Raw genomic sequence first — 330,625 nt, forward strand, 5'->3', positions numbered from 1 at the left:
GGTGGCGGCAAAGGCGGCGGCAAGGGCGGTGACGGCAAAGGCGGCGGCAAGGGCGGTGATGGTAAAGGTGGCGGCAAGGGCGGCGACGGTAAAGGTGGCGGCAAAGGCGGCGACGGTAAAGGCGGCGGTAAGGGCGGCGACGGTAAAGCCGGCGCCAAGGGCGGCAGTAAAGGGAACAACGGTGGAGGCAACGGGCCGGAAGGCAATAGCCCAGGCCAGGGTAACAATGCCCACGATGACGAAAGGTGACGCAGTTCTCGCAAGGGCGAGTCTAAGCTTAGCCGATACCTAAAACAAAAAACGGCCACCGCAAAGGGTGGCCGTTTCGTTTACTTCTTGGTGACTGGCCCGCTACCCCAGCTGAACCAACGCGTGGCGCTTCTTACCTGCGCTCAGCTTGATTGGCGACGACAGAGCACCCGCGTCGATCATCAACCCGGCATCCGTCAACGGAGCGTCATCCAGCTTGGCACCGTTTTCCGCGATCAGCCGTTTGGCCTCTTTGCCGGACTTTGCCAGACCCGATTTTACGATGACCTGCACGATGGACATGCCGTCACCCAATTCATCCGCGCTGAGGGTCAGTGTCGGAAGATCATCCCCAATACCGCCCTTTTCGAACACTTCCCGCGCCGTGGCTTCGGCATTGGCCGCAGCCTCAATTCCGTGCAGCAGGGTGGTTACCTCGTTGGCAAGGCGGATTTTGGCTTCGTTGATTTCGGACCCCTGCAGCGCGCCAAGGCGCTCACACTCATCTACGGGCAATTCGGTGTAAAGCTTCAGGAAACGGCCAACATCCGCGTCGGTCGTATTTCGCCAGAACTGCCAGAATTCATAAGGCGAGCGCATCTCGGCGTTCAGCCAGACCGCACCGTCCTGCGACTTGCCCATCTTCTTGCCGTCGCTGGTGGTCAGAAGCGGCGAAGTCAGGCCGTAGATCTCGTGATCCAGCACGCGACGCGTCAGGTCGATACCGTTGACGATGTTGCCCCACTGGTCCGAGCCGCCCATCTGCAGGACGCAGCCGTAACGGCGGTTCAGCTCAAGGAAGTCATAGGCCTGCAGGATCATGTAGTTGAACTCAAGGAAGCTCAACGATTGCTCGCGATCCAACCGTGATTTCACCGATTCAAACGCCAGCATCCGGTTGACCGAGAAATGGCGCCCGATATCGCGCAGGAAATCAAGGTAGTTCAGGCCATCCAGCCATTCGGCATTGTTCAGCATCAAAGCCTTGTTTTCGGCATCGCTGTCATAGTCGATATAGGCCGAGAACACCTTTTTGATGCCCGCAATGTTTTCGTCGATCTGTTCGGGACCCAGCAGTGGGCGTTCATCCGCGCGGAACGACGGGTCGCCCACTTTGGTGGTGCCGCCGCCCATAAGGGTGATTGGCTGGTGGCCAGTTTTCTGGAACCAGCGCAGCATCATGATCTGGATCAGGCTGCCCACATGCAACGACTTGGCCGTCGCATCAAAGCCGATATAGGCCGGTTTGCACCCACTGATCAGCGCCTCGTCAAGGCCCTGATAATCGGTGCAGTCGGCGAGAAAGCCGCGCTCGATCATCGTGGCGATGAAATCCGATTTGGGGTGGTAGGTCATATCGTGCCCTTTGGGTTTATGTTGCGGGGCACTGTATAGGCGGCGCATTGGGTAAGGAAAAGGCTCCATTTCCAAGAAAACGCGGGCTGTGTCAGCTTTTGACCGGGGGCAGGCGGAAGGCATAGAACATTGCGATGGTGTTCAACACCACAAGGACAACAATCGGCGTGATCGGATCATGCAGATGTGCGACTGCGCCAAGGATCGCAGCAAAAACAATTCCAACGAGGCCAGCGCTGACATCCCCTAGTGCAACCAGGTAGGGGCGCTCTTTTTCGACGCTCATCTGAATGAGATACAGGTAGCGCCCATAGATCACCCCATTCCCACCCAGCGATAGCAGCAGGATCACCAGCGCGTAAACCCAGACGTTCTGAGCGTAGCCGAGGAACGTAAAGCCAAGCGCCAACAGGGCCGAGATTGCGGCGATCAGGCATCCCAGCCACATCACAGGTTTGACCGAGACACGATCGCTGAGCCATCCCCACAAAAGCGAACCGATCACCATTCCAAGGCTGGCCCCTATGACAAAATAGCTGAGCGAATGCTTGGTCCCCATATGCAGCGTCGCAACATGGATTGTGTAGAAGGGCATCGCCAGCTCGACCGATACAAAGATCAGTCGGGCCGAAAGAAACTTGCGGTACCAGGGATAGGCCATGCCGGTTTTGAATCCGGTCGCCAACTCGGCCAAGGGCTTGGGTTTTTTCTTTGGCTCCGGCAATGGGGCGCGCTGTTCATCCTCAAGCAGTCGCACCCCTGCAAAGGCAACACCTGCGGCAAACATGGCAATCACGCCGCACCACAGAACGACGATGTGGCGCTGCATCGGTTGGTCCCCGGACAGCAGGTCGCGCGTGATCAGAACGACGATGATGGCCAAAATGCCCGAGATGGTGGCCTGCGCAAACACCATCCGGTTCCGTTTCGCTTCGGGGACAGAGATGCCGTAAATCTGGCTGGTTCCAAGGCTGGTGATCCCCTGGCACAAACCCAGGACCATCGCAGTGGTCAGGAACAACAGCACGATCATCACGCTGGGCAGTTTTGTTGAAAACAGGGCCACCGCCGCCAAAACTGCGGCTGTCAACAGGTTCGGTGCGTAAACGGCCAGCTTGGCGCGGGTTGCCCGGTTAATGAAAGGTGCGACAAAGATCTCGGCAACCAGGCGCGATCCGGTGACAAAGGGCAGAAGCATTCCTGCAAAAAACGTTGGCGCGCCCAGAGCCATATACAGGAACGGCAGCACCAGATTTGGGTTGATCAACTGCCCTCCAATCGTGGCCAGAGCGCCGGACCAGAAGATCAGAAAATAGTTCCGGCCTTCGGATGGTTGTTTCTGCGAGTATGTGTCTGCCATATGTACCTAAAACTGATTTGTGTTCCTTATACCAAATTGTCGGGAAAAAGCGCGACCCTCGCGGGAACCGTCTTGCCTTGGCTTCGGCGGAAGGGGCAGGTTAAACAGGCTGTGCCGATCAACCATGACGGTACACACATAATTCGGCAGGAGAGATACGCGTGGGGCGGGCCATCAAACGAACAGGTGCGATCAGGGTTTTGGGCGCGATGTCCGGCACTTCGATGGATGGGGTCGATGCCGCGGTCGTCGAAACGGACGGGCACCGTATTTTGGGATTTGGTCCAAGTGGGTATCGTGCCTACTCCGATGAGGAGCGAGCGGTTCTGCGCGCCGCTTTAGGGCAGTGGCACGGGCCTGACGTGGATGCTGCGGCAGAGCTTGTTACCCTGGCCCATGCTGAGGCGCTGTCTGAATTCGATGAGGTCGACTTGATCGGTGTCCACGGCCAAACTCTTGCGCATGAACCGAGCGGGCGCGGGACGTTGCAGGTGGGCGACGGGAAAGGGCTGGCTCAGGCGTTGGGCGTGCCGGTCGTCTGGGATTTCCGCAGCGATGATGTGGCGATGGGCGGCGAAGGCGCCCCGTTGGCGCCTTTCTTTCATTTTGCCTGCGCCAAATGGATCGAAGCAACCCAACCGCTGTGCTTTCTGAACCTTGGCGGTGTCGGGAACCTGACGTATGTGGACCCAAGTTACGATGGTCCCGAAGCCCCGGGCGCGTTGCTGGCGTTTGACACTGGTCCCGCGAATGCACCGGTTGATGATCTGATGCAGGCGCGTCTGGGCCTGCCGATGGATCGCGACGGAGCCGTCGCACGCGGCGGAACCGTCGAGATGGGCGCACTCGAGCTGTTTTTGTCTGAGCCTTATTTCACACGCATGCCGCCAAAATCACTGGACCGAAACGACTTTTCCGAGATGATCAAGCTGGTGCAAGAGCTCAGCGATGCGGACGCCGTGGCCACGCTGACGGGCATGTGTGCCGCGGGCGTGGTGCAGGGGATGGAACATTGCCCCAAACCGCCAACACGCTTGCTGGTCACCGGGGGCGGGCGGCACAATCCGGTATTGATGGAAATGCTGCGCGTTGCGCTGGATTGTCCGGTCGAACCGGTTGAGGCCGTGGGTCTGGACGGCGACATGCTCGAGGCGCAGGCCTTCGCCTATCTGGCAGCACGCGTCGCCCGCAGGCTGCCGACGTCGTGTCCGGGGACGACAGGTGTGAAAGCGCTGGTCGGTGGTGGGGTTGTGAGTTCGGTTGCGTAATGCGGCGGTGGGTCAAAAGTTGATTGCCCGGATTCCGCTGTGCGGACGAAGTTGCCATTGTCCTTCTTAGTGCTCGCTGACGCAGCATTCGCTCGCGGGTGCAGCGTGGTTTTCGCTGTGAAACAGCATTTGTCACCATACTCGACGTTGAAAGTCAGTCCGAGGGGGCAAATTCAATCCACACTTTCGCCGCAACGTGGATCGACAAACGAGGGGCGGACGGAGCGGCCATTGGGTGAAAGTCCACTTTGTAAAGATGGTCACACTTCATCCGAGCGTCTATACTTACATCGGAACTAGATTTCGGAGCACTCCGGATGCAGAGTCGAACAACGGGAGGCGAAAACGTCAGCCTGCGCGCCGAAGTCGAAAGGTTGCGAGAACGCGAGGCCGCCAGCCGGGAAATTCTCGGGGTTATTAACCAGAACCGGAGCGACGAACGACCAGTATTGGATGCGATCACGCAAAGTGCTGTCAAGCTGTGCAATGCGGCTGGTGCCGGATTGTGGCTGTCGAGCGCCGCAGGTGACGTCATCCGGCTGGTAAGCGTCGCCCCGGTGAACAAAGCTGAGTTCCCGGTCGGCATGGAAGCGCCACAGGAGGCCATTTCACCAATGGGGCGGTGCATGCGTGACGCGCGCGCAATAAGCGTGGCTGATATCCGAGATGACCCATACTACCTGGATGGCGATCCGACCCACTTAAAGATGATTGACGAGGTTGGGATCCGTAGCCGGTTGATTGTACCGCTTGTCGAAAACGGGATTGCGTTTGGGTGTATCAGTCTGATCCGGAAAGAAGTGCGCTCGTTTTCCGACGAAGAAATCGGCTTGATCGAATCCTTCGCCGAGCAGGCTGTAATCGCCATTGAGAACGTGAGGCAGTTCCGCGAAGTGCGGGCGCGATTAGCCAGAGAGAGTGCAACAGTTCAGGTGTTGCAAGTCATCAGTCGAAGCCGCGAAGATGAAACACCGGTATTCAATGTCATTCTTGAAAACGCGGCGCATTTATGTGGAGCAATACGAGCTCGGCTGATGCTGGTGAACGAGAAAAATACCCAATTGAGCGTTGTCGCAACATGGGGTGAACCCAATCCAACCATGCCGAAAGGCATGCTCATCAACATGGACCAGGACCTGATCCCGGTCCGTGCAGTGCGTGAAAAAAAAGCGCTGAATGTTCCAGACGCGCGCGAAAGCTCCGGATATAAAGCAGGCAATCCGTTGTCGGTAGAAACTACTGTTGGTTCCAATACCCGATCTGTTTTGGCTGTACCGCTGGTCAAAGGCGACGACGTTATTGGGTGCATCGCAATATCTGATCCGAAAGTAGGCGCGTTTAACGACAGCGATGTATTGTTGGTTCAGACGTTTGCTGCCCAAGCCGTGATCGCAATTGAAAATGTCCGCCAATTCCGAGCCTTGCAGGTTAAGACGGAAGAGGTGCAAGTCCTCAACGCCTCGTTAAAGGAAAAGGTTGAGGATCAAGTGGGTGAGATCGAGAGGATGGGGCGGCTCAAAAGGTTTTTGCCGACAGCCGTGGCAGATACAGTGATCAGTCAGGGTGCGGACAAGGTGTTGTCGAGCCATCGTGCGTTACTGGGTGTACTGTTTTGCGACATTCGAGGGTTCACGGCGTTTTGCGAAACGGCGGAGCCGGAGGAAACCATTGAAGTCTTGAAGACCTATCATGAAGAGATGGGCAAGCTGATCGCAAGGCACGGGGCGGGTGTGGATCACAGAATGGGCGACGGGATTATGGTATTGTTTAATGACCCGCTTCCTTGCGATGATCCCGCCGGAAATGCTGTCCAGCTTGCCGTAGCGATGCGGGCACGGATGTCTGAGCTGTGCAGGAATTGGAAACGTATGGGCTACCGGCTCGGTTTTGGGGTGGGCGTATCGCTTGGTTATGCAACAGTTGGAATGGTTGGTTACGAAGACCGGTTTGACTACACGGCCTCCGGCACTGCAATTAACCTTGCATCCCGCCTATGCGATGAAGCTGAAGATGGCGAGATACTGCTCAGTCCTAGGGTCGGCATTGCAGTGGAAGACGAATTTCAAATTGAATCGCGTGGAGAATTGAGCCTGAAAGGGCTCCGCGAACCAATTGAAGTTGTCAGACTTTCCGCTGACACTGCTCCCTGAGAAACCGGACATTGGCGACAGATGAATTGACGACCGATAGGGCTCAGAGCCCGGTTTCGATGCAGGTGACACGAACTACGGCTGCTGAACTGCGAATGACTGCGTATCGAACCAAACGGCGTAGAATCAAGAGTATGGCCCTGGTGGCGAACGCCCGCTCTAGTGAGGTCTGAAGGCCGACGCATTCTGCACTGGCATTCGACGGCTCCGAGCCCATGGCGGACTTTTTTTCCCTTACGACCACCGACAATAGATATGGTCGGAAGCGCTCGTTCATTGCACCAATCATTCCAGCGTGCCATCTGTTGGTGCCGCGACGATTTCGGATGGTCTCTACCTACGGACTGTCGCTTCATAGTTTTGCAAGTGCAGGAGTGATCATGACGTTTTATGACCGCAAAGATGCCGCCGCCGTCTTTATCCTGCGCCTAGGGCTCGTGTGGTTCATGTTTCTCTGGGCCGTCCACAAGATCATTACGCCCCAGCAATATCAAAACTTGGCCAAGAATATCGACGGGATCGAGATGTCCTTTGCCCAGATATACGCCGTGGGAGGCGTTCAAATTGCACTTTGTGTGCTGGCAGCTCTGGGCGTTTTTCGCGTTTTCAGCTATGGCGGTCTTGCGGCGATGCATTTCTTTACCATCACCCGACAATGGGAGCGTTACCTAGATCCCTTTGCTCTGAACGACCGCGGCTTTCCAATCAACCGAAACCCAGTGATCGCTCTTGCGGCGATGGCCGCATTCGTCGCGCTTCTGCTCCTGATTCACCGCGATCACTTCAGCATCGGAGGCTGGCTGCGGCGCTACGCAGGCGCCCGTTGGTGGTATTAGGATCTGACTTCTTGAAAAGGTAGCCGCCCCATAGAACCATCCATTTGGCGAGATTGATGGCGTGCCGAGATCGGCATTGTCCGCCACCTGTGAGTTCGAGTGCGAATACTTGCTGCGGCCAGCACGAACCATCGGTCTGGCCGCCACTTGGCGGCGCTGAAATTTTTGCATCTGCGACGAATCTCCTGCCGCGAGTGCACGCAGCGAGAATTCAACACTTCTGCTATGGGCTCTCAACTAGGTTTCGCCGCTCGCGGTGCGAAGGGTGGCTGCTCAAGCGCAAACGGCAGCGCACTGGTGGAAGTGGTGACAAGCCAAGAGTTTGGCCGTCTTGACGAACGGCAACTCCCGCCATGCCCTGATTGAACCGCGTGCTGCATTAGCATTGGGCGGCAGTGAGCCCAAATCACCCACTTTCTGAACAGTGGTGAATGGCAGATTTCACGCCCGTCTACCCCATAGGTTGTAGCAGGTTTCAAGAATGACTAGGATCGCCGAACCTGAACCGCAATGATTTGAGCGCCAAATTCATGAAATACCGTATTTGTCTACCAGTCGTTTTAGTCGCGACATTTTTGGGGGCAGATTTCGCATATTCAGAAAGCAATGAAATGGATTACTTGCCACGCTGTGGTGGTGAGTTCGATTTGTGTGGGTATGTGGATCGAAAAACAGAAAATGAACTGATACCTGCCAAGTTCGAACGAGCGCTCAAATTCAGCCAGGGGTTGGCGGCAGTTCGGATTGAAGGGTCCTTTGGCTACATAGACCTTTCTGGAAACGTGATTATCGAGCCAAAATTCGATTTGGCTGGGGAGTTTTACGAAGGCCTTGCGGAAGTCCTTATCGGGGATGTCGTGGGTGTCATCGATACATCTGGAGAATTCGTTGTTAAACCTCAGTTCGCCAGAGCAATTCCATTTACAAATGACGCGTTGGTTGTCGCAGAGGGAGATTGGCGCAACGGGTATTTTCCTGGCAGGGAAATACTGGACGGCTTGAATGGTTTCCCCGCTGGCCTAGGAAACAGAGGAGTGGGACTGTATCACTTGTCTAAGGGATGGGTTACCGATCCAATTTATAAAGTCCAAAAATTCGATGAACCAAGTCGGGGGCTTATCTGGGCAACAACCGAAGACCGGTATCATGGACCATTCGGGTTGTTGCGGTCAGATGGTACGTGGCAAGTCGAGCCGACATACACTCATGTTCAGAGCCTTAACGACGGCTTAGCCGTCGTCCGCGGAAAATCCAAAACCCGAGAATTTGAACATAATGGTCGGTCAATCGACCCTTCTGGTGCAGTTGATAAGGATGGAAAGTTAGTTATCCCGCTAAATTTCGAATTCTTGAGCTATTGGAGTGCTGGATACGGACTTGCTCGCAAGGGGGAGCTTCACGGATTGGTAGCACGTGATGGCTCACTACTTGGGGGAAAGTACTTTGATGAAATTGGGCGGTCGGAGGACGGTCAGCTTCCGCGCGTTCGCGACGGCAAAGTTTGGTATAGCGTCGATAGCGATGGCACCTTGCTTCCAGATCAGAACGAGGGAAAAACTATTGCACATTGCCCGGGTGGCTTAACTATTCGCGAAAAATCTGGGCTAGCCGAGTTTTCGCATCCGGAACTTGAGGCCCCAGTTGGGCTGCTCTTTGAACGGAAGCACCGATACAGTCGAGTAGATTGCAGCAAACCGATCTCAGTAAGTTTGAACGAAAAGTGGGGATTTGTTACGCAAGCGGGTTTGTTGATCACAGACCCACCTTCCTTTGACGACGTATACGGGTTTAAGGATGGTTTTGCTGCGGTGTCAGTAGGCGGATTGTGGGGTATTATTGACGAAAGTGGTGTATTTGTAGTTGAGCCAACATTTGAACGCCTTCGTCCGACCCAGGGGCCATACATGGCTGGAAAAAATGGTCGTGAATTCTGGATCGATGCTCAAGGAAATGAAGTTTCCGAACCCTTACCCAAAAAAGAAGACCTTGCTCGCCATTTGGAGTGCCGGGGTGGATCGCGCCTATTCGCTGAAAAGGACATGTGGGGAATGCTTGGCGCAGATGGCGAGGTGTTGATCGCCCCGAGTTACCGCGCACTTTCCTGTTTCTCACAGGGGGTGGCGTGGGGAGCCACAAGTGACGGCACTGAATGGTGCCCAATTGGGCCCGACGGTCAAATTCGTCAAAAGCCGGAGTGCAGGCGGTCATATTACCCCTACATTCAGACGCACCATTTTCCAGAAAAATTCTCTGAAGATCCTTATGAAAACAGTGTTCTTTGGGTGCGTGCTTATCTCGACTACGGACGTGGCCACCGAGAGAACGCTCCCGTTTGGATTTCTGACGGAGTGCAGGGCAATGCCAGTTCGTCGATTATCCGTTAATAGCTGGGTATCAATTTTGCCGGGGAGCGGACATTCGGGCAATCACTGCCAATGCGCGCTTTGTCCCGCGTCTTGCTCATTCCCTGACAAATCTCGCTGCACCCGGCCCGAATGGCCGCTCTTTGCGCCGCGTTGCCGCGCTCGAGATGATGCTTACGCGGCAAAATCCGCGCTGCAAACGCACGCAGCGAAATTTTGGCACTTCCGCTCAGGGCTCAAAGCAGCCTTTCCGTAAACAACTAGCTGAATGATTGGTGCTTTACGCTTCGTACATAATCACTTGTAAACTGGGAGTATCCGTCCGAGGTCGACTTCAAATGTTCCCGCGTCCAGCCGTGCAATGCAGGCAGCTGGTGGAAGGGCACATTCGGTAATGCGTGGTGCTCTGCGTGGAAGGGCATGTTCCAGGCCACAAAACGCACGATCCGGTTGGTGAACGTGGTGCGCGAGTTCTCGAGCATGTTGGCGACTGGCGGACACAGGCCGTGTTCCGCCAGTAGATAGAGGCGCAGGAATGGTTGCCCAAGTAAAACGGGTAAAATCCAAAGCCAGAAGAGCAGAGGTGACAGGAACAGGCTGAGGGCTGCGACCGCGTAGAGTATCAGCAGCAGACGTGCCTCAGCCCGCATGGCGGTGTGTTGGCGCGCAGGTAGGTACGGGGCGTCGATGCGACCAAAGGCGTTTTGGAACAGGACAAGTGCCATGCCTTTCCAATAGGGCCAGCCGGACAGGTAGATCAGCAGGCTCAACCGGTCCTGCGGTCGTGGCTTGCCGCCAAGCTCGGGGTCTTTCTCCGGGTGGTTCGTCCATTTGTGGTGCGCAAGGTGAAAATACCGAAACCACGTAAAGGGCAGGGCGATTGGAACTGAAGCAAGATGTCCGACAGCGTAGTTCAGCCAGCCGGTCTTGAACGGGGTCTTATGGGTGCATTCATGGCTAAGCGTGAACAGAAACACCAACAAGACACCCTGTGGCAGGATCAGGACCGGCCAGAGAGGGACCCGCCACGCGATACCCACGCTGGTGGCGGACAGTAACACCAGGTAGCCCAGAAGATGACGCAGACCTGCTGTGTCCGAGCGCCGTTGTAGCTGATCTTTGGTCTCGGGTGGCAGCGACGCAATGAGGGCGCGGTGATCCATGCATCATCCGCGCGCTATGTCGAACCCTGGCTCGGCCAGTTCGAACCCGTCAAACTGGAACCCGGGCGAAACAGTGCAACTGACCAACGTATAGTCTCCGGTGGTGCGCGCCGCCTGCCAGTGGTTTTCGGGCACGATCAATTGCGGTGCGCCCTTTGAAAGGTCGGGGCCCAGGATGTGATCGGTGGCTGGACCGTCATCCGTAGCGCTCAGCGACAGGATCAGCGGAGCACCAGAGTGGTAGAGCCAGATTTCGGTGGCGTCCACGCGGTGCCAGTGGCTGCTTTCACCAGCGGCCAATAGGAAATAGATGCAGGTCCCGGTGGCGCGGCCTGCGTTATCCGCGCGCCAGGTTTCGCGAAACCAGCCACCCTCGGGGTGTTGTTCCAGTTTCAGGTGGTCGATGATCTCTTGTGCGGTCATGGGGCCTCTTGTCTTTTGCGATGATTATGCACGGGAAGGTGCGATCCGCTATGGTATTCGTGTACGCAAGGAATATGTTTGCCGCATGACCCTGACCATCCCGTTTGATAACAGCTACGCCCGCCTTCCCAACAGCTTTTATGCGCGGCAGGCACCTATACCTGTGCGTGCCCCACGCCTGATCGCATTCAACTCGGAATTGGCGAAGGTATTGAAGGTCACACCGGGGGAGGTAGAGGAGATGGCCGAAGCCTTCGCCGGCAACACGCTGCCCGAAGGCGCAGAGCCGATTGCGCAGCTTTATTCGGGACATCAGTTCGGCAACTATAATCCGCAGCTTGGGGACGGCCGCGCTGTACTGCTGGGCGAAACGATCGGGACAGATGGCCTCCGCCGGGATATCCAGCTCAAAGGATCCGGACCTACCCCGTTCAGCCGTCAAGGGGATGGCCGCGCATGGCTGGGACCGGTGTTGCGGGAATACGTGGTGTCCGAGGCAATGCATGCGCTGGGCATCCCGACGACCCGCGCGCTGGCGGCGGTTGAGACCGGCGAGATCGTTCTGCGCGAGGGGCCGATGCCCGGTGCGGTTCTGACCCGTGTGGCTAAAAGTCATTTGCGGGTCGGGACATTTCAGGTTTTTGCAGCGCGCGGACAGCTGGACAGCCTGCGCCGCCTGACGGAATACGCAATAGACCGCCACTATCCTGACGCGAATGGTCCGATGGGCCTGCTGCGCGCGGTGGTCGAGGCGCAATCGCAATTGATCGCAGCATGGATGAGTGTGGGGTTCATCCACGGTGTGATGAACACCGACAATTGCTCAATCGCGGGTGAGACCATCGATTATGGGCCCTGCGCTTTCATGGACAGCTATCATCCGAACACGGTCTACAGTTCGATCGACCGGATGGGGCGCTATGCCTATTCCAACCAGCCCGACATCGCCGTTTGGAACGTAGCGCAACTGGCGACGGCACTGATCCAGCAGATGGAAGACAAGGGCGCCGCCGTCGAGGAGGCGACCGGGATAGTACACGCCATGCCGGATTTGCTGCAGCAGAACTGGCTGAAAAGGTTCCGCGCCAAGATCGGGTTGATGACAGAGGAAGAGGGCGACCTGGAGCTGATCTCGGACCTGCTGACACGCATGGCGCAGAACCAGGCGGATTTCACCAATACCTTCCGGGCGCTGGGCGGTGATGCTGTACGTGATCAGTTCACCGATCCTGCGGCGTACAACGAATGGTCCGAAGGGTGGACCGCGCGTCTAGGGCGTGAGCAGGACCCATCCACAGTAATGGCTGCCGCAAACCCGGCTTTCATTCCGCGCAATCACCGGGTTGAACAAATGATACAGTCGGCCGTTCAGGGCGATTACGAGCCGTTCCAAAGGCTGAACACTGTTCTGGCGCGACCTTATGAGGATCAGTCCGATGCGGATGATCTGAAACGCCCGCCATCAGAGACCGAAGTTGTCCATGCGACGTTCTGTGGAACCTGAAGTTCTTGCGCTCAGACCTCGTCACTATAGGGATTGACCTCATCCGGCCAACGGCGGGCGTATTGCGAGATCATCAGGTAGACATCCGCCCCGTCGATTGCCCTGCGCGCATCGCGGACCATGCGCAGGTTCAGGGTGTCGACCTCTTCGGCGGTGATCGCGCGCAGGGGGTTGTAGTAGACGGTGATCAAAATGGTCCGACCTTGCTTGGTTACTGACATGTCCCGCAATGCGCCACCGTCCTCTGCGATTGCCGGGCGCAAAGCCCGACGTGCAGCAGCAAGCAGGTCGGGGCTTGCGGTGGCGTTTGCCAGCTCACCCAACCCACCACGGAAGTCGCGTAGGTATGATCCGATGGCCAGAACGCACAGGAACAGTACGATGATCGAGTCGCCGACGGGTGCGATCGCCGATAGGGCCCCATCCCGGAACAGGTAGATTGCCCCAAGGCCAATTGCTGCGGCAGCCGTGAATAGACCATCGAACATTGCTGCTTTGGATTCCAACCGCAGGATTGCACTGGCCTTCCCGGTCTTCCGCCAAGTGAAATAGTGAAACGCCCACAGCAAAACGCAGGTCAGGCCGATGGCAGCGAAGTAGATGAACATCGGCCCAAATATCAGCGGTTCAGGCATCATGCCGTTGTAGTAGCTGTAGATGTTTTTAGTCGCGTTCGAGATGGCGAACAGCACCAATCCTAACAGAGACAAAGAGCGGAAGGTGGAAAAGATCGCCTCATCCGCTGCATAGCCAAACGGGCGTCGCTTGTCGGGGCCTGCATCAATCTTCAAACTGATACGGCGGCCAAGGAATGCCGATCCAAAGCCGACCAGCGAATACAGCCCGTCCATCATGATCGCATTGGAGTTCGACAAAATCCCGGCCAGTATACCAGCCGCGCCCATGAACAGGTTGCCGCCCATGGCAATGATGAGAGCGCGCCCCTCAAGCTGCTTTCTGCGTTCTGCATTTGGCATCGACATCTGGTAACGTCCTGATAGGGCATCAAACTCCGCAACAGATACCCGTTCGAAGGGGGTAGGCCAACACCTGCCATGGCGGGTTGTCCTAGTCCCGCACGATTTCAAGCACCGCAGCGCTGACGATCAGGATGGCGCCTAAAAGCTCGCGCAACCCGAACGGCTCGCCCGAGAACGCGGCGGCCGAGGCCAGGCCGACGACAACCTCGCTCATAAGGAGGATGCCGACGCGGGCAGGGGACAGTTTGGTTGCGGGCCAGATTGTCATGAACACCATGGGTAAGGTGTAGAAGGCCGACAGCAGAACAAACTGAAGGGTCCAAAGAAGATCCGCCTGCACAATTGTCGGCAACACAGGTTCGGGCAGGACCGTGAGGCTGACCAGGGAAAGGATCAGCGCGCCTGCGACAAAGGCAAAGACCTGACCCGAGGCTGAGATCGTACTGGTTCGGTACAGCCCCAACGTACCCAGGGCCCAGCACATGCCCGAGGCCAACGCCATCCAGTCGCCGCTGTTTTGGGGCAGCGGGATACCACCCGAGTCGCCCAGCACGACGAATAGACCACCGACACCGCAGGTAAGGCCCGCAAGCCGCCCCAGAGTCAGGCGTTCACCCAGAAACACCCGGCCCAGAATCGTGCCCCAGATCGGGGTGAGGTAGAATAACAGGATCGACCGCACCACATCCGTATAGACAAGGCTGATGGAATAAAGACTGAAGGCCGCGCCGGTGAACATACCGCTGAACACCAGATCGCGCCATTGCAGGGCCAGCGTCCCTCTCTCTTTCCAGATGAAGGGAACCAGCCCCAGCAGCGCAACGCTATACATCGCGATCCCCGGCCATGGTCCGGTCAGACCCAGATCATAGAAGAACCGAACGGGGATCCAGTAGAGACCCCACATCATGCCACCGATCACCAGAACGATGCTTGCCCAGGTGCGGTTGTTCGAGAGTGTGTTGCTGGAAACCACTTCAGGCCTCAATTGGACGCGTTCCACGGGGATAGAGTATCGGCACCCCGTTGATCAAGCGCGGCATTCTGGATCGCGCCGCTTGCCAGAATATGGCAGCGCGAAAAGCTCTTATTTGCCACTCCTGCAGAAGACTGGGGTTGCGCCCGGCCACCAGCGTGGCACTTTGGGGTTCGTCCATTTGATCGGAACCTTATGTCGCCTCAATCAACCCTGCGGATTGCAAGCTATAACATCCAGAAATGCGTGGGCTTGGATTTTCGCCGCCAGCCTCAGCGCATAATGCAGGTCATTGAAGGCATGCAGGCTGATATTGTGGTGTTGCAAGAGGCCGACAAAAGACTACCGCCGCGACCCGCCGCCTTGCCACATTTCATGTTGGATGAAGCCGGTTGGCAGATTGTTGATCTGGGGGGCGCTGGCAGCCTTGGCTGGCACGGCAACGCGGTCATCTGGCGCGGGGACAAAATTGACGTACGCAAGACCGGTCACCATGAATTGCCGGGGCTGGAGCCCCGCGGTGCAGTTCGGGTCGAGTTCGACACCCAGATCGGGCCGCTTAGGGTGATGGGGATGCATCTGGGTCTTTTGCCCGCATCTCGGCGGCAGCAGATTCATCAACTCCGGCGCTGCGATGAGGATCTGGATCAAATGCCTACCGTATGGGCTGGAGATTTCAACGAGTGGTCGCGCCAGCCAGTGCTCGATCATCTTGCACCCGACATGCGATTTTTGCCCCCGGTTCCCAGTTTCCCGGCTGCACAGCCTCTGGGCGCACTGGATCGGATCGCTCTGGGCGCTGGGCTTGAGGCCGTTGTGCATGGCGTCCACAAAGCGCGGCCTGCGCATATCGCATCAGATCACCTGCCGATCTGGGCTGATCTTCGCAAGGTTGCTTAGGCGCAAATCCCCTGTGGCGCCAGCGGCGCAGACGTATTAAGACAGAAACCCGAACTACTCTGAGGGTCACTATGTCCGACACGATCATCGCCCGTTGCGAAGCCAAAGGTCTCCGCATGACGGGTCAGCGCCGCACAATTGCTCAGGTGTTGCAGCAAAGTGATGACCATCCGGATGTAGAAGAGCTGTACGCCCGCGCCTCTAAGGTGGATTCGGGTATCTCGATTGCCACGGTCTATCGCACCGTGAAGCTGTTCGAAGAGGCAGGGATTCTGGAGCGGTTGGAATTCGGCGACGGGCGTGCGCGCTATGAAGATGCCGAGAGGGACCACCACGACCATCTGATCGACATGCAGTCGGGGGAAGTTATCGAATTTGTCGATCCCGAGATCGAGGCCCTGCAGGAAAAGATCGCAGCCAAGCTTGGGTACAAGCTGAAAGGGCATAGGTTGGAACTGTACGGCGTGCCGCTGAAACAGGACTGATCCATCACGAAACGCGATTGGTTGCCGCACGGCAATTCATGAAACATGTCGCAATATCGCTTGCGGCGTCGCGGATGATACGGTTTTGCTGACTTAAGGTCGCGGAATTTCCCGCGCCATCTCAACGGACACGCGTATGAACAACGTACACGGCATCTTGCTGATCATCGGATCGATGGCGGCCTTCGCGCTTGAGGACATGTTCATTAAGCATCTGTCGATCACTGTACCTACGGGTCAGATCATGATCGCCTTGGGTCTGGTCTGCGGGCTGGTGTTCGTACTGATGTCATTGGCCACGCGTAAACGCATCTTTGATCCGGAGGCGTGGAAAGGTCTGCCGCTGGCGCGGGCAGGGACCGAGGCGGTAGGAGCCCTGACCTTTGTTACCGCGCTGTCGCTAGTTGAGCTATCCACCGTTGCTGCCGTCTTTCAGGCGATGCCGCTGGCCGTGACTATGGGGGCGGCACTGTTTTTGGGCGAGCAGGTCGGTTGGCGACGTTGGAGCGCCATCGGAATAGGCTTTATTGGTGTCTTGATGATTATTCGCCCGGGTTTGGAAGGGTTTCAGCCCGAGTCGCTGTTCGTTGTCGCGACCGTAATTGCGATCGCCGCGCGTGATCTGATTACACGCAAACTGGACGTCCGTGTGGCCTCGTCCGTTGTTGCCATGCAGGCCTACATGGCCGTTGCCCTTGCCGGGGTGGTTCTGATGGTGTTTCTGGCTCAGCCAGTTGTTCCACTGCAATCCACGCAAGTAGGTCCGTATCTGGGGGCAATCGGCTTTGGCGTCCTGGGATATTACGGCATCGTGACGGCCATGCGGATCGGTGAGGCCTCGGCCCTGACACCTTTCCGGTACAGCCGGCTCGTGTTTTCCATCGCGGCAGGGATGCTGATGTTTGGCGAACGGCCCGATCTGATGACGGTGGCTGGTGCCGCGTTGATCCTCGGATCGGGCATGTACACCTTTATCCGCGAACGCCGGCTGGCGCGTGCAATGGCGGTTGCGGCCTGACGGATCGTCGCACGTTGGCGCAAACACGTGGCTGTTAGCCCTAAACCCCCATGAATATAACCGTTAGCGGTAACATCGCTGGTTTACTTTTGGCCCGGTGATGTTATGAGGCATGCAACCAAATGCAGCCACAGGGACGGGCCTCATGAGCACCATCATCGACATCCACGCACGCGAAATCCTGGACAGCCGGGGCAATCCAACCGTCGAAGTGGACGTGATTCTGGAAGACGGCACCATGGGCCGCGCTGCTGTGCCTTCGGGTGCGTCAACCGGTGCGTATGAGGCGGTGGAAAAGCGTGACGGTGACAAGTCGCGCTATATGGGTAAAGGCGTGCTTGAAGCTGTCGCCGCTGTGAACGGTGAGATCGCCGAAGAACTGGTCGGCTATGACGCGACCGAACAGGTGGCCATCGACGGCGCGATGATCGAACTGGACGGGACCGAGAATAAGAGCCGTCTGGGCGCCAACGCCATTTTGGGTGTCTCACTGGCCACGGCAAAGGCCGCAGCAGATTTCACCACGCAGCCTCTGTATCGCTACGTTGGCGGCACCTCAGCCCGCGTCTTGCCGGTACCGATGATGAACATCATCAACGGCGGCGAACATGCCGACAACCCGATCGACATTCAGGAATTCATGATCATGCCGACCTCGGCCGCGAATATCCGCGAAGCCGTGCGCATGGGCTCGGAAGTGTTCCACACGCTGAAGAAAGAACTGTCCGCCGCCGGTCTAAACACTGGTATCGGTGATGAGGGTGGATTTGCCCCCAATATCGCCAGTTCGCGCGAGGCGCTGGATTTCATCCTGAAGTCCATCGAAAAAGCGGGCTACAAACCGGGCGAGGAAATCCACCTTGCGCTGGATTGTGCCGCAACCGAATACTTCAAAGACGGCAAATACGTGCTGGCGGGCGAGGGAATCTCTCTGAGCTCGGACGAGAACGCGGCTTACCTGGCGGCGTTGGTCAATGACTACCCGATCATTTCCATCGAAGATGGTATGTCTGAGGATGACTGGGATGGCTGGAAAGCTCTGACCGACATGATCGGCGACAAGGTGCAGCTGGTGGGCGATGACCTGTTCGTGACCAACCCCGTGCGCCTGGCCGAAGGGATCGAGCGCGGCTGCGCGAACTCGATGCTGGTCAAGGTGAACCAGATCGGATCGCTGACTGAAACACTGCGCGCCGTCGATATGGCGCACCGTGCACGGTATACCAACGTCATGTCGCACCGCTCGGGCGAAACCGAGGATGCGACCATTGCCGATCTGGCAGTCGCGACCAATTGCGGTCAGATCAAAACCGGCTCGCTGGCGCGGTCGGACCGGTTGGCCAAGTACAACCAGCTGATCCGTATCGAGGAATCGCTGGGTGAAGTTGCTGAATACGCGGGCGCGTCGATCCTTCGCAACTGACGCCATTAATGCTAAGCTGATCCTCTGGTTTTTTGTTCGAGGATCGTGTTTTGCTTAAAGTTATCGAAGCTGAAACGCCGGACCACTTTGATGAGGTTCGGCGTTTGTGTTGGGAATATCGCGATTTCCTGCTGACGCTGGACGCCAAGTCCGTGCGCGTTGTAAAAACCTTTTATCCCCGCGACATTTATGCCCGGCTGATGGACGAGATCGAAGTCGAACACGCCCCACCGGGCGGTGGTGTGCGGCTGGTACTAAAGGATGGACATGCCGTTGGGTGCGGAATGTTCCGGACAATCGGGCCGGGCATTGCCGAAATTAAACGGGTGTTTGTAAATGACGCCGCACGAGGGACGGGGGCAGGATATGCGGTTATGATGTCCTTGATTGAACAGTGCCGTGAACAGGGGTTTGACTGCATTCGCATGGACACGGGCAAACCATTGGTATCGGCAACGCGTCTGTACCTGTCGATGGGATTCCAACTGCGCGACGCATATTCCGAGATTCCGGAGATCGCGAAAGACACGTTATTGTTTTTTGAGATGCCTTTGTCCGGTGCTCAGGCGGAAAACTCGCAAATCGAGTGATTTTTTTTCAAAGTCTTACGTGTTGTTATCACTTGTAAAAATCAAACTTGTTAGAAAAACACCTACATAAATTCAATTTTGTGTGAACTTTTACCTATTTGTCTGATCCCGGTGTCTCGTAATGTGCCTGCATTACAGAAAGGGAAACGACATGACTGGTTCGAAAATCCTTCTCGTAGCTTCAGTGATCAGCACTGTATTTTTGGCGGCCTGTGCGGGGCCGGGCACTTATCCGATCACCGGGGATGCGGTGTCCGCAAGTGACCCGGTTTTGGCAATGGAATCGCCGTCGTACATGTATCGCGGTGAAGCCCGCTAGGGCCTTCTCGGGGGGACGGGCGGCGACGCCCGTAAGTATCTGACCGTTTTAGAGCTTTCGGCTCATCAAGAAATAGCGATCGCGCGGTTGGAAGCCAGTGCGCAAGTACAGCTTATGCGCGGCCTCGTTTGTGCGATCGACTTCCAGGTGAAGGGCGGTCAGACCGGCCTCGGCCAGAGCCTTGGGCAGGTCCAGCAGCACTTCGGTGGCGATGCCACGGCCGCGCACGGCCGGGCGGATGTAGATTTCGTCTATGAAACCGTCCATGCCGCCGAACTCGACCGACCAGCCGAACGTCAGGATGGCATAGCCCAGCGGCGCACGTCCTGGACCGATCAGATAGACGCAACCGTGGGGAATACCCTCTAGCAAGGGGGTCAGAGCATTGCGGGTCTGGTCCATGTCCTGCGCGATCCCGGCTTCGGTGTGGAACGCAGTTACGAGGCTCATCAGGCGGTCCAGATCTTCGGGGCGCGCAAGGCGAAGTGCGGCGCTCATAGCCGGGCCAGCCGTTCGGTCAGCAGGGCAAAGAAGCCGTCAGCGTCGATTTCCCCAATGAACATCGCGTTGGGCGGATGGTCTGTCACGCGCCACCAATCAGCGACGGTCATACCCATCGTCAGTTCGGACTTCGTTTCGATCTGAACATTGATGTGTCGGCCAGAAAACAGTTCGGGCCGGATCAGATAGGCGGTCACGCACGGGTCGTGCAGCGGCGCGCCTTCCGAGCCGTATTTCTCTATATCGAAACGTTCGAAGAAATCCGTCATCTCGGCCACGGCGTGCCCGACCTTACTGTCGAGGGCGCGGAAGGCGTCATTGCGATGTTTCGTGACCAGCGCATCGTGGGTCACGTCTAGCGGCATAACGACGACATGAACGCCGGATTTGAACACGATATCAGCGGCTTCCGGGTCAACATAGATGTTGAATTCCGCCGCCGGAGTGATGTTGCCGACCTCAAAATAGGCCCCGCCCATCAGAACGATTTCCTGGACCCGGTCGACAATATCTGGCGCCTTTTGAAAGGCGGATGCGATATTCGTCAGCGGGCCGAGCGGGCAAAGTGTGACGGTTCCCGGCTCATGTGCGAGCAGGGTGTCGATGATGAAGTCGACCGCGTGCCCGTCGGCCAGTGGCATTTCCGGATCAGGCAGGACGGGACCGTCTAGGCCGGTCTTGCCGTGCACATGTTCCGCAGTGACCAGAGGGCGGTTTAGCGGGCGGTCACACCCGGCATAAACAGGGATATGCGTTTGGCCGGCCAGTTCACAGACGATCCGCGCATTCTTGGCCGTCAGTTCCAGCGGCACGTTCCCGGCAACGGCGGTAATGCCCAGAACATCAATCTCTTCCGGGCTTGCCAATGCCAGCAAGATGGCGACTGCGTCGTCCTGCCCGGGATCGGTGTCGATGATGATCTTGCGCGGTGCCATGCTTTGCCTCCCGGGTATTGAAGCGCGGACACTCGCAAGTGTCACCACGCTTGTCCAGCGGTTTCAGACCTCGGTCGTCGCACTTACCGGCGGGAGTTTGCCATTGGCGCGGTGCTCTTCAATTTTGACCTCGTCCCATAGCGCATCCATTTCTTCGAGATCGCTTTGAGATGGTGTTTTCCCGCGCGCAGCCAGCCGCGCCTCGACCTGCTCAAACCGGCGTGTGAACTTGGCGTTGGTGCGGCGCAGGGCGGCCTCAGGCTCGATGCCCAGATGACGGCCCAGATTGACCATCACGAACAGCAGATCGCCGAATTCATCCTCCAGCGCGTCGGCGTCCTTGGCATTGCGCGCCTCCTCCAGCTCTGCAGCCTCTTCCGTGATTTTGGCCAACACATGGCTGGCATCGGGCCAGTCGAATCCCACGCGGGCCGCGCGTTTCTGCAGCTTGTGCGCGCGCAACAGGGCAGGCAGGTTGGCCGCGACACCATCCAGCGCGCCTTTCTGTTCCTTGCCCGCGCGCTCTGCCGCCTTGATGGTTTCCCAATCCACAGTCTGCTGGTCCGCTGATTTATCGCGGGATTCATCGCCAAATACATGCGGGTGACGGTCGACCATCTTGTCCGACATGGTCCGCACCACGTCCTGAAAGGTGAAATGCCCGGCTTCTTCGGCCATTTGTGCGTGAAAAACCGACTGGAACAGCAGGTCGCCCAGCTCACCTTTCAGCTCATCATAGGCTTCGCGCTCGATGGCATCGGCGACCTCATAGGCCTCTTCGATCGTGTAGGGGGCGATGGTGGCAAAATCCTGTTCGATATCCCACGGGCAGCCCGTTTGCGGGTCACGCAGGCGGCGCATGATTTCCAGCAGGCGCTCGATACCCGCTTCGCTGTCGTGGATCAGAGGATTTTCGGCCATTGCGAACCCTTTCGTTCCGGTGTCAGATGCATCCATTCCGCAGTCCCGATCAGGAGTCCACCCCAGATGCCCGTCGTCAACCGAATTGCCGATTACTCAGCCGATATGGCCGCATGGCGCAAACACTTGCATTCGATCCCCGAGCTTGAGTTCGAATGCTATGAAACGGCGGCATTTGTTGCGGACCGTCTGCGCGAATTCGGAGTGGACGAGCTGCACGAAGGTATTGCCAAGACCGGGATCGTCGCGATCATCAGTGGGCGGGGTGAGGGGCCTACGATTGGTCTGCGGGCCGATATGGACGCGCTGCCGATCCCCGAGGAAACGGGTGTCGAATACGCCTCGACCAATCCGGGCAAGATGCACGCCTGCGGTCATGACGGGCACACCACGATGCTGCTTGGCGCGGCGCGCTATCTGGCCGAGACACGGAATTTTCGCGGCCGTGTCGCGCTGATCTTTCAGCCAGCCGAAGAAGAGGGCGGTGGTGCCGGTGTCATGGTCGAAGAGGGCATCATGGATCGGTTCGACATCTCTCAGGTCTACGCGCTGCATAATGCGCCGAACCTGCCCATAGGCGCATTTCACACCACTCCGGGGCCGATCATGGCGGCGGTGGATACGTTCGAGATTCATATTCAGGGCGTTGGTGGTCACGGGGCCATGCCGCATGAAGCCCGCGACCCGGTGATGGCGGCTTGTGGTATCGCGCAGGCGATCCAGACGATTGTCAGCCGCAACAACTATGCGCTGGACGACCTGGTCGTCTCGGTCACGCAAATCCACACCGGGACGGTGAACAACGTGATCCCCGATACGGCCTTCATCAACGGTACAGTCCGGACATTCGACCCAAACGTTCAGCAGATGGTGATCGAGAGGATGGAGCAAATCGTACAGGGGCAGGCGACCTCATACGGAGTCGAGGCGCGGCTGGATTACGAGAAGAACTACCCAGCCACGATCAACGATGGCGAAAAGGCCGGATTTGCCGCCGAGGTGGCCCGCGACGTGTCCGGGGCCGAGCGTGTGGTCGGCAACATGGGGCGCGAAATGGGGGCCGAGGATTTCTCGTACATGCTGCAATCGCGCCCCGGCGCTTATCTGTTTCTGGGGCAGGGCGAGAGCGCCGGACTGCACCATCCGAAATACAATTTCAACGACGAGATCGCGCCGGTCGGCGCATCGTTCTTTGCACGGATCGTCGAAAAGGCGCAGCCGCTGGGCTGACGGGGGGAAGACATGGCACTGGAAGACGCAAAGAACCAGGTGGACGAGGCATTCACCAATCCTGATCTTAAGGGGTTGTCCAACGAGAACACCTTTGGCGGTGCGACATCGTTCCTGCGCCGTCTGTATACCAAAGATCTGAAAGGAGTGGATATCGCTGTCACAGGCGTACCCTTTGATCAGGCGGTGACGAACCGTCCCGGTACCCGTCTGGGGCCGCGAGCAATCCGAGAGGCCAGTGCGCTTCAATCTCCGGATGCCCCATACGGGTGGCCGTTCGATGCGCTCAGCGAGTTGGCGATCGTGGATTATGGCGACATGGCCTATGATTACGCCAATATCCCGGCCTTTCCCGACACACTGACCGACCACATCCGCACTATTTTGGCCGCTGATGTGTCTTCGGTCACGTTAGGCGGGGACCACTATATCAGCTTCCCGATCCTCAAGGCATATGCCGAGAAATACGGGCCGGTGTCTCTGCTGCAATTCGATGCGCATACCGATACCTGGGCCGATGACGACATGTCCCGCGTGGATCACGGGACGATGTTCTACAAGGCGGTGAAATCCGGCATCGTGGACCCGAAACGCTCGGTTCAGGTTGGTATCCGCACGACCAACGAGGATACTCTGGGCGTCAACATCATCGACGCGCGCGAAGTCTACGAATCCGGCCCCGCCGCCGTGGCGAAAAAGATCAAAGGTATTTTGGGCGACAGCCCGGTCTATCTGAGCTTTGACATCGACGGCCTGGACCCGGCCTTTGCCCCCGGCACCGGCACGCCCGTTTGGGGCGGACTGAGTTCCATTCAGGCGCAGATCATCCTGCGCGACATTGCCGGGATTAACATCAAAGGCGGGGACGTGGTCGAAGTGTCGCCGCCCTACGACACGTCAGGTGCCACGGCCATTGCAGGTGCTCATGTGGCGACTCAGATCATTTGCCTGCTGGGGTGGAACAAGCTGGTGCAGGATTAACCTTTGGTTAGCCATCTTTCCGGTATTTGATTAACCAAAAGCCGGACGGGAGAAATACGGGCATGACAGACTTTAACCAACCGATCAGTGGCAATGATCTGGCGCGGTTTTCGGGGCCGAACACATTCATGCGGTTGCCGCAGGTAGACTCGCTGGCGGGTCTGGATGTGGCCGTGCTGGGTATCCCGATGGACATCGGCGCTTCTTGGCGGTCCGGTACGCGGTTTGGACCGAAACAGATCCGCAGCGAAAGTGCGATGATCCGGCCCTATAACATGGCCAATTCGGCCGCTCCGTTCGACAGCCTGCAGATCGCGGATATCGGGGATCTGGCGATCAATACGTTCTCGCTGGCCGACAGCCTGAAGATCATCAAGGAAAGCTACGATTCAATTCTCGATCAGGCGGTGATCCCCGTTGCGATGGGCGGCGACCATTCGATCACGCTGCCGATTTTGCGCGCCATTGCGGCCAAGCACGGGCCGGTCGCCCTGGTGCATGTGGATGCTCATGCCGACGTGAATGAAGAGATGTTTGGCGAGCGTGAAACCCACGGCACCGTCTTCCGCCGCGCCTATGAGGAAAAGCTGATCGTCCCGGACAAGACCTTTCAGATCGGTATCCGGGGTTCGGGTTACGCGGCCAGCGACTTTACTGAGGCGCGGGACTGGGGCTTTCGCCAATTCCCGGCGTGGGAGCTGTGGCAGCAGAACCTGACCGAGATCGGCTCGCAAATCCGGAAAACGATCGGCGACCACCCGGTTTATATCACCTATGACATCGACAGCCTGGACCCAGCTTACGCCCCCGGCACCGGCACGCCCGAGATCGGAGGGCTGACCACGCCGCAAGCGCTGCAACTGATCCATGCGCTGGCGGGCGTGAACGTGGTCGGGTGCGATCTGGTCGAAGTGTCCCCGCCTTATGATCCCAGCGGCAACACGGCGTTGACGGCGGCAAACCTGCTGTTCGAGCTGCTGTGCATCCTACCCGGAGTGACGTCACGATAGTTCGCCTTGCGCCTTGCCTGCCCAGGCGATGCAAGTAGTGTCCCGGAAAAAATGGGTTTGGGACAATGAAAACGATGTTGTGGCTGATTTGTGGTTTGATTGTAGCTTCGGTGGCTGTGTTGGCGGCCTATATCCGACTGGCGCCTTCTGACCCCGGAGAGTGGCACGTGGCCCCCGAAGCCGAAGTGGATCGCGACCTTGAAGGGGGCGTGCTCCGAGTTGTTGAAACCGGCCCCGAAGGTCTGGCTCGCTTTGACGCCATCGCGCGCGTGGCACCCCGCACCAGTGTGTTGGCCGGTTCGGTTGACGAAGGGATGATTACCTATATCACCCGCACCAAAACCGTCGGCTTTCCGGACTATACGACCGTGCAGCAGGACGGAGATGTCTTGCGCATCTACGCGCGCCTCAGATTTGGAGAATCAGATCTTGGGGTGAACAAGGCCCGGGTTGATGAGTGGTTGGCTGTACTGCAATAGGTTGAAAATGGGCGCTAAAATGCCCAGATAAGTAGTATGAATGACTACGAGAGAAGGTTCCAACTTTCGATCGCGGAATTGGAAGTTGCTGGCTGGCAAAAACCTGGAAAATTACCTCCAGACATTCGCGTTTTAAGGCGTGTTGGCTTTGAGCCGAGGCCGTTCGTTTATAGAAGCAGAGCCTCGCGCGTGATTTATGCCTTGCTCTTCTTTGGCGCTGGTTGGGGGCTGGGCATGTACATTGTAAGCACTGCGGCACAATGTAGAATTTCTGGGCTGCTTTTTGCGTCAATATTGTTTGGCGTAGGTATGGCTCTATTTTGCGAATTCGGAATTTGGCGGAGCCGCAAAAAGCACAAGTTAAGCCGTTGGGAAGACTTGTAAGCGACTAACCTGAAATGTGGCTTGCTTTTGGATCAGAAGGGTCAGGCCAAATGCTTAACCTCGACGACAAGCACCCCTCCTGCACCTCGCGCCACATCGGTACGTTCAGAGACATCTGGCATTGCGCCATGAACATGCGGCCGTCGACCTGCAGGCAGATCATCTCGCCCAGTTCGACGCGGGTTCCCGATTTGTCGGTGCAATAGCAGTCCTGAACCTTGCCGCCGGGGCCGACCACATCGGCCAGGGCGGGTGTTACGAACAACATTAAAACCAGTATCAACCGTTTCATGGGCAATAACCTAGCACACGGACGGGCCTTGACCAAAGCCCCGGATTGATAGACACCGCCGGGATGATCCCCGAAGAACGACTTGAACAGATAACCCAGCGATTCCAGTACCTCGAAGCGGCCATGGCAGATGGTGCCTCGGGTGGGGATATTGCGGCCTTGGCCAAAGAGTATTCCGACCTCAAACCGGTTGTAGATCAGATCATGGCGTGGCGTCAGCTGGTCGCCGATCTGGCCGAGGCCGAGGCGATGCTGGCCGACCCAGACATGAAAGAACTGGCGGAAGAAGAAATTCCGGCGTTGAAGACCCGCATCCCCGAATCCGAACACGCCTTGCAGCTTGCGTTGTTGCCCCGTGATGCGGCGGATGCGCGTCCGGCGATGCTGGAAATCCGCCCCGGAACTGGCGGCGATGAGGCCGCGCTGTTCGCCGGGGACCTTCTGCGCATGTACCAGCGCTATTCCGAAGCGCGGGGATGGAAGTTTGAGATCATCGAAGAACAGGCCTCGGACCTGGGTGGGATCAAAGAGGTCGTGGCCCACATCAAGGGTGAGAACGTGTTTGCCCGGATGAAATACGAATCCGGCGTGCACCGGGTGCAACGCGTGCCGGAAACGGAAAGCGGCGGGCGCATTCATACTTCCGCTGCGACGGTCGCGGTTTTGCCCGAGGCCGAGGATGTGGATATCCAGATCGACGCCAATGATATTCGCATCGACACCATGCGCAGTTCAGGCGCGGGGGGGCAGCACGTGAACACAACCGACTCGGCGGTTCGGATTACCCACCTGCCGACGGGGATCGTTGTAACAAGCTCGGAGAAATCGCAACACCGCAACCGCGAGATTGCGATGCAGGTGCTCAAAACCCGGCTGTATGATCAGGAACGCCAGCGGATCGACAGTGAACGTTCGGCGGACCGGGCTAGCCAGGTGGGGTCGGGGGATCGATCCGAACGGATCAGAACCTACAATTTCCCGCAGGGGCGCATGACCGATCACCGCATCAATCTGACGCTTTATAAGCTGGATCAGGTGATGCAGGGCGATCTGGACGAAGTGATCGACGCGTTGACAGCTGACGATCAGGCGCGGCTGCTGGCCGATATGGCGCAATGATCGCCGCGTTGACAGCAGCACAGGCGATGGTCGCAGCCACGGCGCGATTGCGGGCAGCTGGCGTGGCAGACCCGGCGCGGGATGCGCGGGTTCTGCTTGCCCATGCGGCGCGGATCGAAGCCAGCCGGGTCACTCTGATTGCGCCCGAAGAGCTGTCTCCTGAGGTTGCAGAGCGCTATGATCAGTTGATCTCGCTGCGTGCGGTGCGTGTTCCGGTGTCACACCTGTTGGGCGAGCGCGAGTTTTATGGCAGACGGTTCCGCGTCAGTCGCGATGTGCTGGACCCACGGCCGGAAACCGAAGCGCTGATCGAAGCCGCGCTCAGTGAACCGTTCGATCATGTTTTGGATCTCGGTGTAGGCTCAGGTTGTATTCTGATCACGTTGCTGGCTGAACGGGCCAGCGCCTCAGGCGTGGGTTCGGACCTGAGCGAGGCCGCCTGCCTGCAGGCCAGTGCAAATGCAGTGCAACATCAGGTACAGAGCCGGGTGGAAATCCTGCAATCGGACTGGTTTCAGAATATTGACGGCCAGTTTGATCTGATCGTTTCGAACCCGCCCTACATTTCACTACAAGAAATGGCCGACCTTTCACCAGAAGTACGCGTGCATGAACCGCGCATGGCGTTGACGGACGAAGGGGACGGGCTGGGCGCTTATCGCCGTATCGCGGCGGGTGCGCCGGACTATCTGCTACCGGGCGGTCGTCTGCTGGTGGAAATCGGGCCAACACAGGGGCAAAACGTCGCGGCTTTGTTCGAGTCGGCGGGTTTGACAGCCACACGGATCGTTCCCGATCTGGACGGCCGCGATCGCGTCGTTTTTGCCAAAATGCCGCATTAATGCGGCGACCTGAGGCCGAAATACGCCGATTAATGTAAAAAAGCTGCGAATTTTTGGACAACCCCCTTGTCTGTACGCACAGGACGTGTTTACTCATCACCAGTCGGAGGGCTGACGCTGGTTCAGCGGGCCCCGGACGCCAAGCCCAAAATAGTCGACATCGCGTCACAGCTAAGCTTTTGAGCAGTGCAGGATGCGAGATGATCGACAGCGAATGACAAGGCTGACGTAAAGTAAATGAGATCTTCCAAATCCCGCTCTCGGGTCAAGAATAACCGCAACCGTCCTTCTGGGGGCAATGTCGTAAACCGGGTTTTTGACAGCTCGGGTCCCGAAGGCAAGGTGCGCGGTACGCCCCAGCAGATTATCGACAAATATAATCAGTTGGCGCGCGACGCCCAACTGTCCAATGACCGTGTGGCCGCTGAGAACTTTCAGCAGCACGCAGAACACTATCTGCGTCTGCTGAGCGAGGCACAGCGCGAAATGGAAGCGCGACGCGAAGAGCAAGACCGCCAGAACCGCGAGCGTCAAGCAGAGCGGGATCGTGAACGCGCCGAGCGCCAGGAGCGCGAAGCTGCCGCCCGTCAGTCGGACCCGGCCGAAGCGCCGCAACCGGACGTGATGGATTTCACACCCGAGGCAGCCACCCCGGAATCCGGTTTGGTTGAGACCCCGGAGAGCAAGGATGCTGCTGCTGCGGCGGCTGCCGAAGCACCGGCGAAAAAAGAAAAAGCACCGCGTCGCCCGCGTACGCGTAAGCCAAAGCCCGCGCCAGAGGGGGCAGAGGACGCGCCGACAAGCAACGGTGATGCACCGGAAGCGGCTGAGTAATTTCCGCCTTATCGTTCAAAAAAAGCCCCGGAGTTTGCTCCGGGGCTTTTTCTTTGGGTATTAGCTTTTCTGAACTTCTCGGGCCAGCGCGCAGAACGCTTCGAGCGGGACTTGTTCGGCGCGCTCTGTTGGTTGAATCCCAGCCGCGAGCAGGCGGTCCTCGATATCCGGCGTCACGCCTTTTAGCGATGCGCGCAGCATCTTGCGACGCTGGTTGAAGGCTGCGGCCACGACGCGCGACAAAACCCGGGCATCCGCCGGATAGCGCGGTTCGGGCAGGGCCGTCAGGTGCACAACAGCGCTTGAGACCTTTGGTGGCGGCGTGAAAGCCCCGGGCGGCAGGGACATCGCAATGCGCGCCTCGGCCCGCCATTGGGCAAGGATCGCAAGGCGGCCATAGGCTTTGCCTCCGGGTTGGGCAACGATGCGTTCAGCGACTTCGCGTTGGAACATCAGCGTCAGGCTTTGCCAGAACGGCGGCCATTCGGGCGGGGTCAGCCAGCGCACCAGTAATTCGGTGCCAACGTTATACGGCAGGTTCGCCGTGATGCGGATCGGCGGGGTCAGATGCGCCAGCGGATCGATTTCCAAGGCGTCGCCGTTGATGACCTCAAGACGACCCGGATAAGCAGCAGCGATGTCGTTCAGGGCAGCGATGCAGCGAGTGTCTTTTTCGACCGCAACGACCTTGCGCGCACCTTCGGATAACAGGCCACGGGTCAGACCACCGGGGCCGGGTCCGATTTCCAGCACGTCGCATTCCGTCAGATCGCCCGCCTGCCGTGCGATCTTGGCCGTTAGGTTGAGGTCCAGCAGAAAGTTCTGCCCCAGCGATTTACGCGCCGAGAGTTGATGTGTCGCGATAACCTCGCGCAGAGGGGGAAGCGTGTCGATTGAACTCATGATCCGATTACCGTGGCGCGTGTCCGGGGGGGAACGCCAGTGATTTTTTGCCTCCGGCGGGGATATTTTCAGCCAAGTGAAGGATCAAGCGCTTTGTGCCATCCGTTGGGCTAGTTTCAGCGCCTCGATCAGGCTGGTGGGGTTTGCTATGCCCTGTCCGGCGATATCCAGTGCCGTGCCGTGATCGGGTGAGGTGCGAATGAAAGGCAGGCCAAGGGTCACGTTGACGCCACGGTCGAAGTCGAGCGTCTTGATCGGGATCAGTGCCTGATCGTGATACATGGCAATTGCGGCGTCATATCGGGCGCGGGCGGCAGCGTGGAACATCGTGTCCGCCGGGTGTGGGCCGGTAACCGTACAGGTATCGCCCGGCAAATCAGATATCAGAGGGGCGATCCAGTCCAGTTCTTCATGCCCCATTTTACCGCCTTCGCCCGCATGCGGGTTGAGGCCTGCAATGGCGATGCGGGGATGGGGGATACCAAACTGTCTGCGCAGGCCTTCAGCGGTAATGGCGATGGTTTCGCGCAGCAGATCGGGGGTAAGCTCGGATGGGACGCGCGACAGCGGGATGTGGATCGTTGCGGGCACCACGCGAAACTGATCGCTGGCCAACATCATCACGACGCGTTTGCGCCCGGCTAGAGCGGCTAGAAATTCGGTATGACCGGGATAGGCGAACCCGGCCCCGTCGATCAGGGCCTTTTTGTGGATCGGTGCAGTGCACAGCGCCGATGCGGCACCGGATTGAACCAGGGAAACACAGGTTTCGATTGCGTCGATCACACTGGGCGCATTGGACGGGTCCGGTTGGCCTGCTGCGTTTGACGCGGGAAAATTCAGTTGCAGAACAGGTAGGGCAGTCGCGCAGATATCATTGGCCTGCGCCGGATCGCTGATCCGCTGCGTGGGCGTGCCTGCGGGCAGATGTGCCGCATCCCCGATATAGAAAAACGGGCAGTTCGCGCGCAGTTCAGACCATGCCTTGGCGGCGATTTCAGGGCCAATGCCAGCAGGATCGCCACAGCTTAGCGCGATAGGCGCGGTCATTGCTCGATAATCGTCGCGTCGGCGCGGAGCTGTTCAACCAGACTTTCGGCAAAGGCCTGCAGACGCTGTTGCGTCAGGGCGTTGGCCACATCCACACGCGTGGTGTCTTCGCCCCGGTCCAATGTGCGTGTACATAGCATCAGGAACTTCAGAGTCTGGCCGTTGTTTCCCGTCAGCGTCGTGGAAACTTCGTTCAGGTCCAGCTTGGACAGCTCAAGCGCCACGTCGCGGGGGATCTCGGACGGGCTGGCTTCGACACGTTGCAGTACCCCGGCAGGTTGATCCTTGGCGATGCCATAGAGGTCGTCGCAGTTATCAATCTGTTCGCGCAGTTTGGCCGCCTTGGCCAGAGTTTCGGCGCTGCGACCGCCGGCCATGTTGTAAATCGCGTAGTCGATCTTGGAGTAACGCGGCGTGCTGGAGCTTACTTCGCGCAATCCGCGCAACTGGAACAGCGCGATGGCATTGGGCAACGACAAAGGCTGCGTGATGTCGCCTGATTTGAGACCCAGAATCACAGGTTGCAGGGCAGGGGGCAAGTCTGTCAGGTTCAGCCATTCCAGACGCCCGCCGTCATCGCGTGTGCCAGCAGCTGAATACTGCGTGGCGGCAGAAGAAAACGCATCGAAACCTTCAACCTGAGCAATCTCTTCGGCCAGCAATTCGGCCTGGGCTAAGGTCTGCGGCGTGACCGGAATGATTATTTCCGACAACAGAACCTGAAGCCCGCCGCTCCCGGCCTGTCCTAAAGCCCGGTTGATCTCGTCGTCGCTCGGCCTGGCTTGCGACAGAAAACGCGAACTGACGTAATCGCGCCACGACAGCTGATCAGCGACGAAATCCCGTACGGTTTCGGGGGAAACGCCGGATTCGCCCAGCAATTGCAGGAAATCATCGGTCGAAAGGCGGCCACGGGCTGCGAATTCATCAATGCCCACCTGAATATCTTCTGGTGCAACTTCGATTCCTGCGTCGCGCATGGCCTGTTTGCGAAGTCGTTCGTCGATCAGCGCGTCGCGGACTTCGTCCTCGGTGGCGCCAGGAGCACCCAGAACGGTCAGGAATTGCTGGCGTTGCTGAAGTTCGTACCAGGTGACAATGTCCTGGTTAACCTTGATCGCAGGTGAAAACAGGCTCTGGGCCTGGCTGTGACCAGTGGACAGGGCCAGCAAAGCGGCAGCCAGTGCCGGTGCAACCGGTTTTAACCAACCGGAACGGACTAATCGCGAGAAACGTGAAATCAACTGCATCTTCTCTTGTACTGTTGGCCGCCACCCTCGACGGAGTAACCTGTCAGGGCAACGGTAAACCCGAATTCTGTCGAAGGCTCAATACTTGATGATGAGGTAAATCGCCTGCTGACGGTCATGTTAACTTTTACACACTCATTCTGGTAGGTAACGCCCAACCCATATCGGATCGGTTCGGATTCGCTGAGGTCATAGCGCGCATAGGCCTGTGTCAGCCAATTCTGGTCAACAAGGTAACGCCCATTCATCCAGATTTCGGATATCTCGTCATTCGCATTTTCTGCCGGATCCTTTTCCTGCCACACATAACTGCCGGTTAGGCCGACATTTGGCTTGTTCCAGCCTGCGCGCACCTCGGCCTTGGCAAAGCTGAAATCACCATTTAACAGGCCGCGACCCGCCAAAGACCAGCCATTGGCGGTTTGCAACTGACCGGCCAACAACACGTCGGAGGCGGTGCCCTGTAGGCCCGACGTTAGGTTGAAGTTGGGGTCAGCGGTCGAGCGGAAGACCTGTCCGACAGTGGCAAGCGCGCGCCAGCCATTTGCGGCATAGCGTGCCCAATTGACCCCAAACACCGCCGTCGCGCCGTCTTCGCGACGATCCGGGGCCGGAAAGCGTGACAGGGACAACAGGTTCCCCTGGTCGAATTCCTGAAAGGTGCTTTCGTCATTGGGAACGTCCTGATCTGTCACGTTCGTCCAACCGACTTGCGCGATGGGTTCAAGCACCTGCGTGGCGCCTGACTTTTCCCGACGAGTCATCGGATAACGCAGCGTGAGTGCGGCGCGGGGGGCCGCGCGGGTCACCTGGTCAGGAAACTGGCTGTCATCTCGGATGTCAAAGATATCCACCGATGTCCCGAACCGGGCATCAGCCCTGAGGCCCGATGCGAAAATCCAGCTGCGCATCCAGTCCGCATCGAACGTGGCACGCGCGACATCGCGGCCAACGATATCCTGATCGCTGGTACGTGTGTGATTGTGGGCCACAAAGCCCAAGCGAACTTCACCGCCGACAGAGGTTGGGAAGTAGCGTTTCTGAAAATACAGGTCGAAGATCCGCGATGGGATCACTTCCTCATTTTCGCTGTCTCGCAGGGATTTGTAGTGGATAAAACTGGTGCGGAAGGCGGTATCGCGTTTGATCCGCTCAAGCGCGATTTCGCTGCGCAACCGGTCAAAATCAGGCAGGCCATAGTCCGCGAGATAAGCGTTATCCGAGGTCGTCTTCACATCAAACAAAAGGCGGAAGTCGTTGTTCAGGAAGAAATAACCGTTGGCAAAGAGATAGCCCCGATCCTCGTTTTCCTGCAGGTCGTCGCGGGTGAAAGCGCCGTTCAGCTCAATCCGGCCGCGTTTGAATGCCTGGCGATAGCGATAGCCCAGTGTTCTTGTTTTCCCCGAGATATAAGGGGTTAGCGTCAGGTCCTTGTGGTCGCCAAGCTTAAAGAAATACGGCACCTGCACGCCGGTTCCCAGCTGCGACGTAGTGCGAATCGACGGAACAAGGAAGCCTGTCGCGCGGTCCAGTGTCGGGTCGGGCAGGCGCAGATAGGGGAAGTAGAAAACCGGGAAATCCAGTATCCGGAACTGCGCCCCTTCGAAATACAATTGGCGTTCCAACTGGTCATGCGTGACTTTGCGGGCGCGGATTTGCCACAGCGGCGGTTTGCCATTGGCGCAGACATGGCAGGACGTGGCCGAAACCTTGCTGAACTGTGTATAACGCCCCCCAGCGCGCGCAGCCTGAACCGAGGCGATCTGAACCTGCTGATCGAATACCATGCGGGCACCGATCAGCAGACCGTTCATGATCCCGTCATCCAGTTCGGCGGAATCAGCCAGCAACGTGGTTGCCCCGCCCTGATCAATGCGCACTGGGCCTTCCAGCGACAGATTGCCGGTTTCGCGGTCATAGGTGATGCGCGTGGCCGTGACCTTGACGTCGCCCTGAAAGGCTTCGACATTCCCCTCGGCCACCAGATTACGCTCGGGTGTGATAAAGATCCGGTCGGCCACCAGGAGGGCAGGCTGATCCTCTTGCGTGGCACCCTGTGCAGCACCGGCAGCGGGTTGAGATTGCGCGAATGCGCCCACGGGCAGGGTCAGTGCGACTGCACCGGACAGAAACAAACTGGCAATAAGCCGCATCAGCCGTCCTCCGCATGAAGCAAAAGGCCGAGGGACAGTAGAATGGCTGCGAAAGGCGGGGCCCAGGCCGCGACTAAGATAGGCAATTGACCGTTTTCCCCCAGAATTTGGGCAAAGTTGCGAATGAAGTAGATACCAAAGCCCAGCAGGACGGCGGTCAGAACCGCGATCCCGGTGCCGCCAAATCGCACGTGGCGCATAGTGAAGGCCGCGCCGATCAGGACCATCGACATCAGAAACAGAGGGCGAGCCAGTTGGACCTGCAACCAGACCTCATATTGCTTGGTCGAAAACCCGGCTTCGCGCAGGTCGCGGATTAGTTCCGGCAGGTCATAGACCGATACGGAATCCTGATCGCCAAGCGTGTCCAGAATTCGCTGGCGTGTCAGCGATGTGGGAACCTCAAGTCGGACATGTTCAACGGCGTGGGTTTCCGGATTCACACCGCCTTCAAGCGCCCAGATTTTGGCATTGGTCAGGACCCACGTACCGTTCTCCAGATCGGCCTGGTCGGCCACGATCTGCTGGGTCGGTGTGCCGTCCGGGGCGAAGGTAATGATCGTCACCTGATTAAGGGTGAACCTGTCGCCGTTAGATGTGTCTTGGGCGTGGATCACGGATTGGCCATCGGCCGATCCCTGCCGCAACCAAAGACCATCTGCGCTGATCGACAGCGTGGATCCGCCGTTGTTTTTGTAGGATTCGGCAAGCTGTTTGTATTCTTCCGACGTGGCGGCTGCGATGGGGTTCAGCATGCCAACCGCCAGTGCGCCGATGATCAGGGCGATCACCACAGGGGCCAACAGGGCGCGGATGCCTGAACGACCAGTGGCGCGGGTCACAACCAGTTCCGAACTGCGGGCCAGACCGATAAACAATGCGATCGTGGAGAGGATGACCAGCAGCGGCAGCATTTCGCTGATCGCGGCAGGCGTATTCAGCAACGTCAACTGCAACAGCTGACCGAAGGACAGGTTTGCATCGTCAAAGCGGCGCACCTGTTCGATCAAGTCGATCAGAATCATCAGCGTCAGGAAAATGCTGCCTATGACCAGGAAACTTTGAATGAATCGGCGGGCGAAGTAGCGGTCGAGGATCACGAAGGAACTCCTGCCGAAAAGACGCGCAAACAGCCTTTGGTCGGGTGCAGACCAGAATCACCGCTGCACGCAATTGTGCGCGACGGCCTATGCCTGCTCTGTCTTGCCAAAACCTTCTCCCCCGAGCCTGTCGGATTTTTTCCGGGACTGTAATCCAAATGCGGGCCGGGGAAAACTGCTATCTGGTCAAGCCGCGCGGCGCGGGCTAGGTCTTGGGGAACTGATTTTGAGGAGTTCGCAATGAGCAGTCTTGTACCGATCCGTTTCCAGGACCCCGACATGGATGCGATGGCGCAGGCCGAAGGGCGCGTGGCCATTATCATCCCGTCCGACGGCAAAATGAACCCTGCCGCCCGTCGCGCCAACCGCCTGACCCGCGGGGCTGTGACACGGCTGGTCGAAAGCGAGCGGTTTGAAAAGGTGAAAACCGGTGACGTGATCTCGATGGCGTGGCCATCCGGAATGGCAGCCGAGGCGCTGGACGTTCTGGTTTTGCCGCGCCGTCCCGAACCGGCCGAGGCCCGCAAGGCCGGTGCCGCTTTGGCCAAGCTGGCGGGCAGCAAGGACTTGCTGGTGATGTCAGGCAATCAGGTCAAGGCCGAGGATCTGGCCATGGGCATCGCGCTGCGCAGCTATGATTTTGATGCGCACAAGACCAAGGATTCGGATGAATCCGGTTCGGTCATCATAACCCACCAGAAGGCAGATGAGATCGAGGCTGCGTTTGCACCGCTCTACGCGGTTGCCGACGGTGTTCTTATGACCCGCGATTTGACCAACGAGCCTGCGAATATCCTGACCACCACCGAATTCGCCGACCGGCTGGACGAGATGAAGGCGCTAGGGCTTGAGGTCGAAGTGCTGGAAGAAGACAAACTGGCCAAGCTGGGAATGCGTACGCTGCTGAGCGTGGGGCAGGGGTCGGTCAGCCCCTCGAAGGTTGTGGTGATGCAATGGAATGGCGGCGACAAAGATGACGCGCCGCTGGCTTTGGTCGGTAAGGGTGTGGTGTTCGACACCGGTGGTATCTCGCTGAAACCTGCGGGTGGCATGGAAGACATGACTATGGATATGGGCGGCGCGGGCGTCGTTGCAGGCACCATGCGCGCGCTGGCCAAACGCAAGGCCAAGGCCAACGTTGTCGGTCTGGTCGGATTGGTTGAGAACATGCCTTCAGGCAACGCCACCCGTCCGGGCGATGTGGTCAAATCCATGAAGGGCGACACGGTCGAAATCATCAACACCGACGCCGAAGGCCGTTTGGTTTTGTGCGACGTGATGTGGTACGCGCAAGAGCGGTTCAAGCCCGTGGGCATGGTCGATCTGGCCACCCTGACCGGAGCGATCATCATCGGCCTTGGGCATGAGAACGCGGGCGTATTTTCGAACAACGACACGTTCTGCAATGCCTTCCTGAAAGCGGCGGGGGCCGAGGACGAAGGCGCATGGCGCATGCCATTGGGCGAAGCCTATGACAAACAGCTGAAGTCGCGGATCGCCGATATGAAGAACGTGGGCGGGCGCCCGGCGGGTTCGATCACGGCGGCGCAGTTCCTGCAGCGGTTCGTAAAAGAAGATATGCCGTGGATTCACCTGGATATTGCCGGTGTGGCTTCGGTCTCTTCCGAGACATCCTACGCCCCGAAGGGCGCAACCGGCTGGGGCGTACGCGCGCTGAGCCGTTTCGTTCAGGACAACTTCGAGTAAGCCGATGGGAGCCGTCTATTTCTATCACCTGACCCGCCAGCCGCTGGAGCATACCTTGCCGGTGCTGCTGGACAAGGCACGGCAGGCCGGGTGGAAGATTGCCGTGCGGGGCAGCGATCCCGCGCGGATGGACTGGCTGGATGAAAAGCTGTGGCAGGGGCCCGAAGAAGGGTTCCTGCCACATGGCCGCGCAGGCGGTCCGTACGATGCCGCGCAGCCGATCCTGCTGACAACCGAGGCGCAGGCCGCCAATGACGCGTCTTGTGTCATGGCGGTAGATGGCGCGGCGGTCGACCCCGATGAGATCAAGAAATTGGACCGCGTGTGTATCCTTTTCGATGGCAATGACGCAGAGGCTGTTCAACACGCGCGCGGGCAGTGGAAGGCTTTGACCGGTGCGGGATGTTCCGCCCAATACTGGTCCGAAGAATCCGGGCGCTGGGAAAAGAAAGCTGAGGCTTAGGGCCCGAGCCGCTTTCCGGAAGGCGTAGTGGTCATTGCGCAAGAATGTGGGATCAGAAACGCCTCAATGACCGAACTGAAGCCCAAATTGACGGATGCGGTGCAAGGCAAAAATGACTGCTTTCAATTGTTAAGGCCTAAGTTTGAGGAGCCAAATGTTCAATAAACCCCAGTCTCTCTTGCGCCAGCCGCTAATTTTGCCCTGCGGTGTAACTCTTAAAAACCGAATTGCTAAATCGGCGATGTCTGACTCGCTTGGAGACGGCAAAGGCAACCCAAGTGATGATCAAATCAAGCTCTATGAGCGTTGGGCAACCGGCGGCCTCGCCCTGTCGATCATCGGCGAAGTGCAAGGCACACCTCATTTTGCAGAGAAGCCCGGCAATTTGGTTTTGAACGATCAATCCGATTTCGCATTTCTAAGAAAACTTGCACAGGCAGGTGCAACCAACGACGCTCATTTGTGGCCGCAACTTGGACATGCGGGGGCGATGGCAGATGCTCCGATCAGCTCGCCGAAAGGTCCAAGTCGCCTTGATTTACCCGGTCTGAAATGCGGCGCGCTGTCCTTGGATGAAATTCACGCGCTGCCGGCCGAATTTGCACGCACGGCAAACCTTGCCAAGCAGCTTGGCTTCGGTGGCGTTGAGTTGCATGCGGCCCATGGATTCTTACTCAACCAGTTTCTGTCTCCGCTATTCAACAAACGCGAAGATGCCTATGGCGGTTCTTTGCAAAACCGGGTGAGATTGCTGCTGGAAGTGATCAGCGCCGTGCGCGAAGCCGTTGGCCCGGATTTCCCTGTGGGCATCAAGTTGAACGCGACAGATCAACTTGAAGGCGGCTTCGCTGAAGATGAATCCCTTGAGGTCGTTGCGGCATTAGACAAAACAACAATTGATCTGATTGATGTCAGCGGTGGCACATATTTTCCGGGTGCTGCGTCATCATCAGATCGTGCGGGTTCCGGCGCCTATTTTCTAGATTTTGCTGCGCGTGCGCGTGCGAAAACGAACATTCCCCTTATGGTGACGGGCGGTTTCAAGACGCTTGCACAGGCCAAAAGCGCCATTGCAGAGGGCAAAGCCGATCTCGTTGGATTGGCCCGCGCATTGGTCGTTGATCCAGAATTGCCATCATTTTGGCTTTCCGATCAACGCGACGAGCCGCAATTCCCACGTTTCAGAAACCCTCCGGAAGGCGGTGTGACTGCATGGTACACGATGCAAGTCACGCGGATCGCCAGAGGTGAGGACGCGCTTGAACCAGATGATCTAGACGAAGCAATAGCGGCATACGAGGCCAGAGATGAGGTTCGACGAGAGGTTTGGAACTCTCATTTCAGCGGAATCTCACGAGCAACCTAAAGCCGGCATTGGCGCAGCTGAAGTGACCGGAAGCATTGGTCCGCATGGCGGACCAAAACTTTGAAAGGAAAGCGCATTCGCTGGAATCGGCATGGATACCCGTATCACACGGGGCAGAAACGCCGTGTGCTGCGTTTGGCTTTATTCCGCTTTCTGCAGAGAGGTTTGAATAAGCCCAACCCCTTGTTGCACCGGAATTGATCGCCTGCACCCTTGCTCTGACGGTTCTCTGCTTTAGGGTGCGCGGCGTTGCGAGCAGAAGGATTTTGAGATGAAAAAGAACCCATTGGGGCGCACTGGTATTGAAGTGACGGATCTGTGTCTTGGCACCATGACGTTTGGGACGCAGACCTCTGAAGCGGATGCACATACCCAGATCGACATGGCGCTGGAGGCTGGGATCAATTTCGTTGACGCGGCTGAGATGTACCCGGTGAACCCGGTCTTGAAAGAGACTGTGGGGCGGACCGAAGAAATCCTGGGCAACTGGAACACGGCGAACCCCGCGCGGCGGGCGGAGTATATTCTGGCGACCAAACACTCCGGTGCAGGTTTCGCGCATGCACGCGACGGGGCACCAATTTCTGCGCAAACGATTCCCGAAGCGATCGAGGGGTCTCTGCGTCGTTTGCAGACGGATTGCATCGATCTGTATCAGTTTCATTGGCCCAATCGCGGCAGTTACATGTTTCGGCAGAACTGGACCTATGCGCCGTCTGGTCACAACACCAATGACGTACTGGAGAATATGGAGGAGTGCCTTGTCGCTTTGCAACAGCAAGTCGATAAAGGCAATATCCGCGCGTTCGGCCTGTCGAACGAGAGCGCATGGGGCACCGCGCAATGGCTGCGGCTGGCCGAACAGATGGGCACGCCACGGGTCGCTTCGGTCCAGAATGAATATTCTCTGCTGTGCCGCCACTTCGACACCGATATGGCCGAGCTAAGCGTGCACGAGGATGTCGGCCTGATGGCGTTTTCTCCGTTGGCGGCAGGGTTTCTGACGGGCAAATATCAGGGCGGAGCGGTGCCTAAGGGCTCGCGCATGGATCTTGTTCCGACCATGGGTGGGCGTAAGTACGAGCGTGTGTTTGGGGCCGTAGATGCCTATCTGGAGATCGCGCAGCGGCACGGACTGGACCCGGTGCATATGGCGCTCGCGTGGTGCCGGACGCGCCCGTTCATGATGTCTGCCATTTTCGGAGCGACCAAGGTTGCGCAGTTGGCCCATATTCTGGCGGGCACGGAGGTGGTGTTGGCGGATGATGTCCTAGCGGATATCAGCGTCGCACATCGCGCGCATCCGATGCCGTTCTAGGGGGGCTCTGCCCCCGCCGCGCTTTGCGCGCCTCCCCCGGGATATTTTTAGCCAGATGAAGCGGATCCGGTCAGTGATGTGTAGGCTGAATTCGATCCTGACGGAGGTCTCTGGCCGACAGACCGTGGGCGGTGCGGAAGGCACGGGCAAAGCTGGATTGTGAGGCAAAGCCTGTGGCGAGTGCCACGTCCATCAGTGGCATGTCAGTGTCGGCAACAAGGCGCCGGGCTTCGGCCAGGCGCAGTTGCAGGTAGTGATCCTGTGGCGTCGTGTTCAGGCGCAGGCGGAACTGCTGCTGCAGGGTACGCGGGCTGGTGCCCAGAGAGTCGGCAATGACGGCCAGCGGTAGCGGGTCCTCAAGCGATGTTTCCATCAACGAGTTCGCCTTTGCGGTCAGAGCGGTATGGCGATGCGGTGCACCTGTGCGGCTTTGTGGTTTTGTCGGGCTTGGCGCGCCCTCGTAGAGGAACAGGCCGGACACTCGGGCGGCAAAACCCGCGCCGTGGCGCGCGGCGATAATGTGCAGCATCATCTCGACCGCCGGGATTGCGCCACCAGAGGTCAGCCGGTTGCCTGAGACGGTGAACCGGTCGGGGCGCACATCAACGTCGGGAAAGCGGGTTGCGAAATTGTCCAGGTCTTCCCAGTGCGTTGTGGCGGAGTGGCCGTTGAGCAGGCCTGCTTCGGCCAATAGCCAGGGGCCGCCATCAATGCCGGCCATGGTGGCCCCGGTGCCTGCAATGCGGCGCAGACCTGCGAGCAGGCTGGGTGTGGCGTGGCGGACCAGCTGGAAACCCGCGATGACGATCATCAGGTCGCAGCCCTGCAGCCGCGCCAGCGGTGTGCCCGGAACATTTAGGGCGCTGGTCAGCATCGCTGGTTCCGCCGTAGCGGTCACATAGTCCCAGTCAAAGGCCGGGCGGTCCGCCAGACGATTGGCGGCGCGCATCGGATCGACGGCCGAGGCAAAGCTGAGCGTGTTGCATTCATCCAGAACCAGCACGGCCGTTTTCAGGGCGCGATGTTCGGGCTGCAATATGTTTTTTGCGGATTTCATCAAGTTCGATTCGCATTCTGGCAAGTTGTTTCCATAAAGCTGCGCCAGAGTCGGGGATGAACGCAAATCGGAATCCGGGGAGAAGCCTGAGGATAACTTAGGTCAAAACCGGGTATAAGTTGGGGAAAACACCATGCCACTGGAAATGAACCGCGAAGTCTTCATCACCTGCGCTGTCACCGGCTCGGGCGGAACACAGGATCGCAGCCCGCATGTGCCGCGTTCGCCAAAGCAAATCGCCGAAAGTGCGATCGCCGCGGCCAAGGCAGGCGCGGCCATCGTGCACTGCCACGTGCGTGATCCGGAAACCGGTGCACCCAGCCGTCGTTTGGACCTGTACCGCGAGGTGACTGATCGCATTCGTGAAGCCGAGGTCGACGTTGTGCTGAACCTCACCGCCGGGATGGGCGGTGACATGATCTTTGGCCCGACGGAATCTCCGCTGCCGTTGAACGAGGACGGCACCGATATGATCGGCGCGGCCGCTCGGGTGGAGCATGTGGCCGAGTGTCTTCCCGAAATCTGTACGCTGGATTGCGGCACCATGAATTTTGCCGAAGCTGACTATGTCATGACCAACACGCCAGGCATGCTGCAGGCGATGGGCCGGATGATGACGCATCTGGGCGTGAAGCCTGAGATCGAAGCATTCGACACTGGTCATCTGTGGTACGCCAAGCAGCTGGTGAAGGACGGCGTTCTGGACAGCCCTGCACTGGTTCAGCTGTGCATGGGCGTGCCGTGGGGTGCGCCGGATGATCTGAATACCTTCATGGCCATGGTGAATAACGTGCCTGATGACTGGACATTCAGCGCATTTGCGCTGGGACGGAACCAGATGGCATATGCGTCGGCTTCGGTTCTGGCGGGCGGCAATGTGCGCGTTGGGCTTGAGGACAACCTGTTCCTCGACAAAGGCGTTCTTGCGGAAAACTGGCAGCTGGTTGAGCGGGCGAACACCATCGTTTCGAACATGGGCGCGCGGGTGATCGGCGCGCAGGAAGTGCGTGAGAAGCTGGGGCTGGTGAAACGAGCACCTAAGGGCTGAATTTTCTCCTTGTAGGAAGTTCGCCTTGCCATGACACCGGGGCATCAACTGAGGGAATGAGACTCATGAAAGTGATGTTGCTGTGTCTGGCTGTCGTTGGAGCGGGGCTTATGGCGGCTTGCCTTCCGGCGGATGAAAAGGCGGAGGCGGCTACTGTGAACAATGGGAGGCAGGCTTGCGAAGCCAAAGGTGGTGTGTACGAGGTTGCAGGCAAAGCCCAGCAATATGTGTGCGTTCTGCCGCTGGCAGATGCGGGCAAGACCTGTGAAAAAGGTTCGGACTGTCAAGGCTTTTGCCTGTCCGAGACCAAACAATGCAGCGCGGTCACGCCGCAGTTCGGGTGCATTCCTCATCTGGATGAGACGGGACGCGAGCTGGTGATCTGTATCGACTAGGAAAAGATATGACAAAAACAGCAGCTATCATCGGTGGTGGTGTCATCGGCGGCGGGTGGGCCGCGCGGTTCTTGCTTAACGGCTGGAACGTCCGTGTGTTTGATCCGGACCCGGAGGCCGAGCGCAAGATTGGTGAGGTCCTGGACAACGCGCGCCGATCTCTGCCGGGGTTGAGTGATGTGCTTTTGCCGTCTGAGGGCGCGCTTACCTTTCACGATGATCTGACTGACGCCGTGCAAGGCGTCACCTGGATTCAGGAAAGCGTGCCCGAACGGCTGGAACTGAAGCTGAAGGTATACAAAAGCTTGCAGGATGCCTGCGATCCGGAGGCGATCATCGGGTCGTCAACCAGCGGGTTCAAACCGTCCGAGCTGCAGGAAGGCGCGTTGCGTCCTGAACAAATCGTGGTGACACACCCGTTTAATCCGGTTTACCTGCTGCCGCTGATCGAATTGGTACCGACCGACAAGAACCGGCCTGAAATGGTCGACCGCGCGAAGGATCTGTTGAAATCGGTGGGTTTCTTCCCTCTGCATGTCAAAAAAGAGATCGACGCGCATATTGCTGACCGGTTCCTTGAAGCCGTCTGGCGCGAGGCGCTGTGGTTGGTCAAGGACGGTATCGCCACGACTGAAGAGATCGACGAAGCAATTCGCATGGGTTTTGGCATTCGCTGGGCACAGATGGGTCTGTTCGAGACCTACCGTGTGGCGGGCGGTGAGGCGGGGATGCGGCACTTCATGGCGCAGTTCGGCCCGGCGTTGCAATGGCCCTGGACCAAGTTGATGGATGTGCCCGAGTTCACTGATGAGCTGGTCGACATGATCGCGGATCAGTCTGACGCACAATCGGGCATGCACTCGATCCGCGAATTGGAGCGTATTCGCGACAACAACCTTGTTGGCATGATGCGGGCGCTCAAGGCGCAGAATTATGGGGCCGGTGCTGTTCTGAACCAGCATGACGTGGCGCTGAAACCGGGCGCACTTCCGACGATGGATCAGGCCGATCTGAGCCAGCCAATTCTGACCTTGTCGCGCGCGGTGCCGTTGGACTGGACCGACTATAACGGTCACATGAACGAGGCGCGTTACCTTGAGGCCTTCGCCGCGGCGACCGACCGGTTTATGGAGATCATTGGGTGTGATGCGGATTACATCTCCTCGGGCGGCAGTTACTTTACGGCCGAAAACCACATCCGCTATATCGACGAAGTCCACGCGGGTGCAAAGATCGAAGTGCGCACGCAGATGCTGTTGGGGCAGGGCAAGAAACTGCACGTGTTCCATTCAATGTTCGAAGGCGACAAGCTGTTGGCCACGGGCGAAAGCTTCCTGCTGCATGTCAGTCTGGAAACCCGTCGCCCGAGCGCACCTTCGGCAGAGATCGAAGACGCTATGGCCCGGATCGCCGAAGCTCAGGCTGGATTGCCTTATCCTGAAGGTGCGGGTGCTGCGATCCGCAAACCGGCATGAGTGGGCGCGTTCTGATCACGGCTGGCGCGTCGGGCGTTGGCCGCGCTATGGCCGAAGCCTTTGACGCAGCTGGTGCGCAGGTCTGGGTGGCTGACGTCAACCCGAAGGCGCTGTCAGATTGTCCGGCCCATTGGCAGCGGTCCGAGGCGAACGTCGCGGATGAGGATACCGTAGCCACCTTGTTCCAAGACATCGAGGCGGAATGGGGTGGTTTGGACACCCTGTGCGCAAACGCAGGAATCGCGGGACCAACCGCTTCGGTTGAAGACGTTGCATTGGACGATTGGCGCATGTGCCTTGCAGTAAATCTGGAGGGTGCCTTTCTGTGCGCCAAACACGCCGCTCCAATTCTGAAACGTCAGGGCAGTGGCGCGGTGGTCATTACGTCTTCGACGGCTGGCCAATACGGATACCCAAATCGCGCGCCTTATGCTGCTGCGAAGTGGGGGATGATCGGTCTGGCCAAGACTCTGGCGATGGAGCTTGGCGCGCATGGCGTGCGATGCAATGTCATCTGCCCTGGCTCAGTAGAAGGCCCACGGATGGAAGGCGTGCTGCAGCGAGAAGCCGACGCCAAGGGCATGACGCGGGACCAGGTCTATGAGGGTTACGCCTCGGGCACTTCAATGGGTCGCTTTGTCGAAGGTCACGACATCGCCAATATGGCCGTGTTCCTTGCATCGGATGCGGCGCGGCTGGTGTCGGGGCAGGTGATTGCCGTCGATGGGCACACCGTCAACCCCGACCCGAAAATTTAACCCTGATTGGGTCCGCGAATCTGGCGGATGCTCTGGCGAACCGCCTGCCAGTCGCGGGCTTGCTGCATGTTTCCGGCGTCTTTGCATTCGCGCATCTTCTGCGCGGCTTCCGCCTCGGCCTGATCTCCGTGGGCGGAATAAAGCGCCCGTGCGTATTGAGCAGTTTTTAATGCGTCCATTCTTATTGTCCTCCGTAGTGATCGGATCGCTCGAAAGTTCGCGCCAAGTGACGATATCACACCTTGGTCGCTTACGCATCTATGGGACCGCAATCAGGCGGAAATCGTTGATCGCAGCTGCCTGAGGTGTTCGGGGAAATCCCGCGCCGTCACATCCGCTTCGCGCACCAACGTATCGAAATGACGGGAGAAAACTTCGATCCTGTCGCGGTCCCGAAAGGCCATATAGTGGCTGCCCGCGTAGAACACACACAGCAGCGGGCCAAAAATCGTGACGGGCGCAGAGTAGAGGCGTTTGGCGTCAAACAGATAGATGCGCATGCGGGGATAAAGCTGGTCGCTCAGCTCTAACAGATGGTCGATCTGTTCCAGACGGATTTTCGGGCACAGGCCTTCGTAATAGCCGGTCGCGCGGGCAAAGCTGTCGATCTCATACAGTGGCATGGCGATTTCATAGTCTGATTGCGCGCTGCGCATCCATGTCAGGCGGTCTTCTGATGCGCCGATGGCCTGATCCGCTGTTCGCCCCAGATGCGGGGCGTATTCCCACTCTAGCACGGCGCGGGTTTTCAGCATGTCGGGCAGGGTGGCAGGTACATAGCGAACCTTGTAGCCAGCCGCCTCTTTGTGCCATTCAAAAATGCGCTCATCGACCAGCGCGCGTGGCGCCTTGGTCATACTCAGAGAAAGCGCCAGAAGCTCTGCAGCGCTTTCGGGCCGATCCGATAAGCTCAGCAGCCAGTCAGCCGAAACACCAAGCGCTGTGGCGCAGCTGCCAACGACATGCGCGTTCGGCAGGCGCGCACCTTCGCCAGTCAAAAGTTGGGATACGGTTGATCGGTCCACACCGATATCCCGGGCCAGCGCGCTTTGGCTGATGTCACGTTCTTCCATCGCGCGGGCAAGGCGTTGGCGAAACTGCGCAGCGCGATCTCGTTTGTCTAATTTATCCGTCATATGATGATTTATATCATGAGTGATGAGTTTTGTTAATCATATTCAGAATTTTCAACTCGGCCACGATCCGTAATTCTTAAAACATAACAATAATATGGGTGACGGAATGGAAACGCGACGAAGATCGGTCGTGAAGGCTGTGGTGTGGAATGCGATGGGCCTGGTCATGATGACGCTGGTGGGTCTGATCGCGACAGGCTCGGCTGCAGTTGGCGGGACGTTGGCGATTGTGAACACGGGCATCGGCCTGACGATGTACGTGATCTACGAGCGCGTCTGGGCAGGCATCACATGGGGCCGAAATGTCTGAGCGGCCAGGTCCCGAGTGGGGCACCTTTGCCCTGATCATTGCGTGCTATGCGGCGTGGCTGGCGGTGATATTCACACTTCCCGCCTGGCTGGCCATCCCCGCCATGGGCTTGGTCGCAGCGTTGCATTCATCACTGACCCATGAGGCGCTGCACGGGCACCCGTTCCGTACGCGCTGGGTGAACGAGGCGCTGATGGCGCTGCCGCTAACCTTGTTCATTCCGTACAACCGGTTCCGCGACCTACATCTGGCGCACCACAGGGATTCGACCCTGACCGACCCCTATGACGACCCCGAGTCGAACTATCTGGACCCGAAGGTTTGGAATACGCTCAAAAGCTGGCAAAAGCGACTGTTGAGAGCGAACAACACGCTGCTCGGGCGTATGGTGGTAGGCCCGGCGATTGGTCAGTATATCTTCTTCCGGGATGAGTTGCGTGGCGCCAAACGCGGAGACAGAGCCGTACTGTTGGCATGGGGGCTGCACCTGATTGGGGTGGCCGCGGTTTTGTGGGTGGTTAATGGGTCTCCAATGCCTGTATGGGCCTTTGTTCTGTCTGCTTACATTGGTTTGGGCCTGGTCAAGATCCGGACGTTTCTTGAACACCGAGCGCACGAAAACTCCAGTGCCCGAACGGTCATCGTCGAAGATCGCGGGTTGTTGGCTTTTTTGTTTCTGAACAACAATCTGCACGTCGTTCATCACATGAATCCCGGCGCTCCGTGGTACCGGTTGCCTGCGCTTTATCGTGCAGGGAAAGACCGCTATCTGGCCAGCAACGAGGCTTATGTCTATCGGTCTTACGGGCAGATTTTCCGGTCCTATTTCTGGCGTACCAAGGACCCGGTCGAGCATCCGCTCTGGCCAAAGGGTTGATTTGACGACACAAGGGAATCCATGAGTTTGTGGATTCCCATCACCATCGCCGCCGCGGCATTTCAGACCGTGCGGTTCATGCTGCAAAAGTCGCTGAGCACCGTGAAACTTTCGGCAGCCGGCGCGACTTTTGCGCGGTTTGCCTATTCCATGCCGTTGGCAGTCCTTGCGCTGATCGTGGCAATGCAATTGACCGGATTCAGCCTACCGGCCCTGACTGGGCGTTTCTGGTTGTTTGCAGTGATCGGCGGGACAACGCAGATTTTGGCGACCATCTGCGTGGTGGCCCTGTTCAAACAACGCAATTTTGCCGTCGGTATTACATTCAAGAAGACCGAAGTTATCCAAACCGCCATCGTCGGATTTCTGGTCCTGGGCGATCAGGTGTCCTCGGGTGCGTTGTTTGCGATTGTTCTGGGACTGGTGGCTGTCTTGCTGTTATCGAAAAGCCCTGGTGGGGAAGGGGCTTGGTGGGCACACCTCACCAACCGTGCATCGCGCCTTGGGCTGGGTTCGGGCGTGCTGTTTGCTTTCTCATCCGTCAGCTATCGCGGTGCCTCGTTGGAGCTGGGGGATTTAGACGCCTGGTTCCGGGCGCTGGTCACTTTGGCAGTGGTGGTTTCGTTCCAATTCCTCAGCATGGGGCTGTGGTTGCTGTGGCGCGACCGGGCTGAGCTGCACGCAGTTTGGGACACACGCCGAACGGGCGTTTTTGTCGGGCTAACCAGTCTATGCGGTTCGTTCTGCTGGTTTTTTGCCTTCACGCTGCAAAACGCGGCCTATGTCAAAGCTCTGGGGCAGGTCGAGCTGATCTTCAGCCTGTTCGCCTCGATCTTGTTTTTCCGCGAAATAATCACCCGGCGCGAGATCGCCGGGATGACGTTGCTTGGTGCCTCGATACTGGCACTGGTGCTTACGATTTAGCCTGCGCGGCGCTCGTCAAAGCTGAGGGCGATGAAGCTGGGCAGGTGATCGCCCATGCCGACAACTGCAGGGCCCCTGTCGTCTCTGCGGCCGCGACCTTTGGACTCTTTGTCCTTACGGGGCTCTCTATCCTTGCGCGGTTCTCTATCCTTACGAGGCTCTCTTTCCGTGCGTGGCTCGCTTTTGCGCCGATCGGACTTTTTGGTGTCCGCCGCTTTGGGCTGATTCTCGGTTTTTGGGGTATCGGCTTTGGAATCATCCGCCTCAATCGGGTTGTTCAGGCGGGGAATTTCCTTCTGAATCAACTTCTCCACCGCCGCCAGCGCCTTTTCATCGCGGGAAGAGCAGATCGTGATCGCCTTGCCCTCACGCCCGGCGCGACCGGTGCGGCCAATGCGGTGGACGTAATCCTCGGGGTGGCCGGGGACGTCGAAATTGATCACATGGCTGACGGATGGCACATCCAATCCGCGCGCGGCCACGTCCGAGGCCACGAGTAGGCGCAAAGACCCGTCCCGGAAGCCGTCGAGTGTTTTCGTGCGCTGGGATTGATCCAGATCGCCGTGGATAGCGGCGGCGTCATAGCCGTATTTCTTGAGAGACTTGGCGCAGATATCCACATCGGTCTTGCGGTTGCAGAAGATGATGGCGTTGGTGCACTTCTCGCCTTCAGCGTCGATCAGCGCCCGCAGGACATTGCGTTTCTGGCTGGCCTCACGATCCCGACGACCGCCTTTGAACATGACAACGCCCTGTTCAATAGTTTCCGAAGCGGTGGCTTGACGCGCAACCTCGACCCGCGTGGGTGCAGACAGGAAGGTGTCGGTGATCCGCTCAATCTCGGGGGCCATAGTGGCCGAGAAGAACAAGGTCTGGCGCGTGAACGGCGTCAGCGAGAAGATGCGTTCGATATCGGGGATGAACCCCATGTCCAGCATCCGGTCAGCTTCGTCGACAACCATGATCTGAACACCGGTCAAAAGAAGCTTGCCGCGTTCGAAATGGTCCAGCAGGCGACCCGGCGTGGCGATCAGGACGTCAACGCCCCGGTCGATCAACGCGTCCTGTTCTTTGAAGCTGACGCCGCCGATCAGCAGCGCTTTGGTCAGTTTCAGGTGCTTGGCGTAGGTGTCGAAATTCTCGGCCACCTGCGCGGCCAGTTCCCGGGTCGGGCACAGCACCAGCGAGCGCGGCATACGTGCACGGGCGCGCCCACGGGCCAGCAAGGTGATCATCGGCAGTGTGAAACTTGCAGTCTTGCCGGTCCCTGTCTGAGCAATGCCCAGAACATCGCGCCCTTCCAGGGCCGCGGGTATCGCGCCTTCCTGAATTGGCGTGGGCGTTTCGTATCCGGCTTCCTCAATGGCTTTGAGGACCTTCGGGTTCAGGTTCAGTTCGTTGAATTTTGTCATGTATGTCCGGTTCATGCGGACACTAGACCTAGCCCGCGCGTCAAAGGAATGCCGGGCCCGGATGGCCATACGCTGTCAGGCGCATTTCGGCTTTGCGCGGACATAACAAAATCATGGGGCAGGGTCAAATGAAGAGCCCTTAACCTGACGTCGCCAGCGCCCACTGCTGGTTTTCTGCAACAATTCAGCAACTTCCAGGAAAGTGTTTCGCAACCTTCGCGTCCAGATCCAGCGGTCTGTGCCGGATCAACCCATATTCTTCGAGACGTGCGCGTACGCCAAGATCGGCACCGCTAATTTCGTCATAGAACGCGCGCAAGCCGTCCTGGCCCTGTTCTGTCTCGATCCAGTTGAACAGCTCATTCTTGTTCAGACCGCCCAGTTCGCGCGGAACATTAGGGGACATGCCGGGTTGATAGGACCCACGCGCCATCCGGAACTGATAATGCGCCGCCCAGTGGTTCCAATCCGGGGCGTGGCGATGACATAGCTCTAACCCCGGAAGTTCAAATTTGCATGGCAGAAGCTTTTTGTTTTGAAACAAGTTGTGGATGCGAAAGTTCAGCTTTTCCAAACCTGTACGGACAAATAATTTGCCCTGAACGTGGCTAAGAAACCCGCCAAGAACAAAGCCACCATAGTTGGGATAGATCGACTGCACCATGGCCGAGCGGTCCGGGCCGCTGGGGATATGCGCCTTAAACAGATCTTCGCCGCCTGCCATTTCTTCCATCGGCCGGACGCGGACGGCCGGGATGTCGGCGGGGACGGATTGCAACTGATCTGGGATCGGTTTTGAGGACCACAGAAACTCATCCACATCGATATGGGCCAGCCAGTCCAAATCGGTGTTGCGATAGGCGAATGTGGCATGAAGCGTCTGGCGAACCTGATGGCGGTCCGGGCGGTCACGTTTGCGTTTTTCCCAAAAGGCATCGTCGCAGATTCGCGCACTTATCTTCGGGTGTTTCCTCAGAGCCCGGTGGGCCTCACGATTGGGTTCGTCCAGATAGATATACAGATAGTCCGCACCCAGATCGAGGTGATGAGCGGCGAACCTCAAAATGTTCTCCGTCGGCCCGCGGACCATGGAAACGATACCCCAGGTCGTCATTCGCGCGCTTTCCTACGCGCTGCACGAGTCCTGCGCATCTTGGCCAGGCGCCGGAACACTGTGCCGGGATCGCGATTCAAAGCCGTGAAGAGATGATCCGAATGCTCAGCCCACAACCGACAAAACAGAGTGGGGGCGTGGTTCGGCCAGGATCTCTTCCGCGGATTCGAGATGAGCTGCGCGTTCAGAAAGGCCAGTTCAGATTTTCCGACGAATTCCTGCGCGATTTGTCGGCGTTTGCGCGCCCAGGATGTGTCGGCTTCACCGGGTTGCGACTGCGTTGCGCTTTGAGGAACAATCTGACGCGTCAAATGGGTCAGATCGACATCTTCTGCCGGCAGTACCTCGTCCGAGAAGTCGAAAGGCGCTCGCCGCCTTTCGAACCTGTCTTGCAGGGCGGGCAGGCCACCCGAATACGTCAGATTATCATTCATTCGTACTTTCGGCCCGTGCCATCACGCCATCATCTCCTTCGTGGCCGTCAGGCTCAGCTCGGGATAGTCGCGGACGACCCGGTCGATGTCCCACTGCAGGCGGGTCAGATAAACGATATCGCCGTCATGATCATGGGCGATGTGCTGCTTGTTGGCTTCGACGAATTTTTCGACTTCGACCTTGTCGCCGCTGACCCAGCGGGCCGAGGTGAATTGCGACGCCTCAAACCGTACGGGCAGGCCGTATTCCATCTCAATCCGGCTGGCGAGCACTTCGAATTGCAACGCGCCGACGACGCCCACGATAAAGCCCGATCCGATCGAAGGTTTGAACACCTTGGCCGCGCCTTCTTCGGCGAATTGCATCAGGGCTTTTTCCAGATGCTTGGCCTTCATCGGATCGCCGGGGCGCACGGTTTGCAGCAGTTCCGGCGCGAAAGAGGGGATGCCGGTCACTCGGATCGCTTCGCCTTCGGTCAGCGTGTCACCGATGCGCAATTGGCCGTGGTTAGGGATGCCGATGATATCACCGGCCCAGGCCTCTTCGGCCAATTCACGGTCGGACGCCAGAAACAGCACAGGGTTCGAAATCGCCATCGGTTTTTTCGACCGCACATGGGTCAGTTTCATACCGCGCTTGAAATGGCCCGACGCCATACGAACAAAAGCCACGCGGTCGCGGTGCTTGGGGTCCATATTTGCCTGCACTTTGAAGACAAAACCGGCGACCTTCTTTTCGTCGGGTGCGATCTGACGCGGTTCGGCAGACTGGATTTGCGGCTGCGGGCCATAGGCACCAATGCCTTCCATCAGTTCCTTCACGCCGAACGAGTTGATGGCTGAGCCGAACCAGATCGGGGTCATATGCCCCTCAAGCACCGCCTGCGGGTCCATGGCGGGCAGCAGCTCGCGCGCCATCTCAACCTCTTCCAGGAACTTTTCCAACAGGTGCTCGGGCACGTGTTCGGCCAGTTTCGGGTCGTCCAGCCCATTAATTTCGATGCTTTCCGCTACCTTGTTACGGTCGGCGCGGTCCATCAATTCCAACCGATCGCGCAGCATGTCATAGCAGCCGATGAAATCGCGGCCCACACCAATTGGCCACGCAGCAGGAGTGACGTCGATGGCCAGCATTTCCTGAATTTCGTCGATGATCTCGAACGTATCGCGACTTTCGCGGTCCATCTTGTTACAGAAGGTCAGGATCGGCAGATCACGCAGGCGACAAACCTCGAACAGTTTCTGCGTCTGGCTTTCCACGCCTTTCGCGCCGTCGATCACCATCACAGCGGCGTCCACGGCTGTCAGCGTGCGATAGGTATCCTCGGAAAAGTCTGAGTGACCGGGCGTATCCACCAGATTGAACCTGAAGGTGTCATAGTCAAATGACATTGCCGATGCGGAAACCGAGATACCGCGATCCTTCTCCATCTGCATAAAGTCCGAACGGGTGCGCCGCGCTTCGCCCTTGGCGCGCACCTGACCGGCCATCTGAATAGCGCCCCCGTACAACAGGAACTTTTCAGTCAGCGTCGTTTTGCCCGCATCCGGGTGCGAGATGATGGCGAATGTCCGGCGCCGGGCGATCTCGGGCGGCAAAACGGGTTGGTTCGAGGCGATATCAAGCATGAACGCGCGTATATGCGGGGAATTCTGCCGAGGCAAGACAAAGGGGGTGTTCAGAATCGCCTAGTGATGGCAAAAAGAACATATAGTGAACAAATAATGGAGAGGTGTGATGAATTTAAAAGAAATCGCAAACGAACTGGTCGCTGGTTGCCGCGAGGGCCGGGCCAAAGCGAATTTGGATAAGCTCTATGCAGACAATGCTGTTTCTGTCGAAGCTGTGGATTACTCGGGTATGGGGCGCGAAGTCGCCGGGCGCGACGCAATCCGCGGCAAACACGAATGGTGGGAAGGCGCACATGATGTAACCGAAGCTTCGGTAAGTGACCCATTTGTGCATGGTGAGGACCGCTTTTCCGTAATTTTCGAAGTGAAGGGTACTGTTGAGGAAAGCGGTGACAGCTTTGATATGCGCGAAGTCGCCATTTACCACGTCGCGGATGGCAAGATCGTGCGCGAAGAGTTCTTTTACTAACGTGTTTTGGTTTCTGGTCTTCCCTGAAAGGCTGGTGCTAGATGTGCGGCAAAGACAGGGAGGATCAGATGGATCTGGGAATTAGAGGAAAGCGCGCGCTGGTTTGTGCCAGCAGCAAAGGTCTGGGTCTGGGCTGTGCCGAGGCGCTTGCAGCGGCCGGCGTTGATCTGGTGATGAACGCGCGCGGGTCTGAGGCTTTGGAAGCCGAGGCCACGCGCCTGCGATCTGAACATGGGGTGGACGTGCAAACCGTCGCCTGCGATGTGACCTCGGTTGACGGGCAAGAGCAGGTAATCGAAGCCGCGCAGAATGTTGATATCCTTGTGACAAATGCTGGAGGCCCGCCCCCGGGTTTGTGGTCGGACTGGGATCGCAATGATTTCATCAAAGCGCTGGACTCCAACATGCTGACGCCAATTGCGTTCATGAAGGCTTTGTTGCCTGGGATGATGGACAAAGGCTGGGGCCGGGTGGTGAATATCACCTCGCAATCTGTGCGCGCACCGATCCCCGCACTGGGTCTGTCGAACGCGGCCCGCACCGGATTGACAGGCTATGTTGCCGGAACTGCGCGTCAGGTCGCACCAAAAGGTGTGACGATCAACAACTTGCTGCCGGGCATTCATGCCACTGACCGGGCGGATTCGTTGGATGGTGGTGTCGCCGCGCAAAAAGGAATTTCGATGGACGAGGCGCGCGCTGAACGCGCGGCAACCATCCCGGCGCGCCGGTATGGAACGCGTGAAGAATTTGGTGCAGCCTGTGCGTTCCTGTGTTCGCAGAACGCTGGTTTCATAGTCGGGCAAAACATACTGCTGGACGGTGGCGCCACCAATCTGACGATGTGATCATGGCACAAAACTTCTCGCTTAAAGATCAACTGTTTAATGTCGAAAAGATCCGCTATTTGGCGGGATTTTTCGCGGGCGCGGACCCGACCTTTGATGCCGAGTCGTTTGAGGCGCAGGTCATGTCACGTCTGCTGGATCTGGAGCTGAAAGAGAGGATGGCCTGGATCGCCGAATGTCTGCAACAGGCGGTGCCGGGCGACTTGCCTCAGATCGCACCTACGCTGCTGCGCGCCTTGCCGCCGCCTTTGGATCCCGGCAAAACGGATGATGATTTTGGTGATTTCATCTTTGCACCGCTGGGTGACTGGGTTGTTGCCGTGGGGATGGATCATCCGGAGCAGTCATTGGATGTGCTTGAGGAATTGACTCAGAGGTTTTCAATGGAATGGGCCATACGTCCGTTCCTCAACACCCATCAGGAACAGGTGCTGGCGCGGATGCAGGAGTGGTGCGTGCATGACAGCTATCACGTGCGCCGACTTGTAAGCGAAGGCACAAGGCCGCGTCTGCCTTGGGGGCAGGCGGTGGGGCTGGACCTGACCGATCCGCTGCCTCTATTGGATCGGCTGCATGCCGATGGGACGCGATATGTCACCCGTTCAGTGGCCAACCACCTGAATGACATCACCAAGAAAGACCCGGATCTGGTTTTGGACCGGTTGCAGGATTGGGGCAGGAACGGGCGGCAGGATCAGGCCGAGATGGGCTGGATGACCTCGCACACTTTGCGCGGGCTTGTGAAAGCAGGCCATCCGCGCGCCATGAAGGCTCTGGGTTTTGACCCGGACGCGAAGGTTTCGGCCGATGTCACCATCAAGGGTGATGCCCAGATCGGCGGTGCGCTGGAATTCGATGTAATGCTGAGTGGTAACGGCGACCAACCAGTTTTGGTTGATTACATTGTTCATTTTCAAAGACCTGGGGGCAAAACCTCAACCAAGGTACACAAGCTGAAACAGTCCGCTTTGGCAGATGGTGCTCTTACCCTGACCAAAAAGCACAAGCTTAAAGGTGACGCGACCACGTTCAAACTTATCCCCGGTGCGCATCGGCTTGAGATACAGGTTAACGGCAAACTGCGCGCGGGTGTTGATTTCGAACTGTTGGCATAACCCCTACAACCCCTCACGCTTTCGTCAGATTCTAAAGGCTCGGATTGCGCCAAGCCCCGCGCTGCATTAGCTGCTATGCAGCCATCAGACAGAAGGATAACCGCGATGAAGCATGAGGCAGTGCAGAATTACTATGGCGAAGTCTTGCAGGGCAGCTCGGACTTGCAGACAAACGCGTGTTGTACGCCTGATGACATGCCGGATCATGTCAAAAAGATCCTGTCAAAAATTCATGACGAAGTTCTGACGCGCTACTATGGCTGCGGTCTGATCGCTCCGCACGACCTTGAGGGGATGAGCATTCTGGATCTCGGCTGCGGTGCGGGACGTGATGTTTATGCCTTGTCCGCAATGGTAGGTGAAAAGGGGCGCGTTGTGGGTGTGGATATGACACCGGAACAGCTGGACGTCGCGCGGGCGCATCAGGACTATCACGCGCAAGCCTTTGGGCATTCTGACAGCAATGTGGAATTCCACCATGGCTATATCGAAAAGCTGGACGAGCTTGACCTGGAACCCGGTTCTTTTGACATTATCGTCTCGAACTGCGTGATCAATCTGGCCACCGATAAAGAGGCTGTTTTGCGTGGTGCGCATCGGTTGCTGAAAGACGGGGGCGAGATGTATTTCTCGGACGTCTACGCCGACCGCCGAGTGCCTAAAGAGATGGCCGAGGATGAGGTTTTGTACGGTGAATGCCTGTCCGGCGCGTTGTATTGGAACGATTTTCTGTCGATGTCGCGCAAAGCGGGCTTTGGCGATCCGCGCCGTGTCACGCATCGTCCGCTGACTATTGAAAACGCGGTGCTCGAAGAGCGTGTTGCGCCTCTTAAATTCCTGTCCGCCACCTACCGTCTGTTCAAGCTGCCCGAGTTGGAACCTGCGTGTGAGGATTATGGCCAGGCCGTGATCTACAAGGGCACCATCCCGAACGCCCCGCATCTGTTCGAACTGGATGATCACCACGCGATCGAGGCAGGCAAGGTCTTTCCTGTCTGCGGCAACACTTGGATGATGTTGAAAGACACCCGTTTTGCCCGGCATTTCGACTTCATTGGCGATTTCTCGACCCATTACGGGATATTCGAAGGCTGCGGTGGTGAAAGCCCGTTTGAAGCCACGGGCGAGGCCCCATCAGGCGGCTGTTGCTGATCTCTTGCACCTGAGGGGCGGGGTTGTTATCCCCGCCTAAGCCCGATGGAATTGATCGGGAAAGGCAACGGGGCCCATCGGTGACAGAAAACGCTACTCCTCCTCGGTTGGAAATCCGAAATCTGATCGCCCGGTATGAGGGGCGGGTCGTTGTGGATGACGTCTCGCTGACGGTGCGGGCGGGGCAGGTGACCTGTCTGCTTGGCCCGTCAGGCTGCGGCAAGTCGACAACCCTGCGCATGATCGCCGGGGTCGAGATGCAGGAATCCGGTGAAATCTATGTCGATGGCAAGTTGATCTGTGACACGGTGTTTCGTGTGCCGCCCGAACGGCGTGAAATAGGGCTGATGTTTCAGGACTTTGCCCTGTTTCCGCATCTCAGCGTTGCCGACAATGTGGCCTTTGGCCTGAAGGGGCATAGGGACGAAAAACGCGCCCGCGTCGAAGCACTGCTGCGCAAGGTCGACCTGATGCGTTTCGTCGACGACTACCCGCATCATTTGTCAGGTGGCGAGCAGCAACGTGTGGCACTGGCCCGCGCATTGGCCCCGCGTCCGCGGATCATGTTGATGGATGAGCCTTTCTCGGGCCTCGACAACCGGTTGCGGGACGGCATTCGGGATGAAACGCTTGCGATCCTCAAGGAAGAGGACGCCGCAGTTGTTCTAGTCACGCATGAGCCGGAAGAAGCGATGCGCATGGCGGATGAAATCGCCCTGATGCGGCGCGGTAAAGTCGTGCAACAAGGCGCGCCCTACAACGTCTTTACCCGCCCGGCGGACAAGGCGGCGGTGGCGTTTTTTAGTGATATCAATGTTTTACCATCCAAAGTGAATGGAGCCTTGGCCGAAACGCCATTCGGGCAATTTCTGGCACCCGGCGTTCCGGACAATACAGATGTCGAGATCGTATTCCGCCCACAGCACGTGCGGCTGGACTTTGACCGTAACGGCAAGGGCCCGCTGCCGACACCGACCGACGGCGTTGCGGCGCGGGGCGTGGTCGAGCGGGCACGGTTTTTGGGCAACGAAAGCCTTGTTGAATTTCGGATGGACCATGACGGCTCGATCCTGAGGGCGACGGTGCCCAATGTCTTTGTTCCCAGTCCGGGACGGGTCATGTGGCTGACCATTCGTCGCGACAGGTGTTTCGTTTTCCCGGTTTAGGCTGGAAAGCCACAGTTTAGCGCCAAGTGGTGCGCGAAAGCATCAGATTGGACGCGCGCTTTGCTTGCCGCGACGCGGGGGCGGGTCTATCAAGGGCAAAACGCCGGGTGGATGGGGCTTATGCGTATACTTCTGACCAATGATGACGGGATCAATGCCCCGGGGCTGATCGCACTTGAGGCGATTGCCGCCGATCTGGCAGGCCCGGATGGCGAGGTTTGGGTCGTAGCACCTGCGTTCGAACAATCGGGTGTCGGCCACTGCATCAGCTATACCCACCCAATGATGGTCGCCAAGCTGGGCGAACGCCGCTATGCCGCCGAAGGCTCGCCCGCTGACTGTGTGTTGGCCGGACTGCACGACGTCATGAAAGACACGCCGCCCGATCTGGTGTTGTCCGGTGTGAACCGGGGCAACAATTCGGCCGAGAACACGCTGTATTCCGGCACGGTGGGTGGGGCGATGGAAGCTGCCCTGCAGGGTATTCCTGCGATTGCCTTGTCGCAGTATTTCGGACCGCGCAACCTGGGTCTGGATGATCCTTTTGAGGCTGCAACGCGTTACGGGGCCGACCTCGTGCGGCGAATTCTGAAAGCAACGCCTGAAGAGCAGGGCGATTACCGCCTGTTTTACAACGTGAATTTCCCACCTGTGCCGGCGGATGAGGTTCTGGGGACGCGCATCGCGCCGCAGGGTTTTCGCCGGGATACCAATTTCTCGGTTGAACCGCACAGCTCGCCCTCGGGTCGGCGGTTCCTGTGGATCAAGGGCGGTTATCAGCACAATCCGACAGCACCCGGAACCGATGCGGCAGTTAACCTTGGGGGCTACATTTCGGTCACACCGATGCGTGCGGACCTGACGGCCCATGACGTTCTGGAACAACTGAAGTCGGTCGAATGAGCGGGCTTGATCCAGAAACAACCATGCAGTTCCTCTTTGCTCTGCGGTCGCGCGGGGTAACGGATGCGCGCGTTCTGGCCGCGATGGAACAGGTCGATCGGGGACGTTTCGTCAAAGGTCTGTTCGCCGAGCGTGCCTATGAGGATACACCGCTGCCGATTGCCTGTGGCCAGACGATCAGCCAGCCTTCAGTGGTGGGGCTGATGACACAGGCTTTGGATGTGCGCCCCCGTGATACTGTGCTGGAGGTTGGTACAGGCTCGGGCTATCAGGCGGCGGTTCTGTCCAAGCTGGCGCGCCGGGTCTATACGGTCGAACGTCATAAACGTCTGGTGCGCGAAACTGGCGAGCTATTTCGAGAATTGGGGATGACCAATGTGACGGCGATGCTGTCGGATGGGTCGTTCGGTTTGTCGGAACAAGCCCCGTTTGATCGTATCATTGTGACAGCCGCCGCCGAGGACCCGCCCGGGCCGCTCTTGGCGCAGCTCAAAATCGGCGGTATCATGGTCTTGCCGGTGGGACAGTCGGATGCGGTTCAGACCCTGATCCGGGTCAGACGCACCGAAACCGGCCTGGACTATGATGAATTGTTGCCCGTTCGGTTCGTGCCCCTGCTAGAAGGGCTTGGCAAAGACGGAGCGTAAAGAAATATTTCGCGATAAGCGCTGGAACCCCGGACAACAGGGGCAGGCGGTGAGGACAGTAAAATGAGAGCAGTTTCCAAATCAGCAGTCGCAGCAGGTGTTGCGTCTTTGGCGTTCCTCGCGGGATGCGAGGGCCCCATAGATTATGATCTGCGCGGCAATGTCGGTGGTTTTTCCACGGCCGATGCGGCGCAGGCGGCCACCGCGAACCGGCCTGCTCCGGATGCGCGTGGCGTGATCACCTATCCCAATTATCAAGTGGCCGTTGCGCGCCGGGGCGACACGGTTGGCGATATCGCTGCCCGGGTCGGATTACCGGCAGCGGAAGTCGCGCGTTTTAACGGATTGCAAGCTGCGGACCAGCTGCGTGATGGCGAGGTGGTCGCCTTGCCCCGTACCGTCAGCGCGGCCAGCTCTGTTGATATCGCGACAATCGCAGGCACCGCGATTGACGCAGCTCCGGCGGATGGGTCGGTGCGCACATCGACGCTGGAACCGGCACAACCAGCCGCCGCGCCTGCACCAGCCCCTGCGCCGGTGGGACCCGAGCCCATTCGCCACAAGGTCAAGCGCGGCGAAACCGCGTATACGATCGCCCGCTTGTATAACGTGCCGGTAGATGCCTTGGCCGAGTGGAACGGGCTGGGGTCTGACTTTACCGTCCGCGAAGGACAGTTTCTACTGATTCCCATCAAGAACCAGGCAGCACCCCGTCAGGAAGCTGCCGTTGCAACCGTTCCTGCGACCACGATCACCCAACCCGGGCAGGGCTCGCCCACGCCGACCCCGCCCAGTGCGACGCAACCGCTGCCCGATGAAGATATCAAGCCGGCAGAGCCCGCGCCAGACGTGACCGCCGAAGCACCCACAACGCAAAGCAATTCTGCGCTTGGCCTGCCGGTCACAGGAACGATCATCCGCACCTATAAAAAGGGCTCGAACGAAGGCATCGACATTGCGGCCTCGCCGGGTAGCCCGGTTAACGCTGCCGCTGCGGGCACCGTCGCCGCAATCACGGCCGACGCAGATCAGGTGCCGATCATTGTGGTAAAGCACAACAGCGATCTGTTGACCGTCTACGCGAATGTCGAGAACATCACTGTGAAAAAGGGTGCTCGCGTCAAGCGCGGCCAAAAGATCGCCTCCTTGCGCGGCGGCGACAATGCCTACGTCCATTTCGAGGTGCGTAAAGGGTTCGAATCTGTCGATCCGGAACCCTATCTGCGGTGAGGGTTATGGCCCTGAGCGGGCCGTACCTTCTGCCAGAGTATTTGAGAAAAGATGAAGCCCGTCACGCGTGCGGATCATAATCGCTTAGGCTCTTGCCGGGCTCGTCTGCGAAGACCTCGGGCAGGGGCAAGATTGCTTCGATCAGGTCTATGCGAAAAACACGGAACCCCTGACGTAACTCGCACCACGCCGTCAGCGTCCAGACGCGCCCCCAGTATTCCATGTGCAGCGGGCGTATGACCCGGTCAGTCAGAACGCCGTCGATCCGACGGTAAGACAGACGGAGTTTCTGGCGGGATTTGATGGCAGCGCGGATCGGGGCCATATGCGCCAGCCCACGCGCTGCATCGGCAAAGGGATAGACCGCAAATTTCCAACTATCAGCCTCGGCCACTACTTGCGTGGGCAACACGGCATCGATCTTGTCGGCCAGCGACGTGGCTGCGGCCTTGAGGTCGGGGTCTGCGGCTTCGGCTACGATGGCCATACCGAGGTTCAACGCCTCAAGTTCGGCAGGGGTCAGGTTCAGAGGGGGTAGGGTGATCTGCTCACGCACCATGTAGCCCACGCCGCGTTCGCCCTCGACGGGGACGCCCGAGGCAACCAGCGTATCCATGTCGCGATAGATGGTGCGAACCGACACCTCAAGTCGGTCCGCGATGTCCTGCGCACGGTGCAGTTTACCGTCGCGCAGGATCTGGATGATATCGAACAGCCGGTCAGAGCGGCGCATGGGATGTCCTGTGTGTCATGACGCTCCGATGGTCCAATAGATTGCATCATGGCGCATAGTCACCGTGTCCGGCGCGATTGCAGCCATCACCGCGGGGGCAAAATCCTGCTTGGGGAAGGCAACGGCGGCGGATTGAGCGCAATCCATGTCGGCCCAGATGACGGTGTCGGTCCAAAGCCCGTCATCACCTGCGCTGAGGCGCCGAAAGACAAAGCCATCTGCGTTGCGAACAAAGGATTCGGTGCCTTTCATGATGTTCACGAAATCCTCCTTTGTTACATCGGCTGCGAGTTTGAAGGTTACGGTTTCTGCGATTTGTGTCACGTCATGCTCCTGTTTTGATGAGACAGGGCCTTTCTACGTGCTCTCAACTGACATAAACCTGTCAGTTGAGAATTGCGAGTCCTCAAAAATCGCGTGATCCGTTCATTTTTGGGCACAGAACCGGGCCGACACGCTTTTGCGCTGGACCGCCCGCGCGTAAACACGGTGCCAGATCACATTCCCGGCGCGCGTGCGCCGACTTCAAAGGAGAAGAGACATGCTTAACAATATCGGACTTCCCGGTCTTCTGCTGATTGCCGTTGTGGTGCTGGTGCTGTTTGGCCGCGGCAAAATCAGCTCACTCATGGGCGAAGTGGGCAAAGGCATCACCTCGTTCAAGAAGGGCGTCAAAGAAGGTGCGGACGAGCTGGAGCAGGACGCGTCCGAAGTGGCCAAAGACGTCACGCCCGAGACAGACAAAGACAAGGTCTAAGCGCAGATGTTTGATCTGGGCTGGACCGAGCTTCTGGTCATCGGCGTTGTTGCCCTGATCGTTGTGGGGCCAAAGGATCTGCCGGTATTGTTCCGCAATGTCGGCCGCTGGGTTGGCAAGGCCCGTGGCATGGCGCGCGAGTTCAGCAGCGCCATGAACGAGGCAGCGGATCAGGCGGGAGTGAACGAGATCAAGAAGGGTCTGAATGCGGCTACCAATCCTGTGAACACTGCCATGGACGGCGTCAAAGAAGCTGCACAGGAAATGGCCAAGAGCATGGACCCGACCAAGTTCGACCCCGACAGCGAAACCGGCAAGCTGGCTGCTGAACGTGCCGAGCAGGCCAAGAAGATCCAGGCCTCGACCGCGCGTGCCGCTGCCGAGCGTAAGGCCAAAGAAGCTGCGGATGCGCTAGCCAAGGCTGAAGAGGCCGAAGCCGCGCTGAATACTGAAAGCAAGACATGAGCAATACCGACGAGATCGAAGACAGCTCGGCCCCATTGATCGAGCATCTGGCAGAACTGCGCACGCGGTTGATTCACTGCGTCGTGGCGTTCCTGATCGGGATGATAATCTGTTTCACGGTCGCTACGCCGCTGTTTAACTTCCTGACGAATCCCTTGTGTCAGGTTCTAGCTGATCGCGGACAGGATTGTGGGCTGATCTTCATCTCACCGCAGGAAGGTTTCTTCGTCGCTATCAAGGTTTCGTTGCTGGGCGGCTTCATACTGGCATTCCCCTATATCGGGATGCAGATGTGGCGGTTCGTGGCACCAGGCCTGTACCGGACAGAAAAGAATGCGTTCCTGCCGTTCATGCTGGCGTCGCCGTTCATGTTCCTGCTGGGGGCAAGCTTTGCATTTTACGTAGTCACGCCACTAGCTTACGACTTTTTCCTGGGCTTCCAGCAGTTCGGAGCGGAAGGCGAGGCAGTGGTTGACGGCACCGCCACAGCGCCGCTGAGCGTGGTCTTCCAGGGCTCGGCACAGGAATACCTGAACCTGACGATCAAGTTCATCGTGGCCTTTGGGCTGTGTTTCCAGCTGCCGGTTCTATTGACCCTGATGGGCAAAGCCGGGTTGGTAACTGCCGAAGGTCTGGGGGGCGTGCGTAAATACGCTGTGGTTGCCATTCTGGTTCTGGCCGCGCTGGTGACACCGCCTGACGTGATCACGCAGGTCATCCTGTTCGTGGTCGTCTATGGGCTGTACGAGGTTTCGATCTTCCTGGTCGCACGTGTTGAGAAGAAGCGCGAGGAACAACTGCGCGCCGATGGATACTATGACGACGAAGAAGAAGCGGATGAAGAGATCATTCAGGAAGAAGAAGGCAAGTAATCTTGATGATCGGTAACAATCAGGCGCGTCCGTCAGGGCGCGCCTTTTTTGTACGCGGCTCTTGTTGCGCCCGGCGGAACATGGTTTGAAACCAGCAAAACTGACCGGAGGCGCCCATGAACGACCAAGCCCTGAACCGTATCGCTGACGCCTTGGAACGCATGGCACCGGCCCCATTGGCCGCGCCCGACTTCGAAGCTGCCCCAGCTTTTGTCTGGCAAGTTGAGCCGGACCGGCTGGAGCCGGTCAAACAGGTCAACCGTGTCGATCTGGACCTGTTAGTGGGCATTAATCGTTCACGTGATACGCTGCTGGACAACACGCGCCGCTTTGCGGCCGGATACAAGGCCAACAACGCGCTGTTGTGGGGTGCACGGGGCATGGGTAAATCCAGCCTCGTCAAAGCCGTCCACGGTACGTTGCAGGAGGATTTTCCGGACCTCAAACTGGTCGAACTTCAGCGTGAAGACATGGGCTCGGTCGCGCGTCTTCTCAACCATCTGCGCGCAGCCCCACACCGGTTCATCCTATTCTGTGATGATCTGTCGTTCAGCCACGATGACCAGCACTACAAATCACTCAAGGCGGTGCTGGACGGAGGCATCGAGGGCCGTCCTGAAAACGTTGTTTTCTACGCGACGTCGAACCGCCGTCACCTGATGCCGCGGGACATGATTGAAAACGAACGCTCCAGCGCAATCAACCCGTCAGAGGCGGTCGAGGAAAAAGTCTCGCTCTCCGATCGGTTCGGCCTGTGGCTGGGTTTTCATCCCTGCGATCAAGATGAATATCTTGCGATGATCGACCGCTATTGCGCGGCTCATGGTGTATCCGTAGACGCCGAGATCCTGCGCGCCGAGGCCATAGAATGGCAAGCCACCCGGGGCGGACGCTCGGGTCGCGTGGCATGGCAGTTCTTTGTCGATCTGGCTGGGCGCAAGGGCGTACATATCGCGTAGACCACCCGCTACATCTGGCCAAAATATCCCCACCGGAGGCATGGCTAAAAGGGCTATACCTACAATAGCGTCAGAATTCGGGCCGCCTCATCCGCAGGGCTGGTCAACACATCGCGGTCTTCGCCGGGGTGGAACCGAGCGCGCACAGCCGTGGGCATCGGCGCGGGCTCCACGATCGACACGCGCGGACCCGTGCGTTCTGTCTCCACCGCCCAGCTGCGGGCAAGCGCCAATTGCGCGGCTTTGGTTGCTCCATAGATGCCATAGAACTTCTCACCCGCTTTGGGATCGTCAAAAAACACCGCATGGCCGCTGTCGCCCAACAGGGGCGCGATATACGGGATCAGAACCGACGTGGCTGTGGCGTTGATGTTGACCGCCTTCGCCCATTCCTTGGGGTCCACGAAATGCGCAGGCGTCAGGGCCGAGGTGTGGACTGCAGTGTGCATCCACAGATCAACTTTGCCCCATCGGTCATGAATCCCCCGGCACAGGGTCGCCATGGCGTTCGGATCCGCGATATCCATCGGTGCAAGCGTGGCCGCACCACCTTTGGCTTTGATACGGTCATCCAGCTCTTCCAACCCACCAGTGGTGCGGGCGACGGCGACGATGTGATACTCGGGTGCCAAAGCTTCGGCCAGGGCAGCACCCAAACCGCGCGAAGCCCCGGTGATGAGGGCAATTTTTGTCTGATCGGTCATAAAGGCGGTTTGAACCCATGCGCGCAGGGCGTCAAGACAGATTAACTTCCGGGGATTACGATCCGCTTGGTCTGGCCGCTTTGTCGCAGCATGACGCCTTCGTCATCAATGGCAATCACAGTACCCGACGACACCCGGCTACCGGGCTTGACCTCTTTGACCCGGCCTGACGACAGGCGCACCAACGCACGCATGTCAGCTTTCGGACCAAAGACGCCCAGCACAGAGACTGAGTTCTTCTTTAGCGCGCCCGTCTGTGTGGCCGCGTTTTTGACGTTGGCGTTTGACATGATTTCCGGTCTGGCCACGTCGGCCTGACCCCTTGTTTTATGAGTGGTTCGGCAAATGCGCTATCAAACGAAGGACAGGAACTAAAGAGGCAGGGATTGCGCGATAGCGCGGCTGAATAACTGCGCCGCTGAAGTTCCTGCAATTGCGGTTTCTTCATCGAAAAGTTGTGCGCGAAAACCAACCGATCAGGCGTGGCCCATACGTGAAAAAGCCCGCATCGCAATTGCGAAACGGGCCATCACTGCAATCTGATTCGCGGGCGTATTCTTAGCCGGACGCCAGTTTGGCCGCATTCCAGGACCCGCCGGGCACCTGCATGTCCTGTTTTTTCTTGCTGACCCGGCTGCTGTTTTCGAGGTTGTCCAGATAGTCTTCGCTGACGCTTCCGGTAATGTAATTTCCGTCAAAGCACGAGCAATCGAAGGATTCGATATCCGGGTTACCTTCCTTGGCGGACCAAATCAGGTCATCGAGATCCTGATAAAACAGGGCGTCTGCGCCCAGCTCCTGCCGAATATCCTCAATGTTCTTACCGTTTGCGATCAACTCATGCTTGGTGGGCATGTCGATGCCATAAACGTTGGGGAATTTCACCGGTGGCGAGGCGCTGGCGATGAACACCTTCTTGGCCCCGGCTTCGCGGCACATCTGAACGATTTTTTTGATCGTGTTGCCGCGCACGATGGAATCGTCGATCAGCAATACATTGTGGCCTTTGAACTCCAACGGAACGGCGTTCAGCTTGCGGCGTACGGATTTCTGACGCTCTTCCTGACCGGGCATGATGAATGTGCGGCCTACATAGCGGTTCTTGACCAGACCCTCACGGTAAGGAATGCCCGTGGCTTTCGCGACCTCAAGCGCCACAGGGCGCGCGCTGTCCGGCACAGGAATGATGCGGTCGATCTCAAGGCCTGCAGCCTCAATCTGGCGCGCCAGCGTCTGGCCCATACGCATCTGGGTTTTGTAGACCGAAACACCATCCAACAGCGAATCCGGACGGGCCAGGTAGACGTATTCAAAGATACAGGGGGTAAGCTGACCTTCAACCGCCTGGAACGTGTGCATGTTACCGTCGAGGTCAATCAGGATGGCCTCACCCGGTTTCACATCGCGCAGCTTTTCAAATCCGTTGATACCGAAGGCGACATCCTCGGACGCAAAGGCATAGTCGTCGCCGTCCCCATCCACATCGCGCTTGGCAACCGACAGAGGGCGAATGCCGTAGGGATCGCGGAACGCCAGCATACCAACGCCGGCCACCAGACAGATCACTGAATAGGCACCCTGAACGCGTTCCATCGTCATCTTCACACCGGCAAAGATGTTGCGGATGGGTTCGGCGTTGCCGTTGACCTTAATCGCGTCGGCCACTTTGTCCGCCAGAACATTCAGCATAATCTCGGAATCCGACGTGGTGCGCAGGTGGCGGCTGTACTTGGCGGTGACTTTCTCGCGCTGCTCTGCGGTGTTGGTGATGTTGCCGTTATGGACCAGATAGATGCCATAGGGCGCGTTGACGAAGAACGGCTGTGCCTCAGCCGCGCTAAGCGATCCGGCTGTAGGATAGCGCACATGCCCCATACCGACCTGTCCCAGCAGGGTCTCGGCGTCACTGGCGTTAAAGACGTCTTTGACCAACCCGTTGGCTTTCTTCTCACGGAAGAATTCGCCGGTATAGGTCACAATCCCCGAGGCATCCTGACCCCGGTGCTGCAACATCAGCAGCCCGTCATAGATTTCCGCAAAGACATCATGTGTCCTGCTTGCGATCCCTAAAATGCCACACATATACGGGCTCCAATTTCCATGACGTGTTTATGTTGATTAGGTGTGCGGGTCGGGCCGTCTGGACAGCGGTATCTGTACGCATTGTCGCCCGGCCGATTGGCGGCGCAAACACGCCAGCGTCGCAAGGGCAAGCGCGTAAGAAAACAGATACAGCAAGATCGGCAGCTCCGATTCCATGTCAGTTCGCCACTCACATAATGCCTAAGCGCGCCTGTGTCATCAAAGGATCACATTCGCGATTTGACGCATGCGGATTTTGCCAAAAACAACATGAAAAGGTGGCAGGGGCCGCAGGCTTGTGCTGTCATGGTCGACATAGTGAGTTTTCGACAATGATAAAGGTTCGATCGGATACCCGCCATGTGGCAGCACAAACAAGGAAACAAGAAAGAAGAACCGGTAAAGCGCCGGTGTCACCGATGCAGGGGCATGGGGCGGGCACCCTGTCAGATCTGCAATGGGTCGGGTGAAGTCATCAAAAGCCGCGACATTCATGGGAAACCGATTTTCAATCGCTGCAACGGCTGTTTCGGTTTGAAGACGATCAGATGCACGGTTTGTGCAGGCGAAGGGTTTGTGTGACCGTAGGTGAAACGACTGAAATTCCTGATTCAAGGACCGTTATGCGGACGAAGTTGCCGTCCGCTTAAAACACCTCAAGGTCTGGTAATGACATCGAGCCTCAGATACAGGGTATTGGCGGTAGCCATGTTTCCCTTAGCAGAGACTGGTCCGGTTTTACAAAAGTCACGCGGAAGCTCGTTACATTCTGCTGGTACGCCACTAGAGCCGCGCCATGTTCCGAATTACACAATGGTTTACGAAGCCAGCTTGCTGCTTTGCGAGCCGCCATGTTGCCTGTCCAAGTCCGAAACTCGTTTGGTCTTCGAACTTCAATCGTCAGTGTGATCATCTGATCTGAGATGGTGCCTTCGACAAAGCTAAAATCTTGCGACGGTCGCGTTTCTGAGACCGCAGTCAAGATGCTTGGACCAGATTCCTTTAATGCATGTTCTCGGCCACTATCATTTTTGATCCAATCCTGAATCTGAAGATACGTTTGCAGGGTGGCCGAAGCTCGCCGCTTGGTCGGATTGCGCCGCCACCGCGATGTCATCTCGGACCCATTTTGTGGCAAGGCAAAAACGTAATCGGATGACAGTTCGTAGGCATAACTCTCAACGACACCTTCAACGGCATCCACAACCATGACACATAAAATGAACCTGTCATCGGGTTGCGCAATCGTGGTTGCCCAAACGCGTGCTTCAGCAGTACAGCGTTCTCGCGACAACGAAACTGGTTGATGATTAGGTGTACCCCAGAGGAACCCAATAACTGCTTTTGGAGACGCATCTTGGTCATAGACGCCATCAAACCCATCAGGTTTCTCGGCGACAACACGGCAGACCACATAATTTGAATAAGCGAGCGCGAGGTCTTTATCGTTGGTCAGTGCTTCGCCACGGTGCGGTTCTAAACACGAATTTCCTATGATGGGCGAAACATCGGGGTGTTGGGGTAAGTCAGGGCGCATTGTTTCGAGCCAGAGGCTCTGGGGATTTTCACCCACAAGTTTGAAGTCTTCAAGCATCCGTAACTGGTATGAAAACTCCTGAGTTCCTTTGCCACTCGTCCGATAACGTACATATGCGATTAGATGCGGGTCAACTTTTCCGGCAACTGGCTGGGCTCCGACCTCGATAACTGTATTTGCGGTAGTTGTAGTGCTGGAGTTTTCAGCGCCCATCCAATTCGCACGAATGGGATCGAAGAACAAAACCAACGTGAGAATGAGTCCAACGACACAAATTAAGACTGAGATCGAAGCCGAATATTTTACGAACATAAAAAACCACCAAAATGTACTTGTTTTCATGCCTAAGTAATATTGCCTTGCAAGACAATCACCCTTTGGGTGTGCTGCTAAATCCACTCAGATTGAAGCGGACATTGGTGCTGCATGCAGCATCGGTTAGTTTGGGCTCGAACCAGACGTTCTTCGCGGAGCGTCTTCATCCTGCACCATCGAAAAAAGCCCGGCATTAGCCGGGCTTTGGTTTTATTCCGAGTCTATTTATTCCGTAGTCGTGGGGGCCGTCAGATCTTCGGCCGGTGCGGAACCTTCTGCGCAGCTGGCGACCAGTTCTTCATATTGGCGGGTGACCCAGCCAAGAGCCGCTTCGGGGTTCTGTTCTTCGATCTTGTCGCTGAACTGCTCGAAAACCTTGGCCGAGCGGCTTTCGTCCACGATCGTATAGGACTGACCCGTCATCACCGTGTCATAGACAAAGAACGCGATGGCAACCAACAGGATGCCGCGGGCGATGCCGAAGAAAAAGCCAAGTGCCTGATCCAGACCACCCAAGGCAGATCGCTGGACGATCGACGAAAACAAGGGCGTAAAGATGCTGACAATAATAAGTGCAACTGCGAACACCGCAGCAAAGCCCGTGATGACGGACAATTCGCAGCTGTCGCGCAGGAAATCACCGACAACCGGGATCTCTTTGACCAGTGGCACCGCTTGGGGCGCAAAGATAAAGGCCAGCACTGCGGCTGCGACCCAGCCTGCGATGGCCAGAACCTCACGTAAGAAGCCGCGCGAATAGGCAAGAATGCCTGAAACGACGACGATCAGGGCAACGACCCCGTCAATTATTGTAAAACCTTCCATGGCCCTCGCCTGTTTTTTTCTGCCCCTCAGGGGGCGACTTTAACCTGCTCCGAAGGTTTCGCCAACAAACCCAACCAAATCAGAGGGTCGGGTGAGTGTCAGACCTGCCACAGTACCGGTTTTGCCGCCCGCCGGAGCGATTGCCGATGTGAAACCAAGTTTTTGGGCTTCTTTCAACCTGTTTTCGGTCTGTGGGGCCGGTCTAAGTGCCCCAGATAACGAGATTTCTCCGAAAACAACGGTATCTGCGGGCAGGGCTGTGTCTTCTCGGGCACTCAGCAGGGCTGCGGCAACGGCCAGATCTGCGGCGGGTTCACCGATTTTCAATCCGCCGGCGACGTTGAGGTACACATCGAGACCTGCAAAAGGGATGCCACAGCGTGCTTCGAGCACGGCGAGGATCATCGCCAACCTGCCACTGTCCCAACCGACAACGGTCCGGCGCGGTTGTGAATGCGGGGACGGAGCTACAAGCGCTTGTAATTCAACCAAAACGGGGCGTGTGCCTTCGATCCCGGCAAATACGGCTGACCCAGGGCTGGGTGTTCCGCGCTCGGACAGAAACAAGGCCGATGGGTTGGTTACCTGTGCCAGGCCTTTGCCTGTCATTTCGAACACGCCAATCTCATCCGCAGGGCCAAAGCGGTTCTTGACCGCACGTAGGATGCGGAACTGATGGCCGCGCTCGCCTTCGAAGTAAAGAACGGTGTCGACCATATGTTCGACGACGCGAGGACCTGCAATTTGGCCTTCCTTGGTGACGTGGCCGACCATGATGATTGAAACACCGTGTCGTTTCGCAAACGTGGTCAATTCATGTGCTGCGGCCCGGACTTGTGACACCGAGCCCGGTGCGCTGTCCACATTGTCGGCCCACATGGTCTGAATCGAGTCGATGATGGCCAGACCGGGTTTCTCAGCCTCAAGCGTCGTCAGAATGTTCCGCAGGTTGGTTTCGGCGGCTAGTTGAACCGGTGCGTCTTCTAGACCCAGACGGCGCGCGCGCATGCGCACCTGAGCACTGGCTTCTTCGCCAGACACGTAAATCGTCTTGACGCCAGCACGTGCAAACCGCGCTGCGGCCTGTAACAGCAACGTCGACTTGCCGATACCTGGATCGCCCCCAACCAGCAGGGCCGAGGCCGGGACCAGACCGCCACCCAAAACGCGGTCCAGTTCTTCTACGCCGCACAAGGTGCGCGGCGGCGGTGTTTCCTCGGTCGACAGGTCCGTGAGTGTAATGGACTGGCCACGTTTGCCGCCGAGGGATTTCTTTGCAGGGCCAGCCGAAAGAGGCACGTCTTGCGTGATTGTGTTCCATTCACCGCAGCCGTCGCACCGCCCGGACCACCGGGAATGCGTTGCGCCACAGGCCGAGCAGGAGAAAGTTGTCTTTGCCATTCGGCCTTGGTGCCCGAGCGCAGGCAGTTCTTCAAGCCCTTGCAGGACTTTCATCTCTGCCGGTGGCGCGCCGCGTCCTCAGGCCCGATGGGCCATCGTCCCCGGCGGGCGCTGTCGCGCCTATTCCGCGGCGCGGGGCGGCGACATTGCTATGACGCTCGATTTCTTCGGGTCGCGGTCGTCGGCGGGCGATTGCAGCTGTGCCGACAATTCGGGCAGCAGTTCAAACAGTTCGTCCCGCAAACGTGCCAGCTGCGATTTGGCAATGGATTCTTCCATCTCGATATCGTGGGTCCATTGGCGCAGCTCATGCTGGATGACCTGCGCTTCTTCGATCCGTTTCTGGAACGTTTCGATCTCTTCCTGACGTTGCTGCAGGAACGTGCGGGCACGGCTCACTCGGGCATCGCCATAGGTTTCTGCCAGCTCTTGGCTGATATGGCTCATTTGTGCGGCCAGCTCCAGGATTTCGGGTTCGAGTGATTGCAGGTCGGGGTGGTGGCGCAGGAAGGCCATCCTTTCCTTAACTGCGTCGAATTCCGAGGACAGCAGAAACGTTTCACCGCGATCCGCTGAATGAGCCAAGTGGTAGGCCTGAGCCACGTCATACATGTTCAATGAGAACTTACGATGTGACGTTTCAAGCGCCATCATCCGGGCATTAGCGGGCAGATAGAACGCCAGCATGAGAATCAGCACGGTCAGGCCGATCTGGATATACATGCCCGCGTCCATAGCCGGATCGTTGCCGAAACCGGCCTGCATGGACAGCCAGGGCAGAACCCCCAAGGCGGATAAAAGACAGGCACCGACCAGGAACAATGCCGCGGTGCAAATGAGGAAAAAAGTCAGTCTTAAAAAGGCATTCTGAAATTGCAATGTGATGTTATGGAGGGCGGTCATCTTAGACGAACTCCTTTTGAAACCGGAACACACCGGCCCAAAGCGGGGAACATCTAACACACACAGAATGATCCGCTCAGGACCGAAACTACAAAAATTTTCTGCTCGAAATATAAAGATGATACTCAGATAAGCGTTTTCAATCAATTACGTCTGAGGACTTCGTGAACCACGTGTCATTTCGGTAATGTGGCCCAATGCGAGCGAGGCCAGAATGCAGGCCGTGAAAAGATAAAGACCCCACGCGGTTTCAACGGTCGCGTAGGAGATTCCCTTGGCCAGCGTGATGTAAAGCGCGATGAGGAAAATGTCGGCCATGGCCAGTTTCCCGAGGATGTTGAGCGCGGGTTGGACGCGCGGGTCCAGCATGTCCCATTGGATCAGGGCGGTGCCGATTGTTTTGATATAGGGCGCAAACAGGGCGAAGATGGTGACGATCAGCGCCAGAAAGACGTCTGATTTCCACAGCGACTGCAGGCCGGTGATGACGCTGATCTCGCTGAGGCCGAAGATCGGCAGGAACCCTGCGCGCATCAGCGGGGCGAACCACGCGATGGGGTAGAGGATCAGGAGGGAAAGGGTGGCGAGGCGGAGAGGCATATCTACTGTATTGGTTCAGTTTGTAGGATTGCCCATAGCACCAATGCTGCCATGGCAAGAAAAACAACGACGATCGCAATGCTACCTGTTTTCTTGTTGTGAACGTTTCCAAGTACTTCTTTGTTTAATAGCCATGCAGAAATGGCCACACCTACCATGCTCGGGATGCTCGTTAGCAAGATGGAGTTTGTGCCAAAAAAAGCAATGATGTTTGAAACGATCACTCCCGGGACTATGCCGTACAGCATGCATCTCAAAAGCGGTTTTAAAACCGAAAAAGACCGAGCAATTGAGAATATCAGGCCGTGTTTAGAGAATTGTACAAAAAACCAAACCAACAGCACAGAATTGAAATACACGCCGGGTAGCGACAATAAAAACAACTGTAAGGGAGGCATCACCGCACCGCCTCAATCGGCCCTTCCGCACTCCCGCTGATAAACTGCTCGACATAAGGATCGCCCGAGGCATCCATCTGGCTGACCGGGCCGGTCCATTGGATGACCCCTCCGTGCAGCATGGCCACGTTGTCGGCAATCGCGCGGACCGAGCTCATGTCGTGAGTGATGGTCATCGCGGTGGCGCCCATCTCGGTCACGATTTCGCGGATCAGATCGTTGATGACGCCGGACATGATCGGATCCAGGCCGGTGGTGGGCTCGTCAAAGAAAATGATCTCGGGCTCGGCCGCGATGGCGCGGGCAAGGCCTACGCGTTTCTGCATGCCACCCGACAGTTCGGACGGAAAGCGGTCGGCCACGTCGGATTTCAGGCCCACGCGGCGCAGTTTCTCGATGGCGATCTCACGCGCGTATTCGGCGGGGCGCTTCAGCGGACCGCGCAGCAGGCGGAAGGAAACGTTCTGCCAGACGGGCAGGGAATCGAACAGCGCCGCGCCCTGAAACAGCATTCCGAAGCGGGCCAGAAACTTATCACGATCGCCCTTGGCCGCGTCTTTGCCGTTCACGTAGATCATGCCGCTGTCGGGCTTGATCAGGCCCAGAATGCACTTCAGCGCCACGGACTTGCCGGTGCCCGAACCACCGATGATGACCATCGAGGTGCCTTTGGGGATCTCAAGGCTCATGCTCTGCAGAACCTGATTGTCGCCAAAGGCTTTTGCTACGTTCTCCATCCTGATCATACCGAGAAGAACACCCCTGTGAGAATGAAGTTGGCAGCGAGGATCATGATCGCGGCGGATTCGACCGAGGACTTGGTTGCTCGGCCAACGCCTTGCGCACCGCGGCCTGAGTTCATGCCGTAGTAACAGCCCATGATGGCTGCGATCAGGCCGAAGGCTGCGCCTTTGACCAGCGATGACACGATGTCTTTGGTTTCAAGGAAATTGACCGTGTTTTGCAGGTACGTTGCCGCGTTGAAGCCCAGATTCTGGGTCGCGACCACATAACCGCCTGCAATGCCGATGATATCTCCGATACCGACCAGCAGGGGCACCGTAATCAAGGCGGCCAGAACACGCGGCGCCGTCAGGTATTTCATCGGGTGGGTCGACAGGGTGACCAGCGCGTCGATCTGCTCGGTCACTTTCATGGTCGCGATTTCTGCTGCAATGGATGAGGTTACGCGCGCGGCGATCATCAGGCCAACCAGAACAGGGCCGAGTTCACGCACCATGCCGATGGCGACGATCTGGGGTACCACGGCCTCGGCGTTGAAACGCGCGCCGCCCGCATAGATTTGCAAGGCCAGCGCACCACCAGTGAAGATTGCGGTCAGGCCAACAACCGGCAGCGACAGCCAGCCGACATTCATCAGGGCAACGGCAAACTCGCGCGGGTAATAGGGTGGCCGAAAGATGTGTGAGATCGCGTCCAGCGCGAAAATTCCCACCTTGCCAAAGTTGGCAAGCATGGACAGGACAGCACGGCCCAACCCACCCAGCGCGGCCAAAGGGTTCATTCGACGTATCCCCGGGAAAAACGCGCGCCCAGCGACGTCAGGATTTCATATCCGATGGTGCCGGCGGCTTCGGCCAGATCGTCGACTGTTTGATGTCCGTTCAGGATGCGCAGGCGTTCGGGATCTTCGGGCAGATCGGTGACGTCAACCGTGATCAGGTCCATCGAGATGCGTCCGACAACCGGGCAGGGCTGGTTGCCAAAAAACACGTCGATCCCACCACCGATGGCGCGGTGCAAACCATCAGCGTAACCGGCGGCAACGGTTGCAATGCGAGAGGGACGACGCGCGATCCAGCTGTTGCCGTATCCGACCGTTTCACCGACGTCGACAGGGCGGACTTGGATAACAGGCAGGTCGATCGCGACAACGGGTTTCGCGTCGGCAAAGGGCATCCCGCCGTACAGGCCGATGCCGGGGCGGCAGAAGTCAAAGTGGAACTCGGACCCCAACATCGTACCACCCGTAGCAGCCAGAGAACGGGGGGCAGTCACGCCATCTGTCATCTCGCGGAAGGATTTCAACTGCTGTTGGTTCATCGGGTTATCAGGCTCATCCGCGCAGGCCAGATGTGACATAACTACCACCGGGTTATTGGCCTCCATCTCGGGCCGCAGTTCAGCCCAGTCAGCGGGCTCAAGCCCAAGGCGGTTCATGCCACTGTCCAATTGGACTCCGAAGGGGCGATCCGGCATTGCCTGCCGGAGCCTCTTATACTGTTCCGGCGAATTGATCAAAGGGATCAGATTATCTGCATAATGTAGACCATTGTCCCCTTCCATGAAACCAGAGAACACAAAAATCTGCGGCTTGGGGCCTACCGCCTCGCGCACAGCGGAGCCTTCTTCGGCGGCAGCGACAAAAAATTTGCGAACCCCTTCTTCAGCCAGGGTCGCAGACACCGGCCCAGCTCCAAGCCCATAAGCGTCAGCTTTTACAACTGCTCCGGTTTCGACTCTTGTTTTGGCATCCAGTGCCCGCCAATTGCTGGCAAGCGCATGAAGATTGATCGTTAAGTGTGCGGTACCCATGGAGTGTTCATGACATTGGATTGCGGCAGGTCAAGGGGGTAAACAGCAATTTTTAAGGAGATTTTGCGAGTGCTGGGCGGCTTCTAGCCGCTACGGCAGGGACAATGGCGGTTTTCCTGACTTTTAGGAGTATTACAGCTGCCTCGACATTGTATCCGCCACGTATTCAACGAACGTTGTATAAGTAAATCGTTTACTCAGAGCCGGACGATGAAGTGAGAGGAATTCCATGCTGAAAATGACCTGGGACTACAATGCGTATGCGACCGAACTGCCTGAACTGTTTCGCGACGTATTCACGGCATCTGAGGGTAAAGAAGAGGGAGCAGTGATCAGTGCGCTGGTCAGCGATCTATTGGAGACGACGGACAGAGATGACCTGCACGCTGCCATTGCCGATGATGGTCGCCAAGTGCAAGGTTGCATCCTGTTTTCGCGGCTGCGCTTTGACCAAGACCCGCGACAGGTGTTCCTGATGTCGCCGGTTGCCGTGCGTACGGATCGCCAGAAAGCGGGGATAGGGCAGCGACTGATCGCGTTTGGGTTGGACGAGCTGCGCCGTGACAAAGTGGATTTTGTGGTGACTTACGGCGATCCGAACTACTACGGCAAAACCGGGTTTTTTCCGATTTCAGAAAAAGTCGCCGAAGCTCCTCTGCCGTTAAGCCATCCGCATGGGTGGTTGGGGCAATCGTTGACAGGGGCTGAGATGGCTCCGTTCAAGGGGCCATCCCGCTGTGTCAGTGCATTCAACAAACCCGAGCTGTGGTGAGGGTTAATAGCCATCAATCTGCCCGTCCTGTTGCCAGGGTTTGACCAGATTTCCAAAACGGGTGAACTGCGCCTCGAACGAAAGGTCAACCGTTCCGATGGGACCGTGGCGCTGCTTACCGACAATGACCTCGGCCTTGCCGTGCAGACGTTCCATTGCCTGCTTCCACTCTTCCATCTTTTCAAGTTCGTGATCGCCGGGCTTTTCGCGTTCTTTGTAATATTCCTCGCGGAACACGAACATCACCACGTCGGCGTCCTGTTCGATCGAGCCTGATTCCCGCAGGTCGGACAATTGCGGGCGCTTGTCGTCGCGGTTTTCTACCTGACGCGAAAGCTGGGACAGGGCGATCACCGGAATTTGCAATTCCTTGGCGATGGCCTTCATGCCCATTGAAATCTCGGCAATTTCGTTGACGCGGTTTTCGGCCATTCCCCGGCACAGTTGAAGGTAGTCGATGACCAGAAGGTCCAGACCATGTGTCCGCTTCAAACGGCGCGCCCGAGCCGCCAACTGCGAAATCGGCAGCGCAGGCGTGTCATCGATGAAAAGTGGGCAGGCTTCCAGTTCCTTGGCCGCGTCGACAAAGCGACGGAACTCGGACTCGGTCATGTCACCCTGGCGGATCTTGTGCGAGGAAATCTCGGAGGCTTCAGCCAGAACACGACCGGCCAACTGTTCAGCACTCATTTCCAATGAGAAAAAGCCAACGACACCGCCGTCAATCGCGCCCTCTGAGCCGTCTGGTTTCAGCCCACGTTTGTACGCCTTGGCGACATTGAATGCCACGTTGGTCGCCAGAGAGGTTTTTCCCATCGACGGACGACCGGCAAGAATGATCAGGTCAGACGGGTGCAAGCCACCCAGTTGTTTGTCCAAGTCGGCCAGACCGGTGGAAATCCCCGCCATGCCACCACCGCGCTGGTACGCTTCGTTAGTGACGTTGACGGCTTCTGTGACCGCCTTGAGGAAGGATTGGAATCCCTGTTCGGTCTGGCCCTGCTCGGATAACTGATAAAGCTGTTGCTCGGCTTCGACGATTTGTTCTTTTGGTTCGCTGCTGATGTCGACCCGCGCCGCCTTGTCCGAGATATCGCGGCCCAGGCGGATCAGCTCGCGCCGGATTGCCAGATCATAAATCATCTGGGCATAGTCGTGCACCGCAAAGGCACTGATCGATGCACCCGCCAGTTTGACCAGATAGGCCGGGCCACCCAGTTCCTGCAGGCCCTCATCCTCGGCCATGAAGGATTTCAACGTCACGGGCGAGGCCAGCGCATTCTTGGCGATCCGGGTCGAGGCGACCTCATAAATCCGAGAGTGAACCGGGTCATAGAAATGCTCGGCCCCGATGATCGAGGCGACCCGATCGTAAAGATCGTTATTGGTCAGGATCGCACCCAGAAGCTGCTGTTCGGCCTCAATGGAATGCGGCATGGTTTCGGCGTTCTGAATCCGAGCTGCTGCCTGCTCGATGCTGCTTATTTCGTTCATTTTGTCCCCGCTGCCCTGCGGCGCTTTCTACACGCTATTTTGGCGTGTCGGCTATCTGGAAATACCTGTGGCTAACTATGGATAAAGCCTTGGGATAACTTTCCAGACAGTTTGGATGCCTGTGTATGCGTAGCTTATTATGTAGGAATTGGGGAAAAAGTCACCAGATATCGTGGCCGGTCGACCGATTCTTCCGGGCTTATCCCCAATCTGTCCACAAGAGGTTTACGTGGATTTATTTGCTTCCTGCCAGCCACGCGGGTCTTTCAGGAAGGCTTCGACACCCTCAAGTGTTTCCTGATCAAAAGCTTTCTGCGCTTTTGCCTCGGCGAGAACATCCCACCATGTGCACAGGTGATGCAGTTGGATGCCATGGTCGCCCAACGTTTTTTCGGTCTCGGGGAAGATGCCATAGTAGAAGATGACCGCCGTGTGCCCGCAAGTGGCACCTGTTTCGCGGATCGCATCCACGAAGGACAGCTTGGAGCCGCCATCGGTGGTCAGATCCTCGACCAGCAGAACGCGCTCTCCCTCGCTCATCGCGCCTTCGATACGGGCGTTGCGGCCATAACCCTTGGGCTTTTTGCGCACATAGGTCATCGGCAGCGCCATACGTTCGGCGACCATAGCGGCGAATGGGATGCCCGCGGTCTCACCGCCAGCGATATTGTCGAACGCCTCAAACCCGGCATCCCGCATCACGGTGACGGTCAGGAAATCCATCAGGGTCGACCGGATGCGCGGATACGAGATCAGTTTGCGGCAGTCGATATAGGTCGGGCTGGGCAAGCCGCTGGCCAGCGTGAACGGTTCGCGCGAATTGAAATGGACGGCTTTGATCTCCAGCAGCATCCGCGCGGTCAGGCGGGCGATTTCAGTGCTATCGGGGAAGGAACTGGGGATCATAACGGTACCTCTGGACTGAATGGCATTGCGGGCTGATAGCCTGTCCCCTGTCCCAGAGTCGAGAGGGGTGTGCGCAAAAGAAAAGCGGACCTCACGAAGAGGCCCGCTTTGGCCCTTGCGGGCAAGAGGCAGCCAAGGTGGGCTTAGCTGCTCATGTCATAGGCACGCTCGCCGTGTACCGAAAGATCGAGCCCGTTTGTCTCAGTTTCTGCATCTACGCGAAGCGGGGTGATCAGCGCAACCACCTTGATCAACACAAATGTGACAACTGCCGTAAAGACACCCACGATGACCAGCCCGCCCAACTGCGCGGTCCAGGCACCCAGGCCGAGCACTGCGATCATGATAGTGCCAAAGATGCCGCCTACGCCGTGTACCGCGAACACGTCCAGAGTGTCGTCGATGTTCAGCTTGTTACGGATGATGTTCACGGCCTCCTGACACAACACGCCTGCAACGGCACCGATGATCAGCGCCTGAACCGGATCGACATATCCCGAGGCTGGGGTGATCGAGGCCAAACCCGCAATGGTACCTGTAACCAGGCCCACCATCGAGGCTTTGCCATATTTGATGCGTTCATACAGCGCCCATGTCAGCGATGCGGTTGCAGCCGAGATATGCGTGACTGTTATCGCCATGGCGGCACCGCCATCCGCCGCCAATTGCGAACCGCCGTTAAAGCCAAACCAGCCGACCCACAGCATCGCGGCACCGATCATGACGTAGCCGGGGTTGTGCGGCGGGGTTGTGCGGTTGCGGCGCGGGCCAAGGACCACGGCGATGATCAGCGCGGCCAGACCTGCGGTTTCGTGCACCACGATGCCACCAGCGAAATCACGCACGCCGATCTCGCCCAGAATGCCGCCATCGGTCAGAATGCCGCCGCCCCAGATCCAGTAGACGACGGGTGCGTAACACAACAGCATCCACAGGCCCGAGAAGATCATGACAAACCCGTAACCCACACGTTCGACATATGCGCCGATGATGAGGGCGGGGGTGATGATTGCAAAGGTCATCTGGAAGGCAAAGAACAGAACCTCGGGTAGGGTGCCCGACAGGCTGTCGACGTCAACTCCGTTCAGGAAGGCTTTGCCAAGACCGCCCCACAGACCTGACCCGCCGTCGCCAAATGCGATCGAATATCCGGCGACCAGCCACAGGATGCTCATCAAACAGGCAATGCTGAAGCAGTGCATGAAAACGCTCAGCACGTTGCGGGCGCGCACGAGGCCACCATAGAACAGGGCGAGGCCCGGCAATGTCATGAATAGGACCAGTGCAGTTGCAACTATGATCCAGGCGGTATCGGCTCCGTTCATCAGCCGGTCTCCTCTGTGGCGTCTTCAGCTTGCGTGGCTGGCGTTGAAGCGGAGAGAGGGCGGGGAAAAAAGAGGCGGAGGCCGTTTTTGACGCCTGTTTTAAGGGCCTTTTGTGAACCGGTGATTAAATGAGCGCCAAAATGAGTGGGGTGCTAGATTATTAAGCAATTGACGAAAGGCCGCGTGACAGCAGGTCCAAGGCATGATCACGGGCGGCCAGCCGGACCTTGTCACGCCCCAACGCGCCAAATTCCACGGTTTCGGTTGTCGTCTTCTGCCCGTTCGCAGCCAGCGCAAAGCACACGCGGCCTTCGGGTTTGAATTCGGATCCGCCAGGGCCTGCGATGCCGGTGATGGACACTGCAAGTTGCGCTTTTGAATTTCTCAACGCGCCATCGGCCATCTGCAGTGCCACTTCTTCGGACACCGCACCATGGGCGTCTAGCGTTTCGGCCTGTACACCCAGCATCTGCTGCTTGGCGTCATTGGTGTAGGTGACAAACCCGCGATCCACCACGGCCGAGCTGCCTGGGATATCCGTCAGCGCAGCAGCGACCATGCCGCCGGTGCAGCTTTCGGCTGTCGCGATCATCACGCCTTGCGACTTGGCGCGGTCAAGCAAGGCGGCGACACTCATAGGCCCAGAACACCGTGTGAGATGCCGGCGAGAACCAGAACGCCGATCCCGGCAAAGACGCCGGCGATCACATCATCCAGCATCACACCCATCGCATCACCTTTGCGATCAGCCCAACCGACAGGGCCGGGTTTGGTGATGTCGAACAGACGAAACAGAAGGAAACCTGCGATCCAGCCGGGCCAAAGGGCTGTGATATCCATTCCATGTGCCCAAGATGGGTAGGAAATGGCCCAAAGCGCGATGAACTGCCCGGCAACCTCGTCGATGACGATTTCAGACGGGTCGTGATCTTCCTGCCCAGCAGTCATTACTTTAGTGGCCCACAGGCCGCCGACAAAAACGGCAACAGTGGCGATGACCAGTAAGGGAAAACCGCCCAGCGTATGCAGAACCCAGGCCAGGGGCAAGGCGGCCAAAGATCCCCATGTTCCGGGTGCAGGGCGCAGATATCCGACGCCGCAAACGGTCCCGATCAGGCGCGCGGCGTTCATGGCTTCACCAGGCAAGCTGTCGCCAATGAGGCGATGCCTTCGCTTCGCCCGGTAAAACCAAGGCGTTCGGACGTTGTCGCCTTGACCGAGATCTGATCGACGCGCAGCCCCATAATGCGCGCCATTTCTTCACGCATCGCGGGTGCGTGCGGACCGATCTTTGGGTATTCGCAGACCAGCGTGCAATCGACATTGGAGATGCTGTAACCCATCTGGACCGACAACTCGACCGCGTGCCGCAGGAAGATCTCGCTCGCCGCGCCTTTCCATTGCGGATCCGAGGGTGGAAAGTGCTGGCCGATATCGCCCTGGGTCAGCGCACCATAGATTGCATCAGTAACCGCATGCATGCCGACATCCGCATCCGAGTGGCCCTGTAGCCCCCGGTCATGCGGAATTTTGACGCCGCACAGGATCACGTGATCCCCGTCGCCAAAGCGATGCACGTCATAGCCGTTGCCCAGTCTTACATCCATGTCCGTTCCCAATATGCGTTCCGCCCGGGCAAAATCCTCGGGCCTGGTGATTTTGATGTTATCGGCATCGCCTGGCACGATCACCACGTTTATGCCAGCGGCGCGGGCGACCTCGACATCGTCCGCCGCGCCGCCAGAATGGGTCGCGTGCGCCGCGACAATCGCGTCATAGCGAAAACCCTGTGGGGTCTGCGCCGCAAAAAGACCCGTCCGGTCCTGCGTTCCGGTCACAGCGGCTTCGTCACCGGTCCAGAGCGCATCTGTAACGGCCAGACCGGGTGCTGCAGCCTCATGCTTGGTCAGGGCGGTCAGGACGTCCGCAATAGTCTGGCTGCTCACGCAGGGGCGGGCGACGTCGTGAATCAGGACATGTTCGATCCCCAGCCCATCTAATGCATCCAGCCCGTTCCGTACCGACCCGGCACGATCGCTGCCACCTTTTGCCAGCAGCAGATCAGAGCCTAAAAACTCGTCCCAAGCGGTCTGATCATCCTCGGACAGCACCAGAACAATATGATCGACCTGATGGCGAAACCGGTCGATGGTCCAATCCGCAACTCTGCGTCCAGCCAATGGTCGCCATTGCTTGGGAATGCCGCCTCCGGCGCGCAACCCGCGTCCTGCGGCGACTATGATGGCGGCGGTGGTCATTGGGCGAATTCTCCGATGATTTGAGCGCAGTGTTTAAGCTGCGGTGAATGTAGAGGCAATCACCCGCGTCAAGTTGCTTAAAAAATAGGCAAGTGGTGATTTTGCAAGCTTGTTTCCTGCCGTTTTGTTGTTCATATGCGCGGAATTCGATATCTAAGTCACAACTGCCCAAGGATTAAGCACGTTGACCCTGCACCTCGCCGACAAAACCTTAAATCCGCCGGTCATGCTGGCTCCGATGGCCGGGATCACCGATCGACCGTTCCGCGATCTGGTGATGCGCTTTGGCGCGGGCATGGTCGTCAGCGAAATGGTCGCCAGTCAGGAAATGGTGCAGGCCAAACCGGGCGTGCGGGAACGGGCCGAGCTGTCTGCTGACGTTGAAAACACCGCTGTTCAACTGGCCGGGCGCGAGGCGCATTGGATGGCCGAGGCTGCGCGTCAGGTGGCCGATCGTGGCGCGCGGGTGATCGACATCAATATGGGCTGCCCGGCAAAGAAAGTGACGAACGGCTATTCCGGTTCGGCGCTGCTTAAGACGCCGGATCACGCGCTGATGCTGATTGAGGCCGTGGTCGAAGCTGTCGACATTCCGGTTACTCTGAAAACCCGTCTGGGTTGGGATGACAACCTGCTGAACGCGCCGGACGTGGCGCGCCGGGCGCAAGGTGCGGGCATCCAACTGGTCACAATCCACGGGCGCACGCGGTGCCAATTCTACAAGGGACGCGCGGACTGGCAAGCGATCCGGGCGGTGAAAGAGTCGGTGTCGATCCCCGTCATCGCGAACGGGGATATCGTGAATTCTGACACGGCGCGCACGGCTTTGGATCAATCAGGCGCCGACGGTGTGATGGTCGGGCGCGGGGCGCAGGGTAAGCCATGGCTGCTGGCCCAGATGTGCCACGATTTGTATGGCGCACAAGCGCCTGTCATCCCCGTCAATGACGACCTGATCGACATGGTGCGCGGTCATTATGAGGCGATGCTGGACTTTTACGGCAGCGATCTGGGTCTGCGCGTGGCGCGCAAACATCTGGGCTGGTACATGGATGAGGCCGCGACCCCGGCCACCATGCGCCGTGCGGTTCTGACCTCGCGGGATACCACCGAGGTGCTGCGCCTGTTGGGCGATGCCCTGCACGGCGACGCAGAGGCAGCAGCATGACCTCGGACCAAAACATCTGGGCTTCACTGCCGGTTCCGGCTTTCATTATTGATGCCGATGACCGGATCACCGATGTGAATTCCGCCGGAGAGGGGTTCCTGAACGCCTCCCGTAATGCAGTTATCGGTCACCCGGTCTGGGACCAGATCGCCGTAGATGCCCCACTGGAAGAAGCGTTTTTGCGTGCGCGCCAACAGGGCACACCGCTTTTCGTGAATGATGTCGATGTGGGGTCAGGTAATCGGGCGCCGCTGCAATGCGCTTTGCAGATTGCGCCGCTGCTTGGGCATCCGGGGTCGATGATCATGACCATGTCCCCACGCGAACTGGCGGGGCGGATGACGCGGGGCAACACAGTAAAGTCTGCGGCGCAATCGGCGATTGGCATGGCCGAAATGCTGGCGCATGAAATCAAGAACCCGTTGGCGGGGATCACCGGGGCCGCGCAGCTTCTGAGTATGAATATCAGCCAGCAAAACCTGGAACTTACGGATCTTATCGTTGCTGAAAGCCGTCGGATCGTGAAGCTTTTAGAGCAGGTCGAGCAATTTGGGAACCTGACCCAGCCAGTTTTCAAACCGGTCAATATCCATGACGTTCTGGACCGTGCGCGGCGCTCGGCGCTGTTGGGCTTTGGCGCGCATATGACGATCATCGAAGACTACGACCCCTCGTTGCCGCTGGCCTATGGTGACCCGGATCAACTTCTACAGGTGGTGCTGAACCTGCTCAAAAATGCATCCGAGGCGTCTCCCAAGGGCGGTACAATCCGCCTGCGGACGTATTTCGAACATTCCTTCCGCCTGCGCCGCAGCGACGGTTCGGGGCATTCTTTGCCCCTGCAGATCGAAATCATCGACGACGGCCCAGGGCTGCCGGACAAGATCCGCAGCGACATTTTCGATCCGTTTGTGTCGGGCAGGGAAAACGGCACCGGTCTTGGGCTGGCGCTGGTCAGTAAAATCATCTCGGACCACAACGGCTGGATTTTGGCCGAGTCTGTTCCGGGACACACCGTATTCCGCCTGTCCATCAGGCGCGCGCCGCGCGACGCGACCTGAGATGGACAACCGGGCAGAGATAGTAAGGAGAGCACCTGATGGATGGCACAGTACTGGTCGCAGATGACGATCGCACAATCCGAACCGTACTGACTCAGGCCCTGACGCGGGCCGGGTGCAAGGTGCATGCGACATCCTCGCTGACCACTCTGATGCGCTGGGTCGGCGAGGGCAAAGGAGACGTTGTAATCTCGGACGTGGTTATGCCGGATGGCAACGGGCTCGAGATGTTGCCAAAAATCGCGCAGGACCGTCCGGGTTTGCCAGTTATCGTGATCTCGGCGCAGAACACGATCATGACCGCCATTCAAGCGGCCGAGGCGGACGCATATGACTATCTTCCCAAGCCTTTTGACTTGCCGGACCTGATGAAGCGGACCGCACGGGCCTTGGAGCAAAAGCAGCGTGTGCAGGCGGATGCGGTCGTACCTGCCGAAGACCGTCCTGAGGAGCTGCCTCTGGTTGGGCGCACTCCGGGGATGCAGGCGCTGTATCGCCTTGTGGCACGTGTGATGAATACTGATCTTTCGGTTATGGTTTCCGGTGAAAGTGGCACCGGCAAGTCATTGATCGCACGCGCTATTCATGATTTTTCAGACCGGCGCACGTTGCCCTTTGTCACTGCGACCGCCGGTGATTTGCGTGACCTCGAAGGACCTGCGCGCATTATGGCCAGGGTGCGTGGCGGCACCCTGTTGATCGACGAGATCGCTGATATCGAAGATGAGGTTCAAGCACGTATTGTCCGGATGATGGACACGCCCGGCGATCATCTTCCGCGTTTCATGGCGACCAGCCAATCGGATCTGACCGAAGCCATGGAAAGCGGGCGGGTGCGTCAGGATCTGTATTATCGACTGTGCGGCGCGACGATCCACGTTCCTGCGCTGCGCGAGCGGGTGGATGATATCACCCTGCTGGTTGATCACTTCCTTGCCCGCGAGGAACGGGAACATGGCACAAAGCGCTGGCTCAGCCCCGAGGCGGTAGAGCTGGTTCGGCGGTATTCCTGGCCCGGTAATGTGCGACAGCTGGAAAACGCGATCCGACGTCTGAGTCTGACCAGCCGGGCCGAAGAAATATCGAAAGCCGAAGTTGAGATGGTTTTGGGCAGTCAGCCCGAAGCGGAACCGATTCTTGGTGACGGCGAAAGGGAGAAACTCTCGGCCTCTGTGGCTCGTCATTTGCGTCGCTATTTCGATCTGCACGGCAATTTGTTGCCACCTCCGGGCCTGTATCAGCGCATCCTGCGCGAGGTTGAGGGCCCCTTGATCGAGCAGGCACTGGACGCAACCGGCGGAAATCAGGCGAAATGTGCGGATTTGCTGGGGATCAACAGGAATACGCTGCGCAAAAAAATCACGGATCTCGATATTCAGGTGACACGCCGACGCAAACTGATGTAATATCGCCACACAAAGCGTGGCATCCGGGTACAAGCCCGGCAACGACCACGAGATATGGCGGTACGCCGCGTAAGCGGCACATCAGGATGAGGGCAGACGGTGGCAACCCGAGCACAGAGCGGGCTGATCCTATCGATTGATCGGTGGCGGAAATCCCGAAAACTGCGCAATTTTAGCACCTTGGGGCTGGTCCTTTTGGGGCCGCTTCTGGCGTTGGCCACATATCTGGTCATCGGTCCGTTTGATTTGGGTTCGGCAGCGCCAACGCTGCGGCTGATTCTGCTGGCCGATCTGGTCTATGTGCTGGTCGTCGCGGCGTTGGTGTTGGGACAGGTGTTCAGTCTGATCGCGGCGCGCCGGGCAAAATCTGCCGGGTCTCGTCTGCACCTGCGGCTGATCGGTGCGTTCACCTTGCTGGCCCTGGTGCCGACAGTGACCGTCGCGATCTTTGCCGGCCTGACGGTAAATATCGGGCTTGAGGGATGGTTTTCGGATCGGGTCCGTCAGGTTGTCGGATCATCCCTGTCGGCGGCCGAGGCCTATGAGCTTGAACACCGCAGCGGCCTGACACAGGACGCCATCGTTCTTTCCCGATTCCTCGACAATGCGCGAACGCTGGACTTCTACATCTCGGACGCAGAACTGCGCGAGGTTCTGGCACAGGGACAATCGCAGATTCAGCGGGGCTTGCGCGAGGCCTATGTCATTGATGGCAGTGGAGAAATCAAATCCCGTGGCGACCGGTCCTACTTGTTCAACTATGAACCACCGACACCGGAGCAGATGGTTGAAGCGACCGACAGCGGCCTTCTGATCATTGCCGATTGGCAAAACAACGAGTTCCGCGCGCTGGCGCCGTTGCAGGCCTATCTGGACCGGTATCTGTATGTTAGCCGCGAGGTGGATGGCGAACTGCTGAAATTGCTGGATGACACCAAGGAAACGGTTCAGTTCTACCAACAGCTTGAAAGTGAAAGGGGCCGGGTTCTTTTCGAGTTCGGGCTCCTGTACCTGGGCTTTGCGGTCATCTTGATCCTTGCCGCGATGTCGTTGGGGATGTGGTTCGCTGAACGCCTGTCGCGCCCGGTTGGCCGTCTGACAACAGCCGCACAAAGGGTCGGCGCTGGGGATCTGAGCGTTCAGGTCATCGAAGAGGCCAGCGATGACGAAATCGCCATGTTAGGTCGTTATTTCAATCAGATGACGCGGCAACTTAAAGGGCAGCGCGAAACGTTGTTGGAAAACACGCGTCAAATTGAACGCCGCCGCCGCCTGTTCGATTCTGTACTGAGCTCGGTGACGTCTGGTGTGGTCGGCGTCGATTCGGATGGATGTGTCACATTCGTGAACCGTTCAGCCGAGCGTCTTCTGGATTGGTCGCGGGGTGAAGAACAATTGGCCATCGGCATCGCGGTCCCCGAATTCCTTCCCTTATTCGAAAATCTGAAAGGCAGCGGTCAAGAGGCCGTGCAGGGTGAGGTTAAGGTCACGCGCAAGGGGCGGTTGGAAAACTTGCTGGTGCGAATGGCGATCCGGCGCGGCGAAGATGGCGGTTTGGAAGGCTACGTGGTGGCCTTTGATGACGTGACCGATCTGGTCAGTGCACAGCGCATGGCGGCCTGGGGCGATGTGGCCCGCCGTATTGCCCATGAGATCAAGAACCCGCTGACGCCCATCCAGCTCAGCGCGGAACGGATCAAGCGCAAATTCTCGCGCAAACTGAATGAAGAGGATTGTGACAGCCTTGAATCCATGACCGATGTGATTGTGCGACAGACCAACGATCTGCGACGGATTGTGGACGAGTTTTCGAAATTCGCGCGGATGCCTGAACCGGTTCGGCGCGAGGAAGACGTCGTCGGCTTGGTACGCGAAGCCGTGTTGTTGCAGCAAGCCGGGCAGCCGGATGTGCAGATTGACGCGACCCTGCCGGACAACCCCATCCTTGCGGATGTCGACGCGACGATGTTGAACCAAGCGTTGACAAACTTGATAAAGAACGCGGGTGAGGCCATTGAAACACTTAAGAAAAAAGGTCCGCCAGAAAATTTGAAGCCACAGATCAAAGTGGACATTTCCAACGTTGATGCGGGGACGGTCATTACAATAGCGGACAATGGCATAGGGCTGCCCGAAGATCGGGCGCGGTTGTTTGAACCTTATGTCACTACACGCGACGAGGGCACGGGCCTGGGCCTGCCCATCGTCAAGAAAATCATAGAAGAACATGGCGGAGCGCTGACCTTGGAAGACGCGCCCGTTTTCGACGGGCAGGACCATTTCGGTGCGATGGCCATGATCCGTTTGCCGGGGGGCAAAATTTCCCAGACTGCAGCGCCACAAAAGCAGGCAATTCATACTAACAAACTGAAAGCAGGCCAAAGATGAGCGACATTCTGATCGTAGATGACGAACGCGATATTCGCGAACTGGTGTCCGACATTCTGGAGGACGAAGGCTATTCCACCCGGCTGGCGGCAAACTCGGATGAGTGTATGTCGTCGATCAATTCCGAGCCACCGGGACTGTTGATCCTTGATATCTGGCTGAAAGACAGCCGCATGGACGGGATCGATATCCTGAAGTCGGTTAAACGCGACAACCCTGATGTGCCGGTGGTGATCATTTCCGGTCACGGCAACATCGAGATTGCTGTGGCAGCCATCAAGCAGGGCGCTTACGATTTTATCGAAAAGCCCTTTAACATTGATCAGTTGATGGTCGTGATCCGCCGCGCCATGGAGACCTCGCGCTTGCGCCGCGAGAATGCCTCGCTCAAGCGGCGTGAGGTCACCAACTCGGACATGATCGGCAAATCGGCCTCGTTCCGGGCGATGCAGAGCCAGTTGGACAAGGTCACCAAGTCGAACGGCCGTGTGATGTTGAGCGGGCCAGCCGGGTCGGGCAAAGAGATTGCCGCGCGTTACATCCACGCCCATTCCAACCGCGCAAACGCGCCATTCGTCACCGTTAACTGCGCAGGGATTGAGCCTGAACGCGTCGAAGAGGTGCTATTCGGGCGCGAGTCAACGGAACGCGGGATCGAATCCGGCTTGCTGGAAGAGGCCCACGGAGGCGTGATCTACTTTGACGAAGTGGCCGACATGCCCTTAGGGACGCAATCCAAGATTCTGCGGGTTCTGGTCGACCAGCAATTCCAGCGGGTAGGCGGGTCTGACAAGGTGCGAGTGGATCTGAGGGTCATCTCGTCGACAAATCGCGATCTTGATGCCGAAATCGAAGCCGACCGGTTCCGTGAAGAGCTGTATCACCGCCTGAACGTCGTGCCGATCGCCGTGCCTTCGATGGAGGACCGGCGCGAGGATATTCCGGTTCTGGCACAGCATTTCATTGAAATGTGCAACGAATCCCAAGGCTTGCCAATTCGCGAGATCTCGGAAGAGGCGGTGGCATTGTTGCAGACCATGACCTGGCCCGGCAATGTGCGTCAGCTGAAGAACCTGATCGAGCGTGTCCTGATCCTGGGCGATGGAACGGGCCCGATTGAAGCCCGCGAACTGCCAACCGAAGAAGAGAAAACCGATGACTCGGGCCGCGTGGTTTTGTCTGGTGCACTGGCAACCCTGCCGCTGCGCGAAGCGCGCGAGGCGTTCGAACGCGAATATCTGCTGACCCAGATCAACCGTTTCGGTGGCAATATCAGCCGAACCGCCAGCTTTGTTGGCATGGAGCGCAGCGCGCTGCACCGTAAGCTCAAATCGCTTGGTGTTGTGACTTCGAACAAATCCGGGGCGCGGGTGGCGCAAATCGACGAACCGGAGCCGGCGGAGTAATCCGCCGGGATATTACCCTGCCTGACCCGGGGTGATGATCTGAAATGAACCGTCGTCGAACTTCACATAGCAGGATTGGGTTCCCAGCGGCGGCAGTTTCGTTGTGCGCGCAGGTGGAACCTGAGACTTTACGCTCTGTTTGCAGGGTGGCAGGCTGATCGGACGAAAGCCTTTTTTGGCCATGCATTGGGCCTCGACCTGATTGCGTAGACCGGCATTCACGTCGACAGTATAAACGCGCCCGGGTTCCCACCAACCAGGCGAGCGATAGCAGTGCCCCCGGTTGTCGCAATAAGTACGTCCCGGCCAGTATGTGGGCGGGCTTTGCCGCACCTGATTGGCTACAGGAACGTCATTCACTGCCTTGACCTGACATTGCGTGGTCTCGGACTGCGCGCGCGACACGCTTTCACCTTCGCGGTAATACAGTGAAAGTGGGCCGCTGCAAGCGGACAGGACAGTCAGCGGAATTAGTAAGTGAAGCACTGATTTCATAGGGTTATCTTGCCCCAGCTTTGTCTGAATGACAATTCAATTGACCGCTATAGGGGCATCTGTCATTCAAGGATTTCAGGCAGAAGGGCCAGAAACATGAAGGTCATCATATGCGGTGCCGGCCAGGTCGGCTGGCAGATCGCACGTCACTTGTCGGGCGAACTGAATGACGTAACGGTGGTGGACAACAATCCCGATCTGGTGCGCCGGGCGACGGAAACGCTGGATGTTCAGGGGATTGCCGGATTTGCCAGCTATCCTGACGTGCTGGAACGGGCAGGCGCGCGTGATGCCGATATGATCATCGCAGCGACCCATTCGGACGAGGTGAATATGGTCACCTGTCAGATGGCGCATTCGATCTTTTCCATCCAGCGCAAGATCGCGCGGTTGCGGGCGAAATCGTATTTGCAGGCGATCCATTCAGATTTGTTCCGTCGTGACCACTTGCCCATCGATGTCGTGATCAGCCCCGAACGCGAAGTGGCGGCAGCCGCCATGCGCCGCCTTTCGGCCCCGTCCGCCTTTGATACTGAGATGTTCATGGATGGGCAGGCGCAACTTCTGGGCATCCGTATCGACGAAGATTGCCCCGTCGTGAACACACCTCTGCGGCAGCTCACGGACCTGTTTTCGACGCTCAGCTCAATCGTTGTCGGTGTTCGGCGCGATGGCACGCTGTTTGCGCCTGAATCCGAAGATCAGCTGTTTGTCGGCGACGAATGCTATGTCTTTACCAATGTCAAAGACGTGGACCGCACGATGGAGGTTTTCGGCAAGACCCACAAAAAGCAGGATCGCGTGGTAATTGTGGGCGGCGGAAATGTCGGTCTGGAAGTTGCCCGAACGCTGGAAGAACGTGAAAGCCGTGTGCGTGCCAAGGTGATCGAGCGTGATCGCCAAAGCGCTGAAATAGCCGCCGAAACATTGGAACGGACGATTGTCCTGAATGGCGACGGGCTGGATGCCGCCTTGTTGCGCGAGGCCGGGATCGAACGCGCCGACGCAATGCTGGCGGTCACCGATGACGACCGCGCCAACATGCTGGCTGCGGTACGGGCCAAGGCCGAAGGTTGTGCCTTGGCGATTGCCTTGATCAATGATCCAAGCATGGTGGCCCTGATGGGGCCACTGGGAATCGACGCCTACATAAACCCGCGTGCAACCACTGTCAGCTCGATCCTGCGCCATATTCGCCACGGGCGGGTGCGGCAGGTCTATTCTATCGGGGATGCCGAGGCAGAAGTGATCGAGGCCGAGGTGCTGTCGACCTCACCCATGGCCGGGCAGAAGCTGCGGGATATCGATTTTCCCGAAGGTGTTCTGGTAGGTGCCGTACGAAAAGGCGATGAGCTTTTGCGCCCGACAGGCAGCCTGCGGATCGATGAAAAGGACGTGGTGGCGATCTTTGCGATGGCCAAGGACGTGCCCGAGGTCGAGCGCCTTATGCAGGTTTCAATCGATTTCTTCTGATGGTGCGCGCTCTGAGACAACAGATCACTTTGATACAGCGGTTGCCGCTGTTTCTGTTGATCTGGGGAATCGCCGCGCTGTCGATGTGGGTTCCGGCGATTTACGCGCTGGCCTTGGATGATCACGACACGTCGCGATCGTTTTTCTATTCCGGTCTTCTGGGAATGTTCGTGGTGTCCACGATTGCTGTGGCAGCATCAAACCGCGTGCCGCGACGTGGGACGCTGGGGCAACTGGCCGTGTTGCTGGGCTGTTTTACCGTTTTGCCGCTGTTTCTGGCAATTCCGCTGCATGATGCCTTGGGCACCACCACCTTTTTGAATGCGTATTTTGATATGGTCAGTGCTGTGACCACCACCGGTGCAGATCTGTTTCCGGACCCGGATCGCCTGACCGCACCGCTGCACCTGTGGCGTGCTTTGGTCGGCTGGATGGGTGGCTTGCTAATGTGGATTGCTGCGGCGGCAATTCTGGCGCCCTTGTCGCTGGGTGGGTTCGAGATTACGGCGCGCGGCCAGCCCGGTCGCCCGGTGTCGGGCGTCGCACAAAGCGAAGAGGTCGACCCCCGCGGCCGTCTGATCCGTGTGACCCGGACCTTGACACCAGTCTATACCGGTCTGACCGCAACCATATGGATCCTGCTGCTGATCGCCGGAGAAAACGGTTTGACTGCCGTGTGTCACGCCATGTCAACCATGGCCACGTCGGGGATATCTCCGGTTGGCGGGCTGGAGGGGGCGCAGGCTGGAATAACGGGCGAGGCGATCCTGTTTCTGTTCCTGTTCTTCGCCTTGTCGCGGCTGACGTTTTCGACCGATACGGCAACAACAGGCTATTCCCGGCTGGACCAAGACCCCGAATTCCGGATTGGCCTGATGATTGTGGGTGTCGTCGCGGCATTGTTGTTTGCGCGCGTTTGGGCCGGTGTTCTGGAAATCGGCAATCAATTGGAACCGCTTCAAGCACTCAGCGTGATCTGGGGTATGATCTTTACGGCGTTGTCTTTCCTGACCACAGCCGGATTCGAAAGCGCCAACTGGAACGATGCGCAGCAATTGTCCGGCCTTGGCACCCCCGGGCTGATCCTGATGGGTCTTGCCCTGATCGGAGGAGGGGTGGCCACAACGGCGGGCGGGGTCAAACTGTTGCGGGTCTTTGCCCTGTACCTCAATGGCGCGCGCGAGATTGATCGGTTGATCTATCCCTCATCCGTTAGTGGCATTGGCGGCGGAAACCGACGCATTCAAAGCGACGGGGCCTTTATCGCCTGGATCTTCCTGATGATGTTCGCCTTGACCGCAGCACTGTTCAATCTGTTGCTGGCCGCGATGGGCTCGGGGTTTGAACAGGCGATGGTCCTCAGCGTTGCCGCGCTCAGCACCACCGGGCCGCTGATCGAACTGGCCACTGATGTTCCCATCCGTCTGGTCGATTTGCCCTGGGGCGCAAAGCTGACCATGTGTGCGGCGATGGTGATCGGGCGACTGGAAACATTGGCGATCATTGCGCTGATTACGCCAACCCTCTGGCGAGACTAAGAATCCTCACCTTTGCCGACACCTTATTTTTCATCTGGAATATCGGTTAACGACACTCCATACTCTGCCAGAGGGAGCGCGTTGGTCCGCAGCGCGTAGCAAGAACAATGGCGAGATTATAATAATATGGCTTCGGACAGACAGAATCTGCAGGACGCGTTCCTGAATAATGTACGGAAAGCAAAGGTCCCGGTCACAATTTTCCTGATCAACGGTGTGAAATTGCAGGGTGTCATCACCTGGTTCGACAATTTCTGCGTATTGTTGCGCCGCGACGGACAGTCGCAGCTGGTCTACAAACACGCAATTTCAACGATCATGCCGTCGCAGCCGATCAACCTGTATGAGGGCGAAGACGCCTCTTGATGGAACATGACAGGACGCGCACCCGGGCTTGGGTGCTGCATCCGGAAATCAAATCAGATGAACAGCGCCGTGTCCCTGGACCGGCGCTGGAAGAGGCGGTGGCGCTGGCTGCCGCTTTGCCCGATCTGGATGTGATCGGGTCCGATATTGTGCGTCTGCCACGTGCCCAACCGGGGCTGTTGTTCGGGACCGGCAAGATCGAGGAGCTGGGCGAACGGTTTCATGACGCCGAGGTCGAGCTGGTTCTGATCGATGGTCCCGTGACTCCAGTTCAGCAGCGCAATCTGGAAAAAGCGTGGAAGGTCAAGATCCTCGACCGAACCGGGTTGATTTTGGAGATTTTCAGCGACCGCGCTCGTACCCGTGAAGGTGTGCTGCAGGTCGAGATGGCCGCGCTCAGCTATCAGCGAACGCGTCTGGTTCGCGCCTGGACCCACCTTGAACGTCAGCGGGGCGGATTGGGGTTTGTCGGTGGTCCCGGTGAAACCCAGATCGAGGCTGACCGAAGGGCGATCGACGATCAGCTTGTGCGCCTGCGCCGTCAATTGCAGAAGGTAATCAAGACCCGAACTTTGCACCGCGCGGCACGGGCCAAGGTGCCGTATCCGATTGTTGCGTTGGTGGGCTATACGAACGCCGGTAAATCAACTTTGTTCAATCGCCTGACCGGGGCCGAAGTAATGGCAAAGGACATGCTGTTTGCCACGCTGGATCCGACCATGCGGCGGGTTGAACTGCCCGATGGTCCCGAGGTGATTCTGTCGGACACGGTGGGGTTCATTTCGAACTTGCCAACCGAACTGGTCGCGGCCTTCCGCGCCACACTCGAAGAGGTTCTGGGCGCAGATATCGTCGTGCATGTGCGCGACATCAGCCATGAAGACACCGAGGCACAAGCCCGGGATGTCGAAACCATTTTGACCTCGTTGGGTGTTGATGACGAACGCCCCCGGCTTGAGGTCTGGAACAAGATCGACCTGTTGAACGAAGATGAGCGCGAGGCCACGTTTGCCCGGGCCGACCGCGACCCGTCGATTTTTGCCATTTCCGCCGTTACGGGCGAAGGCATCGAACCTTTGTTGGCCGAGATCGCGGTTAATTTGCAGGGGGTTCGGCACGAAACGGTACTGACGCTGGCATTTGCCGAAGGCAACAAGCGTGCGTGGCTGTTCCGTCAGGATGTCGTTCAATCCGAAGAGCAGACGGATGACGGATTTCAGATCACCGTATTGTGGACCGACAAGCAGGCGGCGCAGTTCGCCGCGCTTTGATCGATAAGCGAGGTCACGATGGGAGAATCTAAGGTGGTTCTGCGTGGTCATATTTCCGTGCCTGCTGATCGGATCACGCAGGTGCGGGAGGCTTTGCCGGACCACATCGCCCTGACGCGGGCCGAGCCGGGGTGCATCTCATTCGACCTTACAGAAGACGCAGATTTTCCGGGTCGGTTCAACGTGCGCGAAATCTTTGAGAACCAAGCGGCCTTTGACGCCCATCAGACGCGAACGAAAGCCTCAAGTTGGTTCAAGGTGACCGAAGGCATTTCGCGCGACTACCGGATCACGCGGGTTTAGGCGGGGGGTCCGCTACTGCCCGTCAATCTGGCGCTGATAGTCGTCAGCATCGAACCAGAAAAGCGAAGATTGGACTTTGTTGTCATCGGTCAGCTCCCATTCTTCCCAACCACGCGTGACGATGTGGTGGCCGGATTCTGAGTGATGGCCTTCCAGCGTCCAGACAAAAATGGCGTGTGACCCGGCCCAACGCAGCATGTCGCAGCGCACTTCCAGATCCGGGAAGTCGGTGTGGAATCCGCGCGCCATGTCTGCAACGGCGGCACGGCCGACAGTTGGTTCACCCCGGTTGACCGTGATTTGCCCGTCGGGTGCAAAAAAGCTGGCAACCGCATCTGGGTCGCCCGAGCTCCATGCGATTGCGTAATCGCGTGCGAGATTGTTCATCATATCCCGAAAACTGGCCATCTGTACCCCCAAGGTCCCGAATTGTCGGCTTGCAGATCGTAGGCGAAAACACCTGCGCGCGTCCACGGCAGCTTGCAAAAGGGGCAAGGTCCTGCCGAAGCAGTGAAATCAGCGCGGGGTCAGGTTGGTTACGCCGACTGCTGCCGCGCGGGCCAGATCCATGTCCAGTGACATCGGGATGTACTCACCCCGCCGCCAAAGCTGGGCCTGATCGTCGTAGTAGCGCGACAGAAAGTGCCCCGACTGACCCGTTGCCGTGATAAAGACCGAACTGTTGGGATCGGCAAAATCATAGACACCGCGATATCCCGCACCGTGGACGTTTTGGAAAGGGTTGGGCCCTTCGCCCGATGTCCGCCCGCGCAGCAGGGTGTTGTCGCCGCCGCTGGTGGATTGGCGGATGTTGACGAAGAACCGCAGAACGGGAACCGTGCCCAGAACCGGGTGGTCATGCGTGGCCTGATGGGCATCTCCCCAGCGCAGCGATTCCAGCGAACCACCGTATTTCTCGCTGATCCAGATCAGCGCATCATCCAGCGCCAACCGCGCCATGTCAGTGCATGTTTCTACCGGCGCGCTCTGGCGCACGTCGCACCAGACCGAGGCGCCGTCGATATCGCGGTACACCCGTTCGATAAACAGCGGTTCAACATGTTTGTATTCGGCCGCCAGCGGCCCCAGCTCGTCCGAGATCAGCCGGATCTGCAGTGCACGCAACCATGCAGCATAGATCAGCGGTTCAGGCAGGTGCTCGTTCATCTCACCGTTCCACTCGGCCAGCAGGGCCAGCGCGACCTGACGACGGCGTTCCGGTGTGCCCTCGGGCGCAGAGGCTCCGGTAAACCAAAGATCGGCGCCGATCAGCGGCAGAAGCGAGCGGGCGGTAAAGCTGACGGTATCAAGCTGCGCCTCGATAAAGCTGTCGCGGGTGTGAACCTCGCGCGATTGCATCAGGCGTTCCCAACGGTGCACGCGCTGCGTATCGCCCCATTCATACGAGACATGATTGGGGAAAGGGCGGTCGATGATCTTGTTGTTTGTATTGCCCAGAATCCCGCCTGCTGGTGTCACGAACTCGGGGTTGTTTGCATAAGGCAAGCGGCCTTGCCACAGGTTCTCGGCCAACCAACCGGGCGTTGGGATACGGCCGCGGCTTTGGTTGCGAATGTCTCGGCCAGGCATTGCGCCGATCAGCTTCATGCCGATCGTGTCCTTGTCGACCAGCGACAGGTTTTGCGACGGCGCAATGAACAGTTCGGCCACGTCGATGGCTTCGCGCACACTGTCCGAATTCATTAATGCCATCGAAGCCGTCATCGACGTGTCGCGCGGGCTAAGTGCGGTCCAGGCCAATGAGGCAACGTGCCCGGGCGGGGTGATCGTTTCCAGATCGTAATGGCTACCGGGCAAGACGGGTCCGTTCTCGGTCCAGCGCAGAGTCAGGGTGATGGGGGCTTCGTCTTTGATCTCGATGATCGAGGGGCGCGAGCGAAACCGTTTGAAACCATCAGGCGACAGGTATTCTTCTGGGTTTTCCGGGTTCAGCTGTTCGATGTGAACATCCTGATCGTCCAGGTAAGACGACGTCAGACCCCAGCCCAACCTATCACTGCGGCCCGTCATGATCGCCGGAACGCCCGGAATGGTCGCGCCGATAACACCGCCTTTGGCAAGCTCAAGCCGCGCCAGGTACCAAATGCCGGGTGCGGTCAGGCCCAGATGGGGGTCATTGGCCAGCAGGGTGCCTCCGATCGCGGAACGCGAGGGCGCGGCCGACCACGCGTTAGACGCCCCGGCCAAGCCGCGTTTAGGGAATGGTGACAGCGGCGTGTCTGGCATTGGCGTGCCTTCGGCATATCGCGGCAGTTCTGGGAACAAAGACGCATATTCTGGCAGCGCCGCGATGCCCGCGCCTGGTACGTCTGGCAGGATATCGGCCAGCCGCTGCGGATCGTTCAGCATCAGGGATGTGCGAGCGCGCAGGACCTCATCTTTCAAATGGCCAGACAGTTGCAGGCTCATCAGTTTGATGATCGCAATGCTGTCGCCGGGCTGCCACGGCGAAACAGATGCGTTGAACAGAAACATCTCGGGCGCGCCGCGTCCCAATGCGTTCTCATTGATCTCATCCAGCCGGGCATTGACGCCTGCAGAATAAGCGCGCAGCGCAGCTTTGGTGTAATCGTCCTGCACCTCGACCGAGCGGTGGGCAAGACTGTACAGGTCAAACCGGCGCAAGAGCTTGTCGATGGTGACTGTGCGCTTGCCAAACACTTCGGATAAACGGCCCTGTGCAGTGCGTCGCATCACGGTCATCTGCCACAGGCGATCCTGCGCATGGGCATAGCCCAGGCCAAAGAACACGTCCGGGTCGCTTTCGGCCAGAATATGCGGAACATTGGCGGTGTCACGCACGATCTCGACCGGCGCACGCAGCCCGCTGACTTCGACGGTCTGGTCATAATCCGGCAGGGACTGGCTGGCCAGGAAGTAGACAAGACCCACAGCCGCAACGGCCAACAGGATCAGGCCCGTAGCAATCCGAACCAGCCAGCGAAAGACAAGACCCATGAACGCCCCATATCCCCATAAGAAATTATTGGCTGAACCCTACTGGAAGGACCGGGCAACCGAAAGAGGAACGCCGCGCGAACGTTGAGTTAACATGTTGAGATGAAAAACCCCGCCACATGGTTTTGAACATGTGGCGGGGTCCGTGGCAAAGGGGGGGTGGTATTCGGTATCAGGGGATAATGCGCGTGTACTTGGTGCCTTCGACGGTCGCGCCGAATTTCAGACCGGCCTGTCCGAAAACGGCGGCCAATACGGGCCTACGCAATTGGGTCGTGTCGGTTGAGAGCGAGTCGCCGGTGGCGTCGACGACATAGCCGATATCCGCACCCGCGGTCCAACCGCTGGAACGGCGGAAGTCATCTAGGGCGTCCTGCGTCATGAAGAACAGGACATGCGCATATTGTTGCGCGCCGATCTGCAGACCAGCACTGCCGGATAGGGCCGAGTAATAGTCGACCGTTGCGCCGTTGATGCGCAGCGCGCCCTGGCCATAGGCACCACCAAAGATGAACCCGGCCTCGGTGATCAGTGGCATCACCAGCATGCCGTCGGCTTTTTCGGCGATCTCGACGGTATTGGGGTACTTGCTGAACATTTCGTTCAGCGTCACGTTCACACGGGCGTCGATCTGGGCCGCATTGGAATTGCCTACACCGTTTCCGCATGCAGCGGTCAGTGTGAGCCCGGCCATGCCAAGCGCAAAGCCACGACGGTTTAGTCGGGGAGAGTTGGAACTGCTCATGTTTTTTTCTCTGTATAAACTGCCTGAAGTGTCGGGTGTTCCCGATCTTGTGTGCGAGAATACGCCGATTGCGTCCGTGTGTCACGGGAAAGCTGGTCCAACAGCGTTCACAATCGGCGAAAAGTCGCGACCGCCCGGGGTTTTAGCCCTGAAGGATGCGCGCGACCTGCGGTGCAAAGTAGGTCAGGATTCCGTCGCAGCCTGCGCGTTTGAAGGCCAGCAGGCTTTCCAGCATGACCATCTCACCATCAATCCAGCCGTTCTGCGCAGCTGCCTGTATCATCGCGTATTCACCGGACACCTGGTAGGCATAGGTTGGCGCGCCAAACGTGTCTTTCACGCGGCGGCAGATATCCAGATAGGGCATGCCCGGCTTGATCATCACCATGTCTGCGCCTTCGGTCAGGTCACGCTCGATCAGGCGCAGGGCCTCGTTCGAATTGGCGGGGTCCATCTGGTAGGTCTTCTTGTCTCCGGTCAGCGCACCTGACGCGCCCACCGCATCGCGGAAGGGGCCGTAGAATGCACTCGCATATTTAGCGGCATAGCTGAGGATCATCACGTTGTGGTGTCCCGCAGCCTCAAGCGCGCGGCGCATCGCGCCGATGCGGCCATCCATCATGTCCGAAGGGCCAATGATGTCGGCCCCGGCCTCGGCCTGCGCCAATGTCATCTTGACCAGCGCCTCGACGGTCTGATCGTTCACAATCTCGCCGTCGACAACATAGCCGTCATGGCCATTGATGTTATAGGGGTCCAGCGCCACATCGGTCATCACGGCGATATTGGGGGCAGCAGATTTGATCGCCCGAATGGCCCGGTTCGACAAGTTGTCGGGGTTCCACGCCTCAGCGCAATCTTCGGTTTTCAGGCTGGGATCAGTATAAGGAAAGATGCAGATCGCCGGGATGCCCATAGCCTGTGCCTCGACTGCGGCATTGGCGATCAGATCGACCGAGCGCCGCACAACGCCGGGCATCGAAGGTACGGGTTCTTCAATGCCTTCGCCATCGCGCACAAAAACCGGCCAGATCAGATCGTCTGTCGTCAGCGCGTTTTCCCGCACCAACCCACGAATGGCATCGGATTGGCGCGCCCGGCGAAATCGCGTAAGGGGGTAGGGGGCGATGGTCGGTTTCATGTCGCGCTCTCCTTGAATATTCGTGCATTGGGTGGCATGAATTCCCGATGGTCTCAAGGGTAACATTGGACGCGCCTGCGCGAAGAACGCCCCAAGGACAATGAACAAAGGGCTGTCGCGTGGATTTGCACTCTTCGATTTTCGAACTCATCGACATGCGCAGCTTTTCGAATCTGTGGTACTGGATTGTGCTGGCAGTGCTCTGGTCGTCGGCCAGTCACTGGGCGATGGGGGTTCCCTACGATCTGCTTGTGCGTGCCCGCCGTGTTGGCGGACAGTCCGAGCAGGACCTGCTGGATATCGTTCGGATCAACGGCAACAGGCTGCTTTACATTGTTGATATGTCTGGCCTTGTTATTCTTGCCTTATGCTGTTTCTTTTTTACCGGGCTAGCGATGCTGGGTTTCTACTATGGCATTGAATTTGCGCAGGCCGTGTTTTTGTTACTGTTCCCCGTGAGTTTGGTGATGCTGATCAACATTCGCGCCGCACGCAAGTTGCAGGGCATCGAGCCGATAGTCGAAAGCGTGGCGAAGATCCTTGTACGCTGCAGGATTTACACCCAGATCATTGGCATGATCTCAATTGTCATCACGTCACTTTGGGGTATGTACCAGAACGTCTCGATCGGCGTTCTCGGGGGATGAAAATCAGAAAGGCAAGGCGATGACAGCTCCGAACCATGTGACGGTTGGCGGCGCTCCCGAAGGGTTTGACGCACAGCTTGTTCTGAATGAGATCACGCGCGTTGGCGGGCCGGTCTGTCACGTCGCGCGTGATGACAAACGGATGGAGGCGATGCGGGCCGCACTGGCTTTCTTCGCCCCCGACATGCCGGTCTTTGTGTTTCCGGGGTGGGATTGTCTGCCATATGACCGGGTGTCGCCCAACGCCGACATAGCAGCGGCGCGTGTAGCGACTTTGGCGGCACTGGTGCATCAGATGCCGGATCGGTTTGTCCTGCTGACCACGCTGAACGCCGCGACCCAGCGTGTGCCTGCGCGGGATGTGCTGCGCGAAGCTGCCTTTACCGCCCGCGTGAACCATCGCGTCGACGAAACGGCGCTGCGGAACTTCCTTGTGCGCATGGGGTTCACGCAAAGTCCGACGGTGATGGAGCCGGGTGATTATGCGGTTCGCGGCGGAATCATCGACATTTTCCCACCGGGCGAATCCGGCCCCGTGCGTTTGGATCTGTTCGGAGACGTGCTGGACGGCGCGCGCCGGTTTGACCCGGTTTCGCAACGCACAACCGAAAAGCTGGACGTGGTGGAACTGGCCCCGGTTTCCGAGGTCATTCTGGATGACGCCGCCATAACTAGATTCCGCCAAAACTATCGTATCGAATTTGGCGCCGCGGGCACCGATGATCCGCTGTATGAGGCGATCAGTGCAGGGCGCAAACACCAAGGCATCGAACACTGGCTGCCATTCTTCCACGAAAAGCTGGAAACCCTGTTTGATTATCTGCCGGATGCGACGATCACAGTGGATGATCAGGTGACACCCACGCGGCTTGCCCGCTGGGATACAATTGCCGATCAGTATGAAACGCGGCGTCTGGCGCTGGAAAACCGCTCGCGCATGGACACGGTGTATAAGCCTACACCTCCCGGATTGCTCTATCTGGACGACGCCGCATGGGAGCAGGCGGTCGGGGACCGGCGGGTGATGCAGTTCAGCCCGCTGCCTCAGGCCAGCGGTCCCGGTGTGATCGATGCAGGCGGGCGGATTGGTCGCAATTTCGCACCAGAGCGGCAGCAGGAAAACATCAGCCTTTTTGGTGCTTTGGCAAGCCATATCACCGACAAGATGGCCAAGGGGCCCGTCTTGATTGCGTCGTACTCCGAAGGGGCACGAGAGCGCCTGACGGGGTTGATCGAGGATGAAGGCCTGGCCGAAGCCGTCCCTGTCACCGATGGCACCCGGATTGGCAAACGCGGATTGCATCTGGCTGTCTGGGCGCTTGAGCACGGGTTTGAAACGCCCGGTCTGACCGTGATCGCCGAGCAGGACGTGCTGGGTGACCGCCTCATCCGCCAGCCCAAGAAGCGCCGCAAGGCCGAGAATTTCCTGACCGAAACCCAATCGCTCAGCCCCGGTGATCTGGTGGTGCATGTCGACCACGGAATCGGGCGGTACATAGGGATGGAAGTGGTCACGGCGGCCGGTGCTGCGCATGAATGCCTGCTGCTGGAATATGCTGAACAGTCCAAGCTGTATCTGCCGGTCGAGAACATCGAGCTGCTGTCAAAGTACGGCCATGACGAAGGTCTGCTGGACCGCTTGGGTGGAGGTGCGTGGCAGGCAAAGAAAGCCAAGCTGAAAGAGCGCATTCGCGAGATGGCGGACAAGCTGATCCGTATCGCAGCCGAACGCGCTTTGCGCAAAGCTCCGGTCATGGATCCGCCGCCCCACGCGTGGGAGGAGTTCAGCGCGCGCTTTCCATATCAGGAAACCGATGATCAGTTGCGCGCGATTTCCGAGGTGATGGAGGACATGCATTCCGGCGCGCCGATGGATCGGTTGATTTGTGGTGACGTGGGCTTTGGCAAAACCGAGGTTGCCATGCGCGCGGCCTTTGTCGCCGCGATGTCCGGTGTTCAGGTGGCCGTGATCGCACCGACCACCTTGCTGGCCCGTCAGCATGCAGCCAGCTTCAAGGAACGGTTCCGTGGCTTTCCGTTGGAGGTGCGGCAGCTATCACGCTTTGTGTCCGCGAAAGATGCACAGCAGACCCGTGACGGTATGGCGCGCGGGACTGTCGACATCGTGATCGGCACCCATGCTTTACTGGCCAAGGGTATCCGGTTCAACAATCTGGGCCTGTTGATCATCGACGAAGAACAGCATTTTGGCGTCGGGCACAAGGAACGCCTTAAGCAGCTGCGCAGCGACATTCACGTTCTGACCCTGACCGCCACACCGATCCCGCGAACACTGCAACTGTCACTGACCGGGGTGCGCGATCTGTCGATCATCGGCACACCGCCGATCGACCGTCTGGCCATTCGTACCTATGTCAGCGAATTCGACGCGGTCACTGTCCGCGAGGCGCTGCTGCGCGAACACTATCGTGGCGGGCAGAGCTTCTATGTTGTTCCCCGTATCTCCGACCTGCCAGAGATCGAGGAGTTCCTGAAAGAACAGCTGCCCGAGCTGACTTATATGGTGGCGCATGGGCAGATGGCGGCGGGTGAACTCGACGACCGCATGAACGCCTTTTATGACGGTAAATACGACGTGCTGTTGGCGACGACGATTGTCGAAAGCGGGCTTGATATTCCCACCGCGAACACGATGGTCGTGCACCGGGCGGATATGTTCGGGCTGGCGCAGCTCTATCAGATTCGTGGTCGGGTAGGGCGGTCCAAAACCCGCGCCTATGCGTACCTGACCACCAAGCCGCGTCAGAAATTGACGACGACAGCCGAAAAACGCCTGCGGGTTCTGGGCTCACTGGATACACTCGGTGCCGGGTTCACGCTGGCGTCGCAGGATCTGGACATTCGTGGTGCGGGCAACTTGTTGGGTGAGGAACAATCTGGCCAGATGCGGGATGTCGGCTATGAGCTGTATCAATCGATGCTGGAAGAGGCGATTGCCAAGATCAAAGCCGGTGAGATGGAAGGGCTGTCGGAAGCCGACGACCAATGGGCGCCACAGATCAATCTGGGCGTGCCGGTTCTGATCCCCGACGATTACGTGCCCGATCTGGATGTGCGCCTTGGGCTTTATCGTCGCCTGTCATCGCTTTCGACCAAAGTCGAGCTGGAAGGTTTTGCCGCAGAACTGATTGACCGGTTCGGAACGCTACCGAAAGAGGTGAACACCCTGATGTTGGTCGTGCGCATCAAGGCGATGTGCAAGCGGGCAGGGATCGCCAAGCTGGATGGCGGGCCGAAAGGCGCGACAATCCAGTTCCACAACGACAAGTTCGCCTCGCCGGAGGGTTTGGTAGAGTTCATTCAGAACCAGCGCGGTTTGGCCAAGGTTAAGGACAACAAGATCGTCGTCAGACGCGATTGGAAGAAGGACAGCGACAAGATTAAAGGCGCATTCGCCATCGCCCGCGACCTGGCGGAAAAGGTCATGGCAGCGAAGAAGAAAAAGGCGAAAGCCTAGTCTCCGCTGACAAAGGTGCACAGCTGCCATTCGTCCGCATCCGATTTTACGAACGCGGCACGGTGGCCTGTCATGGGCCAGAGAAAGTCGCCGTGCATGAATCCCCGCGTGCCGTCGGTCAGCATCACCGGTTGATAGTCGGCACCGTCGCGATAGTTCGGGACGATGACGATCTCGTAGCTGATGAGGCTCAGCGCTGGGGAGCCCGGCTCGGCAGCTTGCCGAAGGGTCACGTCCTCTCCGGTCACAAAGTAGGCCACGTAAGGGTCCAATGAGGCAGGCAAAGTGATCTGCCATTGATGCGGCATCCAAAACTCACCCTCGTCGTCGAAATAGCCCGGTTGGGACAGGGTGGTTTCCAGATCGCTCCAATAGGCTTGGCGGATCTGATCTTCTTGAGTTTCGCTGGTTTCCGGGGCGAGGTATTCAAGGAATTCCCCGGGCCCGCCATTTCCGCCATGGCTGAGGTAGATGTCCGAGCAAGCGGCTGCGATCACGGCCTCGGTATCCCTTGCGGCCACGCTCGCCAACAAACTATCCCGAAAGGCCACGAGGGTAGGATCGCGGTCTGCTTCATCGACCGGCGTAAAAGACTGGCGGTCAGCCAGTGCCGGGCCGCAAATCACCAGCGACAGCAGTAGTGCGCGGATCATTCTGCGGCCTTCATCGCTGCCTGCGCGCAAAAACACGAGGCCCCGACGGCCCGGTCAGCGCGGGCAAGCGCCAGATCAAGACGTTGTTTGATCAGATTGATCTCGACTGTCTCACCGCGTGTTTTCAGACAATCATGCAAGCCCTTCAAACTCCAGACATTGTCGGGGTGGATTGAGGCGCGGCTCAGAGTGCCGCCAAGCCCTAGATCTTCGCGATACACTGCTTCGGCCTCGGGCACGTGGCCCTGTTCGTACAACAATGCACCAAGCGCGTGGCGCGCGGGTTGCATCCACCCCCATGGCTCGTCGTAGGGCAGCGTGTCGTCCAATTCGACCGAGCGCCTCAGATGGGCGAAAGCAGCGTCATAGTTGCCTTTGCGATACTCAATCTCTCCGCGCAGCATTTCGCGGGCGATGTCCAGCAAGTCGATCACGCGGTTGTTGTGCAGCAGCCGGGTTTCCGGAACCCGATCCTTGGCGGCAAGGAACAGTCGCTCTTCGGCCTCTGCTTCGGGCACCTCACCTGTGGCCGCATAGGCGATTGCACGTGCGTAATGGGTGGTTGCGGTGACAGTGCGGTAGAGATCCTGGTCGTCGGGCAGCGGTAGGGCTTTTGCCTCTTCCCACCGACCAAACCGGATCAGGATATGAGGCTCCATCGACATGTAGCTTTCGAAGAAATCCGCCATGGGCGGGCTTTCCGTTCGGAGCATCTCTTCGGGGGTGGTGTCCCAGATTCCTTGATTGGCACGCAGCGCGGGTTCCATTTGACCAAGGAACAGCGCGCCGTAGATGGCAAAGTGATAGTTGTGCTGGCGATAGCCTGTGTAGATGTTGAACGCGCCTTCGCGCTCATAATACTTCAAGTCAGCCTCGGTCGCCTTTTCATTCCAGTGGACGACGTTCTGATAGTGCCCGCACAGTACGTCGATATGGGTTGGCATATGTACCAAATGCCCCGCATCCGGGACCAATGTGCGCAACACGTCGCCAGCCTTCAGCGCCTTTTCCGGTGTTGGCGACATCTCCATCAGGTGGACATAGAGGTGCAACAGACCCGGATGCGACATCGCCGCCGGATCGTCTGCCATCGCGTCCTCCAGGGCTTTTTGCGCTTCCAGAGTCGCGGCGCCCTCAGCGGGTTTACCGGTTTTCAGGTCCCACATCTGCCAGGGGGTCAAGTTGAGCAGCGCCTCGACGTAGATGGTTCGCAGATCAAGGTGATCAGGCAATTCACCAAAGGCCGCCCGCATCGCGCCGGCGAAATCGTGGTCCCAGCAATGCATGTCGTCGACGGGATCGCGCTGTGGATACCGCGCGGGCAGGGCGCGGATCAGCGCCTGTTCCGTCGGGCTGCACCCTTCGGCCAAAGCCACGGCTTTCTGCGTGGCATCATAGGCCAGCGCCAGCGCCTTTCGCCGTCCACGGTCATCCAGCAGGTTCCAAGGCAGGTTGTAGTTTGGCCCTGCAGCATAAGCCACGCCCCAGTGGGCCATCGCGCAGCCAGGGTCAAATTCAAGCGCGCGCTGAAAGCACACAACCGCTTCGTCGTGGTTATAGCCGTAGGTCCAATTCAGCCCTCGGTCGAACCAGAGCTGTGCGTCTGTTGAAGCCGTCGTTATCGGACAGGAATATGCGCCAAGATCGTAATAGTCGCTCACTGAAAAACTCCACTCATATTGAGCAGAGGTTAGCCTGATTCATCGTTCCTGCACAGATCAGGCTGGCAGCCTGTTTTCGATCCGCCCCATATGCAGCATCAGGCCGAAGCCCGCGGCGCTCATGGCCAGGATGCCGACAGCCAGCGGGGTGATGGACCCGTTGAACATCTGCCCGATGGGGGCTGCAATCGCGGCAGCAAACACGGTCGAGATTGCCCCGATCACTGAGGCCGCCATACCCGCGATATGGCCCATAGGCTCCATCGCGATGGCGTTCAGATTGCCCATGGTCATGCCTGCCATAAAGAAGACCGCCGTTTGCCAGCTTACGAAAACTGCGAAGGACAGTGTGGGCGATAGGTCTGCCGCGTTCAGCGCGATGACAGCTGTGGTAAAGAGGACTTGCGCGCCCAACGCCCATGTCACGATCCGGCGCATGCCCAATTTGATAACAAGGGCCGCGTTTAACAGGCTGGCTGAGCCCGCCATCAACGCCACGAACCCGAACCAGAACGGAAAGCTGTCGGCACTGTCGTGGATGACATCGTAGACCGGTTGAACCATCGTCAGCATGGTGAACAACATGCCCAGACACAGTGTCTGAACCAAGATCGACAGTCGGACAGTTGGGTGAGTGAACATCTGGCGCGCGGCATCCAGTATAAGGGGCAGGCGAAGCGGGCGACGGTTCTCGACCGACAGGGGTTCCGGAAGGCGCAGGCCCATCCAGACGATGGTGATCAGTGAGAACAGGATGAATGAGGCAAAGATACCCCGCCATCCGGTCAGTGCGATCACGCCGGCCCCCAGCATTGGCGCAATTGCTGGGACCAGGGTGAAGATCATCATTGCAATCGACACAATGCGGGCCATCTCGCGACCCGAGTACAGGTCGCGAATAATCGCCATGGCCACCACGCGCGGGGCCGCACATCCGATTCCCTGGAAGATACGGGCGACCAATAGCATTTCGAGTGATGAACTGGCCCAGGCAGCCGCCGCTGCGATGATATACAGTGCCGATCCGACGTAGATCACTGGTTTGCGGCCAAAGGCGTCCGACAGCGGACCGGTGAAAAACGTGCCAATCCCCATGCCCAACACAAACGAGGTCAGGATCAGCTGGGCTTTGTTGATGTCGTCGGGACTAAGTTGCGCTCCGATATTTGGCAGCGCAGGCAACATGGAATCGATCGAAAACGCGATCGTCGCAAACATCATTGCGACCAGTGCTACGAACTCACCCCGTGACATGCGATTGGCCATAACGCCCTCCTGATCTGTTCGCGCTATCACGGCAAATCAGTTGGCGCTAGGTGTCAAATTGCACAGAGGTCTGTGCTAATTTGCAGGGGAAGCCTCAAGTTGAGACATGATTTCAGCAATTACTTTTTCCCACATTTCAGGGGGTTGCGCCCCAGGGACGGCATGTTGATTGGCGACGATGAATGTTGGGACAGAGCTGACGCCCATCTGCCTGGAATGGCTGTCACGGTTGCTGATATCCTCGCGGTCCGCGTCGGATTTCAGCAGTTTTAGAACGACTGCTGCGTCCATTCCCGCATTGTCAGCAATATCCGCCAGAACCTCATGATCGCCGATGTCGCGGGCCTGCACGAAATAGGCATCGAACAAGGCATCGACCACGGCATTCTGTTTGCCTTCAATCCCGGCCCAATGGATCAGGCGGTGGGCATCCAGTGTGTTGGGCGTGCGCTCCATACCTTCGAAGTCGATCTTAAGGCCTGCGTTCTCGGCATGATCAACAACCGGAGCATAGGCCCGCACCGCACCGTCCTTGCCCCCGAACTTGCGTTCGAGATATTCGCGGCGATCCATCCCGGCATTCGGCATGTCGGGGTTCAACTGGAACGGATGCCATTCGATCACAAACGGATGGTCCGGGATCGCCGCTAGCGCCTTGTCCAGATGGGTTTTGCCGATATAGCACCACGGGCAGATCGGGTCGGACATGATATCAAGCTTGACGGTCTCGGTCATGGGTTGGTCGCCTTGAAATAGGCCGGCAGCGCCCGGCGCAGAAGTTTCCCGTTCCCGCCGGTGGGCAGTTCAGGCAGATGGATAAAGGCGCGCGGTTGCTTATAGCGCGCCAGATTTGCCTCGACATAAGTACGCAGGGCGTCGTCGTCCAGCTTTTCCGGTCCTGTATAGAAGGCTGCTATCACAAATGTGTCTTGTTTGACCTCGACTGCCGCAGCCCCGACCTGTGCGATGCCGGGGTATCGGGACAGCGCCGCCTCGACCTCAACCGGTGACACCCTATAGCCGCCCGCATTCATCATATCATCATCGCGACCCAGATAGGTGATCTGGCCATCCACGGCCATGGCCCCTTGATCGCCGGTCAGGAACCAGTCGTCCTGCATCCGGGCTTCGGCCTCGTCGGGGGCATTGAGATAGGTCAGCATCAGGCCGGGGTCAGACCTGTGTACGGCAATGGTGCCTTCCTGACCCTGAGGTACGGGACCATCAGGTCCCAGAATGGCCACACGGCGGCCAGGCTGCGGCTGGCCCAATGCATCGGACCGCGCTGGATGCGCCGGGCTGGACGAAATGAAAGTCGAGCACTCGGACATGCCATAAGCTTCGTAGAGTTCAGTGCCGGTCGCTTGCGCCCACTGTTCGTGCAGATGCCGCGACAGTTTTTCTCCGGCGCATAACCCATGCCGCAATTCCGGCAGGTCGAGGTCGTCTGTTGAGCTCACCACCTTACGGAATACGCCAGGTGCTGCAGCAAAGATGGTGGCCTGATGATGGCGCAGCAGGGCAGGTAGAGCGTCCAGATCGGTGCCCGGCGCGGGGATAAGAGCCGTTGCGCCAATGGTCCAGGGATCCATCAGACCGGTGCCCAAGGTATAGGTCCAGTTGAACGCGCCCGCGTGACACAGGCGATCGGTTTCACGCAGCCCGTACCAGCCATCCACCATCATCTGACGCGCCCAGATGGCACGATGGGCATGGGCCACAGCCCTCGGTTTTCCCGACGTGCCCGAAGTATAGACGACATAGGCCATCCGTTCCGGGTCACCCATTTGATACTCAGCAGCAGGCAGATCACGCATTCCGGCCAAATCGAATAGGTCAATCTGAACCGGGTGCGCGGCGCACGCAACCTGTGGATCACGCAGAATGGCGGCAGGCTTGAGGTCCTTGATCATGCGCTCTGTTTCCGGCTCGGTCAGCTGCGATGATGTTGGGACCGGGATGATGCCGACAGCAATCGCTCCGAGATAGGCAATCGGGAAATCGACCGTGTTCCCAAGCCGCATCAACGCGATATCGCCGGGCTTCAAACCGGCATTCAACAGCCCTGTGCCAGTGCCCAGAATGGCCTGCTGCAACTCGCGATACGTCCAATTCCTGGCATCCGTGGAGCCCACCACAGACAGGGCGGTCTTGTCCGAAAGCCTGTCTGCACAGCGCAGTACATGCGCTGCCAGATTGAACGGAGACGGGCAGGCCGGCGGCGGCCCCTGATCAAAAATAGAAAGCATGGCAACTGGCTAGCGCGACCACTGCTGCGTTGCAAGCGCGACAGGCTGCGCCTATAGAATGACGCATGAGCACCCAAGACCAGACATCTTTGATCCGCATTGCCCGGGACTCGGGCGAACATACGGAAGTTGAACCATTGGACCTCGGAGCGCGTGTGCGCGAGCTGCGGAAAGCGCGGAAATGGACGCTTGAACAGGCGGCCACGCAGGCCGGTCTGGCGCGTTCAACGCTCAGCAAGATCGAAAACGGTCAGATGTCGCCCACCTATGACGCGCTGAAAAAGCTCGCGACCGGTCTTGAGATTTCGGTGCCGCAGCTGTTTACGGCGCCACAGCGGGACCAGGTGATCGGTCGGATGGCCGTGACGCGCATGGGCGAAGGGTCTGCCCATCCCACAACCACCTATGAACATGAACTGCTGGCCGAAACGCTGACAAAAAAGCAGATGTTGCCCTATCGGGCCCGTGTCCGCGCGCGGTCAATGGATGAGTTCGACGGCTGGGTCCGCCACGACGGAGAAGAGTTCTTGTATGTCCTGACGGGTGTTGTGCGCCTTTATACCGAGTTTTATGAACCAGTCGAAATGCGCCGCGGCGACAGCGCCTATTACGACGGGAGCATGGGTCACAATGTAATCTCGGTCAGCGACGAAGATGCAATGATCCTGTGGGTGACATCACTTACTTAACGACCGGCTGAATTCCCGGTTCAAACCTTCCGTGAACAAAAAGTCCTCAAGCTCTTCGTGGGCTTCGTTCATGGTCAGTTGATGGCGTTCAGCCAGATACGCTTCGAAACATTTGCGGTCTTGGCTTAACCGCACCATGTCCTGATCCCGCAGGTTTGGAAAGCGCCGTTTGGCGCGGGTATACATTGCACTCCAGTCTTGCGTCAGATCGGTCCATTTCAACATTAGACAGCTTTCCGTATTCATGGTTTCAAACCGCTCGTCCCAAGAACCAGCGTACGTATGTGATGGGGGCGTTCGGGCATGACAAAATGTCGCACCCGGGGTCGGGTGGCGGATTGATTTTTGGCGGGGTCGAAAGTGCCCGTTGCAGCCTATCCGCAACGGGCAGACGGACCTGATTTTTGAGTGAGTGGAGGCCGGTCCGTAGATTCGATGTGCTGCGCACCGGACGAAGAGTTACGTTTTGAATTTCAAAGCAATAATCAATTCGTGCAGCGCACTGCAGTATATGTACAAGCTATATCGCCAAAGCCCGTTCAGTAAAGCTTTTTGTGTGAGTTTTTTAAGGGTACACTTGACGTTGGGGCAATTTCAACATGTTGGCGTGGCAAAAATTCGGCACGCAATATGCGGTGCCCATAGGCTGTGCGCCGATTTCCGCCCACGTCCTTTAGGTGCCGCGCGTGACCCGTTACTGTTCGTACCACCAAACCTGCGGCATGTACTCCGGCCCATCGCCATAGATCGGCAAGCTTTCAGGCTGCTTGAGTTCCTTGGCGTGGGCGATCCGGCCCACATCAAAGTTCCAGATCGGAATGACATAGCGCCCGGCGGTCAACACACGATCAAGCGCGCGCGTTGCAGCGACGAAATCCTCATGACTTTCCGAGGCCAGCATGGCGTCAATCATTCCGTCCACAGCGGGTGAAGCCACCCCCATCAAATTGCGCGTGCCCGGAGTATTCGCGTTTTCGCTGCCCCAGTACAGGCGCTGCTCGTTGCCGGGTGACAGGGACAATGCACGACGGAAATAGGTCATGTCGAAATCCAGAGCCGACGTTCGGCTTGTAAACTGGGCGCTGTCGACCTGTTCGGTGTTCACAGCGATGCCAAGGCGCTCGAGCGCGCGCGTGTAGATCTCGATTGCCGTTTCGCTTTCGGTGTCGCCCTGTTGCAGCAACACGGTCAGGGTAAAGGCATCGCCGTTTTCGTTACGCAGCACGCCGTCCTGGATGGTCCAGCCCGCCTCAGCCAACAGTTTGGTTGCAGCGCGGATGTTTGAGCGGTTGCGGGCCGATCCGTCACTTTCCGGCAAGGTGTAGCCTTCAAGCGTTCCGGGGGGCAGGTCGTCCTTGAATTCCAATAGCAGCTCTTCGACGCGACCACTTGCCGGGCCGGGCTGCATCGCCAGGTCCGAGCCCGAGAAATAGGATGAGATACGCGGCTGCGCGTTGCCGGTAATCGTGTCGTTGATGAATTCGAAATTGAACGCCAGCATCAGCGCCTCGCGGACACGCCAGTCGGCAAACGGCGCTTTGCGGGTGTTCATGACAAACCCGGTCATGCCCGAAGGCTTGCCGTGCGGGATCTCGGTCTTGACCACATCGCCGCGTTGGACGGCCGGGAAATTGTATTGATTGGCCCATTTGTCGGCATTGAATTCACGTACCGCAGTCAGTTCACCGGCTTTGAAAGCCTCGAACAGAACAGTGCCGTCGCCGTAGAACTCGATCCGCATTTCGTCCAAATTCATGGTGCCTTTACGGAAGGGGATATCAGTGCCCCAATAGTCCGGGTTCCGCTTGAGGTTCACGTATCTACCGGCCTCATAGCTGTCGACGATGTAGGGCCCGGTTCCGACCGGAATGTCATGCAACCCGGCATTGGCAAAATCTTTCCCTTCCCACTGGGCTTTCTGCAGGATCGGGCGCAGGCCTGCGATCAGGGCAAGCTCGCGGTCGGGTTCGTTGAAGGTGATGCGCACCGTGCGGGGACCGGTCTGTTCGATACTGTCGATCTTGCCCCACAACCCGCGATATCGCAGGTGGCCTTCGGTGCCCAAAGTCTCATACGACCAGATGACATCATCCACTGTGACTGGTGTACCATCCGAGAATTCGGCGTTCTCACGCAGGGTGAATTCGACCCAGGACCGGTCCGGCGCGGTCTCAACTGATTCGGCTAACAGCCCGTAAAGAGTGAAAGGTTCGTCCCAGGATCGACCCATCAGGCCCTCATGGGTCCAAAATCGCAATTGCCAGGGCGAGCTGCCTTTTTGCACGAACGGGTTCAAACTGTTATAGCCGCCCGTATTTCCGAACACGACTTTCCCGCCTTTTGGCGCGTCCGGATTTGCGTAGGGCAGGGACACAAAATCCGGTGGTAGGGCCGGGTCACCATACATAGCTATGCCATGGGTCGATTCTGCATAAGCAATTGACGTGCTCAAAAGTGCAGTGATTCCCGCGATCAATGGACGAACGGGGCGTAGAAAATCGGGGCTCATTTTGGAAACAATCCTGCTCTGGCCTTATTTTGTTGGGATTCATCGTAGCTATGATTTTTCTTGTTTTCAAACTTTTAGCTTGGACGAACACAAGAAATTGCTTATAAAGGACGCACTGCTCGATAGGTTTCTTGCCTGTATGAAACCTGCCTCAATAACTTAACGCCCGCTTCGTGCGGGCGTTTTTTTTGTTCGGATCTGACGTAGGTTGCGCCGCCCGAATGTTTCCCCGTTTTCTTTGCAGTTGCAGCATGGCACTGTGTCGCCAAAGTTGACTTTGTGGGAGTTCGGCCATGAGCCTTTCGGGAAAAACAGCCATCATCACCGGATCCAATTCAGGGATCGGATTGGGCGTCGCGCGCGAGCTGGCGAAGGCCGGGGCCAACGTTGTGCTGAATTCCTTTACTGACCGCGATGAAGATCATGCGCTGGCCGCCGAGATTTCGAAAGAGACTGGTACCAGCGCACGCTATATCAAGGCAGACATGTCTAAAGGTGAAGAATGCCGCGCGCTGATCGAAAAGGCGGGGGCATGTGATATTCTGGTGAACAACGCGGGCATTCAGCATGTCGCGCCGGTTGATCAGTTTCCGGTCGAAAAGTGGGATGCGATCATCGCGATCAACATGAACTCGACTTTTCATACGATGGCCGCCGCGCTGCCAATGATGCGCAAGGCCGGGTGGGGACGTATTGTGAATATCGCCTCGGCACACGGGTTGACGGCATCCCCGTTCAAGGCGGCCTATGTCGCGGCAAAACACGGCGTGGTTGGTATGACCAAAACCGTGGCGCTGGAGACTGCGCAGGAGCCGATCACATGCAACGCGATCTGCCCGGGATACGTCCTGACACCATTGGTCGAAGCACAGATCCCGGGCACCATGAAGGAATACAACATGAGCCGTGAAGACGTGATCAAGAACGTGATGCTTGAACGGCAACCTTCGAAAGAATTCGCCACGGTCGAGCAATTGGGTGGCACCGCGATCTTCCTGTGCTCGGATGCGGCAGCACAGATCACCGGGACCACGATCTCGGTCGATGGCGGTTGGACAGCGTTGTGAGGTTTCACGGGGGCGCTGCCCCCATACCCCCGGAGTATTTTGGAAAAGATGAAGGGGCGGGATGGTGAAACGGATCAATCTGGCATTGCAGGGTGGCGGCGCGCACGGTGCCTTTACCTGGGGCGTTCTGGACAGGTTGCTGGACGAAGAGGATATCGAGGTCGCAGCCATCACTGGGACCTCGGCCGGGGCGCTGAATGGCGCCGCGTTCAAATCCGGGATGGTGCACAACGGACGCGACGGCGCGCGGGCCTGTCTGGACGGGCTATGGGCACGGATGGGTGCGGTGGGGGATATGCGCCTTGCTAACTGGATGCAGGCGCTAGAGCCTGCGCAGATTGCCCAGTCGATGGAGTATTCACTGCCATTCTCGATTGGTGATGCCTGGTCGCGGATGGTGTCGCCTTATGCCTATGGTCCTTTCTACCGAAATCCCCTGGAACCGGTTGTGGATCGGTTCAACTTTGATGAGATTTGCACTGATCAGGGACCCCAATTGTTTGTTTGCGCGACCTGTGTGCGCAGCGGCAAGATCCGGGTGTTCACTGGGGATGAGATTTCCACGGATGCCATCCTGGCCTCGGCCTGTCTGCCGAGCCTTTTTCAGGCCGTCGAGATATTTGACCCCAGCTCGGGCCGGACCGAGGCGTATTGGGATGGTGGTTACACTGGAAACCCGGCGCTTTATCCTTTGTTTAACAGTGATTTGCCTGAAGACGTCGTGGTCGTGAACATCAACCCGCTTGAGCGTGATGAGGTGCCGAAAACTCCGCAGCAGATCCAGAATCGGATCAACGAGATCAGCTTTAACTCATCCCTGTTTCGCGAGCTGCGGGCGATCAATTTTGTTCAGCGTCTGTTGGCGGACGGCAAGCTGACGGCCGGAGAGATGAGCCGCGTATTTGTCCACATGATCGCGGATGACGAATTGATGAACGATTTGTCCGTGGCAACCAAGACGGTTCCCAACCCTGTGATACTGCATAAACTGAAGGACGCCGGGCGCGCCGCGGCACATCGGTTCATTGGCGATCACAAAGCTGATCTTGGCACACGCAGTACCGTCGACCTGCCCGAGATGTTTGGTTGATCACTCCGGCGGCTGCGTCGGGTCTTTTTCGTTGGGGTAAACAAGGCCTGCGGAAATCACCAGTTTCGCAGCGTCCTCGATTGTCATATCCAGCAGGATCACGTCCTCGGCCGGGAAGAACAAAAGGAAGCCCGAGGTGGGGTTGGGCGTGGTCGGAACAAAAACGCCCAGAAGTTCACCCCCGGTTTCCGCCCGCTCGCTGACCTCGCCTTTTGCTGCGGTGGACACGAAACCGATCGCCCAGATGCCGCGGCGTGGGTATTGGATCAAGCAGGCTTTTTCGAACGACCGTTCAGTTTGGGCAAACACCGTTTCCGAGATCTGCTTGATCCCGGAATAGACAGACCGGACAACGGGCATCCGGCTGACAAGGCTTTCGGCAATTTGTATCAGGGACCGGCCCAGAATACCTTTGGCGATCCATCCGACCAGAACAGTGAAGATCAGGAAGATGACAACGCCGACGCCGCGCAGGTTGATGCCAACGTATTCCTGCGGCTGGAACCGTTGTGGAATTATGGGCAGTACCGCACTGTCGATCCAGCCGACCACGGACCAGATCAGCCAGATGGTCAGCCAAACCGGCGCAATCACGACGATGCCCGTCAGGAAAGACGCGCGCAGTCGCGAAAACAGGCCCGGGCGGCGTTGTGGTTCTTCGTCAAATGGCGTGTTCATTGCGGTCCTGAGCGGGTTTCTGCCAAATTAGTTAAGCAGTTGGGTGCCTTGGTACAATAGGCTTATGTCAATCGGCCCGGTCGGACAGCGCCCGAGCAATTCCGGCCGCCAGTCGCGCGTTATTACGAACCAGGGCAATATTGGCCGTCAGCGAACGCCCTTCGGTCTGCTCGTAAATCCGTTGCAGCAGGTAAGGAGTGACGCCCTTGCCGCTGATCCGGTGTGTATCTGCGTCGGCCTGTGCCGATGCAATGATGGGAGCCAGTTCTTCGGCCGGGATCTGATCGGCGGTCGGGATTGGGTTGGCAACCAGCTGGCCACCAGGCAAGCCAAGCGCGCGGCGTGTGGCGTGGGCTGTGGCGATGTCCTCGGCGCTGTCCATGCGCAGGGGCGCGACGTAAGGGGATTTGGCCGACCAGAAGGCCGGGAATTCGTCCTGCCCGTAAGCGATGACAGGAACGCCCAGTGTTTCCAGAACCTCGAGCGTTTTTGCCAGATCGAGGATGGCCTTTGCGCCTGCAGCGACAACCGTAACCGGGGATTGCGCCAGCTCATGCAGATCGGCTGAGATATCAAAGGTCGTCTCGGCACCCTGATGCACGCCGCCGATGCCACCGGTAGCAAACACCTCGATCCCAGCATAGTGGGCGGCAATCATCGTCGCAGCGACTGTGGTTGCGCCAGTGCCGCCGGTTGCCATGCAGGCTGCCATATCAGCGCGCGACAGCTTGGCGACGCCCTGCGCCTGACCCAGAGCTTTCAGCTCATCAGCCTCAAGGCCCACATGCAGTTTGCCTTTGATCACGGCCATGGTTGCCGGAATTGCGCCCGCGTCGCGGATATCCTGTTCGACCTGTGCCGCGACCTCGATGTTCTGAGGGTAAGGCATCCCGTGGGTGATGATGGTGCTTTCCAGCGCCACGATAGGCTGGCTTGCGTCCTTGGCGGCGCGGACCTCGGCGGAATATTGAATGTCGATCACAGTGGGGTTTCTCCGGATACGTAAGTTGCGGCGGCGTTCAGGGCGCGGGTCAGAGCCTCGGCGCTGGATGCTCCGTCGGATTCTGAGGCGATGTGGGCCGCCATGAATGTGTCGCCTGCGCCGGTTACGCGGGTAACCAGAACGGACGGGGGTGTTTGGGTCAGGATTTCATCCGCATTACCAACCGTGGCCGAGCTTCCGCCGTCGGTGACCAACACCCGTAGCGCGCCGCGATCCAGCAGGCCTTTGGCGGCGCTTTCGGAATCCTTGAATTCGCGCTGGCACAGGATGCCGGCTTCTTCGAGATTCACATACAGCGTGGCACGCGCATGTTTCAGGAACGGCAGCAAGCGTTCGGCTTTACCGGGCGAGGCCGGTGCCACACGCAGATCGGCGCGGGCAAAGGCGGGGCTTTGGGCGATTTCCTCAAGCAAGTTCAGTGTCAGATTGCCGTCCAGCGCGATTGGGCCTTCGAACGGCTCGTTTTCGTACCCTAAAGGCCCGTGCATCAATGGACGCAGGATTTTGGCACCCGCGGCCTCAAGCGAATGCGCATCAGCGATGGCTGCTATCAAGCCGTTGGCCCCTTCGACCGCCATGTAACGGTCGGTCGGCAAATCCTGAGAACGGTAAATGTGGTCCGTCACCATGCCCAGTCGGGAACACGCGTTTGCCAACTCATCACCCTCAGGATCGCGCCCGATGGCGGTCAGCAGGGTGGGGGTCATGCCAAAACGCACCAGAGTCATGGCAATGTTCATGGCCACGCCACCCGGTAGGCGGGTGATCCGCCCCGGCACGTCCGAGCCTTGCCGCATGGCGCTGGCGGACCGGCCAATCACGTCCCAAAGAACCGATCCGATACAAAGGATGTCGCTGTTTTGTGTCATGTCGTCGTCATGCCGCAGCCCCGGCGTAGGTGCAAGCGTTAACGCTCGCACCGATCAGCGCATCGCGTCGGTCAGACCCTTCAGCGCGGCCAGAGGGTCATCCTGTGACCAGATCTCGTCCCCGATTCCGAAAAAATCGGTGCAGGGGGTCAGATCGCGGATCAGGTCGGGGTTCAGGCCACCCTCGGCAACAACTGGGACTTCGATCGTCTCAGACCACCACTGGAACAGATCCATTTCGGCCATTGTGCCATCACCCAGCGTTGACGCGCCCACCGGTCCAAAGGCGACATAGTCCGCACCGGCCTCGCCAGCCGACATGCCGTCATGGCTGGACGCACCGCAAAAGCTGCCAACGATGGCTTCCGCGCCCAATTCCTTTCGTGCAAACCGGACCGAGCGCGCGGCGTCATCCAGATGCACCCCGTCCAGCCCCAACCGCTGCGCCAGCAGAACATGGTTCGAGATCACCAGCGCCACATCGCGCGCATGGGCAACCTCACGGCAGGCGTCAGCCGCGCGGGCGATCGTGTCTTCATCGCCACCAGCCAGCGCCAATCGGATACAGGCGATCTCTGCCCCGTCCAACACGCTGGCCAAACGGTTCGTAAAGGTGCTCAGTTCGATGGTCGGTGGCGTAATCAGGTAAATCTGCGGCTGCTCGGGGGTGTCCATTGGCGCGTCCTTCGCTTTCAGTCTTTTGCGCGGTTTAGCGGATTGCGGCTGGGAAGCAAACTTTTATGCTGGTTTCCGGCCCAAATGAAGGCGCGGATGGCTTGCCCTGCCTGTGTGTGCAGATTAGAGCAGGCGGAACCTTCGGAGACAGCCATGCCCAGCGATAAATCTCAGCCCTCATTCGTGCTTGTGCGCCCGCAGATGGGTGAAAACATCGGTGCCGCCGCGCGGGCGATGTGGAATTTCGGGCTGGATCGGATGCGGATCGTGGCGCCTCGGGATGGGTGGCCGAACCCCAAGGCTGTGGCGATGTCCAGCGGCGCCGGGCGTCTGTTGGATGAGGCGCAGTTATATGATGATCTGGCCGGTGCGCTATCCGACAGCACTTTTGTTTTTGCGACCACGGCGCGACAGCGTGGATTGACAAAGCCGGTCTACAGCCCGGAACGCGCAATGCAACTGGCTGCCGAAAAGGTTGCTGCTGGTGAAAAGGTCTGTGTTCTGTTTGGACCGGAACGCGCAGGGCTCGAAAACGAAGACATCGCCAAGGCAAACGCGATCATCTCGGTTCCGGTGAACCCGGAATACGCCTCGCTGAATCTTGGCCAATGCGTGCTTCTGACCGCCTATGAATGGATGCGCCAGACCGGCGATGTCGTTCATGAGGCCACCGATCTGGGCAAGGGCGACTGGGCCACGGGCATCGAGGTCGAGAAACTGGTCGAACACTATGAAGACCGGCTGGAAGAGGCGGGGTTCTTTTATCCGCCCGAAAAGGCCGAAGGCATGAAGACCAACCTGCGCAACCTGTGGTCGCGGATGCGCATGACGCGGGCGGATGTGCAGATGCTGCATGGGGTCATGCGGCAGATGGTCCGCTGGAAAGACAAGGGCTGAGGCTGGACCTATGTTCCGCTTCACCCTAGCTTGCGACAAAATCCAAGGCACAAGAGGACAGCATGAGCGGTAAGCGCAGCATCTTCGAAGACGTCTCAGACACTGAAAAACAACAAGCCGTTCAACCGGGTATGATCGATCGTGGCCGCGGGGGTGCGCGTAAGGCCATTCGCGCCTGGCTGATGATCCTGTTTGTGCTGGTGGTCGTCATGATTGTTGTGGGCGGGCTGACCCGCCTGACCGACAGCGGGTTGTCGATCACCGAGTGGCGGCCGATTACCGGGGCCATCCCGCCGATGAATGAGGCGGACTGGCAAGCCGAGTTCGACAAATACAAGCAGATCGACCAGTGGCGCATTCAGAACCAATGGATGGAGCTGGGAGACTTCAAATCCATCTACTGGTGGGAATGGGGCCATCGTCAGCTGGGGCGCGTGATTGGGCTGGTCTGGGCTCTTGGCTTCTTTGGCTTCCTTGTAGCGCGGAAAATACCAACCGGCTGGACCGGTAAGTTGTTGATTCCGGGCCTTTTGGGCGGTGTTCAGGGTGCAGTCGGCTGGTGGATGGTCGCCTCGGGCGTGACACAGGGCGAGGGGATGATCGCCGTGGCCAGTTATCGCCTGGCGATTCATCTGGGGCTGGCATTTGTGATTCTCGGATTCCTTGCATGGTACATCTTTGAGCTGGGCCGCGAGGAGCGCGACCTGATGCAGGCCCGCCGCGCGAAAGAGGCGAAATTGTTCTCGCTATCCACCGGGCTGATGCATTTCGCCTTTTTGCAAACACTCATTGGTGCGCTTGTCGCCGGGATCGACGCCGGGCGATCTTATACCGATTGGCCGCTGATCGGTGGTCAGCTTCTGCCGCCTGACATGGCGATGCTGGAACCGATGTGGCGCAACTTTTTCGAAAGCCCGGGTCTGGTTCAGTTCATCCACCGTTGCGCGGGCTATCTGCTGTTCATCTTCGGCATCGTCGTCTGGCGGCGCGGCAGCACCAGTGCACATCCGCAAACTCGCTTTGCCTTCAACGCGGCCTTCGCAGCGCTTTCGCTGCAGGTGGTGATTGGGATCGCGACCGTGATCTACGCAGCCCCGTGGCAGATCGCCATCTTCCACCAGTTCATGGCCGTCGTCGTCTGGACCCTTATCCTGCGGGCGCGGTTCCTGACCGCTTACCCAATAGCAACCTCTTTGCGCGGAGCCTGATACCGATGAGTGCTTATGACGATCTGATGGCTTTTCAGCGCGAAACCTCGGCTCTCGGCGAAATTGCCGGGCGTTTGGGCTGGGATCAGGAAACGGTGATGCCCCGGGGGGCCGCGTCGCAGAGGGCCGAGGAAATGGCCGCGATTGAAGCTGTTTTGCACGCGCGCCGATCCGATCCCCGTGTGACTGAATGGCTGGAGCAAGCCGAGCCTCAGGATCAGGTGGGGCAGGCGCAGTTGCGAGAAATCCGCAGATCCTATGAACGGACCGTCAAGGTTCCTGCCGATCTGGCAACGGCCATTGCGCGCGTGACGTCAGCAGCACAGGGAACCTGGGCGCAGGCCCGCGCAGACGAAGATGTCGCCGCCTTCCTGCCCATGCTGGATGAGGTCGTGGCGCTAAAGCGTGAAGAGGGTGCCGCGCTGGCACAGGGTGGCGATATTTATGACGCGATGGTCGAGGATTATGAGCCTTACACGACCGGGTCGCAGATTGCCGAAATCTTTGACCAGATGCGCCCGCGTCTGGTGGCGCTGCGCGCCGCCGTTCTGGAAAAATCTGCGCCTCAAGCTTTGACGGGGAGGTTCGATGAGCTGAAACAGATGCAATTGTCGGAAAAACTGGCAACCACTTTCGGGTATGACCTGAATACAGGCCGCATCGACAAGGCTGTTCACCCGTTCAGCTCGGGCAGTGGATCGGATGTTCGGATCACCACCAGGACCAGTGAAACCGATCCGTTCAACTGTTTCTATTCGACGATTCACGAGGTCGGCCATGCCGCCTATGAACAAGGGATTGATCCGGCCTACGCCCTGACGCCTTTGGGGCGGGGTGTGTCGATGGGTGTGCATGAAAGCCAAAGCCGGATTTACGAGAACCAACTGGGCCGATCCCATGCCTTTACCGGTTGGTTGTTTGGCCAAATGAAAGACGCGTTTGGCGATTTTGGCATCACCGACGCGGATACGTTCTATGCAACGGTCAACGGTGTTCACAACGGTTATATCCGCACCGAGGCGGATGAGGTGCAATACAACCTCCACATCATGCTGCGCTTTGATCTGGAACGCGCGCTGATGGTCGGTGACCTCCAAGTGGATGATCTTGAGGCCGCGTGGAACGACCGTTTCAAGGCGGATTTCGGATATGCGGTCGACAAACCTTCGAACGGATGTCTGCAGGATGTGCACTGGTCAGTGGGTCTGTTTGGTTATTTCCCAACCTATTCGCTGGGCAATGTCTATGCAGGATGCCTTTACCAAGCGTTGCGGAACGCTGTGCCGGAACTGGATGCGCAACTGGCAGCAGGTGACACGTCAGGCGCAACCGATTGGCTGCACGAGAATGTGCAGCAACATGGCGGGCTTTACGCTCCACGCGAGACCATTCAGCGTGCAAGCGGTATGGAACCCGGACCTGACCCGTTACTCGGGTATCTGGAACAGAAATTTGGCGGGTTATACGGGCTCTGAGGTCAGAAAACGTTTCGTCAAGTTGCCGTGTAGGTGCATTGGTTTTGACCTGAATGAGGGTAGGGTGGTTCGAACGGTTTTACCAAAGGAACTACCTTGTTCTTTGCAACACATGTCAAACCACACCTAGCGTCAATTCTGACCAGCAACACGCGCCTGGTGGCGCGTAGGCGCGTGCTGGAGGCAAAGCATCACGTGTTGAACCGCCCGCGCGTTGTCCATTATTTCCATGATGTTTCCGACCCATACTGTCACCTCACCGCACAGGTCTTGCAGCAGTTTCGAGACACCTATGATGTCGAGCTGCGCCCACATCTGATTTCGGGCCCTCCGGCCGAGGCTTTACCGGACCCGGCAGCACATCGGCAAAATGCCATCAAAGATGCGGCAAGACTGGCCCGTAAGCTTGGTCTCAGCCCCCCTGAAGGCTCAGTTCCTGACGAGGCTTTCATTGCAGTTGCGAAAAAACAGATGGCAGCCGAACTGACGAATGAGAGCTTTGTTAACAGTGTCCGAGATATCAGCGAAGATCTTTGGTCGGGAAAGGGTTTTTCGTCTTCAGATCACCCCTTACCGGCTGCGCTGATCGAGGATGGTGACCAACAACTTTCCGATTTGGGTCACTATCTCGGCGGAACGTTTCACTACGATGGTGAATGGTATTGGGGCGTTGATCGTCTTCATTATCTCGAAGACCGGTTGCTGCACGCGGGTCTGGGAAGCGGGTCGTCACCGATAGTGTCTTTGCCTTCAGTGCAATTGGAACTAGAGAAGTCTAAAGATCAGGAGATTGAGTTCTTCTTTTCTTTCCGCAGCCCTTATTCGTATCTGGCATTTGACCGGGCCGTCGACTTGGCACGCCACTACAACGCACGGCTGGTTCTGAGGCCGGTTCTGCCAATGTTGATGCGAGGCTTACCCGTCCCTGCACCCAAGTCCTCCTACATCCTTTATGATTGCGTGCGCGAAGCGCGGCGGTTGGGGATCCCGTTTGGGCGCATCTGTGATCCTTTGGGCAAAGGGGTCGAGCGTGGCTATGCCTTACTGGATTATGCCGAAGCGCAGGAAAAATTGCCTGAGTTCTGTTCCGCCTTCCTGCGCGGCGTTTGGTCCGAGGGTCTGAATGCAGCAACCGATCGGGGGCTTCGGACTATCATCGAAAACACGGGGTTGGATTGGCAGAGTGCGAAACCGCACGCTAGCTCAGATCGTTGGAGAGATCGCGTAGCGGTCAATCAGGACCGTCTGCAAGAGATCGGGCTATGGGGTGTCCCAAGTTTCCGCGTCGCCGGGGAAAGTGTCTGGGGACAGGATCGCCTTTGGGCAGTCGAAGACCGTTTGATTTAAAAAAGGCGCCACACCCGAAAGTGTAGCGCCTGAATAATTTTATGGATCAGTCGGTTACTCTTCCGCTTCGTCCTCGTCGCCCTGATCGGCGATCCAAGCAACACTGACGACCACTTCGCCTTTGCCGGTGTTGAAGACCTTCACGCCACCGGCCGAGCGGGAGCGGAACGAAATTCCATCAACCGGCACCCGGATCGATTGGCCTTTGGACGTCGCCAGCATGATCTGATCTTCCATATCGACCGGGAACGAGGCGACGAGTTCGCCACCACGCATCGCCTTGTCCATGGCGGCCACACCCATCCCGCCGCGTCCGCGTACAGGATAGTCGTGGCTGGAGCTCAGCTTGCCTGCGCCGCCCGCCGTGATCGTCAGGATCAGGTTTTCGGCGGCCGACATCTCGGCATACTTCTCCTGGTTGAAATCGCTGCTTGCTGCGGCTTCCTCGTCGTCACCAGCGTCATCTTCGGTAAGCCCTGCAACCGCACGGCGCATTTTGAGGTAAGCCACACGATCTTCGGGGGTCGCCTCGAAATGGCGGATCACCGACATCGAAACCACGCGGTCGCCATTGGACAGCCTGATACCGCGTACACCAGTGGATTCGCGCGAATTGAATACCCGCACATCGGTGGTGCGGAAGCGGATCGCACGGCCCGAATTGGTAACCAGCATCACATCTTCATCTTCCGAGCAGATGCGGGCATTCACCAGCTCAACATCTTCGGGCAGTTTCATTGCGATCTTGCCGTTGCGCCGGACATTGGTGAAATCCGACAAACGGTTACGACGCACGTCGCCCGCGCTGGTGGCGAAGATGATTTGCAGGTTTTCCCATTCTTCATCGGGTACATCCACGGGCATGATCGCGGCGATGGAAACACCGGTCGGGATCGGCAGAATGTTGACGATTGCCTTGCCCTTACCAGTGCGCCCCGACTGCGGCAGACGCCAAGTCTTGAGCTTGTAGACCATGCCATCCGTCGTGAAGAACAGCAGCTGCGTGTGCGTGTTGGCCACGAAGAGGTTGGTGACAACATCCTCTTCCTTGGTCTGCATCCCCGACAGGCCCTTGCCGCCGCGCTTTTGCGCGCGGAAATCGGCCAGCGGAGTACGCTTGATGTAGCCGCCCGACGTGACGGTCACGACCATATCCTCACGCTCGATCAGGTCTTCGTCTTCCATGTCACCGGACCAGTCGACGATTTCAGTACGACGCGGCACGGCAAACTGTTCACGAACGCTGCGCAGCTCATCTCCGATGATCGACATGATGCGCTCGCGCGAGGACAGAATATCGAGGTATTCCTGGATCTTACCTGCCAGTTCTTCCAGTTCGTCCGTGACCTCTTTGACACCGATCTGAGTCAGTCGCTGCAGACGCAGGTCAAGGATGGCGCGGGCCTGAACTTCGGTCAGGTTATAGGTGCCGTCGTCATTCATCTTGGAAAGAGGATCGTCGATCAGGCGCAGATAACTTTCGAGCTCGGCCGCGGGCCAGCGGCGGGTCATCAGCTTTTCACGCGCTTGCGCCGCGTCAGCGGATGACCGGATTGTGGCGACCACCTCATCTACGTTCGACACAGCCACGGCCAGACCACACAGGATGTGGCTGCGTTCGCGGGCCTTGCGCAGGTCGTAGGCGGTGCGACGGGCGACGACATCTTCACGGAAGTCAATGAAGGAGGTCAGGAACCGGCGCAGGGTCAACTGCTCGGGCCGGCCACCGTTTAGCGCCAGCATGTTGCAACCAAATGAGGTCTGCATCGGCGAGAAACGGAAAAGCTGGTTCAAAACAACTTCGGGCGTCGCGTCGCGTTTGAGTTCGACCACGACACGCACCCCATTGCGGTCGGATTCGTCCTGAACGTGGCTGACGCCTTCGATGCGTTTTTCGCGAACGGCTTCGGCGATCTTTTCGATCATCGAGGCCTTGTTCACCTGATAGGGGATCTCGTCCACTACGATGGCGTAGCGGTCCTTGCGGATTTCCTCGACGCGGGTCTTAGAGCGGATAATGACGCTGCCGCGCCCTTCCAGATAGGCTTTGCGCGCGCCGGAACGACCCAACATCACACCACCGGTTGGGAAGTCAGGGCCGGGGATATATTCGATCAGTTGTTCGGATGTCAGATCCGGTTCATCGATCAACGCCAGCGTTGCGTCGATGACTTCGCCAAGGTTATGCGGCGGGATGTTGGTCGCCATGCCGACGGCGATACCACCGGCACCGTTGACCAGCATGTTCGGGAAACGGGCGGGGAGAACCGTCGGTTCGCGGTCCTTGCCGTCATAGTTGTCCTGAAAATCAACCGTCTCTTTTTCGATATCGGCCAGCAGAGATGCGGCGGGCTTGTCCATCCGCACTTCGGTATAGCGCATGGCCGCCGGGTTATCGCCGTCCATCGAGCCAAAGTTGCCCTGACCATCCAGCAGCGGCAGCGACATCGAGAAATCCTGCGCCATCCGCACCAGCGCGTCGTAGATCGCGCTGTCACCATGCGGGTGATATTTACCCATGACATCGCCAACCGGACGGGCCGATTTGCGGTATGACTTGTCGTGCGTATTGCCCGTCTCGTGCATGGCATAGAGGATGCGCCGGTGCACCGGTTTCAGGCCATCGCGCAGATCGGGGATCGCGCGGGACACGATGACCGACATGGCATAGTCCAGATAGGACGTGCGCATCTCGGATTCGATGGATACCGTCGGGCCGTCATATACGGGACGCTGGGGCGGTGTTTCATCCATGTTTTCTGGGGTTTCTGGCGTATCGCTCACGTAACCTGCCCGTTTATTGTGCTGGGTCTATATCTTGTGGATGTACCTTATCAGACCCGGCACATAAGGTGCAAGCAAGCAGCGCATTCTGTGCAAAAAACACCCGTAACACTGGGGTAACATATTGTTAACCAAGGGTTAGGTGGTTTCTGTGTTATGCTGAAGAGACCTTGCAACAATTTTGGAGGTCTGCATGGAGCAAAGCGAAACAGAACTGATGCTCAAGGGGTATGGGCTGACAACGGCCGAATTTTATTATCACATGCCCGACTATATTCACGTGCTCAACACATTTATCTGGCAGGAATACGACCTTGCGCCGGATCATCCCAAACTATTCGATTTTATTGAATTCTGGCAGCGAGAGATTGAAGGACCGTTGCATTCGGTGCGGTTTACTCATCGCAAAATGATCGCGCCCGGGGAATGGCGCAACGTGGTAGGCGAATTCCGAGTGAATTGACGCCCGGGCGCATCAGGCCCAAACCCATATACATTTCCGGTGCATCCGGTATCGTGGCGGCGAAGTCATTGGCCACAAGCGGAAACACGGAATGCCCAGAGTTTTATTGATTGCAGTTGCCATCTGCCTAGCCGGGCCGGTGTCGGCCGAAGGTGTCCTAGATAAAATCAAGAAGGGCGTTGAAAACACGACAGACGCCGTTGGACGCGGGGCAGAAACCGTCGGGCAGACACTCGAAAAAGGGGCGAGCGCGGTTGATGAAACCATCACGTCCACCTCTGATTTGCTGTCCAACGAGGCGACGCCGGAAGAGACTCGCGCCAAGCTGGATGTCATGGCCGTCGATGTGTTGGCGCAATTACTAACCGAAAATCCCGAAGCGCAGGCGCTTTATGATGTCAGCGCAGGGTATGCCGTTTTCGATTCCCGCAAGGTTACAGTTTTCCCGGTGTCCGCAGGGTACGGGCGCGGTGTTGCCGTGAACAAAGACACTGGTCAGCACACCTATATGAATATGGGAACCGGCGGCGTGGGCGCGGCGATCGGCATCGGCGGGTTCGAGACCAAATTCGTGATCCTGTTTGAAACGGAGACGGATTTGGACAGTTTTATCACGCACGGTTACGACGCGACTGCGGAATCCGGCGCGATGTATGGCGAAGAGCGCACCGATGAGACGCTCAGGTTCACAGACGGGCGGTCGTTTTTCGTGCTCAGCAAAAAGGGCTGGCGCGTCTCGGCTGGGGCGTCCGGCACAAAATACTGGAAATCGCCCGAGCTGAACTGATCAGCCCGAGCAGCTGGCTCCACCCAGAACGCAAAATTTTGCGCAATGTGGGTGGTTGAGGTGCACGTCGGCCTCCGCCTCGGCCAGTGTGGTGCCCATTTCAAACTCAGGCTCGTACGGCAGTAGGGTACAGGCCAGAACGGCAGGCCGTTCTGCGCCTTTGCGTTTGACCACCATGCGGGCATTCGAACACATAACAGCCTCGGGTGCTTTATCCAGAATGCCCCAGCAAGCGGTTGTGATTTCAGGAACTTCGACGGTTTCGTCCATCTCGGGGAACAAAACGGTCTGGCTAGGATTCTGTGCGTTGATGTCAAAGCTGTGCTGCTTGAAAAACGCCTCATACCCGGCGCGGCTGTCGGCGTCGCTGTCACCCCAGACCGTGCGCCCTGCGATAGCGATATTGAACCCGTTGTCGCGCAACCACTCCATGCCAGTTATCGTCTTGTCAAAGCTGCCTTTGCCGCGTTCCTCGTCATGCAGTTCGGGGCGATAGTGGTCCACGGAAACGCGAAGTGTCAGCTTGTTTCCATAGTTGCGCTTCAGATCCAGCAACCCCTCGCGCATCTTGCGGCGCATCATCGGCAGCATCGCATTAGTAAGGATCAAAACCTCATAGCCGCGTTCCAACGCGACACGAGTCATGTCGATCATTTCGGGGTTCATAAAAGGCTCGCCCCCGGTGAACCCAATCTCACGCACCGGCCAGTCGCGTTCTTCGATCTGGTCCAAGTAGTCGCGCACCTCTTCGGTGGTGATATAGATCAGCGCGTCGTTGGTTGGACTGCTGGCGATGTAGCAGTTGACGCATTCGATGTTGCAAAGAGTGCCGGTATTGAACCACAACGTCTCGGGGTTTTTCAACGCTACGGAAGCGCGGGTCTGCCCATCTGCTGTCACCAATTTGTTCTGAAATTTGCCGATATTGGCGGTCTGAGGCGCGTTGTCTTTCATTCCGGTATCCGGTTCTTTGAAGTTACTTCTGATGTAGCTGCTCGACTCGGATTAGTTAAGTCAGGCAAGTGCGACCTGACAGAGTTTTGATAATGGGGGATTTACGCTGACCGATTGCGCTAACATTGGACATGCCCGGCGGGGCAAGATAAGGAAAAACCATGGTTTCTCGCGTCATACCTGTTGATCCGTTCGATCTCGTCATTTTTGGCGGGACCGGTGATTTGGCGCAACGTAAGATTCTACCGGCCCTGTTTCGGCGCTTTTGCTCAGGGCAGTGGGCCGAAGGTGTGCAAATCATAGGCGCGGCGCGCACGGTCCACGACCGCGCGGGGTTTCAGGCAATGGTCGCCGAATCGCTGCGAACCCATGCGACTGCGCAATGCCGGGACGAGGGCGCATTGCGCGCGTTTCTGGACCGCGTCGATTATGTGACCCTCGACGGATATTCGAATGAGGGCTGGGATCAGCTTTCTGACAAGCTGAACCAAGATCGGGTGCGCGCGTTCTATTTCTCGGTCGGTCCGCGCCTGTTCGGGCCTTTGGCCGAAAGGATCAAAGCGCATGATCTTGCAACGCCAAGCACGCGGATCGTCGTTGAAAAACCCTTTGGCCACGATCTGGAGAGTGCGCGGGCGTTAAACGCGACCTTGGCTGAGCATTTTCGGGAGAGCCAGATCTACCGGATCGACCACTATCTGGGTAAGGAAACCGTCCAGAACCTGATGGCCGTCCGCTTTGGCAATATGCTGTTCGAACCGCTGTGGAACAGCCAGTATGTCGATCACATCCAGATCACAGTGGCCGAATCCGTAGGTATCGACGGGCGGGAAGAGTATTATGAGCGCGCCGGTGCCATGCGCGACATGATGCAAAATCACCTGATGCAGTTGCTGTGCCTGATTGCGATGGAGCCGCCGGCAAAGTTTGATCCGGACGCAGTGCGGGATGAAAAGCTAAAGGTCATTCGTGCCCTCGATCAGGTCGAACCACATCATATCGTGCGCGGGCAGTTCGATGGAGGCGGCAGCGGGAACGGATACCGCGAAACCGTAGGCAACCCACGTTCGACCACCGAAAGCTATGTGGCGCTGCGGGCGCATATCAGCAATTGGCGTTGGGCGGGCACGCCGTTCTACCTGCGCACGGGCAAACGTCTGGTTGCACGGTCTTCAGTGATCAATGTGATGTTCAAAGACGCGCCGCATTCGATCTTCGGCGAAGAGGCCGGACGCCACGCGAATGTCCTGTCGATCCGGCTGCAGCCGAACGAAGGCATAACGCTGAAGGTGACGATCAAGGAGCCGGGGCCGGGCGGTATGCGTCTGATCGATGTGCCCTTGGACATGAGTTTTGCCGAGGCGCTGGGGTCAGGAAATCAAGATCCCCCGGATGCATATGAACGGCTGGTCATGGACGTGATCCGGGGCAACCAGACCCTGTTCATGCGTGGGGATGAGGTTGAGGCTGCATGGGCCTGGACCGACCCGATCATTGCCGGTTGGCACGCGCGCGGTGACGTTCCAAAACCGTATGAAAGCAGCAGCACTGGCCCGGGCGACGCCGAGCTGCTGATGAAACGAGATGGTCGCCGCTGGCAAGGAATAAACCCATGAAGATTCAGGAATATGCGGATCGCGACATGTTGGCCATTGATGTCGCAAACGCCTTGGCCGGAGAGTTGGAGGCCGCCTTGCTGCATCACGACACGGTCTCATTGGCCGTGCCGGGTGGTACGACGCCGGGGCCGGTCTTCGACGGTCTTTGTGCGGCCGATTTGGAATGGGACCGGGTGCGGGTACTGCCCACCGACGAACGTTGCGTTCCGGGTGACAGTGATCGATCGAACGAACGGCTGATCCGGCAGCGCCTGCTGACGAACCGGGCTTCGGTTGCCCAGTATGTGCCGCTGTATCTTGAGGGTAAGGAACCCGACGATGTCCTGCCGGAAATCGAAAACCTGATCGCGCCGGTTCTGCCCTTGTCGGTTCTGGTGCTGGGAATGGGTGAGGATATGCACACCGCGTCACTGTTTCCGGGGATGCAGGGGCTTGAAGCTGCGCTGGACAGCCATGCGCCCATCCTTGCGATTGCGCGCACCGAAACCCAGCCCGAGGCGCGGATCACGCTGACCGGCCCGGTGCTGGACGGCGCGCTGTCCAAACACCTGATCATCTATGGCGCCGCCAAACGTGACGCGTTGGAAAAGGCCATGTCGCTGCCTCCGGAAGAGGCCCCGATCGCCGCCACGCTGACCGGCATGACGGTTCATTGGGCGGAGTAACGCAGATGCAATTGGATTCACTCAAAACCCTTGCATCCGACGCTCAGGACGAAGCCATCCTGAGCCTGTTTGAAACCGATCCGAACCGCGCGCAGAGTTTTTCTGCATCGACCGGCGATCTGCTGTTTGATTACTCCAAAACTCAGATCACAGATGAGGTCCGAAATGCTCTGATCGCGTTGTGTGATGAGGCGGGTCTGGCCTCGCGCCGCGCCGCGATGTTTGACGGGGAAAAGATCAACGAAACCGAAGGTCGCGCGGTTTTGCACACTGCGCTGCGCAATCTGGACGGTGGTCCTGTCGAAGTTGATGGGTTGGACGTCATGCCCGACGTTCTGGACACGTTGCAACGGATGCGCGTCTTTGCTGAAGAGGTGCGTGGCGGCGCGGTCACCGGGGCAGGGGGCGCCTTTACCGATGTGGTCAATATCGGGATCGGTGGTTCGGATTTGGGCCCAGTGATGGCGACGCATGCGCTGTCCCCGTATCATGATGGACCAAGACTGCACTATGTCTCGAATGTGGACGGCGCACATATCGCCGATACGCTGCGCCAGCTTGATCCAACGCGGACACTGGTGATTGTTGCCTCCAAGACCTTCACGACGATCGAGACGATGACCAACGCCCGAACGGCACGAGCGTGGATGGAAGATGGCGGCGGCGATCCGGGCAAGCAGTTTGCCGCCGTGTCCAGTGCGTTGGACAAAACCCAAGCCTTTGGCATCCCTGAAGAGCGTGTGTTCGGTTTTGCCGATTGGGTCGGCGGGCGCTATTCGGTCTGGGGCCCGGTGGGCCTGCCGGTAATGATCGCCGTCGGATCGAACGCCTTCGACGCGTTCCTGCGTGGTGGAGAGGCGATGGACGTCCACTTCCGCGCCGCCGACTGGGTCGAAAATATGCCCGTTATGCTGGCTTTGGTCGGCGTTTGGCATCGTCAAGTTCTGGGCCATGCCAGCCGGGCCGTGCTGCCTTATGATCAGCGCTTGCTGCGATTGCCAGCGTATTTTCAACAGCTCGAGATGGAATCGAACGGCAAATCTGTTGCCATGGACGGCAACACTCTGACCATTCCCTCGGGCCCCGTCGTCTGGGGTGAGCCGGGCACCAATGGGCAGCATGCATTTTATCAGTTGATCCACCAAGGCACCGACGTGATCCCCTGTGAGTTTATGGTCGCGGCCGAGGGGCACGAACCGGAATTGACCCACCATCACCGACTGTTGCTGGCCAATTGCCTGGCGCAGTCCGAAGCGCTGATGCGCGGACGGTCGCTGGGCGAAGCACAGCAACGGATGGCGGAGAAGGGGCTGGAAGGGGACGAGCTGGAACGGCAAGCCCGTCACCGCGTTTTTCCGGGCAACCGTCCTTCGACAACGTTGATGTATCCAATGCTCACGCCGTTTGTTCTGGGCCAGATCATCGCGCTTTACGAACATCGCGTGTTTGTCGAAGGCGTTCTGCTGGGCATCAACTCGTTCGACCAGTGGGGCGTTGAGTTGGGCAAGGAACTTGCCACATCTCTCGGCCCGATCGTCGACGGAGAAGAAAGCGCATCCGGCAAAGACGGCTCGACCGCTGCCTTGGTTGCCTATGCAATGCGCCACCGCGACTAGTAACGCGGTTTTTTGCAGTCTGCCGTGAAGGCAGGCTGCATTCTTTTATTGTCAGACAATTAAATGATTGGCAGGGTCTGTTCTTAGGGAACGCCCTGAACACTTTGCTTTGCGCGCGCTGGCGAGTGGCATCAGGCAAGCAGACAGCACTGCCCAATAGAGGCGACGCTGATAATGGGAGGATGTCCATGCTGGGACAGATGATGACGCAGCCTTTGCTGATTTCGTCGCTGATTGATCACGCCGAACGCTATCATGGCCAGACCGAGATCTACTCGGTCGAAACCGATGGATCGGTCACCGAAACCACATGGGAGCAGGTGGCGCAAAACGCACGAAAACTGGGATCAGCGCTGACCAAGCTGGGGTTGGAGCCGCAGGATCGAATTGGCACGTTGGCCTGGAACAACCGGCGACATCTGGAGATCTACTATGCCACCTCCGGCGCGGGTTTTGTGTGCCACACGGTGAACCCCCGGCTTTTCCCGGAACAGCTGACTTACATTATCAACCACGCCAAAGACCGGGTTCTGTTCTTTGATGCGACATTCATCCCTCTGGTCGCCGCGCTGCACGAACACCTGTCCGAAGTGCGCCACTTCGTTTTGATGGGGCCACGAAATGAGGACGCCATTGCTCAAATCCCTGGCGTCGCGTTCTATGATGACCTGCTCGAAACTGGCGACGGTGATTTTCAGTGGCCCAGTTTCGATGAAAACACAGCGTCCAGCCTGTGTTACACCTCGGGCACGACGGGCAATCCCAAAGGCGTTCTGTATTCCCATCGTTCCACAGTTCTGCACAGTTTCGGATCGAACACGCGAGATGTCATAGGCTTTTCTGCTATGGATGTCGTGATGCCGGTGGTTCCAATGTTCCATGTCAACGCCTGGGGGTCGCCCTATGCCTGCGCCATGTCGGGTTCACGCATGGTGCTGCCCGGGCCGGGTCTACATGGCGAAGCACTGGTGAATCTGGTCGATACATATGGCGTGACGCTGGCAATGGGGGTTCCGACGATCTGGCAAGGCTTGCTGGCACATGCCGAGAAGTCAGGTAGCAAACTGGCCAGCTTGAAACGCACTGTGATTGGCGGTGCTGCGTGCCCGCCCTCGATGATCGAAACTTTCCGCGAGACCTATGGCGTCGATACGGTTCACGCCTGGGGCATGAGCGAGATGAGTCCCCTGGGAAGCACGAACAACCCACTGGCCAAACATCTGGACCTTCCGCCTGAGGAACAACACAAGCTGCGCGAAAGCCAGGGTCGTCCACCCTATGGGGTCGAGTTGAAAATCGTCGATGATGACGGCAATGATCTGCCCCATGACGGCGTCACGCAGGGCGATCTGCTGGTGCGCGGGCATTGGGTGTTGGACAGCTATTTTCAGATGCAGGATGAAGACCTGCTGCAGGACGGCTGGTTCGCGACTGGAGATGTCGCAACGTTGGACCCGGACGGATACATGACAATCCGCGACCGGTCCAAGGACATCATCAAATCCGGGGGCGAGTGGATCAGCTCGGTCGAGCTTGAAAACATCGCCGTCGCGCACCCGCAGCTTGCCAGTGCAGCCGTTGTTGGTGTGCCGCATCCCAAATGGGACGAACGCCCCTTGTTGGTGGCCGTCAAAGCCGAAGGCGCGGACCCAACCGAAGAGGAGTTGCTAGCTTTCTTCGAAGGTAAAATCGCCAAATGGCAGGTGCCCGATAAGGTAGTCTTTGTGGATGCATTGCCACTGAACGCGACCGGCAAGGTCCTAAAGCGCAACCTGCGGGCAGACTTCGAGAGTGCCTTGATGGGCTAAGCGCCTGATATTGTTGGAAATGGCTCCGGCGGTAGGGATCGAACCTACGACCAATTGATTAACAGTCAACTGCTCTACCGCTGAGCTACGCCGGAACGGTTCGCGCCGTATAGCAACCTGTTTCTACGGCGTCCAGTGGGGGGCAGAATTTTTTTCGTTAAAATGACATCAATCCGAATAGTACCAAATTTGGCGCCGTATGAGGGTCTTGATATCAGGGGATTTTGGCTCCGGCGGTAGGGATCGAACCTACGACCAATTGATTAACAGTCAACTGCTCTACCGCTGAGCTACGCCGGAACTGAGGGGCGTATAACAACCCGTTTTTTGCCCGTCCAGAGGGGAACTGCATCAAACGGAAAAAAAGTTCTGCGTGTTCATGCTGACCTTGAAAACATGGCATCGACTGAAAGTGCGTCGGAAGTGTAAACTTGAGATTTACCATAAAGATCAACTAGATGTGCGAACACATTGCGTTCAGCCGCGGGCAAAAGCGTGGCTGGCGTGTCGGTATAGACGCGCTCGGCAAGTTGGCGGGCGTTTCCGGGCTGCTCCTCCAGCGCCGCCAGTATCTGCGCCTCGCGGGACAGCCGGTGAGTGATCAGCCAATCCAACCTTTCAGAAGGGTTGGTGATCTCCGCACCGTGACCCGCGTGAAACACGGCCCAATCCCGCGCACGCAACCTGTGGCACGCTCGCATAAAGTCTGTCAGGTCCCCATCCGGTGGAGAAACCAGCGAGCTGGCCCATCCCATGACATGATCGGCAGTAAAGCAAACATCACCCCAGCCCAAAGCGATATGATTGCCCAAGTGACCAGGCGTATGGATGACCTCAAGCTGCCAGTCATCGCCTTCGATCATCTCTCCATCTGCCACCTCGAAATCCGGGCGGAATGCGGTGTCGATTCCTTCGCCACCTCCGGCCAGACCCTGCCGCGCCAGTTGTGTCATCACTGCGCTGCGTCCGGCCTGCGGTCCGCCAAAGGCCAGAATTGGCGCGCCGGTGCGTGCTGCCAATGGTGCCGCAAGCGGCGAGTGGTCCAGATGGCTGTGCGTGACGATAATATGGCTGATCCGTTGCTCCGGCTGCACCGCATCCAGAATCGCTTCAAGATGAGCATCGCTCAAAGGACCGGGATCAATGACCGCCAAATCACGTTCTCCCAAAAGGTACGTGTTCGTACCGCGATAAGTCATCGGGGACGGATTCGGGGCCAGTATCCGCCGCAGCCCGGGTTGTAAGTCCACCGCCTGACCGGGGGGCGGGTTGAAATCGTCGGGCGCCTGCATTCTGAGCTCTTTCTCTCGGCGGATCAGCCCGTTAGGTTTAGCGCATGTTCAGTCGATGGCTCAAACAATATATGCCGCGCAGCCTGTATGCCCGGGCCGCACTAATTCTGGTTCTTCCAGTTGTCGTGCTGCTGTTGGTGGTGGGGATTGCCTTTTTGCAAAAGCATCTCGAGGACGTCACCGCGCAGATGACCAAGACCGCCACGCGCGAAGTGACGTTGGTGCTGGAAACCATGAAAAAGGCCGAGACCCAACAGCAGGCGCTGGCAGCGATACGCCTGGATTTGTCGGTGCTTGATATGAAAGCCCGTTTTGTTGACGGCGACGAAGACCCGATGACGGACAGGCGTCGGTGGTACGATTTTATCGCACCACAGGTCGAATCCCATTTGCGTGCGGGGCTGCCCGATCTGGCCGCCGTCGCTTTGCCTTCGGGTGATGAAGCTCGGTTGTATCTTGAAACCGATCTGGGGCTGCTTCAGCTGACGATAGATCGCCGCCGCCTGTCGCCCACGGCGCCGCATCAGTTGATTGTGACCATGATGTTCTTTGCCGTTGTGATGACGACGATCTCATTCCTCTATATGCGCAATCAGCTGCGACCTATTACCCGCCTTTCTGACGCTGCGCAGGCCTTTGGTCGGGGCAGGGTAGTGCCATATACGCCGGGGGGCGCAATAGAAGTGCGCGCTGCTGGCAGTGCATTTCTGGAAATGAGGGCTAGAATCGAGCGACAGATGGAACAGCGTACTATGATGCTGTCGGGTGTAAGCCACGACCTGAGAACGCCGCTGACGCGCCTGAAACTGGGGCTTTCCATGTTGCCCGAGGATGAGGCGGCACCGCTGAAACAGGACGTGGACGAAATGCAATTGCTGCTGGATGCGTTCCTTGATTTTTCACGTGGTGTCGCCGAGGGGCCAGCCGAGGCGATCGAACCCGCAGCGTTGTTGCGTCAGATCGTCGAAGACGCGCGCCGGGCTGGTCATCAGGCCGAATTGATCTCGGTCGAAGGCGACGGCACTGCGATGCTGCGCCCCATGGCCATTCGCCGCGCGGTCGAAAATTTGATTGGCAATGCGGTGCGATACGGCAACCGGGCCGAGGTCAGCTTGTCCCAGACGCCCAAAACCACGCGCATCCGGGTCGAAGATGACGGACCAGGCATTCCGGTAGAGCAGCGCACTGAGGCTGTAAAACCGTTCTCGCGTCTTGATCCCGCACGCAACCAGAATCAGGGCAGTGGCGTTGGTCTTGGGTTGGCGATTGTCGCGGATATTGCACGCGCACATGGCGGTGTTCTGCGGCTTGGTAAAAGTGAAAGGCTGGGTGGCCTTTGCGCAGATATCATTGTTGGGCGATGATTTTGGTGAGGTTGGAATTTACGTTTTGTGTCGCTGCCATAAGCGGCGCGCATATTATTTCTTTGGTCCAAAGCACCGATCACCCCGTATAACCTTTAGAATGGGAGGAAGTCATGACCAATAGTTTCGACGTGAAATCATCGTGGGTATCGGTAATGGATGAAACGAAAAACCCACTAAGAAAATACTCTCTATCCACAGCACACATGCTGATGCAGATGTTGGCATGGATGTGGAGCGCAATCTTCTCGCTGATGATTGGTAGCTATTTTGTTTTCGGTGTAACCGCATTGGGCCATTTGCTGCTGATCGGCGGGTTGTTTGTCACCTTGGCAGTTTTCCAAAAGGCTGAAGCGACAGATCCTGAAGCGTAAAGTTACCTCCTCCTATTAGACCGAACGGCTTTACCCGGGGTTTTTTGGTCCAATTCTTGACCCGCTCCGTATCGCCATCACTACCCCAACTGCCTCCCGCGTTGTTTGTAACTGTTTCCCTCCGAACAACGCGGGTTTTTTGGAGCGGGAACGAGTGGCTACCCTGGTGCCGAATGCTGTGTAACTCCCCCATTAGACTTGAGGCGCATTTCTATCGTAACGTTACAGAACGTCTTTTGCGGCATAGGTTTAGGTATGGACAACACTGTATTGTATTTCTTGGTTGGTATATTTGTCGTTGGGCTCCTGACGCTTGGATATTACTCAAAAAGCAGTGGTGCATTAATCTCGATTGTCATCATAGTCGGCGTTTTGGGTGCGATGGTTGGATACTTTGGTGGATACTTCGGAGAACCTCCAAAGTAGGTAGGGACTTCAATTGGAGGTTTGCCGGTGCGCTTTGTCTTTGAAAGCTCTTTACAATCAAAAAACGGCACAAAAAAAACCAGCTTCGCGGTCCGAGTGAGCGGAGGGGTCGCGAAGCCGGTTAATTTCCTCCTACTGGGTGCTGGTCGGAGGCTGGGATGCACATGTATGGGACGTGCAAGATCATAAAAACATGAATTTACAAGTTTCACTGAATGGAAATGGGATAGCCAAAAATCCATTCGAATAGGTGATGTATCCAAAAGTATAGTATGCGGATGTGTCATTTCTCTTGAATGTACCAAATGGCACTTCCGCTTGAGCGGGGACTCCGAACTCTAGGGGTTTGAATAAGGTTCAGAGGTACTGGGCAATCCTGCAGATTTAGAAGAATGCATCTTATGTTTGAGCAGGACAGTAGAAACACCATGCATTGCTGGTCTGGCAAGCATCTGTAACTGATAACAATGAACAAGTAGACGGTGGTAGGCCCGGCAGGACTTGAACCCGCAACCAAAGCGTTATGAGCGCTCTGCTCTAACCAATTGAGCTACAGGCCCGCCTGAGCGCTTTGAGTACCATGGTGAACAGCCGCGTCAAGCCTGACCGTTGCAACAAGTCGCACAATCGAATAACCCGCGCGGGAACCATTCATAAGGGGCTGGCCATGACCACGGGCAAGAACGGAATCACCTATGCCGATGCAGGCGTTGATATTGATGCGGGGAATGCCCTAGTCGACCGGATCAAGCCGGCCGCAAAACGCACCAACCGCTCGGGTGTGATGAGCGGGCTGGGCGGATTTGGCGCTCTGTTCGATCTAAAGGATGCCGGATATCAGGACCCGATTCTGGTTGGGGCCACCGATGGGGTGGGCACCAAGCTGCGCATTGCCATTGATACCGGTGTTGTCGACGGTGTGGGCATCGACCTAGTCGCCATGTGCGTCAACGACCTGATCTGTCAGGGTGCTGAGCCGCTGTTTTTCCTGGATTACTTTGCGACCGGCAAACTGGATACCGACACAGCCGCACGGATTATCGAAGGCATTGCTGAAGGCTGTGTCCAGTCCGGATGCGCTTTGATCGGCGGTGAAACCGCGGAAATGCCCGGCATGTACCCTGATGGGGATTTTGATCTGGCCGGGTTCTCGGTCGGTGCGATGGAGCGTGGTGCGCATCTGCCGGCCGGCGTTCAGGAAGGCGACGTGCTTTTGGGGCTGGCGTCGAACGGTGTCCATTCAAACGGCTACTCGCTGGTGCGCAAACTGGTCGAAATTTCGGGCCTGGACTGGGATGCCACGTCACCGTTCAGCGACGGCTCTCTGGGCGAGGCGCTGCTGACCCCAACGCGTCTGTACGTGAAACCTGCACTGCGGGCGATCCGGGCAGGGGGCATTCATGCACTGGCCCATATCACTGGCGGTGGCCTGACCGAAAACCTGCCGCGCGTGTTGCCCGAGGGGCTGGGTGCCGAGATTGACCTGAATGCATGGGACTTGCCGCCTGTATTCCGCTGGATGGCGGAAACCGGTGGAATCGTTGAGGCCGAGATGTTGAAGACCTTCAATTGCGGCATTGGCATGATCGTCGCGTGTCACGCGGATCGCGCAGATGATCTGGCGGTGTTGCTGGCCGACGCGGGCGAAACGGTTGCGCGGATCGGCACTGTGACCGGGACAGCGGGCATGGCCTATTCGGGCACCCTGTTGTGAACCACAAGCGCGTCGCTATTCTGATCTCGGGTGGGGGCTCGAACATGGTGTCGCTGGTCGACAGCATGACCGGCGATCACGCTGCACGGCCTTGTCTTGTTCTGTCCAATGATGCGAATGCGGGTGGCCTGACAAAGGCGGCAGAGCGCGGCATTCCAACCGCGTCGGTGGATCACCGCCCGTTCAAGGGCGACCGCGCCGCGTTTGAGGCCGAGTTGCTGACACCGCTGGAAGAGGCGCAACCCGATATCGTTTGCCTTGCAGGGTTCATGCGTGTTCTGACCGGTGATTTCGTTTCGCGTTTTCAGGGGCGGATGCTGAATATCCACCCTTCGCTTCTGCCGAAATACAAGGGTCTCAATACCCACGCGCGCGCTATTGAAGCCGGAGACGCTGAACATGGATGTTCGGTCCACGAAGTCACCGCAGCTTTGGATGACGGTCCGATCCTTGGGCAAGCGCGAGTGGATATTGAACCGGGTGACACGCCCGAGGGATTGGCCGCCCGGGTGCTGGTATGGGAACACAAACTCTACCCTACAGTGTTGCGCCGTTACGCCAGTGGGGATCGGACTCCGGTGTTGCTGCCCTGAACGTCTCAGGGTGATTTACACGCGCGTCAAATTCATCCTATGGTCCGCAATACGGCTGGGTACGGAATGAAACAGACAATCAGCCGCACAGAACAAGAGCAAGAACAGTACCGCGCATGAAAACCCTGACGACGACGCAAGAGCTGGCCGATTTCTGCAAGGCCGCGGCGGAATACGACTATGTCACCGTAGATACCGAGTTTCTGCGCGAACGGACTTACTATTCAAAACTCTGTTTGGTGCAACTTGCGGTGCCATCTGACGGTGAAGACAGCGCCGTTCTGGTGGACCCATTGGCCGACGGCCTGTCTCTGGACCCGCTTTATGACCTGTTTCGCGATGAAAGCGTGGTCAAAGTGTTTCACGCCGCGCGGCAGGATCTTGAGATTTTCTGGGTCGAGGCGTCCGTGTTCCCGCAACCTCTGTTCGACACCCAGGTCGCCGCGATGGTCTGCGGCTTTGGTGAGCAGGTGGGATACGAGACTTTGGTGCGCAAAATCTGCAAGGAAGGCGTCGACAAAACCTCGCGTTTTACCGATTGGTCACGTCGGCCACTGACAGATGCGCAAAAGACCTATGCCTTGGCGGATGTCACGCATTTGCGGCAGATCTACGAATATCTGGCGGCCCAGTTGAACAAGTCGCAGCGCAGCCATTGGGTATCCGAAGAGTTGCGCACCCTGACCCAGCCCGGAACCTACGATATCCGTCCCGAAGATGCATGGAAGCGGGTAAAAACCCGCACAAATTCGGCCAAGTTCCTGGCCGTCGTGCGCGAGCTAGCGCAGTTTCGCGAAGCTTATGCGCAGGAAAACAATGTTCCACGCAGCCGTGTGTTCAAAGATGACGCGCTTATCGAGCTTGCCTCGACCAAGCCGAAAACGCCATCGGATCTTGGCGGTTCGCGCTTGCTGCTGCGTGAGGCGCGCAAAGGCGCGATTGCCGATGGTATTCTGGCGTCGGTGAAACGGGGGGTAAACTGCCCTGCCGATCAATTGCCGCAGGTCGATAACAGCCGTGACAAGCTAAAGATCAACCCGGCGCTTGCCGATCTGCTGCGCGTGTTGCTCAAGTCCAAAACCGAAAGCTCGGGCGTGGCGGCCAAGCTGATCGCAACCAGTTCCGAACTGGACCAGTTGGCTGCGGGCGAGCGCAAGCTGCCTTCGATGTCAGGCTGGCGTTTTGAGGTGTTTGGCGAAGATGCCCTGAAACTGTGTGACGGCAAGATCGCTCTGGCCGCCAAGGGGCAATCCGTACAAGTTGTGTCGCTTTAGCGGCGATTAGCGCCGCCGGGACTCTAGTGCATTCTGTTCGCCGCGAACGCGAACCAAACGGATGTTTCGCAGCTCGGCCCGGCCAACCGTTGTGGCATCATTGACCTCACGCGATCTTTCAGAGCCTTGATTGGTCGCGTAGCTTGGGTAGCTGACTTCGAACGTGTATTCCAGAATGCCGTTCTTTTCGTTCTCTTCGCTTTCCACGCGGACAAGGCGCGCATTATAGGCGCCCTGTCTTGAGGCCGTACCTTTGACATAGATGATTGCCCCGGTAGACGTGGGGTCGATGCGTAGCTCATCTACCTTGGTTATGGCAAAGCCGATCACTTCCTTTTCAGGTCGCGAAAACAGGCCCGGGCCGTCACGCCCTTTGGGCACCAGAGCATCAGCTTCGTTTACGGATACTTCAGTAGGGGCGGGCGTACTGGACCCGAACCAATTGGTCGGGTTCACGCGCGACTCGCTCCAGCCGCTGCAGGCGGCCAGTGCCAGAGTGCTGACCAATAGAAGAGGTGTTGATTTTTTCATGGTCCCAAAGCCCAGAGAAGTATTTTCAGCAATGGGTTATCGTAAATTCCAAAGATTGAAAACCCACACCGGGGCTGGACAGGTGCCCAACAGAGGCATAGGTCACAAATGTGATCGCAACAAAAAGGACCGCTGCGAAATGGCAACGCCCGCCTTTGAGGAAATCGTCGAGGATTTTGAGTTTCTGGATGACTGGGAAGACCGGTATCGCCACGTCATCGATCAGGGCAAGGCGATGCAGCCGCTGGATGACGCGCTCAAAGTGCCGGCCACCAAGGTGCACGGCTGCGCCAGTCAGGTGTGGCTGCATCCCGTGATCGACGGCGGTGTTTTCCGGTTCGACGGTGACAGCGACGCGTTGATCGTGCGTGGGCTGATTGCGGTGTTGCGGTCTTTGTATAACGGCCTGCCTGTTGGCGAAGTCCCCAAGGTCGACGCGGGCGGTGAGTTGGCGCGCCTTGGGCTGAACGATCACCTGTCCGCACAGCGATCAAATGGTTTGCGATCGATGATCGAGCGTATCCGCGAGGTCGCGCAAGAGAACGCCTGACGATCAGGCCGTCGGCTTGCGGGTGGCCCACTCGGTCAGCGTGGTTTCCAGATCGCCATAGCCGGTGAAGCGGCGTTCGAACGTCAAACCCATCCGTTCGGCGCATTCCTGCGCGCGTGCCGTCAGGTCCGGGTCGTCTGTCTGGGCTTGATAGACAAGTTTTGTATAGTTCCCGAAATACATGTCCCGCAGTTGGGGGTGACGGTCCAGGCCCAGCGGTTTCCACACAAAGGCGTCAAACTGACGGGCCAGAAAATCTGTCAAGTAGAAGGCCGTCGTTTCATCATCGCCATGGTCTTCAAAGGCTTGATTTCCTTCGAAAAAAGAATAGCAGTGCGGGCCTTTGATCATCTCGATGCCCATCTCTTTGCAGGCCTTCTGCAACAAGCCGCCGGTGCCACAATCGGCATAGACGACGAAGATCTGGTCAAAGTTACCGCGGTGCTTGGCAACAGCTTCTTCCACAGCCTGCGTAATCCGTTCGGGGTGGACGTGCAGGATGGCGGGCAAGCAAGTCAGGGTCATATGATCCCAGCCGTTGCGCTTTTTCAGATGCAGGATTTCGCGCGCCAGTGCACCGCATGCCAACAGCAGTATGCCGCCTTGCCGAGTGTCTTCGGTATAGCCTTTTGTCGTCAGGCTTGCGTCATCCGGTGTGTTGTTCTGCTGCATCGTCAATTCCCTGAAGGATTGCAGCATCAAAGAATGAATGCCGGATCAAGGCAAGCCCGCTTCCGACATCTCGTGTCAGGCCACCGACGCACGCGTTTCAAAAGATTGAAGCGACGGGCGGGCAGGGGGACCATAAGCGGTGATCCCGTGGCTGCCTAGGTTGGGAAACAGCGACAGAATCTCTTGCCGTGTTTCATCCTCAAAACTGTTCCACGCCTGGATTCCAGGGTGAAAGCTTTCGCTCAGGCAACCTTCGCCCCAGATCAGTTCATGCTGATCGAACATCAGGTGATAATAGGTCACAAGACCGCCGGGCTTCATCACGATATCGCGGCCATTCACCAAATGCTTGGCAGGCGCAAGCGCCTCGGCGTGGCCCGTATGCAGCTCGACCCGCCAGTCGCTGATCAGCATCCTGTGCTGTTGCGAGACTAATAGGTCGCGATCATTGCCAAGCGCACCCGCCTTGATCAACACAGGCGTAAACACCCCCGAGGCGCGCGCGGTTTGCGACCCGACCCAGCGCAGCGTTTGCAACCCATGATCCAGCGTTGGAATCCTGTCGCCCACGCGCAGGTTCTCGACCTTGACCAGACCGCGATCTGTCTTGATCAAAGTGCCGGTCGTGAAACATCTGGCGATGTCCCATTCTTGTCGATTCGAATTTAGTCCCGACGCATCATCGGTTCTGACACTGTTCAAAGTAAGAGATCTAATGCCTTGGTCTTCCAACGCGGCCTGATCCGAATTGTTTGAAAATTCAGGTACCAGAAAGGTGTTGCCGAATGCATCTTGGGCAATGACAGCGGTTATGTTGACTGTTGTTCCGTCGACATATGTGATCGTGGCATTATATTCGACGGCAGCGTCAAATTCAGTTTGTTGACCGTCGATTGTGAAATCATCGAGGTCGACAGTCCCATCATTTTGGTAGGTTTGGCCCGGATTTCCGACAGGACTCCATACAACCGCGTTGTTTAGAAGGGGATCGCCGAGCCCGCCAAAAGTTTGTCCGACAAGGGCGTCTGCGTTTTCTGCCGTATTGTTGCCCTCAGTGGGGTCAATAATACTAAGTTGGCCAAGAAAAATAGCATTAAACGTCGTAGGCATAACACACCCTATATGTACTCGTTAACAACTCGTGCGTTACAACAGATTCGCACAATCACAATTGACAGGTAATTAAACCTGTACTGCTTATCAAGCAGTTGAAGACAAAAAAGCCGCCCCGGAAAGGGCGGCCTTGATCATTTCCGTGTTACCTGGATTAGCTGGCCAGTTGGTTGTGCTTGCGGGAAACAAACTCTTTGGCAGTTTCCACTGCTACCGCTGCGTCACGGCAATAGGCATCTGCGCCGATGGCCTTGCCGAATTCCTCGTTCAGAGGGGCGCCGCCAACCAGTACGATGTAATCTTCACGCCGTCCCTGTTCGATCAGCGTGTCGATGACCACTTTCATGTATGGCATCGTAGTGGTCAACAGGGCTGACATACCCAGAATGTCTGGCTGTTCGGAATCCAGTGCTTCCAGATAGTTTTCGACCGGGTTGTTGATGCCGATATCCACGACCTCAAAACCGGCCCCTTCCATCATCATCGACACCAGGTTTTTGCCGATATCGTGAATGTCGCCCTTAACGGTGCCGATCACCATCTTGCCAACACGCGGCGCGCCGGTTTCGGCCAGCAGCGGCTTGAGGATCGTCATCCCACCCTTCATCGCGTTGGCGGCCAGCAGAACCTCGGGCACGAACAGAATGCCGTCGCGGAAATCGTGGCCCACGATGGTCATGCCACCGACCAATGCTTTGGTCAGGATGTCATATGGCGTCCATCCGCGTTCAAGCAGGATGTTCACAGCTTCCTCGATCTCTTCTTTCAGGCCGTCATAAAGATCGTCGAACATCTGCTCGACAAGTTCGTCGTCGTTGAGTTCGGACAGGACGATGTCTTCTTCATCGGACATGGGGCATTTCCCTGTGCTGGGCGGGCCATCGGCCCGTGGTGGCATTTTTTCCGTTTTGGCCATTTCGTCGCAGTTAGACTGTTACGATTGCGACCTTGGCGGTTCCGGGACCGACCTATACGTCAAATTGTTTGCGATCACGATGGAATTATCTGCAACAACATCCTGCAATCTGTTCACAACCGGGGAAAAACCGGGCGTCCAGGATCGGAGGCGAATAGGGCGGTTCGCGTAGTTTTCCTTGTCGCATGGCGATTCAGGGTTTATTGATTCTTAGGTGAGAACGTAACGGGAACAAATATGCCTGCACTCAACATAAAGGCCCGCGGCGTGGCCAGTAATGACTCAGGCAGATTCGAACGCTTTGCGACCGAGGCCTGTGACGATGGCTGGGAGATGGAAGAAGAACTTCCCCAGCTCAGAACCGAGGTCCGGGAAGAAGTAGCGCGCGGTGTGGTCACCTACAACCGATCGCCCGATCTGCCGTTCGACCGCTCGATTAACCCGTATCGCGGGTGCGAGCATGGGTGCGTGTACTGTTTTGCCCGCCCGACACATGCCTATCTGGGATTGTCGCCGGGATTGGATTTTGAAACCCGGCTGATTGCACGGCCAAACGCGGCAGAGGTTCTGAGGAAAGAACTGTCCTCAACCCGGTACAAAGTGGCGACCATTGCGATGGGAACAAACACCGACCCGTATCAGCCGATCGAAAAATACCACCAAATCACACGGGCTTGCCTGCAGGTCTTGCAAGAGTTCCAGCACCCGGTCGCAATCGTGACCAAAGGTGCGATGATCGAGCGGGACTTGGATATCCTTACCCCTATGGCGCAACTTGGGTTGGTTCGGGTCGGCATTTCGTTGACAACTTTGGACCCAGGCTTGTCTCGACGGATGGAACCACGCGCGCCATCCCCTGTAAGACGGCAGGCGACGATCCGACGGTTGACCGATGCAGGTGTGCCGGTACGCGTCATGACATCGCCTTTGATACCGGGTCTGACGGATCACGAATTGGAATCCATGCTGGAAGCCGGGCGAGACGCGGGCGCTGATTCCGCAACCTGGATCATGCTGCGCCTTCCGCGCGAAGTCTCTGAGCTGTGGCAATCCTGGCTGCATCAGCATGAGCCGGCGCGAGCTGAAAAGGTCATGTCCAAACTGCGCGAAATGCACGGCGGTCGTGACTACGATCCGCGTTGGGGGCACCGCATGCGGGGGGAGGGTGAGTATGCCGGGCTGGTGGCCAAGCGCTTCAAGCTCGCGGTCAAACGTTTGGGGTTGGCCACAAAAACACCGCCGCTACGATGTGATCTGTTTTCCAGGCCCGCGCAGGCCGGGGATCAACTGACACTATTCTAAAACAAAAAAAACGCCCCGGACACGGATCCGAGGCGTTTCGAAATTGTAACCGGCAATCAGCGGTTTTCGATGTCCACATAATCGCGGGTCGTTTCGCCCAGATACAGCTGACGCGGACGACCGATTTTGTTCTGTGGATCTGCGATCATCTCTTTCCATTGGCTGACCCAGCCAACGGTGCGCGACAGCGCGAAGATCGGCGTGAACATTGAGGTGGGGAAACCCATCGCCTCGAGGATGATGCCTGAGTAGAAGTCCACGTTCGGGAACAGTTTTTTCTCGGCGAAATACGGATCTTCCAGCGCCTGCTTTTCCAATGCTTTGGCAACCTGCAGCTTCGGATTGTTCTCGACGCCAAGTAGTTCCAGCACTTCGTCGGCTGATTGCTTCATCACAGTCGCGCGCGGGTCGAAGTTCTTGTAGACGCGGTGGCCAAAGCCCATCAGGCGGAACGGGTCGTTCTTGTCCTTGGCGCGGTCGATGTATTCCGGAATACGATCGACGGAACCGATCTCTTCCAACATCTCCAAACAGGCCTGGTTTGCGCCACCATGGGCAGGGCCCCAAAGGCAAGCCACACCCGCCGCGATACACGCAAACGGGTTTGCGCCCGAGGATGACGCCAGACGCACGGTCGAGGTCGACGCATTCTGCTCGTGATCTGCGTGCAGCGTCAGAATCCGGTCCATCGCACGGCTGAGGATCGGGTTTACCTCATATTCTTCGGCGGGAACCGCAAAGCACATGCGCAGGAAGTTGGACGCATAGTCCAGATCGTTGCGCGGATAAACGAAGGGCTGGCCGATGTGATACTTATAGGCCCATGCGGCGATCGTCGGCATCTTGGCGATCAGACGGTGCGAGGCGACCTCGCGCTGATGCGGGTCAGATACGTCGGTCGAGTCGTGATAGAACGCCGACATTGCGCCAACGACACCCACCATGATCGCCATCGGGTGCGCATCCCGACGGAAGCCGCGATAGAAATACTGCATCTGTTCGTGCAGCATGGTGTGGCGCGTGATGGTGGTTTCGAACTGCTCAAGATCCTTGGCTTGCGGCAGCTCTCCGTACAGCAGCAGGTAGCATACTTCTAGGAAATGCGATTTTCCGGCCAGCTGGTCGATCGGATAGCCTCGGTGCAGCAGCTCGCCTTTTTCGCCGTCAATATAGGTGATCGTGCTGTCACAGCTTGCAGTCGACGTAAAACCGGGGTCGTAGGTGAACACTCCAGCATCGCTGTACAGCTTGCGGATGTCGATGACGTCAGGTCCAGCGGTCGGAGAATGAACCGGCAACTCGTACGTTTCACCATGGACTGTCAGAGTGGCTGTTTTATTGCTGTCGGTCATAGTGTCCCTTCCTCATTCTTACGCATGTCGAATCGCTGTCCGACCTTGCGGGCAACGGCTGCGCGCGGGCGCGCAGTCCGGGTGTTAGCGGAGCAGCGTTACCCAAATATGAAGATTGGGTTTACGTCGCTGCGTCAGAAAGCCGGGCCAGGGTTTCTTCCTTCCCCAGCACAAGCATCATGTCAAAAACTGAAGGCGTCACTGCCCGACCTGCCAACACGGCCCGCAACGGGCCCGCCAGTTTGCCGAACTTAACCTCTTTCGCTTCTGCAAACGAATTTAGGGTTTGCTCCAGTTCGTTTCGCGTCCAGCTAGCATTTTGCACGTGCGGCGTCAATTCACTCAGTATACCATCGGATACTGAGGCCAGCGCTTTCGCAGCCTTTTCATCGGGGTCAATTGGCCGAGATGTCAACACAAAGTGAGCTTTTTCAAGAAGTTCCGGGAACATCCGCGCGCGATCCTTGAGGCAATACATCGCACGTTCCAGATCACCGGATTGTGTTTCCGTGAGGTTAGGTAAATTTGCCGCTGTCAGATAGGCTTCGATCTCTTGCCGCAATGCAGCATCATCCGCGATGGCGATGTGCTGTCCACACAGATTTTCCAGCTTTTTCAGGTCGAAACGGGCAGGGCTTTTGCCGATTCCGTCAAGATCGAACCACTCTTTGGCCTGCGCGTCCGTAAAGAACTCATCATCACCGTGGCTCCAACCCAGACGCGCCAAATAGTTGCGCATGCCAGCCGCTGGGTAACCCATGGCCTGATATTCCTGCGCGCCCAAAGCACCGTGGCGTTTGGACAGCTTTTTGCCATCCGGCCCGTGGATCAGGGGGATGTGCGCCCATACTGGAACGTCCCAGCCCATCGCCTCATAGATCATCATCTGCCGCGCGGCGTTGTTCAGGTGGTCGTCGCCACGGATTACATGGGTCACGCCCATGTCGTGATCGTCGACCACAACTGCAAGCATGTAGACCGGAGTGCCGTCCGAACGCAGCAGGATCATGTCGTCCAACTGATCGTTGCGAATGGTCACGTCACCCTGAACCTGATCGCGGATTACCGTCGTGCCGTCCTGAGGCGCCTTGATGCGGATCGCAAACGGAGCGTCCGGATGAGAGGACGTGTCCACATCGCGCCAAGGGCTGCGGAACAGGGTCGATTTCCCCTCGGCCCGCGCTTGTTCGCGGAAGGCCGAGATCTCTTCCTGCGTTGAAAAGCACTTGTACGCCTTGCCCTCGGTCAGCAAATGATGCGCCACCTCGGCGTGACGTGCGGCACCCTCGAACTGGCTGATCACATCGCCGTCGTGATCCAGGCCCAGCCACCCCATGCCTTGCAGGATCGCAGCCGTTGCTTCCGGCGTCGAACGCTCGCGGTCGGTGTCTTCGATCCGCAACAGGAACTTGCCGCCACGGCCACGGGCATAAAGCCAGTTGAACAACGCGGTGCGGGCGCCGCCGATATGCAGGAAACCGGTTGGGGACGGAGCGAAACGAGTGACGACCTGATCGGACATTGTGTGGATTAACCTTTTGGTAACCGTGTCGGGCATAGATTGGCGCCTGTCTAACGAGCCGGAAGGACGGGGGCAACCATGCGTGTTCTGGCACGGGTCGAGGCCGCATTGCTGAACCAGACAGGGTATTTGTTTCAGTGGTCTCCGGTGTGTCTGGCAGTCGGTATTGGTCTGTATTTCAGCTTGCGGTTTGAACCGGGGTGGATGGTTTACGCAATCGTGGCCGCGATTGCCATTTGCCTGGGCTTGGCGCGCAGGCTGCCGTCTGGCTGGGCTGCGTTGACAACAGGGGGGGTGCTGATCTCTGCCGGGTTCATCCTGGCAGGTGTGCGCGCCCATACCGTAGCAGAGCCGGTCCTGTTATGGCGTTACTACGGCCCGGTCGAGGGGCGGGTCGTAGCCATGAATCGCTCTGCGTCGGATGCGCTGCGGATTACGCTGGATCGGGTGCGCATAGGGGATGTACCCGGTGACCAGCGCCCGCAGCGCGTCCGGCTTTCCTTGCACGGAGGCGCACGGTCGCTTGTGCCCGGCCAAAGGATCATGACCACCGCCCATTTGTCGCCCCCGCAAGGCCCGGTGGAACCGGGAGGGTTCGATTTTCGACGACACGCGTGGTTTCAACGGCTGGGGGCCGTGGGATACACCCGTGTCCCGGTGCTGATCGCTGCGTCCCCGCAGCCCGAAGGCATCCGCATTACAGCATGGCGAATGGCGATTTCCCACCATGTCCGCACGATCCTGCCGGGTGAGATTGGCGGGTTTGCGGCCGCCGTCACAACGGGTGATCGCAGCGGTATGGGGCAAGAAACGCTAAAGTCACTGCGCGCATCCAACCTGGCGCATCTGTTGGCGATTTCGGGCCTGCACATGGGTTTGCTGACCGGGTTCGTCTACCTGATGTGCAGGCTTTTGTTCTCAACCATTCCTGCGCTGGCCCTCAGATTGCCTGTGCGCAAACTGGCGGCTGTCTGCGCGATGTTCGCGGCCACGATCTACTTGTTACTGTCTGGGGGAAATGTCGCCACGGAACGCGCCTTTGTCATGGCGAGTGTCATGCTGATGGCCATTCTGATTGACAGACGCGCGATTTCCCTACGGGCCGTTGCAGTCGCTGCACTTATTGTGCTCATTCTGCGCCCCGAATCCTTGCTTAGCCCGGGGTTTCAAATGTCTTTTGCCGCAACGACAGCGCTTGTGGCGGTGTTCGGAGCGTTGCGTGACATTGGACCGATGCCGGGGCCAAAGTGGCTGAAACCAATTGCGGGCCTGCTGATGTCCTCGGCTATCGCGGGATTTGCAACCGCGCCAATTGGTGCGGCGCATTTCAACACATTGTCTCACTATGGTCTTCTGGCCAACATACTTTCGGTGCCGGTTATGGGCATGGTTGTCGTCCCCTCGGCCGTGGTGGCAGCACTGCTGTCGCCATTTGGCCTTGAGATGGTGCCGCTGGCAGTGATGGGGCTGGGTTTAGAGTGGATTCTTTCGGTTTCTCAATGGGTATCGGGATTTGACGGCGCGCAAGGATATGTTGTCAGCCCGCCGCACCCTGTCCTGCCGCTGATTGCGCTTGGCAGCCTGTGGCTTGCGCTGTGGCAAGGACGGGCCCGATGGGTTGGAATGGCACCAATGGCCGTGGCGTTGATGCTTTGGGGGCAGGGGAATCGCCCTGAAATTCTGGTTGCGGATAGCGGCGGTCTTGTGGGCGTAATGACCGAACAAGGACGCGCCTTGAGTAAGGAAAAAGGAAGCGGGTTTGTCGCAACCATTTGGCTGGAAAATGATGGGGACGGGGCAGATCAGCTGCAGGCGGCCAGTCGATGGCCGCATGATTCCGGCACCATTCAACGGTATGATTGGCAGGGCAAAGAGGTGTTGCACATAACAGGCAAACGCGCGGCGCGCGGGTTCAGTGCCTGCAATGCCGATCAGATCGTGATTTCTGCCGTGGCGCTGCAACTGTCCGGCGGCTGTGAAGTCTTCGATCCGAAACGGTTAATGGCCACGGGAAGCCTGTCCCTGTCGGGTGGTAAGATCACAACGTCTAAAGAGGCGATGGGCGACAGGCTCTGGTCCCCGAACACATCCGGGAACCGGGATACCAAGCAGTTTTAGTAGCTGCGGATCAGTCCAACCAAACGACCCTGCACCTTGACCTTATCTTCCGGCAGAACGCGGGTTTCATAGGCGGGGTTCGCGGCCTCAAGCGCAATCGCCTGCCCCCGGCGGAAGAACCGCTTCAATGTGGCTTCCTGATCTTCGACAAGGGCAACAACGATATCGCCGTTATCAGCAACTGAGGTTTCCCGGATAACCACCACGTCGCCATCGTTGATCCCGGCGTCGATCATCGAGTCGCCACGCACTTCCAGCGCGTAGTGCTCTCCTTTTCCAGACACCATTGTTCCGGGTACCGCGACGCGGTGCGACACATGGCTGATCGCTTCGATGGGAACGCCGGCGGCGATGCGGCCCATTACGGGCAATTCCATCGCATCCACGGTCACCGGCTCAAAATTCGCGGGGCGGGGGCCGGACGGTTTGTCGCCCTCGATCACACGCGGCTTGAAGGCCACTGTGGGTTCTCCACCCAGGCTTTCCGGCAGTTTGACGATTTCGATGGCCCGCGCACGGTGCGCCAGACGTCGAATGAACCCGCGTTCCTCTAATGCCGTAATCAACCTGTGGATGCCGGATTTGGACCTGAGGTCCAGCGCGGCCTTCATTTCATCGAAACTGGGCGGAACACCGTCCGCTTGAACGCGTTTGTGAATGAATTCCAACAAATCCAACTGCTTCTTGGTCAACATTGCTCACACCTCATCGGTCATGCGTTTTCTTTTGTTCTACGCATGTTCACGTTTTGTGTCAACGGATTTGAGCGACGCTTAGATCGGCAGGTACTGAACCTCATCCCCAGCAGGTCGGGCGGGGTCATGCGGGGGGCGCACCAACAGAGCGTTTGCCTGCGCCAAAACGCTGAGCAGCGAACTGTCCTGATCAGCACACGCGCGGATGCCGGTTTCGTCCAGCATAGCCCGCATGTAGTGCTCACGCGGGCCGTTTTCGCTTATTGGTTCAGCAAGATGAGCGGTTCGCAATGGGGGTAGAACCTGTTCCGCCCCCAACATCCGACGCACCATTGGCAACAGGAAGAGATAGCCACAAACCATTGCACTGACAGGATTTCCGGGCAAGCCGACCATTGCCGTTTGTCCCAATCGACCCGCCATCAGGGGTTTGCCGGGACGCATTCGGATCTTGTAGAAAGATTGCTCCAATCCCAGCCCGGTTGAGACATCTGACACCAGATCGTAGTCTCCAACCGATGCGCCGCCGATGGTCACAACCAGATCCGCTCCTTCGGCCAGTCCGAAGGCAGTTTCAAGCGATGAGACCGTATCGCGAGCGACCGGAAGGACGCGGACATGCGCACCAGCTTCCTCCAGCAGTGCGTTCAAGCCAAACGTATTGGATGCGATGATCTGATCGGGGCCGGGGGTTTCGCCCGGCATCACCAGCTCATCACCGGTGGAGATCAGAGCGACAACAGGCTTTCGAGTCACTGATACGGTCGCAACATTCATCGCCGCCATGAGCGCGATGTCCTCTGCGCGTAAGCGACGCGGGGCCGAGATCTTTGTGCCTGCTTTGAAATCGACGCCCGCAGGTCTGATATTCGTTTTTGGGCCGGGTAGGTCCGAGATTGTGATCAGGTCGCCGCGACGTTCGGTATCTTCTTGTATGACAACGAAATCAGCACCTTCGGGGACCGGGGCGCCGGTGAAGATACGCACTGCCTGTCCGGGCCCGACGCGACCGGTGTAGCGGTTGCCAGCGGCCGACTCGCCTATGACCTTGAACATTGCGTGCAGCTCGACCTCAGTCGCTTTCAGCGCGTAACCATCCATCGAGGACGCCTCAAAAGGCGGCTGGTCGCGAGTGGCCTCGATATCCTGAGCCAGAACACGACCTGCGGCGTCGGACAAAGCAACGGTCTCGGCTGGCAGGGGCGAAACCAGTTCAAACAACAGCGCGCGGGCCTCTTCGACGGTGATCATTTTGCTTCGTAACGCCCTGATTTACCGCCATCTTTCAGTAATACACGGATGCCGCCGATTTCCATGGCCTTATCCACGGCCTTGGTCATGTCATAGACCGTCAAGGCAGCCGTAGAAACGGCGGTCAGCGCCTCCATCTCGACACCGGTCTGGCCCGAAGTTTTGACTGTGGCTTCGACCAGCACACCGGGTAAGTCGGGATCCAGCGTCAGTTCGACAGCTACCTTGGTGACCGGGAGCGGGTGACACAAAGGGATCAGATCAGGCGTTTTCTTTGCGCCCATGATGCCCGCAAGACGCGCCACGCCCAGAACATCACCTTTCTTGGCGCGGCCTTCGGAAATCAGATCAAAGGTGTCTTGCCCCATTTTGATGTGGCCAGCCGCCACGGCGACGCGGTCAGTGACTTCCTTGTCCGAGACATCGACCATATGGGCCTGTCCCTGAGCATCAAAATGGGTCAAGGGCATCACATGACTCCGGGGATCAGAGGGCTTGCCAGAAGGTGGCGGGTGGCTGCTGCCACGTCGTCCTGACGCATCAGGCTTTCACCGATCAGGAAGCTGCGCGCGCCGTAACGTGCGATGTCTGCCAGATCTTCCGGTGTGCTCAAACCACTTTCGCAAACGATCGTCCGGCCCGCTGGTACAAGCTTGGACAGATGCCGTGTGGTATCAAGAGATGTCTCGAAGGTCTTGAGATTGCGATTGTTTATTCCAATCAGCGAGCTTTTCAAAAGGGCGGCACGTTCCAGTTCTTCCTGGTCGTGAACTTCGATCAGGACATCCATACCCCAGTCTAATGCCGTCTGCTCCAGTTCGGCGGCTTGCGCGTCGTCGACCGATGCCATGATGATCAGAATGCAATCTGCGCCCAAAGCACGCGCTTCGACCACTTGATAGGGGTCGTACATAAAATCCTTGCGCAGCGCCGGAAGCTCGGTGGCAGCCCGGGCTTCGGTCAGGTACTCTTTTGCACCCTGAAAACTCGGCGTGTCGGTCAGCACCGATAAACACGCAGCGCCGCCTTCCTCATAGGCTTTGGCCAGAGCGGGTGGATCGAAATCCGGGCGGATCAGACCCTTGGACGGGCTGGCTTTCTTGATCTCGGCAATCAGGCCGTACCCCCGACGCGCCGCTGTTCGAAGCGCATCGGCAAAACCGCGAACCTCGGGCGCGTTGCAGGCCTCGTTTTCCAGTGTTTCCAGCGACTTCTGCGCTTTGTCTGCCGCAACTTCTTCAAGTTTGTAGGCTTTGATCTTGTCCAGAACCGTCTCGGTCATGCGGCCTCCTGCGTAATTCGGGCCAGGGCCGCAATTTTGTCTTTAGCTTTTCCGCTGTCGATGCTTTCCCGCGCCATGGCAGCGCCATCTTTCAAGTCATCAACAGAGCCAGCAACCACAAGGGCCGCGGCGGAATTCAACAACACCGCGTCGCGGTAGGCAGAGGGCGCGCCGTCCAACAAGGCGCGGAATGCGACGGCGTTTTCCTCGGGCGTTCCGCCTATGATATTCTCGAACGGGTGGACCGGCAGCCCTGCGTCTTCAGGATGCAACTCGACCTCTTTCACAACGCCATCTTCCAGCGCGGCGACCCAGCTTACGCCGGTGATCGTCAACTCATCTGTGCCATCTGATCCGTGCACTAACCAGGCGTGTTCAGCGCCCAGCAGTCCCAACGTTTCCGCCATTGGGCGGATCAGGTCGCGACTGAACGCACCGGTCAGTTGACGCCGAACACCAGCGGGGTTGGTCAACGGGCCAAGAATGTTGAAAATCGTACGCGTTCCAAGCTCCTGCCGGCTGGGCATGACATGCGCAATCGCAGGATGGTGCATAGGTGCCATCATAAAGCCGATGCCGACTTCTTGCAGAGCCTTTTCAACGGTTTGCGGGCCAACCATAACGTTGATGCCCAGCTGTCCCAAGGCGTCCGCGGCACCTGACTTGGAACTGAGGTTTCGATTGCCGTGTTTGGCGACGGTGACACCAGCCCCAGCCACAACAAACGCTGTGGCGGTGGAAATGTTCAGGGTGCCTTTACCGTCGCCGCCCGTCCCAACGATATCCATCGCACCCGCCGGTGCTTTCACCGCATTGCACTTTGCGCGCATCACGGCGGCAGCGGCTGCATATTCGTCCACCGTTTCACCACGAGTGCGCATCGCCATCAGCAGGCCGCCAATCTGGCTGGGCGTGGCTTCGCCATCAAACAGGATGCTAAACGCTTGTTCAGCCTCGGCACGCGTTAAGGGTCGATCGGCAGCGGCTCCGATCAGTGGCTTCAGAGCGTCGCTCATGCAGGAACTTTCATCTCGGACAGGAAATTCTTGAGCAGAGCGTGGCCATGCTCAGAGGCGATTGATTCCGGGTGGAACTGTACGCCGTGAATGGGCAATTCTTTGTGTTGCAGGCCCATGATGGTGCTGTCTTCCAGTTCTGCTGTGATCTCAAGGCTATCTGGCAACGTGTCCCGATCCACGATAAGCGAATGATAGCGGGTCGCCTCAAACGGGGTGGGCAGGCCAGCGAACACGCCTTTACCGGTGTGGTGCATCATACCCATCTTGCCGTGGACAATCTCGTGGCAGCGGACAACATTGCCGCCAAACACCTGCCCAATCGTCTGATGACCAAGACAGACCCCCAGAAGCGGTGTCTTTGTTTCGGCTGCTGCTTCTGTCAGCGCAAGGCAAATACCGGCCTGATCAGGATCGCACGGGCCAGGGCTGAGGAGAATTCCTGCAGGGTTCATCGCCATGGCTTCTTGTACATCCAGGGCGTCATTCCGCCGAATGACCATTTCGGCGCCAAGTTCGCCTAAATAGTGTACCAGATTGTAGGTAAACGAGTCGTAGTTGTCGATCAGCAGCAGCATTTGGGCACTTGTCTCGGCTTGGGCATTTCGGACTGGCGATACAGCCCCTGGCCACGGTATAATGTCGGGACATACATGCTCAGGCTTGCGGGGCAGCGTCAAGAGGACATCCTGTTCAGGGCGCAATCGCAGGCCAAAGGCGCGGTAAACGGCGTTGAGGCGATCGAAGCAGGATGAAGGCGAGAGGCAGTTAAGATGGGCGGATTTTTAGGCGGGATGATCGCAGGGGCGGTCGTTGTTGGTCTGCTTGGTGTGGTACTATCCCTGAATACCCCTTTGACCCGGAAACCGGTTGTAAACGCCGAGGCCCCCGAGCCTGCACCGACTGCGGCCCCCGAGGTCAGCACCGAAGCAGCTGAGACGGTGGCAGATGCCGATCTGGTGACCGCGCCGCCGGTGACATCCGATGCGTCCGGGGATCAAACGGACAATCTGGCTGGGTTGGCAGACGTGGAGACTGTGCCAGACTCTGAGCCGACGATCAGTGAGGCCGTCACGCAGGTCGAAGGGGTCGAAATACCTGACACGGCTGAGGTAACCATTTCAAACGAGGCTCCGGTTGTGCCGCAGCCACCTGCGCAATTGCAGCCGTTGCCCAGCACCGAAGGTGAGCCGATCGTCTCGGAAACCGCGCCCGAGCCACCGGTTGCACCCAAGGGAGAAGAAACCATCGTCGAGGTGGAGCCGCAGCCTGCGCCGGAGGTTCTGGAAATACTGCCCGAGCCGGAAGTAGAACAGGCGCAGCCCGAGGTAGCAGAGGCTCAGCCTGAAGTCGCAGAGCCATTGCCGGCAATCATCGAAACAGAAAATGAACCCGAGCCGCACCCTGAACCCACGGCAATCGAACCGCAGTTGCCAGAAGTCGATCCGCTTGAGAACAACCCGATCGCGGTAGAAGGGGAAGAAGACCCACAGCTTAAAAAGCTGCCCCGGATCGCAGCGGTCCCGCAGATCGGCGGTGAAGAAACGGATACTGACGGTCTGACCATTGGTAAACGAGTCGTCCCGTTGACTGAACGCGATGACGCGCCGGTTTCAGCGGACGAGCAACCCGCGGTACTTCTGCCCGGTAAGCCAATTGATGCCTATGCCGCCAAGTTCGAAAACCCCGAGGCCAAACCGCTTATGTCGATCATTTTGATTGATGATGAAGGGGCCTTTGGAGCCGAGGCGTTGAAGGATTTCCCATACCCACTGAGCTTTGCCGTCAGCCCGTCTGATCCCGATGCGGCCGAAAAAATGGCCCGCCATCGCGCAGCGGGTTTCGAGGTTCTGGCCCTTGCCGACTTGCCCAAGGCGGCCAGCGCACAAGATGCTGAGGTTTCGATGGCTGTCTGGCTGGACACTCTGCCGGAAACCGTTGGTATTCTGGAAGGCGTGGGAACCGGCATTCAGGGCAATCGCAAATTGGCCGATCAGGTGGCCGCAATTGCCGGTGATACCGGGCGCGGGCTAATCACCCAGGATAATGGCCTGAACACTGTCCAGAAACTGGCCGCTCGCAATGGCATCCCTTCCGGGGTCATCTTTCGCGACATCGACGGTGCCCGTCAGGACCCCACGATCATGCGACGTTTCTTGGATCAAGCGGCGTTCCGGGCTGGCCAGCAGGGAACTGTCGTCATGTTGGGACGGCTGCGCCCGGACACTATCTCGGCCCTGTTGCTATGGGGGCTGGAAGATCGCGGTGGCCGCGTGGCCATGGCCCCGATTTCAGCGGTCATGACGCAAGAAGCTCAGTAAGGCTGAAGAGGAAAAACGGCTGACCATGAGGTCAGCCGCTATTCTTTAAGAGTTGCCAGAGCCGGTAAACCGGGCTGCGTCCGCAGCTGCGCGCCGTATGGCATTCGATTTGTGGACGGTTTCCATGAATTCGGCCTCGGGGTCGCTGTCATAGACCACGCCTCCGCCTGCCTGAATATAAAGCTTCTGGTCTTTCACGATGGCCGTGCGCAGGGCAATACACATATCCATGTCGCCGCCCGCGCTGAAATACCCCACACCACCGCCGTAAACGCCACGCTTTTCGGGCTCTAGCTCGTCGATGATCTCCATTGCGCGGACCTTGGGCGCGCCTGAAACGGTGCCTGCAGGCATTCCGGCAAAGAAGGCATCCAGCGCGTCTTTGTCTTCGGCCAACTCACCAACAACATTGGAGACGATGTGCATCACGTGGCTGTAGCGTTCGATGATGAACTCTTCGGTTGGGCGCACAGTACCGATCTTTGCCACGCGCCCGGTGTCGTTTCGGCCCAGATCCAGCAGCATCAGATGCTCGGCCAGCTCTTTCTTGTCGGCCAGAAGATCAATTTCGTTGGCTTTATCCTCTTCGGGGGTCGCGCCGCGCGGGCGCGTGCCGGCGATGGGGCGGATCGTGACCTCATCGCCAAAGACGCGGACCAGAATCTCGGGGCTGGCACCCACGACCTGAAAGCCGCCGAAGTTGAAATAGAACATGAAGGGCGATGGGTTCGTGCGCCGAAGCGAACGATAGAGCGCGAAGGGAGGTTGCGGAAAGTCCTGAGTCCAGCGCTGTGCCGGAACAACCTGAAAGATGTCGCCCGCGCGGATGTATTCCTTGGCCTTTTCGACCGCTTCCAAATAGCCGGATTTAGTGAAATTCGACACCGGTGCGGCCACCTCGGAGGCATCCCCAAGATCGCGCGTCTCGGCGGGCATGGCGCGTTCCAGATCGCGCACCGCGTCCATGACACGTTCTGCGGCCTGTGCATAAGCAGCCTTGGCCGATTGCCCCTCGCTAACCCATGCAGGCGACACAACCGTGACCTCGCCCTTGACGCCGTCCAGTACCGCGATGACCGAGGGTCTGAGCATGATGGCATCAGGCAGGCCAAGCGGATCGGGGTTCACATCGGGCAGGTATTCCACCAGCCGCACCATGTCATAGCCGAGATAGCCAAACAGCCCGGCTGCGGCTTGGGGTAGGTCGTCCGGCAGGTCGATCTTACTTTCCGCCAGCAGCGCCCGCAGGTTATCCATCGGGTTGCCCGTTTCGGGCGAGAACGCGTCAGGGTCGAACCGGGCCGAACGGTTCAGCGCAGACGTCTCGCCTTGGCACCGCCAGATCAGGTCCGGCTTCATCCCGATGATCGAATAGCGGCCACGAACCTCACCACCGGTAACCGATTCCAACATGAACGCGTCTTTCTGCGCGCCTGTCAGCTTGAGCATCAAGGAAACCGGCGTGTCCAGATCAGCGGCTAAGCGGGTGTAGACAACCTGATTCTCGCCTGCCTCATAGGCGCGGGCGAAGCTGTCGAAGTCGGGGGTCAGCGCCATATTCAGCCTCTTTTAATAGCTCGCCTGAACAGCATTCAGGGCCTGCTGATCTACGACGGGACGGGCACGGACCTGTGCATCGCGGACAAAGGCATCAAAGATGTTCTGGGCCAAAGCCTGATCCAGCTGCGCGGTAAGGGCCGCTTGGACCTGACGCAGCTCATCTGTTTCGGCAGGCGGCAGCAGCTCGTCCAGACGCACGATAAACGCGGTTCCGGCACCGGGAATGACGCGCAGATCTCCTTGTTCCATTTCGAAGACCTGAGGCATGAAATCTGCGGGCACATCTTCCAAAAAGGCCGTGCGTGTCAGGGCGTTTTCTACCCTGAACGGCAATTCGGTGGCGGCAAAGTCACCGTCGGTCTGCACCTGCTCCAGAACAGCATTTGCCTGTTCTTCCAACGCCTTGTTGGTTTCGGCCTGGGTCCAGGCAGCAACAACGCGGTCACGTGCGGTATCAATCGGTTCCGGTCGGGGTTCAAGAACCTCATTTAGACGCAGGGCAAAGATCGAGCCATCTTCAAGAAACGCGACCTCGGGAAAGTCGCCATCCTGTACTGCTTCGGCTGCGCTGCGGAACCCGTCATAGGCGGCGACGCCTTCACCGGTTTGCGCGGTCCAGTCGATCTGGCCCAGCTCCATTTCTGTCTCGGACGTCAGTTCTTCCAAAGTCGCGCCACCGGCCAGCAGGTCATTGATATCTTCGGCCTGCGCCTCAATCTGACGACGGGCGCGATCGGCTGCCAATTCCTCGCGCAGGGCAGGGGCTGCATCTTCAAACGACGTTTTATTTTCGGCAAGCGAGCCATTGATGCGGAACAGTGCCGGTCCGAAGGTAGAAGGCAGCGGGCCGACAACAGCGTCCAGATCGGCAGCAAAGACTCCATCGGCGGCTTCGCCCAGATCCTCGCGGGTGACGTCGCCAAGATCGATATCGCTGAGCTCAAGCTGGCGATCCCGAACCAGTTGTTCGAAGGTTGCACCGCCGACCTCTAGCTGAGCCATGGCAGTTTGTGCTGCTTCCTTATCCGGAAAGGTCAGGCGTTCGACCAGGCGACGCTCGGGCTGTTGGAATTCAGCTGCTCGCTGTTCGTACAGACGCTTAACCGAATCCTCGTCGACTTCCACGTCGTCGAGCAGCATTTCGGGCGACAGGATCGCATAAGTCAGCTTTTTGGTGCGAGGCAGGGTGAACAGCTCGGTGTTCTCGTCATAAAACGTTTGGACCTGCTCGTCGGTCGGGGCGGCAACAGGTGCGGGCAGGGCGTCAGGAGCCAAAGTTGCGACGGTAAAGCTGCGGCGGGCACCAACGTAGTCGGTCAACACCTGCGTGAGGGCTTCGGGCATCTTCACACCGCTAACCACGGCACTCTGCACGATTGTGCGGGATGTTTCCTTGCGCAGGTCCGATTCGAACTCGGTATCGGACATGCCGACCTGTTCCAGTTGGAACTGATACGCGTCGCGGTCAAATGTGCCGTTGACGCCCTGAAAAGCCGGGATCGCAACAATTTCCTCTTGCAAGTTCTCATCGCCGATCGAGATGCCCAGCATACCGACCTCATTGTCCAGCGCTGCTAAAGCCGTCAGGCGCGACAAGGCAAGGCGATCCAGACCAAACTCAATGGCCTGCGACATTTGCAAAGGCTGGCCTGTCTGTTGTTCAACCGCGCGAATTTCGCGCTGCAGCTCGCGGACATAGTCATCAACCGAGATATCCTCATTCCCTACCTGGGCCACCGACCGCACGGTGCCAGAGAGGCTGGTTGCGCCAAACCCTGCAAGTCCGAGCATCAAAAGGCCCATGAGAATCCAGACAAAGGTCTTTGATAACTTTTTTACGCCTGCGGCCATTGTGCCCTCTTCGTGCTTTTGTCGGCAAGTAACTGCCCCGTCGGTTGCGGCCCTGAATACGACGCGCACCGTCGGGGAGCAAGCTCAGAAGGACAGAGCAGCCAGCCGTTCGAACAATTGCCCCAGTCCGGCGCGGTCCAGATTGGCAAATGCGATACGAACCTGACGTTTTCCGGCCGGATCATTTTCGGGCATGAACATTGTGCCGGGCAGCAGCAGGATGCCGGCCTCGGGGACCAGTCGTTGGGCTAGCTCGTCCGATGGGATATCGAACGGGTGTTCGAAATAGGCGAAATAAGCGCCCAGACCCAATAGCCGCCAACCCTTGTCCGTCAGGCTTGGCAACAGCTCGGCAATTGCGGCGCGGCGGTCGAGGATCTCATCGCGTTCACCTGCCAGCCATTGCGACAGGTTCTGCATTCCCCAAAGGGCTGCGTGCTGGCCGATCTGGCTTGGGCAGATGGCGACTGTGTCCAAAAACTTTTCAATCTCGGATAGCAGGTCAGTGCCGGTCGCAATCGCGCCGACACGGTGGCCGGTCAGCCTGTATGCTTTGGAAAAGGAATAGAGGTGGATCAGGGTTGCGTCCCAGTCAGGCTGGGCGAACAGGTCATGCGGTGGGCCGCTGCGGCTGTCGAAGTCCCGATATGTTTCGTCCACGATCAGCCGGATGCCAACCTCCTGCGCAAGATCAAAGAAAGCGCGCACCAGAGGGGCAGGGTATTCCACTCCGCCGGGATTGTTCGGGGTCACTAGAACAATGGCGCGGGTTTTGTCGGTGATCAGAGCGCGGGCTGCGTCCGGATCGGGCAGCAGAGCGTCATCGGTTGGCAGGTCCACGGTTCGGACGCCCGCCATGTCCAGCCACATCTTGTGATTAAAGTACCAGGGCGTCGGAACGATGACCTCGTCACCCTGATCGGTGATCGCTGTGATCGCAGCCGCAAATGCCTGATTGCAGCCCGAGGTTATTGCCACCTGATCGCTGGACACCTGCGCGTCATAGTGCGACCCGATCTGAAGGGCGAGTTCAGCTCGCAGGGCTGGATTGCCCAGAACCGGCCCGTAAAGATGGGCGCTGTCTTCGGTCACGGCAAAGCTGGCAATCGCTTCGCGCAACGCTAGGGGCGGTGGATCGACCGGGGCCGCCTGGCTGACGTTGATCAGGGGACGGTCATCAGGAAACTCCACCCCCTCCAACCAGCGCCGCGCCTCCATGACCGGAGGGGCAAATGTCGCGGTGGTGCGGGACTGGGTCATGAAGGGCCTGTCCTTGGTAAGGCTTTGCCTCACTCTTTGTGGGTTGAGAGGGTTCTTTTAGTCGGTCCCGCGGTAGGGCTCGACATATTGCAGGGCCATATCCCAAGGGAAAAAGATCCAGGTGTCCTGGCTGACCTCGGTGATGAACGTGTCGACCATCGGACGACCCTTGGGCTTGGCGTAAACTGTCGCGAAATGCGCCTTGGGGTACATTGCGCGCACCAGCTCGAGCGTTTTGCCGCTGTCGACCAGATCGTCGATGATCAGAATACCTTCGCCGTCGCCCATCAGCTGGGCATCGGGGGCTTTCAGAACCTCGGCTTCGCCTTGGTCCTGATGGTGGTACGAGCGCACGCTGACCGTGTCGACGGTCCGGATGTCAAGCTCGCGGCTGACGATCATCGCAGGTGCCATACCGCCACGGGTGATGGCCACAACTGCGCGCCATGCGCCGTCGTCCGGACCTTGCCCGTCCAGACGCCAGGCCAAGGCGCGGGAATCACGGTGAATCTGATCCCAGCTGATGTGAAACCCTTTTTCGTGGGGCAGGCGATCCTTGGCGCTCATGTCATTAACCCTTTTCGACGTCTGGTGCGTCGACGGCTTTCATGCCGACAATGTGATAACCCGAATCCACGTGCAGGTTTTCACCGGTCACGCCGCTGCTGAGGTCAGACAGCAGATACAGAGCTGATTTGCCAACATCATCGATGGTCACGTTGCGGCGCAGGGGCGAGTTATACTCGTTCCATTTCATAATATAGCGGAAGTCGCCGATACCGCTGGCGGCCAGCGTCTTGATAGGACCTGCCGAGATCGAGTTCACGCGGATACCGTCCTTGCCCAGATCCTCGGCCAGATATTTGACTGATGCCTCAAGTGCGGCTTTGGCGACACCCATCACGTTATAGTGCGGCATCACCTGCTCAGCACCATAATAGGTCAGGGTGACTGCGCTGCCGCCTTCGGACATCATCTTCTCGGCCCGTTGCATCACAGCGGTGAAGGAATAGACCGACACGTCCATGGTCAGTTTGAAGTTCGCACGCGACGTGTCGACGTAGCGGCCCCGAAGTTCGTTCTTGTCCGAAAAACCGATGGCGTGAACAACAAAGTCCAGCTTGCCCCATTTCTCTTCCAGAGATGTGAACAGAGCATCAATCGATTCTTCGTCACTGACGTCGCAGGGCAGAACAATTTCGCTGCCAAGCTGTGCCGCCAGTGGATCAACGCGTTTCTTAAGTGCGTCGCCTTGATAAGAAAAAGCCAGCTCTGCTCCGGATTCGGACAAGGCACGGGCTATTCCCCATGCGATTGATTTATCATTGGCCAGTCCCATGATGAGGCCGCGTTTGCCGGCCATCAACTGATTTGACATGTTTGGTTCTCCGCCTGTCTTCGCGTTATGTTGGGATGGTTTATGCCATTGGGTGCGCTGCATCAAGGCCGCGCGCTCTTGCCCGTGGCGGGTTCTCGCCCTAGGGTGGGCTTTATTAGTTTCCAGGGGATGGGAATGAGCGAACGTAGCGGCATATTTGCCGGCACCGATCCGTTTGAAATAGCGGGGCGGTGGCTGGCTGAGGCCAAAGAGAATGAACCGAACGATCCGGACGCGATTGCTTTGGCGACCGTCGATTCGGACGGCATGCCAAATGTGCGCATGGTTCTGCTGAAAGAGATCGAACCGGCAGCTTTTGTGTTCTACACCAACTACGAAAGTGCCAAGGCGGCCGAGTTGGACAGCGCCGGAAAAGCTGCTTTTGTGATGCATTGGAAATCTCTGCGGCGGCAAATCCGAGTTCGTGGTACAATAACCAGAGAAAGCGGGCCGCAGGCGGATGAGTATTATGCGTCCCGCTCGCTAAAAAGTCGATTGGGGGCCTGGGCGTCCAAGCAGTCTCAGCCTCTCAGCAGTCGCTCGGTTCTGATGGCCGAGGTGGCCAAGGTGACGGCCAAGTTGGGCCCGAACCCGCCACGCCCGCCGTTCTGGGGCGGCTATCGGCTGGTGCCAACCGAAATCGAATTCTGGGCCGATGGGGCCTTTCGGTTGCACGACAGGTTCCGATGGCAGCGGGATCAAGTGGGTTCCGACTGGCAGATACAGAGGTTAAATCCATGACGTTCGCGTATCGTGAAATGCAAGAGGCCGAAAACAAAAGGTTTTTTCAGCTTGAATTTGCGCGCCATTCCCATACACATCGGACCCTTAACGAAATGACAATTTTCGCGATGGGAACGCCGTGCCAGAAGATCTGAACAACATGTACCGCGTCCGTGGACACGTGAAATGGTTCGACCCTGCAAAGGGTTTCGGATTTGTTGTGTCTGATGATGGCGGTCCGGATATTTTGTTGCACGTCAATGTGTTGCGCAACTTCGGCCAAAGCTCGGTCGCGGATGGTGCAGGCATAGAAATCATGACCCATCGCACGGACCGTGGCGTTCAGGCGGTTGAGGTCATCAGTGTCGATCCGCCCGCGCGGACGGACACGATGATGCTGGCCGATTTTGCTGAGCTTGATCCGGTTGAGATCGCCGCTGCCCCTCTAGAGGCCGCGCGAGTCAAATGGTTCGACAAAGGCAAAGGCTTTGGGTTTGCCAATGTTTTTGGCCGTGGTGAAGATGTGTTCCTGCATATCGAAGTACTGCGCCGCTCTGGCCTGTCAGATCTGCAGCCGGGCGAGGCCCTCGCGATGCGTGTCATCAGTGGCAAGCGTGGACGTATGGCGGCTCAGGTGCTGGCCTGGGAAGCTGCTCTGGACGACTGAGTGATTCATGCCTAAGTTTTTTCCGGGTCTTTTAGCGGTTTTGTTGCTTTGGTCCGGGATGACTTGGGCTGCGTGCAAGCCTGATCAGATCGACATCAAAAACGACTCGGCGCAGATCCGTTTCAATATCGAATTGGCGATTAGCCCGCAGGATCGGTCGCGTGGATTGATGTTCCGCGAGTCGCTGCCAAACCGTTCGGGCATGCTGTTCGTTTTTGACCCGCCGCAGCCCGTGGTGTTCTGGATGAAGAACACGCTGATTCCCCTGGACATCATTTTCCTCGATCGTGCCGGAACCGTGACGCATGTCCACCAAGGTGCGATTCCCGGTGATCTGACGCCAATCGAAGGTGGCGATTCCGTCTTTGCGGTTCTCGAAATCAACGCGGGACTGGCCGCGCGCTACTCGATTAAGCCCGGAACCGTCATGCGGCACGAAATTTTTTCGCAAGGTCCTGCAATTTGGTCCTGTTAGGGCTTTTCAAATCAGATTGGCATGGTTAGGAAGGCGCACGGTTCGGGGCGTGGCGCAGTCTGGTAGCGCACCTGTTTTGGGTACAGGGGGTCGTAGGTTCGAATCCTGCCGCCCCGACCACTTCTTTCACTTATGTTGGCGATCCACCCAACGCTTGGTAAAGCGCGCCAAGCGCCTTATCCAGCGTTTCGCTTTCCACTGGTACTTTTACCGACGGGCCGCTTTTGCGTGGGACGTTGAAATACAGCTCAGCATCGACACGGTAGCCCGAGTTGTTCTTGGTCGTTGTCAGCCGCATCACGCTTTTGGGCAGATCCTGAGGGTAACCGTCATAGTTTAGAATCAGAAAAGCGGTCATGTCCGGAGGTAGAAGCTCGGTGCATTCGAAAACCCGATTCCCGGTATTTTCAAAGCGTTCACCCGGGCCGTCGCAGCTTATCTCGAACGTGTCGAACAGCCTTTTGGGAAAATCTTCGAACTGGGCGCTGCGTGCCGGAGGGCGCACATCTTGTGGTGTGCAGGCCACGATCAGGGCCAGAATCGGAAGTAAACGTAACAACGACATCTGTCCGCTCCCCTTTGAGTGATCGCGCCCGGCGGGTTACCTGACGCCGCGGTTCAAAATGACCGCTTCGTGATTCTTATTCAACGTGGACACCTTAGCGTTAGATTATCAAATTCCGATAACTATGCCGGGAAACACAGTTAATTTACCTGCGGGTTTTTGGAAACGCTAGGTGTACTTGGTGGATGAACCTGTGGAGGAATCAGAACAGGGTGCCTGGAAGCAAGTTGTCAGAAATGGGTCAACACAAAAGATATCAAAAATGACCTAAAAATGGCGTTGACGATCTATGGGTCGATACGTCAAGTTGTATGGGCCGGAAGGGTTGCCACAAAATCTGGTATCAAAACCAGAATAGGGCACAGGGCGAGGGTCGGAAAGCACATCATAGTAACGTGCAACCGTTTGATCGGTTTTGCGCTGCGGAATGCAGCGGCTGGTCTATTGCGCCCAATTTTATACGGCATGGCGATCGGTCCGCGTCTGAGGACCTGACGCTGAAAGACAAGTTGATTGAATCTAGGGCGTGCGGACATGAAGATTGACAGGAAATTTACGAAACCGGGGCAGGACGCGTATGCGGAACTGGACTTTGTCTCAGCGACGTCTGAGATCCGAAACCCCGATGGCACCATCGTTTTTCGCCTGGACAATATCGAAGTGCCCACGCGTTGGAGCCAGGTTGCCAGCGACGTCATCGCGCAGAAGTATTTCCGTAAGGCGGGCGTGCCGACTAAGCTAAAGAAAGTAAAAGAGAAAGACGTCCCCGAATTCCTGTGGCGCTCGGTCCCGGCCGATGGCGCGGAGTTCGATGGTGAGACGTCTTCAAAGCAGGTTTTTGACCGTCTGGCAGGTGCCTGGGCCTATTGGGGCTGGAAAGGTGGCTACTTCTCGACCGAAGAGGATGCGCGCGCCTACTTTGATGAGATGCGCTATATGCTGGCGACCCAGCGCGCCGCGCCGAACAGCCCGCAGTGGTTCAATACCGGTCTGCATTGGGCTTATGGAATCGACGGTCCCGCGCAGGGTCACCACTATGTCGACTACAAGACCGGCAAGCTGACCAAATCGAAATCCGCGTATGAACATCCGCAGCCGCACGCGTGCTTCATCCAGTCAGTCGATGATGATCTGGTGAACGAAGGCGGCATCATGGATCTGTGGGTGCGCGAGGCGCGCCTGTTCAAATACGGCTCGGGTACCGGGACCAACTTCAGCCACTTGCGCGCAGAAGGCGAGGCGCTGTCGGGTGGCGGCAAGTCCTCGGGCCTTATGGGCTTTCTCAAGATCGGCGACCGCGCCGCTGGCGCGATCAAATCAGGCGGAACAACCCGTCGAGCAGCAAAGATGGTAATCGTCGATGCTGATCACCCTGACATCGAAAAATTCATCGAGTGGAAGGTGATCGAAGAGCAGAAGGTGGCCTCGATCGTAGCCGGATCGAAGATGCACGAGAAGATGCTGAACGGCATTTTCGAGGCCATCCGCACATGGGACGGCGCGCAAGACGACGCGTATGATCCCAAGAAGAATGACGCCCTGAAGGACGCGGTTCGCGAAGCCAAAAAGGTCGCGATCCCAGAAACTTACATCAAGCGCGTTCTGGACTATGCCAAGCAGGGTCACGACAGCATTGAATTCCCGACTTACGATACGGACTGGGATTCGGAAGCCTATAGCTCGGTCTCGGGTCAGAACTCGAACAATTCGATCCGCGTGACCAATGCATTTCTGACCGCAGTTGAGAAAGATGCCGATTGGGAACTGATCAACCGCACCGATGGCAAAGTCGCCAAGACAATCAAGGCACGCGACCTTTGGGAAAAAGTCGGCCACGCCGCATGGGCCTGTGCCGATCCCGGCATTCAGTTCCACGACACCGTCAATGAATGGCACACATGCCCCAAAGATGGTGAGATTCGCGGTTCGAACCCGTGCTCGGAATACATGTTCCTTGATGACACAGCTTGTAACCTGGCGTCGATGAACCTGCTGACCTTCCTCAAGGATGGTGAGTTCCAGGCGGAAGACTACATGCACGCCTCGCGCCTGTGGACCCTGACGCTGGAAATCTCGGTGACAATGGCGCAGTTCCCATCCAAGGAAATCGCGCAACTGTCCTATGATTTCCGCACCTTGGGTCTGGGCTATGCCAACATCGGCGGTCTGCTGATGAACATGGGCTACAGCTACGACTCGGATGAGGGTCGGGCGATCTGTGGCGCACTGACCGCGATCATGACCGGCGTGGCCTATGCCACCTCGGCCGAGATTGCCGGAGAGCTTGGCCCGTTCAAGGGCTACGAGCGCAACGCAGACAATATGCTGCGCGTCATCCGCAACCACCGCCGTGCCTCGCAGGGTGTGACTGATGGGTATGAGAAACTAGCCGTGAAGCCGGTGCCTCTGGACCATGGCAACTGCCCGGACAAGCGTCTGGTCGATCTGGCGATGTCGGCTTGGGACGAGGCGCTGAGCCTTGGCGAAAAGAACGGATACCGCAACGCGCAAGCCACGGTGATCGCGCCCACCGGCACCATTGGTCTGGTGATGGATTGTGACACGACCGGGATCGAGCCGGACTTTGCTCTGGTGAAGTTCAAAAAGCTCGCGGGTGGCGGTTACTTCAAGATTATCAACCGCTCGGTGCCGTCGGCGCTGGAAAAGCAGGGCTATTCTTCGTCTCAGATTGAAGAGATCGTGGGTTACGCGGTTGGCCACGGCACCATCGGCAACGCGCCGGGGATCAACCACACCTCGCTGACCGGTCACGGGTTTGGCCCAAATGAGCTGGCCAAGGTGGATGCTGCACTGGAAAGCGCCTTTGATATCCGGTTCGTCTTCAACCAGTGGACACTGGGCGAGGATTTCTGCACCGGCGTTCTGGGCATCCCGGCGACCAAGCTAAATGATCCGACCTTCGACCTGCTGCGCCATCTGGGCTTTACCAAGGCGGATATCGACGCGGCCAACGACCACGTTTGCGGAACCATGACGCTGGAAGGCGCGCCGCACCTGAAGGAAGAGCACTATTCGATCTTCGACTGCGCCAACCCGTGCGGCAAGAAAGGTAAGCGTTTCCTTGGGGTTGATAGCCACATCACCATGATGGCCGCGGCGCAAAGCTTCATCTCGGGTGCGATCAGTAAAACGATCAACATGCCGAATGACGCGACCATCGAGGATTGCCAGAAAGCCTATGAACTCAGCTGGTCGCTGGGTGTGAAGGCCAACGCGCTGTATCGTGATGGCTCAAAACTGTCGCAGCCGCTGGCGGCCGCACTGGTCGAGGACGATGACGAGGCAGCAGATGTGCTGGAAAGCGGCACGGCCCATGAAAAAGCCGTCGTTCTCGCCGAGAAAGTCATCGAGAAGGTCGTCGTCAAGGAAATCATCCGCAGCCATCGTGAGAAACTGCCGCATCGCCGCAAGGGGTATACCCAAAAAGCGATCGTCGGTGGCCACAAGGTCTATCTGCGGACGGGTGAGTTCGAAGACGGCAAGCTGGGCGAGATCTTCATCGACATGCATAAGGAAGGCGCTGGCTTCCGGGCGATGATGAACAACTTTGCCATCGCCGTGTCGGTTGGCCTGCAATACGGCGTGCCGCTGGAAGAGTTCGTCGACGCCTTTACCTTCACCAAGTTTGAACCGGCGGGAATGGTGCAGGGCAACGACTCGATCAAGAACGCGACGTCGATCCTGGATTATATCTTCCGCGAATTGGCCGTGTCCTATCTGGACCGCACCGATCTGGCCCATGTGAAACCCGAAGGTGCCACATTTGATGATCTGGGCCGGGGCGAGGAAGATGGTCTGTCCAACGTATCAGAGATCAGCGACAGCGCCGCGTCCAAGTCCTTGGAAGTGTTAAAACAAATCAGCTCGACCGGTTATCTGCGCAAACGTCTGCCGCAGGATCTGGTGGTGTTCAACGGCGGCCAACCTGAAGTGAACGGCATGGCAGAACCGGCCGCGCAATTTGAAGCTCCGGTTGCGGAAACTGCCGTTGCCACGGGCATGGACGCACGGACCAAGGCCAAGATGCAGGGGTACGAGGGCGATCCTTGCGGCGAATGTGGAAACTACACGCTGGTGCGCAATGGCACCTGCATGAAGTGCAACACCTGCGGCGCAACCAGCGGGTGTAGCTAAGGAAAACGCCCCGTCAGGCGGGGTGTAGGGATCAGGGTTTCCCCTCGGATGTCCGATCCCGACGAACACGGAGCAAGGCGTTGAGACTTACCAAATACGCCTTGGTCCACTCGGTCGACATGCCCGTGTCGACCGGGAACAGGGTGGGGCGGAATATTTGCTCTTTCCCACTCTCTCACGGGACGGGTGCGCTCGTCCCATGCGACGTCCAGGCCGCAGGCAAACAAAACACCGGGCGGTCAACGAATGGAGCCTGGATGGCGAAACTGACAGGGGGCTTCGGCCCCCTTTCTTTTTGCCCCCCGAGTCGGTGATTTAGGCAGGGCCTTGCCGGAACGGCACAGGTGCGTCGGGCAAGAACCGCCGAAACGTAGATTGTACGTTTCGCCCAGCGGTTGATTGCAGACGCGACTCGTACAAACACGCGGAGAATGGCGCGAAACAGGACGTGTTGCCGGGTTGGGGTGACGACGTTCATCGATTTGGTGTCTGTGGTGCCTGTCCGGACGAAAACACACACAAATACCACTTAGGAGGCATCACAATGAAACCGCAAAACCTGGCAATCATTTCCGCATTCGTATTGGGCCTGCCGGCGATGGCTGCTGCGCAGTCCTCGGCGGACACCAACGGCGACGGAGTTCTGACCATAGAAGAAGTTCAGGCCGTTCTGCCCGAGGTTGACGCCGATGGTTTCTCGGCGATGGACGCCAACGGCGACGGGTCGCTGGACGCAGATGAAATTGCCATCGCGCAGGAAGCAGGGTTGCTACCGCCCAGCAACGGCTAATCCCGCGAAGGTATTGGCGGCCCGTACCCCCACGGGCCGCCATATTTCAATGGGTTACGCGGGTAAGTAAATGTTGAATCTGCCGCGTAGTTCGGCATCTAAAAGCGGATCGAATCTGGCCGGAGACGGCGTCGAGAGAATCTCTTCCTTCCGCTTCACCGCCTTTTCGATCAAATCGGGTTTGCCAATTTCAACCCATTCCTTCGGAGACGACCGGTCGCCAAAAGTTGGGTAGACATAGTCCGCCTGCATGCGGCTCAGCGTTGCATCGGTTCCCAGATAGTGACCGGGTCCGCCGATACAAACTTCGGCCATCTGATCCAGTGCCAGCGTTTCGTCCGTCACTTCGATGCCGCGTACACAGCGTTGCGCTTGCCCGATAAGGTCATCGCTGAGGATCAGACTTTCATGGCAGAATCCCAGCAGCGAGGCATGCATGCCTGCGGACTCATACACCATGTTCAAACCCGAAAGCCCGGCCATGACGTTCGAGCACATCTGCTCCCACCCGGCTTGCATGTCGGGCAGTTTCGCATCCGATGCACCGGCGGCTGCGCCGCCCGGCAGGTCGTAGAAGTGGTGCATTTGGGCGCAGCCCGCGGTCAGCAGTGCCTGTTCACCGGAACCGATGGACATCGCGCCTGTGCGCAGATCAAGGCCAAAGGGCCAGGTGCCAAAAATCGCGGGTGCACCGGGGCTTACGGCGTTTACGTAAACCAATCCGGCCAGGCATTCTGCGGTGGCTTGCGCGATTGCACCGGCGATTGTCGAGGGCGCGGTAGCGCCGGCCATTCCTGCTGACAGCAGCAAAACGGGCATGCCCGCTTTGATGCATTCCTCCATGACTTCGCAGCTTTCGGTTGCGAATTTCATCGGCGGAACAACAAAGCAGTTCGAGTTCGACATAAAGGGCCGTTCTCGCCACTTATCCTCGCCACCAGCGATCATGTGCAGCATCTCAATCGCAGGGGCCACGTGGCTAGGTTCGGTGAACGACGTGCCGATATGTTTGAACGTTCCGGACGTGGTGGCGTAGACCGTGTTCAAATCCATCTCGAGGTTGTCGGCGATGTCGCGGCACACCATTGGGCGCTGAACAAAGTGAATGTTTTCAAGTTGTTCACAGATTCGGGACGCGTCGTGCAGGTCTTGAAGGGTCGAATCCCGGTATTCCTGACCGTGCACATCAACCATGCTGACGGCCGCCCCGGCGGTGCCAAAGTGGACGCGGTTGCCCGACAGTTCCAGATCGGAATTGCCGTCCCGGGAATGCAAAGTGACCGAGCGATTGGCCTTGGCTATCGTGTCTTCCACCAAAGCGCGCGGGAAGCGGATACGCCCGTCGTCACCCAAGATACAGCCAGCGCCGACAAGATAGTCGATCCCGCTTTGCGGGGCGTCCGCCAGACCAATGGTTTCCAGCGCGGTCAGCGCGGCTTGGTGAATACGCTGGATCTGCGCCGGGGTCAGTACCTTTAGCGTGCCGCCATTCATGCCGGGGCGGATCGGGCGCAGATGCTCAGGCAGTGCTGTGGCACGGGCTGCACGGCGCGCGGCACGCCCGCCGCTGCGCGATGTATTTCGGGATTGTTCGTTCATAATTTTAAGTCCGGTCGAGAAAGTACGTTCAGGGTGAGTGTACTTAGACCACAACCGGCCGCCCACGCGCTGCACGCCCGCGATCCGCACCAATGGTACGGCTGATCAGGCGAATCTTCCAAACGTCACTTTGCATGCGGGTCCTCAATTAGTGATGTAAACTCTCTCAATACGAGGGCGCACAATCTGTCCTGTTTGCGACCTGAGGGGCCAAAAACGAAGTGTTGTGCCTTGTCCGCATCACGTTCTTGCCGTGGCGTAAAGTTTTTTCCCGAATGTGGGAAATTCTGTTAAGCTTCTATCACTTATTTAAGAGTGGTCCGTGATCTCAATGGATTTTTAACGATTGCAGACCAAGTTTTATGTGATGAAGCCCGTTATCTGTCGGGCGCGCTGCAAGGAATTTTGGAGAGGTTGATGAAAGCCCTGATGGCCCTCATGACCACCTGCCTGACAATCGGCATTGCACCGGTATATGCAGAGGATTGGACGGGGGCGTATGCGGGCTTTAGCTTTGGCTATGCGGATGTAGATGGCCCAAACAGTTCTGGCGGAAACGATACGACTTTTGGCCCGCATGTCGGCTATGATCATGACTTCGGTAATTTCGTTCTTGGCGGTGAACTGGAATACAATCGACTTTCTCTGGATCTGGGGCAGGGTGAAGGTAGCGTGGACAGTCTGACCCGCCTTAAGTTGCGCGGTGGTTATGATTTTGGACCGGCCCTGGGCTATGTTGTTGTGGGCGCGGCCCGATTGGATGCGTCGCCCGAAAATGACACCGCCGCAGTGTACGGGATCGGAATTGCCTATCCTATCGGCGACAGTTTCGTCATCAGCGGTGAGGCCTTGCGTCAGAATTTTAACGACGTCACCCGAAGCCAGGGCGATGTTGACGCCAACGTGTTCAACCTGCGTACAACCTTCCGGTTTTAAGGCCGTCTATTCTGCCGCGTGACTTTCCGCCAGGACGGCGGAGAATTCGCAAATCGTTCTGAGTGCTGCAGCAAAGCGGTAGTCGTCAATTGTCATCGCAACGCGCACGTGTCCTGCCGCCGCTGTGCCAAAACTCTCACCGGGCATGACGGCAATTGCGTGTGTATCCAGCAATGCGTTGGCGAATGCCTCACCGCTTAGCCCCGCTGCGCGGATGTCCAGCATCAGGTACATCGCACCCTGTGCCGGCACGAGGCCGATGGTGTTCTGGTTGGCAAGAATCTCGACCGCCAACGCGCGACGACGCCGGAACGGGGCGGCGATTTCCTCTTCAAGATCATGGCCCGCGCTCAAAGCAAAACTGGCGGCGTCCTGAATGAACCCGGGCACGCCGTATGTTGTATGCGTTGCCAGATTGATGAGATGGGCGATCACCTCCTCCGGGCCGACCACCCAACCGCATCGGGACCCGGTCATCGCGTGTGACTTGGACATCGAACCGACAACCAGCGTACGTTCGGCCATTCCGGGCAGGGTACGTGGCGAGATATGCTCACCTTCCCAGACCTGCGTGTCATAAACCTCATCCGAGATCAGCCACAGGTCGCGGGCACGGCAAACATCTGCGATACCGTTCAGCGTCTCGCGGGAATATACGACACCAGTGGGGTTGTTCGGGCTGTTGATCAACAGCGAAACCGCACCATCTGCCGCCGCATCGATCTGCTGCGCGCGCGGCTGGAATGCATCCTCGGCGGTGGTCTGGATGGCGCGGGCTGTCGCACCGGCGCCCCGGATCGTGCCGGGGTAAGTCGCGTAATAGGGATCGAGATACAGACCGACATCACCGGGATCGCACACCGCCACGTGGGCAGCGAACAGGGCAGATTGGCCGCCCGGGGTGATCAACACGTTGTTGCGTGAGGTCTTCTGACCAGTGCGGGCCTGAATGCGCGCCGCAACGGTATCGCGCAGCAAATCCGACCCGGGCACCACAGCGTAGCCGGTGTTTCCCTGACGTGCCGATAGATCCATGGCATCCAGAATGGTCGGGTGCGTGCGAATGTCATGCTCACCAATGGTGAGTTCAGTAATGACGTGCCCTTCGCTGATCATCCGGCGCGCGCGGTAAAATACATCCCACCCATCACTGCCACCTCCGGTCAGATGAGTGATACGCTGCGACAGTTTCATGGCACGCTCCGATCTTGTCTTCAGCGCAGAATGGGCCAGAGGCATTGGAAAATGTCAATCAGCTTCGTGGGGGCAAAGTGGACTGAACTTTTTTCGTCAGGGAAGACCGCACCAGATCGTAGGATGTGGCCAGCCGATGACGCAGTTCATCCTCGTCACAGTCAAACGGCAGGCGGATCCAGCTGCGATGAAAATAGGGGGCTTTGGTACCGACGCCTGCTTCGATCAGCATCTGAGCCGTCTCGATATCAGGCGTTTTGACGGACACGCCATCGTTGGCAGTGCCGATGCAGGCAAACATCTTGCCGCCAACCTTCCAGGCATCATGGCCTCCGCCCCAGGGATCGGAAAGATCAGCGCCTGGAAACGTGCGGCAGATGGAATTGACAAATTCTCGGCTCATGGTCGAAAGGGTGCGTCACCTTGAGATTGAACTCAAGTCTTGGCTGAACGCGTTGTCCATGCTAGGGGAAGGACATGAACCGTATGACCTGCATCATTATCTGCTGCATTACCTGCTGATTTATCAAGCGGGCCGGTTTCTTTCGTTTTCATCCCTGAGACAAGTTGCTAAGCCCGCGCCAAGCGCAAGCATCTGCTGTCTTTAGGAGCCGACCGATGACGACGATCAAACTGCACAACACACGGACACGGACGAAAGAGGATTTCGTTCCGATCAGTGCCGATAACGTGCGGATGTATGTCTGTGGCCCCACGGTCTATGATCGCGCCCATCTGGGCAATGCGCGACCCGTGGTGGTGTTTGACGTGCTCTATCGGTTGCTACGCCATGTCTACGGCGCGGATCACGTGACCTATGTACGCAATTTCACCGACGTGGATGACAAGATCAACGCGACCGCGCTGGCGCGTCAGAAAGCGGGTGCCGCTGGAACGCTGGAGCAGTTGGTGCAGGAACGGTCGGATGAGACCATCGGCTGGTATCTGCACGACATGGGCGCGTTGGGGGCGCTGAAACCCTCAATTCGGGATGAGCGCCATGAAGAAGCTATGCCGCGCGCGACGCAATACGTTGCGCAGATGATCGCGATGATTGAGGACCTGATCGAAAAGGGCCACGCCTACGCAGCCGAGGGGCATGTTCTGTTCGCCGTGGACAGCTGGAAAGAGAAATACGGCGCTTTGTCCGGGCGGTCTGTCGATGACATGATCGCCGGTGCCCGGGTTGAGGTTGCGCCATACAAGCGGAACCCGATGGATTTCGTGCTGTGGAAGCCTTCGACCGATGAGTTGCCGGGGTGGGACAGCCCTTGGGGCCGTGGTCGTCCGGGGTGGCACATCGAATGCTCGGCAATGAGCTATGAGCTTTTGGGCGAGAGCTTTGATATTCACGGTGGCGGAAACGACCTGATGTTCCCGCACCATGAAAACGAGATCGCGCAGAGCAAATGCGCCCATCCGCATGGTGAGTTCGCGCGGTACTGGCTGCACAATGAGATGTTGCAGGTTGAAGGCAAGAAGATGTCCAAATCGCTGGGCAATTTCTTCACCGTGCATGACTTGTTGGGACAGGGTGTGCCGGGCGAGGTGATCCGGTTTGTCTTCCTGCAGACCCATTATCGCAAGCCGATGGACTGGACCGAGAAAAAGGCGCGTGAGGCTGAGGCGACGCTGCGCAAGTGGCGGGCGCTGACAGCGGGCATCGAGCCCGCCGCCAGCGCTGCACCCGCAGTCGTTGCTGCGCTAGGGGACGACCTGAACACGGCGGGTGCTTTGGCGGAGTTGCACCGTTTGGCGGCGGATGGTGATGCGGCCTCGTTGCTGGCGGGTGCTCAGTTACTTGGTCTGTTGTCGCAAGAAATGGGTGCGTGGGCTGATACGGCTTCGGTGGATCTTTCATCTCATGCAGACAGATTGTCTGATGCGCGGGCGAGTGCAATGCAGAGCAAAGACTTCTCGGAGGTCGATCGCCTAAAGGCAGCTTACCTGGCCGCTGGTCTGGAAGTACGAATGAGCAAGGACGGTGTCGAACTGGTTCCGGGCACAGGGTTCGATGCGGCCAAGCTGGAGGGCGTATGATGACCAAAGAACGCCTCTACCTCTACGACACCACCCTGCGCGACGGGCAGCAGACACAGGGTGTGCAGTTCTCGACCGCTGAGAAGGTGCAGATCGCGCAGGCTCTGGACGAGTTGGGCGTAGACTATATCGAGGGCGGCTGGCCGGGGGCGAACCCGACGGATAGTGCGTTTTTCGATGCGGCTCCCAAGACGTCAGCTTGCTTGACGGCCTTTGGGATGACCAAGCGATCTGGCCGGTCGGCAGAGAATGACGATGTTCTGGCGGCGGTGATGAACGCGGGTACGCGGGCTGTCTGTCTGGTGGGTAAGTCGCACGATTACCACGTGACCCATGCGCTTGGCATCTCATTGGATGAGAATGTCGAGAACGTACGCGCCTCGATTGCACATATCGTAGCGCAGGGGCGCGAGGCGCTGTTTGATGCCGAGCATTTCTTTGACGGCTACAAGGACAATCCAACCTATGCGCTTGAGGTTTGCCGGGCCGCGATGGATGCCGGTGCGCGCTGGGTCGTTTTGTGTGACACCAATGGGGGCGCTTTGCCCGCGGAAGTGTCGCAGATCGTGTCCGAGATGGTCGCGGCGGGCCTGCCGGGGGACCGGCTGGGTATCCATACCCACAACGATACGGAAAACGCGGTGGCCTGTTCTTTGGCGGCTGTCAATGCGGGCGCGCGGCAGGTTCAGGGAACCTTGAACGGATTGGGAGAGCGTTGCGGAAATGCGAACCTGACCTCATTGATCCCGACGCTGCTGCTGAAAGAACCTTATGCATCGAACTTTGACATCGGCGTCAGTGTAGAGGCCCTGGCGGGTCTGACCCGCGTCAGCCGCATGCTGGACGAGATCCTGAACCGGGTGCCCAGCAAACAATCCGCCTATGTCGGGGCGTCGGCTTTTGCGCACAAGGCTGGGCTGCATGCCAGCGCGATCCTTAAGGACCCGACGACCTATGAACATGTGGATCCGGCGTCGGTTGGGAACACACGGATCATTCCGATGTCGAACCAGGCGGGGCAGTCGAACCTGCGCCAGCGCTTGATCGAGGCCGGTTTGTCGGTCGAATCCGGTGACCCGGCCTTGGGCCGCATCCTCGAACGGATCAAGCTGCGCGAGGCAGAAGGTTATTCCTACGACACCGCGCAGGCCAGCTTTGAGTTGCTGGCGCGGGACGAACTGGGTCAACTGCCCGAGTTCTTCGAGGTAAAGCGGTACAAGGTCACCGTTGAACGGCGCAAGAACAAGTACAACAAAATGGTCAGCTTGTCCGAGGCCGTTGTTGTGGTGAAGGTCGACGGCGAAAAGAAACTGTCGGTCAGCGAGTCTCTGGATGGGTCCGGCGGCGACCGGGGTCCGGTGAACGCGCTGGCCAAGGCGCTGGCCAAGGATCTTGGTCAATACTCGCGGATATTGGACGACATGCATCTTGTCGACTTCAAGGTGCGTATCACGCAGGGCGGCACCGAGGCTGTAACCCGCGTTATCATCGACAGTGAAGATGGGCAGGGTCGCCGGTGGTCCACCGTTGGCGTCAGCGCGAACATAGTCGATGCCTCGTTCGAGGCGTTGCTGGACGCGATCCAATGGAAACTGGTGCGTGATTGCGGCCCACAGTCGGCAGTCGCCGAGTGAGTGCTCCATTTGACGATGACGTCAAGGCCTGTGCAGCGCTGTTACACAAGGCCGATCCCGACCGGTTCATGGCTGCCATGGCGGCCCCGGTTTCCGCACGGGCGGTGTTGTTTCCGATTTATGCGCTGAACATCGAAGTCGCCCGGGCACCCTGGGTGACGCAAGAGCCGATGATTGCCGAGATGCGCCTGCAATGGTGGCGCGATGCCTTGCAGGAGATTGCCGAGGGTCCGACTGTTCGCCGGCACGAGGTCGTCACACCGCTGTCGCGTGTCTTGTCCCCTCATCTTGCGTCGATGATGGATGAATATGTGGCTGTAAGGCGTTGGGATATTTATCGCGACCCGTTCGAGGACGAAGATCATTTCGACGCGTACATAAACCACAGCGCAGGCACGCTCACGGTAGTAGCGGCACAGGCGCTGGGGTCGGCGGATGAGGATGTCGTGCGGGACTTTGGCTATGCCGTTGGGGTAGCCAACTGGTTGCGCGCCATCCCAGACCTCGAAGCACGCGGGCGAATTCCGCTGCTGGATGGAACGCCTGCGGGTGTTCAGCGTCTGGCTGAAAAAGCGCACGGGCGGTTGAAACGGGCACGTACTCAGCGAAACTTGGTTTCGGCAAAAGCTGCTGCCGCTCTGCATGCCGGTTGGCAAACCGAATTGGTTCTAAAGCAGGTCATTGCGCGCCCGGATAAGGTCGCCTCAGGAACCCTTGGGCCGGGTGAAATCCGCCGCCGCCTGTCATTGATGGTGCAGGCGGCAACGGGGCGCTGGTAGTTACTCCCAGCCGCCGGCGCGCATTTCGGCCGAGATTTTCAGTTGCACCAAGTCCGACGTTCCCGGGGCAAACATCCCGACGCCATACTCGCTGCGCAAAAGTTGGCCATCGGCTTCGACGGCAACCCAGTCACCTTTGTAGTAATCGAAGAATCCAGCCAGGGGATGTTCACCCATGAAGGTCAGGTCGATCTCAAGCGTTGCGGGCTTGGTCTGATCCTTGATTGTCAAATCTCCGATCATTTGCAGGGTGCTTGCACCGGTTTGCACCGCCGAGGTCGAGACGAATTTGATGTTTGGGTAAGCCTCGACGTCGAAGAAATCACCGCTTTTGAGGTGATCGTTGAGCGGCCCCCAACCGGTTTCGACACTTGAGGCGTCGATTGTGATATCCGCGCTGGTTGCGGTGACATTTTCGGGATCAAACTCGACGGTGCCGGATACGGCGGTCCATTCGCCGGATTGTTCGGTCAGTCCCGCGTGGTTGTAGTAGAACCGGATTTCCGTGTGACTTTGATCAAAGTGATAGGTTTCGGCAAAGGCTGGCGTGGCCAGTGCCAAAACGAGGGCAGATGCGGTAAACAGCTTCATGACATTTCTCTGATTTGCAGGGTTGATGATTAACATGTAAATGCATCTAAAATGATGAGCAAAGAAAAACCACAATCCTCGCGGAGGCGTGATGAGCGGATTTGAAGAACGAGAGGCGGCTTGGATCGCACTGAACCAGACACGCACCCGGATCTTTTCCCGGGCTGAGCGCGCGCTGGTGGCAGCCGGATATCCACGACTGCACTGGTATGATGTTCTGTGGGAGTTAGAGAGATCGCCGGACGGTCTGCGCCCCAAGCAACTAGAGCAGCAACTTCTGTTTGATCAGTCCAGCTTTTCTCGTCAGGTCGCACGGATGGCGGAAGACGGGTTGCTGACACGCCATGCTGCAGCTGGGGATGGGCGGGGGAAGGTTCTTCGCATTACAGACGAAGGTCGCACCCTGAGGCGGCAGATGTGGGATATCTACCGCATGCACATTGATGAGGGGATCGCCGAGGCACAGAAATTAGGTGCCTTTGCACCGATACTGAACCTTAACGATTAGGCTGTTCGGGGCCGCATCGTCAGCCACAAAAGCGCGCCGCCCGCCATAGTCAGAAGGGGGACCATCGCGACGTTCACCGCGGTCCAACCTTCGATTGGAGAGCCGCCGGAACAGTTCATCAGCCCGCCCGAAGCCAGCGAGGCAAACGTGACGCCACCAAACACCAGCAAGTCGTTCAGCCCCTGCATGCGTCCGCGCTCGCTGACGTCATGCGATTCAGCCAACATGGTGGTTGCGCCGATAAAGCCAAAGTTCCAGCCGATACCCAGCAGGATCAGCGCGACAAAGAAATTACCCAGTTCAACGCCCTGCAAAGCCACCACTCCGGCCGCAGCTAGTATGAGAAGGCCCAGTGCCACGATCCGTTCGACCCCAAAACGGGCAATCAATTGTCCGGTGAAAAAGCTGGGAATGTACATCGCCAACACGTGGCTGGTGACGACATCCGCCGCGTCATTGGCGCTGAACCCGCAGCCCACGACGGCCAGCGGTGTCGATGTCATCACAAGGTTCATCAGCGCGTAGGACACCATGGCGCAGATAATCGCAACCGCGATGCGCGGCGTCTTCAGCAGCTCGATCCGGGACCGGCCTTTGGGGGCATCGGCCGCAGGTTTGGGCGGGGTCGGAATGTCGAGGAAAAAGAACAGGGCCGAGCCAATGACGTTCACTGCGATGACAGCGATGTATGTGCCGAGGAATGGAATGACATACGCGGTCGAGGTCAATTTGACGATCTGAGGTCCGATGATTGCCGCTGCCAGACCGCCCGCCATGACGTAGGAAATCGCTTTGGGACGGAACGCGTCTGATGCGGTGTCAGCGGCGGCAAAGCGGTAGAAACCGTGCGCGCTCATGTAAATGCCAGTCAGCAGGCTGCCAGCAAGGAACACTGGGAATGATCCCAGAAACAAGCCATACGCGCCGACAAGCCCGCCGCAAGCGCCCGCCGTTGCCCCGACCAGAAATCCAGCACGGCGACCCCAGCGTTGCATAATGGCCGAGATCGGCGTCGCCGCCAGCATTGAGCCAAGGACGATCAATGATATGGGCAGAGTCGCCAGACAAGGATTGGTTGCCAATGATTGGCCGGCCAGCCCACCGACGATAAAGATCATCGGCATCTGTGCGCCAAGCAAGGCCTGCGCGGCCACCAGAACGGCGACATTCCGTTTGGCCTGACTGTTGTCGGAGGGGGTGGCGGTCATCGTCATGAGCACATGCGTAATGGCGAAAACGATTGTGCACAAGCGGGTTGCATCTGCGGCAAAGCGGCCTAACGTGCAGTCGATCATCGAGGCCGGAGAGCACATGTCCGTTGGACGGATCATAGAAACACCCGACTGTGTGGAAGAAGGCGCGACGTGGCTGGCCGAAAGCTGCCCGCGCATGGCCTATGCGATGGAACAGACCGGTCCGTTGCCCTTGCGCCGTCGCCCGGATGGGTTTGCACAACTGCTTAGCGCCATAGTCAGCCAGCAGGTGAGTGTGGCCTCGGCCAATGCGATCTGGAACCGGTTGAAGGATGCGAAACTGACCGGCCCGCGTAAAATCATGTGGGCCACTGACGATGATCTGCGTGCAGTTGGGTTGAGCCGGCAAAAAATCCGCTACGCCCGCGCTTTGGCTGAAGCCCGCATTGACTACAAAGCCTTGCGGGACGTTTCAAACGATGACGTGGTGGCGATCCTGACCGAGGTGTCGGGTATTGGCGTCTGGACCGCCGAGATCTACGCCATGTTTTCGCTCGGCCGCGCTGACGTGATCGCGCCGGGCGATTTGGCGCTGCAAGAGGCTGCGCGCATCCTCTATGATTTGCCCGATCGGCCGACCGACAAACAGCTGCGCCAGATGGCCGAGGCCTGGTCGCCCTGGCGGTCGGTTGCGGCGCGGGTTTTGTGGGCCTATTACCGGGTGGCAAAAGAACGAGAAGGGATCAGATGACACGGGTTTTGAATGCGCTCCGAAAAGAGCCGGTTTCGGGCGATACACGCTCGGTCGTGGTGTTCGTGCACGGCTATGGCGCCAACGGGGCCGATTTGCTGGGGTTGGCCGATCCGCTGGGGGAACATCTGCCCGACACGTTGTTTGTGTCACCCGATGCGCCGGAACAGATCCCCGGAATGCCCAACGGATTTCAGTGGTTTCCGATCCCGTGGATTGACGGATCGTCCGAAGAAGAAGCACGCCGTGGCATGGAAATGGCCGCCGACGATTTCAACGCCTTCCTCGATGCGCTTATGGTGGATGAGGATGTGCTGCCAGAGCAGGTGGTTCTGTTCGGCTTTAGCCAAGGTACGATGATGAGCCTGCACGTCGCCCCGCGCCGCGAAGACCCGGTGGCTGGGATTGTTGCGTTCTCTGGCCGCCTGTTGGAACCGGACCTGTTGCCCGACGAAACCGTCAGCCGAATGCCGATCCTTTTGGTGCATGGTGATGCCGACGATGTGGTTCCACCGCAATCTCTGCCCGAAGCCGCCGAAGCACTGCAGGCCGCAGATTTCAAAGAAGTTTATGCGCATGTCATGAAAGGCACTGGCCACGGGATTGCCCCGGACGGTCTTAGTGTCGCGCTGGCCTTCATGCGCGACAAGCTGAGCCTGTAGCGATGATCGCGGTCCGTCCCATGATGCCTGAGGATGCGGCAATTGCCTGTCGTATTCTCAACGAAATCATTGCTATCGGCGGGACGACCGCGTTTGAAACACCGTTTTCTGAGGCGCTGTTTACCCAAGTCTACCTGAATGGTGCAGACAAAATCTGTTGCCACGTTGCCCTTGATGAACAGGGCGAGGTGGCCGGGTTTCAATGGTTAGGCACCAATGAGGACCTACCGGAAGATTGCGCGGATATCGCGACTTTCACCCGGCGAGAGCCGGTGTTGAAAGGGGCAGGGCGGGCATTGTTCTCTGAAACCTCGACCTATGCCGCGGCCCTTGGGTTCAGAGTGCTCAACGCGACGATCCGGGCCGACAACCGGCAGGGGCTTAGCTATTACGACAAGATGGGTTTCCGCGACTACTCGGTCGCATATGCTGTTTCTCTGCAAGACGGAACGCCAGTCGATAGGATTTCGAAACGGTTTGAATTGAAGAAGGAAACGACATGCTGATTGTCACCGGAACGGTTGAAGTGTCGCTAGATAGTGTCGACAAAGCACTTGAGGCCGCACAGAAAATGGTCGCCGAGACCGTAAAAGAGTCCGGCTGCCTGATCTATGAATTCAGCCAGACACTCGGGCAATCCAACAAGTTCCGCGTGTATGAAGAATGGCAGGATCAGGCCGCGCTCGAGGCGCATTTCGTTGCCCCGCATATGGCCGAGTTTCAGGCTGTTCTGGGCGAAGTGGGCGTTGTTTCGAGCGACATCTACAGGATTGTCGGGGGAGAAAAGCAACCGCTGCGCTAGGGTCTCAATCCCACAGGTGACCTTCAGCGAATTCTACCGAGTTCCCGGCGGGGTCCCGAACATACAGCGATCGTGCCCCGCTTGGCCAATCGAACTCGGCGTCTATGGGAATGTTCCACTCCAGCAGATGCTTGCGCATTTCGTCTATCTCTGTCCGCGATAGAGTCATGCAGACGTGACCGGGCCCGCGTGCGCCATGCGGTGGGACCGGCAGGTTCGGATTTTCCGACGGTTTTGCCGTCTCATCAGCGTTGAACAGCAACAACACCGATCCGCCGACACGGAAAAATGCATGCCGGTTCGCGACGCGTTGAATACACTCTAATGCCAGTATTTCACCATAGAATCGTTCAGCCGCGTCCAGATCGCCAACATAAAGCGCGGCCTCAAGGATCCCCTCTGGGGATGGTGTGCTTCGGGTGACCTTCATGCCTTAACCCTATCACAAAAGGACGTTTTTGTCACCTGCGCGGTCGGCGGTCCCGTTTGCGCTTCGGAGCGGAATCCAATACAGCAGCTGTCAGGCTGTCCCATTGACCGGGCGCCAACCCCTCTAGCGTATAGTCCCCGATCCGGGCGCGGATCAGGCGCAGGGTGGGATGACCGACCGCTGCCGTCATGCGTCGAACTTGCCGGTTGCGGCCTTCGCGCAAGGTCAGCTCGATCCAGCTATCCGGTATAGTTTGGCGTACGCGGATAGGTGGGTTTCGTGGCCATAGATCTTCGGGCTCATCCATCAACCGGGCCTTGGCCGGGCGCGTTTTTCCATCCTTCAGATCGACCCCGTCGCGTAGGGCTTTCAGGGCGGCAGCATCGGGCAAACCTTCGACCTGAACCCAATAGGTCTTGGGCATCTTGTGCTTGGGGTCTGATATTTGCGCCTGCAGCCGGCCGTTGTCCGTCAACAGCATCAGGCCCTCGCTGTCGCGATCCAGTCGCCCAGCCGGATACACGCCGGGCAGGTCGATGAAATCCGACAAAGTACTGCGTGGCGTCTCTGCATTTGCGCGGTCGGTAAACTGCGGCAACACATCGAAGGGTTTGTTGAATCGTATGAACCAGCTCATGATCCCGCCATAGCCTGCCAGAGGCAGAGAACGCAACCTGTGGATAACTGTCACGCCTCTGTTACGGATTCGGCATACTCCATACCCGAGATGTTGTGGAAACTCAGGGCTTGTCAGAGTTTTAACACGATATATAGTTAAGTTAAGGCCGGGGCGGGTGTTCCCCGCTCTGGTGTCAATAACGGGCAGAGCAGAGCGAGGAGCGATTCCGATATGGACGGAGAATTCAGGACCGAATTTGTCAGGGAACCGGGTGCCCTAAAGCACCATCCGGCATTGGTTTTGAACGCCGATTATCGCCCCTTGTCCTATTACCCCTTATCCCTGTGGCCCTGGCAAGAAGCGATCAAGGCGGCCTGGCTAGACAGGGTGGACATCGTGGCCGAATACGACGAGGTGGTCCGAAGCCCAAGTACCGAGATCCGAATACCGTCGGTCGTTGTCCTGAAAGACTATGTAAAACCCAGAAAGCGCGTGGCCTTCACGCGCTTTAATTTATTTTTAAGGGACGAATTCCGCTGCCAGTATTGTGGAAGCCGTGACAACCTGACCTTTGACCATGTTGTTCCGCGGGCTGCCGGGGGTGTGACCAGTTGGCAGAACGTTGTGGCGGCCTGTAGCCCTTGCAACCTAAGGAAGGGGTCGAAGTCGCTGCGGCAGGCGGGCATGTCGCTGCGCAAACCACCGCGTCAGCCAGATGCCGAGGCGCTGCGAAACATCGGGCGCAAGTTCCCCCCGAACCACCTGCATGACAGCTGGATCGATTTTCTGTATTGGGATGCCGAACTGGACGCGTAGTAACGTTTATTTTGCGCGGAACGCGGCCAGCCAGACCAAAACCAGACCAGCAGATAGCAAAGCGTTCCAGCCAGCCATCGACATGCCGAACATCTCCCACGGGATATCATCACAGCGCACAAGTGGCGCGGACATGATCTGATCCATCAGTTCCTCAGCGGACAACCCGCCAATATCACCCGATGTGCAGCTGGTTGGACCTTCCCACCATTTCTGCTCGACACCTGCGTGGTAAATGCCAATCCCGGCAGTCACCATCGCGGCCACTGCACCCAAAAGCGGCAGGGGGCGGATGCCCGGAAAGGCAAAGGCCAACACGCCAATCAGAACGGCCGCGCCGTGGGGATAGCGTTGCCAGATGCACATTTTGCACGGGGCCATACCGCCCAGATACTGAAACGCCCATGCGCCTAACAACAGTGCGGCGGAACCGCCCGCCGCAATCAGGATCAACAGTTTTTTGCGTTTCATAAGAACTTCACCGCTAAGAATCCACCAAACAGCAGGATGACAAACAGAGTGAACATAAGCCCCAGACGCTTTTCGATGAAGTTGCGAATGGGTTCACCAAAACCCCAAAGCAGCCCGGCAACAATAAAGAACCTGAGCGCGCGGGCCAGAATCGACGTGGCGATGAATGTGCCCAGCGGCATGCCCGTCCAGCCGGACATGATGGTGATGACCTTGTACGGGAAAGGGGTAACCCCTGCGCCCAGCACGGCCCAGAATCCGAAATCGTTGAACTTGGTGTTGAACTCTTCCATGGCATGCGCCTTACCCATGGATTCGAGGATGGGTTGGCCGATGCTTTCATAGAAGAACGCGCCGATCGCATATCCCAGCATGCCTCCCAGCACCGACGCCACCAGGGCAACTGTCGCGATCAGCCAGGCGCGTGACGGGCGCGCAAGAATCATGGGAATCATCAGAACGTCCGGGGGAATCGGAAAGAACGAGCTTTCGACAAATGCCACAACGGCCAGAGCCCAAAGCGCGTGCGGGTGTTCGGCCAGACGAATGGTCCAGTCATAGAGCGATCGCAACATCAGATGCTAAAATCCCGTTCTCTTGTTGCGTCAGCCAAACCATGCGCCTGATGGGGCGTCAACCGGCCTGAAGAAAACAAACTGAATATCGGTTGTTTTTTGCCTCTGGACCTTCCCGATTATGAGCGCTAATCCAGTGTTCGTGGCCCAAGTGGCGGAATGGTAGACGCAGGGGATTCAAAATCCCCCGTCCTAACGGACGTGCCGGTTCGAGTCCGGCCTTGGGTACCAAGGTAAAAACAGAGAGTTAGGGGAACCTGCTCTCTGTTTTTTCTTTCCGGGTTTTCCTATTGCTCACATTGCTTACTCACAGTTTCACGCTCTGCTCTCAGATCAGACTCGACGGGTCCGCGCGGCTTTTGATAGCCTGCGACCATTTCCACGCTTTGGTTCGTCACGGCCTGTATTTCCACCTCAGAGCACCGAGCCTCGGCCAATCGGATGATTGGCAGCTTGCGCAACCCGTGTGGGACGAAGGGCTTTGCATTGGGCCCCAGATACTTTTGCCAGGCACGGAACGCCTTTTCGGCCAAACCATAGCCCAGCGGCTCGCTTAGGTTCAGCAGCGCCCCATGGCAGCCCCTTCGATCCTCCAAATCTTTTCCCACCACCGCCCAATAGAAAAATTGGAACGGGTTCGTTCGAATGCTCCATGTTGCAGGTGACCGCCACCGCGTCACCGCTGATGACAGATACGGAAGCATGACACATCTATGGGGGGGACAATTGATATACAGATCCCAAAATGGTGCCTCTAACATCCGTTTCTGCCCTTTATTTCGTTGAGTATTCGCCATGTCACTTTGAATCCCGGAAACTCTGCTTGGGAACCACCCATTTTGTTTAGGTTTTAAGTACCGTTGGTTGAATTAGTTGGGCGAGTGTTGTTCCCACTATTCGGGGCGAGAGTATTCGGTTTGCGCATATGAACGCTGTATTGAAGATGTCCAAATTGCGCCCTAACTTTGCCACAACACAAAATTAAGCACTCCTCGTGCTATGGGCGAGTAATAGTCGCGGCTACCAATTGCGATTTGCTAATGTGCCGCTGTTCCGGAAGTGCTAATGCCAACCACAATCCGGAAGTTCATAATTGACAGAAGTGAAGGGAGTGACATCAATTTAGCAGGTAATTCTTCGCCGCACTCTGAGGGTTTTGCAAAATTCAAATAAAAGATCGACGGCGGTTCGAAGCGGGGAGCCTTTCCCTTTTTCATATTCAAAACATGGGATTTGCCTTTGATTTCTGAAAAATCGAACGTCTGTGATACTTTTAGTGAAAGATCCTTTACCTGACGTCATCGACCCCAATGGAAGTAAATGACGGAAATGCTTATCTTTTAGCTTGCGATGCCGAATTCTCCAAGAATACAATCAAAAGAAACAGTAAACGAACTTACAACCTAGTGGCGAAAATCGCACTGTGCCACGTTCAACTATTTTAGGCCGAGCATGATCAGCTATATTCCTGGACCTTCCAGTTCTTCGCCTCTGAGTTCCATTCAGGGAACCAGAGCGTATGGAGATGCCAACCCCAACACTGTCACCACGATCACTTACAATTTCAATCAACGTGCAGGTACTCAGTACTGGACGGCTGATTATAAAGACGATTTTCGAAAAGCCCTGGCTGCGATCGAAGCGGTGGCCAACATAAGGTTCGTAGAGACCGGCAATGCGGCAACGGCCGATCTGGTCGAGGTCATCTCGCCTGGAATTATTTTTTCGTCGCCCAATGCACTCGGGTATCACTATACGCCGTCAAACCGTCCGTCCGAAGGTGCCTTCAATACAACCTTTTGGAAAACTGGGGCAGGCGGCAATGGTGATCCGGGTGGCTATTTCTTTACCACTCTGGTCCATGAGATTGGCCACGCATTGGGACTTGGGCACCCTCATGAAGCGCACCTTGGCACTGGCGTAATGTCAGGTGTTACAGGGGCGTTTGACTCGTTCGGCACCGCTAATCTGAACCAGGGCGTGTTTACGGTGATGTCGTATAACGACGGATGGACGTCCCGGGACGGTATATTGTCCGACACAGCCACTTACGGCGGCTCCAGAAGCCTTGGCGCGCTGGATATTGCTGCGTTGCAGGCCATGTATGGCGCGAATAATTCGACCAACTCCGGTAATAACACCTATACGCTTTTTACGTCGAATACGCGTGGCACCGGATACGAAACCATCTGGGATACGGGCGGAATCGACACGATTCGGCATACTGGTGGTGCGGGATCTCGGATTGATCTGCGCTCAGCGTCTTTGGACTATTCTACCCTTGGTGGCGGAAGCGTGTCTCATGTCTCCGGCATCAAGGGCGGGTTTACAATCGCCGCCGGTGCGGTGATTGAAAACGCTTCGGGTGGAAACGGTCGGGATACCATTTATGGAAACACCGCCAGAAATGACATCAAGGGTAACGGCGGCGACGATACGATCACTTCGTATTCGAACGGAAGCAACGACAATACGATCGACGGCGGATCAGGCAACGACCTGATACGTGTCGCAAACGGTACCGGTTCCGACACGGTACGCGGCGGTCTGGGGAATGATACGGCTATTGTCATAAACAACGCGGGCAGCTTCTCGGGCGGGTCCGGAACTGACACCGTCCGTTTCACCAGCGCGATCAGCAAATACTTGTTTCTGGCCAACGGTTCTAATTATGAATTTTTGGACGTTGTCACGCGGGTCACGTTCACTGTCTCGATTGATGTAGAACGTTTCGAGTTTCTGAATGGCGGACTTCGATACGATATCGCGGGTCTGAGGAACGCGACACAGATCACTGACATTGAGACGAATGGGACTGCGTTGCAGTATGCCGCGCAAGGTTTCTATTTGTTGGATGGCGGCTCTTCGAATTTGGCGCTCACTCTTCGGGGTGGAGTTGTCGGGCGAGATACGCTGTCTGGCTGGCAGGCGATCCATGCCGAGGCGTCTGGCGGTGGTTACCGGGTTTTGCTCAGGAGTGTTGACGGTTCTTACGCCGATTGGACCGTAAACAACAAAGGTCAACACGTAAGTGGCGTTATTCTCGAAAACTTCGTTGATGTCGAAACCGTCTATAATATTGACCTCAACAATGATGGAACCATCGGCCATTTAACAAGGACAGTCGAGACGGATGGGTCAGTCTCGCTGGTGAGTTCCACGCAGAACGGTTACCTGATCAACGGGACGCTGCCTCTGATGCTGCGGGGGAAAATAGTTGGCCCCGATTCTTTGCCTGGGTGGAGAGCCATTCAAGTTGAAGCAGTGGAGCCTGTGGCTGGTAGTGATTACAAGGTCCTGTTTAAACACTCGGACGGAACTTACGCGGTTTGGACAGTCAATAACGCTGGCCACTACCAGAGCGGAGAGATCATCAATAACATTGTTGATGTCGAAGAGGCCTTTAACCTGGACTTAAATTCAGACGGCGAGATTGGCCACGTTACGACAACTATCGAAACCGCAGGATCGACCACGCTGCAGTCTTCGACTGAATCTGGCTACCGGATCGACGGAACCGTCGATTTGACATTGCGCGGCGACTACGTCGGCCCGAACAGTTTGCCGGGTTGGCAGGCCATTCAAGCCGAAGAAATGGTGAGCGGTGGGTACAAAGTACTGTTCAAGAATGCTGACGGCACCTACGCGGAATGGACGGTCGGCGCTGAAGGTGAGCATCTCAGCGGCCGGATCCTCGATAACATTGTCGACGTCGAAGAGACCTATAACGTCGACTTAAATTCAGACGGCGAGATTGGCCACGTTACGACAACAGTCGAGACCGCGGGATCGACCACACTGCAATCTTCGACCGAAGGCTTTTACCTGATTGACGGAACCATCCATCTGACTTTGCGCGGCGAGGATGTCGGCCCGAACAGCTTGCCCGGCTGGCAGGCCATTCAGGCCGAGGCATTTGGCGAGGGTTACAAGGTGTTGTTCAAGAACGACAATGGCACCTACGCGGAATGGATCGTCGACGGTGAAGGTGGGCATGAAAGCGGCCGGATCCTCGACAACGTGATTGACGTCGAAGAGGCGTATGGCGTTGACATAAACTTGGACGGTGAGACTGGACATTTTACGACAACTGTCGAAACTTCTGGATCGACCTCACTTCTGTCTTCGACCGAAGGCGTCTACCTGATCAACGGAACCATCCGATTGACCTTGCGCGGCGAAGATGTCGGTCCTGACAGCTTACCAGGCTGGGAGGCAATTCAGGCCGAGGCATCGGGCGAGGAGTACAAGGTGCTGCTCAAGAACGCCAACGACAGCTATGCGGAATGGACCGTCAGCGCTGAAGGTGAGTATCTCAGTGGGATCTTCGTTGAAGATGTCGTCAGCCTCGAAAACTTCTATTCCGCTGATATTGACGGCAGCGGATATGTAGGACCCATCCCTATGAAAATGGCCAATCTCGCGACGGCTGACGCTTCTGCGATCGAAGATGGCGGCTCTGTTTCGTACAGTTTGGTGGAAGACCTACAATTTGATTTCTCCTCGGATGCACTTGCCGCAGCATCGAATGACGCAGGTTCTGGAAACGACGTGTTCTCGGCAGCCGTTTCCGGTGTCGAAGGTTCCGCTTTTGATGGGAACGAACAGCCTGCCATCCAAAATAATGAGGTTGAAGTGACGTCCCTTGAGGCCGCGCAGGAGGATGTGTTCGTCTTCCACCCCGACCTGTTCTGGGCGTAGGGGGCAGTCACCAGGGCAGAGCGTTGGGGACAAGCGGCGCTTTGCCTGTTTTCGAGCGACAGAGACTTTACGCCTTTCGCGAGTCGAAACTGACTTGGAACCGAGACTCGCCCATTGGCAATTAACTGGGATATTGTCGTCCGAGGTGGGCTGGCGTACCTCGGATTGTCAGGTATCGGTTCCTCGTTCGTTTCATTATCCGTCAACCCGGCCCTGGATGGCACATTGGTTTCCGGGGCGGGCCTTCGGGTGAAACGCTGCAACAATCCACAGTTCCGATCTTCAACGGGGAAACTTTCGGAAATCTCCTCACATCTGCGGATCGGGGCCTTCATGCCCCGCGCAGGGGTTGACAAGCGTAGTGTCTGAATGAAACGTCAAAGGTGTTGGGAGACTTTTAAATTTCAGATGCTTGACCCGTTGCAAGACGGGTTCGCTTGCCGTACCGGCAAGGTCCCTGGATGGGGGCCGCTGAACTGTCTCTCATCCACAATAAGAGTTGGGAGTTCTCAAAAATGAAAAATAGCAGCAAGCTTAGCCTGGGCGCGGTCGTTACCGCTGCTCTTATGGCTCCGGCCGCTTATGCAGAAGAGTTTATCACCATTGGTACCGGCGGTGTGACCGGCGTGTACTATCCGACTGGTGGCGCGATCTGCCGTCTGGTGAACAAAGGCCGTAAAGAGCACGGCGTGCGTTGCTCGGTCGAGTCGACTGGTGGTTCCGTCTACAACATCAACACCATTCGCGAAGGCGAGTTGGAGTTTGGTGTCGCCCAGTCCGACTGGCAGTACCACGCCTATAACGGCAGCTCGAAATTCGAAGAGGCTGGCCCCTTCGAAAACCTGCGCGCCGTCTTCTCGGTACACCCCGAACCGTTCACCGTTGTTGCACGTGCCGATTCCGGCATCACCAACTTCGAAGACCTGAAGGGCAAGCGCGTCAACATCGGCAACCCCGGTTCCGGTCAGCGCGGCACGATGGAAGTCCTGCTGGGCGAAATGGGTTGGACCACCGACGATTTCGAACTGGCGACCGAGCTGAAAGCGGCTGAACAGTCGGCGGCTCTGTGTGACAACCAGATCGACGCGATGGTTTACACTGTTGGTCACCCGTCGGGTTCGATCCAGGAAGCGACTACAGCCTGTGACTCGGTTCTGGTGAACGTAAGCGGCGACGCCGTCAGCAAGCTGGTTGACGACAACTCGTTCTACCGTACTGCGACAATCCCTGGTGGCATGTACCGTGGTTCGGATGGCGACACCTCGACCTTTGGCGTTGGCGCGACCTTCGTGACCTCGGCAGACGTGTCGGATGACGCGGTTTATGCGGTTGTCAGCTCGGTCTTCGAAAACTTCGACGATTTCAAAAAGCTGCACCCTGCATTTGCCAACCTCAAGCCCGAAGAAATGATTGCAGATGGCCTGTCGGCTCCGCTGCATCCGGGCGCCGAGAAGTACTACAAAGAAAAAGGCTGGGTTCAGTAAGCCAGACCTAAAGCAGGGTGCCCAACGGGCGCCCTGCGACCCAAACCCGAAAAAATCGGGTGGATCAGAAGGCCAAAAATGGCCGCGACGGGGAGACATTTCATGAGTTCCGACACACAATCCAATCGTCCACTATCCGAAGAAGAGCTACAGGATCTTGTGGCCTCATCCGATGCGGGCGGACGTAATCCGGTCGGTAATGTCGGAGTTTTTCTGGCCGTTGTGGCCGCGATCTGGTCGATCTTTCAGGTCGTCCTGGCCTCGCCGCTGGCGAACTATGTTCTGCCCGGCAGCGTTGTGAACAACGCGCGGCAGTTTCACCTGGCCTTTGCGTTGTTTCTGGCCTTTGCAGCCTATCCGGCGCTGAAATCAAGCCCGCGCAACTATATCCCGGTTCAGGATTGGATTATGGGTCTGCTGGGCGCGTTTGTCGCGCTGTATGGTTATTTCTTTTACAACAAGATCGTCGATGCAGGCGGTCTTGCGGATGACACCGACAAATGGGTCGCCCTGGTTGGTCTGCTGTTGTTGTTCGAGGCCGCGCGTCGTGCGCTTGGCCCCGCAATGGCGATCATTGCGACGATCTTTCTGGTATATGTGTTTTTCGGATCCTCTGATTGGGTACCCGAGGTTATTCGCTGGAAAGGCGCAAGCCTGAAAAAGGCCATGAGCCATATGTGGATCACGTCCGAGGGCGTGTTTGGTATCGCGCTTGGGGTTTCGACCAAATTTGTCTTCCTGTTCGTTCTGTTCGGGGCCTTGCTGGATAAGGCCGGGGCAGGGAACTACTTTATCAAGATGGCTTTCGGTGCCTTGGGGCACCTGCGCGGTGGCCCTGCCAAGGCGGCCGTCGTGGGTTCGGCCGCGACCGGCCTGATCTCTGGTTCGTCCATCGCCAACGTTGTGACAACCGGTACATTCACCATACCGCTGATGAAACGCGTTGGGTTTAGCAGCGAACAGGCCGGATCGGTCGAGGTTGCCTCATCCGTGAACGGGCAAATCATGCCCCCGGTGATGGGGGCCGCGGCCTTCCTGATGGTCGAATATGTGGGCATCTCGTATGTCGAGGTGATCACCCACGCCTTCCTGCCTGCCGCGATTTCATACATCGCGCTTGTTTATATCGTGCACCTTGAGGCCGTGAAGCGGAACATGCCCACGCTGGGCGACCGCGACGTAAAGCTGGCGCGCACAGTTGTCGGTATGTTGTCCTTCTTCCTGGTCTTTGCCGGGCTGTGCTACGGTTCTCAATTCCCGGTCGAAGCGGTGACAAACTGGGTGCCGTCATCGGCTGGGCTGGTCCTTAGCCTGATCATCTGTGCCATCTATGTGGCACTGCTGTATCTGGCCGCTCAGGTGCCGGATCTTGAGCCGGACGATCCAAACGCCAAAGAAGTGACCTTGCCGGTCATTGCCGACATCTACAAAGCTGGGCTGCACTACCTGTTGCCGATTATCGTGCTGGTCTACTTCTTGATGATCGAGCAGAAGTCACCGGGTCTGTCAGCTTTCTGGGCCACGACGCTTCTCTTCGTGATCCTACTGACGCAGAAGCCGCTCAAGGCGATATTCCGCGGGCAAAGCAACGTCTACAACACGTTCATTGATGGTGTCGCTGACCTTTGGCAGGGCATGATCGATGGCGCGCGGAACATGATTGGTATCGCGCTGGCAACGGCAACTGCAGGCGTCATCGTGGGCACCGTGACCTTGACTGGTGTGGGGCAAGTGATGGCTGACCTGGTTGAGTTCCTGTCTGGCGGCAACCTGATCCTGATGCTAATTATGGTCGGACTGCTGAGCCTGATCCTGGGCATGGGCCTGCCGACAACTGCGAACTATATTGTGGTCAGTTCGCTGATGGCTGGTGTGGTTGTTGAGCTGGGTGCGCAAAGCGGACTTATCGTGCCGCTTATCGCGGTGCACCTGTTCGTCTTTTACTTTGGGATCATGGCGGACGTAACCCCGCCGGTTGGATTGGCGAGCTTTGCGGCCGCCGCAGTATCAGGTGGTGACGCAATCAAAACCGGGTTCATTGCGTTCTTTTACAGCCTGCGCACCGTGGCCTTGCCGTTCGTGTTCATCTTCAACACGGACCTGCTGCTGATCGATGTGACGTGGGTCGAGGGGATAACGGTGGCAATATTTGCGACAATCGCCATCCTCGTCTTCACGGCCGGGACAATGGGGTACTTCCTGACCCGCAGCCGGTTCTATGAAAGCATCGCACTGATCCTTGTGGCGTTCGCGCTGTTCAGGCCCGACTTCTTCATGAACCGAATCGCGCCACCGTTTACCTCGGTCGAGCCTGCTGCGTTTGTGGAAACCATCGGCGAAACCCCTCCGGGTACCGAGGTGCGTATGGTCATCAGCGGGCCGGACTTTGACACGCTTGAGATGACGGACACGACCGTGGTTGTTCCCGTTGGCAGCGAAGAGGGCGGGCAAGCGCGCGTAGACGCGATGGGTCTGCTGCTGCTTGAAGAAGACGGACTGGTCAAATTGGAAGAGCCGCTGTTCGGGACACCTGTCGCGGATGACCTGGATATCTTCGATTACTACGGAGATGAGGCCGTCCGCCTGACCTCGGTCAGCTTGCCAGCCAGCCAGCCACCGAAACAGTTGATCTACATTCCGGCAATGCTCTTGCTGGGACTGATCGCTTTCCTTCAGCGCGGCCGCGCCGCCAGACAAAAGGTGACCGCATGACAAACGCTGTTCTCTGTGCCGTCGATATCAGCAACGGCGATCTTGATACGCATGTCCTAAAGAAAGCTGCGAAGCTGGCTGATCAGGAAGGTGCTCAACTGGATGTGGTGACGGTCCTGCCGGATTTCGGAGAAAGCTGGGTGTCTGGCTTTTTCGAAAGTGATTTTCACGACAAGGCGCTGGAAGAGGCACATACCAAACTGGCCGAGATGTGTGTGTCCACACTGGGTGCGGATCGGAATGAAAAGATCCGCCATGTGGTCGCGACGGGTACTGCCTATCAGGAAATCCTGAAAACTGCAGAAAGCGCCGGCAGCGATCTGATCGTAATCGGTGCGCACAAACCCGACTTGAAAGACTATCTGCTGGGCCCGAATGCTGCACGGGTCGTGCGGCATTCAGACGTCTCTGTCTACGTGGTGCGCTAAGAAAATTGGGCGGATCAGTACCCTGTCATCTCAAGATATCCCCGTCCGGAATGGCTGCCGCTGATCTGGACGGGACCTTCCCAGTATTCAAACCGTGTGGCCATCCACGCGCCGGGTGTCAGCGCTGATACCTCGACGTCCAGATCCCGGTCAGGCAATGTGACGCGCCATCGTACAGGTACGTCGCGGCCAGCAACGGGCGCAGTCGTCAGCGGCTCGAACGCGACCGAACCATCGGGGATCGCAGTCGTCGTACCATCGGCGGCGATCCACGTGGCCGCGGTGAAATCACCTCGGTCGCCGCGTAACCGAAAAGCCATCATCTTGTCGCCATCGTCAAAGCTGAGCGAGAACCAATCCCAGCCGCTTTGATCTGCGGCCAAAGGTTGTGATGACCATTCGCGGTCCAGCCACCCTTGTCCGGTGACGGCGACATCTCCACCCGGCAGGCGCAAGACGCCTTCGACTTCGTAAAACGGCTGGGAATAGTAATAGCTGGCTTGCCCGTCGCCGGATTTCACCGAAAACCCATTCAGGCCGTGAAAAACGAACGGCCCGTTGGCTTCGAGTTTTAGGTCATAGCCGAAATCCGCACCGTTCGCAGAAAGGCTGACCGCGTTTGGGCCTGACCCGCGCATGTGCCATTCGTCGATCCACGCCTGGAATGGCGCTGCCGTAACCCCTGCCTGACCGATGCCGCCGCGCGACAGACGCTCCGCGAAATAGTGTTTGTCGGGCGTGGTCACCGCAGCATGGCCCATCCATATCTGCGGGCTTTGCCACCCCTCGACCTCATGCGGTTTCAGTGCCGACCGAAACAGGGTCCACTGGATACCATAATCACGCCCATCCTCTCCTTTGAGGTTTGCCGTCAGATACCACCACTCGATCCTGTAGTCCGGGTGGGGGCCATGATCCTGCGGGAATTGAAACGCATACCCCGGCTGGGGCACAGTGAACCCTTCGGCAGAACCACCCAGGCCTGCGTATCCCTGCGCGCGGGCAATGCACGGCGCGGCCAACAGCAAGACGAACAGCCAAATTCTAACGTTCATTGGCAAACACCTTCAGTAGATCCGCAGGCGGCAGGCGCAGCAAACGGGCGGCGGGCAGGGCCGCGGCAACGGTTGCCGCAAGCAGGGTCAGACCCAACAGATAGACCCAGTCGACAGGGAACAGGTACATCGGCAACCTCCAGCCAAACGCTTCGACGTTGATGACGGTCAGCAATGCCCAGGCCAAGGCCAACCCCAGTGGCAGCGCCAGCAGAGCCGTCAAAGCGGCCAGCAAGACGCTGCGCAAAAGCTCAAGCCGGGCCAGTTCCGCACGCGTCAGCCCAAGCGCCCATATGGGCGCAATCTGAGGCAGACGCTGGGTCCACAGCGTCAGCAGGCTGGTCAGAATGGCGAACCCTGCAACCCCCAGCGTCAGGATGTTCAAGGCCGAGGTCACAACGAATGTCTTTTCGAACACCTGCATGGATTGCGCCTTCATTGCGGCTTGCTGGACAACTGCTCGGCGGGGCAGGTCGAACTGATTGCGTAACGCTTGGGCCAAAACTGTGGCCCGATCAGGCGCGACACGAATACCAAACCGGCGCGCCTCAGCGCCGGGGGCGATCTGATCCAGTTGGGCCATGGAAACGATGGCCTGACCGGTTGGGTTGCCATAGTCCGAATAGACACCTGCGATGGTCAACGAGTCAGCGGATGTGATCGCCAGAGTATCTCCGGGCCACAGGTTTTCCCGGCGGGCCAGCTGTTCGTTGATCAGAACGGCGGTTCCGTCGTGGACCCGGTCCCAAACACGTTCCGAAGAACTGATCAGCGGCCATTTCTCACGATAGGTCTGATCGTCAATGATGCCATAGAGAAACAGAGACCCCGACGAATGCGCCAGTTCAACGCTTCGGATCGGCAGGATGGCATCTACCTGCGGGTTCAGCCATTCTGCGATGTCCTGACCCTGCTGATCGGTGGCAGCGGTGATGTAGAGCTCGGATGTCAGACGCTGATCCAGCCAACCGGTAAAGGTCAACCGAAAGCTGGAAACCATCGTGCCCACGCCGATATTCGCGGCAAGCGCCAGCAACAGGGCCATCAGCGCCAGGGACAGGCCGGGCAGTTGGGCGCGCATGTCCGACCAGACCCATTGGGCTATTGGCCCTTTCGCTGAACGCTGAAACAGAATCAGGACGCGCGACAAGGCATAGGGCAATACCAACGCGGACCCGACCAGCAACCCGGCGACCATGACGAATCCTGCAACCAACCCCCCGAACAACAACAGGGCTAGAATGCCCCCGACAATAGCGGCGACACCAGCAAGGGCGACGACCCAGCTACCCGAGGCCGCGCTGCGCCAGGCCTGCAAGCCTGCGCCGCTTAGGATTGGCATTCGCGACAGGCGATACAAGGCGTGTCCGCTGGCCAGAAAAGTGCCGCCCAAGGCCATCGCCAACCCGGACAGTGCCCATTGAGGTTGCAATGAGATCTGGCCGCTGACAGGTGCACCGTAAAGTCCGCGCAAACTTGCAGCCACATCCGGCAACAGCGCGCCTGCGAGAAAAAAGCCCAACACCAAACCGAGTATTCCGCCGACAATCGCCAGCACGGAAAGCTCAGCCATGATCAGCCAAACCAGCCGTCGCATCGAAACACCCAAAGCGCGCAAGGTTCGGATCATGCCGCGCCGTTGGGCAAAGGCCAGGCCCACGGTTCCGTGCACGATGAACAGACCCACCGCAAAGGACAGCAGGCCAAAGGCGGACAGGTTCAGGTGAAAACTGTCGGTCAGTTGTGCGGTATCCAGTTGTTCCTGTGCCGGGACCCGCTCCAGTTCGGGGGCAATAGTCGACAGCGGTGGAATTGAACCGGGTTGATCCGGTAAAATTATCAGGTGCGAAATCTCTCCCGGCTTCTTCAGTAACGTCTCGGCCACACCGATGTCGGTCAGGATCAGATCAGGCGGCAAGGCGTCGCTAATCAGGATCGGAGGCAAACCGGTCTGGCCGGCCAATAGCGGCTCCAAAACCGGGGTCGTCAGCAATCGCCCCGGCGCGGTCAACATATCGGCAGGGTCGGGTGGCGTGCCGCTTTGTTCCATCTGCGTGACGGCGGGCAGGGCGGGATAGGCCATCATATCAACGCCAAGGACCCGTAATGTCTGACCCTGAACCCGCAATGGGCCTTCCAGCACCGCAGCAACCTGCCAGCCCGCGCGCCTCAGTTCGACGTAGCGCGACAGGGGGATCGGGCCGGCGGGGTTGTGCAATTCGTCAAACCGACCCAGTGCCAGTTGATCGGCGGCACGATCATAACTGGCACGAGCCTCGGCATTGATGGCCTGCACCGCGGACCAAAGACCGGTTGCAAGGGCCAGACCGATCAGCAGGGTCGCCAGTTGCAGCCGGTGCGCCCGCCAATGAGAGGCCAGCGCCTGAATGACGGTCAGCGTCATGCGATTTGCCCGCCAGCCAGATGCACACGTCGATCCAGCCGGGCCGCGATCTCGTGCGAGTGGGTGACCAAAAGCAGCGCGGCCCCGGTATCCGCAACAAGAGCCAACATGAGGTCAAGAACGGTGGCGCTGGCTGTTTCGTCCAGGTTTCCCGTAGGTTCATCCGCCAGTAGCAATTTGGGCCGGGCGGCCATGGCACGACCGATGGCAACGCGCTGTTGTTGCCCGCCCGACAGGTTCTCGGGATATCGATCAAGCAGATCGGAAAGGCCCAGCCGCTGGGCCAGATGGGCGCACCAATCGGGGTCGTGGCATTCGGCCAACCGGGCATGAAACGACAGGTTTTGACCTGCTGTCAAAGATGGGATCAAGTTAAATTGCTGAAACACCAGCGATAAGGACGTGCGGCGCAGGGCGGCCCGGCCTGGATCATCCAGTTTCGACAGGGCTACGCCGTCCAGTGTGATTTCCCCGCTGTCCACAGTGTCCAATGCAGCAGCAAGGTTCAGCAGGGTGCTTTTACCGCTGCCGCTTTCGCCGGTCAGGGCTAGCGTTTGGCCGCGATCCAGCGACAATGACACGTCGCGCAGGACCGGCCGACCACCGGAATAGGATTTCTGAACCTTGTCAAATTTCACAAGCATGTTCGCCCTCATTTTTACAAGGATTTGCAACAGTTTCGCCAACTGTCCAGCGTTGACGCGCCATAGGTTCCTTTCGCCGCACTATGAACATGGGTGATCGGCTTGTCTCAGCCGGAAGTGCAGGTCATTGTTAGGCCATCCGTCGTCGGTACAATTCAGGATGCGAAAACATGACCTTGTCACAGCAGATCCTTTGGGGCAGCACGTTTCTCGGGCTTTGCTTTCTGGTCGAAATCTTTCTTCTGACTCTGTGCACGCTGGCCATCAACAGGCTGATCGAGCGTTGGGAAGCCAGAGGCGCCATTTTGGCAACGGCCGGTCCAATTGCAACCGCGCTGGCCTTTATCGTCGCGACCCACACCATTCAGGTCTGGATTTGGGCCATCGTCTGGGTTTTCGGCGATGTATTGCCCGACTGGAATACGGCGCTGTATTTCTCGCTGGTCTCATTCACAACGCTTGGCTACGGCGACATCGTCTTGGGCGAAGACCTGCGGATTTTCGGTACTTTTGCTGCAGTTACAGGCCTGTTGGCCTTTGGGTTGTCCACAGCCTATATGGTCGCCCTTATGACCCGGGTGTTTCAGGAAAGGTTCATGGCCTAAAGGATGGGTGAGAATAATCGCGCCAGCGGAGCGCCGAGGCGTATGTGCACTGGTTGCTGTTCCAGATAGCGCGTCAGCTCATAGCTTTTGGCAAAGTCTTTTTGCAGCATCGCATCGACTGCGGCTGTGGTCTGGGGATCAAAGAACAGGGCCATTGCCTCGAAATTTAACCGAAATGATCGATTGTCCAGATTGGTCGTGCCTACTGCGGCCAGTGAGTCATCCACAACGAAGACCTTTTGATGCATGAAGCCGTCTGTGTAGCGCAGGACTTGTGCACCACAGGCGCGAACTTCATCAAAATAGGCAAAAGCCGCCAGCCACGGCAGGCGGTGATCAATGACATCAGGAACAAGAATGCGCACATCGACACCGCGCAAAGCCGCGTGTTTCAGGGCGGTCATGATATCTATGTCGGGTACGAAATAGGGTGACGCGATCCAGATCCGGTTCCGCGCCTCTGTGATGGCGGCGAAGAACATCATCGACCCGGTTTCGGTTTCATCGCCGGGGCCTGTCGCGACTAGCAGCGCATTGATGTTCTGGTCCGCCTCGGACCCAGCCCAATCCAACTGGTCGATCAGATCTTCTTCATGCGCCCAATGCCAGTCTTCGATAAAGATCAACTGCAATTGCCGGACAATGTGACCGGTCAACCTGACATGGGTATCGCGCCAATGTCCGAAATGCGGGTCCTGGCCCAGATACTCGACCCCGATGTTGTGACCGCCGATGAATCCCGTTTCGCCATCGATAACAACGGTTTTGCGGTGGTTGCGGTAGTTCAACTGGAAACGGAATTTTGGTCCGCGTTGTTCATTTGGATCCGAAACCGCGATTCCGGCCTCGCGCATCTCTTCTATGTAGTCATTGGACAGGGCGTAGCTGCCTACGGCATCCATCATGAACCGGACGCTGACACCGCGTTTGGCTGCTTCGATCAACTTGTCTTTCAGCTTCTGACCCAGCGCATCGGCCCGAACGATATAGAACTGGATCAGGACGTAAGTCTTGGCAGCATCAATCGCCTCAAAAATCGCATCAAAGGTGGCCTGCCCATCGATCAACAGCTCTGCCCCGTTGCCGCGCGACACGGGCATATGCGCCAGCGCCTCGAACGGTTTGGGGTTGATAAGCAATTTGTCGGCATCGGGCGTTGAGTAGTCGGCGAAGGTCTTGATCCCCTGAACCACGCGCTGGCTTTCCTTGCGCGCGATACGGTAGCCCCGAAATCTATGGTGTCCCAAAAACAGGTAAAGCGGCACGCCAAACATCGGTGCCGAGATCAGAAAGACCACCCATCCGACCGCGCCCTGAGGTGTCCGCGCGGTTTGGGCCGCGCGGACAGAAAAGAATACTGCTGTTGTGTAAAGCGCAAAGACGAAGGCGGAAACAAGCAGTGTCCACATAGGGTTATCGGGCTCCGTGGTGGTTCAGTTCGCGCCAGTGTAGATGCGTGACCAGTCTTGCGCCATATCTACAATCACCCAACCCATGTCTGGCCCTTTGTCCAATCCATCGACCAGTTTGCCAATTGGGCTTTCCCGGTCATAGGCCCATTCACGTTCTGCATCGGTATGGTGAATCAAAACACCCAACCGTGGCCCATCGCCTGCTGTGGTCCATTCCAACATGGCAAAATCGCCATCCGAATTTCCCCCGGCCAGAATCGGGCGCCTGCCGATCGTCCGCTCGATGTTGATCGGCTTGCCTTCCTTGTCGTCCACAAAAGCGATGCCATCGGCTTTGGTAATGACCGGTCCATCGTCCGCGCTGTCATAAGTGGTGTCCATGTATGTACCCAGAATCTGTTCGGGTGGGATGCCATAGGCTTCCTCGGCGAAGACGCGCATAAAGTGCACTCCACCGCCGGAGACGATGTAGGTCTTGAACTCTTCGTCTCGCAGATACCGCAGCAACTCGACCATCGGCTGATAGGTCATCTGGTCATAAGGCAGGTTGGTCTCCGGGTGCCGGGCGGTTTCCAGCCACTCGGCGACGGCGCGTTGGAACTCGTCGACCGTGACGCCGGAATGAGAGGCATTCAACACCTCGATCAAGGCATCATGACCACCTTCCGCGACCGTCTTCAGATCGCCTGTCGCAGCGGCCTGCAAAACGGGCGTAGTCAGGATCGAAGGGTCATTCCCGGCCATCTGAGCCAGCCGGTCCATAGCAAAGATCAGTTGAAAATACACAGGTTGTTCGGCCCAAAGCGTGCCGTCATTGTCGAAAACGGCGATCCTTTCTGCTGGTGTCACGTATTCAGGGCGCTGTGGGTCGGTCACGGCGGCGACAAACTCGATGATCCTGTCTTTGCTTTCGGTCTCGGTCCAACTGGGCAGAGGGTCCGCAAGCAGAGACAGAGGGACACAGGACAGCAGGGCGCTTAGAACAAAATGTCGCATGAATTTCTCGTTCAATTTCAAGATGAAAAGGGCCGCCTTTTAAGGGGCGGCCCGATTGGATTTTAGATACGACTTAGTTGTTTGTCGGTGTCGTCAACTTGTCCATGACCTGATCCAGGTTGAAGCTTGCCGCTTTCTGGCGCGGCGGGAACTCCTGGAAGGTTGCCAGGAAGTTGCCCACGTATTCCTGAGCAGGAACCAGGAAATACGCCCGATCCAACAACCAGTCATAATATGTGTTGGAGGTGCGATAGGCGCGCTCATACGGGTCACGACGCAGGTTCACGATCAGAGGGATACGCAGCTCGGTCCAGGGCTCGATCCAGGCGCGCAGGGTTGCCCATGCTTTCTGCTCAAGGAAGATCAGCTTCCAGTCGTCATAGCGCAGCGCCGTCAGGTCACCATCATCCGAGAAATAGAAAATCTCGGCCCGTGGGCTTTCGGTCGTTTCGCCGGTCAACATGGGCAGGATGTTGTATCCATCCAGATGCACCTTGTAGTCACGGCCCATACCAGACGAGCTATAGCCAGTTTTCAGCTTTTCCTTGATGTCCGGGTCGCCAGCAACCGCCAGGTATGTCGGCAGCCAGTCCATGTGGTGCACGATCTCATTAGTGATCGAGCCCGCTTCGATCTGACCAGGCCAGCGAACCATCGATGGAACGCGCCAGCCGCCTTCCCAGTTGGTGTTCTTTTCACCCCAGAACGGCGTCGCAGCAGCATCCGGCCATGTATTCATGTGCGGACCATTGTCGGTTGAATAGTGCACGATGGTGTTGTCCGCGATGCCAAGTTCGTCCAGCAGGTCCAGCAATTGCCCAACATGCATGTCGTGTTCGATCATGCCGGCGGTATATTCGTCAGCAACGCCGCCAACGATTTCGTTGGCCTGTTGACGCATTTCATCTTTGACGTGGGTACGGAAGTGCATGCGCGTGCCGTTCCACCAGACATAGAAGGGCTGGCCTTGTTCATTGGCCCGCTTGATGAAGTCAATCGCGGCTGCGACGGTTTCATCGTCAACGGTTTCCATGCGCTTCTTGGTCAACGGGCCGGTGTCTTCGATGGTTCCGTCGGCTTTGGATTTGATCACGCCCCGCGGGCCATAGGCTTCACGGAAGGTGCGACCATCGGCCAAAACCGCATCGCCCGGATAGTCTTCATTCTCCGGTTCTTCTTCGGCGTTCAGGTGGTAGAGATTTCCGAAAAACTCATCAAAACCGTGGTTTGTCGGTAAATGCTCATCTTTGTCGCCAAGGTGGTTCTTACCAAACTGACCGGTCACATAGCCGTGGTCCTTCAGCAATCCCGGAATGGTCGGGTCTTCGACCTGCATACCCAGATCAGCGCCCGGCAGGCCAACTTTCGACAGGCCCGTACGGAACACCGATTGGCCCATAATGTAAGATGATCGACCGGCGGTGCAGGATTGTTCACCATAATAGTCGGTGAATATCATGCCCTCATTCGCGACGCGGTCGATGTTCGGCGTTTGGTATCCCATCAGACCCATCGTATAGGCCGAGATATTAGATTGTCCGATGTCGTCGCCCCAGATCACAAGAATATTGGGCTTTTGATCCTGGGCCCAGGCGGGCAGGGCCAGCGCAACTGCGACGGAAGCTACGGCGAATTTGCGCAATGTACCGCGCCAACTATCTGCAATCGAAAGGGGTGGTGACATGGTTTACTCCTGAATTGGCCGGATCTTAAAGACCCGTTGAATTAACAGCATTTGACAGCGGAGGCTTTTTATTCCGCCAACAAGGTATTGATTCTCGGTAGGAAAATTTCACATTACGTCGAGAATCGAATAGCCGTACCTTAGGCTATGACAATGTCTGGAAACCTATCATATGATTAGATTGAAGAATACTAATGTTTGATAATCCGCATGATCGAAAACGGCTGCTTGCCTCGGGGTGGTTCGGCGCGCGCGGCGCAGGGTTTCAATCGGATTTACTTGATTGCGGGATCGCGAAATCATTCGAAGAGGGCGAGGCCCTGTATCATTACGGAGATCTGGCCAACGGGGTTTACGCGATTCTGGCTGGTGCCGTTCAAATCACGGCACCAGCCGATGACGGGCAGGACTTCGTTGTTCACAGACAGGGTGGCGGGTTCTGGATCGGTGACCTTGCGTTGTTCGCCGAGTCCAGCAGGCTGGTCAGCGTTGTCGCGACACAGCGCACTCGAACATTGTTTTTTCCGTCCCTGCGGCTGGACCGACTTGTACGCGACAAGCCTGAATATGTTCGTGATTTTTACGCTTTGTCGCACGAAAACATGCAAACCGCATTGCGCATCATGGCCAATCTGGCGGTGACAGGCACGGAAAAACGACTGGTTCTGCGCCTTTTGCACCTCGATGAAGGGGCCTCAAAATCCGATGGGTGGATCGTAGTGTCACAGGATGAACTGGCCGAAATGGTGGCAGTGTCGTTGCCTACGCTACACCGTAAACTGCACAACTTGGTAGAGCTGGGATTGATCGAGCTTGGTTATGGCCGCGTACGGCTTAAGGATAGGCGCAAGTTGATCGCCGCCTGCCAGTGCTGACCTTACGGGTTAAGCGGCGGTAATGGGTTCCGAGCGCGGTGTTCCGGCTGTTTCATAACCTTGAGTTCGGACAATGCCGCTGCCCAAGCCTCGGGTTTTGAGCCGGTGCGGGATGAGTATCTTGCGGCCCCGATCCTTGCCAGTTGTTCTTCCAGGCCAATTGCCTTGTCGGGGGAGTCGCTTCGCAGCTTCCACATCTCCAAGGCGGAATAAGACATTGAAATATCATTGGCTTGCAAGGCTTCCCTCAATGCATCCAACGCAAAGTCCGGAGATATTCGATATCTGTCGCGCCGCGCCTGTTTCCAACTTGTGACACGTGGACCAAGGAACCGTACAAATACCCAAAGAACCAGTGTCAAACCGGCCGCCAAGGCAAGCAACCTGAAAATCGTATCCGCATCCGGCGGCCGCCACTTCGGTGGAGCAAGCGTTAGATCAACCGCGTCGATATCAATTTTCTCAACCTGATTGGTGTTCAGATTGTACCACCGGATCGTGACAGGCTGCAGTTGGGTCTGGCCACCTTGTTGCGCAAGGTAGACGATCTCATCAACGCGCTGACCAGACAGAACACCCCTGTCCTCGCTTTCTGTAAAACGCGGCTCTTTCGGATAGGCGCTCAGAAGCGGGTCTTGTATATCGGGGATCAATTCAGGCACCAAAAGGGGCGTCGTGCCGGCAATTTCGGCAGTCAGGCGTCGAGTGATGGCACCCCCGTTTTCCATTTCTGTTGATCCGTCGATCTGCTGGTCGACCGTGAAGCCCGTGGCCAGGATCAGCGGGTCCAGATCGCGAGCGCCCTCTGGTACAACGGCGTTCAAGGCCATTTCGGGCAAGGGAACACTGACCGTCGTTGGAGCATTCGTTTCGGGATCGGCAAAGGTCACCACAACCTCTTGCTTGCCGAATTCAATCGGCCCAGCCTGAAGCGGATACAGACGGTAGTTGCGTTGAACACCGGACCAAGTCTCGCCATCCACAGTTTCGCTGATTGGGCCGGAAGCACGCTCAGGCAGGCGAACAAGCATGTTTTCTTGTTCGAGCGACGGAAAAACCGGCGGGGACGGCATGAAAGTGGGGACAAGTACTTTAATCCGTACGATGGCCGGTTGCCCGACAGTAACCGGATCGGTAGGTGCCTCGGCTGTGACCTGCGGTTGAACACGTGTCTGCGCGCCCAGTTGTAGCGGGAAAAACAGCATGAGGAATATGAGGTATCTCATTGCTGCTGCTCCTGATTTTCCAACAGGAAGCGATTTCGCAGAAAGTCCTGCATATCTGTGTCGATCGTGCTGATCCACTGATCGGCAGACATAGCCTGCGCACCTTCGGTCGGGGCCTGAATGGTCGTGTCCTCGCCGCGCCCGGCTTCATTGTCAAAGACTGTGTCATCGGCCCCGATGCCCGCTTCTTCGCCTGTGTCCGACTGCTCCCGGGTTGTTTCAACGAAGTCGAGGATGGCTTTGGAAACTTCCAGGTTGTGCTGCGCTTCGGACCAGTCTGGTCGACGCTCCAAAGCTGTTTCAAACGCTGCTATGGCCGGCCTGTACTCGCGGTTTCGAATGCGCGCCATTCCCTCGGAAAAGGCAGCCTCGGGCGTGTCCAGTTCGGCAAAGACTGCCGCGGCTTCGGGGTACTGACCTGCTCTCAGCTGTGCATACCCCTTGTGATATGGGTCTCCAAACAGCTCTGCCGCCTGAGCGTAGCGTTTCTGGTTCATCGCAATCTGCCCCTGTTGATCCGGGCTCAGGAACCAATCTCGCCAACCATCGGCTTTTGCGGGTCCTGATGGAGCCGCAAAAATCACAGCCAGCAACAACAAACGGATCACCCAACCGCGCCGGAACCAAAGCAACGACAAAAACGCGGCGGGCCAGGCCAACATCCACCCTCTGTCCTGCCAGTCCAATCGATCATCGTCGTCCAGCGCCGCAGTGTAAGCGGATTGAATTTGACGCTCTAAGCGATTGATATCACGTTCATCGTTAGAGAACGGCACGACCGTCGCGGTCCTCAGGTCGTTTAACTGAGCGATGTTTTGACCGTTCGGCAGCATTGTCAGAAAAAACACGGGCACGGTCGAGTTTTCAAAAGCAGCGAGTTGAGACGGATCCAGATCGTCCAGAACAAACAAAACTGCGCCGGGTGTATCACTGTCGTTCAGGATCGTTTCGGCAAGGGTCAGTGCGTCTGCGGCTGCATCCCCTTGTTTGGGCATGACTGCTGGCGCGAGGCCATCCAAAAGCGGGCGCAGGATGTTGGCGTCTTCAGTCAGGGGCGCAACGCTGTGTGGGGTTCCGGCGTAGGCAATCAACGCCGTCTGTGCTCCGACGCGCGCATTGATAAGATCAGTCACTTTGAACTTGGCCCGATCCAGCCGGGATGGTGGCAGGTCCGGGTCCTCCATACTGTCCGTGACCTTCAGTGCTATTACCAGCGGTGCCGTGTCCGCAACCAAAGGGTTCGGGGCCCGTGACCATGTGGGTCCGGCCGCGGCTAAGGTGACCAGGGTTGCTGCGATCATCGCGACGTCTATCAGGTACACACGCTTCTTGTTTTCTGCCCCCAAGGTCAGGGCGGCGGCAAGGTGCGGCGCGATGCCGGTTATGGATTGGGAGTGCGAATTGGGTTTGGGCCGCATCACCCACCAGAGTATCGCAATAGGGATGAGGAACAGCAGCCAAGAGGCTCGCAAAAAATGGAAATCTGCCAACGCGCCGCTCATGCTGCACCTCGGCGCCGCTGGATGACAAGTTGGCCGGTCATGGAGATGAGCATGGTCAGCAATGCCAACGCAAGCGGGTAATGAGCAAGGCTTTCACGTGGTCTATAGCTTTGTGTTTCCACGACACGGGGATTGAGTTCGTCAATGCGTGCGTATGTGTCAGCCAATGCCTCTTCGTCATCTGCAAAGAAGTACTCGCCGCCCGTCCGTTCCGCGATGTCTTTTAACGCGTCCAGATCAACCCGGTCCTCGCCCGATGCGTCTGGGTCGCCAACGCCGATCGTATAGATGACGACGCCTTTCTCGGCCGCGATTGCTGCGGCGTTTACCGGCGTCATGCGGCTGGACGTATCCGCTCCGTCGCTTAGAACGATCATCAGGCGTTGGTCGACCTCGCTGGAGTCAAAGGTGCGTATGCCCAGACCAATTGCATCCCCCAACGCGGTATTTGGACCGGCCATGCCAACTTGAGTTTGATCCAGGAACCCATTCAAACTTTTCAGGTCTTCCGTGAAGGGGGCTTGGACAAAGGCTCGAGTACCAAAGATGATTAAAGCCATCCGGTCGCCTTGGCGTTCGGCAATAAATTGACGCAGCACATCCTTAACCGCGGCCAGCCGTTGTTTTGGAGCGCCATCCGTTGTTGTGAAGTCCCGCTGGTCCATTGATCCTGAAATGTCCAAGGCAAGCACCACGTCGCGCGCCGACTTTTCGATAACCAATGGTTCACCAAGTTTTTCGGGGCGGGCCATGGCAGCCATCAGAAAAAGCCAGATCAATGCGATTGCGGCGGCCTGAAACCGTGCTCGGTGGGGAATGACGGATCCTGACTTGGGTTCAACCCCAGCGGCCAGTGCGACATGGCGAAAGAATGGGATGCGGATCGAGCTGCTTTTTTCGCGATACGGTGGGGCAAGCCGATACACTAAAAATGGCAACGGGAGCAGGAGGAAAACCCAAGGCGCGGCAAAAGAGAACATCACGCTGTCCTTTCCCGCTTATGGGACTTGATCCAATTTCGCGCGAGGATTTCCAGATCTGGATTGGCTTTTACATCTCTGTATGGTGCTTCCACAAGTTGGCGGCTAGCGCCATCAGTAAAGGTAACATTATCAGAGGTTTGGTTTAGGAAGTTGGTCCATTCTTCTCCATGCAATGCAGCGACTGTCCGACGTGGATACGCGATCAGAGCCGTGCGGCGGAGTATCTCGGCTATCTTTGCGGCGTCGTTGTCTGACGCGGCCAATTCGGCCAACGCTTCACGCCGGTATGCATTCAACTGTCGGTGGCGAAGAAAGGCGTAAACGCCAAGGATGATAAGGCCAGCAAGGATTAAGGCCAAAACGCCCCATCCCCAGGTCTGCGGCATCATGGAAATAGGCTCGGGCACCGGGGCAGGTTCCAGCATGTCCAGCAGGTCAACCAGTGATTTGCCTTCGACATCGAAGCTCATCTTCGGCCTCCGGGATGACCAAATAGCTTGAGCAACTGGTCGAGCGTCGGCTCCGCCGTGGTCAGCGGTACTACGGGAAATCCATAGCGGCGCGACAACGTCTGTAGCTGGGCAAGTCGATCTTCCAGCGCTGTTCTTATTCGGTGCGACAAATCGGGGTCCGAGCTGTCGAGTTCAATCTGGCGGTCGCCATCGGACACCGTAAGCCGAAGGTTCGGGGCAAGTTCACGCGAACTGGGATCATAAATATTGAACAATATCAAATCATTCGAGGCAGAAAGTCTGCTAAGTAGTTTCTCTGACACCTCATTCAGCCCATCGAAATCGGAAAAGACGCACACCAAAGTATTGGTATGCGCGATCCGCGCGGCCTGCTTCAGCACATCATTCAACGCCACGGTTGGCTCATCCCGCAACGTTGCGCGCAGTTTTGAATTCAGCGCGCCCACGGATGACAGGAACCGCGTCAGGGCAGCGGGTCGGCGTTGGGGTCGGTGCTCGGCCACATCAGTATCGCCAAAGACGATCCCGCCGACGCGGTCGCCTTGCCCCAGCACGCGGTGCGCCGCGATCGCCGCAGCTTCGGCCGCGATGACCGATTTCATGTAGACTTGTGTGCCGAAAAACATCGAAACGCGCTGATCCACCAGCAAAAGGGCGGGGCGGTCGCGTTCCTCGGTATAGACCCTAACATGGGGTTCTCCGGTGCGCGCGGTCACTTTCCAGTCGATGGTACGGATGTCGTCCCCGGGCAGATAATTCCGCAGTTCTTCAAAGTTCAGACCGCGCCCGCGCAAGCGTGAGGCATGCCGGCCGTTTAGGATCGAACCGGCAGGTTGGCTGGGCAGCAGGCTGATCGCGCGGGACTTTGGACCCAGCTTTAAAAGGTGGTCCGCATCAACGTGTATGCGCGGGTCGTCGGGATATGCGGCGGTCTGGGACACGCGGCGTTCCTTTGGTTTCAGGGCAGCGCAACAAGCTGCAGGATTTCCGAAATCACATCATCCGCCGATTTGGCGCTGCCTTGTGCCTCGAAGCTCAGGGTGATGCGGTGGCGGAATACATCATGTGCGATGGCGCGAATATCGGTCGGGTCGACATAGTCGCGCTGGTTCATCCAGGCATGCGCGCGACCGCATTTGTCCAGCGCAAGCGAGGCGCGTGGACTGGCACCGATGTCGATCCAGCTGGCCAGCTCATCGCTCAACGTGCCGGGCGTTCGCGTGGCCTGCACCAGATCGGCCATGTAGCGGTCCATTGCGTCGGATACGTGGATCTGGCCGATTTCGGCCCGTGCCGCAAATACAGCGTCCTGAGGGATTGCCGGCGGTGTTTCCTTGGATGCGCCTTTGCCCGCAGCGATTTCTTCGCCTCGGACCAAACGGATCACCTCAACCTCATCCTCGACCGGCGGGTAGGTGATCTGAACATGCATCAGGAACCGGTCCATTTGCGCTTCGGGCAAGGGATAGGTGCCTTCCTGTTCAATCGGGTTCTGGGTTGCCATCACAATAAACAGCGGTTCCATTTTATGCGTGGTTCCCGAGACGGTTACTTGCCGTTCTTCCATCGCTTCAAGCAACGCAGCCTGAACTTTGGCGGGGGCGCGGTTGATCTCGTCCGCGAGAACGATATTGGCGAAGATAGGGCCTGGTTCGAACCGGAATGTGCCACCGTCATCGGTCTGCTGAAACACCTCGGTCCCCGTGACGTCCGATGGCAGCAGATCCGGAGTGAACTGAATCCGGCTGAAACGTGCGTCCAGGTTACGTGCCATTGCCTTGACCGCGCGGGTCTTGGCCAAACCGGGAAGCCCTTCGATCAGCAAGTTTCCGTTGGCCAACATCCCGATCAGCAGGCGGTCGATCACGTCAGTCTGTCCGATAATGGATTGTCCCATTCGGGCTTTGAGATCATCTATCTGATTAAGTGCATTCATTTGGTGGGTCCAATCGGCGTCAATTTTCCAAACTGACTTTGTGATTTTGTGCGGTAATTAGAAAATGTGTCGTAACAGCGGTATGTTAGCAGCCTTTATTTCGCCGATCTACTGTGAAATCCGCCCAGTCAGACGGCGCAAATCTTCCTTCAGTTCTGGTCGGATAGGTCCGTGATTTGGCGCGTCGCGCAGCGTTCGAAGCCAGTGAATCGGAGGATTTCGGCCAGCTGCCCGGTTCCAGGTCAATGCGTCGAGGATGGCCTGCGCGTCCGCCTCTAGCACTTCGGGGATGTCGAAGTCGTTCAAGGTGGCCCAAACACCAGTCCACAAGCGGCCAACTGACCACGGGTTATAACCGCCTCCGCCCAGGACCAGAACGCGGGGCGCGAGACCTTTCAGTGCGGTGACGGCCTTCCAGTGAGAATTGTTGGACAGCGCCAGGCGCGACAGCGGGTCCTCGGCAACCGCATCGGCGCCGCATTGCAGGACAAGGGCTTGCGGTTTGAAGGCCTCAGCCGCGGGCAGGATCAGCTGGTCGAGAATGGCGCCAAATTCATCATCGTTGAGGTTTCTGGACACCGGAAGGTTAAACGCCGCGCCGCCTGCATCATCATCAAGCTTGCCGGTGAACGGCCACCGTCGGGCTTCATGAATGGAAATCATCCGAACCGTTTCCAAACCCTGAAAGGCGGCCTCGACCCCGTCGCAGTGATGGGCGTCGATATCGACGTAGACAATCCGGTCCAGGCCCATTCGCAACAGTGTCAGGATCGCTAAAACCGGGTCGTTCAGATAACAAAACCCATTGGCACGGTCGGGTAGGCCGTGATGTGTTCCGCCCGCAGGGTTGTAAACGATGCCGCCATCGCGGATCAGTTCAGCGCCCAACATTGATCCTCCGGCCGCAGTGGCGGGGCGTCTGTACATCTCTGGGAATACCGGGTTGGACAGCGTGCCCAGCGCATAGGTCGAGCGTACATCATCCGAGACGCTTTGAGCTCTTTCCGCGGCCTGCAGCGCATCTATGTAGTCCGGCGTGTGAAAGCGGTGCAGCGCGCCGGGTTTTGCGCGGGGGCTGACCCTGTAATTTTCCGAATTGATCCAGCCCAGCGCGCGGCACAGGTCCATGACGGTGGAGACGCGCGGGATAGCCAGCGGGTGTTTTGAACCATAGGTCGAATGGCGATAGATCTCGGACCCTATGAAGATCGGTTTTTGCACAGATTATTGGGTCCGTGCGGGTGCGTTGTCATCACCAAGGCGGCCATCAAGAGACATCAGAATAGCCACTGGCCTAAGGGCAGGAATGTGGCTGAAGATGATCAGAATGCAGACAGTCAAAGGAACACTCAGGAATGCACCGATCAGCCCCCAAACGGTTGTCCAGAACGTTAGCGCGAGGATCACCAGAAACGTAGACATGTTCAGCGACCGGCCCAGCAAGGCAGGGTCAACAAAATTGCCGATCAGAAACTGGATGGTGCCGCAACCGAACACGATGATCAGGAAAGGCCCGATCGTTTCATATTGAACGAGGGCAATCATGGCCGGAAAGATTACGGCGATGATCGAACCGATAGACGGGATGAAGTTCAGCGCAAAGGTCAGCACGGCCCATGTTTCGGCATATTCAAGCCCAAGCGCCTTGAAAACCGAATAACTGATGCCCGCCGTGACCAGGCTGATAAAGGTTTTTACCCCGACATAGCGCTGCAAGCTGTCGGTGATCGCATCCAGAATTGTGGTGAATTCCGCCCCGGTTTCAGGATTGCCCGCCGCCAGTTGTATCTTTTTGCGAAACGCCAGACGCTCGGCCATCAGGAAGGCCACGTACAGGCTGATCAGGAAAAACTGGTTCAGCAACGATGTTGCACTGCTGAGCAACACACGCGCGACATAGGACATGTCGATACTGACCAGATTGTCACGGATAAACGTGGTGACGTCATTGCCAACCAGCCCTGTGACCCGGTTCACGGCGCCGTCGAACTGGGTTTCATACGTGCTGATGGATCGGGCGAACTGCGTCGCCTGACTGCCGAGGATGTACATGATCACGAACAAGCCAGCCAAAACAACTGTGACAGCGGCGATGTTGGCCAACCACACGGGCACCCGCGCCATTGAGATTACCCGGTCGCTCAGCGCGATAATCAAAACATTGATTAACAAAGCCATGGTCAACGGGATCAAAAATGCTGAGCCCGCGTAAAGTCCTAGCACAATCAGTGTGGCAACAATTGTCGTGTCCCGGACAACCGACAGCCTTAGCCGCGGGCCGCCCGTGTTCTGATCAGGTTCCAAAGTCATCGCTTAGCCCGCCTGTGATGCCGCGTGGCACGTTACAACGATTGGTGGTCGCTCTGGAAGATGATCCTGCACCGCTGGGCGAGATTCTGCAATGTGCCCAAACATTTGGGCGAGATAATTTACGTTCTGAAGGGATTTGCCATTTCAGAGCAAAGCAGAGGCGGGTTAGGCTGTGCGCATGAGCGCACGTGTGATTCCTTTCGTTGGTAGACCGGTTCAAGCCCTGTGGCTGGCCGTAGTGCGGTTCAACAACAAAAACGGGTTCGTGATGAGCAGCCACGTCGCCATGTCTCTGATGATGGCCTTGTTTCCATTTGTGTTGTTCACAGTGGCTTTGGCGGGGTCGTTGTCCCAGGGCTATGTCACAGATGAACTGATCGAGCTTGTGTTCGGGGCGTGGCCCAAAGACGTCGCGGGGCCAATCGTGGCTGAATTGCGGGCCGTCCTGCAGGAATCCGGCTCGGGCGTCATAACGCTGGGTGGTCTATTGGCGATCTTCTTCGCGTCGAACGGTGTGATGGCGGTGCGGGCGGCCATGAACCAAGCTTATCACGACAGCGACGTTTGGCCGTTCTGGAAAACCCGGTTGCTGTGCCTGGGGCTGGTGATCGTTGGTGGTGTTGCCATTCTTGGCATTGCTGCGGTGGAAGTTGTTTTGCCTGCCTACACCCAATTGGTAAGCGAGAAGACTGATGTGAACGTGTCAGACTGGTTGTCGGTGGACAGGTTGCGCTGGACCTTCACGGTTGCAGTTCCGGCTGGCACTGTCCTGTTGGCGCATCTGATCCTGCCGACGCGGCGGCACAAGCTGATGCAAATTCTGCCTGGCGTTGTTCTGACGTTGGCCTTGTGGGCGGCCGGCGGGTGGGGGTTCTCGATCTACATCGCGCAATTCGCCAGCTACAGCGCCACGTATGCAGGATTGGCTGGCGTCATGGCGGCGCTGATCTTTTTGTACCTGTGCGCGGCCATTCTGATCCTTGGCGCCGAATACAACGGCGCTTTGATGGATCTGGAAGACAATCTGGATCGGGGTTCTCAGTGAAATTTCTGGCGTTGTGTGTCGGGCTGTTTGTGCCTGTGGCCGCCTTTGGCCAGTCTCCGGCCTATGTCGGGTCGGATCAATGTGCCGAATGCCACAAGGACGAGGCGGCGGCGTGGTCCAAATCCCACCACGCGCTGGCCTGGACTGAGGTTAAAGACGGTGCGGTCGTCGCCGATTTTGACGGAACGCGGTTCGACCATGACGGAATGTCAGTGGAATTCACTGACACCGAAGGCGCGCTGAGCGCAAAAGTCACGGAAAAAGACGGGGTGAGCACCGAATACGGCGTACATTCCGTCGTCGGCATTGAGCCGTTGCAGCAATACTTGTTCGAAACAGAACCCGGCCGGTTACAGAGCTTTGATGTTGTTTGGGATACCGAAAACAAGCAGTGGTTTCACCTCTATCCAGATCAGGAGTTACCCCCTGATGACGGGCTGCACTGGACCGGACCCTACAAGAACTGGAACGCGCGGTGTGCGGAATGTCACGCGACCGGTTTTGAGAAGCAGTACAACGCTGAAACCAGAACATACGACTCGGTACAGGCCGAGATCGGGGTAGGGTGCGAAAGCTGCCATGGCCCGGGTTCTGCGCATATCGATTGGGTCGGGGGGCAAAGCCTGCCGCAGGGTCTGGGCGAAACCGGGTTTCTGATGGGTTGGGGTAAAGGCCAGACCGAGGCCGAGATTCAGCAATGCGCCGGGTGTCATTCCCGTCGTGAGGCGCATGGAGATGGCAACCCGCTGCCCGGAACGCCCTATCATGACGCCTACAATCTGGCGGTCCTGCGTCCGGGGTTGTACCACCCGGACGGTCAGATTTTGGATGAAGTCTATGTGTACGGCTCGTTCCTGCAATCCAAGATGTATGACCGCGGCGTGGGTTGCATGGATTGTCACGAGCCGCATAGCGCGAGTCTGAGGGCAGATGGAAACGGGGTGTGTACGCAGTGTCACTCGCCTGCCGCGAATCCCAAGTTTCCAACTCTGGCTGCGAAAGAGTACGACGCACCGGAACATCACAATCACCCAGAGAATAGCGAGGGTGCGCAGTGCAAGTCCTGCCATATGATCGAGCGTGTCTATATGGGTGTCGACGGCAGGCGCGATCACAGCTTTCGGGTGCCGCGTCCCGATTTGGGGCTGGGACAGGATGCCTGTACGGATTGCCATTCCGATCAGGACCAGACATGGGCCGCCCAGCAGATCGAAGGCTGGTTCCCTGACAGCGCGCATCGAGAGCCGCATTTTGGATCGGCCTTTCAGGCAGCAACGCTTGGTCGTGCGGATGGGCCAGACGAGCTACTGGACATCGCAACCGACCCTAATCAACCCGGCATCGTGCGGGCCACGGCCGCCTATCTGCTGCAACCTTATGGATCTGCCGACGTGGCGGCCAGAACGGCAGAGTTATTGGTGGACGAAGACGCTTTGGTTCGTGCAAATGCAGCACCGCTGCAGCGTCAGGCCAGCTTGCCCGATCAAATCCAACGGCTTGAGCCGCTGCTGTCCGACCCGTTGCGAAACGTCCGCATTTCGGCGGCAAAAGAGTTTCTGAACATTCCGCCGCAGGCTCTGACTGCGGAACAACAGCAATTGTCGGGGCAGGGCATGTCCGAGTGGCAGTCGGCGATTTCCAACCGACTGGATTTTCCTGAAACGCATCTCGTGCTTGGCGGTATGGCCCTGACGTTCCGCAATGCTCCAGCTGCCGAGCGGGCGTTTCAAGAGGTCGTTGCGCTGGACCCGCAACGCGCCGAAGCCTGGCCAATGCTGGTGCAACTGGCGCAGATCAATCGTGGACCTCAGGCCGCACGTGATGTTCTGGAGCAGGGGTTAGAGATCCTCCCCGAGGACCCGAACCTTTTGCAGTTGAAACAACAACTGGGCCGCTGAAACGGCACGGCTTGGCCCGGTTTCCGTCATTTTCCCGGCAAATTTCATAGTTACCGATCAAGCTGAGGCAAGAATTGCCCCAGCTTAAAGGTGACACATGTTTCTAAAACCGATCTACACGTCCAAGCTGAAAAAGCCACTGGCTTTGTCGCAACGGATCGAGGAATTGCGGGCCCGACCACCGGAATACATCAATCACGGCGAAGCGTTGTTGCTACAAGGCATTGCCGCCGCTTCACTGCGCGAACAGGTGCTGACCGAGGATCGGATTTCTCTGGACGATTGAGTCAGCCGCGGAACCCGGTTGCGACCACGAACTTCTCGGAACTGTCCGAACGCGACGCGGGTGGTTTTACATTCGCAACCTTGTCGAATTTCTGCTTCAGCAGCTTCTGCAGATCGCCCTCGGCGCCACCGGCCAGAACCTTGGCAACGAACGTGCCGCCCTCTTCCAGAACGTCAAAGGCGAAATAGGCCGCCGTTTCGCACAGAGCCATGATGCGCATGTGGTCGGTTTGCTTGTGCCCAGATGCCGACGCGGCCATGTCGGACATTACCACGTCAGCCTTGCCGCCCAGCCACTCTTTGACCTTGTCGTCGGCATCGTCTTCCATGAAGTCCAGCACATGTGCCTCGGCACCTGCGACCGGTTCGACCTCTTGCAGGTCGACACCCAGAACTGTGCCGATCCGTTTGCCGGAACGTTCGCCCAGCGCGTTCACTCGTTTGACCGCGACTTGCAACCATCCACCCGGCGCACAGCCCAAGTCGACGACACGTGCACCCGGCACGAGGAACCGGTACTTTTCGTCCAGCTCCAATATCTTAAACGCTGCGCGCCCACGGTACCCTTCGACCTGCGCACGTTTCACATAGGGGTCGTTCAGCTGCCGCTCGAGCCAACGGGTCGAGCTGAGCTTACGCCCGCGTGCAGTCTTTACCTTGACTTTCAGGTCACGCTGCCCGCGCCCCGAGTTGTTTTTGCCACTTGGTGTCTTCGCCATCAGAACGGTCCGTCTTCCAGTACGCCGTCCGCGCTCATCTGCGCATAGAGCAAGCCTTCGCGCAGCCCCCGGTCCGCCACGGAAAGGCGGTCGGTAGGCCAGCATCTTAACAGCGCCTGCAAAATGGCCGAGCCGGACATGATCAGCGCCTGCCGGTCATCCCCAATCCGGGGATCACGTCGGCGACCCTGAGGGCCGAGTTCTAGATACCCTCGTATGACTTTGTCAATCTGATCGCTGGTCATGCGCAAACCATCGACCTTGGTCCGGTCGTAGCGCTTGAGCCCAAGGTGCGAGGCCGCAACGGTTGTAACCGTGCCACTGGTGCCGACGATCTGGAACCCAAGGCGGGCTTGCTCGTCCTTGTAAGGCGCGAAATCGGCGAGGTTTTCTTCGAAAAACCAACTCATCAGAGCAAAGCGAGCGGAGTCATCTTCGACGTCGTTAAACTGGTCGCGCAGGGTTGCAACACCCAGGGGTACGCTGATCCAGTCGACGACTTTTGCCGCAGGGAAGGGGCTGTCAGTCGTGTGAAACCCATGGTGCAGCCGCATGATCGCGGCCGGACGGTCCCGGCGCGGTACGGATGAGATGTCGATCCACACCAGTTCGGTCGACCCACCGCCGATATCCACGACCAGCAACTGCTCGGTCTTGGTGGATACCAGCGGTGCACAGGAGATCACGGCCAGGCGTGCCTCTTCCTCGGGCTGGATGATCTCAAGCGTCAGTCCGGTTTCGCGTTTTACCTGCCGGATAAATTCGCGTGAGTTTTTGGCACGCCTGCATGCCTCAGTCGCGACCAGACGCATGCGCCTGACCTTGTTGCGTTTCAGCTTTTGCTGACAGATGCGCAGTGCCTGAATGGTGCGAGCCATCGAAGACCGAGACAAACGTCCGGTCCGTTCCAAACCTGCGCCCAATTGCACGGATTTGGAGAAGCTGTCGACCACATGGAAGCCGCTGCCCTTGGGCTGGGCTATCAACATGCGGCAACTATTTGTCCCCAAATCCAGCGCCGCATACAACGCATCTGGATCGGGTCTTGCCGGCGCGGGGCTTTCGACCGCCTTCGGGAACGCGCCCGCACCTTTGGGACGCTTGGGCGCCATCTTGAACGCCCTCCGATTTTCGAGTTACCCCGACCATAGGTCGCGGGCCTGCGTCGTGCAAGACGCTCATTAAAGTGATGAGAATTTTGATATGCGCGTTTGGTTCAGTCTTCGTTACAACCCCGGTATCCCATCGTGGGCAAAAACGTCGCTGGAAATGCGCCGTGTGTCGAAAATCGACCGACTTGCCCCCACATAGACGTTTAGAACCGGTCCATCTGGTTAGGAGGAATCAAACGCAATGCCTGACGTCACCATTGTTTACTGGCGCGACATTCCCGCCCAAGTCATCGTCGGCAAAGGCCGTCGTGGCGCAAAGCGGCAATTAGAGGAACGGTTCGAACAAGCCATCGACCGCGCGGCCATGAAGGTGAACGCCAAGGATAGCGATGCCTATCTGGCCGAATGGCGCAAGGCGGCCCCCTTTGCAGTCGACGGCGACCCGTCCGAGATTGCCGAGGCCGAAGCCACGCGTTTGGAAACGGAATACGATCAGGACCGCATCAAAGCCCTGATCGCCAATGACGGTTGGGCATGAGCCCGAGACATCTATGGGAGGCCGCAATGGCTTTGCTGAACTTCAAGAAACGTGATGCGGTCGAAAACGGCCCTGTAAACCCGACCGTCGAAGCCTTTTTGCAAGGCTATTCGATCGAGGTGATGCCGCGCACCGCCGAAAAGGTCGAAGATTTCCGCGCGTTGCTGCCCGAAGGCACGCGCGTTTACATCGCCCATATCGAAGGCACTCCGATCGAGGATATGGTCAAGACCGCCAAGCGGATCGCTGACGAAGGTTATCCGGTGATGCCGCACTTCCCTGCGCGGATCATCAAGGATGCCGCCACGCTGGAAAACTGGATTTCTATGTATCAGGGCGAAGCGGGCGTTGATCAGGCATTGCTGCTGGCCGGTGGTGTTACCAACCCGCACGGCGATTTCGACAGCTCGATGCAGTTGCTGGAAAGTGGTTTGTTCGACAAGGCGGGCTTCAAGCGTCTGCACGTCGCGGGTCACCCTGAAGGCAACAAGGATATCGACCCCGACGGCTCGACCAAGAATGTCGACGACGCGCTGCGCTGGAAGCAGAAATTCAGCGAGACCACGGATGCCGAAATGGCGCTGGCAACACAGTTTGCGTTTGAAGCCAAACCGATCATCGAATGGGCCGACAGTCTGAAACAAGCTGGTATCGATATTCCAGTCCATATCGGTATCGCCGGTCCGGCCAAGCTGCAGACGCTGATCAAGTTCGCCATCGCCTGCGGCGTTGGCCCGTCGCTGAAGGTCCTGCAAAAGCGTGCGATGGATGTGTCCAAGCTGCTGCTGCCTTATGAGCCGACCGATGTGATTACCGAATTGGCCAACCACAAAGCGGCCAACCCGGATTTCAACATCACCAACGTACATTTCTTCCCGCTTGGCGGAATCAAGACCAACGCCAACTGGGCCATCAATAACGGCGGCGCTTCGGCAAAGCCTGTAAACTCCTAAGGAACGGACATGACGCGTACAGTCGTAGAATCAAAAACAAAAACTGCCGTTCTGGGCTTTGACGAACCGTTCTGCGTGATCGGTGAGCGGATCAATCCGACGGGCCGTAAGAAACTGGCGGCCGAGTTGGAAGCCGGCGATTTCTCGACCGTCGAGAAAGACGCGTTGGCGCAGGTTGCCGCTGGCGCAACCGTTCTGGATATCAACGCAGGCGTTGTCTACAATTCGAACCCCAACCCGAACGAGACCGAACCGCCACTGATGCGCAAGATCGTCGAGCTGGTGCAGGGTCTGGTTGACGTACCGCTATGTGTCGACTCGTCCGTTCCCGGCGCTTTGGAAGCTGGTCTTGAAGCTGCCGAGGGCCGCCCGTTGCTGAACTCGGTCACCGGTGAAGAAGATCGTCTGGAACTGGTTCTGCCGCTGGTCAAAAAATACAACGTGCCGGTTGTTGCGATCTCGAACGATGACACCGGTATTTCCGAAGATCCCGATGTGCGCTTCGAAGTGGCCAAGAAGATTGTTGAGCGGGCCGCCGATTTCGGTATCCCTGCGCATGACATCGTTGTTGACCCGCTGGTGATGCCCATCGGCGCGATGGCAACCGCGGGTCAGCAGGTTTTTGCGCTGGTCCGTCGCCTGCGCGAAGAACTGGGCGTAAACACGACTTGTGGTGCGTCGAACGTGTCCTTTGGTCTGCCAAACCGCCACGGGATCAACAATGCGTTCCTCCCGATGGCAATGGGCGCAGGCATGACGTCGGCAATCATGAACCCGGTGGCGCTGCCTGTGGGTCCCAAAAAGCTGGCCGAGAAGAAAGCTGAGGTCGAAGCCAAAGGGATCATTCTGCCTGCGGACATGGATGACGAAACTTTCTGTCAGCTGTTCGGTCTGGGTTCGACCAAACCGCGCGCCGGTAAGGAAATGGAAGCCATCCGCGCCGCCAACCTGCTGACCAATAATGACCCGCACGGTGGTGAGTGGATCCGGTTCAACAAATCCCCGGAAGAGGCCGGCGCAGCGGGCGCTGTTGGAGGCCGTCGCGGTGGCGGGCGTCGTCGTCGCGCCTGACCCAATCGCTGTTCCAGTGAACAAAGGCCGGACCAAGTGTCCGGCCTTTTTTCGTATTGATGCTGATCGCCGCCGGAACCTGACAAGATCGCTGTGTTAGTGGCGATATCGCGATAGCCGTCACGTACGAAGATGAGCCAACATCGTCGCCCAACACAGGCAGACGCTGACTTAAGCAAGCGTTCGGGAAAAAAGAATATTTCGAGGAGTTGGTCGATCTGCAAGCGCAACTGGCGTTGAGGCAGAAGATATTTCTATTTCACGGAACCAGGTGCGTTGTCCTGTTCGAAGGTTGGGGTGTGTCAGGACGGAACAAGGCGGTGCCGCTTTTCCGATGATGGGTTCTTGAAGTCGATAAGCCTCTGGTGATATCGGTGAAAAACGCGGCGGGTATGATGTAATGGTAGCCTGTCAGCTTCCCAAGCTGAACGCGCGGGTTCGATTCCCGCTACCCGCTCCAGAACTCAGTTTGTCATCGGAAAAGCTTAGAAATCAGCGCTTTGGGCATGGGTGCGTCTGTGGTCAGTTACTCCGGGCGACGCGCCTGAAATAGGTTGATTTCAGCCGGGATGTGCACCGCACCATTTTTGGCAAAGGGGTGAAGCGCTTCGGCGACGGCGTGTTGGATCGCAGTCACGTCTTCGGGTTTACCGTCGAAATGGGTAATAACACGGGCGGCGGGGCCAACGCGGGTGCACAGGGCAGCGCAATCCAGCAATGAGCCTTGAAAGTGCAACATCAGGTTAACAGAATCCGCGCGAACATTGCTTAGACCTGCCTTTTCCAGCAACCCGGTAACACGCTCACGATCATGAAACGACAAGGGGCCCGGTGCATTCCGGTCGACCTTGGGCGGCGTGCCCAGCCGTTCCGTGGCCGCGATATGGGGCATTCTGAACCATGGGTTTCCGGGCAATGGCCCCCAGGCGGCAAAGGTCATCGTGCCGCCGGGCTTTAGCGCGCGGGTCATGTTGGTAAAGGCGGCAACCGTATCCTCAAAAAACATGACCCCAAATCGCGAGATCATGGTGTCTCGGTCCGCTGCTTCAAAGGCGTAGGTCTGGGCGTCGGCGAACTGGAAGGTGATGTTTTGCGATCCGGCATCGGATGCCCGTGCCGATGCGCGGTCCAGAAATGGCTGCGAGACATCTGCAGCCAGAACGTGGCCTTCTGGCCCCACGGCATTTGCGGCGGCGATCGCGCTTGCACCCGTACCACAGCCGATATCCAGAACACGCATGCCGGGTTTTAACCCGGCACGTTCCAGCACCAGATCAAGGACCGGGGCCATCAGCTGATCCAACTGGTCCTCATAGGTCAGCCATTTGGCTCCAGACGGGGATTTCCCCCAATATTCCGCCTGTTCCTCGTTTGCGATCTGCATGTCGCCTCCCTTATGTCAGGGGTGACTATGACCGCCTGCGCCGTCTGCGACCAGAGCCTTCTTCTCCACCACCGGCATTGAAAGAAGGCGAGGGCAGAGTGACCACCTGCGCCAATTCCGGGAACGGGTCCGTCTTGTGCGGGATGGCATTTGCGGCGACGAAATGGTCCTGAAATTTCGGCTCGATGGCCGTTTCGACCTTGGTGATCTCACGCACGACACGCTCAATCTCGGACCGGGCACCAATGTTGCACAAGGCAATCCGCGCGCCGGTGCCAGCCGCGTTGCCTGCACTTGAGACTTTGTTCAAGGGCGCATCGGGGATCATACCCAGAACCATCGCGTGCTTGGTCGAGATATGCGCGCCGAACGCCCCGGCCAGCACAACGCGATCCACAGTGTCGACGTTCATTTCATCCATCAACAGGCGCGCACCGGCATAGAGCGCGGATTTGGCCAGCTGGATGGCGCGGATATCGCCCTGCGTAACCGTGATGCGCGGACCGCCCTCGGCGCTGCCGTCGTGGATCAGATAGGCGTGGGTGCGACCTTCGGGTACACAACGAGGCGTGCCGGTCTGGTCTGCAGACCCGATCAAGCCGCTTTCGTCCAGCAATCCGGCGACGCGCATTTCGGCGACCGCTTCGATAATGCCCGAGCCACAGATGCCGGTAATGCCGCTTGTGGCAATCTCTTGATCAAAGCCTTCCTCGTCGGACCATTTTTCGGACCCGATCACGCGAAAGCGCGGTTCCTTGGTGACAGGGTCGATTTCGATGCGCTCAATCGCCCCGGGCGCGGCACGCTGGCCGGAACTGATCTGCGCGCCTTCGAATGCCGGGCCGGTAGGTGAGGAACACGCCAAGACTCGGCTGGTATTGCCCAGTAGGATTTCAGCATTGGTGCCCACGTCGACGATCAGCACAAGGTCTTCGGATTTTCCCGGTTCCTCTGACAGTGCCACCGCGGCGCAGTCGGCACCAACGTGGCCCGCAATACAGGGCAGGATATAGACCTGTGCGCGCGGGTTCATATTTGTCAGGTCCATTTTTCGCGCGGGCAGGGACATGCTTTCCGAGGTTGCCAAAGCAAAGGGAGCCTGACCCAACTCAACCGGGTCCAGACCCAGCAGCAGGTGGTGCATCACTGGGTTACAGACGAACACCGTTTCCACGATCAGCTCGGAACTAATCCCGGCTTCCTCAGAAATTGAGGTGGTCAAATCGTTTATTGCCTCTCGTACGGCCCTGGTCATCTCCTGATCACCGCCGGGGTTCATCATCGAGTATGAAACGCGGCTCATAAGGTCTTCGCCAAAGCGGATCTGCGGGTTCATCAGGCCCGAGGACGCTTTGACCTCGCCGGTCTCCAGATCGGTCAGGTGCGCCGCGATTGTGGTCGAGCCGAGGTCGATGGCCAGACCATAAAGCCCATGTTCATGCAAACCGGGCCAGATTTCGACCACGCGCGCCATTTCATCCTTGTGGCCCTTGTGGAGGGCGACAGTGACTTCCCATTTGCCCTTGCGCAGGACGGGCTGCAGCTTGGACATCAGCGAAAGATCGGCGGTGATGGCGTCAATGTTCCACTGCTCGCGCAGCGCGCGCTCCAGCCGTTCCAAATCGCCTGTTGGCGAGTGCATGTCGGGCTCTTCCACCACTACGAAATACAGCCGGGTTGCCGGGTCCATCGTAATAGCCCGCGCGGTGGCGGCCTTGCGAACAACCTGACGGTGGACCTGGCTTTCGGGTGGGACATCGATCACGATGTCGCCCTGAACTGTCGCCTGACAGCCCAGACGACGGCCCGATTTCAAGCCGCGTTTGTCATCGTAACGCTGTTCGACCGCGTTCCATTCACTTAGCGCGTCCTCGGATACGGTTACGCCGTGTTTAGGAAACTCGCCATAGCTGGGCGTGATCTGACATTTCGAACAAATCCCACGGCCGCCACAGACCGAATCCAGATCCACACCCAACTGCCGTGCAGCGGTCAGAACCGGAGTGCCCACGGGGAAATGCCCGCGTTTGCCCGAGGGCGTAAAGACGACAAGGGGGTCGGTGGTCATTTTTTGGCCTGCCTTTTGTATTCGCGCGTATGCCCGGCAAGATATGGGTTTGTGCGCAAAGGGAAAGGCCATTCAGCGGCACGTTTTGCACGTGTTGCGTCGTTTTTTGTCGCGGTATCGGCCAGCGAAGGGAAACTAGTTTAGGTCAGGGGCTTTTCCTTAGGTTAAATCCATGTAATAGGGTCACCGCCAAACGGGCTTTTGCATGGGGTTAACAGATGCAGATTCGTGAGGCACTTACCTTTGACGATGTTTTATTGGTTCCGGCGTCCTCGTCGGTGCTGCCGGCGACGGCGGATACAGCCACGCGTGTGACGCGTGAAATTACGATGAACATCCCGCTGCTCAGCTCGGCCATGGACACGGTGACCGAGGCGCGCATGGCCATCGCAATGGCGCAGGCAGGCGGTATCGGCGTTGTTCACAAGAACCTGACGGTCGAAGAGCAAGCCCGAGAGATTCGTCGCGTGAAGCGATTTGAGTCGGGTATCGTATACAACCCGGTCACGCTGAGCGTGAACCAAACGCTGGCGGACGCAAAGGCGCTGGTGCAGCGCTATAACTTTACCGGCTTTCCGGTCGTCGATGAAAGCGGTCGCGTCGTGGGTATCCTGACCAATCGCGACATGCGCTTTGCGACCTCGGACGAGACGCCGGTTCACGTGATGATGACATCAGGCAATCTGGCTATGCTGCAAGAGCCCGCAGATCTGGAAGAGGCAAAAAGCCTCATGAAAGCGCGCCGGATCGAAAAACTGCTGGTGGTCGATGGCGAAGGCAAGCTGACAGGCCTGCTGACCCTGAAAGATACCGAGCAAGCCGTGCTGAACCCGACCGCCTGTAAGGACCGGCTGGGACGCCTGCGGGTCGCTGCGGCGACTTCTGTTGGTGATTCTGGTTTCGAACGGTCCGAGCAGTTGGTGGATTCGGGCGTTGATATCATCGTGGTCGACACCGCTCATGGGCATTCGCAAGGCGTTCTGGACGCGGTGCGGCGGGTCAAGACGCTTTCGAACGAGGTCCAGATCATTGCGGGCAATGTAGCGACGAGCGAGGCCACCAAGGCGCTGATCGATGCCGGGGCGGATGCAATCAAAGTTGGCATCGGGCCGGGCTCCATCTGCACAACCCGGATGGTTGCAGGCGTCGGCGTACCCCAACTGACAGCGATCATGGACTGCGCGACGGCGGCCGGAGATGTTCCGGTCATCGCTGATGGTGGCATCAAATTCTCAGGCGATTTCGCCAAGGCCATTGCCGCAGGCGCGTCCTGTGCAATGGTTGGCTCGATGATCGCGGGAACGGATGAAAGCCCGGGTGAGGTGATCCTGTACCAGGGCCGTTCTTTCAAATCCTATCGTGGTATGGGCAGCCTTGGCGCCATGGCACGCGGGTCGGCGGATCGCTATTTCCAGAAAGACGCGGCCAGCGACAAGCTGGTTCCCGAAGGGATCGAAGGGCAGGTGCCCTACAAGGGATCGGCCAGTGCAGTAGTTCACCAGCTGGTCGGCGGCCTGCGCGCGGCGATGGGTTATACCGGCTGTGCAACGGTCGAAGAAATGCGCAAGAACTGTAACTTCGTCAAAATCACCGGCGCTGGCCTGAAAGAAAGCCATGTGCATGACGTCCAGATCACGCGTGAAAGCCCGAACTATCGGGTAATGTGACGCAACAGAGTTTGCAGCACGGCGCCCCGACGCGGGCGCCGTTTTGCGTTTTTTGGGCTTAGCAGAGAAATCGGAAATATCTTATGACCCCAGCAGCGCGCGTTCAGGCTTCGATTGAAATCCTTGATGATATCCTCGCAGGGGCACCGGTTGAAAAGGCTTTGACAGGATGGGCGCGCCGCAGCCGGTTTGCGGGCTCGAAAGACCGTGCCGCCGTGCGCGATCACGTGTTTGAAGCGCTGCGTTGCAAACGGTCCTTCTCGGCCTTGGGCGGGGCAGAAACCGGGCGCGGTTTGATGATTGGTTCGATCCGGTCAAACGGCGGTGATCCAGAGACGCTGTTTACAGGCGAACGATATACGCCAGAGCCGTTAACCGCCGCCGATGCGCCGCGCGCTTTCGGCTCGGACGCCGAGCGGTGCGACATCCCCGAATGGCTCTGGCCGCGTTTTCAGACCTCGCTTGGTGATCAAGCAGAGGCGGCGGCACAGGTATTGCAAACCCGTGCACCTGTTCATTTGCGGGCTAACCTTGCCAAAACCGATCGTGCTGGTGCGGCTGCTGCTTTGAGTGCTGACGGAATTTGCGCGAAAGACCATTCGGCGTGTGAAACCGCCCTAGAGGTCACTGAAGGGGCCCGAAAAGTTGCCCAAAGCCGCGCCTATTCCGAAGGTCTGGTCGAATTGCAGGACGCAGCCAGCCAAGCCGTCGTTGCAGCGCTCGATCTCCAGCCAGGTCTGCGTGTTCTGGATTACTGCGCAGGCGGTGGCGGCAAGTCGCTGGCTCTGGCGGCCCATTCGGGTGTCGAGGTCTTTGCGCATGATGTGAACGCAGGGCGCATGCGTGATCTGCCGATGCGGGCCAAACGGGCCGGTGTGCGTGTTACCTGCCTGCAGCCAGAAGATGTAGCCCGTCAGGCTCCGTTCGATATTGTCCTGACGGACGCGCCATGCTCGGGCAGCGGCTCGTGGCGGCGTGCCCCGGCAGGTAAATGGGCACTGACCGAAGAGGGGTTGCACGCGCTGAATGCACTACAGTCCGACATCTTGAATTCCGCCGCTCAACTGGTTGGACCCGGTGGAATTCTGGCCTATGCGACCTGTTCCATGTTGGATGATGAAAACGGCGATATTGTCGACGGATTTCTGAAACTGAATCCTGATTGGACCGAAACGCTGCGAAAGTCGTGGCTTGTGACACACGGAGCAGACGGGTTCTTTACGTTGCACTTGACGCGATAGTGCGTCATTGAATAACAACCTTAGGTAGAAGTTTCCGCTATCCTTAAGGGGGCGTTAACCAAATTCGGGCTGAGTGTGACAAAGCCTTTTGACCTGAGTTGTTAATGTCCGACACTGCTGAGATCTTTTCTGAGCCGACCTCAAGAAAAACACCGGCCTTCACGCGCCTTGTGCCACTCGTTGTTTTGGGCGCATTGCTGAGTTTAACACCGTTGACAGAAGTTTTGCCGACCGCCTGGAATACGGGTCTTGTTGTTGCTGGTGTGTCGTTGTTGTCCGCCGGTCTTCTGGTTGTTTTTCGGGGGTTCACGGCCGAACGGACGGCACGCAAATCGGCAGAAGTGATGGCCGTCTTCACCGAACAGGACTTGTGTCCGACAGTGATCGCCAACGCAAATGGCGATATTCTGAGCGCGAACACACGGGCAAGGGCGCAGATAATTGCTTTTCCGGGTGTTCGATTGCAGCATTGCCTGAAATCCAGGTTCGCTAATCCCGCAGCGATCCTGCTGCGCTTGCAATCCATCGCGGAAATCCACGAACGCGCCCGCGAAGATATCGTGACCGTTGGCTCGACAATCCCGATCTCGGTGTTCAGCGTCGGTCAGGATGTGTTCTGCTGGCGGTTTCATCTGGATGAAGGCGGGCAATGGGATGTCGCCCCTGTTCCGGTGCTGACAGAGGGTCGCAACGGGGCAATTCTGCGTGTGAACGGAATGGCAGAGGCCTTGCTGGGTCATAGGCCCGACGTTATGGGCAAGATATTTCCCAATGATATCCCGCAACCGGGTGAAATCTCGCTTGCTGAAACCTTGGACGGGCAGGTGCCTGTGACTATGTCCGAGCTGTCCCGCTCGGGCACGGTGCGTGATCTGCTTTTGTTGCCGATGAAATCTGCGGGCCCATCCGGTGGCGATGCCCCATTCGCTGAACTGCCCGTGCCGGTGATGTGTTTGTCCCCCGAAGGGGAAATTCTGGATGCGAACCGGATGGCGATCAAGCTGATCGGAGAGATCCAGCCGGGCAAGTCAAACGTGGCTGAAATCATGCACGGGCTTGGCTATCCCATCCTGGATTGGTTGACCCGTACTGCAACCGAAGAGAATGCCGCTCCCCGATCGGAATTTCTGCGCCTGTCACGCGAGGATAAAGAGGTTTTTGTGCAGGTCACGCTGAACCGAGTGACGTGCAAGGGACAGATTTGTCTGATCGCTGTCCTGAATGATGCGACCGAGCTGAAAACGCTGGAAGCTCAGTTCGTGCAGGGGCAGAAGATGCAGGCTGTCGGGCAATTGGCGGGCGGCGTGGCGCATGATTTTAACAACCTTCTGACTGCGATTTCAGGGCATTGCGATCTATTGCTGCTGCGGCACGATCAGAATGATCCAAACTACGGTGATTTGGTTCAGATCAACCAGAACGCCAACCGGGCCGCAGCGTTGGTCAGTCAACTTCTGGCCTTCTCGCGCAAGCAGACCCTGCAGCCCGAGGTTCTGGACCTGCGCGACACAATTTCCGACCTGATCCATCTTTTGAACCGCTTGGTGGGCGAAAAGGTACGCCTGACGTTAAGCCATGATCCCGTGCTGAAGCCTGTGCGCGCAGACAAAAGACAGCTCGAGCAGGTGTTTATGAATCTGGTCGTGAACGCACGGGACGCGATGCCCGAAGGTGGCGAGGTGCGTATCGAGACCGAGGTTATGTCTCTGACCGAACCGTTCCGGCGGGATCGTGCAACGGTTCAACCCGGGGAATACGTCACTGTAAAAGTGGTCGATAGTGGCACCGGTATCCCAGCGGACAAGCTGCAAAAAGTGTTCGAGCCGTTCTATACGACCAAGCGTACCGGTGAGGGGACCGGTCTTGGATTGTCGACGGTCTACGGCATCGTCAAACAGACCGGAGGGTTCATCTTTGTCGATAGCATTCAGGGCAAGGGAACCGAATTTACCGTGTATCTGCCGGTTTCAACCGCACCGCAGAAAATCGACCAGGATATCGCCATCCTTCCGGAAAACCCAACGTCCCGACAGGGTGAAGGCGTAGTTCTGCTGGTCGAGGATGAGGCCCCGGTTCGGGCCTTTGCCACACGTGCATTGCGATTGAAGGGATACACCGTGCTCGAAGCCGGATCCGCCGAAGAGGCGCTGCACCTGCTGAAGGACGGGTCGGTGCATGTGGATGCCTTCGTGACAGACGTGGTCATGCCCGGCATGGACGGGCCAACATGGGTGCGCAAAGCGATGGAGACCCGACCGAATGTGCGGGTGATCTTTATGTCTGGCTATACCGAAGGCGCCTTTGGTGATTCAGGCCCCGAGATTGCGAATTCCACCTTTTTGCCCAAGCCGTTCTCTTTGACGCAGTTGACCGAAGCTGTGTTTAATCAACTGAACTGACTAAAGCGCCGCGTCGTGGCAGGAAAACTCGTCTGCGTGGCGTTTGCGGAACTTCTTTTCCGTTTCCGGCGACAAGAATAGGTCGCGCTTTGGTGAGACATTCTCGCGCTGCAGGGTGATTTTCATGTTCAACCGGTCCTGCAGAAAGTTCATAATCTTGTCCTGATTTTCGTACTTAAAAACATGCGTGGCACCGAAACCGTTGTTTCGGGTGCGGAAAAACTGGCTCTGGCTGCCGATATCTGCGAATTCCGGGCGGGGGTTTTTCATGTAACCTTGCACAAAATCATCAAAGCTCAGATCGCGGGTTGAATGCGGATGCCCGATGCGGTCGTCCCGGCTGCGGTATTTGTACCAACTGCCGAGCCAGTCGATAGGTTCGCGCACGACGGCCATGATTTCCATTTCGGTGTCATACATTTTGCGAAAAATGTTTTGAAAAAACCTGTCATAACGGCGAACAGGCGCATGTTTCAATTCGGGCGGGCCCGTGACGACAAAGTCGGCCCGCGCGCTCAGAGCAGTGTGATAGGCTGTGCTGCCTGTTTTTGGGACTGCCAGAAACGCAAGGCGTTCCTTATAGAAAACAAGCATTTATTCGCCCTTCGCCGCTAAATTTGGTGGTCGCAGATTGGCGTAAACGACTCTTTAACACAATTGCCGAACAGTAAGTATTGTAAGTTTTAGTTGAAATGTTCTCTTTTTGGTCCCATAAGGAACAAGAGGCGAACAAAGCAGCGATTGCCGCCCGATCATGGGTGTGACAAAAGAGAAGGCGACAGGACAATGGCGGATCTTCTGACAATGAGCGACAAGAAAAACGCAGACAAGCAAAAGGCGCTTGATAGCGCGCTGGCACAAATTGAACGGCAGTTCGGCAAAGGCTCGATCATGAAGCTGGGCGAGGATGCCAAGCAGGACATCGATGCAAGCTCGACCGGGTCTTTGGGTCTGGATATCGCGCTGGGTATTGGTGGTCTGCCGATGGGCCGGATTGTTGAGATTTATGGCCCGGAAAGCTCGGGTAAGACCACGCTGACGCTGCATTGCATTGCAGAACAGCAAAAACGTGGTGGTGTGTGCGCATTCGTGGATGCCGAACACGCGTTGGACCCGCAATATGCCCGCAAGCTTGGCGTCGATCTTGATGAATTGCTGATCTCGCAGCCCGACACCGGTGAACAAGCGCTTGAGATCACCGATACGCTGGTGCGTTCGGGCGCTGTGAATATGGTTGTCGTCGACTCAGTTGCGGCTTTGACGCCGAAATCGGAGCTCGAAGGCGACATGGGCGACAGCAGTGTTGGCGTGCAGGCCCGATTGATGAGCCAGGCAATGCGTAAACTGACAGGCTCGATCAGCCGCTCGAATTGCATGGTGATCTTTATCAACCAGATTCGGATGAAAATCGGCGTTATGTTCGGCAGCCCCGAAACCACGACCGGTGGTAACGCGCTGAAATTCTACAGCTCGGTTCGTTTGGATATTCGCCGGATTGGCGCGATCAAGGACCGGGATGAGGTTGTTGGCAACCAGACGCGCGTCAAGGTCGTCAAGAACAAGGTGGCGCCGCCCTTCAAGCAGGTGGAATTCGACATCATGTATGGCGAAGGCATCAGCAAGATGGGTGAGCTGCTGGATCTGGGTGTCAAGGCTGGCGTGGTTGAAAAATCGGGCTCGTGGTTCAGCTATGGCGACGAACGGATCGGGCAGGGGCGTGAGAATGCCAAACAATACCTGCGCGACAACAGCCGCATTGCGCTGGATATCGAAGACAAGATTCGCGCCGCGCATGGTCTTGAGTTCGACATGCCACCCGGTTCTGCCGAGGAAGACGACATCCTCGAGGCATAACAACCCAATTGGGAGCCGCAAAAGCCCCCCGGTTTTGCATGAATTGAGAATACTCGAAATAAGGCGGTCCGCGTGGCCGCCTTAACTCGTTCTATATATGGTGATCCCGTTCAATTGGTGTGTGCTGCACTTGGTTAGGGGTTTTCTAGCCCTTAAAAAACAAGGCCGATTTATCTTTGTGGACTATCCTTGGGGACGGGGATAAACCATTTCAGAACACTGAGATTGCGCGCCGAGAGAGCCATATGCCCACGCTGAACGAAATCCGCTCAACCTTTCTGAATTATTTTGCCAAACAGGGGCATGAAATTGTCGCGTCCAGCCCGCTGGTTCCGCGCAATGACCCGACATTGATGTTCGTGAACTCTGGCATGGTGCAGTTCAAGAACCTGTTCACCGGCGTTGAAACCCGTGATTATCAGCGCGCCACGACGGCGCAGAAATGCGTGCGCGCAGGCGGTAAGCATAATGACCTCGATAACGTTGGCTATACCGCGCGTCACCACACATTCTTTGAAATGCTGGGCAATTTTTCGTTCGGCAATTACTTCAAACACGAGGCGATTCCGTTTGCGTGGGAGTTGATCACCAAGGAATTCGGCATCAACAAGAACCGTCTGTTGGCAACGGTGTATCATACAGATGACGAGGCGTTCGAGATCTGGAAAAAGGTCGGCGTGCCCGAGGACCGGATTATCCGCATCGCCACCAGCGATAACTTCTGGCAGATGGGCCCGACTGGTCCGTGTGGACCGTGTACCGAGATTTTCTACGACCATGGCGATCACATCTGGGGTGGCCCTCCGGGATCGCCTGACGAAGACGGCGACCGGTTCATCGAAATCTGGAACATCGTTTTCATGCAGAACGAGCAGTTCGAAGATGGCTCAATGGTCGAATTGGATATGCAGTCGATCGATACTGGCATGGGGCTGGAACGGATTGGCGCGCTGCTGCAGGGCAGCCATGACAACTATGACACCGACCTGTTCAAGACATTGATCGAAGCGTCTGCTCATGCCACCGGGGTTGACCCCTATGGCGACCAGAATGTGCACCACCGGGTAATTGCGGACCACCTGCGCGCGACTTCCTTCCTGATCGCTGATGGCGTGATGCCGTCCAATGACGGGCGTGGCTATGTGCTGCGCCGGATCATGCGTCGTGCTATGCGTCATGCGCATCTTCTGGGGGCGAAAGATCCGGTTATGTATCAGCTGGTGCCTGGTCTGGTGCAGCTGATGGGCGCGCAATACACTGAGTTGGGACAGGCGCAGCCATTGATCGAAGAGACGCTCCTGTTGGAAGAAACGCGGTTCAAGCAAACCCTTGATCGTGGTCTGAAACTCCTGGATGATGAAGTGTCGGGCCTGCCCGAGGGCGCGGCACTTCCGGGTGATGCGGCATTCAAATTGTACGACACGTATGGGTTTCCGCTGGACCTGACGCAGGATGCCCTGCGCGAAAAGGGTCGTTCTGTGGACACGGACGGGTTCGACGCGGCCATGGCCGAACAAAAAGCCAAGGCCCGAGCGGCATGGGCCGGTTCGGGTGAGGCTGCGGATCAGGCAGTGTGGTTTGATGTGCTGGATACTGCCGGGGCTACGGATTTTCTGGGCTATGACACGGAAAAGGCCGAAGGGCAGATTGCCGCTTTGGTGGTCGATGGTGCATTGGTTGACACAATTGAAAAGGGCGGATCCGGTTGGGTGATTGTCAACCAGACGCCGTTTTATGGCGAAGCTGGCGGTCAGATCGGTGATACTGGCGAAATCCGTCGTCTTGAAGAACGCGATGACTTGGCGCGGGTCGAAGACACCAGAAAATTCGCTGATGGCAAAATCTATGCCCACAAAGTGACCGTTGATCAGGGCGCTTTGTCCAAAGGTGACGCGGTCGAGCTTGAGGTCGACCATGCGCGGCGCACGGCAATTCGCGCAAACCACTCGGCCACGCACCTGCTGCACGAGGCGCTGCGTGAAACGCTGGGCGATCATGTTGCACAGCGCGGCTCGCTAAACGCGGCTGACCGGTTGCGGTTTGACTTCAGCCATTCCAAGGCGCTGAGCGCGGATGAGATTAAAAAGGTCGAACGCGATGTGAATGATTTCATCCGTCAGAACTCCACTGTCGAAACGCGGATCATGACCCCCGATGATGCCCGCGAACTGGGCGCACAGGCGCTGTTTGGCGAGAAATACGGCGACGAGGTCCGTGTTGTGTCCATGGGCAAAGCTCCGACCGGCAAGGGTCAGGATGGCGGGACCTGGTCGATTGAGCTGTGTGGCGGTACGCATGTTCGCCAGACTGGTGACATCGGTACTTTTGTGGTTCTGGGCGATAGCGCCAGTAGTGCGGGAGTGCGCCGGATCGAGGCGCTGACCGGTGACGAGGCGCTGCGGCATCTGTCTCAGCAGGATCAGCGTCTGGGTCAGATCGCATCGGAACTCAAGGCGCAGCCGGATGACGTTGTCGGCCGCGTCAAAGCACTGTTGGATGAACGCAAATCGCTGCAAAACGAAGTGGCGCAGCTGCGCCGCGATCTGGCCATGGCCGGCGGAGCCGGGCAGGGTGGCGGCGAAGCGCGTGATGTGAACGGCGTTGCCTTCCTTGCGCAGGCGCTGAACGGCGTATCGGGCAAGGACTTGCCGGCGTTGATTGATGAACACAAAAGCCGTTTGGGGTCCGGTGCCGTTTTGCTGATCGCGGATGCGGGCGGTAAGGCTGCTGTGGCCGCCGGTGTGACGGCCGATCTGACCGACAAAGTCTCGGCCGTTGATCTAGTTCGTGCAGCTGTCGCAGAACTGGGCGGTAAAGGCGGCGGTGGACGCCCTGACATGGCGCAGGGCGGTGGCAAGGACGCGTCGAACGCAGATGCGGCGATCAAAGCCGCAGAACAGGTTTTGGGAGGATAAGATAAGATGGCTGCACTCTGGATTGCCCACGTCACCGTGACGGATGCGGACGCATATGCGAAATACGCGGAGCTCGCTGGGCCTGCGATTGCCAAGCACGGCGGGGCGTTTATTGCCCGCGCTGCACGTTACGTCCAACTGGAAGGGAAAGAGCGTCCGCGCAATGTGGTCGCCAAGTTTCCGTCCGTCGAGGCCGCGGTCGAGTGCTATAATTCACCGGAATACCAGCAGGCCCTGGACCACGCGCGCGGCGCAAGTGAGCGTGAACTGGTGGTCGTAGAAATCACCGAATAAGAATAAGCCAAGTCTGATCGGCAGGTTTCCTGCCAATCAGATCCATTGATGGGCGAAATTCAGCCGAACTGTTCACAAGTGAAGTGAACCGTATTGTGGCAAATTTCCACCCGTCCGGAATCTTCGTGATTCCAGTATCTTATTTTATTGGAACGAGAGCTATTGGGTATTTTCCCGCCTGGATTGTGGCGCTTTTTTCTCATTTCCTGCGCGAAATGGTCATATTGAGTGACGAATTTCCGCCTTTTTTCCCCTTCACGTTCGCCTCAGATTGTACAAGCGCTACCGTTTCCCATTAGGTGTTTCTAATCGAATACGGTCCTGTTTGTCGTCAATCGTTGCGTGGACAGGGATCGAGGTACAGGCATGAAATCGGAAGATATCGGACTCAAGGCTGCTCTCGGGCGGTTGAAGACATATTCAGGTCGGGCAGTGGGGATTGCTGCTTTGGTTTACGGGGCTGCGGTTTTCGCGTCACAGGCGGATGCGAGCGAAGGCAGCTTCATCCGAACTCTTGCGGCGTCCCCTCCGCCTTCCGGTGCGCATCAGTTGTGCCGTCAGTACGCGTGGGCGTGTTCAAGCAAGACGTCGGTACGCATGTCGTCCCAGCAGGAAATGCAGATCATTGAGCGGATCAACCGTCAGGTCAACGCAACGACGCGCGCGGTTACGGATCAGACGCAATACCGCACCACCGAGCGGTGGGCTTTGCCGACAACGCGCGGCGGGGATTGCGAGGATTTTGCTCTTTTGAAGAAAAGAGATCTGATCAGGGCGGGCGTTGATCCTAACAAATTGCTGATCGCGACAGTGTTGGATACGCGCCGAAATGCACATGCAGTTCTTGTCTATCGCTCCGCCCAGGGGGATTTGGTGCTGGACAATTTGACCAACCGGATCAAACCCTGGTCGGCCACGCGGTACTTGTTCCTTCGGATGCAGGATCCGGCGAAACCCAGCCATTGGGTTGGTGTGTACGGAAGAAGTTAAAAATATCGGCTGATCTATCAGGTTATGCATGGCAAAAGGGGCGACACGATAGTCGCCCCTTTGTTTGTCAGACCGAACGTCGAGACGTTTTCGGCGTTTTTCAAGGCATAGCCCAAATTTTCAGGCTGCTTTGCGGTTGATCACGTCAGAGAGTGCCGCCGCTTCCATCGGCGCCGCCGCCACCGGCACCACCGCCGCTGCCGTCGCTGCCACCGCCGCCTGCACCGCCGCCGCTGCCATCGCTGCCACCGCCGTCGCCGCCACCGCTGCCGTCGGCGCCGCCACCACCGGCACCGCCGCCGCTGCCATCGCTGCCGCCGCCATCGTTGCCGTTGCCATTGCCGCCGCCATTGCCGTCGCCGCTATTGGAGTTTCCACCGTCATTGCTGCCGCCATTACCGCTGCCGCTGTCGGAGTTACCACCACCATTGCTGCCGCCGTTACCATCACCGCTGCTGGAGTTTCCGCCGCCATTACTGCCGCCGTTGCCGTCGCCGCTGCCGGAGTTACCGCCGCCGTTGCTACCGCCATTGCCATCACCGCTGCCGGAGTTTTCGCCGCCATTGCTGTCGCCGTTGCCGTCACCGCTGTCGGAATTACCGCCACCGTTGCCACCGTCGTTGCTACCACCGTTGCCGCCGCCATTGCCTCCGCCGCCGTTTCCGCCGCCATTGCCGCTGCCGCCATCACCACCATTGCCGGATTCACCACTTGTTCCGGATACTCCGGCACCGCCGTTGCTTTCGGACGAACCGTTGTTACCACTTGAAGAGCTTCTGTCATCGCCGTCGCTGGTGCGGTTTCTTGCAACGGTTGCCGTCGGGATATCAGTCAAAATCGCTGCGAACAGAGGACAGGCTTGCGATGTGCGGGCCAAGATATCCTCAAAGTCGGCGCGGCGCTGAATGTAGCGCAGCATCCGCTTGTCGACGACTTTGCAACTACAAAGCGTTTCGGTGGATACAGATTGCCGGGCTGTTTTGACTTTGCAAACTTCAGCCGCATGAGCCGCGCTTGTTGCCATCAGTGGAAATGTCGCGGATAAAAATACAAACGAATATAAACGGGATCTTACGCGCATAGCGCTACTCCTTTAAACTCATTACCAACACCTATTAACAAAGTAATTGTGCCACAGTTTGGACAAAAATACATCCGTATATTGCCTCATTTGATGGTCGAGTAACAGCGATAAACCACAGTAGATTTGCAACCTATTGGTGAAACAGTATGAAAAACAAAAGAAAAAGCCCGTCAGCAAGACGGGCTTTCCTTTGATTTAGATGGTAATTCTAGAAGTAATTTTACCACGAACGTCACATTGTTTAGATTATGTAAACAATATCACAGACCGGATCAGGCCGATCTTGCCATCCGTTTCCGTTCGTGCGGGTCAAGGTAACGCTTGCGCAACCGAATGGCGTTTGGAGTGACCTCAACCAGTTCGTCATCATCGATATAGGCAATCGCCTCTTCCAGAGAATACTGGATATGGGGTGTCAGGCGAACGGCGTCATCGGAACCGCTGGCGCGCACGTTGGTCAGTTTCTTGCCTTTGAGCGGGTTCACCTCAAGGTCGTTATCGCGTGAGTGTTCGCCGATGACCATGCCCTGATACACGTCGGTTTGCGGGGCAACGAACATCCGGCCGCGCTCTTCCAGGTTCCACAGCGCATAAGCCACGGCCTGTCCGTTTTCCATTGAGATCAGCACCCCCGCGCGACGACCCGGGATCGGGCCTTTGTGGGCCGCCCAGCCGTGGAACACACGGTTCAGAACACCGGTGCCGCGTGTGTCGGTCAGGAATTCACCATGGTATCCGATCAACCCGCGCGACGGTACATGTGCAATAATACGGGTCTTGCCCGCGCCGGCCGGGCGCATTTCGGCCAGTTCGCCTTTACGCGCGCCGGTGATCTTTTCGATCACCGAGCCTGAATATTCGTCGTCGACGTCAATGGTGACTTCTTCGATGGGCTCCATGCGCTGACCGTCTTCTTCGCGGAACAGAACCTGCGGACGCGAGATGCTGAGTTCGAACCCTTCACGGCGCATATTCTCGATCAGAACGCCCATTTGCAGCTCGCCACGGCCAGCAACCTCAAAGGCATCGCCGCCAGGTGTGTCGCTGATGCGGATGGCAACGTTCGACTCGGCCTCTTTCATCAGGCGGTCGCGGATAACACGCGACTGAACTTTCTTGCCGTCCCGACCGGCCAGGGGTGAGTCGTTGATGCCGAAGGTCACGGTGATGGTTGGCGGATCGATGGGTTGCGCGGGCAGGGCTTCGTCAACCTGCGGCGAAACCAGCGAGTCGGCCACGGTTGCCTTGCTCATGCCTGCGATGGTGACGATGTCACCGGCTTCGGCCACGTCGATGGGCTGTTGGGCCAGCCCGCGGAACGCCAGGATTTTCGACGCGCGGAAGTTTTCGATCAGCGTGCCATCACGGCTCAGCGCCTTGAGGTTGTCGCCGGCTTTCAAAGTGCCGCTTTCCACACGACCGGTCAGAATGCGACCGATGAACGGATCGCTGCCCAGTGTCGTGGCGAGCATGCGGAAGGGCTCATCTTTGTTTTCGACCTGCTTTGGGGCAGGGACGTGATCGACGATCAGATCGAACAGGGCGGTCAGGTCCTTGCGTGGCCCGTCCAGCTCCATATCCGCCCAGCCAGAACGGCCCGAGGCATACATGGACGGAAAGTCCAGCTGGTCATCGTCAGCGCCGAGGTTGGCGAACAGGTCAAAGCATTCATCAAGTGCGCGGTCTGGTTCAGCGTCGGGTTTGTCGACCTTGTTCAGCACCACGATGGGACGCAAGCCTAGCGCCAACGCCTTGGATGTCACGAATTTGGTCTGCGGCATCGGGCCTTCGGCGGCGTCTACCAGCAGGACAACACCGTCAACCATGCTGAGGATCCGCTCAACCTCGCCACCGAAATCGGCGTGGCCGGGGGTGTCAACGATGTTGACCCGCGTGCCCTTCCATTCGACCGAGGTCGCTTTGGCAAGGATGGTGATGCCGCGTTCGCGCTCCAGATCGTTGCTGTCCATGGCGCGTTCGGCCACCGCCTGGTTTTCCCGGAACGCACCGGATTGTTTGAGCAGCTCATCCACCAGGGTCGTTTTACCGTGGTCCACGTGAGCGATGATTGCGATATTGCGCAGGTCCATGAGAGGTCAGCCTTTGAACGGGAAGTTGCCGCGCGCATAACGCGGATTGACTGAATAGGCCAGCCCTAACCGGTCGTCAGTGGCCCGCTGTGCTGGAAAACAGGTGAATGATCAGGATTCCGGCCAATATCATCGCCAAACCGACCACCGCAGCCCAGTCCAGGCGCTGACCAAAAACAATGAAGCCAATGATGGCGATCAGCACGATCCCCAAGCCGGACCAAATAGCATAGACGATGCCGACCGGCATATATTTTAGGGTGAGGCCCAGCAGGTAAAAGGCAACCCCGTAACCCACGATAACCAAAACTGAGGGCCAAAACCGGCTGAACTGCTGGCTGGCCTGCAGCGCCGTTGTGCCAATTGTTTCGGCGAAAACCGCCAGCAAAAGGATGAGATAGGCTTTGGGCACGGCAGGTCTCGGTTCAGTTGCAGTTGGGGAGGTTGACCACAAAATCCCAATTCACAACAAGGGGAATTTGAATGGATATCGGGAAAAGTTCGGTGCCGGAAGCACCGGGACTGCCCACCGAAGAGGTCAGGATAACCATACTATTTCAAAGAGAAAAATTCTGATACGAAATGGGTGGTTTTTAGTTTTCTTTTATGAGTTTTCAATGACGAAATTTGCGATATCCGTGATCGTTGCTTCGGCATTCATAGTGGCGCTTGGGTGGCTTGCGGGCGGGGGGTCCGTCGACATAAACGCAGCCAGTGGTGTTGAGCGGTTTGAAAGTTTTCAGGTTTAAGTGCCTGCCGGAACGATTGGAAAAGGGGCCTTTGCGCCCCTTTTTCTATTGGCTCAACCGACAGTTTTTTCTGAAAAATACGTGCTCAGCTGCGGTTGTAACCATGACCACAACTTAGGTGCGCCGCGATTGATCGGCGTTCCCACACGGCGTTCGATCTGGGCAAACGTCACGTTGTAATCGACCCAGGATCCGCCACCTGTTTCAAGGTTTCCGACCGGGGTTTGAAACCTATCGATCGCCTTGGCAAATCGCGCGTCTGGCGACTCGGCGGCCTCGAACTCCTCCCATAGTGTCCGGAAGGCGTGCTGCGGTGCCTCGGGCAACAACCCGAACAACCTGTCGGCGGCGGCCTTTTCTTCGGCTTCTTGTGCGGCGTGGTCGACTTGACCGTGGATGGGGTGATCTCCGGCATCAATTTCGACGATATCATGCAGCAGAAGCATTTTTAGGACGCGGTCCAGCGATAACCCGGGCTGGGCGTATTCCGCCAAAACCCAAGCGAACAGCATGATGTGCCAGGAATGCTCGGCCGAGTTTTCAAACCGATCATCAGACAACAGGCGTGAGGCGCGGTATACGGATTTCAGGCGGTCTGCCTCAGTCAGAAAAGCCAGCCGTTCGGAAAACGCCGTTTCGGGCGTTGACTGCGCGTGCAGCAGGGCGCTGGCTAGAGCGTGTGCTTGGGGGAATTCCCGTGCCAAATACGCGGCGCGACCACTGCTGAGGTTTTCCCGCGCTACTTCAACATGATCCGGGTTGGGGGCTGGCGCACACAAGACTTGAAACAGTGGTTGGCATCGGTCCAGATACTTGGCGAATTTCGCGTCCGGCGTCGTGTCGGCCTCGAACTCTTCCCACAGGGCTTGAAACGCAGACGTCTGATCGTCCGGCAAAAGGCCAAACAACTCGTCCGCCGCCGCGCGCTCGGCGCGTTCCACGGCGTTCCAATCGGTTTCCAGGTGAATGGGGTGATCGCCGACGATGATCTCGACCAGATCTTGCAACAGCAGCATGCGTATGACGCGGTTGATGTTCACGTCGTCACCCGCCAACGGCTCCATCGTCAGTGCCCATAAGGCCAGGTGCCAGCTGTGTTCTGCAGAGTTTTCGGGGCGGGACTGATCCAGCAGCGCATTGTCGCGATCGACCGACTTCAGCCTGTCCGCGCGTTTCAGGAATTCAAGTTGCGCGGACAGTCTTTCAGTCATTTCTTTTCAATCGCTTTCACTAGGGATCGATGTTTGGTTAACGCGTCGATGACAAACTTGCGCGCCTTGCGCTCAGCAATGCGCACACGCATTTCGGTCAAAAAGGCCTCTTCCAAGGTCTGTGAGGACGCGCCCAAAAGCTCTCCCACCTCGACAAAGAAACGATCATTTCCGATTTCGTCCATCACCTTAATCGTGTCCTCGGCCAGTTTGGCCGCAAGGGTTGTGATGGTATCCGACATTAGCGCGTGTTCTCGGTCAGGCGACGCTTCACATAATCGCTGACATCGGTGATCAGCGTATCCATGTGACGGTCCTGGAAGAAGTGATCAGCACCCTCGACTTCATTATGAGTGATGGTGATGCCCTTTTGTTCGTGCAGCTTGTTGACCAGCGACGTGGTGTCGGCAGGCGGGGCCACACGGTCGGACGAGCCGTTGATGATCAGGCCGGACGAAGGGCAGGGGGCCAGGAACGAGAAGTCATACATGTTGGCTGGCGGCGACACGCTGATAAAGCCCGTAATTTCGGGGCGACGCATCAGCAGCTGCATTCCGATCCAGGCACCAAACGAGAAACCGGCAACCCAGCAGTGCTTGGAGTTGTTGTTCATCGACTGCAGATAGTCCAGCGCTGACGCGGCATCGCTCAGCTCACCGATGCCCTGATCGTATTCGCCTTGGCTGCGGCCCACGCCGCGGAAGTTAAATCGCAACACGGTGAAGCCCATGTTGTAAAACGCATAGTGCAGATTGTAGACCACCTTGTTGTTCATGGTCCCGCCGAATTGTGGATGCGGGTGCAGCACGATGGCAATCGGTGCGTCTTTTTCCTTTTGCGGGTGGTAGCGGCCTTCCAGGCGGCCTTCGGGTCCGGGAAAAATCACCTCGGGCATGTGTGCTTTGGTCCTGTCTTTTTCTTCCTGATGCCACGATATACTTGACGGTAATCGTAAGGCACTTTAGAACGGTTCTAATTATGATGCTTTGCGCAAGGCGCTGCCTGTCGGAGATACGCACTGGCGGCGGCGGCGTCAATGTTTTCGCTTATAACCTGCCATGAGGGAAAGACAATGAAGCTTTCGACAAAGGGTCGTTACGCGATGGTTGCACTGGCTGATATTGCTCTACAGCCCTCGGATCGCCTGGTGACGCTTAGCGAAATTTCCGAACGTCAGGATATCTCGCTTCCTTATCTCGAGCAGCTATTTGTCAAATTGCGCCGGGCCGAACTGGTTTCGTCCGTACGTGGACCGGGCGGCGGGTATCGTCTGGCGCGGCCTGCTTCCGAGATTCGGGTGGTCGAAGTTCTGGCGGCGGTGGATGAAACCGTGGACGCGCTGCAAAAAGGTGCCGGGGCATCCGGGGCATCCTCGGGCAGCCGGGCGCAGTCTTTGACCAACCGTCTTTGGGAAGGTCTCAGTGCGCATGTCTACGTTTTTTTGCACCAGACGCGCCTGTCTGACGTGATCAAGAACGACCTGGCCCCGTGCCCGGCAGTTCCCAGTCTGTTTTCCATCGTTGATGAGTGACCCGATGCCGATTGCCTTTGGGGTTTCATTTCTGCTTTGCATCCAAGAAAAGATGTATCCATGAATCGTGTTTATCTGGATCATAACGCAACAACACCGCTGCGCCCCGAGGCGCGCGGCGCCATGGCGGCAGCGATGGATTTTTGCGGGAACCCGTCATCCGTTCACGCCGAAGGCCGTGCGGCCAAGGCTTTGATCGAACGGGCAAGGGCGCAGGTTGCAGCCGCATTTGGTGCGGATGGGGCAGACGTTGTGTTTACCTCAGGTTCGACCGAAGGGGCTGCGCTGACTTTAGCTAATCGTGATTTGCATGGATCCGCGATTGAACATGACGCGATCAGATCATGGATCACCGAAGACTTGTCCACGTCGCAATCCGGTCAAGTGGACGTGTCAAACCCCGAGCAGTCGACCCTGCAATTGGCGAATTCCGAGACGGGGATTGTCCAATCTTTGCCAAACGGATTGGCTGTGACCGACGCGACACAGGCCTTTGGCAAATTGCCGGTGGCTTTTAACTGGCTGGGCGTCCAGATGGCGTTGATTTCGGCCCACAAGCTGGGCGGCCCGAAAGGGATTGGCGCGGTGGTGATGAAACGTGGCACCGAACTGCCTGCAATGATCAAAGGCGGTGGGCAAGAGATGGGCCGACGGTCAGGTACCGAAAATGTCATTGGAATCGCGGGGTTCGGGGCGGCAGCTGAAGCCGCGGCGCGGGATCTTTCAAACGGTATCTGGGAACAGGTTCGTGAATTTAGAAATATTCTAGAAAATGCCCTTGAGGCTGGTTCTAAATCTACTATTTTTGTCGGGAAAGGTCAGGACCGCCTTCCGAATACCTCGTGTTTCGCAACCCCCGGCTGGAAGGGTGAAACGCAGGTCATGCAGATGGATCTGGGAGGTTTCGCTATCAGTGCAGGTTCTGCCTGTTCCAGCGGCAAGGTCCGGGCAAGCGCGGTGCTGACCGCGATGGGTTTTGATGAGGTCACAGCAGCAAGCGCGATCCGCGTGTCTCTGGGACCTTTGACCACTGAAGAAGATGTGCTGCGTTTCGCTGAAACGTGGCTTGAAAAAGAAAAGAAGCATCGCGCGCGCGCCGCGTGATCTGACGGAGGTGTCATATGGCCGCTTTGGACCAGACCCAGGTAAAAGAAGGTGTCGATCAGGAAACCGTGGACGCGGTACGCGAGGTCAGTACCTATAAATACGGTTGGGATACCGATATTGAGATGGAATACGCGCCCAAGGGCGTGAACCCGGATATCGTCCGGCTGATCTCGGATAAGAACGAAGAGCCCGAATGGATGACCGAATGGCGTCTGGCGGCCTTCGAACGCTGGACCAAGATGGATGAGCCGAACTGGGCTATGGTCCACTATCCTAAGATCGACTTTCAGGACCAGTATTACTATGCCCGTCCCAAGTCGATGGAGGAGAAGCCGAAGTCGCTGGACGAGGTCGATCCAAAGCTGCTGGCTACTTACGAAAAGCTGGGTATCCCGCTGAAAGAACAGATGATTCTCGCCGGTGTCGAGGGTGCCGAGGATATGCCTGCCGAAGGTCGCAAGGTGGCCGTGGATGCGGTGTTCGACTCGGTTTCGGTTGGCACGACCTTTCAGGACGAACTGGCCAAACACGGCGTGATCTTCTGTTCGATCTCAGAGGCGATCAGGGAACACCCTGAACTGGTCAAGAAGTACCTTGGCACAGTGGTCCCCGTCTCAGACAACTTCTACGCCACGCTGAACTCGGCCGTGTTCTCGGATGGCTCGTTTGTCTACATCCCGCCAGGCGTGCGCTGCCCGATGGAACTGAGCACCTACTTCCGCATCAACGCGGAAAACACGGGTCAGTTCGAACGCACACTGATTATCGCGGACAAAGGTTCTTACGTTTCGTATTTGGAAGGCTGCACCGCGCCGCAGCGCGATACAGCTCAGCTGCACGCCGCTGTCGTTGAAATCATCATCGAAGAAGATGCCGAGGTGAAATACTCGACCGTTCAAAACTGGTTCCCCGGGGATGAAAACGGCAAGGGCGGTATCTACAACTTCGTGACCAAGCGCGCCGATTGCCGGGGTGATCGGTCCAAGGTGATGTGGACCCAAGTGGAAACCGGATCTGCCGTGACCTGGAAGTACCCTTCCTGCATCCTGCGCGGTGACGAAAGCCAGGGTGAGTTCTACTCGATCGCCATTACCAACAACATGCAGCAAGCCGATACCGGCACCAAAATGGTGCATCTGGGCAAGAACACCAAGTCGCGCATCGTGTCCAAAGGGATCAGCGCGGGTAAAGCGCAGAACACCTATCGCGGGTTGGTTTCGATGCACCCGAAGGCGAAGGACAGCCGCAACTATACCCAGTGCGACAGCTTGCTGATCGGCGATAAATGCGGCGCTCACACGGTGCCGTATATCGAGGTTCGCAACAATTCCTCGCGCGTGGAACATGAAGCGACGACATCCAAGGTGGATGACGATCAGCTGTTCTACTGCCGTCAGCGCGGCATGGACGAGGAAGAGGCCGTGGCCCTGGTCGTCAACGGGTTCTGCAAAGACGTCCTGCAGGCGTTGCCGATGGAATTTGCCATGGAAGCGCAGCAGCTGGTGGCCATCAGCCTTGAAGGATCAGTGGGTTAACCCCGCATTTCTCTGAATTCAGAACATATCGGGGCCAGATGGCCCCTTGCGGTACGCAAAAGGACAAAAAATGCTGGAAATCAAAAACCTGCACGTGAAACTTGAGGAAGAAGAAAAGCAAATCCTCAAAGGCGTCGACCTGACCGTCGAGGCTGGCAAGGTGCATGCGATCATGGGGCCGAACGGCTCGGGCAAGTCGACGCTCAGCTATGTGCTGTCGGGCCGCGATGGGTACGAAGTGACCGAAGGCTCTGCCACGCTGGAAGGTGAGGACCTGTTGGAGATGGAGCCCGAAGAGCGCGCTGCAGCGGGTATCTTTTTGGCATTCCAGTACCCCGTGGAAATCCCGGGCGTTGGTAACATGACCTTCCTGCGCACAGCCGTGAACGCACAGCGCAAGGCGCGGGGCGAAGATGAACTGTCGGCTGCTGATTTCCTGAAGGAAGTGCGGGCCAAGGCAAAATCGCTGAAAATCGACGCAGACATGCTCAAGCGTCCGGTAAACGTCGGCTTCTCGGGCGGTGAGAAGAAGCGGAATGAAATCCTGCAGATGGCGATGCTGGAACCCAAGATGTGCATCCTGGACGAAACGGATTCGGGTCTGGACGTTGATGCGATGAAACTGGTGGCCGAAGGCGTGAACGCGCTGCGTGATGAAGGCCGTGGTTTCCTGGTCATCACCCACTATCAGCGCCTGCTGGACCACATCAAACCCGATGTCGTGCACATCATGGCGGACGGCCGCATCGTTAAAACCGGTGGTCCCGAACTGGCGTTGGAAGTTGAAAACAACGGCTATGCCGACATCCTGGCCGAGGTGAACTGATGGCTTTGCCCGAATTAAAACAAACTGCGACCGAGGCGCGGCTGGCCACGCTGACCATGCCCGATGCCGGGTGCACCCGTGCCGCGCGCGAAGACGCGCTGGCCCGTGTGCTGGAAATGGGTCTGCCAGGGCGGCGCGACGAGTATTGGAAGTACACGCGCCCCGACACGCTGATCTCGGCCGAACAGCCGCATGCCGCTTTGTTCCACTCAGACGAACCGCTGCTGTTTGGCAACCTCGACCGATTGAAGATCGTTTTCATCGATGGTGTGTTCAGCGCCGAAGAGTCGGATGATCTGGAATTGGAAGGTGTCAACATCGACCGGATCGAGGATATCTGCTGCAAGGATATTCACTGGGCCAAAGAGTTGTACGGCGTTCTGGAATCGCGCGGACAATCCCCGGTTCAGCGGCCGTTGGCTGCTTTGAATACGGCCTTTGCCGCAGATGGCGTTGCGATTCATGTCACCGGCAAACCGTCCAAGCCGATCAGCCTGATCTATCGCCATGCATCCGAGACCTCGGACGCTATGCTGCATCACGTCATCCGTGTCGAAAGTGGCGCTGAAGTGACAGTTCTGGAAAACGGTCCTGCGGCATCGCGGTTCAACAAATGCATCGAGATCGACATCGCCGATGGCGGTACGTTGCATCACGTGCGCGCACAGGGCAGGGACCATGAACGTCGTGCTGCGACACACATGTTCACGCGGCTGGGACGGGAATCTGTCTTTAAGTCCTTCACGCTGACGGTGAATGGAGTTTTGACACGCAACGAACAGGTGATCGAACTGACCGGCGACGACGCTGTTGCTCATGTGGCAGGCGCCTGCGTAGGTGATGGTGATTTCCACCATGACGACACGGTTTTCGTTACGCATGACGCGGTGAACTGTGAGAGCCGTCAGGTCTTTAAGAAAGTTCTGCGCAACGGCGCGACCGGCGTGTTCCAGGGGAAGATCCTGGTCAAGGAAGGCGCACAGAAGACAGATGGCTATCAGATCAGCCAGTCCTTGCTGCTGGATGATGACAGCCAGTTCCTCGCCAAGCCCGAGCTTGAGATCTATGCCGACGATGTTGCGTGTTCGCACGGCTCGACCTCGGGTGCGATTGATGAGACGGCGCTGTTTTACCTGCGTTCGCGCGGGGTTTCGGTTAAGGACGCCACCAATATGCTGACGCTGGCATTTTTGGCCGAAGCCGTCGATGAGATCGAGGATGAGGTATTGTCAGAGGCTATTGTGAACCGCCTTGAAGGCTGGCTGTCGCGACACATCTGATGCCTTTGACCTCGGATATCGTGGCCACCTATCGGGGGCCGGGTCGTGTCGTGCGGCGGCTTCTGGATCTTGGCCCGCGCGAGGACAGGGCGCTGATGTTTGTCATGGCGTTTTGCATCGTTGCATTCATCGCGCAATTGCCCAGCCTTGCGCGACGCGCGCATGTCGAAGGGCTTGAGCTGGATATGCTGATGGGCGGTGCCTTGATGGGCACTGTCATTATTCTGCCTCTGTTTTTCTACCTGCTGGCCTTTGTTTCATACGGTGCGGCCCGGTTGGTTGGCGGTCAGGGGACGTCCTATGGCGCTAGATTGGCTCTGTTCTGGGCGCTATTATCCTCAACACCTCTGGTTTTGTTGAATGGTTTGGTCGGCGGTTTCATAGGATCTGGACCGGCCCTGACACTCGTCGGGATCGTCTGGTTCGCAGTGTTCCTGTGGTTCTGGCTGGCAGGTCTCAGTCAAGCGCAAAGGCGGCAAGAATGAATCCCACTGGCTTTGTTGATCTTGCGATTTTGACCCTGACACACCCCGCCCAAGCGGCACGGCGCCTTTTGGACATGCGCCCGGGGCGAGAAATCTTATGGCTTTCTTTCTTTCTGGCCGTGGTGCTCAACGGCCTTGTGCAACTGGGTATTGATCATTTGCTTCCAGTCCCCGGCGATGAATCCGTACCCCCACCTACGCCTGTATTCCTGGGTCTGGTCCGATCTGCCGGCGCCATGCTGCTAAGCGTCGGGGCATTTCTGTTCGTAGGGAGGTTTCTGGGTGGCCGTGCAACATTCGATGACATCCTGACGCTGACCATCTGGCTGCAATACCTTCAGATCGCTGCGATGGTGATCACGCTGGTCATTACGATCGTGCTGCCGTTTTTGATGCTGATGTTTTTGCTGGCCACGGCGATTATCAGCCTTTACGTCACGCTCCATTTTCTGAATGAAGCGCACCAGTTCGGTTCGCTTGCTAAATCCTTCGGGGTCATCGTGTTATCTGCTTTGATTGCAGTGCCCTTTGTCCTCGCATTAACGCCCGGCGGCCCCGTATAGGGAATAAAAGACCATGTATGACGTGCAGAAAATCCGCTCAGACTTTCCAATCCTGTCTCGGGTAGTGAACGGCAAGCCGTTGACCTATCTGGACAATGGCGCATCGGCGCAGAAACCGCAGGTCGTGATTGATGCGGTGACACGGGCATATTCCGAAGAATACGCGAATGTTCATCGCGGCCTGCACTACCTGTCCAATCTTGCGACCGAGAAATACGAATCCGTTCGCGGAACCATCGCCCGTTTTCTGGGCGCGGCGGACGAGGATGAGATTGTCTTGAACTCGGGCACGACCGAAGGGATCAACCTAGTCGCCTATGGCTGGGCCATGCCGCGTATGCAGGCCGGGGATGAAATCGTGCTGAGCGTGATGGAACACCACGCCAACATCGTTCCATGGCATTTCCTGCGCGAGCGTCAGGGCGTCATCCTGAAATGGGTTGATGTGGACGCTGACGGCGGGCTGGACCCGCAGGCCGTGATCGACGCAATTGGTCCCAAGACCAAGCTGGTTGCGGTGACGCAGTGTTCGAACGTGTTGGGAACGGTGGTCGACGTCAAAGCGATCACGGAAGGCGCGCACGCGAAAGGCGTACCGGTGTTGGTCGATGGCAGTCAGGGCGCCGTGCACATGCCCGTCAATGTCGCCGATATCGGCTGCGATTTCTATGCAATCACCGGCCACAAGCTTTATGGCCCTTCGGGGTCGGGCGCGATTTACATCAAATCCGAACGCATGGCCGAGATGCGCCCCTTTATCGGTGGCGGGGACATGATCAAAGAGGTCAGCAAGGATCAGGTGATCTACAACGACCCGCCAATGAAGTTCGAGGCCGGAACACCCGGTATTGTCCAAACCATCGGTCTGGGTGTTGCGCTGGATTACATGATGGATCTGGGGATGGAAAATATCGCCGCTCATGAGGCTGGGTTGCGCGACTATGCCATGCAGAGGCTGACTGGTCTGAACTGGTTGCAGGTTCAGGGCACACGACCGGACAAGGCCGCGATCTTCAGCTTTACGATGGACGGGGCAGGGCACGCGCATGATGTCTCGACCATTCTGGACAAGAAAGGCGTCGCTGTTCGTGCCGGGCACCACTGCGCCGGTCCGCTTATGGATTTTTACGGTGTCACCGCGACTTGCCGCGCAAGCTTTGGCCTGTACAACACCACGGAAGAGGTCGACATACTGATCGACGCGTTGGAATTGGCACACGATTTGTTTGCGTGAAACCTGGCCGATCCGGAAAGATTTGCAGTTGCACCCGGATCGGAACAAGGTTAGCTAACGGCCAAGGCACCTGTAGCTCAGCTGGATAGAGCGCTGCCCTCCGAAGGCAGAGGCCAGAGGTTCGAATCCTCTCAGGTGCGCCATTTCAAATCTTATATTGAGCCGCTAAAATTACCTCGAACTCTTCGCGGCTGGACTGTTCGACAAAAGTTCCTCTCTGCAGATTGAAGCAATCAAACAAGCATCAACTACAGATAGGCGGCAGTGGTACTTCGATGGAAAACAGAACCAAGTGCGGTGGTTGTCTAGTTTCCTTGAGATCTCGCTTCCCGCGAAATGAAATGCGCTGGAAGTCCTAAAAAAACAAAGAGCGCCCAAGGGCGCTCGTCGTTTAGAAACAGTTTGGCTGTCTTTTAGCCGCCCCAGCTTCGAACCTCGCCACAATCCATATGGACGAAGTTCGAGCGGTGGTACTTGCCAACACCACCAGCGCGGCAGGACATGGCTGCTTTGGCCATCTGGGACACGGAACGGGACGACAGGCGCAAGTCAGCAGCCTGACCTTTCATGTGCAGCGAGTTCTTGGCCACACGGCGCGAACGAGACCGCAGCATTGCGTTGGTTTGGGGGGAGCGGTAGCCGGACAAAAGAGTGTAGGGCTCATTCACGTCCAGAAGATTATGAGAGGCTGCCATGATGTCGATGGTGCGCAGATCCATGGATTTGGCCTGATCAGTACGCCAGTCGCGCATGAAGTGGTTCACTTCTTTGACGGCGTCCTTGATGTATTTTCCGTCAACCCAATATATCATATCAAGCCGTTCGCCAGTGCGGCCCGAATACATTCGGATACGGCGAATATCGCCGCCACCGCGCAAAAAACCTGCTGCATTGGAATAAGTCGGTGCTGCTACAACTGCAGTTGCAGCGAATGCGCCCAATAGGGCACGCCGGGTCAAGCCCGATGTACTGCTCGTGGTCATTTCGTTTCGTCCCGTACTGTTCCTGCCTGCACACGATGTTACGCGCGCGATCTTAATTTTTTCCCATCCCAGATGCGGGATTTATGACACAGTACGAAATGCCAGCCAAGAAATCTTTCACATTCATCTTTTCAAGGGGGAATTTTCGGCGATTTTTTGCGCAGGTGATGCAAATCGGTATAGTATTGAGGCAATTAGGCGTTGGCGCAACGCAGCCGATGCAAACGCGCATCAGGCTCGGATGGATGCTTTGGATTGATGTATTTGTGAATGGACAAAACGTCCAGCTGAAAACCATATTCGTTCGGAACGCGCCTCAGAACGCGCAAAGTATTGAATAATCAAGGTCATCCCATGCGAGCACTTTATCGGTTGCCTAAAAGTCTTATCTTCGCCGCTTGCATTACGGCGTCTGCCTCTGTGGCAAGTGCCCAGTCTGCACGCGGAACGGCATTTCAAATGGCTGTGGCTGAGTTTGCGCCTGCAGGTTCAGGTCTGGCAGAGTTCTATCGTACCAACGCCTTTGCTCCAATATGGGTGGGCGACACGCCTGAGCATGAAGCGCGCAGAGCGCGGTTGATAAAGGCGTTATCTTCCACAAACCTGCATGGCTTGCCCGAAGGGGGCTTTGACGTTCAGTCGATCGTATCAAAAATGCAGGACGCCAGATCGCTGCGGGATTTGGGTGCGGTTGAAATCGAATTAAGCAAGGCGTTTGTCAGCTATGCGAGTGATCTGTATTCAGGCGCATTGCGTCCTGCGCAGATTGACGATGGGCTGGTCCGCACAGTGTCGCGTCGGTCGGCCAATGACCATTTGCAGGGCCTGCTTACTGCGGAGGGTGACGCGTATTTCGATCTGCTTGCACCGCAATCCACCCAGTACCGCGCGTTGATGAAACAGAAGATCGCGCTTGAGGCATTGGTCAACCAAGGCGGTTGGGGTGCTGGTGTGCCTGTGGGTAAGTTGGAATATGGCGATACCGGGTCTAATGTAATTAAGCTTCGTAATCGTCTGATTACAATGGGGTATCTAAGATCGACCGCAAGTCCCGAATTCGATGAGGCAATGCTGGCTGCTGTCAAAGACTTCCAGCAGGCGCACGGTCTGGCCACCGATGGTGTCGCCGGTGAGGGCACGATCACCGAGCTTAACCGCACGGCGTCCGAGCGTTTGAAGGCCGTCTATGTTGCACTGGAGCGCGAACGCTGGTTGCCGCGTGAACGGGGTGAGCGGCACATTCTGGTCAACCAGGCCGACTTTTCGGCCAAGATCGTGGACGATGGCCGGGTTACCTTTGAAACCCGCGCCGTGATTGGCAAGAACGTGCATGACCGTCGCAGCCCAGAATTTTCGGACGAGATGGAGCATATGGTCATCAACCCCAGTTGGTATGTGCCGCGCTCGATCATCACCAAGGAATATCTGCCAAAACTGCAGTCAAATCCAAACGCCGTTGGCCACATCCAGATCACGGATCGCAGCGGTCGTCTGGTTAATCGGGGCGCGGTTGATTTCACCCAGTTCAACACTAGAAACTTCCCGTTTGCCATGCGTCAACCTCCCAGCAAAAGCAACGCGCTGGGGTTGGTAAAGTTCATGTTCCCCAATAAGTACAACATCTATCTACATGATACGCCACAAAAATCTCTGTTTGCACGTGAGACGCGGGCGTTCTCGCACGGATGTATCCGTTTGGCGCAACCTTTTGAGTTTGCCTATGCGCTTTTGGCCAAGCAGGAAGAGGACCCAAAGGCGTTTTTCCACCGGATATTGGCGTCTGGAAAGGAAACGACCGTCCCGCTGGAACAGCATGTTCCGGTTCATCTGATCTATCGCACCGCCTATGTCGGTCCGAAAGGTGAGGTTCAGTACCGCCGCGATGTCTATGACCGGGACCGGAAAATCTGGGACGCTCTGCAGAAAGCAGGGGTAGCCCTGCCGGACGTTCAGGGGTAATCACCGGGGGCAGGTCCTTAATTCGGGAAGCCCGTCATGCAGTACACTATTCAGCAAATCGCCGAAGCCTTGGGCGCGGACTGTCAGGGTGATCTTGGCCTTGTCATAGAGCGCGCCGCAGAACCGGTCGATGCCGGGCCGTCTGATCTGGCAATGGCGATGTCGCCGAAATACGCGGACGCGCTTAGCACGGGTGCCGCCCGCGCCGCCGTCTTGTGGGAAGGCGCGGATTGGCAGGCTTTGGGGCTGGAGGCCGCGATTTTTGTACGACGTCCACGGATGGCGATGGCAGGTATCACGGCAATGCTGGATCGCGGGCAGGGAGTTCAGCCGGGCATTCACCCGTCGGCCGTAATCGACCCAACGGCGGAGATAGGCGAGGGTGCCTCGATCGGTCCATTGGCAGTTGTTGGTGCCGGTGCGCGTATCGGTAGAAATGCGGTCATCGGTCCACATTGCGTGATCGGTTTGGATGCCGTTCTGGGCGACGACACTTTTCTGCGCGAGATGGTGAGCATCGGTGCCCGCGCTCAGATCGGTAACCGTTTCATTGCCCAACCCGGCGCTAGGATCGGCAGTGACGGTTTCAGCTTTGTGACGCCCGAGGTATCAGGCGTGGAAAACGCCCGCAAATCCATGGGCGATCAGGGTGAAGCCCGGGCGCAAAGCTGGCTCCGCATTCATTCTTTGGGTGCCGTTGAGATTGGCGATGATGTCGAAGTCGGTGCGAATTGCACCGTGGACAATGGGACCATCAGGAACACATGCATTGGCGATGGTTCAAAGCTCGATAACCAGGTTCATATCGGGCACAACACCCGTGTCGGGCAGGATTGCCTGTTATGCGGGCAATCCGGTGTGTCCGGATCAGTTGAAATTGGAAACAACGTTGTTTTGGGCGGACAGACCGGAGTGTCGGACAATATCTTTATCGGCGATGGTGTGATTGCGGGCGGGGGCACAAAAATCCTATCCAACGTTCCCAAAGGGCGCGTGGTTATGGGCTATCCCGCCATCAAAATGGAAACGCATACAGACATTTACAAAGCGCAGCGCCGGCTGCCGAGATTGGCACGTGACGTTGAGGCGCTGAAAAAGGCTGTTTCCAAACAGCCTCCGAGCGATTAAATCAACCTCAACATGATAATTAGAGGATCGACATGAGCATCAGCGACCGCGTCATCGCAATCATTGCAGAGCAGGCCGTGCTGGAGCCGTCGGATGTGACACCCGAAAGCACGCTCGAAGATCTGGGTATCGACAGCCTTGGACTGGTCGAGAGCATTTTTGCCATCGAGGAAGAGTTCGATATCTCGATTCCGTTCAACGCAAACGAGCCGAGCGCCAGCGACTTCGACATCTCGAATGTCGCGGCCATCATCACCGGTATCCAAAAGCTGGTGTCGGAAAAGGTCTGACATAATCCTATGAAACGCGTCGTTATCACCGGGGCCGGTACAATCAATTCACTGGGCCATTCGGTGCCTGATACGTTAGAGGCTATGCGCGAAGGGCGCTGCGGTATCTCTGCGCTTGAATTTCGCGATGTTGAAAGACTGGCCATTCAGATTGGTGGTCAGGTCCGCGGGTTCGAGGCCGAGGGGCGGTTTAACCGCCAGCAAATGACCCTGTATGACCGGTTCACACAATTCACTCTGACAGCGGCCAAAGAAGCAATTGATCAATCCGGGATCGAATTCCACGGTGACCTCGCGGCCCGCTCGGGCGTTGTGTTGGGAACCGCTGGTGGAGGCGTTTCGACCTGGGATGACAACTACCGTTCCGTTTACGAGGATGGCAAAAACCGGGTGCACCCGTTTGTCGTTCCCAAGCTGATGAACAATGCGGCGGCCAGTCACGTCTCGATGGAGCATAACCTTAAGGGCCCCAGCTTTACGGTGTCGACGGCCTGTGCCTCGTCCAACCACGCAATGGCGCTGGCGTTCCAGATGGTACGCAGCGGTGCTGCTCCGGCGATGCTGACCGGTGGGTCAGAGTCGATGTTGTGTTTTGGTGGTGTCAAAGCCTGGGAAGGGCTGCGTGTCATGTCCAAGGACGCCTGCCGCCCGTTCAGCGCGAATCGCAATGGCATGGTGCAAGGCGAAGGCGCAGGTGTCTTCGTGTTCGAAGAATTCGAGCACGCCCGCGCCCGTGGGGCTGATATCCTGTGTGAGGTCGTGGGTTTTGCGATGTCGTCAGATGCGTCGGACATTGTCATGCCCAGCAAACAGGGCGCTGCGCGTGCCATGTCGGGCGCGCTTGCAGATGCAGGGTTAAGCGCGGACAGTGTTGGATATATCAACGCGCATGGAACCGGCACCGCGGCCAATGATAAGACGGAATGCGCTGCCGTGGCCGGTGTCTTTGGTCCTCATGCGGACGAACTGATGATATCTTCGACCAAGTCGATGCACGGCCACCTTATCGGTGGCACCGGCGCGGTCGAACTGCTGGCCTGTATCATGGCACTGCGGGATGGCGTGATCGCTCCGACCATCGGCTATGAAGAGCCGGACCCCGAATGCGCGCTGGATGTTGTGCCAAACGAAGCCCGCGAAGCGAAAGTGGACGTAGCACTTAGCAACGCCTTTGCTTTTGGCGGGCTGAATGCGGTAATAGCCCTAAAACGCATATAAATGCTGATTTCAAACAAAGACGCCGCCGGTAAATCCGGGCGGCGTTTTTAGCTTAGCGAAACCTCAGTTCTGCAGAACTTTCAAGCCTTCAAAACCTGCTGTAAAGCCTGACAGCGATACTTCAAGTTGCAGCAGTTGGTTTGGTGCGAGAACCGACACAAGCGACAAGGTCGCTTTGGTTCCGACCTTCATTGCCTCCACGTCGCCCTCGGTAAAGCCCATCTGCGCGACACAGCCAACGGGGTTACAGTGGTGGTAGTCATAGCGCTTGCCCGGAGCACCATCGATCGAAAGCGCCAACTGCGCCTGTAGCATTGTTTCCAGCGGGACAACCACAGTTGCTCCGGCAACCGCGGCCACGCCCTCGGGCAATTTTTCCAGAGTAATTTCCGCGATCGGCTGGCCTTGCTCGCCGGTCAGGATCTGACGCATCGCGCAGGGGTCTTCGTCGGCATCGGTCTTGATGCACAGGATCGCCCAGTCGCCTTTTTCTTCCTTGACGTATTGTTCGCCGTTACGCGGACCGGTTTCACCCAGGTCCAGATCGTTGCCGATCTGAGTTTGCGAGGTCTGGGGTTGCTGTTCGGTTTCCTGCGTCGTTTCCTGAGCGTATGCGACTCCGCACCACAACGAAGCGGTCACCAGGCTGACTGAAAGGGTGTTCTTGATCATGATTGCCTCGGTCTTATGTTGGACTTTTTCACTCGTCTATCACCCTTGTCCCACACTGTCAGGGGCTAAGGTGGGTCATTTCAACATGTGAACGGTTTTTCGCCGGGTTATCGGAAATCTAGCGCTACGGCAAAAAGAACAAAGGGAGCCGGTGGAGCGGCTCCCTTCTAATAATTTTCTCCCCGTCGGACTGGCCGACTTATTTATGCGCAGACGTTACGAAAGGCGGGGGCATCGGTCAACTGAAAACCTGAAAATTTAATGTAACGGCCATGATTTGTGAAAAAAACCGCGCCCAAGGGCGCGGTCAGTCGACAGGGAGGAAATATGCCGCCCCGTAACCTTAGCCACGAAGGCAGCAATTAGACTTTCGCAGTTAAAGGTTAACTTTGTATGCTGGCCGCAGATCGGTGGAAATAAGGCCTTACATTCATGGACCAAAACATATTCTTGGGCGGCGGTGGCAACGACTACGGCCAGCCGCAGTCGCTGACGCTGAAATATGCCAACCGTCACGGCATGATCGCGGGGGCGACCGGAACAGGTAAAACGGTGACACTGCAAATTCTGGCCGAGGGGTTTTCCCAGGCCGGTGTTCCGGTATTCCTGTCTGACGTCAAAGGGGACCTGTCCGGTCTGGCCAAGGCGGGGAGCGAAAGCCACAAGCTTCACCAAGCGTTTCAGGATCGCGCCCAGCGGATCGGCTTTACCGATTACGCGTATGGCGCGTGCCCGGTCACGTTCTGGGATTTGTTCGGGCAACAGGGACATCCCGTTCGTACAACAGTAACCGAGATGGGACCTCTGCTGCTGTCGCGCCTGATGGATCTGAGCGAAGCACAAGAGGGCATTCTGAACATCGCGTTTCGAGTGGCGGATGAAGAAGGGCTACCGCTGCTGGACCTCAAGGACCTTCAGTCGCTGCTGGTCTGGATTGGGGAGAATAGGGCTCAGTTGTCTTTGCGCTATGGCAATGTCTCAACCGCTTCGATCGGGGCCATTCAACGCCGCCTGCTGGTTCTGGAAAATCAGGGCGGCACCAAACTGTTTGGTGAACCCGCGCTGGAATTGGCCGATCTGATGCGCCTGGATGAAAACGGGCAGGGCGTCGTGAATATCCTTGCTGCCGACAAACTGATGGGGTCACCGCGTCTGTACGCAACATTCCTGCTGTGGCTGCTAAGCGAGCTGTTCGAAGAACTGCCCGAAGTTGGCGACCCGGACAAACCCAAACTGGTGTTCTTCTTCGACGAGGCGCATTTGCTGTTCGACGATGCGCCCAAGGTTCTGGTGGACAAGGTCGAGCAGGTCGCACGCCTCATTCGCTCAAAAGGTGTGGGTGTCTATTTTATCTCGCAGAATCCGGCGGACGTTCCGGAAGACATTCTGGGACAACTTGGTAACCGGGTGCAGCATGCTTTGCGTGCATTCACGGCGCGGGATCGTAAGAACCTGCGACTTGCGGCAGAAACCTATCGTGAAAACCCGGCCTTCGATACCGAAGAGGCGATCCGTGAGGTTGGTGTCGGTGAGGCCGTGACCTCGATGCTTCAGAAAAAAGGCGTGCCTGGGATCGTCGAACGCACTCTGATCCGCCCACCCGGGTCGCAACTAGGACCAATCACCAAAGCCGAGCGGAAGGCGCTGATCGATGCCTCAGCGATGAACGTGAAATACGGGCAATTAAAGGACCGGAAATCGGCTTTTGAAATCCTTCAGTCCCGCGCAGATGCAGCAGCGCAAGCAGCGGCCGAGGCCGAGGAACAGTTGGAAACCCAATCCACGGCCGAGCGTGAATTTGCGACAGCGAGACGCTATTCCGGCAGCCGGGTTGGGCGGTCATCCTCTCGCGTGATGCGCAAGAAAGACACGTTCGCAACCGCTATGAGCGAGGCCGTGATAAAGGAACTAAAAGGAACAACCGGACGCCGCATTGTGCGCGGCATTCTGGGCGGTTTGTTCAAAGCCAGATAAGGGTAGTAGTGCCGGGCAGGAACCTTCTGCCCGGCGCACGTATTTTATTTCAGACGGCGCTGGCCTTCTTGTTTGCAATAGGCGTCCGCTTCGGAGACCGACATTTTGGTGGCCGGGAAGTTGGTCGCCCGATCCCAGATCACACGGTCTGGACGGTATAGTTGGCAAGTAACTTCACCCTTAGGTGTCTGCACCTTTACCGGGGCCGTTTCCAATTCTTCCGGCGACGGGATACATCCAGCCAGCATGGCGAACAGCGGGACGATAAGGGCTATTTTAGTGAAGGAAGTATTCATGTGCACTCTTTTTAAACTCGAAGGTTTCCCGAATGATCGCGGGCCAAGCATCAATTTAGCGTAAATACTGGCCAAAAAGAGGGCTGGATCAAGGCGGTACTGGGATTCGTCTAATCCGTATACCGTAAAAAATCAAGAAACCGCACCAGTCTGTTGGCGCGGTTTCAAGAATTGATGGATTGTGAACTTACTTTTCCGGAATCAAACCCCTTGGACTGAACCTGAGAACAATCAGCAGGACTAGGCCCATGGTGAACAACCGCATATGCGCCGCGCTGTCGATCAAATGAGATTTGAGCGCGCTGCCATCTGGCATACTCGATGTTATCAGGCTCATGAACCACAACCCCATTGGTTCGACCTGAACCCACAGGAACCAGATCAGGAATGCGCCCAGAACGGCACCAAAATTGTTGCCCGAACCGCCCACGATGACCATCACCCAGACAAGGAACGTAAACCGCAGCGGATTGTATGTGCCCGGCGTAAGTTGCCCGTCCAGAGTTGTCATCATCGCACCAGCGATGCCGCAGATGGCCGAGCCTAGTACGAAGATCTGCAGGTGGCGGCGGGTGACATCCTTGCCCATAGCCTCTGCCGCGACCTCATTGTCGCGGATGGCGCGCATCATACGGCCCCACGGGCTTTTCAACGCCATTTGGGCCATCCACAGCAAAGCAAGCAGAACGATCATGAACAGCAGCGAATAGCCCAGTTTGACCGACAGCGTCGATGCGATGACGGGGTCCAACCCGAACCAATCGGCGCGCGCGACAAAGCTGGGATCGTTCTGCAGGTCGACCTCGTAACCCACCACGGGGGCAGGGCGCGGGATGCCGTAGACATTCTTGACGCCCCGGGCCAGCCAGTCTTCGTTCTTCATGATCGCAATGATGATCTCGGCTATGCCAAGCGTTGCAATTGCCAGGTAGTCCGAGCGGAGACCCAGCGCCGTTTTTCCGATCAGCCACGCCGCACCAGCAGCCAACAGACCGCCCGCAGGCCAAGCCACAAGAACTGGCAGGTTCAAACCGCCGAGGTTGCCGGCAACTGCCGGATCGATTGCTTCAACACCAGCCACGCTAGGGTCAAATACGGCACGGTAGATAAAGAACCCTACAATAAGAATGGCGAAAATCGTCAAGGTTTGGGCACGGCCTTTGGGCATCCGAGTCGCCACCAGCACAGCCGCCACAACAGTCGCAGCCCCCAAAAGCAAGGAAAGAACGATGCCGTACCCGCCCGAAGACCACGCACCGGGGGTTGGAGCGGTCGATACCAACACAACAGCCAAACCACCCAGCGCCACAAAGCCCATGACGCCGACATTAAAGAGGCCAGCAAATCCCCACTGCAGGTTCACCCCAATCGCCATGATGGCAGAGATCAACCCCATGTTCAGGATCAGGATTGCGGAGTTCCAGCTTTGTGTGAAACCGGTCAGCAGGATCAAGCCGCCAACGACAACAAAAAGCAGCGTGTTTTTGACAGACTCGGTCATACTGCTTTCCCTTTAAACAGGCCGGTAGGCTTGAACAGAAGCACGATCAGCAAGATGGCAAAGCTGACGGCGAATTTGTAATCGGTGGATAGGAATTGCACTAGTCCTGAAGGCGCCAGACTTTCTGGCGCGACGTAAGTCAGCACCTTTTTCCACGCATAAGTTACGGTGACCTCGGAAAACGCGATAATGAACCCGCCCGCGATGGCGCCCAGCGGATTGCCCAGGCCGCCGACAATGGCCGAAGCGAAGATCGGAAGCAGAAGTTGGAAATAGACAAACGGCTTAAAGCTTTTATCCAACCCATAGAGAACACCAGCTGTGGTCGCCAATGCTGCCACGATAATCCAGGTGATCATCACAACGCGCTCGGGGTTGATACCCGAGAGTAGCGCCAGATCCTCGTTATCGGAATAGGCCCGCATCGACTTGCCCGTGCGGGTCTTGTTGAGAAACCAGAACAACAGCGCCACCGCAATAACGGCAACTACCAGAGTGATGCCCTGAGAGGTCTTGATCGCAAGCCCTTCACGCAATCCGGTCATCGCCTTGAAATCACGGGCGGATATGATGAACCGCGCGCCGTCCGAAAACCTTTGGTCATCCGGCCCGATGATAAAGCGAACAAGTCCGTTCATGATGAACATGACACCCATCGAGACGATCACAAGGATCACTGGTTTGGCTTTTTGTTCCCGGTAGAACCGATAGACCAACCGATCGGTCACCAGAACAAGTACGATACAGCCAAGAATGGCAAAGGGCAGGGCCAGCAGCGCGGTTGGTAGCGGGCCAAAACTCACTCCGGCGGCTTGAAGGCCCCAGGTGACCAGCACGGCAATCATCGCGCCAAAGGCCATCGTGTCGCCATGGGCAAAATTCGAAAACCGCAGGATGCCGTAGATAAGCGTGACCCCCAGCGCGCCAAGCGCCAATTGGCTGCCGTAAGCAACCGCTGGCACGATGACAAAGTTTGCCAGCGCGACTAACGCATTCAATAAGTCCATTTGATCGTCTCGTTCTTTCGGGTGCAGCTTTATGGCATGCGTTTTGCCATTTGCACAATCATTCCCGCGTCTTTTCCGGCGTTAATTTGGGAAATATTCAACCCGAAAGCGACAAAATCGGCATTGCTCCGATTGCTGATGACAGCGGTGTTCTTTTTTTGCGTGTTCAGGCGAGACTGACCCGCCAGAACGGTTGTGGTTTGGACCCCAACGGGACGGATTGGATCAGTTGTCGTCAGCTGACCGTGCAGGTTCCACGCTCGTTTCGGCTGTTAGCACCCGTTGCCCGGATCGCGAGCGCACCGCTTTCGTCGATCGTGTAACCGACGCTGCCGCCATTGGTGATTTGCAGAAATTCATAAGAACCAAGCCCTTTGAAAACATGCAGCTCGGCCACATCGCCATCGACGCTCAACGTTCCTTTGGATCTGCCCTCAACACGTTTCAGCATGATCTTCTTGGGCGTTCCGGCAGGGGTACATTTGCCGGACTTGCAAATCTCTTCAATCTGACACTCGTAAACAAACTCAGCCCCCGGTGTATTCTGCGTTGTGGCCTGCGCGACAGCGGGCAGCAACAAGGCAGCAAGAGCGGCCAGATATTTCATATAAGCTCTCCTAAAAGGTGTTGGCCGACAGATCGGTCCATGTGTTGGTAAACCGGCCATTGAAGGGCGCGGTTTCGGTGCCTCACTAGGTGGGAAAAATGGCGAGAATTAATCCTTCCGGGGACAGAATTCTGAATGGTGAATTTTCCGGAAACCTGAGGCCACGGAAATTATGCATTGAAAACTCAGGAAATAATTCGATGACGGTTGGTTCGCTGACCGTTCCGGCGTAAAAATCCGCCTTATTCTGGACAGATTTAACGACCGGCGTTTTAACGTTTCCCAAATCCCTGCGTACCGACATTGAAACAACCAGATTCGAGGATGCTCGCAGTAACCAGCAATTTATGACGTCCGTCGCTACGTACTGCATCACGCAACCTCAAGATGAAGTGATCCGCTTGGGGCAACGCTTTGATCTCGCCGGGATATCCCTAGCTTTCCAGAGCGGCTCGCCAGTAATTGCGAGGCCCAACTTACGGAATACGGATCACGCCATGGCGCAGACCCAGCGGGTCCGGGAACAGAAAGGCAAGAAATGAAAAACGCGGCGATTTTGTTTTTGGGATTGGCAGTGCCCGGTATTGCGGCGGCGCAAAACGATCCTCTGAACGGCGAGGACTTTGTGGTCAACTGCGTCTCGGACAGCACGGGCAACGCGGTGACGCTGGCGCGGTCAGGGGCCACGGACAAAGGGTTCATCGTTACCGATGAGATTAAAGGTGAAGCGACAATCATCGGCGGGCTGAACTCACTGACGTTTCTGCACATCATGGACAAGGACGTGATTACCTTTGTCGTGGATTTCGAGAACCTGAATTATGACATGTCGATAAAGGGCCCGCATGCCGCGCAGGACTTTGGGTCTTGTGGGGATCCAATTGGGTAAATGAAGTTAGACATCTGGCCAGTGAAAACGGGGGTGGGAAAAGAAACCCCTGTTTTCTCGGCGCTGCAATTTCAATGAAAGTTAGCGATGCTAACCCTACGCGTCGGAACTTGAATAGTCCCCTTAGACGGTTGAAGGAATAAGGACGAAGTTGAAGCGCGCCACATAGTTGTTGAGGTAGTTTACTTTAGTTTTTGCTCCATTTCACAGAAACCTTCGACAGTTCTTGTCACAAGCCCATCAGGGTCAACCAATGTTTCACTAATGATCGCTGTGCCGGGTTCGTAGCTGGGTTTGTCAGAATGAAACACTCCTTGGAACACATCAAGTCTAGGACTGCCAATACCTATGTCATAGGCAAAATTCGAGAGGATCGGATCAAGTGAAATCCGTAGGTGTGTCCAGTCACTTGTGGGTATTCTGCATCGTTTTCCTGCCAAACTAAGCGTTGGTCAGTTACGGAGAGTTTCACTACTCTGTGGTAGTCAAACGTGCATTTAAATGCAACTTCATGACCAGCTTGTAGAAGCTGACGTTCAGTGCTTTCGGCAAAAGCGAGTGAACCAGTCATTAGTACCAATGCCACAACGAGACGGCTGGCCAGGTGTATTCTCACCCGCCCAAGAAACTCTTCCGAACCTCTGGATCCGCCAGCAATTCCTTGCCCGTGCCAGTATAAGCATTCCGGCCTTGCACCAAAACATATCCCTTATCCGCAATCTCCAGCGCCTGACGGGCATTCTGCTCCACCATCAGGATCGGCAAGCCGGTGCGCGAAACTTCGATAATCCGGTCGAACAGCTCGTCCATCACGATGGGTGATACACCTGCGGTTGGTTCGTCCAGCATCAGCACCTTAGGCTGGGTCATCAGCGCGCGGCCGACGGCAACCTGCTGGCGTTGGCCGCCCGACAGCTCTCCAGCCGGCTGGTTGCGTTTGTCGCGCAGGATGGGGAAGAGGTCATAGACCTGCTCCATCGTCTGACTGATGTCATCGCGACGGATGAAAGCGCCCATCTCAAGGTTTTCTTCAACTGTCATCGAGGTGAAGATGTTTGAGGTTTGCGGCACAAAACCCATACCGCGGATTACGCGGTCCTGCGGGGTGAGGTTGGTGATATCCTCTCCATCCAGCCGCACCGCGCCCGAGCGGACATCCAGCATGCCGAACACAGCTTTCATAGCCGTAGATTTTCCGGCTCCGTTCGGGCCGACGATGACAGCGATCTCGCCCTTGTCGACGGCGATAGTGCAGTCGTGCAGGATGTCGGGGCCTTTGCCGTAACCGCCGGTCATGGTGTCGCCGATCAGAAAGGGGCCGCCCTCTACCTTATGCGTTTCGCCGCTTTTCGTATGCGCCGGCGTCATGGTGCCAACCCCGTGGGTATTGGCGATCGAGGCATCCTTGTTGCCGTGATCGTCCTGATAGGGATTGTCGATTTTGCCAGCGGTCATGTTTGGGCCTCCAGCTTGTCTTTGTTCTTGAGGCCGGTCCCCAGATAGGCTTCGATCACGTGCTCATTGGCCTTGATCTCGTCCAGAGTTCCCTCGGCCAGCACCTTACCCTCGGCCATGCAGATGACCGGGTCGCAAATCTTACCGATGAAATCCATGTCGTGCTCGATGACGACAAAGGTATAGCCGCGTTCCTTGTTCAGGCGCAGAATTGTGTCGGCGATGGTCATGAGAAGGGTGCGGTTCACACCCGCGCCGACCTCGTCCAGAAACACGATCTTGGCGTCGACCATCATGGTGCGGCCGAGTTCCAGCAGCTTCTTCTGACCGCCCGAGACCTGACCCGCCTTGTGGTCGGCCAGATGTTCGATCGTCAGAAACTCAAGAACCTCATCGGCCTTGGCCTTCAGGGCTCGTTCTTCGTCGGCAATGCGCTTGCGACCAAACCAGGTGTTCCACAGGGATTCACCTGATTGCGTGCCGGGCACCATCATAAGATTCTCGCGGCAGGACATCGAAGAGAATTCGTGCGCGATCTGGAAGGTGCGCAGCAGACCCTTGTGAAACAAGTCATGCGGAGGCAGGCCGGTGATCTCTTCGCCGTCCATGAACACTCTGCCGCTGGTCGGCGGCAGAACGCCCGCGATCACATTGAACAGAGTGGTCTTTCCCGCCCCGTTTGGCCCGATCAGGCCGGTGATTGACCCCTTTTGGATTTCCAGCGACGCCCCATCCACCGCGTGAAACCCGCCGAAATGCTTGTGCACGTCCTCGACGACGATCATCTTTTCCCCTAGCCACCCTTGTCGGTGTTTCTGCTTCCTCGACCCCAAAAGGTGAGGTGCGGCCTTTTTTCATTGAAGCAGCCCGGACACAAGGCCCGGGCTGCTTGATTTTATGACGTTTAAGACCGGATCAACGGAAGTTGACGGTCTTGTTTTCGCCGTCGGTTACTTCGATCTCGCGATAAGAACCCGCGCTTTCACCGGGGCCGATCAGCTCAACGCCCGATGCGCCGACATAGTCGATGTCCTGACCAGCGGCGAGAAGCTCCAGACCTTTGGCCAGTTCACCCGGATAGATCTTCTCACCCGGGGCGTTGGCGACATCCAAGATCTTGGCGCCGTATTCAGCCGGGTTAGTGGAACCTGCCGCCTGCATGGCCAGCATAAACAGCGCGGCAGCGTCATAGGATTCAGGCGAATAGGGCGACGAACCGTCAAAGCCTGCGGCTTCGGCCATCGCAAAGTACTTTTCAGCACCTTCACCGCCCGAACCGGCGATCTGCCCGAACGAGCCGTTCAGGTCGGGACCGACGTTGGAAGGCAGCGAGTCACCGATCATGCCGCCCGGCAGACCGAATGTGTCGAACGCACCGCTGTCCAGCGAGGACTGGATGATGCCCAGACCGCCCTGGTCCAGATAGCCTGCAACAACCAGAATGTCGCCACCGGCCGACGCCAGCGCACCAACTTCAGCCGAGTAGTCAGCCTTGCCGTCTTCGTGCGCGGCAACGATGGTCACTTCACCACCGGCTGCTTCGAACGAGGATTGGATCGCGTCTGCCAGACCCTTGCCGTAGTCGTTGTTGGTGTAGGTCAGGGCGATCGAGTTGATGCCGCGATCCTTCAGGATGTCGGCCATCACTTCGCCTTCACGTGCATCCGACGGGGCGGTGCGGAAGAACAGACCATTGTCTTCCATGGTCGACAGACCCGGCGACGTTGCCGACGGGGAGATCATGACCATACCGTTCGGGATTGCAACGTTTTGCAGGATCGCGCCGGTCACACCCGAGCAGTCGCCGCCGACAATACCGGCAACGCCGTCCGCGATCATGCGTTCGCCGTTTGATGTCGCCAGACCGTTGTCGATACAGCCGGTGTCAGCGCGCGACGCGGTGACCTTTGAGCCGTCCAGCAGTTTGCCGGATTCGGTGACTTCGGCCATCGCCATTTCGGCGCCTGAACCCATTGCCGGTGCCAGCGATTCAATCGGGCCGGTAAAGCCGAAAAGAACGCCCAAAGTGACATTTTCTGCCAGTGCCGGACCGGCCAGCAAAGCGGATGCTGCAGTTGCAGTAAGCAGCTTTTTCATATGGTTACTCCCTAATTGGAACGTATTCGTTCTGGGCAAGACCCTAGGCAAGCTGTCTGGAAAAGAAAAGTCCTAACGCAAATGTGTTTTTACCAGGAATAAACCTATTTGTTTTGATGAGTTTGTCACGTTTTGCCAGAGTTGGAGATTCTCATGTTTAGGGCTGCCGCGATTCTGGTCCTGTCGGTTTTTGCTGGCCCTATCAGCGCCGATACCCTTCAAACCTCTGCCGGGACGGTTCAGGTCAGGGCGATGGTCACCGGGCTGGATGCACCTTGGGCCATCGGGTTATTGCCCGGGGGCGGTACATTGGTGACCGAACGGGACGGCGAACTTTTGTTTGTCTCGCAAGGCAAGGTCAAACGCATTGCTGGGGTGCCCAAGGTGGCTGCGAACGGGCAGGGAGGGTTGCTCGATATCACCGTGGCAAGGGATTTTGCACAGTCTCGCGAGGTGTTCCTCACCTTCTCCAAACCCCAAAGTGGCGGGGCGGGAACGGCGGTGGCCGTGGCGCGCCTTTCGGAAAACGGGGGCCGTTTGGACAACGTGCGGATCATTTTCGAAGCGGTACCCGGAGGTTCGACCGGCCGACACTTTGGTTCGCGCGTGATCGAGGCGCAGGACGGAACGCTGTTCGTGACAATAGGCGATCGCGGCGACCGCCCGTCAGCGCAGGACAGGTCAAACCACATGGGGACCGTCATTCGTATCAATCGGGATGGTTCGGTGCCCGCCGACAATCCTTTTGTCGGGCAAGCCGGTATTCGACCCGAGATTTGGTCATTTGGTCATCGCAACCCGCAGGGCGCTGGGTTGGACAGGCAAGGACGCTTGTGGATTTCAGAGCATGGCGCGCAGGGCGGGGATGAAGTGAACCTGATCCAACCGGGGCGGAATTTCGGCTGGCCAGTGATCTCCTATGGCGTTCATTACTCGGGGCAAAAGATCGGAGAAGGGACCTCGAAACCCGGTATGGAACAGCCTGAATACTATTGGGATCCGTCCATCGCCCCGTCCGGTTTTCTGGTCTATTCCGGCAAACTATGGCCAGAGTGGCGGGGCGATATCTTTGTCGGTTCGCTCAAATTCGACTACATCGCACGGCTGGAAGGTTCTCCCCTGCGTGAGGTCGAGCAAATCAAAGACTCTGAAACCGAGCGTGTACGCGACATTGTCGAAGCCCCGGATGGGGCGATCTGGTTCATTTCGGTGGGACAGGGAGCCATCTATCGCATGACCCCCAAATAGGCGCGGATCAGACCGAAAGCCGCCCGCTTTGAGCACCACGCTCTCGGTAAGGCGTTGTGTTGTAATGGGCGCGGTAGCATTTTGAGAAATGGCTGGGCGAGGCAAAGCCGCAAGCCAGAGCCACGTTGATCACGCTCATATCCGTCTGCATCAGCAGGTTGCGCGCTTTGTGCAGGCGCAGCTCCATATAGTATCGCTTGGGCGAGCGGCTGAGGTAACGACGGAACAGGCGTTCCAGCTGACGCGTGGACATGCCGACATCCTTGGCCAGAATCGAAGGCGAGATTGGCTCTTCGATGTTCTTTTCCATCATCAGGATGACCTGGCTCAACTTAGGATGACGCACACCAATTCGGGTTGGCGTCGACAGGCGCTGTGTGTCCTGATCGGTACGGATCGAGGAATAGATCATCTGGTCCGCCACGGCGTTCGCAAGATCCTCACCATAATCATCCGCAATGATCTTGAGCATCAGGTCGATTGAGGACGTGCCGCCCGCAGTCGTCATCCGGTTTCCGTCGATCTGAAACACTGATTTGGTCAGTTCAACTTCGTCGAACTCTTCGATAAAGCTGTCCGAGTTTTCCCAGTGGATCGTTGCGCGTTTACCGTCCAGCAATCCGGCCTTGGCCAACGTAAAGGCTGCTGTGCACAGACCGCCGATGCGCAAACCGCGCCGCGCTTCACGGCGGACCCAGTTCAGCACTTTCTTTGTTGTCGCCAGTTGCACGTCGACGCCGCCGCAGATCAAGACCACGTCATCGCGTTGCAGTTCGACCAAGTCGGTTTCAACGTTAAAGGTGGTTCCGGCAGAACAGCTGACCGTATCACCACCTTCACCAGCCAGGGTCCATGTGTAGAGTTCTTTGTCTGCCATGCGGTTGGCAATCCGCAGACTGTCCAGTGCCGAGGCAAAAGACAGCAGGGAAAACTTGTCCAAAAGGACAAATACGAAATGCCGAGGATTGGCCTCAGCGCCTTCCACTGTGACAACTTGGCGTTGCTCTTGCATGGCTTGGTGTCCTTGATTCGGCGCGTTGTTACGTCGCGTCCGGCGTCATTGTTGCCAGCCACCATGATCAAAGCTTGTTTCCCCCGTCAAGAGGCGCAAAAGGGATATGGTCAGTCTTCAATGCATTTTGTATAGAGACGACCTGACTACTTCAGCGGAGATCAAAGCTATGACCGAATGGCAAAAAACGAACTGGCGCAACAAGCCCCGGGTTCAGATGCCAGACTATATCGATGCGGCCGCGCTGGCCAAAGTCGAGGCTCAGCTTTCTCAGTATCCCCCGCTGGTCTTTGCTGGCGAAGCACGGCGTCTCAAGCAACATCTGGGTGCGGCCGGTCGCGGTGAGGCTTTCCTGTTGCAGGGCGGGGATTGTGCTGAAAGCTTTGAACAATTCAGCGCGGATGCAATTCGTGACACCTTTAAGGTGATGCTGCAGATGGCGATGGTACTGACCTATGGTGCCAAGGTGCCCGTGGTCAAAGTGGGCCGCATGGCGGGCCAGTTTGCCAAGCCGCGCAGTGCACCAACCGAGGTTTTGGACGGTGTTGAGCTGCCCAGCTACCGTGGTGACATCATCAACGAACTGGCTTTCACACCCGAAGCCCGCATCCCGAATCCCAGCAAGATGCTGCAGGCCTACACGCAAGCTGCAGCTACCTTGAACCTGTTGCGTGCATTCTCGACCGGCGGATTCGCCGATATGAGCATGGTGCATTCGTGGACATTGGGCTTCACGGATGAACAGGATGTTCAGAAATACTCGGAAATTGCGGACCGCATTCAAGACACGATCGACTTCATGGATGCCGCCGGGATCACAGCGGACACTACGCATGAGTTCTCAACCGTGGAGTTTTACACCAGCCACGAAAGCTTGCTGCTGGAATACGAAGAGGCACTGACCCGTCTCGATTCGACGTCTGGCAACTGGTTGGCAGGATCCGGTCACATGATCTGGATCGGCGACCGTACGCGTCAGCCGGACGGTGCGCATGTCGAATTCTGCAGCGGTGTTCTGAACCCGATTGGTCTGAAATGTGGCCCGACCACGTCAGCCGAGGACCTCAAGGTTCTGATGGCCAAGCTGAATCCGGAAAACGAAGAGGGTCGCCTGACCCTGATCGCACGGTTTGGCGCAGGCAAGGCAGGTGAACACCTGCCGCGTCTGGTCAAGGCGGTTAAGGAAGAGGGCGCCAAGGTGACCTGGGTCTGCGACCCAATGCATGGCAACACGATCAAGTCGGCAACCGGGTACAAAACCCGTCCGTTCGACTCGGTCCTGCGTGAGGTACGCGACTTCTTTGGCGTTCATCAGGCCGAGGGCACGGTTCCCGGCGGTGTGCATTTCGAGATGACCGGTCTGGACGTCACCGAATGCACTGGTGGCGTGCGCGCGGTGACCGAAGAGGACCTGTCAGATCGTTACCACACGGCATGCGACCCACGCCTGAACGCATCGCAGTCCTTGGAACTGGCATTCCTTGTCGCAGAAGAGCTGACCAACCTGCGCCGCGACCGCAAGAACCGCGCAGCCGGTTAAAGGTATTGAAAATCAACGGAAAAGGCGTGCTGCATGGGCCCGCCTTTTTTTGTTTGCGACTTAGTCGTCGCGCGAAACAACCAGCCTCAGATGGGCGCCGGGACGATCAAATCTCTGCTGATCTTCAGCGAAGCCCGTCTCAACCGTTTCCGACGGTTGTTGAGGAACCTGCACATCCGACACCGGGCGTAGATTGGTTTCTGAGATTGTGAACCGTCGGGGTGTTGCACCGATAACGCCGTCGCTGACCGTTACGCCCAGAATGCGGCTGACATCACCTAGATCACTTTTCAGCGGCAATAGAAGCATGCGGGCATGTAATTGAACACGCCCCAACCGGCCCGATGAACCCAGGGTCAGATTGGCGATAGCTGGCTGTGCGAATACCTGCTCCGATACGGTTTTGATCTGGTCTCGCGCGCCGGGTTCAAAGAAGGAGGTCAGCGGCATGCCGCGCACTTCCATCCCGGCCAGTTGGTTCAGATGCCTCCCAGCCAGACGGAACCGGGTAAGCCCGGGGGCGATGCGTTCCAGAACGAAAGTGTATTCCAAAATGTTCTCAAGCCCGCGCGGGTCGATTTGCGACCGCATGGGAACCCCGTCACCTGTCAGAAGCGCCGTCCAATACGCCTCGGCCTGCCGGATGGGCGAAAGGCTGCGCCCGCTGTCAAAACGATCCATAGAGACGATCTTTCCAAAACTTGACCCGAAACCGTTCCCGAAAAAGGTCTTCATCATTATCACCCTGGCGCCTATCGACCGTCATTTTCTTAAAATGCGAACTACTGGGGCCTCTACCCGAGACCGGTGTTCGCAGGTGTAAGACTGACGCAGGTTGATTCAATTTTGGAGCAAATCTTTAACGAATGGTTAACAACTGGCGGGCAAAGGCAGAGTCAGCAAACTCTTGCCCTGTGCGCGCAGTTCGCATTAGGTGCGCCCAGCAAACTGAAAACGGGCAGTTATGGAAAGGGCAGGCATGATAAAATCCATGACGGGTTTCGCCTCGGGCAAAGGGGCGTTTGGGCCGCATAGCTGGACGTGGGAGTTGCGCAGCGTGAACGGCAAGGGGCTGGACATGCGCCTGCGTGTTCCTGATTGGTTGACCGGGCTTGAGGCTGCGTTGCGCGCCGCCCTGTCAAAAAAACTAAGCCGGGGCAATGTGACATTGTCCTTGCGCCTCAGCCGAGATGAGACGCAGGCAGACCTGGTCCTGAACGAAGCTGCGATGGTTGCCGTTCTTGAGGCTGTGGTGCGAACGCAGGAAATGGCCATTGCGCGGGACGTAACCCTTGGGCCCTCGACGGCCGCTGATCTGGTCTCGCTAAAGGGTATGTTGGATGCGGGCAGTGATGGGGATGATCCCGGCCCGTTGGTTGGCCAATTGACGACAGAGTTCAGTGACCTTTTGAGTGAATTCATAGAAATGCGCCAGTCTGAGGGGCGGGCGCTGGCAACTGTTCTGGATGATCAACTAGGCCAGGTTGCTTCATTGACGGTCCAGGCGGCAGAGCTGGCAGAGCAGCGCAAGGACAAGATGGCCGAGGCGCTGCGGGATAATCTGGCGCGGGTAATGGACAACGCACAGGGGGCTGATCCGGACCGCGTTGCTCAGGAACTGGCGCTGATTGCCGTCAAGGCGGACATCACCGAAGAGATTGATCGCCTGAAAGCGCATGTCGTGGCAGCCCGCGATCTGCTGGCGCAGGACGCGGCGGTCGGGCGCAAGCTGGATTTCCTGATGCAGGAGTTCAACCGCGAGGCCAATACCTTGTGCTCAAAGGCGCAAAGCGCGGAATTGACAGCGGTAGGCCTTGAGTTGAAGGCCGTAATAGATCAGATGCGCGAGCAAGTGCAGAACGTAGAATAACCACAGGAGCGCCCAAATGGCGGATCGACGCGGCCTATTAATCATTCTGTCCTCGCCTTCGGGGGCCGGTAAATCGACCCTGGCTAAACGGCTGATGCAGTGGGATTCTGAGCTTGAGTTTTCGGTCTCGGCCACCACCCGCGCACCACGCCCGGGTGAGGAAGACGGGCGCGAGTATTACTTCCTGAGTGAAGATGCGTTCCGGCAGCAGGTGTCCGAGGGACAAATGCTGGAACACGCGCACGTGTTCGGCAATTTCTACGGTTCACCTGCGGGTCCGGTACGCGAGTCCATTAACGGCGGCAAAGACGTACTGTTTGACGTGGACTGGCAAGGTGAGGTGCAAATCCGAAATTCGGACTTGGGCAAGCACGCTTTGTCGATCTTTATCCTGCCGCCGTCGATCCCTGAGCTGCGCCGCAGGCTGGAAAGCCGCGGTCAGGACAGTGAAGACGTGATCGCAAAACGAATGCTGAAAAGTTGGGATGAGATCAGCCACTGGGGCTATTATGACTATGTTCTGATCAATGACGATCTGGATGCTACCGAAGAGAAGCTGAAAACCATCGTCAGCGCCGAACGCATGCGCCGCATTCAGCAGCCCAGCCTACAGAACCATGTCCGCACGCTGCAAAACGAATTTGAGGGCTTGGCATGACCATTTACGCTTTGGGTGACCACGTGCCGCAAATCCACGAAGACACCTGGGTAGCGCCGGACGCCAACCTGATTGGGAAAGTCGTTCTGGAGCAGGGTGCCTCGGTCTGGTTCGGCTGCACCATCCGCGCCGACCACGAAGAGATCCGCGTGGGCGAGGGCAGCAACGTCCAGGAAAACTGCGTCATGCATATCGACGCCGGGTATCCGCTGACCATTGGTAAGAACTGCACCATCGGACACAAGGTCATGCTGCATGGCTGCACGATTGGGGAAAACACGCTGATCGGAATGGGCGCGATTGTTCTGAACGGGGCGAAGATCGGGAAAAACTGTCTGATTGGTGCCGGCGCCCTGATTACGGAAGGCAAAGAGATACCCGATAACTCTCTGGTCATGGGGTCGCCGGGCAAAGTTGTGCGGGAACTGGATGCGGCGGCAGCGCAAAAAATCACCTTCAGTGCGCTGCATTATCAGCAGAACATGCGCCAGTTTCGCAAAACTTTGAAACCTGTGTCCTAGGTTGATTCCAAACGCATCAAGAGTGACGGAAATGCCAAACGACCTGCTTGCTGAAATTGTGTCAGCCATACCGATGCCCACGCTTATGGTTGATCAGACCGAGCGCATCATAGCGGCCAACACCGAAGCCAAAACCATGCTGGGTCAGAACATCGAAGGCCGTCATTTCGCGACGATCCTTCGGCAGCCACAAGTTATCGACGCGATAGAGCAGAGCCTGCGCAGCAAGGGCTCGTCCAAAACGCGCCATTTGTCCAATGATGGTGCCCAGGACACCACTTTCGAAGTGCAATGCCGTTACATGAACGGTGTGGGCGCGGTGGAGGGCGGTGCCGTGATGGTCGTTTTCCAGGATGTTACGCATCTGGAACAGGCCGGACAAATGAGACGCGACTTCGTGGCAAATGTCAGCCACGAACTGCGTACGCCTCTGACTGCTCTGATGGGATTCATAGAAACATTGCGTGGTCCAGCGCGAGACGATGCAGCCGCCCGTGAGCGGTTTCTGCAGATCATGACCGACGAAGCCAATCGGATGAACCGGCTGGTCGGCGATCTGCTATCTTTGAACCGGGTCGAGAGCGAAGAGCGGGTTCGCCCCAGGGAGCAGCTTGATCTGACGGGCCTGCTGCAATCTACGCTGACAACGCTGCGTCCCCTGGCCGAGGCTGCAAATGTGGACCTGACACTGGATACGTCTTCGGGACCAATCTCGGTGACGGGAGACAGCGACCAACTGCGCCAAGTGTTCACGAACCTGATCGAGAACGCCATCAAATATGGTGGCAGCGGCGGCAGTGTAGATGTGCGCATTCAGGCATCCGAGCGCGACACCGCCATGCGCGGCCCTGCGGTTCGGGTACAGATCGCAGACAAAGGCCCAGGCATTGATGCCGTTCATCTGCCGCGCCTGACTGAGCGATTCTATCGCGCCGACAGTCACAGATCCCGCGAGTTGGGCGGTACAGGGCTGGGCCTTGCGATTGTAAAACACATTGTAAACCGCCACAGGGGGCGGTTGCGGGTCGAAAGCGACCTGGGCAAAGGCTCTGTATTTACAGTGATTTTGCCGCGTTGATATTCTAGCTCTGACGCAGGTTGATTTCAGACGCGCGCGGTATTTCGCACCGTCCAGTTAAGAAAACTTAAGAAAATCGTTACGTGTCATAAAACCGTTACGTACTTGTCACAAAAGGCTTACGCACGGCTTTTAGGAGTTCGCGCAGATCATCATGGGGTGATCACAATTTTTCTTTTCAGGGAGACTGAAATGTCCTTTGTAAAACTGTCGGCTTCGGCGCTTACCATTGCTGCTGTATCGGCTACCGCGGCCGCCGCTCGTGATCAGGTTCAGGTTGCGGGTTCTTCAACCGTTCTGCCATATGCCTCGATCGTAGCAGAAGCCTTCGGTGAGAATTTTGACTTCCCGACACCGGTTGTTGAATCGGGTGGTTCCTCGGCAGGTCTGAAGCGTTTCTGTGAAGGTGTCGGCGAAAACACCATCGACGTTGCGAACGCATCGCGCCAGATCCGTGAAAAAGAAATCAAAGCCTGCGCTGAAAACGGCGTGACCGACATCATCGAAGTTCAGATCGGTTATGACGGCATCGTTTTCGCATCCGACATCAACGGCAACTCGTTCGAGTTCACGCCGGAAGACTGGTACAAAGCCCTGTCCGCACAGATCGTTGTCGACGGTGAGCTGGTCAACAACCCGAACAAAACCTGGGCCGACGTGAACCCCGCGTTCCCGGCGCAGCCTATCGCAGCCTTCATCCCGGGCACCAAGCACGGCACACGTGAAGTGTTCGAGGACAAAGTGATCCTGGCGGGTTGTGAGCATCTGGGCGACTTCGACGTCTACAAGGCGGCCAATGGCGACGACAAGAAAGCTGCCGAGAAAGCCTGTATCGCTCTGCGTACAGACGGCGTTTCGGTCGACATTGACGGTGACTACACTGAAACTCTGGCGCGCATCGACAGCAACAAAGACGGCATCGGCGTCTTTGGTCTGGCGTTCTACGAGAACAACACCGACAAGCTGCAAGTCGCAACCATGTCTGACGTTGTTCCTTCGACCGAGTCGATTGCAACCGGCGAATATCCGGTTTCGCGTCCGCTGTTCTTCTACGTGAAGAAAGCCCATATCGGCGTGATCCCCGGCCTGAAAGAATACGCTGAGTTCTTCGTCGCTGACGAGATCGCAGGTCCTGACGGTCCGCTGGCAGAATACGGCCTGGTATCCGACCCTGAACTGGTCAATGTACAGGAAGCGGTTGCCAACGAAACCACGCTGGGCAGCGGTTCCTAATCACACATACGAACGGAACCGGGGCGGTTTTCCACGCCCCGGTTCTTTTTGACTCCATCTCTGCCATCCCCACGGAGTTCTCATGGCGTTATCCTGGCTGTTGCTTATCCTGCTTGCGCTGGCAGTGATCGGATTTTTTGCGGGTCGGTCCCGCGCTCTGGCAAGTGCGGGTGGTAACGTCCGCGATTTGCATTCTTTACCGTCTTACTACGGTTACAACGTTGCGTTGACGGCTCTGGTTCCCGCAGTAGGGGTGCTGATCGTCTGGCTTCTTGCCCAGCCGATGATCGTAAACAGCACGGTATCCAGCCTCATTCCTGATCAGGCAGTGCCCGAAGGGTCGGAGCGTGGCCTGATCATGAGTGAAGTGCGCCGCGTCGCATACGGCCTGGACGGCGCTGTCGCCAGCGGTGCGATGACCGAAACTCAAGCCCGAAACGGCAATGCGGATATTGAAGCGCTGACAAAAACGCTGAAAGACGCAGGCCAGGTTCTGACTCAGGACATCACACAGCCGATTTTAGTCGCGGCACAAAAGTTCCGCAGCATGACGTCCACAGGGACAGTTGCGATGCAGATCGTGGTTTTGGCCTTGGCACTACTTGGGGCCGCCTTTGCTTATGTACGTACGCACAAGGAATTTAGGGCCCGCAACGTGGTAGAGCAGGGGGTTCTGGCCCTTCTATTGCTGGCCGCGTCAATCGCGATCCTGACAACCATCGGCATTGTTCTTTCGATGCTTTTTGAGACGATGAACTTCTTTCAGCTGCATTCGTGGAAAGACTTCTTCTTTGGCAGCACGTGGGCACCGAACTTCCGCGGTGGCAGTGAACTGTCGATCCTACCGCTGCTCTGGGGCACGCTGTACATTTCAGTGATCGCGCTGCTTGTGGCGGTCCCGATTGGACTGTTCGCCGCGATCTATCTGTCTGAATATGCCTCGGGCGTCACGCGGTCCATCGCCAAGCCGTTGTTGGAAATCCTCGCCGGTATTCCGACCATCGTTTACGGTCTGTTTGCTCTGCTGACCGTGGGTCCGGCGTTGGTGTCGATGTTCGGCGACGGTGGCATGCTGGGTGTGGGTTGGATGGCCAGCTCGAATGCGGTTCTGACTGCCGGGTTGGTTATGGGGATTATGCTGATCCCGTTTGTCTCGTCACTGTCGGACGACATTATCAACGCGGTGCCACAAACCATGCGCGACGGCTCGCTGGGTCTGGGTGCGACGCATTCGGAAACCGTGCGCAACGTGATCCTACCGGCCGCGCTGCCTGGTATTGTCGGCGCGATCCTTCTGGCCGCAAGCCGCGCCATTGGTGAAACGATGATTGTTGTGATGGCCGCCGGAGCGATCGCCAAATTCTCGGGCAACCCGTTCGAGGCGATGACAACCATCACCACGCGGATTGTCAGCCAGCTCACCGGCGATACCGATTTTGCCAGCCCCGAAACGCTGGTGGCCTTTGCGCTGGGTCTAACCCTGTTCATCATCACACTGGGGCTGAACATCTTCGCCCTCTACATCGTACGCAAATACCGGGAGCAGTACGAATGACCGATATTTCCCAAACGCCTGACGCTGCTCCGACCACGAAGCCCAAGGGTGGTTCGCTGTTCGAAAAGGACGCGCGCACCAAGCGGCGCAATGCGGCCGAAAGCCGGTTCAAAATGTACGGCATCGCCGCCATCGGGATCGGCTTGCTGATGCTAATTGTGCTGGTGACCAATATTGTCACAGCCGGAACTGGTGCCTTTCAGCAAAGCTTTCTTGAATTGAATGTCGAGCTTAAGGCCGACAAGCTGGACAAGAAGGGCAACCGGAACATCGAGGATATCAAGAAGGTTTCGACCTTTGGCTATGCCCCTCTGATCGCGTCTGCGCTGGAAAGCGAAGTCGAAAAGCTGGGCATCCAGACAGACTTGAAACCCAAGGAGATGGGCAAGATTCTGTCCAAGGCGGCGCAGGCCGAGTTGCGAAACTATGTCATCGCCAATCCCGATGAGATCGGCAAGACCGTCAGCTTCCGCTTTTTGGTCAACAGCCGTGTCGATGGCTACATGAAAGGCCGCGTAACCCGCGAGTCGATTGCCAACGACAAGAGTATCTCGGTCGAACAGTTGGATTTCGTGGATCAACTGCGCGATGCGGGTGTGCTGTACAAAGCCTTCAACCCGGATTTCATTTTCGGTGCGGATGCCTCTGATCAACGGCCCGAAGCGGCTGGGATCGGTGTCTCCATGCTGGGTTCATTGTTCATGATGTTGGTGGTTCTGGCCCTGGCCTTGCCCATCGGTGTGGCGGCTTCGATTTATCTTGAAGAGTTCGCACCGCAAAACCGGTTGACCGATATCATCGAGGTCAACATCTCGAACTTGGCTGCCGTTCCCTCCATCGTCTTCGGTATTCTGGGTCTGGCTGTGTTCATCAACTACATGCACCTCCCAACTTCCGCCCCGCTGGTGGGTGGCCTGGTGCTGACACTGATGACATTACCGACGATCATCATCTCGACCCGCGCGTCGCTGAAAGCTGTACCGCCATCAATCCGAGATGCGGCGCTTGGGGTAGGGGCCTCGAAAATGCAAGCGGTTTTCCACCATGTCCTGCCGCTGGCCGCGCCCGGTATTCTGACAGGCACCATCATTGGTTTGGCGCAGGCGTTGGGGGAAACCGCACCGCTGCTGCTGATCGGTATGGTGGGCTTTATCGCCTCAAACCCGCCCGACGGAATTGTTGCGGGTTTCCTGTCGCCGAACTCGGCCATGCCGGCGCAGATCTATGAATGGTCCAAGCGCGCCGACCCGGCCTTTTATGAACGTGCATGGGGGGGCATCATCATCCTGTTGATCTTCCTCGTTACAATGAACACCATTGCGGTACTTCTGCGCCGCCGCTTTGAACGCCGCTGGTAAATGGGGGCTATTATGAATGATATGACACGAGTGGAGAGAACCGTGGACTCCAAAGCCATCAAGATCGCCGCCAACAACGTCCAAGTTTACTACGGCGACACGCACGCCATCAAAGACGTGGATGTCCAGATCGAGGACAAGACCGTGACGGCCTTTATCGGCCCATCGGGCTGCGGCAAGTCCACTTTTCTGCGGTGCCTGAACCGGATGAACGACACCATCGACATTTGCCGGGTCGAAGGCGATATCCTGCTGGACGGCGAAGACATTTACGACAAGCGTGTCGACCCGGTGCAGTTGCGTGCCAAGGTCGGAATGGTGTTTCAGAAACCCAACCCGTTCCCTAAGTCGATCTATGACAACGTGGCCTATGGCCCGCGCATCCACGGTCTTGCAAAGAACAAATCAGAACTGGATGATATCGTTGAGAAATCTCTGCGTCGCGCTGCGATCTGGGATGAAGTCAAAGACCGCCTGGATGCCCCGGGAACCGGTCTGTCCGGTGGTCAGCAACAGCGCCTGTGCATTGCCCGTGCCGTGGCAACGGAACCTGAGGTTTTGCTGATGGACGAGCCATGCTCGGCGTTGGACCCGATTGCCACAGCCCAAGTCGAGGAACTGATCGACGAACTGCGTTCGCGCTATTCGGTGGTAATCGTGACACACTCAATGCAACAGGCCGCGCGGGTGAGCCAGAAAACGGCGTTCTTCCATTTGGGTAATCTGGTTGAATTCGGCGAGACCGGCCAGATCTTTACCAACCCCGAAGACCCCCGCACGGAAAGCTACATTACCGGCCGTATCGGCTGAGGACAGGTATTTGAACATGACCGAACAACATATTGCATCCGCATTCGACCGCGACCTTGAAGCGGTTCAGGCCCATATCATGAAGATGGGCGGTCTGGTCGAGGCCGCGATCATGAACGCCGCGCGCTCGCTTGAAACCCGGGATGTCGAATTGGCCCAAGAGGTGCGTCAGGGCGACAAAGCCATTGATGCGCTTGAGGATCTGATCAACGAAGAAACCGCGCGGGTGATTGCGCTGCGGGCACCCACAGCGAGCGACCTGCGTCTGGTTCTGTCTGTTCTGAAGGTCTCGGCCAACCTGGAACGTATCGGCGACTATTCCAAAAACATCGCCAAACGCACCACGGTTCTGGTCGACGCCGGTGAGATCAACGGCAGCGCCGCAGCCCTGCGCCGTATGGCGCGCGAGGTTGAGAGGATGCTGCGCGACGCGTTGGACGCCTATATTCAACGTGACGCCGAATTGGCCGCTGACGTGATCCAGCGGGATGAAGAAGTAGACCAGATGTATAACGGCCTGTTCCGCGAGTTTCTGACTTTCATGGCTGAAGATCCCCGCAACATCTCTTCCTGCATGCACCTGCATTTCATCGCAAAGAACATCGAACGGATGGGCGATCACGTCACAGCCATCGCTGAGCAGGTGGTCTATCTGGTGACTGGGGAACGGCCATCGGAAGCACGTCCCAAAGCTGATACAACCTCGCAAACCGCCTAGGAGGCAATGATTATGTCCGCTGATCAGCCTACGGTCTTGGTTGTTGAGGATGAACTGGCCCAGCGTGAAGTGCTGGTCTATAACCTCGAAGCAGAAGGGTTTCGTGTATCCAAGGCGGCCAATGGCGACGAGGCATTGCTGCTAGTTGATGAAGACAGCCCGGACATCATCGTTCTGGACTGGATGATGCCTAATCTCAGCGGGATCGAAGTGTGCCGCCGCCTTAAAACGCGCCCGGATACACGATCGATCCCCATCATCATGCTTTCAGCCCGGTCGGAAGAGGTCGACAAGGTGCGTGGTTTGGAAACCGGGGCGGATGACTATGTGGTCAAGCCGTATTCGGTTGTCGAGCTTATGGCGCGCGTGCGCACACAGTTGCGCCGTGTTCGCCCGGCAACGGTCGGTATCAAGCTTGAATTTGCGGATATCATTCTGGATTCCGAGACACATAAGGTCAGCCGCAACAGCAAGCCGCTGAAACTGGGCCCGACCGAGTTTCGTCTTCTGAGCACGTTCATGGAAAAACCGGGTCGTGTCTGGAGCCGCGAACAGCTGCTCGACCGGGTCTGGGGGCGCGATATCTATGTCGATACCAGAACAGTTGACGTTCACATCGGCCGCTTGCGCAAGGCGTTGACGCAGCATGGCGGCGATGATCCCGTGCGTACGGTCCGCGGCGCAGGGTATGCGCTGGGGTAAAAGCACAGGGCAGGGCGCATTGCCCTGTTCTATGCGGTTTACTCATGGTTCGATGCGAAACTGTGGCTGTTATTTGCGCTGGTGGTTGGGTAGTTTGCAAAAAACCTCACTAAGCGGAGAAGCAAAATGAACGCCCCGAACACCAAACCGACTTTGCGCGCCAAAGACGCACCTGAGATGGGGGCTTTCTCGTGGGACGATCCGTTCCGTTTGGCGGATCAACTGACTGAAGATGAGCGCATGATCGCCGCGAGCGCGCAGGCATATTGTCAGGAAAAACTGCAGCCACGGGTTCTGGAAGCCTTCCAGAACGAGGAAACGGATCCGGAAATCTTCCGAGAAATGGGTGAAATGGGCCTTTTGGGCACCACGATTCCAGAAGAATATGGCGGTCTTGGTGGCGGCTATGTGTCTTACGGCCTGGTCGCGCGCGAGGTTGAGCGTGTCGATTCCGGCTATCGCTCGATGATGTCGGTGCAAAGCTCATTGGTGATGTACCCGATCTATGCATATGGCAGCGAAGAACAGCGCCGGAAGTACCTTCCAAAACTGGCCAGTGGCGAATGGATCGGTTGCTTTGGTCTGACAGAACCTGATGCCGGCTCAGACCCAGCGGGCATGAAAACCCGCGCGGAAAAGATCGACGGTGGTTATCGGCTGACCGGCAGCAAGATGTGGATCTCGAATTCACCCATCGCAGACGTCTTTGTGGTGTGGGCCAAGTCCGACGCCCATGACGGCAAGATCCGTGGCTTTGTTCTGGACAAGGGCCTTAAAGGTCTGAGCGCGCCCAAGATTCAGAACAAGATGAGCCTGCGGGCGTCGATCACGGGTGAGATCGTTCTGGACGGCGTCGAAGTGGGTGAGGGTGCGTTGCTGCCGCATGTTCAGGGCCTAAAAGGACCGTTCGGCTGTCTGAACCGCGCCCGTTACGGGATCAGCTGGGGCGTCATGGGCGCCGCGGAAAGCTGCTGGCACGGTGCTCGTCAGTATGGTCTGGACCGCAAACAGTTCAACAAGCCACTGGCGCAGACGCAACTGTTCCAACGCAAACTGGCAGATATGCAAACCGAGATCGCCCTGGGCCTGCAAGCCAGCCTGCGTGTTGGCCGTTTGATGGATCAGGCCGAAGCAGCGCCCGAGATGATCTCGCTCGTGAAGCGCAACAACTGCGGCAAAGCGTTGGACATCGCACGAATGGCCCGGGACATGCACGGTGGCAATGGCATCTCACTGGAATTCCAAGTGATCCGTCACATGGTTAATCTGGAAACTGTGAACACCTATGAGGGCACGCACGACGTTCATGCGTTGATTTTGGGGCGGGCACAGACCGGACTTCAGGCCTTCTACTAGGATATTTTAGATACCGCATAATCGGTATTATGGTAAAAATATGGTATTGGCAGTTTCCAGTTTTCCCAAAATTGCCAATGCCTTACGATGCCTTTCAAAATGTCCAATTCGGAGCCCCTGATGAACTTGAATGGCAAGACTCTGGTGATCACCGGTGCAGCCAACGGTATCGGTAAAGGTCTGGCAACCCGGTTCGCGCGCGAAGGTGCAACGGTCGTATGCGCGGACATAGACACCCAAGCTGCGCGTTCTGTGGCCATGGAAATCAACGGACACGCGGTCACATGCGATGTTTCAGACGAAGACAGTATCAAAGCGTTAATTGATCACGTCGAAGATGAGATTGGCCCGATTGATCTGTTTTGTGCAAATGCCGGCATCCTGACTCTTGGTGGTCTGGAAGTTCCGGATGAAGACTGGGAGCGGATCTGGAAAATCAACGTCATGTCGCATGTCTGGACCGCGCGTCATCTGGTTCCGCATATGATCGCGCGCGGCGGTGGCTACATCATGACAACGGCCTCGGCGGCCGGACTTTTGAACCAGCCTGGCGCTGCACCATACGGCGTTTCTAAACACGCCGCCGTGGGCTTTGCCGAATGGCTGTCGCTGACATACAGCCATAAAGGCCTGCGCGTTTCCGTTCTATGTCCGCAAGCGGTTCGGTCCGAAATGACACGCGGCTTTGAGGATTCGGTAGCGTCAATCGACGGTATGCTAGAGCCTGAAGACGTGGCCCAGGCCTGTGTCGAAGCCATTGAGTCGGAACAGTTTCTGGTGCTACCGCATTCGAAAGTGTTGGACTACATTCGGCACAAATCCAATGATTACGACAGCTGGCTTAGGGGTATGAACAATTTAAATCAACAGTTTACGGACGATGATTAAAGTTTCTTCTGGGCTTTTCGCATCAGGCCTTCCTGCGTGACCGAAGCAACCAAATTGCCGTCTTGTGCATAAATCGACCCTCGGTTGAAGTTGCGCCCTCGCCCACTCCATGGCGAATCCATCGAATACAGATGCCAGTTTTCAAAATGGATCGGCGCGTGGAACCACATGGCGTGATCCAGGCTGGCCCCATTGACCTGACCTGTAAACCAGCTGAGGCCATGCGGTCGCATACCTGATCCCATCAGATACATGTCAGACGCGTAAGTCAGCAGCAATTGCTGAGTGGCGGAATCCGCCCCCACTGCGCCGGGCATGCGGAACCAGACCTGATTTCGATCGTCCGATTTTTCAGGATGGAACGGATCAAGATGGCTGGCCTCACGGACCTCAATCGGCCGTTCGCGTGTCAGCTCACCACGCATGTGTTTGGGTACCAAATCCACGTATTTCTTGCGCAGTTCAGTGCGCGACGGATAACTTTCCGGGTCCTCCATCTGGGGCATCTCATGGTGATGATCCCAGCCTTCATCCTGAATGTGGAACGAGGCCGATACGTTCAAGATCTGTTTGCCATGTTGTATCGCGACCACGCGCCGTGTGGTAAATGAACCTCCATCCCGGGCTCTATCAACTTGATAAATAACAGGAATAGATGGATCACCCGGGCGAATAAAATACGCATGCAGCGAATGGCACAGCCGATCATCCACAGTACGGTACGCCGCCGCCAGAGCCTGCGACACCACCTGCCCGCCAAAAATTCGCGTCGGAGTCTCGCCGCCTGACCCGGTGCCTCGGAACAGGTCAACTTCGAGCCTCTCGAGGTTCAAAAGGTCAAGAAGGACACGTTCTGCTTCGGTCATTGGCGACTCTCCGGTTAGCTATGAAAAAGGCGTATCAGCGCCACCCGGGTCAATCAACCAACGCGCCCATTACCAGCGCCTTTAGCTCGGATCGGGACGGGTAAGAACTGGACGGCGACAATTGGGTGAAGAATACGGCCGACAGATCGTTGCTGCGGTCAATCCAGAAGAATGTCGAAGCCATACCGCCCCAACTAAAATCACCTAATGACCCAGGTGTTCGGGTTCTGCCAGGGTTGATGATGACAGACCCGGCCAGACCAAATCCCATGCCTTCCATCGGTTGCTCGGCAAAGCTTTGCGGGCCCATCGAGGCGATATCGCCCGGCAAGTGGTTTTGCAGCATGAAATCGACTGTCTTTGAACCCAGCAAGCGGTGGCCGTTGCCCTGCCCCCGATTTCGCATCATCTCGGTGAATTTGACGTAGTCGTCGATCGTGCTGACCAAACCGCCACCGCCCGAAAAGGTCGTCGCCATTTCAAAAGGGGATGCGCCTGCCTCGTCTGTCAATCGCAGGGTGTCCTCGCCGGTCTCGGCTGAATTCAGCGCCATCGCGTCCCCGGCCAGCGGCGTATAGAGAGACGAGAACCGATCCCCTGCCCCTTTGGGTACAGAAAATCCGGTCTCGGCCAGCCCAAGCGGCTCAAAGATCTCTTGCTCGAAGAACTGATCCAAGGATTTGCCGGACACAACCTCGACCACGCGGCCCAACACATCAGTGGAAACTGAATATTCCCAACGGGTTCCGGGCTGGAATGCCAATGGCAGTTGTGCCAGTGCGCTGATCCTGTCCTTCAAAGGCCCTTGATTTGGGCTAAAAATTAGCTTCCGTGCATCCATTGCTGCCGGGAGAACACCGGGATTGAACGGATAACTGAATCCGCTTGTATGGGTCAGAAGCTGATGCAGTGTCGGGGATGGAGCATCTTCGGTTTGATCCAGCCTCTCCGCCCCGGGCACAAGAGCCAGCACGGAAGCAAATTCAGGCAGGAATTCAGAGAGTGGCGCGTCGAGGTGGAACAACCCACGCTCGGCCAGCATCATCACCGCGACCGAGGTGATGGGTTTCGTCATAGAATAGATCCGAACGAGCGTATCGCGCTGAAACGGCAGGTCCTTCTCGACATTTCTGAGGCCACAGGCGTGAAAAAACGCCTCGGACCCGTGGTGGGTCAATAGTAATGAACTGCCCGCGTATTTGCGCTCATCGACATAGCGCTGCATCCAGTCCCGTATGCGATTCAGGCGGGCGGGATCAAGGGTGGTCTGGTTGCGCATGGGTTTCTCGAACCTCCTCGGCGGTTTTGTTGATCTTGGCCGGTGACGCACTGAATTGACAGAGGAATTCCTGATTTCCCACATCGTGACCAACGGCCAGTGCGCACCAGCCTTCCCGCCTGTACACTAGACGCGTTATAGATTCGTCTGGTGGTTCAGAGTTCATTTCACAGATCGTCGTATCGGAGTTTAGACAATGACGCAGACCATAGATTTCATTTTCGATTTTTGCAGCCCAAACGCATTTCTAGCCCATAAGGTTTTGCCCGAACTGGCGAAACGAAATGGCATGCAGGTAAGCTATGTGCCCGTGTTACTGCCGACGATATTCAAGGCGACGCATAATCAGAACCCGTTCGAGGCATTCTCGGAAAACCGCCAGAAAACGGCCTATCTGACCCATGATCTTCATCGCTTTGCCCGCAGACGCGGATTGAGCTTTCATATGAGCCCGCATTTCCCGGTGAACACAAAATTTGCCACGCGCGGCGCTGTATTTGCCTCGGGAAAATCCTGGGAATCCAAATATATAAACGCGATATTTGATGCGATCTGGGTGCATGGCCAGAAAGTTGATGAACTGGGAGTGCTGATGGATATCTTGCAGGAAAACAAACTTCCTGCGCGCAAGATCCGCGAGGCTATGACGGGTGCCGAAATAAAGCAGCGGCTCAAAGAGCAATCCAAAGCCGCCGTAAAGCAAGGTGTATTCGGTGTGCCCACAATGTTTGTGGGCACCGAGATGTTCTTTGGCAAAAACAGCCTTGGCAATATTGAGTTGGAGCTTTCCCGGCCATCAGACTGACGGAATATCTACGATTTCATTGCTTCCAGCCCGTGTTTTGCAAACACCGGAACATAAGCCCCAAATACCTGCGCGCGTTTGGGATCAGACGCGTTGCCATCCAATGCGCGCTTGTACACACCCTGTAGAATTCCGGCCATTCGGAAGAAATTGAACGCCAGGTAGAACCCGAAATTTTTGATTCCGGGTAGGCCGCGACGCTGGCAATATCGCCGGATAAACTCTTGATCCGACGGTATTCCCAGGGCTTGACGGTCGATGCCTGCCAACCCGCGCCCCTCGTTTCCGGGGGGTAATTGCCACTGCATGATGACTGCCGCCAGATCTGCGTATGGGTGCCCAATCGTCGACAGCTCCCAATCCAGAACGCCAATGCAGCGCGAACCGTTTTGCTCGAACATCAGATTATCAATGCGGTAGTCACCGTGAACCAAAGTTCGCTGCCCGTCATCCGCTGGAATGGATCCCTCAAGCGCGGAAATGAGCGCATCCATTTCGGGGATGGTCGTTGTTTCGGATGCGCGAAACTGCTTGGTCCATCGGGCAATTTGGCGCTCAAAGTAATTGCCGGGCGGGCCATAGTCGGACAGGCCTACCGCGTCCACATCGACGTCATGCAAATCGGCCAGCACGCGGTTCATTTCGTCGAATATACTACTGCGAGTTGGGTTGTCGGCCTCATCCGTCGTAGGTTCAAGGAATACACGCCCCTGCAACCGTTCCATGACATAAAACGCCGAACCGATGATGTCGTCATCCTCGCAAAGCAGCATCATCCGAGGGACCGGAACCGCGCTATCGGCCAGTGCGCTTTGAACGCGAAACTCGCGTTCCACAGCATGGGCTGATTTCAGCAAAACGCCTGGCGGCTTACGGCGCAGCACGTAAGTCTTGGACGGTGTGCGCAGTTCGAAAGTCGGGTTGGATTGTCCAATGGCGAACTTCGTCGCTTCCAGCGGCCCCATGTAACCGTCCAAATTTGCGCTGAGATAGGTGTCTAGCGCCGTCAGGTCGAGTTGTGATTTATCACGCATTTCCAATAACTATTCCCCCGGCCCTATAGTGCTTCGGCGAAGAGATTACCGGCGGTCACCACGTTCAGGCCCCCAGAAACCGGGATAACGGCTCCGGTCACATAGCTGCCGCCACGCCCGCACAGGAACAACAAACACCCGGCGATATCCTCGTCGCGACCTACACGGCCCAACGGAACTGTCTTGCCAACCTTTTCGCGCGTGCCCTCGTCTGCCGTCGCAAAGGCTGTCATCCGTGATACAAATGGTCCCGGCGCAAGCGCGTTAACAGTGACGTGATAGGGCGACAATTCCTTGGCCAGAATCTTGGTCAAGTGCAGCACCGCAGCTTTGGATGCGGAATAGCTGTAGGCACCGTCGCCCATCGGTACCTCACCCATTACCGATCCAACGTTGACCACGCGCGCCGGATCATCAGGTGTTCCGGACTTCATCAGCATCAGCAACAGACGCTGCGTCAGTTCGAACAGACCAGCGACGTTGACGGAATTGACCTTTTCCCACGCGTGATGGGGAAACTGTCCCAGCGGTGAACCCCAAGAGATGCCCGCATTATTCATCAGGATATCGAGGGTATCCGTGCGATTCTTGACCTCATCGACCATGGCCAGAACGCCTTCTTCCGTTCCGACATCTCCGCTGAAACCTTCGGCGCTTCCGGGCGCGTCCAGAGCATTCAGCTCGGCCGCGACGGTTTCACAGGCTTCCCCCTTGCGCGACGCGATCAGCACGCGCGCCCCTGCCCTTACAAGCGATTCCGCAGCCATCCGGCCAATGCCGGTGGCACCGCCTGTAACCAGTGCGGTTTTTCCCTGCAGCGAAAATAGGGTTTCAGGGGTCATGGTCTGCTCCTCGGTTTTGAATTGTGGCACAGGTGGCGATTATCGGCGAGATTTGCACCCTGCGGAATTCTTGACAACATTCACCGCTGCGCCAAAGGTCCTCTCAACCGAATAACAAGGACAAGACAGTCAATATGCAAGCGTTACTCAGCGTCGCGCCGGGCGGACCGGATACATTGGAACTTACGACCCTGCCCGACCCGGTGCCAGGAAAGGGAGAGTTGCTGGTTGGGGTCAAGGCTGCTGGCGTCAATTTCCCCGATACGTTGATGATCCAGGACCTGTATCAGATTAAACCACCAAGACCATTTGCCCCCGGGGGGGAAATCGCAGGTGAGGTATTGGGCGTTGGAGAAGGCGTTAACGGGTTCGAGGTTGGGGACAGGGTTCTGGCGCTGACCGGATTTGGCGGTTTTACCACGCAATTGACGGTCAAGGCGGCCACAGCAGTGAAATTCCCCGCATCGATGCCATTCGATGACGCGGCATGTTTCATTTTCACCTACGGCACGTCCTACCACGCGCTGAAAGACCGTGCCGCATTGCAGCCTGGTGAAACGCTTTTGGTGCTGGGTGCCGCAGGTGGTGTCGGTAGCGCGGCCATTGAGCTGGGCAAGGCGATGGGGGCGCGTGTCATAGCGGCCGTATCTTCTCAGGAAAAGGCGGATTTTTGCCGTCAAATCGGCGCGGACGACACAATCGTATATTCCCGCCAGATGGATCGTGATGCCCAAAAGGCATTCTCTGGTGAAATCAAGGCCATTGCGGGCGCAAATGGCGTGGATGTAGTCTATGATGCCGTTGGTGGGGATTATGCCGAACCAGCGCTGCGAAGCATGGCGTGGAATGGCCGGTTCCTTGTTGTCGGGTTTCCGGCCGGTATTCCCAAAGTCCCACTCAATCTACCATTGTTGAAGGGCTGCCAGGTCGTTGGCGTGTTCTGGGGGGCTTCGGTCTATCGGGATCCCAAAGGCCATGCCGAAAATATCAGCGAGTTGTTCGACTTATACGCCAATTCACAGATAAAGCCGCAAATCAGTCGGCGGTTTCCTTTAGCGGATGCAAGCGAGGCACTGAAGTTATTGAACGACCGCACCGTTCTTGGAAAAGTTGTGGTAACGATGCCAGAATCCTGACTGGTTTTCGACGCTTGGTTCAAGATCAGATGGTGTTAGATGCGCGACACTCGCCTGATGAGTGCGCAGGCTGGTGGACATCCATACCTAATCACGTTTATCAACCAGTAATGGGACGGAGAATGAATGCATAAAGTTCTGATTTTGAACGGTCCGAACCTGAACTTGCTGGGCACACGACAACCCGAGGTTTATGGCCGTACAACGCTGAAAATGGTCGAAGAAACCTGTGTAAGCCACGGCGCGTCTATCGGGTTGGACGTATCACACCTGCAATCCAATCACGAAGGTGTGCTGATCGACGCGATCCACGCGGCCAAAGGCAATCAGGACGGGATCGTTCTGAACGCTGGGGCGTATACACACACCTCGGTCGCTTTGATGGATGCGATCGCTTCGGTAGACCTGCCGGTTGTTGAGGTTCACCTGTCGAACATACACGCACGTGAACCCTTCCGGCACAAATCCTATGTGGCGCCGGTTGCGCTGGGACAGATCTGCGGCTTTGGGCTGCAGGGCTATGTGATGGCGTTGGATGCGCTGTCGGCGCATTTGCAAAATGAGGGGTCCGTATGAAGCTGGGTGAGTATCTGAATTTCCTCAGCTACGTCAAAACTCTGGAAGAGCTTTGGGACGCTCATTGCCGCCAGATGGCAATTTTCGGTTTCGACCGTCTGCTATACGGCTATACGCGCTACAGGACCGAAACGTCTTTGGGAGACCCCGAAGACTTCACCATCCTTACAAACCACGGCAAAGAGTACATTGATGGTTTCGTTCGCGATGGGCTGTACTTTCATGCACCCATGCTGAAATGGGCGCTTCACAATGAAGGCGCGGCCAGTTGGAGAATGATTCAGGATATGAATTCCGACGGCACGATGACCGCCCAGGAACGCCAAGTATACGAGTTCAATCGGTCAAAAGGCGTTGTGGCGGGATACACTATCAGTTTCACCTCGGTGTCGATGCGGTCCAAGGGTGCGATCTCTCTTTCGGCTGGCGGGGCCGTTGGTCAGGATGAGGTTGACGCAATCTGGGCGGAACATGGCGATGACATCTTGTTGATGAACAATGTCGCGCATCTGAAGATACTTACCCTGCCCTACAACACCCCCAATCGCGCTCTGACAAAACGTCAGCGCGAGGCGCTAGAATGGGTTGGCGATGGGAAGACAACGCAGGACATAGCGCTTTTGATGGGGCTGACGTCGGCTACCGTTGAGAAGCATTTGAGGCTTGCCCGTGAGTCTCTTTCAGTCGAAACCACAGCGCAAGCCGTGCTCAAAGCATCCCTGCAAAATCAGATGTTCATCATGGAAGCATGATGTGTTCTTTTTGACGCTAAATTGCGTCAATTTACGTAGGGTAAGGAAAACATGACTTCCCAAATCTGAGCCCCAGTTGCAAAGTGAGATTGTTCCGTGAGTGGTGGCTTTAGCCTGGGAACGTTTTGATCGGATCTTTGCAATACCAAAGCTCTCCGGTTGCTCTGACATAAAGGCGTCTATTTGTCCGCGTCTCTTAGTCGGAATTTTGGGGGGCCTCGACCATCCCCATCTGCGGGGCCCCTCAATCCTTCCAATAGTAGTGTATGATCTGTTCCTACGCCGGAAGGCGCAAAAAAACCGACTACTGGAAAGTAGCCGGTTTAATTCTGTTCAGGTTGAGGCCCCTTTCAAGGCCTCTGTCAGATTTAGCCCTGTACGGCCTTGGCAACTTCGGCTGCAAAGTCTTCTTTTTCGACCACGATGCCTTCGCCAACTTCCAGACGGACGAAACCAGTGATGGTTGCGCCTGCTTCTTTGGCAGCGGCTTCGACGGTCAGGTCAGGGTTCACAACGAACGACTGGTTCAGCAAAGTTGATTCCGCGACGAATTTCTTCATACGGCCAACGATCATTTTTTCGATCACCTGCTCCGGCTTGCCGGATTCGCGGGCTATGTCCATCTGAACCTGCTTTTCTTTTTCGACAACAGCCGGGTCCATGTCCGCTTCGGACAGAGCCGCCGGGTTCACAGCTGCGATGTGCATCGCAATCTGCTTGCCGATCGCTTCATCACCACCGGACAGAGCAACCAGTACACCGATTTTGCCCATGCCGTTGGTGGCCGCGTTGTGGACGTAGGACACAACGGTGTCGCCCGACAGTTTCGCCATGCGGCGAACCGACATGTTCTCACCAATGGTGGCGATCTTGTCGGTCAGAGTGTCGGCAACGTTTTTGCCGCCCAGATCAGCCGCCAGCAGAGCTTCGACATTGTCGACGCCTTCTGCTGCGTAAGCAATCTTGCCAACCATTTCCTGGAATTCGGCGTTCTTCGCAACGAAGTCGGTTTCCGAGTTCACTTCGACAGCAACACCGTTGCCACCGTTGACGTGAACTGCAACCAGACCTTCTGCTGCGGTACGGCCGGATTTCTTGGCCGCTTTGGCCAGACCCTTGGTGCGCAGCCAATCAACGGCTTCGTCCATGTTGCCGCCGGTTTCGGTCAGCGCTTTTTTTGCGTCCATCATGCCTGCGCCGGTCGAGTCGCGCAGTTCTTTAACCATTGCTGCTGTGATTGCCATCTTTTGGCTCTCCTCAATTCAAACGGAATTGGGGCAGGTCTACCCTGCCCCATATGTCATTTACGTGACGGGCAGCTTACGCTTCAGCTTTGGCTTCCGGCGTGGCTTCTTCTGCAACGGGTGCTTCTTCCGCAACGACTTCTTCAACCGGTGCTTCTTCGAATGCGCCCAGGTCAACGCCTGCAGCACCCATCTGAGCGGTCATACCGTCCAGAGCAGCACGAGCAACCAGATCGCAATACAGAGAGATCGCGCGCGCTGCGTCGTCGTTACCGGGGATGATGTAATCCACGCCATCGGGCGAGCAGTTGGTGTCGACAATTGCCACAACCGGAATACCCAGCTTGTTGGCTTCGGCGATGGCCAGTGCTTCTTTTTTGACGTCGATGACGAACAGCAGATCGGGAACGCCGCCCATTTCACGGATACCGCCCAGCGATGCCTGCAGTTTGCCCTGGTCACGTTCCATGCCCAGACGCTCTTTCTTGGTCAGGCCTTCGGCGCCCGTTTCCATGGCTTCGTCGATCTGGTTCAGACGGTTGATCGACTGGGAAACGGTTTTCCAGTTGGTCAGCGTGCCGCCCAGCCAGCGGTGGTTCATGTAGTACTGAGCCGACTTTTCAGCGGCTTCTGCGATCGGCTGAGCAGCCTGACGCTTGGTACCAACGAACAGAACACGGCCACCTTTTGCGACTGTGTCACGAACGGCCTGCAGAGCCTGGTCCAGCATCGGAACGGTCTGGGTCAGGTCCATGATGTGGATGCCATTGCGTGAGCCGTAGATGAACGGGCCCATGCGGGGATTCCAACGCTGTGTCTGGTGACCAAAGTGAACGCCAGCTTCCAGCAGCTGACGCATGGTGAACTCGGGAAGAGCCATGCTATTTTCCTTTTCCGGTTTACGCCTGGGCGGGGGTGAAAGAAGCGGATGCTCCAACCGGCGGGCCAGATAAGGATGTCTCCCTCAAATAGCCCAAACCCCGCCTGCGGGTTTTAATGGCGCGCGTATACGGTAGGAATTCGCCCTGTGCAAGTGCCAAATGGCCTTATTTTTCAAGCCGCGCAATTGCATGCGCGTGGCGCACTGCCTCTTCGCAATGTGCTGCCAACGCCTTGCGGTCGGCAAAGTCGCTGACTTTGGCTGGAACGTGGTAAATCAATTCTACCGTACCCTGCCGACGCGCGCCCAAGGTCTTGAGAAGATGCGGGGCAAAATCCATATCGCCCCACCAGCCATAGAACCTATCAGGCTGCCCTTTTGGCGCGTGAAAGACCACGGAAACAGGCTGAACATACATGAAGTCCCGCAATTCATCCGAGAAGAACGCGGCGAAAAGCGTTGTTTTAAAGGGTAAAACACGAAGACCATCGGTTGAGGTGCCCTCGGGGAAAAACAACAACTTATGCCCGGCTTTCAAGCGCTCTTCAAAGATCAGAGTCTGTTCGCGGGCCTTTTTGCGATCTCGTTCGATAAACACCGTTCCCGTGGCGCGGGCTAGCCAGCCGATACCCGGCCATTTGGCCACTTCGGCCTTAGACACGAAGTACACCCGTTTGCGTGCGTTCAACGCAAAAATATCGAGCCATGATGTGTGGTTCGCGACCACAGCGCCGCGTTCGCGCATCAATTCGCCAGAGCTGCGAAAGCCAATGCCAAGAACCCGGAGCGCATTGCGGCAGACAAACTGCGCAATGAACGGAGTGATCGGACGCCGTAAACCGAACAGCGGGCGCTCGATCAGGCGAACGGTCAACAAAACGAGCAGCCCTCCAAAGACCAGCAGCGCCAAGGGAAGGCCGCGCAAGATCACCAATGCCCAGCCAAATACACCCAGTTCAATCGGGTCTGGCGCGTCGTCACTGTCCCAAAGCGGATCGTTCACTGGATCAGGCTCCGCCGTATATACGCCGCTGGCGCTCGTTCATGCGCGCCGTGTCGAGGATCAGGCAAACATCTGTAGTGTTGAACGCGTGGTCGATAAACGCCCCCTCGCCCACAAAGCCACCCAGCCGCAGGTACGCCTTGATCAGCGCGGGCACCTGTACCATCGCCCCACGGCGATCCAGCGCATCCGGCGCGACAAGGTCCATGCTTTGAAACACATCGGGTTGCGCCCTGACCCGCAGGTCCGGCGGGGCCAGATGATTGTGGTGCAACATCGACAAAGGCTGGGCGAGTTCCTGCACGTTGATACCGTGAAAGCTGGCGACCCCGAACAGCACCTCAATCTCGCGCTCGGCCACATAGCCCGCCAGACCGTTCCATAAGTGGTACATCGCCGTTCCGCCCCGATAGTCCGGGTGAAGGCAGGAACGTCCAAGCTCTAACAGTTTGCGGCCGCTCTGTTTCAACACGGTCAGGTCGTATTCATCCTCGGAATAGAACTGCCCCAATTCGATGGCTCGTTCGCCCGGTAACAGCCTGTAAACGCCCACAACTTCGCCAGTGGCGTCATCATAGGCCAGCATGTGATCAAAATAAGGATCGAACTGATCCCGCTCTAACCTTGCCTCGTGGTCCACCATCTTGCCGCCGCCACCCAATTCGCGGACGAACACGTCATATCGCAGCCTCTGGGCTGCGCGCAGTTCGGCCTCGGATTCGGCAAGTTTGACGGTGAAAGAAGGGCCTGCATCCGGCATCGGGTATTCCGCTTTTGTTTGCGCGCTGATACCGCAGTTTTCGGTCAAATGGCAACCAGCACGGCGGTGGCCCATCGTTAACCATTCTTAAACCAGTTTCACGGATCAAAGACGGGCGTCAGGGCGATGCGGGTTCCGTCAATCACCACTTTTCCCTGTTCTTGGAAATTCACGGTGATCTTGCCACCAATGTTGGACTGCACCTGTCCGACGCCCCAGTCGGGGAAATCGGGGTGGCGGACATACATGCCCGGTGCAAGTATGGCATTGAGGTCTGTCATGGTCGGGCTCCGGTCCGGCGGCAGATACAACAGGAGAGGTACGCATGGGCGACACCAACGTCAATCTGGCCGAACTGATCGGGTCGCGAATTTGTCACGATCTGATCAGCCCCATTGGCGCAATAAACAACGGGCTGGAACTGCTTGAGATGGTCGGAACCATGCAGGGCCCCGAGATGGAGCTGATCTCGGGCAGCGTTGGAAGTGCCGGAGCAAAGATCAGGTTCTTTCGCGTCGCTTTTGGGTCGGCCAGCGATCAAGCGTTGGGTCGGGCCGAGGTCACAGAGTTGTTGAAAGACGTCGAAAGCGTTGGTCGAGTGCGTGTCAACTGGCACGTGACCGATGCCATGCCCCGCAATCAGGTCAAGCTCGCCTTTCTGGCCCTGATGTGTTGCGAAAGCGCCATGCCGATGGGGGGCGATGTCACCGTGGCAAATAACAGCGGCAGTTGGACGGTGACCGGTGTGGCGGACAAGCTGAATATTGACGCTGATCTTTGGAAGAACCTACCCAAAGGCCAATTTGCGAACAAGGTGACGCCAGCACAGGTGCAGTTTGCACTGCTGCCCCAGACCGCTGCCTCGATGGGTCGGCGGGTTGTGGCGGAAACCACCTCAACCCGCGTCGCTATCCGGTTTTAAGACCGTACAGTTCCGTTGCCGCGGACAAGATATTTGAAGCTCGTCAGCTGAGCGGCCCCGACCGGGCCGCGCGCATGCATTTTGCCGGTTGCGATTCCGATCTCGGCCCCCATCCCGAATTCGCCACCGTCGGCAAACTGGGTTGAGGCATTGTGCATCAGGATCGCACTGTCGAGTCGCTCAAAGAACCGGGCAGCGGCATCGGCATCCTCGGTCATGATGCAATCGGTGTGGTTCGAACCGTACTGACGGATATGCGCGATCGCTGCATCGATATCAGCCACCGGCTTGGCCGCGATGATGCTGTCGAGGAATTCCTTGCCCCAGTCGTCGCCCGTGGCCGCAATGGTGCCGTCCAGGGCCAACGCGCCTTCGGCATGGATTTCGACGCCCGCCGCAAGCAAAGCGGAAATGATATCCCGGCCGAGTGTTTCAGCCACATCCTGATGGATCAGCAGACATTCGGCCGCACCACAGATTCCGGTACGCCGGGTTTTGGCGTTCAGCACGACGTCCAGCGTTTTTTGGGGGTCTGCAGCCTTGTCGACATAGATGTGCACGATACCTTCCAAGTGCGCAAAGACGGGCACCCGTGCCTCGCGCTGAACCAACCCAACCAGACCTTTTCCGCCGCGCGGAACGATGACGTCCACACAATCGGTCATGGTCAGCAGCTCTTGCACTGCGGCGCGGTCTCGCGTGGGCACAAGTTGAATGGCGTCTTCTGGCAGGTTTGCAGCCTTTAGCCCTTGGACCAGACAAGCGTGAATGGCGGTTGAGGAATGGAAACTTTCAGAGCCGCCGCGCAGGATCACTGCGTTGCCCGACTTCAGGCACAATGCGCCTGCATCCGCCGTCACATTCGGACGGCTTTCGTAAATCACTCCGATAACGCCCAGAGGCGTGCGAACACGCTGGATGTTCAGGCCCGAGGCCATGTCCCATTCGGTCAGAACCTCGCCCACGGGGTCTGCCTGATCCGCGACCGTGCGCAGCCCGTCGACCATGCCCTGAATGCGCGCATCATCCAGCATCAGCCGGTCCATCATCGCCGGGCTCAGGCCCTTTTCACGCCCAAACTCCAGGTCTTTCTTGTTGGTCTCAATGATATCCGCGCGGTTGGCCCAAACAGCGTCAGCCGCGGCAATCAGGGCGGCATGTTTACGCTCGGCACTTGCAAATGCCAGATCGGCCGAGGCTGCTTTAGCGCGTTTACCAAGATCGGCCATAAGGGCGGGAATGTTGTCGAAATCCTTCATCTCAGGTGCCTTTCGGTCGGTCATTTGGTTTTATCATCGCGCCATTACAACGCCAAATCATCTCGATGGATCAGGACGGCCCGGCCTGGATAGCCCAACGTCTCTTCGATTTCCGAGGACTTTCGCCCCTTGATCGCATCCGCCTCTTGCGCAGTGTATCGGCTGAGCCCCTGTGCCAGCCGTCGCGCCTGCGGGTCCATAATAGCTACTGGGTCACCGCGCCCGAAGTCGCCTGTGACTTCAACGATTCCAGCGGGCAGCAGGCTTTTACCATTGCCCAACGCCCTTGCCGCGCCTGCATCGACCACGATTTCACCACGCGGTTTCATGGCCGAGATCCAGCGCTTGCGCGCCGCATGCGGGTCCAGCGTCGCTGTAAACCAAGTGCAATTGGCGCCATCTTCAAGCGATTTCAGCGGGTTCAAAGTCGAACCTTCGGTGATCGCCATATCACAACCGGCAGCAGTTGCCATCTTGGCGGCCAGCAGCTTGGTCTTCATTCCGCCTTTGGACAGGCCGGAACCGGCATCGCCTGCCATTTCCTCGATCTCGGGCGTGATGGTCTCAATAACATCGAAACGCTTGGCGTTTCCGTCTTCACTCGGGTTCCCGGTGTAGAAACCATCGACATCCGATAACAGGATCAATTGATCGGCCCCAACCGTCACGGCGATCTGCGCCGCCAACCGGTCATTGTCGCCGTAGCGGATCTCATCCGTAGCAACGGTATCGTTTTCGTTGACGATCGGAACCACGCCCAAGCTCAGCAAAGTCTCCAGCGTCGCGCGAGAGTTCAGATACCGCCGCCGGTCTTCGCTGTCTTCCAGCGTCACCAAAACCTGCGCAGTTGTGATTTTGTGCGGCGTCAAAGCCTCTTCATAGGCCCGCGCTAGTCGGATCTGGCCAACAGCAGCAGCGGCCTGCGATTGTTCCAACGGTAAATCCGCCATTGGCAGGCCCAAAACACCGCGCCCCAACGCAATGGAGCCGGATGAGACCAAAATGACGTCAGTCCCCTGCCCTTTGAGCCAGGCCACGTCTTGGGCCAGCGAGTGCAGCCAATCCGACCTCAGCAACCCGGTATCGCGGTCCACCAGCAAGGCAGAGCCGATTTTGACCACCAATCGGCGTGCTGCGGTCAGGGTTGCCAAGACTTGGTCTCCTCAACGGGTTTTTGTCGCAGGCGGTTTTCGTCGATCTGCGCACGCAAAGCGCGCAACACTTCGGTCACACCGAGATGAGCGACACCAGACATGGTCAGCACGGGGCCACTAACGGCCTCTTCCAACTCGGTCTTTCGCATCGCCAGTTCTTCTTCGTCCAGCGCGTCAACCTTGTTCAGAACGGTAATGCGCGGCTTTTCTGCCAGCTCACCACCGTAGGCTTCAAGCTCATGAATGATGGTCCGATAGTCCTCGGCCACGGTTTCCGACGTACCATCGACCAGATGCAGCAGAACGGCGCAACGTTCCACGTGACCAAGGAACCGATCACCGATCCCACGCCCCTCATGGGCGCCTTCGATCAGACCTGGAATATCCGCGACGACAAATTCCACATTGTCGACACCAACAACACCAAGATTGGGATGCAGGGTTGTGAACGGATAGTCAGCAATCTTGGGTCGCGCGTTTGATGTCGCGGCCAGAAACGTCGATTTACCGGCATTGGGCATGCCCAACAAACCCACATCCGCGATCAGCTTCAGTCGCAGCCAGATCGTGCGGTCGATCCCCGCCTGCCCCGGGTTAGCGCGGCGCGGAGCCTGGTTTGTGGCCGATTTGAAGTGCAGGTTGCCAAAGCCACCATTGCCGCCCTTGGCTAGCAGGACACGCTGCCCGACCTCTGTTAGGTCGCAGATAACGGTCTCTTCGTCCTCGTCCAGAATCTCAGTCCCGACCGGAACGCGCAGGATAATATCGTCACCATCTTTGCCCGTGCGCTGCTGACCACGACCGGGTTGGCCGTTTTTGGCAAAGAAATGCTGCTGATAGCGGAAGTCGATCAGGGTGTTCAGCCCGTCCACAACTTCGGCCCATACAGACCCGCCTTTACCGCCGTCACCGCCATCGGGACCGCCGTATTCAATGTACTTTTCACGCCGAAAGCTGACGCACCCGCCACCGCCGGCCCCGGACCGGATGTAGACCTTTGCAAGATCGAGAAATTTCATAACTGTCCCCTACTGCAAGGGCCCCATCGGCCACAAGTCAGAGTTTTTTACTATATGTCCAGGTGGGCACATTCGCATCGCGCGCCACCGAGTAACTTTCGGCATCACCCAGATACTGGAACCCACAATGGGTCAGAACCCGGGCCGAGGCAGGATTGTCCTGTAACACGCTGGCAAACAAATTCGAGTTTTCAAGCGGGTTAGCTTTCACCAACATCTCGACGGCCAGTGAGGCTACGCCTGTATTCCAGTAAACAGGCGCTACCCAATAGCCAACTTCGGACTGATTGCGATCCAGCCGTGTAAGCGAAATCAAACCAATCAGTTCCGGCCCACCATCTTTGGTGGCGTCCATCGCCCAGACGTCCTCATCCCGGTCTTCAGCCATCGAACGCGTCACAAACGCCTCGACCGACCCCGGTGGCAGCGGATGCGGGATCGACGTAGTCATACGTGCCACGCGCTCATCGCCTGCATAATGCTCGATGAGACCCATATCCGACCGGCGCAAGGGGCGCAGATCGAACCGCTCGGTTTCGAGGACCGGCTGGTTTATTATTGTCTCGAGTTTCATGAGTGCGTTCCTCCTCCGAACAACACAAAAAATACGGACGCAACAGTGAGACTCGCTAACGTCCACATCAGATATTTTTCCACGGGCCGACCTTCAACCACGTGGGCAATTCTATCTCCGGCAAATGTCCAGATCGGGTGTAAAACCGCCTGGCAAAGCAATAAACAGAGAGCGATCGTGAACGTCGCGTTAAAGCTGGGCGTGCCAACCGCAACGAACCCGGTAAAACCGGCTATGATCATGGCCCATGCCTTTGGGTTAAGGGGATGAACGATCAGCCCCGCCCAAAAACCGGGTACATCTCCAGTGGTTTCACTGCGCGAAAGACGCAGGTTCGCGATCTTCCAGGCCAACCAGCAGATATACGCCGCCGAGGCGTATTTCAGGACCGAAAAGACAATCGGTGCCTGATCCGCGAGCTGCAGCAGACCAAAACCAACGGGCCAGATGATCAGCTGTTTGCCCAGGATCACACCGGCCACAAACGGCAGAGCCGCCCGAAACCCATAGCGTGCACCTGTACCCAGCAGGACCATATTGGCTGGACCGGGTGTTCCGACCTGAGAGGCTGCGAAGATAAGGAAACTGGTGGTTGCAACGGTCATTGCATCGCCTCCCAGTCCGCTCGACGCAGCAGAACGTCCTGAATAATCACATCTTCGTTGGTCGACCGCACTGTCGCACGATGCTGGCCATCTGGTTTGAACCCAAGTTTGGACAAGACCGCCTTAGACCGTTCGTTGCCGACATGATAACCCGAGGTCAGTTTCTGCTGATCAGCCGCAAAGAACCTCGAAATCATCGCGCGAGAGGCTTCGGTCACATAACCTTGCCCCCAGAACGCTTTGGCAACCCAATACCCCAGCTGTGATCCGGTCGAGATGCAGCCGATAAGGTTCTCTTCCCGAGTAATGGCAAAGGCATCATGCTCGGTAGCCATCTCGTCAACAAATTCGGTCGAATGCGCGTTTTCATAGGGGTGCGGTACAACCGTCAACCAGCGCACCACGTCCAGATCGTTCAGAAGAGTGACCAGACGCGACGAGTCCTCACGCCGAAACCGACGCAAGACAAGACGCTCTGTTTTTATCACTTCGGTCATGGGACCGCTCCTGAAAACGAGAAAGGGGACCGGCACTTTCTGCCGGTCCCCCATGAAATTTTCTTAAACCTTCTGGGTTTCGGCTTACTCTGCGGCCTCCGCCACTGGCAGGACCGAAATAAAGGTGCGGTTTTTCAGTCCCTTGTGGAACTTCACGGCGCCATCCACTGTTGCAAAGATGGTGTGATCTTTGCCCATGCCTACGCCTTCGCCCGGCCAGAACTTGGTTCCGCGCTGACGCACGATGATGTTGCCTGAAATGGCGGCCTGGCCACCATACAGTTTCACGCCAAGGCGGCGACCAGCTGAGTCGCGACCGTTACGGGAGGAACCGCCAGCTTTTTTATGTGCCATTCTGTCTCTCCTTAGCCTTTAGCCAGATCTTTGGCCTGCTCAACCCATTCGGGTTTCACTTTGACCGTTTCGATAGCAGCAATCTGATCGTCCGACAAGGCGGCCAGAGCGGCAAAGCTCTCGATACCGGCTTCGGCCAGCTTCTTGGCAGCGGCGGGGCCGACACCAGTCAACTGGGTCAGATCGTCAGCGGCAGCAGCAGGTGCCTCTGCTTTGGCTTCAGCTTTCTTGGCAGGCTTTTTTGCCACTGGGGCAGCTTCGCCAGCCGGTGCCGAACCGGTTGCAGCTTTGATGCCCGACTTGTCAGCGCCTGACGCCAAAATGTCGGTGATCTTGACCAGAGTCAGCTTCTGACGGTGGCCAACGGTACGCTTCGAGCTGTGCTTACGACGGCGTTTTACGAAGTTGATGACCTTGTCACCTTTGATCTGTTCGATCACTTCGGCCTGAACGCCTGCGCCTGCGACGAACGGTGCACCAACAACCGGAGCGTCGCCGCCCAGCATCAGAACATCGTTGAATTGAACTGTTTCACCTGCGTCGGCAGCCAATTTTTCAACGCGGAGGATATCGCCCGCTTGAACTTTGTACTGCTTGCCGCCAGTCTTGAGGACCGCAAACATGCGTCTTTCCTTTGTCTAATCGCGTTCTATGGTCCCCGACCGGGCGTTTTTGGCTTTCGCCACCTCGAACAGCGCGCCCTTTTCGGGCTGTGTGACGACCCGTGGGACAAGGTCCTAGGGTCAATAATAACGACACCCGGCGCGGAAAACCGGCCGGGATGCGCGCTTATCCATAGATTGATCGGCAAAGTCAACATCAAATACAGGATCAAAGATCCGATGCGCCAAGCGCCCGTGAGACCGCCTGCCCCAGTTGAAAATAGATCTGGTCGTACATCTTGTCGAAACCGTCGAAAAAGGCCTCGTTAACGGCGCGTCCGGTCTCAGTACGGGAAAAAGCAATGTTCTCCCGCATCTGAGCCTCATCAAGCGGTTGATAGGCCACCAGAAGGAAGGAATACAACCAGATGCGGTTTTCCTCGGCAAGCCTGTCCTTGTCCGACAAGAGCTGCGCCAGAATATCTTCCGAGCTGGTTCCGGCATCCGCGCTGAGGCCGCGAAAAAAGTTGTAATCCGAACTAAGCGAACTTTGTACGTTCTTTTCGATCAGGTCGTTGACTTCGATATACTCGCCGACCAGCCGGTAAAGTTGGGTGCCGCCTGCCCCGTTCAGATAGTTTTCACGCGCCATGTCCTTGATGGTTTCATCTGCAAAGGCCTTTCTGGCCGAGTTTTCCAGAGTTATAACGGTTTGCCCGACATCACTTTCAAAGAACAGGATGGCGCGATCCACCTGGCTGGCTGTCAGGCTGACCTCAAAAGTCCCAGAAATTTGCTCCTGCATCCACTGTGGATCATAAATTTCGTCCACCTGATCATCAAAGAACGGCCCGCCGTCACCACCCAGAAATGTGTCGTTCAGGCCTTTCGCCTGTGCCAAACCTTCGTCGCGCAGGATATCGACAACCTGCTCCAATTGAAGTGCCAGCATGAGGCGTTCAACCCGTTCGGACGCTGCCAGTGGCATGGCTGACAGAAACACGGCGAAACAGGCAGCGATCAGGCGCATCAGATATCCTGGGCCGGATGTAGTTCCGCCATACGTGCGGCCAAATCTTCAAACTTCATGGCCATAATTTCGTATTGAATGGCATTCAGCAGCTCATAGACTTCTTGCATCAAAGGTTGTTCCAGCGCCTCAGCATAGGCGACGACCTCAGAATCCGAGAAGTCCTGATAGGTATAGGCTGCCCCGGCAAGTGCGGACAGCTGCAAAGCTTGTCGCATGCCGGTCTCATTGCGCTTCATCATCTGACGCAGTTCATCCGCTCCCAGCTGCAAGTCGATCACCCCCGAGGCGCTGGCAGCGAGCAAAAAGCGTACCTGAATTTCCTGCAGCGCACGTAATGCCGTCCCGCTGGAATCAATTGCATTGTTCATGCGTTTCAGATTTTCGACCCGTTTCGATCCATCCTTGATCAGGTCCGAAACGATTTTCTGCCCTTCCAGTTGCTTGGCATCGTCATCTTCAACCATGTGCGATGCATTCTCGGACTCGACCAGCCGTTGCCCAAGATCGGATGCATAGAACTCGACTGCATGGGTCAGCGCCTCATCGCTCAGCGTTTGTTCCAGAATAGACACAGCTATTTCGCGCATGTCCTTGGTGTCAAAGACTTCTTCGGTCAGGCGTGTCCAGTCGGACCCAAACCCGTCAGGATCGATTCCCAACATTTGCGGGGCTGAGGCCGATGCCAGCGCGATGCTTTCAAGTGCAACGTCGAACCCGGTTGTTGTCAAAAAGGCTTCGATCCGATCCCGCCCAGCAGCAAGTGCTTGCTGCGACCCGTAGATTAGGAACAGAACGGCGGCGAATAGCGGCAGGATAGTTTGGCGTAAAAGATAAGTCATACCCATGAGCCTAGGGGAAATACCGCGTCAGGCAACGGAAAATCCCGGCTTTGTCATTTTCAGGAATTTTCTGCTTGCACCCCAGCGCGTTCCTCACTAAATCCCCCCCTCACAGACCCCCGCGGAGAGGTGCCGGAGTGGTCGAACGGGGCGGTCTCGAAAACCGTTGTGGGTGCAAGCCCACCCAGGGTTCGAATCCCTGTCTCTCCGCCACTAACCATCAGAAATAAAACGATATTCCCAGGATTGCCGCTCCCGCGAGGGACGCCGTTAAGACGCTTTGCGCAACCGAAACATGTCATACTATGACAACATTTCGGGTTTCAATTGCACCAACTATGCCATCTCTTGGGTTCAAATCTTGTCTCGAGAGCATCAGTTTCTGAGCTGAGGTTTTCCCCAATCGACAAAAAAGAAACGGGCCCTGCGCAAGCGCAAGGCCCGATTTCACGATTTGAGAAACGATAGGATTACCAGAACCCGTTGTCCCCATCAGAGGAAGCGATAGCTTGTTCTTCTTGCGTTAGATAGCGGAAATAGTATCGCTCAGTCGTCCTGACCGACACATGGCCGATATATCGGCTAACCCGATAGATGCTCCAGCCCTCCTGCAGACGTTCGATTGCAAATTTATGGCGGATGTCATGTAGCCTGGAACCAAAACCGGTTTCTTGCCCGTATTCCCAAAACAGGTTGGATGCATCCTTGTAATATCCATGCTCATTTTTGTTCCAGAACACGAACGGTGACGCGTTCGATCGCGGGATTTTCAAAAGGAGGTCGATTGCTTCTTTTCGCAGAGCTACAACTCGGATCTTGCCGCCCTTGGTCTTTCGCCGATAGGTAATTTTCACATTGCCTTCGATGGGCCTTTCCAATCCCACTATGTCAGACTATTTCAGCATTGCGGTTTCAGTCACCCGTCCCCCGGTCTCATTCAGGAACTGAGGAAAGAATGCCAGCGTCCCAGGTGCTCTCAATGCCAGTTTCTTGATCGCGGCATCCGTAGGCTTCTCGATATCCGGCAGGATTTCTTGCATACCTTGCCGTTCATAGGAGATGACGGGATTGGACTGAATCCAGCCATCATTCTTCATCGCTGTCATAAGGTGTCGGAACGCAGTAAGATCGCGGTTGATCGTTGATACTGTAGCACCCTCGTCTTTCCGTCGTGCGACAAACTCTCCGATAACTGCCGTGGTGATTTCAACTGCCAAAAGGTCAGCAATCTCACAGCCCTGGTCTTGACTATACTCCTCCAGCACTCCGAGAATTTGACGCAAACTTGACTGGTAGCGCGCTATGGTATTTGCCGCCCAGGAAGTGTTGCCTTGATCCATACCGTCAAAAAACTTGACGTAGCCTGCTTGGAACAACCAGTCACACTCGCCCTTTCCAGCTTTCGCCCGCAATTCCTCTATGCGGCTTTTCGCCTTCTTTTCCGCGAAGCGCTTAGAAGTTGTTCGAAGCGACTCCCGGTGTTGGACTCCGTCGATCGTGACACGGAGATGCCAGTTTTTGCTGCCTGATTGCTTGTAGATGTTGCTCGACATTTTTTGTTTCCTTCATTGAACCAGATGTGGATTGCGTGCTGGTCGAAAAGCCAGAGACCATCACGCTTTGTTGCGCCTGGGATTTCCTCATTCACCAGCGAGAGCGGTGATCTTCCTTCGGGACAATCCGCTGAGGTGAGCGACAACTGCTGTCTTGATGGGTGGCGGCCTGTCGGCCAGTTCATCAATCAGCTCAAGATTTTCGAATGAAGCAGAGCTTCGGACTGCTCGTTTAGCCATTGTTTTCATGTCCCATTTTGTTTTTCAGAGGTCTCGACCTTGTTCGTTGCGGGGGTAAGCAGCCGAGTTATTTCGGCCACCTTGAAACAGCGACATTTGCGACAAGGCCGCCATCATCCTGCGAACAGGCTTTCGCGATGTCGGCATCGAGGCTCTGGGCAGCTTGCCGGTTCCGGGTGGACGTAGTTTCATCTTTTCCTCGCGCTGTTGTGTGCGTGTGAGGAGCAAGTAGGGGTGGCCTTCCAGAACCAGTAGGTTGGTTTGAATCCCCCCATGAAGACCGCAAAATCGGAAAAAATCAGAACGTTGCGGCGCCTCCAAACGTCCTATTTTTTCCGAGTTTTGCGCGGACCAATCTGCCGTGATCCGGCCAGTTTTTTCCGACTTGTTCTCGGCTATTTCACACCAACATGTTTCTTGTTTTCAGTTGGTTTTCTGACCCTTACAGAATTCGCGTTCTTTCGTGTCTACCGTGTGCGCCCTGTCGGTTATTGGCCATGGGCTCCGCAATTTTTTTCCGCGGCCTGAAATTGAAAATTCCCCTCAGGAAAACTTCGATGCTCAGAGAGCTGGTTGAGAAGTAGCAAGAGTCAAACCAGCAAAATACTTTTTCAGAGACTCTCTCAGCAGACAGGTTCGGTTTTTTCCGTATATCCGGAGGGAGGTTTCGAGTGCGCGAATTTCTCCACAGGCCCGGCGTTGAAATACTTGCAATATTTCAGTATGTTACCCATTGCTTGCAGATCGGACGATGCGTGGCAGGCGACCTTCGCAGGGCCAGCACGTCACCACACATCTCGCATTTTACGGTAAGAAATCCTGTCCAAGTGGCGTCACCAACTTTTTTTGATTTTTTTTGCGGATGCCCATCTTGCAGCAGCCCCCCTGCCCTTTGCTGCACATAATCAGTTGATCTTGAGGCGATTGAGGGCTTGTTCAGCTTTCATTCGATCAATGACCTGCTGACGAAGAGGGCGAAACGCGAGATACGCCTCCAAGAGGTTCAAGACATCCCGGGACTCCTCGACTTCGATGACCTTCAGAACGCCTACGCGCCCATCCACTTCCAGGTAGCGACGTCCTGACAAAGTCTCAAACCAGGATACCAGCCTTTGCGGTCGCTCTATCGAACCTCTGCATGATGTGTGCGGCCTTTTATTCCTGCCGTTCGCTGCAACCGATCGAGACTTGCACCGCAGATTAAACAGATTACTATCGCGCGGGATTTCGGTTGCAATTGTAGAGATAAGTTTTTGAAAGACGCCAATATATCCGGATCGGCCGCCCTCCTGTTTCACCTCCTACGCGACCACACCCTCACCGACGGACAGACCAATGCTGTGATTGATCTGGGCAAATTCCTCGACAGTGACAATCATGACGTCTTTTTGCTCAAGGGCTATGCCGGAACAGGAAAAACCTTTTTGATCGACGCGTTGGTCAAGATGTTGCGCGAGCAGGCGCGGACATCTGTTCTCTCCGCGCCAACTGGACGGGCTGCGCGGATTATCCGGGAAAGAACCGGCGAAGACGCGTCCACGATTCATGGAATGATTTACAACTTCGACTCTATCGTGGAACAGAAAACCGAGGGGGTCGAGGGGTCGGAGACCTACAAGCTGATTGTCAGTCTCTCGGTCAACGATGAGCCGAGCAATACAGTCTACATCACTGACGAAGCCTCACTCGTTTCCGACCAGTTTTCCGAGTCAGAGTTCTTTCAGTGCGGGTCCGGCCACGTGCTTCGAGATTTGATGCATTTCATCAACTTCGACAACAACGTCCACCGGAAAAAGCTGATCCTGATCGGCGATGACGCGCAGCTGCCACCCGTTGGCATGTCCTTTTCGCCTGCGCTCTCCCCGAATTACCTGATGAAAAACTTCGGTGTCCGTGTGTGCGGCTACGAACTTACAGATGTCGTTCGCCAGAAGGCGGATAGCGGCGTGCTGAAAACCGTCCAGCCACTCCGCGAAAGTCTCGAGGCTGGTGTGTTCAACAAGCTGTCCTTCGATACCGACCTTCTCGACGTAAGCAAGATCGAGATCGGCGACGCCGTATCGACCTACCTCGACAGCTGTGACCATCGTGTCAGCAACAAGTCAGTAATCATCACACGCTCAAACGCGGACGCCGGAATGTTCAATCGATCGATCCGGGAACGTCTTTTCCCAAGTCAGCCTGAGGCTGCGCCCGGCGACAAGCTATTGGTGGTCAAGAACACCGAAGTTGACGGCATACGGATTGCGAATGGGGATTTCGCTTTGGTAAGGTCGGTTTCGGCCGAACGAAAAATCCGTCATATCACGATCCGCCGGAAGAACGAGGAGACGGGCCGCGTCGAGGAGATTCCGATCGAGCTTTCGTTCAGGGAGGCCACTCTCGGTCTGCGAATGATCGATGGTTCGGCGACCTACATTACAACAAACATCATCGAGAACCTTCTTTACGAAGATCGACCCACGCTCACTTCCGACGAGCACAAAGCGCTCTACGTGGATTTCTGCCAGCGACATGCAGACCTCAGAAAGGACCGAGAGGCCTTCAGTCAGGCTCTCCGCAATGACCGCTATTTCAATGCCCTGCGGGTGAAATTTGGCTATGCGCTCACCTGCCATAAAGCACAGGGTAGCGAGTGGGAAAACGCGATTGTGAGCTGCGCCTCACTGTCGAACCCTTTGTCATCGGAAAATTTCCGATGGCTCTACACCGCGCTTACTCGCACCAAGTCTCGACTCTTCCTTATCGACCCACCCCGCCTCGAGGTCGGATCGGGTATCAAGCCCGCAGGACTGGGCCCCGGAATTTTTGCCACCCGTCGAGACCTGTCGGCCATGCCCGCACCTTTAACCACTCCCCGGTTGCCTGCGGCAGAGGCGCAAACCCCGGGCACTTCAGGCGGGTCATCATCCGACTCAGGCGATTTGCGCCAAATAATTCGTGATCAGGTAACGACGATACTCAACGGGACTGGCATCGAAATCGAGGGCGTGGAGCACAACCAATATCAGGAGGCTTACTTTTTCAGCCGCGGCAACGACCAAGCCAGATTGAACGTCTGCTACAGCGGCAAGGGTAAGATTACGCGGGTGATGGCCGCCCAAGATGGCGACCTTTCGACGGAGCTTGTGGCCTCTCTGTCCGTCATGATCGGCGGCACCTGCGTCGCCTCGCCCCCCGTGTCGGCCGCGACCAATGCTTTGATACCAGGCTCCTCAGCGCTGATATTCAGTCAACCCTTCCTCGAGGAGTTCCACCAAAAGCTCGTCTCGCTCACGCAAGCCCACGGGATCGTCTTAGCCGGCTTGCACCAGAAGCAATGGTTTCAGCGTTACAGCTTCCAGAAAGGCCCGGAGCGCGCCGAGGTGGACATATTTTACAACAGCAAACACGTCTTCACGAAGTGCCAGCCTGTTGGCCATGTCACCGCCCCCACCCCGCTCCTTTGCGACGTGCTCAGAATCCTGACTGTCGAGATGAACGCGTGAGCAATTCGAAGGAAGTCTTTCGGCTGCGGAAAGCCGGACAGATCGACGATGCCTACGCAATTGCCAAGTCCGACATTGCATCGCCCGGGGCCGACGACTGGAATGTCCGTGCGCTCAGTTGGTGTCTCATCGACCTCATCAAACGTGCGGCTGAGAAAAGGGATCAGGCGGAGATTGCCCGGTTGATATCGGAACTTGACCAGCTCACGCCGCCGGAAGACGAGGTTCTCGAAAAGCAAAGACGCTTCGCGCTGTCGCTCGCGGATAGTGCGCAACATGACATTCTCACGGCGCAGCAACGTAGCAAGGCGAAACGACATCGAGAGGCTGCGCAGATCTATCTTGGCCTTTATTCTCGCGGCACGCTCAATTCGACAAACCACACCGGATTCAGTTGGGACCTCTACTACTGGACCAGGGAGATGCTCTCTGGGCAGGAGGAAGTCGGGCCGGCAGCGATCGGCCAAGCAAGGCGAAATCTCAATGCTTACTTAAAGCTTGAGGTTGATTGTCCATCGCCACTTCACAGCTGTATGCTCAGGATCGCTTGGCAACTCGCTTCCGGCAACCATCTGAACTTGCCGGCTTTCCTGCGCTTATGGGGTCTCGAGAACCTGCTTCCTAAGGACTACGATCGATTCACGACGGATGATGGAAAGACACTGCCGGCCCTTGCCGAGAAGGTCGTCCACAGGGCGGCCAAGGATGCGGTCGCAAGTGGCGACACCAGTGCCATGAAGCATCTCATGCCGCACCTTCAGGCGATGATGAAGCGGTATCCTGACAATGTCTGGTTTCGGCAGAGCTTGATAAAGTTCCTCGCCGGCCTCGGCCGGTATGCGGAGGCGCGCGAACATGCAATTCTGTTCGCCCGCGAGAAATCACGCGAGTTCTGGGCTTGGGACCTCTTGGGTGACCTACAGGAGTCTGCGGAACTCCGCCTTGCCTGCTATTGCAAGGGTCTTTTGTGCCCCGCCGACGAAGCCTTTGTCGGACGACTGCGTTTGAAGCTTGCTCGCGAGCTAAAGACGGCGGAGCATCTTTCCGAGGCGCGCGGCGAGATCGAAGCCGTGGTCGCGCAACGCGAGAAATCGGGCTATCCCATCCCGAAAGAGGCCGAGGAGTTCATGGTCGAGCCCTGGTATGCAGAGGTAGCTGGGACCGCAACCAACAAGACATTATATGCCCAATTGGCCAAGAAGGCGGATGAGCTCTTGTTTTCAGATCTCGAATGGATCGACGCTTGCGCCGGGGAAAGCTTCACTCTGGGTGGAGACGATCGCAAGCGCCGCTGGAGGATCTACATCCCTGACAAGCCGACCCCCCGCGAGATTTCGGCGCCGGAACGCGTCCTCGGCCTTGGAGAGTTACAATTCGGACAGCCGATCAGGATCAAAGTCGACTTCGGCACCGACAAGTCGGACCAAGTCAAGCTCTACGCGGCTGACCTTCGTAACGCAGGTGTGCCTTTCGATATCTTTCCAACGACCGTCGGAGTCGTGGATCATGTCAATCTCAAAAAGGGTGTCCTGCATGTCATTGCGGGCCGCAATCTCGATGGCATCATCCCTACATCGGAGGTCACGGCAGGGATCGGGGACCACCTCGAAGTTCGTCTTGCTCACTTCAGCACACGCGGTGGGACACGAACGCGCGTGGTCTCGGCGGAAAAAACAGACGCCAAAGCAAACGACACTGTCTGCCGAACCTTCCGCGTTCGTGTCAGGATCAACAACGGGATGGGTTTCACCGACGACGGCATCTTCATTCCGCCTGACCTCGTCCGTGAGCACGGAGTCGAAAACGATGACCTCGTCTCGGGTCTGGCCGTCATCAATTTCGACAAGAAGAAACGGGCATGGGGCTGGAAGGCAATCCGCATCGCACCGGTGGAAGAACACAGCATTCCCGAGGCGGATTAACATGGCGGTCACTTAAGTATGAAATCGAAAAATACCGCAATGCAAGGAATATAAAAATGAACGAAGGGCTCGCGAAGGGATACGCGACTGCTTTTGTGGAACAACAGGTAGACCACAACTCCATCCGAGACTGGCTTGAAAGCCCCAGACGAACAAAAGCCTTCAACAAGTTCGCATTGTGTTCTCAAATGGAGTATGAGGGGCGCGTCCTTGAAGCGATGGCGCCCCTAATTCGCCCACCTTTCAGTGACCCGTTTATCCCCGCCCCATGGAGCGATTTGATTAAATCAGTCGGCGCGCAGTTGGTCAGTGCAGCGCCGGAAACCGAAGTTTTCCACGCCGCTCAGAGCGATGAGTTGGATTTCACCGAAAGATCTGTATTCCTGAATAACCTCTTTTTTACAGCGACTGAGGAAAGTGTGGAGGCTTCCTTGCTCACGGTCGCGAACATGAGCCACCATACGATAACAAGGTTGCTTCAGCGCGGCCTAGCCAACGAAGAATCCTTGGACTATCTTGTTTGGCTCTCGATGGCCATCGCCCGTGATCTTGCGCAGATTTTTGATTTGACGCCGCTGGCACGAGATGGTGCTTTTGACTTCCTCGTTCCTTTCATGGGCGGCGCGTTGGTCGCTCGGACAATGAAAGTCTCGCCAGGAATCGAAAAATCCTATCAAGGGGACCGATGGGTGTTCTCTCTGCGCACGTTCCTTGAAGAAGGCATGTTGAAACCCAACGACCGTGAGCGCATGGCTGGTATGGAAATCGAACAAGACGGGACCATGCGGCTTCGCTGGCTTGGACAAACCAGGGAAATGCAGCGAGGCCTAATGCGAGAAGCCGACGTCAACCACATCAAGGGATGGTTGCAAGCGAATGCTCGACCATCAAGGCCGAGGGCCACTGCCCGATGAATATGGGCCACTTGCGTCGCCGCTGAGAATGACTTGGGAAATGTCCGCTATCACTATTAGCGTTCAGTGATTTTTCTTTTTACTGCCTCAGTGAATGCCCGGAGCCCGCCATTCGTGAAGATGACAAAAACGGCCCACTACCGCCATCATGAGACCACAACTTGAGGAGACGATTTAGCATTGAGCTTGTGCCCTCAAAACAAAGCAAGGGCCAAGAGCGACTACTACCCTGATCGTGCTGTCGTCGTGCTAATCGCAGATGCCGCGATGCGTGCGATCATACAGGGGGCGCAAACGCTGGACGAGAGCGACGGCCTCCTGGGCTGTATCGGCACCATAGACGCGATCTTCAGGAATATTCGTATATCGCGTCCTTTCATCGATCGGCGCGTCGGCAAGCCGTCCGCTCCAGCCATTACAGCGAAGCGCAACCAACAGCCGTCGATGGATCCAAGCGAAAGCCATCTCGGAGAGTGTCCCGGCACCGCCGCCGATCGCAATCACTGCATCTGCTTGGGCCATCACGAGGTTTCGCCCATGATCCAGCCCGGTCGGGATGACGATATCAGCGTTCGAAGAGACGCGAGGGCCGCTCGGGTCTCTACCCGGAAGCAGGCCGATACACGCGCCATGCGCCCAGTTTGGCGACGTCCGGCCGCCTTCAAGCGCGGCGTCCATGACACCGCCCATGCCGCCAGTCATCACCGCAAAGCCCCTATCGACCAAGCATCGGCCCGTGCTGAAGGCAAGTTCAAGGCGCCGATCCTTGTCGGGAAGTGTCGCGTCTCCGATTACCGAGACGATCTGGCGGCGTTCTGTGCAGTTCATTGATATTCCTCTTCGATTCGCATCTCTCTTGCAATCAGCCGTGCGATCACCGCCTCGCGCGCTGTGGCCCTGGCGGTCTCGCGCGTCTCTCCCGGTTCATGAAGATAGAGCGGCTTGCGGATCCAAGTGGGCGCTCGCGCGGCCTCGACCATCGGCAGCATGAAAGCCCAGTCCGACGCCAGTTCGACATATGAACCGTCCAGCCGAAGCGCCTCGTCGGGCACACCGTCAAAAAGACCTTTTCGGAAACTGCGCAGGTGCTGCCAGACATTGCCGCCGCGGTTGCCTCGCGGATTGTCGAAGCACACCGTGTAGTCGACGCTCTTGTCAGTGCGCAACATGGAGCCAACGGTCAGGTCAGCACCCGCGTCATAGGCATTGGCAAGTTGGGTTAGCACATCACGGCCAATCAACTGATCGTCGGCATCGAGCGTCACTATGATCTGCCCGGGTGTGGCGCATAGATCGCGGATGGCATGAACGGTATTGGCCAGCAATCCGGCACGTCGGCGCCTTGCAACAAAGCTCACTCGATGCATGTCACCAGAAAGCATGTGCTCGACTTCCTCGGCGATCCAACGGGCAGATGCATCATCTACAACGATGGCACCCCAGTCCTGACGATCTTGCCTGAGGACCGAGTCCCAACAACGTCGGAACCGCTCCGGTGTCACGTTGTGTCCGCAAATGACGAATACAAAGCGCTCGTGTCGTTCTGGCAGCCGCCAGTCTTTCGCACCTCCGGTCCATTCGATTTGATCAACTTGAACTGCCGGCACCCGTCCCCTCGCAACGGATGCGCGCACTTCTTCCCATGCCTCGATATCACGCTTGCGGACATTAGGCGGATGCAAGCAGAAGCCGCCTACACCGCCTCCCCGCAAGGAAGTTCCCCGACCAAGCCGCACTGCTTCGTCCATCGCACGATGCCACGACAGATCCGGAGCGCCGTTCCGCTCGGTGTTCGGCAACGGAAGGATTGAGTTCATTCGCTCGAGGCAGACAAGGCCCAATCTGCTTTCGACTCGCCATGGGCCTTGCGACCCGGTAGCCGTCCATCGCATGCTGCTTTCATGAGCAACGGGAAAGCTGGCTGTCAGCGCCTGGGGATCCTCCCGCAATGCCGCGACCAGCTCGCTCACCGGGTCGCAGTTTCGGTCTGTGCGCGCGATCATCATGTCGATATCGGCATGAAGCACGTTCGGACCTTTGCAGGCATCGAACCCGGCCAGAAGCGCCCCAGTCGCGGCGCCGCCAGCGCTATGGCTTGCAGCGAGATCAAGTCCAAACCAGCGGAAATTGAGCGCGCTGAGAGCTGCAGGCGAGGATGGTGTCTCCACGATACGGTCGATCTCGCCTTCGCTCAGTAGGCGCTGCGCCGCGTTGCGTAAAGCCGAAATGTCCGCTTGGGCATGCGGTCTCGGGAAGCCGTCACTGCGCGAGTCGAGGGCCAGCACTGTCTCGTTGAACACACCGGGATGCTCCAACGCTGCCAGGATGTCGCGCAGTTGCAGATCCAGCGCCGCGGCGTCCATTGCACAAGCCTTGATCAACAGCGAGACATCGGGCTTCGAAGCGGGTGCCAGTTCGAGAACCAACAGATCGGACACAGTTTCGAAGCGCTCGAATTCGATGCATCGGCGTTCGTGCCGCGCCATGATGCGAAACCCGGCGCGCATCAGCCGACGGCGAAGCAATCGCTCGCTTCGATGTCTCTCGTGAAGAACCCGGCCTGTTGCGCGCACCGTCTTGGTCCATTCCGCAGCAGCATGATTGCCAGGAGGCGAAAGAGGCCTGGCTTCGGCCACGCAGGACCTGTGCGCATATGCGGGGTGACACAACGCGAATAGCACCCTCCCATCTGTCGCGACGGCAGCCCGCAGATCAGTGAGGACTTTGTTCAGCTCATCCTCGTCCAACAAACAGGCGACGCGTCGACATACCACAAGATCGAACCGGCCGGACGCGATGGCTTCTGAGCCCGTTTTGGCCCTGTGCACGCCAAGCGGAGCCAATTCATCCAGACGCGTTACGACGCCAGGATCAGGATCCCAGGCAACGACTTTGGCCCCCGCACGGGCAAGCGTGGCCGCCTGCTTGCCCTTGCCGGCCCCATAATCGAGAACCCGTTTCGGACGCAATGCCAAGGCGCGCGTGACCGTCGGATCTACCGACAACTCCAAGCCGAGACGTTCACGCACCGCCCGGATTAGGTTCTCATGCCCTTCAAGCTCAGGTAGATTCACATTATGCAGTGATTGGCGCATCAGCAGACCGATGTCGCTCCGCCACCACCATCGCCAGCACAACCAGGCACGACGGCACATCCGCACGAATTCCAAACCTTCGGCCTTCGGATCATCGACCGGTTTCAGGTCTGCCCCGTAGTCGATCAAGCGCACAGAGCCGTTCGCAACCCGCAGGTTCTTCGGATGCAGGTTTCGGCAAACGAGCCCTGCGCGATGCAAATCCGCGAGCAACTCGACAAGGCCTGGCCCGTGCCCGCCCGCCCAAGGATCCGATGATTCGAACGGCAAACTCATTAGCCATCCCAGAGATGTCCGTTCTATCGTTTGGGGCTTGATCAGTGCCGTCTTCGAGGAGGCTTCTCCGGTCAACATCCGAAGCGTAGGAACGGCTTCGGCCGCTTGTTCCGATGCCCAGCGGTCGAAGAGTTTCCAGATCGTGCGCCCGTCGGTGAAAACCACGCCTTCCGCGCCTTGCCCAAGGACATGAATGGGTGTGGACGTCACGACCGATGCACAAGCGGCTTGGCCACGTTCCTCGGCCAACAGCTGCGGGATCGCGTTCGAACGGCGCACCCTTCCGGAATGCTCCATGATGCGCGCATCAAGGCCAGAGAGGAAATCTCGAACCTCCACTGGGCCAAGAACACGGACCGCAGATTCGATTTGCGCGAAATTCTCAGTTGAGAACATCTGGAGCAGCTGTCGTGCCTGCGCGTCGAGTGTGATGCGCGCGACATAAGTCGGCGCCTCGTTTCGGATCCAATCCAAGAGCTCCAGTGCAAGGCCACGAATGCGGAAGAAGGAGAGGCGCAGAACGGCGAGGCGCTCGTCTTCATATTTTCCGCAGAGCGCCTCGACAAGGTCCGGGTCTTCGCCGGAATCAACCAATGCACTGAAAATTGCAAAGCCGCGCACATCATCGGCGATCCCTGCAAGATCAAGCTGTTGAGGTGCTGGAAGGCTACTACGGTCGTGCCGCACCGGAACGGGGACCGAGATGACTTTTCGATCGAAACGACGCTCTTGCATAAGTGCCCAAATCATGTCCGATCGCCGCGTCGGACGCCCTCCGATGGTGGGAGAAACATTGGGCAGATCCAACAAGGCTTCGGGATCAAAAATAAAGGTATTTCCGCCCCGATGGAGCGCATCTGCGGCTTCAAAAACACCCATGGCATCTGGGTCCGCTATCAGCGGGCGCAGCGGAGCTTCACCTGCAAGGATGCGCGGGATCATCGTCTCCAGCCGTGCAAGCGAATCCCTGCAGCTCTCGTCGGAGTGTTTCGGTTCAAGTGCAAAAGGAGTTTCAAGCCGGTCGGTCTCGATCCGGGAAAGATCATGATAGTAGTCTCGCCGGCCTGCACGCAACACAGCATTGTGGTGCTGTGCTGCCGGAACCGGTGCGTCCTCGGGAGAGGCCGACAACCGCCGCAGGTTCCACATCAGGTCCATCAGTTGCCCCCGGATACTGGCAACGGCAGGAAGCGGCGGTGCGCCGGTATAGGTCCCGATGCAGATGTCCGCGCCCGTTGCACGCATCCGGCGCAACGCTTGGCCAAGAACGAGAGGACGACGCTCCGAACCGGAAGACGTAGCAATAATCGGATCGAGACGCATGTCATCGTCAAGAATCCAGACTACACAACCCGGTCTTTCCTGCGCCATGTGATAGAGGCAACTTTGAAGGGCCGTTCGCGCATCGGAGATGGCGAGTCGCCCCTGTCGGTCCACACCCTCCGGGCGCCAATCCCCTTTCCTCTCAAGCAGTTCCAGCCCCGCTCGATCCACGACACGAATCCGTAGGCGGTCCCTCTTCTGCGCCACCATGGAGGCGAAACTTTGTCCAGAATTCGCTTCGGGCCGGTTCTCAAGCAACAAAACGTCGGGCGGCGCAAGTTCCTCGGCCTCGACCCTCTCGGCCAAGTCGTCCAGGAGGCGGGAGAGCGACTGGACGCGTCGGTCATCTGCGATGATGCCAACAATCAATGGCGGTGTCTCTTCCAACTGTGGAAAGGAAGGTCTGGCTGGCGGAATATTTTCACCAACGTCTGGGTCCGGATTTGGCGGTTCGACTGGCTGCCAATCAAAGAGCTTCTGCGCGCGATTGAGATGATTGGCGCGCACAGTCGGCGACATCAGCGCTCCATGAATGTGATCGAACATCTCCAGACCGGAATGTTTGGCCACCGAACCGGGAGACGAAAGCCGAGGGCGATCTGCACAGGCATAATGGCGCACACTTGGGGCTGATGTCGTCGCATATGTCAGATCTGGACGGCGGCACAGTCGGATCCACAAGTCGCGGTCGGTGCTGCTTTGCAGCGCTTCATTGAAGCCCCCAGCCTCGAGCAGGATGTCGAGCCGTGCCGCGAAAGTGGAGCCTTGAATCCCTGGGTTCCGCTCCATGAAAAGACTGGCGTCCACCGCGGCAGGCGGCTCGATTCTACGCGCATCCAAATCTGACTCGAGGCGCAGGAAAGGCGCCGCGACGACCTCGGCACCTTCTCGGATGCGTGCCTCGACCGCGGCGAGATGCTCGGGCGTCCATTCATCGTCGTCGTCGAGGAAAGCAACGAAGATATCCGTCATACCGGCGTGTTTTCGCAGCAGATGATCAAGCCCAGTATTCAGCGCACCCGAGAGCCCTTTCGTCCGGCGGTTGCGAAGAAGCTGAGCGGTTGGGGCCGCCGCTTTCACTTGCGGGGCAAGGTCAGTAGTTCTGTCGTCCTCGATTACGATAATTGCATCCGCAGGGCGAGATTGAGACAGGATGGAAGGTAGTGCGCGTTTCAACAGCAAGTTTTTACGCGCATGCGTTGCCAGCATCGCGACGATGGTAGGTCTGTTCATGGTCATCCCCGATGAAAGGAAGCAATTGGCTAACCGTCTTCCTTGCGAGAGCATGTCGGCTTAAGAGGCTTGCGGGATCGGTCATCGTGGATCCATCAAGCCCGATCCGGCACGTCAAACAACCAAGAGCAGCTGCAACCTTGAGTAGTTATCGGGTGGTGAGGTGTCAATCTCGAGGTGGAATGTCACGTCGATTAAGCTGGCATATATGCCTCGGCGGATATCTGTAATCGTCTCGCCCGGTCGCGTGTAATTCTCTTTGGAAACAGCTGGCCATGAGTGGCGTATGACGCATCGTGGTTTTTTTCTGCCCGATTTCCTGTGCGGAAAACCCTACAGGAGGACCTTCGAGCAAGGTGTAGCAAAAGATCCCAATCCACCCTTCCAACGCCCAGAATTTCCATTCCGAGCGTTAGAACACGCGGTGCCTCGGTTCATACAGAATCCTCAACCGAGGCATGGAACTGCAAAGCTCCAATACGATGGCGATGCTCTTTGAGGGCAGCGTTGCCCAGACCATGCGGTGCCGATTGAAAGATTGTCTCGACAACCAAATCACCAAGGACTTCACCCACTTCTGGCTCAACACCCCGACCAAACAGCTTGAGCTCTCTGGCATAAAGCCAGATGAAATAAGCGGTTTCATTCAACTGCTTCCGAGAAAATCGAGACCCGGCATCGCCAATATCATCCAGCAATTCCTCGACGGCTTGTGGCAGCGGATAGACGCCATGTCGCGCGCGACAACCGCGAGGCGGCATCGGATCCAATCTTTTTTGCGGAAGAAGGGTTGAGGCCGCAATCGCAGGAATTCCACGGAGCTTGTGAAAGAAATCCACATTGGCGCTCCAGGTTATCTGCAAATCCGGGCGCAATGTGACTTCATGTTGCCAAGCCCATTCCCGATCAATCTCGGATGGCGACAATCCTGATGCCATGGCCGCACCCGCGATCGCCGGCACCGGGTTTTTCTTGACCGACAGCCCAGCTTCAACAGCCAACCTCTGCAAATCGGCCCAAGGCTTGGTCCAGGTAATGCTCAATTCGGCCTGGAGCTGGCGCCCGGCTGCACGAATTCGCGTCCACCGCTTCGGAAGGCTCGAAGATTTGAGCTCGATATCCTCTATGATCCGGCCGAAGGGGATTTCAAGACGAAGCACGAATGGTATGCACAAATCGAAAGCCGCAACTTGCGGACGCTGCAAGGCGAGATGGTAAACAGCTTTGAAGAGTTGCTGATCGCCAACTGGCTGTTCCGGAACGGCATCGCCTACGAATACGAGCCGAGCTACGAGCACAAACTCCAGAAGACTGGGCGCCGCACCTACTTGCCCGATTTCCGGCTGACAGAGAGCGGCGTCTACATCGAGCATTTCGGTGTGCGTAAGAAACGCGGCAGGGACGGCGCGGAGGAATTGACTACCGCACCTTACGTCGATCGCGATGAATACCTCGAAAGCATGGACTGGAAACGGCAGGTCCATGCCGAGCACGAGACGGTTCTGGTGGAAACCTACAGTTGGGAGCGTGAAGAAGGTCGGCTGCTCGAAGCGCTTGCCGAAAAGCTTGAACCACATGTCACGCTGCGGCCGACCCCAGACATCGAGATTTACGATCGTGTGGCCGAGGTTGGGGTGGTGGACAGCTTCACTTCACTAATGGGCACCTTCCTGCGCCACTTCAAGAACGGCGGCTATCGGGTCGAGGATTGCTCCGACAAGGCGCAAACTTTGAAGTTGGGCAAGCGGGCGGAGGCCTTCCTCAAGATTTTCGGCGCGGTCTTTCGCGAGTATCAGTCCCGCCTTGGCGACCGCATCGACTTCGAGGACATGGTGAACCGCGCCATGGCGCTCGTCGAGAGTGGGCGTTACCAGAGCCCGTTCCGCCACATCCTCGTCGACGAGTTCCAGGACATCTCGACCGGTCGTGCGAGGCTGATTCAGGCACTTAAACGCCAGCACTCCGATGCCAGGGTGTTTGCCGTCGGCGACGACTGGCAGTCGATCTACCGCTTTGCCGGGTCGGACATTCACATCATGCGTAACTTTGGCGTGGAATTCGGTGGCACTTATTCAGGGGCCACTGGTGTTCATCGCACCGTCGATCTCCGTCGAACCTTCCGGTCGGTGGACAAGATCGCCCTGGCCGCCCGTCGCTTCGTTCTTCGTAACCCCGCTCAGATCACCAAAACGGTGATACCGGCAGGCAAAACTGACGAACCTTCGATCAAGATCGCTTGGACGCGCCGCGACATCGGGGAGAAGACCTTGAACGACGCAGTTGCCACTCTTGCCGCCACTGAAGGTAAAGGAGGCGGGAAGCCGTCGATCCTTATCCTCGGGCGATATCGTTTCCTGAGGCCCGATATAGGGCGACTCCAGCGTCAGAACCCCGGGGCGACGATCAACTTCAAGACCATCCATGCATCGAAAGGCCTGGAGGCCGATCACGTCATCATCCTCGGAGCCGACAACGTAAGGATGGGCTTTCCGTCCATGATCGTCGACGACCCTCTGCTCGGCCTGGTATCGCCCGAGGCCGAGCCATACCAAAATGCCGAAGAGCGGCGAGTCATGTATGTCGCCGTGACCCGGGCCCGTCGGACCGTGACCATACTCGCTTCCGAGGCCCGCCCCTCCGTCTTCGTCGAAGAGCTGATGAGAGAGCCTGAGTTCGGCGTAGTGGTGCCTTTGGATGCTCAGAAGCACACCCACACTTGTCCGGTTTGCGGTGGGCGTCTTCTACACATGGCCGGAAAAGACGGTCGCGATTGGTATCGCTGCGAGCACGTGAAGCTGTGCGGCAGCAGCATGCCGGCTTGTCCGGCCTGCGGTGTCGGCCTGCCGATCCATTCCCAGACCAAGGGAGAACTTGTTTGCACTGATTGCGGGGAGACCCAGCAGGCTTGCCCCAGTTGCGAAGCAGGATGGCTTGTCGAAAGGCGCGGCCGCTTTGGAGCATTTCTTGGCTGTGTTCGCTTCCCTGACTGTGCTGGAAAAGCCAAGCTAAAGAAAAGCGCATGACAGGCTGAAAGAGCACGCCCCAGCCGCAATTGGCCCGACCTTCGACAAAGGTCCACAGGTAGCGCATTCGGGACGTTCATGATCGCCGCAGCGAAGGACAGGCCACCGCCATTTCGGATAAACTTCTCCCTGTTTTGCAAGCGCTCAGTTGGTGGACCTACTACAACCGGGCTATGACACTTTACTATGACACCCCTGCCCGCTTTCTATGCCGAGATTGCCTAATCCGCCGTTAGAATGTCTTTATTTTATTGGTTTGAACCTTTCGGATAAAGTCTCAAAAACGGTCTCGAAAACCGTTGTGGGTGCAAGCCCACCCAGGGTTCGAATCCCTGTCTCTCCGCCACTAACATCCTAAAATTAATAGTTTTTCTGATGATAGTGATTCGGCGTCAATGTGCGCGCCAAAGCTCCCTTTTCTCAAGAGTCGGCATAACTATGCCGAGATTTGTGACTCCGATTGCACCGACTATGCCGAGATCGGGATCAAATTCCTCCACTTTGCCTTCTCGTCGGTAGAGGTTCTTAGCACAAGAAAAACGGGCCTCGCACGGGAGCTGATCGCGGCTGGGCGCAACGACTACAACCACCACTGCCCCGGCACGAGCCTCAACGGGCTCACCCCGTGGGAGTATCACCAACGGTAAAGAGAGGGCCGGTTCCTGCAACCGGCAAGGAAATTGCAACCAACTATGCCTACATAATGGAATTTGAAGGCAGTAAGATCGCCCGAATGACCAAGATCTGGAACGACGGGCACTCACTAAAACAACTCGGATGGGCGTAGGGCCATCGCTGTAGTGGCTCCGTCTTTTAGGGGCGGTGATGCGTGAATTGGTGACCACTTCGGCCTCTCACCTGCTACTAAGCCTCTGAGCTCCCAGCCTACGCTTCATGACGACCGTCTATGGCGAGTTTCAGCCCGAAGTGGTTTTGAGCCCTGTGTGAAACGCAAGCATTCCGCAGATCTGGCGTCAATTGACCTTGAGGGTTAATCGCCAGTGCAACAGAAAAAGTAATCCCGCCAAACACTCTTTTGGGGAGGGCGCCATGTCAACTCAAACTGGATATCTGTTGATCGCCGATATATCCGGATACACCCAATTTCTGACATCGTCAGAAATGGATCACGCCAATCCGATTTTGCAATCTTTGCTGGGAGTGCTGATCGAGCAAGTGGGTGATCCGCTTCATTTTTGGAAAACCGAAGGCGATGCGATTCTGGCTTATTCGACACGGCAAGATTTCCCCTCCGGTGAAACCTTCCTGACCATCTGCGAGAATCTCTACAACGCGTTTGCTCTTCGCCGACAGGACATAATTGCCAACACAACCTGTACCTGCAATGCGTGTGCCAATGTTGGAGGGCTGGATTTGAAGGTTATCGCCCATCATGGCCAGTTCGAAGAAATGCAGCCTGGCCTTGCAAAGGACTTTTCCGGTGCCGACGTTATTCTGGTTCACCGAATGGCCAAGACGAACGTTGTTGAAGCCACCGGTGTACGCAGTTACGCACTGTTCAGCGAGGCCGCTGCAAACGCCATGGATATCAAAGGTATAGTGGAACCGTTTTCACAGTACATCGAACATTTTGGCGAGGATTCAATGATGGTCTACGATTTGGCTAAATCGTGGGAACGTTTGCGTGCAAACCGCGAGCGCCATTTCTTGACCAAGGAAGACGGAGTTTGGACGTTCCGTCATCATTTCGATGCTCCAATTGCAGTCGTCTGGGAGGCGTTGGTCGCACCGGAGCTAAAGCTGAAATGGATGAACCGAGTACAGAAAATCACTGTCGACAGCCCACAAGGGCGTCTCGGCAACGGGTCGGGTTATCATTGCTCTCACGAATTGGCGGACTTTTTCTATCGCATCACTGATTGGGAACCGTTCGACTATTTCTCGACCTGCATCCAGGATCCGACGCGCGCTGGAGTAAGCCTGCCCGAGACGTATCAGCTGACGCAAACGAACACTGGCACCGACTTGCGATACACAATGGGTCAAGCGACGGATGCCGAGGGCAATAGGTCGGAAATCTCAGAACAGGAGGTTTCAGCGTTCCTGGCAGAATTCTGGCCACATCGTTCTCTGAGTTGGACGCACAACTCAACGCCTCGAAGTAAGAGTGCTTTGTTGGGGCGGCTTACATCGCGCTGGTAATCGCGAATTGCTGCTTACCATGTGTACGATGTCTGATGTCATCGCTCACCGGAGCAACAGTAGCAAATTCCCATACCCCATTTTTCAAGATTTAGCCAACGGTCCCACCCGTCACATACTCAAAGCCCCCTGCCCGCTACTAATTAACTACATAGACAGTTCATCCCCAAAATTCGAGCAAAGCAGAATTTGTGATGACTGCTTCAGCAGAGCCGAAGTTCGCATACTGCGTAACATCAGACGATCAGTTCGTCGTTCAGTAGCATCTTTTGGACCTTGACCGCTTATCTCTCGGATGGATTTCCGAATTGGAATTTCAATTGGCGGTTTGTCCTGAGATAAGACAACGGCGACCCTAAAGTCTTCTCTGCTTTCAAAATCACGGATGCCGAGGCACGGGCGTCTTCGCCTGCATCATGGTGATGAAACTCAAGGCCGAGGTATTTCTTAAGATTTGCCAACCCGTGCCCACCGGCGCCCTTCAACGACGGCCATGCGCGACGGGCAATCGTAACACTATTCGTCCAATGCGACGAGATCATTGGCAGGCCATACCGGGCACAAGCGGCCGTCATCGCCTTTTCATCGAACGTACTGTGTTGCACAAGGTTGTGGGTGTTCAGGACTTCAAACAAGGACGCGTAGACCATTGGGAAAGTTTCAGCCCCAATCACGGTTTCAGCGGAAATCCCGTGAAGCTCAGTATTGAAATTCTCAAATGGTCCCTCGGGATCAATCAGGACAGAATAGGTTTGCAACGAACCAGCGTCGCTAACAAAACAAAGCCCGATCTGGCAAATGCTACTGATAGATTTGCCCGCCGTTTCGACGTCCAACGCTATGAATCGAAAAGGCCCGGCAGGCGGCGTACTAAGATGCCCAAATCTGTTCAATGTGTCCACCGTTTGGGCGTGTTGCGCCGGTCGAATTTCATCAGCCTTCGCAACCGGGCCGAAAACTGAGTATCCTAGTTCTTGCGGGCCAAATGAATATTGGCAAGTCATTCTCGTCCTCAAGTAATGCAGCCTGCCTATATGACGCTTCGCTCAACGGCCCAAAGCGGACCGTCGCTACAACTACAATCGCTGCGATGCAGCGTTCTCCAAAGAAAGCCGACGTTGGTCACGAGCAACGTGCGGCTCCACTGCGTGGAAGTGATTGAGTGCTTTAATAGGGGCATTCTTTCGACAGAAACTCATTTGACGCGAAGAAAGTGGATTATAGCCTGACAAACACTGTTTTGTTTTCCGACACCCCTTCCCTTAGATGTGGTGATGCATTCAGCAGGAAGTGAGCCGATCAATGCAAAACATCATTGCAAGAAGAAACTTCGCCGTCGCGGTAGCCGAAGAGGCGGGCGCGCTAGCACTAGAGTATTTTGCTGCCAGAGACACCTTGGTCATTGATCAAAAGGGCGCGCAGGACTGGGTCAGCGAGGCGGATCGCGACGTCGAAACCTTTATTCGTCAAAAGATTATGAACTCTTTTCCCGATGATGGGATTTATGGCGAAGAACACGCCGAAAAAGCTGGCTCCAGCGGTTTTGACTGGGTGATTGATCCGATTGATGGGACAACGAACTTCGTCAATGGCATTCCTGCCTGGACGATTGTCTTAGCGGGCGTTTCGGAAAGTCAAACGCAGGTCGGCGTGATTTTCGAGCCAAACGTTGGTGAAACTTACGTGGCGGTTCGAGGCGAAGGTGCCACTTTGAATGGACACGCCATGCAGGTTGCCTCAAGCGTGGAACTTGCAAGTGGAACCGTCTCAATCGGCTATTCGAACCGGGTCGAAGCATCAAAGGTCATTCCGGTGATTGCGGCCCTTATCGAACGTGGCGCTCTCTATCATCGCAATGCAAGCGGTGCGCTTTCGCTGGCCTATGTCGCGGCGGGACGTCTTTTGGGGTACATTGAAGAGCACATGAACGCCTGGGATTGCCTCGCCGGTCAGTTGATGATCGCCGAAGCAGGTGGCGAGATCGAGGATCAAGACGCCGACGGGATGATCCGGGACGGTGGTCGCGTGATCGCTGGTACACCAGCCGTGTTCGAGACCTTGAAAATGATCTGCGAAGACGCTTGGAACGAATGACGCATTTCAGGCAATCGGGCGCCACCCGAATTCGGGTTGAAGAGTTTTAATATCCGCGCGCCAGAAGTGGCCCTGCCCAGATTGATCAAACCGCCGGTCGATTTCTTTCCCTGCCAGATGGCACCAAAGCAGTGTCCCGACCGCGCCGTGGGTTACAATGGCCAGATTTCTTCCGTCGTGGTTTTTGACGATTGACAGGACTGTTTGAACGATGCGCAATTGCGCAGCATGGGCTGTTTCCCAGCCACGAAAGCTGGAATTGGGTGCCCCGAAAAAGGTGTCAGCGGCGGACTCGAATATCGAGGGAGGAAGGAACCCGGTAGCGCTTCGGTCGTTTTCTCCCAGTCCAGGTTCGGATTTCGCGACCAGCCCCAAAGGTTTTGCAAGGATAGCCGCTGTCTCGAACGCTTTTCGCTCGGTGCTGGACCATATGTCTGTCACGCACGACATGGTCTTACTTTGTGCAAATGTGTCAGCTCGGGCGCGGCCAATTTCACTCAAACCCCATTCGGTGACCGGTGTCTCCGGTTCGACGACGACCTCCGGGTGAGAGACGACTAAAAGCTTACCCACATCACCCTTCCGGCAACAGAACGGGGCCGCGTCCGGCAAAAGACATTTTGACTTCCGAACCGATTTCCAGCGGTTCGTCCACGTCGTCCTGCACAGCAAATACCTGCCCGAAGGCACCGGCCAGAGTGTACTCCATCCTCACACCAACATAGGTCGCCTTGGCAACTTTGGCCGGGATGCCGGTATCAGATCCAATCAAAATCCGTGACGGGCGCACGGCCAGCGTTGCTGGTCCAGGCGTTAGACCACGAGAGGGGAGCGTATGTTGATAGCCCTCGATTTCGATCGTGGCTAAACCGCCTTCAACAGAAAGGATAGTGCAATTGATCAGGTTAGCCTCACCAATGAAATCGGCCACGAACCGGTCAACCGGCGCATCATAGAGTTTACGCGGTGTTCCGATCTGAGCGATAGCAGCGTTGCGCATGACGACAATCTCGTCTGAAACGGCAAGGGCTTCTTCCTGATCGTGTGTCACATAGACGACGGTCAAACCGAGATCTTGCTGAATGGCACGGATATCTTCGCGCACTTGGCGACGCAGTTTCGCATCGAGGTTTGAGAGAGGTTCGTCAAAGAGCAAAACCTGTGGCTCCAAAACCAATGCACGAGCGACGGCAACGCGCTGTTGCTGCCCACCGGAAAGTTCGCTTGGCAAACGATTATCGAAGCCCTTCAGGCCAACCAAGTCTAACCCATGCAGCGCGCGCGATCGGGACTCGCGCTTGTCGAAGCCGGAAAAGGTCAACCCATACATGACGTTTTCTAGCACGCTCATATGAGGAAAAAGCGCGTAGGATTGGAATACCATCGACACGTCACGGTCGGTAGCGGGTAATTTGGTCACGTCTCGGTCGCCGATCAGAATTCGGCCCGAGGTCGCCATTTCCAGACCTGCGATCATGCGCAACGTCGTCGTTTTACCGCAGCCTGAGGGGCCTAAAAGCGTCACCAGTTTGCCCGCTTGGACGTGCAGATCGATGCTGTCGACGGCCACCACATCCTTGCCGAACACTTTCGAGACACCGTCGAAACGAACAGGCGCGGCCTTACTTGCTATAGTCGTTTCGGTCATGTCGTTTTCTCTGCTCCGAGTTGTGTACGTCGCCCAATCTGAACACGGCCTACGAGGATTTGTAACATCCCGACTGCCGCCAACATCACGAAGATCAGCGTTGTGGAGTATGCGATTGCAAGACCGTAATCGTTGTTCTCGACCCGACCGATAATATAGCTGGTGGCCATGTCATACTCGGCGGAAACAAGGAATATCACCGCCGAAATCGCCGTCATTGCCCGGACAAAGCTGTAGACCAGCGCAGCCAGGATTGCCGGCCGCAAAAGCGGGAGGATCACTCGCCTGAATGTCTGCCACGAGTTCGCACCAAGCGTTAGCGAGGACTCGTCGAGGGATTTGTCCAACTGCGACATCGACGCGATACCCGCGCGAACCCCAACCGGCATATTGCGGAAGATAAAGCTGACGACCAAGATAACGCCTGTGCCGGTTATCTCGATTGGGGGCACATTAAATGCCAGAATATAGCTGACGCCAATAACGGTGCCGGGAATAGCGAAAGAGAGCATCGTGCCAAACTCAAACGCATTCTTTCCCGCAAAACTTTGCCGCGTTAGCAGATAGGCGGTGACCAACCCCACGGCGGCCGTCAGAGGCGCGGCAATGCCGGCGATGGTGATTGTGGTCCAGAAACTGTCCCAGGCGGCTCCGGTCCAGCGAATACCCTCTTCCTCGAAGCGGACCGAAAAGGCAGTGACGTAGTGCTTGAACGTCAGCGAGTTATCGACGCCCCACAGTTCGACAATACTTCCGTAGATGATCATCCCGTAAACCACAGCAGTGAAAACCGCCCAGGCAACTGCAATGCCCAGAACCGGTATGGCAAGGCCCCTTGGCATCAAGGGATGTACACCCGCGTCGCCTTTGCCGGAAACGGTGGTATAGCTCTTTTTCCCCAACCACGCGCGCTGCGCATAGAAGGCAGAAAGTGTGAAGAACAAGAGCACCATGGCTAGAACAGCAGCCCGGCCCTGATCGTACTGCGCACCGACGATGGCAAAAAATATCTCAGTCGAAAGCACATCGAAGTTTCCGCCCAAGACAAGTGGGTTGCCAAAATCGGCCATAGATTCGATGAACCCCAGTAAAAAAGCATTAGCCAGGCCCGGTCGCATCAGAGGCAGGGACACGGTTTTGAAGGTTTGCCAACGATTGGCTCGAAGGGTTTGGGCGGCCTCCTCCATCGATGGTGACACCCCTTCTACCACCCCGATCAAGACCAGAAAGGCGATTGGCGTAAATGCCAGCGTCTGAGCGATCAGCACCCCGGGCATGCCATATAGCCAGCGCGTCGGCTGCACGCCAAAGATCTCGGCAACAAATCTGGTGACCGACCCGGAAAGCCCAAACAACAGGATCAGTGCCAGACCAATCACGAAAGGCGGCGTAATAATCGGCAAGACTGTCAACGCGCGCATCCCGCGTTTAAAGCGGAATCCCGACCGTGTGACGACAAGCGCAAAACAAAGGCCAAGCACGGTCGTGATGAAACCCACAAGAATTGCAAGAAACAGAGAGTTCCACGCGGCACCGCATTTGGCACCGGCAAAACAACCCAAGCCCCAAAGTCGGTCATCAAAGAACTTCGAGGCAAAAACCGAAACTGAATAGGCACCGTCTTCAGTAACGAAGGCGGCAAACAACATCTTCGCAATTGGAAAGAAGACGAAAACTGTAACAATGGTGATTACGCCACCAATAGCGCTGACGACGAAAACGTCGCCATTGATGGCGCCGCGCGCCGCAATACCCTGAGTTAAAAGGAACAGGAACGCTGTGGCGCAGATCATCGCGCCGTATCCCATGCCGAACTGGCGGATCTTCGGTTCTCCGAACAGCGCCTTCATCCAGTCGAAATTGAACCCGCGAATGCCAATTGAGAACCCTTGCGCAATCAGCCAGCCAAAACCCAAGGCACCAGCCAAAATCAGGATGCGCGCGTATTGCGGATCGGACTTCGGTTTGCCGAGTACCAACAAAGGCAACGCAAGCGGGACCAAAAGCGGCGTAAGCCACAGCTTTTCGCCTTGTCCGACCAGAAAAGCGGCGGGCGCATAATCTTCATCGAACGGATATCCATCGACCAGCCATACGAATGACCAAATGCCATCCTCTACCATGAACCATGGCAGCAGGCAGAAACCGACCCACCCGGCAACAATCCAGAAGATCAGAACCGGGTGGTTCGTTTTTGACGTGGTTTCAGTCACTTACTGAGGCAGCACAGAGACCTCTTCGTCCCATTTCTGCAAAAGGCGCTTGCGTTCATCTGACGAGCCATACTTTTTGAAGTCATAGTCGATCAGCTTGATCTGGCTCATGTCAGGTGCGCTTTCAGAGGTTTCCGCATTTTTGTTGGACGGAACCTGGAAGGCGTTAACCTCAAGCGCAAGGTTCTGGGCCTCGGGGCTGAGCGCCCAGTCATAGAACTTTTTGGCTTCTTCTTCATTCCGGGCACCGTCGATGATCGACATCGAGCCGATCTCATAGCCTGTGCCTTCGCATGGGGCCACGACCTTGACCGGAAAACCTGATACGGCCTGCTTGACCGCATCATGCATGAAGACGATACCGATGGTGTTCTCACCCCGACCGGCGGCCTTGATTGGGGCTGAACCCGACTTGGTGTATTGGTTGATGTTCGAGTGCAGGCCCTTCATGAACTCAAAGCCGTCGTCTTCGCCAAATATCTGAACCATCGAGGCAAGCGTCGTATAAGCGGTGCCCGAGGAATTCGGGTTCGCCATTTGCACGTGCCCTTTATACTCGGGCTTCAGCAAGTCTTTCCAACATGCGGGCTCAGGCAGGCTGTTCGCGGCCAAGAGGTCGGAGTTGTAGCCGTAGCCGAGTGCGCCTGAATAAATTCCGATGGTTTTGTTACCTGCACTTTCAGCCTGCGAGATCGCCCAGTCGTGAAGCTGGTCACGCATCGGCGACACGTATTCCATCGTCAGGCCTTCTTCGGCAGCTTGCAAATGGGGATCACCGGTACCGCCCCACCATACATCGCCTTTAGGGTTAGAACTTTCCGCGCGAATTTGTGCAAACGTCTCGCCCGACGACTTGCGGGTCATATTGACGTCTATGCCGGTGGCATCCTCGAAACTGCGCGCCATGAGTTGACACCAATCTTCCTGTGCCGAGCAGTAAAACGTCAGCTTCTCAGCTTGGGCCGCACTTACCGAAGCCGCAAATGCTATCAGCGATCCCGCCAGCGTTGTCGTCAGATTTTTCAATTTCTTTCCTCCCCTATGTGTCGTGCCGAAATTCCCAGCGCGATACTCGTCAATTCGTCGTTGGAGGCGGTGGCTCAAAGTCGCTAGTGGATCTAATTGCGTTGGCCAAATCAATATCCGACCAGCCTCCCAATGACAGAAACAATCTCAACACCGTACTGTTAGTTCTGCAAGGAAATTCCACGAGTACTATTTTTCTTGCGCCGCCAGTTTCTTTGATCACCAAGCCAGTTTACAGCACCAAGTAAGAAGATCGGGAGTGTATTTTGATGCCGCATTGTTTAGATGGCCTTTTGCTGAAGCGACCTTTCTCTCATGTAAAGCAATCATCGTATTGCGATATTAAGGTATAGTTTTGGCCTGCAATCTGAGTCTCCATGCGGCTGCAGCGAACTTCCGCTTTCCGCCCTTCAGAACCTCAATGCGCGTTCGGTAACCGCTGACGAAGTTAACTCACCTTCAATCACTATGACGCTTTCCTATGACACCCCTCCCCGCTTTCTGTGCCGAACCTGCCCATCTTGCCATCACAAGACCCTTGTTTTATTGATCCGAGGTCTTCTGGTTTGATGCCAAAAACGGTCTCGAAAACCGTTGTGGGTGCAAGCCCACCCAGGGTACGAATCCCTGTCTCTCCGCCACTACCCCAATGAAAAGACGTGATAATTAGCGAATTTTGGGGCGGGGTGCGATTTCCGTTGTTACGGCAGTCTGGGGCCAAAGGTGTCATACTATGACCCCTTTTGGGTCTTCCGGCTATGCCAACTATGCTCCTGTTGACGCCTACTATGTCACCGTTGACCCCTTCTCACATCCAATCAGGCAATCAAAAAGGGACCACACGTCTGCGGGATCCCTTTTGAATTCTGCGGCTTTTGTTGAGCTTAAACAGATCCTGTTGTCGCCATCAGCTTGCATACAGGCGATTTCCTCTTGTGTAAGGTAACGCAGGTAATAGCGTTCTGTGGTCAGCAGAGAACCATGCCCAATGTACTTTTGGGCTTTGTAAATCGACGATCCTTCCTTAAGGCGTTCGATTGCAAACTTATGCCGCAGATCATGAAGCCGCGCTCCAAATCCGGTCTCCTGACCATACTCCCCAAAGAGGTTTGAAGGACCCTCATAAAATCCGTGCTCGGTTGAATTCCAAAACACATAAGTAGAGGCCTTCGAGCGAGGAATTTTACGCAGGATGTCTATTGTAATTTGGCGCAACTGGATGGTGCGGGTTTTACCCCCTTTTGTGTTTCTCAGAACAGCCTGCACATTGCTTTCAACTGGGTTCTCCATTCCGGAGATGCCTAGGGTCAGGACCCATTGATTTCCGCTTGGCTGCGTGATTCACGGTTCGAAAATCGAGCGGTGACCATGTCTGATCTTTTCTGGCTGACGGATGCGCAGATGGCGCGTCTTGAGCCTTTCTTCCCCAAGTCC

At 57.3% G+C, this 330,625-nt stretch carries 310 protein-coding genes and 8 tRNA genes; 158 read left to right on the forward strand and 160 right to left on the reverse strand.

The features are described 5' to 3' along the window. Positions 1-249: hypothetical protein (locus AC2FLA_RS08405; protein WP_496721625.1), on the forward strand; the 249-nt coding region annotated here is incomplete at its 5' end. Positions 250-351: 102 nt separating this feature from the next. Here AC2FLA_RS08405 and tyrS read toward each other — a convergent pair. Next, positions 352-1,605 (reverse strand): tyrosine--tRNA ligase, encoded by a 1,254-nt coding sequence (gene tyrS / locus AC2FLA_RS08410; RefSeq protein ID WP_496721626.1) that lies wholly within the window; start codon positions 1,603-1,605, stop codon positions 352-354. Between the two features lie 91 nt (positions 1,606-1,696). Continuing rightward, complete coding sequence (locus AC2FLA_RS08415; protein WP_496721627.1) at positions 1,697-2,965, reverse strand: MFS transporter; 1,269 nt, start codon at positions 2,963-2,965, stop codon at positions 1,697-1,699. Between the two features lie 209 nt (positions 2,966-3,174). Between AC2FLA_RS08415 and AC2FLA_RS08420 the strand changes: the two genes are divergently transcribed. The 4 genes from AC2FLA_RS08420 to AC2FLA_RS08435 all read left to right on the forward strand — a co-directional run bounded on the left by AC2FLA_RS08420 (position 3,175) and on the right by AC2FLA_RS08435 (position 9,603). Beyond that, positions 3,175-4,233: an anhydro-N-acetylmuramic acid kinase gene (locus AC2FLA_RS08420; protein WP_496721864.1), complete on the forward strand. Its 1,059-nt coding sequence runs from the start codon at positions 3,175-3,177 to the stop codon at positions 4,231-4,233. A gap of 317 nt (positions 4,234-4,550) precedes the next feature. Further along, positions 4,551-6,383 (forward strand): GAF domain-containing protein, encoded by a 1,833-nt coding sequence (locus AC2FLA_RS08425; protein WP_496721628.1) that lies wholly within the window; start codon positions 4,551-4,553, stop codon positions 6,381-6,383. A 380-nt stretch (positions 6,384-6,763) separates the two neighbouring features. Beyond that, positions 6,764-7,219 (forward strand): hypothetical protein, encoded by a 456-nt coding sequence (locus AC2FLA_RS08430; RefSeq protein WP_496721629.1) that lies wholly within the window; start codon positions 6,764-6,766, stop codon positions 7,217-7,219. A gap of 530 nt (positions 7,220-7,749) precedes the next feature. Next, positions 7,750-9,603 carry a WG repeat-containing protein gene (locus AC2FLA_RS08435; protein ID WP_496721630.1) on the forward strand — a complete coding sequence of 618 codons (1,854 nt, stop codon included), beginning with the start codon at positions 7,750-7,752 and terminating at the stop codon, positions 9,601-9,603. A gap of 239 nt (positions 9,604-9,842) precedes the next feature. Here AC2FLA_RS08435 and AC2FLA_RS08440 read toward each other — a convergent pair whose 3' ends face one another. Then, positions 9,843-10,745, reverse strand: coding sequence for a fatty acid desaturase (locus AC2FLA_RS08440; protein WP_496721631.1), 903 nt, complete (start codon positions 10,743-10,745; stop codon positions 9,843-9,845). Between the two features lie 3 nt (positions 10,746-10,748). After that, on the reverse strand, positions 10,749-11,168 hold the full coding sequence (locus AC2FLA_RS08445) for a cupin domain-containing protein (RefSeq protein WP_058271870.1): 420 nt from the start codon (positions 11,166-11,168) through the stop codon (positions 10,749-10,751). A gap of 85 nt (positions 11,169-11,253) precedes the next feature. Here AC2FLA_RS08445 and AC2FLA_RS08450 point away from each other — a divergent pair, with 85 nt between their 5' ends. Then, positions 11,254-12,672, forward strand: a complete 1,419-nt coding sequence (locus AC2FLA_RS08450) for a protein adenylyltransferase SelO (protein WP_496721866.1) — start codon at positions 11,254-11,256, stop codon at positions 12,670-12,672. An 11-nt stretch (positions 12,673-12,683) separates the two neighbouring features. On the opposite strand, the gene AC2FLA_RS08455 is transcribed toward AC2FLA_RS08450, so the two are convergent. Together AC2FLA_RS08455 and AC2FLA_RS08460 are read right to left on the reverse strand one after the other, a co-directional pair. Then, positions 12,684-13,655, reverse strand: coding sequence for a cation efflux transmembrane domain-containing protein (locus AC2FLA_RS08455; RefSeq protein WP_496721632.1), 972 nt, complete (start codon positions 13,653-13,655; stop codon positions 12,684-12,686). Between the two features lie 85 nt (positions 13,656-13,740). Further along, complete coding sequence (locus AC2FLA_RS08460) at positions 13,741-14,628, reverse strand: DMT family transporter (RefSeq protein WP_496721633.1); 888 nt, start codon at positions 14,626-14,628, stop codon at positions 13,741-13,743. A 195-nt stretch (positions 14,629-14,823) separates the two neighbouring features. Between AC2FLA_RS08460 and AC2FLA_RS08465 the strand changes: the two genes are divergently transcribed. The 6 genes from AC2FLA_RS08465 to AC2FLA_RS08490 all read left to right on the forward strand — a co-directional run bounded on the left by AC2FLA_RS08465 (position 14,824) and on the right by AC2FLA_RS08490 (position 19,363). Then, on the forward strand, positions 14,824-15,528 hold the full coding sequence (locus AC2FLA_RS08465; protein ID WP_108858408.1) for an endonuclease/exonuclease/phosphatase family protein: 705 nt from the start codon (positions 14,824-14,826) through the stop codon (positions 15,526-15,528). 71 nt (positions 15,529-15,599) lie between these two features. After that, the gene (locus AC2FLA_RS08470) at positions 15,600-16,013 is read left to right on the forward strand and encodes a Fur family transcriptional regulator (RefSeq protein WP_113790079.1); all 414 of its coding nucleotides are present in this window, start codon (positions 15,600-15,602) and stop codon (positions 16,011-16,013) included. Positions 16,014-16,149: 136 nt separating this feature from the next. Continuing rightward, positions 16,150-17,031 (forward strand): DMT family transporter, encoded by an 882-nt coding sequence (locus tag AC2FLA_RS08475; RefSeq protein ID WP_496721634.1) that lies wholly within the window; start codon positions 16,150-16,152, stop codon positions 17,029-17,031. A 145-nt stretch (positions 17,032-17,176) separates the two neighbouring features. Continuing rightward, positions 17,177-18,454 carry a phosphopyruvate hydratase gene (gene eno, locus AC2FLA_RS08480; protein ID WP_496721635.1) on the forward strand — a complete coding sequence of 426 codons (1,278 nt, stop codon included), beginning with the start codon at positions 17,177-17,179 and terminating at the stop codon, positions 18,452-18,454. Positions 18,455-18,504: 50 nt separating this feature from the next. Beyond that, positions 18,505-19,044 carry a GNAT family N-acetyltransferase gene (locus tag AC2FLA_RS08485; RefSeq protein ID WP_496721636.1) on the forward strand — a complete coding sequence of 180 codons (540 nt, stop codon included), beginning with the start codon at positions 18,505-18,507 and terminating at the stop codon, positions 19,042-19,044. 151 nt (positions 19,045-19,195) lie between these two features. Further along, positions 19,196-19,363 carry a hypothetical protein gene (locus AC2FLA_RS08490; RefSeq protein ID WP_496721637.1) on the forward strand — a complete coding sequence of 56 codons (168 nt, stop codon included), beginning with the start codon at positions 19,196-19,198 and terminating at the stop codon, positions 19,361-19,363. A gap of 48 nt (positions 19,364-19,411) precedes the next feature. Here the strand turns inward: AC2FLA_RS08490 and AC2FLA_RS08495 are convergent, their stop codons facing one another. The 3 genes from AC2FLA_RS08495 to mazG form a co-directional block, all read right to left on the reverse strand. Continuing rightward, a complete protein-coding gene (locus AC2FLA_RS08495; RefSeq protein ID WP_496721638.1) occupies positions 19,412-19,861 on the reverse strand; it encodes a GNAT family N-acetyltransferase in 450 nt (149 codons plus the stop codon). Then, entirely contained in the window at positions 19,858-20,799 is a 942-nt protein-coding gene (locus AC2FLA_RS08500) for a nucleoside hydrolase (RefSeq protein ID WP_496721639.1), read from the reverse strand. The genes AC2FLA_RS08495 and AC2FLA_RS08500 overlap by 4 nt, the downstream gene beginning before the upstream one ends. A 63-nt stretch (positions 20,800-20,862) precedes the next feature. Beyond that, complete coding sequence (gene mazG, locus AC2FLA_RS08505; RefSeq protein ID WP_496721868.1) at positions 20,863-21,720, reverse strand: nucleoside triphosphate pyrophosphohydrolase; 858 nt, start codon at positions 21,718-21,720, stop codon at positions 20,863-20,865. A 66-nt stretch (positions 21,721-21,786) separates the two neighbouring features. On the opposite strand from mazG, the gene AC2FLA_RS08510 reads away from it, so the two are divergent. The 5 genes from AC2FLA_RS08510 (at position 21,787) to AC2FLA_RS08530 (ending at position 25,804) form a co-directional block, all read left to right on the forward strand. After that, positions 21,787-22,950 (forward strand): M20 aminoacylase family protein, encoded by a 1,164-nt coding sequence (locus AC2FLA_RS08510; RefSeq protein ID WP_496721640.1) that lies wholly within the window; start codon positions 21,787-21,789, stop codon positions 22,948-22,950. A gap of 12 nt (positions 22,951-22,962) precedes the next feature. Continuing rightward, positions 22,963-23,931 carry an agmatinase gene (gene speB / locus AC2FLA_RS08515; protein ID WP_496721641.1) on the forward strand — a complete coding sequence of 323 codons (969 nt, stop codon included), beginning with the start codon at positions 22,963-22,965 and terminating at the stop codon, positions 23,929-23,931. Positions 23,932-23,993: 62 nt separating this feature from the next. Beyond that, positions 23,994-24,941 carry an agmatinase gene (gene speB / locus AC2FLA_RS08520; RefSeq protein WP_496721642.1) on the forward strand — a complete coding sequence of 316 codons (948 nt, stop codon included), beginning with the start codon at positions 23,994-23,996 and terminating at the stop codon, positions 24,939-24,941. 65 nt (positions 24,942-25,006) lie between these two features. Beyond that, complete coding sequence (locus AC2FLA_RS08525) at positions 25,007-25,420, forward strand: DUF1499 domain-containing protein (RefSeq protein WP_496721643.1); 414 nt, start codon at positions 25,007-25,009, stop codon at positions 25,418-25,420. Positions 25,421-25,456: 36 nt separating this feature from the next. Beyond that, positions 25,457-25,804, forward strand: a complete 348-nt coding sequence (locus AC2FLA_RS08530) for a DUF6404 family protein (protein ID WP_496721644.1) — start codon at positions 25,457-25,459, stop codon at positions 25,802-25,804. Between the two features lie 4 nt (positions 25,805-25,808). On the opposite strand, the gene AC2FLA_RS08535 is transcribed toward AC2FLA_RS08530, so the two are convergent. Further along, entirely contained in the window at positions 25,809-26,096 is a 288-nt protein-coding gene (locus tag AC2FLA_RS08535) for a hypothetical protein (RefSeq protein WP_496721645.1), read from the reverse strand. A 63-nt stretch (positions 26,097-26,159) separates the two neighbouring features. Between AC2FLA_RS08535 and prfA the strand changes: the two genes are divergently transcribed. From prfA to AC2FLA_RS08550, 3 genes are all read left to right on the forward strand, one after another. After that, positions 26,160-27,215 carry a peptide chain release factor 1 gene (prfA, locus tag AC2FLA_RS08540; RefSeq protein ID WP_058277596.1) on the forward strand — a complete coding sequence of 352 codons (1,056 nt, stop codon included), beginning with the start codon at positions 26,160-26,162 and terminating at the stop codon, positions 27,213-27,215. Further along, entirely contained in the window at positions 27,212-28,057 is an 846-nt protein-coding gene (gene prmC, locus AC2FLA_RS08545; protein ID WP_496721646.1) for a peptide chain release factor N(5)-glutamine methyltransferase, read from the forward strand. The genes prfA and prmC overlap by 4 nt, the downstream gene beginning before the upstream one ends. 237 nt (positions 28,058-28,294) lie before the next feature. Next, positions 28,295-28,891, forward strand: a complete 597-nt coding sequence (locus AC2FLA_RS08550) for a DUF4167 domain-containing protein (RefSeq protein WP_496721647.1) — start codon at positions 28,295-28,297, stop codon at positions 28,889-28,891. Between the two features lie 60 nt (positions 28,892-28,951). On the opposite strand, the gene rsmA is transcribed toward AC2FLA_RS08550, so the two are convergent. The 5 genes from rsmA to lptG form a co-directional block, all read right to left on the reverse strand. After that, on the reverse strand, positions 28,952-29,794 hold the full coding sequence (gene rsmA, locus AC2FLA_RS08555) for a 16S rRNA (adenine(1518)-N(6)/adenine(1519)-N(6))-dimethyltransferase RsmA (protein WP_496721648.1): 843 nt from the start codon (positions 29,792-29,794) through the stop codon (positions 28,952-28,954). An 84-nt stretch (positions 29,795-29,878) separates the two neighbouring features. Next, positions 29,879-30,844 carry a 4-hydroxythreonine-4-phosphate dehydrogenase PdxA gene (gene pdxA, locus AC2FLA_RS08560; protein WP_496721649.1) on the reverse strand — a complete coding sequence of 322 codons (966 nt, stop codon included), beginning with the start codon at positions 30,842-30,844 and terminating at the stop codon, positions 29,879-29,881. After that, positions 30,841-32,094 carry a peptidylprolyl isomerase gene (locus tag AC2FLA_RS08565; protein WP_496721650.1) on the reverse strand — a complete coding sequence of 418 codons (1,254 nt, stop codon included), beginning with the start codon at positions 32,092-32,094 and terminating at the stop codon, positions 30,841-30,843. Before AC2FLA_RS08565 ends, pdxA begins: the two co-directional genes overlap by 4 nt. Beyond that, positions 32,085-34,247, reverse strand: a complete 2,163-nt coding sequence (locus AC2FLA_RS08570; protein ID WP_496721651.1) for an LPS-assembly protein LptD — start codon at positions 34,245-34,247, stop codon at positions 32,085-32,087. Before AC2FLA_RS08570 ends, AC2FLA_RS08565 begins: the two co-directional genes overlap by 10 nt. Continuing rightward, entirely contained in the window at positions 34,247-35,347 is a 1,101-nt protein-coding gene (lptG, locus tag AC2FLA_RS08575) for an LPS export ABC transporter permease LptG (RefSeq protein WP_109311707.1), read from the reverse strand. The genes AC2FLA_RS08570 and lptG overlap by 1 nt, the downstream gene beginning before the upstream one ends. A gap of 240 nt (positions 35,348-35,587) precedes the next feature. Between lptG and AC2FLA_RS08580 the strand changes: the two genes are divergently transcribed. The 4 genes from AC2FLA_RS08580 to AC2FLA_RS08595 all read left to right on the forward strand — a co-directional run bounded on the left by AC2FLA_RS08580 (position 35,588) and on the right by AC2FLA_RS08595 (position 40,201). Next, the gene (locus AC2FLA_RS08580; RefSeq protein ID WP_496721652.1) at positions 35,588-37,054 is read left to right on the forward strand and encodes a leucyl aminopeptidase; all 1,467 of its coding nucleotides are present in this window, start codon (positions 35,588-35,590) and stop codon (positions 37,052-37,054) included. A 4-nt stretch (positions 37,055-37,058) separates the two neighbouring features. After that, entirely contained in the window at positions 37,059-37,517 is a 459-nt protein-coding gene (locus tag AC2FLA_RS08585) for a DNA polymerase III subunit chi (RefSeq protein WP_496721653.1), read from the forward strand. Positions 37,518-37,671: 154 nt separating this feature from the next. Then, positions 37,672-38,883 carry an NADH:flavin oxidoreductase/NADH oxidase family protein gene (locus AC2FLA_RS08590; protein ID WP_496721654.1) on the forward strand — a complete coding sequence of 404 codons (1,212 nt, stop codon included), beginning with the start codon at positions 37,672-37,674 and terminating at the stop codon, positions 38,881-38,883. Positions 38,884-39,154: 271 nt separating this feature from the next. Beyond that, on the forward strand, positions 39,155-40,201 hold the full coding sequence (locus AC2FLA_RS08595; RefSeq protein ID WP_496721655.1) for an aldo/keto reductase: 1,047 nt from the start codon (positions 39,155-39,157) through the stop codon (positions 40,199-40,201). 70 nt (positions 40,202-40,271) lie between these two features. Here the strand turns inward: AC2FLA_RS08595 and AC2FLA_RS08600 are convergent, their stop codons facing one another. Then, positions 40,272-41,258 (reverse strand): GlxA family transcriptional regulator, encoded by a 987-nt coding sequence (locus AC2FLA_RS08600; RefSeq protein WP_496721656.1) that lies wholly within the window; start codon positions 41,256-41,258, stop codon positions 40,272-40,274. A 133-nt stretch (positions 41,259-41,391) separates the two neighbouring features. On the opposite strand from AC2FLA_RS08600, the gene bcoG reads away from it, so the two are divergent. The 4 genes from bcoG (at position 41,392) to AC2FLA_RS08620 (ending at position 44,934) form a co-directional block, all read left to right on the forward strand. Next, on the forward strand, positions 41,392-42,306 hold the full coding sequence (gene bcoG / locus AC2FLA_RS08605) for a 3-dehydrocarnitine:acetyl-CoA trimethylamine transferase BcoG (RefSeq protein WP_282151376.1): 915 nt from the start codon (positions 41,392-41,394) through the stop codon (positions 42,304-42,306). Positions 42,307-42,371: 65 nt separating this feature from the next. Next, a complete protein-coding gene (locus AC2FLA_RS08610) occupies positions 42,372-42,701 on the forward strand; it encodes a hypothetical protein (protein ID WP_496721657.1) in 330 nt (109 codons plus the stop codon). 8 nt (positions 42,702-42,709) lie between these two features. Further along, the gene (locus AC2FLA_RS08615) at positions 42,710-44,176 is read left to right on the forward strand and encodes a carnitine 3-dehydrogenase (protein WP_496721658.1); all 1,467 of its coding nucleotides are present in this window, start codon (positions 42,710-42,712) and stop codon (positions 44,174-44,176) included. After that, complete coding sequence (locus tag AC2FLA_RS08620) at positions 44,173-44,934, forward strand: SDR family oxidoreductase (protein ID WP_496721659.1); 762 nt, start codon at positions 44,173-44,175, stop codon at positions 44,932-44,934. The genes AC2FLA_RS08615 and AC2FLA_RS08620 overlap by 4 nt, the downstream gene beginning before the upstream one ends. Here AC2FLA_RS08620 and AC2FLA_RS08625 read toward each other — a convergent pair. Both AC2FLA_RS08625 and AC2FLA_RS08630 read right to left on the reverse strand, forming a co-directional pair. Continuing rightward, the gene (locus tag AC2FLA_RS08625; protein WP_058271838.1) at positions 44,931-45,113 is read right to left on the reverse strand and encodes a hypothetical protein; all 183 of its coding nucleotides are present in this window, start codon (positions 45,111-45,113) and stop codon (positions 44,931-44,933) included. The two genes, AC2FLA_RS08620 and AC2FLA_RS08625, sit on opposite strands and share 4 nt — an antisense overlap. A gap of 93 nt (positions 45,114-45,206) precedes the next feature. Next, complete coding sequence (locus tag AC2FLA_RS08630; RefSeq protein ID WP_496721660.1) at positions 45,207-46,070, reverse strand: helix-turn-helix domain-containing protein; 864 nt, start codon at positions 46,068-46,070, stop codon at positions 45,207-45,209. A 106-nt stretch (positions 46,071-46,176) separates the two neighbouring features. Between AC2FLA_RS08630 and AC2FLA_RS08635 the strand changes: the two genes are divergently transcribed. Genes AC2FLA_RS08635 through AC2FLA_RS08645 form a run of 3 tightly spaced genes read left to right on the forward strand, consistent with a single transcriptional unit; the run spans position 46,177 to position 48,181 of the window. Beyond that, on the forward strand, positions 46,177-46,380 hold the full coding sequence (locus AC2FLA_RS08635) for a DUF2061 domain-containing protein (protein ID WP_058278218.1): 204 nt from the start codon (positions 46,177-46,179) through the stop codon (positions 46,378-46,380). Beyond that, complete coding sequence (locus AC2FLA_RS08640; RefSeq protein WP_496721661.1) at positions 46,373-47,257, forward strand: fatty acid desaturase; 885 nt, start codon at positions 46,373-46,375, stop codon at positions 47,255-47,257. Before AC2FLA_RS08635 ends, AC2FLA_RS08640 begins: the two co-directional genes overlap by 8 nt. A gap of 21 nt (positions 47,258-47,278) precedes the next feature. Next, the gene (locus AC2FLA_RS08645; protein ID WP_496721662.1) at positions 47,279-48,181 is read left to right on the forward strand and encodes an EamA family transporter; all 903 of its coding nucleotides are present in this window, start codon (positions 47,279-47,281) and stop codon (positions 48,179-48,181) included. Here the strand turns inward: AC2FLA_RS08645 and AC2FLA_RS08650 are convergent. The 4 genes from AC2FLA_RS08650 to AC2FLA_RS08665 all read right to left on the reverse strand — a co-directional run bounded on the left by AC2FLA_RS08650 (position 48,178) and on the right by AC2FLA_RS08665 (position 52,770). Then, on the reverse strand, positions 48,178-49,593 hold the full coding sequence (locus tag AC2FLA_RS08650; RefSeq protein WP_496721663.1) for a DEAD/DEAH box helicase: 1,416 nt from the start codon (positions 49,591-49,593) through the stop codon (positions 48,178-48,180). The genes AC2FLA_RS08645 and AC2FLA_RS08650 overlap by 4 nt on opposite strands. Before the next feature lie 184 nt (positions 49,594-49,777). Then, complete coding sequence (locus AC2FLA_RS08655; protein WP_496721664.1) at positions 49,778-50,707, reverse strand: glycosyltransferase family 2 protein; 930 nt, start codon at positions 50,705-50,707, stop codon at positions 49,778-49,780. Next, positions 50,704-51,141 (reverse strand): hypothetical protein, encoded by a 438-nt coding sequence (locus tag AC2FLA_RS08660; RefSeq protein WP_496721665.1) that lies wholly within the window; start codon positions 51,139-51,141, stop codon positions 50,704-50,706. The genes AC2FLA_RS08655 and AC2FLA_RS08660 overlap by 4 nt, the downstream gene beginning before the upstream one ends. 21 nt (positions 51,142-51,162) lie before the next feature. Continuing rightward, on the reverse strand, positions 51,163-52,770 hold the full coding sequence (locus AC2FLA_RS08665) for a peptide chain release factor 3 (RefSeq protein WP_496721666.1): 1,608 nt from the start codon (positions 52,768-52,770) through the stop codon (positions 51,163-51,165). A 109-nt stretch (positions 52,771-52,879) separates the two neighbouring features. Here AC2FLA_RS08665 and AC2FLA_RS08670 point away from each other — a divergent pair, with 109 nt between their 5' ends. The 8 genes from AC2FLA_RS08670 (at position 52,880) to AC2FLA_RS08705 (ending at position 60,303) form a co-directional block, all read left to right on the forward strand. After that, entirely contained in the window at positions 52,880-53,242 is a 363-nt protein-coding gene (locus AC2FLA_RS08670; RefSeq protein ID WP_496721667.1) for a SnoaL-like domain-containing protein, read from the forward strand. Between the two features lie 68 nt (positions 53,243-53,310). Beyond that, positions 53,311-54,090, forward strand: a complete 780-nt coding sequence (locus AC2FLA_RS08675; protein WP_496721668.1) for an SDR family oxidoreductase — start codon at positions 53,311-53,313, stop codon at positions 54,088-54,090. A gap of 2 nt (positions 54,091-54,092) precedes the next feature. Beyond that, positions 54,093-55,205 (forward strand): YhaZ family DNA alkylation repair protein, encoded by a 1,113-nt coding sequence (locus tag AC2FLA_RS08680; RefSeq protein WP_496721669.1) that lies wholly within the window; start codon positions 54,093-54,095, stop codon positions 55,203-55,205. A 105-nt stretch (positions 55,206-55,310) separates the two neighbouring features. Continuing rightward, a complete protein-coding gene (locus tag AC2FLA_RS08685) occupies positions 55,311-56,357 on the forward strand; it encodes a methyltransferase domain-containing protein (protein WP_496721670.1) in 1,047 nt (348 codons plus the stop codon). A gap of 80 nt (positions 56,358-56,437) precedes the next feature. Next, positions 56,438-57,523 (forward strand): ABC transporter ATP-binding protein, encoded by a 1,086-nt coding sequence (locus AC2FLA_RS08690; RefSeq protein WP_496721671.1) that lies wholly within the window; start codon positions 56,438-56,440, stop codon positions 57,521-57,523. A 120-nt stretch (positions 57,524-57,643) separates the two neighbouring features. Beyond that, positions 57,644-58,426: a 5'/3'-nucleotidase SurE gene (gene surE / locus AC2FLA_RS08695; RefSeq protein ID WP_282151362.1), complete on the forward strand. Its 783-nt coding sequence runs from the start codon at positions 57,644-57,646 to the stop codon at positions 58,424-58,426. After that, on the forward strand, positions 58,423-59,073 hold the full coding sequence (locus AC2FLA_RS08700; protein ID WP_058271826.1) for a protein-L-isoaspartate(D-aspartate) O-methyltransferase: 651 nt from the start codon (positions 58,423-58,425) through the stop codon (positions 59,071-59,073). Before surE ends, AC2FLA_RS08700 begins: the two co-directional genes overlap by 4 nt. 63 nt (positions 59,074-59,136) lie before the next feature. Continuing rightward, the gene (locus AC2FLA_RS08705; RefSeq protein ID WP_496721672.1) at positions 59,137-60,303 is read left to right on the forward strand and encodes a peptidoglycan DD-metalloendopeptidase family protein; all 1,167 of its coding nucleotides are present in this window, start codon (positions 59,137-59,139) and stop codon (positions 60,301-60,303) included. A 61-nt stretch (positions 60,304-60,364) separates the two neighbouring features. On the opposite strand, the gene AC2FLA_RS08710 is transcribed toward AC2FLA_RS08705, so the two are convergent. After that, positions 60,365-61,036: a helix-turn-helix transcriptional regulator gene (locus AC2FLA_RS08710; protein ID WP_058271824.1), complete on the reverse strand. Its 672-nt coding sequence runs from the start codon at positions 61,034-61,036 to the stop codon at positions 60,365-60,367. Between the two features lie 15 nt (positions 61,037-61,051). Further along, a complete protein-coding gene (locus tag AC2FLA_RS08715) occupies positions 61,052-61,360 on the reverse strand; it encodes a hypothetical protein (RefSeq protein WP_496721673.1) in 309 nt (102 codons plus the stop codon). Positions 61,361-61,577: 217 nt separating this feature from the next. Between AC2FLA_RS08715 and AC2FLA_RS08720 the strand changes: the two genes are divergently transcribed. The 4 genes from AC2FLA_RS08720 (at position 61,578) to AC2FLA_RS08735 (ending at position 64,089) form a co-directional block, all read left to right on the forward strand. Beyond that, entirely contained in the window at positions 61,578-61,793 is a 216-nt protein-coding gene (locus AC2FLA_RS08720; RefSeq protein WP_058271822.1) for a twin-arginine translocase TatA/TatE family subunit, read from the forward strand. Positions 61,794-61,799: 6 nt separating this feature from the next. Then, a complete protein-coding gene (gene tatB, locus AC2FLA_RS08725; RefSeq protein ID WP_058271821.1) occupies positions 61,800-62,258 on the forward strand; it encodes a Sec-independent protein translocase protein TatB in 459 nt (152 codons plus the stop codon). After that, positions 62,255-63,130, forward strand: coding sequence for a twin-arginine translocase subunit TatC (gene tatC / locus AC2FLA_RS08730; protein ID WP_282118280.1), 876 nt, complete (start codon positions 62,255-62,257; stop codon positions 63,128-63,130). The genes tatB and tatC overlap by 4 nt, the downstream gene beginning before the upstream one ends. 116 nt (positions 63,131-63,246) lie before the next feature. Continuing rightward, a complete protein-coding gene (locus tag AC2FLA_RS08735) occupies positions 63,247-64,089 on the forward strand; it encodes an ATP-binding protein (protein ID WP_496721674.1) in 843 nt (280 codons plus the stop codon). 59 nt (positions 64,090-64,148) lie between these two features. On the opposite strand, the gene AC2FLA_RS08740 is transcribed toward AC2FLA_RS08735, so the two are convergent. The 13 genes from AC2FLA_RS08740 to alr all read right to left on the reverse strand — a co-directional run bounded on the left by AC2FLA_RS08740 (position 64,149) and on the right by alr (position 75,410). Continuing rightward, positions 64,149-64,793, reverse strand: a complete 645-nt coding sequence (locus AC2FLA_RS08740) for an SDR family NAD(P)-dependent oxidoreductase (protein WP_496721675.1) — start codon at positions 64,791-64,793, stop codon at positions 64,149-64,151. A gap of 41 nt (positions 64,794-64,834) precedes the next feature. Next, complete coding sequence (locus tag AC2FLA_RS08745; protein ID WP_058271935.1) at positions 64,835-65,083, reverse strand: hypothetical protein; 249 nt, start codon at positions 65,081-65,083, stop codon at positions 64,835-64,837. A gap of 268 nt (positions 65,084-65,351) precedes the next feature. Continuing rightward, positions 65,352-66,875, reverse strand: a complete 1,524-nt coding sequence (gene purF, locus AC2FLA_RS08750) for an amidophosphoribosyltransferase (RefSeq protein ID WP_496721676.1) — start codon at positions 66,873-66,875, stop codon at positions 65,352-65,354. Positions 66,876-67,094: 219 nt separating this feature from the next. After that, positions 67,095-67,370, reverse strand: coding sequence for a hypothetical protein (locus tag AC2FLA_RS08755; RefSeq protein ID WP_496721677.1), 276 nt, complete (start codon positions 67,368-67,370; stop codon positions 67,095-67,097). A gap of 187 nt (positions 67,371-67,557) precedes the next feature. Beyond that, positions 67,558-68,811 carry a hypothetical protein gene (locus tag AC2FLA_RS08760; RefSeq protein ID WP_496721678.1) on the reverse strand — a complete coding sequence of 418 codons (1,254 nt, stop codon included), beginning with the start codon at positions 68,809-68,811 and terminating at the stop codon, positions 67,558-67,560. Between the two features lie 141 nt (positions 68,812-68,952). Next, positions 68,953-69,552, reverse strand: a complete 600-nt coding sequence (locus tag AC2FLA_RS08765) for a CvpA family protein (RefSeq protein WP_058271814.1) — start codon at positions 69,550-69,552, stop codon at positions 68,953-68,955. 39 nt (positions 69,553-69,591) lie between these two features. Continuing rightward, positions 69,592-70,953, reverse strand: coding sequence for a DNA repair protein RadA (radA, locus tag AC2FLA_RS08770; RefSeq protein WP_058278214.1), 1,362 nt, complete (start codon positions 70,951-70,953; stop codon positions 69,592-69,594). 120 nt (positions 70,954-71,073) lie between these two features. Next, positions 71,074-71,856: a DNA repair protein gene (locus tag AC2FLA_RS08775; protein WP_496721679.1), complete on the reverse strand. Its 783-nt coding sequence runs from the start codon at positions 71,854-71,856 to the stop codon at positions 71,074-71,076. 147 nt (positions 71,857-72,003) lie between these two features. Next, positions 72,004-72,456, reverse strand: coding sequence for a paraquat-inducible protein A (locus AC2FLA_RS08780; RefSeq protein WP_496721680.1), 453 nt, complete (start codon positions 72,454-72,456; stop codon positions 72,004-72,006). 2 nt (positions 72,457-72,458) lie between these two features. After that, positions 72,459-72,854, reverse strand: a complete 396-nt coding sequence (locus AC2FLA_RS08785) for a hypothetical protein (protein WP_496721681.1) — start codon at positions 72,852-72,854, stop codon at positions 72,459-72,461. Then, a complete protein-coding gene (locus AC2FLA_RS08790) occupies positions 72,854-73,600 on the reverse strand; it encodes an ABC transporter ATP-binding protein (RefSeq protein ID WP_108858454.1) in 747 nt (248 codons plus the stop codon). Before AC2FLA_RS08790 ends, AC2FLA_RS08785 begins: the two co-directional genes overlap by 1 nt. Continuing rightward, on the reverse strand, positions 73,597-74,379 hold the full coding sequence (locus AC2FLA_RS08795; RefSeq protein ID WP_496721682.1) for an MlaE family ABC transporter permease: 783 nt from the start codon (positions 74,377-74,379) through the stop codon (positions 73,597-73,599). Before AC2FLA_RS08795 ends, AC2FLA_RS08790 begins: the two co-directional genes overlap by 4 nt. Continuing rightward, positions 74,376-75,410, reverse strand: coding sequence for an alanine racemase (gene alr / locus AC2FLA_RS08800; RefSeq protein ID WP_496721683.1), 1,035 nt, complete (start codon positions 75,408-75,410; stop codon positions 74,376-74,378). The genes AC2FLA_RS08795 and alr overlap by 4 nt, the downstream gene beginning before the upstream one ends. A gap of 229 nt (positions 75,411-75,639) precedes the next feature. On the opposite strand from alr, the gene AC2FLA_RS08805 reads away from it, so the two are divergent. Beyond that, a complete protein-coding gene (locus AC2FLA_RS08805; protein WP_496721684.1) occupies positions 75,640-76,182 on the forward strand; it encodes a GNAT family N-acetyltransferase in 543 nt (180 codons plus the stop codon). Between the two features lie 3 nt (positions 76,183-76,185). Here the strand turns inward: AC2FLA_RS08805 and AC2FLA_RS08810 are convergent, their stop codons facing one another. The 6 genes from AC2FLA_RS08810 to AC2FLA_RS08835 form a co-directional block, all read right to left on the reverse strand. Then, positions 76,186-77,676: a replicative DNA helicase gene (locus AC2FLA_RS08810; RefSeq protein ID WP_496721685.1), complete on the reverse strand. Its 1,491-nt coding sequence runs from the start codon at positions 77,674-77,676 to the stop codon at positions 76,186-76,188. Positions 77,677-77,901: 225 nt separating this feature from the next. After that, positions 77,902-78,582: an orotate phosphoribosyltransferase gene (locus tag AC2FLA_RS08815; protein ID WP_496721686.1), complete on the reverse strand. Its 681-nt coding sequence runs from the start codon at positions 78,580-78,582 to the stop codon at positions 77,902-77,904. Positions 78,583-78,725: 143 nt separating this feature from the next. After that, positions 78,726-79,907 carry an ammonium transporter gene (locus AC2FLA_RS08820; protein WP_496721687.1) on the reverse strand — a complete coding sequence of 394 codons (1,182 nt, stop codon included), beginning with the start codon at positions 79,905-79,907 and terminating at the stop codon, positions 78,726-78,728. A gap of 160 nt (positions 79,908-80,067) precedes the next feature. Beyond that, on the reverse strand, positions 80,068-80,544 hold the full coding sequence (locus AC2FLA_RS08825) for a CinA family protein (RefSeq protein ID WP_496721688.1): 477 nt from the start codon (positions 80,542-80,544) through the stop codon (positions 80,068-80,070). Further along, positions 80,541-81,038, reverse strand: coding sequence for a phosphatidylglycerophosphatase A family protein (locus tag AC2FLA_RS08830; protein ID WP_496721689.1), 498 nt, complete (start codon positions 81,036-81,038; stop codon positions 80,541-80,543). The genes AC2FLA_RS08825 and AC2FLA_RS08830 overlap by 4 nt, the downstream gene beginning before the upstream one ends. Beyond that, positions 81,035-82,165, reverse strand: coding sequence for a bifunctional 2-C-methyl-D-erythritol 4-phosphate cytidylyltransferase/2-C-methyl-D-erythritol 2,4-cyclodiphosphate synthase (locus AC2FLA_RS08835; protein ID WP_496721690.1), 1,131 nt, complete (start codon positions 82,163-82,165; stop codon positions 81,035-81,037). Before AC2FLA_RS08835 ends, AC2FLA_RS08830 begins: the two co-directional genes overlap by 4 nt. Positions 82,166-82,349: 184 nt before the next feature. Between AC2FLA_RS08835 and dusB the strand changes: the two genes are divergently transcribed. The 5 genes from dusB to ntrX all read left to right on the forward strand — a co-directional run bounded on the left by dusB (position 82,350) and on the right by ntrX (position 89,594). After that, positions 82,350-83,333, forward strand: a complete 984-nt coding sequence (dusB, locus tag AC2FLA_RS08840) for a tRNA dihydrouridine synthase DusB (RefSeq protein WP_496721691.1) — start codon at positions 82,350-82,352, stop codon at positions 83,331-83,333. Next, positions 83,330-84,394: a two-component system sensor histidine kinase NtrB gene (locus AC2FLA_RS08845; RefSeq protein ID WP_496721692.1), complete on the forward strand. Its 1,065-nt coding sequence runs from the start codon at positions 83,330-83,332 to the stop codon at positions 84,392-84,394. The genes dusB and AC2FLA_RS08845 overlap by 4 nt, the downstream gene beginning before the upstream one ends. A 38-nt stretch (positions 84,395-84,432) precedes the next feature. Next, a complete protein-coding gene (locus AC2FLA_RS08850) occupies positions 84,433-85,800 on the forward strand; it encodes a response regulator (RefSeq protein ID WP_496721693.1) in 1,368 nt (455 codons plus the stop codon). Positions 85,801-85,899: 99 nt separating this feature from the next. Next, positions 85,900-88,188, forward strand: a complete 2,289-nt coding sequence (locus AC2FLA_RS08855; RefSeq protein WP_496721694.1) for a sensor histidine kinase NtrY-like — start codon at positions 85,900-85,902, stop codon at positions 88,186-88,188. Then, the gene (gene ntrX, locus AC2FLA_RS08860) at positions 88,185-89,594 is read left to right on the forward strand and encodes a nitrogen assimilation response regulator NtrX (RefSeq protein WP_108858466.1); all 1,410 of its coding nucleotides are present in this window, start codon (positions 88,185-88,187) and stop codon (positions 89,592-89,594) included. Before AC2FLA_RS08855 ends, ntrX begins: the two co-directional genes overlap by 4 nt. Before the next feature lie 12 nt (positions 89,595-89,606). On the opposite strand, the gene AC2FLA_RS08865 is transcribed toward ntrX, so the two are convergent. Next, on the reverse strand, positions 89,607-90,089 hold the full coding sequence (locus AC2FLA_RS08865) for a hypothetical protein (protein ID WP_496721695.1): 483 nt from the start codon (positions 90,087-90,089) through the stop codon (positions 89,607-89,609). 96 nt (positions 90,090-90,185) lie between these two features. On the opposite strand from AC2FLA_RS08865, the gene trkA reads away from it, so the two are divergent. The 5 genes from trkA (at position 90,186) to AC2FLA_RS08890 (ending at position 95,040) form a co-directional block, all read left to right on the forward strand. Beyond that, entirely contained in the window at positions 90,186-91,562 is a 1,377-nt protein-coding gene (gene trkA, locus AC2FLA_RS08870) for a Trk system potassium transporter TrkA (RefSeq protein ID WP_496721696.1), read from the forward strand. Continuing rightward, the gene (locus AC2FLA_RS08875; protein WP_496721697.1) at positions 91,562-93,100 is read left to right on the forward strand and encodes a TrkH family potassium uptake protein; all 1,539 of its coding nucleotides are present in this window, start codon (positions 91,562-91,564) and stop codon (positions 93,098-93,100) included. Before trkA ends, AC2FLA_RS08875 begins: the two co-directional genes overlap by 1 nt. 126 nt (positions 93,101-93,226) lie before the next feature. Beyond that, positions 93,227-93,466, forward strand: a complete 240-nt coding sequence (hfq, locus tag AC2FLA_RS08880) for an RNA chaperone Hfq (RefSeq protein WP_005982826.1) — start codon at positions 93,227-93,229, stop codon at positions 93,464-93,466. After that, the gene (gene hflX / locus AC2FLA_RS08885) at positions 93,466-94,737 is read left to right on the forward strand and encodes a GTPase HflX (protein WP_108858469.1); all 1,272 of its coding nucleotides are present in this window, start codon (positions 93,466-93,468) and stop codon (positions 94,735-94,737) included. Before hfq ends, hflX begins: the two co-directional genes overlap by 1 nt. A gap of 18 nt (positions 94,738-94,755) precedes the next feature. Further along, positions 94,756-95,040: a putative quinol monooxygenase gene (locus AC2FLA_RS08890; RefSeq protein WP_496721698.1), complete on the forward strand. Its 285-nt coding sequence runs from the start codon at positions 94,756-94,758 to the stop codon at positions 95,038-95,040. A 12-nt stretch (positions 95,041-95,052) separates the two neighbouring features. Here the strand turns inward: AC2FLA_RS08890 and AC2FLA_RS08895 are convergent, their stop codons facing one another. From AC2FLA_RS08895 to hemB, 4 genes are all read right to left on the reverse strand, one after another. Further along, positions 95,053-95,448 (reverse strand): SgcJ/EcaC family oxidoreductase, encoded by a 396-nt coding sequence (locus tag AC2FLA_RS08895; protein ID WP_496721699.1) that lies wholly within the window; start codon positions 95,446-95,448, stop codon positions 95,053-95,055. Between the two features lie 108 nt (positions 95,449-95,556). Then, the gene (locus tag AC2FLA_RS08900; RefSeq protein WP_496721700.1) at positions 95,557-98,019 is read right to left on the reverse strand and encodes a penicillin acylase family protein; all 2,463 of its coding nucleotides are present in this window, start codon (positions 98,017-98,019) and stop codon (positions 95,557-95,559) included. Positions 98,020-98,191: 172 nt separating this feature from the next. After that, positions 98,192-98,764, reverse strand: a complete 573-nt coding sequence (locus AC2FLA_RS08905; RefSeq protein ID WP_113790146.1) for a lipid-binding SYLF domain-containing protein — start codon at positions 98,762-98,764, stop codon at positions 98,192-98,194. 142 nt (positions 98,765-98,906) lie between these two features. After that, complete coding sequence (hemB, locus tag AC2FLA_RS08910; protein ID WP_496721701.1) at positions 98,907-99,905, reverse strand: porphobilinogen synthase; 999 nt, start codon at positions 99,903-99,905, stop codon at positions 98,907-98,909. A gap of 119 nt (positions 99,906-100,024) precedes the next feature. On the opposite strand from hemB, the gene AC2FLA_RS08915 reads away from it, so the two are divergent. Beyond that, positions 100,025-100,552 (forward strand): component of SufBCD complex, encoded by a 528-nt coding sequence (locus AC2FLA_RS08915; protein ID WP_496721702.1) that lies wholly within the window; start codon positions 100,025-100,027, stop codon positions 100,550-100,552. A gap of 19 nt (positions 100,553-100,571) precedes the next feature. Continuing rightward, entirely contained in the window at positions 100,572-104,030 is a 3,459-nt protein-coding gene (gene mfd / locus AC2FLA_RS08920) for a transcription-repair coupling factor (RefSeq protein WP_496721703.1), read from the forward strand. Here mfd and AC2FLA_RS08925 read toward each other — a convergent pair. From AC2FLA_RS08925 to AC2FLA_RS08945, 5 genes are all read right to left on the reverse strand, one after another. Beyond that, on the reverse strand, positions 104,027-104,683 hold the full coding sequence (locus AC2FLA_RS08925) for an SH3 domain-containing protein (RefSeq protein WP_496721704.1): 657 nt from the start codon (positions 104,681-104,683) through the stop codon (positions 104,027-104,029). The two genes, mfd and AC2FLA_RS08925, sit on opposite strands and share 4 nt — an antisense overlap. Beyond that, positions 104,680-106,344, reverse strand: coding sequence for a tetratricopeptide repeat protein (locus tag AC2FLA_RS08930; RefSeq protein WP_496721705.1), 1,665 nt, complete (start codon positions 106,342-106,344; stop codon positions 104,680-104,682). The genes AC2FLA_RS08925 and AC2FLA_RS08930 overlap by 4 nt, the downstream gene beginning before the upstream one ends. Positions 106,345-106,401: 57 nt before the next feature. After that, a complete protein-coding gene (locus AC2FLA_RS08935) occupies positions 106,402-107,610 on the reverse strand; it encodes an MFS transporter (RefSeq protein WP_496721706.1) in 1,209 nt (402 codons plus the stop codon). Between the two features lie 75 nt (positions 107,611-107,685). Further along, entirely contained in the window at positions 107,686-108,345 is a 660-nt protein-coding gene (locus AC2FLA_RS08940) for a DsbA family oxidoreductase (RefSeq protein WP_496721707.1), read from the reverse strand. After that, positions 108,342-109,859 carry a class I adenylate-forming enzyme family protein gene (locus AC2FLA_RS08945; RefSeq protein WP_496721708.1) on the reverse strand — a complete coding sequence of 506 codons (1,518 nt, stop codon included), beginning with the start codon at positions 109,857-109,859 and terminating at the stop codon, positions 108,342-108,344. Before AC2FLA_RS08945 ends, AC2FLA_RS08940 begins: the two co-directional genes overlap by 4 nt. Before the next feature lie 65 nt (positions 109,860-109,924). Between AC2FLA_RS08945 and AC2FLA_RS08950 the strand changes: the two genes are divergently transcribed. Continuing rightward, a complete protein-coding gene (locus AC2FLA_RS08950) occupies positions 109,925-110,548 on the forward strand; it encodes a helix-turn-helix domain-containing protein (protein WP_058271780.1) in 624 nt (207 codons plus the stop codon). Here AC2FLA_RS08950 and AC2FLA_RS08955 read toward each other — a convergent pair. Further along, on the reverse strand, positions 110,537-110,773 hold the full coding sequence (locus tag AC2FLA_RS08955) for a hypothetical protein (protein ID WP_058271932.1): 237 nt from the start codon (positions 110,771-110,773) through the stop codon (positions 110,537-110,539). The two genes, AC2FLA_RS08950 and AC2FLA_RS08955, sit on opposite strands and share 12 nt — an antisense overlap. 469 nt (positions 110,774-111,242) lie before the next feature. Further along, positions 111,243-113,057: an extracellular solute-binding protein gene (locus AC2FLA_RS08960; protein ID WP_496721709.1), complete on the reverse strand. Its 1,815-nt coding sequence runs from the start codon at positions 113,055-113,057 to the stop codon at positions 111,243-111,245. Positions 113,058-113,350: 293 nt separating this feature from the next. On the opposite strand from AC2FLA_RS08960, the gene AC2FLA_RS08965 reads away from it, so the two are divergent. Both AC2FLA_RS08965 and AC2FLA_RS08970 read left to right on the forward strand, forming a co-directional pair. Then, entirely contained in the window at positions 113,351-114,124 is a 774-nt protein-coding gene (locus AC2FLA_RS08965; RefSeq protein WP_113790154.1) for a 3-hydroxybutyrate dehydrogenase, read from the forward strand. Between the two features lie 61 nt (positions 114,125-114,185). Next, positions 114,186-115,214 carry a patatin-like phospholipase family protein gene (locus AC2FLA_RS08970; RefSeq protein WP_496721710.1) on the forward strand — a complete coding sequence of 343 codons (1,029 nt, stop codon included), beginning with the start codon at positions 114,186-114,188 and terminating at the stop codon, positions 115,212-115,214. On the opposite strand, the gene AC2FLA_RS08975 is transcribed toward AC2FLA_RS08970, so the two are convergent. From AC2FLA_RS08975 to AC2FLA_RS08990, 4 genes are all read right to left on the reverse strand, one after another. Beyond that, a complete protein-coding gene (locus AC2FLA_RS08975) occupies positions 115,215-115,892 on the reverse strand; it encodes a DUF502 domain-containing protein (protein ID WP_113790156.1) in 678 nt (225 codons plus the stop codon). Positions 115,893-115,959: 67 nt separating this feature from the next. Further along, positions 115,960-116,874, reverse strand: a complete 915-nt coding sequence (locus AC2FLA_RS08980) for a pseudouridine-5'-phosphate glycosidase (protein WP_496721711.1) — start codon at positions 116,872-116,874, stop codon at positions 115,960-115,962. Then, positions 116,871-117,764: a PfkB family carbohydrate kinase gene (locus AC2FLA_RS08985; RefSeq protein ID WP_109311787.1), complete on the reverse strand. Its 894-nt coding sequence runs from the start codon at positions 117,762-117,764 to the stop codon at positions 116,871-116,873. Before AC2FLA_RS08985 ends, AC2FLA_RS08980 begins: the two co-directional genes overlap by 4 nt. 54 nt (positions 117,765-117,818) lie before the next feature. Next, positions 117,819-118,439: a thiamine phosphate synthase gene (locus tag AC2FLA_RS08990; RefSeq protein ID WP_496721712.1), complete on the reverse strand. Its 621-nt coding sequence runs from the start codon at positions 118,437-118,439 to the stop codon at positions 117,819-117,821. A 153-nt stretch (positions 118,440-118,592) separates the two neighbouring features. Between AC2FLA_RS08990 and AC2FLA_RS08995 the strand changes: the two genes are divergently transcribed. The 4 genes from AC2FLA_RS08995 (at position 118,593) to AC2FLA_RS09010 (ending at position 123,366) form a co-directional block, all read left to right on the forward strand. Then, positions 118,593-119,336, forward strand: a complete 744-nt coding sequence (locus tag AC2FLA_RS08995) for an RNA methyltransferase (protein ID WP_113790160.1) — start codon at positions 118,593-118,595, stop codon at positions 119,334-119,336. Between the two features lie 62 nt (positions 119,337-119,398). Continuing rightward, positions 119,399-120,544, forward strand: a complete 1,146-nt coding sequence (ctaA, locus tag AC2FLA_RS09000; protein ID WP_496721713.1) for a heme A synthase — start codon at positions 119,399-119,401, stop codon at positions 120,542-120,544. 5 nt (positions 120,545-120,549) lie between these two features. After that, a complete protein-coding gene (locus tag AC2FLA_RS09005; protein ID WP_496721714.1) occupies positions 120,550-122,019 on the forward strand; it encodes a carboxypeptidase M32 in 1,470 nt (489 codons plus the stop codon). A 159-nt stretch (positions 122,020-122,178) separates the two neighbouring features. Further along, positions 122,179-123,366 (forward strand): DsbA family protein, encoded by a 1,188-nt coding sequence (locus tag AC2FLA_RS09010; protein ID WP_496721715.1) that lies wholly within the window; start codon positions 122,179-122,181, stop codon positions 123,364-123,366. 54 nt (positions 123,367-123,420) lie between these two features. Here the strand turns inward: AC2FLA_RS09010 and gyrA are convergent, their stop codons facing one another. Continuing rightward, positions 123,421-126,150: a DNA gyrase subunit A gene (gene gyrA / locus AC2FLA_RS09015; RefSeq protein ID WP_496721716.1), complete on the reverse strand. Its 2,730-nt coding sequence runs from the start codon at positions 126,148-126,150 to the stop codon at positions 123,421-123,423. 193 nt (positions 126,151-126,343) lie between these two features. Between gyrA and AC2FLA_RS09020 the strand changes: the two genes are divergently transcribed. Together AC2FLA_RS09020 and AC2FLA_RS09025 are read left to right on the forward strand one after the other, a co-directional pair. After that, the gene (locus AC2FLA_RS09020) at positions 126,344-126,613 is read left to right on the forward strand and encodes an usg protein (RefSeq protein WP_496721717.1); all 270 of its coding nucleotides are present in this window, start codon (positions 126,344-126,346) and stop codon (positions 126,611-126,613) included. Positions 126,614-126,704: 91 nt separating this feature from the next. Then, complete coding sequence (locus tag AC2FLA_RS09025; protein ID WP_496721718.1) at positions 126,705-127,400, forward strand: lipid-binding SYLF domain-containing protein; 696 nt, start codon at positions 126,705-126,707, stop codon at positions 127,398-127,400. Here AC2FLA_RS09025 and AC2FLA_RS09030 read toward each other — a convergent pair whose 3' ends face one another. Next, on the reverse strand, positions 127,401-128,354 hold the full coding sequence (locus AC2FLA_RS09030; protein ID WP_496721719.1) for a radical SAM protein: 954 nt from the start codon (positions 128,352-128,354) through the stop codon (positions 127,401-127,403). Positions 128,355-128,515: 161 nt separating this feature from the next. Here AC2FLA_RS09030 and zwf point away from each other — a divergent pair, with 161 nt between their 5' ends. The 4 genes from zwf to AC2FLA_RS09050 all read left to right on the forward strand — a co-directional run bounded on the left by zwf (position 128,516) and on the right by AC2FLA_RS09050 (position 134,062). After that, positions 128,516-129,970, forward strand: coding sequence for a glucose-6-phosphate dehydrogenase (zwf, locus tag AC2FLA_RS09035; protein ID WP_496721720.1), 1,455 nt, complete (start codon positions 128,516-128,518; stop codon positions 129,968-129,970). Continuing rightward, a complete protein-coding gene (pgl, locus tag AC2FLA_RS09040) occupies positions 129,967-130,638 on the forward strand; it encodes a 6-phosphogluconolactonase (protein ID WP_496721721.1) in 672 nt (223 codons plus the stop codon). The genes zwf and pgl overlap by 4 nt, the downstream gene beginning before the upstream one ends. 5 nt (positions 130,639-130,643) lie before the next feature. Further along, positions 130,644-132,254, forward strand: a complete 1,611-nt coding sequence (gene pgi, locus AC2FLA_RS09045) for a glucose-6-phosphate isomerase (protein ID WP_496721722.1) — start codon at positions 130,644-130,646, stop codon at positions 132,252-132,254. A gap of 188 nt (positions 132,255-132,442) precedes the next feature. After that, positions 132,443-134,062, forward strand: a complete 1,620-nt coding sequence (locus AC2FLA_RS09050) for a long-chain-fatty-acid--CoA ligase (protein ID WP_496721723.1) — start codon at positions 132,443-132,445, stop codon at positions 134,060-134,062. Positions 134,063-134,082: 20 nt separating this feature from the next. Here the strand turns inward: AC2FLA_RS09050 and AC2FLA_RS09055 are convergent. The 3 genes from AC2FLA_RS09055 to AC2FLA_RS09065 all read right to left on the reverse strand — a co-directional run bounded on the left by AC2FLA_RS09055 (position 134,083) and on the right by AC2FLA_RS09065 (position 135,354). Beyond that, positions 134,083-134,157, reverse strand: a tRNA-Asn gene (locus tag AC2FLA_RS09055). Between the two features lie 130 nt (positions 134,158-134,287). Then, a tRNA-Asn gene (locus AC2FLA_RS09060) sits at positions 134,288-134,362 on the reverse strand. 77 nt (positions 134,363-134,439) lie between these two features. Then, positions 134,440-135,354, reverse strand: a complete 915-nt coding sequence (locus AC2FLA_RS09065; RefSeq protein ID WP_496721724.1) for an MBL fold metallo-hydrolase — start codon at positions 135,352-135,354, stop codon at positions 134,440-134,442. A 44-nt stretch (positions 135,355-135,398) separates the two neighbouring features. Here AC2FLA_RS09065 and AC2FLA_RS09070 point away from each other — a divergent pair, with 44 nt between their 5' ends. Together AC2FLA_RS09070 and AC2FLA_RS09075 are read left to right on the forward strand one after the other, a co-directional pair. Next, positions 135,399-136,718 carry an ATP-binding protein gene (locus tag AC2FLA_RS09070; protein WP_496721725.1) on the forward strand — a complete coding sequence of 440 codons (1,320 nt, stop codon included), beginning with the start codon at positions 135,399-135,401 and terminating at the stop codon, positions 136,716-136,718. Positions 136,719-136,831: 113 nt separating this feature from the next. Further along, positions 136,832-137,092, forward strand: a complete 261-nt coding sequence (locus AC2FLA_RS09075) for a hypothetical protein (protein ID WP_496721726.1) — start codon at positions 136,832-136,834, stop codon at positions 137,090-137,092. A 909-nt stretch (positions 137,093-138,001) separates the two neighbouring features. Here the strand turns inward: AC2FLA_RS09075 and AC2FLA_RS09080 are convergent. Beyond that, positions 138,002-138,078, reverse strand: a tRNA-Ile gene (locus AC2FLA_RS09080). Between the two features lie 107 nt (positions 138,079-138,185). Between AC2FLA_RS09080 and purM the strand changes: the two genes are divergently transcribed. The 3 genes from purM (at position 138,186) to rnd (ending at position 141,099) form a co-directional block, all read left to right on the forward strand. Beyond that, positions 138,186-139,232, forward strand: coding sequence for a phosphoribosylformylglycinamidine cyclo-ligase (purM, locus tag AC2FLA_RS09085; RefSeq protein ID WP_496721727.1), 1,047 nt, complete (start codon positions 138,186-138,188; stop codon positions 139,230-139,232). Further along, complete coding sequence (gene purN, locus AC2FLA_RS09090) at positions 139,229-139,825, forward strand: phosphoribosylglycinamide formyltransferase (protein ID WP_496721728.1); 597 nt, start codon at positions 139,229-139,231, stop codon at positions 139,823-139,825. The genes purM and purN overlap by 4 nt, the downstream gene beginning before the upstream one ends. A 116-nt stretch (positions 139,826-139,941) precedes the next feature. After that, the gene (gene rnd, locus AC2FLA_RS09095; RefSeq protein ID WP_496721729.1) at positions 139,942-141,099 is read left to right on the forward strand and encodes a ribonuclease D; all 1,158 of its coding nucleotides are present in this window, start codon (positions 139,942-139,944) and stop codon (positions 141,097-141,099) included. Positions 141,100-141,105: 6 nt separating this feature from the next. Here the strand turns inward: rnd and AC2FLA_RS09100 are convergent, their stop codons facing one another. Continuing rightward, a complete protein-coding gene (locus tag AC2FLA_RS09100; protein ID WP_496721730.1) occupies positions 141,106-141,630 on the reverse strand; it encodes a hypothetical protein in 525 nt (174 codons plus the stop codon). A gap of 139 nt (positions 141,631-141,769) precedes the next feature. On the opposite strand from AC2FLA_RS09100, the gene AC2FLA_RS09105 reads away from it, so the two are divergent. Next, a complete protein-coding gene (locus tag AC2FLA_RS09105; RefSeq protein ID WP_496721731.1) occupies positions 141,770-142,180 on the forward strand; it encodes a SufE family protein in 411 nt (136 codons plus the stop codon). 3 nt (positions 142,181-142,183) lie between these two features. On the opposite strand, the gene AC2FLA_RS09110 is transcribed toward AC2FLA_RS09105, so the two are convergent. From AC2FLA_RS09110 to AC2FLA_RS09120, 3 genes are all read right to left on the reverse strand, one after another. Further along, positions 142,184-142,852 carry a DUF1638 domain-containing protein gene (locus AC2FLA_RS09110; protein WP_496721732.1) on the reverse strand — a complete coding sequence of 223 codons (669 nt, stop codon included), beginning with the start codon at positions 142,850-142,852 and terminating at the stop codon, positions 142,184-142,186. A 75-nt stretch (positions 142,853-142,927) separates the two neighbouring features. After that, positions 142,928-143,962 carry a Hint domain-containing protein gene (locus AC2FLA_RS09115; RefSeq protein ID WP_496721733.1) on the reverse strand — a complete coding sequence of 345 codons (1,035 nt, stop codon included), beginning with the start codon at positions 143,960-143,962 and terminating at the stop codon, positions 142,928-142,930. A 157-nt stretch (positions 143,963-144,119) separates the two neighbouring features. Further along, positions 144,120-144,818: a corrinoid protein gene (locus tag AC2FLA_RS09120; RefSeq protein ID WP_113790178.1), complete on the reverse strand. Its 699-nt coding sequence runs from the start codon at positions 144,816-144,818 to the stop codon at positions 144,120-144,122. Positions 144,819-145,118: 300 nt separating this feature from the next. Between AC2FLA_RS09120 and AC2FLA_RS09125 the strand changes: the two genes are divergently transcribed. After that, complete coding sequence (locus tag AC2FLA_RS09125) at positions 145,119-146,183, forward strand: PA0069 family radical SAM protein (RefSeq protein ID WP_496721734.1); 1,065 nt, start codon at positions 145,119-145,121, stop codon at positions 146,181-146,183. Positions 146,184-146,239: 56 nt separating this feature from the next. Here AC2FLA_RS09125 and gltA read toward each other — a convergent pair whose 3' ends face one another. Both gltA and gltX read right to left on the reverse strand, forming a co-directional pair. Next, positions 146,240-147,535, reverse strand: coding sequence for a citrate synthase (gltA, locus tag AC2FLA_RS09130; protein ID WP_109311809.1), 1,296 nt, complete (start codon positions 147,533-147,535; stop codon positions 146,240-146,242). Between the two features lie 121 nt (positions 147,536-147,656). Further along, positions 147,657-149,057: a glutamate--tRNA ligase gene (gene gltX / locus AC2FLA_RS09135; protein WP_496721870.1), complete on the reverse strand. Its 1,401-nt coding sequence runs from the start codon at positions 149,055-149,057 to the stop codon at positions 147,657-147,659. A 78-nt stretch (positions 149,058-149,135) separates the two neighbouring features. Here gltX and AC2FLA_RS09140 point away from each other — a divergent pair, with 78 nt between their 5' ends. Further along, entirely contained in the window at positions 149,136-151,175 is a 2,040-nt protein-coding gene (locus AC2FLA_RS09140) for a ComEC/Rec2 family competence protein (RefSeq protein ID WP_496721735.1), read from the forward strand. On the opposite strand, the gene lexA is transcribed toward AC2FLA_RS09140, so the two are convergent. The 6 genes from lexA to AC2FLA_RS09170 form a co-directional block, all read right to left on the reverse strand. Beyond that, a complete protein-coding gene (gene lexA, locus AC2FLA_RS09145) occupies positions 151,172-151,870 on the reverse strand; it encodes a transcriptional repressor LexA (RefSeq protein ID WP_058271750.1) in 699 nt (232 codons plus the stop codon). The two genes, AC2FLA_RS09140 and lexA, sit on opposite strands and share 4 nt — an antisense overlap. A 78-nt stretch (positions 151,871-151,948) precedes the next feature. Further along, a complete protein-coding gene (locus AC2FLA_RS09150) occupies positions 151,949-153,121 on the reverse strand; it encodes a molybdopterin molybdotransferase MoeA (RefSeq protein ID WP_496721736.1) in 1,173 nt (390 codons plus the stop codon). Further along, positions 153,118-153,591 (reverse strand): cyclic pyranopterin monophosphate synthase MoaC, encoded by a 474-nt coding sequence (moaC, locus tag AC2FLA_RS09155; RefSeq protein ID WP_496721737.1) that lies wholly within the window; start codon positions 153,589-153,591, stop codon positions 153,118-153,120. The genes AC2FLA_RS09150 and moaC overlap by 4 nt, the downstream gene beginning before the upstream one ends. Further along, on the reverse strand, positions 153,591-154,403 hold the full coding sequence (gene trpC, locus AC2FLA_RS09160; protein ID WP_496721738.1) for an indole-3-glycerol phosphate synthase TrpC: 813 nt from the start codon (positions 154,401-154,403) through the stop codon (positions 153,591-153,593). The genes moaC and trpC overlap by 1 nt, the downstream gene beginning before the upstream one ends. Then, a complete protein-coding gene (trpD, locus tag AC2FLA_RS09165) occupies positions 154,400-155,419 on the reverse strand; it encodes an anthranilate phosphoribosyltransferase (protein WP_496721739.1) in 1,020 nt (339 codons plus the stop codon). The genes trpC and trpD overlap by 4 nt, the downstream gene beginning before the upstream one ends. Beyond that, complete coding sequence (locus tag AC2FLA_RS09170; protein ID WP_496721740.1) at positions 155,416-155,997, reverse strand: anthranilate synthase component II; 582 nt, start codon at positions 155,995-155,997, stop codon at positions 155,416-155,418. The genes trpD and AC2FLA_RS09170 overlap by 4 nt, the downstream gene beginning before the upstream one ends. Positions 155,998-156,192: 195 nt before the next feature. Between AC2FLA_RS09170 and AC2FLA_RS09175 the strand changes: the two genes are divergently transcribed. Next, the gene (locus AC2FLA_RS09175; protein WP_496721741.1) at positions 156,193-157,740 is read left to right on the forward strand and encodes a divergent polysaccharide deacetylase family protein; all 1,548 of its coding nucleotides are present in this window, start codon (positions 156,193-156,195) and stop codon (positions 157,738-157,740) included. Between the two features lie 45 nt (positions 157,741-157,785). On the opposite strand, the gene trpE is transcribed toward AC2FLA_RS09175, so the two are convergent. The 5 genes from trpE to fabI form a co-directional block, all read right to left on the reverse strand. After that, positions 157,786-159,297 (reverse strand): anthranilate synthase component I, encoded by a 1,512-nt coding sequence (gene trpE, locus AC2FLA_RS09180; protein WP_282168233.1) that lies wholly within the window; start codon positions 159,295-159,297, stop codon positions 157,786-157,788. Positions 159,298-159,309: 12 nt separating this feature from the next. Continuing rightward, a complete protein-coding gene (locus AC2FLA_RS09185) occupies positions 159,310-161,151 on the reverse strand; it encodes a peptidyl-prolyl cis-trans isomerase (protein ID WP_496721742.1) in 1,842 nt (613 codons plus the stop codon). 84 nt (positions 161,152-161,235) lie between these two features. Next, positions 161,236-162,411: an aminotransferase gene (locus tag AC2FLA_RS09190; RefSeq protein WP_496721743.1), complete on the reverse strand. Its 1,176-nt coding sequence runs from the start codon at positions 162,409-162,411 to the stop codon at positions 161,236-161,238. Positions 162,412-162,468: 57 nt separating this feature from the next. Beyond that, positions 162,469-162,978, reverse strand: a complete 510-nt coding sequence (gene gpt / locus AC2FLA_RS09195) for a xanthine phosphoribosyltransferase (RefSeq protein WP_113790194.1) — start codon at positions 162,976-162,978, stop codon at positions 162,469-162,471. Between the two features lie 4 nt (positions 162,979-162,982). Continuing rightward, complete coding sequence (gene fabI, locus AC2FLA_RS09200) at positions 162,983-163,789, reverse strand: enoyl-ACP reductase FabI (RefSeq protein ID WP_108858520.1); 807 nt, start codon at positions 163,787-163,789, stop codon at positions 162,983-162,985. A gap of 135 nt (positions 163,790-163,924) precedes the next feature. On the opposite strand from fabI, the gene pdxH reads away from it, so the two are divergent. The 4 genes from pdxH (at position 163,925) to AC2FLA_RS09220 (ending at position 165,774) form a co-directional block, all read left to right on the forward strand. After that, on the forward strand, positions 163,925-164,530 hold the full coding sequence (pdxH, locus tag AC2FLA_RS09205; protein WP_113790196.1) for a pyridoxamine 5'-phosphate oxidase: 606 nt from the start codon (positions 163,925-163,927) through the stop codon (positions 164,528-164,530). Between the two features lie 142 nt (positions 164,531-164,672). Continuing rightward, positions 164,673-165,179 carry a cold-shock protein gene (locus AC2FLA_RS09210; RefSeq protein ID WP_496721872.1) on the forward strand — a complete coding sequence of 169 codons (507 nt, stop codon included), beginning with the start codon at positions 164,673-164,675 and terminating at the stop codon, positions 165,177-165,179. A 7-nt stretch (positions 165,180-165,186) separates the two neighbouring features. Beyond that, entirely contained in the window at positions 165,187-165,654 is a 468-nt protein-coding gene (locus tag AC2FLA_RS09215) for a DUF192 domain-containing protein (RefSeq protein ID WP_108858523.1), read from the forward strand. Between the two features lie 43 nt (positions 165,655-165,697). Continuing rightward, a tRNA-Pro gene (locus AC2FLA_RS09220) sits at positions 165,698-165,774 on the forward strand. Positions 165,775-165,784: 10 nt separating this feature from the next. On the opposite strand, the gene AC2FLA_RS09225 is transcribed toward AC2FLA_RS09220, so the two are convergent. After that, a complete protein-coding gene (locus tag AC2FLA_RS09225; RefSeq protein WP_496721744.1) occupies positions 165,785-166,219 on the reverse strand; it encodes a hypothetical protein in 435 nt (144 codons plus the stop codon). A gap of 534 nt (positions 166,220-166,753) precedes the next feature. Here AC2FLA_RS09225 and AC2FLA_RS09230 point away from each other — a divergent pair. Further along, a complete protein-coding gene (locus AC2FLA_RS09230; protein WP_496721745.1) occupies positions 166,754-170,374 on the forward strand; it encodes a vitamin B12-dependent ribonucleotide reductase in 3,621 nt (1,206 codons plus the stop codon). Between the two features lie 544 nt (positions 170,375-170,918). Continuing rightward, entirely contained in the window at positions 170,919-171,164 is a 246-nt protein-coding gene (locus tag AC2FLA_RS09235) for an EF-hand domain-containing protein (RefSeq protein ID WP_108859061.1), read from the forward strand. 54 nt (positions 171,165-171,218) lie between these two features. On the opposite strand, the gene AC2FLA_RS09240 is transcribed toward AC2FLA_RS09235, so the two are convergent. After that, positions 171,219-172,763 (reverse strand): trimethylamine methyltransferase family protein, encoded by a 1,545-nt coding sequence (locus AC2FLA_RS09240; protein ID WP_496721746.1) that lies wholly within the window; start codon positions 172,761-172,763, stop codon positions 171,219-171,221. Between the two features lie 417 nt (positions 172,764-173,180). Between AC2FLA_RS09240 and AC2FLA_RS09245 the strand changes: the two genes are divergently transcribed. Next, a complete protein-coding gene (locus tag AC2FLA_RS09245; protein WP_496721747.1) occupies positions 173,181-173,699 on the forward strand; it encodes an outer membrane protein in 519 nt (172 codons plus the stop codon). A gap of 6 nt (positions 173,700-173,705) precedes the next feature. Here the strand turns inward: AC2FLA_RS09245 and AC2FLA_RS09250 are convergent, their stop codons facing one another. Both AC2FLA_RS09250 and AC2FLA_RS09255 read right to left on the reverse strand, forming a co-directional pair. Further along, positions 173,706-174,893, reverse strand: a complete 1,188-nt coding sequence (locus AC2FLA_RS09250) for a pyridoxal phosphate-dependent aminotransferase (protein WP_496721748.1) — start codon at positions 174,891-174,893, stop codon at positions 173,706-173,708. A gap of 58 nt (positions 174,894-174,951) precedes the next feature. Next, complete coding sequence (locus AC2FLA_RS09255; RefSeq protein ID WP_282151284.1) at positions 174,952-175,296, reverse strand: MmcQ/YjbR family DNA-binding protein; 345 nt, start codon at positions 175,294-175,296, stop codon at positions 174,952-174,954. A 215-nt stretch (positions 175,297-175,511) separates the two neighbouring features. Here AC2FLA_RS09255 and cysS point away from each other — a divergent pair, with 215 nt between their 5' ends. The 3 genes from cysS to AC2FLA_RS09270 are packed head-to-tail and all read left to right on the forward strand — an operon-like array spanning position 175,512 to position 179,346. Then, the gene (cysS, locus tag AC2FLA_RS09260; RefSeq protein ID WP_496721749.1) at positions 175,512-176,933 is read left to right on the forward strand and encodes a cysteine--tRNA ligase; all 1,422 of its coding nucleotides are present in this window, start codon (positions 175,512-175,514) and stop codon (positions 176,931-176,933) included. Then, positions 176,933-178,567 carry a citramalate synthase gene (cimA, locus tag AC2FLA_RS09265; protein ID WP_496721750.1) on the forward strand — a complete coding sequence of 545 codons (1,635 nt, stop codon included), beginning with the start codon at positions 176,933-176,935 and terminating at the stop codon, positions 178,565-178,567. Before cysS ends, cimA begins: the two co-directional genes overlap by 1 nt. Further along, positions 178,564-179,346: a squalene/phytoene synthase family protein gene (locus AC2FLA_RS09270; RefSeq protein ID WP_496721751.1), complete on the forward strand. Its 783-nt coding sequence runs from the start codon at positions 178,564-178,566 to the stop codon at positions 179,344-179,346. The genes cimA and AC2FLA_RS09270 overlap by 4 nt, the downstream gene beginning before the upstream one ends. Here AC2FLA_RS09270 and AC2FLA_RS09275 read toward each other — a convergent pair whose 3' ends face one another. Continuing rightward, entirely contained in the window at positions 179,347-179,937 is a 591-nt protein-coding gene (locus AC2FLA_RS09275) for a YceI family protein (RefSeq protein WP_496721752.1), read from the reverse strand. A 91-nt stretch (positions 179,938-180,028) separates the two neighbouring features. Between AC2FLA_RS09275 and AC2FLA_RS09280 the strand changes: the two genes are divergently transcribed. Beyond that, on the forward strand, positions 180,029-180,445 hold the full coding sequence (locus AC2FLA_RS09280; RefSeq protein WP_496721753.1) for a MarR family winged helix-turn-helix transcriptional regulator: 417 nt from the start codon (positions 180,029-180,031) through the stop codon (positions 180,443-180,445). Here the strand turns inward: AC2FLA_RS09280 and AC2FLA_RS09285 are convergent. Then, on the reverse strand, positions 180,442-181,659 hold the full coding sequence (locus AC2FLA_RS09285) for an MFS transporter (protein ID WP_496721754.1): 1,218 nt from the start codon (positions 181,657-181,659) through the stop codon (positions 180,442-180,444). The genes AC2FLA_RS09280 and AC2FLA_RS09285 overlap by 4 nt on opposite strands. A 97-nt stretch (positions 181,660-181,756) precedes the next feature. Between AC2FLA_RS09285 and AC2FLA_RS09290 the strand changes: the two genes are divergently transcribed. From AC2FLA_RS09290 to AC2FLA_RS09305, 4 genes are read left to right on the forward strand one after another with little or no spacing between them, the layout of a single operon-like run. Beyond that, complete coding sequence (locus AC2FLA_RS09290) at positions 181,757-182,389, forward strand: DNA-3-methyladenine glycosylase family protein (protein WP_282151577.1); 633 nt, start codon at positions 181,757-181,759, stop codon at positions 182,387-182,389. Then, on the forward strand, positions 182,386-183,051 hold the full coding sequence (locus AC2FLA_RS09295) for an alpha/beta hydrolase (protein WP_496721755.1): 666 nt from the start codon (positions 182,386-182,388) through the stop codon (positions 183,049-183,051). The genes AC2FLA_RS09290 and AC2FLA_RS09295 overlap by 4 nt, the downstream gene beginning before the upstream one ends. Positions 183,052-183,053: 2 nt before the next feature. Continuing rightward, on the forward strand, positions 183,054-183,557 hold the full coding sequence (locus tag AC2FLA_RS09300; RefSeq protein WP_496721756.1) for a GNAT family N-acetyltransferase: 504 nt from the start codon (positions 183,054-183,056) through the stop codon (positions 183,555-183,557). Then, complete coding sequence (locus AC2FLA_RS09305) at positions 183,551-183,853, forward strand: putative quinol monooxygenase (RefSeq protein ID WP_282118372.1); 303 nt, start codon at positions 183,551-183,553, stop codon at positions 183,851-183,853. Before AC2FLA_RS09300 ends, AC2FLA_RS09305 begins: the two co-directional genes overlap by 7 nt. Before the next feature lie 4 nt (positions 183,854-183,857). Here AC2FLA_RS09305 and AC2FLA_RS09310 read toward each other — a convergent pair whose 3' ends face one another. After that, positions 183,858-184,283 (reverse strand): VOC family protein, encoded by a 426-nt coding sequence (locus tag AC2FLA_RS09310; RefSeq protein ID WP_496721757.1) that lies wholly within the window; start codon positions 184,281-184,283, stop codon positions 183,858-183,860. Positions 184,284-184,314: 31 nt separating this feature from the next. Further along, entirely contained in the window at positions 184,315-184,920 is a 606-nt protein-coding gene (locus tag AC2FLA_RS09315) for an rRNA large subunit pseudouridine synthase E (RefSeq protein WP_496721758.1), read from the reverse strand. Positions 184,921-185,133: 213 nt separating this feature from the next. Here AC2FLA_RS09315 and AC2FLA_RS09320 point away from each other — a divergent pair, with 213 nt between their 5' ends. After that, positions 185,134-185,718 carry an HNH endonuclease gene (locus AC2FLA_RS09320; RefSeq protein WP_058278012.1) on the forward strand — a complete coding sequence of 195 codons (585 nt, stop codon included), beginning with the start codon at positions 185,134-185,136 and terminating at the stop codon, positions 185,716-185,718. Between the two features lie 6 nt (positions 185,719-185,724). Here the strand turns inward: AC2FLA_RS09320 and AC2FLA_RS09325 are convergent, their stop codons facing one another. Together AC2FLA_RS09325 and AC2FLA_RS09330 are read right to left on the reverse strand one after the other, a co-directional pair. After that, a complete protein-coding gene (locus AC2FLA_RS09325) occupies positions 185,725-186,189 on the reverse strand; it encodes a disulfide bond formation protein B (protein WP_496721759.1) in 465 nt (154 codons plus the stop codon). Next, positions 186,186-186,764, reverse strand: coding sequence for a YqaA family protein (locus tag AC2FLA_RS09330; RefSeq protein ID WP_496721760.1), 579 nt, complete (start codon positions 186,762-186,764; stop codon positions 186,186-186,188). The genes AC2FLA_RS09325 and AC2FLA_RS09330 overlap by 4 nt, the downstream gene beginning before the upstream one ends. A gap of 145 nt (positions 186,765-186,909) precedes the next feature. Between AC2FLA_RS09330 and AC2FLA_RS09335 the strand changes: the two genes are divergently transcribed. After that, positions 186,910-186,995: transfer RNA gene (locus AC2FLA_RS09335), tRNA-Leu, on the forward strand. A gap of 56 nt (positions 186,996-187,051) precedes the next feature. Here AC2FLA_RS09335 and AC2FLA_RS09340 read toward each other — a convergent pair. Beyond that, on the reverse strand, positions 187,052-187,372 hold the full coding sequence (locus AC2FLA_RS09340) for a hypothetical protein (RefSeq protein WP_496721761.1): 321 nt from the start codon (positions 187,370-187,372) through the stop codon (positions 187,052-187,054). Positions 187,373-188,216: 844 nt separating this feature from the next. On the opposite strand from AC2FLA_RS09340, the gene AC2FLA_RS09345 reads away from it, so the two are divergent. The 4 genes from AC2FLA_RS09345 (at position 188,217) to AC2FLA_RS09360 (ending at position 196,089) form a co-directional block, all read left to right on the forward strand. Then, positions 188,217-191,465: a matrixin family metalloprotease gene (locus tag AC2FLA_RS09345; RefSeq protein ID WP_496721762.1), complete on the forward strand. Its 3,249-nt coding sequence runs from the start codon at positions 188,217-188,219 to the stop codon at positions 191,463-191,465. Between the two features lie 515 nt (positions 191,466-191,980). Beyond that, the gene (locus AC2FLA_RS09350; RefSeq protein ID WP_058271718.1) at positions 191,981-192,949 is read left to right on the forward strand and encodes a TAXI family TRAP transporter solute-binding subunit; all 969 of its coding nucleotides are present in this window, start codon (positions 191,981-191,983) and stop codon (positions 192,947-192,949) included. Positions 192,950-193,051: 102 nt separating this feature from the next. Continuing rightward, positions 193,052-195,661 (forward strand): TRAP transporter permease, encoded by a 2,610-nt coding sequence (locus AC2FLA_RS09355; protein WP_496721763.1) that lies wholly within the window; start codon positions 193,052-193,054, stop codon positions 195,659-195,661. Then, a complete protein-coding gene (locus tag AC2FLA_RS09360; RefSeq protein WP_496721764.1) occupies positions 195,658-196,089 on the forward strand; it encodes a universal stress protein in 432 nt (143 codons plus the stop codon). Before AC2FLA_RS09355 ends, AC2FLA_RS09360 begins: the two co-directional genes overlap by 4 nt. A 14-nt stretch (positions 196,090-196,103) precedes the next feature. Here the strand turns inward: AC2FLA_RS09360 and AC2FLA_RS09365 are convergent, their stop codons facing one another. The 3 genes from AC2FLA_RS09365 to AC2FLA_RS09375 are packed head-to-tail and all read right to left on the reverse strand — an operon-like array spanning position 196,104 to position 200,192. Then, the gene (locus tag AC2FLA_RS09365) at positions 196,104-197,144 is read right to left on the reverse strand and encodes a lipocalin-like domain-containing protein (RefSeq protein ID WP_496721765.1); all 1,041 of its coding nucleotides are present in this window, start codon (positions 197,142-197,144) and stop codon (positions 196,104-196,106) included. Then, entirely contained in the window at positions 197,134-199,548 is a 2,415-nt protein-coding gene (locus tag AC2FLA_RS09370; RefSeq protein ID WP_496721766.1) for an ABC transporter permease, read from the reverse strand. The genes AC2FLA_RS09365 and AC2FLA_RS09370 overlap by 11 nt, the downstream gene beginning before the upstream one ends. Continuing rightward, positions 199,545-200,192, reverse strand: coding sequence for an ABC transporter ATP-binding protein (locus AC2FLA_RS09375; RefSeq protein WP_496721767.1), 648 nt, complete (start codon positions 200,190-200,192; stop codon positions 199,545-199,547). Before AC2FLA_RS09375 ends, AC2FLA_RS09370 begins: the two co-directional genes overlap by 4 nt. 170 nt (positions 200,193-200,362) lie before the next feature. Between AC2FLA_RS09375 and AC2FLA_RS09380 the strand changes: the two genes are divergently transcribed. After that, positions 200,363-200,797 (forward strand): ion channel, encoded by a 435-nt coding sequence (locus tag AC2FLA_RS09380; RefSeq protein ID WP_058278005.1) that lies wholly within the window; start codon positions 200,363-200,365, stop codon positions 200,795-200,797. Here AC2FLA_RS09380 and cls read toward each other — a convergent pair. The 3 genes from cls to AC2FLA_RS09395 form a co-directional block, all read right to left on the reverse strand. Then, positions 200,794-202,206, reverse strand: a complete 1,413-nt coding sequence (gene cls, locus AC2FLA_RS09385) for a cardiolipin synthase (RefSeq protein ID WP_496721768.1) — start codon at positions 202,204-202,206, stop codon at positions 200,794-200,796. The genes AC2FLA_RS09380 and cls overlap by 4 nt on opposite strands. Positions 202,207-202,230: 24 nt before the next feature. Next, entirely contained in the window at positions 202,231-203,205 is a 975-nt protein-coding gene (locus AC2FLA_RS09390) for an HAD family hydrolase (protein WP_496721769.1), read from the reverse strand. Positions 203,206-203,278: 73 nt separating this feature from the next. Next, positions 203,279-204,889, reverse strand: coding sequence for an arylsulfatase (locus AC2FLA_RS09395; RefSeq protein WP_496721770.1), 1,611 nt, complete (start codon positions 204,887-204,889; stop codon positions 203,279-203,281). A gap of 194 nt (positions 204,890-205,083) precedes the next feature. On the opposite strand from AC2FLA_RS09395, the gene AC2FLA_RS09400 reads away from it, so the two are divergent. Next, a complete protein-coding gene (locus AC2FLA_RS09400) occupies positions 205,084-205,764 on the forward strand; it encodes a Crp/Fnr family transcriptional regulator (RefSeq protein WP_496721771.1) in 681 nt (226 codons plus the stop codon). Between the two features lie 2 nt (positions 205,765-205,766). On the opposite strand, the gene AC2FLA_RS09405 is transcribed toward AC2FLA_RS09400, so the two are convergent. The 8 genes from AC2FLA_RS09405 to AC2FLA_RS09440 all read right to left on the reverse strand — a co-directional run bounded on the left by AC2FLA_RS09405 (position 205,767) and on the right by AC2FLA_RS09440 (position 214,194). Continuing rightward, positions 205,767-206,990, reverse strand: coding sequence for a hypothetical protein (locus tag AC2FLA_RS09405; RefSeq protein WP_496721772.1), 1,224 nt, complete (start codon positions 206,988-206,990; stop codon positions 205,767-205,769). Next, complete coding sequence (locus AC2FLA_RS09410; protein ID WP_496721773.1) at positions 206,987-208,492, reverse strand: VWA domain-containing protein; 1,506 nt, start codon at positions 208,490-208,492, stop codon at positions 206,987-206,989. Before AC2FLA_RS09410 ends, AC2FLA_RS09405 begins: the two co-directional genes overlap by 4 nt. Further along, a complete protein-coding gene (locus tag AC2FLA_RS09415) occupies positions 208,489-209,472 on the reverse strand; it encodes a VWA domain-containing protein (protein ID WP_496721774.1) in 984 nt (327 codons plus the stop codon). Before AC2FLA_RS09415 ends, AC2FLA_RS09410 begins: the two co-directional genes overlap by 4 nt. Next, positions 209,472-209,945: a DUF4381 domain-containing protein gene (locus tag AC2FLA_RS09420; protein ID WP_496721775.1), complete on the reverse strand. Its 474-nt coding sequence runs from the start codon at positions 209,943-209,945 to the stop codon at positions 209,472-209,474. The genes AC2FLA_RS09415 and AC2FLA_RS09420 overlap by 1 nt, the downstream gene beginning before the upstream one ends. After that, entirely contained in the window at positions 209,942-210,889 is a 948-nt protein-coding gene (locus tag AC2FLA_RS09425; RefSeq protein WP_496721776.1) for a DUF58 domain-containing protein, read from the reverse strand. The genes AC2FLA_RS09420 and AC2FLA_RS09425 overlap by 4 nt, the downstream gene beginning before the upstream one ends. Positions 210,890-210,906: 17 nt before the next feature. Further along, complete coding sequence (locus AC2FLA_RS09430; protein ID WP_496721777.1) at positions 210,907-211,884, reverse strand: AAA family ATPase; 978 nt, start codon at positions 211,882-211,884, stop codon at positions 210,907-210,909. A 108-nt stretch (positions 211,885-211,992) separates the two neighbouring features. Beyond that, positions 211,993-213,105, reverse strand: a complete 1,113-nt coding sequence (locus tag AC2FLA_RS09435) for an acetoin utilization protein AcuC (RefSeq protein ID WP_496721778.1) — start codon at positions 213,103-213,105, stop codon at positions 211,993-211,995. A gap of 3 nt (positions 213,106-213,108) precedes the next feature. Then, positions 213,109-214,194, reverse strand: a complete 1,086-nt coding sequence (locus AC2FLA_RS09440; protein WP_058271701.1) for an AI-2E family transporter — start codon at positions 214,192-214,194, stop codon at positions 213,109-213,111. 178 nt (positions 214,195-214,372) lie between these two features. On the opposite strand from AC2FLA_RS09440, the gene AC2FLA_RS09445 reads away from it, so the two are divergent. The 3 genes from AC2FLA_RS09445 (at position 214,373) to AC2FLA_RS09455 (ending at position 217,423) form a co-directional block, all read left to right on the forward strand. Then, on the forward strand, positions 214,373-215,239 hold the full coding sequence (locus AC2FLA_RS09445; protein WP_496721779.1) for a YihY/virulence factor BrkB family protein: 867 nt from the start codon (positions 214,373-214,375) through the stop codon (positions 215,237-215,239). Next, complete coding sequence (locus tag AC2FLA_RS09450) at positions 215,236-217,137, forward strand: multiheme c-type cytochrome (protein ID WP_496721780.1); 1,902 nt, start codon at positions 215,236-215,238, stop codon at positions 217,135-217,137. The genes AC2FLA_RS09445 and AC2FLA_RS09450 overlap by 4 nt, the downstream gene beginning before the upstream one ends. Before the next feature lie 97 nt (positions 217,138-217,234). Further along, positions 217,235-217,423, forward strand: coding sequence for a hypothetical protein (locus AC2FLA_RS09455; RefSeq protein WP_496721781.1), 189 nt, complete (start codon positions 217,235-217,237; stop codon positions 217,421-217,423). Between the two features lies 1 nt (position 217,424). On the opposite strand, the gene AC2FLA_RS09460 is transcribed toward AC2FLA_RS09455, so the two are convergent. Next, the gene (locus AC2FLA_RS09460) at positions 217,425-218,141 is read right to left on the reverse strand and encodes an RlmE family RNA methyltransferase (RefSeq protein ID WP_113790239.1); all 717 of its coding nucleotides are present in this window, start codon (positions 218,139-218,141) and stop codon (positions 217,425-217,427) included. Beyond that, entirely contained in the window at positions 218,141-219,253 is a 1,113-nt protein-coding gene (locus AC2FLA_RS09465) for a Ppx/GppA phosphatase family protein (RefSeq protein ID WP_108858582.1), read from the reverse strand. Before AC2FLA_RS09465 ends, AC2FLA_RS09460 begins: the two co-directional genes overlap by 1 nt. A gap of 241 nt (positions 219,254-219,494) precedes the next feature. On the opposite strand from AC2FLA_RS09465, the gene AC2FLA_RS09470 reads away from it, so the two are divergent. The 4 genes from AC2FLA_RS09470 to AC2FLA_RS09485 all read left to right on the forward strand — a co-directional run bounded on the left by AC2FLA_RS09470 (position 219,495) and on the right by AC2FLA_RS09485 (position 222,275). Next, positions 219,495-219,791 (forward strand): virulence factor, encoded by a 297-nt coding sequence (locus tag AC2FLA_RS09470; RefSeq protein WP_058271696.1) that lies wholly within the window; start codon positions 219,495-219,497, stop codon positions 219,789-219,791. A 26-nt stretch (positions 219,792-219,817) separates the two neighbouring features. Next, complete coding sequence (locus tag AC2FLA_RS09475; protein WP_496721782.1) at positions 219,818-220,744, forward strand: methylenetetrahydrofolate reductase; 927 nt, start codon at positions 219,818-219,820, stop codon at positions 220,742-220,744. A gap of 9 nt (positions 220,745-220,753) precedes the next feature. Beyond that, the gene (locus tag AC2FLA_RS09480) at positions 220,754-221,815 is read left to right on the forward strand and encodes a methyltetrahydrofolate cobalamin methyltransferase (protein ID WP_058277989.1); all 1,062 of its coding nucleotides are present in this window, start codon (positions 220,754-220,756) and stop codon (positions 221,813-221,815) included. A 386-nt stretch (positions 221,816-222,201) separates the two neighbouring features. Continuing rightward, positions 222,202-222,275: transfer RNA gene (locus AC2FLA_RS09485), tRNA-Gly, on the forward strand. A 66-nt stretch (positions 222,276-222,341) separates the two neighbouring features. On the opposite strand, the gene AC2FLA_RS09490 is transcribed toward AC2FLA_RS09485, so the two are convergent. Further along, on the reverse strand, positions 222,342-223,199 hold the full coding sequence (locus AC2FLA_RS09490; protein ID WP_496721783.1) for a class I SAM-dependent methyltransferase: 858 nt from the start codon (positions 223,197-223,199) through the stop codon (positions 222,342-222,344). A gap of 25 nt (positions 223,200-223,224) precedes the next feature. After that, positions 223,225-225,267 carry an ASKHA domain-containing protein gene (locus tag AC2FLA_RS09495; RefSeq protein WP_496721784.1) on the reverse strand — a complete coding sequence of 681 codons (2,043 nt, stop codon included), beginning with the start codon at positions 225,265-225,267 and terminating at the stop codon, positions 223,225-223,227. 218 nt (positions 225,268-225,485) lie between these two features. On the opposite strand from AC2FLA_RS09495, the gene guaB reads away from it, so the two are divergent. From guaB to AC2FLA_RS09510, 3 genes are all read left to right on the forward strand, one after another. Next, positions 225,486-226,934: an IMP dehydrogenase gene (guaB, locus tag AC2FLA_RS09500; RefSeq protein WP_496721785.1), complete on the forward strand. Its 1,449-nt coding sequence runs from the start codon at positions 225,486-225,488 to the stop codon at positions 226,932-226,934. Between the two features lie 83 nt (positions 226,935-227,017). Beyond that, a complete protein-coding gene (locus tag AC2FLA_RS09505) occupies positions 227,018-228,175 on the forward strand; it encodes an RsmB/NOP family class I SAM-dependent RNA methyltransferase (RefSeq protein WP_496721786.1) in 1,158 nt (385 codons plus the stop codon). 104 nt (positions 228,176-228,279) lie between these two features. Continuing rightward, positions 228,280-230,574, forward strand: a complete 2,295-nt coding sequence (locus AC2FLA_RS09510; RefSeq protein ID WP_496721787.1) for an ATP-binding protein — start codon at positions 228,280-228,282, stop codon at positions 230,572-230,574. Here AC2FLA_RS09510 and AC2FLA_RS09515 read toward each other — a convergent pair whose 3' ends face one another. After that, positions 230,575-231,168 carry a sulfotransferase family 2 domain-containing protein gene (locus AC2FLA_RS09515; RefSeq protein WP_496721788.1) on the reverse strand — a complete coding sequence of 198 codons (594 nt, stop codon included), beginning with the start codon at positions 231,166-231,168 and terminating at the stop codon, positions 230,575-230,577. Between the two features lie 192 nt (positions 231,169-231,360). Between AC2FLA_RS09515 and recA the strand changes: the two genes are divergently transcribed. The 4 genes from recA to AC2FLA_RS09535 all read left to right on the forward strand — a co-directional run bounded on the left by recA (position 231,361) and on the right by AC2FLA_RS09535 (position 236,627). Next, positions 231,361-232,428 carry a recombinase RecA gene (recA, locus tag AC2FLA_RS09520; protein WP_108858591.1) on the forward strand — a complete coding sequence of 356 codons (1,068 nt, stop codon included), beginning with the start codon at positions 231,361-231,363 and terminating at the stop codon, positions 232,426-232,428. Between the two features lie 245 nt (positions 232,429-232,673). Further along, entirely contained in the window at positions 232,674-235,343 is a 2,670-nt protein-coding gene (alaS, locus tag AC2FLA_RS09525) for an alanine--tRNA ligase (RefSeq protein ID WP_496721789.1), read from the forward strand. Positions 235,344-235,349: 6 nt separating this feature from the next. Continuing rightward, positions 235,350-235,637 carry a DUF1330 domain-containing protein gene (locus tag AC2FLA_RS09530; RefSeq protein ID WP_472723800.1) on the forward strand — a complete coding sequence of 96 codons (288 nt, stop codon included), beginning with the start codon at positions 235,350-235,352 and terminating at the stop codon, positions 235,635-235,637. A gap of 366 nt (positions 235,638-236,003) precedes the next feature. Next, on the forward strand, positions 236,004-236,627 hold the full coding sequence (locus AC2FLA_RS09535; RefSeq protein WP_496721790.1) for a transglutaminase-like cysteine peptidase: 624 nt from the start codon (positions 236,004-236,006) through the stop codon (positions 236,625-236,627). A 145-nt stretch (positions 236,628-236,772) separates the two neighbouring features. Here the strand turns inward: AC2FLA_RS09535 and AC2FLA_RS09540 are convergent, their stop codons facing one another. The 3 genes from AC2FLA_RS09540 to AC2FLA_RS09550 all read right to left on the reverse strand — a co-directional run bounded on the left by AC2FLA_RS09540 (position 236,773) and on the right by AC2FLA_RS09550 (position 240,213). Further along, positions 236,773-237,651, reverse strand: coding sequence for a hypothetical protein (locus AC2FLA_RS09540; RefSeq protein ID WP_496721791.1), 879 nt, complete (start codon positions 237,649-237,651; stop codon positions 236,773-236,775). Between the two features lie 332 nt (positions 237,652-237,983). Further along, positions 237,984-239,801, reverse strand: a complete 1,818-nt coding sequence (gene typA, locus AC2FLA_RS09545; RefSeq protein WP_282151244.1) for a translational GTPase TypA — start codon at positions 239,799-239,801, stop codon at positions 237,984-237,986. Positions 239,802-239,877: 76 nt separating this feature from the next. Then, positions 239,878-240,213 carry a DMT family transporter gene (locus tag AC2FLA_RS09550; RefSeq protein WP_496721792.1) on the reverse strand — a complete coding sequence of 112 codons (336 nt, stop codon included), beginning with the start codon at positions 240,211-240,213 and terminating at the stop codon, positions 239,878-239,880. Between the two features lie 205 nt (positions 240,214-240,418). On the opposite strand from AC2FLA_RS09550, the gene AC2FLA_RS09555 reads away from it, so the two are divergent. After that, entirely contained in the window at positions 240,419-240,550 is a 132-nt protein-coding gene (locus tag AC2FLA_RS09555) for a hypothetical protein (RefSeq protein WP_472723796.1), read from the forward strand. Positions 240,551-240,603: 53 nt separating this feature from the next. On the opposite strand, the gene AC2FLA_RS09560 is transcribed toward AC2FLA_RS09555, so the two are convergent. Genes AC2FLA_RS09560 through AC2FLA_RS09570 form a run of 3 tightly spaced genes read right to left on the reverse strand, consistent with a single transcriptional unit; the run spans position 240,604 to position 242,656 of the window. Beyond that, a complete protein-coding gene (locus tag AC2FLA_RS09560) occupies positions 240,604-241,761 on the reverse strand; it encodes an HD domain-containing protein (protein ID WP_496721793.1) in 1,158 nt (385 codons plus the stop codon). Then, positions 241,758-242,003: a hypothetical protein gene (locus AC2FLA_RS09565; RefSeq protein ID WP_496721794.1), complete on the reverse strand. Its 246-nt coding sequence runs from the start codon at positions 242,001-242,003 to the stop codon at positions 241,758-241,760. The genes AC2FLA_RS09560 and AC2FLA_RS09565 overlap by 4 nt, the downstream gene beginning before the upstream one ends. Then, on the reverse strand, positions 242,003-242,656 hold the full coding sequence (locus tag AC2FLA_RS09570) for an alpha/beta hydrolase (RefSeq protein WP_058271679.1): 654 nt from the start codon (positions 242,654-242,656) through the stop codon (positions 242,003-242,005). The genes AC2FLA_RS09565 and AC2FLA_RS09570 overlap by 1 nt, the downstream gene beginning before the upstream one ends. Positions 242,657-242,833: 177 nt before the next feature. Here AC2FLA_RS09570 and iscR point away from each other — a divergent pair, with 177 nt between their 5' ends. From iscR to AC2FLA_RS09615, 9 genes are all read left to right on the forward strand, one after another. Further along, positions 242,834-243,292, forward strand: coding sequence for a Fe-S cluster assembly transcriptional regulator IscR (iscR, locus tag AC2FLA_RS09575; protein WP_058277972.1), 459 nt, complete (start codon positions 242,834-242,836; stop codon positions 243,290-243,292). A 60-nt stretch (positions 243,293-243,352) separates the two neighbouring features. After that, positions 243,353-244,396: a cysteine desulfurase family protein gene (locus AC2FLA_RS09580; RefSeq protein ID WP_496721795.1), complete on the forward strand. Its 1,044-nt coding sequence runs from the start codon at positions 243,353-243,355 to the stop codon at positions 244,394-244,396. A gap of 17 nt (positions 244,397-244,413) precedes the next feature. Further along, positions 244,414-245,934 carry a Fe-S cluster assembly protein SufB gene (sufB, locus tag AC2FLA_RS09585; protein WP_058277970.1) on the forward strand — a complete coding sequence of 507 codons (1,521 nt, stop codon included), beginning with the start codon at positions 244,414-244,416 and terminating at the stop codon, positions 245,932-245,934. 70 nt (positions 245,935-246,004) lie between these two features. Next, a complete protein-coding gene (gene sufC, locus AC2FLA_RS09590) occupies positions 246,005-246,760 on the forward strand; it encodes a Fe-S cluster assembly ATPase SufC (RefSeq protein ID WP_113790584.1) in 756 nt (251 codons plus the stop codon). Then, on the forward strand, positions 246,760-248,040 hold the full coding sequence (gene sufD / locus AC2FLA_RS09595; protein ID WP_496704209.1) for a Fe-S cluster assembly protein SufD: 1,281 nt from the start codon (positions 246,760-246,762) through the stop codon (positions 248,038-248,040). The genes sufC and sufD overlap by 1 nt, the downstream gene beginning before the upstream one ends. Next, the gene (locus AC2FLA_RS09600; RefSeq protein ID WP_496704210.1) at positions 248,040-248,525 is read left to right on the forward strand and encodes a YIP1 family protein; all 486 of its coding nucleotides are present in this window, start codon (positions 248,040-248,042) and stop codon (positions 248,523-248,525) included. The genes sufD and AC2FLA_RS09600 overlap by 1 nt, the downstream gene beginning before the upstream one ends. Next, positions 248,522-249,088 (forward strand): Yip1 family protein, encoded by a 567-nt coding sequence (locus tag AC2FLA_RS09605; protein WP_109311875.1) that lies wholly within the window; start codon positions 248,522-248,524, stop codon positions 249,086-249,088. The genes AC2FLA_RS09600 and AC2FLA_RS09605 overlap by 4 nt, the downstream gene beginning before the upstream one ends. Positions 249,089-249,101: 13 nt before the next feature. Next, on the forward strand, positions 249,102-250,322 hold the full coding sequence (locus AC2FLA_RS09610) for a cysteine desulfurase (protein ID WP_496721796.1): 1,221 nt from the start codon (positions 249,102-249,104) through the stop codon (positions 250,320-250,322). A gap of 66 nt (positions 250,323-250,388) precedes the next feature. Next, a tRNA-Arg gene (locus AC2FLA_RS09615) sits at positions 250,389-250,465 on the forward strand. 270 nt (positions 250,466-250,735) lie between these two features. Here AC2FLA_RS09615 and mepK read toward each other — a convergent pair. Beyond that, a complete protein-coding gene (gene mepK / locus AC2FLA_RS09620) occupies positions 250,736-251,305 on the reverse strand; it encodes a peptidoglycan L,D-endopeptidase MepK (protein WP_113790634.1) in 570 nt (189 codons plus the stop codon). Positions 251,306-251,388: 83 nt separating this feature from the next. On the opposite strand from mepK, the gene AC2FLA_RS09625 reads away from it, so the two are divergent. Genes AC2FLA_RS09625 through AC2FLA_RS09645 form a run of 5 tightly spaced genes read left to right on the forward strand, consistent with a single transcriptional unit; the run spans position 251,389 to position 255,900 of the window. After that, positions 251,389-251,646 carry a hypothetical protein gene (locus AC2FLA_RS09625; protein ID WP_496721797.1) on the forward strand — a complete coding sequence of 86 codons (258 nt, stop codon included), beginning with the start codon at positions 251,389-251,391 and terminating at the stop codon, positions 251,644-251,646. Between the two features lie 13 nt (positions 251,647-251,659). Continuing rightward, positions 251,660-253,264: a L,D-transpeptidase family protein gene (locus AC2FLA_RS09630; RefSeq protein ID WP_496721798.1), complete on the forward strand. Its 1,605-nt coding sequence runs from the start codon at positions 251,660-251,662 to the stop codon at positions 253,262-253,264. Between the two features lie 36 nt (positions 253,265-253,300). Continuing rightward, entirely contained in the window at positions 253,301-254,392 is a 1,092-nt protein-coding gene (gene lpxD / locus AC2FLA_RS09635) for a UDP-3-O-(3-hydroxymyristoyl)glucosamine N-acyltransferase (RefSeq protein WP_496721799.1), read from the forward strand. 32 nt (positions 254,393-254,424) lie between these two features. Next, positions 254,425-254,682, forward strand: coding sequence for an acyl carrier protein (locus AC2FLA_RS09640; protein ID WP_058271604.1), 258 nt, complete (start codon positions 254,425-254,427; stop codon positions 254,680-254,682). Positions 254,683-254,691: 9 nt separating this feature from the next. After that, a complete protein-coding gene (locus AC2FLA_RS09645) occupies positions 254,692-255,900 on the forward strand; it encodes a beta-ketoacyl-[acyl-carrier-protein] synthase family protein (protein ID WP_282168295.1) in 1,209 nt (402 codons plus the stop codon). A 63-nt stretch (positions 255,901-255,963) separates the two neighbouring features. Here the strand turns inward: AC2FLA_RS09645 and AC2FLA_RS09650 are convergent, their stop codons facing one another. Next, positions 255,964-256,572 (reverse strand): invasion associated locus B family protein, encoded by a 609-nt coding sequence (locus AC2FLA_RS09650; protein ID WP_109311523.1) that lies wholly within the window; start codon positions 256,570-256,572, stop codon positions 255,964-255,966. Positions 256,573-257,004: 432 nt separating this feature from the next. On the opposite strand from AC2FLA_RS09650, the gene AC2FLA_RS09655 reads away from it, so the two are divergent. Then, positions 257,005-258,546, forward strand: a complete 1,542-nt coding sequence (locus AC2FLA_RS09655) for a helicase HerA-like domain-containing protein (protein WP_496721800.1) — start codon at positions 257,005-257,007, stop codon at positions 258,544-258,546. 44 nt (positions 258,547-258,590) lie between these two features. Here AC2FLA_RS09655 and AC2FLA_RS09660 read toward each other — a convergent pair whose 3' ends face one another. The 4 genes from AC2FLA_RS09660 to AC2FLA_RS09675 form a co-directional block, all read right to left on the reverse strand. Further along, a complete protein-coding gene (locus AC2FLA_RS09660; RefSeq protein WP_058277955.1) occupies positions 258,591-258,842 on the reverse strand; it encodes a hypothetical protein in 252 nt (83 codons plus the stop codon). Positions 258,843-259,029: 187 nt separating this feature from the next. Then, the gene (locus tag AC2FLA_RS09665; RefSeq protein ID WP_496721801.1) at positions 259,030-260,343 is read right to left on the reverse strand and encodes a branched-chain amino acid ABC transporter permease; all 1,314 of its coding nucleotides are present in this window, start codon (positions 260,341-260,343) and stop codon (positions 259,030-259,032) included. Continuing rightward, entirely contained in the window at positions 260,340-261,350 is a 1,011-nt protein-coding gene (locus AC2FLA_RS09670) for a branched-chain amino acid ABC transporter permease (protein WP_496721802.1), read from the reverse strand. The genes AC2FLA_RS09665 and AC2FLA_RS09670 overlap by 4 nt, the downstream gene beginning before the upstream one ends. A gap of 235 nt (positions 261,351-261,585) precedes the next feature. Then, positions 261,586-261,957 (reverse strand): hypothetical protein, encoded by a 372-nt coding sequence (locus tag AC2FLA_RS09675; protein WP_496721803.1) that lies wholly within the window; start codon positions 261,955-261,957, stop codon positions 261,586-261,588. A gap of 538 nt (positions 261,958-262,495) precedes the next feature. On the opposite strand from AC2FLA_RS09675, the gene AC2FLA_RS09680 reads away from it, so the two are divergent. Continuing rightward, positions 262,496-262,846: a hypothetical protein gene (locus AC2FLA_RS09680; protein ID WP_496721804.1), complete on the forward strand. Its 351-nt coding sequence runs from the start codon at positions 262,496-262,498 to the stop codon at positions 262,844-262,846. A 612-nt stretch (positions 262,847-263,458) separates the two neighbouring features. On the opposite strand, the gene AC2FLA_RS09685 is transcribed toward AC2FLA_RS09680, so the two are convergent. From AC2FLA_RS09685 to AC2FLA_RS09695, 3 genes are all read right to left on the reverse strand, one after another. Next, positions 263,459-264,301, reverse strand: a complete 843-nt coding sequence (locus tag AC2FLA_RS09685) for an ABC transporter ATP-binding protein (RefSeq protein WP_496721805.1) — start codon at positions 264,299-264,301, stop codon at positions 263,459-263,461. Further along, a complete protein-coding gene (locus AC2FLA_RS09690; protein ID WP_282118423.1) occupies positions 264,298-265,086 on the reverse strand; it encodes an ABC transporter ATP-binding protein in 789 nt (262 codons plus the stop codon). Before AC2FLA_RS09690 ends, AC2FLA_RS09685 begins: the two co-directional genes overlap by 4 nt. 130 nt (positions 265,087-265,216) lie before the next feature. Further along, entirely contained in the window at positions 265,217-266,398 is a 1,182-nt protein-coding gene (locus AC2FLA_RS09695; RefSeq protein WP_496721806.1) for an ABC transporter substrate-binding protein, read from the reverse strand. 153 nt (positions 266,399-266,551) lie between these two features. Here AC2FLA_RS09695 and AC2FLA_RS09700 point away from each other — a divergent pair, with 153 nt between their 5' ends. Further along, the gene (locus AC2FLA_RS09700) at positions 266,552-267,646 is read left to right on the forward strand and encodes a PQQ-dependent sugar dehydrogenase (RefSeq protein ID WP_496721807.1); all 1,095 of its coding nucleotides are present in this window, start codon (positions 266,552-266,554) and stop codon (positions 267,644-267,646) included. Positions 267,647-267,653: 7 nt separating this feature from the next. Here AC2FLA_RS09700 and AC2FLA_RS09705 read toward each other — a convergent pair whose 3' ends face one another. Beyond that, positions 267,654-268,658, reverse strand: a complete 1,005-nt coding sequence (locus tag AC2FLA_RS09705) for a GlxA family transcriptional regulator (protein ID WP_472723775.1) — start codon at positions 268,656-268,658, stop codon at positions 267,654-267,656. A gap of 169 nt (positions 268,659-268,827) precedes the next feature. On the opposite strand from AC2FLA_RS09705, the gene AC2FLA_RS09710 reads away from it, so the two are divergent. Beyond that, positions 268,828-270,198: a class II 3-deoxy-7-phosphoheptulonate synthase gene (locus tag AC2FLA_RS09710; RefSeq protein WP_496721808.1), complete on the forward strand. Its 1,371-nt coding sequence runs from the start codon at positions 268,828-268,830 to the stop codon at positions 270,196-270,198. 60 nt (positions 270,199-270,258) lie between these two features. Here AC2FLA_RS09710 and AC2FLA_RS09715 read toward each other — a convergent pair whose 3' ends face one another. Further along, the gene (locus AC2FLA_RS09715) at positions 270,259-270,879 is read right to left on the reverse strand and encodes a PAS domain-containing protein (protein WP_496721809.1); all 621 of its coding nucleotides are present in this window, start codon (positions 270,877-270,879) and stop codon (positions 270,259-270,261) included. Between the two features lie 310 nt (positions 270,880-271,189). Here AC2FLA_RS09715 and AC2FLA_RS09720 point away from each other — a divergent pair, with 310 nt between their 5' ends. The 12 genes from AC2FLA_RS09720 (at position 271,190) to AC2FLA_RS09775 (ending at position 282,945) form a co-directional block, all read left to right on the forward strand. Further along, positions 271,190-272,068 carry a YicC/YloC family endoribonuclease gene (locus tag AC2FLA_RS09720; protein ID WP_496721810.1) on the forward strand — a complete coding sequence of 293 codons (879 nt, stop codon included), beginning with the start codon at positions 271,190-271,192 and terminating at the stop codon, positions 272,066-272,068. A 16-nt stretch (positions 272,069-272,084) separates the two neighbouring features. Beyond that, positions 272,085-272,726 carry a guanylate kinase gene (gmk, locus tag AC2FLA_RS09725; RefSeq protein WP_496721811.1) on the forward strand — a complete coding sequence of 214 codons (642 nt, stop codon included), beginning with the start codon at positions 272,085-272,087 and terminating at the stop codon, positions 272,724-272,726. Next, positions 272,723-273,247 carry a gamma carbonic anhydrase family protein gene (locus tag AC2FLA_RS09730; protein ID WP_496721812.1) on the forward strand — a complete coding sequence of 175 codons (525 nt, stop codon included), beginning with the start codon at positions 272,723-272,725 and terminating at the stop codon, positions 273,245-273,247. Before gmk ends, AC2FLA_RS09730 begins: the two co-directional genes overlap by 4 nt. A gap of 31 nt (positions 273,248-273,278) precedes the next feature. Further along, positions 273,279-274,325, forward strand: a complete 1,047-nt coding sequence (locus AC2FLA_RS09735) for an ATP-binding protein (protein ID WP_496721813.1) — start codon at positions 273,279-273,281, stop codon at positions 274,323-274,325. 192 nt (positions 274,326-274,517) lie between these two features. After that, positions 274,518-275,558 (forward strand): substrate-binding domain-containing protein, encoded by a 1,041-nt coding sequence (locus tag AC2FLA_RS09740; protein WP_496721814.1) that lies wholly within the window; start codon positions 274,518-274,520, stop codon positions 275,556-275,558. Between the two features lie 82 nt (positions 275,559-275,640). Next, entirely contained in the window at positions 275,641-277,113 is a 1,473-nt protein-coding gene (gene pstC / locus AC2FLA_RS09745; protein ID WP_282118431.1) for a phosphate ABC transporter permease subunit PstC, read from the forward strand. Next, positions 277,110-278,471, forward strand: a complete 1,362-nt coding sequence (gene pstA, locus AC2FLA_RS09750) for a phosphate ABC transporter permease PstA (RefSeq protein WP_496721815.1) — start codon at positions 277,110-277,112, stop codon at positions 278,469-278,471. Before pstC ends, pstA begins: the two co-directional genes overlap by 4 nt. A 12-nt stretch (positions 278,472-278,483) precedes the next feature. Beyond that, positions 278,484-279,281 carry a phosphate ABC transporter ATP-binding protein PstB gene (gene pstB / locus AC2FLA_RS09755; protein WP_058271912.1) on the forward strand — a complete coding sequence of 266 codons (798 nt, stop codon included), beginning with the start codon at positions 278,484-278,486 and terminating at the stop codon, positions 279,279-279,281. Between the two features lie 16 nt (positions 279,282-279,297). Next, positions 279,298-279,999, forward strand: coding sequence for a phosphate signaling complex protein PhoU (gene phoU, locus AC2FLA_RS09760; RefSeq protein ID WP_058271623.1), 702 nt, complete (start codon positions 279,298-279,300; stop codon positions 279,997-279,999). A gap of 12 nt (positions 280,000-280,011) precedes the next feature. Next, positions 280,012-280,701, forward strand: a complete 690-nt coding sequence (gene phoB, locus AC2FLA_RS09765; protein ID WP_496721816.1) for a phosphate regulon transcriptional regulator PhoB — start codon at positions 280,012-280,014, stop codon at positions 280,699-280,701. A gap of 126 nt (positions 280,702-280,827) precedes the next feature. Next, entirely contained in the window at positions 280,828-282,057 is a 1,230-nt protein-coding gene (locus AC2FLA_RS09770; protein WP_496721817.1) for an acyl-CoA dehydrogenase, read from the forward strand. A 120-nt stretch (positions 282,058-282,177) separates the two neighbouring features. Continuing rightward, entirely contained in the window at positions 282,178-282,945 is a 768-nt protein-coding gene (locus AC2FLA_RS09775; RefSeq protein WP_496721818.1) for an SDR family oxidoreductase, read from the forward strand. On the opposite strand, the gene AC2FLA_RS09780 is transcribed toward AC2FLA_RS09775, so the two are convergent. Further along, positions 282,942-283,811: an acyl-CoA thioesterase gene (locus tag AC2FLA_RS09780; protein WP_496721819.1), complete on the reverse strand. Its 870-nt coding sequence runs from the start codon at positions 283,809-283,811 to the stop codon at positions 282,942-282,944. The genes AC2FLA_RS09775 and AC2FLA_RS09780 overlap by 4 nt on opposite strands. 49 nt (positions 283,812-283,860) lie before the next feature. Next, on the reverse strand, positions 283,861-285,090 hold the full coding sequence (locus tag AC2FLA_RS09785) for a serine hydrolase domain-containing protein (protein WP_496721820.1): 1,230 nt from the start codon (positions 285,088-285,090) through the stop codon (positions 283,861-283,863). A gap of 196 nt (positions 285,091-285,286) precedes the next feature. Here AC2FLA_RS09785 and AC2FLA_RS09790 point away from each other — a divergent pair, with 196 nt between their 5' ends. Beyond that, on the forward strand, positions 285,287-285,895 hold the full coding sequence (locus AC2FLA_RS09790) for a 2-hydroxychromene-2-carboxylate isomerase (RefSeq protein WP_496721821.1): 609 nt from the start codon (positions 285,287-285,289) through the stop codon (positions 285,893-285,895). Positions 285,896-285,903: 8 nt separating this feature from the next. On the opposite strand, the gene AC2FLA_RS09795 is transcribed toward AC2FLA_RS09790, so the two are convergent. Together AC2FLA_RS09795 and AC2FLA_RS09800 are read right to left on the reverse strand one after the other, a co-directional pair. Beyond that, positions 285,904-286,929, reverse strand: coding sequence for a phosphotransferase family protein (locus tag AC2FLA_RS09795; protein ID WP_496721822.1), 1,026 nt, complete (start codon positions 286,927-286,929; stop codon positions 285,904-285,906). A gap of 23 nt (positions 286,930-286,952) precedes the next feature. Beyond that, positions 286,953-287,771: an SDR family oxidoreductase gene (locus tag AC2FLA_RS09800; protein ID WP_496721823.1), complete on the reverse strand. Its 819-nt coding sequence runs from the start codon at positions 287,769-287,771 to the stop codon at positions 286,953-286,955. A gap of 134 nt (positions 287,772-287,905) precedes the next feature. Between AC2FLA_RS09800 and AC2FLA_RS09805 the strand changes: the two genes are divergently transcribed. The 3 genes from AC2FLA_RS09805 to AC2FLA_RS09815 all read left to right on the forward strand — a co-directional run bounded on the left by AC2FLA_RS09805 (position 287,906) and on the right by AC2FLA_RS09815 (position 290,235). Next, complete coding sequence (locus AC2FLA_RS09805; protein WP_282168318.1) at positions 287,906-288,907, forward strand: NADPH:quinone oxidoreductase family protein; 1,002 nt, start codon at positions 287,906-287,908, stop codon at positions 288,905-288,907. A 126-nt stretch (positions 288,908-289,033) separates the two neighbouring features. Continuing rightward, positions 289,034-289,483 carry a type II 3-dehydroquinate dehydratase gene (gene aroQ / locus AC2FLA_RS09810; RefSeq protein ID WP_058271633.1) on the forward strand — a complete coding sequence of 150 codons (450 nt, stop codon included), beginning with the start codon at positions 289,034-289,036 and terminating at the stop codon, positions 289,481-289,483. Next, positions 289,480-290,235: a LuxR family transcriptional regulator gene (locus AC2FLA_RS09815; RefSeq protein WP_108858614.1), complete on the forward strand. Its 756-nt coding sequence runs from the start codon at positions 289,480-289,482 to the stop codon at positions 290,233-290,235. Before aroQ ends, AC2FLA_RS09815 begins: the two co-directional genes overlap by 4 nt. A 368-nt stretch (positions 290,236-290,603) precedes the next feature. Here AC2FLA_RS09815 and tsf read toward each other — a convergent pair whose 3' ends face one another. The 5 genes from tsf to AC2FLA_RS09840 form a co-directional block, all read right to left on the reverse strand. Further along, the gene (gene tsf, locus AC2FLA_RS09820; protein ID WP_496721824.1) at positions 290,604-291,479 is read right to left on the reverse strand and encodes a translation elongation factor Ts; all 876 of its coding nucleotides are present in this window, start codon (positions 291,477-291,479) and stop codon (positions 290,604-290,606) included. Between the two features lie 76 nt (positions 291,480-291,555). Further along, positions 291,556-292,359: a 30S ribosomal protein S2 gene (gene rpsB / locus AC2FLA_RS09825; RefSeq protein ID WP_496721825.1), complete on the reverse strand. Its 804-nt coding sequence runs from the start codon at positions 292,357-292,359 to the stop codon at positions 291,556-291,558. A gap of 166 nt (positions 292,360-292,525) precedes the next feature. Further along, entirely contained in the window at positions 292,526-293,362 is an 837-nt protein-coding gene (olsA, locus tag AC2FLA_RS09830) for a lyso-ornithine lipid O-acyltransferase (RefSeq protein WP_496721826.1), read from the reverse strand. 4 nt (positions 293,363-293,366) lie between these two features. Continuing rightward, a complete protein-coding gene (gene olsB, locus AC2FLA_RS09835) occupies positions 293,367-294,122 on the reverse strand; it encodes an L-ornithine N(alpha)-acyltransferase (protein WP_496721827.1) in 756 nt (251 codons plus the stop codon). Positions 294,123-294,220: 98 nt separating this feature from the next. Continuing rightward, entirely contained in the window at positions 294,221-294,403 is a 183-nt protein-coding gene (locus tag AC2FLA_RS09840; protein WP_058271637.1) for a DUF3553 domain-containing protein, read from the reverse strand. Between the two features lie 44 nt (positions 294,404-294,447). Between AC2FLA_RS09840 and AC2FLA_RS09845 the strand changes: the two genes are divergently transcribed. Beyond that, positions 294,448-295,044, forward strand: coding sequence for a histidine phosphotransferase family protein (locus tag AC2FLA_RS09845; protein ID WP_496721828.1), 597 nt, complete (start codon positions 294,448-294,450; stop codon positions 295,042-295,044). Here the strand turns inward: AC2FLA_RS09845 and AC2FLA_RS09850 are convergent. The 10 genes from AC2FLA_RS09850 to AC2FLA_RS09895 form a co-directional block, all read right to left on the reverse strand. After that, positions 295,041-296,303: a glutamate-5-semialdehyde dehydrogenase gene (locus AC2FLA_RS09850; protein WP_496721874.1), complete on the reverse strand. Its 1,263-nt coding sequence runs from the start codon at positions 296,301-296,303 to the stop codon at positions 295,041-295,043. The two genes, AC2FLA_RS09845 and AC2FLA_RS09850, sit on opposite strands and share 4 nt — an antisense overlap. A 44-nt stretch (positions 296,304-296,347) precedes the next feature. Further along, the gene (gene proB / locus AC2FLA_RS09855) at positions 296,348-297,454 is read right to left on the reverse strand and encodes a glutamate 5-kinase (RefSeq protein ID WP_496721829.1); all 1,107 of its coding nucleotides are present in this window, start codon (positions 297,452-297,454) and stop codon (positions 296,348-296,350) included. Beyond that, positions 297,442-298,476: a GTPase ObgE gene (obgE, locus tag AC2FLA_RS09860; RefSeq protein ID WP_496721830.1), complete on the reverse strand. Its 1,035-nt coding sequence runs from the start codon at positions 298,474-298,476 to the stop codon at positions 297,442-297,444. Before obgE ends, proB begins: the two co-directional genes overlap by 13 nt. Before the next feature lie 37 nt (positions 298,477-298,513). Further along, positions 298,514-299,050 (reverse strand): GNAT family N-acetyltransferase, encoded by a 537-nt coding sequence (locus AC2FLA_RS09865; protein ID WP_496721831.1) that lies wholly within the window; start codon positions 299,048-299,050, stop codon positions 298,514-298,516. Continuing rightward, a complete protein-coding gene (locus AC2FLA_RS09870) occupies positions 299,047-299,655 on the reverse strand; it encodes a LysE family translocator (protein WP_058271642.1) in 609 nt (202 codons plus the stop codon). Before AC2FLA_RS09870 ends, AC2FLA_RS09865 begins: the two co-directional genes overlap by 4 nt. Continuing rightward, positions 299,652-300,152 carry a GNAT family N-acetyltransferase gene (locus AC2FLA_RS09875; RefSeq protein WP_496721832.1) on the reverse strand — a complete coding sequence of 167 codons (501 nt, stop codon included), beginning with the start codon at positions 300,150-300,152 and terminating at the stop codon, positions 299,652-299,654. The genes AC2FLA_RS09870 and AC2FLA_RS09875 overlap by 4 nt, the downstream gene beginning before the upstream one ends. A gap of 84 nt (positions 300,153-300,236) precedes the next feature. Further along, positions 300,237-300,506, reverse strand: a complete 270-nt coding sequence (gene rpmA, locus AC2FLA_RS09880; protein WP_058271644.1) for a 50S ribosomal protein L27 — start codon at positions 300,504-300,506, stop codon at positions 300,237-300,239. Between the two features lie 11 nt (positions 300,507-300,517). Next, entirely contained in the window at positions 300,518-301,129 is a 612-nt protein-coding gene (locus AC2FLA_RS09885; RefSeq protein WP_282118448.1) for a 50S ribosomal protein L21, read from the reverse strand. 208 nt (positions 301,130-301,337) lie between these two features. Continuing rightward, complete coding sequence (locus AC2FLA_RS09890; protein ID WP_496721833.1) at positions 301,338-302,138, reverse strand: DUF2059 domain-containing protein; 801 nt, start codon at positions 302,136-302,138, stop codon at positions 301,338-301,340. Further along, a complete protein-coding gene (locus AC2FLA_RS09895) occupies positions 302,138-302,980 on the reverse strand; it encodes a DUF2059 domain-containing protein (protein WP_496721834.1) in 843 nt (280 codons plus the stop codon). Before AC2FLA_RS09895 ends, AC2FLA_RS09890 begins: the two co-directional genes overlap by 1 nt. 123 nt (positions 302,981-303,103) lie before the next feature. Here AC2FLA_RS09895 and AC2FLA_RS09900 point away from each other — a divergent pair. Continuing rightward, positions 303,104-303,193, forward strand: a tRNA-Ser gene (locus tag AC2FLA_RS09900). 257 nt (positions 303,194-303,450) lie between these two features. Here the strand turns inward: AC2FLA_RS09900 and AC2FLA_RS09905 are convergent. The 3 genes from AC2FLA_RS09905 to AC2FLA_RS09915 form a co-directional block, all read right to left on the reverse strand. Then, entirely contained in the window at positions 303,451-303,858 is a 408-nt protein-coding gene (locus AC2FLA_RS09905; RefSeq protein ID WP_496721835.1) for a tyrosine-type recombinase/integrase, read from the reverse strand. A gap of 15 nt (positions 303,859-303,873) precedes the next feature. Further along, positions 303,874-304,533, reverse strand: a complete 660-nt coding sequence (locus AC2FLA_RS09910) for a site-specific integrase (RefSeq protein WP_496721836.1) — start codon at positions 304,531-304,533, stop codon at positions 303,874-303,876. A gap of 264 nt (positions 304,534-304,797) precedes the next feature. Next, positions 304,798-304,965 carry a hypothetical protein gene (locus AC2FLA_RS09915; protein WP_496721837.1) on the reverse strand — a complete coding sequence of 56 codons (168 nt, stop codon included), beginning with the start codon at positions 304,963-304,965 and terminating at the stop codon, positions 304,798-304,800. Between the two features lie 1,061 nt (positions 304,966-306,026). Here AC2FLA_RS09915 and AC2FLA_RS09920 point away from each other — a divergent pair. The 3 genes from AC2FLA_RS09920 to AC2FLA_RS09930 are packed head-to-tail and all read left to right on the forward strand — an operon-like array spanning position 306,027 to position 311,097. Continuing rightward, positions 306,027-308,261 (forward strand): ATP-dependent DNA helicase, encoded by a 2,235-nt coding sequence (locus tag AC2FLA_RS09920; protein WP_496721838.1) that lies wholly within the window; start codon positions 306,027-306,029, stop codon positions 308,259-308,261. Continuing rightward, positions 308,258-310,183, forward strand: a complete 1,926-nt coding sequence (locus AC2FLA_RS09925) for a DUF7017 domain-containing protein (protein ID WP_496721840.1) — start codon at positions 308,258-308,260, stop codon at positions 310,181-310,183. Before AC2FLA_RS09920 ends, AC2FLA_RS09925 begins: the two co-directional genes overlap by 4 nt. Before the next feature lie 56 nt (positions 310,184-310,239). Further along, positions 310,240-311,097, forward strand: coding sequence for a hypothetical protein (locus AC2FLA_RS09930; RefSeq protein WP_496721842.1), 858 nt, complete (start codon positions 310,240-310,242; stop codon positions 311,095-311,097). Positions 311,098-311,346: 249 nt separating this feature from the next. Here the strand turns inward: AC2FLA_RS09930 and AC2FLA_RS09935 are convergent, their stop codons facing one another. The 3 genes from AC2FLA_RS09935 to AC2FLA_RS09945 all read right to left on the reverse strand — a co-directional run bounded on the left by AC2FLA_RS09935 (position 311,347) and on the right by AC2FLA_RS09945 (position 318,397). Further along, positions 311,347-311,925 carry an SLOG cluster 4 domain-containing protein gene (locus AC2FLA_RS09935; RefSeq protein ID WP_496721844.1) on the reverse strand — a complete coding sequence of 193 codons (579 nt, stop codon included), beginning with the start codon at positions 311,923-311,925 and terminating at the stop codon, positions 311,347-311,349. Continuing rightward, complete coding sequence (locus AC2FLA_RS09940; RefSeq protein ID WP_496721846.1) at positions 311,922-317,024, reverse strand: glycosyltransferase; 5,103 nt, start codon at positions 317,022-317,024, stop codon at positions 311,922-311,924. The genes AC2FLA_RS09935 and AC2FLA_RS09940 overlap by 4 nt, the downstream gene beginning before the upstream one ends. Before the next feature lie 434 nt (positions 317,025-317,458). Beyond that, positions 317,459-318,397, reverse strand: a complete 939-nt coding sequence (locus AC2FLA_RS09945) for a hypothetical protein (RefSeq protein ID WP_496721848.1) — start codon at positions 318,395-318,397, stop codon at positions 317,459-317,461. Here AC2FLA_RS09945 and AC2FLA_RS09950 point away from each other — a divergent pair. Both AC2FLA_RS09950 and AC2FLA_RS09955 read left to right on the forward strand, forming a co-directional pair. After that, on the forward strand, positions 318,353-320,047 hold the full coding sequence (locus AC2FLA_RS09950) for a UvrD-helicase domain-containing protein (protein ID WP_496721850.1): 1,695 nt from the start codon (positions 318,353-318,355) through the stop codon (positions 320,045-320,047). The two genes, AC2FLA_RS09945 and AC2FLA_RS09950, sit on opposite strands and share 45 nt — an antisense overlap. A gap of 1,050 nt (positions 320,048-321,097) precedes the next feature. Further along, the gene (locus AC2FLA_RS09955) at positions 321,098-322,210 is read left to right on the forward strand and encodes a DUF2652 domain-containing protein (protein WP_496721852.1); all 1,113 of its coding nucleotides are present in this window, start codon (positions 321,098-321,100) and stop codon (positions 322,208-322,210) included. Positions 322,211-322,494: 284 nt separating this feature from the next. Here the strand turns inward: AC2FLA_RS09955 and AC2FLA_RS09960 are convergent, their stop codons facing one another. Then, entirely contained in the window at positions 322,495-323,103 is a 609-nt protein-coding gene (locus tag AC2FLA_RS09960) for a 3'-5' exonuclease (RefSeq protein WP_496721876.1), read from the reverse strand. A 409-nt stretch (positions 323,104-323,512) separates the two neighbouring features. On the opposite strand from AC2FLA_RS09960, the gene AC2FLA_RS09965 reads away from it, so the two are divergent. Next, positions 323,513-324,304 (forward strand): inositol monophosphatase family protein, encoded by a 792-nt coding sequence (locus AC2FLA_RS09965; protein ID WP_496721854.1) that lies wholly within the window; start codon positions 323,513-323,515, stop codon positions 324,302-324,304. A gap of 6 nt (positions 324,305-324,310) precedes the next feature. Here AC2FLA_RS09965 and AC2FLA_RS09970 read toward each other — a convergent pair whose 3' ends face one another. The 5 genes from AC2FLA_RS09970 to AC2FLA_RS09990 form a co-directional block, all read right to left on the reverse strand. Then, on the reverse strand, positions 324,311-324,877 hold the full coding sequence (locus tag AC2FLA_RS09970) for a histidine phosphatase family protein (protein ID WP_496721856.1): 567 nt from the start codon (positions 324,875-324,877) through the stop codon (positions 324,311-324,313). Position 324,878: 1 nt separating this feature from the next. Continuing rightward, positions 324,879-325,952, reverse strand: coding sequence for an ABC transporter ATP-binding protein (locus AC2FLA_RS09975; RefSeq protein WP_496721858.1), 1,074 nt, complete (start codon positions 325,950-325,952; stop codon positions 324,879-324,881). Then, positions 325,949-328,165 carry an ABC transporter permease gene (locus AC2FLA_RS09980; protein ID WP_496721860.1) on the reverse strand — a complete coding sequence of 739 codons (2,217 nt, stop codon included), beginning with the start codon at positions 328,163-328,165 and terminating at the stop codon, positions 325,949-325,951. The genes AC2FLA_RS09975 and AC2FLA_RS09980 overlap by 4 nt, the downstream gene beginning before the upstream one ends. Then, positions 328,166-329,191, reverse strand: a complete 1,026-nt coding sequence (locus AC2FLA_RS09985; RefSeq protein ID WP_113788652.1) for an ABC transporter substrate-binding protein — start codon at positions 329,189-329,191, stop codon at positions 328,166-328,168. Positions 329,192-329,977: 786 nt separating this feature from the next. Then, a complete protein-coding gene (locus AC2FLA_RS09990) occupies positions 329,978-330,481 on the reverse strand; it encodes a tyrosine-type recombinase/integrase (protein WP_496721862.1) in 504 nt (167 codons plus the stop codon). Between the last annotated feature and the right edge of the window lie 144 nt (positions 330,482-330,625).

The sequence above is a fragment of the Ruegeria sp. CDSA033 genome (genome assembly GCF_059612305.1).

Excerpts from the sequence above, each read along its gene's own strand:
- AC2FLA_RS09480 (WP_058277989.1), top strand. The coding sequence starts at position 220,754 with ATGACGCGTACAGTCGTAGAATCAAAAACAAAAACTGCCGTTCTGGGC.
- AC2FLA_RS08830 (WP_496721689.1), bottom strand. The coding sequence starts at position 81,038 with ATGAACGCCGCGCGCCTGATCGGGACCGTTTGCGGCGTCGGATATCTG.
- AC2FLA_RS09235 (WP_108859061.1), top strand. The coding sequence starts at position 170,919 with ATGAAACCGCAAAACCTGGCAATCATTTCCGCATTCGTATTGGGCCTG.
- AC2FLA_RS09530 (WP_472723800.1), top strand. The coding sequence starts at position 235,350 with ATGGCTGCACTCTGGATTGCCCACGTCACCGTGACGGATGCGGACGCA.
- AC2FLA_RS09935 (WP_496721844.1), bottom strand. The coding sequence starts at position 311,925 with ATGAACTGCACAGAACGCCGCCAGATCGTCTCGGTAATCGGAGACGCG.
- AC2FLA_RS08775 (WP_496721679.1), bottom strand. The coding sequence starts at position 71,856 with ATGACCGCCCTCCATAACATCACATTGCAATTTCAGAATGCCTTTTTA.
- AC2FLA_RS08600 (WP_496721656.1), bottom strand. The coding sequence starts at position 41,258 with ATGAAATCCGCAAAAAACATATTGCAGCCCGAACATCGCGCCCTGAAA.
- bcoG (WP_282151376.1), top strand. The coding sequence starts at position 41,392 with ATGCCACTGGAAATGAACCGCGAAGTCTTCATCACCTGCGCTGTCACC.
- AC2FLA_RS09790 (WP_496721821.1), top strand. The coding sequence starts at position 285,287 with ATGACGCAGACCATAGATTTCATTTTCGATTTTTGCAGCCCAAACGCA.
- AC2FLA_RS08475 (WP_496721634.1), top strand. The coding sequence starts at position 16,150 with ATGAACAACGTACACGGCATCTTGCTGATCATCGGATCGATGGCGGCC.
- AC2FLA_RS08510 (WP_496721640.1), top strand. The coding sequence starts at position 21,787 with ATGCCCGTCGTCAACCGAATTGCCGATTACTCAGCCGATATGGCCGCA.
- AC2FLA_RS08430 (WP_496721629.1), top strand. The coding sequence starts at position 6,764 with ATGACGTTTTATGACCGCAAAGATGCCGCCGCCGTCTTTATCCTGCGC.
- AC2FLA_RS09975 (WP_496721858.1), bottom strand. The coding sequence starts at position 325,952 with ATGACCGAAACGACTATAGCAAGTAAGGCCGCGCCTGTTCGTTTCGAC.
- AC2FLA_RS08790 (WP_108858454.1), bottom strand. The coding sequence starts at position 73,600 with ATGATCAGGATGGAGAACGTAGCAAAAGCCTTTGGCGACAATCAGGTT.
- AC2FLA_RS08965 (WP_113790154.1), top strand. The coding sequence starts at position 113,351 with ATGAGCCTTTCGGGAAAAACAGCCATCATCACCGGATCCAATTCAGGG.
- moaC (WP_496721737.1), bottom strand. The coding sequence starts at position 153,591 with ATGCCCTTGACCCATTTTGATGCTCAGGGACAGGCCCATATGGTCGAT.
- rnd (WP_496721729.1), top strand. The coding sequence starts at position 139,942 with ATGAAAACCCTGACGACGACGCAAGAGCTGGCCGATTTCTGCAAGGCC.
- AC2FLA_RS08970 (WP_496721710.1), top strand. The coding sequence starts at position 114,186 with ATGGTGAAACGGATCAATCTGGCATTGCAGGGTGGCGGCGCGCACGGT.
- AC2FLA_RS08620 (WP_496721659.1), top strand. The coding sequence starts at position 44,173 with ATGAGTGGGCGCGTTCTGATCACGGCTGGCGCGTCGGGCGTTGGCCGC.
- AC2FLA_RS09865 (WP_496721831.1), bottom strand. The coding sequence starts at position 299,050 with ATGAAACTCGAGACAATAATAAACCAGCCGGTCCTCGAAACCGAGCGG.
- AC2FLA_RS09875 (WP_496721832.1), bottom strand. The coding sequence starts at position 300,152 with ATGACCGAAGTGATAAAAACAGAGCGTCTTGTCTTGCGTCGGTTTCGG.
- gpt (WP_113790194.1), bottom strand. The coding sequence starts at position 162,978 with ATGAGCGCCAAGGATCGCCTGCCCCACGAAAAAGGGTTTCACATCAGC.
- AC2FLA_RS09645 (WP_282168295.1), top strand. The coding sequence starts at position 254,692 with ATGAAACGCGTCGTTATCACCGGGGCCGGTACAATCAATTCACTGGGC.
- AC2FLA_RS08875 (WP_496721697.1), top strand. The coding sequence starts at position 91,562 with ATGGTGCGCGCTCTGAGACAACAGATCACTTTGATACAGCGGTTGCCG.
- tatB (WP_058271821.1), top strand. The coding sequence starts at position 61,800 with ATGTTTGATCTGGGCTGGACCGAGCTTCTGGTCATCGGCGTTGTTGCC.
- AC2FLA_RS08685 (WP_496721670.1), top strand. The coding sequence starts at position 55,311 with ATGAAGCATGAGGCAGTGCAGAATTACTATGGCGAAGTCTTGCAGGGC.
- AC2FLA_RS09850 (WP_496721874.1), bottom strand. The coding sequence starts at position 296,303 with ATGAAGGATTTCGACAACATTCCCGCCCTTATGGCCGATCTTGGTAAA.
- AC2FLA_RS09030 (WP_496721719.1), bottom strand. The coding sequence starts at position 128,354 with ATGAAAGACAACGCGCCTCAGACCGCCAATATCGGCAAATTTCAGAAC.
- gmk (WP_496721811.1), top strand. The coding sequence starts at position 272,085 with ATGGCGGATCGACGCGGCCTATTAATCATTCTGTCCTCGCCTTCGGGG.
- AC2FLA_RS08850 (WP_496721693.1), top strand. The coding sequence starts at position 84,433 with ATGGATGGCACAGTACTGGTCGCAGATGACGATCGCACAATCCGAACC.
- AC2FLA_RS09695 (WP_496721806.1), bottom strand. The coding sequence starts at position 266,398 with ATGAAAAAGCTGCTTACTGCAACTGCAGCATCCGCTTTGCTGGCCGGT.
- hfq (WP_005982826.1), top strand. The coding sequence starts at position 93,227 with ATGGCTTCGGACAGACAGAATCTGCAGGACGCGTTCCTGAATAATGTA.
- AC2FLA_RS08450 (WP_496721866.1), top strand. The coding sequence starts at position 11,254 with ATGACCCTGACCATCCCGTTTGATAACAGCTACGCCCGCCTTCCCAAC.
- AC2FLA_RS09410 (WP_496721773.1), bottom strand. The coding sequence starts at position 208,492 with ATGAGCGGCGCGTTGGCAGATTTCCATTTTTTGCGAGCCTCTTGGCTG.
- AC2FLA_RS09025 (WP_496721718.1), top strand. The coding sequence starts at position 126,705 with ATGCCCAGAGTTTTATTGATTGCAGTTGCCATCTGCCTAGCCGGGCCG.
- AC2FLA_RS09555 (WP_472723796.1), top strand. The coding sequence starts at position 240,419 with ATGACGAAATTTGCGATATCCGTGATCGTTGCTTCGGCATTCATAGTG.
- AC2FLA_RS08665 (WP_496721666.1), bottom strand. The coding sequence starts at position 52,770 with ATGCTTGATATCGCCTCGAACCAACCCGTTTTGCCGCCCGAGATCGCC.
- AC2FLA_RS08990 (WP_496721712.1), bottom strand. The coding sequence starts at position 118,439 with ATGGACACCCCCGAGCAGCCGCAGATTTACCTGATTACGCCACCGACC.
- ntrX (WP_108858466.1), top strand. The coding sequence starts at position 88,185 with ATGAGCGACATTCTGATCGTAGATGACGAACGCGATATTCGCGAACTG.
- AC2FLA_RS09605 (WP_109311875.1), top strand. The coding sequence starts at position 248,522 with ATGAATCCCACTGGCTTTGTTGATCTTGCGATTTTGACCCTGACACAC.
- AC2FLA_RS08950 (WP_058271780.1), top strand. The coding sequence starts at position 109,925 with ATGAGCACCCAAGACCAGACATCTTTGATCCGCATTGCCCGGGACTCG.
- AC2FLA_RS09400 (WP_496721771.1), top strand. The coding sequence starts at position 205,084 with ATGTTTGATAATCCGCATGATCGAAAACGGCTGCTTGCCTCGGGGTGG.
- AC2FLA_RS08940 (WP_496721707.1), bottom strand. The coding sequence starts at position 108,345 with ATGACCGAGACCGTCAAGCTTGATATCATGTCCGACCCGATCTGCCCG.
- AC2FLA_RS09780 (WP_496721819.1), bottom strand. The coding sequence starts at position 283,811 with ATGACCGAAGCAGAACGTGTCCTTCTTGACCTTTTGAACCTCGAGAGG.
- AC2FLA_RS09815 (WP_108858614.1), top strand. The coding sequence starts at position 289,480 with ATGAAGCTGGGTGAGTATCTGAATTTCCTCAGCTACGTCAAAACTCTG.
- AC2FLA_RS09610 (WP_496721796.1), top strand. The coding sequence starts at position 249,102 with ATGTATGACGTGCAGAAAATCCGCTCAGACTTTCCAATCCTGTCTCGG.
- AC2FLA_RS09910 (WP_496721836.1), bottom strand. The coding sequence starts at position 304,533 with ATGTCGAGCAACATCTACAAGCAATCAGGCAGCAAAAACTGGCATCTC.
- AC2FLA_RS08445 (WP_058271870.1), bottom strand. The coding sequence starts at position 11,168 with ATGACCGCACAAGAGATCATCGACCACCTGAAACTGGAACAACACCCC.
- AC2FLA_RS08820 (WP_496721687.1), bottom strand. The coding sequence starts at position 79,907 with ATGAACGGAGCCGATACCGCCTGGATCATAGTTGCAACTGCACTGGTC.
- AC2FLA_RS08810 (WP_496721685.1), bottom strand. The coding sequence starts at position 77,676 with ATGAACGAAATAAGCAGCATCGAGCAGGCAGCAGCTCGGATTCAGAAC.
- AC2FLA_RS09770 (WP_496721817.1), top strand. The coding sequence starts at position 280,828 with ATGAACGCCCCGAACACCAAACCGACTTTGCGCGCCAAAGACGCACCT.
- AC2FLA_RS08615 (WP_496721658.1), top strand. The coding sequence starts at position 42,710 with ATGACAAAAACAGCAGCTATCATCGGTGGTGGTGTCATCGGCGGCGGG.
- AC2FLA_RS08655 (WP_496721664.1), bottom strand. The coding sequence starts at position 50,707 with ATGACGACCTGGGGTATCGTTTCCATGGTCCGCGGGCCGACGGAGAAC.
- phoB (WP_496721816.1), top strand. The coding sequence starts at position 280,012 with ATGTCCGCTGATCAGCCTACGGTCTTGGTTGTTGAGGATGAACTGGCC.
- AC2FLA_RS09215 (WP_108858523.1), top strand. The coding sequence starts at position 165,187 with ATGCCTAAGTTTTTTCCGGGTCTTTTAGCGGTTTTGTTGCTTTGGTCC.
- cysS (WP_496721749.1), top strand. The coding sequence starts at position 175,512 with ATGACGACGATCAAACTGCACAACACACGGACACGGACGAAAGAGGAT.
- AC2FLA_RS08890 (WP_496721698.1), top strand. The coding sequence starts at position 94,756 with ATGGGAGAATCTAAGGTGGTTCTGCGTGGTCATATTTCCGTGCCTGCT.
- AC2FLA_RS08795 (WP_496721682.1), bottom strand. The coding sequence starts at position 74,379 with ATGAACCCTTTGGCCGCGCTGGGTGGGTTGGGCCGTGCTGTCCTGTCC.
- AC2FLA_RS09930 (WP_496721842.1), top strand. The coding sequence starts at position 310,240 with ATGAACGAAGGGCTCGCGAAGGGATACGCGACTGCTTTTGTGGAACAA.
- iscR (WP_058277972.1), top strand. The coding sequence starts at position 242,834 with ATGAAGCTTTCGACAAAGGGTCGTTACGCGATGGTTGCACTGGCTGAT.
- AC2FLA_RS09360 (WP_496721764.1), top strand. The coding sequence starts at position 195,658 with ATGACAAACGCTGTTCTCTGTGCCGTCGATATCAGCAACGGCGATCTT.
- AC2FLA_RS08490 (WP_496721637.1), top strand. The coding sequence starts at position 19,196 with ATGACTGGTTCGAAAATCCTTCTCGTAGCTTCAGTGATCAGCACTGTA.
- pgi (WP_496721722.1), top strand. The coding sequence starts at position 130,644 with ATGCAATTGGATTCACTCAAAACCCTTGCATCCGACGCTCAGGACGAA.
- AC2FLA_RS09570 (WP_058271679.1), bottom strand. The coding sequence starts at position 242,656 with ATGCCCGAGGTGATTTTTCCCGGACCCGAAGGCCGCCTGGAAGGCCGC.
- AC2FLA_RS09255 (WP_282151284.1), bottom strand. The coding sequence starts at position 175,296 with ATGAGCCGAGAATTTGTCAATTCCATCTGCCGCACGTTTCCAGGCGCT.
- AC2FLA_RS09170 (WP_496721740.1), bottom strand. The coding sequence starts at position 155,997 with ATGCTGCTGCTGATCGACAACTACGACTCGTTTACCTACAATCTGGTA.
- AC2FLA_RS09355 (WP_496721763.1), top strand. The coding sequence starts at position 193,052 with ATGAGTTCCGACACACAATCCAATCGTCCACTATCCGAAGAAGAGCTA.
- AC2FLA_RS09800 (WP_496721823.1), bottom strand. The coding sequence starts at position 287,771 with ATGACCCCTGAAACCCTATTTTCGCTGCAGGGAAAAACCGCACTGGTT.
- fabI (WP_108858520.1), bottom strand. The coding sequence starts at position 163,789 with ATGTCAAATCAGTTGATGGCCGGCAAACGCGGCCTCATCATGGGACTG.
- AC2FLA_RS09310 (WP_496721757.1), bottom strand. The coding sequence starts at position 184,283 with ATGAAGGTCACCCGAAGCACACCATCCCCAGAGGGGATCCTTGAGGCC.
- AC2FLA_RS09665 (WP_496721801.1), bottom strand. The coding sequence starts at position 260,343 with ATGACCGAGTCTGTCAAAAACACGCTGCTTTTTGTTGTCGTTGGCGGC.
- AC2FLA_RS09775 (WP_496721818.1), top strand. The coding sequence starts at position 282,178 with ATGAACTTGAATGGCAAGACTCTGGTGATCACCGGTGCAGCCAACGGT.
- pdxH (WP_113790196.1), top strand. The coding sequence starts at position 163,925 with ATGAGCGAACGTAGCGGCATATTTGCCGGCACCGATCCGTTTGAAATA.
- AC2FLA_RS08585 (WP_496721653.1), top strand. The coding sequence starts at position 37,059 with ATGGGAGCCGTCTATTTCTATCACCTGACCCGCCAGCCGCTGGAGCAT.
- AC2FLA_RS08995 (WP_113790160.1), top strand. The coding sequence starts at position 118,593 with ATGCCCAGCGATAAATCTCAGCCCTCATTCGTGCTTGTGCGCCCGCAG.
- AC2FLA_RS09460 (WP_113790239.1), bottom strand. The coding sequence starts at position 218,141 with ATGGCGAAGACACCAAGTGGCAAAAACAACTCGGGGCGCGGGCAGCGT.
- AC2FLA_RS09600 (WP_496704210.1), top strand. The coding sequence starts at position 248,040 with ATGCCTTTGACCTCGGATATCGTGGCCACCTATCGGGGGCCGGGTCGT.
- AC2FLA_RS08710 (WP_058271824.1), bottom strand. The coding sequence starts at position 61,036 with ATGCGCCGCTCTGACCGGCTGTTCGATATCATCCAGATCCTGCGCGAC.
- AC2FLA_RS09050 (WP_496721723.1), top strand. The coding sequence starts at position 132,443 with ATGCTGGGACAGATGATGACGCAGCCTTTGCTGATTTCGTCGCTGATT.
- AC2FLA_RS09285 (WP_496721754.1), bottom strand. The coding sequence starts at position 181,659 with ATGACGATGACCGCCACCCCCTCCGACAACAGTCAGGCCAAACGGAAT.
- AC2FLA_RS08595 (WP_496721655.1), top strand. The coding sequence starts at position 39,155 with ATGAAAAAGAACCCATTGGGGCGCACTGGTATTGAAGTGACGGATCTG.
- AC2FLA_RS09275 (WP_496721752.1), bottom strand. The coding sequence starts at position 179,937 with ATGAAGCTGTTTACCGCATCTGCCCTCGTTTTGGCACTGGCCACGCCA.
- recA (WP_108858591.1), top strand. The coding sequence starts at position 231,361 with ATGGCGGATCTTCTGACAATGAGCGACAAGAAAAACGCAGACAAGCAA.
- AC2FLA_RS08570 (WP_496721651.1), bottom strand. The coding sequence starts at position 34,247 with ATGCGGCTTATTGCCAGTTTGTTTCTGTCCGGTGCAGTCGCACTGACC.
- AC2FLA_RS08590 (WP_496721654.1), top strand. The coding sequence starts at position 37,672 with ATGTTCAATAAACCCCAGTCTCTCTTGCGCCAGCCGCTAATTTTGCCC.
- aroQ (WP_058271633.1), top strand. The coding sequence starts at position 289,034 with ATGCATAAAGTTCTGATTTTGAACGGTCCGAACCTGAACTTGCTGGGC.
- AC2FLA_RS09280 (WP_496721753.1), top strand. The coding sequence starts at position 180,029 with ATGAGCGGATTTGAAGAACGAGAGGCGGCTTGGATCGCACTGAACCAG.
- AC2FLA_RS09210 (WP_496721872.1), top strand. The coding sequence starts at position 164,673 with ATGTACCGCGTCCGTGGACACGTGAAATGGTTCGACCCTGCAAAGGGT.
- pgl (WP_496721721.1), top strand. The coding sequence starts at position 129,967 with ATGAAGATTCAGGAATATGCGGATCGCGACATGTTGGCCATTGATGTC.
- AC2FLA_RS09690 (WP_282118423.1), bottom strand. The coding sequence starts at position 265,086 with ATGATCGTCGTCGAGGACGTGCACAAGCATTTCGGCGGGTTTCACGCG.
- AC2FLA_RS09535 (WP_496721790.1), top strand. The coding sequence starts at position 236,004 with ATGAAATCGGAAGATATCGGACTCAAGGCTGCTCTCGGGCGGTTGAAG.
- surE (WP_282151362.1), top strand. The coding sequence starts at position 57,644 with ATGCGTATACTTCTGACCAATGATGACGGGATCAATGCCCCGGGGCTG.
- AC2FLA_RS09705 (WP_472723775.1), bottom strand. The coding sequence starts at position 268,658 with ATGCAAGAGCAACGCCAAGTTGTCACAGTGGAAGGCGCTGAGGCCAAT.
- AC2FLA_RS09390 (WP_496721769.1), bottom strand. The coding sequence starts at position 203,205 with ATGCGACATTTTGTTCTAAGCGCCCTGCTGTCCTGTGTCCCTCTGTCT.
- hflX (WP_108858469.1), top strand. The coding sequence starts at position 93,466 with ATGGAACATGACAGGACGCGCACCCGGGCTTGGGTGCTGCATCCGGAA.
- AC2FLA_RS09845 (WP_496721828.1), top strand. The coding sequence starts at position 294,448 with ATGGGCGACACCAACGTCAATCTGGCCGAACTGATCGGGTCGCGAATT.
- lexA (WP_058271750.1), bottom strand. The coding sequence starts at position 151,870 with ATGTTGACCAAGAAGCAGTTGGATTTGTTGGAATTCATTCACAAACGC.
- AC2FLA_RS09405 (WP_496721772.1), bottom strand. The coding sequence starts at position 206,990 with ATGAGATACCTCATATTCCTCATGCTGTTTTTCCCGCTACAACTGGGC.
- AC2FLA_RS09740 (WP_496721814.1), top strand. The coding sequence starts at position 274,518 with ATGTCCTTTGTAAAACTGTCGGCTTCGGCGCTTACCATTGCTGCTGTA.
- AC2FLA_RS08580 (WP_496721652.1), top strand. The coding sequence starts at position 35,588 with ATGAGCAGTCTTGTACCGATCCGTTTCCAGGACCCCGACATGGATGCG.
- AC2FLA_RS08465 (WP_108858408.1), top strand. The coding sequence starts at position 14,824 with ATGTCGCCTCAATCAACCCTGCGGATTGCAAGCTATAACATCCAGAAA.
- AC2FLA_RS08955 (WP_058271932.1), bottom strand. The coding sequence starts at position 110,773 with ATGTTGAAATGGACCGATCTGACGCAAGACTGGAGTGCAATGTATACC.
- AC2FLA_RS09805 (WP_282168318.1), top strand. The coding sequence starts at position 287,906 with ATGCAAGCGTTACTCAGCGTCGCGCCGGGCGGACCGGATACATTGGAA.
- AC2FLA_RS09075 (WP_496721726.1), top strand. The coding sequence starts at position 136,832 with ATGACCAATAGTTTCGACGTGAAATCATCGTGGGTATCGGTAATGGAT.
- AC2FLA_RS09650 (WP_109311523.1), bottom strand. The coding sequence starts at position 256,572 with ATGATCAAGAACACCCTTTCAGTCAGCCTGGTGACCGCTTCGTTGTGG.
- AC2FLA_RS08735 (WP_496721674.1), top strand. The coding sequence starts at position 63,247 with ATGAACGACCAAGCCCTGAACCGTATCGCTGACGCCTTGGAACGCATG.
- AC2FLA_RS09315 (WP_496721758.1), bottom strand. The coding sequence starts at position 184,920 with ATGAGCTGGTTCATACGATTCAACAAACCCTTCGATGTGTTGCCGCAG.
- AC2FLA_RS08530 (WP_496721644.1), top strand. The coding sequence starts at position 25,457 with ATGAATGACTACGAGAGAAGGTTCCAACTTTCGATCGCGGAATTGGAA.
- mfd (WP_496721703.1), top strand. The coding sequence starts at position 100,572 with ATGACAGCTCCGAACCATGTGACGGTTGGCGGCGCTCCCGAAGGGTTT.
- gltX (WP_496721870.1), bottom strand. The coding sequence starts at position 149,057 with ATGTCCGATCAGGTCGTCACTCGTTTCGCTCCGTCCCCAACCGGTTTC.
- AC2FLA_RS09515 (WP_496721788.1), bottom strand. The coding sequence starts at position 231,168 with ATGCTTGTTTTCTATAAGGAACGCCTTGCGTTTCTGGCAGTCCCAAAA.
- AC2FLA_RS09300 (WP_496721756.1), top strand. The coding sequence starts at position 183,054 with ATGATCGCGGTCCGTCCCATGATGCCTGAGGATGCGGCAATTGCCTGT.
- hemB (WP_496721701.1), bottom strand. The coding sequence starts at position 99,905 with ATGAAACCGACCATCGCCCCCTACCCCCTTACGCGATTTCGCCGGGCG.
- eno (WP_496721635.1), top strand. The coding sequence starts at position 17,177 with ATGAGCACCATCATCGACATCCACGCACGCGAAATCCTGGACAGCCGG.
- AC2FLA_RS09225 (WP_496721744.1), bottom strand. The coding sequence starts at position 166,219 with ATGTCGTTGTTACGTTTACTTCCGATTCTGGCCCTGATCGTGGCCTGC.
- AC2FLA_RS09115 (WP_496721733.1), bottom strand. The coding sequence starts at position 143,962 with ATGCCTACGACGTTTAATGCTATTTTTCTTGGCCAACTTAGTATTATT.
- AC2FLA_RS09175 (WP_496721741.1), top strand. The coding sequence starts at position 156,193 with ATGGGCGGATTTTTAGGCGGGATGATCGCAGGGGCGGTCGTTGTTGGT.
- AC2FLA_RS08535 (WP_496721645.1), bottom strand. The coding sequence starts at position 26,096 with ATGAAACGGTTGATACTGGTTTTAATGTTGTTCGTAACACCCGCCCTG.
- AC2FLA_RS09540 (WP_496721791.1), bottom strand. The coding sequence starts at position 237,651 with ATGGCAACAAGCGCGGCTCATGCGGCTGAAGTTTGCAAAGTCAAAACA.
- AC2FLA_RS08670 (WP_496721667.1), top strand. The coding sequence starts at position 52,880 with ATGAATTTAAAAGAAATCGCAAACGAACTGGTCGCTGGTTGCCGCGAG.
- AC2FLA_RS08720 (WP_058271822.1), top strand. The coding sequence starts at position 61,578 with ATGCTTAACAATATCGGACTTCCCGGTCTTCTGCTGATTGCCGTTGTG.
- AC2FLA_RS08635 (WP_058278218.1), top strand. The coding sequence starts at position 46,177 with ATGGAAACGCGACGAAGATCGGTCGTGAAGGCTGTGGTGTGGAATGCG.
- AC2FLA_RS08740 (WP_496721675.1), bottom strand. The coding sequence starts at position 64,793 with ATGACCGATCAGACAAAAATTGCCCTCATCACCGGGGCTTCGCGCGGT.
- AC2FLA_RS09720 (WP_496721810.1), top strand. The coding sequence starts at position 271,190 with ATGACGGGTTTCGCCTCGGGCAAAGGGGCGTTTGGGCCGCATAGCTGG.
- AC2FLA_RS09140 (WP_496721735.1), top strand. The coding sequence starts at position 149,136 with ATGCGTGTTCTGGCACGGGTCGAGGCCGCATTGCTGAACCAGACAGGG.
- cls (WP_496721768.1), bottom strand. The coding sequence starts at position 202,206 with ATGTGGACACTGCTTGTTTCCGCCTTCGTCTTTGCGCTTTACACAACA.
- AC2FLA_RS09660 (WP_058277955.1), bottom strand. The coding sequence starts at position 258,842 with ATGAATACTTCCTTCACTAAAATAGCCCTTATCGTCCCGCTGTTCGCC.
- AC2FLA_RS09465 (WP_108858582.1), bottom strand. The coding sequence starts at position 219,253 with ATGGCGCCCAAGCGTCCCAAAGGTGCGGGCGCGTTCCCGAAGGCGGTC.
- AC2FLA_RS09505 (WP_496721786.1), top strand. The coding sequence starts at position 227,018 with ATGACCCCAGCAGCGCGCGTTCAGGCTTCGATTGAAATCCTTGATGAT.
- AC2FLA_RS08835 (WP_496721690.1), bottom strand. The coding sequence starts at position 82,165 with ATGACCACCGCCGCCATCATAGTCGCCGCAGGACGCGGGTTGCGCGCC.
- AC2FLA_RS08420 (WP_496721864.1), top strand. The coding sequence starts at position 3,175 with ATGTCCGGCACTTCGATGGATGGGGTCGATGCCGCGGTCGTCGAAACG.
- AC2FLA_RS09325 (WP_496721759.1), bottom strand. The coding sequence starts at position 186,189 with ATGAAACGCAAAAAACTGTTGATCCTGATTGCGGCGGGCGGTTCCGCC.
- AC2FLA_RS09415 (WP_496721774.1), bottom strand. The coding sequence starts at position 209,472 with ATGTTCTCTTTTGCCGCGCCTTGGGTTTTCCTCCTGCTCCCGTTGCCA.
- AC2FLA_RS08525 (WP_496721643.1), top strand. The coding sequence starts at position 25,007 with ATGAAAACGATGTTGTGGCTGATTTGTGGTTTGATTGTAGCTTCGGTG.
- AC2FLA_RS09795 (WP_496721822.1), bottom strand. The coding sequence starts at position 286,929 with ATGCGTGATAAATCACAACTCGACCTGACGGCGCTAGACACCTATCTC.
- AC2FLA_RS09470 (WP_058271696.1), top strand. The coding sequence starts at position 219,495 with ATGCCTGACGTCACCATTGTTTACTGGCGCGACATTCCCGCCCAAGTC.
- guaB (WP_496721785.1), top strand. The coding sequence starts at position 225,486 with ATGCAGATTCGTGAGGCACTTACCTTTGACGATGTTTTATTGGTTCCG.
- AC2FLA_RS08455 (WP_496721632.1), bottom strand. The coding sequence starts at position 13,655 with ATGTCGATGCCAAATGCAGAACGCAGAAAGCAGCTTGAGGGGCGCGCT.
- AC2FLA_RS09670 (WP_496721802.1), bottom strand. The coding sequence starts at position 261,350 with ATGGACTTATTGAATGCGTTAGTCGCGCTGGCAAACTTTGTCATCGTG.
- AC2FLA_RS09375 (WP_496721767.1), bottom strand. The coding sequence starts at position 200,192 with ATGCTTGTGAAATTTGACAAGGTTCAGAAATCCTATTCCGGTGGTCGG.
- prfA (WP_058277596.1), top strand. The coding sequence starts at position 26,160 with ATGATCCCCGAAGAACGACTTGAACAGATAACCCAGCGATTCCAGTAC.
- AC2FLA_RS08680 (WP_496721669.1), top strand. The coding sequence starts at position 54,093 with ATGGCACAAAACTTCTCGCTTAAAGATCAACTGTTTAATGTCGAAAAG.
- ctaA (WP_496721713.1), top strand. The coding sequence starts at position 119,399 with ATGAGCGGTAAGCGCAGCATCTTCGAAGACGTCTCAGACACTGAAAAA.
- AC2FLA_RS09125 (WP_496721734.1), top strand. The coding sequence starts at position 145,119 with ATGCCTGCACTCAACATAAAGGCCCGCGGCGTGGCCAGTAATGACTCA.
- AC2FLA_RS09965 (WP_496721854.1), top strand. The coding sequence starts at position 323,513 with ATGCAAAACATCATTGCAAGAAGAAACTTCGCCGTCGCGGTAGCCGAA.
- AC2FLA_RS08650 (WP_496721663.1), bottom strand. The coding sequence starts at position 49,593 with ATGACAAAATTCAACGAACTGAACCTGAACCCGAAGGTCCTCAAAGCC.
- AC2FLA_RS09230 (WP_496721745.1), top strand. The coding sequence starts at position 166,754 with ATGAAGATTGACAGGAAATTTACGAAACCGGGGCAGGACGCGTATGCG.
- olsB (WP_496721827.1), bottom strand. The coding sequence starts at position 294,122 with ATGCCGGATGCAGGCCCTTCTTTCACCGTCAAACTTGCCGAATCCGAG.
- typA (WP_282151244.1), bottom strand. The coding sequence starts at position 239,801 with ATGGACCTGCGCAATATCGCAATCATCGCTCACGTGGACCACGGTAAA.
- zwf (WP_496721720.1), top strand. The coding sequence starts at position 128,516 with ATGGTTTCTCGCGTCATACCTGTTGATCCGTTCGATCTCGTCATTTTT.
- alaS (WP_496721789.1), top strand. The coding sequence starts at position 232,674 with ATGCCCACGCTGAACGAAATCCGCTCAACCTTTCTGAATTATTTTGCC.
- AC2FLA_RS09685 (WP_496721805.1), bottom strand. The coding sequence starts at position 264,301 with ATGACCGCTGGCAAAATCGACAATCCCTATCAGGACGATCACGGCAAC.
- AC2FLA_RS09475 (WP_496721782.1), top strand. The coding sequence starts at position 219,818 with ATGGCTTTGCTGAACTTCAAGAAACGTGATGCGGTCGAAAACGGCCCT.
- AC2FLA_RS08700 (WP_058271826.1), top strand. The coding sequence starts at position 58,423 with ATGAGCGGGCTTGATCCAGAAACAACCATGCAGTTCCTCTTTGCTCTG.
- speB (WP_496721641.1), top strand. The coding sequence starts at position 22,963 with ATGGCACTGGAAGACGCAAAGAACCAGGTGGACGAGGCATTCACCAAT.
- gltA (WP_109311809.1), bottom strand. The coding sequence starts at position 147,535 with ATGACCGACAGCAATAAAACAGCCACTCTGACAGTCCATGGTGAAACG.
- AC2FLA_RS08815 (WP_496721686.1), bottom strand. The coding sequence starts at position 78,582 with ATGATCCCCAGTTCCTTCCCCGATAGCACTGAAATCGCCCGCCTGACC.
- pstC (WP_282118431.1), top strand. The coding sequence starts at position 275,641 with ATGGCGTTATCCTGGCTGTTGCTTATCCTGCTTGCGCTGGCAGTGATC.
- AC2FLA_RS09250 (WP_496721748.1), bottom strand. The coding sequence starts at position 174,893 with ATGAAACTGTCGCAGCGTATCACTCATCTGACCGGAGGTGGCAGTGAT.
- AC2FLA_RS08935 (WP_496721706.1), bottom strand. The coding sequence starts at position 107,610 with ATGGCCAATCGCATGTCACGGGGTGAGTTCGTAGCACTGGTCGCAATG.
- AC2FLA_RS09630 (WP_496721798.1), top strand. The coding sequence starts at position 251,660 with ATGCGAGCACTTTATCGGTTGCCTAAAAGTCTTATCTTCGCCGCTTGC.
- sufB (WP_058277970.1), top strand. The coding sequence starts at position 244,414 with ATGGCCGCTTTGGACCAGACCCAGGTAAAAGAAGGTGTCGATCAGGAA.
- AC2FLA_RS09350 (WP_058271718.1), top strand. The coding sequence starts at position 191,981 with ATGAAAAATAGCAGCAAGCTTAGCCTGGGCGCGGTCGTTACCGCTGCT.
- AC2FLA_RS09345 (WP_496721762.1), top strand. The coding sequence starts at position 188,217 with ATGATCAGCTATATTCCTGGACCTTCCAGTTCTTCGCCTCTGAGTTCC.
- AC2FLA_RS09710 (WP_496721808.1), top strand. The coding sequence starts at position 268,828 with ATGACCGAATGGCAAAAAACGAACTGGCGCAACAAGCCCCGGGTTCAG.
- AC2FLA_RS09735 (WP_496721813.1), top strand. The coding sequence starts at position 273,279 with ATGCCAAACGACCTGCTTGCTGAAATTGTGTCAGCCATACCGATGCCC.
- trpD (WP_496721739.1), bottom strand. The coding sequence starts at position 155,419 with ATGAGCGACGCTCTGAAGCCACTGATCGGAGCCGCTGCCGATCGACCC.
- AC2FLA_RS08865 (WP_496721695.1), bottom strand. The coding sequence starts at position 90,089 with ATGAAATCAGTGCTTCACTTACTAATTCCGCTGACTGTCCTGTCCGCT.
- AC2FLA_RS08805 (WP_496721684.1), top strand. The coding sequence starts at position 75,640 with ATGCTGAAAATGACCTGGGACTACAATGCGTATGCGACCGAACTGCCT.
- trpE (WP_282168233.1), bottom strand. The coding sequence starts at position 159,297 with ATGGCGCTGACCCCCGACTTCGACAGCTTCGCCCGCGCCTATGAGGCA.
- AC2FLA_RS09730 (WP_496721812.1), top strand. The coding sequence starts at position 272,723 with ATGACCATTTACGCTTTGGGTGACCACGTGCCGCAAATCCACGAAGAC.
- mazG (WP_496721868.1), bottom strand. The coding sequence starts at position 21,720 with ATGGCCGAAAATCCTCTGATCCACGACAGCGAAGCGGGTATCGAGCGC.
- AC2FLA_RS09430 (WP_496721777.1), bottom strand. The coding sequence starts at position 211,884 with ATGAATGCACTTAATCAGATAGATGATCTCAAAGCCCGAATGGGACAA.
- tsf (WP_496721824.1), bottom strand. The coding sequence starts at position 291,479 with ATGGCAATCACAGCAGCAATGGTTAAAGAACTGCGCGACTCGACCGGC.
- rpsB (WP_496721825.1), bottom strand. The coding sequence starts at position 292,359 with ATGGCTCTTCCCGAGTTCACCATGCGTCAGCTGCTGGAAGCTGGCGTT.
- AC2FLA_RS08470 (WP_113790079.1), top strand. The coding sequence starts at position 15,600 with ATGTCCGACACGATCATCGCCCGTTGCGAAGCCAAAGGTCTCCGCATG.
- AC2FLA_RS09940 (WP_496721846.1), bottom strand. The coding sequence starts at position 317,024 with ATGAACAGACCTACCATCGTCGCGATGCTGGCAACGCATGCGCGTAAA.
- AC2FLA_RS09870 (WP_058271642.1), bottom strand. The coding sequence starts at position 299,655 with ATGACCGTTGCAACCACCAGTTTCCTTATCTTCGCAGCCTCTCAGGTC.
- AC2FLA_RS09445 (WP_496721779.1), top strand. The coding sequence starts at position 214,373 with ATGAGCGCACGTGTGATTCCTTTCGTTGGTAGACCGGTTCAAGCCCTG.
- AC2FLA_RS09245 (WP_496721747.1), top strand. The coding sequence starts at position 173,181 with ATGAAAGCCCTGATGGCCCTCATGACCACCTGCCTGACAATCGGCATT.
- AC2FLA_RS09110 (WP_496721732.1), bottom strand. The coding sequence starts at position 142,852 with ATGCAGCAGAACAACACACCGGATGACGCAAGCCTGACGACAAAAGGC.
- pstA (WP_496721815.1), top strand. The coding sequence starts at position 277,110 with ATGACCGATATTTCCCAAACGCCTGACGCTGCTCCGACCACGAAGCCC.
- AC2FLA_RS09700 (WP_496721807.1), top strand. The coding sequence starts at position 266,552 with ATGTTTAGGGCTGCCGCGATTCTGGTCCTGTCGGTTTTTGCTGGCCCT.
- AC2FLA_RS09065 (WP_496721724.1), bottom strand. The coding sequence starts at position 135,354 with ATGCAGGCGCCCGACGATTTCAACCCGCCCCCCGGTCAGGCGGTGGAC.
- AC2FLA_RS09495 (WP_496721784.1), bottom strand. The coding sequence starts at position 225,267 with ATGACCACCGACCCCCTTGTCGTCTTTACGCCCTCGGGCAAACGCGGG.
- AC2FLA_RS08500 (WP_496721639.1), bottom strand. The coding sequence starts at position 20,799 with ATGGCACCGCGCAAGATCATCATCGACACCGATCCCGGGCAGGACGAC.
- rpmA (WP_058271644.1), bottom strand. The coding sequence starts at position 300,506 with ATGGCACATAAAAAAGCTGGCGGTTCCTCCCGTAACGGTCGCGACTCA.
- AC2FLA_RS08675 (WP_496721668.1), top strand. The coding sequence starts at position 53,311 with ATGGATCTGGGAATTAGAGGAAAGCGCGCGCTGGTTTGTGCCAGCAGC.
- trpC (WP_496721738.1), bottom strand. The coding sequence starts at position 154,403 with ATGACCGAGACGGTTCTGGACAAGATCAAAGCCTACAAACTTGAAGAA.
- AC2FLA_RS09330 (WP_496721760.1), bottom strand. The coding sequence starts at position 186,764 with ATGTTGCGATCGCTCTATGACTGGACCATTCGTCTGGCCGAACACCCG.
- AC2FLA_RS08905 (WP_113790146.1), bottom strand. The coding sequence starts at position 98,764 with ATGAGCAGTTCCAACTCTCCCCGACTAAACCGTCGTGGCTTTGCGCTT.
- AC2FLA_RS09005 (WP_496721714.1), top strand. The coding sequence starts at position 120,550 with ATGAGTGCTTATGACGATCTGATGGCTTTTCAGCGCGAAACCTCGGCT.
- AC2FLA_RS09915 (WP_496721837.1), bottom strand. The coding sequence starts at position 304,965 with ATGAAACTACGTCCACCCGGAACCGGCAAGCTGCCCAGAGCCTCGATG.
- AC2FLA_RS09680 (WP_496721804.1), top strand. The coding sequence starts at position 262,496 with ATGAAAAACGCGGCGATTTTGTTTTTGGGATTGGCAGTGCCCGGTATT.
- AC2FLA_RS08900 (WP_496721700.1), bottom strand. The coding sequence starts at position 98,019 with ATGGGTCTTGTCTTTCGCTGGCTGGTTCGGATTGCTACGGGCCTGATC.
- AC2FLA_RS09240 (WP_496721746.1), bottom strand. The coding sequence starts at position 172,763 with ATGAACGAACAATCCCGAAATACATCGCGCAGCGGCGGGCGTGCCGCG.
- AC2FLA_RS08630 (WP_496721660.1), bottom strand. The coding sequence starts at position 46,070 with ATGACGGATAAATTAGACAAACGAGATCGCGCTGCGCAGTTTCGCCAA.
- AC2FLA_RS08625 (WP_058271838.1), bottom strand. The coding sequence starts at position 45,113 with ATGGACGCATTAAAAACTGCTCAATACGCACGGGCGCTTTATTCCGCC.
- AC2FLA_RS09370 (WP_496721766.1), bottom strand. The coding sequence starts at position 199,548 with ATGACGCTGACCGTCATTCAGGCGCTGGCCTCTCATTGGCGGGCGCAC.
- AC2FLA_RS09020 (WP_496721717.1), top strand. The coding sequence starts at position 126,344 with ATGGAGCAAAGCGAAACAGAACTGATGCTCAAGGGGTATGGGCTGACA.
- AC2FLA_RS08925 (WP_496721704.1), bottom strand. The coding sequence starts at position 104,683 with ATGATCCGCGCACTACTGCTGTCGCTGGTGATTTGCGGCCCGGCACTG.
- AC2FLA_RS09890 (WP_496721833.1), bottom strand. The coding sequence starts at position 302,138 with ATGCGCCTGATCGCTGCCTGTTTCGCCGTGTTTCTGTCAGCCATGCCA.
- AC2FLA_RS09640 (WP_058271604.1), top strand. The coding sequence starts at position 254,425 with ATGAGCATCAGCGACCGCGTCATCGCAATCATTGCAGAGCAGGCCGTG.
- AC2FLA_RS09420 (WP_496721775.1), bottom strand. The coding sequence starts at position 209,945 with ATGAGCTTCGATGTCGAAGGCAAATCACTGGTTGACCTGCTGGACATG.
- AC2FLA_RS08845 (WP_496721692.1), top strand. The coding sequence starts at position 83,330 with ATGACCTCGGACCAAAACATCTGGGCTTCACTGCCGGTTCCGGCTTTC.
- cimA (WP_496721750.1), top strand. The coding sequence starts at position 176,933 with ATGACCAAAGAACGCCTCTACCTCTACGACACCACCCTGCGCGACGGG.
- purF (WP_496721676.1), bottom strand. The coding sequence starts at position 66,875 with ATGTGTGGCATTTTAGGGATCGCAAGCAGGACACATGATGTCTTTGCG.
- AC2FLA_RS09190 (WP_496721743.1), bottom strand. The coding sequence starts at position 162,411 with ATGACCCAGTCCCGCACCACCGCGACATTTGCCCCTCCGGTCATGGAG.
- AC2FLA_RS08425 (WP_496721628.1), top strand. The coding sequence starts at position 4,551 with ATGCAGAGTCGAACAACGGGAGGCGAAAACGTCAGCCTGCGCGCCGAA.
- rsmA (WP_496721648.1), bottom strand. The coding sequence starts at position 29,794 with ATGAGTTCAATCGACACGCTTCCCCCTCTGCGCGAGGTTATCGCGACA.
- AC2FLA_RS08440 (WP_496721631.1), bottom strand. The coding sequence starts at position 10,745 with ATGGATCACCGCGCCCTCATTGCGTCGCTGCCACCCGAGACCAAAGAT.
- AC2FLA_RS08435 (WP_496721630.1), top strand. The coding sequence starts at position 7,750 with ATGAAATACCGTATTTGTCTACCAGTCGTTTTAGTCGCGACATTTTTG.
- trkA (WP_496721696.1), top strand. The coding sequence starts at position 90,186 with ATGAAGGTCATCATATGCGGTGCCGGCCAGGTCGGCTGGCAGATCGCA.
- AC2FLA_RS09715 (WP_496721809.1), bottom strand. The coding sequence starts at position 270,879 with ATGGATCGTTTTGACAGCGGGCGCAGCCTTTCGCCCATCCGGCAGGCC.
- AC2FLA_RS08785 (WP_496721681.1), bottom strand. The coding sequence starts at position 72,854 with ATGCCTCCCTTACAGTTGTTTTTATTGTCGCTACCCGGCGTGTATTTC.
- AC2FLA_RS08945 (WP_496721708.1), bottom strand. The coding sequence starts at position 109,859 with ATGCTTTCTATTTTTGATCAGGGGCCGCCGCCGGCCTGCCCGTCTCCG.
- AC2FLA_RS09655 (WP_496721800.1), top strand. The coding sequence starts at position 257,005 with ATGGACCAAAACATATTCTTGGGCGGCGGTGGCAACGACTACGGCCAG.
- AC2FLA_RS08640 (WP_496721661.1), top strand. The coding sequence starts at position 46,373 with ATGTCTGAGCGGCCAGGTCCCGAGTGGGGCACCTTTGCCCTGATCATT.
- AC2FLA_RS09675 (WP_496721803.1), bottom strand. The coding sequence starts at position 261,957 with ATGAAATATCTGGCCGCTCTTGCTGCCTTGTTGCTGCCCGCTGTCGCG.
- AC2FLA_RS09105 (WP_496721731.1), top strand. The coding sequence starts at position 141,770 with ATGGCAACGCCCGCCTTTGAGGAAATCGTCGAGGATTTTGAGTTTCTG.
- obgE (WP_496721830.1), bottom strand. The coding sequence starts at position 298,476 with ATGAAATTTCTCGATCTTGCAAAGGTCTACATCCGGTCCGGGGCCGGC.
- phoU (WP_058271623.1), top strand. The coding sequence starts at position 279,298 with ATGACCGAACAACATATTGCATCCGCATTCGACCGCGACCTTGAAGCG.
- AC2FLA_RS08780 (WP_496721680.1), bottom strand. The coding sequence starts at position 72,456 with ATGCCTCTCCGCCTCGCCACCCTTTCCCTCCTGATCCTCTACCCCATC.
- AC2FLA_RS09945 (WP_496721848.1), bottom strand. The coding sequence starts at position 318,397 with ATGCTCGATGTAGACGCCGCTCTCTGTCAGCCGGAAATCGGGCAAGTA.
- AC2FLA_RS08415 (WP_496721627.1), bottom strand. The coding sequence starts at position 2,965 with ATGGCAGACACATACTCGCAGAAACAACCATCCGAAGGCCGGAACTAT.
- AC2FLA_RS08755 (WP_496721677.1), bottom strand. The coding sequence starts at position 67,370 with ATGAATGTCGCGGCTTTTGATGACTTCACCCGACCCATTGCAGATCTG.
- AC2FLA_RS09580 (WP_496721795.1), top strand. The coding sequence starts at position 243,353 with ATGAATCGTGTTTATCTGGATCATAACGCAACAACACCGCTGCGCCCC.
- sufD (WP_496704209.1), top strand. The coding sequence starts at position 246,760 with ATGGCTTTGCCCGAATTAAAACAAACTGCGACCGAGGCGCGGCTGGCC.
- AC2FLA_RS08565 (WP_496721650.1), bottom strand. The coding sequence starts at position 32,094 with ATGCAGTTGATTTCACGTTTCTCGCGATTAGTCCGTTCCGGTTGGTTA.
- AC2FLA_RS09955 (WP_496721852.1), top strand. The coding sequence starts at position 321,098 with ATGTCAACTCAAACTGGATATCTGTTGATCGCCGATATATCCGGATAC.
- AC2FLA_RS09560 (WP_496721793.1), bottom strand. The coding sequence starts at position 241,761 with ATGACTGAAAGACTGTCCGCGCAACTTGAATTCCTGAAACGCGCGGAC.
- AC2FLA_RS09785 (WP_496721820.1), bottom strand. The coding sequence starts at position 285,090 with ATGCGCAACCAGACCACCCTTGATCCCGCCCGCCTGAATCGCATACGG.
- AC2FLA_RS09100 (WP_496721730.1), bottom strand. The coding sequence starts at position 141,630 with ATGAAAAAATCAACACCTCTTCTATTGGTCAGCACTCTGGCACTGGCC.
- AC2FLA_RS08825 (WP_496721688.1), bottom strand. The coding sequence starts at position 80,544 with ATGAGTGTCGCCGCCTTGCTTGACCGCGCCAAGTCGCAAGGCGTGATG.
- AC2FLA_RS09885 (WP_282118448.1), bottom strand. The coding sequence starts at position 301,129 with ATGTTTGCGGTCCTCAAGACTGGCGGCAAGCAGTACAAAGTTCAAGCG.
- AC2FLA_RS09840 (WP_058271637.1), bottom strand. The coding sequence starts at position 294,403 with ATGACAGACCTCAATGCCATACTTGCACCGGGCATGTATGTCCGCCAC.
- AC2FLA_RS09290 (WP_282151577.1), top strand. The coding sequence starts at position 181,757 with ATGTCCGTTGGACGGATCATAGAAACACCCGACTGTGTGGAAGAAGGC.
- AC2FLA_RS09625 (WP_496721797.1), top strand. The coding sequence starts at position 251,389 with ATGACACAGTACGAAATGCCAGCCAAGAAATCTTTCACATTCATCTTT.
- AC2FLA_RS08765 (WP_058271814.1), bottom strand. The coding sequence starts at position 69,552 with ATGGAAGGTTTTACAATAATTGACGGGGTCGTTGCCCTGATCGTCGTC.
- AC2FLA_RS09510 (WP_496721787.1), top strand. The coding sequence starts at position 228,280 with ATGTCCGACACTGCTGAGATCTTTTCTGAGCCGACCTCAAGAAAAACA.
- AC2FLA_RS09380 (WP_058278005.1), top strand. The coding sequence starts at position 200,363 with ATGACCTTGTCACAGCAGATCCTTTGGGGCAGCACGTTTCTCGGGCTT.
- radA (WP_058278214.1), bottom strand. The coding sequence starts at position 70,953 with ATGGCAAAGACAACTTTCTCCTGCTCGGCCTGTGGCGCAACGCATTCC.
- AC2FLA_RS09150 (WP_496721736.1), bottom strand. The coding sequence starts at position 153,121 with ATGATCACCGTCGAAGAGGCCCGCGCGCTGTTGTTTGAACTGGTTTCG.
- sufC (WP_113790584.1), top strand. The coding sequence starts at position 246,005 with ATGCTGGAAATCAAAAACCTGCACGTGAAACTTGAGGAAGAAGAAAAG.
- AC2FLA_RS08975 (WP_113790156.1), bottom strand. The coding sequence starts at position 115,892 with ATGAACACGCCATTTGACGAAGAACCACAACGCCGCCCGGGCCTGTTT.
- AC2FLA_RS09320 (WP_058278012.1), top strand. The coding sequence starts at position 185,134 with ATGGACGGAGAATTCAGGACCGAATTTGTCAGGGAACCGGGTGCCCTA.
- AC2FLA_RS08895 (WP_496721699.1), bottom strand. The coding sequence starts at position 95,448 with ATGGCCAGTTTTCGGGATATGATGAACAATCTCGCACGCGATTACGCA.
- pstB (WP_058271912.1), top strand. The coding sequence starts at position 278,484 with ATGAATGATATGACACGAGTGGAGAGAACCGTGGACTCCAAAGCCATC.
- AC2FLA_RS09120 (WP_113790178.1), bottom strand. The coding sequence starts at position 144,818 with ATGTCCGATGAAGAAGACATCGTCCTGTCCGAACTCAACGACGACGAA.
- AC2FLA_RS08985 (WP_109311787.1), bottom strand. The coding sequence starts at position 117,764 with ATGACACAAAACAGCGACATCCTTTGTATCGGATCGGTTCTTTGGGAC.
- speB (WP_496721642.1), top strand. The coding sequence starts at position 23,994 with ATGACAGACTTTAACCAACCGATCAGTGGCAATGATCTGGCGCGGTTT.
- AC2FLA_RS08495 (WP_496721638.1), bottom strand. The coding sequence starts at position 19,861 with ATGAGCGCCGCACTTCGCCTTGCGCGCCCCGAAGATCTGGACCGCCTG.
- AC2FLA_RS09365 (WP_496721765.1), bottom strand. The coding sequence starts at position 197,144 with ATGAACGTTAGAATTTGGCTGTTCGTCTTGCTGTTGGCCGCGCCGTGC.
- AC2FLA_RS09440 (WP_058271701.1), bottom strand. The coding sequence starts at position 214,194 with ATGACTTTGGAACCTGATCAGAACACGGGCGGCCCGCGGCTAAGGCTG.
- mepK (WP_113790634.1), bottom strand. The coding sequence starts at position 251,305 with ATGACCACGAGCAGTACATCGGGCTTGACCCGGCGTGCCCTATTGGGC.
- AC2FLA_RS09455 (WP_496721781.1), top strand. The coding sequence starts at position 217,235 with ATGTTTCTAAAACCGATCTACACGTCCAAGCTGAAAAAGCCACTGGCT.
- AC2FLA_RS08660 (WP_496721665.1), bottom strand. The coding sequence starts at position 51,141 with ATGAATGATAATCTGACGTATTCGGGTGGCCTGCCCGCCCTGCAAGAC.
- AC2FLA_RS09990 (WP_496721862.1), bottom strand. The coding sequence starts at position 330,481 with ATGGAGAACCCAGTTGAAAGCAATGTGCAGGCTGTTCTGAGAAACACA.
- AC2FLA_RS09895 (WP_496721834.1), bottom strand. The coding sequence starts at position 302,980 with ATGACTTATCTTTTACGCCAAACTATCCTGCCGCTATTCGCCGCCGTT.
- AC2FLA_RS09185 (WP_496721742.1), bottom strand. The coding sequence starts at position 161,151 with ATGGCCGCAGGCGTAAAAAAGTTATCAAAGACCTTTGTCTGGATTCTC.
- AC2FLA_RS09305 (WP_282118372.1), top strand. The coding sequence starts at position 183,551 with ATGCTGATTGTCACCGGAACGGTTGAAGTGTCGCTAGATAGTGTCGAC.
- AC2FLA_RS09490 (WP_496721783.1), bottom strand. The coding sequence starts at position 223,199 with ATGCAGATCGCAAACGAGGAACAGGCGGAATATTGGGGGAAATCCCCG.
- AC2FLA_RS08705 (WP_496721672.1), top strand. The coding sequence starts at position 59,137 with ATGAGAGCAGTTTCCAAATCAGCAGTCGCAGCAGGTGTTGCGTCTTTG.
- prmC (WP_496721646.1), top strand. The coding sequence starts at position 27,212 with ATGATCGCCGCGTTGACAGCAGCACAGGCGATGGTCGCAGCCACGGCG.
- tatC (WP_282118280.1), top strand. The coding sequence starts at position 62,255 with ATGAGCAATACCGACGAGATCGAAGACAGCTCGGCCCCATTGATCGAG.
- tyrS (WP_496721626.1), bottom strand. The coding sequence starts at position 1,605 with ATGACCTACCACCCCAAATCGGATTTCATCGCCACGATGATCGAGCGC.
- AC2FLA_RS08610 (WP_496721657.1), top strand. The coding sequence starts at position 42,372 with ATGAAAGTGATGTTGCTGTGTCTGGCTGTCGTTGGAGCGGGGCTTATG.
- lpxD (WP_496721799.1), top strand. The coding sequence starts at position 253,301 with ATGCAGTACACTATTCAGCAAATCGCCGAAGCCTTGGGCGCGGACTGT.
- AC2FLA_RS08960 (WP_496721709.1), bottom strand. The coding sequence starts at position 113,057 with ATGAGCCCCGATTTTCTACGCCCCGTTCGTCCATTGATCGCGGGAATC.
- AC2FLA_RS08745 (WP_058271935.1), bottom strand. The coding sequence starts at position 65,083 with ATGTCAAACGCCAACGTCAAAAACGCGGCCACACAGACGGGCGCGCTA.
- AC2FLA_RS09395 (WP_496721770.1), bottom strand. The coding sequence starts at position 204,889 with ATGTCACCACCCCTTTCGATTGCAGATAGTTGGCGCGGTACATTGCGC.
- AC2FLA_RS09295 (WP_496721755.1), top strand. The coding sequence starts at position 182,386 with ATGACACGGGTTTTGAATGCGCTCCGAAAAGAGCCGGTTTCGGGCGAT.
- alr (WP_496721683.1), bottom strand. The coding sequence starts at position 75,410 with ATGGGTACCGCACACTTAACGATCAATCTTCATGCGCTTGCCAGCAAT.
- AC2FLA_RS09070 (WP_496721725.1), top strand. The coding sequence starts at position 135,399 with ATGTTCAGTCGATGGCTCAAACAATATATGCCGCGCAGCCTGTATGCC.
- purM (WP_496721727.1), top strand. The coding sequence starts at position 138,186 with ATGACCACGGGCAAGAACGGAATCACCTATGCCGATGCAGGCGTTGAT.
- AC2FLA_RS08550 (WP_496721647.1), top strand. The coding sequence starts at position 28,295 with ATGAGATCTTCCAAATCCCGCTCTCGGGTCAAGAATAACCGCAACCGT.
- AC2FLA_RS08645 (WP_496721662.1), top strand. The coding sequence starts at position 47,279 with ATGAGTTTGTGGATTCCCATCACCATCGCCGCCGCGGCATTTCAGACC.
- pdxA (WP_496721649.1), bottom strand. The coding sequence starts at position 30,844 with ATGACCGCGCCTATCGCGCTAAGCTGTGGCGATCCTGCTGGCATTGGC.
- AC2FLA_RS09565 (WP_496721794.1), bottom strand. The coding sequence starts at position 242,003 with ATGTCGGATACCATCACAACCCTTGCGGCCAAACTGGCCGAGGACACG.